Annotated in this window: 394 protein-coding genes, 14 tRNA genes, 17 pseudogenes and 3 riboswitches (2 of these 428 only partly in view); of the genes and pseudogenes, 262 read left to right on the top strand and 163 right to left on the bottom strand. The window is 64.5% G+C overall.

Annotation, left to right across the window (positions count from 1 at the left end; all coding sequences use genetic code 11):
- Window positions 1-1,157: the 3' portion of an MFS transporter gene (locus tag ACP8JZ_RS08800; protein ID WP_323458166.1), read on the top strand. It extends 388 nt beyond the left edge of the window; 1,157 of the gene's 1,545 nt are visible here — the last part of the coding sequence; the start codon falls outside the window, past its left edge; it ends in the stop codon at window positions 1,155-1,157.
- Window positions 1,158-1,174: 17 nt separating this feature from the next.
- Window positions 1,175-1,750: a universal stress protein gene (locus ACP8JZ_RS08795; protein WP_306516653.1), complete on the top strand. Its 576-nt coding sequence runs from the start codon at window positions 1,175-1,177 to the stop codon at window positions 1,748-1,750.
- A gap of 126 nt (window positions 1,751-1,876) precedes the next feature.
- Here ACP8JZ_RS08795 and ACP8JZ_RS08790 read toward each other — a convergent pair whose 3' ends face one another.
- Complete coding sequence (locus tag ACP8JZ_RS08790) at window positions 1,877-2,269, bottom strand: YchJ family protein (protein WP_306516652.1); 393 nt, start codon at window positions 2,267-2,269, stop codon at window positions 1,877-1,879.
- Between the two features lie 395 nt (window positions 2,270-2,664).
- On the opposite strand from ACP8JZ_RS08790, the pseudogene ACP8JZ_RS08785 reads away from it, so the two are divergent.
- The 6 genes and pseudogenes from ACP8JZ_RS08785 to panC form a co-directional block, all read left to right on the top strand.
- Window positions 2,665-3,846, top strand: a pseudogene (locus ACP8JZ_RS08785) (quaternary amine ABC transporter ATP-binding protein); the annotation flags it as partial.
- A 3-nt stretch (window positions 3,847-3,849) separates the two neighbouring features.
- Window positions 3,850-4,716: an ABC transporter permease gene (locus ACP8JZ_RS08780; RefSeq protein ID WP_306516651.1), complete on the top strand. Its 867-nt coding sequence runs from the start codon at window positions 3,850-3,852 to the stop codon at window positions 4,714-4,716.
- 83 nt (window positions 4,717-4,799) lie between these two features.
- Entirely contained in the window at window positions 4,800-5,825 is a 1,026-nt protein-coding gene (locus ACP8JZ_RS08775) for a glycine betaine ABC transporter substrate-binding protein (protein WP_306516650.1), read from the top strand.
- Window positions 5,826-6,120: 295 nt separating this feature from the next.
- Window positions 6,121-7,527 (top strand): aspartate 1-decarboxylase, encoded by a 1,407-nt coding sequence (gene panD / locus ACP8JZ_RS08770; RefSeq protein WP_442752452.1) that lies wholly within the window; start codon window positions 6,121-6,123, stop codon window positions 7,525-7,527.
- Window positions 7,524-8,468, top strand: a complete 945-nt coding sequence (gene panB, locus ACP8JZ_RS08765; RefSeq protein WP_306516649.1) for a 3-methyl-2-oxobutanoate hydroxymethyltransferase — start codon at window positions 7,524-7,526, stop codon at window positions 8,466-8,468. The genes panD and panB overlap by 4 nt, the downstream gene beginning before the upstream one ends.
- Window positions 8,469-8,471: 3 nt before the next feature.
- A complete protein-coding gene (panC, locus tag ACP8JZ_RS08760) occupies window positions 8,472-9,323 on the top strand; it encodes a pantoate--beta-alanine ligase (protein ID WP_306516648.1) in 852 nt (283 codons plus the stop codon).
- A 246-nt stretch (window positions 9,324-9,569) separates the two neighbouring features.
- Here panC and ACP8JZ_RS08755 read toward each other — a convergent pair whose 3' ends face one another.
- Window positions 9,570-9,695 (bottom strand): hypothetical protein, encoded by a 126-nt coding sequence (locus ACP8JZ_RS08755; protein WP_306516715.1) that lies wholly within the window; start codon window positions 9,693-9,695, stop codon window positions 9,570-9,572.
- An 18-nt stretch (window positions 9,696-9,713) separates the two neighbouring features.
- Between ACP8JZ_RS08755 and ACP8JZ_RS08750 the strand changes: the two are divergent.
- Window positions 9,714-10,544: pseudogene (locus tag ACP8JZ_RS08750) on the top strand (IS30 family transposase); the annotation flags it as partial.
- Window positions 10,545-10,757: 213 nt separating this feature from the next.
- Here ACP8JZ_RS08750 and gndA read toward each other — a convergent pair.
- The 3 genes from gndA to ACP8JZ_RS08735 all read right to left on the bottom strand — a co-directional run bounded on the left by gndA (window position 10,758) and on the right by ACP8JZ_RS08735 (window position 14,260).
- Complete coding sequence (gndA, locus tag ACP8JZ_RS08745; protein WP_306516647.1) at window positions 10,758-12,206, bottom strand: NADP-dependent phosphogluconate dehydrogenase; 1,449 nt, start codon at window positions 12,204-12,206, stop codon at window positions 10,758-10,760.
- Window positions 12,207-12,320: 114 nt separating this feature from the next.
- On the bottom strand, window positions 12,321-13,658 hold the full coding sequence (locus tag ACP8JZ_RS08740) for a GntP family permease (RefSeq protein ID WP_484482428.1): 1,338 nt from the start codon (window positions 13,656-13,658) through the stop codon (window positions 12,321-12,323).
- 92 nt (window positions 13,659-13,750) lie between these two features.
- The gene (locus ACP8JZ_RS08735) at window positions 13,751-14,260 is read right to left on the bottom strand and encodes a gluconokinase (RefSeq protein WP_484482427.1); all 510 of its coding nucleotides are present in this window, start codon (window positions 14,258-14,260) and stop codon (window positions 13,751-13,753) included.
- Between the two features lie 171 nt (window positions 14,261-14,431).
- On the opposite strand from ACP8JZ_RS08735, the gene ACP8JZ_RS08730 reads away from it, so the two are divergent.
- Window positions 14,432-15,130, top strand: a complete 699-nt coding sequence (locus tag ACP8JZ_RS08730) for a FadR/GntR family transcriptional regulator (protein ID WP_484482426.1) — start codon at window positions 14,432-14,434, stop codon at window positions 15,128-15,130.
- A 178-nt stretch (window positions 15,131-15,308) separates the two neighbouring features.
- Here the strand turns inward: ACP8JZ_RS08730 and ACP8JZ_RS08725 are convergent, their stop codons facing one another.
- The 4 genes and pseudogenes from ACP8JZ_RS08725 to ACP8JZ_RS08710 all read right to left on the bottom strand — a co-directional run bounded on the left by ACP8JZ_RS08725 (window position 15,309) and on the right by ACP8JZ_RS08710 (window position 18,893).
- Window positions 15,309-15,527: a hypothetical protein gene (locus ACP8JZ_RS08725; protein WP_306516644.1), complete on the bottom strand. Its 219-nt coding sequence runs from the start codon at window positions 15,525-15,527 to the stop codon at window positions 15,309-15,311.
- A 265-nt stretch (window positions 15,528-15,792) separates the two neighbouring features.
- A complete protein-coding gene (locus ACP8JZ_RS08720; protein WP_484482425.1) occupies window positions 15,793-16,869 on the bottom strand; it encodes an asparaginase in 1,077 nt (358 codons plus the stop codon).
- Between the two features lie 219 nt (window positions 16,870-17,088).
- A pseudogene (locus tag ACP8JZ_RS08715) lies at window positions 17,089-17,397 on the bottom strand (lyase family protein); the annotation flags it as partial.
- 188 nt (window positions 17,398-17,585) lie between these two features.
- Entirely contained in the window at window positions 17,586-18,893 is a 1,308-nt protein-coding gene (locus ACP8JZ_RS08710) for an ISL3 family transposase (RefSeq protein ID WP_484482414.1), read from the bottom strand.
- A gap of 304 nt (window positions 18,894-19,197) precedes the next feature.
- Between ACP8JZ_RS08710 and ACP8JZ_RS08705 the strand changes: the two genes are divergently transcribed.
- Entirely contained in the window at window positions 19,198-20,676 is a 1,479-nt protein-coding gene (locus ACP8JZ_RS08705) for an aspartate kinase (RefSeq protein WP_484482424.1), read from the top strand.
- Between the two features lie 10 nt (window positions 20,677-20,686).
- On the opposite strand, the gene ACP8JZ_RS08700 is transcribed toward ACP8JZ_RS08705, so the two are convergent.
- The gene (locus tag ACP8JZ_RS08700) at window positions 20,687-21,472 is read right to left on the bottom strand and encodes an HAD family hydrolase (protein ID WP_484482423.1); all 786 of its coding nucleotides are present in this window, start codon (window positions 21,470-21,472) and stop codon (window positions 20,687-20,689) included.
- A 153-nt stretch (window positions 21,473-21,625) separates the two neighbouring features.
- Between ACP8JZ_RS08700 and ACP8JZ_RS08695 the strand changes: the two genes are divergently transcribed.
- Entirely contained in the window at window positions 21,626-23,749 is a 2,124-nt protein-coding gene (locus ACP8JZ_RS08695) for a cation:proton antiporter (RefSeq protein ID WP_306516704.1), read from the top strand.
- A gap of 207 nt (window positions 23,750-23,956) precedes the next feature.
- On the opposite strand, the gene ACP8JZ_RS08690 is transcribed toward ACP8JZ_RS08695, so the two are convergent.
- From ACP8JZ_RS08690 to ACP8JZ_RS08680, 3 genes and pseudogenes are all read right to left on the bottom strand, one after another.
- Entirely contained in the window at window positions 23,957-25,261 is a 1,305-nt protein-coding gene (locus ACP8JZ_RS08690; protein WP_484482422.1) for an MFS transporter, read from the bottom strand.
- 95 nt (window positions 25,262-25,356) lie between these two features.
- Window positions 25,357-26,771 (bottom strand): annotated as a pseudogene (argG, locus tag ACP8JZ_RS08685) (argininosuccinate synthase).
- Window positions 26,772-26,971: 200 nt separating this feature from the next.
- Window positions 26,972-27,973: an NAD(P)H-quinone oxidoreductase gene (locus ACP8JZ_RS08680; RefSeq protein ID WP_484482421.1), complete on the bottom strand. Its 1,002-nt coding sequence runs from the start codon at window positions 27,971-27,973 to the stop codon at window positions 26,972-26,974.
- Window positions 27,974-28,065: 92 nt separating this feature from the next.
- On the opposite strand from ACP8JZ_RS08680, the gene ACP8JZ_RS08675 reads away from it, so the two are divergent.
- The 3 genes from ACP8JZ_RS08675 (at window position 28,066) to galK (ending at window position 30,304) form a co-directional block, all read left to right on the top strand.
- Window positions 28,066-28,148 (top strand) — tRNA-Ser (locus tag ACP8JZ_RS08675).
- Between the two features lie 31 nt (window positions 28,149-28,179).
- Complete coding sequence (locus ACP8JZ_RS08670; RefSeq protein WP_484482420.1) at window positions 28,180-28,668, top strand: hypothetical protein; 489 nt, start codon at window positions 28,180-28,182, stop codon at window positions 28,666-28,668.
- Between the two features lie 358 nt (window positions 28,669-29,026).
- Entirely contained in the window at window positions 29,027-30,304 is a 1,278-nt protein-coding gene (gene galK / locus ACP8JZ_RS08665) for a galactokinase (RefSeq protein WP_484482419.1), read from the top strand.
- Between the two features lie 101 nt (window positions 30,305-30,405).
- On the opposite strand, the gene ACP8JZ_RS08660 is transcribed toward galK, so the two are convergent.
- Complete coding sequence (locus ACP8JZ_RS08660) at window positions 30,406-31,767, bottom strand: LCP family protein (RefSeq protein ID WP_484482837.1); 1,362 nt, start codon at window positions 31,765-31,767, stop codon at window positions 30,406-30,408.
- Window positions 31,768-32,642: 875 nt separating this feature from the next.
- On the opposite strand from ACP8JZ_RS08660, the gene ACP8JZ_RS08655 reads away from it, so the two are divergent.
- The 3 genes from ACP8JZ_RS08655 to ACP8JZ_RS08645 all read left to right on the top strand — a co-directional run bounded on the left by ACP8JZ_RS08655 (window position 32,643) and on the right by ACP8JZ_RS08645 (window position 33,830).
- Window positions 32,643-32,733 (top strand) — tRNA-Ser (locus ACP8JZ_RS08655).
- Window positions 32,734-32,870: 137 nt separating this feature from the next.
- A tRNA-Arg gene (locus tag ACP8JZ_RS08650) sits at window positions 32,871-32,946 on the top strand.
- 155 nt (window positions 32,947-33,101) lie between these two features.
- Window positions 33,102-33,830, top strand: a complete 729-nt coding sequence (locus ACP8JZ_RS08645) for a glycerophosphodiester phosphodiesterase (protein WP_484482418.1) — start codon at window positions 33,102-33,104, stop codon at window positions 33,828-33,830.
- A 73-nt stretch (window positions 33,831-33,903) separates the two neighbouring features.
- Here ACP8JZ_RS08645 and ACP8JZ_RS08640 read toward each other — a convergent pair whose 3' ends face one another.
- Window positions 33,904-35,793 (bottom strand): potassium transporter Kup, encoded by a 1,890-nt coding sequence (locus ACP8JZ_RS08640; RefSeq protein ID WP_484482836.1) that lies wholly within the window; start codon window positions 35,791-35,793, stop codon window positions 33,904-33,906.
- A gap of 334 nt (window positions 35,794-36,127) precedes the next feature.
- Between ACP8JZ_RS08640 and ACP8JZ_RS08635 the strand changes: the two genes are divergently transcribed.
- Window positions 36,128-38,551: a glycogen/starch/alpha-glucan phosphorylase gene (locus ACP8JZ_RS08635; RefSeq protein ID WP_484482417.1), complete on the top strand. Its 2,424-nt coding sequence runs from the start codon at window positions 36,128-36,130 to the stop codon at window positions 38,549-38,551.
- 552 nt (window positions 38,552-39,103) lie between these two features.
- Here ACP8JZ_RS08635 and ACP8JZ_RS08630 read toward each other — a convergent pair.
- Together ACP8JZ_RS08630 and upp are read right to left on the bottom strand one after the other, a co-directional pair.
- Entirely contained in the window at window positions 39,104-40,033 is a 930-nt protein-coding gene (locus ACP8JZ_RS08630) for an HTD2 family dehydratase (RefSeq protein WP_484482416.1), read from the bottom strand.
- Between the two features lie 12 nt (window positions 40,034-40,045).
- A complete protein-coding gene (upp, locus tag ACP8JZ_RS08625) occupies window positions 40,046-40,672 on the bottom strand; it encodes a uracil phosphoribosyltransferase (RefSeq protein WP_081659007.1) in 627 nt (208 codons plus the stop codon).
- A gap of 1,134 nt (window positions 40,673-41,806) precedes the next feature.
- Between upp and ACP8JZ_RS08620 the strand changes: the two genes are divergently transcribed.
- From ACP8JZ_RS08620 to ACP8JZ_RS08600, 5 genes are all read left to right on the top strand, one after another.
- Window positions 41,807-42,481: a tRNA adenosine deaminase-associated protein gene (locus tag ACP8JZ_RS08620; RefSeq protein ID WP_410172453.1), complete on the top strand. Its 675-nt coding sequence runs from the start codon at window positions 41,807-41,809 to the stop codon at window positions 42,479-42,481.
- 284 nt (window positions 42,482-42,765) lie between these two features.
- The gene (locus ACP8JZ_RS08615) at window positions 42,766-43,215 is read left to right on the top strand and encodes a nucleoside deaminase (RefSeq protein ID WP_197691355.1); all 450 of its coding nucleotides are present in this window, start codon (window positions 42,766-42,768) and stop codon (window positions 43,213-43,215) included.
- Between the two features lie 1,036 nt (window positions 43,216-44,251).
- On the top strand, window positions 44,252-45,586 hold the full coding sequence (locus tag ACP8JZ_RS08610) for a lipopolysaccharide biosynthesis protein (RefSeq protein ID WP_484482835.1): 1,335 nt from the start codon (window positions 44,252-44,254) through the stop codon (window positions 45,584-45,586).
- A 43-nt stretch (window positions 45,587-45,629) separates the two neighbouring features.
- Window positions 45,630-45,717: transfer RNA gene (locus tag ACP8JZ_RS08605), tRNA-Ser, on the top strand.
- Window positions 45,718-46,230: 513 nt separating this feature from the next.
- Complete coding sequence (locus tag ACP8JZ_RS08600) at window positions 46,231-47,784, top strand: potassium/proton antiporter (protein WP_484482415.1); 1,554 nt, start codon at window positions 46,231-46,233, stop codon at window positions 47,782-47,784.
- Window positions 47,785-47,922: 138 nt separating this feature from the next.
- Here the strand turns inward: ACP8JZ_RS08600 and ACP8JZ_RS08595 are convergent, their stop codons facing one another.
- The 3 genes from ACP8JZ_RS08595 to ACP8JZ_RS08585 all read right to left on the bottom strand — a co-directional run bounded on the left by ACP8JZ_RS08595 (window position 47,923) and on the right by ACP8JZ_RS08585 (window position 50,644).
- Window positions 47,923-49,230, bottom strand: a complete 1,308-nt coding sequence (locus tag ACP8JZ_RS08595; protein ID WP_484482414.1) for an ISL3 family transposase — start codon at window positions 49,228-49,230, stop codon at window positions 47,923-47,925.
- 562 nt (window positions 49,231-49,792) lie between these two features.
- The gene (locus ACP8JZ_RS08590; protein ID WP_484482413.1) at window positions 49,793-50,341 is read right to left on the bottom strand and encodes a LytR C-terminal domain-containing protein; all 549 of its coding nucleotides are present in this window, start codon (window positions 50,339-50,341) and stop codon (window positions 49,793-49,795) included.
- A 9-nt stretch (window positions 50,342-50,350) separates the two neighbouring features.
- On the bottom strand, window positions 50,351-50,644 hold the full coding sequence (locus ACP8JZ_RS08585) for a type II toxin-antitoxin system VapB family antitoxin (protein ID WP_021105191.1): 294 nt from the start codon (window positions 50,642-50,644) through the stop codon (window positions 50,351-50,353).
- Between the two features lie 800 nt (window positions 50,645-51,444).
- Between ACP8JZ_RS08585 and ACP8JZ_RS08580 the strand changes: the two genes are divergently transcribed.
- The 5 genes from ACP8JZ_RS08580 to ACP8JZ_RS08560 all read left to right on the top strand — a co-directional run bounded on the left by ACP8JZ_RS08580 (window position 51,445) and on the right by ACP8JZ_RS08560 (window position 58,455).
- A complete protein-coding gene (locus tag ACP8JZ_RS08580) occupies window positions 51,445-52,449 on the top strand; it encodes a photosystem reaction center subunit H (protein ID WP_306517844.1) in 1,005 nt (334 codons plus the stop codon).
- Window positions 52,450-52,945: 496 nt separating this feature from the next.
- On the top strand, window positions 52,946-54,298 hold the full coding sequence (gene trpB / locus ACP8JZ_RS08575) for a tryptophan synthase subunit beta (protein WP_306517843.1): 1,353 nt from the start codon (window positions 52,946-52,948) through the stop codon (window positions 54,296-54,298).
- A gap of 40 nt (window positions 54,299-54,338) precedes the next feature.
- On the top strand, window positions 54,339-55,406 hold the full coding sequence (locus ACP8JZ_RS08570; RefSeq protein ID WP_484482412.1) for a hypothetical protein: 1,068 nt from the start codon (window positions 54,339-54,341) through the stop codon (window positions 55,404-55,406).
- 337 nt (window positions 55,407-55,743) lie between these two features.
- Window positions 55,744-56,988 (top strand): alpha/beta fold hydrolase, encoded by a 1,245-nt coding sequence (locus tag ACP8JZ_RS08565; RefSeq protein ID WP_484482411.1) that lies wholly within the window; start codon window positions 55,744-55,746, stop codon window positions 56,986-56,988.
- A gap of 30 nt (window positions 56,989-57,018) precedes the next feature.
- The gene (locus ACP8JZ_RS08560) at window positions 57,019-58,455 is read left to right on the top strand and encodes an MATE family efflux transporter (RefSeq protein ID WP_323458977.1); all 1,437 of its coding nucleotides are present in this window, start codon (window positions 57,019-57,021) and stop codon (window positions 58,453-58,455) included.
- Between the two features lie 481 nt (window positions 58,456-58,936).
- Here ACP8JZ_RS08560 and hutH read toward each other — a convergent pair whose 3' ends face one another.
- The 10 genes and pseudogenes from hutH to rpmB form a co-directional block, all read right to left on the bottom strand.
- Window positions 58,937-60,463, bottom strand: a complete 1,527-nt coding sequence (gene hutH, locus ACP8JZ_RS08555; RefSeq protein ID WP_484482410.1) for a histidine ammonia-lyase — start codon at window positions 60,461-60,463, stop codon at window positions 58,937-58,939.
- Between the two features lie 1,262 nt (window positions 60,464-61,725).
- Window positions 61,726-63,006 carry an imidazolonepropionase gene (gene hutI, locus ACP8JZ_RS08550; RefSeq protein ID WP_484482409.1) on the bottom strand — a complete coding sequence of 427 codons (1,281 nt, stop codon included), beginning with the start codon at window positions 63,004-63,006 and terminating at the stop codon, window positions 61,726-61,728.
- A complete protein-coding gene (locus ACP8JZ_RS08545; protein ID WP_484482408.1) occupies window positions 63,003-64,307 on the bottom strand; it encodes a formimidoylglutamate deiminase in 1,305 nt (434 codons plus the stop codon). The genes hutI and ACP8JZ_RS08545 overlap by 4 nt, the downstream gene beginning before the upstream one ends.
- A gap of 426 nt (window positions 64,308-64,733) precedes the next feature.
- Window positions 64,734-65,945, bottom strand: a pseudogene (locus ACP8JZ_RS08540) (allantoate amidohydrolase); the annotation flags it as partial.
- Window positions 65,942-67,951: a urocanate hydratase gene (locus tag ACP8JZ_RS08535; protein ID WP_323458635.1), complete on the bottom strand. Its 2,010-nt coding sequence runs from the start codon at window positions 67,949-67,951 to the stop codon at window positions 65,942-65,944. The gene ACP8JZ_RS08535 and the pseudogene ACP8JZ_RS08540, both read right to left, overlap by 4 nt.
- 839 nt (window positions 67,952-68,790) lie before the next feature.
- Window positions 68,791-69,156, bottom strand: coding sequence for an FKBP-type peptidyl-prolyl cis-trans isomerase (locus tag ACP8JZ_RS08530; RefSeq protein WP_023034531.1), 366 nt, complete (start codon window positions 69,154-69,156; stop codon window positions 68,791-68,793).
- A 177-nt stretch (window positions 69,157-69,333) separates the two neighbouring features.
- Window positions 69,334-69,504 (bottom strand): 50S ribosomal protein L32, encoded by a 171-nt coding sequence (gene rpmF, locus ACP8JZ_RS08525; RefSeq protein ID WP_306517325.1) that lies wholly within the window; start codon window positions 69,502-69,504, stop codon window positions 69,334-69,336.
- 4 nt (window positions 69,505-69,508) lie between these two features.
- The gene (gene rpsN, locus ACP8JZ_RS08520; RefSeq protein ID WP_306517326.1) at window positions 69,509-69,814 is read right to left on the bottom strand and encodes a 30S ribosomal protein S14; all 306 of its coding nucleotides are present in this window, start codon (window positions 69,812-69,814) and stop codon (window positions 69,509-69,511) included.
- Window positions 69,814-69,984, bottom strand: a complete 171-nt coding sequence (rpmG, locus tag ACP8JZ_RS08515; protein ID WP_306517327.1) for a 50S ribosomal protein L33 — start codon at window positions 69,982-69,984, stop codon at window positions 69,814-69,816. The genes rpsN and rpmG (ACP8JZ_RS08515) overlap by 1 nt, the downstream gene beginning before the upstream one ends.
- A complete protein-coding gene (gene rpmB, locus ACP8JZ_RS08510; RefSeq protein WP_484482407.1) occupies window positions 69,984-70,220 on the bottom strand; it encodes a 50S ribosomal protein L28 in 237 nt (78 codons plus the stop codon). The genes rpmG (ACP8JZ_RS08515) and rpmB overlap by 1 nt, the downstream gene beginning before the upstream one ends.
- 88 nt (window positions 70,221-70,308) lie before the next feature.
- Between rpmB and ACP8JZ_RS08505 the strand changes: the two genes are divergently transcribed.
- A complete protein-coding gene (locus tag ACP8JZ_RS08505; protein ID WP_484482406.1) occupies window positions 70,309-70,557 on the top strand; it encodes a type B 50S ribosomal protein L31 in 249 nt (82 codons plus the stop codon).
- A gap of 186 nt (window positions 70,558-70,743) precedes the next feature.
- Here ACP8JZ_RS08505 and ACP8JZ_RS08500 read toward each other — a convergent pair whose 3' ends face one another.
- Window positions 70,744-71,508: a YaaA family protein gene (locus ACP8JZ_RS08500; RefSeq protein ID WP_306517329.1), complete on the bottom strand. Its 765-nt coding sequence runs from the start codon at window positions 71,506-71,508 to the stop codon at window positions 70,744-70,746.
- A gap of 24 nt (window positions 71,509-71,532) precedes the next feature.
- Window positions 71,533-72,315, bottom strand: a complete 783-nt coding sequence (locus ACP8JZ_RS08495) for an IclR family transcriptional regulator (protein ID WP_306517330.1) — start codon at window positions 72,313-72,315, stop codon at window positions 71,533-71,535.
- Window positions 72,316-73,098: 783 nt separating this feature from the next.
- Here ACP8JZ_RS08495 and ACP8JZ_RS08490 point away from each other — a divergent pair.
- A complete protein-coding gene (locus ACP8JZ_RS08490) occupies window positions 73,099-73,857 on the top strand; it encodes a 6-carboxyhexanoate--CoA ligase (RefSeq protein WP_484482405.1) in 759 nt (252 codons plus the stop codon).
- 499 nt (window positions 73,858-74,356) lie between these two features.
- The gene (locus ACP8JZ_RS08485; protein ID WP_484482404.1) at window positions 74,357-75,553 is read left to right on the top strand and encodes an aminotransferase class I/II-fold pyridoxal phosphate-dependent enzyme; all 1,197 of its coding nucleotides are present in this window, start codon (window positions 74,357-74,359) and stop codon (window positions 75,551-75,553) included.
- A gap of 352 nt (window positions 75,554-75,905) precedes the next feature.
- On the opposite strand, the gene ACP8JZ_RS08480 is transcribed toward ACP8JZ_RS08485, so the two are convergent.
- The 9 genes and pseudogenes from ACP8JZ_RS08480 to ACP8JZ_RS08440 form a co-directional block, all read right to left on the bottom strand.
- Window positions 75,906-76,976, bottom strand: a complete 1,071-nt coding sequence (locus ACP8JZ_RS08480; RefSeq protein ID WP_484482403.1) for an ABC transporter ATP-binding protein — start codon at window positions 76,974-76,976, stop codon at window positions 75,906-75,908.
- The gene (locus ACP8JZ_RS08475) at window positions 76,963-77,991 is read right to left on the bottom strand and encodes an ABC transporter ATP-binding protein (protein WP_286319840.1); all 1,029 of its coding nucleotides are present in this window, start codon (window positions 77,989-77,991) and stop codon (window positions 76,963-76,965) included. Before ACP8JZ_RS08475 ends, ACP8JZ_RS08480 begins: the two co-directional genes overlap by 14 nt.
- A 12-nt stretch (window positions 77,992-78,003) precedes the next feature.
- Window positions 78,004-78,966, bottom strand: a complete 963-nt coding sequence (locus ACP8JZ_RS08470) for an ABC transporter permease (RefSeq protein ID WP_484482402.1) — start codon at window positions 78,964-78,966, stop codon at window positions 78,004-78,006.
- A complete protein-coding gene (locus tag ACP8JZ_RS08465; protein WP_306517334.1) occupies window positions 78,959-79,882 on the bottom strand; it encodes an ABC transporter permease in 924 nt (307 codons plus the stop codon). The genes ACP8JZ_RS08470 and ACP8JZ_RS08465 overlap by 8 nt, the downstream gene beginning before the upstream one ends.
- 65 nt (window positions 79,883-79,947) lie before the next feature.
- Window positions 79,948-81,609, bottom strand: a pseudogene (locus tag ACP8JZ_RS08460) (peptide ABC transporter substrate-binding protein).
- A 289-nt stretch (window positions 81,610-81,898) separates the two neighbouring features.
- Window positions 81,899-82,438, bottom strand: coding sequence for a type 1 glutamine amidotransferase domain-containing protein (locus ACP8JZ_RS08455; protein WP_484482834.1), 540 nt, complete (start codon window positions 82,436-82,438; stop codon window positions 81,899-81,901).
- 289 nt (window positions 82,439-82,727) lie between these two features.
- Window positions 82,728-82,804: transfer RNA gene (locus ACP8JZ_RS08450), tRNA-Pro, on the bottom strand.
- A 219-nt stretch (window positions 82,805-83,023) separates the two neighbouring features.
- The gene (locus ACP8JZ_RS08445) at window positions 83,024-83,956 is read right to left on the bottom strand and encodes a metallophosphoesterase (RefSeq protein ID WP_410172835.1); all 933 of its coding nucleotides are present in this window, start codon (window positions 83,954-83,956) and stop codon (window positions 83,024-83,026) included.
- Window positions 83,956-86,457, bottom strand: coding sequence for a transglycosylase domain-containing protein (locus tag ACP8JZ_RS08440; RefSeq protein ID WP_484482401.1), 2,502 nt, complete (start codon window positions 86,455-86,457; stop codon window positions 83,956-83,958). The genes ACP8JZ_RS08445 and ACP8JZ_RS08440 overlap by 1 nt, the downstream gene beginning before the upstream one ends.
- Window positions 86,458-86,587: 130 nt before the next feature.
- On the opposite strand from ACP8JZ_RS08440, the gene ACP8JZ_RS08435 reads away from it, so the two are divergent.
- The 3 genes from ACP8JZ_RS08435 (at window position 86,588) to ACP8JZ_RS08425 (ending at window position 87,589) form a co-directional block, all read left to right on the top strand.
- Window positions 86,588-86,890 (top strand): WhiB family transcriptional regulator, encoded by a 303-nt coding sequence (locus tag ACP8JZ_RS08435; protein ID WP_021104007.1) that lies wholly within the window; start codon window positions 86,588-86,590, stop codon window positions 86,888-86,890.
- Between the two features lie 79 nt (window positions 86,891-86,969).
- Window positions 86,970-87,137 carry a Sp36 family protein gene (gene sp36 / locus ACP8JZ_RS08430; RefSeq protein ID WP_021104008.1) on the top strand — a complete coding sequence of 56 codons (168 nt, stop codon included), beginning with the start codon at window positions 86,970-86,972 and terminating at the stop codon, window positions 87,135-87,137.
- Window positions 87,134-87,589 carry a RidA family protein gene (locus tag ACP8JZ_RS08425; RefSeq protein ID WP_021104009.1) on the top strand — a complete coding sequence of 152 codons (456 nt, stop codon included), beginning with the start codon at window positions 87,134-87,136 and terminating at the stop codon, window positions 87,587-87,589. Before sp36 ends, ACP8JZ_RS08425 begins: the two co-directional genes overlap by 4 nt.
- 201 nt (window positions 87,590-87,790) lie before the next feature.
- Here the strand turns inward: ACP8JZ_RS08425 and ACP8JZ_RS08420 are convergent, their stop codons facing one another.
- Complete coding sequence (locus ACP8JZ_RS08420; RefSeq protein WP_306517336.1) at window positions 87,791-88,495, bottom strand: Crp/Fnr family transcriptional regulator; 705 nt, start codon at window positions 88,493-88,495, stop codon at window positions 87,791-87,793.
- Window positions 88,496-88,831: 336 nt separating this feature from the next.
- Between ACP8JZ_RS08420 and nth the strand changes: the two genes are divergently transcribed.
- Window positions 88,832-89,473, top strand: a complete 642-nt coding sequence (gene nth / locus ACP8JZ_RS08415) for an endonuclease III (RefSeq protein ID WP_371415883.1) — start codon at window positions 88,832-88,834, stop codon at window positions 89,471-89,473.
- 6 nt (window positions 89,474-89,479) lie between these two features.
- Window positions 89,480-90,133, top strand: coding sequence for an NUDIX hydrolase (locus ACP8JZ_RS08410; RefSeq protein WP_306517338.1), 654 nt, complete (start codon window positions 89,480-89,482; stop codon window positions 90,131-90,133).
- 308 nt (window positions 90,134-90,441) lie between these two features.
- Here ACP8JZ_RS08410 and ACP8JZ_RS08405 read toward each other — a convergent pair whose 3' ends face one another.
- From ACP8JZ_RS08405 to ACP8JZ_RS08395, 3 genes are all read right to left on the bottom strand, one after another.
- On the bottom strand, window positions 90,442-90,891 hold the full coding sequence (locus ACP8JZ_RS08405) for a phage holin family protein (RefSeq protein ID WP_323458288.1): 450 nt from the start codon (window positions 90,889-90,891) through the stop codon (window positions 90,442-90,444).
- 88 nt (window positions 90,892-90,979) lie between these two features.
- The gene (gene nhaA / locus ACP8JZ_RS08400) at window positions 90,980-92,236 is read right to left on the bottom strand and encodes a Na+/H+ antiporter NhaA (protein ID WP_323458289.1); all 1,257 of its coding nucleotides are present in this window, start codon (window positions 92,234-92,236) and stop codon (window positions 90,980-90,982) included.
- 92 nt (window positions 92,237-92,328) lie between these two features.
- Complete coding sequence (locus ACP8JZ_RS08395) at window positions 92,329-93,090, bottom strand: class I SAM-dependent methyltransferase (RefSeq protein WP_306517341.1); 762 nt, start codon at window positions 93,088-93,090, stop codon at window positions 92,329-92,331.
- Window positions 93,091-93,298: 208 nt separating this feature from the next.
- On the opposite strand from ACP8JZ_RS08395, the gene ssd reads away from it, so the two are divergent.
- The 7 genes from ssd to ACP8JZ_RS08360 all read left to right on the top strand — a co-directional run bounded on the left by ssd (window position 93,299) and on the right by ACP8JZ_RS08360 (window position 98,667).
- A complete protein-coding gene (gene ssd / locus ACP8JZ_RS08390) occupies window positions 93,299-94,354 on the top strand; it encodes a septum site-determining protein Ssd (protein WP_021104016.1) in 1,056 nt (351 codons plus the stop codon).
- Window positions 94,347-95,561 (top strand): TadA family conjugal transfer-associated ATPase, encoded by a 1,215-nt coding sequence (locus tag ACP8JZ_RS08385; protein WP_021105151.1) that lies wholly within the window; start codon window positions 94,347-94,349, stop codon window positions 95,559-95,561. The genes ssd and ACP8JZ_RS08385 overlap by 8 nt, the downstream gene beginning before the upstream one ends.
- Complete coding sequence (locus ACP8JZ_RS08380; RefSeq protein ID WP_306517344.1) at window positions 95,558-96,340, top strand: type II secretion system F family protein; 783 nt, start codon at window positions 95,558-95,560, stop codon at window positions 96,338-96,340. Before ACP8JZ_RS08385 ends, ACP8JZ_RS08380 begins: the two co-directional genes overlap by 4 nt.
- Complete coding sequence (locus ACP8JZ_RS08375; RefSeq protein WP_323459264.1) at window positions 96,337-97,068, top strand: type II secretion system F family protein; 732 nt, start codon at window positions 96,337-96,339, stop codon at window positions 97,066-97,068. Before ACP8JZ_RS08380 ends, ACP8JZ_RS08375 begins: the two co-directional genes overlap by 4 nt.
- A gap of 255 nt (window positions 97,069-97,323) precedes the next feature.
- Entirely contained in the window at window positions 97,324-97,560 is a 237-nt protein-coding gene (locus tag ACP8JZ_RS08370; RefSeq protein ID WP_021105148.1) for a DUF4244 domain-containing protein, read from the top strand.
- Window positions 97,561-97,774: 214 nt separating this feature from the next.
- Window positions 97,775-98,095, top strand: coding sequence for a TadE family type IV pilus minor pilin (locus ACP8JZ_RS08365; protein ID WP_021105147.1), 321 nt, complete (start codon window positions 97,775-97,777; stop codon window positions 98,093-98,095).
- Window positions 98,096-98,280: 185 nt separating this feature from the next.
- Entirely contained in the window at window positions 98,281-98,667 is a 387-nt protein-coding gene (locus ACP8JZ_RS08360) for an Rv3654c family TadE-like protein (RefSeq protein WP_484482400.1), read from the top strand.
- A 179-nt stretch (window positions 98,668-98,846) separates the two neighbouring features.
- Here the strand turns inward: ACP8JZ_RS08360 and ACP8JZ_RS08355 are convergent, their stop codons facing one another.
- A complete protein-coding gene (locus tag ACP8JZ_RS08355; RefSeq protein ID WP_484482399.1) occupies window positions 98,847-101,225 on the bottom strand; it encodes a DEAD/DEAH box helicase in 2,379 nt (792 codons plus the stop codon).
- A gap of 292 nt (window positions 101,226-101,517) precedes the next feature.
- Between ACP8JZ_RS08355 and ACP8JZ_RS08350 the strand changes: the two genes are divergently transcribed.
- The 9 genes from ACP8JZ_RS08350 (at window position 101,518) to ACP8JZ_RS08310 (ending at window position 114,043) form a co-directional block, all read left to right on the top strand.
- On the top strand, window positions 101,518-102,999 hold the full coding sequence (locus ACP8JZ_RS08350) for a class I SAM-dependent methyltransferase (protein WP_323459262.1): 1,482 nt from the start codon (window positions 101,518-101,520) through the stop codon (window positions 102,997-102,999).
- Window positions 103,000-103,317: 318 nt separating this feature from the next.
- The gene (gene topA / locus ACP8JZ_RS08345) at window positions 103,318-106,158 is read left to right on the top strand and encodes a type I DNA topoisomerase (protein ID WP_484482398.1); all 2,841 of its coding nucleotides are present in this window, start codon (window positions 103,318-103,320) and stop codon (window positions 106,156-106,158) included.
- 26 nt (window positions 106,159-106,184) lie between these two features.
- Window positions 106,185-107,681, top strand: a complete 1,497-nt coding sequence (locus ACP8JZ_RS08340; RefSeq protein ID WP_484482397.1) for a hypothetical protein — start codon at window positions 106,185-106,187, stop codon at window positions 107,679-107,681.
- Window positions 107,678-108,484 carry a dTMP kinase gene (tmk, locus tag ACP8JZ_RS08335; protein WP_484482396.1) on the top strand — a complete coding sequence of 269 codons (807 nt, stop codon included), beginning with the start codon at window positions 107,678-107,680 and terminating at the stop codon, window positions 108,482-108,484. Before ACP8JZ_RS08340 ends, tmk begins: the two co-directional genes overlap by 4 nt.
- Before the next feature lie 77 nt (window positions 108,485-108,561).
- Entirely contained in the window at window positions 108,562-109,842 is a 1,281-nt protein-coding gene (locus tag ACP8JZ_RS08330; protein ID WP_484482833.1) for a DNA polymerase III subunit delta', read from the top strand.
- A 191-nt stretch (window positions 109,843-110,033) separates the two neighbouring features.
- Window positions 110,034-110,990: a DoxX family protein gene (locus ACP8JZ_RS08325; protein ID WP_306517351.1), complete on the top strand. Its 957-nt coding sequence runs from the start codon at window positions 110,034-110,036 to the stop codon at window positions 110,988-110,990.
- A gap of 86 nt (window positions 110,991-111,076) precedes the next feature.
- Complete coding sequence (ricT, locus tag ACP8JZ_RS08320; protein ID WP_484482832.1) at window positions 111,077-111,742, top strand: regulatory iron-sulfur-containing complex subunit RicT; 666 nt, start codon at window positions 111,077-111,079, stop codon at window positions 111,740-111,742.
- A 200-nt stretch (window positions 111,743-111,942) separates the two neighbouring features.
- A complete protein-coding gene (locus ACP8JZ_RS08315; protein ID WP_484482831.1) occupies window positions 111,943-113,433 on the top strand; it encodes an alpha/beta hydrolase in 1,491 nt (496 codons plus the stop codon).
- 295 nt (window positions 113,434-113,728) lie between these two features.
- Window positions 113,729-114,043 carry a hypothetical protein gene (locus ACP8JZ_RS08310; protein ID WP_306517354.1) on the top strand — a complete coding sequence of 105 codons (315 nt, stop codon included), beginning with the start codon at window positions 113,729-113,731 and terminating at the stop codon, window positions 114,041-114,043.
- Between the two features lie 119 nt (window positions 114,044-114,162).
- On the opposite strand, the gene ACP8JZ_RS08305 is transcribed toward ACP8JZ_RS08310, so the two are convergent.
- Window positions 114,163-115,872 carry a DUF885 domain-containing protein gene (locus ACP8JZ_RS08305; protein WP_484482394.1) on the bottom strand — a complete coding sequence of 570 codons (1,710 nt, stop codon included), beginning with the start codon at window positions 115,870-115,872 and terminating at the stop codon, window positions 114,163-114,165.
- 242 nt (window positions 115,873-116,114) lie between these two features.
- Here ACP8JZ_RS08305 and ACP8JZ_RS08300 point away from each other — a divergent pair.
- From ACP8JZ_RS08300 to ACP8JZ_RS08290, 3 genes are all read left to right on the top strand, one after another.
- Window positions 116,115-116,190: transfer RNA gene (locus ACP8JZ_RS08300), tRNA-Thr, on the top strand.
- Window positions 116,191-116,412: 222 nt separating this feature from the next.
- A complete protein-coding gene (locus ACP8JZ_RS08295) occupies window positions 116,413-117,774 on the top strand; it encodes a flavin monoamine oxidase family protein (protein ID WP_484482393.1) in 1,362 nt (453 codons plus the stop codon).
- 167 nt (window positions 117,775-117,941) lie between these two features.
- Window positions 117,942-119,012 (top strand): hypothetical protein, encoded by a 1,071-nt coding sequence (locus tag ACP8JZ_RS08290; RefSeq protein ID WP_484482392.1) that lies wholly within the window; start codon window positions 117,942-117,944, stop codon window positions 119,010-119,012.
- Window positions 119,013-119,052: 40 nt separating this feature from the next.
- Here the strand turns inward: ACP8JZ_RS08290 and ACP8JZ_RS08285 are convergent, their stop codons facing one another.
- A complete protein-coding gene (locus ACP8JZ_RS08285) occupies window positions 119,053-119,547 on the bottom strand; it encodes a SixA phosphatase family protein (RefSeq protein ID WP_316328403.1) in 495 nt (164 codons plus the stop codon).
- A 203-nt stretch (window positions 119,548-119,750) separates the two neighbouring features.
- Entirely contained in the window at window positions 119,751-120,863 is a 1,113-nt protein-coding gene (locus ACP8JZ_RS08280) for a TRM11 family SAM-dependent methyltransferase (protein WP_484482391.1), read from the bottom strand.
- Between the two features lie 129 nt (window positions 120,864-120,992).
- Between ACP8JZ_RS08280 and ACP8JZ_RS08275 the strand changes: the two genes are divergently transcribed.
- Entirely contained in the window at window positions 120,993-121,634 is a 642-nt protein-coding gene (locus tag ACP8JZ_RS08275; protein WP_323457083.1) for a fluoride efflux transporter FluC, read from the top strand.
- Window positions 121,635-121,645: 11 nt separating this feature from the next.
- The gene (locus ACP8JZ_RS08270) at window positions 121,646-121,990 is read left to right on the top strand and encodes a fluoride efflux transporter FluC (protein ID WP_051167236.1); all 345 of its coding nucleotides are present in this window, start codon (window positions 121,646-121,648) and stop codon (window positions 121,988-121,990) included.
- 79 nt (window positions 121,991-122,069) lie between these two features.
- Here the strand turns inward: ACP8JZ_RS08270 and ACP8JZ_RS08265 are convergent, their stop codons facing one another.
- Window positions 122,070-122,213, bottom strand: a complete 144-nt coding sequence (locus ACP8JZ_RS08265; protein ID WP_323457084.1) for a hypothetical protein — start codon at window positions 122,211-122,213, stop codon at window positions 122,070-122,072.
- Between the two features lie 137 nt (window positions 122,214-122,350).
- Window positions 122,351-122,911, bottom strand: coding sequence for an inorganic diphosphatase (locus ACP8JZ_RS08260; protein ID WP_021104042.1), 561 nt, complete (start codon window positions 122,909-122,911; stop codon window positions 122,351-122,353).
- Window positions 122,912-123,088: 177 nt separating this feature from the next.
- Here ACP8JZ_RS08260 and dacB point away from each other — a divergent pair, with 177 nt between their 5' ends.
- The 5 genes from dacB (at window position 123,089) to folE (ending at window position 129,082) form a co-directional block, all read left to right on the top strand.
- A complete protein-coding gene (gene dacB / locus ACP8JZ_RS08255) occupies window positions 123,089-124,429 on the top strand; it encodes a D-alanyl-D-alanine carboxypeptidase/D-alanyl-D-alanine endopeptidase (RefSeq protein WP_323457085.1) in 1,341 nt (446 codons plus the stop codon).
- A 2-nt stretch (window positions 124,430-124,431) separates the two neighbouring features.
- Window positions 124,432-125,433 (top strand): tRNA lysidine(34) synthetase TilS, encoded by a 1,002-nt coding sequence (tilS, locus tag ACP8JZ_RS08250; RefSeq protein WP_306517800.1) that lies wholly within the window; start codon window positions 124,432-124,434, stop codon window positions 125,431-125,433.
- Window positions 125,434-125,462: 29 nt separating this feature from the next.
- A complete protein-coding gene (hpt, locus tag ACP8JZ_RS08245; RefSeq protein WP_021104046.1) occupies window positions 125,463-126,014 on the top strand; it encodes a hypoxanthine phosphoribosyltransferase in 552 nt (183 codons plus the stop codon).
- A 103-nt stretch (window positions 126,015-126,117) separates the two neighbouring features.
- Window positions 126,118-128,238: an ATP-dependent zinc metalloprotease FtsH gene (ftsH, locus tag ACP8JZ_RS08240; RefSeq protein ID WP_484482390.1), complete on the top strand. Its 2,121-nt coding sequence runs from the start codon at window positions 126,118-126,120 to the stop codon at window positions 128,236-128,238.
- 259 nt (window positions 128,239-128,497) lie between these two features.
- The gene (gene folE, locus ACP8JZ_RS08235) at window positions 128,498-129,082 is read left to right on the top strand and encodes a GTP cyclohydrolase I FolE (RefSeq protein ID WP_484482389.1); all 585 of its coding nucleotides are present in this window, start codon (window positions 128,498-128,500) and stop codon (window positions 129,080-129,082) included.
- 34 nt (window positions 129,083-129,116) lie between these two features.
- On the opposite strand, the gene ACP8JZ_RS08230 is transcribed toward folE, so the two are convergent.
- Window positions 129,117-129,410, bottom strand: coding sequence for a hypothetical protein (locus ACP8JZ_RS08230; RefSeq protein ID WP_023034484.1), 294 nt, complete (start codon window positions 129,408-129,410; stop codon window positions 129,117-129,119).
- A 203-nt stretch (window positions 129,411-129,613) separates the two neighbouring features.
- On the opposite strand from ACP8JZ_RS08230, the gene folP reads away from it, so the two are divergent.
- The 5 genes from folP to ACP8JZ_RS08205 all read left to right on the top strand — a co-directional run bounded on the left by folP (window position 129,614) and on the right by ACP8JZ_RS08205 (window position 133,003).
- On the top strand, window positions 129,614-130,507 hold the full coding sequence (folP, locus tag ACP8JZ_RS08225) for a dihydropteroate synthase (protein WP_484482830.1): 894 nt from the start codon (window positions 129,614-129,616) through the stop codon (window positions 130,505-130,507).
- 214 nt (window positions 130,508-130,721) lie between these two features.
- The gene (folB, locus tag ACP8JZ_RS08220; protein WP_036956994.1) at window positions 130,722-131,084 is read left to right on the top strand and encodes a dihydroneopterin aldolase; all 363 of its coding nucleotides are present in this window, start codon (window positions 130,722-130,724) and stop codon (window positions 131,082-131,084) included.
- Window positions 131,081-131,755, top strand: coding sequence for a 2-amino-4-hydroxy-6-hydroxymethyldihydropteridine diphosphokinase (folK, locus tag ACP8JZ_RS08215; protein WP_323457088.1), 675 nt, complete (start codon window positions 131,081-131,083; stop codon window positions 131,753-131,755). The genes folB and folK overlap by 4 nt, the downstream gene beginning before the upstream one ends.
- Window positions 131,752-132,270 (top strand): DUF3180 domain-containing protein, encoded by a 519-nt coding sequence (locus ACP8JZ_RS08210; protein ID WP_323457089.1) that lies wholly within the window; start codon window positions 131,752-131,754, stop codon window positions 132,268-132,270. The genes folK and ACP8JZ_RS08210 overlap by 4 nt, the downstream gene beginning before the upstream one ends.
- A 55-nt stretch (window positions 132,271-132,325) precedes the next feature.
- Complete coding sequence (locus ACP8JZ_RS08205; RefSeq protein ID WP_036902819.1) at window positions 132,326-133,003, top strand: cell division topological specificity factor MinE; 678 nt, start codon at window positions 132,326-132,328, stop codon at window positions 133,001-133,003.
- Between the two features lie 66 nt (window positions 133,004-133,069).
- Here ACP8JZ_RS08205 and ACP8JZ_RS08200 read toward each other — a convergent pair whose 3' ends face one another.
- The gene (locus ACP8JZ_RS08200) at window positions 133,070-134,341 is read right to left on the bottom strand and encodes an NADH-quinone oxidoreductase subunit D-related protein (protein ID WP_462676458.1); all 1,272 of its coding nucleotides are present in this window, start codon (window positions 134,339-134,341) and stop codon (window positions 133,070-133,072) included.
- Between the two features lie 263 nt (window positions 134,342-134,604).
- Between ACP8JZ_RS08200 and ACP8JZ_RS08195 the strand changes: the two genes are divergently transcribed.
- The 3 genes from ACP8JZ_RS08195 (at window position 134,605) to ACP8JZ_RS08185 (ending at window position 138,665) form a co-directional block, all read left to right on the top strand.
- Complete coding sequence (locus ACP8JZ_RS08195) at window positions 134,605-134,928, top strand: histone-like nucleoid-structuring protein Lsr2 (protein WP_021104060.1); 324 nt, start codon at window positions 134,605-134,607, stop codon at window positions 134,926-134,928.
- 260 nt (window positions 134,929-135,188) lie between these two features.
- Window positions 135,189-137,717: an ATP-dependent Clp protease ATP-binding subunit gene (locus tag ACP8JZ_RS08190; protein WP_021104061.1), complete on the top strand. Its 2,529-nt coding sequence runs from the start codon at window positions 135,189-135,191 to the stop codon at window positions 137,715-137,717.
- Between the two features lie 90 nt (window positions 137,718-137,807).
- Window positions 137,808-138,665, top strand: coding sequence for a protein NO VEIN domain-containing protein (locus ACP8JZ_RS08185; protein ID WP_323464388.1), 858 nt, complete (start codon window positions 137,808-137,810; stop codon window positions 138,663-138,665).
- On the opposite strand, the gene ACP8JZ_RS08180 is transcribed toward ACP8JZ_RS08185, so the two are convergent.
- Window positions 138,651-139,835 (bottom strand): DUF2891 family protein, encoded by a 1,185-nt coding sequence (locus tag ACP8JZ_RS08180; RefSeq protein WP_484482388.1) that lies wholly within the window; start codon window positions 139,833-139,835, stop codon window positions 138,651-138,653. The two genes, ACP8JZ_RS08185 and ACP8JZ_RS08180, sit on opposite strands and share 15 nt — an antisense overlap.
- Window positions 139,836-140,302: 467 nt before the next feature.
- Between ACP8JZ_RS08180 and ACP8JZ_RS08175 the strand changes: the two genes are divergently transcribed.
- The 3 genes from ACP8JZ_RS08175 (at window position 140,303) to ACP8JZ_RS08165 (ending at window position 144,133) form a co-directional block, all read left to right on the top strand.
- A complete protein-coding gene (locus ACP8JZ_RS08175; RefSeq protein WP_306517792.1) occupies window positions 140,303-141,205 on the top strand; it encodes a TIGR01777 family oxidoreductase in 903 nt (300 codons plus the stop codon).
- Between the two features lie 450 nt (window positions 141,206-141,655).
- A complete protein-coding gene (locus ACP8JZ_RS08170) occupies window positions 141,656-143,122 on the top strand; it encodes an MDR family MFS transporter (RefSeq protein ID WP_484482829.1) in 1,467 nt (488 codons plus the stop codon).
- A 36-nt stretch (window positions 143,123-143,158) separates the two neighbouring features.
- Window positions 143,159-144,133, top strand: coding sequence for a rhomboid family intramembrane serine protease (locus tag ACP8JZ_RS08165; protein ID WP_484482387.1), 975 nt, complete (start codon window positions 143,159-143,161; stop codon window positions 144,131-144,133).
- Window positions 144,134-144,249: 116 nt separating this feature from the next.
- Here ACP8JZ_RS08165 and ACP8JZ_RS08160 read toward each other — a convergent pair whose 3' ends face one another.
- From ACP8JZ_RS08160 to hemE, 8 genes are all read right to left on the bottom strand, one after another.
- Window positions 144,250-144,780 carry a nucleoside/nucleotide kinase family protein gene (locus ACP8JZ_RS08160; protein ID WP_323457094.1) on the bottom strand — a complete coding sequence of 177 codons (531 nt, stop codon included), beginning with the start codon at window positions 144,778-144,780 and terminating at the stop codon, window positions 144,250-144,252.
- Window positions 144,781-145,412: 632 nt separating this feature from the next.
- Entirely contained in the window at window positions 145,413-146,267 is an 855-nt protein-coding gene (locus ACP8JZ_RS08155) for an HhH-GPD family protein (protein WP_484482828.1), read from the bottom strand.
- Between the two features lie 97 nt (window positions 146,268-146,364).
- Entirely contained in the window at window positions 146,365-147,675 is a 1,311-nt protein-coding gene (gene hemL / locus ACP8JZ_RS08150) for a glutamate-1-semialdehyde 2,1-aminomutase (protein ID WP_306517918.1), read from the bottom strand.
- Window positions 147,676-147,800: 125 nt separating this feature from the next.
- A complete protein-coding gene (hemB, locus tag ACP8JZ_RS08145; RefSeq protein ID WP_306517920.1) occupies window positions 147,801-148,784 on the bottom strand; it encodes a porphobilinogen synthase in 984 nt (327 codons plus the stop codon).
- Between the two features lie 25 nt (window positions 148,785-148,809).
- The gene (locus ACP8JZ_RS08140; protein ID WP_306517916.1) at window positions 148,810-149,547 is read right to left on the bottom strand and encodes a uroporphyrinogen-III synthase; all 738 of its coding nucleotides are present in this window, start codon (window positions 149,545-149,547) and stop codon (window positions 148,810-148,812) included.
- The gene (hemC, locus tag ACP8JZ_RS08135) at window positions 149,544-150,656 is read right to left on the bottom strand and encodes a hydroxymethylbilane synthase (RefSeq protein ID WP_323459055.1); all 1,113 of its coding nucleotides are present in this window, start codon (window positions 150,654-150,656) and stop codon (window positions 149,544-149,546) included. The genes ACP8JZ_RS08140 and hemC overlap by 4 nt, the downstream gene beginning before the upstream one ends.
- A 642-nt stretch (window positions 150,657-151,298) precedes the next feature.
- Entirely contained in the window at window positions 151,299-152,780 is a 1,482-nt protein-coding gene (locus ACP8JZ_RS08130; RefSeq protein WP_323457098.1) for a protoporphyrinogen/coproporphyrinogen oxidase, read from the bottom strand.
- A complete protein-coding gene (hemE, locus tag ACP8JZ_RS08125; RefSeq protein WP_306517672.1) occupies window positions 152,777-153,817 on the bottom strand; it encodes a uroporphyrinogen decarboxylase in 1,041 nt (346 codons plus the stop codon). Before hemE ends, ACP8JZ_RS08130 begins: the two co-directional genes overlap by 4 nt.
- A gap of 618 nt (window positions 153,818-154,435) precedes the next feature.
- Between hemE and ACP8JZ_RS08120 the strand changes: the two genes are divergently transcribed.
- The 3 genes from ACP8JZ_RS08120 to ACP8JZ_RS08110 are packed head-to-tail and all read left to right on the top strand — an operon-like array spanning window position 154,436 to window position 158,925.
- The gene (locus ACP8JZ_RS08120) at window positions 154,436-155,728 is read left to right on the top strand and encodes a glutamyl-tRNA reductase (RefSeq protein WP_306517676.1); all 1,293 of its coding nucleotides are present in this window, start codon (window positions 154,436-154,438) and stop codon (window positions 155,726-155,728) included.
- 15 nt (window positions 155,729-155,743) lie between these two features.
- Entirely contained in the window at window positions 155,744-158,203 is a 2,460-nt protein-coding gene (gene hemQ / locus ACP8JZ_RS08115; protein ID WP_484482386.1) for a hydrogen peroxide-dependent heme synthase, read from the top strand.
- A gap of 8 nt (window positions 158,204-158,211) precedes the next feature.
- Complete coding sequence (locus ACP8JZ_RS08110) at window positions 158,212-158,925, top strand: hypothetical protein (RefSeq protein ID WP_484482385.1); 714 nt, start codon at window positions 158,212-158,214, stop codon at window positions 158,923-158,925.
- 177 nt (window positions 158,926-159,102) lie between these two features.
- Here the strand turns inward: ACP8JZ_RS08110 and disA are convergent, their stop codons facing one another.
- From disA to ACP8JZ_RS08095, 3 genes are all read right to left on the bottom strand, one after another.
- Window positions 159,103-160,236 (bottom strand): DNA integrity scanning diadenylate cyclase DisA, encoded by a 1,134-nt coding sequence (gene disA / locus ACP8JZ_RS08105; RefSeq protein WP_484482384.1) that lies wholly within the window; start codon window positions 160,234-160,236, stop codon window positions 159,103-159,105.
- Between the two features lie 64 nt (window positions 160,237-160,300).
- Window positions 160,301-161,692, bottom strand: a complete 1,392-nt coding sequence (gene radA, locus ACP8JZ_RS08100; protein ID WP_323458109.1) for a DNA repair protein RadA — start codon at window positions 161,690-161,692, stop codon at window positions 160,301-160,303.
- Window positions 161,693-161,781: 89 nt separating this feature from the next.
- Entirely contained in the window at window positions 161,782-162,420 is a 639-nt protein-coding gene (locus ACP8JZ_RS08095) for a VOC family protein (protein WP_306517667.1), read from the bottom strand.
- A gap of 295 nt (window positions 162,421-162,715) precedes the next feature.
- Here ACP8JZ_RS08095 and ACP8JZ_RS08090 point away from each other — a divergent pair, with 295 nt between their 5' ends.
- The 9 genes from ACP8JZ_RS08090 to ACP8JZ_RS08050 all read left to right on the top strand — a co-directional run bounded on the left by ACP8JZ_RS08090 (window position 162,716) and on the right by ACP8JZ_RS08050 (window position 172,583).
- Complete coding sequence (locus ACP8JZ_RS08090; RefSeq protein WP_323458124.1) at window positions 162,716-163,531, top strand: sugar phosphate isomerase/epimerase family protein; 816 nt, start codon at window positions 162,716-162,718, stop codon at window positions 163,529-163,531.
- A gap of 2 nt (window positions 163,532-163,533) precedes the next feature.
- Window positions 163,534-164,463: a proline dehydrogenase family protein gene (locus tag ACP8JZ_RS08085; protein ID WP_484482383.1), complete on the top strand. Its 930-nt coding sequence runs from the start codon at window positions 163,534-163,536 to the stop codon at window positions 164,461-164,463.
- Between the two features lie 82 nt (window positions 164,464-164,545).
- The gene (locus ACP8JZ_RS08080; protein WP_306517665.1) at window positions 164,546-165,568 is read left to right on the top strand and encodes an aspartate-semialdehyde dehydrogenase; all 1,023 of its coding nucleotides are present in this window, start codon (window positions 164,546-164,548) and stop codon (window positions 165,566-165,568) included.
- On the top strand, window positions 165,565-166,377 hold the full coding sequence (gene proC, locus ACP8JZ_RS08075) for a pyrroline-5-carboxylate reductase (protein WP_306517664.1): 813 nt from the start codon (window positions 165,565-165,567) through the stop codon (window positions 166,375-166,377). Before ACP8JZ_RS08080 ends, proC begins: the two co-directional genes overlap by 4 nt.
- A gap of 308 nt (window positions 166,378-166,685) precedes the next feature.
- Window positions 166,686-166,787, top strand: a complete 102-nt coding sequence (locus tag ACP8JZ_RS08070) for a 30S ribosomal protein bS22 (protein ID WP_002550589.1) — start codon at window positions 166,686-166,688, stop codon at window positions 166,785-166,787.
- 361 nt (window positions 166,788-167,148) lie between these two features.
- On the top strand, window positions 167,149-168,816 hold the full coding sequence (locus ACP8JZ_RS08065; RefSeq protein WP_023034451.1) for a bifunctional uroporphyrinogen-III C-methyltransferase/uroporphyrinogen-III synthase: 1,668 nt from the start codon (window positions 167,149-167,151) through the stop codon (window positions 168,814-168,816).
- Between the two features lie 93 nt (window positions 168,817-168,909).
- Complete coding sequence (locus ACP8JZ_RS08060; protein WP_306517663.1) at window positions 168,910-169,584, top strand: histidine phosphatase family protein; 675 nt, start codon at window positions 168,910-168,912, stop codon at window positions 169,582-169,584.
- Between the two features lie 66 nt (window positions 169,585-169,650).
- Window positions 169,651-171,087, top strand: coding sequence for a GerMN domain-containing protein (locus ACP8JZ_RS08055; protein WP_484482382.1), 1,437 nt, complete (start codon window positions 169,651-169,653; stop codon window positions 171,085-171,087).
- A gap of 95 nt (window positions 171,088-171,182) precedes the next feature.
- Entirely contained in the window at window positions 171,183-172,583 is a 1,401-nt protein-coding gene (locus tag ACP8JZ_RS08050; RefSeq protein ID WP_023034448.1) for a mycothione reductase, read from the top strand.
- A gap of 296 nt (window positions 172,584-172,879) precedes the next feature.
- On the opposite strand, the gene pstB is transcribed toward ACP8JZ_RS08050, so the two are convergent.
- The 7 genes from pstB to ACP8JZ_RS08015 all read right to left on the bottom strand — a co-directional run bounded on the left by pstB (window position 172,880) and on the right by ACP8JZ_RS08015 (window position 181,130).
- Window positions 172,880-173,656 (bottom strand): phosphate ABC transporter ATP-binding protein PstB, encoded by a 777-nt coding sequence (gene pstB, locus ACP8JZ_RS08045; RefSeq protein ID WP_021104101.1) that lies wholly within the window; start codon window positions 173,654-173,656, stop codon window positions 172,880-172,882.
- A 21-nt stretch (window positions 173,657-173,677) separates the two neighbouring features.
- Window positions 173,678-174,580, bottom strand: a complete 903-nt coding sequence (pstA, locus tag ACP8JZ_RS08040; RefSeq protein WP_023034446.1) for a phosphate ABC transporter permease PstA — start codon at window positions 174,578-174,580, stop codon at window positions 173,678-173,680.
- On the bottom strand, window positions 174,577-175,530 hold the full coding sequence (pstC, locus tag ACP8JZ_RS08035) for a phosphate ABC transporter permease subunit PstC (RefSeq protein ID WP_306517675.1): 954 nt from the start codon (window positions 175,528-175,530) through the stop codon (window positions 174,577-174,579). Before pstC ends, pstA begins: the two co-directional genes overlap by 4 nt.
- Window positions 175,531-175,776: 246 nt before the next feature.
- The gene (pstS, locus tag ACP8JZ_RS08030; RefSeq protein WP_023034444.1) at window positions 175,777-176,919 is read right to left on the bottom strand and encodes a phosphate ABC transporter substrate-binding protein PstS; all 1,143 of its coding nucleotides are present in this window, start codon (window positions 176,917-176,919) and stop codon (window positions 175,777-175,779) included.
- A 249-nt stretch (window positions 176,920-177,168) separates the two neighbouring features.
- Window positions 177,169-178,083 (bottom strand): NUDIX hydrolase, encoded by a 915-nt coding sequence (locus ACP8JZ_RS08025; protein WP_484482381.1) that lies wholly within the window; start codon window positions 178,081-178,083, stop codon window positions 177,169-177,171.
- Window positions 178,080-180,191, bottom strand: coding sequence for an RNA degradosome polyphosphate kinase (locus ACP8JZ_RS08020; protein ID WP_023034442.1), 2,112 nt, complete (start codon window positions 180,189-180,191; stop codon window positions 178,080-178,082). Before ACP8JZ_RS08020 ends, ACP8JZ_RS08025 begins: the two co-directional genes overlap by 4 nt.
- A gap of 165 nt (window positions 180,192-180,356) precedes the next feature.
- On the bottom strand, window positions 180,357-181,130 hold the full coding sequence (locus ACP8JZ_RS08015) for a winged helix-turn-helix transcriptional regulator (protein ID WP_306517658.1): 774 nt from the start codon (window positions 181,128-181,130) through the stop codon (window positions 180,357-180,359).
- Between the two features lie 174 nt (window positions 181,131-181,304).
- On the opposite strand from ACP8JZ_RS08015, the gene ACP8JZ_RS08010 reads away from it, so the two are divergent.
- Window positions 181,305-182,201 carry an NADase-type glycan-binding domain-containing protein gene (locus ACP8JZ_RS08010; RefSeq protein ID WP_306517657.1) on the top strand — a complete coding sequence of 299 codons (897 nt, stop codon included), beginning with the start codon at window positions 181,305-181,307 and terminating at the stop codon, window positions 182,199-182,201.
- 43 nt (window positions 182,202-182,244) lie between these two features.
- Here ACP8JZ_RS08010 and dtd read toward each other — a convergent pair whose 3' ends face one another.
- Window positions 182,245-182,682, bottom strand: coding sequence for a D-aminoacyl-tRNA deacylase (gene dtd / locus ACP8JZ_RS08005; protein WP_021105097.1), 438 nt, complete (start codon window positions 182,680-182,682; stop codon window positions 182,245-182,247).
- A gap of 428 nt (window positions 182,683-183,110) precedes the next feature.
- Here dtd and ACP8JZ_RS08000 point away from each other — a divergent pair, with 428 nt between their 5' ends.
- Genes ACP8JZ_RS08000 through ACP8JZ_RS07990 form a run of 3 tightly spaced genes read left to right on the top strand, consistent with a single transcriptional unit; the run spans window position 183,111 to window position 186,019 of the window.
- Window positions 183,111-183,611, top strand: a complete 501-nt coding sequence (locus tag ACP8JZ_RS08000) for a nitrobindin family protein (RefSeq protein ID WP_021104114.1) — start codon at window positions 183,111-183,113, stop codon at window positions 183,609-183,611.
- Between the two features lies 1 nt (window position 183,612).
- Window positions 183,613-184,584, top strand: a complete 972-nt coding sequence (gene ygfZ / locus ACP8JZ_RS07995) for a CAF17-like 4Fe-4S cluster assembly/insertion protein YgfZ (RefSeq protein WP_306517656.1) — start codon at window positions 183,613-183,615, stop codon at window positions 184,582-184,584.
- A 46-nt stretch (window positions 184,585-184,630) separates the two neighbouring features.
- Complete coding sequence (locus ACP8JZ_RS07990; RefSeq protein WP_306517655.1) at window positions 184,631-186,019, top strand: sugar transferase; 1,389 nt, start codon at window positions 184,631-184,633, stop codon at window positions 186,017-186,019.
- A gap of 147 nt (window positions 186,020-186,166) precedes the next feature.
- On the opposite strand, the gene ACP8JZ_RS07985 is transcribed toward ACP8JZ_RS07990, so the two are convergent.
- Entirely contained in the window at window positions 186,167-187,420 is a 1,254-nt protein-coding gene (locus ACP8JZ_RS07985; protein WP_484482380.1) for a L,D-transpeptidase family protein, read from the bottom strand.
- 248 nt (window positions 187,421-187,668) lie between these two features.
- On the bottom strand, window positions 187,669-189,531 hold the full coding sequence (typA, locus tag ACP8JZ_RS07980; protein WP_306517942.1) for a translational GTPase TypA: 1,863 nt from the start codon (window positions 189,529-189,531) through the stop codon (window positions 187,669-187,671).
- A 192-nt stretch (window positions 189,532-189,723) separates the two neighbouring features.
- On the opposite strand from typA, the gene ACP8JZ_RS07975 reads away from it, so the two are divergent.
- From ACP8JZ_RS07975 to purB, 5 genes are all read left to right on the top strand, one after another.
- A complete protein-coding gene (locus ACP8JZ_RS07975) occupies window positions 189,724-190,158 on the top strand; it encodes a DUF3151 family protein (RefSeq protein WP_306517944.1) in 435 nt (144 codons plus the stop codon).
- A gap of 214 nt (window positions 190,159-190,372) precedes the next feature.
- On the top strand, window positions 190,373-191,242 hold the full coding sequence (locus ACP8JZ_RS07970) for a GNAT family N-acetyltransferase (RefSeq protein WP_484482379.1): 870 nt from the start codon (window positions 190,373-190,375) through the stop codon (window positions 191,240-191,242).
- 413 nt (window positions 191,243-191,655) lie between these two features.
- Complete coding sequence (locus ACP8JZ_RS07965) at window positions 191,656-192,942, top strand: adenylosuccinate synthase (protein WP_484482378.1); 1,287 nt, start codon at window positions 191,656-191,658, stop codon at window positions 192,940-192,942.
- Window positions 192,943-193,061: 119 nt separating this feature from the next.
- Window positions 193,062-194,411, top strand: coding sequence for a phosphoribosylamine--glycine ligase (purD, locus tag ACP8JZ_RS07960; protein ID WP_484482826.1), 1,350 nt, complete (start codon window positions 193,062-193,064; stop codon window positions 194,409-194,411).
- A gap of 24 nt (window positions 194,412-194,435) precedes the next feature.
- Window positions 194,436-195,869, top strand: a complete 1,434-nt coding sequence (purB, locus tag ACP8JZ_RS07955) for an adenylosuccinate lyase (RefSeq protein WP_484482377.1) — start codon at window positions 194,436-194,438, stop codon at window positions 195,867-195,869.
- 73 nt (window positions 195,870-195,942) lie between these two features.
- Here the strand turns inward: purB and ACP8JZ_RS07950 are convergent, their stop codons facing one another.
- The 3 genes from ACP8JZ_RS07950 to ahpC form a co-directional block, all read right to left on the bottom strand.
- Window positions 195,943-196,842: a LysR substrate-binding domain-containing protein gene (locus ACP8JZ_RS07950; protein WP_484482376.1), complete on the bottom strand. Its 900-nt coding sequence runs from the start codon at window positions 196,840-196,842 to the stop codon at window positions 195,943-195,945.
- Between the two features lie 4 nt (window positions 196,843-196,846).
- A complete protein-coding gene (gene ahpF, locus ACP8JZ_RS07945) occupies window positions 196,847-198,412 on the bottom strand; it encodes an alkyl hydroperoxide reductase subunit F (RefSeq protein ID WP_484482375.1) in 1,566 nt (521 codons plus the stop codon).
- Between the two features lie 107 nt (window positions 198,413-198,519).
- A complete protein-coding gene (ahpC, locus tag ACP8JZ_RS07940; protein WP_021105088.1) occupies window positions 198,520-199,083 on the bottom strand; it encodes an alkyl hydroperoxide reductase subunit C in 564 nt (187 codons plus the stop codon).
- 380 nt (window positions 199,084-199,463) lie between these two features.
- On the opposite strand from ahpC, the gene ACP8JZ_RS07935 reads away from it, so the two are divergent.
- Both ACP8JZ_RS07935 and purQ read left to right on the top strand, forming a co-directional pair.
- Entirely contained in the window at window positions 199,464-200,666 is a 1,203-nt protein-coding gene (locus ACP8JZ_RS07935; RefSeq protein ID WP_484482374.1) for a phosphoribosylaminoimidazolesuccinocarboxamide synthase, read from the top strand.
- Window positions 200,667-200,668: 2 nt separating this feature from the next.
- Complete coding sequence (gene purQ, locus ACP8JZ_RS07930; RefSeq protein ID WP_277101415.1) at window positions 200,669-201,349, top strand: phosphoribosylformylglycinamidine synthase subunit PurQ; 681 nt, start codon at window positions 200,669-200,671, stop codon at window positions 201,347-201,349.
- A 128-nt stretch (window positions 201,350-201,477) separates the two neighbouring features.
- Here the strand turns inward: purQ and ACP8JZ_RS07925 are convergent, their stop codons facing one another.
- A complete protein-coding gene (locus ACP8JZ_RS07925; protein WP_484482373.1) occupies window positions 201,478-202,431 on the bottom strand; it encodes an N-acetylglucosamine kinase in 954 nt (317 codons plus the stop codon).
- 218 nt (window positions 202,432-202,649) lie between these two features.
- On the opposite strand from ACP8JZ_RS07925, the gene ACP8JZ_RS07920 reads away from it, so the two are divergent.
- From ACP8JZ_RS07920 to purL, 6 genes are all read left to right on the top strand, one after another.
- Entirely contained in the window at window positions 202,650-203,087 is a 438-nt protein-coding gene (locus ACP8JZ_RS07920) for a hypothetical protein (RefSeq protein ID WP_306517244.1), read from the top strand.
- Window positions 203,088-203,353: 266 nt separating this feature from the next.
- Window positions 203,354-203,791 carry a hypothetical protein gene (locus ACP8JZ_RS07915; RefSeq protein WP_484482372.1) on the top strand — a complete coding sequence of 146 codons (438 nt, stop codon included), beginning with the start codon at window positions 203,354-203,356 and terminating at the stop codon, window positions 203,789-203,791.
- Window positions 203,792-203,930: 139 nt separating this feature from the next.
- Complete coding sequence (pepN, locus tag ACP8JZ_RS07910; protein ID WP_484482371.1) at window positions 203,931-206,501, top strand: aminopeptidase N; 2,571 nt, start codon at window positions 203,931-203,933, stop codon at window positions 206,499-206,501.
- A 319-nt stretch (window positions 206,502-206,820) separates the two neighbouring features.
- Window positions 206,821-208,305: an amino acid permease gene (locus ACP8JZ_RS07905; protein WP_484482370.1), complete on the top strand. Its 1,485-nt coding sequence runs from the start codon at window positions 206,821-206,823 to the stop codon at window positions 208,303-208,305.
- A 9-nt stretch (window positions 208,306-208,314) separates the two neighbouring features.
- Window positions 208,315-209,319 (top strand): asparaginase, encoded by a 1,005-nt coding sequence (locus ACP8JZ_RS07900; RefSeq protein ID WP_323464747.1) that lies wholly within the window; start codon window positions 208,315-208,317, stop codon window positions 209,317-209,319.
- Between the two features lie 113 nt (window positions 209,320-209,432).
- The gene (gene purL, locus ACP8JZ_RS07895; protein ID WP_484482369.1) at window positions 209,433-211,688 is read left to right on the top strand and encodes a phosphoribosylformylglycinamidine synthase subunit PurL; all 2,256 of its coding nucleotides are present in this window, start codon (window positions 209,433-209,435) and stop codon (window positions 211,686-211,688) included.
- Between the two features lie 203 nt (window positions 211,689-211,891).
- On the opposite strand, the gene ACP8JZ_RS07890 is transcribed toward purL, so the two are convergent.
- The 3 genes from ACP8JZ_RS07890 to ACP8JZ_RS07880 form a co-directional block, all read right to left on the bottom strand.
- A complete protein-coding gene (locus ACP8JZ_RS07890; RefSeq protein ID WP_484482368.1) occupies window positions 211,892-212,524 on the bottom strand; it encodes a hypothetical protein in 633 nt (210 codons plus the stop codon).
- Window positions 212,517-213,617 carry a hypothetical protein gene (locus tag ACP8JZ_RS07885; RefSeq protein WP_484482367.1) on the bottom strand — a complete coding sequence of 367 codons (1,101 nt, stop codon included), beginning with the start codon at window positions 213,615-213,617 and terminating at the stop codon, window positions 212,517-212,519. Before ACP8JZ_RS07885 ends, ACP8JZ_RS07890 begins: the two co-directional genes overlap by 8 nt.
- 110 nt (window positions 213,618-213,727) lie before the next feature.
- Complete coding sequence (locus ACP8JZ_RS07880) at window positions 213,728-214,501, bottom strand: ATP-binding cassette domain-containing protein (RefSeq protein WP_484482366.1); 774 nt, start codon at window positions 214,499-214,501, stop codon at window positions 213,728-213,730.
- 273 nt (window positions 214,502-214,774) lie between these two features.
- Here ACP8JZ_RS07880 and ACP8JZ_RS07875 point away from each other — a divergent pair, with 273 nt between their 5' ends.
- Window positions 214,775-216,118, top strand: coding sequence for a M20/M25/M40 family metallo-hydrolase (locus tag ACP8JZ_RS07875; protein WP_484482365.1), 1,344 nt, complete (start codon window positions 214,775-214,777; stop codon window positions 216,116-216,118).
- Between the two features lie 322 nt (window positions 216,119-216,440).
- On the opposite strand, the gene ACP8JZ_RS07870 is transcribed toward ACP8JZ_RS07875, so the two are convergent.
- Window positions 216,441-217,754, bottom strand: coding sequence for an anaerobic C4-dicarboxylate transporter family protein (locus ACP8JZ_RS07870; protein WP_484482364.1), 1,314 nt, complete (start codon window positions 217,752-217,754; stop codon window positions 216,441-216,443).
- A 528-nt stretch (window positions 217,755-218,282) separates the two neighbouring features.
- Here ACP8JZ_RS07870 and ACP8JZ_RS07865 point away from each other — a divergent pair.
- The 3 genes and pseudogenes from ACP8JZ_RS07865 to ACP8JZ_RS07855 all read left to right on the top strand — a co-directional run bounded on the left by ACP8JZ_RS07865 (window position 218,283) and on the right by ACP8JZ_RS07855 (window position 220,801).
- Window positions 218,283-219,527 carry an MFS transporter gene (locus tag ACP8JZ_RS07865; protein ID WP_484482363.1) on the top strand — a complete coding sequence of 415 codons (1,245 nt, stop codon included), beginning with the start codon at window positions 218,283-218,285 and terminating at the stop codon, window positions 219,525-219,527.
- 498 nt (window positions 219,528-220,025) lie between these two features.
- Window positions 220,026-220,154: pseudogene (locus ACP8JZ_RS07860) on the top strand (zinc finger domain-containing protein); the annotation flags it as partial.
- Between the two features lie 86 nt (window positions 220,155-220,240).
- A complete protein-coding gene (locus tag ACP8JZ_RS07855; protein WP_306517237.1) occupies window positions 220,241-220,801 on the top strand; it encodes an antirestriction protein ArdA in 561 nt (186 codons plus the stop codon).
- Between the two features lie 44 nt (window positions 220,802-220,845).
- Here ACP8JZ_RS07855 and ACP8JZ_RS07850 read toward each other — a convergent pair whose 3' ends face one another.
- From ACP8JZ_RS07850 to ACP8JZ_RS07830, 5 genes are all read right to left on the bottom strand, one after another.
- Window positions 220,846-222,453, bottom strand: coding sequence for a relaxase/mobilization nuclease domain-containing protein (locus ACP8JZ_RS07850; protein WP_306517236.1), 1,608 nt, complete (start codon window positions 222,451-222,453; stop codon window positions 220,846-220,848).
- Between the two features lie 2 nt (window positions 222,454-222,455).
- Entirely contained in the window at window positions 222,456-222,914 is a 459-nt protein-coding gene (locus ACP8JZ_RS07845; protein WP_306517235.1) for a hypothetical protein, read from the bottom strand.
- A gap of 282 nt (window positions 222,915-223,196) precedes the next feature.
- Window positions 223,197-223,781 (bottom strand): hypothetical protein, encoded by a 585-nt coding sequence (locus tag ACP8JZ_RS07840; RefSeq protein ID WP_306517234.1) that lies wholly within the window; start codon window positions 223,779-223,781, stop codon window positions 223,197-223,199.
- 53 nt (window positions 223,782-223,834) lie between these two features.
- Window positions 223,835-224,344 (bottom strand): hypothetical protein, encoded by a 510-nt coding sequence (locus tag ACP8JZ_RS07835; RefSeq protein ID WP_484482362.1) that lies wholly within the window; start codon window positions 224,342-224,344, stop codon window positions 223,835-223,837.
- 6 nt (window positions 224,345-224,350) lie between these two features.
- Entirely contained in the window at window positions 224,351-225,247 is an 897-nt protein-coding gene (locus ACP8JZ_RS07830; protein ID WP_484482361.1) for a hypothetical protein, read from the bottom strand.
- 157 nt (window positions 225,248-225,404) lie between these two features.
- On the opposite strand from ACP8JZ_RS07830, the gene ACP8JZ_RS07825 reads away from it, so the two are divergent.
- Window positions 225,405-225,644 carry a hypothetical protein gene (locus ACP8JZ_RS07825; protein WP_306517231.1) on the top strand — a complete coding sequence of 80 codons (240 nt, stop codon included), beginning with the start codon at window positions 225,405-225,407 and terminating at the stop codon, window positions 225,642-225,644.
- On the opposite strand, the gene ACP8JZ_RS07820 is transcribed toward ACP8JZ_RS07825, so the two are convergent.
- The 7 genes from ACP8JZ_RS07820 to ACP8JZ_RS07790 form a co-directional block, all read right to left on the bottom strand.
- Window positions 225,628-226,245, bottom strand: a complete 618-nt coding sequence (locus ACP8JZ_RS07820) for an Eco29kI family restriction endonuclease (RefSeq protein ID WP_306517230.1) — start codon at window positions 226,243-226,245, stop codon at window positions 225,628-225,630. The genes ACP8JZ_RS07825 and ACP8JZ_RS07820 overlap by 17 nt on opposite strands.
- Window positions 226,238-227,419, bottom strand: a complete 1,182-nt coding sequence (locus ACP8JZ_RS07815; protein WP_484482360.1) for a DNA cytosine methyltransferase — start codon at window positions 227,417-227,419, stop codon at window positions 226,238-226,240. The genes ACP8JZ_RS07820 and ACP8JZ_RS07815 overlap by 8 nt, the downstream gene beginning before the upstream one ends.
- A gap of 177 nt (window positions 227,420-227,596) precedes the next feature.
- Window positions 227,597-228,196, bottom strand: a complete 600-nt coding sequence (locus ACP8JZ_RS07810; RefSeq protein ID WP_306517228.1) for a recombinase family protein — start codon at window positions 228,194-228,196, stop codon at window positions 227,597-227,599.
- 388 nt (window positions 228,197-228,584) lie between these two features.
- A complete protein-coding gene (locus ACP8JZ_RS07805) occupies window positions 228,585-229,853 on the bottom strand; it encodes a phage/plasmid primase, P4 family (RefSeq protein ID WP_484482359.1) in 1,269 nt (422 codons plus the stop codon).
- Window positions 229,796-230,488, bottom strand: a complete 693-nt coding sequence (locus ACP8JZ_RS07800; RefSeq protein ID WP_484482358.1) for a hypothetical protein — start codon at window positions 230,486-230,488, stop codon at window positions 229,796-229,798. Before ACP8JZ_RS07800 ends, ACP8JZ_RS07805 begins: the two co-directional genes overlap by 58 nt.
- Before the next feature lie 135 nt (window positions 230,489-230,623).
- Entirely contained in the window at window positions 230,624-230,944 is a 321-nt protein-coding gene (locus ACP8JZ_RS07795) for a helix-turn-helix domain-containing protein (protein WP_306517225.1), read from the bottom strand.
- A 147-nt stretch (window positions 230,945-231,091) separates the two neighbouring features.
- A complete protein-coding gene (locus ACP8JZ_RS07790; RefSeq protein WP_306517224.1) occupies window positions 231,092-232,552 on the bottom strand; it encodes a recombinase family protein in 1,461 nt (486 codons plus the stop codon).
- A 379-nt stretch (window positions 232,553-232,931) separates the two neighbouring features.
- On the opposite strand from ACP8JZ_RS07790, the gene purF reads away from it, so the two are divergent.
- From purF to ACP8JZ_RS07755, 7 genes are all read left to right on the top strand, one after another.
- The gene (gene purF, locus ACP8JZ_RS07785; RefSeq protein ID WP_484482357.1) at window positions 232,932-234,428 is read left to right on the top strand and encodes an amidophosphoribosyltransferase; all 1,497 of its coding nucleotides are present in this window, start codon (window positions 232,932-232,934) and stop codon (window positions 234,426-234,428) included.
- A gap of 6 nt (window positions 234,429-234,434) precedes the next feature.
- Complete coding sequence (purM, locus tag ACP8JZ_RS07780; protein WP_484482356.1) at window positions 234,435-235,502, top strand: phosphoribosylformylglycinamidine cyclo-ligase; 1,068 nt, start codon at window positions 234,435-234,437, stop codon at window positions 235,500-235,502.
- 133 nt (window positions 235,503-235,635) lie between these two features.
- Window positions 235,636-235,839, top strand: a complete 204-nt coding sequence (locus ACP8JZ_RS07775; RefSeq protein WP_021105074.1) for a DUF3073 domain-containing protein — start codon at window positions 235,636-235,638, stop codon at window positions 235,837-235,839.
- A gap of 101 nt (window positions 235,840-235,940) precedes the next feature.
- Window positions 235,941-236,942 carry an alpha/beta hydrolase gene (locus ACP8JZ_RS07770; RefSeq protein ID WP_484482825.1) on the top strand — a complete coding sequence of 334 codons (1,002 nt, stop codon included), beginning with the start codon at window positions 235,941-235,943 and terminating at the stop codon, window positions 236,940-236,942.
- A gap of 100 nt (window positions 236,943-237,042) precedes the next feature.
- Complete coding sequence (locus ACP8JZ_RS07765; RefSeq protein ID WP_484482355.1) at window positions 237,043-238,350, top strand: ABC transporter substrate-binding protein; 1,308 nt, start codon at window positions 237,043-237,045, stop codon at window positions 238,348-238,350.
- 372 nt (window positions 238,351-238,722) lie between these two features.
- Window positions 238,723-239,619 carry a carbohydrate ABC transporter permease gene (locus tag ACP8JZ_RS07760; protein WP_306517219.1) on the top strand — a complete coding sequence of 299 codons (897 nt, stop codon included), beginning with the start codon at window positions 238,723-238,725 and terminating at the stop codon, window positions 239,617-239,619.
- Window positions 239,619-240,566: a carbohydrate ABC transporter permease gene (locus ACP8JZ_RS07755; protein ID WP_306517218.1), complete on the top strand. Its 948-nt coding sequence runs from the start codon at window positions 239,619-239,621 to the stop codon at window positions 240,564-240,566. Before ACP8JZ_RS07760 ends, ACP8JZ_RS07755 begins: the two co-directional genes overlap by 1 nt.
- Before the next feature lie 327 nt (window positions 240,567-240,893).
- Here ACP8JZ_RS07755 and ACP8JZ_RS07750 read toward each other — a convergent pair whose 3' ends face one another.
- From ACP8JZ_RS07750 to ACP8JZ_RS07730, 5 genes are all read right to left on the bottom strand, one after another.
- Window positions 240,894-242,375, bottom strand: a complete 1,482-nt coding sequence (locus ACP8JZ_RS07750) for an MFS transporter (RefSeq protein ID WP_306517217.1) — start codon at window positions 242,373-242,375, stop codon at window positions 240,894-240,896.
- A 406-nt stretch (window positions 242,376-242,781) separates the two neighbouring features.
- A tRNA-Phe gene (locus ACP8JZ_RS07745) sits at window positions 242,782-242,858 on the bottom strand.
- A 58-nt stretch (window positions 242,859-242,916) separates the two neighbouring features.
- Window positions 242,917-242,990: transfer RNA gene (locus ACP8JZ_RS07740), tRNA-Asp, on the bottom strand.
- Between the two features lie 407 nt (window positions 242,991-243,397).
- Window positions 243,398-243,473, bottom strand: a tRNA-Glu gene (locus ACP8JZ_RS07735).
- Between the two features lie 309 nt (window positions 243,474-243,782).
- Window positions 243,783-245,615, bottom strand: coding sequence for a VldE C-terminal domain-containing protein (locus tag ACP8JZ_RS07730; protein ID WP_306517216.1), 1,833 nt, complete (start codon window positions 245,613-245,615; stop codon window positions 243,783-243,785).
- A gap of 639 nt (window positions 245,616-246,254) precedes the next feature.
- On the opposite strand from ACP8JZ_RS07730, the gene ACP8JZ_RS07725 reads away from it, so the two are divergent.
- Window positions 246,255-246,327, top strand: a tRNA-Lys gene (locus tag ACP8JZ_RS07725).
- A 77-nt stretch (window positions 246,328-246,404) separates the two neighbouring features.
- On the opposite strand, the gene ACP8JZ_RS07720 is transcribed toward ACP8JZ_RS07725, so the two are convergent.
- Window positions 246,405-246,716, bottom strand: coding sequence for a methylated-DNA--[protein]-cysteine S-methyltransferase (locus tag ACP8JZ_RS07720; RefSeq protein ID WP_306517215.1), 312 nt, complete (start codon window positions 246,714-246,716; stop codon window positions 246,405-246,407).
- A gap of 75 nt (window positions 246,717-246,791) precedes the next feature.
- Window positions 246,792-247,097, bottom strand: a pseudogene (locus ACP8JZ_RS07715) (hypothetical protein); the annotation flags it as partial.
- A 578-nt stretch (window positions 247,098-247,675) separates the two neighbouring features.
- Here ACP8JZ_RS07715 and ACP8JZ_RS07710 point away from each other — a divergent pair.
- Window positions 247,676-248,455, top strand: a complete 780-nt coding sequence (locus ACP8JZ_RS07710) for an HAD-IIA family hydrolase (protein ID WP_277101936.1) — start codon at window positions 247,676-247,678, stop codon at window positions 248,453-248,455.
- Between the two features lie 131 nt (window positions 248,456-248,586).
- Here the strand turns inward: ACP8JZ_RS07710 and ACP8JZ_RS07705 are convergent, their stop codons facing one another.
- Window positions 248,587-250,209 (bottom strand): patatin-like phospholipase family protein, encoded by a 1,623-nt coding sequence (locus ACP8JZ_RS07705; protein WP_306517214.1) that lies wholly within the window; start codon window positions 250,207-250,209, stop codon window positions 248,587-248,589.
- Window positions 250,210-250,547: 338 nt separating this feature from the next.
- On the opposite strand from ACP8JZ_RS07705, the gene ACP8JZ_RS07700 reads away from it, so the two are divergent.
- Entirely contained in the window at window positions 250,548-251,468 is a 921-nt protein-coding gene (locus ACP8JZ_RS07700) for a cation diffusion facilitator family transporter (protein ID WP_036903330.1), read from the top strand.
- A 366-nt stretch (window positions 251,469-251,834) separates the two neighbouring features.
- Entirely contained in the window at window positions 251,835-252,269 is a 435-nt protein-coding gene (locus ACP8JZ_RS07695) for a deoxycytidylate deaminase (protein WP_306517253.1), read from the top strand.
- 7 nt (window positions 252,270-252,276) lie between these two features.
- Here ACP8JZ_RS07695 and dhaM read toward each other — a convergent pair whose 3' ends face one another.
- The 4 genes from dhaM to ACP8JZ_RS07675 form a co-directional block, all read right to left on the bottom strand.
- Window positions 252,277-252,693, bottom strand: coding sequence for a dihydroxyacetone kinase phosphoryl donor subunit DhaM (dhaM, locus tag ACP8JZ_RS07690; protein ID WP_023034396.1), 417 nt, complete (start codon window positions 252,691-252,693; stop codon window positions 252,277-252,279).
- A gap of 26 nt (window positions 252,694-252,719) precedes the next feature.
- A complete protein-coding gene (gene dhaL, locus ACP8JZ_RS07685; protein ID WP_036902798.1) occupies window positions 252,720-253,370 on the bottom strand; it encodes a dihydroxyacetone kinase subunit DhaL in 651 nt (216 codons plus the stop codon).
- Window positions 253,358-254,359: a dihydroxyacetone kinase subunit DhaK gene (gene dhaK, locus ACP8JZ_RS07680; RefSeq protein WP_306517213.1), complete on the bottom strand. Its 1,002-nt coding sequence runs from the start codon at window positions 254,357-254,359 to the stop codon at window positions 253,358-253,360. Before dhaK ends, dhaL begins: the two co-directional genes overlap by 13 nt.
- 338 nt (window positions 254,360-254,697) lie before the next feature.
- Window positions 254,698-255,984 (bottom strand): MFS transporter, encoded by a 1,287-nt coding sequence (locus tag ACP8JZ_RS07675; RefSeq protein WP_306517212.1) that lies wholly within the window; start codon window positions 255,982-255,984, stop codon window positions 254,698-254,700.
- A gap of 319 nt (window positions 255,985-256,303) precedes the next feature.
- On the opposite strand from ACP8JZ_RS07675, the gene ACP8JZ_RS07670 reads away from it, so the two are divergent.
- Window positions 256,304-257,185: a 1,4-dihydroxy-2-naphthoate polyprenyltransferase gene (locus ACP8JZ_RS07670; protein WP_306517211.1), complete on the top strand. Its 882-nt coding sequence runs from the start codon at window positions 256,304-256,306 to the stop codon at window positions 257,183-257,185.
- A gap of 265 nt (window positions 257,186-257,450) precedes the next feature.
- Window positions 257,451-258,779: an N-acetylmuramoyl-L-alanine amidase gene (locus ACP8JZ_RS07665; protein WP_306517210.1), complete on the top strand. Its 1,329-nt coding sequence runs from the start codon at window positions 257,451-257,453 to the stop codon at window positions 258,777-258,779.
- A 179-nt stretch (window positions 258,780-258,958) separates the two neighbouring features.
- Here ACP8JZ_RS07665 and ACP8JZ_RS07660 read toward each other — a convergent pair whose 3' ends face one another.
- A complete protein-coding gene (locus ACP8JZ_RS07660; protein WP_306517209.1) occupies window positions 258,959-260,944 on the bottom strand; it encodes a TM0106 family RecB-like putative nuclease in 1,986 nt (661 codons plus the stop codon).
- 10 nt (window positions 260,945-260,954) lie between these two features.
- A complete protein-coding gene (locus ACP8JZ_RS07655; protein ID WP_306517208.1) occupies window positions 260,955-261,653 on the bottom strand; it encodes a demethylmenaquinone methyltransferase in 699 nt (232 codons plus the stop codon).
- A 290-nt stretch (window positions 261,654-261,943) separates the two neighbouring features.
- Between ACP8JZ_RS07655 and ACP8JZ_RS07650 the strand changes: the two genes are divergently transcribed.
- Window positions 261,944-262,588 carry an ABC transporter ATP-binding protein gene (locus ACP8JZ_RS07650; RefSeq protein WP_023034389.1) on the top strand — a complete coding sequence of 215 codons (645 nt, stop codon included), beginning with the start codon at window positions 261,944-261,946 and terminating at the stop codon, window positions 262,586-262,588.
- On the top strand, window positions 262,585-264,330 hold the full coding sequence (locus tag ACP8JZ_RS07645) for a DUF6297 family protein (protein ID WP_484482353.1): 1,746 nt from the start codon (window positions 262,585-262,587) through the stop codon (window positions 264,328-264,330). The genes ACP8JZ_RS07650 and ACP8JZ_RS07645 overlap by 4 nt, the downstream gene beginning before the upstream one ends.
- 53 nt (window positions 264,331-264,383) lie before the next feature.
- On the opposite strand, the gene ACP8JZ_RS07640 is transcribed toward ACP8JZ_RS07645, so the two are convergent.
- Window positions 264,384-265,628 (bottom strand): chorismate-binding protein, encoded by a 1,245-nt coding sequence (locus ACP8JZ_RS07640; RefSeq protein WP_484484254.1) that lies wholly within the window; start codon window positions 265,626-265,628, stop codon window positions 264,384-264,386.
- Window positions 265,629-265,937: 309 nt separating this feature from the next.
- Between ACP8JZ_RS07640 and ACP8JZ_RS07635 the strand changes: the two genes are divergently transcribed.
- The 20 genes from ACP8JZ_RS07635 to ACP8JZ_RS07540 all read left to right on the top strand — a co-directional run bounded on the left by ACP8JZ_RS07635 (window position 265,938) and on the right by ACP8JZ_RS07540 (window position 289,271).
- Entirely contained in the window at window positions 265,938-267,215 is a 1,278-nt protein-coding gene (locus ACP8JZ_RS07635) for a geranylgeranyl reductase family protein (RefSeq protein WP_484482351.1), read from the top strand.
- Between the two features lie 106 nt (window positions 267,216-267,321).
- Window positions 267,322-267,681, top strand: a complete 360-nt coding sequence (locus ACP8JZ_RS07630; protein ID WP_306517552.1) for an NADH-quinone oxidoreductase subunit A — start codon at window positions 267,322-267,324, stop codon at window positions 267,679-267,681.
- A gap of 19 nt (window positions 267,682-267,700) precedes the next feature.
- Complete coding sequence (locus tag ACP8JZ_RS07625) at window positions 267,701-268,258, top strand: NADH-quinone oxidoreductase subunit B (RefSeq protein ID WP_021105046.1); 558 nt, start codon at window positions 267,701-267,703, stop codon at window positions 268,256-268,258.
- Complete coding sequence (locus tag ACP8JZ_RS07620) at window positions 268,255-268,974, top strand: NADH-quinone oxidoreductase subunit C (RefSeq protein WP_323458337.1); 720 nt, start codon at window positions 268,255-268,257, stop codon at window positions 268,972-268,974. Before ACP8JZ_RS07625 ends, ACP8JZ_RS07620 begins: the two co-directional genes overlap by 4 nt.
- Window positions 268,974-270,284, top strand: coding sequence for an NADH-quinone oxidoreductase subunit D (locus tag ACP8JZ_RS07615; protein ID WP_484482350.1), 1,311 nt, complete (start codon window positions 268,974-268,976; stop codon window positions 270,282-270,284). The genes ACP8JZ_RS07620 and ACP8JZ_RS07615 overlap by 1 nt, the downstream gene beginning before the upstream one ends.
- Window positions 270,281-271,048 carry an NADH-quinone oxidoreductase subunit NuoE gene (gene nuoE, locus ACP8JZ_RS07610; protein WP_484482349.1) on the top strand — a complete coding sequence of 256 codons (768 nt, stop codon included), beginning with the start codon at window positions 270,281-270,283 and terminating at the stop codon, window positions 271,046-271,048. Before ACP8JZ_RS07615 ends, nuoE begins: the two co-directional genes overlap by 4 nt.
- Before the next feature lie 29 nt (window positions 271,049-271,077).
- Complete coding sequence (gene nuoF / locus ACP8JZ_RS07605) at window positions 271,078-272,412, top strand: NADH-quinone oxidoreductase subunit NuoF (RefSeq protein ID WP_484482824.1); 1,335 nt, start codon at window positions 271,078-271,080, stop codon at window positions 272,410-272,412.
- Window positions 272,409-274,832 (top strand): NADH-quinone oxidoreductase subunit G, encoded by a 2,424-nt coding sequence (locus ACP8JZ_RS07600; protein ID WP_484482348.1) that lies wholly within the window; start codon window positions 272,409-272,411, stop codon window positions 274,830-274,832. Before nuoF ends, ACP8JZ_RS07600 begins: the two co-directional genes overlap by 4 nt.
- Window positions 274,829-276,199 (top strand): NADH-quinone oxidoreductase subunit NuoH, encoded by a 1,371-nt coding sequence (nuoH, locus tag ACP8JZ_RS07595; RefSeq protein ID WP_306517556.1) that lies wholly within the window; start codon window positions 274,829-274,831, stop codon window positions 276,197-276,199. Before ACP8JZ_RS07600 ends, nuoH begins: the two co-directional genes overlap by 4 nt.
- Window positions 276,199-276,750: an NADH-quinone oxidoreductase subunit NuoI gene (nuoI, locus tag ACP8JZ_RS07590; protein WP_306517557.1), complete on the top strand. Its 552-nt coding sequence runs from the start codon at window positions 276,199-276,201 to the stop codon at window positions 276,748-276,750. The genes nuoH and nuoI overlap by 1 nt, the downstream gene beginning before the upstream one ends.
- Before the next feature lie 11 nt (window positions 276,751-276,761).
- Window positions 276,762-277,613, top strand: coding sequence for an NADH-quinone oxidoreductase subunit J (locus tag ACP8JZ_RS07585; protein ID WP_036903319.1), 852 nt, complete (start codon window positions 276,762-276,764; stop codon window positions 277,611-277,613).
- Window positions 277,610-277,909 carry an NADH-quinone oxidoreductase subunit NuoK gene (nuoK, locus tag ACP8JZ_RS07580; RefSeq protein ID WP_021104196.1) on the top strand — a complete coding sequence of 100 codons (300 nt, stop codon included), beginning with the start codon at window positions 277,610-277,612 and terminating at the stop codon, window positions 277,907-277,909. Before ACP8JZ_RS07585 ends, nuoK begins: the two co-directional genes overlap by 4 nt.
- Before the next feature lie 38 nt (window positions 277,910-277,947).
- Complete coding sequence (gene nuoL, locus ACP8JZ_RS07575; RefSeq protein WP_371415902.1) at window positions 277,948-279,828, top strand: NADH-quinone oxidoreductase subunit L; 1,881 nt, start codon at window positions 277,948-277,950, stop codon at window positions 279,826-279,828.
- A gap of 13 nt (window positions 279,829-279,841) precedes the next feature.
- Complete coding sequence (locus ACP8JZ_RS07570) at window positions 279,842-281,353, top strand: NADH-quinone oxidoreductase subunit M (RefSeq protein ID WP_306517560.1); 1,512 nt, start codon at window positions 279,842-279,844, stop codon at window positions 281,351-281,353.
- On the top strand, window positions 281,353-282,963 hold the full coding sequence (gene nuoN / locus ACP8JZ_RS07565) for an NADH-quinone oxidoreductase subunit NuoN (protein WP_371415903.1): 1,611 nt from the start codon (window positions 281,353-281,355) through the stop codon (window positions 282,961-282,963). Before ACP8JZ_RS07570 ends, nuoN begins: the two co-directional genes overlap by 1 nt.
- 219 nt (window positions 282,964-283,182) lie before the next feature.
- Entirely contained in the window at window positions 283,183-284,157 is a 975-nt protein-coding gene (locus tag ACP8JZ_RS07560) for a polyprenyl synthetase family protein (RefSeq protein WP_306517561.1), read from the top strand.
- 99 nt (window positions 284,158-284,256) lie between these two features.
- Window positions 284,257-285,051: a precorrin-6A synthase (deacetylating) gene (gene cobF, locus ACP8JZ_RS07555; RefSeq protein WP_484482347.1), complete on the top strand. Its 795-nt coding sequence runs from the start codon at window positions 284,257-284,259 to the stop codon at window positions 285,049-285,051.
- Window positions 285,052-285,297: 246 nt separating this feature from the next.
- Window positions 285,298-286,167: an HpcH/HpaI aldolase/citrate lyase family protein gene (locus ACP8JZ_RS07550; RefSeq protein ID WP_308614151.1), complete on the top strand. Its 870-nt coding sequence runs from the start codon at window positions 285,298-285,300 to the stop codon at window positions 286,165-286,167.
- A 309-nt stretch (window positions 286,168-286,476) separates the two neighbouring features.
- Window positions 286,477-287,970 carry an aspartate ammonia-lyase gene (aspA, locus tag ACP8JZ_RS07545; protein ID WP_306517564.1) on the top strand — a complete coding sequence of 498 codons (1,494 nt, stop codon included), beginning with the start codon at window positions 286,477-286,479 and terminating at the stop codon, window positions 287,968-287,970.
- 5 nt (window positions 287,971-287,975) lie between these two features.
- Window positions 287,976-289,271: an anaerobic C4-dicarboxylate transporter gene (locus ACP8JZ_RS07540; protein ID WP_306517578.1), complete on the top strand. Its 1,296-nt coding sequence runs from the start codon at window positions 287,976-287,978 to the stop codon at window positions 289,269-289,271.
- Window positions 289,272-289,333: 62 nt separating this feature from the next.
- Here ACP8JZ_RS07540 and ACP8JZ_RS07535 read toward each other — a convergent pair whose 3' ends face one another.
- Window positions 289,334-290,065: an alpha/beta fold hydrolase gene (locus tag ACP8JZ_RS07535; protein WP_306517565.1), complete on the bottom strand. Its 732-nt coding sequence runs from the start codon at window positions 290,063-290,065 to the stop codon at window positions 289,334-289,336.
- Between the two features lie 69 nt (window positions 290,066-290,134).
- Between ACP8JZ_RS07535 and ACP8JZ_RS07530 the strand changes: the two are divergent.
- Both ACP8JZ_RS07530 and ACP8JZ_RS07525 read left to right on the top strand, forming a co-directional pair.
- Window positions 290,135-290,308, top strand: a pseudogene (locus ACP8JZ_RS07530) (HTH domain-containing protein); the annotation flags it as partial.
- A 66-nt stretch (window positions 290,309-290,374) separates the two neighbouring features.
- Window positions 290,375-290,839, top strand: a complete 465-nt coding sequence (locus tag ACP8JZ_RS07525; RefSeq protein WP_306517566.1) for a helix-turn-helix transcriptional regulator — start codon at window positions 290,375-290,377, stop codon at window positions 290,837-290,839.
- Window positions 290,840-291,089: 250 nt separating this feature from the next.
- Here ACP8JZ_RS07525 and ACP8JZ_RS07520 read toward each other — a convergent pair whose 3' ends face one another.
- Both ACP8JZ_RS07520 and ACP8JZ_RS07515 read right to left on the bottom strand, forming a co-directional pair.
- On the bottom strand, window positions 291,090-293,078 hold the full coding sequence (locus tag ACP8JZ_RS07520; protein ID WP_484482346.1) for a M13 family metallopeptidase: 1,989 nt from the start codon (window positions 293,076-293,078) through the stop codon (window positions 291,090-291,092).
- Between the two features lie 65 nt (window positions 293,079-293,143).
- Complete coding sequence (locus ACP8JZ_RS07515) at window positions 293,144-293,452, bottom strand: hypothetical protein (protein WP_306517568.1); 309 nt, start codon at window positions 293,450-293,452, stop codon at window positions 293,144-293,146.
- Window positions 293,453-293,910: 458 nt separating this feature from the next.
- Between ACP8JZ_RS07515 and ACP8JZ_RS07510 the strand changes: the two genes are divergently transcribed.
- Window positions 293,911-295,140 (top strand): ISL3 family transposase, encoded by a 1,230-nt coding sequence (locus ACP8JZ_RS07510; protein WP_484484253.1) that lies wholly within the window; start codon window positions 293,911-293,913, stop codon window positions 295,138-295,140.
- Between the two features lie 156 nt (window positions 295,141-295,296).
- Window positions 295,297-297,783: a polysaccharide lyase 8 family protein gene (locus tag ACP8JZ_RS07505; RefSeq protein WP_306517570.1), complete on the top strand. Its 2,487-nt coding sequence runs from the start codon at window positions 295,297-295,299 to the stop codon at window positions 297,781-297,783.
- Window positions 297,784-297,860: 77 nt separating this feature from the next.
- Here the strand turns inward: ACP8JZ_RS07505 and ACP8JZ_RS07500 are convergent.
- The 4 genes and pseudogenes from ACP8JZ_RS07500 to ACP8JZ_RS07485 all read right to left on the bottom strand — a co-directional run.
- A pseudogene (locus ACP8JZ_RS07500) lies at window positions 297,861-298,011 on the bottom strand (NAD(P)-dependent oxidoreductase); the annotation flags it as partial.
- Complete coding sequence (locus ACP8JZ_RS07495; protein WP_484482344.1) at window positions 297,942-298,235, bottom strand: NAD(P)-dependent oxidoreductase; 294 nt, start codon at window positions 298,233-298,235, stop codon at window positions 297,942-297,944. The pseudogene ACP8JZ_RS07500 and the gene ACP8JZ_RS07495, both read right to left, overlap by 70 nt.
- A gap of 10 nt (window positions 298,236-298,245) precedes the next feature.
- Window positions 298,246-298,596, bottom strand: a complete 351-nt coding sequence (locus ACP8JZ_RS07490) for a Rossmann-fold NAD(P)-binding domain-containing protein (protein ID WP_306517571.1) — start codon at window positions 298,594-298,596, stop codon at window positions 298,246-298,248.
- A 30-nt stretch (window positions 298,597-298,626) separates the two neighbouring features.
- A complete protein-coding gene (locus ACP8JZ_RS07485; protein WP_306517582.1) occupies window positions 298,627-298,797 on the bottom strand; it encodes a hypothetical protein in 171 nt (56 codons plus the stop codon).
- A gap of 215 nt (window positions 298,798-299,012) precedes the next feature.
- Between ACP8JZ_RS07485 and ACP8JZ_RS07480 the strand changes: the two genes are divergently transcribed.
- Window positions 299,013-299,666 (top strand): LacI family DNA-binding transcriptional regulator, encoded by a 654-nt coding sequence (locus ACP8JZ_RS07480; RefSeq protein ID WP_484482343.1) that lies wholly within the window; start codon window positions 299,013-299,015, stop codon window positions 299,664-299,666.
- Between the two features lie 234 nt (window positions 299,667-299,900).
- Here the strand turns inward: ACP8JZ_RS07480 and ACP8JZ_RS07475 are convergent, their stop codons facing one another.
- The 4 genes from ACP8JZ_RS07475 to ACP8JZ_RS07460 all read right to left on the bottom strand — a co-directional run bounded on the left by ACP8JZ_RS07475 (window position 299,901) and on the right by ACP8JZ_RS07460 (window position 303,674).
- Window positions 299,901-300,029, bottom strand: coding sequence for a PIN domain-containing protein (locus tag ACP8JZ_RS07475; protein ID WP_323459172.1), 129 nt, complete (start codon window positions 300,027-300,029; stop codon window positions 299,901-299,903).
- A gap of 263 nt (window positions 300,030-300,292) precedes the next feature.
- Entirely contained in the window at window positions 300,293-300,535 is a 243-nt protein-coding gene (locus tag ACP8JZ_RS07470; RefSeq protein WP_323458934.1) for a type II toxin-antitoxin system Phd/YefM family antitoxin, read from the bottom strand.
- Window positions 300,536-300,666: 131 nt separating this feature from the next.
- Window positions 300,667-301,776, bottom strand: coding sequence for a 2-oxoacid:ferredoxin oxidoreductase subunit beta (locus tag ACP8JZ_RS07465; RefSeq protein ID WP_484482823.1), 1,110 nt, complete (start codon window positions 301,774-301,776; stop codon window positions 300,667-300,669).
- Entirely contained in the window at window positions 301,776-303,674 is a 1,899-nt protein-coding gene (locus ACP8JZ_RS07460; RefSeq protein ID WP_484482342.1) for a 2-oxoacid:acceptor oxidoreductase subunit alpha, read from the bottom strand. The genes ACP8JZ_RS07465 and ACP8JZ_RS07460 overlap by 1 nt, the downstream gene beginning before the upstream one ends.
- Before the next feature lie 221 nt (window positions 303,675-303,895).
- Here ACP8JZ_RS07460 and ACP8JZ_RS07455 point away from each other — a divergent pair, with 221 nt between their 5' ends.
- The 5 genes and pseudogenes from ACP8JZ_RS07455 to ACP8JZ_RS07435 all read left to right on the top strand — a co-directional run bounded on the left by ACP8JZ_RS07455 (window position 303,896) and on the right by ACP8JZ_RS07435 (window position 307,985).
- Window positions 303,896-304,414: an NADH-quinone oxidoreductase subunit B family protein gene (locus ACP8JZ_RS07455; RefSeq protein WP_484482341.1), complete on the top strand. Its 519-nt coding sequence runs from the start codon at window positions 303,896-303,898 to the stop codon at window positions 304,412-304,414.
- Complete coding sequence (locus ACP8JZ_RS07450) at window positions 304,411-305,046, top strand: NADH-quinone oxidoreductase subunit C (RefSeq protein WP_484482340.1); 636 nt, start codon at window positions 304,411-304,413, stop codon at window positions 305,044-305,046. Before ACP8JZ_RS07455 ends, ACP8JZ_RS07450 begins: the two co-directional genes overlap by 4 nt.
- A pseudogene (locus ACP8JZ_RS07445) lies at window positions 305,043-305,283 on the top strand (4Fe-4S dicluster domain-containing protein); the annotation flags it as partial. The gene ACP8JZ_RS07450 and the pseudogene ACP8JZ_RS07445, both read left to right, overlap by 4 nt.
- A 225-nt stretch (window positions 305,284-305,508) precedes the next feature.
- Window positions 305,509-307,032 (top strand): polyprenol phosphomannose-dependent alpha 1,6 mannosyltransferase MptB, encoded by a 1,524-nt coding sequence (gene mptB, locus ACP8JZ_RS07440; protein ID WP_484482339.1) that lies wholly within the window; start codon window positions 305,509-305,511, stop codon window positions 307,030-307,032.
- Window positions 307,029-307,985 (top strand): enoyl-CoA hydratase/isomerase family protein, encoded by a 957-nt coding sequence (locus ACP8JZ_RS07435; protein WP_484482338.1) that lies wholly within the window; start codon window positions 307,029-307,031, stop codon window positions 307,983-307,985. The genes mptB (ACP8JZ_RS07440) and ACP8JZ_RS07435 overlap by 4 nt, the downstream gene beginning before the upstream one ends.
- Window positions 307,986-308,050: 65 nt before the next feature.
- Here the strand turns inward: ACP8JZ_RS07435 and ACP8JZ_RS07430 are convergent, their stop codons facing one another.
- Window positions 308,051-308,938 (bottom strand): exodeoxyribonuclease III, encoded by an 888-nt coding sequence (locus ACP8JZ_RS07430; RefSeq protein WP_484482337.1) that lies wholly within the window; start codon window positions 308,936-308,938, stop codon window positions 308,051-308,053.
- Window positions 308,939-309,032: 94 nt separating this feature from the next.
- On the opposite strand from ACP8JZ_RS07430, the gene ACP8JZ_RS07425 reads away from it, so the two are divergent.
- Window positions 309,033-309,114: transfer RNA gene (locus ACP8JZ_RS07425), tRNA-Tyr, on the top strand.
- A gap of 86 nt (window positions 309,115-309,200) precedes the next feature.
- Here the strand turns inward: ACP8JZ_RS07425 and deoD are convergent.
- Window positions 309,201-309,911, bottom strand: a complete 711-nt coding sequence (gene deoD / locus ACP8JZ_RS07420; protein WP_306517256.1) for a purine-nucleoside phosphorylase — start codon at window positions 309,909-309,911, stop codon at window positions 309,201-309,203.
- A gap of 151 nt (window positions 309,912-310,062) precedes the next feature.
- Here deoD and ACP8JZ_RS07415 point away from each other — a divergent pair.
- From ACP8JZ_RS07415 to tuf, 22 genes and pseudogenes are all read left to right on the top strand, one after another.
- Window positions 310,063-310,135: transfer RNA gene (locus ACP8JZ_RS07415), tRNA-Thr, on the top strand.
- A 61-nt stretch (window positions 310,136-310,196) separates the two neighbouring features.
- A tRNA-Met gene (locus ACP8JZ_RS07410) sits at window positions 310,197-310,268 on the top strand.
- A gap of 69 nt (window positions 310,269-310,337) precedes the next feature.
- Complete coding sequence (gene rpmG, locus ACP8JZ_RS07405) at window positions 310,338-310,508, top strand: 50S ribosomal protein L33 (RefSeq protein ID WP_021104858.1); 171 nt, start codon at window positions 310,338-310,340, stop codon at window positions 310,506-310,508.
- Between the two features lie 123 nt (window positions 310,509-310,631).
- Entirely contained in the window at window positions 310,632-311,060 is a 429-nt protein-coding gene (locus tag ACP8JZ_RS07400) for an FAS1-like dehydratase domain-containing protein (RefSeq protein WP_484482336.1), read from the top strand.
- Window positions 311,053-311,496 (top strand): MaoC family dehydratase, encoded by a 444-nt coding sequence (locus tag ACP8JZ_RS07395; RefSeq protein ID WP_286319288.1) that lies wholly within the window; start codon window positions 311,053-311,055, stop codon window positions 311,494-311,496. Before ACP8JZ_RS07400 ends, ACP8JZ_RS07395 begins: the two co-directional genes overlap by 8 nt.
- The gene (locus ACP8JZ_RS07390; protein ID WP_484482335.1) at window positions 311,493-312,653 is read left to right on the top strand and encodes a UDP-N-acetylmuramate dehydrogenase; all 1,161 of its coding nucleotides are present in this window, start codon (window positions 311,493-311,495) and stop codon (window positions 312,651-312,653) included. Before ACP8JZ_RS07395 ends, ACP8JZ_RS07390 begins: the two co-directional genes overlap by 4 nt.
- Window positions 312,654-312,778: 125 nt before the next feature.
- Window positions 312,779-314,050, top strand: a complete 1,272-nt coding sequence (locus ACP8JZ_RS07385; RefSeq protein ID WP_323458293.1) for an aspartate aminotransferase type Ic — start codon at window positions 312,779-312,781, stop codon at window positions 314,048-314,050.
- Window positions 314,051-314,165: 115 nt separating this feature from the next.
- Window positions 314,166-314,238: transfer RNA gene (locus ACP8JZ_RS07380), tRNA-Trp, on the top strand.
- 73 nt (window positions 314,239-314,311) lie between these two features.
- A complete protein-coding gene (gene secE / locus ACP8JZ_RS07375; RefSeq protein WP_484482334.1) occupies window positions 314,312-314,995 on the top strand; it encodes a preprotein translocase subunit SecE in 684 nt (227 codons plus the stop codon).
- A gap of 25 nt (window positions 314,996-315,020) precedes the next feature.
- Entirely contained in the window at window positions 315,021-315,953 is a 933-nt protein-coding gene (nusG, locus tag ACP8JZ_RS07370) for a transcription termination/antitermination protein NusG (RefSeq protein ID WP_484482333.1), read from the top strand.
- Window positions 315,954-316,215: 262 nt separating this feature from the next.
- The gene (gene rplK / locus ACP8JZ_RS07365; protein WP_021104865.1) at window positions 316,216-316,647 is read left to right on the top strand and encodes a 50S ribosomal protein L11; all 432 of its coding nucleotides are present in this window, start codon (window positions 316,216-316,218) and stop codon (window positions 316,645-316,647) included.
- 86 nt (window positions 316,648-316,733) lie between these two features.
- Window positions 316,734-317,422 (top strand): annotated as a pseudogene (gene rplA / locus ACP8JZ_RS07360) (50S ribosomal protein L1).
- Between the two features lie 433 nt (window positions 317,423-317,855).
- Complete coding sequence (rplJ, locus tag ACP8JZ_RS07355) at window positions 317,856-318,467, top strand: 50S ribosomal protein L10 (RefSeq protein WP_023034353.1); 612 nt, start codon at window positions 317,856-317,858, stop codon at window positions 318,465-318,467.
- Window positions 318,468-318,480: 13 nt separating this feature from the next.
- Window positions 318,481-318,876, top strand: coding sequence for a 50S ribosomal protein L7/L12 (rplL, locus tag ACP8JZ_RS07350; protein WP_023034352.1), 396 nt, complete (start codon window positions 318,481-318,483; stop codon window positions 318,874-318,876).
- Window positions 318,877-319,111: 235 nt separating this feature from the next.
- Window positions 319,112-319,345, top strand: a complete 234-nt coding sequence (locus tag ACP8JZ_RS07345; RefSeq protein WP_021104869.1) for a ribbon-helix-helix domain-containing protein — start codon at window positions 319,112-319,114, stop codon at window positions 319,343-319,345.
- 2 nt (window positions 319,346-319,347) lie between these two features.
- The gene (locus ACP8JZ_RS07340) at window positions 319,348-319,659 is read left to right on the top strand and encodes a type II toxin-antitoxin system PemK/MazF family toxin (protein ID WP_484482332.1); all 312 of its coding nucleotides are present in this window, start codon (window positions 319,348-319,350) and stop codon (window positions 319,657-319,659) included.
- A 279-nt stretch (window positions 319,660-319,938) separates the two neighbouring features.
- A complete protein-coding gene (gene rpoB / locus ACP8JZ_RS07335; RefSeq protein ID WP_021105015.1) occupies window positions 319,939-323,421 on the top strand; it encodes a DNA-directed RNA polymerase subunit beta in 3,483 nt (1,160 codons plus the stop codon).
- Window positions 323,422-323,566: 145 nt separating this feature from the next.
- Window positions 323,567-327,448, top strand: a complete 3,882-nt coding sequence (locus ACP8JZ_RS07330) for a DNA-directed RNA polymerase subunit beta' (protein ID WP_484482331.1) — start codon at window positions 323,567-323,569, stop codon at window positions 327,446-327,448.
- Between the two features lie 350 nt (window positions 327,449-327,798).
- Window positions 327,799-328,170 carry a 30S ribosomal protein S12 gene (gene rpsL / locus ACP8JZ_RS07325; protein ID WP_021105012.1) on the top strand — a complete coding sequence of 124 codons (372 nt, stop codon included), beginning with the start codon at window positions 327,799-327,801 and terminating at the stop codon, window positions 328,168-328,170.
- Window position 328,171: 1 nt separating this feature from the next.
- Window positions 328,172-328,642, top strand: a complete 471-nt coding sequence (gene rpsG / locus ACP8JZ_RS07320) for a 30S ribosomal protein S7 (RefSeq protein WP_021104874.1) — start codon at window positions 328,172-328,174, stop codon at window positions 328,640-328,642.
- Between the two features lie 143 nt (window positions 328,643-328,785).
- On the top strand, window positions 328,786-330,879 hold the full coding sequence (gene fusA / locus ACP8JZ_RS07315; RefSeq protein ID WP_286319255.1) for an elongation factor G: 2,094 nt from the start codon (window positions 328,786-328,788) through the stop codon (window positions 330,877-330,879).
- A 335-nt stretch (window positions 330,880-331,214) separates the two neighbouring features.
- Window positions 331,215-332,408, top strand: coding sequence for an elongation factor Tu (tuf, locus tag ACP8JZ_RS07310; protein WP_306517265.1), 1,194 nt, complete (start codon window positions 331,215-331,217; stop codon window positions 332,406-332,408).
- Between the two features lie 392 nt (window positions 332,409-332,800).
- Here the strand turns inward: tuf and ACP8JZ_RS07305 are convergent, their stop codons facing one another.
- From ACP8JZ_RS07305 to ACP8JZ_RS07290, 4 genes are all read right to left on the bottom strand, one after another.
- Complete coding sequence (locus ACP8JZ_RS07305) at window positions 332,801-334,435, bottom strand: alpha/beta hydrolase (RefSeq protein WP_484482822.1); 1,635 nt, start codon at window positions 334,433-334,435, stop codon at window positions 332,801-332,803.
- A 277-nt stretch (window positions 334,436-334,712) separates the two neighbouring features.
- Window positions 334,713-336,686, bottom strand: a complete 1,974-nt coding sequence (locus ACP8JZ_RS07300) for a bifunctional metallophosphatase/5'-nucleotidase (RefSeq protein ID WP_484482330.1) — start codon at window positions 336,684-336,686, stop codon at window positions 334,713-334,715.
- Window positions 336,687-336,892: 206 nt separating this feature from the next.
- Window positions 336,893-338,575 carry a glutamine--tRNA ligase/YqeY domain fusion protein gene (locus ACP8JZ_RS07295; RefSeq protein WP_306517267.1) on the bottom strand — a complete coding sequence of 561 codons (1,683 nt, stop codon included), beginning with the start codon at window positions 338,573-338,575 and terminating at the stop codon, window positions 336,893-336,895.
- 201 nt (window positions 338,576-338,776) lie between these two features.
- Window positions 338,777-339,520 (bottom strand): class F sortase, encoded by a 744-nt coding sequence (locus ACP8JZ_RS07290; protein ID WP_023034342.1) that lies wholly within the window; start codon window positions 339,518-339,520, stop codon window positions 338,777-338,779.
- Between the two features lie 451 nt (window positions 339,521-339,971).
- Here ACP8JZ_RS07290 and gltX point away from each other — a divergent pair, with 451 nt between their 5' ends.
- From gltX to ACP8JZ_RS07155, 27 genes are all read left to right on the top strand, one after another.
- On the top strand, window positions 339,972-341,390 hold the full coding sequence (gene gltX, locus ACP8JZ_RS07285; protein WP_371415875.1) for a glutamate--tRNA ligase: 1,419 nt from the start codon (window positions 339,972-339,974) through the stop codon (window positions 341,388-341,390).
- A gap of 392 nt (window positions 341,391-341,782) precedes the next feature.
- Entirely contained in the window at window positions 341,783-343,051 is a 1,269-nt protein-coding gene (locus ACP8JZ_RS07280) for a hypothetical protein (RefSeq protein WP_306517281.1), read from the top strand.
- A gap of 520 nt (window positions 343,052-343,571) precedes the next feature.
- Window positions 343,572-343,883 carry a 30S ribosomal protein S10 gene (gene rpsJ, locus ACP8JZ_RS07275; RefSeq protein WP_021104884.1) on the top strand — a complete coding sequence of 104 codons (312 nt, stop codon included), beginning with the start codon at window positions 343,572-343,574 and terminating at the stop codon, window positions 343,881-343,883.
- A gap of 11 nt (window positions 343,884-343,894) precedes the next feature.
- Entirely contained in the window at window positions 343,895-344,566 is a 672-nt protein-coding gene (gene rplC, locus ACP8JZ_RS07270) for a 50S ribosomal protein L3 (RefSeq protein WP_065860445.1), read from the top strand.
- On the top strand, window positions 344,563-345,441 hold the full coding sequence (gene rplD / locus ACP8JZ_RS07265; RefSeq protein WP_306517269.1) for a 50S ribosomal protein L4, sunset domain variant: 879 nt from the start codon (window positions 344,563-344,565) through the stop codon (window positions 345,439-345,441). The genes rplC and rplD overlap by 4 nt, the downstream gene beginning before the upstream one ends.
- Window positions 345,438-345,746 (top strand): 50S ribosomal protein L23, encoded by a 309-nt coding sequence (gene rplW, locus ACP8JZ_RS07260; protein ID WP_023034336.1) that lies wholly within the window; start codon window positions 345,438-345,440, stop codon window positions 345,744-345,746. The genes rplD and rplW overlap by 4 nt, the downstream gene beginning before the upstream one ends.
- Window positions 345,747-345,766: 20 nt before the next feature.
- Window positions 345,767-346,603, top strand: a complete 837-nt coding sequence (gene rplB, locus ACP8JZ_RS07255; RefSeq protein ID WP_023034335.1) for a 50S ribosomal protein L2 — start codon at window positions 345,767-345,769, stop codon at window positions 346,601-346,603.
- A gap of 15 nt (window positions 346,604-346,618) precedes the next feature.
- Window positions 346,619-346,900, top strand: coding sequence for a 30S ribosomal protein S19 (rpsS, locus tag ACP8JZ_RS07250; protein WP_021104890.1), 282 nt, complete (start codon window positions 346,619-346,621; stop codon window positions 346,898-346,900).
- An 18-nt stretch (window positions 346,901-346,918) separates the two neighbouring features.
- On the top strand, window positions 346,919-347,383 hold the full coding sequence (rplV, locus tag ACP8JZ_RS07245; protein ID WP_021105001.1) for a 50S ribosomal protein L22: 465 nt from the start codon (window positions 346,919-346,921) through the stop codon (window positions 347,381-347,383).
- A gap of 1 nt (window position 347,384) precedes the next feature.
- On the top strand, window positions 347,385-348,203 hold the full coding sequence (rpsC, locus tag ACP8JZ_RS07240; protein WP_306517270.1) for a 30S ribosomal protein S3: 819 nt from the start codon (window positions 347,385-347,387) through the stop codon (window positions 348,201-348,203).
- Between the two features lie 2 nt (window positions 348,204-348,205).
- Entirely contained in the window at window positions 348,206-348,625 is a 420-nt protein-coding gene (gene rplP / locus ACP8JZ_RS07235; protein ID WP_021104893.1) for a 50S ribosomal protein L16, read from the top strand.
- A complete protein-coding gene (gene rpmC, locus ACP8JZ_RS07230; protein ID WP_021104894.1) occupies window positions 348,625-348,858 on the top strand; it encodes a 50S ribosomal protein L29 in 234 nt (77 codons plus the stop codon). The genes rplP and rpmC overlap by 1 nt, the downstream gene beginning before the upstream one ends.
- A 2-nt stretch (window positions 348,859-348,860) precedes the next feature.
- A complete protein-coding gene (rpsQ, locus tag ACP8JZ_RS07225) occupies window positions 348,861-349,133 on the top strand; it encodes a 30S ribosomal protein S17 (protein ID WP_021104895.1) in 273 nt (90 codons plus the stop codon).
- Window positions 349,134-349,446: 313 nt separating this feature from the next.
- Window positions 349,447-349,815 (top strand): 50S ribosomal protein L14, encoded by a 369-nt coding sequence (gene rplN / locus ACP8JZ_RS07220; protein ID WP_021104896.1) that lies wholly within the window; start codon window positions 349,447-349,449, stop codon window positions 349,813-349,815.
- The gene (gene rplX / locus ACP8JZ_RS07215; protein ID WP_023034333.1) at window positions 349,816-350,184 is read left to right on the top strand and encodes a 50S ribosomal protein L24; all 369 of its coding nucleotides are present in this window, start codon (window positions 349,816-349,818) and stop codon (window positions 350,182-350,184) included.
- A 32-nt stretch (window positions 350,185-350,216) separates the two neighbouring features.
- Window positions 350,217-350,822, top strand: a complete 606-nt coding sequence (rplE, locus tag ACP8JZ_RS07210) for a 50S ribosomal protein L5 (protein ID WP_371415876.1) — start codon at window positions 350,217-350,219, stop codon at window positions 350,820-350,822.
- Between the two features lie 7 nt (window positions 350,823-350,829).
- Window positions 350,830-351,015, top strand: coding sequence for a type Z 30S ribosomal protein S14 (locus tag ACP8JZ_RS07205; protein WP_021104899.1), 186 nt, complete (start codon window positions 350,830-350,832; stop codon window positions 351,013-351,015).
- Between the two features lie 153 nt (window positions 351,016-351,168).
- Window positions 351,169-351,576, top strand: a complete 408-nt coding sequence (rpsH, locus tag ACP8JZ_RS07200; protein WP_306517272.1) for a 30S ribosomal protein S8 — start codon at window positions 351,169-351,171, stop codon at window positions 351,574-351,576.
- Between the two features lie 26 nt (window positions 351,577-351,602).
- On the top strand, window positions 351,603-352,145 hold the full coding sequence (gene rplF / locus ACP8JZ_RS07195; protein WP_021104901.1) for a 50S ribosomal protein L6: 543 nt from the start codon (window positions 351,603-351,605) through the stop codon (window positions 352,143-352,145).
- 2 nt (window positions 352,146-352,147) lie between these two features.
- Entirely contained in the window at window positions 352,148-352,531 is a 384-nt protein-coding gene (rplR, locus tag ACP8JZ_RS07190; protein ID WP_306517273.1) for a 50S ribosomal protein L18, read from the top strand.
- A 23-nt stretch (window positions 352,532-352,554) separates the two neighbouring features.
- Window positions 352,555-353,193: a 30S ribosomal protein S5 gene (gene rpsE, locus ACP8JZ_RS07185; protein WP_021104903.1), complete on the top strand. Its 639-nt coding sequence runs from the start codon at window positions 352,555-352,557 to the stop codon at window positions 353,191-353,193.
- Window positions 353,193-353,375 (top strand): 50S ribosomal protein L30, encoded by a 183-nt coding sequence (rpmD, locus tag ACP8JZ_RS07180; protein ID WP_021104904.1) that lies wholly within the window; start codon window positions 353,193-353,195, stop codon window positions 353,373-353,375. Before rpsE ends, rpmD begins: the two co-directional genes overlap by 1 nt.
- Window position 353,376: 1 nt before the next feature.
- Window positions 353,377-353,817: a 50S ribosomal protein L15 gene (gene rplO / locus ACP8JZ_RS07175; RefSeq protein WP_023034331.1), complete on the top strand. Its 441-nt coding sequence runs from the start codon at window positions 353,377-353,379 to the stop codon at window positions 353,815-353,817.
- Window positions 353,818-354,135: 318 nt separating this feature from the next.
- Entirely contained in the window at window positions 354,136-355,119 is a 984-nt protein-coding gene (locus tag ACP8JZ_RS07170; RefSeq protein ID WP_023034330.1) for an ABC transporter permease, read from the top strand.
- 11 nt (window positions 355,120-355,130) lie between these two features.
- Window positions 355,131-356,141 carry an ABC transporter permease gene (locus ACP8JZ_RS07165; RefSeq protein ID WP_023034329.1) on the top strand — a complete coding sequence of 337 codons (1,011 nt, stop codon included), beginning with the start codon at window positions 355,131-355,133 and terminating at the stop codon, window positions 356,139-356,141.
- Window positions 356,138-358,270 (top strand): ABC transporter ATP-binding protein, encoded by a 2,133-nt coding sequence (locus ACP8JZ_RS07160; RefSeq protein WP_306517274.1) that lies wholly within the window; start codon window positions 356,138-356,140, stop codon window positions 358,268-358,270. Before ACP8JZ_RS07165 ends, ACP8JZ_RS07160 begins: the two co-directional genes overlap by 4 nt.
- Window positions 358,271-358,455: 185 nt before the next feature.
- The gene (locus ACP8JZ_RS07155) at window positions 358,456-360,138 is read left to right on the top strand and encodes an ABC transporter family substrate-binding protein (protein ID WP_371415877.1); all 1,683 of its coding nucleotides are present in this window, start codon (window positions 358,456-358,458) and stop codon (window positions 360,136-360,138) included.
- Between the two features lie 328 nt (window positions 360,139-360,466).
- Here the strand turns inward: ACP8JZ_RS07155 and ACP8JZ_RS07150 are convergent, their stop codons facing one another.
- Window positions 360,467-361,051 (bottom strand): hypothetical protein, encoded by a 585-nt coding sequence (locus ACP8JZ_RS07150; protein ID WP_306517276.1) that lies wholly within the window; start codon window positions 361,049-361,051, stop codon window positions 360,467-360,469.
- Window positions 361,052-361,341: 290 nt separating this feature from the next.
- Here ACP8JZ_RS07150 and secY point away from each other — a divergent pair, with 290 nt between their 5' ends.
- The 13 genes from secY to ACP8JZ_RS07085 all read left to right on the top strand — a co-directional run bounded on the left by secY (window position 361,342) and on the right by ACP8JZ_RS07085 (window position 371,166).
- A complete protein-coding gene (gene secY, locus ACP8JZ_RS07145; RefSeq protein ID WP_021104910.1) occupies window positions 361,342-362,664 on the top strand; it encodes a preprotein translocase subunit SecY in 1,323 nt (440 codons plus the stop codon).
- Complete coding sequence (locus ACP8JZ_RS07140; protein ID WP_484482329.1) at window positions 362,661-363,245, top strand: adenylate kinase; 585 nt, start codon at window positions 362,661-362,663, stop codon at window positions 363,243-363,245. Before secY ends, ACP8JZ_RS07140 begins: the two co-directional genes overlap by 4 nt.
- Window positions 363,246-363,251: 6 nt before the next feature.
- Window positions 363,252-364,091, top strand: a complete 840-nt coding sequence (map, locus tag ACP8JZ_RS07135; protein WP_484482328.1) for a type I methionyl aminopeptidase — start codon at window positions 363,252-363,254, stop codon at window positions 364,089-364,091.
- A gap of 35 nt (window positions 364,092-364,126) precedes the next feature.
- On the top strand, window positions 364,127-364,288 hold the full coding sequence (locus tag ACP8JZ_RS07130; protein ID WP_155942685.1) for a hypothetical protein: 162 nt from the start codon (window positions 364,127-364,129) through the stop codon (window positions 364,286-364,288).
- Window positions 364,289-364,530: 242 nt separating this feature from the next.
- Window positions 364,531-364,752 (top strand): translation initiation factor IF-1, encoded by a 222-nt coding sequence (gene infA / locus ACP8JZ_RS07125; RefSeq protein ID WP_021104914.1) that lies wholly within the window; start codon window positions 364,531-364,533, stop codon window positions 364,750-364,752.
- A gap of 121 nt (window positions 364,753-364,873) precedes the next feature.
- Window positions 364,874-364,987, top strand: a complete 114-nt coding sequence (rpmJ, locus tag ACP8JZ_RS07120; protein ID WP_021104915.1) for a 50S ribosomal protein L36 — start codon at window positions 364,874-364,876, stop codon at window positions 364,985-364,987.
- A 429-nt stretch (window positions 364,988-365,416) separates the two neighbouring features.
- Window positions 365,417-365,791, top strand: a complete 375-nt coding sequence (rpsM, locus tag ACP8JZ_RS07115; protein ID WP_021104916.1) for a 30S ribosomal protein S13 — start codon at window positions 365,417-365,419, stop codon at window positions 365,789-365,791.
- Window positions 365,792-365,886: 95 nt separating this feature from the next.
- Window positions 365,887-366,291 carry a 30S ribosomal protein S11 gene (gene rpsK, locus ACP8JZ_RS07110; protein ID WP_021104917.1) on the top strand — a complete coding sequence of 135 codons (405 nt, stop codon included), beginning with the start codon at window positions 365,887-365,889 and terminating at the stop codon, window positions 366,289-366,291.
- Between the two features lie 33 nt (window positions 366,292-366,324).
- Complete coding sequence (gene rpsD / locus ACP8JZ_RS07105; RefSeq protein WP_021104992.1) at window positions 366,325-366,930, top strand: 30S ribosomal protein S4; 606 nt, start codon at window positions 366,325-366,327, stop codon at window positions 366,928-366,930.
- Between the two features lie 255 nt (window positions 366,931-367,185).
- Window positions 367,186-368,223: a DNA-directed RNA polymerase subunit alpha gene (locus tag ACP8JZ_RS07100; protein ID WP_023034321.1), complete on the top strand. Its 1,038-nt coding sequence runs from the start codon at window positions 367,186-367,188 to the stop codon at window positions 368,221-368,223.
- Between the two features lie 294 nt (window positions 368,224-368,517).
- Window positions 368,518-369,021: a 50S ribosomal protein L17 gene (rplQ, locus tag ACP8JZ_RS07095; RefSeq protein ID WP_484482327.1), complete on the top strand. Its 504-nt coding sequence runs from the start codon at window positions 368,518-368,520 to the stop codon at window positions 369,019-369,021.
- A gap of 310 nt (window positions 369,022-369,331) precedes the next feature.
- Complete coding sequence (locus tag ACP8JZ_RS07090) at window positions 369,332-370,516, top strand: glycosyltransferase (RefSeq protein ID WP_484482821.1); 1,185 nt, start codon at window positions 369,332-369,334, stop codon at window positions 370,514-370,516.
- Window positions 370,513-371,166 carry a hypothetical protein gene (locus ACP8JZ_RS07085; protein ID WP_484482326.1) on the top strand — a complete coding sequence of 218 codons (654 nt, stop codon included), beginning with the start codon at window positions 370,513-370,515 and terminating at the stop codon, window positions 371,164-371,166. Before ACP8JZ_RS07090 ends, ACP8JZ_RS07085 begins: the two co-directional genes overlap by 4 nt.
- A 117-nt stretch (window positions 371,167-371,283) precedes the next feature.
- On the opposite strand, the gene ACP8JZ_RS07080 is transcribed toward ACP8JZ_RS07085, so the two are convergent.
- The 8 genes from ACP8JZ_RS07080 to trmB form a co-directional block, all read right to left on the bottom strand.
- A complete protein-coding gene (locus ACP8JZ_RS07080) occupies window positions 371,284-371,901 on the bottom strand; it encodes a superoxide dismutase (RefSeq protein WP_021104924.1) in 618 nt (205 codons plus the stop codon).
- Window positions 371,902-371,987: 86 nt separating this feature from the next.
- The gene (locus tag ACP8JZ_RS07075; protein WP_484482325.1) at window positions 371,988-372,860 is read right to left on the bottom strand and encodes an ECF transporter S component; all 873 of its coding nucleotides are present in this window, start codon (window positions 372,858-372,860) and stop codon (window positions 371,988-371,990) included.
- Window positions 372,857-374,620, bottom strand: coding sequence for an ABC transporter ATP-binding protein (locus tag ACP8JZ_RS07070; protein WP_484482324.1), 1,764 nt, complete (start codon window positions 374,618-374,620; stop codon window positions 372,857-372,859). Before ACP8JZ_RS07070 ends, ACP8JZ_RS07075 begins: the two co-directional genes overlap by 4 nt.
- Window positions 374,617-375,885, bottom strand: coding sequence for a CbiQ family ECF transporter T component (locus ACP8JZ_RS07065; protein ID WP_484482323.1), 1,269 nt, complete (start codon window positions 375,883-375,885; stop codon window positions 374,617-374,619). The genes ACP8JZ_RS07070 and ACP8JZ_RS07065 overlap by 4 nt, the downstream gene beginning before the upstream one ends.
- 3 nt (window positions 375,886-375,888) lie before the next feature.
- Window positions 375,889-376,587 (bottom strand): hypothetical protein, encoded by a 699-nt coding sequence (locus ACP8JZ_RS07060; RefSeq protein ID WP_323459082.1) that lies wholly within the window; start codon window positions 376,585-376,587, stop codon window positions 375,889-375,891.
- Between the two features lie 541 nt (window positions 376,588-377,128).
- Window positions 377,129-377,788, bottom strand: coding sequence for a class I SAM-dependent methyltransferase (locus ACP8JZ_RS07055; RefSeq protein WP_306517515.1), 660 nt, complete (start codon window positions 377,786-377,788; stop codon window positions 377,129-377,131).
- Entirely contained in the window at window positions 377,785-378,906 is a 1,122-nt protein-coding gene (locus ACP8JZ_RS07050; protein ID WP_306517514.1) for a tRNA pseudouridine synthase A, read from the bottom strand. The genes ACP8JZ_RS07055 and ACP8JZ_RS07050 overlap by 4 nt, the downstream gene beginning before the upstream one ends.
- Window positions 378,903-379,874 carry a tRNA (guanosine(46)-N7)-methyltransferase TrmB gene (gene trmB / locus ACP8JZ_RS07045; protein ID WP_484482322.1) on the bottom strand — a complete coding sequence of 324 codons (972 nt, stop codon included), beginning with the start codon at window positions 379,872-379,874 and terminating at the stop codon, window positions 378,903-378,905. The genes ACP8JZ_RS07050 and trmB overlap by 4 nt, the downstream gene beginning before the upstream one ends.
- Before the next feature lie 94 nt (window positions 379,875-379,968).
- Between trmB and ACP8JZ_RS07040 the strand changes: the two genes are divergently transcribed.
- From ACP8JZ_RS07040 to glmM, 4 genes are all read left to right on the top strand, one after another.
- Window positions 379,969-380,343 carry a YccF domain-containing protein gene (locus tag ACP8JZ_RS07040; RefSeq protein ID WP_323456066.1) on the top strand — a complete coding sequence of 125 codons (375 nt, stop codon included), beginning with the start codon at window positions 379,969-379,971 and terminating at the stop codon, window positions 380,341-380,343.
- A gap of 546 nt (window positions 380,344-380,889) precedes the next feature.
- Window positions 380,890-381,333 carry a 50S ribosomal protein L13 gene (gene rplM / locus ACP8JZ_RS07035; RefSeq protein WP_306517512.1) on the top strand — a complete coding sequence of 148 codons (444 nt, stop codon included), beginning with the start codon at window positions 380,890-380,892 and terminating at the stop codon, window positions 381,331-381,333.
- 20 nt (window positions 381,334-381,353) lie between these two features.
- A complete protein-coding gene (gene rpsI / locus ACP8JZ_RS07030; protein ID WP_286319119.1) occupies window positions 381,354-381,872 on the top strand; it encodes a 30S ribosomal protein S9 in 519 nt (172 codons plus the stop codon).
- Between the two features lie 465 nt (window positions 381,873-382,337).
- Window positions 382,338-383,690, top strand: a complete 1,353-nt coding sequence (gene glmM / locus ACP8JZ_RS07025; RefSeq protein WP_306517511.1) for a phosphoglucosamine mutase — start codon at window positions 382,338-382,340, stop codon at window positions 383,688-383,690.
- 227 nt (window positions 383,691-383,917) lie between these two features.
- Here glmM and coaA read toward each other — a convergent pair whose 3' ends face one another.
- The 5 genes from coaA to ACP8JZ_RS07000 form a co-directional block, all read right to left on the bottom strand.
- Window positions 383,918-384,901 (bottom strand): type I pantothenate kinase, encoded by a 984-nt coding sequence (coaA, locus tag ACP8JZ_RS07020; RefSeq protein WP_306517510.1) that lies wholly within the window; start codon window positions 384,899-384,901, stop codon window positions 383,918-383,920.
- 221 nt (window positions 384,902-385,122) lie between these two features.
- Window positions 385,123-386,136, bottom strand: a complete 1,014-nt coding sequence (locus ACP8JZ_RS07015; protein WP_484482820.1) for an esterase/lipase family protein — start codon at window positions 386,134-386,136, stop codon at window positions 385,123-385,125.
- Window positions 386,137-386,374: 238 nt separating this feature from the next.
- On the bottom strand, window positions 386,375-387,391 hold the full coding sequence (locus tag ACP8JZ_RS07010) for an esterase/lipase family protein (RefSeq protein WP_323459973.1): 1,017 nt from the start codon (window positions 387,389-387,391) through the stop codon (window positions 386,375-386,377).
- A 561-nt stretch (window positions 387,392-387,952) separates the two neighbouring features.
- Window positions 387,953-389,077, bottom strand: a complete 1,125-nt coding sequence (locus tag ACP8JZ_RS07005; protein ID WP_484482321.1) for a PT domain-containing protein — start codon at window positions 389,075-389,077, stop codon at window positions 387,953-387,955.
- A 381-nt stretch (window positions 389,078-389,458) separates the two neighbouring features.
- Window positions 389,459-390,535: an esterase/lipase family protein gene (locus ACP8JZ_RS07000; RefSeq protein ID WP_323458736.1), complete on the bottom strand. Its 1,077-nt coding sequence runs from the start codon at window positions 390,533-390,535 to the stop codon at window positions 389,459-389,461.
- A 201-nt stretch (window positions 390,536-390,736) separates the two neighbouring features.
- Between ACP8JZ_RS07000 and glmS the strand changes: the two genes are divergently transcribed.
- On the top strand, window positions 390,737-392,584 hold the full coding sequence (glmS, locus tag ACP8JZ_RS06995) for a glutamine--fructose-6-phosphate transaminase (isomerizing) (RefSeq protein WP_484482320.1): 1,848 nt from the start codon (window positions 390,737-390,739) through the stop codon (window positions 392,582-392,584).
- Window positions 392,585-392,897: 313 nt separating this feature from the next.
- Here the strand turns inward: glmS and ACP8JZ_RS06990 are convergent, their stop codons facing one another.
- The 6 genes from ACP8JZ_RS06990 to ACP8JZ_RS06965 all read right to left on the bottom strand — a co-directional run bounded on the left by ACP8JZ_RS06990 (window position 392,898) and on the right by ACP8JZ_RS06965 (window position 398,697).
- Window positions 392,898-393,656 (bottom strand): class I SAM-dependent methyltransferase, encoded by a 759-nt coding sequence (locus ACP8JZ_RS06990; protein ID WP_484482319.1) that lies wholly within the window; start codon window positions 393,654-393,656, stop codon window positions 392,898-392,900.
- 69 nt (window positions 393,657-393,725) lie between these two features.
- On the bottom strand, window positions 393,726-394,739 hold the full coding sequence (locus ACP8JZ_RS06985) for an ABC transporter substrate-binding protein (protein WP_306517505.1): 1,014 nt from the start codon (window positions 394,737-394,739) through the stop codon (window positions 393,726-393,728).
- A gap of 33 nt (window positions 394,740-394,772) precedes the next feature.
- Complete coding sequence (locus tag ACP8JZ_RS06980) at window positions 394,773-395,789, bottom strand: ABC transporter substrate-binding protein (RefSeq protein ID WP_484482318.1); 1,017 nt, start codon at window positions 395,787-395,789, stop codon at window positions 394,773-394,775.
- Between the two features lie 35 nt (window positions 395,790-395,824).
- A complete protein-coding gene (locus ACP8JZ_RS06975) occupies window positions 395,825-396,610 on the bottom strand; it encodes an ABC transporter ATP-binding protein (RefSeq protein ID WP_484482317.1) in 786 nt (261 codons plus the stop codon).
- 18 nt (window positions 396,611-396,628) lie between these two features.
- Entirely contained in the window at window positions 396,629-397,642 is a 1,014-nt protein-coding gene (locus ACP8JZ_RS06970; RefSeq protein WP_306517502.1) for a FecCD family ABC transporter permease, read from the bottom strand.
- A 2-nt stretch (window positions 397,643-397,644) separates the two neighbouring features.
- Complete coding sequence (locus ACP8JZ_RS06965; RefSeq protein ID WP_484482316.1) at window positions 397,645-398,697, bottom strand: ABC transporter substrate-binding protein; 1,053 nt, start codon at window positions 398,695-398,697, stop codon at window positions 397,645-397,647.
- Window positions 398,698-398,737: 40 nt separating this feature from the next.
- Window positions 398,738-398,879, bottom strand: a riboswitch (cobalamin riboswitch).
- A 197-nt stretch (window positions 398,880-399,076) separates the two neighbouring features.
- Here ACP8JZ_RS06965 and ACP8JZ_RS06960 point away from each other — a divergent pair.
- Together ACP8JZ_RS06960 and ACP8JZ_RS06955 are read left to right on the top strand one after the other, a co-directional pair.
- Window positions 399,077-399,430 (top strand): holo-ACP synthase, encoded by a 354-nt coding sequence (locus ACP8JZ_RS06960; RefSeq protein ID WP_484482315.1) that lies wholly within the window; start codon window positions 399,077-399,079, stop codon window positions 399,428-399,430.
- A complete protein-coding gene (locus ACP8JZ_RS06955; RefSeq protein WP_484482314.1) occupies window positions 399,427-400,953 on the top strand; it encodes a bifunctional ADP-dependent NAD(P)H-hydrate dehydratase/NAD(P)H-hydrate epimerase in 1,527 nt (508 codons plus the stop codon). Before ACP8JZ_RS06960 ends, ACP8JZ_RS06955 begins: the two co-directional genes overlap by 4 nt.
- A 120-nt stretch (window positions 400,954-401,073) precedes the next feature.
- On the opposite strand, the gene ACP8JZ_RS06950 is transcribed toward ACP8JZ_RS06955, so the two are convergent.
- A complete protein-coding gene (locus ACP8JZ_RS06950; RefSeq protein WP_484482313.1) occupies window positions 401,074-402,273 on the bottom strand; it encodes a glycosyltransferase family 4 protein in 1,200 nt (399 codons plus the stop codon).
- 1,221 nt (window positions 402,274-403,494) lie between these two features.
- On the opposite strand from ACP8JZ_RS06950, the gene ACP8JZ_RS06945 reads away from it, so the two are divergent.
- The 7 genes and pseudogenes from ACP8JZ_RS06945 to ACP8JZ_RS06915 all read left to right on the top strand — a co-directional run bounded on the left by ACP8JZ_RS06945 (window position 403,495) and on the right by ACP8JZ_RS06915 (window position 410,895).
- A complete protein-coding gene (locus ACP8JZ_RS06945; RefSeq protein ID WP_036903239.1) occupies window positions 403,495-404,976 on the top strand; it encodes a DEAD/DEAH box helicase in 1,482 nt (493 codons plus the stop codon).
- 53 nt (window positions 404,977-405,029) lie between these two features.
- The gene (gene tsaE, locus ACP8JZ_RS06940) at window positions 405,030-406,220 is read left to right on the top strand and encodes a tRNA (adenosine(37)-N6)-threonylcarbamoyltransferase complex ATPase subunit type 1 TsaE (RefSeq protein WP_484482312.1); all 1,191 of its coding nucleotides are present in this window, start codon (window positions 405,030-405,032) and stop codon (window positions 406,218-406,220) included.
- Entirely contained in the window at window positions 406,217-406,927 is a 711-nt protein-coding gene (gene tsaB / locus ACP8JZ_RS06935; protein WP_306517496.1) for a tRNA (adenosine(37)-N6)-threonylcarbamoyltransferase complex dimerization subunit type 1 TsaB, read from the top strand. The genes tsaE (ACP8JZ_RS06940) and tsaB (ACP8JZ_RS06935) overlap by 4 nt, the downstream gene beginning before the upstream one ends.
- 44 nt (window positions 406,928-406,971) lie before the next feature.
- Window positions 406,972-407,430, top strand: a pseudogene (locus ACP8JZ_RS06930) (GNAT family N-acetyltransferase); the annotation flags it as partial.
- Between the two features lie 178 nt (window positions 407,431-407,608).
- Window positions 407,609-408,652, top strand: coding sequence for a tRNA (adenosine(37)-N6)-threonylcarbamoyltransferase complex transferase subunit TsaD (gene tsaD, locus ACP8JZ_RS06925; RefSeq protein ID WP_484482311.1), 1,044 nt, complete (start codon window positions 407,609-407,611; stop codon window positions 408,650-408,652).
- 117 nt (window positions 408,653-408,769) lie between these two features.
- Window positions 408,770-409,384, top strand: a complete 615-nt coding sequence (locus ACP8JZ_RS06920; protein WP_306517493.1) for a zinc metalloprotease — start codon at window positions 408,770-408,772, stop codon at window positions 409,382-409,384.
- Window positions 409,385-409,467: 83 nt separating this feature from the next.
- Window positions 409,468-410,895 (top strand): Na+/H+ antiporter family protein, encoded by a 1,428-nt coding sequence (locus ACP8JZ_RS06915; protein ID WP_306517492.1) that lies wholly within the window; start codon window positions 409,468-409,470, stop codon window positions 410,893-410,895.
- Window positions 410,896-410,996: 101 nt separating this feature from the next.
- Here the strand turns inward: ACP8JZ_RS06915 and ACP8JZ_RS06910 are convergent, their stop codons facing one another.
- Window positions 410,997-412,661: a hypothetical protein gene (locus ACP8JZ_RS06910; RefSeq protein WP_484482310.1), complete on the bottom strand. Its 1,665-nt coding sequence runs from the start codon at window positions 412,659-412,661 to the stop codon at window positions 410,997-410,999.
- Window positions 412,658-413,359, bottom strand: coding sequence for an ATP-binding cassette domain-containing protein (locus ACP8JZ_RS06905; RefSeq protein ID WP_323459959.1), 702 nt, complete (start codon window positions 413,357-413,359; stop codon window positions 412,658-412,660). The genes ACP8JZ_RS06910 and ACP8JZ_RS06905 overlap by 4 nt, the downstream gene beginning before the upstream one ends.
- A 488-nt stretch (window positions 413,360-413,847) precedes the next feature.
- On the opposite strand from ACP8JZ_RS06905, the gene ACP8JZ_RS06900 reads away from it, so the two are divergent.
- The 13 genes and pseudogenes from ACP8JZ_RS06900 (at window position 413,848) to ACP8JZ_RS06840 (ending at window position 425,175) form a co-directional block, all read left to right on the top strand.
- Window positions 413,848-415,170, top strand: a complete 1,323-nt coding sequence (locus ACP8JZ_RS06900; protein WP_323457787.1) for a C1 family peptidase — start codon at window positions 413,848-413,850, stop codon at window positions 415,168-415,170.
- 10 nt (window positions 415,171-415,180) lie between these two features.
- Entirely contained in the window at window positions 415,181-415,669 is a 489-nt protein-coding gene (locus ACP8JZ_RS06895) for an NUDIX hydrolase (protein WP_306517490.1), read from the top strand.
- Between the two features lie 86 nt (window positions 415,670-415,755).
- Window positions 415,756-416,991 (top strand): class I SAM-dependent methyltransferase, encoded by a 1,236-nt coding sequence (locus ACP8JZ_RS06890; protein ID WP_484482309.1) that lies wholly within the window; start codon window positions 415,756-415,758, stop codon window positions 416,989-416,991.
- Window positions 416,992-417,112: 121 nt separating this feature from the next.
- Complete coding sequence (locus ACP8JZ_RS06885) at window positions 417,113-418,189, top strand: LppM family (lipo)protein (RefSeq protein ID WP_484482308.1); 1,077 nt, start codon at window positions 417,113-417,115, stop codon at window positions 418,187-418,189.
- A 196-nt stretch (window positions 418,190-418,385) separates the two neighbouring features.
- Complete coding sequence (groES, locus tag ACP8JZ_RS06880) at window positions 418,386-418,682, top strand: co-chaperone GroES (protein ID WP_023034278.1); 297 nt, start codon at window positions 418,386-418,388, stop codon at window positions 418,680-418,682.
- Between the two features lie 11 nt (window positions 418,683-418,693).
- Complete coding sequence (gene groL / locus ACP8JZ_RS06875; RefSeq protein WP_484482307.1) at window positions 418,694-420,289, top strand: chaperonin GroEL; 1,596 nt, start codon at window positions 418,694-418,696, stop codon at window positions 420,287-420,289.
- A 130-nt stretch (window positions 420,290-420,419) separates the two neighbouring features.
- Window positions 420,420-420,560 (top strand): annotated as a pseudogene (locus tag ACP8JZ_RS06870) (MptA/MptB family glycosyltransferase); the annotation flags it as partial.
- A pseudogene (gene tsaE / locus ACP8JZ_RS06865) lies at window positions 420,553-420,948 on the top strand (tRNA (adenosine(37)-N6)-threonylcarbamoyltransferase complex ATPase subunit type 1 TsaE); the annotation flags it as partial. The pseudogenes ACP8JZ_RS06870 and tsaE (ACP8JZ_RS06865), both read left to right, overlap by 8 nt.
- Window positions 420,948-421,616: a tRNA (adenosine(37)-N6)-threonylcarbamoyltransferase complex dimerization subunit type 1 TsaB gene (gene tsaB / locus ACP8JZ_RS06860; protein WP_323457784.1), complete on the top strand. Its 669-nt coding sequence runs from the start codon at window positions 420,948-420,950 to the stop codon at window positions 421,614-421,616. The pseudogene tsaE (ACP8JZ_RS06865) and the gene tsaB (ACP8JZ_RS06860), both read left to right, overlap by 1 nt.
- Window positions 421,613-422,074, top strand: a complete 462-nt coding sequence (gene rimI / locus ACP8JZ_RS06855; RefSeq protein ID WP_323457783.1) for a ribosomal protein S18-alanine N-acetyltransferase — start codon at window positions 421,613-421,615, stop codon at window positions 422,072-422,074. Before tsaB (ACP8JZ_RS06860) ends, rimI begins: the two co-directional genes overlap by 4 nt.
- Window positions 422,067-423,110, top strand: a complete 1,044-nt coding sequence (tsaD, locus tag ACP8JZ_RS06850; RefSeq protein WP_484482306.1) for a tRNA (adenosine(37)-N6)-threonylcarbamoyltransferase complex transferase subunit TsaD — start codon at window positions 422,067-422,069, stop codon at window positions 423,108-423,110. The genes rimI and tsaD (ACP8JZ_RS06850) overlap by 8 nt, the downstream gene beginning before the upstream one ends.
- 130 nt (window positions 423,111-423,240) lie before the next feature.
- Complete coding sequence (locus ACP8JZ_RS06845; protein ID WP_484482305.1) at window positions 423,241-424,575, top strand: C1 family peptidase; 1,335 nt, start codon at window positions 423,241-423,243, stop codon at window positions 424,573-424,575.
- 231 nt (window positions 424,576-424,806) lie between these two features.
- Window positions 424,807-425,175, top strand: coding sequence for a hypothetical protein (locus tag ACP8JZ_RS06840; RefSeq protein WP_023034271.1), 369 nt, complete (start codon window positions 424,807-424,809; stop codon window positions 425,173-425,175).
- Between the two features lie 589 nt (window positions 425,176-425,764).
- Here the strand turns inward: ACP8JZ_RS06840 and ACP8JZ_RS06835 are convergent.
- Window positions 425,765-426,412 carry an ATP-binding cassette domain-containing protein gene (locus ACP8JZ_RS06835; RefSeq protein WP_484484252.1) on the bottom strand — a complete coding sequence of 216 codons (648 nt, stop codon included), beginning with the start codon at window positions 426,410-426,412 and terminating at the stop codon, window positions 425,765-425,767.
- A gap of 138 nt (window positions 426,413-426,550) precedes the next feature.
- Window positions 426,551-427,075 carry an EXLDI protein gene (locus ACP8JZ_RS06830; protein ID WP_023034266.1) on the bottom strand — a complete coding sequence of 175 codons (525 nt, stop codon included), beginning with the start codon at window positions 427,073-427,075 and terminating at the stop codon, window positions 426,551-426,553.
- Between the two features lie 403 nt (window positions 427,076-427,478).
- Between ACP8JZ_RS06830 and ACP8JZ_RS06825 the strand changes: the two genes are divergently transcribed.
- The 4 genes from ACP8JZ_RS06825 to ACP8JZ_RS06810 all read left to right on the top strand — a co-directional run bounded on the left by ACP8JZ_RS06825 (window position 427,479) and on the right by ACP8JZ_RS06810 (window position 431,115).
- Window positions 427,479-427,970 carry an 8-oxo-dGTP diphosphatase gene (locus ACP8JZ_RS06825; protein ID WP_036902744.1) on the top strand — a complete coding sequence of 164 codons (492 nt, stop codon included), beginning with the start codon at window positions 427,479-427,481 and terminating at the stop codon, window positions 427,968-427,970.
- A 124-nt stretch (window positions 427,971-428,094) separates the two neighbouring features.
- Window positions 428,095-429,264 carry an ABC transporter substrate-binding protein gene (locus ACP8JZ_RS06820; protein ID WP_484482304.1) on the top strand — a complete coding sequence of 390 codons (1,170 nt, stop codon included), beginning with the start codon at window positions 428,095-428,097 and terminating at the stop codon, window positions 429,262-429,264.
- 22 nt (window positions 429,265-429,286) lie between these two features.
- Window positions 429,287-430,366, top strand: coding sequence for a FecCD family ABC transporter permease (locus ACP8JZ_RS06815; RefSeq protein WP_484482303.1), 1,080 nt, complete (start codon window positions 429,287-429,289; stop codon window positions 430,364-430,366).
- The gene (locus tag ACP8JZ_RS06810) at window positions 430,363-431,115 is read left to right on the top strand and encodes an ABC transporter ATP-binding protein (protein WP_484482302.1); all 753 of its coding nucleotides are present in this window, start codon (window positions 430,363-430,365) and stop codon (window positions 431,113-431,115) included. The genes ACP8JZ_RS06815 and ACP8JZ_RS06810 overlap by 4 nt, the downstream gene beginning before the upstream one ends.
- A 26-nt stretch (window positions 431,116-431,141) precedes the next feature.
- Here the strand turns inward: ACP8JZ_RS06810 and ACP8JZ_RS06805 are convergent, their stop codons facing one another.
- On the bottom strand, window positions 431,142-431,567 hold the full coding sequence (locus tag ACP8JZ_RS06805) for a hypothetical protein (RefSeq protein WP_069103026.1): 426 nt from the start codon (window positions 431,565-431,567) through the stop codon (window positions 431,142-431,144).
- Between the two features lie 154 nt (window positions 431,568-431,721).
- On the opposite strand from ACP8JZ_RS06805, the pseudogene ACP8JZ_RS06800 reads away from it, so the two are divergent.
- The 4 genes and pseudogenes from ACP8JZ_RS06800 to ACP8JZ_RS06785 form a co-directional block, all read left to right on the top strand.
- Window positions 431,722-432,063 (top strand): annotated as a pseudogene (locus tag ACP8JZ_RS06800) (TCP-1/cpn60 chaperonin family protein); the annotation flags it as partial.
- A 130-nt stretch (window positions 432,064-432,193) separates the two neighbouring features.
- Window positions 432,194-433,849: a polyprenol phosphomannose-dependent alpha 1,6 mannosyltransferase MptB gene (gene mptB / locus ACP8JZ_RS06795; RefSeq protein ID WP_484482301.1), complete on the top strand. Its 1,656-nt coding sequence runs from the start codon at window positions 432,194-432,196 to the stop codon at window positions 433,847-433,849.
- Window positions 433,850-433,923: 74 nt separating this feature from the next.
- Window positions 433,924-435,429: an IMP dehydrogenase gene (gene guaB / locus ACP8JZ_RS06790; protein WP_021105746.1), complete on the top strand. Its 1,506-nt coding sequence runs from the start codon at window positions 433,924-433,926 to the stop codon at window positions 435,427-435,429.
- Between the two features lie 93 nt (window positions 435,430-435,522).
- Entirely contained in the window at window positions 435,523-436,626 is a 1,104-nt protein-coding gene (locus tag ACP8JZ_RS06785) for a GuaB3 family IMP dehydrogenase-related protein (protein ID WP_023034259.1), read from the top strand.
- A gap of 9 nt (window positions 436,627-436,635) precedes the next feature.
- Here ACP8JZ_RS06785 and cysE read toward each other — a convergent pair whose 3' ends face one another.
- Window positions 436,636-437,193 carry a serine O-acetyltransferase gene (cysE, locus tag ACP8JZ_RS06780; RefSeq protein WP_484482300.1) on the bottom strand — a complete coding sequence of 186 codons (558 nt, stop codon included), beginning with the start codon at window positions 437,191-437,193 and terminating at the stop codon, window positions 436,636-436,638.
- Window positions 437,194-437,425: 232 nt separating this feature from the next.
- Here cysE and guaA point away from each other — a divergent pair, with 232 nt between their 5' ends.
- Window positions 437,426-438,979: a glutamine-hydrolyzing GMP synthase gene (gene guaA, locus ACP8JZ_RS06775; RefSeq protein WP_286319041.1), complete on the top strand. Its 1,554-nt coding sequence runs from the start codon at window positions 437,426-437,428 to the stop codon at window positions 438,977-438,979.
- A 114-nt stretch (window positions 438,980-439,093) separates the two neighbouring features.
- Here guaA and ACP8JZ_RS06770 read toward each other — a convergent pair whose 3' ends face one another.
- The 6 genes from ACP8JZ_RS06770 to ACP8JZ_RS06745 form a co-directional block, all read right to left on the bottom strand.
- Window positions 439,094-439,366 (bottom strand): PspC domain-containing protein, encoded by a 273-nt coding sequence (locus ACP8JZ_RS06770; RefSeq protein ID WP_306517691.1) that lies wholly within the window; start codon window positions 439,364-439,366, stop codon window positions 439,094-439,096.
- Window positions 439,367-439,528: 162 nt separating this feature from the next.
- Complete coding sequence (locus ACP8JZ_RS06765; RefSeq protein ID WP_021104256.1) at window positions 439,529-439,792, bottom strand: GlsB/YeaQ/YmgE family stress response membrane protein; 264 nt, start codon at window positions 439,790-439,792, stop codon at window positions 439,529-439,531.
- 253 nt (window positions 439,793-440,045) lie between these two features.
- Window positions 440,046-440,705 carry a methionine ABC transporter permease gene (locus ACP8JZ_RS06760; RefSeq protein WP_021105742.1) on the bottom strand — a complete coding sequence of 220 codons (660 nt, stop codon included), beginning with the start codon at window positions 440,703-440,705 and terminating at the stop codon, window positions 440,046-440,048.
- Window positions 440,698-441,756: a methionine ABC transporter ATP-binding protein gene (locus ACP8JZ_RS06755; RefSeq protein WP_306517690.1), complete on the bottom strand. Its 1,059-nt coding sequence runs from the start codon at window positions 441,754-441,756 to the stop codon at window positions 440,698-440,700. The genes ACP8JZ_RS06760 and ACP8JZ_RS06755 overlap by 8 nt, the downstream gene beginning before the upstream one ends.
- A gap of 120 nt (window positions 441,757-441,876) precedes the next feature.
- On the bottom strand, window positions 441,877-442,818 hold the full coding sequence (locus tag ACP8JZ_RS06750; protein ID WP_277101161.1) for a MetQ/NlpA family ABC transporter substrate-binding protein: 942 nt from the start codon (window positions 442,816-442,818) through the stop codon (window positions 441,877-441,879).
- Window positions 442,819-443,060: 242 nt separating this feature from the next.
- On the bottom strand, window positions 443,061-443,210 hold the full coding sequence (locus tag ACP8JZ_RS06745) for a hypothetical protein (RefSeq protein ID WP_155942656.1): 150 nt from the start codon (window positions 443,208-443,210) through the stop codon (window positions 443,061-443,063).
- Window positions 443,195-443,306: riboswitch (SAM riboswitch) on the bottom strand. Its footprint overlaps the gene before it by 16 nt.
- A gap of 458 nt (window positions 443,307-443,764) precedes the next feature.
- Here ACP8JZ_RS06745 and pcrA point away from each other — a divergent pair.
- Window positions 443,765-446,206: a DNA helicase PcrA gene (gene pcrA, locus ACP8JZ_RS06740; protein ID WP_484482819.1), complete on the top strand. Its 2,442-nt coding sequence runs from the start codon at window positions 443,765-443,767 to the stop codon at window positions 446,204-446,206.
- Between the two features lie 115 nt (window positions 446,207-446,321).
- Here the strand turns inward: pcrA and ACP8JZ_RS06735 are convergent, their stop codons facing one another.
- Window positions 446,322-447,473, bottom strand: a complete 1,152-nt coding sequence (locus ACP8JZ_RS06735) for a M23 family metallopeptidase (RefSeq protein WP_277101162.1) — start codon at window positions 447,471-447,473, stop codon at window positions 446,322-446,324.
- Window positions 447,474-447,947: 474 nt separating this feature from the next.
- On the opposite strand from ACP8JZ_RS06735, the gene sucC reads away from it, so the two are divergent.
- Window positions 447,948-449,123: an ADP-forming succinate--CoA ligase subunit beta gene (gene sucC / locus ACP8JZ_RS06730; protein ID WP_323457310.1), complete on the top strand. Its 1,176-nt coding sequence runs from the start codon at window positions 447,948-447,950 to the stop codon at window positions 449,121-449,123.
- 2 nt (window positions 449,124-449,125) lie between these two features.
- Window positions 449,126-450,019, top strand: a complete 894-nt coding sequence (gene sucD, locus ACP8JZ_RS06725; protein ID WP_286319018.1) for a succinate--CoA ligase subunit alpha — start codon at window positions 449,126-449,128, stop codon at window positions 450,017-450,019.
- Between the two features lie 607 nt (window positions 450,020-450,626).
- Here sucD and ACP8JZ_RS06720 read toward each other — a convergent pair.
- Window positions 450,627-452,213: a hypothetical protein gene (locus ACP8JZ_RS06720; protein ID WP_484482299.1), complete on the bottom strand. Its 1,587-nt coding sequence runs from the start codon at window positions 452,211-452,213 to the stop codon at window positions 450,627-450,629.
- A gap of 389 nt (window positions 452,214-452,602) precedes the next feature.
- On the opposite strand from ACP8JZ_RS06720, the gene ACP8JZ_RS06715 reads away from it, so the two are divergent.
- The 7 genes and pseudogenes from ACP8JZ_RS06715 to purH all read left to right on the top strand — a co-directional run bounded on the left by ACP8JZ_RS06715 (window position 452,603) and on the right by purH (window position 461,151).
- The gene (locus ACP8JZ_RS06715) at window positions 452,603-454,489 is read left to right on the top strand and encodes a cell division protein PerM (RefSeq protein WP_484482298.1); all 1,887 of its coding nucleotides are present in this window, start codon (window positions 452,603-452,605) and stop codon (window positions 454,487-454,489) included.
- A 304-nt stretch (window positions 454,490-454,793) separates the two neighbouring features.
- Window positions 454,794-454,922: riboswitch (FMN riboswitch) on the top strand.
- Between the two features lie 256 nt (window positions 454,923-455,178).
- Window positions 455,179-456,156, top strand: a pseudogene (gene ribD, locus ACP8JZ_RS06710) (bifunctional diaminohydroxyphosphoribosylaminopyrimidine deaminase/5-amino-6-(5-phosphoribosylamino)uracil reductase RibD); the annotation flags it as partial.
- Window positions 456,157-456,280: 124 nt separating this feature from the next.
- Window positions 456,281-456,907, top strand: coding sequence for a riboflavin synthase (locus ACP8JZ_RS06705; RefSeq protein ID WP_484482297.1), 627 nt, complete (start codon window positions 456,281-456,283; stop codon window positions 456,905-456,907).
- A complete protein-coding gene (gene ribB / locus ACP8JZ_RS06700) occupies window positions 456,907-458,226 on the top strand; it encodes a 3,4-dihydroxy-2-butanone-4-phosphate synthase (RefSeq protein ID WP_484482296.1) in 1,320 nt (439 codons plus the stop codon). The genes ACP8JZ_RS06705 and ribB overlap by 1 nt, the downstream gene beginning before the upstream one ends.
- On the top strand, window positions 458,223-458,720 hold the full coding sequence (gene ribH / locus ACP8JZ_RS06695; RefSeq protein WP_484482295.1) for a 6,7-dimethyl-8-ribityllumazine synthase: 498 nt from the start codon (window positions 458,223-458,225) through the stop codon (window positions 458,718-458,720). Before ribB ends, ribH begins: the two co-directional genes overlap by 4 nt.
- 260 nt (window positions 458,721-458,980) lie before the next feature.
- Complete coding sequence (gene purN, locus ACP8JZ_RS06690; RefSeq protein WP_023034242.1) at window positions 458,981-459,547, top strand: phosphoribosylglycinamide formyltransferase; 567 nt, start codon at window positions 458,981-458,983, stop codon at window positions 459,545-459,547.
- Window positions 459,548-459,603: 56 nt separating this feature from the next.
- On the top strand, window positions 459,604-461,151 hold the full coding sequence (gene purH, locus ACP8JZ_RS06685; protein WP_021104274.1) for a bifunctional phosphoribosylaminoimidazolecarboxamide formyltransferase/IMP cyclohydrolase: 1,548 nt from the start codon (window positions 459,604-459,606) through the stop codon (window positions 461,149-461,151).
- A gap of 119 nt (window positions 461,152-461,270) precedes the next feature.
- Here purH and ACP8JZ_RS06680 read toward each other — a convergent pair whose 3' ends face one another.
- Window positions 461,271-461,373: the 3' end of a hypothetical protein gene (locus tag ACP8JZ_RS06680; protein WP_323457305.1), read on the bottom strand. Its footprint extends 479 nt past the window's final position; the window shows 103 of its 582 coding nt (coding positions 480-582); the start codon falls outside the window, past its right edge — the gene reads right to left on this strand; its stop codon occupies window positions 461,271-461,273.

The raw sequence follows: 461,373 nt of genomic DNA, 5'->3' as shown, positions 1-461,373 counted from the left end.
ACCTGTGCCGGTTCATCGCCGGGTCGGGCATCGGCGGTGAGTACTCGGCGATCAACTCGGCCATCGACGAACTCATTCCGGCGCGCTACCGCGGTCGCGTCGACCTGGCGGTCAACGGCACCTACTGGGCCGGCGTCATGCTCGGGTCAGTGGCGACGATCTACCTGCTCGACCCGGCCAACGTCCCGGAGTTCTGGGGTTGGCGCATCGGCTTCTTCCTCGGCCCGGTGCTCGGTCTCGTCCTCATCCTCATCCGCCAGCACATCCCGGAGTCGCCGCGCTGGATGCTCACCCACGGCTACGGCAAGCAGGCCGAGGAGATCGTTGCGAGCATCGAGGAGGACGTGCGCTCGTCGGGTCACGAACTCGACGAGGTCAGCGACGACCAGGCCATCACCCTGGAGCCGGAGGTACGTCGCACCGGTCACCGCAGCGCGGCTCAGTGGTGGGCGCAGGTGCGCACCTCGGCGGCACAGCTGCGTGACGTCTTCCTGCGCCGCTACTGGAAGCGCACCGTTCTGGGCGTCACCCTCATGGTGACCCAATCGTTTCTCTACAACGCCATCTTCTTCACGTACGAGATCGTGCTGTCGAAGTTCTACTTCGTCTCCAAGGCCAGCGTCGGCATGTACATGATCCCGTTCGCCCTGGGTAACCTGCTCGGACCGCTGCTGCTGGGCCGGTTCTTCGACACGGTCGGACGCCGCAAGATGATCTTCGGGACGTACGCCTTCGCGGCCGTGGTCCTGGCGGCGAGCGCGGTGCTGTTCCAGCGTGGCGCGCTCACCCCGACCACCCACACGATCTTCTGGTGCGTGGCGTTCTTCTTCGCCAGCGCGGGGGCGTCGTCGGCGTACCTGACGGTCTCGGAGATCTTCCCGCTGGAGGTGCGCGGCCAGGCGATCAGCTACTTCTTCTCGATCGCCCAGATCGCCGGCGCCATCGCCCCGCTGATCTTCGGCAACCTCATCGGCGACGGGTCGTCGCGTGGCCCGCTCGTGGCCGGGTACCTCATCGGTTCGGGGATCATGCTCATCGGCGGTCTCGTCGCCCTGTTCCTGGGTGTTGACGCCGAGGGCAAGGGGTTGGAGGCCATCACCGACCCGCTGAGCCGTGATCGAGCCAAGCAGTCCGACAACGCCGGCGTGCCCGCGTGAAGAGGGAGGAGTCCGTCATGACGCAGAAGAATTCAGTGCAGGTCGGGGGAGTGGCACCGGTCGGTGGGGCGGCGTCCGGTGGTGCTGCGGCATCGTCGGTTGACCACCCTGTGTGGGCGGGAGCCGTCGTCGTGGGCGTCAGCATGAAGTCCGGATCGCCGGCCGCGCTCAAGTGGGGGCTCGCGGAGGCTCGTCGGCGTGGCTGCCCGATGGTGGCGTTGACGGCGTTCCGGGCGACGGCGTCGGCGGGAACGCTGCGTCCCACGCCCGCGCGCGGTGCTGACAACTCTGACGCCATGGCGCGAGCGGCGTTGGCGGACGTGCGGCGACTCGTGCACGTCGCCCTCGGCGAGCACTGCGAGACGGCGTTCGACGTCCAGCTCGCGGCGGTGAGGGGTGCGCGCAAGGAGGTCCTGGTGCGCGTGAGCGGCGACGCCGACCTGCTCGTCATTGACGGGTCGAGCGTGGACCCGGAGCCGGTGTTCGCCAGCTATCTGCTGCGCAACGCGCAGTGCCCGGTTGTCGTCATGCCCAAACCGATCAGGCGGGATCCCGGGAGCATCCAGGTGCCCGGGCTCACGTCGGGCGTCTGAGGACCGCGTCGCGTAGGGTCCAACCTCCGGGCGCGGTGGCCCAGCAGGAACGACGGGCCGGGGCGTGCCAGCTGGCCCCGGGCTGCAGAGCCGGTACTGCGGAGGTTGCGTGCGCCGTGGGGCGGCTCAGGAATCGACGTCCCCGTCGACGTACATCCACCGGCCCGCGCGTCGTTGGAACCGCGACACCTCGTGCAAGACGCCCGTCCGGTCACCCTGCCGGTAGCGGGCGCGGAACTCGACCACGCCGGTGGTGTCGTCGGGGGAGCCGTCGTGAACGGCGAGGATCTCCAACCCGGCCCAGCGCGGCGGCTGACCGACGGGTTCGACATGCTCAGGCCGGGTGCGCGGGTGCCAGGTCACCCACAGGTGATTCCAGCGGTGCAGCACATTCGCCGTGTAGCGCGACTGCATGAGAGCCTCGGCCGTCATGGCCCGTGTCGGGTCGTCCAGAACTGGCCCGCAGCACATGGCGAAGCTCGCACTGGAACCACAGGGGCACTGGTCGCTCGGCGTCATGGCCCCAGCATGGCAGATCACCCCTCGCGGCGGCGTGGGGTGATCTGCCAATCGTGCCCCACGGCCGTCTCGAGGGCGTTTTCCGCACCTCAGGTTCATCTGAGGGCGTCGAGTCGGCCGTAGGGCACGATGCGGGCGTCGGCCCTCCGTCACGCTCCGGTGTGCGGAACGTATTTCGGCTGCTCCGCGGCTGCGCCCCCCAGATGCCCAGGCGACGGTGTCCCACCTTGTCACGAGCCGGTCCGGGTTCCGGGCGGGGACGGTTGCGCAGGTCCCGGGGCTCCTGTTACGGTCGGACCGTTGGTGGGTGTGACTCGTATGCATCGGGTCACGGTATTGCGGTCTCCTCAGAGGGATCGCTGGTCCGGGAGATCTTGGACCGGTCCGGAGAGTATGGACTGGGCGGCTCCGGCAAGTCCACCCTGCTCCGCACGATCAATGGCCTCTGGACGCCCTCGGACGGCACCATCGAGGTCGCGGGTCAGAAGGTCTCCGAGCTCTCCGCCACCCAGTTGCGGGAACTGCGTCGGGACCATGTGTCGATGGTCTTCCAACACTTCGCACTGTTGCCTCACCTGACCGTGCGCGAGAACGCCGCCTACGGGCTGAAGCTCCAGGGCAGGGGCGACAGGAAGGAACGGCTCGAGAGGGCGGACGAGTGGCTGCACACCGTGGGTCTGCGCGGCTGGGGCGACAAGTATCCCCATCAGCTCTCCGGCGGCATGCAGCAGCGTGTCGGACTGGCCCGCGCACTGGCGGCACAGACCGACATCCTCCTCATGGACGAGGCCTTCTCAGCGCTCGACCCACTCATCCGCCGCGAGATGCAGGACGAGCTCCTCGAGCTGCAGGCGAGCCTGGGCAAGACGATCATCTTCATCACCCACGATCTCAACGAGGCCATGTACCTGGGGGAGCACATCGCCGTCATGCGCAGTGGGCGCATCGTGCAGATCGGCACCTCGGAGGAGATCCTCACGGACCCTGCTGACGACTACGTCGCCGATTTCGTCCAGGACGTCGATCGCAGCCGCGTCATGACGGCATCGGCGATCATGAAGGACACCGAGGCCGTCGTCTCGCAGCACGCGCAGCCCAAACGGGTGCAGCGGATCATGGAGCACCTCAACGTCAGCGGGGTTTTCGTCGTCGACGACAACCGGCGTCTCATGGGCGTCATCACGGATGACGACGTCGTGCGTGCGGCCCACTCCGGGCTGCGTGACATCTCGTCGCTCATTGACAACACGGGGATTCTCACGGTCAAGCCCGACGTGCCCGTGGCCGAGCTCTTCGCGCCCAGTTCCAGTGCGCGCGTCCCGTTGGCGGTCGTTGACGACGACTACCACTTCCTGGGGATCGTCTCGCGCGTCGCCCTGCTCGACTCGATGTCACGCAGTGGCCGTGACGGGGGTGAGGGGCAGGTCGTCCGGCTCGAGGACACCGGCAAATTGCCCGTGATCAAGGACGACGAACCCATCGGACTCGAGCCGATCGACCAAGCGGCCGTCCCCGATGAGCCGGTGGACGTGCCCGCAGCGTCGGCGGACGTCGTCGACCACACCGAGGAGGTCTGATCCATGCAGTTCGACATTCTCAACCCGAGGATCCCGCTGGGCGGCTGGATCGAGAGCTTCTTCACGTGGTTCCAGCATGCGTTCAGCTGGCTCATCACGTTCACGAACGTCGTCATCGGCGGCATGTACCACGGGTTGGCCGGGGTGCTCTCGTCGCCCGTGTACCTCATCATGATGGTCGTCCTGGCGGCGATCGGATGGCTCTGCGCGAACTGGCGGGTCGGGGTGTTCGGATTCGTCGGGTTCTACCTGGTGCGGGCCTTGGACCAGTGGGACCACACCATGCAGACGTTGGCCCTGGTCGTCGTCGCCGTGGTGCTGGCCCTCATTCTCGCCATTCCCCTGGGCATCCTCGCAGCCCGGCACAAGCGCTTCTCGGCGTTCATCAAACCGGTGCTGGATTTCATGCAGACGATGCCGTCGTTGGCCTACCTGGTCCCCGTCATCGTGCTCTTCGGCATCGGTCAGGTGCCCGGTGCCATCGCGACGATCATCTTCGCCCTGCCGCCGGGTGTCCGGTTCACCGAGTTGGGCCTGCGACAGGTTGACGCCGAGACGGTGGAGGCAGGCGCTGCGTTCGGTGCAAGTCCCCGACACATCCTGTGGCGCATCCAGATGCCCCTGGCCATGCCGACGATCATGGCCGGCGTCAACCAGGTCATCATGCTGGCCCTCTCGATGGTCGTGCTGTCGGGCATGGTCGGCGCCGGAGGCCTCGGAGGTGACGTCGTCGCGGCGTTGTCGCAGGTCGACATCGGACTGGGCATGGAGGCCGGTCTGGCCGTCGTCATCGTCGCCGTCTACCTGGATCGCATCACCAGCGGTCTTGCGGGACGCACATCGTTGGAGCGTGCCCGACGCGCGGGCTGAGGCGACGCCTTCGAAGCCTGGCGCACACGTCTCGTGCCGCCACGACTCGCACCACTGTCCATCACCCAGTGAGGGGAAGACACATGGTAAGGAAGAAGCTCGTCGCGCTCACAGCGGCGGTCAGCGCGGCCGCCCTCGCTCTGGGCGGCTGCAAGGTGTCCAACAGTGGCGGAGGACAGGCTGATGGCGGTTCCTCGTCCGACGCCACCAGCAACGTCAACGCTGCGTGGGGCAAGTGCACGCCCGGGGCCAAGTCCAAGGACGTGTCGACCATGAAGGACGACGCGGACAAGAAGATCACCATCGGCGCGTTCAACGGGTGGGACGAGTCCTTCGCGACGGCTCACCTCGTGAAGAACGAACTGGCGAAGGCCGGCTACGACGTCACGATCAAGGGGTTCGACGCCGGCCCCGGGTACACGGGCCTGGCGGACAAGGACATCGACCTGGTCACTGACGGGTGGCTGCCGCTCACGCACGCCGACTACATCAAGAGGTACGGCGACCGGCTGGAGAGCCTCGGCTGCTGGTACGACAACGCGAAGCTGACGATCGCCGTCAACAAGGACTCCAAGGCGCAGACCATCGGTGATCTGCGGACCATGGGCGATGAGTACGGCAACACGCTGTACGGCATCGAGGCCGGTGCCGGGCTGACGAAGACCACGAAGAACGCAGCGATCCCGCAGTACGGCCTGTCGAACCTCAACTTCAAGATCTCGTCGACGCCCGCCATGCTCGCCCAGCTCAAGAAGGCCACGGGGGCCCATCAGGACGTCGCGGTGACGCTGTGGCGCCCGCACTGGGCCTATGCCGCGTTCCCGGTGCGAGACCTGAAGGATCCCAAGCACGCGATGGGTAATGCCGAGGTCATCTACAGCTTCGGTCGGCAGGGGTTCGAGAAGGACCACCCCAAGGCCGCGCAGCTGGTACGCAACATGGCCTTCGACGACAAGCACCTGTCCAGCCTTGAGAACGTGATGTTCTCCAAGGACAACTACGCCGGTGAGAACCAGGACAAGGCCGTCACGCAGTGGGTCAAGGAGAATCCCGACTGGGTCAAGGACTGGGAGGCCGGAAAACTGACGGGGTCGTCAAGGAAGAAGTAACGCGTCCCCGTGCCGGTGAACCCGGCGGGTGACGTTGCGGATCAGGGGGTGTCCCACACTTGTGGGACACCCCCTGATTTGATTCGCCTGGCCTGAGTCGCCACGAGCGGCCTGGGCGCCCGATCGTGTCCTACGGCCGTTTCGAGGGCCTTTTCCGGACCTCAGCTTCATCTAGCGGCCTCGAGTCGGCCGTAGGACACGATGCTGGCCTCAGCCCTGCCTCACAACTCCGGGTCGAACGGTGCTGCCCGATCGAGTGGGTCTTCTTCGCCGGTCGCCGCGCTACGGTGAGGCCATGCTGCGGCCGGACGACGACACGGGTGAGCTCGCGCTCGGCGTGGTGCTCGTCGTCGGCGGTGGGAAAGTGGCGTGCAGCTTGGCGCGCGCGCTGACTCTGGCGGGGTTGGACGTCGCGCTGGGTTCTCGACACCCGGTGCCGCTGCCGCGCGCATCGCAGCCCTGGCGCGTCGTCGCATGGGAGGACGTCTCCCGGACTGCCGCCGACCTCGTCGTCGTGGCCGTGAGTGACGACGCGATCCCCGGGGTCGCGTCCCGACTGGACCCCCGCATCCCCGCCGTCCACTGCTCGGGGGCGAGTTCGCCCGACGCTCTCAGCCCGATCGCCACGCGGGGAGTGTGGCACCCGCTCATGGCGTTTCCGACGCGCACCACCCCGGTCGCCCCTAGCACGGTGTTCGGCGTCTGCGCGGGCGAGCCCTTGGCGTGCCGGCTCGTGGCCCTCACCCGGCAGCTCGGGTGTCGCGCCGTGTCGCTGGATGCCGGCGATCTGCCGATCTACCACAGCGCCGCCGTGGAGGCCGTCCACCGGACGCTGGCGTCCGTCGAGATCTGTGGGCGGCGTCTGACCAGGTGCGGTTTCAGCGAGTCCGAGGCGACGGCTGCGGTGTGCGACCTCATGGCGGGCAGTCTGCGCCGGGCGCGCGAGGCCGGGCCTGCCGCGGCGCTCACCGGTCCGCTGGACCGGGGCGACGTCGGCACCGTTCGGCGCCACCTGGCGGCCCTGGACGACGAGCACGCGGCCAGCTACGTCGATGCGCTGCGCCTCGTGCTCGACCAGGGACTCGCGCGTCCCGGCGTCGCGGCGAGGCTGCGTGACGTCGTGGGACCGGCGCCCGGGGCTGGCGTGCCGGCGAGTGAGGGTGGGGCTCAGGGCGACCCCCACGTAGCGACGCTGACGAGCTCGTCTATGCTCAAGTCAACCCGTGTACGAACGCGGGCTGATTGGGAGAGTGTGCACGTGCAGTTGCGAACCATGATCCACGGGAAGATCCACCGGGTGCGGGTCACCGCCGCCGACCTCAACTACGTGGGGTCGATCACGGTTGACCCCGACCTCCTCGACGCGGCGGGAATCGCTGAGTACGAGCGGGTGCAGGTCGTCGACATCAACAACGGCGAGCGCTTGGAGACGTACACGATCGCCGGGCGTCGCGGCAGTGGGGAGGTCCAGCTCAACGGGGCCGGTGCGCGGCTCGTCCAGCCCGGTGACCTCGCCATCATCATGGCGTACACGTTGGTCACCCATCCGGTCCCGGAGACGTGGTCGCCGCGCGTCGTATTCGTCGACGACGACAACGCGGTGACGAAGGTCGTCGAGGGAGACCAGGGCGATGAGGCTGTCGCGGGGGTCGCCGAGGGCGATGGGGCTGTGACAGGCGACGGGGTAGGGGCGCGACGATGACCGACACCACGACCCCCGCCAGACCGGCCCGCCGTACCACGATCAGCGACCTCATGAAGGTCTACCGTGCCGGTGAACGCTTCAGTGTCGTCACGGCCTACGACCACACCAGCGCGGCCATCGTCGAGCGCTCCGGCATCCCGGCGATCCTCGTCGGTGACTCCGTCGGCATGGTCGTCCACGGGCACGACTCGACGCTGCCGGTGACGATCGACGACATGGTGCGCCATACCCGGTGGGTCGTCGACAGTTGCAGCACACCGCTGGTCATCGCGGACATCCCGTTCGCCTCCACCGTCACCGTCGAGGACACGGTGCGTCGCGCAGCTCGACTCATGGCCGAGGGCGGGGCCGGGTCGGTGAAGATCGAGGGCGGCGTGGCGCAGGCAGCGTCCATCCCGGCGACCGTCAACCAAGGCATTCCCGTCGTCGGACACGTCGGCCTGACGCCGCAGTCGGTGCACCAGATCGGTCTGCGTGTGCAGGGTCGTGGGGCCGACGCCGCAGAGCGCGTCATCCGCGACGCCATCGCCGTGCAGGATGCCGGAGCCTGGGCCGTCGTCCTGGAACTCGTGCCCGCACAGCTCGCCGCCGAGATCACCCGCCGGTTGACCATCCCGACCATCGGCATCGGTGCCGGCGGCGGGACCAACGCGCAGATCCAGGTGTTCCACGACCTGCTCGGTCTGCTCGACTGGACGCCGCGTCACTCCCGGCACTACGCGGAACTGGGGTCCGACGCGGTGCGTGGACTGACCGCGTGGCGTGGGGACGTGGCGACGGGCCAGTTCCCGACCGCCGCCAACAGCTCGTCGATGGACGACGCCGATCTGCGCACGGCCGTCGCCCGGGTCGACAGCGCTGGCACACGTCGGCCGACCGCGGCCGATGCGCACGACATGAACGAGGCGGGGTCGCAGGTCCACCGTCGGAGAGGATGATCCATGAAGGTGTGCACCACGCGCGCGCAACTGCGCGAGGCACGACGTGAACTGGACGGCACGCTCGGGCTCGTCCCGACGATGGGAGCGCTCCACGCAGGGCACCTGTCGCTGGTCGAGCACGCCCGGCGTACCGACGACCACGTCGCCGTGTCGATCTTCGTCAATCCGCGTCAGTTCGGCCCGGATGAGGACTACGACTCCTACCCCCGCACCCGTGACGCCGATCTGAAGGCTCTGGAGGCCGCCGGGGTGGACCTCGTGTGGACCCCCGGCGTCGAGGACGTCTACCCGGAGGGGTTCGACGCGCAGGTCCACGTCGGCGGGGTGACGCAGGTTCTGGAGGGGAAGGCGCGTCCCGGGCACTTCGACGGCGTCTGCACCGTCGTGTCCATCCTGCTGAATCTGTTCGCCCCTGACGACGCCTTCTTCGGCCTCAAGGACGCCCAGCAGACCGTCGTGCTCGCCAAGATGGTCGAGGATCTCGGCATCGACGTGCGCCTGCACCGCTGCCCGATCGTCCGCGAGGACGACGGTCTGGCGCTGTCCAGCCGCAACCGCTACCTGACGCCGGCCCAGCGTGCCCTCGCGCCGTCCCTGCACCGTGCGCTGACGAAGGCGCGCCAGGCCTGGCAGGCGGGGCAGTGCAGTGCCGGGGCGCTGCGGCTCATCATCCTCGACGGCCTCGTCGACCTTCCTGAGGGCGAGGTCGACTCACTCAGCGTCGCTGATCTGCGGACGCTTCAGGAGGTCCCGGTGATCGGCGACGACCCGGTGCTGCTGTCGGCCGTGCTGCGTTTCGGTGATGTCCGCCTGCTCGACAACGAGGTGCTGTCGAAGGATCCGGTGGCCTGATCCGACCGACAGTCGTGACGTAGCGGCATCTCGCGCGGCGGATTCCAGTGGTCAACGCAGCGGGTGAGGAGTTGGGTTGTACTTGTTGGATGTTCGCCGCCAGGCGTTGGGGTTGTTGGAGGCTGGGCACTCGTGCCGGCACGTGTCGCGCGTGTTGGGTGTGGGTGTCAACCCGGTACGCAGGTGGGCCATGCTGGCGGGTATGGAGTTGATGCGGGGCCGTCATGGTAGGGCCCGGGCCGTGCCTCACGCCGAGCCGGTGGATCCTGCCGGGCCGTTGACCACGTCGGGACGGTTGAACCTGGCGGGTCGCACGGTGATCTGGTGCCGACGCCGGGACGGCTGGTCGATGCGCAGGATCGCCGCGCACATCGGCGTGGCCCCCCTTCCACGGTCAGCAGGGAACTGCACCGCCGCGGGTGCCTCTGTTGGTATGACCCGCACCGGGCCCAGGCCCAGGCCGACCGGTTACGACGCCGACCCAAACCGCGTCGTCTGGACGAGCCCGGGTTGCGCGCCCAGGTCGTGGCCCGGTTGAACCGGCGTCTGTCACCCGAACAGGTCAGCGCGGATCTGGCCAGGTGTTTCCCGGGCCGCGACGATATGCGTGTGAGCACTGAGACGATCTACCACAGTCTGTACGTGCAGGGCCGTGGCGCGTTGCGTCAGGAGTTGTGCGTGGCCAAAGCGTTGCGCTCGGGTCGTAAGGGCCGCAAGCCCCGCTCGAGACTGCCGGCCCGGGGCCGCCGCCCGTGGATCGCCGAGGGCACCCGGATCAGCGACCGTCCTGCCGAGGCCGCCGACCGGGCCGTGCCCGGGCACTGGGAGGGGGATCTGATCATCGGTGGCGGTGATCAACGCACCTGTCTGATCACCCTGGTCGAACGGTCCTCCAGGTTCGTGTTGATCTCCCGGTTAGGTGTCCACGACGCCCACAGCGTGGCTGACCGGCTCACCGCGATGATCAGCGGGTTGCCCGCCCAGATCGCCCGGTCCCTGACGTGGGACCAAGGTGTGAAGATGGCCGCCTGCAACCGGTTCACCGTGGCCACCGGGGTCAAGGTGTACTTCTGCGACCCGCACAGCCCGTGGCAGCGGGGCAGCAACGAGAACACCAACGGGCTGATCCGCGACTTCTTCCCCAAGGGCACCGACTTCTCCACGGTCACCGACGTCCAGGTCGCCGAGGCACAACGGCTGCTCAACCTGCGGCCCCGCAAAACCCTTGACTGACTCACCCCAGCTGAGAAACTGGAGGCCTACATCAAGGATGTTGCGTTGACCACCTGAACCCGCCGGACAGATCTGCGCCGGGCGTCGAGTAGCAGGGTGTCGGGTAGTAGCCGGGGCGCGGAGCCGCGGCCCGCCCGCGCATGACAGCGCGAGGCCCTGGGACGCAGTCGTCCCAGGGCCTCGGATAGCGGAAGAGGTTGTTCAGGCCCGTTTCTCGTTGCGGTCACCGGACCAGTTGAGGTGCCAGGACCCTTCGTCGTCGACCCTCTCGTAGCTGTGCGACCCGAACAGGTCACGCATGCCCTGGGTGAGTGCCGCGTTGAGCCGAGGCGCCCGGGCGGAGTCGTAGTAGGCCAGAGTCGCTGAGAACACGGGCGCCGGCACCCCGGAGGTGGCGGCGAGCCCGACGACGTCCCGCCATGCCTGCTGGTTGGCGGCCAGTTCAGGCGCCACGGAGTCGGCGCACATGAATGAGACGAGGTCCGGGTCGGCGTCGTAGGCCTGGGTGATCCGGTCGAGAAGGCGGGCGCGGATGATGCACCCGTCGCGCCAGATGCGCGCGGCGTCGGCGACCTTGATGTTCCAACCGTACTTGTGTCCGCCGGTGCGGATCTCGTCGAACCCCTGGGAGTACGAGACGACCTTCGCGCACCACAGCGCGCGGCGGACGTTCTCGACGAAGGCGCCGCGGTCGGCGACCTCGACCCTGCCATCAGGACCGCGGAGCGCGGCCCGCGCGACCCGGCGCAGGTCGTCGTGGCTCGAGGTGGCGCGGGCGAACACGGCCTCGCCGATGCCGTTGACCGGGCAGGACAGGTCGAGCGCGGTTTGCACCGTCCACGTGCCGGTGCCCTTCATGAGGGCGCGGTCGGCGATGACGTCGACGAGGTCGGCGCCGGTGCGTGGGTCGGCCTGACGCAGCACCTCGGCGGTGATCTGGATGAGGTACGAGTCCAGGTCGCCGGTGTTCCACTCGGCGAAGACGTCGGCGCACTCGGAGTTCGACAGCCCGGCTCCACGCAGCAGCATCCATGCTTCGCCGATGACCTGCATGTCGGCGTACTCGATGCCGTTGTGGATCATCTTGACGAAGTGCCCGGCGCCGTCCGGGCCCATCCACGCGCAGCACGGGTCGACCGAGCCGTCCGGGTTGGCGACGTGGGCCGAGATGTCCTCGAGCACCGGGCCGAGGATCTGGTACGACTCCCGCGTGCCGCCGGGCATGATCGCCGGGCCCTCGAGCGCACCGACCTCGCCCCCGGAGATACCGCACCCGACGAAATGGAAGCCCTGGGCGCGGACCCGCTCCTCGCGGCGGATGGTGTCGGTGAACAGCGAGTTGCCGCCGTCCATGATGACGTCGTCGGGGTCGAGGAGGGGAAGCAGGGAGTCGATGGTGGCGTCCGTGGCGTCCCCGGCCTTGACCATGAGGATGATGCGACGCGGACGCTCGATGGACGCGACGAACTCCGGCAGCTCGTGCGCGGGCCTAAAGATTCCCTCCGCGCCGTGCTCGGTGACGACGCGGTCGGTGCGTTCCGGGCTGCGGTTGAACAGGGCGACCCGGTAGCCGTGGTGGGCCAGGTTACGGGCGAGGTTGGACCCCATCACCGCCATTCCGATGACGCCGATCTCGGCCTTCTCATTCATGCGATTCCTCCTGGTTCATGCGTTGCCAGCGGGAGCGTAAGTGGTGTGCGGCGACCTTGGGCAGACGGTCCCGGCTGAAGTGTCGGCCTCGTTGTGTCATGTCGTCCTCGTGCGTCACACGAGCACCGATGTGAGCAGGACGAGAAGAATGCCAGTCACGGACAGGACTGTCTCCATCAGCGACCACGACTTGATGTTGTCTCCCACTGAGACGTTGAAGTACTCCTTGATGAGCCAGAACCCTGCGTCGTTGACGTGGGAGAAGAACACTGAGCCGCAGCCCACTGCGAGGACAAGCAGAGCCGCGTGTGGCCCAACCATCGTGGCGGCGAGCGGCTCCAGGATGCCTGCCGACGTCACCATGGCAACGGTGGCTGATCCGGTCGCCAAGCGAATGGCCACGGCGACGAGCCAACCCATGAGCAGCGGGGACAGGCCCGAGTGGATGATCCCCTGAGCGAGCAACTGCCCGATCCCGGTGTCGACGAGGACCTGCTTGAACCCGCCGCCGGCGGCGACAATGAGAAGTATGCCGGCAATCGGGGGAAGAGAGTCTCCCACGCTCTTGCTGACGGCCTGACTGTGCATGCCTGACGACCTGCCCAGCGTGAACAGTGCGAGGAGCGTCGTGATGAGAAGTGCGAACATGGGCTGCCCGAGGAAATCCAGCACGTGCCGAACGGCCGACCCATCCCGGGCAAAAATGTCTGCCAGGGCCTTGCCGAGCATGAGCACGACCGGGAGCAGGATCGTCGTCAGGGTGATGGCGAAACTAGGCCGACGCGGGGCAATGCCGGATCGGCCTTCGCCATTGGTGTCCATGAAGAGGTCTGGCGCCTCGGCGGGCACCCACTTTGCGGCGACCTCGCTGAACAAAGGCCCGGCGACGATCACGGTCGGAATCGCGATGAGAACACCCAGACCGAGGGTCGTTCCGAGGTCAGCCTTCAGCAGGCCGATTGCTGCGAGGGGGCCCGGGTGCGGCGGAACAAGGGCGTGCATGGTTGATAGGCCGGCGAGCGCAGGGATTGCCACTCTCATCAAGGGCAGCTTGGACCGACGGCTCACCAGGAGAATGACTGGCATTAGGAGCACAAGACCGATTTCAAAGAACATCGGAAGGCCGATGATGGCTCCGACGAGGGCCATGGCCCAAGGTAGAGTTCGTGGGCTCGCCTTGCTGACGAGGGTGTCGACGATGCGGTCGGCACCACCCGAATCGGCGAGCAATTTTCCGATGATTGCTCCGAGCGCAATCAGAACGCCGACTCCGGCAACTGTCCCCCCGACGCCGGTCGAGTACGAGTCGAGTACCTGCTTCAGAGACATCTGGGCGATTCCGCCGACGATTAGCGCGCCGATGGTCAATGACAGGAAAGCGTGCAGCTTGAACTTGGTGATGAGGACGATGATGACGGTGATCCCGACGAGAGCAGCTATATCAGTTGCCAAGTCGGTGCTGTAGGTGTTGGGGCTTCCAGGGGCGTGAACACAACTCCTCCTTGAGTCTTGTGTGGCCGTTCGGCCTTGTGAGGGTGAAGTAGTTACCGTGCGACCCAGGCGTTCGCACGATCGACGAGGTCGTCGACGGTTGCGGAAAAATCCAGTTCGATTCCTCGTTCGTCGGACTCGAGCGGCTCCAATGTGCGGTATTGGAACTCGACGAGTGACGCCGGCATGAAGTGGCCCTTGCGCTCGGCCACTCGTTGGTTGACGATTGCCTGGTCGCCGCGTAGGTGTATGAATACGACCTCAGGGCACTCGTCGCGGAGAAGATCGCGATAGGACCTCTTGAGCGCTGAGCACGCGACGACGCCTCCGGTGTGGTGGTGTTCGCGAAACCATTCGCCGATACGGCGGAGCCAAGGTTGCCGGTCGCTGTCGTCAAGTCTGTGGCCGGCTGTCATCTTGTCGATGTTCGCCTGGGGGTGCAGGTCATCACCATCAATGAACGGGACCGTGAGCCGTGCTGCCAAGGCCTGCCCAACAACGGTCTTTCCTGCCCCACAGACGCCCATCACGATGGCGAGCGGGGGCTGCCCGATGGTATGCATGAGGTCTCCTTGCGTGTCTGCGTTGACCGCCCCATCGTAGTGCAAACGTATGATGAGTCAACGCAGGAGGCTCGAAAGATCAGATGACTTCGTGGTCGCTGTTGCGCAGCCCATCGCTGCGACACCCGTGTGGCACGGTCGCGCGCCTCGGTTTCAGTAGGATGAGGCCCCATGGTTCAGGAGCGCTTGACGTCGACAGTGGCGAACGCTGTAGGCGCGCGCATCGTCGGTGGCGAGTTCAGGCCGGGCGACTCGATGCGTCTCGACGAGCTTGAAGCGGAGTTCGGAGTGTCTCGGTCTGTGTCACGCGAAGCCGTGAAGATTCTTGAATCGTTGGGTCTGGTGAGGTCCCGCCGTCGGGTTGGAGTGATCGTTCAGCCCATGGGTGAGTGGAACGTTATGGCTCCCCAAGTAATCCAGTGGCAACTCCAAGGGCCGAACCGGCTTGCGGAACTTGCGGAATTGGAGTGGATCAGTCAGTTACGCAGCGCTATTGAACCGACGGCCGCTCAACTTGCGGCCAGTACCGCCACCGCCGAGCAGTGTACACAGATGGGGGCTGCGGTAGCAGGGATGACGGCGAGTGCGGTTGACGGCGATCTTCACGCTTACCTCCGACACGACATCGCTTTCCATACGACGTTGCTCTCGGCGAGCGGCAACCCACTGTTCGCGGCGCAGATGTCGGTTGTGGAGTCTGTACTTCGGTGTCGAACTGAACTCATGCCGTTTGCCCCAAATCCAGACGCCATCGACCTTCATCGGGCGGTCGGGGCTGCTGTCGCGTCGCGTCGAGGGGGTATGGCTGAACATGCGATGCGTGACTTGCTCAAAGAAGCCCGGCAGGCCATGGAGGATGCGGCGAGTTGATGGGTGCCTCCATGGCCCGGTGTAATTCCGAGTTAGTCACTGGATATGCGACGTCGAATCGCGAAAAGCCGGAAATATCCCAAGACGATCGGGCAGGTCAAGACCGAGATCCTCGATGCGATCTGCTGGGTCACCGAGTGGCACCGTCGCCATGCCCGCAAGATGATCTGCCAACGGGCTACAGGCATCGACTTTGGCCCGCGTCGCCCCAGGCAACCGGTGCGCACAGACCAACGGCTCCTGCAACGCCACCGACCGGCACGCCTTGGCTCAGCAACTCACCCAAGCCGACCCCGTCACCGCCCGCGAGCAGATCGCGCTCATCTACGCCAACTTGCTCGAACTTGCCCATCGCCGCGGCCGGGTCGAACACAGAGTCAAACGCAATACCGTCCATCTGTCCTGCACCAAACTCAAAACGCGGGCATCTTGATACGGGTCAACAGAGAAGAGGGGGCAGCGGCTACCGCGTCGCACAGCAGAGCCCGGTTTGGCGCATGTCTTCCGAGTGCACCGACCGCTGCCGGGATCTTGGCCCCGGTTGATTCATTCGGAGACAACAAGGACAACGTCCCGGCTGCAACCGGCCAACTGCGGAAGCAGACCCAAGGCACTTCGGATCGCATCCGACCAGCTATTTGTAGCCGGGGCGTCTTGCGGGGTCAGAACAGTTTCCTGGGATCGGTGCCGGTCGCCAACGCAGCTGCCACGAGGATTCTGGACTGTCCGGCTCGCAGCGGGCCGGAACTGATGATCCCCTTCTCGGCCAACGTCGCCCCTCCGCCTGCGCCGCCGTACACGCCCGCGACCTGGCCCGCGTCCACGCGGGTGGTGAGCACGACGGGGACGTGGTGGCGGGTCGCTGCTCGCACTGCGGCATCAGCGAATGTGCTGCCGATGTTGCCGTCACCCATGCCCTCGATGACGAGACCTTGGGCGCCGTTATCGATCGACGAGTCGATGAGTGTGGCCGGTGCGCCCGGGTAGGCGGCGATGATGTCGACACGCACGTCCCGTAGCGGTTTGAAGGGTAGCGGGGCCGGACGCTTCACACCGTGGGGGCAGTTCGTCGCGAAACCGTCCTCCTTCTGCGTGTCCGCCTTGTGCAGACCGCGGGCGTGGAAGACCTTGCCGCCGAAGGCGACGAAGACACCCTTGCCGCGGTTGTGCGCATCCGTGGCCGTTCGTACGGCGAGAGTGAGGTTCGACGGGCCGTCTGGGTGGGGATCGTCGTGGGGGCGCATGGCACCGGTCAGCACGACCGGTTTGTTTCCGCTGACGAAGGTGTCGAGGGCGATAGCTGTCTCCTCCATCGAATCGGTGCCATGCGTGACGATGACGCCGCTCACCTCCGCCCGGCCCAGCGCCCGCAGCACGGCCTGGATGACGTGGTCGGTGTCGTCGAGGGTCATGGCCGACGAGTCGAGTTGGGCGATTTTCTGCACCTCGAAGTGGAGCGTGCCCTTCGGGAAAGCGTCGTACACCGGTTTGACGAGTTCCTCGCCCGAGACGGTGGGGACCACGGCACCCTTGCTGTCATGGGTGCTCGCGATGGTGCCACCGGTCGAGAGAACGACGATGTGGTGGACCGTGGCCTTCTCGGTGGGACTGTGCTGTGGTTCCGGTGAGCCGCTCCCGCTCTTCGTTGAGTTCTCGTGGCATCCGGACAGGAGCTCACTGATGGTCAGGGTCGCTCCGACGGCCAGGAGTGAGCGGCGTTTGATGTGTGACGATGTCATGGGTATTTCCTTCATGGAATGTACTGATGGACTTCAGACGGGATGAAGTCGTCCTGAACTGCGCGACTCAAGAATTCTGGGAGGATGGGGAGTGCGTGTGTGCGGCGGGGTTTCCTGCCCGCGACGGTCGTGTGGATGTGCCCCCTGCGATTCGGGCGGCATTCATGGGAGGGCATGCGGGAAGTGGTCACTCGCCGGTGCCCCGGCGAGTGACCACGGGGTTCCTGCGCCTCCTTGGAAGGAGTCGGTGGGGAACTGATCCATGCACCGACCCTCGTCAAGAATTGCGTCACATGCGGCGACGATGGCATCGGCGACATCGCCGGGCAGTGCGCCGAGTTCTTTGTTCGTCAGCGCGGAGGCCTTCTTGACGAAGACCATGCCGCGAATGAAGTCTGGCTCGTCGTTCATGCACCCCCGTGAGATGGTGAAGTTCTCCAGAGCACGAAGAGTATGTACTCCGTAGTAGCAGTCGTTGGGGACCTTGCGCTCGCCCAGTAGATCTACTTCGATCCTCGTGTCGTTCATGACCCTCAGCCTTCCTTCTCGTGGGATCACTGCGCGCTCATCCCTGAGCATGCGTTTGGGGCCATCGGTGTCCCGATCCGCGTGAAGCGGACTCTACTCCAGCACCGCTAGTTCTGACGTCGTGTTAGTAAGAGGTGACACAAGGATGGGTCATTTTTTGTAAATCTTTCCTGTGGATTTCTGGCTCTTCAGGATCCAAGGTGTAGTCGGGGTCTGAATCCTCCGGTCTCCAGGAGGCTTCGGAGTCGGTAGTGGACCTCGTTGCGGAAGCCCAGGGCGATGCCGCGGAGGTGTTCGAGTCTGCCGTTGATGGCCTCACTAGGCCCGTTCGAGGTCCCGGGGTGGTCGAAGTAGGCCAGAATGTCGGCGGCTCTCTTCTTGAGAGTGTGGCCCAGGGTGACCACTTCGGGCAGGGCCTTCGGGGCTTTGGTGGCGATCGCGTCGATGAGGTGGGCCATGATCTCCCGTCCCTCGGCACGGTTCTCGGCGCGGTAGGCGGCCACGATCTCCTGGTAGACCGCCCAGGTGACCTGGACCGGGGCGTGGGCGTCGGCGGCGAACACCTGTTCCAGGCGTGCGGCCTGACGGTCGGTGAGCAGGTCCCGGCCCGTGTGCAGAGTCAGCCTGACCCCGTAGAGGGGGTCGCCCGCCCGGCCCCGGTGGCCCGTGGTGTCCTGCTGGACCCGGGTGCGGGCCTGGTCCAAGCCGTCGCCGGCGAGCTGGACCACGTGAAAGGGGTCCATGACCTCGACCGCGGCCGGGAGTTCTTCGGCGGCTGCGGTCTTGAAGCCGGTGAACCCGTCCATCGCCACGATCTGGATGCGGTCGCGCCAGGCCTGGTCGCGGCCGGCCAGCCAGGTCTTGAACACCTTCTTGGAACGTCCCGCCACCATGTCGAGCAGCCGGGAGGCCCCGGTGCCGTCGCGAAGCGGTGTCAGGTCGATGATCACGGTGACGTACTTGTCACCACGGCTGGTGTGGCGCCACACGTGCTCGTCGACCCCGATGACCTCCACGCCCTCGAAGCGGTGCGGGTCGTCGATGAGCCGGCGGGTGCCCTCGGCCAGCACCGCATCGTTGGCGGTGGTCCAGTCCACCCCCAGACCAGCGGCGATACGGGAGACCGGAAGGTGATCGAGCACCAGGCCCTCCAGCGCCCAGGCCAGCCCGCCCCGCGACAGTTTCGCCCTCGCCTCGGCGGCCTGGTCAGTGTTCTGGCGCCACACGTGTCCGCAGCCGGTGCACCGGTACCGGCGTACCCGTATCTGAAGGATCGTGGGCCGGTGGCCCATCGGGGTATGGGCCAGGCGCCTGACCACCGTGTCACGTGGGATCCCCTGGCATCCGCACCGGTGGCACCAGTCGTCAGTCTCGACGACCCGGCAGGCCAGGACCGTCTCCTCGTCACTGATCAGCTGGCCGGTGACCTCCAGGCCGAGTTCGTCCAGACGGGCGAATGTGGTCAGGTCGGGGGCGCCGAAGGTAGCGTGGTTCATGGAGGACCTTGCGATTCACGAGGACGGGACTTAAGACACTCCGATCCTCGCGCAGGGTCCTCCCCCACGCACCCCGGCCTCACAGGCCAACTACAGCAGACTCTCACACAGTCAAGTCACAACTACACCCTGGATCCTGAAGAGCCGGATTTCTCTGCGTACGTCGGGCAAAATTCTGTATAGAGGAAGTATCCTGCCTGTCGCTCCTGCCTGTGTCGTCAGTTCATGTACGCAGTGAGTCCCCCGACACGGGTGGCCTGTGTAAAATCGCCCTGTCGTCAGTCCCCAGGCGCAGGGAGGCCTCATGACGAGAATCATCCAGAAGTTCGGTGGCTCCTCCGTGGCTGATGCCGCGTCCATCAAGCGTGTTGCGCGCAGGATCGCCGCGTCCCGGCAAGCCGGCAACGAGATCGTCGTGGTCATCTCGGCAATGGGTGATACCACCGACGACCTCATGGACCTGGCCCTCGAGGTGTCGCCGCAGCCCGCCCCGCGCGAGCTCGACATGCTGCTCACCACCGGTGAGCGTCAGTCGGCCGCCCTGCTCGCCATGGCCCTGTCCGACCTCGGCGTCCCGGCGCGCAGCTACACCGGTTCGCAGGCCGGGGTCATCACGACGGCCGCCCACGGCAACGCCCACATCATCGACATCACCCCCGGCCGTATCGTCTCCTCCCTGGCCGGCGGGAACGTCGTCATCGTCGCGGGATTCCAAGGGGTCTCGCAGACCACCAAGGACGTGACGACCCTGGGCCGGGGCGCCTCCGACACGACGGCCGTGGCTCTCGCCTCGGCCCTGGGCGCCGATTTCTGCGAGATCTACACCGACGTCGACGGCATCTTCACCGCCGACCCGCGAATCGTCCCCGGAGCCCGCGGCATCCCGTCCATCTCGTACGAGGAGATGCTCGAGACGGCCGCCTCGGGCGCGAAGGTGCTGCACCTGCGCTGCGTCGAGTACGCCCGTCGCGGGGACGTGCGTGTGCACGTGCGCTCGTCCTTCTCGGACAAGCCGGGCACATGGGTCATGGACGTCTCGGACTCCGAGGAAGAGAGGGAAGCGTCAATGCCGGACATGGAAGAAGCGATCATCTCGGGGGTCTGCCACGACCGCTCCGAGGCGAAGATCACGATCGCGGGCATCCCCGACTCGATCGGACGCGCCGCGAAGATCTTCGAGATCGTCGCGCGCGCCGACATCAACATCGACATGATCGTCCAGAACGCCTCGCGGGTGATGAACGGGCGCACCGACCTGTCCTTCACCCTGCCCATGACCGACGGCCGCCGCGCCATCGAGGCCATCCGCGCCGCCCAGGCCGAGATCGGCTTCGAGCAGCTGCTCTACGACGACCAGATCGGCAAGGTCTCCGTCGTCGGCTTCGGCCACCGATACCCCTCGGTGGAGATCTGGTCGACGAGCGCCCTGGACCAGCCGTGGCGCATGACACACGAGGAGATCGGTGCCGTGGCAGACCTGCTGCACGCCATGCACGTGGCGGTGGGCCCGCACGTGCCGTGCAACGAGGAGTGGCACCACCGCCCGGTCGGGGTCGGCGTGCCGGTGCCGTGGCGGGTCAACCTCAAGTTGCGGGTGTCGACCCTGGCCGGTTTCGAGGGTGGCACGAAGATCTACGTCAACACCATCTCGCCGGCCGCACTGGCGGCCCGTCTGCTACCCGAGCTGTTCAGAGCACGCAGTGCCGGCCGTATCGCGCCGATGGACCTGGGCGATGAGTGCGAGGTTCCGCGCGGGGTGCTCGCCTGCACACGGATGCGCTGAGGGTCGGCGCTCAGCCGAACCAGCGGTTGAGTTCGACGGCGGTACCGTCGTCGTCGAAATCCGCGGTGACGGCGTCGGCGGCGGCTCGCACCTGTTCGAGGGCATCTCCCACGGCAACTCCCCGGCCGGCCCAGCGCAGCATCTCGATGTCGTTGTTGCCGTCACCGATGGCCAGCACCGCGCTTGCGGGGATTCCCAGCATGTCGCACGCCTCCTGCAGTCCGGAGGCCTTCGTCACCCCACGGGGAGCGATGTCGAGCCAGGCCGACCAGCCGACGAAATACGTCACCCCGGTCATCCCCAGCTGGTCCGCCAACTCGACGAAGACGTCGGGGGAGGCATCCGGGTCACGCACGATGATGCGGGTCGCAGGGGTGGCCTTGAGCTCCTCGATCGGTTCCACATGGATCTCACCGGCGAGCTCACCGTCGGGGAAGTGCTTGCTCACGCGAAAACCCACGCCCACCTCCTCCACGGCAATACGCGCCTGTGGATGGATCCGCAGCACCTCGTCGATGACGTGGGAGGGATCGAAGGTGTGCCTGCTCACCACGCGCAGCGGATCGCTGTGTGCCAGCACCGACCCGTTCGACACGACGAGCAGACCTGATGGAAGCCCCAGCTCCTCGTGCACGCCGATGGCTCCGGTCACCCCTCGTCCCGTCGCCAGGACGACGGGCACTCCCGCCTGGCACACTCGGTGGACGGCTTCCCTGACGGAATCTGGCAGACGCCCCTCGCGATCCACGATGGTGCCGTCAATGTCCAGGGCCACGAGCTGCGGGGAGAACGTCATGGGTTACAGATTGCCAGATTCACGTGAACGCGGAGTGAACATGGCTGTTTCGCTATGCGGTGGGCGTGATCGTTCCGGCGGGCCTGGGGTGAAACACGGCTCGTTCCCACCCGTCTCCTCGGTTAAGCTTGCGAAGTGAATCCAGCAACGTACCTGGCCCTCGTCCTGGTGCTGGCCGTGGCTGCTCAATGGCTCGGCTGGCGACTCAAGCTGCCCGCGCTGCTCTTCCTGCTCATCATCGGTTTCGCACTCGGTCAGTGGGTCACCCCCGATGAGATGTTCGGTCAGAGTCTGCTCTTCGGCGGGGTGAACCTCGCTGTGGCCATCATCCTCTTCGAGGGATCGCTGTCCCTCAAGCTCCGGGAGGTGCGTGACCTCGGAAAACCCATCCTCAGACTGTGCTCGGTGACGGTCGTCATCGCATGGCTGCTCATGGCCCTCGCCGCGCATCTGCTCGGCATGGACATCCGGGTCGCCCTGCTGCTGGGGGCCCTGCTCGTCGTCACCGGCCCCACGGTGATCAACCCGATCCTGCGTCAGGTGCGCCCCACCAGACGGGTCTCGGCCCTGTTGCGCTGGGAGGGCATCGTCGTCGACCCCATCGGCGCGATCCTCGCCCTGCTGGTCTACCAGGCGATCACGTCCATCGGGGGCAACCACATCGGCCACGGGTTGGCCGTGCTGGGCTGGACGATGGTGGTCTCGGTGCTCGTCGCCTTCCCCATCGGCATGCTGCTCACCTTCATGCTGCGGCGCCTGCTCATCCCGGACTTCCTGCAGGGGGTCATCTTCGTCGCGGTGGCCTGTGGCACCGTCGTGGGTGCCAACCTCATCCAGGAGGAGTCCGGGCTCATGGCGGTGACCCTGCTCGGCATCTTCCTGGCCAACCAGGACCTCGAGCTGGACGTCGTCGTCGAGTTCAAGGAACATCTGCAGATCCTGCTCGTCGGGGCGCTGTTCATCATGCTCGCCGGGCGCGTCAATCCCGACGAGATCGTCCGGGTGCTGCCAGTCGGGCTGGCCTTCGTCGTCATCTCGGTGCTGCTCATCCGCCCGCTCTCGGTGTTCATCGGCCTGCACGGCACCGAGACGACCCGCCAGGAGCGGGTGCTCATGGCATTCATGGCCCCGCGAGGCATCGTCGCCGCCTCGGTGACCTCCGTCTTCGCCCTGGGTTTCGCCGACACCGCCGATTCCATCGCCCACCAGGCCGAACAGCTCATGGCCACCGATCCGCAGCGGGCTGCCGACCTTTCCTCCTTCGCCCAGAACCTCGCTGGGCTCTCCGACCAGGTGGACCAGTTGGTGCCGATCGTCTTCCTCATGATCGTGTGCACCGTGGCCATCTACGGCCTGGGGATCGGACGGCTGGCGGAGAGACTCGGCCTGGCCAGCGCCAAGCCTCGGGGCGTCATGTTCGCCGGATCGCCGCCCTGGGCCGTCGACGCGGCCAAGTTGTTGCGTTCCCTGGACGTGCCGACCCTCATCGTCACCCGTCGCAGTTATGACCTCTACACCGCCCGCAAGGCTGGTCTGCGCACCGTCGCCGCCGATTTCCTCAGCGAGTACGCGGTGGAGGAGATGGACCTGTCGGGCATCAACTACATGGTGGCGTGCACTCCCGACGACAACACCAACTCCATTGCCGCAGTGCAGTACCGACGTGTCCTGAGCCGGGCCAACGTCTTCCAGGTCAGACGTGCCGACGAGGGCCATCCCAAGGATCGCACCACGGGCACCGTCTCCACCCTCAAGGCCCGAACGGCGTTCAACCCGGGACTCACCCATGCCGAGATGGAGCGGCACTGGCGTGAGGGCCAGCGGGTGCGTGCACTGCCCATCACCGAGCAGTTCGGTTGGGACCAGTTCACCCACTACGTGTCCGGGGCGGTCATCCTGTTCATCGTGCGTCCCGGCTCGACGGTGGTGGCCACCGAGGACATGGGCAATCCGAAGATGGGCGACATCGTCGTCTACCTGGGACGTACCCCCAGGATCGACGAACTTCCCCGGGCCGATCGGGATGTCGAGGATGAGAAGGCCCGTCGTCGCGCCAAGGTGCACACCCTGCGCGAGTCGATGAGTACCTCATCGGCCGAGGAACAGGTGCGCGAACGGGCCAACGCCCGTGCTGACGCCGAGGGACGTCCGCAGTCTGGGAAGGATGGGCAGCACGTCCGAGACGTGAGCTCGCAGCCCGGGTCTGGGGATGTCATCCCCGGCACGGTCGTTCCCGGGGATCCGGACCAGCCGGATGCGAGGTCATCCGACCACTGAGTCGACCACGTGAGGGGCAGCTGCCGGAACTGCCTTCCCGAGGACCGTACACACCGAGGATCGCACGCACCGGGGGCTGGGACCGACGGGGGGAGCCCGGGGTGGCTCGTGTGTTCACCTCGGTGGGGCAGACGATCCCGTAGGGATGGGGTGATCCCAGGGCTGGTCGAATGCGTGGAGTCTGGTCGAATGAGTTCCGGGCGTTTGTCAGCTGCTCCTGGTGCGCATGACGGCTCCCACCGCCAGGCCGATGACGGCGGCGACGACCCCGGACAGGATGAACGCCTGGTGCCAGCCGACCCCGTCGATGACCGCACCGATCGTCGGTGCGGAGATGGCCACCCCGGCATTGAGGAAGGAGCCCTGCCACCCGATGACGCTGCCACGCCTGCTGGGTGGGGTGAGGTTGGTCAGCTGGTCGATGCTGGCGGTGAGGGTCGGGGAGACGAACAGGCCGCCGATCAGCAGGATAAGGCCAGCCTGCAGGGGAGAGGTGGCCAGGGTGGTCGCAGCTGCCGTCAGGCCCATGAGGGTGAGCAGAGCGGGCATGGGCACCGAACGGTTCAATGCCCCGTAGATGGTGCCACCCAGTGCCGATCCCAACCCGGAGAAGGCCAGCACCCAGCCGATGGCTTGGGTGCTGCCCATCTCTCGCATGGCACCGACCGTCGTGAGCTCGATACCGCCCAGGGTATATCCGGCGGCCAGACATCCGATGAGGATGGCGACGGTGAATCGGTTCACCCATGCCAGGGCAGACGTCGTGGAGGGATGCGCCGTGGGGACGTCGATGGTGGGGGCGTCGGGATCGCGTGCCGTCTCCTCCACCGCCAGCGTCTCGGTGGTCGAGGACTGTGTCGGGGCGACGGGCTCCGTGGCAGAACGCGGGTCGGGTGATGAGCTGCTGGGGGTCTGCCTCTCGGATGCGGCCCCACTCGTCTCGGCGATGGGTGGATCGAGGATCGTCAGCCCGGTGGCTCCGAGCGCCGCCAGTACGGCACAGCCGATCATCGTCGCGCGGGTGCCCACGGACGAGGCAATGATGATGGCGACCATCGGTCCGAACATGTAGCAGATCTCGATGGACACCGCGTCCAGACTCAGCGCAGCCCGGCGCTTGCGCAGCGGCACGGTGGCGATGAGCACCTGACGGGGAATGGTGTAGATCGGGTAGTTCCACAGGTAGCCGAGGGCCAGGATGACCAGCAGGGGATAGTAGCCCAACCACGGGGCGACGGCGTAGACCGCCGTCATGACGACGATCGACGGGATCATCGTGCGACGCAGCCCCCTGCGATCGGTCATCGAGCCGCGCCACGGGGCGGAGATCATCGACGAGATCGTCACGAACGTCGTCACGGCACCGGCGAGCCGGTAACTCATTCCCAGGGTCTCCACCACGTGCAGGGTGATGAGCATCGTCAACCCGAAGATGGGCAGGCGAGTGAGGGCACTGAGCAGGATGGTCGTCCAGACCTCCCGGATCGCAAGAACCTCCCGATAGCTGCGCACGGCCCAACTCTAGACGAGCGTGTGCAGCCACCGGGAGGGGTGTCCGAGGACCTGGGGACAACCCCGAGCCGGGGAGCCCGAGGTCATGGTGAGGGTCAGTCGACCCCGAAGTCGATCGCGGCGTGGTCCAGGGAGCGCTGGGCGTCGTCGTCCTCATGGGAGGATGACGAGATGGCCTTGGCGCCTCCCTCGGCCAACGAACCCACCCAGTCGGCCTGGCCAGCCAGGCGTCCCTGGGAGGAGTACAGCTCGAGTTTCTCGCGAGTGTCGGCGATGTCGAGGTTGCGCATGGTGAGTTGGCCGATGCGGTCGGTCGGGCTGAACGCCGCCCCCTCGACACGCTCCATCGACAGCTTCTCGGCGTGGTAGGAGAAGCGCGGGCCCTGCGTCTTGAGGATCGAGTAGTCCCACCCGCGACGCAGCTTGAGGGTCACGGTGCCGGTGATGGCGCTGGCCACCCAGTGCTGCAGCGACTCGCGCACCATGAGGGCCTGCGGATCCAGCCAGCGACCGTCGTAGAGGATGCGTCCCAGCCGACGTCCCTCGTTGTGGTACGTCTCGATGGTCTCCTCGTTGTGGACCGCATTGACGAGCCGTTCGTAGGCGATGTACAGCAGCGCCATGCCGGGGGCCTCGTAGATGCCGCGCGACTTGGCCTCGATGATGCGGTTCTCGATCTGGTCGCTCATGCCCAGACCGTGCCGACCGCCGATCTCGTTGGCCTTGAGGACGAGGGTCACCTTGTCGTCGTACTCGACGCCGTTGATGGCCACCGGGACGCCCTGCTCGAAGGTCACCGAGACCTCCTCGGCGTCGATGGTGACGTCCGGGTCCCAGAACTTCACGCCCATGATGGGCTCGACGGACTCGATGGACACGTCGAGCGACTCGAGCGTCTTGGCCTCGTGGGTGGCACCCCAGATGTTGGCGTCGGTGGAGTACGCCTTCTCCTTGGAGTCGCGGTAGGGCAGGTTGTGCTCGGTGAGCCAGACGCTCATCTCGTCACGGCCACCGATCTCCTTGACGAATCCCTCGTCGAGCCAGGGCTTGTAGATGCGCAGCTGTGGGTTGGCGAGCAGGCCGTAGCGGTAGAACCGCTCGATGTCATTGCCCTTGTAGGTGGAGCCGTCCCCCCAGATGGAGACGTCGTCCTTGGCCATGGCGCGCACCAGCAGGGTGCCGGTGACCGCGCGACCGATCGGGTGGTGTTGAAGTACGGGCGGCCGGCCGAGCGCACGTTGAAGGCGCCGCAGGCCAGGGCGCTGAGGCCCTCCTCGACGAGGGCTGCGCGGCAGTCGACCAGCCGCGAGATCTCCGCGCCGTAGTCGAGGGCGCGACCGGGAACCGACTCGATGTCGTCCTCGTCGTACTGGCCGATGTTGGCGGTGTAGGTGCACGGGATCGCTCCCTTGGATCGCATCCACGCCACCGCTACCGAGGTGTCGAGGCCTCCGGAGAATGCGAGGCCGATCTTTTCGCCGGATGGAAGTTCATTGAGTACCTTGGACACGCCATGATGCTAACGCATATCTATGCAGAGTTGCAAATGAATATGCGGTCGAGATGCGTTGGGGGACTCGCGGAGTGGCCAGAGAGTTGTCAGCCGGAGGCAGGGATCAGTGGCCACTGGGCAGGTCCGACCGCCACGTACGATGACGGTGCCCTCCTCATGACTCCGGTAAGACGCATCGGGCTGCTTGGTATGCCTCGTCACAGCGTGAGGGCGATCTTGCCCAGCACCTCCCCGGACTCCAGTCGCCGGTGGGCGTCCGCGGCGTCCGGCAGGGCGAAGGTCTCCACCGGGGCTGGCTTGATCTGACCGCTGGCATACATCGGCCAGGCCTGCTCCTCGACCAACCGGCAGATACGTGCCTTGTCGGCCAGGTCACGGAATCGCAGGCTTGTCGCAGTGACTGTGGCGCGCTTGCCCAGCACCTTGTCAATGCGCAGTTCACCCTTGACGCCACCCTGCATGCCGATGATGACGAGTCGTCCGTCCATGGCCAGGGAGTCCACGTTGGCGCCCAGGTACTTCGCCCCCATGATGTCGAGGATGACGTCCACCCCCGCACCGTCGGTGGCCTCCTTGACGGCCGCCACCCAGTCCTCGTGGTAGTCGATGGCGACGTCTGCCCCCAGCTCGCGGCAGAAGTCACGCTTCTCCTGGGTGCCGGCGGTGACGATGACCCGACAGCCGCGGGCCTTGGCGTACTGGATGGCGAACTGGCCGATGCCGCCGGCCCCGCCGTGGACGAGGATCGTCTCGCCCTCATGCAGGTGCACGTGATCCATGTTCGAGATGACGGTGGCTGCCACCTCCACCAGGGTTGACGCCACGGCCGGTTCGACACCGTCGGGCATGTGCAGCAGCTGGCCGGCTGGCACGATGACCTGCTCGGCGTACCCGCCTCCGGCCAGCAGGGCGACGACCTCGTCACCCATCTGCCAACCGTCGACATCGTCGCCCAGGGCGTCGATGGTGCCGCACACCTCCAGCCCCATGGTCTCGCTCACGCCGGGTGGGGGCGGGTAGAGGCCCTGCCGCTGCAGCAGATCGGCTCGGTTCATGCCGACGGCCTTCACGGCCACCCGCACCTCGCCGGATGCCGGGGTGGGGGTGGGAACCTGCGTCCACTCCATGTTCTCCGGGCCGGGACGGTGTCGACCCTTGGCGTCGGTCGTGTCTGTCGGTCGCACAGTGATCGCGTACATGTCTGCCAGCCTGCCACAGTCTCGGCGCGGCAGAAGTGTCGTTGCGTCGATTCACCGCTATGATGAACCCATCCTCCATTGTGTGGAGGTGTGGCGAGATCGCATAGTGGACGAGTGCAGCCGCCTTGAAAGCGGCCGAGGGCAACCTCCGTGGGTTCGAATCCCACTCTCGCCGCGAGGCTCTCCATGAGACGGGAGTGGTTGTCATGGCCGAGGCGATAACGGTGCAGACGTTGCCGGACGGGACGATTCGGCACGTCCTCAGGCCCGAACCCCCAATCGGTGCCTTCGTGATCAGCGGGGTCGTCACCCTCATTGGTGCATTCCTGCTGGTGTTCTCCCTGGTCACCCACTGGTCGACGGGATGGATCGTCCTCTCGGCCATTCTGCTCGGGCTGGGACTGCTCATGATCGTCGGGTCGATCTGGTCTGCTCGGCGTATGCGGCTACTCGTTGATCTCAACGACGAGGGCTACCGCATTCACGGGGCTGGGCAGGACAGATCGGGCACCTGGGTGTCGGTGACGAAGGCTGCCATGACCCCGAACCGTTCTCGACTCACGCTCTATCACGGCCAGGTGGGCCGCACGCATATCGTGCGTCCCGGGGAGGGCGACCCGGCCGAGATGGACTCCCTGGCAGCCGATGTTGCCAGACACATCGATCGGTCCCACCACCTGGGCCAAGGCCGGTAGGTCGTCTCCGGCGTGCCGTTGTCCTGGCAAGGCGCGTGCCCAGCCGAGACAGGGTCCACGAGCCACGGGTTCGGGGAGCGCGAAACACGCTGGTGTCGACCGCGCTGCCCTTGTCCTCATCATGAGACCCCTCAGGTCAGGGGCATGTTGCCCTCAGACTGTCGGTTCTTCCGACCATCAGCCCTCGGAAATCGGCAGGCGTGCCCTTCCTGCGTGGGGACTCCAGCTGCCCCGGGAATCCGGTAGCGATGCAGCAATCCGGTTGCTCGAGTCGGCAGTGCAGGGAACGGTGCCTGCGGATTCACCGGATCGGTAAGCTCGGGACGTGCATTGAAAAACTTCTACCCGTGGAGTCACCGTGGACCATCGGAGCATCGAGTCGGACGACGCCGAGACCCCCACTCAGCAGACAGCACACGCCCAGCAGAGGAGTACCGGGTTACCGAATACCGAGACGGCATGGAGTCGTGGGCAGGGAGCCCGCAAGGCTGCCGACCTGTTCACCGAGCAGTACGCAACCGTCCCGCACGGCGTGTGGGCCAGTCCAGGACGGGTCAACCTCATCGGGGAACACACCGACTACAACGGTGGTCTCTGTCTGCCCATCGCCCTGCCACATGCCACCTATGCTGCGATGAGCCGCCGGGACGACGATGTCGTCCGTATCTGTTCCCGAGTGCACGGGGAGGTCGTCACCTGGCAGGGGACGCTCGAGGAGATCCTGCGGCGCAAGGTCAAGGGGTGGACCGCCTACACCGCCGGTGTGGTGTGGGGATTCCACGACGCCGGGTACCAGTGCACCGGTTTCGACGTGGCCCTGGAGAGTTGCGTACCGCTCGGAGCCGGGCTGTCGTCGTCGGCGGCCGTGGAGTGTGCCGTCGCCCTGGGGCTGGACGAGCTCGACGGGTTCGGGTTGGCAGCCGATGACCGGGGACGCGCAGAACTGGTGGACATCGCGGTGGCCACCGAGAACACCGTCGTCGGCGCACCCACTGGCGGCCTGGACCAAGCGGCATCACTGCGCACCCAGGAGGGAAGGGCGCTGCTGCTGGACTGCCTGGACACCTCCACCCGTCAGGTGCCGTTCGATCTGGCCGCTTCCGGGTTGCAGCTGCTCGTCATCGACACCCGGGCCAAGCACTCCCTCAACGATGGCCAGTACGCTGCCCGACGTGCCTCCTGTGAGCAGGCGGCGGCATTGCTGGGCGTCGACACCTTGCGGCAGATCGACGATCTCGGCGCGGCCATCGCCATGATGCCGGATGCCACCACGGCAGCCCGAGTTCGCCACGTCGTCACCGAGATCCAGCGGGTGCAGGACTTCTTGGCCCTCATGGATGCTGGCCGGGTGCTCGATGTGGGTCCGCTCATGAACGAGTCCCACGAGTCACTGCGCGACGACTACGAGGTGAGCTGTGCCGAACTGGACGTGGCCGTCGCAGCGGCGCGCTCGGCCGGGGCGCTGGGCGCGCGTATGACGGGCGGCGGGTTCGGAGGCAGTGCCATCGCCCTGGTACGTGAGGTTGACGGTGCAGCCGTGCAGGACGCCGTTCGCGCCCAGTACCGCGAACACGGTTTCACCGCTCCGAAGATCCACGGTGTGACGCCGGGCCGGTCGGGGGCGCGGGTGAGCTGAGGCTGTTCGGGACGCAGCGCTGGGGCCGGTCGGGGTGCGGGTCGCTGGAGCCAGTCGGGTGAGCTGGTCGGTCGGGGCATGACTCGTTGAAGCTCGATGATTCAGCGATTCTGCTCGTCAATGGGATGGAATCCGCACACATCCGTCAATGAGCTCTCGGTGTCCTTCGGGGTGGGGGAGGCGCTGGTGGGAGCTGAGGTGCCCCTGGCCGCCTTTCCCTCGGCGGCGTGGCTCCCCTGCTTCGGGGCGGCCTTTTTGCTCTTCGTGGCTGATGGGCGCGCCGATTTCCCGGTCACCGGTTTGTTGGCGTTGGACGAGTCCGAGGCCCGCGCAATGGTCTCGGCCACCTGTTCGCGCATTATGGGATAGTTCGGGTCCCAGGGCTGGAAGCCATTCTTGCCGTTGACGAAGAGCAGCCGGTTGAGGTTGGCGTCCTGCATGCGCATCGCCAGGTCGACGAAGGCCGGGAGCATGCCCTGGGGAATGTCGGAGACGACCATGTCGCCGGAGGCGTCGGCAATGGCCTCGAAACGAGTGAGGACGGTCTCGGGATTCGTCTGGTCGAGCACGGCCTTCATGAGGCACGACTGGCGTCCCATCCGGTCGTAGTCGCTGGACTCGGAACGGCTGCGGGCGTACCACATGGCGTTGTACCCGTTGAGGTGCTGTTCCGGGCCGACCTCGAGGTATCCCGTCGGGGGCTTGCCCTCGGAGTTTCCGGCGATGGGTAGGCGTTGGTTGATGTTCACCGTCACTCCGCCGAGGGAGTCGATGAGTTTCTGCAGACCGTCGATGTCGATCATGAGGAAGTAGTCGATGCTCAACCCCAGACCTTCACCCACGGCCATCTTCAATGCGTCCGCGCCGGGATACTTGGTGTTCTCGATGGCGTCGGGATGTTCAGCCTCGACCGTTGACCAGATGGCATTGGCGAAGGACTTCGAGTCGTCGCCGTGACCCGTGGTGAAACCGTCTGGGTAGATGGTGTGAAGCTTGGAGTTCTCTGGAAACGGCATCGCCGCGGTGTTGCGGGGAATCTGGATGATCGTTCCATTGCCGGTGCGGGTGTCGATGGACGCGACCATGATGGTGTCGGTGTTCATCTCACCCCGGTCACGGTAATGACGCTGCTTGGTGTCATCGGCACCGACCAGCAGGACGTTCACCCGCGGTTTCGAGGCCCAGATGTCCTTCACACTGCGATGTGTGTCGATGTCCGGACGGGTGGCCGACGGGGCGTCCCCGAAGATGCGGTTGAGCAGGGCGTAGTCGTCATAGGCGTATCGGGAGGCCACGGCCATCGGCCCGGAGATCATGAGAGTGAGTGCTGCGACGACGATCGAGCTGATCCAGCGCTGGGCCCGGGTGATGCCGCGCGGACGCAGATCCAGGTGGGTGAGGATGAGCACCACGGTGAGCACCACCGCCATGATGGGCAGGGCCCAGACGATCGCGAGCAGCATCCCTGGGCGTACGGCGATCGCGGCAGCATTGGTCGGTTTGACCCACAGCGTGATCCCAGCTGCAAAAGCTGCCACGAGGGCCACCGCGGTGAGGGTCATGCCGAAGGCCCGGCGTCGGGGCCGGGAGCTGCGGGACAGTCCCAGGCCGGGGATGATCGCTGCCAGCAGCGTCCACAGGATGGACCGTCGGAACTGCACGTCACGTTTGTGAGCACGCTGCCAGGATGCGTCTGCATGAGTTGGTGCATGCCCGGAGGATGGTGTGGCGGAGCGACTGGTGGCTGCAGCTCGGCGACATCGGCCAGCGCTTGTCCCAGTGGCACCGGCCCGGTTCCTGGAGTGAGACCCGGAGGAGCTGCTGCCGTGGTGCTGGGCACGACCATCACGCGGCGTACGAGCGTCGCGACTGCCATCGAAGCGGCCGTGACTGCCGGGCATTCCGTGTGCCGGTGCTCGGTTGGAGCGAGGACGATTCAGTGCCCGGGTGACCTCGTCGAACTCGGGGTCCTGGTCCTGGGCGTGGGAGGCCACGTAGTCGGCACGACTGGGTCTGTGGGCGGCTGAGTCCTCAGGGCTCTCCCGATAGCGCCGAGGCATGCGCAACTCGTCGTAGAAGTCCGTGACGTCGAGATCTGGTGCGGCGCGACGAGGTCTGGTGGGTCGCCTGTCGAAGCCGTCGTCTGCCATCGTGCCTTCCCCGGTGCCGTGAAGTGCGTCTCCGTGCGGGTCACTTCTCACCTGACCCTGGAGTCGTCTCTGCGTCGTGGCGTGTCCCAGACGGTCCGCGCCACGTGGAATCGTCCCCATGCTACATGGTGAACAAAACATGCTTTGAGTCCGCGCCGGGAAACCGATATGCTGGCCGGGCACCTTTTGGAGGCGTCGCCTAGTCAGGTCTATGGCGCCCGCCTGCTAAGCGGGTTTGGGATTTATCTCCCATCGCGGGTTCAAATCCCGCCGCCTCCGCGTGGTGCGATGGCCCGGACCGCTCGGTCCGGGCCATCGCATGTCATCGGCACGGCAGATGCACGGTAACTCAGCTGCCACGTCGGTTTTGCATTGCTGGCTGGATGTTGTAAAGTACATCGAGTGCCAAGGCACAAGCGCCCGTAGCTTAACGGATAGAGCATCTGACTACGGATCAGAAGGTTGGGGGTTCGAATCCCTCCGGGCGCGCCAGACAAGTTTCTCTGACGCTGTTGCCGGTTGTCCTCCGTAATCATCCACGGACATGTCATTCACATAACTCTGTTCCCTGATCTGGGACACAGTTGCCAGGAGATGTCGGCACACCCGCCGTTCATGGGCCGAGCCCTCAGTGGCATCATCGAGTCATGACGGCAGTTTGGGCACATCGGGGCGCCAGCGGACGGCTCCCGGAGAACACCATGTCCGCATTCCTTGCAGCCTTGGTCAGTGGGGCGGACGCCATCGAGCTGGACGTTCACCTCACCCGTGACGGGCGCGTCGTCGTCTGCCACGACGAGACGATCGACCGCACCAGCAACGGCCACGGCAGGATCGTCGATCAGTCACTGCAGCAGCTGCGTGCCTATTCGTTCGCCTCCGGAAAACCCGGCTGGGGGTACGAACCCATCCCCGAGCTGGACGACGTCCTCGCCCTGAGCTGCCGCTGCGACGCCATCGTCAACATCGAACTGAAGAACTCCCTCATCCGGTACCCGGACCTGGAGCAGAAGGTCGTCGACGCGGTGCGGCGCCACCACATGGCGGATCGGGTGGTGCTGTCGAGCTTCAACCATCGCAGCCTCGTCCTGCTGGCTGACCTGGCCCCCGACATCCGGCGCGGGATGCTCTACGAGGACGATCTCGTCGATCCGTGGAGCTATGCCGCCACCCTCAAGGTGCAGGCAGTGCATCCGCGCCACCAGCTGTTGAGCGGGCGTGACGACGTCCCGACCTTCCACGAGCACGGGCTGGGAGTGCGGGCCTGGACGGTGAACACCGAGCAGGCCCGCGAGGCCGCTCAACTCGGGGTTGACGCCGTCATCACGAATTATCCCGCCGAGGTGGCCGTCGCCGTGGCCTCCGGCGGGCGGTAGAACCCGATCGCGTTCAGTGGTGGATGAGGGCGCTGCCGGACGACAATGCGTTCGGCCAGTCGTACTGGCCTCCTCAGATCTCCACGACCTCCCCCAGGACCACCGAGCGCACCCGTGGGGTACGGAACACCTTGGTGCGATCGGCCTGGTTGCGATTCATCGTGACGTAGAGCATCTTGCGCCACCCGACCATCTTGTTGGTTGCGGCAACGGAGTCCGGATCGGTCGGGTCGCCACGCTTGACGTCGGCCACCGACAGGAAGTACACCGCCTTGGTGATGTCGAGTCCATTGAGATCGGGGAGCCTGTCGTAGGCCAGGGCGAGCGCCTTGGGCACGTCCTGGGAGTCGGCGAAGCCCACATGACACTCCACGTACGAGATGCCGTCGGCCGGATCACCCAGGTCGGTGACGGCGACCCGTTGCTTGTGGCGGATGTGCGGCACGTTCTCGTTGACGATCGACAGGATGACGTTGTGCTCGTGCAGCACATGGTTGAAACGCGTGTTGTTGCGCATGGCCAACGGTGTCGTCACCCGGTCGGGGTGAGGGTAGACGGCCAGCCCGGGTACCCGTGGCGGGTTCTCCTTGCGCACCCAGTCCAGGAAGTCCTCCAGCGGCCCCTCGGCGAGCGCACGCTGCCCGTAGACCATCCGAGTACCGCGACGCCATGTTGTCATGACGACGATGGTGATGGCGCTGATGACCAGCGGGATCCAGCCGCCCGAGGCAATCTTGAGCAGGTTGGCCGAGAAGATCGTCGCCTCGACGGAGTAGATGATCACACCCAGCAGGGCGACCGACCACTTGGGCCAGCGCCAGGCACACCGTGCCCAGGTGAGGAACAGTGTCGTCGTGAGCATCTCGGTGCCCGTGACGGCCAGGCCATAGGCAGTGGCCAGCCGCGCCGAGGACTTGAAGATGGCGATGAGCACCAGGACCCCGCAGTAGAGGATCCAGTTGATCTCGGGAATGTAGATCTGGCCGCCCTCCTCCTTGGAGGTGTGCTTGACCGAGAGCCTCGGCAGCAGACCCATGCGAGAGGCCTGGTAGCTCAGCGAGAAGGTACCGGAGATGACGGCCTGGGCGGCGATGATCGTGGCCATGGTGGCGAGGAGCACCAGCGGTACCCGTCCCCAGCTCGGAGCCAGACGAAAGAACGGGTTGTCGATCCAGTCCGGGTGCATGAGCAGCATGGCCCCTTGCCCGTAGTAGTCCAGCAGCAGGGCCGGGCCCACCAGACAGAACCACGACAGGCGGATGGGTTTGGCCCCGACGTGCCCCATGTCGGCGTACAACGCCTCGGTACCGGTGATCGTCAGCACGACGGCGCCCATGGAGATGAACGCCATCCACGGCCGGTCGATCCAGAACAGGGCGGCATAGTGCGGTGACAGGGCCTTGAGGATCTGCGGGTTGCGTACGATCCACGGGACGCCCAGACAGGCCAGGGTGAGGAACCAGATCGTCATGATCGGCCCGAAGGCACGTCCGATACGTGCCGTGCCCTTGCGCTGGATGGCGAAGAGTACGGTGAGGATGAGGATTGCCGCTGGCAGGACGATCTGGTTGGCGGCGGGGTTGATGACCGACAGACCCTCGATGGCGCTCATCACGGAGATGGCCGGGGTGATCATCGAGTCGCCGTAGAACAGCGAGGCCCCGATGAGGCCGAGCAGCAGAGCCATCCGCCGGATCTTCTTGCGGTCCTTGAGGGTGTGGCGAATGAGCGCCATGAGCGCCAGGATGCCGCCCTCGCCCTCGTTGTCGGCCCGCATGACAAAGGTGAGGTACTTGATGCAGACGATGAGCACCAACGTCCAGGTGATCATGGAGATGACACCGAGGATGCTGCGGGAATCCGGGGGGATGGTGTTGTGCTCCAAGGCGAAGACGGTCTGAACCGAGTACAGCGGCGATGTGCCGATGTCGCCGAAGACGATCCCCAGAGCTGCCAGTGCCAGCCCGAAAAGACGTCCCTTGCCTTGTGGGGAATGGGTCTGCGGGGTTGGTCCCTGCTGGGTGGGGGTGTGCTGGACGGGATCCGGCGACTGCTGTGGTGTCGACGGATCTGCCTTGGATGCAGCCACAATTTCGCTCTCACGTTTGTCGTGCACCAGACAAGTATGAGGCCCAACCCAGTCAGTGAAAAATCTGGGAGTGTCACCCACCGGGGATTCAGGGTGAGGTGAAGCTCTGTTTGCCAAGAATTCGACCAGTGGTTGCGGTCATGTTCTGGTTTGAGTGGAACCGACGCATTAGGGTGACGGTGATCATCAGTCCGGAGGAAGGGAACACATGTCTCAGGACTTCGCCGCCGAGGTGGCCGCCCACGTGCGGGCCGGCTCTGGCCGTCCCGTCAATGCATCCACCCTCATGGAGGTGTGGCAGGGGCTGTCACGAAGCGTCATCGACCGGGTGGCCGACGACTGGAACCACACCACGGCCACCTACAAGGCCGGACGCATGGAGCACTACCTGTCCGCCGAGTTCCTCATGGGACGAGCCCTGCTCAACAACCTCTCCAACCTGGGTATCGAGGACGACGCACGAGCTGCCCTGGCCGCCCACGGACTCAACCTCACCGACGTGCTGGAGCAGGAGCCCGATGCCGCCCTGGGCAATGGGGGGCTGGGACGTCTGGCCGCCTGTTTCCTCGACTCGTGCGCCACCCTCGACCTTCCCGTCGATGGTTACGGCATCCTCTACCGCTACGGGCTGTTCCGTCAGGTTTTCTCCGACGGCTTCCAGATCGAGGAGCCAGACTCCTGGATGGAGGACGAGTACCCATTCATCATTCGCCGTGAGGAGGCCAGGCGGGTCGTCCACTACGCCGACCTCGACGTCTTCGCCGTGCCCTACGACATGCCGGTGACCGGTTACGGCACCTCCAACGTCAACACCCTGCGGCTGTGGAAGGCCGAGCCGATCCACGAGTTCGACTACGACGCCTTCAACTCCCAGCGCTTCACCGACGCCATCGTCGATCGGGAACGCACCATGGACATCTCCCGGGTGCTCTACCCCAACGACACCACCTACGAGGGCAAGGTGTTGCGAGTGCGGCAGCAGTACTTCTTCTGCTCGGCCACCCTGCAGGAGCTCATCGACAACTACGTCGAGCACCACGGGGCCAACCTCAACGGGTTCGCCGACTTCAACGCCATCCAGCTCAACGACACCCACCCGGTGCTGGCCATCCCCGAGCTCATGCGGCTGCTCATGGACGAGCACGGCCTGGGCTGGGATGCCGCCTGGGCCGTCGTCACCCGGACCTTCGCCTACACCAACCACACGGTGCTCGCCGAGGCCCTGGAGACCTGGGAGATGTCGATCTTCGAGCAGCTCTTCCCGCGCATCGCCGAGATCGTGCGTGAGATCGATCGCCGGTTCCGCGAGGACATGGCCAGCCGTGGCGTCGACCCCGAGACGGCCAACTACATGGCCCCGGTGGCCGACGAGCGAGTGCGCATGGCGTGGATCGCCTGCTACGCGTCGTACTCGATCAACGGTGTGGCCGCCCTGCACACCGAGATCATCAAGGCCGACACCCTCAAACCCTGGCACGAGCTGTGGCCGGGGAAGTTCAACAACAAGACCAACGGTGTCACCCCACGCCGCTGGCTCAAGCAGTGCAACCCGCGGCTGGCCGATCTTCTCGACGACGTCACCGACTCCGACGAGTGGGTGCGCGACCTCACCGTGCTCGCCCTGCACACCGACTCGGTTCCCGAGAGCGTCTACGAGCGTCTGACCGAGATCAAACGAGCCAACAAGGTGGACTTCGCCACCTGGGTGGCGCGGCGCGAGGGCGTGGAGGTTGATCCCGAGGCCATCTTCGACGTCCAGATCAAGCGGCTGCACGAGTACAAACGCCAGCTGCTCAACGCCCTGTACATCCTCGACCTCTACTTCCGACTCAAGGAGAATCCGGACCTGGAGACCCCCAAGCGCGTCTTCATCTTCGGCGCCAAGGCCGCTCCCGGGTATGTGCGGGCCAAGGCCGTCATCAAACTCATCAATGCCGTCGCCAACCTCGTCAACAATGACGAGGAGGTCAACTCGCGCGTCAAGGTGGTCTTCGTCCACAACTACAACGTGTCCCCGGCCGAGCACATCATCCCGGCCGCTGACGTCTCCGAACAGATCTCGATGGCCGGCAAGGAGGCCTCGGGCACCTCGAACATGAAGTTCATGATGAACGGGGCGCTCACCCTGGGCACCTTGGACGGGGCCAATGTGGAGATCCTGGACGCCGTGGGTGAGGACAACGCCTACATCTTCGGTGCCACCAAGGACGAGCTGCCCAGCCTTCGGGAGAACTACGACCCCACCTGGTACTACCAGAACGTGCCGGGGCTGGCGCGGGTGCTCGATGCCCTGGTCGACGGCACCTTGGACGACAACGGGTCGGGGTGGTTCGCCGACCTGCGCCGTTCCCTCCTGGACGGCGGCAACCAGGCCGACACCTACTACGTCCTGGGCGACTTCGAGTCGTACCGCACCACCAAGGATGGCATGGCAGCCGACTACGAGGACGAGAAGAGCTGGGCCCGCAAGGCGTGGGTGAACATCACGAGATCGGGTCGGTTCTCCTCGGATCGCACCATCCAGGACTACGCCGACAACGTCTGGAAGGTCTCTGCCACCCCCATCCGGGTGGGGTCAACATGTGTATTTCGAGGCGAGCGCCGCTCAACGCTCTCGCACCCATCCAGGTGAGGTGAGCGGCTCTTCATCCCGATGATCATCGGTGGGGCCATCCTCGCCTCCGCTCGGGTGAGGTGAGCGGGACAGCAGCAGGGGAGAAGGTGAACCGGATGGGCCACCCTCCACCAGGGTGGGAGTGAGTGGTCAGTCCTTGCCGTCGTTGTCGTGGCATCGCCGACCACCCCCCACCAGGGTGGGAGCGGGTGAACAGCGTCATTGCCCCGCTGCCATTTCCGGCTGTTGCACCCGGATGGGACAGGCAGGTCTGGGGCGCTGCCGTGGTCTGACTTTTTTCGGTCCGGCCCCGGCTGAGCTTGGCCTCAGCTCCAGGTGGCTTGTTCTCTGGTCGAAGGAATGGTTGATGCCCCCCGACGGCTGAGCTTGGTTTCGGCTCCTGTGCGGCTTGCTCCTGCTCTGTGCTGGGGGTCTGGGTGCCTGTCTGGCCCGGCGCTGGGGCTGGTGAACGGAGCACAAGGTGACCTCATTCTCGTCGGCCCGGTCCCGGGGCTGAGGAGCGCGGGCGGGACTGGGCGTACAGGACGGTTTACCGATCCTGGCCCCGGCTCAGCTGTCCGGGCGGCCTCCGGCGGCAACCTCCATCACGGCCGTGACAACCCCGTCAGGTCTGCGAATCTGATGGGGCTCGACCGTCATGACGGCAGGAGCAGTTGCTGGAGCCGTGAGCCGGTAGCTGAATGTCACGTCGGCAAGGTTTGCCGGGTCCACGCCGGAAAATGCCTGCTCGGCCATCCAGAGGGCCTGCAACGGGCCGTGGATGACGAGCCCGTCGTGACCGGCCTGTGCGCAGAACCGTCGGTCCCAGTGGATCCGGTACGGGTTTGCGGTGAGAGCCGAGAAGGTGACCAAGGTGAGCTCGTCCACGTCGATGCGGTGCGCTCCCGGGGCTTGGAAGGTGGGTTCGATGAGGTGGGCCGAAGTGGGCTGATCAGACGGTGCAGGATTCGGTGCGGCACCCGATCCCGTGGGTGAAGGCCGATCCGCTGGTGCAGAATTCGGCGCAGCGTCAGATCCCATGGGCAAGGGCCGAGCCGAGGTGGCGTGAGTGGGCACCATCATGGGGGAGCTGTGGGGCGCGCAGCCCATGAAGACGTGGTCGGTCTCGTCAATCAGAACCGTGCGCCCCGCCTGACGCCACGTCGTCGTCAGGGTGACGAACCGCAGCGGACCATGCCTCCCCTGTTTCGCGACGGATCTGGTGAGCTCGGTGGTGCGGGTCGTCTCGAGGCCCAGGCGTAGTGGGGTGATCGTGTGCACCCGGCCACCGGCGAACATCCGCGTCACTCCCGGCGGTGGTGTGAGCGGGGAATCGCGCACCTGACCGCGATCATCCAAGGCCTTCGGATCGACGGGGTCGTTGAGCACACACCAGTGCCAGCATGGCGGCACGACGGCCTCGGGCCGTTTCACCCCCAGGAAGGCTGCCAGTCCGGTGAGGTCGTCACCTCGAAGAACACCACTGCGCTGTGATGACACGGTGCTGAGCCGTCACTCGGCCAGGCCGTAGAGCCGATCCCCGGCGTCCCCCAGACCAGGGACGATGTAGCCCTTCTCATTGAGTTTCTCATCCACCCCGGCGACGACCAGGGTGCACTGCATGCCAAGATCCTTCACCAGGCCGCGGAACCGCTCAATGCCCTCCGGGGCGGCCAGGATGCACAGGCATACGACGTGCTTGGCCCCACGCTTGGCGAGGAACTGCACGGCACCGCCCAACGAGCCTCCAGTGGCGAGCATGGGGTCGAGCACGAAGCACTGCCGTCCGGAGAGGTCTGATGGCAGACGCTCTGCATAGGTCATCGGCTGCAGGGTCTCCTCGTCGCGAGCCATGCCCACGAAACCGACCTCGGCGCTCGGGATGAGGCGCAGCATGCCCTCGAGCATGCCCAGACCGGCCCGCAGGATCGGCACGACGAGCGGCTTCGGGCTGGCCAGCTCCACGCCTCGGGCCTGGGTGACGGGAGTCGTCACCGTACACGGGACGACGTCCACCTCGCGAGTGGCCTCATAGGCCAGCAGGGTCACAAGCTCCTCGACGAGCTGGCGAAACACCGGGCTGGTGGTGTCCTGCGATCGCAGCAGGGTGAGTTTGTGAGAAACCAAGGGATGATCCATGACACGCAATTCCACGGCCACAGTGTCGCACATCTGGCCATGACGTGGGGCGGGTCGGTACGGCAGGGGTGTGTCGGGAGATGCCTGGGGAGGGCATTCGGCGTGGGATGAAGCGGGAGGTGAAGCGGCGTGGGGGACCAGCGTGAGATGTTCGGCGTGGGGTGACGAAAAATGTCACCCCACGGGGTGTGGTGTCACTGGTCTGTCTCCTGACCGCTGGTGGTGACGAAAATCGTCACCACATGAGGACACCTGCCACTCGCCTGCCGGAGGACGTCAGGGCACGACGAAAATGCCACTTCACAGGGTGTGGTGTCGCTGATCTGCCTCCTGACACTGGGAGTGACGAAAATTGTCACTTGGTGAGAGCGCGTGCCATTCGATTGCCAGAGTGCGTCGTGGCACGACGAAAATGTCACGCCAAAAAGCTGGCTGTTGGTTGCCAGAGGTGTTGCAACTGGCTGTGCTACAGACACGGGGATGCACTTGCGCACCAGCTGGTTGGTACCCTGCATCGGTCGGCAGGGGCGGATCATCTGGATGATGAAAAATGCCGTGCAGAGATACTGGACATCATTTTTCTGCGCTGGGATGTGGCCAAGCGACAAAAATTGTCATGCGACGGGGTGGTGGGCCCGAGCTTTGCGTCGATGAAGTGAGTGGTGTCGAAAATCGTCAGGTCGTGAGTCCCCTCAGGACGAGCGTCTGGTTGGGCAGGTCTCCGCACCCCATCCGGCAGGGGGTCTGTCCCGCAGAGCTCTCACAGGGCGAGCGTCCAGCCGAGCGAGTCTCCATATTCCCATCCAGCAGGGGGCAGTCCTGCGCGAGCGCCGCGTCATTGGCGAGGAGATCCGCATCCTACCTGGCAGGGGTCCCACCCGGCAGGGTCAATCGCGCAGGGCTCCCATAGGGCAACGTTCAGTCGAGCAGGTCTGTCTGCCCCCTCCCACCCGGTAGGGGGGCTTCCGCGTAGGACGAACGTTCAGCCGAGCAGGTCTGCCGGGTGCCAGCGAGCATCCCTGCCCGGGCACCAGCTGGTTGGCAGATGAAAACCTGGACAATTTTGGAGTCGGGGCTGTGAACTGACTCGAAACTCTGACACGATACAGATATCCGTGTTTCGAGGAGGTCATCGTGGGTACCGATCGTGATGATGAATTCACCGACGATGAGGACTTTGCCGCATCCGACGATGTTTCTGTTGACGACGCCAGCGATGACGACGTGGACGATCTCACCGATTCCGAGGAGCTGGATCTTGCCGACGACGATGACTTCGACGACGGTGACGATGACTACTACTCCGATGATGACTACGACGATCTTGAGGATGCCTCCGATGACGAGATCGATTTCGTCGTCGCCCTGTATGCCGATGACGGTGAGCGGACGTCGGCGCCACTGGACCTCCAGCTCGCCAATGACCTCGACGAACTCATCATGCAGCTGCGACGGCTCCCCGGTGATGCTGGGGCAGTCGCCATGGTGTCCATCGACCACCAGTTCTTCGTGATCGTGCGGGTGCGGGGGCGCAATGTTCAGGTCTTCCTGTCCGACGGCGTCGAGGCCAATGACTGGCCCATCGCGCGTGACGTTGCAGATTTCCTCGGCGAGGACATCCCCGATGTCGATGACGACGCCAACCCCATGGGCGACTTCGACCTGCTCTCCGACGTGGGTTTGAGCGAGTTTGACCTGGAAGCCATCGCGGATCTGGACGAGGATTCCGATGAGCAGCTGAGCATCGTGGCCCGGCGGATCAACTTTGGCCCAATCTTTCAACGTGCCGTTGAGAATTCTGGGCGCTGAGTGCTTCGAAGGTGCCGGAAGTTCCGACAATTCTGCACTGAGAAGTGATGGAGCCAATGGGCCACGAAAACGACTCAGTTTCTCCAGCTGATTGCGCTGATCAGGCAATACGTGGTGGGGGCGACACCGTGGTGAATGGCAAGGACCGGTACGTGCTCCAAGGCAGTCATCTTGGCATGAACTCGGATCATCCGCATGACGGTTCGAGACGTACCAGCAGCGGCTTGGCCGGGACACAGCTGGGTCAGCCTGGTTCGGGCCCCATGAGTCTGTGGCAAGAAGCCATGAGCCATGCTGTGGACCAAGCTCGGGCAGCTGCTGACTGGGGGGACGTGCCAATTGGCGCCGTACTGCTCGACCCGAACGGACGAGTCCTAGCTGCTGGCGCCAACGAGCGAGAACTCACCGGCGATCCCACCGCTCACGCCGAGGTGGTGACGATCCGGCGCGGTGTCGAGGCCCTGCAGGCCCGCGACGAGGATGACGGGTGGCACTTGGACGATTGCACCCTCGTGGTCACTCTCGAACCGTGCACGATGTGTGCTGGCGCCATCGTCGCTGCTCGGATTGGGACATTGGTGTTCGGCGCCTTCGACCCCAAGGCCGGGGCGGTGAGCTCATTGTGGGACGTCGTGCGCGACCCTCGTCTCAATCATCGAGTACGCGTGGTCTCGCAGGTGTGTGACCAGGAGTGCGCGGGGCTGCTCACCGAATTCTTCATGACGAGGCGCTGAGGCTGGAGGAGCAATTCGCAGGACGTGCTCGGCACTCGGGCATCCGGCATGTCAAAAATTGTCACCTCGGCGGGCGGCAAGACATTTCAGTGCTGGTGAGTGGCGATCACTGACGATTCTCTGACGGGGTGTCGGGAAGCGCTGAGAATTGCCCCTGCCCCGCTGGCAGGCGTTTCTGCAAGCAAGCGTGGTGCCCACCCTCGCTGGCGGGTGTCTCGGCAGGCCAACGTGGGGCCCACACTACGTGCGCAGTGTGTCCACATGCCCCACACTGGCTGCGCTGCTGCCTACGTGCGAAGTGGTTATTGCTTATGTGTGTCTACGTGCTGGGTGTGTCCATGTGCAAGGTGTTCCTGCGTTGTCGTGACGCTCGCTCGGCTTGGCGTGACGATTTTCGTCGGTTGGCTGAGGTGCGGTGCAGGACAGTGACTCGACCTGGTCTGGCTCGACAGTTTTCACTACCCAGCTGCGCCCCTGCCGTTACAGTTTCGGTGGTTTATCCGAGCCTGCTGCAGCCCCGGTGGTTCACTTGAGCATGCCCAAGTGCTGAAAGCTCTTTCCCAATGGCCATCCCGACTGCTCTGATGAGGGGGCATACACACGCCGGAGAGGGCTCCCTCTACTGTCAACAGGCATTCGGGTGCCCCGCGGGCATGCCCATGCGCAGGGAAGGGACTCCAGGTTCCGCGAAGGCACAGATCCGAGGGCACCGATCTATTGCGGTCGGCACCCCGCGCGGACGACTCACCGAATGCTCTGAGGTCGCCGCAGCGTTCGAGCACTGGGGGGAGAGAGAGTCGAGGGGTCATCAACGGCGACCTGGGCGACTTGTGCAGCAGCGAACAGTGCCCCCGTCTCGGCCTCTAAAGCGCTGTACCGACGTGCTGTGTCAATTTTTGTCAGGCGGGCAGGGTGCGCGTGCGAGAAGTGACGCCTGGGTTCTCGACTCGGTATTTTTCGTCACGGCGAGTACCGTGGTCGGGTGAATTCTTCGTCGGAGACGACGCCTGCGTCCGAGGAGCCGGACGAGGCGTCCATGACAGCACCAAGCAGTGGGAAGAAATCTGGTTTCAAGGCCTTCCTGGGTCGCCACGAGTTCCTCAGCTCGGTGCTCAAGGTGATCAGTGGCACGGGAGTCGCCCAGCTGGTGGCGATCGTCGCCGTCCTCATCGTCACCCACAAGGTCGACCCGGTGGACTGGGGCATCTACTCCGCTGTCTACGCCACGGCAGGATTCGTCATCCCGGTGGCCGCACTGCGCTACGACATGGCCATCGTGCTGCCCAGGGACGACGGCGAGGCACGTGCCATCTTCAATCTGGCCACCCGGATCAATGTCATCGTCTCGTTGTTGGCGACCATCATCATGGTTCCGCTGGGCGGTTACCTCGCCGGGCTGCTCGACGCCCCCGCCGGGACCCGCTGGTGGATGCTGGCAGTTGGTGGATTCATCTTCACCTACTGCCAGTACAACATCGCCAATTTCTGGGCCAACCGACGCAAGCAGTTCGGGGTCATCGGCACCAATGCCGTGTGGAAGCAGACCGTGGCAGGTGCAGGACGTATCGGCAGCGCATTCGCCGGGCTGGGAGCCGGTGGGCAGATCGTCGCAGTGATCCTCGGCCAGATGGCCGGACTCAACAACTTCCGACGCCGCCTCGGTAAGGACGTCGTCGAGGTGAAGGCGGCTGACATCCCGACCAGGACGCTCATGAAGCGTTACCGCAAGATGCCGCTGCTCACCGCGCCCAATGCCATCGTTGACGCCATTCGTCTGCAAGGTATCCCGTGGTCGATGGGTATCCACTACTCGGGGGCTGCCATGGGACTGTTCACCATGGCCTGGCAGCTCATGCAGGTGCCCGCGGCGGTGATCAATCAGGCGATGTCGCAGGTGTTCTACCAGAAATTGTCGGTGACGGATGCCGGACACATGTTCTCCATGGTGCGCAGGTCCATCGTGCGGTCGTTCCTGGTGGGAATCATCCCGTTCGGTCTGCTGTATCTGCTCGTACCACCGATCCTGCCGTTGCTCATGGGCGCGTCCTATCGTCCGGTGGCGGATCTGGCGGTGGCCCTGGTGCCGTGGTTGTTCCTCAACTTCGTCACCTCGCCGGTGAGCAACCTGTTCATCGTCACTCGCAACAACGGCATTGCGCTCATCTTTGCCATCATCTATGCCGTCATCCCGCTCACCTACCTGTCGCGAGCACACGGGGCGATCATTCACACGGTCTCCATGATGTCGTGGATGCAGACCGGGCTGTTGGTCTGCTACATCGTGCTGGCCTTGGTCGTGGCGTGGAACTTCGACCGCAAGCACGCCAACGATCTGCAGCCCACCGCTGAGTCTGACGACTCGGCAAAGTGACTGATTTGCCAACAACGGGTGACGTTCCGCTAAAATAACCAGCGGTGACGTGTCTGAGCGGCCGAAAGTGCCCGCCTCGAAAGCGGGTGTAGCGAGAGCTACCGAGGGTTCAAATCCCTCCGTCACCGCCAGATGGCCCCGGAGCCCTGAGAGATCAGGACTCCGGGGCTTTGTTGTCGTCGGGGGCCCTGCACGGATCCGGAATTTGTCGTCCGGTGACCTTGCTCGGAACTCCCACCGCGGCGACGGTCTTCTGGCAAGCATGTGTGCAGCGAGCCTCCGCAGCTCCACACATCGATGGGCATGCATGTGGGGACGGGCACGAGGTGCCGAGACGCAGGTCACACATGTGGGTCCACGACATGTGAGCATTCCGGGGGAATCACGGACGGCTGCTTGCCTCGGCAACATCCCAGGTGGCGATCACTGTGTCCTAGGACCGGTGGAGATCTGTGCCTGCTCAGCGGTTCCAGGTTCCCCGTGCCTGTCCAGCTGCTCCAGTTTCCCCGTGTCAGTGATTGGATTGCTGGCGCAGACGTTCCACGTGACGGTTCCATGCCCGCTCGCTCGAGTCGTGAGCACCTCATGGCGAAATCAGCTTCTGCGACTCGTGCCCGAGGTGCGGGATGGGGGACAATTCCCTCATGACCGTGTTCGACCTTGCCCTGCTGCTCGCCGCGGTCATCATTCTGTTCGCTGCCCTGGCGGTCCGGATCGGAAGTCGTCTCGGGCTGCCGGCGCTGCTGCTCTTCCTGCTCATCGGCATGGTGCTGGGGCCAGCAGGGTTCGGAGTGCAGTTCAACGATCCGGAGCTTGCTCGTGGCCTGGGGCTGGCCGCGTTGGCGCTCATCCTGGCCGAGGGTGGGCTCTCGGCCAGGTGGCACGAGATCAGGCCAGCCCTGGCCCCGGCCGGGCTCCTGGCCACGGTTGGCTCGGCAGCCTCCATCGGGGTCATGGCAGTGTTCTGCCACTGTGCCTTCTCCATCGACTGGACGGTTGCCGCTCTGTTGGGCGCCGTGACCGCCCCCACCGATTCGGCCGCCGTCTTCTCGATCCTGCGTGGGGTGTCGCTTCCCTCCCGTCTGAAGTCGATCCTGGAGGCCGAGTCGGGACTCAACGATGCCCCGACGGTGCTCGTCGTCGTCGCATTGTCGGCCATGGCAACCGGCGACCCTCTCCCCGGAGGAGTCTGGGGGCTCATCGTCTCGATCGTCGTCCAACTGGCGGCGGGTGTTCTCGTGGGTCTGCTCGTCGGATGGCTCGGGGCGCATGTCACTCGTCGCGTGAAACTTCCCTCGTCAGGCCTGTACGGAGTGGTGGCGATGTGTTGGGCGTCGCTCGCCTACGGGCTGGCGGTGTTGGCACACGTCTCGGGGTTCGCAGCCGTCTACGTCGCTGCCGTCGTCATCGGCAACTCCGATCTGCCCTACCAACATGCCACCGAGTTGTTCGCCGAAGGTGTGGGGTGGATCTGCCAGATCGGCCTGTTCGTCATGCTGGGGCTGCTGGCCAACCCGGACCGGCTGACCTGGGTGCCGGTGCTGCAGGGAGTGATCATCGGCCTGTTCCTCACCCTCGTGGCACGTCCGCTGGCGGTGTTCGTGAGCACGGTCTGGTTCCGTACTCCGTGGCGGCACCAGGTGTTCCTGTCGTGGGCCGGTCTTCGTGGTGCGGTTCCGATCATCCTGGCGACGATTCCCATCTCGGACGACCTCTTCGGTGCCGACCGCATCTTCGACGCAGTACTGGTGCTCGTCGTCGTGTGCGTCCTTGCCCAGGGGCCGACCCTGCCGACGGTGGGGGCACTGCTCGGACTGGTCGACGCCTCGGCCGTCAAGGACATCGACATCGAGGTGGCGCCGCTGGGAGATGTCGACGCCGAACTCATCCAGGTCAACGTGCCGATCGGGTCGCAGCTGTCTGGAACCACGGTTGGTGAGTTGCAGCTGCCGGCCAACACCATCGTCTCACTCATCATTCGGGGTGAGCAGTCCTTCGCTCCTGGGACGGACACGTGTCTTCTCGCCAACGACGAGCTGCTCATCGTCACCCCGTCGGCACAGCGCCATGCGGTCGCCGAACAACTCACGGAGATTGGCCACGACGGCCGGTCCGCTCGGTGCCTCAGGGGGTCGGGTGATCAGGGCAGTCAAACCCCACGTGATTCAGGGCACTGGGGGCAGGCAGACCAGAGCTGACAGACCGAGGCTGAAGGATTCGGGGCTGACAGACCGGGGCGGATCGCTCAACAGGGGGAACGGCCCAGCGCCCGTACCAACTGTGTGCCATTGATCCCCTCGGTGCGCACTGCTGGGGTTTCGCGGATTACTGGCTCTTCAGGATCCAAGGTGTAGTCGGGGTCTGAATCCTCCGGTCTCCAGGAGGCTTCGGAGTCGGTAGTGGACCTCGTTGCGGAAGCCCAGGGCGATGCCGCGGAGGTGTTCGAGTCTGCCGTTGATGGCCTCACTAGGCCCGTTCGAGGTCCCGGGGTGGTCGAAGTAGGCCAGAATGTCGGCGGCTCTCTTCTTGAGAGTGTGGCCCAGGGTGACCACTTCGGGCAGGGCCTTCGGGGCTTTGGTGGCGATCGCGTCGATGAGGTGGGCCATGATCTCCCGTCCCTCGGCACGGTTCTCGGCGCGGTAGGCGGCCACGATCTCCTGGTAGACCGCCCAGGTGACCTGGACCGGGGCGTGGGCGTCGGCGGCGAACACCTGTTCCAGGCGTGCGGCCTGACGGTCGGTGAGCAGGTCCCGGCCCGTGTGCAGAGTCAGCCTGACCCCGTAGAGGGGGTCGCCCGCCCGGCCCCGGTGGCCCGTGGTGTCCTGCTGGACCCGGGTGCGGGCCTGGTCCAAGCCGTCGCCGGCGAGCTGGACCACGTGAAAGGGGTCCATGACCTCGACCGCGGCCGGGAGTTCTTCGGCGGCTGCGGTCTTGAAGCCGGTGAACCCGTCCATCGCCACGATCTGGATGCGGTCGCGCCAGGCCTGGTCGCGGCCGGCCAGCCAGGTCTTGAACACCTTCTTGGAACGTCCCGCCACCATGTCGAGCAGCCGGGAGGCCCCGGTGCCGTCGCGAAGCGGTGTCAGGTCGATGATCACGGTGACGTACTTGTCACCACGGCTGGTGTGGCGCCACACGTGCTCGTCGACCCCGATGACCTCCACGCCCTCGAAGCGGTGCGGGTCGTCGATGAGCCGGCGGGTGCCCTCGGCCAGCACCGCATCGTTGGCGGTGGTCCAGTCCACCCCCAGACCAGCGGCGATACGGGAGACCGGAAGGTGATCGAGCACCAGGCCCTCCAGCGCCCAGGCCAGCCCGCCCCGCGACAGTTTCGCCCTCGCCTCGGCGGCCTGGTCAGTGTTCTGGCGCCACACGTGTCCGCAGCCGGTGCACCGGTACCGGCGTACCCGTATCTGAAGGATCGTGGGCCGGTGGCCCATCGGGGTATGGGCCAGGCGCCTGACCACCGTGTCACGTGGGATCCCCTGGCATCCGCACCGGTGGCACCAGTCGTCAGTCTCGACGACCCGGCAGGCCAGGACCGTCTCCTCGTCACTGATCAGCTGGCCGGTGACCTCCAGGCCGAGTTCGTCCAGACGGGCGAATGTGGTCAGGTCGGGGGCGCCGAAGGTAGCGTGGTTCATGGAGGACCTTGCGATTCACGAGGACGGGACTTAAGACACTCCGATCCTCGCGCAGGGTCCTCCCCCACGCACCCCGGCCTCACAGGCCAACTACAGCAGACTCTCACACAGTCAAGTCACAACTACACCCTGGATCCTGAAGAGCCGGATTACTTCTCGACTCCGCACTGTTCGGGTTTTGCGGATCGTTCCTTGGCTCTGTACTCCTGGGGTCTCGTGGGCCGCCCTTCGGCTGCGCGTTGTTCGGGGTCTTGCGGGTCACCTCTGAGCTCCGCATTTCTCGGTGTCTCGCGGACCACCCCTCAGCTCCCCGCTGCTCGGGTCTCACGGACCGCTCCCCGGGGCTTTCACCGCGAAAGCCCTCCGGGGATCACCCCTGAACCTCTTGCCGTCGGGACGGCCAGGTGTGGGAAGTTGTGCTCCACTCACCTGGTCATGGGCCAGAGCCAATCGGGCATGCGCCGGGTGGCGGCGAATGTGTCTGGTCTCTTGCGGCAGAAGTGCGAGTTCCAGACCCAGGTGGTGTCCAGATCCAGCTGGTTCGGGGGACTGGCAGGCCCGGTCAGCCTTCCTCGGACGGAGTGGCGCTGGGCGAGGCGAGGCCTTCAGCAGGCGGCAGGCAGACTGGACCGGCCACCGAGATCGAGGTGGCTGCCTTGGCATTGAACCCGCCGAATTCGCTGCCGACGAGGACTCGCACGGCATGGTCGGGGCGATCAGGATCGGCGCGGAACATCGCCTTGGGGAAGAACGCCGCGATGAGCTTCACCTGTGGATCGTCCTTGGAGTGCCCGACGATGATCGTCTGCTTGATGCGCTCGTCGGTGTTGCTGACCTCACCCTCCTGAAAACCCTTCTGGGTGAGTTGCTTGCTCACCTTGCCGGCCAGACCGCGTTCGTGGCTCCCATTGAACACGGACACGACGACGTCGGAGGACTTGAGGGTGCCGCCGACGTCGGTGGACACGCACGGCGGAATCTTCGCGCTGGGTGGGGGAGCGGTGAGTGCCCGCATACCCAGTTTGGCGGCCACCAGAAGAATGGCGACGAGGATGAGCAACGTGATGGGTGTTGCCACCAGACGGAAGACGTGACGGGCTTTCGAGCTCATGGGCGCGAATCAGTCCAGGTCGAGAATGCGTGCGTGCAGGGTCTGACGCTGCTGCAGGGCGGCGCGCAGTGCGCGGTGCAGACCATCCTCCAGGTAGAGCTCACCGCGCCACGACACGACATGTGCGAAGAGGTCGCCATAGAAGGTGGAATCCTCCTCGAGCAGATTGTCGAGATCCAGGGTGCTCTTGGTCGTGGTCAGCTGGTCGAGTCGCACCTGCACCGGCGGAATCTCGGACCACTGCTTCTGGGTGTAGCCATGGTCCGGGTAGGGGCGCCTGTCACCAACTCGTTTGAAGATCACATCGTCATTCTACCGGTATCTGTCCAACACTCACGTCTGCCGGGTGATCTGTGCCGGGATGTCGGCGGATCACGATTCAGAATGGGCTCGAGATCTGCTGTCATGACGGCGTGTCCATCGCCGGAAGGAACTCTCGACAAGCACTGCTCAAGGAACATCCGGTGGGCCATCCGTGCTCAGGGTGTATCCGTTGGGGCCATCAGTGGTCAAGGTGCATCCGTTGGGGCCATCCGGCACCCCTTCTGTGAGTAGTCACCTCCCGTGAGCTTTGGCGTGAGCATTTTTGCGGCATCCATGGGCGGGGTGACGATTTTTCACAGGTGGGCAGACGTCGGGTCACCGTGCTGATGATCCTGTCGGAACCCATACTCCGCCAGAGCCCGTTCAGAACCCATCACCAGAACAGAACCCACCATCAGAGTGGGCTCCAGCCGGAATCAGGTCGGGCCTCAGTCGGAATTAGATTGCGTCCCAGTCGGCCACCCGATCGGGCCCCTCCAGCCACCCGGTCGGGTCTCATCTTGGCTCGAGGTCGGGCTCCGGGCATTGGGTCTCGTCCTGGTATCGAATCCCGCCCTGGTATCGAGTCGAGCTCCGGGCATCGGGCCGGGCCATCCTGATATCGCCGGGGTGTGCGAAAAATGTCGCCAGGTCGACGGCGAGGGCACCGGAGTGACGATTGTGCAGCGATGTTGACTTTTTTCGGCGCGCTAGATCGCCGTCATGGGGGTTGACGTGACACAGTGAAGACGAAAACTGTCGGTTGAGCGGCCGAACCAGGCCCGACGAGAGGAATGCGCATGGACATCAGTGCCATGGATCCGGGGAATCTCCGTGAGCTGTTCGATGCTGACGTTGTCGACAGTGCTGGGGTCAAGGTGGGCACCGTCGAGCAGATTTTTGCCGACGACTCCACTGGGGCGGCAACTTTCATCACCGTCATCAACGAGTCTGGTGAGCAGCACTTCGTCCCAGCCCACGAGGGCCGGTACGTCGAGGAGACGGTGAGCATGCCCTACGACAGGCAGCTCATGATGGCTGCACCGGTGGCGCACACCGACGAGGACCTCAGCCCCTCGTCGGAGGAGGAGATCCGGCGTCACTACGGCCTGCTGCAGGGCGATTCCGATGAACCACACAATGGGGTCGACACGTCCAGTGAGGCGCACCAGACCGGCCACGACGAGGACGGCCCGGACGCTGAGCAGCCCTTCAACAGCGTCGACGAGGAGCCTCCCGCGCAGAGCTCAAAGGACGAGGCCGATGAGGTTCCGCCGCGGGTGTTCACCCCGTACGATTTCGTCGTGCCGGGTACCGTACCGTCGGCCACGTCCGGGGCTGCTGACGACGATGAGCCCGAGGACACCGATGAGGACGAGACCGAATCCCACGATGAGCAGCTCGCCAGCACTGAGCAGCAGGACGGCCAGGCTGATTCATCGGTGGAGGCCGCGCAGCGTGCGGTGCTCGGGCTCCCGGCCGAGGCACAGCTGCGCAAGTACGTCGTCACCGAGATGGTGACGGTGCAGGTGCCAGTTCAAGTGCCGGTGCGTCGTGAGGTCGTCTGCTGGCAGGACGCTGACGGCAAGGTGCATGAGCTCGACACCGTCGACGCACCTGAGCCTGATGCCGATCAGGGTGAACGGTCCGTGGGCGAGCAGACCGAGGACGACGGTGATGCGCCGGATGACTCCGGCGTCTCCGATGATTCCAGGGGCGAGGTCGACTACGAGGACCGTGCCTATGTGCGCGACGCCCCCAACTGGGACATCACGATCAACAGCGACGGTCCGGCGAAGGGCTGAGCACTGTTCCAGACGGATCCCTCCCGCGCAGGCCAGCAGCTGGGGATCCGCACGGTACTGGACGCAACGGGTCCGTAGCGCCGCGAGTGGGGATCGAGTACCCACCGGTTTGCCAGTGCCAGCACCCGGGGATGGCCACGTCCAGGCAATTGCCCGGGCACAGTGGCAGGAGTGGTTTTTGTGCAATCCTGGGCAACGGGAGCCGTGGTTCTGGGCACTCGGGAGTTCTGATCGGGTCGTCGTAGGCAGCTCCTCAGAAGATGCGGATCGGGGGCCAGCATGCAGACCGAGAGAGCAGGCGTCTCACCATGTGGATCAGGGGTTTCCGTTTCGACAGACACAGGTTATGGTTTCAGCCATGAAGTTCAATGCACGGCAGTGGTGGTCCGCCTGAGGGCGGATCTTGTCGTGCACTGAGAAAAGTACCGAGCCGCCCCATTCTGGGCGGCTCGACCTGTGTCTGCGGCCCCCGGACCCTTTTTCCGAGGAGACCCCCATGACCACCATCGACACCGCCAATGCCTGCTGCGCTGCCAATGCCGGTGACACCGCACCGGTGACCGACGCCGTCCCGCGCACCATCGCCGAGGCCTGCGACGTCGTCACCACCCCACACCTCACGCTGCCCGCCGACGGAGTCTTCGGTGGCTATGGCGGCAGTGTTCTGCCCGCTGCCCTGGAGAGGCCGATGGCCGAGGTGGCCCAGGCATATGACGAGGCCCGCAACGACCCCGAGTTCTACGCCGAGTACCTGCGTCTGCTGCGTGAGTTCGTCGGACGTCCGTCATCCCTCACCTTCGCCGACCGACTCTCCCAGGAGCTCGGTGGGGCACGGATCGTCCTCAAGCGTGAGGACCTCAACCACACCGGCTCCCACAAGATCAACCACTGCCTCGGAGAGGCCCTGCTCGCCAAACGCATGGGCAAGTCGACCGTCATCGCCGAGACCGGTGCGGGTCAGCACGGCGTCGCACTGGCCACCGCAGCCGCGCTGCTCGGGCTGAAATGCGAGATTCACATGGGTGCCATCGACGTCGCCAAGCAGCACCCCAATGTCGTGCGCATGAAGATGCTGGGGGCCAAGGTCGTCGCCGTGGAGACCGGCGGACGTTCCCTCAAGGAAGCCGTCGATTCCGCATTCGAGGTCTACGCCCACAACTGCGATGACCACCTGTACGCTATCGGCTCGGTCGTCGGCCCGCATCCATTCCCATCGATGGTGCGCGACTTCCAGACGGTCATCGGACGCGAGGCGCGCGCCCAACTGCTTGCCGCCCGCGGGGCGCTCCCGGCTGCAGTCGTCGCCTGTGTGGGCGGCGGCTCGAACGCCATGGGTGCCTTCACCGCCTTTCTGGACGACGCGGACGTGCGACTCATTGGCGTCGAGCCGGCCGGACGCGGCCAGCAGCGCGGTGAGCACGCCATGAGCATCGCCAAGGGTGCCGACGCCGTCCTGCACGGTATGCGCACCAAGGTGCTCGTCGACGACCAGGGCGAGCCGGACGCCGTCCACTCGATCGCCTCCGGGTTGGACTACCCCGGCGTGGGACCGCAGCATGCCTATTTCGACCAGGTCGGGCGGGTCGAGTACGTGGGGATCACCGACGACCAAGTGCTCGACGCCTTCCTCCGCCTCAGCCGTACCGAGGGGATCATCCCGGCTCTGGAGTCGGCGCACGCCGTTGCTCATGCGATGGCCATGGCTCCGACGATGCCGCGTGACTCCTACCTGTTGGTCAATCTTTCCGGTCGTGGGGACAAGGACATGGATCACGTCGCCGAGCAGCTCGGTATGGGTGGAGAGCCCGACACAGTTGCAGACGCACCGGCAGCGAGCTTGAATGTCTGACAGGGGTGTTCGATCCCCTGAACCCGTGGAAGGATTTCGTATGAAGCAGCTCAAGGCGCGCAGAAGTGTGGGAGTGGCGACTGCACTGTCCCTCTCCCTGCTCGGTTCACTGTCGTGCGCGGCCGTAGCCAGCGCCGATGAGGGCCCGGACCCCGCGACCACCACATCCGTGTCCGCTTCGCCCGAGGCCGAGAGCACCACACCGTTGCTGCCGCTTGGCGAGTCGCCCAGCGCCGAGCGCACCACCGAGCTGTTCCCCCACAGCGAATCGTCCACCACCATCAAGCCCCCCAGCAGCAACGCATCGCCCGATCTGCCGGCCGGCAACGACGACGTCACTGGTGCCGGGCATGGCACCGATGACTCAGAGGACGGTGAGGTTGCCGACGGCGACGTCAACGTCTCCCTCTCGGCAGGTGGCGGCGACTTCCAGGCGGGCAAGGACGTCAAGGTGGATCGGTCCAACCTCACCGTGCAGGTGAACTACGACCTCCTCTCGCCCAACAAGGGCGACCGAAGCGTCAAGCGTGTGTTCAGCGGCTCCGTGGCCTGGCAGATCGTTCCGGCGGGGACGAATCCCGACAAGGGCCACGACCCCCGGGCCGTGGCTTGGGGGGATGCCCGGATCAACGAGACCGGCAAGGGATCGGTGGACGTGAGCCTCGCCCGACTGACTCCCGGCAAGCACTATGACCTCGTCATCGATTTCACCGGCGACTGCGCCGTGGACCGGGGTGACGGTACCCTCCACATGTCGGTGCACTACGACAAGCGTGTCACGGTGCGCGGCCTGCACCGTACGAAGGACTTCCGTCTCAGGCACCTTCACCTGGACGGGGACTCCCACGTGGGGCGGGGTGACGGTCTGCACCTCAAGGGGCTCCCACTTTTTGATGGTCACCCCCTGAAGCATCTTCATTTCAGTGGAAAGTCCCATTTGGAATTGGATGGAAACGCCCATCGCGAGAAAGACTTCAAGCTTCCGGAGCTCAACCTCAAGACCTCGTTCGGAGGCGGGGCCGAGGTGTCGCCCAGTGGCCAGGCCAGTGTGGGCAGAGACGCGACGCCTGCTGCCAAGGGGCAAGGCCTGCCTGCTACCGGTTTCTGATTCATCCGAGGTAGGGGATCAGAATGACCAGGCCGTTCTGAGCTCTGCCGATTGCCCGGGCCGCATCCACACGGGGTGCGGCCCCTTTTCCATGTCGTGTGCCATGTCGTGCGGAGCCAGCCCCCACCTGCACGGATGCGGTCTCGGGGTGAGGTCGGAGGTGCACTGCGGGACACCACTGACGAGCCCCACATGGTGCGGCAACAGTGCGGCGGCGTCCGAACTCGTCGGCCCCCACACCGGGACAGCATGATTTCCACGACGGTCACGATTCCCACGCAGATATCGGGAAATGGCCGCCCCCTCGCCGCCCGATGCAAACAACTAGAGTCGAGCCATGAGCGATACGAGCATCCCCGGCCTGCTGACCGACGACGTGCGGCTGACCGTCCCCCTCGACCACTTCGACGACTCCGACCCTCGCACCATCGAGATCTACGCCCGACTGGTCTCCACCTGGCACAACCAGGACAAACCGTGGCTCGTCTTCCTGCAGGGCGGGCCAGGCTGTGAGTCCCCACGCCCCACCCTCGTCGACCCCGGATTTCCCGGCTGGCTGCGTCGTGCCTTGAACGACTACCGCCTCGTCCTGCTCGACCAGCGCGGCACCGGGTTGTCGTCGCCAGTGAGTGAACCGGTCGGTTCGGCAGCAGACCAGGCCGAGTATCTCACCCACCTGCGAGCCGACGAGATCGTCGAGGACTGTGAGGATCTGCGCCGCCACCTGGGCGTCGAGCAGTGGGCAGCGCTCGGTCAGTCGTTCGGCGGATTCACCATGCTGCGTTACCTCTCGGTGCACTCGCGATCCCTGCTGGCTGGCTACTTCACCGGTGGGCTGTCGGCCGTCGGCCGCAGCGCCGACGAGATCTACACCACCTGCTACCACACCATGCGGGCCAAGTCCGAGCAGTACTACCGGCGCTTCCCCGGTGACCGGGACCGGATGCGCGCCGTCCTCGACCTTGCCGCCAGCGGTGAACTGCGCACCCCCAACGGCGACCCGGTGGGCCCGTCACGGGTGCGCTCCCTGGGCCATCTGCTCGGTGGATCCGGTGGGGCCGAGAAACTGCACTACCTGCTGGAGTACGAGCCCACCAGCCGCTGCTTCCGCTACGACCTGGCAGACCTGCTGCCGTTCGGCGGACGCAACGTGCTCTACACCGTCATCCACGAATCCTCCTACGCCGACGGCGTCACGACGAACTGGGCCGCTGCCCGCTGTCTTCCGCAGGCCTTCCGCGACGACCCCACCCTGCTCACCGGTGAACACGTCATGCCCGAGTGGTTCGACGAGGACTCCTCGTTGCAGCCGTGGAAGGACGTCGCCCAGATCATCGCCGAGCACCCCTGGCCCACGTTGTACGACGCTGACGCCCTGGCCGCCAGCCAGGTGCCGTGCGCCGCTGCGATCTACCATGACGACGCCTACGTACCACGGGAATACTCCCTGCAGACCGCGGCGTTGTTGCCCGGGATGCACCCGTGGGTGACCAGCCAGTACGAGCACAACGGATCCAACGCCTCCGGCGGAGGCGTGCTGGATCGGCTCATCAAACTGGTCCACGGCGACATCGTCCGCTGAGCCTTCCCCCCGAACCCTGCCCCTGGAGCCATGATCGAGAAGAAACCTCTCAACGAGCCGCTGCTGCCCCCAGGCGTCGACGACACCAGTTCCCCCGACCCCCAGGTCGTCAAGGCCCGCGCCCTGGCCGACCCCAGGGCGTTGCGCAGGCGCATCATCTTCCTGAGCCTGCCGATCTTCGGTGAGAACCTGCTCGAGATGAGCCTGGACATCGTCAACACCATTCTGGTGGCGGCGCTGGGGGCGGCGGCCCTGGCCGGTGCTGGTGCCGCGATCCAGATCATGCAGATCGTGCTCTCGGCGCTGGCTGGGCTGTCCACCGGCGGCTCCATCCTCGTCGCCCACGCGGTGGGTGCCGACAATCCGGCCGAGGGCACCCGGCTGGCCCGGCAGGCACTCATGTGGAGTTTCATCATCTTCACCCCGATGGCAGTCATGGGAGTGATCCTCGCCCCCGGCCTGGCGGGAATTTTCGGTCTGCCGCCCGACGCCACGGCCATGACGGCCAGCTACCTGTCGGTCTCGCTGGGAGCCGTGCCGGTGCTCGCCATGCTCATGATGTCCAGCGGGGTGCTGCGCGGTGCTGGTGATGCCCGCACCCCGATGTACGTGACGATCGGTGCCAACGTCGTCAACATGACGCTTGCATTCGTGCTCATCCACGGGCACTGGGGAGCTCCCGAGCTCGGCGTCACCGGGGCCGCCATCGCCTCGGCGATCTCGCGCACCCTGGCCCTCGTCGTGCTGGTGTGGCTCATGGCCCGTGGTCGAGCCGGGGTGAGCCTCAGCCGTCCGGTGGGCACCATCATCGTGTCCTGGAAACCGCGCTGGGACGCGGCCAAGGCCATCTTGCACCTGGGGCTGCCCGCAGCTGGGGAGCAGCTCGTCATCTCCACGGCATGGCTGGTGTTCACCATGGTCGTCTCGCGGCTGGGCACCGCCTCCATGGCTGCCCAGCGGGTGCAGATGAGCGTGCAAGGCCTCGTCTTCCTCCCGGCCCTGGCCCTCATGATCGCCACGACCACCTTGGTCGGGCAGGCCTTGGGTGCTGGACGCCCGGCGCTGGCTCGTCAGGTGGCAGGGCGTACCGAGCGGTGGGCCTTCGGGGTTGCCGTCATGCTCGGCGTCCTCGTGGCGATCTTCGCCAAGCCGCTGGTTCACGTCTTCACCACCGACCCGGTCGTCGTCGACATTGCCGTGCGCACCCTACCGGTGATGATGCTTGCCCAGCCGTTCTGGGCGTTCACCATCCAGAACTCCGGTGCGTTGCGTGCCATGCGTGCCCCGATGAGCCCGCTCATCGTCGAGGCGATATCCAACTGGACGGTCGTCGTCATCGCGTGGATCATCGTCTCTGCCGGTGGTGGGTTGACGGCGGCGTGGTTCTCGTTCGTCATCATGGCCGCCCCCACCAGCCTCGCCATGATGTGGCGCAAGCGGGTGGAGGCGCAGCGGCTCGCGGTGTGACGGATGGGCCTGGCTGCAGGGGGAGTCTGGTGGGCGCGGCTCGGCTACATTGCCCGGCGCAACCCCGCCTGCTGCATGAACAGCGGCCCGCCCTGGCCAGGCTGGTGCCATCGGCTGGTGCGGGCGATGCCCCATCTGGGCGATGGGCACCAACCTTGTGATGATCCACGGGATTCCCGGGCCGGATCGAATGTCGGGCAGTGGCCGGACGCCGGTCGGCAGTCTGAGCCCGGTGTTGCCCCCCGGACCTTCAGAGATGGTTACCCGAATTGCGTATCGCGGCTGCCAAGCTCGTCCCCGGAAGCGGCCACAGCTAGCCGTCTGGCGGCCTGGACGCGGTGTCATTCGGACCACGTGGAAGTGGCTGTCAGATGGTGTGCTGCAGTTGCCGGGGCTCGTCAGCGCCGGCAACCTCGTCGATCGAATCGATGGTGACAGTCACTGTGCCTTCTGGCAGCCCGTGTCTCGGACCGCACACAGATCAGTTCAGTTCGACGGACTCCCGAGCTGCTGCGACCAGCTTGCCGTTGGCCACCAGACGATCCGCCTCGGCGATGTCCGGGGCCAGGAATGAGTCTGGTCCGGGTTCGGGCAGGGACTCACGCATGAGCTTGATGACCCGAGCAACCGGTTCGGAGGCTCCGATACCACGCATGTCGATGGCTCGAGCCGCTGTGAGCGCCTCGACACCCAGCACCTTGCCCAGGCCATCCACCGCACGACGCAGCTTGCGTGCCGCCGACCACCCCAGCGAGACGTGGTCCTCCTGCATGGCGGACGTGGGGATGGAATCGGCCGAGGCGGGCACTGCGAGTCGCTTGAGTTCCGAGACGATCGACGCCTGGGTGTACTGGGCGATCATGTAGCCCGAGTCGACGCCCGGGTCGTTGGCCAGGAAGGCGTTGAGACCACGGCTGCGGGCCGGGTCAAGCATTCGGTCGGTGCGGCGCTCACTCATGGACGCCAGATCCGCCACCGCGATCGCCAGGAAGTCCAGCACATAGGCCACCGGGGCGCCATGGAAGTTGCCGTTGGACTCCACCTGAAGGTCGTCGGTGACAGCCGGGTTGTCGATGGCCGAGACGAGCTCCACCTGTGCCACGTGGGCGGCGTGCGCCATGGTGTCACGCACCGCGCCGGTGACCTGCGGGGCGCAGCGCAGCGAGTACGCGTCCTGCACTCGCTTGGACTCCTCACTCTTGCCAGCCTGGATGAGAGGTGAGTCCTTGAGCAGCGCGGCGATGTTGGCTGCCGACAGTTTCTGCCCCTCGTGTGGGCGCAGTGCCTGCAGATCGGGGGCGAAGACAGCGTCGATGCCGCACAGCGCCTGCACCGTCATGGCGGTGGTGAGGTCGGCCGTCGTCACCAGGGTGTCGAGGTCGGTCAGGGCCAGGATGAGCTGACCGAGCATACCGTCGGTTCCGTTGATGAGAGCCAACCCCTCCTTCTCACGCAGGGTGATTGGCTCGAGGCCGGCCGCTGCCAGGGCGTCGGCAGCCGACATCTGGGTACCAGCCTTGTCTCGCACGATTCCCTCGCCGGTGAGGGCCAGGGCGGCGTGGGCCAGGGGTGCCAGATCACCCGAGCAGCCCAGCGATCCATACTCGCCCGTGATGGGGGTGATTCCGGCGTTGAGCATCGCTGCGTAGCCCAACACCACCTCGCGGCGTACCCCGGTGTGGCCCGAAGCCATCGTCTTGAGACGCAGCAGCATCATGGCACGGATCACTTCACGCTCCACCTCGGCGCCGGTGGAGGCCGCATGGGAACGGATGAGGGAGTGTTGCAGGATGGCCCGCTGCTCCACTGGCACTCGCTTGGAGGCCAGGGCTCCGAATCCGGTGGATATCCCATAGTGCGGGACGACGTCATCCGCCAATTGGGCGACGTGGTCGGCAGCTCGGTCGACAGCGGTCAAGGCCTGCTCACTCACCTCGACCGGCTCGTCGTGGCGTGCGACGGCAATGACATCGGCGAAGGTGAGATCGGGTCCGATGAGAACGGGCATGAGAACCTCCTGGGTGATGGCACGCCAACACTGGCGAGCCTGGTGACACGAATTGACGGTAACCGACGAGGGGCGGTCGAGGTGGCTGTTTCGTCGAGCGAGTGGTTGGGGTGACAAAAATGTCACGTGAGGGGGCTCAGGACACCTGCAGTGCAGCCACCGGTCGTTAGATGACAAAAATGTCGCGTGGGGCTGGTGGGGAGCACTGTGGTGCGGCCACCGGCTGCGTGGTGACAGAAATCGTCGCGAACTTTGGCCCGGGCCCCACGCCGGAATCGGGCGACATCGTCTGGGGGCAATCTCAATGGATGTGGAGGCTCCTAGTGTGAGGCGGGGGTCCCGACTGTCCGCCCTGCAGGTTGAGCTGTCCTGTGGGGCTTTTGTGTGTGGGGGTGGGGCCCTGGCGAGTGGGGGAGTGCGAAAAATGTCAGGTGACGGCCCGGCCGGTCACGGTGGTGTGGTTGTCATTCGTTGGGTGACAAAAATGTCACACGAGGCTTGTGAGGGGCACTGTCGTGCGGCCACAAGCTTGGTGGTGACAGAAATATCGCGTGGAGCTGGGGAGGATCACCGTGGTGCGGCTACAGGCGGTGGGGTGACAGAAATTGTCGCGAGCCGGGGTCTGGTGAGGCGGGGATGTTGGGCCGGCTGTTGAAAAATGTCAGGCTGCGTTGCGACTGGTCACTGTGGTGGGCGGTGGTTGGGCTGGCGACAAAAATGTCACGTGGAGCTGGGGAGGATCACCGTGGTGCTGGTGTCGATGTGAGGATGGCAAAAATCGTCAGATCGGATCCGGGCGCGCACATGAGGCTAAGGGGCGGCCCCCTCTCTGTGGTTGTGAGAAAAGTCGCGCGAGGCTGGGAGTCATCACTGTGGTGCAGCCACAGGCCTTGTGGCGACAAAATTGTCGTGAGCCAGGGCCTGGTGAGGACGGGGATGTTGAGCTGGCCGTTGAAAAATGTCAGGTAGAGGTGCGGGTGGCTTCCCCTGTGCGGTTGTGGTTGGGGTGGTGACAAAAGTGTCACGCGAGGCTGGGGCGGATCACTGTCGTGCGGCCACCGGCTGCGTGGTGACAAAAATGTCAGCAGGAGCGGGTGCAGTAGCTGCAGCGTGTGGTGGGCATGGGGCGTTCCGGTGAGGCATCCGCGCCGATGAGGTCTTGCGCCGCGGAATCAGACGGAATCAGATGATGAAAGCCCTGGCACCCGACCATGGCGAGGACTGGGCGCTGGAGGAGAAGCTCTCCTCCAGCGCCCAGCGATTCAGAACGGGAGCGGGACCGCCCCCATCTGATGGCACACACCTCGCCGCCACACTTGGCTGATGAGTGGTACCCCGGGGCGGTAGAACAGGTGCAGCCAACTGGGTGCGGCAACGGACACCAGATCGGCACGGGTCCCCGGTCGCACCACGCCCACATCGCCACGGCGCAGCGCTGCCGCGCCACCGGCAGTGGCCGACCACAGGGCCTGCTCGGGGGTCATGGACATCTCGCGCACCGCGACCGCCAGGCAGAATGGCATCGACGAGGTGAACGCCGTCCCCGGGTTGCAGTCGGTGGCCAGTGCGACCGTCGCCCCGGCCCTCAACAACCGGCTCGCATCCGGGTAGGGCTGACGAGTGCTGAACTCGGCCGCGGGCAGCACGGTTGCCACAGTGTGTGAATCGGCGATGGCCGAGACGTCCGTGTCGGAGAGGAAGGTGCAGTGGTCGATCGAGGCCACCCCGAGTTCCACGGCGTCAGCAATGATCGACGACGGATTGAGCTGGGCAGCGTGCAACCGCATCCCGAGCCCAGCCCGTTTGCCAGTCCGCAGCACCTGCAGGGACTGCTCGGCGTCGAAGGCGCCCTTCTCGCAGAACACGTCGATCCACGAGACGTGCTCACGTACCGCATCCAACATGGGCCCGCAGACCAGATCAACGTACTCGTCGGCGCTGTGTTCCGGGGGCACGGTGTGGGCACCCAGGAATGTCACCTCGTCGACGGTCTCGGCGAGAATGCGTGCCATCCGCACCTCCGTGTCGACGTCCAGACCGTAGCCGGTCTTGCCCTCCACCGTCGTCGTGCCCTGCCGGAGCATCTCGTTCACCACGGCGGTGACCATGGCGTGCAGATCCGCGTCGCTGGCGGCTCGGGTGGCCGTCATGGTGCGCCTGACCCCGCCTCCGTCGTACTTCTCACCGTTCATGCGGGCGTCGAACTCGTCGGCCCGGTCCCCGGCGAACACCGGGTGGGTGTGGGAGTCGACGAACCCCGGGATGAGGGTCTGCCCGCCCAGATCGACGGCGTTATCGGCAGCCGGAGCATGATCGGCAGGCCCCACCCAGGCGATTCGACCCTCTTCGATGACGACCGCCGCGTCGTGCAGTTGACCCAGCGGGTCGGCGTCGTGCGAGACGATGTGCCCGTTGACCGGGCCGGCCGGAGCCGCAGTGGAGGCCTCGTCCACTCCAGGGCCAGGGTGACCATCATCGTAACCGTCCTGCACGTGCGGGTCATTGGTGACGAGGGTGCCGATTCCGGTGATGAGGGTGCTCACGAATCCTCCTTGAACAGGGTGTGCAGTGCGCTGCGCAGCGTTGCGGGGGAGTGCGAGGGCACCCGCTGCCCGGCGACGATCGTCGCAGTGACGTCAGCCTCGGACGCGGTGAGTGGCCAACGCAGCGGGTCCACCCCGGCCAGTCGAGCCGAGTCGGGGGAGATCGCCACCATGTCGGCCGGGTCGCCCACCCGTAGCCCGGGGCGTTGTGGGTCGACTGCTGCCAGCTCGGGCAGCACACTGTGCACCTGTGCGCCGCTGCCCCACAACCGCTCATTGCTCACCACGCCACGCCGACCGCTGCTCAGTCGGACCCCAGACTCGATCATGCGCAACTCGGCGAATGGATCAGTGACGACGTTCTCATCCGAACCAATCGCCAACGGCACCCCGGCGGCCACGAGATCGGCGGTGCGGGGGATGCCGTCGGCCAGATCGGCCTCGGTGGTGGGGCACAGCGACACCGTGGTGCCGGTGTGGGCGATCATGGCGAGATCTTCGTCGGACAGGTGAGTGGCGTGGACGACGGTGGTGCGAGCCGAGAGCACCCCGGCCCGCTCCAGTACGGTGGTCGGCGTGAGCCCGGTCGCCTCCTGGCAGGCCCGGTTCTCGGCTGGCTGTTCCGAGACGTGCACGTGCACCGGCACATCGGCGGGCAGGCCTGCAATGGCGTGGTGCAGCTCGTCGAGGGCCACGGCACGCACCGAGTGCAGGGCCGCCCCCAGTCGCACTCGCGGATCGGCAGGCAGGGCGTCGGCCAGCTCGTGCCACCGCTGCAACCAGGCCTCCACTGAACCGTCCCCGAACCGCTTCTGGCCAGCCTCCAGAGGCTGCCCGAAGCCACCGTGCAGGTAGCAGGTGTCCAACAGGGTGAGCCGGATCCCGGCCTGCCGGGCGGCCTCGGCCACTGCGAGCTCCATCTCGTGATGTGGGTAGCGCGACCCGTCCGGGCGATGGTGCAGGTAGTGAAACTCGCCGACGCTGGTGTAGCCGGCGTCCAACATCTCACCGAACACCCCGAGTGCGAGCTCATGGTAGCGGTCGGGATCCAGCCGTTCGGCGACCTGGTACATCGTCGTGCGCCAGTTCCAGAAGTCCTCGCCGTGGGCTCCGCCACGCAGCGCGCGGTGGAACAGGTGGGAATGGGTGTTGACGAATCCCGGCACGACGACCCCGTCGACATCTGGCGGGCTCGTCGGCTGCTCGGCGGATGAAATTTTCGTGACGACCCCGTCGGTGACCTCGATGGCGACGTCACGGCGGAACGTGCCATCAACCAGTGCACTGCGGCACGTGATCATGCGATCAGCTCCTTCACGGATTCAGTCCTCGTGTGGCCGTCCCCTCCGAGAGGACGACGAATACGTTACGTGCGATTCGGACGTCATGCGTGTCCGTGCTCCCAACATTCATGACGGGCGGTGTCACCGAGTTCCTGCTTGGGGACCGGGTCCCGTGTGATCCGGTCTTCTCCCAGTAGAACCTGCTGGTGTGCTTTGCGTCCACGCATGCTCACCCCGGGCTCGATCGGTCAGTCCTGGCTTGGTGTCCAGTCGGTAATGTGGAGTATGAGTGTGCTTTTGATGCTGCATGACACCTCGACTGATCTTCCGGCTTGGTGCCCAGCCGGCAGCGCTCCCACGGCTGGGCATCCTCGACACGCCTCACCCGTGGCTGGTGCCCAGCCCCTCGGTTCGGCAGGAATTCCCTGCTGCCACACCGTTGAGCATCACGTCCTTGAGCACGGCCGCCAGTCCTCGCACCCCGGCGCGGCAGTCCTCGTCGGTGGCGCACTCGGTGGGGGTGTGCGAGGACCCGGTGGGATTGCGCACGAAAACCATCGCTGTGGGCACCTCGGCGGCCAGCACGGCGGCGTCGTGGCCCGCCCCGGTGGACAGTATCGGCGTCTTCCCGATCGTCTCCTCGAGCACCTTCTGCACACGTGCGGTGAGACTCGCGTCAAACTCGGTGCGTGGGGTGAGGGACTCTCGCTGCCAACTCACCTGGCACCCCTCCGCCTCGGCGGCTTGCTGGGAGGCAGCAGTGATGGCGTCGACGACGCAAGTGAGCATCTCGTCGGTCTCGGTGCGACAGTCCAGCCAGCAGGTGGCGCGTCCGGCGATGACGTTGGTGCCGCCGGGCTCCAGCTGGGTACGGCCGATGGTGGCGACGGCATGCGGATCACCGGACTCGGCCACCGTACGACGGGTCGCGACGATGGTCTGCGCCAGGGGAATCGTCGGGTCGTGACGAAACGGCAGCAAGGTGGTGCCAGCATGATCGCTGACGCCGGTGAACGTCGCCCGACGCCGGGTGTGGGGACGTACCGCGCTGGCCACGGCCAACGGATGTCCCATGTCCACCAGCGCCCGACCCTGTTCGACGTGCAGTTCGATCATGGCTCCGGCCTGCTGAGCCCAGTCGCTGGTGCCGAGCTCGTCGGGGTCCAGGCCGGCCGCACGCCATGCCTCTGCCAGGGTGCCACCGTCACGACACGGCAGCTCCCGGGCCCGAGTCGGTTCCAACTGCCCGCTGGCCAACCGAGACCCCAGGCAGGGCATGTCGAACCGGCCGCCCTCCTCGTCGGTCCACACGACGACACCCACCGGTACTCGCGGTTCGACACCTGTCTCCTGCAGCATGCTCACTGCTGCCAGGGCGCTCGCCACCCCCAGCGGCCCGTCCAACTCGCCACCACCGGGCACCGAGTCCAGGTGCGACCCGGTGAAGATCGCTCCCGGTCCGGGCTCGCCCCACCAGGCGACGAGATTGGCGTTGGCGTCGCGGGTGAGGGTGAGCCCCAGCGAGCGTGCCGTGGTGGTGAACCAGGAACGCAGCCTGGTGTCGACCTCGGTGAGCGAGAATCGCCAGTAGGAACCGTCCTCGGCCCGGCCCAGATCGTGAATCTGCGCCAGGAGCTCCACCACGTCCAGGCTCACTGTGGCACCACCTTGTCGATGACCTCGTCGTCAACGAGATAGGGCAGGGTGATGTGGCCCTGCGGATTCTCCTGGTTGAAGGCCCTCGCCGTCTCGACGGAGTGCTCGTTGCGTGCCCAGCCGCGTCGCGCCACACCGCACATGACGTCCCACAGCAACCCACTGCGGATGACGGCGTCCACTCGCTCCGACCCGTCGAGCACCAGCCCGAAACCACCATTGATGGCATTGCCGATTCCCGTGCCGCCGCCATTGTGCAGGGTCACCAGGCTCATGCCACGTGCTGCATTGCCGGCGAAACACTGGGTGGCCATGTCCGCCATGACGTTGGAGCCGTCCTTGATGTTCGACGTCTCGCGGAACGGGGAGTCGGTGCCGGACACGTCGTGGTGGTCGCGGCCCAGCATGACCGGGCCGATCTCGCCATTGCGCACCATCTCGTTGAACCGCAGGGCGATGGCGACTCGTCCCTTGGCGTCCTGGTAGAGGATTCGGGCCTGGGTGCCGACGACGAGGTCGTTGCTCTCAGCGTCGCGAATCCAGATGTAGTTGTCGCGATCCTGCCCGCGCCGGTCGGGGTCGATGCAGCTCATTGCAGCCTGGTCGGTGGCGACGAGATCCTCATGACGGCCCGACAGGCACACCCAGCGGAACGGACCGTAGCCGTAGTCGAACAGCTCGGGGCCCATGATGTCCTCCACGTAGGAGGGCCAGATGAACCCGTTGCGTGCGTCCCCACCCTTGGCTATCTCGGTCACCCCGGACTCGAACACGGTTGCCATGAAGGCATTGCCGTAGTCGAAGAAGTAGGTGCCGCGTTCTGTCAGGGTGCGGATGAGCTCGAAATGCTTGCGCAGGGTCTCGTCAACGCGGCGGGCATACTCAGCACGGTCGCGTGCCAGCAGCTCGGTGCGTTGCTCGAAACTCAGCCCCTGGGGGCAGTAGCCGCCGTCATAGGCGGCATGGCAGGAGGTCTGGTCGGACAGCAACGGGATCTCGATGTCATGGTCGACGGCGTACTGCAGCAGGTCGACGATGTTGCCGTGGTACGCGATCGAGATGGGGGTGCGCTCGGCGATGTGTTTCTGCGCCAGGGCGAAGACCTCGTCGAGGTCCTCGGAGACGTGCCCCACCCAGCCCTGGTCCAGACGGGTCTGGATGCGCGACATGTCCACCTCGGCGATGACGCCGACGGCGTGGGCGATCTCGGCGGCCTTGGGTTGGGCGCCGGACATGCCGCCCAGGCCAGAGGAGACGAACAGCACCCCTGACAGATCGCCGTCGTCGGGGACACCCAGCTGCAGACGTCCGGCGTTGAGGATGGTGTTGAAGGTGCCGTGCACGATGCCCTGCGGGCCGATGTACATCCATCCGCCGGCGGTCATCTGGCCGTAGTTGGCGACCCCGAGCTCCTCGCTGAGCTCCCAGTCGTCCTGGTTGTCGAAGCGACCGACCATGAGCCCATTGGTGATGATGACGCGTGGGGCCTCCGGGCGCGACGGGAACAGGCCCAGCGGGTGCCCACTCATGACGACCAGGGTGGTGTCCTCGGTGAGCCGTTCAAGGTACTTCTTGATGAGTCGGTACTGCAGCCAGTCGTGGCACACCGACCCGGTCTCGCCATAGGTGACGAGCTCGTAGGGATACAGCGCGACGTCGAAGTCGAGGTTGTTGTCGATCTGCACCTGGAAGGCCTTACCCTCGGTGCACCGGCCTTCGTACTCGTCAATGGGACGGCCTTTGATGTGACCGGCTGGGCGCCACCGATAGGCGTAGATGCGGCCGCAGGTGCGCAGCTCCTCGAGGAACTCCGGAGCAGCCTTTTCATGCAGTTCTGAAGGCAGATAGCGCAGGGCATTGCGCAGCGCGGTGCGGGTCTGCTCGTCGGTGAGTCGGAATCCACGTGAGGGGGCACGACGGATGCCCGGCTCGAAGACGGGGTCCGGCGGGTATTCGGCGTCGAGGCGGATGGTCATGGCCTCGGCGGCGCTGCTGTTGTCATACATGGTCAGCTCCCTCGGATGTTGTCAGGTCGTGGGGTCGCGTGTGAGATGTGCCGGTGGTGGACCACGGTGGGATGCCCGACCGGTGTCGTCTCCACGTTGAGACATTTTTGACGGTACCACCGGGGTGGCGTCACTGTTGTGCATGACGACGATGTGGCCCGATGCTTTTTGACGCTGGTGACCGGATGTGGCGGTGCGTGCTGTTCCCGCAGACCTCGGGGCAGCAGATCCTGGAGTAGGAGAGAGTCTCGGATGCTCGTGGGTCCCTGCGGGGCCACGGGGCCCGACGGTCAACCGATGCCGGGTGTTCTTGTTGGCGTGGACCCCTGCAGGCAGAGGTACGGTGCCAGGCGATGTGCGGGGATGGACACCTGGCGGCGTTCATCGCCGAGGCCCTGTCGGGATCGGGAAGCCCGGCGCCGAGGCGCTGGGGAGCTTGCTCGTTGGGGTTTCCCCCTGCCACCACGCGGAATGAGCAGGTCGACCAGTGGAGGGCCTTGTCCGCTGGGGTTTCCCACCAAGAGCCTGTGGTGAGGCGAGTGGGTTGGCGTCGAGTGGGCGATTTTTGACGCCTCGGGGGTGGTGGGGTCTCCTGCGTGCCGGGGCGGTCGGTGTGGTGACATTTTTGGACACGAGCTTCTGAGCTCGGTGGTGGGCGCCCCTGGGCACGGTAGCGGGCGGCTCTGCAGGTTTCGGTGTTTTTCGGACGACCATGTCGAGGATGGCGGAGCCAACACGGTGACTGGTGACAACGCCTTACACGGCAGCGTCCGTACCCACGATGGGTACGGACGCTGCCGTGGTTCGCGGCGCAAGGCCGCAGATTCAATGTTCTGGGCTCAGATGACGTTGACGAGGTCGCAGACGAAAATCAGCGTCTCACCGCCGGCGATGACACCGGGAATGCCCTGCGGGCCGTATGCCAGATCCTGGGGGATGACGAGTCGGCGTCGTCCGCCGACCTTCATGCCCTGCACACCTTCATCCCATCCGGGAATCACCTGACCGGCTCCCAGCTGGAAGGTCAACGGCTCGCCGCGGTCCCACGATGAATCGAATTCGCGACCGGTGCTCAGGGCCACTCCGACGTAGTGCACCTCGACGAGGTTGCCGGCAGAGGCCTCGGGGCCGTCACCGACAGTGATGTCGTCGAGGACGAGTTCGTCGGGGGCGGAATCGGGCAGGGTGACTTCAGGCTTGCTCATGGCGACAACCCTAGAGGATTCCCGGCCACGCGCCGGTCAATCAACAATTCTGTCGCGACCGGGCTGGTGCTGACATTTTTGTTCACCAACCCTCAGAGCACGGCCCGCAGCGAGGTCTCGCCACCTGGAGCTCTGCCACGAGGAACTGCAGGATCGGTGCTGAACCAACCGATCCGATCAGTCGTCGGGAGAGATCAGTCCGCAGCGGTAGGCCTTGGCCAGATGTTGTGGCACCCGCAGGGTCCTGCCATTGACGTGAATCTCCACCAGTCTGGGTGCTGAGGCCTTCCACTGTGCCCGCCGGTGGCGGGTGGTTGAACGGGATTTCTTGCGTTTGGGTACTGCCATGACCTCACCAACTTGATTTCGTGATTCCGGGAAGTTCGCCGCGGTGTGCCATCTCGCGGAACCGGATACGAGTCACTCCTGCCTTACCGACGTAGCCACGGGGGCGTCCGTCGATCTGGTCGCGGTTGCGCAGCCGCACCGGTGACGAGTCTCGCGGCAGGGCGGACAATGCGCGGGACGCCTCCATCCGCTCGTCCAGTGTGGCTGTTGACGATTTGATGATGGCCTTGAGCTCGGCACGCCGGTCGGCGTACTTGGCCACCATCTTCTTGCGTCTTGTCTGTGCGGCGATCTTGGACTTCTTGGCCATCAGCGGGTCTCCTTGAACTCGACGTGGCGGCGCGCGATGGGGTCGAATTTTCGCAGGATGAGGCGATTTGGTGTGTTGCGACGATTCTTGCGAGTGACGTAGGTGTAGCCAGTTCCGGCAGCCGAGCGCAGCTTGATGATGGGTCGCAGCTGTGTGGATTTCTTGGCCATCAGATCTTCTCTCCTCGAGTGAGCATTTCGGCAACGACGACGTCAATGCCGCGTCGATCGATTTCCTTCATCGCCTTGGGGGTCAGGGTGAGGGTGATTCGCCTACCCAGCGACGGAACCCAGTAGCACTTCCGCTGGATGTTGGGGCTCCAACGGCGTCTGGTGCGGCGTTGGGAATGTGAGACGTTGTTGCCGAATCCAGGTTTGGTGCCGCGGACCTGACAGCGTCGAGACATGGGGAGCTCCTGTCACATTATCTTGCATATGAGAATCATTATCATATAGTACCTGTGACGGGACACAACTCATGATGGAAGGACGACGATGAAACAGGGCATCCATCCCGACTACCACTCGGTGGTCTTTCGAGACATCTCAGCGAGCATGACCTTTCTCACGAGATCGACTGCCACCAGTTCCAAACGCATCGAGTGGGAGGACGGCAACACCTACCCCCTCATCGATGTCGACATCACCTCAGCCAGCCACCCCTTCTACACCGGGCGAGCCAAGATCATCGACACCTCTGGTCAGGTGGAGAAATTCAACCGGCGCTACGCCAGGAACGCATGAGCGAGCTGGACCCGCTTTCCCGCATGGGAGAGGAGTCTGGCCTTCCAGGACGAGGAGGATCCATCCAACCTGTTTCTCGACGGGTGGACCTCACCGTGGCATGCGCTCGACCTGAACCTCGGGTGCCCGAGCAGGCTGTGCGTCGGTCACTCCATCTGGTGATGTGAGCCTTGTACTCCGGAGGAGTCATTCCTCCTTGCGGAACACTGGAACTTCTGGTGTGGAGCCTTCCACGTGGTATCGCCAGCCGACGTCGAAGTTCTTGAGGGCGCCGGGGATGCGTACCCGGTTGCGTACCAACCATCCGGCCATGAGTCCTCGGGCTGTCTTGGCGGTGAAGGAGATGACCTTCCAACGGCCCTGCCGGTCTCGAGACTCGAAACGTGGCGAGATGACAGCGGCGTCAATGCCCTTGACGGGACGGAAGTACTCGGCCGAGGCCAGGTTGACGATGACCTTTGCGCCGGGTGACTCGGCAAGGTCGGCTTCGATCAGCGTGCGAATGCGCTCACCCCACCAGTCCACCAAGGTCGATCCGCGATCGGTGTGCAGAGCAGTTCCCATCTCCAGACGATATGGCTGGATGCGGTCGAGCGGGCGAAGCACGCCGTACAGACCGGAGAGGATACGCAGTACCTTCTGTGCCTCGGTCCAGTCCCGAGTGGTGAAGAGGTGCGGCTCCATACCGCGGTAAACGGCTCCGTTGAAGGTGACGGCGGCCGGCCGGGCTTCATCGGGGGTGCCGGGCTGGAAATTGCGGTAGCGCTCCACGTTGAGGGTGGCGATCTCCTCGGAAACGTCCATGAGCGTGCGCAGATCCGCGCTTGTCTTCCCCGCCATGATCGTGGCGAGGCGGGCCGTGTCGTCGAGCATGCGTGGCTCGGTCGTCTGGTGATCAGGGGCTGGGCTTCGCAGGTCCAGTGATTTGGCAGGGGAAATGAGAATGAGCATTGGGCCTAGTCCGGTGGTGTGATTTCACAGGGATGGTGCCAACGACTTGGGATGGCCGTTGGTGGGGGACGCGTGTTCAGCGGCGGATTGAGTTGCCTCGGCCCGGGCGGACGGTCGGTGTGTTCTCTGTCGCCGGCGCCGGTGGGGTGGATTGTCGCCAATGAGCTTGGACAGAGACGCTGCGCAGGATGCCACCATCGTGCCGTATCGGGTGGTGAGTTCGTGGTTGAGGTGGCAGGAGGGGATGACCATGCTCAGTGCAGCGATGACCTCATCGTGCAAGGTGATGGGCGCTGCGATGCCGGCGACGTCCTTCTCCACGCCTGAGGTGATGACGGCATAGCGTGCCTGCCCGATGCGTCCGGTGAGTACAGCTCCGACGGCGCTCGTCTCCAGCGAGATGGACTGGCCTTCCCAGGATCGGTGCTGGATAGCGCGAATGCCCGGGACGAGGGCCAGATAGATGGCCCGGTCATGGTGTCGTACCGAGAGATACACCGACTCGCCAGTCTCGGCGGCCAGCTGGGTCATCGTTGGGCGGCACAGACGACGTAGCGAGTTGTCGGCAAGCACCCGACCGGATACGCGGATGAGCTCGGGGCCCACGTCGTACAGGCCGTCGGGGGTACGCGAGAGGTAGCCACTTTCCGTGAGTGTGCGCAGTAGTCGCAGGGCGCTTGACGGTGCCAGCCCTGCAGAGCGGGCAGCTTCACTGAGTGTGATGCCCGGATGATCACACACGGCGGTGAGCAGGTCGAGCGCACGGTCCACCGATCGAATGGTTGGTGTGGTTGATGTGGTGGTCACTGGTACTCCAACTGTGAGGCGACTTTGCCAATATGCCGAATCTATCTCCCACAGTGTGGAAAGGTGTCGGATTCCTGTCCGTGATGCACATTTCTGACGTTTCAGGCCCCGTTCGGTCACCACGGTGACGAAGGCGGGTCGCAGCTGACAAAAATTGACGCTCCCGAGGCAGAACGATCATGAGAGGGGAGATCAGTCTGGCCTGGTGGCATGGCATGGTGTGAGATCGGTCTGGTGGCAAGACATGAGGGGCGAGATTGCTCTGGTGGCAAGAATTGTCCGGCATGGCGATGCGGTCCTGGGCTCTGTCTGGTCGAGAGTGTCACGAAGCGTGAGGGCCATGAGCCAAAGCTGCTGGCAGGGAAGACTGGTCCGGGAAACTGCGGCGGGATGGGGTCCGCTTCGGCGAGTGGGGCGCGGCATGGTGATGTGTCATGACAGCACGGTGATGCTGTCATGGGGAGTGAACATTTTTGTCAGCTGATCCCCGTTGTGAGTCTGGGGAGCGGCGCGGCTTCACCCACCTGACGAAAATCGTCACCTGCCGGGTGCTGGAGGCAGGCACATGATGTGTGGTCGGTCGGTCTGATGAAAATTGTCAGGTGTGTCAGGTGAAGGGGGCAGCCGAGGGGGAGTGGGGAGTGTCAGGTGGGTAAAGCGGTAGGTGAGAACCGCGGCTCCCGGCCTGGCTGGCAATCATGTTCACCATGGGACGGGCAGCACAGGCGGATCATGCACCACCCCAGCTGAACGCTGTTAAGTTGCCTCTCGTATCATGACGCCGTGCCTCTCTACAGTGTGAAAATGCGCGCCAGCGCGGCTGACCGACATGTTTCTGGAGCCGAGCGGATCGTGGAAGAGCACGAGGTGGCCCAGTTGTGCGCCGACATGGGGCACCGGGCGCTCGCTCACCCCAAGGCGAACCCGGATGAGATCCACCTCACCGTAAGACGGATCGACATGAGTGAACTCGTGCGAGTGCCTTTCCTGCCCACGACCGTGCTGCCCACCGCCTCACCCCAGGAGGCCAGGGACACCGTCCTGACGGCTCTTGCTCCGCTGACTGAGCACGCGCAACGGGCGTGGACGCTGCTCACCGAGGCTCGTGACATGCGTGGCGCAATACTTCTGGACGCCGCCACCGGCCAGCGACTGGAGCCTGACCAACAACGCGGGGTGCGAGTGACGGGCATGGACGCGGCGAGTTCCAACCCGATCGGCGGAAAGCACCGGGTGCTCGAGGCGCAGGTGCTCGCTGCGAAGGTTGCCCACCGCCCCGACGTGCTTGCCGAGATCTGCATCTCCGACGATCCGGACTACACGACGGGCTACCTCGCCACTGCACAACACGGTTACCAGCGCCTCCCCCACATCAAGGAGCCCGGGTCCGCGCAGGGTGGACGCGTCTTCCTCGTCCGGGGAGACGACGTCGCAGGACTCATCGAGTACCTGGAACACACCCCGGTGGTCGTCGAGGGCGACGCGGGTGATGGTGGGGGGTTCGTCAGCGTGAGGGAGCTACGCATCATTTCGAGTAGGTAGGCGAAGTCTGTCTCGTTCCTGAACGGCAACTGCAGCGAGACAGTGAACAAATGCAGCTGGCAGACGTGACGTGAGTCATTCTGGTGATCATGTCCTTGGGCAGGTGACAATTTTGTCATGCCAGCAATTCCTGACGCACTGCAACGTTTCCCCACGCGTTGGTGATCCGTCCGTGGGGCGGTGGTGGGTGCAGCGTCGAGTCTGTCCAGGACCCGATCGTTTGGATCCATCCGGGGCGATGGGGGGAGTGGACCGTTCAGTTGCCGGTCAGGGTGCTGGGATGTCGGGCAGGGGCTGGTCCTCATCCCCGGGGCAGTGCGGCAGAAACATCGGTGCCATCATCATGAAGGGCTTCTGGCCCCCATCCTCAGGACGGTGAGCCTGAGTTCCCTCGGATGATGAGCCTGAATCGTTGAGGCTGACGGATGGTATCCGTGGCACCCGTCCCGGCAGCGGGACGAGAAGCATCGGCAGCAGGTACGCAGAGGTGGAGCAGGCAGTGAGTTGGAGCGCAGAAGGGAAGAATCGCATGACGTGGATCGAGGACGCAGCCATGCACGCGGTGCTGGACTGGCAGCGACGTGGGTTGGAGCGTCACCCGGCGACGTTCTCCTCACCCCAGACTCCCCGTGCCATCGTTGACGGTGAGCCCAGGATCCTGTTCAGTTCCTCGAATTATCTTGGTCTTGCCGAACGCAGCGAAGTCATCGGGGCAGCGCGTCAGGCCATTCGGACCTTCGGTGTCGGGTCGGGAGGATCGCGGCTGGCCACCGGGACGAGCACCGCACATGAGCTGGTCGAGAGTACCCTCGCGGCCTTCCTGGACTACCCAGATGCGATCCTGTTCGGCTCCGGATTCGCCGCGAACACCGGCGTGCTCCAGGCTCTGGCCGAGCCCGGGGTGCGAATTTTCTCCGACGCCAGCAACCACGCCAGCCTCATCGACGGATGCCGGTTGGCGAGGTCACATGGCGCCGAGGTGACGGTTTTCCCGCACGGCGATCTCGCTGCGCTGGAGGCCATGCTGGTCGAGGCGAGCGGGCAACGGTGTCTCGTCGTCACCGACGGGGTGTTCTCGATGGACGGCACCCTTGCACCACTGCCGGAACTCACGCAGCTGTGCCGCCGCTTCGGGGCTGCGCTCATGGTTGACGACGCCCACGGTCTGGGCACCGTCGGCGCCACGGGGCGAGGAATCGTCGAGCATTTCGGCATGCAGCAGGATCCGCCTGACGTCCTCGTCGTCACTGGGTCGAAGGCGCTCGGTGCCGAGGGTGGGGCGGTACTCGCCAGTGAGTCGGTGATTGCCATGTTGCGTCAGCGTGCCCGGCCCTACGTGTACTCCACCGCCCCGAGCCCTGCAGTCTGTGCCGCCCTGACGGCTGCTCTGGACATCCTCAACGGCCCGAACAGCCCGGTTCCGGACCTGCACCGCAATGTCGACCGGATGGCCACCCGACTGGGACTCGACACCTGGCCCACCCCCATCGTCCCGGTGGCGGTCGGTGACGAGGCGTCTGCCGTCCAGGCGGCTCATGAGCTGGGGGAACAAGGTTGGTTCGTCCCTGCGATGCGGTGGCCGACGGTGCCCAGGAGCCGGGCGATCCTGCGCGTCACCGTCATGGCCACCCACACCGACGATCAGATCGACGGGCTCGCTGACGCCCTTGCCCGTCTGGGTCTGCCGCACACCTGAGGTCCTTCTGCAGGTCTCGCCGTAGGTTGACCACCTGGGCCTGCACCGAGACGTCCAGGGCTGGGGCTTGTCACACACGATGACCTTGGGGTGATACTGCGGGTACCCCGATGTGTTGACGCTGGCCACCGCAGAACTGGTGGAGGTGAGGGTTCAGGAGATTCGGCTACCTGTTCCTCCTGATTCCGCAGCTCCGTGAAGCGACAGCCCCTGGGTCTGGGGATTTGCGGCTCGACAGTCCCACATCCACCCGCGTCCCGCGAACTTCGCCGGGGGCGGTGGGACGAGCAACCCCGTTCCCTGACCCCCTGGCTCGGCGCGACGTTCCTCTGGGACTGACCTGTTCCCAGCCTCACCCTTTGAGATCGTCGGAGGTGATGTCCAGCGACGCCTTGTCGAAGAGGGCGGAGAAATGGCACCGGCACAGGTGCTCCCCGGCCCCGTCGCTGCGAGGCAGCAACTCGGTGTCATCGGTGGCGCACTTGTCCTGGGCCCGCCAGCACCTGGTGTGGAACCGGCAGCCGGTCGGCGGATTGGCCGGGGAGGGCACGTCGCCATGCAGGATGATCTGCTGACGCGTGCCGCGCATCTCGGGATCGGGCACCGGCACCGCAGACATGAGCGCCTGGGTGTACGGATGGATCGTGCGCTCGTAGATCTGGTGCTCGTCGCCCATCTCCATGATCCGCCCCAGGTACATCACGGCCACCCGATCGGAGATGTGACGCACCACCGACAGGTCGTGGGCGATGAAGATGTACGACAGCCCGAGGTCCTTCTGCAGGTCCTGCAACAGGTTGACCACCTGGGCCTGCACCGAGACATCCAGGGCCGAGACGGGCTCGTCACACACGATGACCTTGGGGTTGAGCGCAATGCCGCGGGCAATCCCGATGCGTTGACGCTGGCCACCGGAGAACTGGTGGGGGTAACGGTTGATGTGCTCGGGGTTGAGCCCCACCAGGTCGAGCAGCTCCTTGACCCGCTCGCGGCGCTTGTTGCGGGGGACGACGTCGGGGTGGATGAGGAACGGCTCACCGATGATGTCACCGACCGTCTTGCGTGGATCCAGCGAGGTGTACGGGTTCTGGAAGACGATCTGGATGTTGCGGCGCAGCTTGCGCATCTGCGCACCCTTGGCGTGGGTGACGTCCTGGCCGTCGAAGACGATGCTTCCCTCGGTGGGTTGCTCCAGGGCGACGAGCAGCCGTCCCAGGGTGGACTTTCCACACCCGGACTCACCGACCACACCCAGGGTCTCACCGGGGTAGAGGTCGAAGCTCACCCCGTCCACCGCCTTGACGCTGCCGACCGTGTGCTTGATGACGCCGGACTTGAGCGGGTAGTGCTTCTTGAGGTCACGAACCGACAGGATGGGTTCGCGGGCCGACTGGGTGGGTTTGCGGGATTCAGGCTCGCTCATGGAGCACCTCCTCGGTGTGGTGACAGGCGCTGAGACGGCCAGGGGCCACCTCGTGGAACTCGGGGGCGGCTCCCACCCGGCACTCGTCGGTGGCGAACCGGCACCGCGGGTGGAACGAGCACCCGGTGGGCAGATCCGTCAGGGACGGCGGCAGCCCGCCGATGGCGAAGAGTTTGTCGCCGTGCTGGTCCAGCCGCGGGATCGAGTTGATGAGTCCGACGGTGTACGGGTGCGCCGGATTCGCGTACAGCCGGTGGACGTCGGAGTGCTCGACCAGCCGTCCGCAGTACATGACGGCGATGTCGTCGGCCACGTCGGCGACGACGCCCAGGTCGTGGGTGATGAGGATGAGGCCCATGTCGTCCTCGTCCTGCAACTCCTTGAGCAGGGTCATGATCTGGGCCTGCACCGTCACGTCGAGGGCGGTGGTGGGCTCGTCGGCGATGAGCACTCGCGGGTTGAGGGCGATCGCCATGGCGATCATGATGCGCTGACGCATACCGCCGGAGAACTGGTGCGGGTAGTTGCCGGCGCGCTGCCTGGCGGCCGGGATGCGCACCCGCTCCATGAGTCGCACCGCCTGCTCCAGGGAGTCGGACCTGTTCATCCTGCGGTGCTGACGGAACATCTCGGCGATCTGCCAGCCCACCGGGAACACCGGGTTGAGGGCGGACAGGGCGTCCTGGAAGATCATCGCGATGTGTTCACCGCGAATGTCCTGCATCGTCCTGGCAGGCGCAGTGAGCAGCTCCATGCCGCAGTACGTGATCGATCCGCCGGTGATGTGGGCCGGGGGAGTGTCGAGAATACCCATGATCGCCTGGGCCGTCACCGATTTCCCGGAGCCGGACTCACCGAGGATGGCCAGGGTCTCGCGCTCGCGCAGTGAGAAGTTCACGCCGTTGATGGCCTTGGCGATGCCGTCGCGGGTGCGGAACTCGACGTGCAGGTCGTCGACCTCGAGAAGTTTTCCGTCCACCGGGTCAAGTTGCAGACGTGCCTTGGACAGTGCCATGTCGTGCTCCTCTCAGTGTCGTTTCGGGTCGAAGGCGCTCTGTGCCGCCTCGCCCAGGAAGATGAACGCCAGAACTGCCAGCGACAGGAACAGCGAGGGGAACAGCAGCATGTGCGGGGCGGAGCGAACGTATCCCAGGCCGGAGGCGTCGGAGATGGACACTCCCCAGCTGATCGCAGGTTCCTGCAGGCCGATGCCCAGGTAGCTCAGCGTCGCCTCGATGGCGATGTAGGCCCCCAGGTTGATCGTTGCGACCACCATGACCGGGGCCATCGCGTTGGGCAGGATGTGGTGGGTGATGATGCGCCACGGACTGGCTCCCAGGGCACGTGCGGCCTGGATGTAGTCGTTGGGCGTCACCTGCAGCACCGAGGATCGCATGAGCCGGGCGATGGAGGGCCATCCCAGGATGACGACGGCCCCCATCACCTTGAGGACGATGACGATGTACGGGGTGCCGATCCTGTTGGGGAAGGTGTACAGGATGATGATGCCGCCCAGCAGGAGTGGGATCGCGTAGAAGACGTCACCCAGTCGCGAGAGCAGACTGTCCAACCAGCCGCCGCGGAATCCGGCGATGAGGCCGATGACCGAGCCCAGGATCGCCGTGCCCAGGGTGGCGAGCACTCCGACGAGCATGGAGGAGCGGGCACCGTAGATGGTGCGTGCGTAGACGTCGCACCCCTGCACGTCGGTACCGAACCAGTGCACTGCCGAGGGCAGGTGACGTGCTGCGGACAGGTTGCAGGCCCGTGGATTCGTGCGGGTGAACAGTCCGGGGGCGGCAGCCATGAGCACGAAGATGACGATGAGCACCGCCGAGATCCAGAACAGCGGGTTGTGCTTGAGATCGTCCCATGCGTCGTTCCAGAGGGAGCGGGGTTTCCTCTCCCCAGAATGCTGCTCGGGGCCCACCTGCGGATCGGCGGTGGCAGTCGTGTCAAGGGTCGAATCGGGAATGGTGTGTTCAGTCATGGCTGATCCTCGGGTCCAGAACCCCGTACAGCAGGTCGATGATGAGGTTCGCGAGCAGGTACACCAGCACCAGGCAGGTGACGGCACCCACCACCGAGACGCCGTCACGCTGGCTGATGGAGCGGAAGATGAAGTTGCCGATGCCATTGATGTTGAAGATGCGTTCGGTGACGATCGCACCACCCATGAGGGCACCGAAGTCGTAGCCGATGTAGGTGATGACCGGCACCAGCGAGTTGCGCAGGGTGTGGACGGTCACGGTGCGAAATCCCGACAGGCCCTTGGCCCTGGCGGTGCGCACATAGTCGGCACGTTGGTTCTCGATGAGGTTGCTGCGCGTCAGACGGGCCACGTAGGCCACCGACAACGCCCCGAGGACGAATCCGGGCAGGATCAGCTGTCTCCAGGTGCCGTCGGAGGCGGTCACGGGCGCCCAGTTGAGTTTGAGGCCGAAGAGGAGCTGGGCCAGGGAGCCGATGACGAATGAGGGGATCGAGATGACGACCAGGGATGAGATGAGGATGAGGTAGTCGATGAACCTGCCACGACGCACGCCGGCCCACACGCCTGCGCCGATGCCGATGATGATCTCGACCAGGATGGCGATGAGGGCCAGCTTGATCGTCACCGGGTAGCGCACCGACAGTTCCGCGGTGACGGAGTTGCCGTAGAAGTTCGTGCCCAGATCGCCGTGCACCAGCTTGCCCAGGTAGATGCCGTACTGGGTGAGCAGCGGATCGTCCAGGTGGTACTCGGCGCGGAACGCCGCCACGTAGGACGGTGGACAGGGGCGCTCACCGCAGCGTCCGGCAGTCGGGTCACCCGGTAGTGCGAACACGAGGGCGAAGAGGATGAACGTCGCTCCGATGACCACCGGAATCATCTGGAGCAGACGTCTGACGACGTATTTACCCATGGTTGTCTTCCTTGCGGACACAGGCGGTCCACCACGAAACGGTGGGCCGCCCGTGGGTCGGTGGTTCACTTCACGCTGATGGAGGTCAGGTCGATGGTGCCGAACGGCGTCAACTTGACGTTGGCCACCTTGTCGGACCAGCCATATGCCGTCGAGCTGGTCCACAGCGGGATGGCGGGAACGTCGGTGGCGAGCATCCTCTCGGCCTCGTTGTAGAGCTTGTTGGACTGCGCGGTGTTGGTCGCTGCGGCCGCCTCCTTGAGCTTCTTGTCGAAGGCTGGATTGGAGTACTCACCGTCATTGCTGGAGCCGCCAGTGGCGTACAGCGGGGTGAGGAAGTTCTCCAGCGACGGGTAGTCCATCTGCCATCCGGTGCGGAAGAAGCCCTGGATCTCACGCTTGGTGATCTGGTCACGCAGGGTCTTGAAGTCCGGGGTCACCTTGAGCTGGCAGTTGACACCGAGATCGTTCTTCCAGCTGTTGCACACGGCCTGGGACCACGACTTGTGGTCACCGTCGCCGTTGACGGCGATGGTGAGGGTGCCCTTGTAGCCACCAGCCTTGGCGTAGAGCTCCTTGGCCTTGGCCTTGTCGTAGGTGCACAGATCGCCACAGTTGCCCTTCTGGTAACCCTCGACGACCGGGGTGGCTCAGCCGTCGGCGGGCTCACGGGAGCCGGCGAAGATCTGCTTGGTGATGGTCTCGCGGTCGATGTCCATCGACAGGGCCTTGATGAGGTCTGAGTTCTTGAGCTGGGTGTCCTTGCTGGACGCCGTCACCGACTGGAAGATGCCGGAGGGGCGCAGACCCCAACGATCCGGCAGGTCCTGCTTCCACTGGTCGTTGGTGAGCTGGTCGGTCGGGATGAGGTCGGTGACGTCGAGCTGGTTGGCCACGGTGTCGTTGTAGGCGGGGGCGGCGTCGTTGTAGATCTTGAAGGTCACCTTGTCGACGTGGGGCTTGTAGCTGCCTGCGTAGTTCTCGTTGCGCTCCAGGACGATCTGGGTTGCCGTGTTGTCGACGATCTTGAACGGCCCGGCGCCGAATGACGTCTTGGCCCACTTGTCGTTCCTGGCGTCCTTGAGGAAGGCGTCCGGCAGCGGGGCGAAGGCGGTGTAGCCCAGACGCACCTGCAGGTTGGCGACCTTCTCGGTGGTCTTGATGGTGAAGGTCTGGTCGTCGACGACCTTGAGGCCGGTCATCTTGTCGGCCTTGGGCTTGGCGGAGCAGCTGTCATCGGAGCACTGCAGGGCGTCGTAGCCCTCGATCGGCTCGAAGAAGTACGAGTTCTGCTGGGCGTTGGGGCCATAGGCACCCCAGTTCCAGCCGTCGACGAAGTTGTGCGCCTTGACCTCGGTTCCGTCGGAGAACTTGAGGCCGGGCTTGATCCTGACGGTGAAGTTCTGGTTGTCCTTGGTCTCGATGGACTTGGCGATGTCGAGCTCGGGCTTGGCACTGTCGGGGTTGTAGTGGACGAGTCGCACGGTGACGGCGTCCATGATGTTGCCGCCGCAGGTCTCGTTGGTGTTGGCCGGGATGAGCGGGTTCTGGGGTGTGCATCCGCGGACCGTGATGGCACCGCCGTCCTTGGCGGGGGCGCTGTTGTTGGCTCCGTTCCCCGACGAACCAGCGGTCGATTCGTCCTTGGCCGCAACGTCCTCGCCGCAAGCTGACAATGCCATCAGGCCCGCGAGGGACAGCGCAATGAGTGGCCTCATTCGACGCATGGTGTCTCCTTCTCACGTCACGTCGGCAGGTACCCGACGATCCCAGGTTGTTCGGGACACCATGCCACTGCTCGGAAGCCTTCGGCACTCGTCTCAGGGGGTTGGGACGACATTGTGACCAAACTGCAATGTAAAGCCGTCATCGTGGGTGGACATCTCATGATGTGGGGATGCCTGGGTGTGCGGCCCATCCTGACGCGGTTTCGGGGCGTCGCGGTGATCTCGGAATGAACACGGCAAGGGCTCCCACCCGAGGGTGAGAGCCCTTGTCATGACGCTGATGCGGTGGTCAGGCGACCTCGTCGACCAAGGCCTTGGTGAAGGCTGGGAGGTCGTTGGGATTGCGCGAGGTGATGAGCACCCAGTCATGACCCGGGCAGCGGACGAGCTCCTCGTCCACCCAGGTGGCCCCGGCGTTCTCAAGATCTGGACGGAGTGAGATGTAGGAGGTCATCTTCTTGCCCTTGGCCACGTCGGCGTCGATGAGAACCCACGGTCCGTGGCAGATTGCTCCCAGTGGCTTGCCCGCGGATGAGAACTCCCTGACCAGACGACGAGCGTCCTCGTCGACACGCAGGGTGTCCGCGTTGACGGTGCCACCAGGGATGACGAGCAGGTCGTAGTCGTCGGCCTTGACGTCAGCCAGCGTGGAGTCGGCGTCGATCTTGGACGCCCAGTCCTTGTCACCGGTGACGGTCTGGATGGCTTCGCCGCTGTTGGAGGCGACGGTCACCTCGATACCAGCCTTCTTGAGGGAGTTGATGGGCTCGACGATCTCGGCCTCCTCAACTCCGAAGTCCGTGGCGGCGATGAGCGCGCGTGCCATGATGATTCCTCCTTCGGTGGGGTCCGGTGGTGTAACGGCATCCACGGTCGAGGTATTCCGGACATGCGGCACCTGGGGTGCACGGATCCGGCGGCGTCGCTGGTTCCGGCCCGTTGCCGTGGATCGTGATGGTGGTGGGGGTCACGGTGATGACACTGTTCGTGGGGTTCGTGGGGCTGTGGACTGCCGCACCTGACACCGCACCGTCGTCGCGGTGGGCATGGCCCCATGCACATCAGATCAGCCTGGTGTGTGCTGTGACACTGGCGACAACCGTCATGGAAGAACCGGATGGTCGGGGTGACAGGATTTGAACCTGCGACCTCCTCGTCCCGAACGAGGCGCGCTACCAAGCTGCGCCACACCCCGAAGGTCTGGACGGCGTCAACCGCCATCTGCTGGAAGGGCAAACCCTGCAGCAGTGCCCCACGATTCCGATGGACAGCGTGACCGCACGTGTCACGCTCGCCGCTCGGTTCCGTGAACCGGCGATCAGTTTATCGTAGGTGCTTTCGGAAGAGCAAATTGGGATTCGTGACGAGGAGGCTGGGCCGGTGTCGAGCAGGTTGGGGACAGTTGAACGTACGATCAGTGGCCGGCATTCAGCTCGGCATCACGAGCAACCAGGGTGAGTAGCGTCACCTCGGGACGGCAGAAGGTGCGGTACGGGGCGAACGGTGAGGTCCCCAGTCCTGCCGAGACGTGCAGCGCTGCCGTGTGTCCTGCACAACTGTGGGTGGACAACCCCTTGGCCCGGGCAGGTTCGATGTCGCAGTTGGTGATCAGGGCTCCGTACCAAGGTAGGCACACTTGGCCGCCGTGCGTGTGGCCGGCGAAGATGATGTCCATGCCGTCGGTCGTCATGGCGTCCAGCACCCGCTGGTACGGCGCATGGGTCACCCCGACGTTGAGGTCTGCGCCGCGACTGGCAGGGCCAGCGACCTTGGCGTAGTGGTCACGATCAAGGTGCGCGTCGTCCGTGCCTCGGAACGAGAGTCTGCGGCCTGCCACGCTCAGATCCCCCGAGGCGTCGTTGAGGTCCAGCCACCCAGCCTCGGTCAGGGCGGAGCGCAGGTGCTCAGTGGGCAGCTGCTGGCTGGTTCCCTGGTCGGCTGGTGAGCGACCGTGCACGACGTAGCCCAGGGGATGGCGAAATGCTGGGGCGGCATAGTCGTTCGACCCGAAGACGAACACCCCGGGCAGCTCCAGCAGTCCGGCCAACGCGTCCAGCAGAGGCTCGAGCGCCGTGGCCGAGCAGAAATTGTCGCCCGTGTTGACGACCAGATCCGGGTGCAGACGAGCCAGCCCACGGACGAACTCGATCTTGCTCGTCTGGCGGGCCAACAGATGAAGATCCGAGATGTGCAGCACCCGAATCGGTTCAGACCCCGGCGGCAGCACCATGGCCTGTTGCTCGCGCACCACGAAGCTGTGCGCCTCTGCCACTGCCCACCCCATTGCCAGAACGGGGAGGACAGCCAGGCCTGCCCCCATGCGGACCGCAGTGTGTCTCGTCGTCATCAACGCGGCTGCTGAGTGTAGCGGGGCGGTTCTGCGGGGGCTGGCTGCTGTTGCTGTTGCTGCCACGGGTCCTGCTGTTGTTGTTCCGGTTGTTGTTGCTGTTGCCACTGCTGCCAGCGGTCTCTCTGGGGGACGCGACGTTGATAGGTCGGTCGTGGTCCGGATGAGACTCGGAGGTCGATCGTCGATCCCTGGGGAGCCTTGCCGCCATCCGGATCGGCGCCCAGGAACGTCCCCTCGGGCTTCTCGGAGTGGACTCGTTTGGTGCGGGTGTCGAAACCGGCATCCCTCAGGGCCTTCTTCGCCTCGTCGTAGTTCATTCCCGAGGTGGACGGCACTGGCACCTTCTTGCCGTGTTGAATCTCGTCCGTGGTCTCGGAGAAACTCGTTCTGGGCTTGCCCATCAGCGTGGCAGCCATCGCCTTGCGGTAGATCTGGCCGGCGTCACCACCGCCGGAACCCTTGAGGTACTTTCCGGTACTCATGTGCAGCCCGCGGATGGAGCGTACCTCGCGGCCCCGGAAATGCTCGCTGGAGGAGTCGGCGGCGATGAAGGCAGCACCGGCAACGGCAGGGGTGTACCCGGTGAACCACACGGCCTCGTTGGAGTCCGTGGTACCAGTCTTTCCAGCCTGCGGGTACCCGCCCGGGATGCGGGCTGGGGCGCCGGTGCCATTCATGACTCCCTTGAGCACCTCGTTGACACCGTCGGCAACCTGGGTGCTCATGACGCGCTTGCAGTTGGCGTCGGGAACCTTGAGGTTCTGGCCGTCCTTGTTCTTGATCGACTTGACGATGACCGGGTCGCAGTGCACACCGCGTGCTGCGAAGGTGGCGTACGAGCTGGCCATCGACAGCGGTGTCACGTACGCGGTACCCAGGGTGAATGAGGGGATCGCACCGTACTCCTTGACGATGTCCTTGCCACTGGCCAGTTCCACACCGGTCTTCTTGGCCATCTTCGTCACATTGCACAGACCGGCGTCACGCTCCAGCTGGACGAAGTACGTGTTGACCGAGTACGCGGCAGCCGTACGAAGCCCCATGGTCCCGGAATGTCCGGTCGAGTTGGACACCGAGAAGGGGCCAGATCGAACCTTCCCCTTGCACCCCTGGAAGGTCTCCCCGGTGAAGTCCATGGGGGAGCCTGCGTAGTAGTGCTTGGAGATGGGGATGCCGTGCTCCAGGGCAGCAGCCAAAGTGTACGCCTTGAACGTTGACCCAGCCTGGAAACCTCCGAAACCGCCCAACCCCAACGGGGCGAGGTAGTTGTAATAGGTCTGCCCGGACTTGGTGCCCATCTCGGGACGAGACTGGGCCATTGCCATGATGAGTCCGGTGCCCGGCTGGATCGTCGCCACCCCGCCCAGCACGGGATCGGTGGGCCCCACCCAGTTGGAGACGGCTTGCTGGGCGGAATCCTGTGCCTTGGGATCGATGAGGGTGTGAATCTCCAGGCCGCCGCGCTTCACGAGCTTCTCACGCTCGGCCCGCGTCTTGCCCAGGTTCGGCGAACTCAGTAGCGACTGGTACACGTAATTGCACACGAACGGGTACTTCGAGCTGATGCAGCCAGTCTTGGGATAGGTGACCCGCGAGCGGTTGAACCCCTGCTTCATGGCCGCCTGGACGTCCTTCTCGCTGACCAGCCCCAAGCTCTTCATCCTGGTGAGCACGACATTGCGGCGAGTGATCGCGGCTTCAGGGTTGTTCACCGGGTCGTAGGAGACCGGGTTCTGCACCAGGCCGGCGAGCATGGCAGCCTGGCCAAGGTCGAGCTTGTCGGCCGTCACCCCGAAATAGTGTTTCGCAGCTGCCTCGACGCCGTAGGCGCCGTCGCCGTAATAGGCGATGTTGAGATAGCGCTCGAGGATCTGGTCCTTGGACAGGTCGTGCTCCAGGGCAATGGCGTAGCGCAACTCCTGCAACTTGCGGGAGACCGTCTGCTCCTGCGCAGAACGCACCCCCTCCTCGTCGCCAGCCGACACCGCCATCTCGATTCGGGCCTGCTTGACGTACTGCTGGGTGAGAGTGGAACCCCCCTGGGTCGATGCCCCACCCATGTTGGAGACCAGGGCGCGCATGGTGCCGCGCAGGTCGATGGCGCCGTGGGAGTAGAACCGGTTGTCCTCGATGGCGATCTGCGCCTGTCGCATCACCGGTGAGATCTTGTCCAGCGGCACGTACTCGCGATTCTCGTCGAAGAACGTCGCCATGACGCTGCCGTCGGCCATGAAGATCTGAGAGCGCTGGGGCTGTGGGTTGGAACCGAACTCGGCCGGCAGGTGTTGCAGGGAGTCTGCGCTCACCCGTGCCGTCGTGCTCGCCAGGGCAGCGAACGGGACGACGAACCCTGCTGTCAACAGGCCGGCGAGGATGCTTGCCAGGCAGAACTTGAGGAACGCGGAGAACCGGCTGGAACTCTGGGTCTGAGCTTCCAGTCGGTCAATCCTCGCCCTGGAACGGTTCGACGAGGCGGGCCTGTGGTGCGTGGACGGCATGGCAACCAGAGTACGTCACCGGTGAGACAATCCCAGAAACCTGAACCGCGAGGCACCGGTAAAGATCATCCTTAATCTCCTGGCAAACGATGCTTGTCCAGGCTTGCCAGGTGAGCGTACTGTACGAATCGTGACAGGCAACGAGGCTGATGACTGGACCCTTCTTGCGAACTGTCGCGGAATGGCAGACGCGTTGTTCCCCGACGGCAAGGAGCAGCGACGCGCGCGCAGGATCTGCACGGATTGTGCGGTACGTTCCCGCTGCCTTGCCGAGGCCCTTGACAATCGCATCGAGTGGGGTGTCTGGGGCGGTATGACCGAGCGTGAACGTCGCAAGCTGCTGCGCGAGCGTCCAGATGTCACCAGTTGGCGGGACGTCCTTGCGGCCGACTCCCACACGACGAGGAGCAGGACCTCCACAGCCCGACAGTGATGTCTGGCGCACAGTGCGGCCGCCCCTCACCTGAGCGACACCGACCACCTGTTCCCATTCGTCAGGATAGGCTTGCGACATGACACGTTGGGAGTACTTCACGGCGCCGATTCTGACGCACATGTCGCAGCAGATCCTCAACAATTTCGGGGCTGAGGGGTGGGAGCTCGTCCAAGTGGTTCCTGGCCCCAATCCAGAGAGCCTGGTGGGATACTTCAAACGTCCCATTACTGAGGAGGACGCATGAGCATCGAGGATCGTCTCGCAGATCTCGGTATTGACCTACCGCCAGTTGCCAAACCCGTTGCAGCATACGTCCCCGCCATTCAGGTGGGTGACCAGATCAGCACCTCCGGGCAATTGCCACTGGTTTCGGGCTCACTGCCCATGACGGGTCTGGTGGGGGACCAGATCAGTCAGGGGGACGCTGCGGGGCAGGCCCGGGTGGCTGCCCTCAATGCCTTGGCTGCTGCAGCCGACGTCGCCGGTGGAGTCAACAACATTCGCCGGGTCGTCAGAGTTGTCGTCTACGTTGCCAGCACTGCCGACTTCACCGCTCAGCCAGCGGTGGCCAATGGTGCCTCCGAGTTGTTCGGAGAGATTTTCGGTGACGCCGGGCGACACATTCGCAGCGCCATCGGTGTTGCCAGTCTGCCGCTGGGGGCACCTGTCAAGGTCGAGCTCACGGTGCAGGTCTGAGCGCCCAGTCATCCCTCCGGCAGCTGGATCTGGATCGTGGGGTCGGTGGCCAGGGTTGTTCGCGTCTGAACCTGTCCCAGGATGGGAAACACCCGACGCAAGCTGGTCAGCACAGAGACAACGGTGTGGTGATGGGACAACGGTGTGCTGATGGCTGGTGCGGCTCGCTCGGTGCTTGGTGGGCCGGGGCCCACTCGTGCCTCAGCCTGCTCGAGCCTCCAGTCGTTTCCGGTCCAGGACCGTCACGACCTTGGGGCGAGCTGTGATCCAACCGCGGTTCGAGAAATCCGTCAGAGCCTTGTTGACGGTCTCACGTGAGGATCCCACCGCCTGAGCCATCTCATTCTGGGTGAGGTCGTGCCGCACGACGATGTCGCCCGTAGTGCCGTCCATCTCACCGAATCGGTCGGTGAGATCGAGGAGGATCCATGCCAGCCGGCTCGGGACGTCACCGGTGACGAAATGGGCAGTGTTGTCATCGGTTCTGCGCAGACGCTCCGACAACCGCCCCAACAGGGCCAGTGCCACGTCGTGACGGCTGTGCACCAGACTGTGCAGGTCAGCCCCCGGAATGCGCAGCAGGCTCGCTCGGGTGAGGGTCGTGGCGGTCGTGGAACGTGTGCCACCATCGACCAGGGAGAGCTCACCGAAGGCGTCGCCGGGCCCCATGAGCCACAACAATGACTGTCGACTCATGCTCCGCTGGTCTCCGGGGGTCTGCCGGGTGAGCTTCACCTTTCCCTCGACGACGAGGTACATGTCAGTTGCCGGATCCCCCACCTCGAAGAGCCTCGTACCTCGCGAGCACACGATGGCTTCGCTGAATGCTAGGAGCTTGCTCGCTGACGTGGCGCCCAACGCTGACAGGAATGGCTGGGCGACGGCTGTGGTCACGACATTCGTCATCGATGACAAATTCCTTTCCTCGGGGGCCCGGGTTCCACAGAGGGGCTGCACATGTGACCTCGCACCTTGCGGCGTTGTGGGGTCTGGACTGAATGTGAGTCTGTGAATGCTGGGCGACGATCCAGTCCAGTGCGGGAATCCTTGCATGTATTGTGGCAGCCGTCACATGCCAATGCTCAGTCACCCCATGATTTATCTCACGTAGTGAAGCGGTTCAAGGAATGTGCGACGACACTGATATGAGAGTGGTTGGTCCCATAGACTGCACCCATGCCCGCAGATCTTCAGGAGACCTCAGCATCGGTTGCTCGTGCGTCGCAGAGCCAGGTTCACAAGATGTATGAGCAGCTGAGCGAGTGCTATCCCGATGCGCACTGTGAACTGAATCATCGCAATCCATTCGAATTGCTCGTGGCCACCGTTCTTTCGGCACAGACCACCGATCAACGAGTGAATTCGGTCACTGAGGAATTGTTTCGACGGTGGCCCGATGCCCGACACTTTGCTGCCGCTCCGATCGACCAGGTGGAACAGGTGTTGAGACCGCTGGGCTTCTGGCACACCAAGTCCGCAGCAGTGGTGAACCTGTCCGCCATCCTCGTCGAGGAATGGGACGGTGAGGTGCCAGCCGATCTCCACGCCTTGACGAGGCTGCCCGGGGTGGGGAGGAAAACTGCCAATGTCGTGCTGGGCAATGCCTTCGGCATTCCGGGGATCACCCCAGACACGCATGTGCAGCGGGTGACACGTCGCATGGGCTGGACGAGTGCCACAACGGCCCGTGGTGTCGAGAATCAACTGGCGGAACTGTTCGACCCCTCGCAGTGGGTGCTGCTGTGTCATCGTCTCATCTGGCACGGCCGACGCTGCTGCAGAGCACGTCGTCCGGCCTGCGGAACCTGTCCAGTGGCGCGGGCGTGCCCCTCGTTCGGGGTGGGGCCGACGGATCCCCCGCAGTCCCAAGGGCCCATCAAGTGAGGTGCGATGAACATTTTTGACAAGCTACGCGCAGTCCTGTCACCAGAGGTCCCGGTACCGCCGCCAGCTGACAGAAATTTCTCCTCGGCGGTGCTGGTGTTGCTCAGCGACTGTGCCGACCCCGACGTCGTCCTCACCACACGGTCGTCAACGGTGCACCGGCATCGAGGGCAGGTCTGTCTGCCGGGTGGGCACTACGAACCTGGCGACCCCGATCTCATCGTCACGGCGCTGCGAGAGACCCAAGAGGAGGTTGGTGTGGCTGCCTCGCAGGTGAAGGTGCTCGGAACCCTACCGGCACGCGTCACGGTCCCCGTGAGCCGCTCGACGGTGACGACGGTCGTGGGAATGTGGGACGGTGGTGGCTCCAAGTCCGGTGGGGGACTGCGGGTCGTCGACCCAGCAGAGGTGTCCCAGGTCCATCGCATTGCGCTGAGCACCCTGGCCGATCCGCAGACACGTGTCAGTGCACATCACCCCAACGGGGGACGAGGAGCAGCATTCGACCTGCCGGAGCTGTTCATCTGGGGATTCACCGGACACATCCTCGACACCGTCCTGTCGCTGGGCGGATGGGAGCGCCCGTGGGACACGCGGAGAATCGTCGAGATCCCGACGCCATTTCGTGGTGAGGATGCACCGACACCAGAGGATGGATGACTCCGGAAGCGACATTTCTGGGGCTGACGCGACCTCTCCGGGATGTCCCGGCTGAGGCTGGCAGCAGTGCTGTCGGAAGGCTGACGGCCCTCTTTCGGCGCAGGGGCAGATGAGACCGCCTTCGGCGCCGGGTGGATGGGATCCGCGGTCCAGCGGTCTGCCTAGGTGGGCGTCCTCGTGGTGGGGGCGGAATCTGCGACGGGTGAGCTGTTGGGGGCTGTGGGATCGGCTGGAGGATCATGCCTCGTGGAGGCAGCACGAAACCGTCTGCCGAGCACTTCGCTGGGTAGACGGTTCGGCGTCAGTGGTCAGGCACTGACCTCGTTGGTCGCGCCGGCATTGTCAACCCCGCGGGAGACGGCCGATTTCAAGGTGCCGACGGTGCGCTTGGCCTCCTCGACGGACTGCCTGGGCGGCTGGACCTTGGACACCTGCACCTTGCCGACGAGTGCGGCCACACCGGCGATGAGGAACAGGGCGACAGCGGTGGAGGCGAAGCCGAGCACCAGTGCCAGCAGGATGCTGGAGACGGCTGCGTGCCAGGCCAAGGTCAGGGCGAAGGCTCCACACAGCCACATCATGTTGGCGCCGATGACGGCGAAGTAGCCAGCACCAGCGAACATGCCACCGCCGATGCCGGCGTGCTTGACGGCAGGCTTGATTTCGGCCTTGGCGAGGGCGACGTTCTCCTTGACCAGCGCTGGCCCATCGGTCTTGAGAGTTGCCATGATCTCGCTGACAGGACGCTTTTCTGCCATGGATGCCTCCGAGTCTGTCGTGGTCGGTATGGGACATAGCCTAATGCCAGCAGACCGATACTGCCCACGAGGTGCACAAAATAAGCTCTCAGACGTGCGAGCGGCGCAATTTTCCCGCTCGTGGAACCTGTCCGGGATGGGCCCTGCGCCATTTGTCGTGACGCTTGGTGCGGTAGGTGAGCAGCAGTGCGCCGAACAGGGCTGCCAACGTCGATCCCACGAGCACCGCCGCCTTGGCCTCATCGGCGTAGAAGCCGTCACTGGGGAAGGAGAGATCGGACAGCAGCATCGAGACCGTGAACCCGATTCCGGACAGCACCCCGACGGCTGCGATGTCCGCCCACACGACACCGCGGCCCAGAGTCGCCGACGTGAGGCGGGCGGTGAGGAAGGACCCCAGGAAGATGCCGATGCTCTTGCCGACGATGAGCCCGACGATGATTCCCAGTGGTACGGGGTTGGTGACGAGGGCTCGCAGCGCGTCCTTGGTGAGCTGCACTCCGGCGCTCATGAGTGCGAAGAACGGCACGACGACGCCGGCGGACCATGGCTCGACCTTGTGCTGCCAGCGGTCAATGGGGTCGTTGAGCTCGTCCTCGGAGCAGCGGGTGAGCAGCCCGAAGATCACACCGGCGATCGTTGAGTGGATGCCACTGTTGAACATGCACCACCACCCGATGATGAAGATCGGTATGTACCACCAGCCACTGTCGAGGAGCTGCCGGTGCTGGAGGACGCCCCACAGAGCCATGCAGGCAAGCGCCCCACCCAACCATGCGAGGTTCAGCCCGTGGGAGAAGAACACGGCGATGACGATGATGGATCCAAGGTCATCGGCGATGGCCAGAGTGAGCAGAAAGGCCCGGACCGACTGTGGCATTCCAGATCCGACGATGGCCAGGACGGCTAGGGCAAAGGCGATGTCGGTGGCCATGGGTATCGCCCAGCCTCCGGGATGCCCGCCCGGTGTCAGGACATTGATGAGGGTGTAGATTCCGGCCGGGAAGAGCATTCCGCACACCGCAGCGATGACCGGCACCATGGCATCTGCTGGACGTGACAGCGATCCCTCGGTGAACTCTCGTTTGAGTTCGAGGCCAGCGATGAAGAAGAACACCGTCAGCAGCCCATCGGCGGCCCAGCTCTCGATGGACAGTGGCCCGATGATGACGCCGCGAAATGCTTCGTATGACTCGTGTGAAAGATTCGCCCACAACAACGCGGCAACCGTGGCGAGGAGCATGAGAAGCCCCCCGGTGGTTTCGTTGCGCAGGACATCGGAAAGGTGAAGTGCATCGGGGCCCGACACTGGGCCGAAGAGTGTTTCGCGACGTCGGTGAGCCAATGGCCGACCTCCAGATCAAGTGGGATGAACAGTGACTGCCGACCAGACTTCCCGGCGCTCCGTTGAGCAATCCTACCGAATGGTCCAGGTGCCTAGATCTTGATGACGAACCCCGGGGGGTCGGTGCTGGCAGGTGTGTTGAGTTCCGAGTGGTCCACCCACCCGCGCCAGCACTGCAGCTCATAGGGCAGTCTCAGCTCGCCCACCGGGCCACTGGAGTCGTCGTAGAGGTCCTCGACCTGGTGGGTGAGCCCGTTCTTGGAGCGCTCGTCGAGTCTGGCCACGGCATGGCGGGACAGCGACATCGAGATGAGCTGACCCTTGGTCACTGGTATCCAGATGCGATGGTTACGGGTCTCGACGTCCGGGAAGTACGGCGATTGCGTGAGTGTGCTGATGGATTCGGTGCCGTACTCACCGGTCATGGCAGTGGGGTCGACGGTGCGTAGCAGGGCAGCCAGTCGACGTACCCAGGGCACGGTGTCGTCGCGTACCAGCCACGACAGTCCGAGGCTTCCTCCGGGACGCAGCACTCGAGCGATCTGCGGTAGCACGAGCCCCGGCGCCAGTTCATGGAACCGTTGATGAATGATCACCGAGTCGAAGGACTCCGAACTGAACGGCAATGAGTCGGCGGTCGCGCAGACGGCATTGACCCCGTTGACGCGGTGAGTGACGGTCGCTGTTGCCGGATCGGAGCTGACGGCGACGATGTCTGCATCGTACTGGGCCAGGGTGCGACACAGCCCAGTACCGGTCTCGATGGCGAGAAGTCGGCGGTTGGTGCGCAGCTGATCGCCGCACAGCCACTGCAGGGACCCGCTGGGGAAGCGCATGGATGTGGCAGATGGCATGGCCACATTGTAGGGAACCGGCTGGTCGACAGACAGCGGGCCACGCCCGGCATCAGGCATGGCCGCATTGTGAGGAACTGGCAGAAATACGCGGCAGATCCGAGGGATGAAAAAGTTGTCCACAGCCTCTCGTAATGCCGTGGCGGCGTTGTCCACAGGCAGTAATTCTCTTGGCCGGTCGATCGGTGCGACCACGACAACCAGTGGTGTGAGAGCAGGAAAGACACAGGTCACGTCGGCACCGCAGAACAACGAGACGCCCGGCGTCACGCTCATCAGTTCCGATGAGAGACTGGCAGAGATCATTGGTTCGGTGGCAGCCAGCGTCGGGGTGGTGGTGAGCGTCGTCTCCGATCGCAGTTCCGCTGAGCGTGAATGGTCCGACGCACAGCTCGTCCTGGTGGGGCAGGACAGCGCTGCTGCGGCCATCGCGTGGGGGCTGGGAGCCCGCGATCAGGTGTACGTGGTGGGGCACAGCCCACAGGAGGTGGTGCGGTGGTCTCCCCTGTTGGGAGCCAGCGTCATCGTCGTGCCGCAGGCCAATGCGACACTGGCCGAGCTGTTGCGCGACGGCACGAGCCAGACCACCCGGGCGAGGGTCGTCCTCATCGGGGGTGCCACCGGAGGGCTCGGAGCGTCCACCCTGGCTGCAGGGGTGGCCGGAGCTGCGGTCCAGATGGGCTGGTCGAGTGCCGTCGTCGAGCTGGATCCCGGCGGTGGGGGTCTGGACGTTCTCCTGGGGGCAGAAAGACTTGAGGGATGGCGGTGGCCAGAACTGGCCTCGGCTCGCGGGGTCGTGAGTGGCCTGACTGACCACCTGCCCGTGATGGATTCGGTGCTGTGCGTCTCGGCAGGACGGCATCCGTGTCAGGTGGGGGCACGAGCTCGGTCGTCGGTCGTGGAATCCCTGGCCGCTGAGACGGACCTGGTGGTGTTGGACCGAGGCCAGCTTGGCGATGACGAACTCGTCGGTGTGCCAATCGACTGCCGCTACGACATCGTCTCGGCGGAACTGCGTGGTCTGCTCGCTGCTCGGGCGCGTAGTGCTGAGGCTGATGAGGTGCTGCTGCGGCGTGGGCCGGGGCGCAGGATGTCCAGTCATGACGTTGCTGCGGTGCTCGACCGGGATCCGCTGCTCACGGTGCGGCAGGACGAGCGCCTGGCTCGAGCCGCGGAGCAGGGTGAGGCGCCCTGGGTGTTGGCCTCCCGGGTGTGGCAGGCCACCTGTCGCCGCGTCGTCAAGAAGGTGATGAGTCGTGGGTGACGAGGTGATCAGCAGTGAGGACGTGGACAAGGTCCGTGGGGTGGTTGCTGGACTGGGACGTGCCTGGACGCCGATGGATGTTGCCCAGGCGCTGACATCCATCGGGAGGGTGGCGTCGGACTCCACGGTGCTCACGGTGGTTGAGGAATTGAGACGTACCAGTTCTGGGGCTGGCCGCCTCGAACCATTGCTGGCCCTGGACGGCGTGACCGATGTGCTGGTCAACGGACCCGATCAGGTCTACATCGATCGAGGGCGAGGTCTGGAGCTCACCGACACCACGTTCACCAGCCCCGACGAGTTGCGTTCTCTGGCGGTTCGGCTGGCTGCCGGAGTCGGTAGACGTCTCGACGATGGCTGCCCGTGGGTGGACGCCCGCCTGGCAGACGGCACGCGCGTGCACGCCATCCTCGACGTTCTGGCAAAACCGGGCACCTGCCTGTCGCTGCGCGTGCCCGCTCGCCACCGGATGAGTCTGGACGACTGGGTGATGGCTTCGTCCATGACCGCCGAGACAGCACACCTGCTCGAGCAGGTCGTCGTCCGCAAACTCGCATTCCTCGTCACTGGGGGCACTGGTTCGGGAAAGACGACCCTGCTCGCAAGTCTGCTGGGCTGCGTGCCAGCTCATGAACGAATCGTCATCGTCGAGGACTCCCGGGAGCTCAGCCCCGACCATGAGCACGTGGTGTCCCTGGAGGCTCGGGCAGCCAATGCGGAGGGTCGTGGGCAGGTGAGTCTCACCGACCTGGTGCGTCAGTCACTGCGCATGCGTCCGGATCGTGTGGTGCTCGGTGAGGTGCGTGGCGCCGAGTTGCGTGACATGCTCATGGCCCTCAACACGGGCCACGAGGGCGGTTGCGGCACGGTGCATGCCAATGGTGTCCAGGAGGTCCCGGCCCGTCTGGAGGCGTTGGCGGCACTCAGTGGCATGAACCGTCCGGCCGCACATGCCCAGGTGGCAGCAGCATTCCATCTGGTGCTGCACCTGGTGAGAGGACCCAAGGGCCGCAGACTGGCTCAGATTGGCGTCTTCGAGCACGTTGACGGGTGTGCCGTCGTCACTCAAGCGCTCGTCTTCGACGAAGACCTGGTGTGCACTCCAGGGCCGGGGGCGGAGCGGCTCGGTGATCTCGTCGGCGAACAAACGGTGTCCAGGGTCGTACAGGGGCAGGGCAGACCGCGTAGGGCACGGAGGGCAGCATGATCACGGCGATTCTCATGGCAACGGCAGTGTGGTTCGCAATGGGTCCGAAGCGTACCCAGCTCAGTGCAGACACCACGACCACGACTGCCCCAACCTGGTTGAAATGGGCCTGGGTGCCAGCGGTACTGCTGATGGCAGTGATGGTGGCTGGCGTGTCCGGTGGATTGTGGGCCCTGTTGGCCGTCCTCGTGGCAGCCACGGTGTGGAAGGTGGGGGCCGATCACCTGGTACGTCGACGGTGCATGAGGACGGAGCGTGAGGTCGCCCGGGCCTGCCGGGCACTGGCAGGACGGTTGTCCGTCGGCGAGATCCCTGCGGTGGCCCTGGAACAGGTTGCCCACGACACCTCGATCCTGGTCCCTGCGCTGCAGGCCCAGCAGGTGGGCGCTGACGTTTCCACGGCGTTGGTGGGCATTGCTGCCGAGCCTGGATGTGGCGGGTTGGCGCCGCTGGCCCATGCGTGGAAGCTGGCCGTGACGACGGGAGCCCCGTTGTCGGCTTCAGCCAATGCTGTGGCGCAGGGAACGAGCAGACGTGCCAGACTGTCTGCCACCCTTGAATCCGAGCTCGCCGGACCGCGTGCAAGTGGGCGACTCATGGGTTTTCTCCCTGCTGTGGGCATTGCCCTGGGGCAGTCGGTGGGATCGGGGCCCACTCATTTCCTCACTCGTACTCTCGCAGGGCAGGTGTGCCTGGTCACAGCTGTCGCCCTGTCCTGCGCCGGGGTGCTGTGGAGTGAGGCCATGGCCGATCACGTGCAGAAGCAGGCTCTGGGATGAACACGATTCTGGCAGTGCTCAGTGCCGTCGCTGTCTACGTGGGTATTGCGCCGAGCCCGTCCAGACGTGTGCAACGCGCTGCCAGGCGCTCAGTGCCGCACTGGGCCGAACCGGTGCGCGGGGCCCCTGCCAGATCGGTGCGTGTGGGGGTCGGCGTGCTCACGGGGGCACTCGTGTTCCTCGTCGCCGAGCTCCCGATGTGGATCAGCAGCGTGGTGGCAGTGGTGGTTGGTGCAGGTGCAATGATCGGTGCCGGGAAGCTTGAGACGACGTCGTATCGGCGCCGCATCGAGCAACGCATCGCCACACTGCCCGACGTCCTCACCCTGCTCGCCGGGGCGTTGGAGGCGGGAGTGCCACTGCGACGTGCGACTGCCGAGGTCGCCGATGCCATCACCGGCGTGTGCGCTGCAGACCTCACCCTCGTCAATTCCAGGGTCGCTGTGGGGGTGAGCGACGCCCAGGCGTGGGCCGAGTTGGCCGACGAGCCGGGATGGCATGAGATCGCCACCGATGTCTCACGAGCCGCGAACTCCGGTGAGGGGGTGGCGCAGATGTTGCGAGTCCATGCCGAGCAGATGCGTCGGCACGCCTGTGAGCAGGTCGAGAAGAAGGCGCGAAAGGCAGGGGTGGACGCCATCATCCCGCTTGCGGTGTGCCATCTACCGGCGTTCATCCTCGTCGGCGTGGTGCCGATCATTGCCGGCACCATTCTCAAGGTGACGTGAACCCCTTCTCAAGGTGACGTCAGCCCCAACATCAAGGCACGGGGCTGTCTCGGCATGCCTCATCGAGCATGCGCAGGTCGGCTGGGTACGAGCCGACCTGTGGACAACGAGAACCACGTCACAGGCGCCATCCACAGAACGGAAAATCCTTGTCCGATTCCGTGTCGTCGTCACGACAACTGAGGGTGCAGCGGGCAAGTGCTGCTGCATGGCGTGGTCAGGAGACACCTGGCCCGCATCGGAAGGAGAACACTCATGAATCACTCCCTCAACCTCGTCGGCATGGATCCTGTCATCACGACCAAAATCCCGCGCAGGTCGCGGCGTCTGGCCCAGCGTGGCATGGCCACTGCGGAGTACGCCGTTGGAATCCTGGCCGCGGTGACTCTCGCTCTGGTGCTCTTCAAGGTGTTCCAGGATGCCAAGTTCTTCAAGGCATTCCTGGGACTCGTCCTCAAGGCCGTGTCCTTCGTCACCGGCATGATCAAGTGACGTCCTGAACTCCCAGTCCGGTGGGGGCTCGGTGATCCCCCAAGCAGATTCCCGGTGGGCTGGCGAACGAGCCGTCGGCTCACCGGAATCGATCAATGCACAAGGGTGCGGCCCACGGGAAACACCATGTGGAACAACATCAGGATTCGGCACACAGGAAGTCTCAGAAAGCTCTGGGGGATGTATGAACAGGTCACGACATGCGAGCCGCGGAATGGTCACAGCCGAGATGGCCGTGTCACTCATCACGGCAACCATGGCAGTCATTGCCGGGGTGTGGGCGGTGAGCCTCGTCATCGTCCATGACGCCTGCCGGGTCACCGCTTCCCAGATTGCTCAACAACGTGCCCGAGGAGATCTCAAATCTGCTGAACAGGCGCAGCGGAAGGCTCCGGAAGGTGCCAGGATCACCACCGCTTCCCGGGACGGGTGGATACGTGTGACGGTGTCAACGGATCGATCCCTGGGCAAGATCGGACCAGTTCACCTGCAGGCCAGCGCTGCAGCACCTCAGGAACCCGGTGAACTCAAATGATCATCGACGCAACATCGACAGACGCAACATCGACACGGGCCATGAGACACGCTGAAGAATCCTCATGTGCCAGATGCGTGGTTCCACCTCAGAGGCTGCGGTTCACGATTGTCTCGAGGAGCAGGTCACTGCCTGGTGCCAGAGGATTTGGTGCCAGCAGATCTCGCAAGGACCACAGGTTGCACGTGGTCAATCGTCGACGCGTCAGCTGCACTGCTCAGCGAGGATCGGGAACCGTGCTGTTGGCCTCGATGGCACTGGGAGTCGTGGTGGCGGTCTGGGGCGCCATGATCATCTCCGGGTGGTACTCCACCTCACGACTTGCCCATCACAGTGCGGACATTGCTGCATTGGCTGCCGCCCAGGCTCGCGAGAAGGGGATGGAGCCATGCCCGGTGGCTCGCAAGGCCGCTCAGGCCAATGAGACCACCCTGTCATCGTGCACCGTGGATGCCAGCAGCGTCGACTACGTCGTGACGGTGAGCGTCACCGCGCAGCTGAGACCAGTGCTGCACCTCCCACACGCTCCCCGGACGATCACCGTGACGTCACTGGCGGGGCCGCAGAAATGACCGGTGCTGGAGGTCTTCGTGGTAGACATCTGCAGGAACGTATGGGGGCTGCCGTCACCCAGCCAGGGACACGACAGCGAAGGCATGGTCCTGTGACCACGTTTCCTCCCGGCCCGATCTGCATTGTTGAGGTTGGGACGGGCGTGGCCCAGATGCGTCGCGAAAATGCCCTGCCGCACTCAACTGGCGCTGCGGGTGCCCAACGGATCCATCCGAGAGGCGAGCAGCCGAGCCGATTCCTTGTCCAGCTGCTGGTTGGAGTTGCCGCACTTGGGCGAGACGATGCACGAGGGGCATCCAGCCTCACAACGGCACTCAGTCAACCTCGACGCAGTGGTGTGCCACCACTGCTCAGCCCGGTCGTAGCCGGCTGCAGCAAAACCTGCGCCACCGCTCTGACCGTCATGGATGACGATCGTGCATGCCCCGGTGTCAGGCAGCGACGTCGTGGAGACCCCACCGACGTCCCATCGGTCACAGGGCACGAGCATCGGCAACATCCCAATGGCCGCATGCTCCACCCCGTGTGCGGCCCCAGCCAGTTTCACGGCGTCGAGTCCGAGCTCGTCCACCACGCCATCGGGAATCACCCACCACGTTCCACTCGTCGTCATGGTGTGACTGTCCATGGTGAGGGCGATGGAGTCCCACACCTCATTGGTGACCTCGTCACGACGCAGGTACCCCAACACCTGGCTGGTGAGCTCCACCTGCCCGGTGGCGACATATCCCGGCCCGAACGGTTGACGAGCATCCTCACGGACGATCCGTACGCTGGAGGCCGACTGCGGCATGGTCCAGAAGCCGGGAAGGTCACGGTGCACCAGGGCACAGTGCTCTTGCGGGCGGTACTCGTCGACGAGCCACTGATCTCCCTGGTGCAGGTACACCGCTCCCGGATGGACAGTGCGATCAGCCGCAGCCTGATCCACGACACCGACCACCCGTCCGGTGAGCGAATCGATGACATCAACGCCGTGGCCGCCCATCGAACGCAGGTCAATCGCGTCCACAGCTCGGTCCAGACGTGTCCAGTACAGCCGTTCACCGCGTTGCCGCAGCACCTTCTGCCGCACCAGCATCGACTCCACCTGGGCCAGGGACGGGCCGTAAACCGCCTCGTCGGCTGGCTGCAGGAATGCCTCCTGGGCCGCAGCAGCCAGATGTGGGCCCATGACGTAAGGGTTGTCCGGATGCAGCACCGTCGTCTCGACACTGGAGGAGAAGATGAGCTCAGGGTGTTGCACCAAGTACTGATCCAGCGGGTTTTCCCTGGCCATGAGGACGACGGTGGATCGGCGCCCCGACCGCCCAGCGCGTCCGGCCTGTTGCCAGAACGCCGACAGACGTCCCGGGTACCCGGCAATGACCACGGCATCCATTCCAGAGATGTCCACCCCCAACTCCAGGGCGTTCGTCGCGATCACGGCGTTGACCCGGCCCGACTGCAGCCCGGCCTCAAGATCGCGACGTTCCTGGGGCAGGTATCCCGAGCGGTACGCGGCGACGACGCCGCCGGTGGTCACCTGATCCTGGGCGTGCACCGCGACCACCTCGGCCACGGTGCGGGACTGCACGAAGCAGATCGTCTGACAACCCTGATCCACCAACCGTGCCACCAAGGCTGCCGCATCCTCGCTCAAGGACTGTTCGGGTTGCCACAGCACGACGTCCCTGGCTGGCTGGGGAGAGGAATCCTCGTCAACGACTTCGACGTGCTCCACGCCGATGAGTGCGGCACCGGCCTGAGCAGTGTTCGTCGAGGTGGCACTGGAGAGGATGAAGACCGGGTCGGATCCGTACATGCGGCACAGTCGACGCAGACGACGCAGCACCTGGGCCACATGGGCGCCGAAGACCCCGCGATAGCGGTGTGCCTCGTCGATGACGACGTACTCCAACGAACCAAGCAGCCCAGACCACCAGGAGTGGTTGGGCAGGACGGCCTTGTGCAGCATGTCGGGGTTGGTGAGGACGTAGTGTGCAGCTTCCCGGGCAAACCTGCGTTCGGCTCGTTCGGAGTCGCCGTCCAGTGTGGTCACCGCCCAGTCCTGCGGGCCCAGCTCCCGGCACACCCGCAACTGGTCATGGGCCAGGGCTTTCGTCGGTGCCAGGTACAAGGCGCTGTGCCGCTGCCTGGTGTGCAGGGACGTGGCAAGCTCGGTGGATCTGCTCCTCAGGGACTCCGAGTGCCGAGCCGGTAGCGGATGGGCACGATCTGGACACACTGGCGGATCGCAGGCAGTGGCTGCCATGACGGCCATGAGATAGGCAAGCGTCTTGCCGGAGGCCGTCGAGGTGCAGATGGCGCAGTCCTTGCCTGCCTGGGCCAGGCAGGCAAGCTTCACCTGGTGGAGCCACGGAGTGGAGATACCGTGTTCTTGGAGTTTTTCTCGGTACTGGTGGGGAAACCAGGCAGGCCAGGGAGCCAGTACCGCACTGCGCTCCTGACGATGGTCGACGTGGACGGTCTGGGGTGCCTGGGCCACCAGCGGATTGACGGCGTCGCAGGAGCCACCGCTGGTACGAACAGGGTCAGGGATGGGGGAGCCAGTCATCCCTGCAAGCATGCCACGTGGTGAACGATGAGGGGCAGGCACCTGGGTCGTGGTCGTCGGGACCGGGTGAGGCCGAGCCGTACAGTGCTGACGACAGGGCGCTGACGGCAGAGCCAATCCTGCGAAACCATGGGCGTACACAATGGGAAGAAATGACGAGTTGAGGCGAAACCAGCGGCGAGGGAAGGACGGCAGGTGGCCAGAGGAAACCTGCGCGCCGGCAGGGGACACCTGCTGGAGAAGGTACGAGGTGACGCGGGGAGTGTGCGAGCGGAAAGGGCAGGATGTGACCATGACGATGATGCTTGAGGAGAACCAGGCGGCAGCACTGCGTCACCTGTTCATCGATAACGACTACACCCGCGCGGGAGTCGCCTCGGCAGTGGGGGAGGCTGGCCGCAAAGGCTTGGAGCGCGGCGTCGGTGTGGCTGCGGAACACACCCTTGGCTCCCGGGACGATCTGCTGACCCAGTTCATCAGGTTGTGGTATTTGCACCTGCCCGTGCCGATCCGTCAGCTGACCGAGGTGCCTGTTGACGAGCTGTGCCGGGTGGGCATCCTCGGCGTCGAGGCGAGCCGGGCCCGGGCCTTGGTGAGTGTGCGCCCCATTGACCTGCTGGACGGTGCCACCGGCTGGGTTGTCTGCGATCATGCCCCCGGACTGAACCACGACGTACGTCCAACACGCCCCGACCACGTCCTGGGCGCCAGCCCAGCCTCGATGAGTTTGGCGCAGATGACGATGCGTACCCCGGTGGACACTGCTCTGGATCTGGGCTGTGGATGTGGTGTGCAGTCCCTGCTGCTGGCTGGCCATGCGAACCGCGTCGTGGCCACGGACGTCAATCCCCGGGCACTGCAGATGGCCGCGCTGTCAACGCAATTCAGCGGTGTGGAGGATCGGGTCGATCTGCGATCCGGGTCGCTCTACGAGCCCATTGACACTCGCTTCGATCTCATCGTCTCCAACCCGCCCTACGTCATGAGTCCGCCAGAGGAACATGGTGCTCGACTGGTCTACCGTGACGGTGGACTCGAGGGTGACGCGCTCGTCGAATCGGTGGTTCGCGGTGCACCAGCCCGCCTCAACGAGGGAGGCGCTCTGCAGGTGCTCGCCAACTGGGCACAGGTGGACGGTCAACCCTGGCAGGACAGGCTCGCCACCTGGGTCGAGGGCACGGGTGCCGATCTGTGGGTCGTCGAACGTGACCATCTCGACGTCCACCAGTACATCGAGACCTGGCTCACCGATGCTGGGTTGGATGGAACGCCGCAGTGGCGCCCCAAGTACGACGCATGGTTGGACTACTTCGCCCAGCAGCACATCACCGGGGTGTCCATGGGGTGGATCACCCTCACCATGGCAGGACGATCCACCCCGGACCTGTCCTTTGAGCAGTGGCCTTGGCAGGTCAACCAGCCCGTTGCCGATGCCGTCACAGCCCATCAGCCCGGTGTGTCAGCCGCTCTGCTACCTGATGAAAAGTTGCTCGCCAGCGCATGGACCCTGCGTGACGACGTGGTCCAGGAACAGACCGGCCAACCAGGATCGGCTGATCCGCAGCACGTCGTCCTGCGTCAGCGGGAGGGGATGTGCCGCGCCGTGGAGGTGGCGACGGCCTCCGGTGGGGTGCTGGGAGCCTCCGACGGGCAACTGCCGTTGGGGGTACTCATCGACACCGTGGCGAGCATCCTCGGCGACTCCCCACAGCAGGTGCGCGAGCAGACCCTGCCACTGGTACGGCAATGTCTGCGGGAGGGTTTTCTCTCGTGACGAGAACCCGTTGCCGCATGGATCGTCAGGCCGCACGGATCATCAGCAACTGGATCCTGCCCGCACCCACGACTCACTGTGGTGCCCGTGTCACTGTGGTGCTCGTGGCTCACGATGTCAGGTGACGACATGTCGCTGGACGGGGGCAGCGAACTTCCACCTCGTGGGCTGTGTGGGCACAGCTCCCGCAGATGTCACCGACGTGTCGTGTGACGCAGTTTTCCGAGCCAGCAGGTATGGTCACCACAGGGTATTGCGAGAGCCGGGCGAGGTGTTCGGTCCCCTTGCAGTTGTCGAGCTAGGAGATGGAAGTCAGGTATGGCAGCCACCAAGAGCCTTGTCATCGTTGAGTCTCCCCACAAGGCGACGATGATTGGCGGATATCTGGGACCCAAGTACGTCGTGCGGGCCAGCCAGGGGCACATCCGTGACCTCCCGACGAGCTCGTCCCAGGTTCCGGCGAAGTACAAGGGGCAGCCGTGGGCGCGCACTGGTGTGGACATCGATCACGAGTTCGCACCGATCTACGTCGTGCCCACGGAGAAGAAGTCGACGATTCGGGAGCTCAAGGGGCTGCTCAAGGAGGCCGACGAGCTCTACCTCGCCACCGATGGTGACCGTGAGGGAGAGGCAATCGCCTGGCACCTGCTCGACGAGCTCAAACCCAAGGTGCCGGTGAAGCGGATGGTCTTCAACGAGATCACCGAGAAAGCCATCCTCGAGGCCGTCGAGGACACTCGGGAACTCGACGACGACCTTGTCAACGCCCAGGAGACCAGACGTATTCTCGATCGGCTCTACGGCTACGAGGTCTCCCCGGTGCTGTGGAAGAAGGTCAAGCCGAAACTGTCGGCCGGACGCGTCCAGTCGGTCGCCACCAGGCTCGTGGTGGACCGGGAGCGGGAACGTATCGCCTTCACCAGCGCCAACTACTGGAACATGGCGGCCACCCTGGCAGCCGAGGACAGCCAGGACTTCACGGCCCGGCTGGTGCGTCTGGACGGCGTTCGGATTGCCGGAGGACGTGACTTCACCTCCCACGGTGAACTCGCCGCAACTGACCTGCGCCATCTTGACGAGTCCAGTGCCAGAACCATCGCCGCCGGGCTGGAGAAGGCCGGATATGCCGTCACCGACGTCGAGGCCAAGCCGTACACCCGCCGTCCCTACGCCCCGTTCCGCACCACGACGATGCAGCAGGAAGCTGGCCGCAAACTCGGTTTCACCGCGGACCGGACGATGCGCGTCGCCCAGCAGCTCTACGAGGGTGGCTTCATCACCTACATGCGTACCGACTCGGTCGCCCTGTCCAATGAGGCGATCAGCGCTGCCCGCAACCAGGCGATCGAGCTCTACGGCAAACAGAACGTGCCTGACAAGCCGAGGGTCTACACCTCAAAGATGAAGAACGCCCAGGAGGCTCACGAGGCGATCCGTCCTGCCGGTGAGCACTTTCGCACCCCGGCCCAGACCGGGCTGTCGGGCGATCAGTTCCGCCTCTACGAGCTCATCTGGATGCGTACCTTGGCCTCCCAGATGGCCGATGCCAAGGGCGAGACCCTGAGCGTCACCATCGACGCCACCCCCAGCTCTCCCATATCGGTGCCAGGAGCCGAGGACGTGTCGCAGGCGACCTTCACCGCCTCGGGACGCACCATCACCTTCCGGGGGTTCCTGCGTGCCTACGTCGAGTCGGTCGACGAGGGTGCCTCCGACGATGCCCAGAAGCGACTGCCGCAGCTCACCGAGGGCCAGGATCTCACCTGCCGCGCCGTGGAACCCGCTGGCCACGACACCCGTCCGCCAGCTCGTTACACCGAGCCCAGTCTGGTCGCCAAACTCGAGGAGTTGGAGATCGGCCGTCCGTCGACCTACGCGTCGATCATCCGTACCATCACCAGCCGGGACTACGTCTTCAAGAAGGGGCAGGCGCTGGTGCCCACCTGGTTGGCGTTCGCCGTCACCCGGCTGCTGGAGGATCACTTCGGCAACCTCGTCGACTACGAGTTCACCGCCGAGATGGAGGGCACCCTCGACGAGATCGCCCGCGGTGACGCTGATCGAGTCACGATCCTCTCGCAGTTCTACTTCGGTTCGGCCGAGGACGACACCCTCAACCCCACCGACGGTCACGAGGGTCTGCACGACCTCGTCACCGAGCTGGGTGACATCAATGCCCGCGAGCTCAGCACCTTCCCGGTGGGGCCCGACGACTCCGGGATCGTCGTGCGCGTCGGTCGATACGGCACCTACGTCGAGACCACCGACGAGAAACGAGCCAATGTGCCCGATGACCTTCCCCCCGACGAGCTCACCGTCGAGGTCGCCACCGAGCTGCTGGCCACTCCCAACGGCGAGGAGCGCGAACTAGGCCTGGACCCGACCTCGCACCGTCCGATCGTCGCCAAGAGTGGTCGGTTCGGTCCCTACGTCACCGAGGTGCTCGACGACGCCCAGGCTGGCAAGGGAAGGTCTGGCAAGGGCAAGGTCAAGCCGCGCACCGCTTCGCTGTTCAAGTCGATGGACCTGCAGACCGTCACCCTGGAGCAGGCGCTCAAGCTGCTGTCACTGCCACGGGTGGTCGGCACCGACTCCGAGGGTGTGGAGATCACCGCACAGAACGGACGTTACGGTCCCTACCTCAAGAAGGGTACGGATTCCCGCTCCCTCACCAGTGAGGAGCAGATCTTCACCATCACCACCGATGAGGCACTGGCCATCTACGCCCAGCCCAAGAAGCGTGGTCGAGCTGCCGCCAACCCGCCGCTCCGGGAACTTGGTGAGGATCCCAACTCGAAGTTGCCCATCGTCGTCAAGGACGGCCGATTCGGCCCCTACGTCACCGATGGCAAGACCAACGCCACCCTGCGCAAGGAGGACTCGGTCGACCAGATCACTCCCGAGCGGGCGCAGGAGTTGTTGGCCGAGAAACGCGCCAAGGGTCCCAGCACCCGGCGCAGGACGACGAAGCGCAAGACGACCACGAAGAGGAAGACCTCGACCAGCACCAAGAAGACCGGCTCCAGCGCGTCGTCGAAGAGCAAGGCATCTTCTGCGCAGAAGTCGGCCGCCAGCCCAGCCGGATCCACGGCGTCGAAGAAAACCCCTGCCACGAGCAGGACGACATCTGCGGCAGCCTCCGGCTCGTCCAGTCAGTGACAGATCGAGTGGATCAAGGGAGTGACATGGGGTCCATCGAACCGCTTCGCTACGAATTGGCCTGGGCCGCGGACCGGCCCGTTCTGACCAATCCAGAATTGGGCCTGGACGTCCTGGTGGACCGGGGAACCAGCTACTCCTTCACCTCGGACATCACCCTGCTCGACTCCACCGATCGCCGTCTGCTGCGAGCCGGTGTCGTGCTCGCCCATCGAGTCATCGAGGGAATTGGCGAGTGGTACATGGATGCCCCGATCTGGCAGCCGTGGCTACCTGCCGACCACTCCGTCGCCCTGGGGATGGCCGGTGACCTGCCGCGGGACTACGGCTGCCTCATCAAACCCTTCCTCCGGGGAGCACCACTGGCCCCGGTGGCCGCACTCACCTGCCAGCGTGTCGAACTGGCCATGAAGGACGACCACGACGAGACGACGGCGATCATTCGCGATGACCGCATCACCGTCACACAGTCCGGGGTGACGACCAGCCGGGTACGGGAGATCACCATCACCCCTCAGGTCGATCCGACAGCTGCCCAGCACGAGTGGGTGACCAACCGGATCCTTGCCCTGGGAGGCACTCCGGTGCAGTCCCACCCTTCGGTCATCGAACATCTCGGGGCTGGGGCCGGGGTGCTGTCGGACTACCCCTTGCCACCACGCCACATCGCCACCAAGATCGACGCCTTCGTCTCCGACGAGTTGCACACCTGTCTGCGACGGATCGTCGAGTCGGACCTGTCTGCGCGTAGTCAGGGGATGGATTTCGGCGATCATCCGACGCATCATGGCGAGGCTGCCACGGCGTTGGGCGCTCGCCGGGATGACGAATTGCTCGGCCTGGGATCCGATCCGGTCGACACCGCTGATGGCGCGGGGATCCACGACGAACTGCACGGCCCCATCGACGGCCTGCTCTCCCAGATCGTCAATCTGCAGCAGACCGTTGACGGCCTGTCGGGAATCCTCGACCCGCAGTGGGCCGAGGAGCTGGAGACGAGGGTGGAGCCCTTGCTGCAGCTCAACCCTGACGAGGTGAGCGTCCACCTCCTGCCAGAGAGTTATTTCCGGATGCTGGACTTCCTGGTGGTGGCTGCCCGCGGCCCGCGCCTGGTCGTCGATCCTGCCCAACCGGTCCAGGAGCTGCTCGACGCCCAACTCGACAAGGCAGTGGAAGCCGTCATGCAACGCTGCTCCCAGTTGACGATTGACGACGATCGCACCTGGCAGCGAGCCAGACGTGCCGTGTACCACGCCATGAACGTGGCCCAGGTGATGCCACGCAACAGACGTGCCCATCGCATTAGGCGTCGTCTGGGACGAATCGCCGATGCCATGGCGGGAACCGGATCGGTCATCGATTCCCCCACCCCCAATGACATCTCCCACATGACCCCCATGGCTGCCTACGAGGCAGGACGAGAGACGGAACGCAGAATCGTCGTGCAACGGCGGCTGCGAGCTGGATTCGCCGATGACTGGCCCAAACTCCGATCCAAACTGCGCAAGGTGGTGAAGGCATGATCCCCTCGCACGAGCGCACCGATCCCGGTGCCGTCTCTCGCAGCGACGCCGATGGCGGTCAGGAGGTTCGGCGCGGTGCTGGCCCCGCCCGAGGTCTGTTCATCGTCTTCGAGGGTGGTGACGGAGCCGGCAAGACCACCCAGGTCAATCTGCTGTGCACTGCACTGCAGCAGTGCGGCCACGACGTCCTCACCACTCGTGAACCGGGAGACACCTGGTTGGGCGGGCAGATTCGTCACCTCGTGCTCAGCCCTGACTCCGGTGAGATCAGCCCCAAGGCAGAGGCCCTGCTCTACAACGCTGACAAGGCACAGCATCTTGCCGAGGTGGTTCGACCGGCCCTCGAACAGGGCAGGATCGTCGTCAGTGATCGATATGTCGACTCCACCATTGCCTACCAAGGAGCGGGTCGTGCCCTGAGCGTCGACGAGGTGGCGCGGTTGGCTGGGTGGGCGACCGATGACCTGGTTCCCGATCTCACAGTGCTGCTCGACGTCGATCCGGTCACCGCAGCCGAACGTATGGACAGCCGGGACCGTATGGAGTCTGCCGGCGATGAATTCCACCGACGAGTGCGGGACAACTTCCTGGAGTTGGCCCGTCGTGGCGGCGGCCGGTACCTGGTCGTCCCCGCACAGCTGACGGCTGAACAGATCGCCGCCCAGGTGCTCCAGCGGGTGTCGCTGCTGGCTGGCAGGGACATCGAGGCCCCCGGTACGACGGATCGTGGCGGGGCGGATCGTGGCGGGGCGGACCGCCTCCGTCCGGAGGCAACCGGACCGTGCGAGGTAGGCGAGTCATGACTGCTGCCAGCCAGACGAGTCCCGGCACCGGATTGGCCCCGGCAAGTCGGTCGAATCCTGCCAGCCAGTCGAGTGAGCTGCTCACCGGGGTGTGGGCCGACCTCGTCGGTCAGGAGAACGCGGTGCGTGTGCTGCGCCGGGCCATATCTGCCCAGCCACACGCCATGAGCCATGCTTGGCTGCTCACCGGACCGCCGGGATCTGGACGTTCCAACGCCGCCCGGGCCTTTGCCGCCGCCCTGGAGTGTGACGACGGCGGCTGTGGGCAGTGCAATTCCTGCCGTACCGTTCTGGCCGGGTCGCACCCCGACGTGACGATGGTGCGTACCGAGACCTTGTCGATCACGGTCAAGGAGGTACGCGACCTCGTCGTCAAGGCAACGATGAGCCCCAGCCGTGGCAGACGTCAGGTCATCGTCGTCGAGGACGCCGATCGCGTCACCGAGCGTGGAGCCGACGCCCTGCTCAAGGCCATCGAGGAACCCGCCCCACGCACGGTGTGGCTCCTGTGCGCACCCACCGCCGAGGACGTCATCATCACGATTCGTTCGCGGTGTCGACGACTGCATCTGGCCACCCCCCGCGATGCGGCGGTTGCCGACCTGTTGGTGCGTCGCGACGGTGCCGATCCAACCCTGGCTGCCTCGGCAGCCCGTGCCGCACAGGGGCACATCGGACGTGCACGAGCCCTGGCTCGCAACGAGGAGGCTCGCAACCGACGTGCCTGGATCCTCAGCCTGCCCACCGAACTGCACACGCTGGGTGACTGCTTGGAGGCAGCACGACGGCTGGACGAGGATGCCGATGCCGAGGTCAGCACTGTCACTGCCGAGCTCGACGCCAGGGAACGTGCCAAGCTGGAACGTGCCCTGGGACTTGACACCAAGGGGGCACGGGCCCGCAATGCCCAGGCAGCCATCAGGGATCTTGAGAGTGAGCAGAAGGCGCGCACGAAACGAATGCGACGTGACGCTCTGGACCGCGTCCTCACCGAGCTGACCACGTTCTATCGGGATGTTCTTGCCGTCCAGACCGCAGCGGTGCCTGTCGAGGATGAGGCTGCGCTGTCGGGCCCCAGGCTCGTCAATGCCGAGTTCAGTCGGCAGATCCACCAGATGGCCGATTCCAGCAGTCCTGCGCAGACCGTGCACCGGATCGACGCGATCCTGGACACCCGAAAGTCGTTGGAGTCCAATGTGGCTCCTCTGCTGGCCGTGGAGACGATGCTCATCGCCATCAGTGGTGTGGACGAGAAGCTGCGGGGCCGTGTTGCTCGTCCCAGCAGTGCTGGACCTGCCCACGGCTGGCGGGCTCACCCGCACCGATCTGCCCCACACCGATCTGCAGGTCCACAATGATCTGCAGGAAGTTCATCTGTCGCCCCGTGCGCGTGTCACTGTCGTTTGCGGTGGTCTCACCGTGGCACAGTGGCACAGTGCTCGACTGTACATGTGCCAGATGTGCGCGAGTTGGATGTGCATGAGTCAGATTGTGCATTGGGAACTGGGACGTGATGCCCCGGTCCACCGACGAATTGTGAGGTGTTGACGTGAGCAAGGCAGTCAAGAGGCCGTCTGGTGACTCCTTTGACCCAGGCGCCGAGGAGACCCGCGTTCTTCCCGGTGGCCGCAACGAGCCTGATGTCGACGATTTCAACGAGACCATCGCCCTGCCCGACACCCGTGAGGCCGAATCGGGTCTGCGAGGTGACGCCGAGCAGACCGTGGCCACATCCGATGCCCCGACCTACGATCTGTACCGCGATGACCCGAACTCCGAGGAGACGCGGGTGATCTCCCCTGCCGGAGACGCGGGTGACATGGAACGCACCCTCGTGCGTCCACGTGGTGCTGGCGACTACCAGCAAGACGACGCCGACCACGATCGCACCGAGACCCTGGGCTCCTACACCAGAACCGATCCCGAAACCGCCTCCTACGCCGAGCAGCGGGCTCGGCGCCGTGCCGAGGCCGAGCGTCGGGCCAGTGAGCGTGCCGACCGAGAACGTGCCCTGGGCGCCGTACCGGCCGCCGAGGAGCCGGATCCCGTCATCGAACCACTGCCCAAACGCACCACGGACAAGGCATTCGCCTCCATCGGCCTGTTCCTGTTCCGCTTGGTGCTCGCAGTCATCATGGGCGTGCATGCCTATCAGCACCTGACGAATCGTGGTGCGACGATCGACCTCATCGAGGCAGCGAATCTGCCACATGCCAGCTCCTTGGTGTGGGTGCTCGGCATTGGTGAGGTCCTCATCGCCGTGGCCCTGCTGCTGGGCTGGTTCACCCGATTCACCGGTCTGGCGTTGGCAGCCATCGGCGCCCTGTCCCTGATCTACGTCCACTGGGGACGGTTCAACCTCTTCTACGACATGGGATTCCGTGGTGAGCTCGAGCTGCTCATCACCACCTGCGGTCTGCTGCTGTTCTGCCTGGGCAGTGGCGGTTGGGCCATCGACGCCGGTCGACGCAAGGTACGAGATCGTAGGAAAGCCCTCAAGGGCTGACGGCCACCATGACACGAGTCATCGCGGTCGCCTTCCACGAGCATGGCCAGCTGCACCATCTGGCCGCCGATGGGGTGGACGTCCACCTGGGCGACTGGGTGCTGTACCCCACCGACGACGGCGACGAGGTGGCTCGATGCGTGTGGGGACCCCAGGAGGTCTGCTTTGACGGGCCCCTGCCCACGTGTCCCGGGCTTGCCAGCCCCACCCAGCTCGATGCCGCAGCCGCTGCCCGACAGCGTCGCAGTGAGGTGACCGAGCTCGTCAAGAAGCGCATTGCCGCACACGGTCTTGACATGCAGGTGCTGGCCGTCGATCTCGTCGAGGGTGACGCTCCCCATGTGGCGGTGTACTACCGCACTGCTCACCGGGTGGATTTCCGTGCGCTGGTACCGGACCTGGCCCGCGCCCTGGCGAGTCGAGTGGATCTGCGGCAGGTCACCGGCCGCGACCCTGCACGTCTCGTCGGAGGAGTCGGGCTGTGTGGCCACCAGCTGTGCTGCAGCACGTTCCTCAACGAGGTGGAGCCGATCTCGATCCGGCTGGCGAACCAGCAGGGACACGGCTCCAACCCCATGGCCGTCACCGGGCTGTGCGGGCACCTCATGTGCTGCCTGCGTTACGAGAGCCCCTACTATGACGACTTCACCGCGACGGCCGAGCAGATCGCCCAACAGAAGCAGGACCGCTCCGCAGACCAGCTGGGTTGTCCGCTGAGGCCGGTCTGCGGGAAAGCTGCCGGGAGACCTTGACGATGAGACGTGACGCCCGTCGAATCATCACAGTGATCTGTGTGTGCCTGTGCCTGGGACTGACTGCCTGCGGTGGTTCGTCGAACAACTCGCAGCCGCACACCACGGATGCTGTACGCACGCCATCGGTGGCCCCGTCCCCGACGCTGGGCCAGCCGGATCCACCAGTCGCGTCCTTCGACCCGAATCAGCACAAGATCATTGATCACCACGGCAATCCCGATCGTCGGAAGCTGAATGTGCCGAGTTCCATGCCCCAGGGCATGAAACCTGCCAGCGGTCGGACGATGCACTCGTTCCTCACGCAGCGCATCACATGGCGTCCGTGCGGCAGCAAGTTCTGTGCGAAGGTCGAGGTGCCACTGGACTGGGACCATCCCGAGGGGTCGACGATCACCCTGGCACTCAAGAAACATGCAGCCGACAAGGCACACGGCTCTGGCAAGGGGCATCGGTCTGGCAAAGGACAGGGGGCCACGCTCTTCCTCAACCCTGGCGGCCCCGGCGGATCGGGCCAGGAGATGCTCGACACCTTCGAGACTGACCAGTTCGCCGACTACGACGTCATCGGATGGGACCCTCGTGGCACGGGGGAGTCCACTCCGGTGCGGTGCGGCACCGACGCCCAGACCGACGCCTTCCACGCCCTGGATTTCACCCCACACAGTCAGGCCGAGTGGAATGCGCTCACCTCGGGCGCCAAAACCTTCGCCCAGCAGTGCCGGCAGGCTTCCGGGGCCCTGCTCGACCACGTCTCGTCCATCGACTCGGCCCGTGACCTCGACTACCTGCGATACCTGGTGGGTGATGAGAAGCTCACCTATCTGGGCGTCTCCTACGGAACGTACTTGGGAGCGATGTACGCCGAACTGTATCCGCAACGAGTCGGACGCATGGTGCTCGACTCTGCCGTCAACATCACGACCAAGGAACCACCGAGTCAGCAGGAGGCCTTCGACAAGTCGTTCCACGAGTTCGCCACGTGGTGTGCTCAGCCGCGGTCACATTGTCCGCTCAAGGGCACTCCCGACCAGATCGTCGACCAGACCAAGGGTTTTCTCGATCACCTGGGAAGCAGGCGTCTCACGGTGCGTACCGTGAACAAACAGGCCAAGCTGTCGGAGACCGACGCCGCAACGGGCATCGCACTGTTCCTCTACCTGGGCAGGCAGGGCTACCAGCAGCTGGCCGGGGCGCTCAGCGCTGCCCTCAACGACCATGACGGCAGCCAGCTGTATGCAGCCGCAGGCTACATGTACGGCCGAGACCCTATGAGCGGCAAGTATGACCCAACGGCCTACGCCTTTCCGGCGATCTCCTGCCTGGACACCGGTGACGACGGGATGAGTGAGGTACGGCAGGACTGGGACGAGGCCAGGAAGACGGCCCCGCTGCTGGGTGAGGCGATGGGAGCCGATCCGGTGTGCGCGGTGTGGAGCACGACTCCAGTACCCCAGCTCAAACTGACGGCCCATGCCGCAGCACCGATCGTCGTCCTGGGGGTCACCGGGGACCCGGCAACCCCTTACCAGCAGGCCCAGTGGATGGCGCAGCAGCTGGAGTCCGCCGTCCTGGTGACGTGGAAGGGATCAGGTCACTCGGCCTGGAGCCTGGGGAACCAGTGCCTCAAGGACTCAGTCACCAGCTACATCAATGACGGCACGGTCCCCAAGGACGGAAAGACCTGCTGACGACCGGTTCTGGATGGCCAACCAGTTCTGGGGTGCTCTCGCCACCCATCGTGCACTGGCCCTGGACAACGGCTCCTGCCCAGAAATGCCCACGTTGACTCCAGAGCTGGAGCCGCACCGTTGTCGTCACTTTTGGGAGCACCGTCTACCGTGGTAGACGCGCGTGGCACACGTCACGTGAGGCTGTCGGAACAGCTCGAAGCGCGTCGAGCCAGAAGATTGTGCGTCCCAACCGGGCCAGATTTTCAGACTCACCATGCGTCGGGTACACGGATTGGCGATCGGAGGTGAGGCCATGACACGGGTGCGAATTGTCAGAGCGACGGTTGCGTTGGCTCTGGCACTTGCCATCCTGGCCCTGGAGTGGGCATGGCGGCACCGCACGTACGAGGACCTCGAACAGCGGGACGGCAAGTGCGTGGTCGTCGGTGAGACCGTCAACAATGGACGGGTGCCAGTCGTGCCGTGTCAGGAGGAGGGTGCCCGTACGGTGCGGGCGGTCGTGGGACCCAACGGGGATTGTCCCGACGGCACCGAACGCGTTCGGGTGCGTACCGAGCTCAGCCATGACACCGGTTACGTCGGTACGTTGTGCCTGGAACACGGGTGAGAATCCCCGAGGCAGGGCACGCGGTGACCAGGTGGGAATGATCCGACAGCCCGGGCCGTGCAGACCCGGGCGCGGTTCCCCAACGGTACTGGCGATACCGGCAGCCAGATGATCGCCGATCAGGGCATGGGTTCGGTGTCGACCACGGTGTCGTGCAGCAGGTCCAGTGGCAGGCTTCCCAGGGCCAGGGCGCGAGTGTGGAAGTCCTTGAGGCTGAAGCCGTCGGGATTCTTGGCGCGGCAGTCCGCACGCGTCTGCAGCCAGGTGCGCTCACCGATCTTGTAGGCCGGGGCCTGGCCGGGCCAACCGAAGTACCGGTTCAGTTCGAAGCGTGCTGTCGCCTCGTCCATGGAGGCGTGGTTGTTGAAGAACCTCCAGGCCTTGTCCCAGGTCCATTCACCACCGCCGACCTCGGCAGGGGCCTCGAACTGGCAGTGCAGGCCGATGTCGAGCACGACGCGAGCTGCACGCAGGGACTGCCCGTCCAGCAGCCCCATGAAGTAGCCCGGATCGTCCATGTACCCCAGATCGGCCATGAGCCACTCGGCGTACAGTGCCCACCCCTCGATAGGACCGGACTGGCCGGCAAACCGCCGCCACGAGTTGAGAGTGTCCTTCTGGGCGATGGCTGAGGAGATCTGCAGGTGATGGCCCGGCACCCCCTCGTGGTACACGGTCGTGAGCTCCCGCCACGTCGTGAAACCGGTGACTCCCTCGGGCACCGCCCACCACATTCGGCCCGGACGGGAGAAGTCGTCGGACGGTCCGGTGTAGTAGACGCCGCCGTCATGGGTGGGGGCGATCATGCCTTCCACGCGACGGGCTGGTTCGGGAATGTCGACATGGGTGTCGCCGAGGTTCGCCATGGCCTCGTCGGCCTTGGACTGCATCCACTCGCGCAGGGCGTCGGTGCCGTGGATCTGGTAGGCGGGGTCGGCGTCCAGAACGGCCATGGCCTCGGCGACGCTGGCCCCGGGCCTGATGCGCTCGGCCGTCTGGTGCTGCAGCTCGACGATGCGAGCGAGCTCCTGCTTGCCCCATTCGTAGGTCTCGGCGAGGTCGATCGCCGATCCCAGGAAGGCACGTGAGGCGAGTTGATACCGGTCAATGCCCACGGCGTCCTGGTCGGTGGCAAGCTCGGCGATCTCGCCTGCCAGGATTTCGCTGGCCCCACCGAAGGCTTCCTTGGCCACTGCGATGCCGTCAGCCAGCTCGTCCCCGATGTCGGTGGGCAGCTCTGCGTGGTCGGTCGTGGCGTTGGCCAGGTAGTTGTCGAAGAACCCACCGCCAGCCACCCAGGAGCGGGTCTGCTCGACCAGGAGATCCACCTGACGGCGTGCTGGGGCCATGCCGGCCCGAGCCGAGGCGCGCTGAGACTCCAACCAGCCGTTCACCGCATCGGGCACCGCATGCAGACGCCGAGCGATGGTGTGCCACTGCTGCGAGGTGTCGGTGGGCATGGCGTCGTAGACACGGCGAATTGCGTGCAGACCGGATTCGATGCCGTTGAGGCTCAACAGGTCGTAGCCGTGGTCGTGGGTCTCGATCTCCAGCCCCAGCAGCGAGCGCATCGCAGCGATGGTGACGCGGTCGACCTCGTCGGTGGGGGTCGCCCGGTCCAGCTCGACCAGGGCGTCGGCCGCCAACTGGCAGGTGTGTTCCAGGCCGGCGGGGGAGAAGTCGTCGTACTCGTCCTGGCGCACGTCGGCACCCAGGTCGGTCGCCAGGGTGGGGCTGGCCTCCACCAGTCGATCCCAGTAGCGATTGGCGACGACGTCGACCTCGGAGTTGGGGTGGTTGGCGCTGTCCCGCGCTGAATCAACGGTCATGCCCCGACGATACCGGGATGGACTGCCGGGTAGGGGTGTTTGCGGGCTGGATGCGTTGCCATCGTGGGGATGCTGTGAGGGGTGGGGCCCCCTCCCATGGGCCACGGCGTTCGATCTTGGAATGGACGTACTGGGCTGCCGTGGCACTCTCGTTTGCATGGGCCACGGACCTGTGCCGCCGTTGTTTTCGCGTTTGACGCCAACGTCGGTATAGTTTGACCGGTCCGACTCGTCTCGGGCAGGCCGTCGTAGCTCAGATGGTAGAGCGACGCTCTCGTAAAGCGTAGGTCACGGGTTCGATTCCCGTCGACGGCTCCATACCTTTACTCGCTCGTGTTCCACCTCAGAGTCGTCGGGTGCACAGATCTGTCGCCAGCACAGTTCCATCTTCAATGTCCTTCGATCCTGCGGTCGTTCCATGATGCTTTTTCGAGAGGTACCCATCCCAGGGTTCCGGTGCGCAGCGGCTATCGATAAACTTGCGTGACAGCCGAGTCCGCGTCCACGCGCGTCCGACACCTTCGGGTCATGAGGAGAGCCATGTACGACACCATCATCGTTGGAGCTGGCCTTGCCGGGCTGCAAGCCGCCACCACCTTGTCCGCGGCGGGCAAGAACATCGTCGTCCTGGAAGCTCGCGACCGAGTCGGTGGCCGGGTCGAGAACATTGCCCTCAAGGATGGCCGCATCGTCGAGATGGGTGGCCAGTGGGTCTCACCCGGGCACGAGAAGATGCATGCCCTCATCGATGCCCAAGGGCTCCAAACCGTGGAACCGGGCGGCGGGGACATGGTGCTGCGTCTGGGGGGCAAGGCCAAGAAGATTCATGTCGAACAGCCTGCTGCCCAGGACGACCTCAGCCCATTCGAGTTCTCCGACCTGGGTCAGGCGCTGCTCCGACTGCGCCGGTTGGCTCGCAAGGTGACCGACAATCCCACCTGGGCTGCTGCCAACGATCGGTGGCTCGGGCAGAGCCTCCAGCAGTGGCAGGACGTCAATCTGCGTACCGAGGGTGGCCGCAGGTACTTTGCCCGGCTGGTCGAGAAGGCCTTGGGGATCCACCCCGAGATCACCACCTTGGAGGACGCCCTGCAGCGGGTGAGTACTGGCGTCGATCTCGAGTCCTACGTCGTCACCAGCGGTGGGGTACGCCAGGCCCGAGTCGTGGGTGGGTTGGCGCAACTGACCGATGAGATGGCTTGTGGCCTCGGTGATCGTATTCGTCTCTCCACCCCAGTGACGCGGGTGGAACACGCCGAGGGGCATGTCATCGTCACCTGCGAAGGGGGCGACCGATTCGAGGGCAGCTCGCTCGTCCTCACCACCCCGCCCCGGTTGCTCAAGACGATTGACTTCGAGCCCGACCTTCCGGCCGAACGCTACGACATGGCCGACAAGATCCCGGCCGGCAACGTCATCAAGGCGTTTCTGGTCTACGACGAGCCGTGGTGGCGGGATCGCGGGCTCTCTGGACAGATGAGTTGGAACGAGGGTGCCATGCGCATCACCTTCGACACCTCTGACGATGAGCATCACGGCATCCTGCTGGGCTTCTTCGAGGGTGGGGAAGCCTCCGGATACGGAAAATTGTCGGTGTCGCTGCGGCAACGGATCTTCGAGGAGGCCATCGAGAGGGCCTTCGGCCCAGCACCGCGAAAGCCAGTCGACTACGTCGATCGGGACTGGCTGGCCGAGAAGTACACCCAGGGCTGCCATGCCGCCCACTTCGCGCCCGGATTGTGGACTGCAGCAGGCCCTGTCATTGGCCAACCACTGGGGTCCATGTACTTCGCTGGTGCTGAGTACGCGTCCACCTTCAATGGCTACATGGAAGGTGCAGTGCGCAGTGCCGATGCTGCAACGTCAGCCATTCTCGACGTGGCCAAGTCGTCGGAACACTGATTCTGCGATATCACATATCCTTGGTGACGCCCGGCGACGCAAGGGTCAGCGCCGGGAAGGCTACGGAGGTGTGAATGTTCTGTGCGCGGTGCGGGTCTGCAGTACAGGCCCGGGACACGACGTGCCCAAGGTGCAACCTTGATCTTCGTCTGCCCGGCGCAATACGTATGACGGATCCATCCCTGGAGCGTTCCCTGCACGGCGGTGCGGACGGCGTCCGTCCGGTCAAGGACGAGTCGTCCCACTTCGACGCCGACGCCACGGTCGAGATGGATCGCAGAGCCATCAACCGCCCCGCAGCTGCGAGAGGAAACTCCGACACGTCCGCACAGCCGGGCAGTCGCCCCCCGAGGCGCGACACGTCCCAGTTCGACGATGCTGCCCGGACAGACACCGCCCAAGGGGACGACGTCGACCCTGCCCCCGATCTCAGTGAGACCACCTCTCGTGTTCTTCGCGAGCCGGTGTCCCCCGGGGACGAGACCCGAGTGCTCACCCCCACCACACCCCCCGCCTCGACGCCCAATGTCCCCACGCAGCGTATTCCGGATCTTCCCAACGACTGGTTCCGTGACCCGGAGGCAGAACACAGCGCGGTGTTCGCCACCCAGAAGTCCGATCCGGTGCGCTTCACCCCTCCCGCCGACGAGTCCACGACGCAGGACCAGGTTGACGATGTCGAGGAACAGCACCGGCTCTCCGCCCCCGCCATCGCTGCCATTGTTCTGGCGAGTGCAGTCCTGCTGCTCATCGTCGTCGTGTGGGCCTTGCTGCGTTCCGGGCCAGATATCGGCGCCCCGACCTCGAACGCGCCTGCTGTCGCGTCCTCGCCCGCACCGACCTCCAGCCCATCGGCCACTGCTTCTGCGAGCTCCGCTGCCTCTGCAAGCCCCAGTGCCGAGGAATCGAGCGCCGAGGAATCGAGCAGTTCTCCCTCCCCGACGCCCACGCAGGAGTCCAACACACCCACGACATCGGCCACCCCGAGCCCCACTCCCAGCGGCTCCAGCGTCCCCGAGACGGCGCGTCAGTGCGATGACTCGGTCTGGGGCGATGGCAGCGCCTCCTGCCAGCTGGCCCGTGCCGCTGCCTCCCAGCTCCCGCCGCACTCGCACGGAACGGTCCACATGACGGTGTTCAGCCCCGCCTCGAACCGCAGTTACGATCTCACCTGCACCGGCGACGAACTCGTCACGTGCACCGGTGGGCGCACCATCGCCGTCTACGTGCAGCGTTGAGCCAACGGGATCTGGAATCGGCAGGGTGAGGCGATGAGCCTCACATCGGCGGTTCCCACACCCCGCGCAGTGACGTGTTGGTCGCGAACTCCTCGGAGATCTCGCGCCACGGTCCGTCCACCGCGATCTCGGTGAGGGTTGCCGGCGGGTAGTGACACAGCATGGGCTGCCCCTGGCTGTCCGTCGGGTCTGCGGACAGCTGTGCTGCCAACTGCGGGATCGCCGGGGAGTGTGCGATGACGAGCAAGGTGTTCACCTCGTCATCCAATGACTCGGAGATTCGCTGCCGCATGGTGGGCACCGTGCAGCCGTACAGCACACGCATGGTCTCCACGCGACAGTCCACCTCCAGCTCCTCGAAGGTCTGCTGGGTGCGTCGGGCGCTGGAGACCATGGCGAGATCGATCCTGCGATCGGCAAGTTGGAGCCCCATCTCGTGGGCCTGACGCCGACCATAGGCCGTGAGAGGACGGTCGTGATCGGTGGCTGCCATCGGAGCGGCCTGGGCATGGCGCATCAGCAAGAGGGTGTGCATGAGATCATTGTGGCACCCCTGCCGACCAGCCACATGGGCTGTTCGAGACACGGCACGAAGGACCGGCACTCACCCGGCTGGTGTCAGTGATCGTGTGGCGGGTGCCTCCCAGCAGTCGCTGTGCTGGTCGCGACATGGTCGGCACGTGCCCGGTGGCGCAGCACCATTCGGGGCAGGAGTCGTGCGGGCAGGATCCTGGGGCGTCAGGCCGTGGCCTTCACGGCTACTGCCACGTCACGATGAATCGACGAGTCGACCCGGTGGTCCAGCTTGCGGTGCAGATCGTCGTCCAGCGGCTGCAGCCCAGCGTCGGCCATCATGGCGAGCAGATCCTCCCGTGCCAGGCCGAACGTGTTCCACGAGATCCCCATGGCCCCGCCGGAGCGCAGCTGGCTGGCCCACACACTGATCGACTCGCTGAGCAGCTGGGCGGGTGAGCGGTCCCGACCCGAGGAACGTCCGTCACGGCCACCGTGCCGCTTGTCGGCGGTGGTCCCCTTCCCACCGCCCTTGGCATCTGGCCCCTTCGCAGCAGGACGGGACGTCGCTGCGTGCACCACTCCGTAGGGGGCGTCAACGACGACGGCGTCGAACTTTCTGCGCCCCCAGAGCTTGGCGCTGTCGCGGGTGTCCCCGGTGAACACGCCCATCTCCAGTGGTTCGGAACTGGGCAGGCGCAGTTCGGCCTCGTACTTCTTTCCCAACACCCGACCGTCCCGACGGACGGGGTGGGTTCGTGAGGTGTGTTTGAGACGCTTGTGACGCAGCCACGTCGTCATGTGGGCGGCCAGTGCCTCGACGGCCTTGACGTCCAGCTCCACCCCGTAACCGTTGTGCCCGGCCAGCCAGGCCTCCTGCAGGGTGGTGCCGCGCCCGGCCATCGGATCGAGGACCGCCAGCCGCGCCCCCTGGTCACGCCGTGCTGCGGCCGCCCCGGAGAGTCCGGCCAGGGTGACGTTGAGCAGCAGTCGGGTGAACTGCTCGTTGGTCTTGCCGCGGTACTTGGGGATCGTCACCAGATCCTCATCCAGCACATGGGTGGTGGGAAGCTCGATGGGACGCAGCAGCTCGCCCTCCCGCTGGAAGGCCGCCAGAGTGGCCGATGCCCGCGAGACGGCCCGCAGGATGGCCGGGGCCAGTGGTTGCTCGGCGTCGTCGATCTCCAGTGCGATGTACTCCACCCCGGCGAGCACGATCGGCTCGGCGCCACGCACCTGTGGACAGCACAGTGCCAACTCGGCTGCCGCCAGACGCGGAGCCTGATTGGCGTAGACGTGGTTGGCGGACGGGGCTACCAGGACCAAGCAGGATTGCACGGACGAATTGTGTCACGAGTAGCATTCAACTGCGAGTGTGCCGGTCCTCGTCCTGGTCGGGGCCTTCCCGGCCCCCTATTGTCCCACGCCATCCCCCGCCGTCCTACGTCCAGTGTCAGGAGCTGCGTCATGACCGTCCCCGCCGATTCAGCAGGCGATGTCGCGAAGGTTGCTGCGGGTCCCGTCGCTCCCCGAACCGTCGAGATGCATCGGCAATGGCGGTACCTGCTGCTCGTCTTCCTCGGGGGATGTCTGGGGACGCTTGCCCGGTGGGGGGTCGGCGCTGCCATCGGTGACGCAGGGGACTGGCCGATGGGCACGTTCACGGTCAACCTCGTGGGATGCCTGGCCCTGGGATGGCTGCTGGAAGGACTTGCGCGGTCCGGGCCCGATGAGGGATGGCGGCGGCTCGTGCGACTGTGCCTGGGCACCGGATTCTGCGGTTCCTTCACCACCTACTCCAGTCTGGCGACCGAGACAGTTCTGCTGGGACGCGACCGTCCCGTTCTGGCAGCGAGCTACCTTGCCGTGAGCGTCGTCGCAGGTGTGCTGGCGGCATGGGTTGGCGTCCACATGGCGGCTCGGACCGTGGGGACGGCGTCCCGCCATGAGGCATCAGCTCGCGGACGACATCGCGCTTCGACGCGCCCCGATGAGTCCTCAAGTCACCTGCCTGCCCACTCCACGCCGAGTCGACACTCACAGGACGAGTCGAATGAGGGTCCGAACGGGGCTCGTGACCAGCATCCTCTGCGAGGGGGTCAGCGGTGACGATCGTGCTCATGACTGTTCTGGGTGGTCTTGGTGCCATGTGCCGGTTTGCCTTGGACGGCTGGATTCGGGGCTTGGCCAGGACGCTGATGCCGTGGGCGACGTGGGTGGTCAACCTGCTCGGCTCGGTCGTCCTGGGAGCGTTGACGGCGGGCGTCGTCAACGGGGCGAACCCCGATCTCAAGGTGATTCTCGGTACTGGTTTCCTCGGCGGATTCACCACGTTCTCCACTGCCAGTGTGGAGACGGTGCGGTTGCTGTCCGGACGTCATGTGTGGGCTGGACTGCTCAATGCCGTGGGCATGGCCCTGACGTGCCTCGCCGTGGCCGCCGGTGGGTACGCCCTCATCAGGTGAGCGGGTACACCCTCTTGAGGTGAGCCTCCGAGGCGTGGTACGTGGGGGAGTCACCTCACCTGGGCCGTGCCCACCCATCTCACGGTGGACCCACCAGCCAGGTTCTGGTGCCAGTGGTCACCTTCTGGTCAGGGTGCCCAGCGCTGCCGTCACCGCTCCACGGAGCGTCGCCGGGAACGACAGCGATGGGGTGGCCGGTGCAGGCGTGCTGGGCAGTGGACATGCAGACAGGAGAGCTGGTGGTGAGACTGCCACCAACTCCCCTCATTGCCCCGTGGGATCAGGCTGCTGCACGGGGCTCAAGCTGTGCCGCATGAGGTCACAGGCCACCGTATTAGGCTCAGGCTGCCGTGGGGGAACTCAGGCCAGGTTCACGTTGTGATGCTCGTACGGTGTGCCCTTGGCACGCTCGGTCGATGCCTTGATCTCGGCCTCGGCCTCCGCCCGATCGGTCCACGTGGCGCCCTCCACCGATTTTCCAGGTTCCAGATCCTTGTAGACGGTGAAGAAGTGCTCGATCTCCATGAGGGTGAGGTTCGACACGTCGTCGATGTCGATGAGGCCGTCCCGGCGACGATCCGCGGCCGGTACGCACAACACCTTGTCGTCACCGCCATTCTCGTCCTGCATCTGGAACATTGCCAGGGCACGGCACTCGATGAGGCAGCCGGGGAAGGTCGGCTCGGGCAGCAGCACCAGGGCATCGAGCGGATCACCGTCCTCACCCAGGGTTCCCTCGATGAATCCATAGTCGTAGGGGTACTGGGTGGAGGTGAACAAGGTACGATCCAAACGGATCCGACCGGTTTCGTGATCCATCTCGTACTTGTTCTTGGTGCCGCGGGGGATCTCGATCGTCACGTCGAAGGTCATGGCATCGGGCATGCCAGACGTGAAGATGTTCATGAAATCGTCGGTCACAGTCGACCCTCTCTTGTCTCAGACGTGCGAACTGGCGCACACTGTATTGCAGTTTTCAGGAGGCTCTACGTGACACACACACGTCAACGACGGCGCGCAGGCCAACCCCTGAAGTTGTTGGTGTTGCTGGTTGCCGTAGCACTGACAGGCTCAGGAACCGCTACCTGCGCACATTCTATGCCCGTCCCGAATCAATTGCCCACCGAGGACACACGGGGTGCCTCTCGGCACCTCCCATCGGGTGCCGATGCCGTCCCGGCAGATGGGACGAAAGACTCGGAGGAGGCCACCGGAACCGCCCAGAAGCCCAGAACCACTCAGAAGCACGGCGTCATTGACGCAGCCCCCGTCGAGAAGGCTGACGGGCACACCGACACTGCTGCCCTGGCCAAGCGACTCACCGCCATCAAGGGAAAGCCGGGGCACACGGCAGCAGCCGTCGTCGACCCTGCCAGCGGCAAGGAGCTCTATGCCGCCGGTGACGACACCCTGCTCATGCCGGCCTCCAACCTCAAGGTCGTCACCATGGCGAGCATGCTCAGCGTGCGCGACGCCGGCACGCGATTCACCACCACCGTCGTCAGCCCGGCCCCCGGAAAGATCGTCCTGGTGGGTGGGGGAGACCCCTATCTCAAGCGCTCCCCGGGTGAGGATGGCGGCCCCTGGGCCTCCACCGAGCAGCTTGCCAGACGTACCGCGGCGGCGCTGAGGAAGGCCGGGACGACGTCGGTGACGCTCTCCTACGACGATTCCCTGTTCGGGGGAGCCACCTGGCACCCGTCCTGGCCCAAGGACTACGCCGACCAGGTGACGACGATCACGTCACTGTGGGTGGACGAAGGAGTGGACCCGGCCATCGGTGTGCGAGTCGGCAACCCGGCCGACCAGGCTGCGACGACGTTCGCCGACCAACTCAAGGCCAATGGCATCAAGGTCACCGGCAAACCGGCTCGCACCAAGGGCAGCGGTGCGAAGATCGCCGAGGTGCGCTCGGCCCCGCTGGAGGAGATCATCAACCGTGCCCTGCTGCACTCCGACAACTCCGCCACCGAGGTCATGGGCCGCCAGTTGGCCCTGGCAACGGGTGGCAAACCCGATCCTGCCGGGGTGCGGGCGGCCCTACAGGCCAAGCTCAAGGAATTCGGTGCCTGGCAGGACGGTGCCGTCATCGACGACGCCAGCGGCCTGAGCCGCTCCAACCGGGTGAGTCCCAGGATGCTGGCCACGGTGTGGACGAAGGTGCTCGCCACGCCAGCCATGCAGCCCATGCTCGACGGTGTGCCGATCTCCGGGGTCACCGGTGGGCTGTCGTACCGCTACGACCAGCCGGAGACGAAACCCGCCCGTGGCCTCGTGCACGCCAAGACCGGCACACTCACCGGGGTGGCGTCCCTGTCGGGTTGGGTGCGTACCCCCGATGGTCGCGTCCTGGTGGAGGGGCTCATCGTCAACGATGCCCCCGTCGACCAGGGGCAGGTCTGGGCCGACCATGCCTCGGCAGCTGTCTCCCACGGGTGAGCATGGCACGCAAGGCACTCGGCCTGGCAAGTCTGCAGGTGGCTCAGGCGTTGCGAGACGCTCTCACCGGCGTGCCGGAGGCCACGGTCGGCTGCTCGGGTGGGCCGGACTCCCTGGCGCTGGCACTAGGCGCAGCCTGGGCCGGGCAACGTACGGGCACCTCGGTGCGGGCGGTGATCGTCGACCATCAGCTGCAGGACGGCTCACACGAGGTCGCCCAGCAGGCTCGCGCCCAACTTGCCGGTCACGACGTGCCAGCCGTCATCGTGACAGTGCACGTCGACCCCGGTGATCCGAACGGCCCGGAGGCTGCTGCCCGTGCTGCCCGGCGAGCCGCCCTGCTGCAGCATGCCGGTGGTGGCCCCGTGCTGCTTGGCCACACCCTTGACGACCAGGCCGAGACAGTGCTGCTCGGGCTGGCCAGAGGATCGGGGGCCAGGTCGTTGTCGGGTATGCGTCCCAGATCTGGCCGGTTCTGGCATCCGCTGCTCGGGGTGCGTCGTGCCACGACCGTGCAGGCCTGCCGCGAGTGGCAGGTGGCGCCTTGGCACGACCCCCAGAATGCCGACCCGAGCTTCCTGCGCTCCCGGGTGCGCACCGAACTCATGGGGCAGCTCGCTCATGTGCTGGGGGAAGGGGCGATCGTCAATCTCGCTCGCAGTGCCGAGCTGCTCGCCTCCGACGACGAGGCCTTGAACCAGGTGGTGACATGGTGGTTTGCCGGCGGCGGAACCTCTCACGAGCAGCAGTCGCACGTGGAGCAGTTTCCCCGGGGAGCGTGCATCGAGGCGAACCTTCCCGTGTCGAAGCTCCACGCGTTGCCGGGTGGACTGGCAGGCCGCGTCGTCAAGGCGTGGTTGGAGCATCGTGACGTGCACCCGTTGCGGGTACACGTGCAGGCAGTGCTTGGCCTGGTGGATGGCCCGGGAGGCGCGCGAGTGGACCTTCCCGGTGGAGCCGTGCGCAAGGAACATGGCGAGCTGGTCTGGCTGGCGAGCTCGTGAGGACGCCGCGAGAACGATAAGGTGATCCCGTGCGCGCAGCAGACTTGGGTTCAGACATCAAGGAAGTCCTCTACACCGAGGAGCAGGTGCATCAGCGAGTGGTCGAACTGGCCGCCCAGATCGATGCCGACTACCAGGACCGCGAGGTCGTCCTCGTCGGGGTGCTCAACGGTGCCGTCATGACGTTGGCAGACCTGTGCCGGTCCATGAACAGTCACATGACGATGGACTGGATGGCAGTGTCCTCCTACGGGGTGGGCACCACCTCCAGCGGTGTCGTGCGTATCCTCAAGGATCTTTCCGGGTCCATCGAGGGCAAGGACGTCCTCATCGTCGAGGACATCATCGACACCGGACTGACGCTGAGCTATCTGCTGCAGAACCTCAGCTCCCGTGATCCCAATTCGCTTGAGGTCATGGCGATGTTCCGCAAGCCGCCTGCCCTCACCTCGTCGGTGGACGTCAAGTACGTCGGCTTCGACATTCCCAACGAGTTCGTCGTCGGGTACGGATTGGACTACGCCGGCCACTACCGCAATCTCACCGACGTCGCCACCCTGGCCCCGCACGTCTACTCCTGATTCCGCGTCACCCTCTGGACCGCCGGCGGACTCACACTGTGGTCCGGTTTGGCTGCGCTGGTATCGTGGCCGGGCGTATTCTCTCCGATACCTGTAGGTGCTCATGAAAAGTTCGCATCGTTTCCTGCGCAGCCCGGTGCCCTGGGTCCTGCTGACGATCGTGGCGGTCATCGTCGTGTCGCAATTGGTGGGGTCCCAGCACAGTTACGAGGAGATCCCGACCTCGCAGGCCGTGAGCATGATCAACGGCAACACCAAGCTCAAGCAGGTCACCCTGACCGACGGCGACCAGATCATCAGGATCACCGACAAGAACGACAAGCAGTATCGCTCCTACTGGGTCGGTGACCAGAGCCAGGAGCTCATCAAGAAGCTCGACGAGCGCGTCGCGGACAAGACGGTCGACGAGTGGAAGGGTGAGAACCCCGGCCCGAGCGTGTGGAAGTCACTGCTCATCAACGTCGTGCCGTTCCTCATCATCCTCGCCCTGTTCATCTGGATGATCAACGCTGCCCAGGGTATGGGCGGTCGCGGCGGCGTCATGGGATTCGGCAAGTCGAAGGCCAAGGTGGGTGCCAAGGACACCCCCAAGACGACCTTTGCCGATGTTGCCGGCTGTCAGGAGGCCATCGAGGAGCTGCAGGAGATCCGCGAGTTCCTCGCCGAGTCCGACAAGTTCCGCAGGGTTGGCGCCAAGGTGCCCAAGGGCGTGTTGCTCTATGGCCCACCCGGTACCGGCAAGACCCTGCTGGCAAGGGCAGTTGCCGGTGAGGCCGGGGTGCCGTTCTTCTCCATCTCCGGCTCGGACTTCGTCGAGATGTTCGTCGGCGTGGGAGCCTCGCGCGTGCGAGACCTCTTCGAGCAGGCCAAGGAGGCCTCACCGGCCATCATCTTCATCGACGAGATCGACGCGGTGGGACGCCACCGTGGTGCCGGCATGGGCGGTGGCCACGACGAGCGTGAGCAGACCCTCAACCAGCTGCTCGTCGAGATGGACGGATTCGATGTCAACACCAACGTCATCCTCATTGCCGCCACCAACCGGCCCGATGTCCTCGACCCGGCCCTGCTGCGTCCGGGGCGATTCGATCGTCAGATCGCCGTGGAGGCCCCCGACATGGAGGGTCGTCTCAAGATCCTGCAGGTGCATGCCAAGGGCAAGCCGATGGCCAATGACGTCGACCTCACCTCGATCGCTCGCCGTACCCCGGGCATGACGGGTGCCGATCTGGCCAATGTGCTCAACGAGGCCGCCCTGCTCACCGCCCGGGAGAACCTGCCGGTGATCGGCAATGCCGAGCTCGACGAGGCCATCGATCGCGTCATCGCCGGTCCGCAGAAGAAGACGCGGATCATGAACGAGCACGAACGTCTCGTCACCGCCTACCACGAGGGCGGGCACGCCCTGGTCGCTGCCGCGATGCCGGGTACCGATCCGGTGCAGAAGATCACCATCCTGCCGCGCGGACGTGCCCTGGGCTACACGATGGTCATGCCCGATGCCGACAAGTACTCCCAGACTCGTGGCGAGCTGCTCGACTCCATGGCCTACATGATGGGCGGACGCGCAGCCGAGGAGCTCATCTTCCACGACCCGTCGACCGGTGCCTCCAACGACATCGAGAAGGCCACCAAGGTGGCTCGTGCCATGGTGACCCAGTACGGTCTGTCGGCCGCGATCGGCACCGTCCAGTTGGGCTCGGGGGATTCCGAGCCATTTCTGGGCATGACGGCCGGTCAGCAACGTGACTACTCCGATGTCACTGCCAAGATCGTCGACGACGAGGTGCGAGAGCTGCTGGAGAACGCCCATCAGGAGGCCTTCGACTGCCTCATCGCCAACCGTGAGGTGCTCGACGAACTGGTGCGTCAGCTGTTCCGCAAGGAGACGTTGGGCAAGCAGGAGGTCGAGGAGATCTTCAAACCGCTCAAGAAGTGGCCCGAGCGTGGGGCGTTCACCGGATCGGACCGACGCATTCCCTCCGACCAGCCTCCCGTCACCCCGCCTGCCGTCGAGGGAGTCGACGACGACGCCCCGGTGACGCCGGGGCCGCGACACAGCGAACTGCCTCCCAACCCCGGCCCGCACAGTCCGACATCCCCCGGATCGGCTCCGCAGCCCCCCAGTGGGCAGGAGGATCCAAGTGATTGGGAACCACCGCACGACTGGCGCCCCCCGTCCTGGGACGGCCCAGAGGGGACGCCGGGGAACACCACCCCCTGAGCGCTGAGTGGCGTCTTCCCTCGTCGGTGACCCCACCAGTGGATCGTCCTGACACCACTCCGGACGGTGAGTGGTGCCAAGGGGTTGGGAACCGTGTTGGTCACCGTGCCCACCGACTTGCGGACGGTGAGTGGGGCCAGGGCCCTCGTGGCGGAAGTGGTGACGTGCGCATGCACGTGCCTGCCCCTAGGTGCGGTGCCTGCTCCAGCCATGGGTGATCCTCCGGTGCGCGCCTGGTCGGTGGCCTAGGATTGATCGGGTGAGCGAGTCCACCCCAGAGTTCCGTGTCGACGTCGTCCGGGCCCAGGCTGCAGTGCGTGAGTTCCTGCTGGCCATCGGTGAGGACCCGGATCGAGACGGGTTGCGCGAGACTCCGGCCAGAGTGGCGAAGGCGGCTGGCGAACTGTTCAGCGGGATGGGCCAGGATCCCGCCGAGATCCTGGCCACCACCTTCGACATGTCGCATGACGAGATGGTGCTCGTGCGCGACATCGAGGTGCACTCGTTCTGCGAGCACCATCTACTGCCCTTCATCGGTGTGGCACACGTGGCCTACATCCCCGCCCGAAACGGCCGGGTCACCGGGTTGAGCAAGATCGCCCGGCTGGTCGACGTCTACGCCCGCCGTCCACAGGTGCAGGAGCGGCTCACCACCCAAGTGGCCGATGCCATGATGGCGTGTCTGGACGCCCGTGGGGTGATGGTCGTCGTCGAGTGCGAGCACATGTGCATGACACTGCGCGGCATCCGCAAGTCAGGTGCCCGGACGATCACCTCTGCGGTGCGCGGGATCATGAAGAACCCTGCCACTCGGGCCGAGGCGATGGGACTCATCACCGCTTGAAAAGCTGAAAAGCGATGATCTCCCGCTGAGAGGCTCAGCGACGGTCGAAGTACACGTTGCGCGGCTTGGCCCCGAACCCGCACCGGATCGAGCCGATCTCCTCGACGTTGTACCAACGGCTCGTGGGGTCGGGCATGAGGGAGCAGTCGAGGTGCATGCGGAACTGCCCGGATTTGCCGCTGCAGTACCCGAGGACGAGGTTGTCGTCGCGCAGCTGATAGTTGCAGTACCCCGGGATGGCGTCAGCACGCTGATGGGTGGTGGCCATGGGGGCCACGGCAGCCACAGCTGCGATGGCTGCAATGCCAGCCTTCTTGATCCACGACATGACGGTCTCCTTCAAATGAGGCTGACGTGACGGTGCAGGGGTGCATGCTGCAAAGACGGCACTACTAAACAGCGCATCGTGCATGATGTCAATCCGATCTTCGCCACTGTGGAAACCGCCCGGGGAAAATCGCTCTAGACTGAAGAATCGTGCTGACCATTGATCCCACTGCCACCAATCCACACCCTGCTCGTACCCTTGTCATGGGTGTGGTGAACGTCACCCCGGATTCCTTCTCCGATGGAGGGCTGTGGGCCGATCCGAAGGTTGCCATTCGTCATTCTTGGGATCTGCTTGCCCAGGGTGCAGACATCCTCGACATCGGTGGGGAGTCCACTCGCCCTGGCGCCGAGCGCACCAGTGAGGCCGACGAGATCGCCCGAGTGGTTCCCGTCGTCAGAGCCCTGGCGAATCGGGATGGAGCCCCACGGGAGGGCTTGCAGGGAACCGATTCACACGTGGCCGGTGAGTGGGATCCGGATCGTCCACTGTCCATCTCGGTGGACACCATGCGTTCCCGAGTCGCCCAGGAAGCCATCGATGCCGGGGCCACCATCATCAATGACGTCTCCGGTGGTCTGGCGGATCCACGCATCCTCGACGTCGTCGCCTCAACCGGCGTCGACTACGTCCTCATGCACTGGCGTGGCCAGTCAGCGACGATGCAGTCGCATGTTCACTACGACGACCCCGTCGAAGACGTCATCACCGAGCTCAGCGCCCGGGTGGATGCAGCCGTGGCGGCAGGCGTCGCGAGGGAACGGATCATCGTCGACCCGGGTATCGGCTTCGCCAAGACAGGGGAACAGAACTGGGAACTGGTGCGTCACGCAGACCGGGTTCAGCAAGCCTTTGCCGATCTGCGGGTGTTGTGGGGGGTGAGCCGCAAACGGTTCCTCGGCACCCTGCTGGCCCACGGTGACCAGCTGCGCCCTGCCCAGGAACGTGACGCGGCCACTGCCGCGATCACGGCCCACTGCGCCCTGCACCGGGCCTGGGCTGTGCGTACCCATGAGGTGCGGGCCAACCGAGACACCTGCGAGACGGTCGCAAAGATTCTCGAACCACAAGCCGCCCCTGGAGCAAACGAGCTCTGAGCCAGCACGTGCTGAGGTCTCGGGGCGCGGGCATTGGCCAAGCAACCGTGCGGACACGGTGCCATCAGATCGTGGACGGGGCAAGCACCTCATCTGACAAGGCTCCGCGGGCCTCGCACATGTCAGCTACCAGCCCGGCTGGAAATCATTCAGCCTCTGACACACCTCACGACGTCGGGCTGGTGGATGGCTCACTCGCGGTAACCTCGTGCCCATGACCGATGACGGACACATCACGGTACGCGGGATCGTGGCAACGGGACGCCACGGGGTGCTCGCGAGCGAGCGTGCACACCCGCAGCCCTTCGTCGTCGACCTCGACCTGCACCTGCCGATCGACACCACCAGCGACGACCTGGCCCGTACCGTCAACTACGCCGAGGTGGCCACCCGGGTGATTGCGGTCATCGAGGGCGAACCTGTCAATCTCATCGAGACCCTCGCCGGACGCATCGCCGATGACTGTCTGACGCGTCATGACCTGCTCGACGAGGTGACGGTGACGGTTCACAAACCCCACGCGCCGGTCGGTGTCGTCGTGGACGATGTGGCCGTGACGATTCGAAGGAGGCGATGAGGACCGTGACCGATCCCGCATTGACCGATCCCGACGCAGGCCGTTCTGGCCACCTCGCCCCAGAACCGACGGCAGAGCCGCGAGGTACGAGACCAGACGTCTCCGACGCAGCAGGCACCGATTCGACTGGTGGCTCGCCCCGGCTCGGATCCGTGCGACGCCAGGTGGTGCTCAGCCTTGGCTCCAACGTGGCCGATTCCGTGCATGGCGATTGCGTGCAGATCCTGCAGCAGGCCGTCGACCTGCTCGTCGCCACTGCCGGGGTGGACGGCGTCAACGTCTCCTCGGTGTACCGCACGACCCCGGTGGGTCCGGTCATCGATCAGCCGGACTTCCACAATCTCGTCCTCGTCGTCGAGACCGATGTGACACCGCAACGGCTGCTGGAGCGGGCGAATGCCGTCGAACAGGAGCTGGGCCGGGTGCGTACCATCGACGGCGGACCGCGCACCATCGATGTCGACATCGTCGCCATCTCGGACGAGGTCATCGACACCGCCACACTCACGGTGCCGCATCCGCGTGCCCACGAACGTGCCTTCGTGCTGGTGCCATGGTTGGAGGTCGACCCGCAGGCTAGTCTCGTCGGTCATGGCCCAGTGTGCCGGATCGTCGACCAGATGGACGTCTCGGGAGTTGTTCGTACCGACGAGAAAGTCACGCTGCCATGACCCGTGAACTTCCCCAGAACTGGCCCGATCACCACGAGACCCCGCCGCCGCACGGCAACCTCACCCCCACCACCAGCCGGCAGGTGTGGGTCGCGGTGCTCAGCGGCGCAGTGCTGGGATGGTTCGTGTTGAGCATCTACACCGTGACGGACTCGATCGTGCCGGTGCTTCCCATGAGTACACCGATCATCCTGGCCGTCATCGCGGTGGCGGTGTGGGTCGACTCCCGTCTGTTGGCAGCCAAGGTTGCCGACGAGAAACGAGAGGTCTCACCCACCGAGGGACTGGTCAGTCTGGCCCTGGGCAAGGCACTCGTGCTCACCGGGGCAGCCCTGGGTGGGGCCAGCATCGTCTACGTCCTGGCGAACATTGCGCATCTGGACATTCCCTCGCCACGCCAGCGGGTCGTCATGGGATCGGTGACGGTCGTCGTGTGTGCCCTGCTCAGCGTGTCGGGTTGGCAGCTGGAGAAGGCCTGCCGGGTGCCGAGGGATCCGGACGGGAAGGATGCCTGAATGCAAGCTTCAGGCAATGGAAGTCGCTCTGTTCATACGAGAAAAACCCTGTACGATGGTACACGTGAGTGGTGTGCAGAAAAAGGTAGAGTCCAAGAGAGGTAAGAGCGCGACGCCGGAACGCCGTAATGTGCTCATCCTCCTGATCGTGGCAACTGTCGTTGCGGTGGCGTGCGCGGTGTTCCCATCGGTGTGGATGGCTCGCGTCGGAACGCTCATCGCCCTCGCCGCGGCATGGGTGTCCACGGATCTCGCCCTGCGTGAGGTCAACAGCCTGCGCGAGGCGCACTTCGTCGAGCTGCGTGACATGCGTCACCAGAGCGCGGAGATGGAACGACGTCACCACGCGGAGTCCATGGAGATGATCGACACCTTTGCCCAGCGTGTCGGCGCTCTTTCCGAGACCTTGGCGACCACCCGCTCCAAGCTCGATCGGGCTGAGAACGAGATGATGACCCTGCGTGGTGACAAGGCCGCTCTGCAGTACAAGGTTGCCGAGGGCAACAAGCGTGTCCGCGAGCTGCAGGAACGGATCGTCGCCCTGGAGACCCAGCTCGACACCGAGATGGCCAAGGCCTTCGAGGGCTCCCACGCCCGTACCGTCACTGATGCCGGGGTTCCCACGGCTGGTGACATCTGGACCGCGAGCAATGATTCGACGATCGTCGACCTGTCCCGTGTCGCGTTCCCAAACCTGGATGAGGACGAGTTGGCTGAGCGTCGCCAGGCGTGATGGCCGTTACCGCACACTGAGAGCGTTCAAGGCCCCCGGAGATCCTCCGGGGGCCTTCTCTGTCCACTACTTGTCGAGGTCGCCCAGCGTCCATCCCAGGGAGGCGACTGCCGGTTCCAGCTGTTCGACGCTGAGCGTGGGCAGCAGGTGTTCCAGCACCTGGACATTGGCGAAGGTTGGGGTACGCAGGGCCAGGCGCCACGGCGACGTGGTGCCGCGAGAGTCGAGCAGATAGCCGGCCCGTCCCCACGGGGCCTCCAGCCGCGACCAGACGCGCCCCGCCGGTACCTTGAGCGTCGTTGGCAGTCGTGTCGCCAGCTCTCCATCCGGGAGGCTCTGCAGCAATGTCGTGACCAGATCCGCGGACTGGCGCACCTCGGCGCACAGCCACGACAGCCGGCTGTGGGCATCCCCCTCTGTGGGGGCATCCACCACCGGGAAGTTCACCTGGTCATAGGCCAGATGTCTCGGGGCGTCCCGGGAATCCTCTGTCCGCCACGATGTCGTGGTCTCGGATCGGGATGTGCGTCTCCTCGCCGCGTTCGGGCAGCGCAGATCCATCGGCACGCCGCTTGCCCGGGCCACAGGGCCCGACAGGCCGAACGGGGCCACGGCGTCGGCAGGAATCACCGCCACCCCGCGCGTGCATGCACCGGCGGGACCATCCAGCAGGGAGCGTAGTTCGTCGGACAGTGCAGCTGCATGCATACACCAGGTATTCAGGGAAGCTGCGAAGACAGGGGTGACGTCATGGGCCGTTCCACCAATTCTGCACGTCATCGGGTGGATGCGATTGCCGCAGAAGCCCTCCCAGAGGTCATGTGCAGTATCGAGTAGGTGGTGTACTCGTCCACTGTGCGAAAAATCTGCGACGCGCCAAGGGAGCCAGCTGAGGAATGCCAGATGACTCGTCATCCGAGAGAACTCGATGAGAATGGTGCGCACATGCATTGCCCGAGGTGGTGCATCAATGCCCAGGGCTTTCTCAATTGCCATGGCGGCTCCTGCTTCCCCGATGAAGGGAGCGTGCCAGTCGTGTCGCGATGCCAGCATGGGGATCTGCCGGTAGTCGCGGACCTCGAAGAGTTTCTCGACCCCGCGATGAAGGTGGCCGATGTGCATCCTCCCGGCAGCGATTCGATCGTCGTGCTGGCTTCTGGAATCCTGGCAGGTGCAGCACGAGATCGTCACCAAACCTGCCTGACTTGGATGATCGGGACCCAGGTCGAGGTGGACGCGGCGGCGGGGTGCACGAGTCGATGGGGTGTCGACACTGCCGCCGTCAGCGGTTCCCCGGCTGTTCCTGCAAGAACTGACGTCTGCATGGATGGCACTCATGCGGCCAATGCTCACGAGCACATCAGTTGAGTTGCCAGATGATGCGCAACTCGTTTTGCTGTTCGATGTTTTGGCGGTGCGGCATTCCACCCGTCAAGCCTGCCTCAGCTCATTCATCGGAGCAACATCGGATCGACTCATACTGTGTGAGGGGTAGGGAGACCAAATTTGCTGCGCACAACTTGAAAGCGCCGAGAAGATATCTCTATCCTATATGTGAAAGAGGCACGACTGCCTCGCAGGTTTTTCTGGAAGGATGGATTATGGCTCAGCGCGTTCGTGTTGACCTCGTTGACGACATCGATGGTTCTGCTGCAGAGGAATCAGTGGAATTCGCTCTTGACGGGGTGAGCTATGTCATCGATCTTTCCACCGAGAATGCGGCAGAACTTCGTGAGACCCTCGCCAAGTGGACCAAGTCTGCGCGTCGTACTGGCGGGCGCCATTCGCGCGGACGTCGTGCCGCCGCTGTCGGAGGGCCCTCAGCCAATGACATTCGCCGCTGGGCACGCCAGCAGGGTATGGAGGTGTCCGATCGCGGGCGCGTCTCCAATGAGGTTCGGGAGGCCTACGCGGCGGCTCACTGAGCGATCCTTCACACCGATTCGCGCAGAACGTGTGCGTGTCGAGGACGACGTCCCACGTGATGGGGACGTCGTCGCTGTTTTCGGGTGTTCTTCGGAAGGCTTCTGCCAAGAAATTTCCGAGGACATGTGGTCAGGTGTGAATCACAACCTCACCCAGAGGCGAACAACGGGAATTGCTGCACCTTTTTCGTCGCTGTCTAGACTGATGTTGATAGAGATTCTCTCCTGTGGAGGGTCTTGTCCCATTGCAAGGAGACTTCATGTTTGAACGGTTCTCAGACCGGGCGCGTCGGGTCGTCGTCCTGGCCCAGGACGAGGCCAAGGCACTGAACCACAATTACATAGGCACCGAGCATCTGCTGCTCGGACTGGTGAGTGAGGGGGAAGGCGTCGCCGCCAAGGCCCTCACCTCGCTGGGGATCTCGCTGGAGGCGGTGCGCGCCCAGGTCGAGGAAATCATCGGCCGTGGCACGACGACCCCCACCGGTCACATCCCCTTCACCCCGCGTGCCAAGAAGGTGTTGGAGCTCAGCCTGCGTGAGGCGCTCCAGATGAACCACTCCTATATCGGCACCGAGCATCTGCTGCTCGGCCTCATCCGGGAGGGTGAGGGCGTCGCCGCCCAGGTGCTCATCCGGCTCGGCGCCGACCTCAACACGGTGCGCAACACCGTCCTGCAGCTGTTGCAGGGCGACGATGGCAAGCAGGCCGCGACGGCAGGCGCCCCGGAGGCTGGCCCGTCGCAGTCGCCGGCCACCGTGCTCGACCAGTTCGGACGCAACCTCACCCAACAGGCCAGGGAAGGCAAGCTGGACCCGGTCATCGGCCGTGAGAAGGAGATCGAGCGCGTCATGGTCGTGCTCAGCCGTCGTACCAAGAACAATCCGGTGCTCATTGGTGAACCAGGTGTGGGCAAGTCCGCCTGCGTGGAGGGTCTTGCCCAGGCCATCGTGCGTGGAGACGTGCCCGAGACCCTGCGCGACAAGCAGATCTACTCCCTGGACCTGGGCTCCATGGTTGCCGGGTCGCGTTACCGCGGCGACTTCGAGGAGCGCATGAAGAAGGTGCTCAAGGAGATCAACAACCGCGGCGACATCATCCTGTTCATCGACGAGATCCACAATCTCGTCGGTGCCGGTGCCGCCGAGGGTGCCATCGACGCCGCCAGCATCCTCAAGCCGATGTTGGCTCGCGGTGAGCTGCAGACCGTCGGTGCCACTACCCTCGACGAGTACCGCAAGTACATCGAGAAGGACGCCGCCCTGGAGCGCCGCTTCCAGCCGATCCAGGTGGCTGAGCCGTCCATCCCGTTGGCGATCGAGATCCTCAAGGGTCTGCGGGATCGCTACGAGAATCACCACAAGATCACCATCACCGATGAGGCCATCACCGCCGCCGCCAACTTGGCTGCCCGGTACGTGCAGGATCGATACCTGCCCGACAAGGCGATCGACCTCATCGACGAGGCCGGTGCCCGGATGCGCATCCGTCGCATGACGGCCCCGCCGGACCTGCGTGAGTTCGACGACCGTCTGGCCGAGGTGCGCACCGAGAAGGAGGCGGCGATCGACGCCCAGGACTTCGAGCGTGCCGCTGCACTGCGCGACGACGAGAAGAAGCTGAGCGCCGAGCGTGAGGCCAAGGAGGAGGAGTGGAAGCAGGGCGACTCCGCCGTGCCGGCCGTCGTCGGTGAGGAGGAGATCGCCGAGGTGCTCTCCGGCGCCACCGGTATCCCGGTGTTCAAGCTCACCGAGGAGGAGTCCCAGCGTCTGCTCCACATGGAGGACGAGATCGGCAAACGTTACGTCGGCCAGGAGGACGCCGTCAAGGCCTTGGCCAGGTCGATCCGGCGTACCCGGGCCGGGCTCAAGGACCCGAAGCGCCCAGCGGGGTCGTTCATTTTCGCTGGCCCGTCGGGCGTAGGCAAGACCGAGCTCACCAAGGCACTCACCGAGTTCCTCTTCGGTGACGAGGACGCCCTCATCACCCTGGACATGAGTGAGTACTCCGAGAAGCACACCGCATCGCGGATGTTCGGCTCCCCGCCCGGATTCGTCGGTTACGAGGAGGGCGGTCAGCTCACCGAGAAGGTGCGCCGCAAGCCGTTCAGCGTCATCCTCTTCGACGAGATCGAGAAGGCCCATCCCGACATCTTCAACTCCCTGTTGCAGATCCTCGACGAGGGACGTCTCACCGACGCCCAGGGGCGTGTGGTCGACTTCAAGAACACCGTCATCGTCATGACGACGAACCTTGGGTCGCGTGACATCTCCAAGACCGTCAATCTCGGGTTCTCCCGAGCCGACGACGAGGTGGCCAGCTACGAGAAGATGAAGTCCAAGGTGAGCGAGGAGCTCAAGAGCCACTTCCGCCCGGAGTTCCTCAACCGTCTGGACGAGATCATCGTCTTCCACCAGCTTGGCCAGGACGACATCCTGCGCATCGTCGATCTCATGATCGGCCAGTTGGAGGGACGACTCGCCGACCGCTCGATCGGTATCGAGGTGACCTCGGCCGCCAAGGAGCTCCTGGCCAAGCGTGGCTTCGATCCGCTGTTGGGCGCTCGACCGCTGCGTCGCGCCATTCAGCGTGACGTCGAGGACCCGCTGGCCGAACGCATCCTCTTCGGGGAGGTCAAGTCTGGTCAGATCGTCGTGGTCGATGCTGCCCCGGAGGGTTCGGAGGAGCCGTTCACCTTTGCCGGCACGGACCGTTCGGTCGCTCCCGACCAGGTACCTGAGGAGCTGACCGCCGGTAGCGGCGGTGAGGGTGATCAGCAGGAGGGTTGAGCCCACTCGAACATGCTTGGTGGTCCCGTCCCTGGCGGGGGCGGGACCACTGGTGTCTTGGGATGAGACGCGATCAGTATCCTGGGCACTATGGCGAGACGAGATGCCTGGACGGCTGAAGAAAACGCCGCCACGGTGGCTGCATATCTAGACATGCTGGCTCAGGAATTGGCTGGCCAGCCATATGTAAAATCTCATCAGCGCCAAAAGCTGATGGAGATGTTTGGCCGTAGCCGAGGTGCTTATGAACTTAAATTCGCTAATATTAGCGCGATCTTGCGTGATATGCACTGCCTCTATATCAAAGGTTATAAGCCACGTGGTAATTTTCAGCACTCACTCGCTGATGAGATACGCAAACAGTTGTATGCTGACTCCAATAAGGTTCTACTTAACCTGATGCAGACGTCTGTATCCGCTCAAGCTACCGAGCGGATGGACATTGCATGGACAACATCAAAAATGCCCGATCGGGTTCTAGTTGAGTACGGGGGCATGGCGCATCGTCAAGGTGGTGTTCACACCGATTACGTCGCACTCGAGGCTGCAAATACCTCGCTAGGTGTGGCTGGAGAGCTCGCAGTGCTCGAACGGGAACGTACCCGTCTTCGTGAAGGGGGTCGTGCTGATCTTGCAGATCTGGTAGAGCATGTGAGTCAAACCAAAGGTGATGGTTTAGGGTACGATATTAAATCTTACGATCTTCATGAGCATGAGCGGCACATTGAGGTCAAAACAACACGACGCGATATCAACTGGCCGATGATTGTAAGCCGCAATGAAGTTCGGGTTTCTCGTGAGCAACCCCAAAATTACGTACTGGCTCGGGTATATCAGTTTGCGGCCAAAAAGATTGGTTTGTATGAGTTGCCAGGTGATATCAATGTCACCTGTGATCTTGAACCGATCACTTTTGAAGCATTGCCTAAACAGTCAGTACTTGCTTGACGCCAACTCCGCCTGCACCGCGAACGACACCAGCCAGTGGGTGGCCATGAAGTCCCCGTCACTGATCTGGGGCTCCACCGCGCTCACCTGTCGAGCCGTGACCTGGGCGATGCGGCGCCGGACGTCCTCGTCGAGCCACGGCGCCAGGGCCCGCAGTTGCCAGGCCCGCGACAGACTCAACCCATACAGGTGCGCCAACCTGCCGTCGGTGCCGTCGATCACCTCGGGAACGGTCAGGAGGGTGTCGCCGGCCTGTCCCAGACGTGGCAGGAACGCCGACAACCAGCCCCCGAACTCCTCGTCTCGTCCCTCGACTTGGAACACCCGGGCCATGAGATGGGCCTCGCTCAACCCGGCGGAGAGGAAGTCGTGGCCACTGGGCTCCCACTCCACCGGATAGGTGTGGTCGGCGTCGAAGAAGCGGTGGGAGTGCTCGACGATTGCGGCGACGACGTCGGTGCGCCCCAGAACTCGTGCCGCGTCCAGGCACAGCCCGATGCCGAAGGCCGTGTTGTCGTGGGTGCCGGTGCGTACTGGCACGGTGAGGGTTGGCAACCAGGCCAGGAGGTTCTCGAACACCTGCTTCGCGACGATCCCGGTGGCCTCGGCCCAACCTGCTGCCTCAGGAAGTGTGCTCACTTCCGGTGATTCGCTGGTTTGCTGGGGCTCGGCGGCTCTCGCGAGTGCGGTGGTGAATGTGGTGGCCGAGGCGCAGGAGCGCTGGCTTGATCCATCACTGGTGGACGGCGCCCCCGTGGCGGCAACCACGTGTCGCGTTTCAGCGGGCCGGGCCACCTCGCACTGGGCAGCCAGCAGCGCCGCCCATCCCCAGCCGTAGGGACGCTCAAATCCGCGATGGGTGCGCAGATAATCCTTCTCCACCTGGGCGTTGGCGACGGTGAGCCGGTCATTGAGCACGTCGACCAGTTCGTTGCGGGTGGCAGATTCAATCCTCTGGGCTGCACAGGCCAACAAGGTGACGCCGGACCACTGCATGTGCGCCGAGGAGTGCCAGTCCAGACAACCATGGAAAGCCGGATGCAGCAGCCACGGGGTGACGTCGACGTCGTCCGGCCCCGAGGAATGATGGGCGGCACCCCACGGAAAGGGGCGGTTGAGACCGTCGATGATGGTACGAACCCACCCCTGGGCATGACTGATGAGGGCCATGACGAACCTCCTGACGGTATGTGCACGATCGAGGCCGCGGCGGCACCGGGCGGTCGAAACTCGACGGGTCAGGCCAGGTGCCGTGCCGTGGAATCGTCACCGACCCTACCCAGTGCCTCCCCCTATCCCGTGCCTCCAGAGGGATGCCCTGCTGCAACGAACATCCCCGCCCACTGTCCGCATTGACTCGGATCCCACGTCACGTCTGCCCATTCACGTCACGGTCTGCTCATGGGGGATGCGTCAACGCCACTGGGGTGATCGACGGCAAGCGGGTTGCAAGCGAGGACGTCGGCACATGTCGGGAGACGGCTCGGCGCAGGCGCGTAGGAGCCGGGGAATGCCTTCCAGACCCGTGCAGCAGATCGACGAGTGGTGAGGACACGCACCTGCCATGTTCACGCTCAGCTGCTTCTGGACACGATCACATTCTCGTGATGCTCGCCTTTGCCACCTAGGCTGGAAACATGCGAGTAGCCATCGGAGGGTCCACCGGTCTCATCGGAGCAGCACTGGCCACCCGGCTGCGTGAGGAAGGCCATGACGTCGTCACCCTGACTCGCCACGAACCCAGCCAGCCTTCCGACCGTCGCTGGGACCCGAGCAGTCTGTCCATCGATCCGCCGTACCTCGACGACGTCGACGCCGTCGTCAACCTGGCTGGTGCCCCGATCGCCGGTTCGCGGTGGACCGACGACTACAAGGACACGCTCGTGTCCTCCCGCGTCAACTCCACCCGGCTCGTCGTGCAGGCCCTGGAGTCGTCATCGCGCTGCCGGATCTTCCTCAGTGGTTCGGCGGTGGGCTTCTACGGCGCACACTGCGGTGACCGGTGGCTCTACGAGGACGACAGGTCCGGTTCCGGATTCCTGGCACAGGTGTGCCGCAGCTGGGAGGAGGCCGCCGCGTCCGCACCCCAGCGGGTACGCGTGGCGACGCTGCGCACCGGGCAGGTCATCAGCCCCTCCGGTGGATTCCTCGGCAAGGAGCGGCCGCTGTTCCAGTTCGGGCTGGGCGGCAAGGTCGGTGACGGCCGGCAGTACCTGTCGTGGATCAGCCTGGACGACCACGTCTCGGCCATGGTGAAGATCCTCACCGACGACACCATCACCGGACCCGTCAACCTCACCGGGCCCGCCCCGGCCACCAACGCGCAGTTCACCAAGGCCCTGGCCGAGGCGCTGCACCGCCCAGCCGTGGTGCCCTTCCCGACCCCGATCGCCAAGGCAGTGCTCGGCCCCGAACTCGTCGACGAGACGATCTGCGCCGGCCAGCGCGTCAAACCCGCCAAACTCCTCGATCACGGATTCGAGTTCCGTGACACCACGATCGCCGAGTCGATCGCCTCGGCACTTGCGCAACGCCGGTGAGCCGGCCACGGTGACGAGCCATCCAGACACCCCGGGCCGGCACCGTGGTGAAGTGTCGTGGCTCACCACGGCATGTCGCAATCCGGGCTGTCAGCCTGAAGGGCGTGGCCGCCAGGTTGTGACGGCTCTCTGCTTTTGAGGCCAAGCTCTAGACTTGCCTTGATCGCGCGTGCTCCAGCACGGACATGACACGTACGATTCCGCTCAGCGGCTTGCCGTCCGAAGTCTGCCCATCTGACCGTCACCCCAGGAGTGCCCTTGCCATCCGAGCCGTCCCCAGCAACGGACCCCACACATCTCAACCGGCATCCGGGACCGGGAGACTCCGACGCATCGTCCGAGCGCGGTCCGAGGCGGCAGCACGATCCGGCCCAGAACCCTGATCCGACCCGGAAACCGAATGGGATCCAGGGTCCCGAGCCGACTCGGGATTCGAGACGTGGGCCGGGCCTGCGGGATGCCGCACCAGAACAGGACCCGGTACCAGACCACGACCTGGCCCTGGACGCCGACGGCAAGGTCGTCACCGAGAAACGCGCCTGGCAGGCACTGCGAGCCCTGCTCATCGGTTTCTTCATGATCCTGGTCGACGCCACCATCGTCACCACTGCCATGCCCGCGATCATCCACAACCTGCATACCGACCTCACCGGCGGGGTCTGGGTGACCTCGGCCTACCTGCTCACCTACGCCGTCCCGCTGCTCATCAGCGGACGACTGGGCGACCGATTCGGCACCCGCAACATCTACGCCATCGGTATGACGATCTTCACCCTTGCATCGCTGGCCTGCGGACTGTCCGGAACCATCGGCATGCTCATCACCTGCCGCGCCGTCCAGGGGATTGGTGCAGCGCTCATGGCCCCACAGTCCATGACACTCATCACCCAGCTCTTCCCGCCGCGCATCCGCGGAGCTGCCATGGGCGTGTGGGGCGGTGTGGCCGGAGTGGCCAGCTTCGTCGGCCCCATCCTCGGTGGCGTGCTGGTGGACGGACTGGGCTGGGAATGGATCTTCCTGGTCAACGTGCCCATCGGAGTGATCGGCCTGTGGCGTGCCCTGGTCAGTGTGCCAGTGATGCCGCGTATCGCGGCGAAACTCGACTGGTGGGGAATGGTTCTGTCGGGCATCGCCATGAGCCTCATCGTCTTCGGCATCCAGGAAGGCCAGACCTACGACTGGGGCGTCATCACCGGCATCATCTCGGTGCCGCTGCTCATCGCCCTCGGCGTGGTGTTCCTGGGGTTGTTCGTCTGGTACGAACGGCACATGGAGCGCCGGGACGCACAGCCCCTGGTCCCGCTGGGGTTGTTCCGCAACCGCAACTTCACCCTGGGCAACGCCGCCATCTTCTTCGTCGGGGCCAATGTGTCGTCCTTCGGACTGGTCACTGCCCTGTACCTGCAGACCGCCCGCGGGCTCACCCCCACCAAGGCCGCTCTGCTGCTCGCGACGACAGCCGTGGCGACCGCGATCTGCTCCCCCTTCGCCGGGCGCATCCTGCAGCGTCGCAGATCCGGACGAATCGGTCTGGTGGGGACGCTGACGGTGACCGCTTGCTCCCTGTTGTGGTTCCTCCTCATGACCCCGACGACACCACTGTGGGTGTTCTCGCTCATTGGAGCCGTCATGGGAGCAGGGACGTCGTTCGTGTGGAGTCCGGTGTCCTTGACCACCACCCATGACCTGCGCCTCGACGTCGCAGGAGCGGGATCGGGCGTCAACAACGCCATCCGCCAGGTGGGATCGGTGCTTGGCTCAGCGCTCATCGCCGCCGTCATGGACTGGCGTCTGGCGGCGACCCACGGGGATCTGTCGCGTGGATTCGGCCAGTCCATGCTCGTACCTGCCATCGAGATGGGTCTGGCAGCCCTCGTCGTCGCCTTCTTCGCCGATTTCAAGGCGTCGTCCGATTAGGTACCCTCGAGGCTGGCAGCCCGACACAGGAGAACCATGAGTGACCATCCCAGCCCCTACCAGCCCGAGTCCGGCGGATCGTCCAACTGGCAGCCCGACGACACGAGTCTCGAACAGGGCCCGGCCAGCTCCGGTCCTGACTGGCAGACGCCTCCGCCATCGGGAGCCCAGCCGTGGGGTGGTGGCTCTGATGGCCGTCCGCAGGCGAAACCACGAGCCAACTCTCCGCAGCCTGGTCAGTCGCAGCCCGATCCTGCCTGGCCCCCACCCCAGGCCACCCAGATGAGCGACTCGCGATCAGGGCACTCCCGGACCACCTCGCGCGGCCGGAGGCGTCACTCCCGATCCACCACCTCCCAGACCCCGATCGTCACCTACACCATCATTGCGATCTGTGTGATCGTGTGGCTGGCAGAACTCGTGTTCCCGGGCTTCGTCGACCAGATCATTCTGGTTCCCGCGCTGGGAGCCACCCAGCCGTGGCGATTCGTCACCTCGGCCTTCGCCCACGCCCCGGAGATCGTCCACATCCTGTTCAACATGTATGCGCTGTGGGCGCTCGGGCGGGCTCTGGAGATATTTCTCGGGCGTGCCAGATACGTTGCTGCCTACGCACTCTCTGCCTTGGCTGGTGGCGTCGTCTACGTCGCGATGGCCTCACCGGGTAGTGATGGCACCGTCCTGCCCTACTGGGGGCAGGGGGTGCTCGGTGCGTCCGGGGCCATCTTCGGGCTGTTCGGTGTGCTGCTGGTGGTCCAGCGCAAGCTGGGCATGTCCAACCAGTCGCTGTGGGTGGTGCTGGCCCTCAACTTCGGCCTGGCATTCTTCTTCCCCGGGATCGCATGGCAGGCCCATGTCGGCGGATTCCTGGCCGGTCTGGCCTCGGGATGGATCTTCTTCGACGACGCCAACCGCGTCTCCCGGGGGAGCAGACCTGCCACCTGGCGGCGGATGGGAGTACTGACGTTGGTGCTCCTCGCCATTGCCGTGGTGAAGTACCTGCTGGTGTGAGTCGCTCGAGATGCGAACTGCCACGTCGAGCGGTGTGGGGAGGGTCGGTCTCGCGTCACTCACAGCCAGCCGCCCGCTCAGTCACCCTCCTGAACTGGCTTGGCCATCGGTCTGCATCACCGAGCTGGTTCACCGTCCTGCGTAGTGCAGTCCACGGTGAGGTCTGCGAGTTCGGCCGGCCGGTTGCGGGCGATGTGCAGCCCCTCCTGAACCGCCCACATCGCCCAGTACGCCTGGAACTTGGGATCGCGGCGCAGTGCCCGGCCTCGACGGGTGGGCGCGTCAAGCTCACACCAGACGCCCAACGTCGCGTGAGCCTGGTTGGCGGGGGTGAGCACCCCGGCTCCCTCGACGATCATGGGCAGGTGCGCGTCCAACTGCACTCGTGACCCGTGACGCATCTGGTACCAGTCCCAGCTGAGGTAGCTGGGTTCGGGGCTCCACAAGCTGGCGAGATCCCACACCCCGGACAGCCCCGCCCACCCGGGGTAGATGTCATCGGCATGAACCAGCTGCCAGCCCGGATGCCGGGCAGCCAGCTGGGTTGCCAGAGTCGTCTTGCCGGCTCCGGAACGCCCGTCCATGAGGATCACGGGGCGAGCCTGGTCGGTGACCTGGGCGTCGATGAGGTCGAGGACATCACACATGATGCTCAGGTCCTTGCCCTGCGGTGTCATGGTGTGCAAGGGGTGCGTCGGCCAGCAGCACGCGGATGGACAACATGGCAGCAGTCTACAAGTCTGATGATTGAGTTCTGCCTCCGGTGTGCCCCTGGCCGGTGATCGTGTCGGTTCGTCAGGAGCGTCACGGGCAGGGCGGCTCGGCCGTCCTCCATGTCGTGCCGACACAGGAGTTCTGGAACTTGATCACGAGCAGGTCTGCTCCGCGGGAGAGTGCCGCTGGAACAGATCTGCGTTGCCGGCGAGAGCGGGGGCCATGAGTCAGTTCTTCCTCCGGTTCCTCCCAGCCACGACCATTGCCATGATCGCCGTGAAGATCAGAAACTGTACGAGCCATCAGATCGACGTGCGCAACGTCCCCGCGGACGCGGTGGGAAAACTGTCCTGGCCTGGGCAGAACCCGTAGATGAAGATTCCCATGAGAGTGGCGATTTCGTGGATGGGTCATCGTGGGAAGATCCAGTGGGGATCCTTCGGTTCCTCCCATGGTGGCCGATTGTCCTTGGAAATGTTGTGTGACATCTGGCCCCAGCATTCATTCATTGCTGACGAACGTGATCTTTCCCCAGCACTGGGCGTGAGGTCTGCGAGTCGTCCCCTCACAATCGCACGGTGTCGTCCGTGCGGTGCAGCAGCCCGTCGGCGACGAGCCAGTCGAGGCAGTGTTTGGCCTGGTCCCGGTGCGGCCAGGCCGACAGAGCCGTCTCCACCGACACCCCACCCGGGCAGTTGCGCACCACGTCCATGATCACTCCGCGGCACTGCCGGTCGGTGCCCTTCCACGGTTGGGCGCGACGGGTCGGGGCATTGTCCGGACGCCCTGTGGCCAACCAGCGACACGAATCGGCGATCGGGCACTCGGTGCAGCGCGGGGAGCGGGCCGTGCACACCAGCGCCCCCAGTTCCATCGACGCCACCGCCCATCGCGCTGGGTCGTCGTCGGGTACCAAGTCCGACGCCAGCTCACGCTCCGCTCTGGTGACCGAGCTGGGGCAGTTGCCGATCCCGCATTCGGCTCGGGCGATGAGACGACGAACATTGGTGTCCAACACCACAGCCCGACCCCCGAAGGCGAACGAGACGACCGCTGCCGCCGTGTAGTCGCCGATTCCGGGCAGAGCGACCAGCTCGTCGTGACTGCTCGGCACCTGGCCGTCGTGCTGGGTGGCGATGGCCACCGCGCAGGCGTGCAACCGCAGTGCCCGGCGCGGGTAGCCCAGCCGCCCCCAGGCGGCCACGGCGGTACCGGGTTCCTCCTCGGCCAGGTCGTCCGGGGTGGGCCAGCGCTGCATCCACTCGGTCCACGGGCCGATCACCCGGGCTACCGGCGTCTGCTGGCTCATCACCTCACTGACGAGCACTGCCCACGGGGAGGTTCCTGGCCGGCGCCACGGCAGGTCACGGCCATTGGTGCGGTACCAGGCACAGACCGTTGCCACTGTCTCGGGATCCAGGCCGCGGGGCCGGGGAGGCGGGCAGGTGAGGGAATTCGTGACGGGGCTGTCCGTTCCCGACGCCGACGTGACCGGACCGGATGCCCGATGGACGTCGTCAGCCACCGATCACCTTGGCCGCCGCCTCACAGGCTGCCGGGAGTGCAGCGGTGAAGACCTCGAAGGTCTCCTCGTCGTGGGCGTCGGAGAGGAACCACGCCTCGAAGCAGCTCGGCGGCAGGTTGACCCCGTCGTCCAGCATGGAGTGGAAGAACGCCGAGTACGCCTCCGCATTCTGCGACTTGGCGTCCTCGTAGTCATGCACCGGCTGCTCGCAGCCCAGGAAGACGCTGAACAGCGATGCCGCATTGTTGATCTGGTGCGGCACCCCGGCGCGATCCAGCGCCTCGTGCAGGGCACCACGCCACTGCTCGGAGCGAGCGTCGAGACGGGTGTAGACGCCCTCGTCGGCCAACTGCAGGGTGGTGAGCCCGGCGATCGTCGCCAATGGATTTCCCGACAGGGTCCCGGCCTGGTACACGGGTCCGGTGGGGGCCAACAGGTCCATCACCTCGGCACGTCCTCCCAGTGCGGCCAGCGGCATGCCGCCACCGACGACCTTGCCGAAGGTGAACAGATCCGGCACGAAGTGCTCTCCGTCGCGGTCCAGGACCCCCCAGTACCCGGCTGCCGAGCAGCGGAACCCGGCGAGCACCTCGTCGACGATCATGATCGCGTCGTGCTCGGCGGTGAGTTTGCGGATGGCGGTGCAGAAGCCGGGCAGCGGCGGCACGACACCCATGTTCGCCGGGGTGGACTCGACGATGACACCGGCGATCTCGTCGCCGCGCTCGGCGAAGGCCTGCTCCAAGGCGTCGACGTCGTTGTAGGGCAGCACGAGAGTGTCCGCGGTGGAGGCCGCTGGCACACCGGCCGAGCCGGGCAACCCTGCGGTGGCCACTCCGGAGCCGGCTGCGGCCAGCAGCGCATCGGAGTGGCCGTGGTACAGACCGGCGAACTTGACGATGACGTCACGTCCGGTGGCGCCGCGTGCCAACCGCACCGCCGTCATCGTCGCCTCGGTTCCCGTCGAGACGAACCGGACCTTCTGCACCGGATCCACCCGAGAACGGATCTCATCGGCGAGCATGGTCTCGGTGTGCGTCGGTGCGCCGAAGCTCAGTCCCTTCTCGGCGGCGTCCTTGACGGCCTGGACGACCTTCGGGTGGGCGTGGCCGAGCAGGGCCGGGCCCCAGGTGCACACCAGGTCGACGTAGCGGTTCCCCTCGGCGTCCCAGATCCACGGGCCCTGGGCGTGGTCGATGAACCGCGGTACCCCACCCACCGATCCGTAGGCGCGCACCGGCGAATCCACCCCGCCGGGAATGACCTTCTTGGCCTGGTCGAACAGTTCGGCATTGGTGCTCATCGGCACGCCCCTTCCCAAAATGTGTCTGTCAACGGTGTGTCGTGTGGTGGTCCGGTCACGCGCCGCTCCCATGACCTGGTGGCTCCAGCGGTCAGGAGTGGCACGCGTGGTTCACGTCATGGGTCTCAGAATTCTTCGCGCAGCCAGCCGGCGGCCTCGATCGCCCAGTAGGTGAGGACGATGTCGGCTCCGGCTCGCACGATGGAGGTGAGCGACTCGCTGATGCAACGGCGACGGTCGATCCACCCCTTGGCTGCTGCGGACTCCAGCATGGCGTACTCACCCGACACCTGGTAGGCAGCCACCGGGATGGTCACCTCGGCGGCGACGTCACTGAGTACGTCCAGGTAGTGCGAGGCCGGCTTGACCATGACCATGTCGGCTCCCTCGGCCACGTCGAGCAGGGTCTCGCGCATACCCTCGATGCGGTTGGCCGGATCCTGCTGGTAGGCCTTGCGATCGCCCTTGAGGCTGCAGTCCACGGCCTCCCGGAACGGGCCGAAGAAGGCCGAGGCGTACTTGGCGGAGTAGGCCAGGATCGCCACGTCGGTGAACCCGGCGTCGTCCAGAGCCTCACGGATCACCGCGATCTGGCCGTCCATCATGCCCGACGGGGAGACGACGTGGGCCCCGGCCCGTGCCTGGCTGACGGCCATCGCGGCGTACAGCGGCAGGGTGGCGTCGTTGTCGACGCGCCCGTCCTCGGTGAGTGCGCCACAATGGCCGTGGCTGGTGAACTCGTCCAGGCAGGTGTCGGTGCAGATGACCAGGTCGTCGCCCACCGCGTCACGCACGGCGGCGATGCCCTTGTTGAGGATTCCTTCCGGATTCCACGCCTGTGAACCGATCTCGTCCTTTTCGGTGGGCACGCCGAACAGGTCGATTCCGGCGATGCCAGCCTCGGCGGCCTGCTCGGCAAGCTTCTTGATCGAATCCAGGGTGTGCTGGTACTGCCCGGGCATGGCGCTGATCTCGCGGGGTTCGGTGAGCCCCTCGGCGACGAAGGCCGGCAGCATGAGCTGGGCGGGGGACACCCGGGTCTCGGCGACCATGCGACGCATGGCAGGGGTGGTGCGCAGTCGACGCGGCCGCACCAAGGGACGCAGCATCTCGGGCAGGGGTTTGATGGTGGTGTCAGTCATGAATCACTCCCAGGGTTGCGGTGAGAAGTCCCTCGGGCGTCGGGGCGGCTGCGACAGCAGCGGCTGGGTACCCTAGTTCGGCGAGGGTTGCGGCGGTGGGTCCGCCGATGGCAATGGGTTGTTGCCGGGTCCAGGCGAGCCCGGCCTGTTCGGTGAGGTGGGTCAGGGCGCGCGCCACCGACGATGAGGTGACGACGACCGCGGCCAGGGCCGGCCAGGCTTGCACGATGACCTCGGGCAGCTCCTCCAAGGCCGCACTGGTGTAGGCGTCGACACGGTTGACGTGACAGCCCTTGGCGGCCAGTCCCTCGGGCACCGTGGGTGCGGCGAGCTGGGAGACCGGTAGCAGGACTCGTGCGCCCTCCTCGCTCCAGGCGTCGACCAGACCGGCTCCGCTCTGGGTCTGCGGCACCAGATCTGCCTTGACGCCCAGGCCTGCCAAGGCACGTGCGGTGGCCCTGCCCACCGCGGCGACTCGCATTCCTCCCGCACGGGCCAGGGTCAAACGGTCGGGGGGAAGCATGCGCACGGCGTTGGCCGAGGTGACGACGAGCCAGTCGGTCTGCCAGGTGGCCTCCTCATGCAACTTCTCGGCGTCCGGCAGAGTGACGATCTGTGTCACTGCGGCGTGGATGACGCCGAATCCGTGTTGTTTGAAGACGGTACCGATCCGGTCGTGGGACGACTCGCGCGGCACCAGGACCGGGGGCAGGACGGCTTGGGTGCTCACCGGCCCTCCTTGCTGCCCGCTCCGGTCTGCGTACCGGGCGTGTCACCGTGAGCCTTACTGCTACGAATTTCGCTGATGGCGTCGCGCCCGTCCGGGGTTGCGGGCGTGCTCTTGGACGCCGACAGATCCGTGATCTCCCCAGCCCCGGCGTCCAGCAGGTCCTCGGCCAGCTTCTCGCCGATCCCGTAGGCGGCGGCGAAGTGCTCGGTGAGTGGGGGCAGCTCGATGCTGGCCTCCCTGTGCACCTGCTTGGTGCCGTCCAGGGAACAGACGATGGCCTGCAGATGCAGCACGTCGGGTTGGGTAGCCTTGTCGGGGCCCCCTTCGGTGAGGGTGGCGTGGGCGCCGACCGGGGCGGCACATCCGGCACCCAATCGGTTGAGCACGGCGCGTTCGGCCAGTGCCGCCAGATGGGAAGGCCGATCGTCGATGGCCTGCAGAGCCTTGGCCAGTGGTCCGTGCAGGGAGTCTGCATTGCGACACTCCACGGCCAGCGCTCCCTGGGCGGGGGCCGGCATGAGAACGTCTGTGCCCAAACGCTCGGTGATGAGTCCCGCGTGGCCGAGCCGTTCCAGTCCGGCGCAGGCCAGGATGACGGCGTCCAGATCCTCCCGGCCGCCTCCATTGGCGTACCGTCCCAGGCCCTTGACCCGTCCCAGCCGGGTGTCGACATTGCCTCGGATGTCGACGATCTGCAGATCAGGGCGTTTCGCCAGCAGCTGGGCGAATCGGCGTGGGGATCCAGTGCCCACCTTCGCCCCCTCAGGCAGATCGTCCAGGGTGAGTGAGTCGCGGGCCACCAGGGCGTCGCGCGGATCCTCTCGCGGTGGCACCGCTGCCACTCGCAGACCGATCGGCTGGGCGGTGGGCAGGTCCTTGAAGGAGTGGACGGCCACATCACACTGGGACCCGATGAGGGCGTAACGGATCGCGGTGGCGAAGACGCCGGTGCCTCCCATCTGCCGCAGTGACGCGGTGGAGGTGTCGCCGTCGGTGGTGACGTGGAACAACTCCACCTGCACACCCTGCGCTGTGAGCAGGTCTGCAACGGTCTGCGACTGCGTGGTCGCAAGTGCGCTGGCGCGGGTTCCCAGACGAATGACTGTCATGTCTCCCATCTTGTCACGAATGATTTTTGCGAGTCCGCCTTGGTTTGGGTGATCCCCTCCGGGCGAACCCGTTTCGCAGGCCCTGACCTTGTCGGCCCTGTTTCTCTGAGCTGGTTTGTCTCTCGGTGGGAGCATTCAGGGGCACCAGATCCAAGTGTTTCTACAGTACGCAGCGTGGCGGGTGTCGATTTCGCGGCGGGCCCCGTCCGGGTACTGCGCTGTCGTTCATCTAGGTACTGCACTGGTGTGTGGTTTTTCTGTTTGTGTTGCCGGGTTGTGCCATGTGGTGTGGCAGGTTCGTGGGGTGCTGACATGTTTGCCACGGGGGTGCCGTGGCGATGGGTCGGTGCGGTGCCTCAGGTTGTGACGTTTCAGAGCGCGACGTGAATGCCCCGATCCTGCGGAGCGAGGGATTGAGCCGGCACCAGCAGGACGCTTTGCTGCCGTGCCCAACCCCCATGTCGGCGGATGGCGACCGGGCTGGCCTCGTAGGGACGAGTGCGCAGGATTCAACCCCCCTATGCCGACGGCTGATGGTGATTCCGGGTCTTCCCCGGCCCCGGGGAGGCTCGGTCAACAGCGGTGCCGACCCGGGGACGAAAAACGCCCCCGGAAACAGCTCCTCAGACGGGATGTCGGTCCTCAGGCGAGCTTTCGAGCGGCGGTCCGAGCATGTGGCACCAAGGCCCCGATACCCGATCCGCTGGCCCAGGCCCCGGTGAGGGCAAGCCCCGGCATCTTCTCCAGACGTGCGTGCAACTCCTGCACCCACGCCCGGGTACGCGGGGTGGTGGGCGCCAGGGCACCGTCCCAGTGGATGATCGCCGAGTCCAGCAGCTGGTCACTCGTGAGTTTCACGCCGAACAGCACCGACGCGTCGGTCAGCGCCTGCTCGACCGACAGCGGCACCGCCTTCTCACCCTTGCGGCCGTACGAGACGCGCACCAGGTGCACGTGCGATGGGCAGGACGCTCCCAGGCTCGGCCACTTCCTCGACAGATGGGTGAGGGCCTTCGCCTTGACGGTTGTCGATCCGGGGGCGACGAGCATTCCGCCGCCACGTGGTGCCCCGTCCAGTTCCGGAGCCTGCAGTGCCAGGTTGACGTGGGCGATGGGAGCTCCAGCGGTGAGCGCTGGCCCGGTGACGTCGATCACGCCGGACAACAGGTCGAGGGCTGGGGCGGCGCTGCACGCCACGATGACCCGGTCGGTGCAGTAGGTGACCGGTTCGCCATCGGGAATCGGGGGCAGGGACGGATTGGGGTTGCGTGAGGTGGCAGCGGTGGTGACCAGCCAACGCCCGCCTTGGGCGTCGTGCCCATCCGGCGTCGGAACGTTGGCGGCCCCTGCCGTGGTGGGGGAGGCACCCGGTTCGAGTCCGGTGGGGGAGGCGCTGATGGACTTCGCCCCGGTTCGGGTGAGGATTCGGCCACCGGCGGCCTCGATCTGTTCGTGCAGGGTCTGCGGCATGCGGAACATACCACCAGCCACCGAGGCGACGACCGGGGAGTCGCCCCGGATGCGCACCTGAGCTGCGACAGCCTGCTGCAACGACCCGGTGCGCACCAGCCCGGCACGCAGTCCCGGGGCGACGACATCTGCTGAGAGCAGGTCGGGAGCCGCGGCGTGGATACCGCCAGCGATCGGCCCCACCAGTCGCGTGAGCACCTCCTCGCCCAGTCGGGTGCGCACCAGCTCCCCCAAACTCTCCGGCACCTCGTCGGGAACCGGTCGGGAGTCCAACTCGGCAGCCAGGTCGGCCGCCTTGCCCCCGATGGCGGTCACGACGTCGGCGGAGGTGACGTCGGACGGGATTCCGAGCACCGCGTCGGATGGCATGGCGAACGCCCCGTCGTCGAACCACACCCAGGAGGGCTGACGCACAGGCGGCTCGACGACCAGACCGAGTTCGGTGGCCAACTGGCTGGTGTCGGGGCGACGAGTCGCCCACCCCTCGGCTCCGATGTCGTAGGCGATCCCAGCCAGCTGTGATCCTGCGACCAGGCCGCCGGTGTAACCGCGCGATTCGACGAGGACCGGTTTCAGCCCGGCCTGGGTCAGTTGCCAGGCGGCCACCAGCCCGGCCATTCCGCCACCAATGACGACTGCGTCAACGTTTCTCACAGCGAATGCACCAGCTCCACGAGACGGGTGAGCACCTCGGGGTCGGTCTGCGCCGGAACCCCGTGGCCCAGATTGACGATGTGCCCCTCGGCCTGGGCCCCTGCTGCGACGACTGCTCGGGTCTCGGCTTCCAAGGCGTCCCACCCGGCCAGCAGCAGCGCCGGGTTGATGTTGCCCTGCAACGGCATGTCCAGGCCCGACACCATGAGGGTGGCTGCGGCATCGGACAGAGTGATCCGGTGGTCCACACCCATCACTGGGTGTGTTGAGGACTGGGCGACCACCTGGGCCATCTCGTCCATGAGATGGGTGGCATTGACCCCGAAATGCACCATGGGCAGCTCCCGATCCAGCTCGGCAAGTGCCGTCAGTGAGTGTGGGGCGACGTGAGTGCGGTAGTCGTCTGCGCTCAGCGAGCCTGCCCACGAGTCGAACAGCTGCACGGCTCGGGCCCCACCAGCCACCTGGGCTGCCAGGAATGCGGCATCGAGGCGTGCCACCCAGTCCATGAGCTCCCCCCAGGCCTGGGGGTCGGAGTGCATCATGGCGCGCGCCGCGAGGTGATCCCGGCTGGGGCGACCGGCGACCAGGTAGGCGGCAATGGTGAACGGAGCGCCGGCGAAACCGATGAGGGGGGTGGTTTCACCGAGTTCGTCGACGACGAGCTTGGCTTCCTGTTCGACGACCGCTGCGTCACCTGCCGGGATGCTGGTGAGCTTGGCCACATCGGCAGCGGTGCGGACCGGCTCGTCGACCACTGGCCCCACGCCCGGCTCGATGTGCACCCCCACCCCGGCCAGGGCCAGCGGCACCATGATGTCGGAGTACAGCACCGCCGCATCCACCTTGTGTCTGCGCACCGGTTGGCAGGTGATCTCGGCGGCGAGATCCGGGGTGAGGCACGACTGCAACATCGTCGTGCCCTCACGAGCTGCGCGGTACTCGGGCAGGGAACGCCCGGCCTGGCGCATGAACCACACCGGATGGTGATCGGGACGCTGGCCGGTCATCGCGGCCAGAAGGGCTGGAGTATTCATCACCCCTGATTGTGCCCACGTCTCGCGAGCCCGGACAAACCCGGATCCCTTGCTTTCCGGGCGGCTCGGGGTTGCCGGGGGCTTTCCGGGCAGCTCGGGGCCCCCAGGGGTCCAGTGGGTCCGACGGGGTTCGGGATTCCCGGGAGTCCAGCGGAGCTCGGGAGTCCAGTGGCTTCCATGACGCGCCCCGGCCTCAAGGCCCGAGACCCCCTTGCGGCCAGGTGGAGTGGCTCCCAGGAACACGACTCACGACGATCGGTCCTCCCCATGCCTCCCTGTGCGTGACATTCCTGCGCCCGGTTCTCCGCGACATTCCTGTACGACCCTGTCCCGTGACGCTCCTGTACGACCCCGCGGCACTCCTGTACGCCTCTGTTGTACGTCTCTGTGCGACCGCCTGCCGTCCGGGGTCCGTGCCAGCCCAGCAACGAGGTTGCCCACTGTGGTCTGCTTGTTTTCCCGGTTGTGAAACGTCTCGACACACGACGGCTGGTTCTGGTGTGCGTCATGACTGGCTTGAAGCACGATTCCTGTGCATGCGGGGATGGACTCTGGCGGGGTGCGTGCATCATGACCACTGGCGACTCGTGGTTGAATGGCACTGTGGGTTTAACTGTTCTGTCTGTCGATCATGCTCAAGAGGGGATGGCCGTTGTCAGTGCCGCCGCTGCTTCAGTCGAAGGTCTTGCTGTCCGGCTGACGGATGCGCCGCAGGTGCGGGGGGCCATGGTCCTGTCCACCTGCAACAGAGTTGCCGTCGTCATGGAGACGGATCTGTCCGACGAGCAGCTGCGAGCGCTCGTGGCGGAGCTGGATGCGCCGACCCTGGCCGCCGACGGCAAACTGTTGCGTGACGATGAAGCCGTGTGGCGACTGTTCCGCGTTGCCAGTGGCCTGGAATCCATGGTCACCGGGGAACGGGAGATTGCCGGGCAACTCAAACGTGCCCTGTCCGAGGCGCGCAAGGAGTCCACGGTCAGTTACCTCATCGGACACGTCGTGGAGGAAGCCCTCAAGACGTCCCGCAAGGTGGCCACACACACCGGTCTGGCCTCCCAGGGCCGCACCGTTGTCGCTGTCGGGCTGGACCTCGTCAGCAGGACGACTCCGCTGGAAGGGGCCCGGGTCGTCGTACTGGGCACTGGCTCCTACGCCGGCGCGAGCTGTGCACAGCTGGTCAATCGTGGGGTCTCGCAGATCGCAGTGGCCTCCGCTCGAGGCCGTGCCGAGGGCTTCGCCGAGAGCCACGAGGTGGCGGCGATCGCCCCGGACGACCTCATCGATGAACTTGCCACCGCCGATCTCGTCGTGGCCTGTCGTGGCCGCAAGGCCGTCGCCCTGGACCGCGCCACCGCCACACAGGTCATGGCTCAGCGCGATGGACGTCCCTTGCCGGTGCTGGACCTCGCCGTCGGTGGTGACGTCGAATTGCCTGCTCCTGAGGGTATTGAGGTCATCAACCTGGTCGACATCTCCGCTGCCGTGCCCGACTCGGCGGAGAAGGACCGACGTGCTGCCGAGAAGATCGTCGCCGACGGGGTGCACGATCTTGCCCTGGACTTGGAACGGCGTCGCATGGCCCCCGCCGTGGTGGCCCTGCGTGACGTTCTCACCGACCTCGTCGAGGCCGAGGTGGCCAAACTCCCAGCTGAGGGTGAGGTGTCGGTGGAGGATGCCACTCGCTCCCTGCGCCGACTTGCCGCATCGATTGCCCACATCCCCTCGGCACGCGCTCGAATCGCTTCCGAACAGGGATTGGGTGACCGTTGGCTCAATTCCCTGACCGACGTCCTGGGGATTGACGTCGATCTCCCCGCGCCGATCATCGATCTGTCCGACACGGGATCCCAGGACGATCTCAAGTGCCCGGTGACCGGGCTGACCGTTCGTGACCTCGCACCGAAATCTTGATTCCAAGGAGCACCGATGAGTGACGACTCGTTCTTCGCAGCCCCCAGGCCGGACTCATCCAGACCTGACGCGACGGGGTCAGCCGCCGGCCGACCTGAGACCTCCGCGCCCGGCACATCCACCGCGACGATCTCGTCGGACGATCCGTTGCACCCCTACGACGCCGTGGTCGTGGCCTCGTTCGGTGGGCCACACAACAATGACGAGGTGATGCCCTTCCTGGAGCACGTCTCCGGTGGACGGATCCCCCCGGCACGGTTGCAGGCGGTGGCAGAACACTACTACCGGATGGACGGGATGAGTCCGATCAACCCGGCGACCGACCAGCTCGTCGACGCGTTGCGCCAGGCAGTCGCCCAGACCGGATCTGCCGTACCGCTGGTGCTGGGCAACCGGCACGGCGCCCCATTCCTGTCCGACGTGCTTCGTCAGCTGCGCGACGAGGGTGCCCGCCGCATCCTCATGGTGCCCACGACGGCGTTCTCCAGCTACTCCGGGTGCCGCCAGTATCGTGAGGACGCCGCCAGCGCCCTGGCCGAGGCCGGTGTCACCGACATGACGATCGACATGCTGCCCCCGTTCCACGAGGCTCCCGGCTTCTCGACGGCCAATGCTCATGCCGTCATGAACGCCTTCTCGCAGATACCACCGACCCCGTTGCAGGCCACTCGCGTGGTGTTCGTCACCCACTCGATCCCGCAGGGCATGCAGGACGCCTCCGGCAACGGTCGGCCCGGCAGCGACTACGTCACCCAGCACATGCAGGTGGCCAGCCACGTCGCCGATCTGGTCCATCAGTCGTTCGGCAACATGCCCAGCTGGGACCTGGCCTACTGCTCCCGGTCAGGACGCCCAAGCGATCCGTGGCTGGAACCCGACATCAACGACTACCTGCGTACCTTGCCGGGGCAGGGGGTGACCTCCGTGGTCATCTGCCCGCTGGGATTCGTCACCGACCACATGGAGGTGGTCAACGACCTGGACGTCGAGGCCTCCCGAACAGCCCGTGAGCTGGGACTCTCGGTGGCTCGTTCCGCCACGGTCGGCACCCATCCCTCGTTGATCTCCGACATCGTCATCTTCATGCGGGCCCGTGCAGCTCAGGCCCTCGGCAAGGGGCAGGTGCCCGGTTCGTGGCCCTCACCCTGCATGGCTGGGTGTTGCCTGCGTGGCGACGGGTCACCATGTCGCCCTGCCATCTCGGGAAGTGATGAGCTGCCGCAGGAGTCCACGTCCATGGATCATGATGACGCTCCGGCTCGGGCTCGTTTCGATCATCGGGATGACGCACCTTCCCAGGGCGGGTCACATGCCATCGGCGGTCCGCGGGCATCCGCCGACTCGGGCCACAGCAGTGAAGCTGCTGCCGAACCTGCAGCTGATCCCAGTGCTCGAAGCGCAGCGGGGTCGCAGGCCGACCCGGATCCCATCCCCGTTGTCGCGCTCGCCGGAGAGGCCGCCCCAGCCGGTCGCAAACTGACCGACGAACCAGCTCCGGCCAGTGGTGATGACTCCGCCAGCGCGGCGTCGACCCCCAGCACACCGGCTCGTAGCGCCGATCACGTCGATGAGGATGAGAACGACGTCGTCGTGGCCCCCGCTCGGGCCGCGTCCGAGCACGACCTGCCTGGTCGGGCAGAACGCCTTTCCCAGGAGCCCGCTGGCCAGGGTGCACCTGAGTCCGCTGGCCAGGGTACGCCGCATGGGGTGGTCACCGACCACCCCACTGCCTCCGATGAGGTGCCCGAGGGTTCCTACACCGAGCCGACCGATCCCCGTGATCACAGCGTCATCCCCGCCGAGGTGAATCAGGCGAGCCTGTGGGCGATGTACTCGGTGTTCAAGGTGTCAAAGCCTCTTCCCGCCAGTGGAGATCGACGTGCTGCGATCGTCTCCGAGTCCACCGCCTGGGTGGACGAGTCGGGTGTGGAGACCCGCGGCTGGTACGACCTGGGTGGTCTGCGTGCCGATGCCGACGTACTCGTCTGGTGGACGGCAGACACCCCGGAGGCCCTGCAGGACGCCTACCACCGGCTGCGAGGCTCTGCCCTGGGTGCCTACCTCGAGCCGGTGTGGAGTTCACTGGCGGTGCACCGTCCGGCCGAGTTCAACAAACGGCACCTGCCGTCCTGTTTTGCCGGGGTGGCTCCGCGCCGCTGGGCCGCCTTCTACCCGTTCGTGCGCACCAAGGACTGGTACCTGCTCGATCCTGCCGAGCGCTCCACCATGCTCCGGGAGCACGGAATCGCCGGCGCCCGCAGCACCGACGTCAAGGCCAGCACCCTCGCCTCCTTCGCCCTGGGCGACTACGAGTGGATCCTCGCCCTGGAGGGTGATGATCTTTCCCGCGTCGTCGACGTCATGAAGGATCTGCGCTACGTGGAGGCCCGTCGTTACGTCGCCATCGACATCCCGTTCTACACCGGTGAGCGTGTCGAGCCGCAGGTGTGGGCGGACCGACAACAGCATCGTTGAGGCATGACATGAGTCCCTGGAGGGGGTTCCGCGAGCCGATCGGACCGGAGCCAGCGCGTACCTACTGGATACGTCGTGGTCTGGTCGTCCTCATCGCGGTCCTCGTCATCGCGTTGATCGCCTGGCTGCTGTCCAGCCTGGCTGGTGGCTCGGCGAGGAAGGGCGGTGCGGACCCAGCCGCAGCGTCCTTCACCCCCAACCCGTCATGGTCGGACACGGGATGGGCCACCCCGATCAACACCAGTGCCAGCCAGTCGGCATCCCCCCATGCCTCACCGTCGTCCGGGGCGTCGACCCCGGCCACTGCCAGCCCGACCCCGACGCCCACTGCCTCGGCACCACGATGCACGGCGACGACAGTGAACTCCCAGGTCAAGGCCAAGGCCCGTAGGTTTGCCGCTGGTTCTGCCGTGGACTTCACCATCACCGTCACCAATGACTCGGCCGCAGCCTGCACCTGGGACATGGCCGCGTTGCCGGTCGAGTTGACGATCACCTCTGGAGTCGACCTCATCTGGACCACCGCGGAATGTCCCGCCTGGCGGCCGAAGGGAACTCACGAGATAGCGTCTGGCAAGTCCTGGAGCGAGTCGCTCAGCTGGCCGGGCAAACGCGCCAAGGGCTGCAACCTCATCGGTGAGACGCTGCGCCCGGGCACCTATGTGGCCACCGGCAAGGTCAAGGGCGGCGGAGCGTATCAATTCGTCTTCCAACTCAGCTGACATTGCCGTTCCACCAGCGATTGGTGTGACACAGCGCGATGTTCGCGTGAGTCGCATCGGCGAGACGCACCAGCCCTCCTGGCGGCAGCTCCGCGGCCTCGTTGTCCGGTCGCTTCCTGCGAGTGGGATTCTGGTGTCAGGCGACGCCCCCGGCTCGACGATGACCCCGGCTCGGGGTCATCGGTTCAGCGGATCGGACTCATCGTCCAGTGCCCGCTGCAGTTGCTCCCGGATGATGCGGGCCCGCTGGGACCCCACTCCGGCGATCTGACTGAGTTCGCTGGTGCTGGCAGCAACGATGCTGCGCAGCGTCCCGAAGTGATCGACGACGGCCTGGGCCGCTCGCGGTGACAGGTCCGAGATCGCAGCCAGTTGGCGGTGGCCACGTGGTGACACCCCGCTGCCCAGGTTGTGCACGGCGAGATCGAAACCGATCGCTTCTGCCATCCGCCGGGGATCGTCCAGCTCCTCCCAGGTCAGCTGCGACAGGGCCGAAATGCTGAAGGTCGACGGATCGGCATAGCGCGGGCGGTAGTCGTCGGAGACCAGACGCGCCAGATCGTCCACCCCGGAGACGAGTTCCTTGCGCTGCAACTGGATGAGTCGCCCCTGGACCCCCAGCCCCGAGACGTAATTGCGTACCTCGGAGTCGATGCGACGGAACATCTCGATACGTCTGCCGACCTGCACCACGTCGTCAACGGCCACCGAGTCACGAACCTCCAGGATCGAGAGGTTCATCGCGGCGACACTGAGCCGTTCCCGATAACTGGCAAGGGTGTCAAGTGCCTGGTTCGCTTGGGCGAGCAGCTGATTGGGCTCCATGATCGGGTGGCGTTCCCCCTCCAGGAAGATCGCCATCGTGGACATCGAGGCCGAAACCACGACGACGGGCACCCCGGTCTGTTGGGAGACCTGGTCGGCTGAGCGGTGACGAGTCCCGGTCTCCATCGTCGGAAGGTCCCCATCGGGGACGAAATGCACCCCAGCTGCCTTGATCCTCTCCAGATCCTCCGACAGGATAAGCCCACCATCCATCTTGCACAGTTCGCGCAGTGCCTGTGGGGTGAGCTGGGCATCCAGTACGAAGCCTCCGCTGGCGACCTCCCAGACCTTCTCGGAGTCTCCCAGGACGATGAGTGCACCGGTGTGCCCTCGAACGATACGCTCCAATCCGGCCCGGATCGGCATGCCGGGGGCCAGGATCGCCATGAGATGACGCACTCGGGCCTGATATTCCTCCGGGGTGCTGTTCCTGCTCGGAATGGAGCGCGCCTGGGGAGTGGGGCAGGGGGACTGTGACTCACTCATACCCAGACTCTAGTTCTCGCGATGGACGAAACGTACCTCTCTGCCCCGCGTGTGCCCCGTCTGCTCATCGTGCACCTGCTTTCCGACGCATGTCGAGCACGCCGAGGGCCTCGGCCACCGTCGACACCTCGATGACGTGCAGTTCGTGCATCTTCGGGATCTTGGTGTGGGCCGCGCGAGAGTTGCGTGGCACGACTGCCAGCTCGAAACCCAACCGTGCAGCCTCACCGACACGTCGTTCCAGATCTGGTACACGACGCAGGTCCCCGGCCAGCCCCACCTCGCCCATGGCAATGACGCGAGTGGGGAAATTACGGTCGATCGTTGCTGAGGCAACTGCCACGGCGATGGCGAGATCAGCTGACGGATCACTGATTCGGGCACCACCCACAGTGGAGACGTAGACGTCCCGGCTGCTCAGGGGCAGCCCGGCCTTGCGCTCCAGAACGGCGAGGATCATGGCAACTCGTCCATTGTCCACACCGTGAGTGGTGCGTCTGGGGTAACGCTCCGAGGTGGAGGGGGCCACCAATGCCTGTACCTCGGACAGCAGGGGGCGGCGTCCCTCCACGGTCACCGTCACACACGTGCCCGGCTGGGGATCGGCGTTGTCGGAGGTGAACAGGCCAGATGGATCGGGGACCTCGACGATTCCCGAGTCGGTCATCTCGAAGCAGCCCACTTCGTCAGAGGGGCCATAACGGTTCTTCGTCGCGCGAACCATGCGGAACCCGGAATGTCGGTCTCCTTCGAAGTTCAGTACGACGTCCACCAGGTGCTCCATGGTGCGCGGCCCAGCGATGGAGCCGTCCTTGGTGACGTGCCCGACGATGACGACCGCCATACCGCGTTGCTTCGCGGTACGCACCAGCGCTCCGGTGACCTCGCGCACCTGCGACACCCCGCCGGGGGAGCCATCCGCTTCGGCTGTACCGATCGTCTGCACCGAGTCCACCACCAGCAGGCTCGGCGAGGTCTGTTCGATGTGACCCAGCACAGTTCCCAGGTCTGTCTCGGAGGCAAGGTACAGTTCGTCGGACAGGGAGTTGGTGCGCCCGGCGCGTAACCTCACCTGCGCTGCGGACTCCTCCCCGGTGACGTAGAGGGTGCGTCTGCCGGTCTCGGCCCACTTCGCTGCGACGTCCAGCAACAAGGTCGACTTGCCCACTCCTGGCTCACCAGCCAGCAGGATGACGACTCCAGGGACCAGGCCGCCGCCCAGTACGCGATCCAACTCGGTGATTCCGGTGAGATGACGGTCCGCTGCCTCCTCACCCACTTGTCCGATCGGTACCGCTGCCGAGATCGGGGCCTGACTGGCGACGTTCTCGAGCTTCGGCGCACCGCGCTCGACAACCGACCCCCAGGTCTGACACTCGCCGCATCGGCCGACCCATTTGTTCGTCGTCCACCCGCACTCGGTGCAGACCCACCGGTCGGTATTCTTCTTGGCCACGCCCCCTCCTCGCGTCTGTTTCCTGGCCCACCACCAGTGTGGACCACGGGTGAGACACTTTTTCGAGGGGCTTGGCACGAAGGTTTGGCTCAGATGCGCACCAGGCCACGACCAGGAACGTTGAAGGTCACGCTGTTGATCCCAGGATGGCCGTTGGGGCTGGAGAAATTGAACTCGATTCCCTCGACCTCGCCGGGAATCGGCTCACCGAGCCATTCCTCGACTCGCTTGCGAGACCCGCTGATCTCGATCGTCCGCATCGAGATGGTGCCCGACAAGGCGCTGGGCAGCAGCTCCGGACTGGAGTCCCACTGAAGGAAGTAGGGAAGCTGGGGGTCGTTCATGATCCCGCGCACGCCGAGCTGGTGCCACTCGAGGTAGCGTCCATCGGGGAAATGGCGTGCCCCCGGAGCGGACTTGCGTCCCAGCCGTTCCTCGAAGGGAGTCAGATCCGGCACCGACACCACCCATCCGAGCCAGCCGCCGCCCTGCTCACTACGGGCGCGCACTGCTTGGCCGAAGACGGCTTTCTCCGCAGCCGGATGGTCCAGAACCTCAACGATCTCGACGTACCGGGGTCCAGCCAGTGGCAGGATCCGGTTGCGTGTGCCGAATCGGGGATGGATACCGCCGTTGATGAACGAGGTGCCCAGCTTCTCTCCCATTCGGGCAGCCTCGACCTCGAGGCCTTCTGGTCCGGCTGCAAACATGAGGTGGTCGACGTGCATGCCCTTATTGTGGACTGTTGACTCGCGGAGATGAAATCCGGGGGTTGTGCCTGAGATGTCGTGTGGTTCTGGCATAATGGACAGTTACGTGCCAGATGCCGTGGGTGTCACGGTTGCGTCAGGCGGCATGACAGCACCACCCCCGGCGCTGGGGCACCTCGCGACCCCGGGAACACCCCTGAACCTCGGAAGCACCTGCGAGTGCCCCGAAAGCACTACGAGTACTGGGGGTGACGGGGCGTCCCGCGGTAAGTTTGGGGCTGTGGCAGTCCATGAAGAGCGCCAGAGCCCGCGAGTGACCCTGTCGACGACGTCGGTGTACCCCGAATCCACCGTTCAGGGCATCGCATGTGCCGCCGATTTGGGATTTGACGGTATCGAACTCATGGTGGGCATTGACGGAATCTCCGCCGACATCGACCGGGTCGAGGAGGCAGCCCGGGCCAATGACATCACCGTCACCTCGGTGCACGCTCCATGCCTGCTCGTCACCCCCACGGTGTGGGGAGGGCAGCCCTGGCCCCGGCTGGAGAAGGCATGTGAGGCAGCCCGTCGGTTCGGGGCACGGACCGTCGTCGTGCATCCGCCGTTTCGCTGGCAACGTGACTACGCCGCAGGGTTCGAGGAGGGCGTCGCCCGTCTGGAGGCCGATCCACGCAACGTCGCGGCGGGAGTGCGCATCGCCGTGGAGAACATGTACCCGTGGCGCACCCCGGTCGGCCGATTCCTCGCCTACGCACCCGACTGGGACCCCAGCGAGAGGTCCTACTCGCACCTCACCCTGGATCTCTCCCATGCAGCGACGGCGCAGTGCAGTGCACTTGACCTCGTGCAGCGGTGGGGGGAGCGCCTCACCCACATCCATCTGACGGACGGCTCCGGCTCGTTCCGGGACGAACACCTGATGCCCGGTCAGGGTGGGCAGCATGCCTGGCAGGTGGTGAGTGAAGCCGTCCAGGGCGGTTTTCGCGGGGATGTCGTCCTGGAGGTCAACACCCGACGACTCTCCGGTCCCCGCGAACGTCGCGTCGCCCTGTCGCGAAGCCTGGTCGAGACTCGGAAGGCCATTGCCGACGCCCTTGCCTGCACCACGCGAACTGATGGGGACTGACGATGTCACCGATCCGTTCCCGGGAACGCTTCTTCGACCTGCTCACCACCAGCGCCGTGTCGACGTGGGTGTCGTCCACCACACCGGTACGAGAACTGGCGCGCGGCTACATTGCCGGAGACAACCTCGGTGTGGCGATGGAGGTGGCTGCCGATCAGGTGTCCAAGGGGCTCAACTTCTCCGTGCGATTCCTGGCCGACCGTGCCACCGATCGCCACCAAGCTGCGGCATGCACTGCCGAGGCCCTGGCCGCCATCAACGCCATCCGGGCTCGTCCAGAGCTCACTGGCACCGCCGAACTCTCCCTGGCCCTCACCGGCCTGGGGCTCGATATCGACCTCGTCCTGGCTCACGACAACGCTGTCACCGTCATCGGCGCTGCCCAGGAGGCTGGCATCCTCGTCACCATCGACGACGAGGGGCCTGGCGATCATGATGCGATCATGCAGGTGCAGCGTCGGTTGCTCAAGGAGTACCCCGACACCGGGGTCGTCGTGCAGGCCGCTCGACACGACAGCCTCGACCAGCTCGATGAACTCATCACTGCTGGTCGACGGATCCGGCTGTGCAAGGGGTCGTACACCGGTCCACCGTCGGTGACACTCATCCGTCCCCACGACATCGACCTGCGCATGGCGTCCTGCCTGCGCACCCTTCTCACCAGCCCGGCGCGGCCCCTCATCGCCACTCACGACCCGGTCTTCGTGGCGATCACCGAACGCATGATGAGCAGCTTGGGACGCACCGACGTCGAGTTCCAGATGCTCCACGGCATCCGCCCCCTCGAGCAGCGTCGTCTGGTGGACGTCGGCAGACGGATGCGCGTCTACCTGCCCTACGGCACGAACTGGTACGAGTATGGCATCCGTCGCCTGGTGGAGCGGCCGGCAAACCTGTGGCTGCTGTCGCGCTCCCTCGTTCGACATCGGTGAGCATTCGACGTCGTTGAGGCGCCCGGGCCGATCGGCATTCGGGACGCGCTGCCACTGTGCCGATGGGCACTAAGATGTAGGCATGCGTCTTGGAGTGTTCGGAGCCACAGGTCAGGTCGGCAGGGTCATGCGAACCCTGCTCGAACAGCGAAACTTCCCGGCTGACGAGGTGCGATTCTTCGCCTCGTCCCGTTCGGCCGGCACCACCCTGCCGTGGGGCGATGGTGAGGTGGTCGTCGAGGACACCGCCACCGCCGATTTCTCCGGTCTGGACATCGCCCTGTTCTCCGCAGGTGGGGCCACCTCCAAACAGTTCGCCCCCCAGGTGGCCGCTGCTGGAGCCGTCGTCATCGACAACTCCTCGGCCTGGCGCAAGGACCCACAAGTGCCCCTGGTCGTCAGCGAGGTCAATCCGGAGGACGTCAACGAGCGTCCCAAGGGCATCATCGCCAACCCCAACTGCACGACGATGGCTGCCATGCCCGTCCTCAAGCCCCTGCACGACGAGGCCGGTCTGCGACGTCTGGTCGTGGCCACCTATCAGGCAGTTTCCGGTTCCGGTCTCGCAGGGGTGCGCACCTTGACCGACCAGACCCAGGCCACCCGTGATCCTGCCGAGCTGACCTTGGACGGTGCCGCCTATCAGCCCACCGATCTTGGCCCCTACGTCGCCCCCATCGCCTACAACGCTGTTCCGATCGCCGGGAACCTCGTCGACGACGGCACCGGCGAGACCGACGAGGAACAGAAGTTGCGCAACGAGTCGCGCAAGATCCTTCACATCCCAGATCTGTTGGTGGCTGGCACCTGTGTGCGCATCCCGGTGTTCAGTGGCCACGGGCTGGTGGTGCATGCCGAGTTCGCCGACGAGATCACCCCGCAGCGTGCCACCGAGCTGCTGCGCGCGGCCCCCGGCGTCGAAGTGGTTGACGTTCCCGACCCCCGTTCGGCTGCTGGTACCGATCCCAGCCTGGTGGGTCGGATTCGTGCCGACCAGTCGGCTCCCGAAGGTCACGGGCTCGTCCTCTTCTGCACTGCCGACAATCTGCGCAAGGGGGCGGCCCTCAATGCCGTCCAACTTGCCGAACTGGTGGTTGCCCAGTGAGCGAGTCGTCCGGCGTCACACTCGCCGTCCTGGGGTGTGGCACGATGGCCTCCGCCATTCTCGCCGGCCTGCTGGATGCCGACGTCGTGCGCCCCGACGAGGTTGTCGCCACTGCTGCCAGCCAGGCCAGTCGCGAGCGGATCCGCAGTCAACTCGGGGTGCAGGTCTGTGACGACAATGCCGCGGCGTGTGCCGGGGCGAAGGTCGTGCTGCTCGGGGTGAAGCCCCATCTGGCCCTGCCCGTGTTGCGCGAGGCGCGGCTGGGTCCCGACACCGTCCTCGTCTCCATCGCCGCTGGAGTGCCGACCACTGCCCTGCACCAGGCCCGCCAAGCAGGCCCGGTCGTTCGGGTCATGCCCAACACCCCAGCATCGGTGGGCCGGGGAGTGTTCATCGTCTCCCCGGCACGAGGAGCCGAGCAGGCGGCTGACGAGGTTGCCGCGACGCTCGAGCGGGTGGGGGACGTCGTCCAGGTTCCCGAGCACCTCCATGATGCTGCCACGGCCGTCTCCGGTTCTGGCCCGGCCTACATCTTCCTGGTGGCGGAGGCCATGATGGATGCTGCCGTCGGACTGGGCGTGCCACGTGCCCAGGCCAGTGAGCTCGTCATCGGCACCCTGTCTGGGTCCGCAGAGCTGCTGCGGCAGGGGCAGCACCCTGCTGCGCTGCGCAACCAGGTCACCTCACCAGGGGGTACGACGGCGGCCGCCTTGGATGAGCTGGAGGCTCATGGGCTGCGTACCGCATTCTTCCGAGCCATGCAGGCCTGCTGTGACAAGGCCAGGAGCATGGGCGACCGCTTCGAATGACGGATTGACGGGGTACGGGGCAGCCGGGCGCGTGTGGCGTTTTCCCAGGAAAAGGCAGTGGTGCCTGTGCGGCGAAAATTTCAGCGCAGCGTCGCGGGCGTTTCCTCAGGGGAAAACAGTGGTGGTTCTGGCCGCGTGCCTGTGCCGACAGCTTGGAGACTGATCCGGTTTGCCGTACAATTGGCGATTGTCTGCTCGAGGAATCGTTGCTGCGGCACTGAATCGAGCAATCACGTCTTGTCACGCCAGCTGTCTGTCACGGTTGCGTGACGTGTCAGCGGCTACTGCCATGTCGAGAGAGGTCAACAGTGGGTTCCGTCATCAAGAAGCGTCGCAAGCGTATGGCCAAGAAGAAGCATCGCAAGCTTCTCAAGAAGACGCGCATCCAGCGTCGTCGCGCTGGCAAGTGATGCTGATGGCGGCTGGATGAGTCAGTCTGGACGGTGATCCAGAGGGCTCATCCCGGGCCGTCACACACAAAACACAACCCCTCGAGTCGTCATAGCCTCATCAAGCCACTCCCTGCATGGGAAACGTGGTGGGCGGATTCGAGGGGATGTTGTTGTACGCTCACGCAACCTGCGTGAGGCTGTACCCGCGCCAGCTCACGTGAGTCTTTGTGCGCTTGGGCGTGGGCCGAGAAGGGCGTATGCGCTACAAGTGGCTCTCGACGCGCCTGGCGAATATGCTCAGCACGACAGGCCCGGCAGGCTCAAACACTATCACCCTCGTTGATCAGTCCTTGACGAGGGGTCGACGAAGGGACATCACATGAGCGAGACGACCTCGGTGATCGACGCGTCTTCCGGGGCGGAAAGTCGTCCGACGGCCACGTCTCAGCCGCGCGTCCAGTTCGTCGGAACTGGTCCGGGAGACCCGTCCCTGTTGACCATCGCAGCAGTGCGGGCCATCAACGCTGCGCAGGTCATCGTGCTCACCTGCCCGGCACATCGCGATCTGGTGGAGTCCGACGTCCTCGCCCTGCACGACGAGGTGCGTATCGTCCCCGCCGGGATCAGTGCGGAGGAGTCCGACGAGCAGGCCGAAGCGGATCTCACCGCTGAGCTCGTCGATTCCGCCCGGCGCGGCCTGGACGTCGTGCGTCTGGTGAGCGGAGACCCCTTCCTCGACGGAGACGTTGCCGCGGAGGCAGCTGCTCTGGCCAAGGCCGACATCGATGTCGACGTCATGCCGGGCATCTCCCCGCTCACCTCGGTGCCCGAGTACGCCGGTGTCACCCTGCACGGCCATGACGTTCAGCTCATTGGGCCCACCGCTGCCAAACGAGACTTTCAAGAGGGGGGTCACCCTTGGGCACGACGCGGCCTCATCGTCGCCCGTGTCACTGCTGGACAAGTCCCGCTGCTCGTTGACCATGCCATCGAGTCCGGGCGGGACCAGGATGAGCCGGCTGTGCTCACTCGCCACGGTGCCACCACCGAGCAGGTCTCCACGACGACCACCCTGGCTGCCCTTCCCAAGGTGCTTCCGGCCAGTCGGGTGGAACCCGATGAGATGGTACATGTCGTCATCGGACGAGTGGCAGAGGGGCCGTCACGTGAGGAATTGGACTGGTACGAGTCCAAGCCACTGTTCGGCTGGTCGGTGCTCATCCCACGTACCCGCGACCATTCGGCGGTCCTGCCTTCCCGGCTGCAGGCCTACGGGGCCCACTCCTTCGACGTGCCGACGATCTCGATGGAACCGCCGCGCACCCCGCAGCAGATGGACAAGGCCATTCGCGGACTGGTCGAGGGACGTTACGAGTGGGTCGTGTTCACCTCGGCGAATGCGGTGCGGGCCGTCACCGAGAAGCTTGACGCCATCGGGCTGGACGCGCGAGCCTACTCGGGGTTGCGCATCGCCGCGATCTTCGACTCCACGGTGGATGCCTTGACCAAGCAGGGTGTGCGTCCCGACCTCGTCCCCACGGGGGAACAGTCCACGGCTGCTCTGGCCGATGTCTTCCCTGCCTTCGACGACGTTCTGGACCCCATCAACCGGGTCTTCGTGCCGCGCGCCGACATCGCCACCGAGTCACTGTCGGCCCAGCTGTCCGACCTGGGCTGGGAGGTCGAGGACATCATCGGTTATCGCACCGTACGAGCTGCCCCACCACCAGCCGAGACACGGGATGCCATCAAGACCGGCAAATTCGACGCCGTGGCCTTCACCTCCTCGACCACGGTGCGCAACCTCGTCGGTATTGCTGGCAAACCCCACAAGTACACCGTGGTGGCGGCCATTGGGGCGCGTACTGCCGAGACCTGTGAGGAGCACGGGCTGCACGTCGACGTCGTCGCCTCCGAGCCCACCCTGCCTGCCCTGGCCGACGCGCTGGCCGACTTCGCCGCCCACCGACGGGACGACCTCATCGCCAAGGGATCACCGGTGGTTCGCCCCTCCCAGCGTCGTCGACGTGGCAGGCGTAGTCGCTGAGCAGGTTCGGGGTCGTTGGGCAGGTTCCGGGGTTTCGGTTCATCTGCAAAGATGGTTGGGGAGTGCGCCCGCGTGAGCAAGGAGAGAGCGACGATGAACCAGACCACGACCGTCCACGTCCTGCGTCACGGTGAGGTGGACAACCCCACCGGAGTCCTGTACGGCAGGATGCCCGACTTCCATCTCACGGCCCTGGGGCGCCGGATGGCGGCTCGGGCTGCGGAGTACTTCGCCGAACGGCCACTTGCGTTGCTCGTCAGCTCGCCGATGGAGCGTGCCCAGGAAACGATCGCACCGATCGCCAGCCTGCACCCCGAGCTGAAGGTCCACCTGGACGATGACGTCACCGAGGCGGCCAACGCCTTCGAAGGGCAGAGCTTCGGCCCCGGTCACCATCCGCTGCGCGATCCGCACAACTGGAAACTCCTCGTCAACCCGGTCCGACCCAGCTGGGGGGAACCCTATGTCGACATCGCCGAACGCATGACCCGAGCCATCCTCCATGCGGCTGAGAAAGTCGGTCCGGCAGGTGAAGCACTCATCGTCTCCCACCAGCTGCCCATCTGGATCGCTCGATGCGCGGCTGAGGGACGCCGGTTGCCCCACGATCCGCGGTCCCGGCAGTGCACTCTTGCCTCGGTGACGAGTTTCGGGGTTCTTGACGGGCGCATCGTGCGCGTCGACTACGCAGAACCTGCCATCGACCTGGTGCCCAGGAAGGCCCGCAGGGCCAACATCTCTGCTGGTGGTCGGGCAGAACGCTCATGAATGACGGACGTGGCCCTTTGAGCCTCATGTGCACCTCGGCGGCGGTGCCTGCTGGGAACGACACCGATGGCCAGTGACGAGCACCGTGACCGGGGGTGGTGGCTGAAATCTGCCTACCACGACCAGTGGGACGATCTGGTACGGATGGCCTTCCTGCTCTGCGGTCGTTGGAAGGACGCGGAACGGGCTGTCACTGACGCCTTTGTCGAGGTGTATCGGATCAACCCCCGGTTTCGTACCGATGACCTCGTTGCCGATTACCTGCGCACCACCGTCGTCAACCAGTTGCGTCGTCGGCAGGGACGCGCCGGGTTGCACGTCGAGGGACGACAAGGATTGCCGAGTCCACTGGATAGGCTCTCCCAACTCTCACGCATCGAGCAGGAAGTCCTCGTCATGCTGCTGTGGGCCGACCTGGACGAGGATGAGACCGCACACGTCCTCGGGCTACGCCATGGATCGGTGGAAAATCTACGTGACAAGGCCATACACACCCTGGAGAAGCAATTTCGCGCGGAGGATGGCGCAGCCCATGTCGAGTCCTGGCTGCGCGTCGCACTGGAGGAGGCTGCCTCGCAACAGGCGTCGAGTGACCAGCTGGAGACCATCGACGAGAGAATCCAGCAGGTGTCACAGCGTGGTTATGGCCCCAGCCGGCGAGCGGTCGTCGGCAGTGCTCTGGCAGCTCTGGGAGTCGGTGTCGCAGCTCCAGTCGTGTGGGGGCGTATGCACACCCCGCAACGGTCCTCTCCGGTCCCGGGGGCCGATGAGACGGTGATCTCGGACCCATCCGACGAGAAGTCGATGTCGACTCTGCAGAAGGATGTGCCGGTTCTCTACCTCGGACGTTCGGACGGGTTGCTGTACCGCGAGATGCGTGATCTGCCGACTGCCAGTGACAAGCTCGGCACGGCAGTGACAGCAGTCATCAATGCTGCCCCGCTCGACTCGGACTACACCTCGGCGTGGATGGGTGGGCAACTCAACAAGGCTGTCGTCCACGGTGACGTCATCGTCCTGGACGTCGCAGGAGCAGCATGGGATGCCATTCGTTCCCGGGAGAAGCTCACCGCAGCCATTCGCCAACTCGTCTACACGGCCACCGCTGTCGTCGGGGATCGCAATGGTCAGAAATCAGTGCAGTTGCTGCGTGATGGCTCTCCATCGCTACCCTTCATCGGCATCCCACAGGCCAATTTCATCGAGGAGGGTACCGATCGGTGTGGACCAGTCTGGATCGATCGTCCCCAGTCCGGGCAGACCCTGGCGGCAACCAGACTCACGATCGAGGGCCAGGTGCAACGCAAGGTGCGCGCCATCAGCTACCGGATCAACCTCGCTGGCAAGGGTGATCTCATCTCTCGCGGTGTCATCACGCCCGGTCAACCCGACCATCGGGGGTGGCGACGATGGTCGGTCTCGGCTCCGGTGAGGTCTGGAGACGTCCTCATCACGATTGACGCCGATGGCACCAAGGCGCTCAAACTCGTCACCGTGTCCTGACCCAGTGCCTCGGCACCATACCTTGGAACGACATGCACCTGGCTGCTGAGCGGGAAGTCCTCGACCATGTCACCCGCGCGTGCGAGACTTGGAACATGGAGCACTTCGACATCGCGATCATCGGAAGCGGATCTGGCAACACCATTCCGGGAGACGAGTTCGCAGACCGGAGGATCGCCCTCATCGATTCCGGTACCTTCGGTGGCACCTGCCTCAACACGGGATGCATCCCGTCCAAGATGTATGTGGTTCCGGCGGAGTTCGCCTCCAGCACGGACCAGGCACACCGGCTTGGCGTGGATCTGGAGTTCACCGGTGCCGACTGGCGTTCCATCCGCGACCGCATTTTTGGTCGCATCGATCCGATCTCGTTGTCAGGGCGGCAGCGGTTTCGCGATCAACCCAATCTCACCTTTTTCGATGCCGAGGCCAGTTTCGTCGACGAGCACACCCTGCGGGTGGGCAAGACGACGATCTCTGCCGATCAGATCGTCCTGGCAGCCGGATCACGTCCCCGGGTGCCGCACGTGCCTGGCATAGATGACTCGCGGTGGGCCGAACGCATTGTCACCTCCGACCAGGTGATGCGGGTGTCCGAGCAGCCGGAACGTCTCATCATCCTGGGTGCTGGGTTCATCGCTGCAGAATTCGCCCACGTCTTCTCGGCCCTGGGAACCAAGGTGACGATCATCAATCGCTCCGGTCTCATGCTGCGCAAGGAGGACACCGAGATCTCCGAGCGTTTCACCCGTGAGTTCGCCAAGGTGGCGTCGCTACGGATGAGTGAGCAGGTCACGGCCATCGACGTCGATGCGGGTGATCATCTCGTCGTCCAGACCGTTGACGAGAACGGCGTGTCGTACGACTACCCGGCCGACCTCGTCCTCAACGCCACCGGGCGCATCCCCAACACGGATCGGCTCAATGTGGCGGCCGCAGGTGTGGAGGTGGACGACGATGGTTTCGTCATCGCCGACGAGCACCAGCGCACCAGTGTGCCGCACATCTGGGCCCTGGGTGATGTCTGCTCCCACTGGAGACTCAAACACGTCGCCAATGCCCAGGCCCGTGTCGTGGCACACAACCTGCTTCACCCCGAGGATCTCGTGAGTTCCGACGAACGATTCGTCCCGCACGCCGTGTTCAGCAATCCGCAGGTGGCCTCGGTGGGTGCCACCGAGCGTCAGCTGCGTCAGGACGGTGTGGACCACGTGTCCTTCGTCCAGGAGTATTCCGACGTCGCCTATGGCTGGGCCCTGGAGGACCAGGGGCACTGCGTCAAACTGCTCGGTGAGCCAGGTACCGGACGCATCCTCGGTGCGCACGTCATCGGCCCCCAGGCGTCGATCCTGCTGCAGTCGTTCATCACCATGATGAGTCTCGGTATTGGGGCACGACAGATGGCTCGTGGTCAGTACTGGATCCATCCGGCGCTCACCGAGGTCGTGGAGAATGCGTTGCTGGGACTGGCTGAGCGCGCCGAGCAGGCGGACTGACGCGAGCTGGTCTGCCTCCTCGAGAACGTCCCATCCACTGCACGTGGTGAGCCCACCACGCAGGTGCCTCACGGTGCCCCACCCGCCCCACAGCACGAGTCACTTCGTCAGACAAGGCTTGGTGCACCTGTCACCCCCGTTCGCGGACAGATCAGTCGCCGGTCCGTCTGCCAGCCATGTGGGGGATTGCTCCAGCAGCGGGATCGGTGAGGACTGCCGGGCACACAGTTCGAGCCGTCACCACCGGGTGACGGCTCGAAACTGACACGGTCTGGGCTGGTCGGGAATCGCGCCAATCAGCCGAAGCGGCCCGAGATGTAGTCCTCGGTGGCCTTCTCCGACGGGTTGGAGAAGATCTTGTCGGTGTTGTCGATCTCGACCAAGTGGCCAGGCTCACCTTGGGCGCGCAGGTTGAAGAACGCGGTCTGGTCGGAGACGCGGGCTGCCTGCTGCATGTTGTGGGTGACGATGACCACGGTGAACCGCTCCTTGAGCTCGCCGACGAGGTCCTCGATGGCGAGGGTGGAGATGGGGTCGAGCGCGGAGCAGGGCTCATCCATGAGGAGCACCTCGGGCTCAACGGCAATGGCACGGGCGATGCACAGACGCTGCTGCTGGCCGCCGGACAGGGACGCACCGGAGCGGTCCAGACGGTCCTTCACCTCGTCCCACAGGTTCGATCCGCGCAGGGCACGCTCAGCGGTCTCGTCGAGCAGCTTCTTGTCCTTGACGCCGTTGAGCTTCAGCCCGGCCACGACATTGTCACGAATGGACATGGCGGGGAACGGGTTGGCTCGCTGGAACACCATGCCGATGTTGCGACGTACCGCCACCGGGTCGACTCCCTTGCCATACAGGTCGACACCGTCCAGCAGCACCTGGCCGGTGCAGTGGGCGCCGGCAATGACCTCGTGCATACGGTTGAGGGTGCGCAGCACGGTGGACTTGCCACAGCCCGACGGGCCGATGAAGGCGGTGACGGTTCGCGGTTCGACGGTGAAGTTCACCGATTCCACGGCGTGGAAGTCGCCGTAGTAGATGTTGAGGTCCTTGGCCTCGATGCGCTTTGCCATTGATGTTCAGCTCGCTTTCTGTCACTTGCCCATCCGGCGCAGGTACCGGCGAGAGACGGCTCGGGCGATGAGGTTCAACCCCATCACCAGGATGATGAGGGTGACGGCAGCACCCCACACGCTGGGGGTGTTGACGCCGCCACGGGTGTAGGCGTCGGTGATGATCGTCGGGATCGTGGCGAAGTTCGGTGATCCGGGGCCGTCCGCAAAGGTGGTGTTGTACTGCACCAGCACCATGAGCGGGGCAGTCTCACCGAGCACCCGGGCCAGGCCGAGCACGATGCCGGTGAGCACACCGGAGATCGAGGTCGGCAGCACCACGTTGAAGATCGTGCGCCACTTGGAGACACCAAGCGCGTAGGACGCCTCACGAAGGGAGTCCGGTACCAGTTTGAGCATCTCCTCGGTGGAGCGCAGCACGGTGGGAACCATGAGGATCACCAGGGCGAGGGACGCCGCCCATGCCGACTGCGTGCCGTGGAATGTCGAGACGATCACGGCGTAGATGAACAGGGCCGCGACGATCGAGGGAACGCCGGTGAGCACGTCGACCGCGAAGCTGATGACGCGGGCGAGTTTGGTGCCACGGGCGTACTCCACCAGGAAGATGGCGGTGAGCAGGGCGATGGGGATCGAGATCACCGAGGTGATGAGACCGATGACCAAGGTGCCGACGATGGCATGCAGGGCACCCTGCTTGGCCACGTCGAGGCTTGGGTCCATGGTGTTGGCCCACCATGAGGCGTGCAGGATCGGTCCGAGACCGCGATGCAGGGCTGAGGCGAGTAGCCATGCCAGGGGCACGATGGCCAGGGCAGTGGCGAGGATCATGAATCCGGAGACGACACCGTTCTTGGTGGTGCGTGATCCTGAGGGACGTGAGAGATCCAGGGTCTCCTCCACCTGGGGGGCTTGGGTGCTCACTTCTTCACTCCTCTCTCAGCGATGAGCCGCGCTGCGGCGTTGACGATGAAGGTGATGACGAACAACGCCAGGGCTGCAGAGATGAGGGCGCCCAAGGCCATCGGGTCGTTGGTCGCCTCGGCGAAGTCACGTGCGATCTTCGAGGCAAAGGTCTCGCCACCGGTGAAGATCGACGGATTGAGGCCCTGACTCAGTTCCATCGGACTGATGGTCTGCAGGATCAACGTCACGGCCAGGGTCTCACCCAGCGCGCGTCCCAGACCAAGCATGGAGCCTGAGATGATGCCTGACTTGGAATGGGGCAGTACGGCGAGCTTGATGACCTCCCAGCGGGTGGAGCCCAGGGCGAGGGCGGCCTCGACCTGGTCGCGGGGGGTCTGGCTCATGACGTCTCGGCTCACGGCAGTGATGATCGGCAGGATCATGATTGCGAGCACCTGGGAGGCGAGGAAGACGGTACCGCTCGGATTCTCCCAGCCGGCGACCGGTTTCCAGATGGGGATCCACCCCAGAATCGCCTGGTTGATCTTCATGAGCCAGTTCTCGATCGCCGAGGACCCCAGGACGATCCCGCCCCACAGGCCGTACACGATGGACGGTACGGCAGCCAGCAGGTCGACGAGGAATGCCACCGGCCCGGCGAGTTTCTTGGTGGCCATCTGGGTGATGAACAGGGCGATGCCCACGGCGAGGGGCACGGCCAGCAGTAGGGCCAGGAGGGAGGAGATGAGCGTCGTCCACAGCAGGGCGGCGATACCGAACTCCTGCGGGGACTCGCCCGTTGCCCATTTGCGGCTGGTGAAGAAGTTTTCCGAGTTGTCCGACAGGGCGGGAACTGCATGCCAGACGAGGAACGCCAGAATGACCAGGACCAGAATGGCCAGCAGGACGGCAATCGTTGACGACACTCCGGAGAAGATGCGGTCGCCCACCCGGGAGACGGGTTTCATCTTCGATGCTGCGCTGATGGCAGCGGAGTCATGGGTGGGTGAACCATTGTCGCTGACACGCGAAGGACGCTCACCTGGCGTGGCGTCGTTGTGAGTGGCAGGGGGAACCATGTGTTTCCTTCAGTTCAGCATGAACGGGAGGACGAACCCTGATCGATTCGCCCTCCCGCAACTGGGGTCGTCACGTCACGACAGTGACGACTTGCAATGTGGGTCGCGTTGCACCAAGGCTTGACGACCTGGAAGTCAGGAGATGGCCTGGGCGGAGTCCAGAGCCTTCTTGGAGACGTCGGTGGGCAGCGGGGCGTAGCCCAGGTCCTGAATCTTCTTCTGCTCGTCCTGGGAGGCGTAGAAGGAGAGGAAGTCCTTGAGGACGTCGGCGTTCTTGTTGCCGGAGGAGCAGGCAATCTCGTAAGTCACCAGAACAGCGGGGTACACGTCCTTGGGCGTGTTCTTGTACTGCATCTCGAGCTGGAGGTCGTTGCCCTCGCCAGCGGTCTTGGCAGCCGAGACGGCCTTGCCAGCGCTCTCACCGGTGAGCTCGACCGGGCCGTTGCCGTTGTCGATGGCAGCCATGTTGAGGTTGTTCTTGGTGGCGTAGCTCCACTCGGTGTAGGAGATGGAGTTCTTGTTGTCCTTGACGGCCTGGGTCACGCCAGCGGACTTGTCAGCGCCCTTGCCGGTGCCCTTCCACTCCTTGGAGTGCTTCTCGGTCCAGACGTCACCGGCGGCCTTGTTGAGGAACTTGGTGAAGTTGTCGGTGGTGCCCGACTTGTCGGCGCGGTAGTACACGGAGATGTTCTCCGAGGGGAGCTTGGCATCGGGGTTGTCGGCCTTGATGGCGTCGTCGTCCCACTTCTTGATCTGACCGGCGAAGATCTTGGCCAGAGTCTCGGTCTTGAGGTTCAGCTTGCTGACACCGTCGACGTTGTAGACGACGGCAATGGGGCCAGCTGCGAGAGGCAGGTGCCAGGCGTCGGCACCGCAGGTGGCCTTGGCCTTGTCGACCTCGCCCTTGTCGGGGTTGAGAGCGGAGTCGGAACCAGCGAAGTCCACCTGCTTGCCGATGAAGGACTCGATGCCGGCACCCGAACCTGACGGAGTGTAGTTGATCTTGGTCTTGGGACAGGCAGCTGCGTAGTCCTGGATCACCTGGTTGATGGCGTTGGCCTGGGCCGAGGAGCCGGCGCCGTTGAGGGTGCCTGCGGGGCAGGCCGGCTTGAAGGAGGCCGGGTCGGCAGTGCTCTTGGACTCAGCGGAGGCAGCGCTCGTCGCGGCCTGGGAGCTGGCGTCGCTCGAGGAGTTGTCATCCTTGTTGCTGCCACAGCCGGTGAGGACAACGGCGCTCGACAGGGCGAGGACGGTGAGCTTAGCAAGACGGTTCGTCACTGGAATTCCTTGAAAGCTAGGGGGAACAGGATTTCCGCGTCGAGGTCGACTTCCCAGACCTCGGGCAGCAACAAGGCTAGAAGAGCGAAGTGTCCGAATTACCTAGCGTAGGTGAACGGAAAATGAACAAAACGGCCCTCTCGTTGCGCTGTCCGGCAGCTGGTGAGATGGCTCGGGCATCTCATTGCCGTACAGATGGATCGGCAGCCAGCAGGAACTGCTCGCGACATGGCACACGTGTTTCAGGGCTCAGATGATCGAGTCGAGTCGTTCCTCGGCAAGTGATTTTCCGTCCCTGTCCAGGTGAACGATGAGGCACTCCGCTGTTGACATGGGATGGTAGACGACCTCCAGGGCATGATTCATGAGTGGTAGTACCGGCCGATGCCCACAGATGGCCACTGGGTGGGCGGGGTCGTTCAGCGCGTCGGCGACGATGCGGCGCATCTGGTCATCGGTGCGGTCCGGGGCCTCGGCGTGGACCTCCTCGGTGAGCTCATCGTCTGCTCGGACGTCGACCCCGATCTGTTTGGCGTAGGGGGTGAGGGTCTGCACGCATCGGGCAGCGCTGGAACTCACCAGTCGGTGCACTGCGTAACAGTTGAGAATCTGGGGGAGGGCCTCGGCCTGCCGTTTCCCGCGCCGGTCGAGAGGGCGTCTGGCATCGTCGCGATGTTTCCTGCTTGTTCCGGCGGCCCACTCCTTGCGGCTCACGGCCTTGCCGTGGCGCACCACGACGATCGTCGTCGTCGGTAGGGGGACCGACAGCGCCTCCTCGAGCACCTGGAGCTCCGAGGGATAGGTGAGCAGATCATCTGCCCTGTCCACCGGGAGCCAGAGGACCTCGTCAACCTCATCGTCGGGGGAGTGTCCCTGTTCCTCGAGCGCCTCGCCGATCCACCACGAGACCACCTTCGGCCCCACCTTGCGAATCGAGTACTCGACCGGTTGGAGCGGCACTCCCAGCCGAATCCGGCAGCCGGTCTCCTCGGCCACCTCACGCACTGCCGTCAACGGCAGTGGCTCATTCCTGTGCTGCTTGCCCTTCGGCAGGGTGATGTCCCGGTACCGGGGACGGTGCACGACAAGCACCTCACGGGTGCCGTCTGTTCGGGTACGCAGCACGACGGCACCAGCTGCCCGAATCGGTTTGCGGTGACTCATTTTCTCCGCATCCTGGTACGACGGATGAGCTCCTCCTGCAGATCGGTGAGGGGATTGCCCTCCGAGTCACGCGACACCTGGGTCCAGGTGTCGCCGGTGAGTTGCCAGGAGACGGTGTTCTCGTCGAAGGCGAGGTTGAACAGGTCGTCGATCTCGGCGACGTGGGTGCGGTTGGACAGCCCCACCAGCGATTCGACTCGCCGGTCCAGGTTGCGGTGCATGAGGTCTGCCGAGCCAATGGCCACGATGGGCGAACCGCCGTTCTCGAACCAGAATATTCGGGAGTGTTCGAGGAATCGGCCGAGGATCGAACGCACCCGAATGTTCTCGCTGAGTCCGGGGATGCCCGGCTTGATGGCGCAGATACCGCGAACCCACAGATCCACCGGCACGCCGGCATGGGAGGCGCGGTACAGGGCATCGATGATCCGCTCGTCGACGATGGAGTTCACCTTGATGCGCACGCGAGCTGGCCTGCCGGCCTCCTTGTTCGCCATCTCATGGTTGATGGCGTCGATGATGCCGTTGCGGATCCCCTCGGGGGCCACCAGAAGTCGACGATAGCGTTTCTCGGCCGTCATGCCCGACAGGTGGTTGAAGAGTCGGGCGACATCGTCGGTGATGATCGGATTGCTGGTGAGCAGGCCGAAGTCCTCGTACTGACGGGCCGTCTTGGGGTTGTAGTTGCCGGTCCCGACGTGGGCGTAGCGACGCAGCCCGTCCCCCTCGTCGCGAATGACCATTGAGAGCTTGCAGTGGGTCTTGAGGCCAACCATGCCGTAGACGACGTGCACCCCGGCTCGCTCCAGCACCCGGGCCCAGGCGATATTGGCCTGCTCGTCGAATCGGGCCTTGATCTCCACGACGGCGAGCACCTGCTTGCCGGCCTCGGCGGCCTCCACCAGGGCGTCGATGATGGGGGAGTCGCCGGAGGTGCGGTACAGCGTCTGCTTGATGGCGAGCACCTGGGGATCGGCAGCCGCCTGCTCGATGAACCGTTGCACACTTGTGGCGAAGGAGTCGTAGGGATGCTGGACGAGAACATCGCGTCGCCGGATCGCCGCGAACATGTCAGCGGGCTGGGACGTCTCCACCTCGGCCAGGTGGGGATGGGTGATCGGTAGGAAGTTGGGGTACTTGAGGTCGTCACGGTCGACGTCGGCCAGGGAGAACAGGCCGGTGAGATCCAGTGGTGCGGGGAGTCGGAACACCTCGTTGTCGTGAATGCCGAGTTCCCGTACCAGTAGGTCGAGCATGTCGTCCTGGATGTCGTCCTGCACCTCCAGACGTACTGGTGGACGCCCGACGTTGCGGCGCAGCAGCTCCTTCTCCAGGGCGAAGAGGAGGTTCTCGGCGTCGTCCTCCTCAACCTCGAGATCCTCATTTCGGGTGACGCGGAAGGTTGTGTGCTGCAGGACGTCCATACCGGTGAACACCTGGTCCAGGTGACGACTGATGACCTCCTCCAGTGGCAGGAAACGGCCCTGTCCGAGGCTCACCAGACGTGGCAGCACCGAGGGCACCTTGATGCGCGCGAACTGCTGCAGGCCGGTGGTCGGGTTGCGCAGCATGACGGCAAGGTTGATCGACAGCCCGCGGATGTAGGGGAACGGGTGCGAGGGGTCGACTGCCAGCGGGGTCAGTACGGGGAAGATGCGTTCGGCGAAGAGGGCGCGCATCCGCGTCTTCTCCTCGTCACCGAGATCGACCCAACGGACGATGTGAATGCCCTCGCTCACCAGCCCGGGACGCACGTCGTCGTTGAAGATACGAGCCTGCTCGGCGACCAGCTCATGGGTGCGCTCCAGTATCGACTCGTGAAGGTCACGTGGCATCTGTCCGGTGACGGTGGGCACGGCGACACCAGCGTCGATACGACGTTTGAGCCCGGCGACGCGCACCATGAAGAACTCGTCGAGATTGGAGGAGAAGATGGCCAGGAACTTCGCACGCTCGATCAGCGGGACGCGCTCGTCATCGGCGGCGAGGTCGAGCACACGCCGGTTGAACGCCAACCAGGACAGTTCACGATCGCTGTAGCGTTGACGTGGCAGATCAGCATCCGCCTGTGCGTCATGCGCGGGCGGGTATGCCTTCTGGTGGGCCATGTGCACCTCTCTCGGCGGAATCAGTTCGTGGAAAACGTGTCGGCACCAATCTACCTGTTCTGTGCCACTCGATGTCGTGTGACCACCGGGCTCCGTGGTCGGCCTCGTCGCCCCAGCTGTGTGAGCCCAGTCGGTGCTCCCGAAGTGGGGCAAGGTCCCTGGGGGTCAGCGATTGACCTGGAACCGGTACCCCACCGACCGGACGGTGTGGATGTGCCCCTCGAACTCCGGACCGATCTTTGCGCGCAGTCTGCGGATGTGGACGTCGACGGTACGTGTTCCACCGTAGTAGTCGTAGCCCCACACCTGTGACAGCAGTACCTCACGACTGAGTACCCGACCGGGATTGGCCACGAGGAACTTCAACAGTTCGAACTCGGTGTACGTGAGGTCGAGGCTCATGCCGCCCACCGTCGCGGTGTACCCGTCCTCGTCGATGACGAATGGTCCCGCAGTGACGAGTGAGTCGTCGGGGCCAGTCAGGATGAACCTGATCCGAGCATCCATCTCGAGGGGGCTGGCAGTCTCGACGAGGAAGTCGTCGACACCCCACTGGGGGCTGAGCATCGGCAGGGCTTCCTGAGGTACCAGCGCGACGATCGGTCTGCGCAGGCCAGCGGCAGCCATTCTGGCGCACATCTGACGGGCATCACCAGGGGCAGTCCGATAATCGACGAGGGCGAGGTCTGCTGCCGTGGCCAGGCTGATGGAGCTGGGGCCGGGAGCGCCGGAGTCGGCTCCTGGCGTCGCGCTGCCAGCGGCTGAGGCGTCAGCGGATGTCGTGGCACCACGACCCGCCATGGACCCACGTACCGACCTGGTTCCGGTGGGTGGTGTCGTTGCTGGGTCCAGTGGCAGTAGTTCGATCTCATGGTCGAGCAGGGTCAGGGCGTCGGGTGATGGAGTGGTCTCATGGGTGAAGAACGCGATCCGCGCCACGGGTTCCTCCTCGCCAGTTGACCAGAACACGACTGCACGGACATTGTGCCAACCCTTCGGGTGACTGTGCAGCTGCCAGCTCGATGAGCCGACCCATTCCACAATTTCCGAACCATGGTCTTCCCTGGTGATGGGGATCAGGCCCCAGCGATGAGGATGGGGATCAGGCCGGGCGTGAGTACCATCGGAGGTGTGATGAAGGACCTGCCCGACGACTGGTTTCGTCCCGGTTCCCATGAGCAGCCGGACGAGGACGAGCAGCACGCCAGTTCTGAGCAGGGGGAGAGGAACAGGTATCGCAGGTTCTCCCGCCGTGCCAAGGACCTGGAGACACACGGCCGGGTTCATCTGGATCGTGACGAGCAGGGTGGACGATCCGTGGTCGTCGGTCACCGGATGGACCAGGCTTCACCGTCCAGTGCCACCCGGGCCTTTCGCCGTGGGTGGATGCTCTGGGTCCTGCTCGCTCTGGCGGTGGGGGTCCTGGTGGGTACTGTCGTGGTCAGGTCGTCCGGCATCGACTCCGGAGCACCGGACTCCGTCGTCTCCGTACCGGCGGACAATGTCACGGACGCCCCTGCCCCCTACACCGGGCAGAGCAGACCAGTGACGTCGATCACGGCGAGCGCCACCTGCACAGCCGATCCACGCGGTGGCATCAAGGGGGGGCTGGTGACTTACCAGCCGGCCAATCTGGTTGACGGATCCTCCCAGACCGCCTGGCGATGTGACGGCTCGGCGAACGGGCAGAAGATCACCCTCAAGGTGCCGGACGGTACATCGGTGGTGGGAGTGGGACTCATCAATGGCTATGCCAAGAAGACGGATGGGGTGGATCTGTATCCCCAGTACCGTCGAGTGCTCAAGGTGCGGTGGGACCTTCCCGACGGCGAATGGTTCATCCAGGATCTCACCGATGACTCCCAGACGTTCCAGACCGTCATGATCGCTCCCACCCGGGTGCATGGTGGCATCGTCATGACGATCATCGACTCCACGCTGCCGGGGGAGGACATGGCGAGCAGGGACGCGGTGCTGCTGTCCCAGGTCGCCGTGTTGGCCGCCAAGTAGCTCGTCGCCAACCCCCTCGGTCGTTTGCCGAGGGCGTGGCCCGTCAGTCCCAGTTGTCGGAGTCGATGATGATGGTGACGGGCCCGTCATTGACCAGGTGGACCTTCATGTCTGCCCCGAACCTTCCGGTTTCCACGTGCGCGCCAAGGTCTCGCAGGCATTGCACCAGATGATCGACGAGCGGTTCGGAGACCGGGCCGGGAGCCGCCGCGCTCCAGGAGGGGCGGCGTCCTTTCCGGGTGGCAGCGTAGAGCGTGAACTGGCTCACGACGAGGATCGGGGCGTCAGTGTCACTGGCGGACCTCTCCTCGTCGAGGATGCGTAGGCTCCAGATCTTTCGTGCGACCTTCTCGACAACGTCCGAGGTGTCGGTGTGGGTGATGCCAGCCAGAACGAGCAGCCCGGGCGAGGTCAGTTCGCCGACGACGTCACCGTCCACAGTGACATCGGCACTGGCGGCTCGCTGGATGACGACGCGCATGGTCTCCTCGTGGTGGATCACCTGGGTGCGGCGATTGCCCGGGTGAAGTGGAATGGGACGTACGGCCCCTCGGACTGCACCTGCTGATCGGAGGTTGCCCTGATCCGAGGTCGGTCCGCTGCTTGCAGGGGTCGGTCCTTGGGTTACGGGGCCGGCGGTTCGGTCCCACCGTCCCGACAACGCGAACGGTGTCGGTGGTTCGTTGGTACGAGCACACATCCTACGCTGGATTTCCAGCGCTGTGGGCGATGAGACGTGGGAGTTCCTTGTTGATCCCGTAGACTTGATGGGTGGCCATCACCGATCTCGTCGTGCTCGTAGCGCTGTGTCTGGGGACTGCTGTGACATTGGGGTCGTGGGTCATCACCGCGTTCTGCCGACGTGGCAGGCGGTGACGTCATGTCAAGAAGTAGAGCAGTAGAGGACTCATGGTCTTTCACATTCCCGACGATCTGAATCGCGATCTCATGCCCCTGGCCTGGATGATTGGCCACTGGGAAGGTGACGGGCATGGTGCCGAGACCGATGGCACCCAGTTCGAATTCGGTTGTCAGATCGATTTCACCGAGAACGGTGGGGATTTCCTACACTACATCTGCCAGACCTACCACAAGAACCCTGACGGCACCCCGGCACGTCCGCTACGCATGGAGACCGGGTACTGGCGTCCGCGGGTGGACTCCAAGAGCCTCACCGTCGTCATGACGGCGCAGGAGGGCTGGTCGGAGCTGTGGTCCGGCTCGATCGACGGGGCCAAGATCGAGATGCGCACCGACACCGTGGTGCGTGCCGATGATGCCTCGGTGGCCTACACCGCCGGACAACGGCTCTACGGGCAGGTGAACTCGGATCTCCTGTGGACCTTTGACCGTTCCGTGGAGGGGGACGCCCTCAAGCCCTACATGTGGGCGCAACTCAAGAGGGCCTGACATGCCGGTACTCCTCACCGACGGACCGGACGCCGGACTCGTCTCGCACGTCGGGAACCCCAATGTCGAGCAGCGTCACATCGAGGACGGCGCCGGGTGGTTGGCCCTGACGAACCGAGAGGTGTTCTCGGTGAGTGGGCCGGATCGACTCACCTGGCTGCACTCACTCACCACCCAGCATCTGGAGAACCTGCAGCCGGCCGAGACGACGACTGCGCTGATTCTCGATCCCCAGGGGCACATCGAGCACGTCATGCACGCAGTCGATGACGGCACCACCCTCTGGGCCTGGACCGAACCGGGCCGTGGTGACGATCTCGTCGCCTGGCTCGACTCGATGCGATTCATGATGCGCGTGCAGGTGCGCCGACACGCAGATCTTGCCGTGGTGTGGACCGGGGCAGACGTGGCAACCGATCAGGGTGACGTGGTTGCCCGGTTGACCTCGCAGATCGCCGGGGGAACGGAATTCATCGTCCCGATGGGTGAGCGTGCCGATCCTCAGACAGTGCAGTTCGGCAACCACGTCGACACCGAACCGGTGGGTGTGCTCGCCTGGGAGGCCACGCGGATCGCTTCCGGCATCCCGCGCATCGGCCTCGACACCGATGCGCGCACCATCCCCAACGAGATCGGGTTGTACGCCACGCACCTCGACAAGGGGTGTTACCGCGGTCAGGAAACCGTGGCGCGAGTGCACAATCTGGGCCGTCCGCCACGGCGTCTCACCATGCTCATGCTTGACGGGTCCGACGCCGAACTGCCTGATCCGGGAGCCTCGGTGATTCTGGAGGGACGAAAAGTGGGGCAGCTCGGTGGCGTTGCCATGCATCACGAACTCGGTCCGGTAGGTTTGGCGCTGCTCAAGCGCAATGTTTCCGTGGACGCGGTACCCACCGTCGATGGTGTTGCAGCCAGTCAGACCATTCTGGTGGATCCCGAGGTGGGGCTGCATGTACGTCCACAACTGTGATTCCGGTTGCTGGAGCCGTCGAATGGGACATGTGAAGGAGTTTTGAGTGTCGTCCAAGGTCGAGTTCAGCCGAACCCAGAAACTGTTGACGGCTCTGGCGGACGTCTGCGTGTTCATCGGTGGAATGTATCTGTCGTTCTACCTGCGTTTCGGGTTCACCATCCCCGCACGAAACCTCAATGACGCCAAGGCCGCCATGGTCACCGGGATCATCGCGTTTCTCCTTGTCAATGCGCTATCTGGTATGTATGTGCTGTACAACAAGACGTTGCTTGACATCGCGGTCATCACTGTCGTCGACCAAGCCCTGGTGACGATCCTCATCATGGCGCTGACCTTCGTCGGACGGTGGTTCGCGTTCCCCCGATCGGTGCTGCTCATCAACTTCGCGGTGAGCACGGTCCTGCTGGGGCTGTGGCGTCTTCTCGAGTTCAAGACCTATCAGAAGTTGCGGGGCGTCAAACGGGTCATGATCGTGGGCCCTGCCGAGGAGCTCAATCGCTCGGTGGTCAACTTCCTCTCCAACCGCAGTTCACGGCACCGTCTCACCCATGTGGTGGACGGCAGCTACCTGGAGCAGATTCGCGACCATCTCGACGAGTTCGACACCGTGCACGTCTCCGACGACCTGCCCGATGAGGATCGGCTTGCCATCTACGACTTGTTGCTGCGGGAGGACAAGGAGATCTTCCTGTCCACGAGTTTCGAGCATCTGCTGCTGGTCAACCCGACCATCATGAGTATCGAGGACGAGGCCATCATCGCCGTGAGCCCGTTCCGCATCCCGGCCGAGCTGGACGTCTTCAAACGGCTGTCCGACATCCTCATCGCCCTTGTCGGGCTCATCCTTGCCTCGCCAGTCATGCTCATCACGGCCATCCTCGTCAAGGCAACGTCGCATGGCCCGGTCTTCTATCGTCAGACCCGCGTCACTCGTGGTGGCAAGGAGTTCAACATCCTCAAGTTCCGCTCCATGTCGGCGAGCGCCGAGAAGGAGTCCGGACCCATGCTGGCCACCTCCCATGACCCGCGTGTCACCCCGGTCGGCAAGTATCTGCGAAGCCTGCGCATCGACGAACTGCCTCAGCTCTTCAATGTCCTGGTGGGAGACATGTCGATGGTGGGTCCGCGTCCGGAGCGGCCATTCTTCGTCGAGCAGTTCGAGCAGCAGAATCCGCACTATCATCTGCGTCACTCGGTGCGCGCCGGGCTCACTGGCTATGCCCAGGTGTACGGGAAGTACGCCTCGGACTTCTCGGCCAAGCTGAACTTCGACCTCATCTACATCAAGCAGTACTCCCTGCTCATGGACGTCAAGATCCTCATCCAGACGGTGAAGATCCTCTTCGACAAGGTCTCCAGCCGGGGAGTTGAGGACGACGAGGCCCCCACCGACCAGGTTCGGCTTCCAGAGGGGGTCAAGCACCTGTCCTGACGCAGAGGGGCCTGAGAGGTCGAGACTCGGACAGGTTCTCGGGGACAGGTACTTGTGGTGCTGAAAAAACATTGGGGGCCTGCCTCTCGGCAGACCCCCAGGTCATTCACGGGTGACAGCTCGTCACACGTGCAGACGCAGACGCGATCAGTAGACGACGACCTTCGTGCCGACGGGAATCTTGTTCCACAACCAGCGGGCCGCGTTCATGTCGCGCACATTGATGCAGCCACCCGAGCCGCGGGCCCAGCCGTAGCGGGCGAAGTCGGCGGAGTAGTGGATGGCCTCACCACCGTCGAAGAACATCGCGTACGGCATCGTGACGTGGTAGATCGTCGAGTAGTGGTTCTGGTGCTTCATGTACACCTTGAAGACGCCATTTCGGGTCTGGGTGCCAGGAGCACCGAAGCGTGCATCGAACTCGGCGATGACCTTGCCGTTCTCCATGTAACGCAGTTTGCGGTCAGCCTTGCTGGCGCAGGCCACCTTGGCGCCTTTCAGACAACGAGAGTCCACGTGCTTGTTGGTGGGTTTGGATCGGGAGATGGCATTGTTGGGGACCCATCCCTGCGTTCCTCGGAACCAGACGGGGGTCCACCCACCACGGGGCATGTCGCGCATCCCGACGTAGGCGCCACGACGAATGGTTCCCACCGTCTTGGACGATGACGATGCAGTGGCCTTCACGGCAACATTTTTGGTGGCATACACGACGGTTTTGGCGGGGATCTCGGAGGTGCTGAGGACGACCTTGGGGATCCAGGCATCCCGGCCGCGGTAATTCACCGGCCACCATCCGCCCTGGGCGGGGCCGCGGGTGCCGACGTACTTCCCGCGGTTGATCGAGGCAACTTTCGTCGAAGACATCGATGTACGGTCGTAGACGTAACTGTTGTTGGTGATCCAGACCAAGTGGTTGCGGTACTTGGCGACAGGCTTTCCAGAGATGTATTTGACGTCGATTCTGGCCTGCGTACCACGGTAGTTGACGATCCACCAGTTGCTTTTGCCGTTGCGTCCGTAGGAACCGATGCGATCGCCAACGTGAGATCGGGCGATCTTCTTGCCGGCGAGGTCGTAGACGTTGGCGTCGGCATTCAGGTAGACGACCCCCTTCTGTGGGGGCGTCGAGGGCTGGGCAGTTGCAGTCGGTTGGGCGGCTCGCTGGGGAGGGGCGGGAGTCCCGGTTGACTCCTCGAGCTGGCGGTCGGAGCTCTCCGGGCTCGCCGTGGAGGAATCGGTGGGCTCGGCAGAGTGTCCGGTCGTGGCTGGCGCGCTGTACAGGGTTGGAGTAGGGGTGCCTGACGTGGCTGCAGGATCTGCATGGGCCTGCAGAGGTGCCACACTCAGGAGGAGCACTGTCGACAGTGCTCCAGCTGCGAGGGTTCGTGACAATGTCATGGTTGACCTCGAGGATAGGGGTGATGAGGGGCAGCTGCCGTGCATGCTGGGCACGGATCTGACTGGCACAGATTAATACCAGTGTCGCCCAGAAACACCATCTGGGACGGCGAGGTGGTGGTGCAGACGTTTCATACTGCCCCACCACTCAACCGGCACGTGAGCGTCTTCCTGTGAACGGCCTGGTCGTCGCGGTTTACGCTGGTGGCGTAAGGAATGAGAACTTTTCTCAGTCGGTACGGTGTGCTTCAGGCCTTCTTGGCACGGGTGCGAGCCTTGGCCCGTTCGTGGGCGTTGAGCTCCACCTTGCGAATGCGCACCATGTCCGGGGTCACTTCGAGGCACTCGTCCTCACGGCAGAATTCCAGCTGCTGCTCCATGGACATCTTCGTTGCTGGGATGAGTCGTTCCAGTTCGTCACCAGTGGAGGAACGCACGTTGGTGAGATGCTTCTCCTTGGTGGGATTGACGTCCATGTCATCGGGACGGGAATTCTCGCCGACGACCATGCCCTCGTAGGTGTCCTCACCCGGGGAGACGAACATCGTGCCGCGCTCCTGCAGGTTGAACAGGGCGTAGCTGGTGACGGTTCCCTGACGGTCGGCCACCATGGAGCCGGTCTGACGGGTGCGCAGCTCCCCCACCCACGGCTGGTAGTCCTCGAAGACCTGGTTCATGATGCCCTGACCGCGAGTCTGGGTGAGGAACTCGGTGCGGAAACCGATGAGGCCACGGGCCGGCACGACGAACTCCATGCGCACCCAGCCCGAACCGTGGTTGACCATATGCATCATCTGGCCCTTGCGCAACCCCATCATCTGGGTGACGGTGCCCATGAATTCCTCGGGGGCGTCCACGGTGACCCGCTCGAAGGGCTCGTGGAGCCTGCCGTTGATCTCGCGGGTGACCACCTGCGGCTTGCCCACCGTGAGTTCGAAACCCTCTCGACGCATGAGCTCCACCAGAACGGTGAGCTGCAGCTCACCGCGTCCCTGCACCTCCCACTGGTCCGGGCGATCGGTGGAGTTGACGAGGATCGAGACATTGCCGATGAGCTCCTGGTCCAGGCGGGCCTTGAGCAGGCGTGCAGTGAGCTTGTCGCCGGAACGCCCCGACAGCGGCGAGGTGTTGATGCCGAACGTCATGGCCATCGACGGCTCGTCAACGTGAATGAGCGGCAGGGGCGTGGGGTTCTCCGGGTCGGAGAGGGTCTCACCGATGGTGATCTCCGGGATACCGGCGATGGCGACGATGTCACCGGGCCCCGCAGACTCTGCCGGCACCCGTTCCAGGGCCTCGGTCTTGAGGAGTTCGGCCAGCCGTACGTTCTGCACCGATCCGTCCCGGCGACACCAGGCGACCATCTCTCCCTTGCGCAACTGCCCGGACACGACGCGGCACAACGCCAGACGCCCCAGGTACGGCGAGGCGTCGAGGTTGGTGACGTGTGCCTGGAGCACCCCGTTCTCCTCGTAGCTGGGAGCCGGGATGTTCTCGACGATGCAGTCGAAGAGGGGCTGCAGGTCGGGGGAGTCGGGCATCTCGCCGTCGGCCGGCTTGGTCATCGAGGCCCGGCCGGCCTTGGCGGAGGCGTAGACGACCGGCACGTCGAGCAGGGAGGCGTCCTCGTCCTCCGACAGATCCATGAACAGGTCGTAGGTCTCCTCGACGACCTCGTCGATCCGGGCATCGGAGCGATCCACCTTGTTGATGACGAGGATGAGGGGGAGTTTCTTCGCGAGGGCCTTGCGCAGGACGAAACGGGTCTGGGGCAGGGGCCCCTCGGACGAGTCGACGAGCAGGATGACGCCGTCGACCATCTCCAGGCCGCGTTCGACCTCACCGCCGAAGTCGGCGTGACCAGGGGTGTCGATGATGTTGAAGGTGATCTCCTCGTCATCGCTCATGCGATGGGTGACCGCCGTGTTCTTGGCCAGGATGGTGATGCCCTTCTCACGCTCGAGGTCCATCGAGTCCATGACGCGCGTGTCGACGTCGGCACCCTCGCGGAATGCGCCGGACTGCCACAACATTGCATCGACGAGGGTCGTCTTTCCGTGGTCGACGTGGGCCACAATGGCGATATTGCGCAGATCATTGCGAACGGGCATGAAAAATCTCCGGTCGGTCGACGGGTAGGCAAAGGCATGCACGAAAAAGGCATCCCCACCCAAGTGTAGTCGTGTTCGTCGTCGGACTCATTCGTCGTGGCGCGGCAGGACGTGCTGACAGTTCATGCTGATCTGGTGGGGCTTCTCGGCCCACGCTCCCGCGCGTAGCCGGATCGGCATAGGCTAGGACCCATGGCCAAAGACCCCAGTGACGTGTCCGCTCCCGATCAGGAGAACGCCGACGAGGACGTCGTGCTCGCCGACTCGGCGGTGATCTCGGCGTTGTCCGCCCAAGGCAGAGAGCACTTCAACGACGTTGCGAAGGACCATCTGAACTCGCCTCTGGTGTGGGCGCTGCTGGCCGAGGGTGCGCTGCTCACGGGCAGTGAGAGTTCCGACATGGCTGCCTACTCCTACGCAAGCACAGGTGTGTTCCTGGGCAAGCAGCTGCTGGAGGAGGCTGGCTGGCAACCCGGCGACACCCTGCTGTGGCAGCATCTGCCCAATCAGGGACTCATCCGTGCCATGCGGGCTCGGGCCCAGGCGGCACGTCGACTCGGTGCCGAGGAGGAGTCGACGCAGTTGTGGGCCGATCTTGAGGAGCTGTGCCCAGATCTACCGCAGTGACCAGTCATCCGCGACAGGCCCGGCAAAGGTGGGCGATCCCTGGCCGGAGGGGTAGTCCTCGGCGGGGATCCAGACGCGGCCCGGCACGGGTGGGTTGTCCACATCGAGAATCCGTGCTCCCCGTGCTGATTGCCACGCTCGGCCAGCACGGCGAGCGCAGATGAGGGACAATGGCGTATCGAACGTCGATGATGACGATGGATGAGGAGGGGCCATGACCGAGCATGTGGAGTTTCGCGACTATCAGCCTCAGGACGTGACGAAGATCTCATTCGGCAGCCCCGGTTCGTTCGCCGAGCGGATGGACATGGTTGGTTCAGTCGGCCGGGTCGCCGTGTGGCGTGGTGAGATCGTCGGGTATGCCGTCACCTGGCTGGCGCTCGTGCATCGGACTCGTCGATTCGTCGAGGTGGAGGTCGCCCCGAACTCACGAGGGCATCAGATCGGTACCCGGTTGCTCGACCAGGTTGCCGAGGCGTCTGACCGTCCCTTGGCCGTCAAGGCCATCGAGGGCTCCGACGTCGAGGAGTTCTACTTGGAACATGGTGCCAGGCCCTACGCCGTCTGCCCGCCCCTGGAGCTGCCGCGGCGCAGTTTCGAGAAGGTCGTCAACCGGTTGGGCTCGGTCGACGACGTCGTGGCCGGCTCCACCCTGGCGCCGGGAACCGTCGAACTGTTGTGGTCGCAGATCTACACCTGGACCCACGAGGAGTGGTCACCGGTAGACGACTCGGACGAGGCGCGTGCGGCAATCGCCTCCGAGGCCCGCGAACTCGACCTGGATCGTACTGCCGTCGCCCTCGTCGACGGGGAACCAGCCGCCGTCGCCTTCGTCTTCGACGATCCGGGGGCGTCGACCGTCTGTGCCGAGTCCGTGCGACGGGACACCCCTGACGCCGACGAGGCCCTCACCCGGGCCGTCGCCTGGGTCGTGCGGGACGCTCATGGTCGCTCGGAACACCGACTGGCCTTCGACGGTCACGAGTCCGACCCGCATTTCGGGCCGTTGGCGCGCCGGCTCTGCCTGGAAGGGGCACGCCTGAGCCTGCTCGAGATCCCCGTCCCGAGCCGCGCTGATTCCTGATGTCACCTGTGTGGTGGCGGGCAGTGACGCACCTCACCTCCTCACCACGGGCAGACGAGGTTGAGTGACGACACCGCGTGGCCATGACGCGTCTCCTTCGTTGGGCAGACGGGGTTGGGGTGGAGGGGTTTCCCGGTGCGGCATTGCCCTGCACCTGAGGTGGCCAGAGATTGGCCTCAGGTCTGCATTGGGTGCAAGGGAGTCCTCCCTGGCTTGGCGTTCTCCCTGGCTTCGGAAGGTCGGTGGTCCTCCAGACCAACGGATCCAGGTCAACGGAGAACCGGGGGAGCCGCAGGGCGTGTGGAGCTCGTTCGGGTGCAGCTGCCGGACGAGACTCGGTGTGAGAAACCCTCATGCCGTAAAGTTGGACCGGTTGCACCGGCAGTCCAGCTGTCCGAGGAGATGGAAAGAGTATGCCCGGAATCATCGTCATGGGAGCCCAGTGGGGCGACGAGGGAAAAGGAAAAGCCACCGATCAGATAGCCGAGCGAGTCGACTACTGCGTCCGGTACTCCGGGGGCAACAACGCCGGACACACCGTTGTCGTGGGTGACGACACCTTCGTCATGCACCTGCTGCCCGCTGGAATCCTCAACCCCAACTCCACCGCGGTACTCGGAAATGGCGTCGTCATCGACCTGGACGTCATGCACGACGAGCTCGACGCCCTGGGCAGGCGCGGCGTCGAGGTGCCCCACCCCCTCATCAGCGCCAACGCCCACATCATCACTCCCTACCACCAGACGATGGACCGGGTCACTGAGCGATTCCTGGGCAAGCGCAGGATCGGTACCACCGGACGCGGAATTGGTCCGGCCTACTCCGACAAGGTCAACCGGATCGGCATCCGTGTGCAGGACCTCTTCGACGAGTCCATCCTGCGTCAGAAGGTCGAGGCCTCCTTGAGCCGCAAGAACCAGACCTTGGTGAAGATCTACAACCGACGTGCCATTGACGCCAATCAGGTGATCGACGGGCTGCTCTCCCACGCCGAGCGGATCCGCCCCCACGTCGTCGACACTTCGCGTCTGCTCAACAAGGCTCTTGACGACGACAAGGTTGTCCTCTTCGAGGGGGCCCAGGCCCATCACCTGGACATCGACTTCGGCACCTACCCCTACGTCACCTCATCCAGTCCGATCGCCGGCGGTGCGTGTACCGGCACCGGCGTCGGACCGACCCGCATCGACCGGGTCATCGGCATCGCCAAGGCCTACACCACCCGCGTGGGTCAGGGGCCGTTCCCCACCGAGTTGCTCGACGAGAGTGGTGAGGCACTGCGACAGGCTGGCGGTGAGTTCGGGGCCACCACCGGCCGGCCACGTCGGTGCGGCTGGTTCGACGCCGTGGTCGTCGAGCAGGCGGTGAACGTCAACTCCGCCACCGACGTCTTCCTCACCAAACTCGACGTGCTCACCGGCATCGAGAAGATCCCGGTGTGTGTGGGTTACGAGATCGACGGTGAGCGCACCGACGTCATGCCCACCACCCAGTCGCAGTTCCATCACGCCAAACCGGTGTATGAGTACCTGCCCGGTTGGACCGAGGACATCACTGGTGCCCGCCGTCTGGACGATCTGCCCACCGCCTGCCGCCGCTACGTCGAGCGTCTGGAGGAGCTCATCGGGTGCCGGATCTCCGGCATTGGCGTGGGGCCGGGACGTGAGCAGTCCGTGGCCGTGAACAGCCTCATCGACTGAGCACGGTCACCAGGGGATTCTGGCGTCAGGAGGGCTGATTCGCCGCAGTGCGCGATCCTCGGCCGTGGACGCAGGAGGAGGAATCGAGCTCGACCCCGTAGTCTTGACCCGTGGCTCAGATGACAGTTCTCGTTCTCGGCTCGGGCGGGCGCGAACATGCGCTTGCCCTGGCATGCTCCCGCGATCCCCAGGTGGGGCAGGTGCACGTGGCTCCCGGCAACCCCGGGACTGCCTCGTTCGCCGTCAATCACGATGTCAGTCCGACCGATCTGCCCGCCGTCGTCGGCCTGGCGCGCTCCATCGAGGCCGACCTCGTCGTCGTCGGCCCGGAAGCCCCGCTGGTCGCTGGCGTGGCAGATGCCCTGCGTGCAGCCGGGATCCCGTGTTTCGGTCCCAGCGCTGCTGCTGCTCGTCTGGAGGGATCCAAGGCCTTCGCCAAGCAGGTCATGGCCGACGCCGGAGTGCCGACTGCTGCGTCCTGCGTCTGCACCGACCTGGACCAGGTGGCCAATGCGCTGGATGATTTCGGGGCTCCACACGTCGTCAAGGATGACGGGCTCGCCGGCGGCAAGGGAGTCGTCGTCACCGAGGATCGGGATCAAGCCCTTGACCATGCGCAGCACTGCCTGGAGGCAGGTCACGAGGTTGTCATCGAGGAGTTCCTCGACGGACCCGAGGTGAGCCTGTTCGCCATCTGCGATGGGGAGCGTGCCCTGCCGATGCAGCCGGCCCAGGACTTCAAACGGGTCGGCAACGACGGCACCGGCCCCAACACCGGTGGCATGGGGGCCTACACCCCGCTGCCCTGGGCGCCGCACGATCTCGTGGACCAGGTGAGCCAGCAGATCATCATGCCCACCTTGGCGCAGATGCAGGCCCAGGGAACCCCCTTCATCGGTCTGCTGTACGTCGGCCTGGCCTTGACGAGTACCGGCCCCAAGGTCGTCGAGTTCAACGTGCGGTTCGGCGACCCGGAGACCGAGCCCCTGCTGAGCCTGCTCGAATCGCCGCTGGCGAGCATCATGCTGGCAGCGGCCCAGGCAGACCTGTCGACGATTGACGGCCTGCGGTTTCGCCCCGAGTATGCGGTGGGCGTCGTCCTGGCTTCGCAGGGATACCCGTCCGCGCCGATCACCGGCCGCCCGATCACGGGTCTGACGAGCCAGGACGCCGATGTCCTGCATGCCGGAACTCGGCTGGACGGTGACCAGCTCGTTGCCTCGGGAGGCCGGGTCCTCGTCGTTCTGGGGCATGGCGAGACCCTGGCGGGGGCACGTCAGGAGGCCTACCAGAACATCTCGGAGATTCAGCTCGACGGCGGGTTCCACCGTGATGACATCGCTGCCGCTGCCGCCGAGCAGGAGGCTGTCGCCGGTCTGGCCAGTGGCAACTCGTCGCACGAGGCCCCCAGGCATGCGATGGCGACACCCGAGGAACCGTCGTACCGGAACACCCCGTCAACCAACTGACCCCTCAGTCGACAAGGAGATTTCATGAGCGCACCCAACGTCCTGGCCAACCGCTATGCCTCCTCACAGATGCGTGCGATCTGGGGCCAGGAGAACAAGATCATCGCTGAACGCCGGTTGTGGATCACGATCATGGAGGCACAGGCGGAGCTCGGTGTCGGATTCGGTGGTGAGGACCCCGCCACGGTGATCGCCGACTACCGGGCGGTCGTCGAGGACGTCGACCTCGACTCCATCGCCGAGCGCGAGGCCGTGCTGCGTCACGACGTCAAGGCCCGTATCGAGGAGTTCAACGCCCTGGCAGGCCATGAGCACGTCCACAAGGGCATGACGAGCCGCGACCTCACCGAGAACATCGAGCAGGCCCAGGTGCTGGACTCACTGCGCCTGGTGCGCGAACGCATGGTGACCTGCCTGGTCGGGATGGCCAACCTCGCCCGCCGCTACTCCCAGCGTCCCATGACAGGGCGCTCCCACAACGTCCCCGCCCAGGTGACGACCCTGGGCAAGCGATTCGCCACCGCCATCGACGAGATGCTCTTTGCCTGGCGGCACGTCAACGAGCTCATTGACCGCTACCCTGCCCGCGGCATCAAGGGGCCGATGGGGACCAGTCAGGACATGCTCGACCTGCTCGACGGCGACACCGACAAGCTCGACGAGCTGGAGCGCCGGGTCGCAGACCAGCTCGGCTTCAACGACGTGCTCATCTCCACCGGGCAGGTCTATCCCCGCTCCCTCGACTTCGAGGTCGTCTCCACCCTGGTGCAGATCGCCTGTGCCCCCTCCGACCTCGCCACGACGATCCGGCTCATGGCAGGCAACGAGCTTGTCACCGAGGGATTCAAACCCGGCCAGGTCGGCTCGTCCGCCATGCCACACAAGATGAACGCCCGGTCGTGTGAGCGTGTCAATGGTTTCCTCATCGTGCTGCGCGGTTACCTCACCATGGCTGAGGGGCTGGCCGGTACCCAGTGGAACGAGGGGGATGTCTCCTGCTCGGTGGTGCGGCGTGTCGCCCTGCCGGACGCCTTCTACGCCGTTGACGGCATGTTCGAGACGTTCCTCACCATCCTGGCCGAGTTCGGGGCGTTCCCGGCCGTCATCGACGCCGAACTACATCGTTACCTGCCGTTCCTCACGACGACGAAGGTCCTCATGGCCTGTGTGCGTGCCGGTGTGGGCCGGGAGGAGGCTCACGAGGTGATCAAGGAACACGCTGTCGCCGTGGCCCTGGACATGCGCGAGACGGGCCAGGTGGACAACGACCTCTACGAGCGGCTCGGGGCCGACGAGCGTATCCCGCTCACCGCTCGGCAGCTGCATGATCTCGTGAGTTCACCCATGGAACTCACCGGGGCCGCCGAGGACCAGGTGGAGGCGCTGCTGGCCAAGGTGGCTGACATTGCCGGCGACTTCCCCGAAGCCGCTGCCTACCACCCTGGCCTGGTGCTGTGACCTCAAGCGCCGCTGGCACTGTCCCTGGGACGTGATGTGCGGGGTAGTGACTCGGCGCACATCGCTCGTCCGCTCACTCCTCCAGGGTCACGACCTCGTCGGTGGGCAGGTGGCGGCAGACGTCAACGAGCTGCTGCACCTGTGGACGCAGGACGACCGTGGGGCGGGCCACCAGTGCGATGTCACGGTGTGGGCGAGGTGTCACGAATTCCCGTAGGCACAGCCGGGCGTCTCTCTGTGGTGGGATGGCCATCCTGGGCAGGATCGTCGGTCCGGAGCCGGCAGCCACCAGCTCGAGCAGGGTGCCGATCGACGAGGCTGCCATGTCGAGGCGATGCCCTGCCCCTGATTCGGCGCAGACGTCCAAGGCCTGGTCGCGCAGGCAGTGTCCTTCGCTCATGAGGAGCAGGTCTCTGCCACGCAGGGCCAGGGGATGTATCGGTGTGGTGCCAGCCAGGGGGTCACTTGCCGGTACGGCCAGGAGGAAATCCTCCCGGAACAGCGGTATCCGGCTGAGCATCGGAGTCACCGGGGTGGCGATGAGGGCCACGTCCACGGCACGCTGCTCGAGCATGGTGAGGAGGTCATTGGTCGGTTGTTCGACGATGACGATCTGCAGATCGGGCTGCTGTGCGGCGATCCCACGCAGCAGTGGACCGGCCAGGTAGGGAGCAAGGGTGGGGAAGACCCCCACCCGCAACGGGGGAGCGGGCTGACCTGCGCATTCGCGCGCCGCGGCGTGAATGTCGTCGGACAGCGCCAGCATCTGACGAGCCAGTTCGGTCACCCGCACCCCAGCCGCAGTGAGTTCGGCTCGTCGGCCACGAGCAACGAGGCCCACACCCAGATCGTCCTCCAGACGACGAATCTGGGCAGACAAGGTGGGTTGGCTCACCCCGCACGCCTGGGCAGCCTGACCGAAGTGGCCAATGTCTGCCAGGGCGACAAGATACTCCAGCTCGCGCAGATTCATAGGTTCAGGCCTGGCTGCGGATGAGGTGGTCGAAGGCCGCCAAACTGGCCGTCGCTCCCGATCCCATCGAGATGATGATCTGCTTGTATGCCTGGGTGGTGCAGTCCCCGGCGGCGAAGATCCCCGGAACCGAGGTGCGGCACCGCTCGTCGATGACGATCTCGCCACGATCGTTGAGTTCCACGGCTTGCGACAACCACTCGGTGTTGGGCAGCAACCCGATCTGGACGAAGACCCCGGACACGTCGATGGAGTGGTCCTGCCCACTGGCGCGATCGGTGTAGCTGAGCCCGGTGACTGTGGTGCCGTCCCCGTCGATGCTCGTGGTGGCGGCACCGGTGATGGCGTCGACGTTGTCGAGCTTGCCCAGGGCGGTGAGCAGCACCTCGTCGGCCTTGAGTTCGTCGAGGAATTCGATGACGGTGACGTGCTCGACGACGCCGGCCAGGTCGAGGGCAGCCTCGACACCGGAATTTCCCCCGCCAATCACCGCGACCCTCTTTCCCCGGAACAGTGGACCGTCACAGTGCGGGCAGTAGGTGACTCCCCTGGTGCGGTACTCCTCCTCACCGGGAACTCCCAGATGACGCCAGCGGGCACCGGTGGCGAGGATGACGGCTCGCGAGCGCAGGTTTCCGTCGGTGAGGTGGACGGTGACACCATCCTCACCGGGTGTGAGACCCGTGGCGTGCTGGTGTTCGAGGAGGTCGAGTTCGTAGTCGGCCATGTGGGCGTTCAGTGAGGCGGCCAGCTCGCTTCCGGTGGTGTGCGGTACCGAGACGAGGTTGTCGATGGTGTCGGTGTCGAGCACCTGCCCTCCGACGCGCTCGCCCACCACGGCGGTGCGGATCCCCTTGCGTGCCGCATAGACGCCGGCAGCGGCCCCGGCCGGGCCGGCACCCACGACGAGGACGTCGTAGGGGTCACGTTGGGAGAGGTCCTCGTGGGCACCGGATGCCGCCTCGGCGTCCAGCTTCTCGAGGATCTCGGTCATGGTCATCCGACCCGAGCCCCACTCCTCGCCGTCCAGGAAGATCGTCGGCACCGACTGCACACCCTTGGCCGCCACCTCGTCGCGGAAGGTCGATCCCTCCACCGCCGTGTGTCTGATGTTGGGGTTGAGCACGCTCATGGCGTTGAGGGCCTGCACGACGGTGGGGCAGTTGACGCAGCTCAGTGACATGTAGGTGACGAACTCATGATGCCCCTCGACCGTGGTGACGGCCTTCTTGAGGGCCTCGTCCTCCTTGATCTCGTGGCCTCCCACCTGCAGCAGGGCGAGCACGAGTGAGGTGAACTCGTGGCCCATCGGCAGGCCGGCGAACCGTACGCCGATGTCGGTGCCCGGGCGGGTCACGGCGAAGGACGGCTCGTACTGGCTCGCCACCGGGTCTGCCACGCTCACTGCGTCCGACAGGGCGGCGATCTCGGCGAGCAGCTCGTCCATCTGACGAGACTTCTCGACGCGGGTCGAGTCGTCGCCGGTGTAGGGGGACGGGACGAGCGTCACGTCCGTGGTGAGCATCGTCAGGTAGCTGCGCAGTTGGGTGGTGAGGTTGGCGTCGAGCATGGGAACTCCGGTGGCGAGGGGGTCGGGTGAGGCAGGGATGGCAGATCTTGAGATGGCGTGGGCCCATCGACGTTGCGACGGGCCCACGAGATGAGGTGTGAGGAGGATCAGATCTTGCCGATGAGGTCGATGGACGGGGCCAGGGTGTCGTCACCCTCGTCCCAATGGGCCGGGCACACCTGTCCGGGATTGTTGCGGACGTGCTGGGCGGCCTTGACCTTGCGCACCAGTTCGGTGGCATTGCGGCCGATGCCCTCGGCGGTGAGTTCGTAGAACTGGATGATGCCGTCGGGGTCGACGAGGAAGGTGGCGCGATCGGCCTGACCGGCACCGACCCGCTCCACGTCGAAGTTGCGGGTGAGGGTGAGGGCCGGATCGCCGATCATCGTGTACTGCACCGTGGAGACGTCCTTGGAGGTGTCGTGCCAGGCCTTGTGGACGAAGTGGGAGTCGGTGGACACCGAGAACACCTCGACACCCATCTTCTGCAGCTCCTCGTAGTGCTCGGCGAGGTCGGCCAGCTCGGTGGGGCAGACGAAGGTGAAGTCACCGGGGTAGAAGAAGAAGATCGCCCACTTGCCGGCGATGTCGTCCTGGCTCACCTCGACGAGTTCGCCGTCGCGGAAGGCGTTGGCGTGGAAGGGGAGGATCTGGCTGTTGATGAGACTCATCGGTTCTCCTTGTCGTTGGGGACTGGCGACTATGAGAAAATCTATCACGTCGGCAAAACTCATAGATGAAAACTATGGATGAAAACCATGGGACCGTGTCGATGACGCCGCTCTCGTGCCGGTGATCCGTGGTCAGTCGTCCCAGACCACCGTGGCGACACGCGTGATGGGTTCGTGCCGGTGATCCGTACGAGCAGCATGGTTCTGCGCAGCAGCACGGATGGTTCTGTGCAGAGGTGGTGGGCGCTCACGGCGGCGAAGAACGAACCTGTCGAAGTGCCCTGGAACCGTTGATCTCCGGTGATGCTCGCGACCTGGTGGTTCGGCGTCCCCAGTGAGAGATTGAAACGTGACGGGGTGAAACGTGGCATGATTCGACCATGGCCACTTCTGTCGATGCCCTCGATCTGCCTCTCATCGCCGAAGGAAAGGTGCGCCGTCTGTACCGCCTTCCCGAGCCGGGGCGGCTGCTCATGGTCGCCACGGATCGCATCAGCGCCTACGACCACATCCTCAGCCCCGAGATTCCCGACAAGGGCAAGGTGCTCACCGGGATCTCGCTGTGGTGGTTCGATCAGCTCTCCGACATCGTGCCCAACCATCTCGTCTCCACCGACGTGCCACCGGTCGTGCAGGGCCGCGCGATGGTCGTCGAGGAGCTTGACATGTTCCCGGTCGAGTGCGTCGTGCGCGGCTACCTCACCGGTTCGGGATGGAAGGAGTATCAGCACAGTGGCACGGTGTGCGGTATCAGCCTGCCCGAAGGGCTGCAGGATGGCTCCAAGCTCCCCGAACCGATCTTCACCCCGGCCACCAAGGCCGAGTACGGCGAGCACGACGAGAACATCGACTTCGCCCATCTGGTCGCCATCGTCGGGGCCGACGCCGCCGAACAGCTGCGCGACCTGTCCATAGCCATCTACACCCGGGCCGAGGGGCTGGCCCGTGACCGCGGCATCATTCTCGCCGACACCAAGGTGGAGTTCGGACGCCGCGCCGACGGAACCATCGTCCTGGCCGACGAGGTGCTCACCCCAGACTCCTCACGGTTCTGGGAGGGATCGACCTGGGCCCCCGGAGGTGCCAACAAGTCATTCGACAAGCAGTACGTCCGTGACTGGCTCACCGGCCCGTCGGGGTGGAGCTCGTTCTCCGGCCAGGAGCCTCCTCGACTGCCCGATGACGTCGTGGCCGCCACTCGCGCCAAGTACGTCGAGGCCTGGTCCCGGCTGGCCGGGGTGGAGGACCCGCTCGGTGACGCATCCACGCTGACCGACGTCGAGGGTTCCCGCGGCGCAACGACGGGGAGTGCGCCGCGCAGCCCACAAACCGATAGGATCGGTGACATGACACGTGTTGTGGTGGACGTCATGCCCAAGCCCGAGATCCTGGACCCGCAGGGAAAGGCCATCACGGGTGCCCTGGGACGTCAGGGTCACGAGGGGCTGACCGTGCGTCAGGGCAAGCGATTCGAGATCACTGGTGAGGGTGTCGAGAATCGGCTTGACGAGGTGCGTACCGTCGCCGAGGAGATGCTCGCCAACACCGTCATCGAGTCCTACGACATCCACGTGGAGCAGTGATCATGGCACCGAGGATCGGAGTCGTCACCTTTCCCGGCACCCTTGACGACCAGGATGCCGTTCGCGCCGTGCGCATCGCCGGGGCCGAGCCCGTGAGTCTGTGGCACGCCGACGCAGACCTGCACGGTGTGGACGCCGTCATCCTGCCCGGCGGGTTCTCCTACGGCGACTACCTGAGGGCTGGTGCCATCGCCGCCCTGTCCCCGGTGGTCGGCGAGATCAAGAAGGCTGCCGCCGCGGGAATGCCGGTGCTGGGCATCTGCAACGGCTTCCAGGTGCTGTGTGAGGCACACCTGCTGCCCGGCACCCTCATGCGCAATGAGCAGCGCCGGTTCCACTGCACGGTTTCCGAGCTCATCGTTGCCAGTAACGACACGGTGTGGACCTGTGACATGACGGCCGGACGGGGCCTGCACATCGCGGCCAAGCACGGTGAGGGCAACTACGTCGTCGATGCCGAGACCCTTGCCCAGATCGAGGAGAACCATCAGGTGGTCTTCCGGTACCGGGACAATCCCAATGGTTCTGTGCACGACATTGCCGGTGTCACCAATGCCGCAGGCAACGTCGTGGGTCTCATGCCGCACCCGGAGCACTCGGTGGAGATGCTCACCGGCGGCTCGGTGGACGGTCTGGCCTTCTTCGCCTCGGTGCAGAAGTTCTTGGCTGCCCAGTCCGCGTGACGCCGACCATCTGGGTGCACGGTCTCCTGGTGAGGTCGTCGCGGACGGACATCGCTCGACCGAAGTCGCTGGTGGCCTGACCAACGTCCTTGCGTGTCGGGATGCCTGCGTGTCGATGATCGCGCGGCTCAGCTGACGTCTGCCCTGCTGACACGCCGACCCAGTGCAGACCGTGGATCCACGGCAGGCAGTGCAGCAGCTCCGTCCAGCCCCTCCCCGATCGGCTCGACGATCCGTGCCCGTGGTGCCAGCCGTTCCAGCTCGATTTCGAGAGCCTTGCGGATGAGCGTCGAGCGCATGACCCCACCCAGCAGGGCGACGGGGGAGTCCTCGTCCCCAAGCCCCACGCGGCGCAGGCCGGTGGCCGTGGAGCAGGCGAGCTGTGCGCCGGCCTGGCGACAGATCGCAACCGACACCTCGTCTCCCGCTTCGGCCGCCAAGCTCACCTGGGCTGCCCAGCTCGCGACACGTGCCACCTTGTTCGGGTCGGCGTGCAGCTGCAGGTAGGCCTGCTCGATGTCGTCGAACTGGGCACCGATGGTCTCGGAGAGGACTGTGGCGGGGCCTCGTCCGTCATGGGCGCGCAACACGGCGCGCATCCCCTCGCGTCCCAACCAGAAGGCCGAACCGTCATCGCCCAGGAGCCATCCCCAACCATCCACTCGGGCCACCGCAGCGAATCCGACGGCGAAGGTGATGACTCCGGTGCCAGCTGCCGTGACGACACCCAGCTGATCGCCCAGGGCGCCGAGGTAGGAGGTGATGGAGTCGTGGGCCAGCAGCACTCGACCGACTCCATAGGGCTTGAGGGCCGCAAGAACTGGAACGGGGTCTTCGTCGTCGCGGGCTCCCGATGACCCGATGGCCACCGTGCAGTGGGAACCGGTGACTTCGGGGTGCGCCGCCACGACGTCCGCCATGACGGTCGCAAATTGCGGGGTGAGGGGGAGAGCAGTACGTACACCGGATGAGGTGACCATCCACCCTGGCCCCCATGGGCCAGGCTCGCAGCGGACTCGGGTGCTGGATTGCCCGGCGTCAACAGCCAGGAAGGGGGACTCACTGCGCACGACATCACTCATGGGTTCAAGATTATGAGGCAGATTCGAGGCAGCGTCTGATACGGCATCCCAGGCTTTCCACCTTCTGCGGCGATGTCACTCAGGCTCGAAGTCCTGGCTCGCAGTGACGAGGGCGTCGGGCAAACCAACGAGGCTGCCTGTTGACGAGGTGCTGGTACCATACACGCGTATCTGCCGGGGCGGCGTGCGGTTGCTCGGCGAGAACTGAGGGGGCGTCGATGAGGGGTCTTCGGTTCGGGGCCATCATGACTGCGTGTGTGCTGTTCTGCTTCGGTGTGGCGGGTTGCAGCACGATCCAGTCTGAGACGGATGAGGATGTTGCTGGGCGAGCTGACTACGACCTGCCCCATGCGCTGCGCAAGGAGCTGGACTCGCATGGGCTCACCTCCCCGGCTGAACGTGCGGACGCCGCGCAGACATGGTTCAACGAGACCAACCCGCCGGATGTTAACGTCGTCGACCGGTGGGTTGTGCGTAGTCGTGACGGGACCCGGTTTCGTGTCGACTTATACAGGCATATGGAGTCAGGCTCTCTGTTGCCACCTGACGGGGGCAAATCGGCATCCTCGGTCGCGTGTCGGGTTTACGACGTGGCCCATGGGGTGACCGTCCAGCAGGTTGACTGCCCCCAGGAATCGTTGGCTGAGTTGCCGTGATGCTGCTTTCTTGGTCGCCGGTTCGTACTCGTCAACAGTGAAGATGAGACATCCGATTGGTTCGAGGGACAGCGTTTGATCACCATCGGTTGACTCGGCAAGCTCCTCACCAAGCGCAGTGATGACGCCCTGCCTTTCTTGTTAGAACTTCGCGTCTTAGTCGCAATCGTGACTGTGCGATGTGGATGTGCCAGGGGTGCTGGTACCATAGATGCGTATCTGCCGGAGCGGTGTGCGGTTGCTCGGCGAGAACTGAGGGGGCGCCGATGAGGGGTCCTCGGTTCGGGGCCGTCATGACTTCGTGTGTGTTGCTCTGTTTCGGCGGGGCGGGTTGCAGCACGATCCAATCTGAGGCGGATGTGCAAGCAGCGGATAGCGCCGACGTTGCCGTGCCCCGTGCGCTGCGCAAAGAGTTGGACTCGCGGGGGCTTGCCTCCCCGGCTGAGCGTGCGGACGCCGCGCAGGTGTGGTTTAACGAGACCAGGCCGATAGACATCTCTCTTGGTGGCCATTGGGTGGTGCGTAGTCGTGAGGGGACCCGGTTGCGTGTCGACTTCTACGTCCGTGTGGAGTCAGGCTCTCTTCTGCCACCTGACGGGGGCAAATCGGCACACTCGGTTGCGTGTCGGGTTTACGACGTGGCCCATGGGGTGATGGTCCAACAGGTCGATTGTCCAAAGGAATCGCTGGATGACCTACCCTGACACGGCTGCCCTTGCCCGCCGGCTCGTACCCGTCAACAGCGGACATGAGACACCCTGATCGGTTCGAGGTACAGCTTCATCCAGAGGAGCTGCTCGGTCTGGATGCTCATGGCACGCGCCACTGCCATACTCTGGTGGTGTGAGTACGAAGAATCTGACCCGCGACGAGGCCCGTCACCGCAGCGAGAACATCGCCGTCCATCGTTACCACGTCACCCTGGACATCCGGCAGGCTACCGATCCGCACACCAGCCGGTTCCGCAGCACCACCAAGGTGCGGTTCAAGTCACAGGTCACCGAGACCTTCCTGGACCTGCTCGACGCCGAGGTCGAGTCCGTCGTCATCAATGACCAGCCGGTTCCGGTCGAGTACGACGGGGCTCGTGTCATGCTGCGCGGGCTGAATCGGGGCAAGAACGTCGTCCAGGTCACGGCGAGCCTGCCGTACTCCCACTCCGGGCGAGGACTGCACCGTTTCGTCGATCCCGCCGACGGCAACACCTACCTTTACACGCATTTCGAACCTGCCGATTCCCGGCACGCCTACGCCGTCTTCGAACAGCCCGATCTCAAGGCACACTTCGACGTCGACGTCATCGCCCCTGAGAACTGGAGGGTCATCGGCAACCAGGTGCACGACGACTCCGAGACCCTGGACGATGACAGCGTCCTGCACGACTTCCGCCTCACCCCGCGCATGGCCTCCTACCTCACGGCCATCGCCGCAGGACCCTATGTGCGACGCACGAGCTCGTGGACCTCCTCGGACGGGGCAGAGACCATCGAGCTGGGCCTGCTGTGCCGCGCGTCGATGGAACAGTACCTGGACGATCAGGACATCTTCCACATCACCCGCAAGGGGCTGGAGTTCTACCACTGGGCATTCCACTACCCCTACCCGTGGGGCAAGTACGACCAGATCTTCGTGCCGGAGTACAACCTCGGAGCCATGGAGAACCCGGGATGTGTCACCTTCACCGAGCGGTACCTGTTTCGTGAGAAACCGACCCGGGCCCAACTCTCCCAGCGTGCCAACACGATCCTGCACGAGATGGCCCACATGTGGTTCGGAGACCTCGTCACCCCCAAGTGGTGGGACGACAACTGGCTCAAGGAGTCCTTCGCCGAGTACATGGGTGCTCATGCCAGCCAGGCAGCCACCGAGTTCACCGACGCCTGGGTGAGCTTTGCGGTGGGACGCAAGGCATGGGCCTACACCGCCGATCAGCTCTCCACCACCCATCCGATCAATGCTGACATCACGGATCTGGACGCCGCCAGTCAGAACTTTGACGGCATCACCTACGCCAAGGGCGCAGCGGTGCTCAAACAGTTGGTGCACCACGTCGGGGTGGAGAAGTTCTTCGGTGGGGCACGCAGCTACTTCCGCGAACTGGCCTACGGCTCGGCAACCCTCGACGATCTGCTGCGCCACCTGGAGAGGTCGTCGGGTCGGGACTTGAGTGACTGGAGCGACGCTTGGCTGCGCACCTCGGGTCTGGACACCGTACTGCCCGAATTGCACGTCGACGACGGTCGGATCACCGATCTCACCATCGTGCGGGACTCGGTGGATGCCCGCACCGGGCAACCCGCCAATCGTCCGCACACCTTGGCAGTGGGACTGTACAACCTCAATGACGACGTGCTCACCCGTAGCGAACTCGTCGAGGTGGACATCACCAGTCCACGGACCCCCGTCAAGGCGGTCACCGGCCATCGTGTTCCCGACCTCGTGCTCATCAATGACGAGGACTTCTCCTACGCCAAGGTCCGGCTGGACGAGGGCGGTACCGATGTCGCCCTGGACCATCTCTCCGATCTGGACGAGCCGTTGGCCCGTGCCCTGCTGTGGTCCGTGTTGTGGAACGCCGTGCGCGATGCCAAGCTGTCGGTTGACAGCTATCTCAAGGCCGTGGCCAGCCATGCCGGCAAGGAGACCGATCCTGCCATCCTCGGTCAGGTCCTCGGCCAGGCGCGCCAGGCCGTGTCCAGCTACCTGCCTCAACAGGCCGTGCCACATGCCCGCCATGAACTGGCCGAGCTGGCATGGCGGGAACTTGATGCAGCCGAAGCCGGTTCCGACGTCCAGATCGTCTGGGCCCGTCATGCCCTCGTCGTTGCCGCTGGGGATCCGGCCAGTGCAGCACGGGTCCGTGCCATGGTGGATGGGTCCACGCTGCCCGACGGGTTGAGGATGGGTCCCGATCTGCGCTGGGACGGCTGGATCGCCCTGGCGGCCGTGGGGCAGGCCAGCGAGGGGGAGCTGGATGCCGAACTTGATCGCGACCACACCAAGAACGGCGTCAACTCCCACCTGTGTGCCATGACAGCACGTCGTGACAACGGTTACGTCCGCGACATGTGGCGCCGACTCATGACTCCCGGCGAACTCACCAACGAACACGTCGACGCCGTCATCGCCGGACTGCGCAAGCCACTGGGCGCAGACCTGTTCTGCGACCTCGACTCCGGCTATTTCGACGATCTGCAGCGGATCTGGGAGCAGTTCCCCATCGAGATGGCGACTCGTCTGGTTGTTGGTCTGTTCCCCTCCGATGATCCGGAAACCAATGCCGAGCAGGCTCAGCAATGGTTGCAGGACCACCCGGAAGCCCCCGGTGGGCTGATCCGCTTGGTGCGGGAACGCCGTGACCTGGCTGCCAGTGCCGCCACGGCTCGTGCCTTCAACGCCGCGTGCAGCAGCTGAGGTGCCCAGACACATTCCGAGGTCAGACACCTCCTGGGATCATGCCGTCCAAGCTGTCGCGAGGAAGGTATGGTGCCGATCTCGGACAATGACTCGGCATGAAGTGATGGGCCCTGCGTCGAGTGATGACGATGGAGGCCGATGACGGCTCCGGATGGGGATGATTCACGGTCACCGTCATGCCAGGTCCTGCCGTCCTGCGGCAGAACCAGCAGGTCGGCAGGGGGCTGGTGGATTTTTCGTTCCCAGGGGATTCGCCGTAGTGTCTACTCAAATGTACCGGTGCACCAGTGCGGCTCGTGACCGGTGAAAGGAGATCATGGTGGATGCACCACAGCCGAACAGGCACACTGGCACCCATCTCGTCGACGCGGCTGACGAGGGTTATCACAAGGGGCTGAAGAATCGCCACATCCAGATGATTGCCCTGGGTGGCTCGATCGGGACCGGGCTGTTCCTGGGCACCGGCGGTCGCCTGGCCCTCGGAGGACCAGCTCTGGCGTTCTCCTACGCCATCTGTGGCCTGTTCGCCTTCGTCATGGTGCGTGCCATGGGGGAACTGTCCATGCATCGCCCCTCATCGGGCGCATTCGTGTCATATGCACGTGAGTTCATGGGCGAGAAGGGGGCCTACGTCACCGGGTGGTTGTTCTTCATCGACTGGGCCACCACCGTCATGGCCGACATCACTGCCGTCGCCCTCTACCTGCACTTCTGGACGTTCTTCCAGCCGGTGCCGCAGTGGGTGCTGGCCACGATCGCCCTGGTCATCGTCTTCTCCATCAACATGGTCTCGGTGAAACTCTTCGGCGAGGCCGAGTTCTGGTTCGCCGCCATCAAGGTGACGGCCATCCTCCTCTTCATGGTGGTGGCGATCTGGGCCGTCGTCACCGGTCACGCCGTGGGCAACTCCCATGCCGGATTCTCCAACATCTCCCAGCACGGTGGCTGGTTCCCCAAGGGCGTGGCCCCGATGCTGACGCTGTCCCTGGGCGTCATCTTCGCCTTCGGTGGCACCGAGATGGTCGGTGTGGCTGCCGGTGAGGCCGAGGAGGCCCGCAAGGTGCTTCCCAAGGCCGTCAACTCAATGATCCTGCGTATCTTCGTGTTCTACGTCGGCTCGATCGTCCTCATGACCCTCGTCCTGCCGTGGACCGCCTACTCGTCCACCGAGTCGCCGTTCGTCACCTTCTTCGCGGGGATCGGTGTGCCCTACGCCGGCGACATCATGCAGATCGTCGTGCTCACCGCAGCACTGTCCTCGCTCAATGCTGGCCTGTACGCCACCGGACGCACGCTGCGTTCCCTGGCGGTCGCCGGTGAGGCTCCCAAGGTTGCCGCCAAGCTCAACAGGCACGGAGTCCCCGCCGGCGGTATCGCCATCACCGCCTCGCTGGGTCTCATCGGGGTGTTCATCAACTACCTGTACCCGTCGAAGGCCTTCGAGGTCGTCATGAACCTGGCGGCGATCGGCATCGCTGGTACGTGGATCTCGATCCTCGCCTCCCACATGGTCTTCGTGCTCAAGGCCCGCAAGGGAGAGACCACCCGGCCGTCCTTCCAGCTGCGCGGTGCTCCGGTGGCCAATGTCGTGACGATCCTCGTCCTGCTGTGCACGATCATCGCCATGTGGTTCGAGCCCGAGGTGGGTCGCCCGACGATCTTCCTGTTCCTCGGGGTATGCGTCCTCATGGTGATTGGATGGTTCGCCGTGCGCAATCGTATTCGTGGCGATCTGCTCGACGAATTCCTCGATGACGAGCTCGACGACGCCAACGATTCCGCGGACCACGGCGAGAGGTGAGGAAGCCAGATGCGTATCTCGGTGCTGTACACAGGTGGCACGATCGGCATGGTGGAGACTCCCCAGGGACTGGCCCCCGGGGCTGATCTGCAGGGTTGGCTCACCGACCTGCTGGCAGGCACCGATCTGGCTGGACAGGTGGTCGTCACCACCATGGAGCCGCTCGTCGACTCCTCGAACGTCACTCCACTGCTGTGGCAGCGCATCACAGACCAGATTCGCCGGGACGACGAGTCCGACGGGTTCGTCGTCCTGCACGGCACCGACACCATGGCCTACACCTCGGCGGCCCTGTCCTACGCCCTCACCGACCTCGACCGGCCGGTCGTCGTCACGGGATCGCAGTTTCCGCTGGGTACCCCGAACTCCGATGCCGATGCCAACGTCATGGGGGCGCTCGAGGCTGCCAGCAGTGGGAGGCTGCACTCGGTGGCCGTCTTCTTCGACCACGAGCTCCTCGACGGTGCTCGGGTGACGAAAGCCTCCTCGTACGACCTGCGGGCCTTCACGTCTCCGAACGTCCCCCTGCTGGCTCGGCAGAGCCCCACGTGGCAGTGGCTGCGTACCCCACAGTCCGGGCAGGGTTGGGGTGAGTCGGGTTCCGGCCGCCCTGCACCGTACCGACGCTGTGACGTCCCGGTGTTCTCCATGGTGCCCGGCATGGGGGTCGACCGGTTGACGTCCATGCTGCGTCCGCTGCCCCAGGCAGTGTTGCTGCGCGCCTTCGGGGTGGGCAATGTGCCCACTGAGGAACCGGGGCTCATCACAGTGCTGGAGCGCACCATCGCTGCCGGGGTACCGGTCGTCGTCGCCTCCCAGTGCTACCAGGCCGACGTCGACCCCAACAGGTATGCCGCCGGTCGTGAGCTGGCCGAGGTGGGGGCCGTTGGTGCACGGGACATGACGGTGGAGGCAGCCTATGCCAAGATCTGTTTCCTCATCTCCCAGGGGTTGCGGGGTGGTGAGTTGGCGCAGTGGATTGGTGTCAACATTGCGGGGGAACTGACGAGCTGAGGCGTTGTCCCCACGCCGGCTCGGTGTGACATCTGATTCTTCCCCGTGCATGAATGCGTCGAAAAAGCACCCTGCCTTGTGCCATTGACGTCAATTTTCGATAGATTTGATCCGTGGTAGACACAGTGGATAACGCCGTCGCAACTCCTGACGAAGCTCAACCTTGGCAGGAACTTGGTCTCACCGGTGACGAGTACACCCGTATCCGTGAGATCTTGGGCCGCCGTCCCACCGGTGGCGAGTTGGCGATGTACTCGGTGATGTGGTCCGAGCACTGCTCGTACAAGTCGTCGAAGATCTACCTCAAGAAGTTCGCCGCGCTGCCCCAGCAGACCCCGCGTGGCCCGCTGCTGGCCGGTATCGGTGACAATGCCGGCGTGGTCGACATCGGCAACGGTCTGGCCGTCACCTTCAAGGCTGAGTCACACAATCACCCCTCCTACGTCGAACCCCACCAGGGCGCGGCCACCGGTGTGGGTGGCATCGTGCGCGACATCATGGCGATGGGTGCCCGCCCGATCGGCGTCATGAACGCCCTGGCCTTCGGGGCCCTGGACGCTCCCGACACGGCGCGGGTGCTGCCCGGAGTGGTGTCCGGCATCGCCGACTACGGCAACTGCCTGGGTCTGCCGACCATCGGCGGTCAGACCCTCTTCGACCCCACCTACTACGGAAACCCACTCGTCAACGCCCTGTGCGTCGGTGTGCTGCGTCACGAGGACCTGCAGTTCGCCAAGGCGTCGGGAGCGGGCAACCTCGTCGTCCTCTTCGGAGCTGCGACCGGTGGCGACGGCATCGGTGGCGCATCCATCCTGGCCTCCGACTCGTTCGCCACGGAGGGGGAGTCCAAACGTCCCAGCGTGCAGGTCGGCGACCCCTTCATGGAGAAGCTGCTCATCGAGTGCACCCTGGAGCTGTTCAACGCCGGGGTCTGCGAGGCCCTGCAGGACTTCGGTGCCGCCGGGATCTCGTGTGCCACCAGTGAGCTCGCCAGCGCCGGGGACGGCGGCATGCACGTCGAGCTGGACCGCGTCCCGCTTCGTGACCCGAACCTCGCCCCCGAGGAGATCCTCATGAGCGAGTCCCAGGAGCGGATGATGGCCATCGTCACACCGGCCAACATCGACCGGTTCATGGAGATCTGTGCCCGGTGGGAGGTGCAGGCCACCGTCATCGGCGAGGTCACCGACTCCGACCGGCTGTTCATCGACTGGCACGGCGAGCGAATCGTCGACGTCGACCCGCACACCGTCGCCCACGACGGCCCGGAGCTTCACATGCCCACGGCCCGCCCCGACTGGATCGACGGGGTCAACGCCAACGACGCGAACACCCTGCCGCGTGACAACTCCGGTGCGGCGATTTCCCAGGCCATCACAGCCTTGGCCGCCTCCCCGGCCCTGTGCGACCGGTCTTGGATCACCAACCAGTACGACCGGTTCGTGCGTGGCAACACCGTGCTCGCCCAGCCCGAGGACGCCGGCATGATCCGCGTCGACGAGAGCACCAACCTGGGTATCGCCCTGTCACTGGACTCCAACGGACGCTACAGCCTGCTCAACCCGTACCTGGGGGCTCAGCTGGCACTTTCGGAGGCATACCGCAACGTCGCCGTGAGCGGTGCCTCCCCGATGGCGATCACCGACTGCCTCAACTTCGGTTCCCCGCTGGACCCAGCGGTCATGTGGCAGTTCTCCGAGGCGATCCTGGGGCTGCTGGACGGCTGCCGGGAACTCGAGGTTCCGGTCACCGGCGGCAACGTCAGCCTGCACAACCGTACTGGCGATGAGTCCATCCGGCCCAACCCGTTGGTGGGTGTGCTGGGCGTCATCGACGACGTGCACACTCGTATTCGTGCGGGATTCAGGCACACGGGCGATGCAGTGCTCGTGCTCGGTGAGACTACATGCGAGCTGGGTGGCTCGGTGTGGGAGGACGTCCTGCACGACGGCCATCTCGGCGGAATGCCTCCGATGCCGAACCTTGCCGCCGAGAAGGCTCTGGCCACGGTGATGGCCGCTGCGGCGCAGGAGGGGTTGCTCTCCTCGGCACACGACCTGTCCGAGGGTGGCCTCGCCCAGGGACTGGTGGAGTCGTGCCTGTACGGCGACCACGGCGTCTCGCTCACCTTGGAGGGTGAGCCTACCGTTGAGCTGTTCTCCGAGAGCCCGGCTCGTGCCGTTGTCTCACTGCCCGCCGCCAGCTATGGCCGTTTCGTCGAGCTCTGCCATGACAACGACGTGCCGGTCAACCGAGTGGGCGAGGTCGTCGCCACCGACAAGATCGAGATCCAGGGGCTGTGCACCGTCGATCTGGACGAGGTTCGCGAGGCCTGGGCCGCGACGATTCCTGCCGCGATGGAGCACTGATCTTCCGGGGCCACCGATCCTCGACGTCTCGGGGGATCACGCCCTTCCGGCTCTGGGTCCCGGTGATTCGGCTCGGCAGGTTCGGTCTCGCGTCCTGAGCCGTGACGTCTTGAGGATGCGCCCGGGGCTCGTGTCGCTCCTTCATCGAGTCGAGCATGCGGTCCCCGCGTGCAGCGGACGTCAGTCGTAGCCCTCAGCCATGATCAACCTCTGGGGCAGCGATGACGAGCAAGGACGAGTGCTGCAACCGTGAGAAGGGCGGTGAGGACGAGTGTCGATCGGTGCCAGTAGGGCATGTTGACCAGGGCCCACGGTTCAGCCGTGCCAGCGAGGTCCATCGTGCCCAGGAACCAGCAGGCCAAGCTGTAGATGGTTGACGGTGCCCAGGCGGCTGACCCGGGCAGCACCTGCGCGCTGAGCAGGGAGACCGCGGTAAGGAGCAGTACGTTGCGGCAGTAGAGCATGGTGACCAACCACGAGGAACCGTGGAGCGAGGTGATGACTCGGCACGCCACGGGCAGCAGGACGAGCCACAAGGCCAGAGCGAGCCGCAACCTTCCGGTGGCACGGTGTGGCCAGCCCAGCTCACGATCTCGGCTGGCCGGTTGCACACACTGGGCAGCGATGATCCCCGGGATGCACGAGGCCATGATGGCCTGTGCCACTGCTGCATCCCGCAATGAGGCACCGAGGAGGAAGTCCTTCGCAGCACCAGCCGTGACGACACACGCCACCAGATGCAGGGCGATGGCGATCAGGGGCCGGGTACGTGTGAACAGGAACGCCCTTGCAACAAGGCCAGATGAGCGCGCTGATGTGCTGCTGGTCTCACTCATGGCAGCGCATGGTCTTTCGAGCAAGGGAGTCGAACTCGTCGGTGGGGACGGTCTGACCATTCCACACCGTCATGACGGTGTCCTGGAAGGTCAGGAGATTCACATCGCACCACTGTTGGTCGACGTGCTTGTCCGGGGTGAATCTTCCGATGGTGCTCGTCATCTCACCGGCCATGGAACTGCTCCATTCCTCTGCAGCCGAGTCAGGGATGGTCTGGAGCGTCACGATGTGGCGATGTGGGTGGCGCTCAGCCATGTGCTCGTCGGTGGTGATGAGCAGTGGCTCCCAAGTCTCATGACGAGCAGACATGGAGGTGGCGAGCTCCGCCGTGACGTTCTCCAACCCGGAATGGTACGTGTCCCAGTAGGCGTCGAGGTCGTGGGGCAGGCAGATGATGGCGTCGGCCGCGGACAGCTTCTCACAGCGCCACAATGCTGGATCGGTGGACGTGGTGAGGTCCGAGGCTCTCATCGCTTGCCAGCCGCTCACCCCACAAGCTGTTGACAGAACGAGACAGATTGCGATCTTCGCAACCAAGCGAGCAGTGCCCATCGTTGGCAGCCAGCTGACGATCCCCACGAGGAGGAAGCTCGTGAGAACAGTGAGGACAAAGGTTGCAGCCCATAGTACGCAGGCTCTCACCGAGAGGGTGGATATGTGTCCAAAGTCTCCGGCGGACATGAAATTCCATGCATCTGTGGCTGGCGGCCAAGCGGCAGGAACCGCATAAGCAGATACACCGATCAAGGCTGCGCAGACGTAGTGAGGCACAAAAATACCGAAGGTTGTTCCCGTACCAATCATCGCCAAAAGAGCGAGCCAGGTCAGCAATGCTGACGGTAATTCACATGCATTCATTCCAGAGCGGGGAGCAATGAGTGCAGACAATGCATACATCACGCCGATCGAGGCAAGTGTCGGAATGGAAATGTGTACAAGGACATGAGATATGATGTAAATCATTCCATGTCCCGGTCGGATCCGCATCTGCTCCCAGACGTGTGACCGCACCAGATAAGTTCCCCATGCGCTCCCCAGAGCCAAGGAGATCGGGGTGAGCAGGATTGTTGAGATGGAGATGTCAGCAGTCATCTCCGCTGTCGAAGCTGTGGTACCGGGATAGAACAGTTGCCCAACCCAGATGACTGTCCAGATCGCTGCGAGAACGCCACCGATTGTTGCGCCAGTACGATGTACCGATTTCATGGGCGCACCCGCCCGGCACTGGAGGAGGACTGCCTGGCCCGCATGACGCTGAGATATCCGGCCTCGGCTGGCGAGATGCGTGCACTGGCGTCTGGCATGGCGAGATCCTCAAGATCACCAACGTTGCCGCGCCAGGTCATGTGGCCATCATCCATGATCATCACCATGTCCGCGGTCAGGGCGACGTCATCCATGAGGTGCGTGGAGACGATGACAACCCGTTCTCGGCCCAGCGCGACGATGTGCTCACGAAAGCTGGCCCGTTCGGCGGGATCCAGCCCGACGGTTGGCTCGTCAAGGATGACGACAGATGGGTCGTGCACCAGGGCTGCGGCGAGGAATACCCGCTGGCGTTGTCCGCCGGACAAGGTACCCATCGTGCGTTCCAGGAATTGGGAGGTACCGGTCATCTCGGCTGCTGCGTCGATGAGTCCGTTGACCCGTGATCGCGGCACGCAGTACATCACCGAGTTGAGGCGTAGGAAATCCCGAACAGCCCAGCGCCCCGGCCATTGCGGGTTCTGGGTGACGATTCCCAGCGCTCTTCGGTAGGCATCCCACTGGCGTGGACCCGAAAGATCCTGACCGCTGGCGTTCACCATCCCGCTTTGCGGCTTTCGGATCCCGGCGAGAATCGACAACAATGTCGTCTTACCTGCCCCATTCGGGCCCACAAGTGCAGTCACACCAGTGTCGAAAGCGGCGCTGATCGGCCCCAGTCGCCAACCGCTACGATACCCCGTTGTCACCTCGTTGAGCCTCAGTGTCATGGAAGACCTCACCAAAGTCTGGGAGAGCTGATGGGCTGCATGGCTAGAAGATACTCGACCAGAAGTCATCGTCAAGTATGTATGCCGTGCTTCTGGTTTCCTGCGGGCAGACAGTGAGTCGGTCGATGCCCCAATTCCCGTTGCGGTGCAGCAGTTCTTCGTGCGTGTCATGTGTGGCAATCGGTTCAGACTCCTCGTCCCATACCTGCATGCCAACGGCGTAGCCCCTGCGATCAGGTCGTGCAGCACATCGCGGACAACTAAGCTGGCGGCATGGATTTCACTTCTGATCTTCCCGCTCTCCGGGCCAAGGTGGACGAGCTCGCCGACGGGGCCGTCGAGCAGCTGAGCCAACTCATGGCCATCCAGTCCGTCAGCTCCCTCAACCCCGACGGGGTGAACGAGCATGCCCAAGCGGTCGCCGATGCTGCTCGGGCCGCCGGCGCTGCCGACGCCACCGTCGTCAGCGAGGCCGGGGGGTTGCCCGCCGTCATCGCCCATTGGCCGGCCCCCCAGGGTCAGCCGACCATCCTGCTGTACTCCCACGGTGACGTCCAGCCCACCGGGGACGTCTCCCAGTGGCACTCCGAACCATTCGTCGCCACCAAACGCGGGGAGCGCCTGTTCGGGCGTGGAAGTGCCGACGACAAGGGCGGAGTCGTCTCCCATCTCACGGCGCTCAAGGCCTTCGACGGCAATCCTCCGGTGGGTGTCACCCTCTTCGTCGAGCACGAGGAGGAGATCGGCTCGCCGTCCATGACCTCCATCATCGAGGCCCACAAGGACGAGCTCGCCGCTGACGTCATCATCGTCGCCGACTCGGTGAACTGGGACCAGGGCGAACCCTCGGTCACCACCACCCTGCGTGGAGTGGCCGACTGCATCGTCGAACTGCGCACCCTGGACCATCCGCTGCACTCCGGGCAGTTCGGTGGTGTCGTGCCCGACGCCCTCACCGCCATGTGCAAACTGCTGGCCACCCTGCACGACGAGAACGGTGACGTCGCCGTGGCGGACCTGCACAGTGCTGAACCGGCATCCGTGGAGTACCCCGAGGAGCGGCTGCGCACCGAGACCGCGATCTTGGACGGCGTCGGCTGGCTCGGCACCGGCAACCCCGCCGACAAGATGTGGACCCGTCCCTCGCTGTCCGTACTGGCCATCGACGCCACGCCGGTGGCCGAGGCCATCAACACCCTGCCCTCGGTGTGCCGCGCCAAGGTGGGTCTGCGGGTGGCTCCCGGTGGCGATGCCACCCAGGACCTCGAGGCTCTCATGGAGCACCTGCGCACCCACGCCCCCTACGGCGCCCAGGTCGAGGTCACCCCGGGTGAGGCGGGCACTCCCGGCGTCGTGCCGTTCGAGGGGCCCTACGCCGAGATCGCCAACCAGGCGTTCAAGGCGGCCTGGGGAACCGAGCCGGTGCAGATGGGCACCGGAGGTGCCATCCCGCTCATCACCGACCTGCAGCACACCTTCCCGCAGGCCACCGTGCTCGTCACCGCCGTCACCGACCCGGACTCGCGCATGCACGGACTCGACGAGTCACTGCACCTGGGCGACTTCCGCAAGGCGATCCTCACCGAGGCCCTCATCCTGGCCGGCATGGCCAAGTGATCCTGCCCGGGTGATTCTGGATCAGGCTGATCCTCTGACGATTCTGACTCAGGCGGCTCTGATCCAGACGGCCTTGGGTCGCGTGTCACGCGACGAGGTGGCCCAGTGGACCCGCGGGGCCACCAGCCCGGGGCAACAGTGCGGAAGGTCGTCGAATGCAGATGACCTACGACCCCACGGGATCATCAGTCCGACGTCCGTTCTCGACTGGCACCAACCCCGCGACGGGCGTGTCCCATGACTCGTTTCGCTCTTCGCAGGGTGGGGTCCTCGGCACTGGCTGATGATGGTGGCCACACCCGCATGATGTGACCACCGGTCGTCACAGCACCAACGGTGCCAACAGGAACCCCAGGATGATCGTTACGATGATCGACACCGTTCCGGGGATGACGAACGGGTGGTTGAGCGGGAACTTACCCGCCCGAGTCGACCCGGTGTCATCCATCTCGATCGCTGCGACCGTCGTCGGGTAGTTCGGCAGGAGGTAGTAGTTGGCCACGGCGGGGTAGCAGGCGACGAGGGCCACTGCCGGCAGGCCGAGCTTGACCATGAGCGGCATGAACGCCGCCGTCGTCGCCGCGTGGGAGAACATGAGTGGGGCGGCGAGATAGAAGAACACCCCGAGCAGCCACGGCTGCGCCTGCAGCGGACCCTGCAGGGCGGACTTGATGGTGTCCATGTACGCGGTGACGAAGGTGTTGCCCAGCCACGCAAGGCCCATGATGCTGATCGCCGCGCTCATGCCCGAGCGGAAGGTCGACTGAGTGGTGATCGTCGAGGTTGGCTTCCTCGCCAGCAGGCAGACGACGACGGCACAGGTGAGCATCATGAGCATGATGGCGGGGCTGGAACCCATGGGCGGATCCTTCACGAGACCCACCTCGGGGCTCGTGAACGTCGCGTAGAGCACGACGAGGATGAGGGTGACGAGGAAGGTGACGAGGCTCGCCACGGCCCCCTTGGGAGCCTTGTAGTCGGCGTTCCCAGTGCCGGGATCCCTCACAAGTCCCTTGGCCATGCGGTCCTTGTAGACGGGATCGTCGGCGAGCTCCTTGCCCATGTGTCCGGCGACGGCGGCACCTACGAGGGTGCCGATGAAGGTCGTCGGGATGATGATGGCCAGGCACTGCAGGTACCCGACGTGGATCGGTTCGAGGATGGTCGTCAGGGCGATCATCGCCGCGGAGATGGGTGAGGCGGCCACGGCCACCTGGGAGGCCACGACAGCGATGGACAGCGGTCGTGACGGACGCACACCGTGCTGCTTCGACACGTCGACGATGACTGGGATGACGGAGTACGCCGTGTGGCCCGTCCCGCACAGCAGGGCCATGAGATAGGTGACGACGGGCGCGAGGAAGGTGATGTGCTTGGGGTGCTTGCGCAGGAGCTTCTCGGTGAGGTGGACGAGGTGGTCAATTCCTCCGGCGAGCTCCATGGCGGCGACGGCGCAGATGACGGTCATGATGATCCCGATGACCGACCACGGAATGGCCTTGGTGGAGTCGGTGTGTACTCCCGTTGCGGCCAGTACGAGCACACCTGCCCCGCCGGCGAGGCCGATTCCGATGCCTCCAAGTCTTGACCCGAAGACGATGAACGCGATGACGATGAGCAAGTGGACCCAGAACACGGTGAGTGTCTCCTGACCGTTCGGACGTAGCAGGTGAGAAGCTTCGCAGTGGTGCAGCTCGGAGGTGCCGGGTCTGGCTGCAACCGAAGCAAGTTTCGCGTATAGATACTAGTGGTAGGCACCTGCAGTGCGGCAAGTCGGTTTCGCGCGTTGCCAGGTACGCCTTCCAAATCGGCCCCAAATCGGCTCAGCCCCGCAGGGGAGGGTGCCCACCTTGCCGCCTTTGCTACCGTCGCCTTGGGACGATCTGTGCCACGAGCCGGGGCGATCCGCGTCATGGTCTGGGGGGATCTACCACGAACCGTGGCGGGCGTCCGCGGGCGTTCGGTGTCAAGGCCGATGGCGCGCTCCTCGATTCCAGCGGAGGCCTGTCGGCAGCTACCATGACGACGTCGCCGAGAATTTTGGTGGCAGGGACGCAGCTGCACATGCGCCAGATCCTCAACTGGGCGCGGGCAGCAGACTGCGTGAGGACGTCAGCAGGGTGGGGAGACGTCGTGCCCACCTCGTCGTCTCGAGAGGACTGCTGTGACCTCCCTGTCGTACCCTGACCTGTTTCGTCTCACTGGCCGTGGATTCGCCATCACCTCGTTACTGGCTCGGCTGCCGTTGGCCATGAGCCAGATGGGAACCATGCTGCTGGTGTCCAGCCCCTTGGTGGCAGGGCGCATGGGTCCCGGGGGTGCTGCCGCCGGGGCCGTTGCTGCTGCCATCGCCGTCGGTTCCCCGATCGTGGGGGCACTCACCGATCGGCACGGTCAGCGCACCACCCTGCTCGTCCAGTCGATCGTCGCGGGCCTGGGACTCATCGGTGAGGCCGTGGCAGCCCTGTACGGGGTGGCCTGGCCGGTGATCGCCGCGATCGGCGTCGTCATCGGCCTGTTCCTGCCCCAGGTGGGCACGATGGCACGCGTGCGATGGCGGCAGGTCGCGGCACACCATCCGTCAATTCGAGCTGGGGTGTTGGAGGCCTCGTTCGCCTGGGAAGGAGCAGTCGACGAGGCTTCCTTCGCCCTGGGGCCAGCTCTGGTGGGCATCCTCGGAGTGATCTTCGGACCGGTGCCCGCGCTCATCACCGCCGGTGTCATCCTGCTCGTCTTCGGCAGCTGGTTCGCGGTGCATCCCACTGTCCGGCTCGTCGCGCCGCACCCTGCCACCACCGAGCAGGCCCAGGGGCGTCTGCTCACCCTCGGCACCGTTCAGACGACGATCGGCATCCTCTTCATGGGGCTGGTCTTCGGTACCGTCCAGACCGGCACGACGAGTTTGGCAATTCAGGCGGGCCAGCCCGGGTATGCCGGACTGCTGCACGCCCTGCTCTCGATCGGGTCGGCCAGTGCCGGTCTCCTGCTTCCCCGGCTGGCCAGGCGTCTTGACATGGTGCGACGCTGGCAGATCTTCGCCCTGGGGCTGGCCGTGCTCTCAGTGCCGCTGCTGTTCGTGCACACGTTGGGCAGTGCCGCCATCGTCATGGTGATACTCGGTCTGGCGGCTGCTCCCTACATGATCACCCTGTACTCCAGCGCGGAACGGGTGACTCCGGCCTCCCGGCTGGGCACGGTGATGACCCTGCTCGCCGCGACGACCTCGCTGGGATATGCGGTGGGGGCGGCAGCAGCCGGCCGAATGACCGACCTGCACGGCCCCATGGGTGGTTATGGCCTCACGGTCGCCGTGGGCGCGATGACATTCATCCATGCCCTGTGTGCCGCCAGACCGGTTCTGGCGCGGGCCGAGTCCCCGGTGCACATCGACGTGTCGATGCAGGATTGATCATTCCCGGGCGCGGGCGCCACTCCCGTGCCCGGCTGCGTTGGGTGACGATTTTGTCGACCTGGAGCTGGATCGTCATTGCGATGTCCAGCCCTGGGGTGCGATTTTTGTCAGCTGGCTCCTTGGCCCCTCACTGTGGAGGCAGACCCCGCTGTCTGGTGTCATTTTTGTCGGTTGAGGTGCTGCGTCGTCGCTCATGTGGTCCGTGCTGGAGCGTGGCGTCATTCTTGTCAACCCGTGAGTAGGGGGTTGGCCTGGCGCGCCCTGTCCGGCCGATCCCAAGTAAGGCAGTGGTCCGGGTGGTGACGATTTTTGTCAACAGGTTTTCTGATTCGTCACTGTGGTGCTCGGCTGCGTTGGGAGGTGACGATTTTGTCAGTCTGGTGTCTGTGTCGTCACCGTGTGTCGTGCCACCTAGTCGTTGATATGTCGTGCCCGCCCAGCTGTTGACATTTTTCTCATCACGGGTCTTGTGCCGTCGCTGCAGTGCCGAGGTGTTTCAACAGATTGTTACGTTCATATGGTCGAACCGGTGAACCGTGCGACCGCTGCGGCGCCCCCATCGTGCGCGAGAAACTCATGAACCGTAGCTCGTTCCGCTGCCCTAGGTGCCAACGCCTTCGGTGATGCAGCAGTAGCCGCGCCAGCGCGGCCGGGAGCGCACCCGACGCCGGGGGGAGAGGTTCTCCCGGCCGGCCGAGAGGAGCGCTCCCATGACCACCACCGAGACCACCCCCACGATGCCGCTGCGCGTGTGGCCCGGATGCCTCAGCTGCTACAACGCCGGCCAGCTTGTGGGCGCCTGGATCGACGCAGCCGACGCCGGCGAGTTGACCATCGAGAGGCTGCACGAGCTGGCTGGTGCGCCCCTCAGGCTGGGCTGCGAGGAGATGCTCTGCCTCGATGGAGATGGCCCGTGGCCGGGCTTCCACGAGATGGGCCTGAGCGAGGCCCAGGAATGGGCTGACGCGTACGCAGAGGTCGAGCCCTGGCTCTGGCCCGCCCTCAGTGCCTGGGTCGCCAGCGGGGCGTACGTGGCCGCGGGGAACGGCTCCGTGCCGGTGCCGAGCGACTTCATCGACCACCTCCACGGCGAGTATGACAGCTGGGCCGACTTCGTCGAGCAGTGGCTGGCCGAGACCGACTACATGGATGGCTGGCCCGAGGTCGCGCAGACGTACTTCGACGCCGAGAAGTTCGGACGCGATCTGGCGTTCGACTTCACGACGATGTCCTCGCCGTCCGGAGGCGTCTACGTGTTCTCGAATCCCTGAGCCCGACCCTGATCCCCGTGGCCATCGGCCACGGGGATCTTCTTTCACGCGCAGACCTGACGGTCACGCTGGGCGTGCTCCAGCGCCTCGTCGAGGGCGACCTGGCCGCGCTGGACGTAGTCCTCGCGATCCTTGGCATCGAACTTGACGACCTCGGGGTGGGCGTCCTTCCATGCCTTCATGGCCTCCCCAACGTCCTCGTAGCACCCGGCCGCGAACTCGTGCTCCAGCCGCTCCCGGCGGCGGTTCGCGACGTCGCGCTGGGTCACCTTGGTCTCGAACGCATCGCTCCACTGCTTCCCGGCCGCGCGCATCGCCTTCAGCTCGGCCGACAGGTCCCGACCGACCTCGAACGCGTCTGAGCGGGCCTTCTTCTTGGCCTGGCGCAGCTCCAGCTGCGCCAGCACTGCCGGATCCACGTACGCACCCCAGACGTCCAGAACGCGCGACCCGACACCCTTGGGCACATGCGCCTCAACCGGACGTTGACCGGCCGCTAGCCGTGCTCGGGTCTCCTCGTCGAAGTCCGCGAGACCGACCCTCATCGCCTCAAGCTCCGGATCCGGTTTCTTGAAGCGCAGTCGCCGCAACGGTGACACGTAGGGTTCCTCCTCGGCCGGAGCGGGAGCGGAGACCGGGGGAGCCTCGTCGACCACGCCCTTGGTGGGCATGGTGGGAGTGGCAGCGGACGCCTGCTCCTCGTCCGAAGCGGGAGCGGAGAGATTTACAGCGCCACCGAACAGGCGTGCGTAGATTTCCTCGGTTGTCTCGGGTGCGTCCTGCTGTACGGCGACGGCCGGAGCGGGGACCGGAGCCGTGACCACCGGCTGCCGGGCCAGGCGCTCGTTCTGGGCCAGCTGCTGGTTGATAGCGGGCCTGGTGAGGTGGGCCGCCAGTCGGGACCCACGGGCCCTCCGGTAGACCGGTTGGCCGTCGTCGTTGGTCTTCTCGGCGTCGTTCATGCCGAACGTCCAGTTCCTGGTGGAGCGGTCTGGGTTGGGTCCGACGTCGACGCCGTGCTCTGCCAGGACGGTGTAGAAGCTTTCCTCGTCGATGGACCGGGCGTCGGCCAGCGCGGCCTCGACGCGGGCGGTGAGGTCATCGGTCCAGATGTACTGGCCGTTGGCGCGCATCTCGATCTTCTTGGTGCTGTCGTGCAGCTGGCGGTGGGCCTTGAGCTCGGTGGTCTGGGTGAACCCGTTGGCGGCAAGCACGGTGTCGTGGGTGCGGGCAAGCACGCCGTGGGTTACCAGTGAAGAGTCGAACGACCGCCCCGTGACCGGGTGCACCGACGAAATGATGATGTGATTGTGGAGGCATCCGGACTTGCCGTCGAGCTGGGTGACGACGATGAACGGACGGCCACCTGCGATGGTCTTGCCGAAGGCCACGCCGAGCTCGTTGGCGCGCTCCCAGTCCTCGGGATTGGTGGGGTCGAGTTCGTGCTTGCCGAAACCCTGCACGAGCGCGTAGCCCTCGACGTAGCCCTTGAGCTTCTTGGCCCGACGACGGTCCGAACGCGACTGTTCCTTGAACGATGATGGGTGGCATCCGACGCCGGTGGCGACGACGTAGCGGTCGCCGACCTGGCCAGCCTTGTCGTTCAGAACATAGTCGACGACCTTGTCGATGGTCCGCGTCGGCTGGCTCATGATCACCGCCACGGCGCGCCCCCATACGTCCGGTTGAGCAGGCGCCCCAGCTGGTTGTTGGTGCGGCGCAGCTCCTCGCGGATGTTTCCCAGCAGGGCCGCGATGTTCGGATTCTGGCTGGTGGTGCGCAGCGTTTTGACGAGCGCGTTGATGCCGTAACCGACCATCCGCGTCTGCTTCTCAGCTGCGGCCACCTGATCGGCCAGCTCGTCGAGCCTGGCCAGTGCCGCCGGGTCCACGGCGGCACGTTCGGTCGCCTGTCGGACGCCCGTGGCGCCCTCCAGGACCACTAGTCGCAGTACCTGCGACCACGTCGTCGGCTTCGCCGACGGCTCACGCTGCTCGTCCATCGCCGTGCGCATCGCCTCCAGCGCTGCCCACGTCTGCTCATCGAGCCGCACCGTGAGTGACCTCCCGAACGTCGTCGTGCGCTGACGAGTCCGCTTCGCGTTCTCGGTCATCTCACTCCTCCCTTCGGTCGATCCGGCGAGAACTTCGCCTGGCATGACGAAGGTGCTGACGCACCCCGTCTACCTGCCAGTCTACGTTTTCGCCGGAAGAATGACAAGCATTTTATCTGTCGGACATCGACGCTCCGCGTCGAGTCCTCCAGATAATGCCCGGCTCTCCCCGCTGCGCGGGGCCCCTCAGCCGATAGGCGCTGCCGCGCCCAAGATATCCAAACGCACCACAGCCCCCGAAACCTGTCGGTCATCGGGGGCTGTGGGTGCTGACGTGGGTGGCTATGCCGCCGGTGTCGGTCGCTGCTGTGTGCCCATTACCTCGTTGGCGATGGACCGCGCCGACGTGAGCAGATACTCGCGGTCGCCCTGGACGTTGCGCAGACGAGCGATCGTCAGCAGGGCGACGTCCCGCTCCCGCTCGACCCTCGCCAGCACCTGCTTTATCACCTCGGTTTTGGCATCTGGCTTGGCCGAAGCCTCGACCAGCTTCGTCACCTCGTCGACGAGACGCTGGGCGCGCTTCTCGTCATTGTTGTCACGACGGACGGGGCCGATGCCCACGACGTCGTACAGCTGCACGGCGGCACGGTAACGAGCCAGGCCACGCGTGGCCAGTTCGTCGGCGATGGACTTCTCGAGCGCCTCTTCGGCGTTGAGCTTGTCAATCTCCGTCTGGAGCTCGGCCAGCCGCTTGGCGCGCTGCTCCGCGCGGGAAAGGGGCTTGTGATTGGCGGTCATTATCATGGTCTTCCTGGGCGGGCGCGCTCGCGGTCCTGCCCCAGCAGGACGTCCCTGCCCGTCGACGCCGACCGGGAGGTCGGCGGCCAGGAGATCTTCGGCGACCATGAGGCCGCCCTGCGTCATCCTTTGCCTAGAGCTCGCAGTGCTTCTATTGTCGCACGGAGGACTCGAGTTGCCTACGGACGCTTCATCGCTATGCGTTCATACGCCCGGCGGAGCCGCTTGAGGCACATCATGATCACGACCAGAAAGTGTGTTCCTGCCGCGATGGCGATGCCCGTCCACGTCGTGCGGAGCACCCCCTGGCGCATCCACCCACCCGCACCCATGACCACGAGGTAGAGCGTGAGCGCGAGGCCCCAGACGATGGCCCAGATCGTGTTGGCCATGCACTCGTCGACCAACCGGAAGTCGACCTGGTTCAACCGCTTGTCCTGACTCAGAGAGGTGCGGAGCTGGAAGAGGAAGATCGACATCGCGAACAACAGACTGGCCACAATCGAGACACCGGCAACCGCTCCGCCGACATCCTGCAAGTTCGCGCCCTTGACCCCAGCTGCGGTCCCGATGGCGATCGGCACAAGCAACTGGCTGGCCCACGCCAGCCAGTCGGGCTTGCCGGTGCGGTCGTCATAGAGCGTGCGGAAGTGGTCAGCAGGGACTCGCCACAGCGCCGCCTTGCCCATGCTCCATCACTCCTTCGGTCGTTTGCTCCAGATCGGATTCCACTCGCTGTTCTGCCGCTCAAGAAGACCCTCAACGCGCTCGGTGCAACGCGTGACGAACTCGTCGTCTGTGAGCGGAGGGTCCCCGGCATCAGAGAGCAGTTCGCGGATGGCCGGTCCAGACTCTTCGCCCAGCAGGAACTTCTTGGTGCGGCCGCCCTGCTCCATCGTCACGTACACCTCGTGATCGGGGTCGAGATCCTGCACCGAGACCACCTGCTTCAGGACGTCTTGCCGGGACAACTTGCCGAGCAGAGCCCGAGGGAAGTGCTTCATGCCGCGCTCAGGCCGCGCAAGGTAGGAGACACGTCCGACCTTCACATCCGAACCATCAGCCAGGTCCACGCTCTTGCCGGTCGTGCGCACCTCGACCTCGGTCAGATTCGCTAGTTGCAGCCAGTTTTCCGCTTCGACGGCTTTGCCCGTCTCCATGGTCACGGTGTCCATCGTCTTAGAGAAATGGTGCTTGAACATGGTCATGATTCGACCGCCAGCGGACCCTCGCGACGACTCTTCAGCCAAGAAGTAGGCACGCTCGCCGACCTCGGGCACGAATAGCAGGGCCCGGTTGGAGCCGACAGGGGCCTCGTCGTCGGTGATCGTGTGGACAACCGAGCCGGTCTTGATGTCGCGCACCTCGCCGGGCTCACCATAGGAGCCGACGCGAAGATCGAGAAACTCGATACGGGCACCGAGTCGGAGGACAGACTCGACGCGGACGTAGGTCTGCTGCCTGCCGAACGCCTGATCCTCCTCGGGGATGGCAGTAACCCAATCGTGGAAGACCTCGAGAAGGTCGGCGTCGTCGAGGTCGGAGGGCGCACGGGTCGCGCCGTTGTGAACCCGTGCTTGGTGGAAGGTCATCTCCGTGACCGTAAGGACTCGTCGGCCCATGGCTACTCCTAGATCGAGGTGCCTCCATCATCGCGCAGCCCACTGACAAAACGTGGCATGGCATCGTCGCGGCCTTACGTCCGCCGGGATCGAGAGCGCTGCCCGACCCCCACGAGAGGATGTACCCATGCACCGCAACGACGCCGACATTATCGACATGAACTCCCGCTGCAAGGCGATCGGGATCTACCACGCAGTCTCGTGCCGAGACGCTGCCAGCCTTGAACGAGACGGCAAGCCCTACATCGCACTGAACGAACTGCCATCCTCACCCGAGCACCCGCAGGTCGAGATCCTGTTCGGCGGTGACGATTGGTTCCTAGCTGATCCGCGCACGGATCTGGAGCCATTCACACCCGCTGGCTGATCCAGGTCTTGGCTTCCTGGCTGATCTTGTCGGCGGTCCACTTCTCGTCAGGCGTGCCCTTCTCAGCCCACCAGCGTCCGGGGTGGAGAGTGTCCCACTTCGTGCGCTTACCACCGTGACGATTCTTGCCCGGGTCGTGATTGCCGAAACCCTCGACGATGGCGTTCCACACGCAGGCCGACCGGTTGATCATCAAGGACTCGGCCAACGGAATCCAGATTGGCTCTACCACGAGCCAGCGGGCGTAGAAGTCAGCGACGTCAAGGTTCTGGGCAGCGGCGATGGACTCGCTGTGCTCCTTGAGCCGGTTGAACAGGTACTTGCCGCTCACCTGGCCCAGGGCAACCGTGCCCTTCCTGCCGCCGCTGGGGATGGCCTTACCGACGTAGATGGGCTGAGAGAACTGACCGTCGCGATTGCGACTGGCGAGTTCTGCGTAGACCGGGAAGTCACCGATGTAGTAGATCGCGTACACCCCGGCTCCGGGGAACGGCGGAATCTGATCGATCTCGACTGGATCCACGCGGAGCATCGCGCTGACCAAGGACTCGCCGATGTTCTCGGTGTCGAGCGGGTTATAGGGCTTGGACATCTCAGGCATGGGGAGCCTCCTCCATCATCTGCTTCAGTTGGAGGTCCATCTCCTTGCGTGCAGCGGACAACTGGAGGTGATTCGCTACCGACTTCAGCACCGTCTCTGCGAGCACGACAGGGACAGCGTTGCCGAGCTGGCGCATCGCCTCGGTCCAGGCTCCGTGGAGTTCCCAACGGTCTGGGAAGGTCTGGAGCCGGGCCGACTCGCGAACTGTGAAGTACCGCACTCGGCCATCGGGGTACAGCGCCATGTTCTCGCCGCCGGGGACGCCATGGTCGCCAGCCTTCAATGCCTTAGCGGGAAGATCAATCGCGCTTCCGGTATGTCCGGCGTAAGCTTTCGCACCGTCTTGGCGGACATGATTCAGCCATGTGCGCGAACCACGAAGCGTGGGCTCCGGCAGGTCTGCGAGAGCCTCACGCACGGTACGCCACGGCCGGAGCCCGTCGTCGCGCGGAACCCGCGACGGGATAGCCCGCTGCGATCTACGCACCCCAAGGCGATCCCAGTACTCACCCGTGGCCTTGGACCGCTCAAGCGCCGCCTTCGAGTGCGTCGGAAGGGGAAAACTCCACTCGGCGTCCTGGTCGGACCGAAATCCGACGAAGAACACACGATGGCGCTGCTGGGGCACGCCGTAGTCTGCGGCATTGACCAAGGTTCGCACGAGGTTGTAGCGGAGATCAGACGCGATGACCGTGTGCTCCCCTTGGAGGCGACGGTAGTGATCCACCCATGATTCCCCAGCCCGGCTGACAAGCTCGGGGTGTTGCAGCTGAAGTTCGATGTAGTTCAGGTAGTTGGCGAATGCGGAGCGGGTGAGGCCCTTCACGTTCTCGATGACGAAGGCGCGCGGCCGCAGCGTGCGGATCACCTCGACCGTTGCCGGGAACATGTCACGAGCGTCATCCGCAGCCCTGCCCTTGCCACCCAGGCTGAACGGCTGGCAGGGTGGCCCACCCGCGACCAGGTCGATGCCGTCCTTGACCCCAGACCAGTCGATCTTGCGGACGTCACCCTCGATGACTTGGCAGGTGCCCGGAATAGCCGGGTGGCCATTGGTCTGATTCTCGCGCAGGGTGTCGCACGCCCACAGGTTCCACTCGGCCGCGACCTCTGCCTGGAAGCCAGCCATGTGGGCGCCGATCAACAGACCGCCACCACCGGCGAACAGCTCCACACTTCGCATGACACCATCATCCCCCGTCGAGTCGTCGTCGGCCAATCCAACGCGCTCAACGACGAGATCACCAGATGCTCTCATTGTCCTCAACTTCCATCCCTCCAGTAGTACCTCAACGGTTTCCTGGCGGGACGTCCCCGCCTCGCCTCTATCCCTTCGGAATGAAGTCTGCCTCTAGGCACCGACACGGCCGTAGCGCCCAGTGCCCGCAAGCGCTGCGTACAGCGTCGTGCGGGCCACGCCGAGGTCTCGGGCAATTCTCGCCTTGGAGACGCCCTCCTCGACGCGCTGGCGCGCCTGGGCGATCTGGTCGGGCGTTAACTTCGGCCCACGGTCGTACTTGCCCGCTGCCTTCGCTAGGGCGATGCCCTCGGCCTGGCGCTCCCGGATCATCCGCCGCTCCAACTCGGCCACGGCGGCGAAGATCGTCAGGACGAACCCGCCGCTAGGGGAGTCGGTGCTGAGCTCCGGCATGTCGACGAAGCTGACCTTCACGCCGCGCTCGCCGAGGTCGCGCACCAGCGTCAACAGGTCGATGGTGTCGCGGGCCAATCGGTCGGGACTCTTCACCGTGATGACGTCGCCCGCGCAGACGCAGTTCAGCATCGCCTTGAGCTGCGCCCGGCCGTCAACATCCTTGCCCGATGCCTGGTCAGTGAAGAGTTTGTCGACGTCGCCCAGAGCTTCGAGCTGCCGTGCGAGGTTCTGGTCGCTCGACGACACGCGGGCGTAGCCGACGGTCTGGCCTACAACCCGGGTCATTTTCTCCGACATGTCCAACAACCTCTTGAGACCACTCGTCGTTTCTGTCCAATGGCACTCTACCCCAACCCTGATGGACGCACCGTAGCCAGTACCGGGGAGGTGTCCACCAGGTACACCCTGATGGACAGTGCAGCAGGGCCCGGCCTGACGGCCGGTGTTACCAGTGCAACAGGTGTGACGGACATGGCAACCAAGGCCCGGCCTGCGGCCGGACGGCTTCGCCCGGACGGGCCTGACGGCCCGCCGGTCTCGCTCTCTCTCATCACAGAGCACAGTCAAGGGTGCTACATAGGTGTGCTTCGAGGTCGGATGTTCCCTTTTTAGCCAGGATGTTCCCTTTTTGTTCCCGTTTGAAATGGCGAAAGGGAACGGTTGAAAGGGGATCTGACTAGGTGTTTTAGATGGATGTTCCCGTTGTTACCATTTGATAGAGCAACTTACGTGCGCGCGGGCTCGCGCGCACGCACGCGCGCATGTGCTGGTTCTCCCGAAAAAGGGTAACAACGGGAACATGGGCCGATTTCTCCTGGTGTATCAGGAGATTCCGCGTTCCTGTTTCCCGCTGGAAGGGGAACAAAAAGGGAACATCGACCCCTGAAAAGGGAACAACGGGGCCTGCGGCACGTGCCGCAGGCCCCGTTGGTGGTGGGTGCCCGTCGCGCCAGGGCAGGCGACGGACAACGTTGGTGGCCAGCTGGGGCAGCACTGCGCGTGCACGGGCGCCCCAGCCGCCCTGGGAGTCGGCAGGGAGGTCGAGACCGTCCCAGTCGCGGAGCTGGTACCTGCTGACCAGCGGCTCGGCGGCATCGAGGTGCCGCCCGATGCGCACCTTGCCCTCCTGGTAGGCCCAGCAACCATCGCCGCGCAGCGTCTGCTGCAGCCTCTCGTAGAAGGTGTTGCGGCCCATCTTGACCCCCATCTTGTTGCGTATCGCCCACGCGTCGAACAGGTCGAAGATGAACTTGGCCGGGATGACGTCCCAGGCCAGCTCCGAGCTGATCTCGGACCAGAAGGTCTGAACCGGGTCGTTGTCGCGCTGGAGCTCCTCGGTGGCCCGGAGCACCGTCTCCGGGATGTCGAAGGTGTCGAAGTCCATGCGGAGCAGCTCCCACTGGATACGCTCCAGGACGTCCTTGCGCCGGAGGTAGTCCTTCTTGATGTACTTGCGCTCGGCCGCACCCTTGAAGGTCTTGAGGAAGGGCATGACCATGAGGCGGCGATAGAACGAATCCGAGGTATCCGGCGTGCGGAACTTGGAGTTGAAGCACTGGACCTGGAAGCACTGGACGATCAGCTCGATCGCCGACTTGTACTTCCGGTTCACACGGAACTTGTCGCCCGTCGTGAAAGCCTTCCACCGCGAGACGTCCTTCGCGAAGGCGTTGACCGGGTTCTCGTGGGTCAGCACCGCCATGATGCCCGGGGTCTTCTCGATGTAGGCGTCCTCGGCGAATTTGTCCAACGGGATCGACAGCGACGCGCCCTCGCCCAGGATGTTCTCGATGATGCTCACGATGGTGCCCTTGCCGTTGCTGCCCTGCTCCGCGTAGAACAAGGCCACCTTGTCCCAGTCCGTACCGGGGCGCAGGCAGGCCGCCATGCACTGTTTCACGAAGTGCGCCATGCGCTCGGCCTCCGCCACCTGGTCGGGGTCGTTCTCGTCCATGCAGAACAGGTCCACGAGCCAGGCGTTGAACTCCCAGACCCGCTGGTCGGGCATGGGATCTGCACCACGCTCGGGTTAACTATCTCGTCGATGCTGGTCTTATGGATGAGCACCCGCTCCGGGGTGAACGGCTCCAGCGCCTGCTTCGGCCGGTTGAACATCCCGTTGTTCACCGCGACGTAGTCGGGGTCGTAGCGAAGAACCACACGAGGGCAGATGTCAGCGAGCGCGGTCAGCACCTCCTCGAAGTCAGCCTTGGTGAGCGAGTTGTTGAACTGCCGGGCCATGGCTCGGATGTTGTCGTTCTCGATGTCGTACAAACCGGTCCGGGGGCCCTTGGTCTGGTAGACGCCCACGACGTCCAAGTCCCGGCTCCCCGTCGGTCCCGTCAGGCCGATCCGCTTAGTGTGGTGCAGCTCCCGGAGAATCATGGCGATCTGGTACGTGGTCAACGTCTTCAGCATGGGCAGGCGCTCACGTCCGGTACGAGTGGTGTTCTCAGTCCCGATCGCGAGGTTCACCTTCTCCAGGAGTTCGGACTCGATCGTGGACGGCGCCGGAGGGTTCGACCTGTCCAGGTCGGCCAGGTACGAAGCCGTGGTGCTGCGGATGATGTCGTTGAGGGGCGTGCTCATCGTCACCACCCCCGATGGGCTCGCGTGGGGGGACGCCAAGCTGGTAAGCTGAACACCGTTCAAGCCGAACATCTTGACGAACTTCGTGATTGCCGCCTTGTTTCCCCGGGGCGGCTTTCTTGTGCGCTCATGAGATCACGCCTCCTCGCCGTGATTGGCGAAGGCTGCGGCGATGCGGGCCTTGCGCTCAGGGGTGAACCTCGGTGCCATCTTGATGAGCTCGGCCAGCAGTCGATCCTGCTCAGCCTCGATGGCCGTTTCCTTGGGCGCGACGAGCGCGGCCACGTCCTCGGGCCGGAAATACCAGGCCCGGTTCTTCTTCTGGACGCCGTGCAGCCGGCCAGCCTTGGCGAGCTTGCGCAGATAGTCCTTGTCGTAGCCCGTTGCATTGGCGGCATCGAGCAGAGAGACGGTGTAGGGATCGTCAGGGTGAAAAGCAACAGACGTTGCGGTCATGATCGGAAAACCTCACGTGAGATCTTCCGGAACCCTGTCTGTCGTTCGGCCTTATTCTCCGGCTCATATCGGGGGCTCAATCACACCGAGTTACTACCTCGGACCCCGTGGGCTTCTCCCATTATAGCCGGTGTTGGCCGGATTTCACTACCCAAGCATCTCGATCTTGAGGTCGGGATCTGCCACGGTGCGGGGGAGCTTTTCGAGTTTCTTGGGCCGTCCGCCCGGCAGCAGCGTCAGGGTGAGGATCTCGCCCACGACGATCCGCCGGTGGGCCATGTCCAGTTCTGCCCATGCCTCCTCGATGTCTGGAGCTTCGGCGAGTTGTTGGCCTACGGATTCGGGTCCGGGCGCGAGAAGCCCGTCGATCTCTTTGATGCGGCCAACCAACCGTGGTGCTTCCTGCCGTACCTGGTCGGCAGGCAGGAGGCCGTCGGTGACGAGGCCGGCCAGCGAGTCGTACCTGGTCTGGAGTGCCAGCCGCTCCGCCCGCAACTCATCTCGCTTCATGCCGTCGTCCTGCTGCGGGCTGAACAGGTCTGCCGCGTCAGGCTCCTGGAGCCGGGCAAGCACGATACGCTCGACGAGTTCGTCGATCGGCTCGGCCACGCGTGACAAGTGATTGTGAGTCAGGCACTTGTAGATGCGCTTCGGAGCGGTCTTCACCACCTTGCCCGACTTCAACGTCCGGTCAGGCGCACAGTAGAAACTCGTGTACATCTTGCCGCCACACTTGCCGCACCTCAGCAGGCCGGACATGAGGTACCTGGGCTCGGTGCCCCAGTTTCTCCGGCGGGCCGGGTCACGCAGCTTGGCCTGGACGGCGTCGAACACGTCAGCGGTGACGATGGGGTCCCAGATGCCCGGATACACCTCGTCGGTGAGCGCCCCGCTAGCTTTACGCTTCTGTGCATCAGGCTCCCACTTCGTGATGACGCCCTTGTATCGGGCGTTCATCAGCAGCGACCGGATGTTGTTGTTCGACCAGGGCAAGCCCCTGCTTGAGGTGAATCCACCCGCATTGAGGTCACGACACACCTGTGCCAGCCCGACGCCGGACAGGTAATCCAGAAAGGCTTTCTCGACGGCGGCCGCCTCGTCGTCAATCTGGGTGATGCCGTCGTCGTCGTAGCCCAGAATCTTCACCCGAATGATGGGCAAGCCCTTCCTGCGCCGGGTCTCGTTCGCGCCGATGGACCTCTCCGACTTGCGGCGGATCTCAAACCGGGCCACCGCTGCGAGCATGGTCGCCCGGAGCTCACCGTCGGCCGTGGTGAGGTCGATCTCACCGTCGACCGTCGCCACCCTGGCCTTAAGATCAATCAGCTTCACCAGATCCTGCAGCGTGCGCAGCAGCCTGTCCAGGTCGCGTGCAACGATGACGTCGAACTTGCCCCGGCCCACGTCAGCCAGAAGCTCGGCCCACCGTGTCTTCTCGTCTCGGCGCTTCGTCGCCGAGACACCCTCGTCGATGTACTCCGGCCCGTACAGCCAGCCGCGAGCCTTGCACAGGGCCTTGATGCGGCGCCGCTGGGTCTCCAGCGTCAAGGATTCGTCATCGGTCTCGTCAGCCTTGGAGACACGGAGGTAAGCAGCAGCAACGGTCATGTTCGGCACTCTACAGAACATCAACGTCATAAAGTCGTGAAGTCGAGGTACTTCAAGTTGACATTTTTGTCAGCTTGAGGGCCTGTACCGCCGCTGCGGTGCGAGGCGGTCGTGGGGTGACGATTTTGTCACGGGGCGTCACTCGTCGTCACAGGTGTGGCTCGGCCGTGTGTCTGGTGACAAAAATGTCGCCAGACACCACGAACCTCTGCCTCGTGGTGTCCAGTTGTTCCAAGCAGTGGCTGCTCCAGTCAGGGGCTGATCCGGGGCCGGGCAATTCCCGACAGGGTTGCTCCGGGGCCGGGCCCGGTCGTGGCTGTTCATCGGTGGCTCGCGGCCTACCGGCGCGAGAATGGTGCAGGTGCGATAGGATGGACAGGTGAACCGTGTTGACGGAAGGCTCACTGCAGACCTCGATCCCTTCGACCATGGCCCTCAGGACGAGTGTGGTGTCATCGGCATCTATGCCCCCGGTGAGGACGTTTCCAAACTCGTCTACTTCGGCATGTACGCCCTGCAGCACCGCGGGCAGGAATCCGCCGGTATGGCGGTCTCGAACGGTAGACGAACCATGGTCTTCAAAGACATGGGGTTGGTCTCGCAGGTGTTCGACGAAGCGACCCTGAACTCCCTGGCGGGGCACCTGGCCATTGGCCACACCCGCTACTCCACCACCGGCTCGAGCGTGTGGGACAACGCCCAACCGACGTTCCGGTCCATGCCAGACGGCGGTGGTCTGGCTCTGGCGCACAACGGCAATCTCACCAACGCCGATGAGCTCGAGCAGCTCATCGCCCAACGCAATCCGGAGGGCACCGTCCCGCACAAGGAGCGCATGGACTCCTCCAACGACACCTCCTTGGTGACGGCACTCATGGCCACCTACGACGGTTCGGTCGAGCAGGTGGCCGCGCAGGTGCTGCCCAAGCTGCGTGGTGCCTTCAGCCTCGTCCTCATGGACGACAACGCCCTGTACGCTGCTCGTGACCCACAGGGCATTCGTCCGCTCGTGCTGGGGCGTCTGCAGAATGGTTGGGTCGTCGCCTCCGAGACGGCAGCCATCGACATTGTCGGCGGCACCTTCGTGCGTGAGATCGAACCCGGCGAGATGGTGACGATCGACGAGGCCGGGCTGCGCACCCGGCGATTTGCTGAGGCCCGACCCAAGGGCTGCATCTTCGAGTACGTCTACCTGGCTCGCCCCGACACGATCATCTCGGGACGCCGGGTGCACAACGTGCGCGTCAAGGTGGGCAAGATCCTTGCCCAGGAGGCTCCGGCAGACGCCGACCTCGTCATTCCGGTGCCGGAATCGGGCACGCCGGCGGCGATCGGGTATGCCGACGAGTCGGGCATTCCCTACGGCATGGGACTGGTGAAGAACAACTACGTCGGGCGTACCTTCATCCAGCCCTCCCAGACCTTGCGCAACCTGGGTATTCGTCTCAAGCTCAACCCGCTGCGTGACGTCATCTCGGGCAAGCGTCTGGTTGTCGTCGACGACTCGATCGTGCGTGGCAACACCCAGCGTCAGCTCATCCGCATGCTGCGCGAGGCCGGTGCCAAGGAGGTGCACGTGCGCATCTCGTCCCCGCCGGTGCAGTGGCCGTGCTTCTATGGCATCGATTTCGCCACTCGGGCCGAACTCATTGCCCCCGGCCTGAGCATTGACGAGATCTGCCGGTCCATCGGTGCGGACTCCCTGAGCTACATCAGCCTGGACGGGCTCATCCGTGCCACCCACGTGCAGCCCGACGAGCTGTGCCGGGCCTGTTTCGACGGCGTCTACCCGGTGGACGTCCCCAAGGGATCGCAGGCCATGCTCGCCGATGCCACCCTTGACCCCCATCAGCTCACCCCGAAAGACGAGGACTGACCAGTCATGACCCACGAAACCGCGTATGCCCGCGCCGGTGTCGACATCGCTGCAGGTGACCGCGCCGTCGAGCTCATGAAGGAGCATGTGGCTGGTACCAGGCGCCCCGAGGTGCTGGGCGGTCTGGGGGGATTCGCCGGATTCTTCGATGCCGCGACGTTCAAGGACTACCGACACCCGGTGCTGGCCACCTCGACGGACGGAGTGGGCACCAAGGTGGACATCGCCCGTCGGATGAAGGTCTACGACACCATTGGTTTCGACCTCATGGGCATGCTCGTCGACGACCTGGTCGTGGTGGGTGCCGAGCCGCTGTTCGTCACCGACTACATCTCGTGCGGCCACGTGGATCCCGAGGTCATCGCCTCGATCGTCAAGGGGATCGCCCAGGCCTGTCAGAAGGCCGGATGTGCCCTGCTTGGCGGTGAGACCGCGGAACATCCCGGGTTGCTCGCCCCCGACGAGTTCGACGTCGCTGGAGCCACCACAGGTGTCGTGGAACGCGACGAGATCCTCGGCCCCGAGCGCATTGCCGAGGGCGACGCGCTCATCGCGGTGGCCTCCTCGGGGCTGCACTCCAACGGCTACTCCCTGGTGCGCCACGTGCTGCTGGAACAGGCCGGCTGGACGCTGGACCGGCACGTCGACGAGCTGGGACGCACCGTGGGTGAGGAGCTCCTGGAACCGACGATCGTCTACGCCGCAGACCTGCTCGCCCTGGTCCACCATGGTGAGGTGCACGCCATGTGCCACGTCACCGGCGGCGGATTGGCCAACAACCTGACCCGCGTCATGCCCAGCCACCTGACGGCCACGATCGAACGATCCACCTGGTCCCCGGCCCCCATCTTCCGGATCGTCCAGAAGGTCGGAGCCGTCTCACAATCTGATATTGAGGAAACCCTCAACATGGGCGTCGGAATGGTCATCGCCCTGCCGGACGATCAGGTGTCCGAAGCCCTGGAGTTCCTGGCGGGACGTGACCTCACCGCATGGCAATGCGGCACCGTGGCCTCCCGCGAGAGCTCCGACGTGCCTGCTGTCTCGCTGCTCGGTGGGTATTCCATGGACTGATGCGTCAACCTTTTGCGCTCAGGTGAGGGGCGTGCTTTGGCACTGACCCGTCGCCTCCGGTAGCCTGTGTCTCACGACAGTAATAGGACCTACGGCGGCAATGCCGCGATGACAAGCGAGGGGGTCGACCCATATGGGGCGCGGCCGTGCAAAGGCGAAACAGACCAAGGTCGCTCGCGATCTGAAGTACCGTTCGGTGAACATGGATCTGGAATCCTTGGAGAGAGAACTTCGAGGTGATCGAACCCATGAACAGACTCACCACGACGATGACGGATTGTCCGACGAGTACGCCGATCTTGCCGAGAAGTACGCACACTACGGCGAGGACGACTGAACTCAACCAGCCATGACTGGTGCTCAGCAGCGGCTAGGCCCGACAAGGCCAACCCTGCTCTTTCACTGTGGTGAACCTGTTCCTTCAAGTGGGTGAGCGTTGTGGACTGGCACCCGGATCGTGTTGTTCCGGGGTTCCACTGCGCCGTCATGGGTCTGCCCCATGCGCGCAAGGTCCCCGGTGATCCGGACGGTGAACTGACGGCCACCTTGGTGGCCAGATGCTCCCAGCCACAGCAGCAGCGTGCCGTGCTGTACATCCATGGCTGGTCCGACCTGTTCCACCAGGCCCATCTGGCAGCTGAGGTCGAGTCATGGGGTGCAGACTTCCATGCTCTCGACCTGCGTCGATACGGACGCAACATCGTGGCGGGGCAGCGCTCTGGCTGGATCGACGACCTCGGCGAGTACGACGAGGAGATCGACGCAGCGATGGGCGCCATCCTCGCCGATCATGACTCCGTGACCCTCATGGGACACTCCACCGGCGGCCTCATTGCCTCGCTGTGGGCAGATCGACACCCACACACCGTCGACGGGCTCATCCTCAACTCCCCGTGGCTCGACATGCAGGGGTCGGCCATCACCCGATCAATGATCAGTGCCGCGAGCAGAACCATGTGCCGGGCAGATCCCGATGCGGTGATCCGACACTCCGAGCGCGACAACTTCGGCCGGTCGATACGCAGGGCCGATGGGGGAGAGTGGGACATTCCCGAGCTGAAGAACCCCCAGGACGCGCCATTCAAGGTACGAGCTGGGTGGCTCGCCGCCATCGTCTCCGGGCAGGAGCGGGTACGTGCCGGGTTGAGCATCGACGTACCGGTGCTGTGCCTCATGTCGGCGCGCAGCGACCTGTCGACGACCTGGAACGAGGACATGCGGCACGTTGACACCGTTCTGGACGTGGAGCGGTTGGCCAGCGCAGCGGTACATCTGGGTGCCCACGTCACCGTGGCACGCATCGACGGTGGCCTGCACGACCTCGTCCTGTCCGAGGAGCCTGTCCGCGCCGAGGTGTTCGAGCAGATGCGCACCTGGCGAGACGCCTGGGTGACTCCCCATTCTCGGACCCGCGCTGTGGACCATTGCAAAAAGGATTGAGCTCTGCGAGAGTTGATCTGCTGGACGCAGGGGTTCAGAGGCCGTTCGTGTGCGTGGATGCTCACGATGAGGACGGTCCCACTGCTGATGTGAGGTAACGATGAACGGTAAGAAGATCGGGGCACTGGCTACCGCGGCAGCCATTCTGCTGACGGGTTGCGGCTCCAACGGCGACGGGAGTGCTGACGACAAGTCGTCGGATCAGGTGGCGTCGTCCCCCAAGGCAGGCGGTGCCGGCGGCGAGGTGGGCGTGTTCACCTGGTGGGCCGACGGATCGGAGAAGAAGGGCCTGGACGCTCTGGAGAAGTCGTTCAAGAAGCAGTACCCCAACGACACATTCGTCAACCTGGCGGTTGCTGGTGGATCCGGGTCCAATGCCAAGGCCAAGCTGGCCTCCGACCTGCAGAACGGCAACCCGCCCGGCTCCTTCCAGGGACACGCTGGTGCCGAGCTCACCGACTACATCGACAACGAGCAGATCGAGCCGGTCGACGACCTCATCAAGGAGCTGGGTGGCGACTCCGTGCTCCCCAGGACCCTTCTGGATCGTCTCACGGTGGACGGCCACATCTACTCCGTACCCGTGGACATACACCGCTCCAACGTCGTGTGGGCCAACACGGCGGCGCTGAAGAAGGCTGGCATCAAGGACACCCCGTCCGACGTCAAGAGTTGGCTCGCCGACCTGCAGAAGGTCAAGGATTCCGGGGTGGCCACTCCGCTGTCCATCGGTGGTACATGGACCCAGACCGAGTTGCTCGAGTCGATCCTCATGGCCAACCTCGGTGCCGACGGCTACTCGGCACTGTTCACCAAGGACGGCAACTGGAGCAGCCCAGAGGTCAAGGCCTCCATCGAGGACTTCAAGAAGGCTCTGAGCTTCGCCAACACCGCCTCTGACGGGGACGACTGGCCAGCTGCCACCGACATGGTGTCCGATGGTAGCGCCGCCTACAACATCATGGGCGACTGGGCGGTGGCCGAGTTCGACTCCAGGAACAAGACCTTCGGCAAGGACTACACCGCCTTCGCCCTGCCCGGCAAGGGGGACGTCTACGGGTTCCTGGCCGACTCGTTCACCCTGCCCACCGGCACCAAGAACCCGGAGGCCACCAAGGACTGGCTGCGGTTCGTGGGTTCCAAGGACGCTCAGTCCACCTTCAACCAGATCAAGGGCTCGATCCCCGCTCGTACCGACGTCTCCCCAGATGGTTTCAACGCGTACCAGCAGAAGGCCATGAAGGACTTCAAGGAGAAGAAGATCGTCTCCTCGATCGCCCACGGGGCTGCCGTTCCCCTGGCCTGGAGCTCAGAGATCAACACGGCGATGAGCAAGTTCCACCAGGACAAGAACACCGACAACTTCGTCTCGGCCCTGGTGGCTGCGCACGACAAGTACGCCATGTGAGTCTGTTGCGCTGGACGAGCCTTCAGACAAGAGTCAGGCCACGTGAGGCGGACTCGTCACACATTGAGTGGGTCTGCGCTCCGCAGAACCAGTCGATCTGCGGGCCAGCCTCGTGGTTGACGGTTGCCAGCCACTGACCGGGATCCCGTGACGATTCACGCTCTGGTGACCATGTCACCGGGGCAGCGGGAGGGCTGGTCGGCTCGTGGTGGCTCCGAACGTCCCGGGAGCCACCACCTGAGAAGTTCTCAGTTTGGCATGGGGCGGGTGTCGTCGATCCATGACGGTGCCAGTGCAGGGCGCCCGAACAAAGACGTCCGCGGAGTCCGTGATGTGTTGTGGACGCAGGTGTCCACGAGGGGAAAGAGTGTAATGCAAAGAGTGAAACGCTGGTTGCCCAGTTTCCTGTTCGTTCTGCCATCGATCATTCTGGTCGGTGTCTTCGTCTATGGATTCATCGGCAAGAGCATCGCCACCTCGTTCGCACGAGTGACGACGCGGTCGGGTCGGGTGAAGGCACCAGGGGGTTGGGGCAACTACGCTGCCCTGTTGTCCGATGATCGCTACCTGCACTCGTTGTGGAACCTGTTGGTTCTCACCGTGGTGTTCGTCGTGGGAACGATGATCTTCGGTCTGCTGTGGGCCTTGCTCCTGGAGAAGGGAATACCGGGGGAAGGGCTGTTCCGCTCGATCTTCCTCTTCCCCATGGCGGTGTCATTCGTGGCGGCCGGCGTCATCTGGCGGTGGCTGCTCTCGCCAGCCCAGGGGGACCAGGCAGTCGGACTCAATCAGTTGTTCCAGATCATGGGGCTGCCCGGACTGCAGTCCACGTGGTACTCCGCCGGTAGGTTCAACATGGCGGCCATGGCGATCCCGGCCATCTGGCAGCTGTCGGGTTACATCATGGCGCTATTCCTTGCCGGGTTCCGAGGAATCTCGGAGGATCAGCGTGAGGCGGCTCGCGTCGATGGAGCCAGTGAGTTCAAGCTGTACTGGCACGTACTCTTTCCGCAGTTGTCGCCGATTGCGTTGAGTGCACTCATCATCGTCGGCCACATGTCCATGAAGATGTTCGATCTCATCTATGCCATTGCCGGGCAGAGCTCGTTCATCACCGAGGTGCCCGCCACCTTGATGTGGGTGCAGATGTTCCAGCTCAACAACCCGACGATGGCGGCCGTCAACGCAACGCTTCTGCTGCTCATCGTCGCCGTGGTCGTGGTGCCGTACCTCGTCTACACCAACCGCACCGAGAAGGGAGGACGCTGATGAACACCGCCGCTGTGGAATCTGAGACGCTCAACCCCGCATCTGACCGGCACACAAGCAGCAAGGTTCATGGTAAACACAAAAACCACGGACCGGGCAGGGTACGCAGCTCCACCACGGCGCACCGAGCATGGACCGGGCTGCGGTACGTGCTGCTCGTCTTCTTCTCCGTGCTCGTGCTCACACCGCTGTACGCGCTACTGGTGACGAGTTTCAAACGACCATCGGAGTATTCCCAGTCCACGGCCTGGAAGCTGCCCTCGACGTGGTCGGTGGAGGGCTGGCAGGCTGCTTGGCACGTCCTCGCCCCGGCGCTGGGGCGCTCCCTCGTACTGGCAGTCGTCGCTGCCGTGCTGTCGGCAGTCCTCGGCTCCCTCAATGGATACATCTTCGCGAAATGGAAGTTCCCGGGATCGCACGTCATCTTCGTGCTGTTCCTGTTCGGAATGTTCATCCCCTACCAGGCGATCATGATCCCGTTGTCGGGCATGATGCTCGACGTCCAGGCGGGGGCTCCGTGGTTCGCAGGTATCCCGACGTTGATCCTGGTGCACATCGTCTACGGCATCCCGATCTGCACCCTGATCTTCCGCAACTACTACGCGACAGCGGTGCCCACCGAGATCATCGAGGCGGCTCGGGTGGATGGGGCCAACACCTTCTCGACGTACAACAGGGTTGTGCTGCCGGTGTCGGTTCCCGGGTTCATCGTGACGTTGATCTGGCAGTTCACGAGTGCGTGGAACGACTTCATCTTCGCGTTGTTCCTCACCAACCAGAACAATGGCCCGGTGACGTTCGGGCTCAATGCCTTGGCATCGGGCCAGAACCCCAACTATCCGCAGATCATGGCAGGTGTGCTGGTGGCGTCGTTGCCCACCCTCATCGTCTACATCGCCTTGGGCAGGTACTTCGTGTCCGGGCTCATGAGTGGCTCGGTGAAGTGATGGTGGATGAGTTTCATGTTTTCCAGCACGATGAGAAAATCGTAGCGACGATGTCACATGTCTGGGAGATGTGAGATGAAGATTGGACTGCGTAAACCATCGGTGAAGAGGTCCGTCAAGGCACGCACCACGGGACGCGTCAAAAGGTCAGTGAAAGGCGCCGTCATCCCGTGGTACGGCAAGAAAGGCGTTGGGTTCGTCAAGAGTCCCAAACGATCGGTGAAAGGCGCGATCTACCGTCGCACGACGTTCGGGTGGCGCGACCTGTTCAGGTGAGTCGGGCCTGAGCTTGATGCAGTGTGTCTGCCTGCGTCGACCCCACGGTGCTCACTGGGCTCTTCTTCCATAGTCGTTGAAGAAGAGTGTCGCCGAGAATGCGATGAGGGCACCTATCATCGGCACGAGCATCGACTGCCCGAATCCGCGGGCGAGGTTCGGAGCTGCCGAGGTGCGCCAGTCGAGAATCGTGGCAATGATCGCTGAGCCGATGACCTGTCCGATCTGCCGTGTCGTGTTGTAGACGCTGGAACCTGCCCCAGCATCCTCGTGAGCCAGATCATGGCTCGTCGTCCACGAGATCGGTGGCCACACGAAGGCGCTTCCCACTCCCATGAGGGCGGTGACGAGTAGGAGCACCCACAGGGGTGTTGCATCCGTCATGAGAGCCAACCACAGCAGACAGACGGTGGCCACAGCGCCCGTGCCGAATGCCCCGACTCGCCCAGAACTCCTGCGCTGGACGACGCGTCCGGCCACGGGGGAGAGCAGCACCGAGAACAGTGAGGCCGGGATGAGCAGCAGAGATGCCTTGGTGGGTGTCAACCCACGTGCCTGCTGCAGGTACATGGTGGGGACGAGGGTGACGGCTGGCACGTAGGTGCCCACGAAGGCCACCGCCAGGATCCCCAGACAGAAGTCGTGTTGTCGAAAGAGCCGCAACGGGATGAGTGGCTGACCTGCAGTTCGCCCGAGGTGTCCCTGCCAGAGGAGGAAGGCGATCATGGTCACCACTCCAAGACCAATGAGCAGTGGTACGGAGATGACGCCACGAATGACCCCCCAGTGGTAGGTGCGTCCTTCCTGGATGCCGAAGACGATGAGGGTCATGGCGATACCCGACAGCACCACTCCCACCCAGTCGATGCGCGTGGTGGTGTGCGGCAGTTTCGGCATGGCGTGCATGGTCTGCCACAGTCCGATGGCGGCGATGGGCAGGTTGATGAAGAAGATGGAGTGCCAGCCGAAGTGGTCGATGCACATCCCGCCCAGAATGGGGCCGATGAGGGTGGCTGCCCCTGACGTTGCGCTCCACAGTCCCAGGGCACGTCCGCGTTCCTGTGGCGGGAACAGCTGGGTGATGAGCGTCATCGACTGCGGTGCCATGAGCGCCGACCCGAGTCCTTGGCACACCCGGAAGGTGATGAGCATGCCGATGTTGATGGACAGCCCACTGCCCAGGGAGGCGAAGGTGAAGACGAGCATTCCGATGACGAAGATGCGTCGGGTACCGAACCGATCACCGAGGCGTCCGGAAATGATGAGGGGGATGGCATAGGACAGTAGATATGCGGTGTGTACCCACATCGTGCCGACGAGGCTGGCGTGCAGCCCCCGTGTGATGGCAGGCATGGCTGTCGCGACGGTGCTGAGATCCACCAGACGCATGAACAGGGCGATGAGCAGTGCACTCAGGGCTCCCCAGGCTCTGCTGGTGGTGACGACGTCGCCGTTGACGTCGCATGGTCTGGATTCCGGTGCAGAACTGTGTTCCTGGGTTGAGGATTCTTGCTGGGCACAGGTTATGGCCATGTGAAAACTCTTTCAAAGAGGCGCGGTACTGGCGTGGCGCACTTGCCAGGCTGCCCACCCGTGTGAACAACGCGCATCAGCATACACATGGCTTTGCGAGGGGTGCTGGCGGGGGCGTGGTGGTACCGGATGGTGGTGAGCGGTGAGCGCTCCGATTCGCTGTTCACAGGGTGAACTCTTCCCGAGGCTTGTCGGTGCGCCCACATGTTCGGCCGATGTGTGCTGGTTGCTGTCAATGGTGTTCCGAGACCGCCCGATGCCATTTTGGCTGGGGTCACCTTCTGGGCCGGAACTTGTGACAACGACTCATCCCTGATGGAGGATGTCTCGGCGGCCTTGCCTCGACGTGACGTTCTTCACTGCACTGGCACGTCTGGATACGAAAAAAGCCCCGACGCGGGGGCTGTGGTGGCCGGGACCGGGATCGAACCGGTGACCTTTCACTTTTCAGGCGAACGCTCGTACCAACTGAGCTACCCGGCCATCTGCGTCTCGTGGTGACCACTCAACACAAAAGCGGTGACTTTCATCACCGCTTCCGCGACCCCGATGGGACTTGAACCCACGACCTCCGCCGTGACAGGGCGGCGCGCTAACCAACTGCGCTACGGGGCCTCATCTCTCCGATGTCCACGAGGACTTCGAGGAGTTTCGACCGCTGCTCTCCAGCAGCTCGAATAGCTTAGCAATAGGGAGGCGCAAAAGTGAAATCGAGGGGACATGTTGATAAAAAATTGCTCTGACTAGGCACTTTGCTCTCCTGGAGCGAGTCTCGTGGCGGCCGCGCAATTCGCCAGAAGCGAACTTCCTGTATCGGCGCATCTCGGGACCGAACAGTAGGGAAGGTGCAAACATCGTCAGATGTCTGGGTGAGCCGCATGGCCACTGGATGGGGGCGCACCGTCATCACCCCATGCCCTGAGGTGGGTGGCACGGTGCAGCAAGTTCTGGGTGCATGGCCTGCCGGGGCAGCCCCACCCTGGTCAATGTGAGAAAAACCGCAGCGATCGTGGTTGCGGCAGTGGTATCCCGAACGGGATTCGAACCCGCGTTGCCGCCTTGAAAGGGCGGTGTCCTAGGCCTCTGGACGATCGGGACAAGGCGCAGGACCTCATATTAGCGGTCGCCGAGCATCCGTGCGAAATTCCAGACGATGGTCTCCTCGTGGGTCTCGTCGTGCAGCATCATCGTGGCCGTTGAGGTCCTGGCTCTGTGGGGTGTCGCTGAGACCCATGTATCCGGCCGACCATTTCCATGGGGCTCTGGGCTGTGCGGGGCTGGTGGCGCGCTCGCAGCCTTCGCGAGTGACGAGCATGGGAACGGTCGGCTCGGCCAAGCGCATTCTCACGGCCAGTACGGGGGCAGTACGGGTGGGGGCACGAGTCGTGCCCCCACCCCTGCGAGGCATCAGTCCCAGATCGTCGTGATGTGTACGTGATCCATGTGGTTCGCGGTGTCCCCACCACGATCCTCCATGTGACGCCATCCCTCGGAATCGCGGGCGACACTCCAGATCTGCTGGTGGAAGATGATGTAGCTCACTCCCAGCTCGCTGGCGTGAGCCTGGTAGTACTTGGCCATCTTCCAGCCCAGCGCCTCATTGCTCTTGTAGCTGGGGAGCATGAGGTCGATCGCGTGACCACTGGGATGATCCGGGTAGGGATCGTGGGGCCGCACACCGTAGATCGTGGTGATCTGCGAGAAGTTCTGGAGCACGTTGTTGACGATTCCCTTGGCGCTTGGGCGCAGTCCCGACAATCCCTCGGATCCACCGGCCATGAGCTTGTTCCAGTTGCCCGGGCTGCTCGGGGTACTGGTCTTGCCGGACTTCGCCTTCTTGGGGGCAGCAGGTTTGGTGGCGCTGGGTTTGCTGGCCGTGCCGGGCTTGTTGGCGGACAGCCACTTGCTGGTGACCCAGCGGGTCTGCCCCCGGTAGACGATCTGGGAACGACCATTGGCGGTGACCCCCGTGATGCTCAGGGCAGTGCCGGTTGCCACCTCGCCCACGGTCCGGGAGGAGGATCCCGAAGCGGTGCGGATGTCCAACGCAGTGGTGGCGTAACGCACACCAGTGACCTTGGGGGTGGCAGGGGTGCTCGGTTTTGCCGGTTTGGCCGGTGTGGTGGGACGTGCGGGCTTCGCGGGGGTGCGCGGCTTGCTTGGTTTCGGCTTGGAGCTGCCGACCGGTGTCAGGTACTTGGCGTTGACCCAGCGGGGGCGTCCTCGCCAGATCACCTCAGCCATCCCGTTGGCCCTGCGGCCGGTGACGTCGAAGATGGTGCCGGAAGGAGCGTCACCTTCGGTGCCGAAATGGCTGGTGAACGACGTGCGGATCATGAGGGCCGTTGTGCCGCGAGCCTGCCCGACCACTGGACGTACCACGGGCTTGGCTGGTGTGCTCGGCTTTGCCGGTTTTGTGGGGTGCGTGGGCTTTGTCGGGGTGCTGGGCTTAGCAGGCGTGGTTGCCTTGGCTGGTGTGCTGGGCCTCACGGGCTTGGTCGGGGTGGTGGGTTTCGCAGGCTTCGCCGGTGTGCTGGGCTTTGCCGGCCTGGCTGGTGTGCGTGGCTTGGTCTGCTTGCTCGGCTTGGTCGATTTTCCAGGTGCGCTGGGTTTGGTCGCTCTGCCGGGTTTGATCGGAGCGTTGTGCCTGGCTGGACGATGGGCGTTGACGGACGTCAGGTACTTGGCGTTGACCCAGCGGGGACGTCCCTGCCAGATCACCTCGGCAAGACCGTTGGCGGTGCGGCCGGTGACGTCGAAGATGGTGCCGATGGGGGCGTCGCCCTCGGAACCGAAGTGGTTGGTGTAGGAGCTGCGCACCATGAGTACTGCCGTGCTGCGCTTCTGTCCGACCACTGGACGCACCACGGAGGCCGACACTGGGGCGGCCTTGGGGACGCCCGGGGAGGGGCGCAGGGTGACGTGAGTGTTGCTTGAGCCGGCGGCAGAAGAGTCACGCAGGTACCGGGCGGCGATGTAGGCAGTGTGTCCCTTCCAGGTCACCTGGGCCCAGCCGTACTTGGTGTTGCCAATCTGCTGGGCGGTGTGTCCTGGGTAGAGCACGCCCAGGATCTTGTAGGAGGTTCCCGGGCCAGATCGCACGTTGACGGCCGTGGTCGCCATCACTGTCCGACCTTCGGCGTGTGCCAGCTGAGACGTGGGGAAACCGATACCAGTCGTGACGAGCCCTGCCGATGCGAGGGCGGTCGCGCTGAGTCGGACGGGGCGAGATAGACCCATGAGCGTGCTCCTTTTCCGAGCTGGTGGTGACAAATCGATTCGCCTCGCCCCACGGGTTTTCCCACGAGCTGTCGCGTTGCTCACCAATGGGGCTTGACACTGTGAGGCAAACCTAAGCCAGATGAATGAGAAAAAGGAAGCCAGGTTGAGGGTTTGAGTTCGGGGATTCAACGCGACACGCCGAGTTTCATGTAAAAATTACATTGATGAAATTCTGGTGCAGAAACTGGATGAGTTCTTGGAAAGGGCTTGTGGCAAGGGAATATGCTGCTCATTCCTTCGCTGTGACTGCATCTGGCTCGAACTCGAGGTGTGTCGGGGGCAGGTCAGAATGTGTAGAAGCGCGCCACGAACAGGTTGAGGGTTTCCTGAGATTTCCTGAAGATTGGTCGCGTCGCGTGAAGGTCGGCCAGAGCGATGGTCGTACCACGACGTGTGAGGCGCCACTGGCGGGCAGCTCATGGCGATATGTGAGTCGTCCGCGAGCTGACGTGGGGGCTTGGCAGGTGGACAGGCAGTGCTGTTGTGGTGCGTCAGATCACCCGATGGTGCGGATGGTGGTGGATTCGCGCCGTCCTGGAACCGCAGCGCGGCGGGACGAGACAGGATGACGTCAATCGGCTATGCTGGCTCGGTCTGGCCCCTGTAGCTCAGTTGGCAGAGCAGCGGACTTTTAATCCGTGGGTCCTGGGTTCGAGCCCCAGTGGGGGCACAAGATTTTCGATGCATCCGGGGACGACTCCGTGCTTGGTGGTTCATGATCGTCCATGAGTGGTGCTCGTACTGCGTTCAGTGATCGGGCAGCCCAGGTTGTGGATCATCGTCACCCTGCCTCGTCCATGTGTGAGATGCCGCTTCAAGCCTCAGCAGGAAACGCTTGACGGCGCCTCCGCCGCGATACCCACCCATCGAGCCATCCGCATGCACCACCCGATGGCACGGAACGACTATCGGGATCGGGTTGCGTCCACAGGCCGATCCCACCGCCCGTGCTGCTCCCGGGTGCCCCAGCTCGGTGGCGAGTTTCCCATAGCTCCACCGTTGCCCGTAGTCGATCTGCAGCAACCCCTGAAGCACCTGCCTGGTGAAGGCACTGGGCATGGGACCGCTCCTTTGCTGGGAAGGGCGTGGGTGCGTCAGGCTGGATCCTGTGTCCGATGACCAGTCCAGCGGGATGTCGAAATGACGGCGTTGCTGGGCGAAATACTCCGTGAGCTGACATTCGGTGTCGTTCAGAATCGCTGCGGCTTCTGGATTCATCTGTTCCTCACACCCGGGGTTGGCCAGCCCTGGGTGCCCACTTCTCGTGCCGGTGCCATGGCCGACCAGCTCACCGGCGAAGCACACGCGTGCCAATCCCTTCCCGGTGGCGATCAGGGTCAGCGGACCGATCGGGGAGGCAACAGTCCTGGAGAGGCACGCACTCGAAGGCTCGGGATCTGTGGGGATGGTTCTTGACGACACAGGTGGATCGTTGCACATGCATCGAGCCGGATCGAGGCGTGACAAAAATTGTCACCAGGGATTCGGTGAGGTCACCGCAGCGCTGCTGGTGGTGGGCTGGTGACATTTTTCGCAGTCCTTCGAAGGTAGGCAGTCCTGCGATGGTAGGGGGTGCGGTACTTGGCGGGCGGCAGTGTGTTCGCGTGCGGCCGTGTGCTCTTGTTGATGCACACAATTCCCGTGACGTCGGCCAACAGCCTTCTGGGGCGCGCGAGTCATGTGGTGAAGCGTGCTGTCGTGGGGGTCTTGGAGCTGGCGTGACAAAAATGTCAGCGGGCGGCCCCGAGCGGCACACCGGTGACGAGAGTGTGCTCGTATGGGGATTTTTGTCAGCGAGACGGGGATCTTCGTCTGCGAGGATCCCCGCAGACCATCGGCAAGCTCGATTCTGAGCCGTGGAGCCTTGGGAACCCGTGGAGCCCTCCCCCTCGTGGAAAATGGTTCCCTGGCGACGGGAAGCGGGTACCCGGGGCAGGGTCACCACCGGTCACACACGATGCGATTCGGTTGTGGGCCGCCCAGTCACGCAGGTGGAACAGGCCCGCTAAGCTTGAGCCATGCGTAATCCGGCTGACATCGAGTGCTGGCTCACCGACATGGACGGCGTTCTCGTACGTGAGAACCACGAAATCCCCGGCGCGAGCAACCTCATCGAGCGATGGGTGGACACCTCACATCGCTTCCTGGTGTTGACGAACAATTCCATCTTCACCCCGCGAGATCTGTCAGCCCGGCTGCAGATGTCCGGTCTGACGATCCCCGAGGAGAACATCTGGACCTCCGCCCTGGCCACGGCACGGTTCCTTGCCGATCAGCAGCCTGGCGCCCGACTCTTCGTCATCGGTGAGGCGGGCCTGACGACGGCCCTGCACGAGGCGGGGTTCATTCTCACCGACACCGAGCCCGACTACGTCGTCCTCGGTGAGACCCGCACCTATTCCTTCGAGGCCATCACCAAGGCCGTCCGATTCATCGTCGACGGGGCCCGATTCATCTGCACCAACCCCGACGCCACCGGCCCCTCCAAGGAGGGTCCGTTGCCCGCCACCGGTGCCGTCGCCGCCATGATCGAGTCGGCGTCACGTCGCAAGCCCTACGTCGTCGGCAAGCCCAACCCGATGATGTTCCGCTCGGCCCTCAACCGTATCGAGGCCCACTCGGAGAACACCGCCATGATCGGAGACCGGATGGACACCGACATGGTTGCAGGCATGGAGGCTGGCCTGTTCACCGTCCTCGTGCTCTCCGGCATCACCAAGCGTGAGAACATCGACGCCTACCCCTACCGGCCCAATCTCGTGCTGGACTCGGTGGACGATCTCATCGACCTCATCTGAGGGCTGCGTTCCTGGCAGGTGGTCAGCGTTCCTGGAAGGCCCTCGAGGATTCCGGCCAACGGCGGGAGCTGACCGTCAGGGATGGGAGTGCCAGCGGTGACCTGTCCCGGTGCTCCCCCCTGGTGGGCGGCTCACATCCGAGGGGTCTGCAACTCGGGCACCGGGTGCTCCAGATGGCTGTGTCGCTCCATCCGTTCGGGCCAGCTGTGCGGGTCCGAGGTGACGAAGTCATCGTCCGAGTCGCCCAGCTGGCTGCCTGATTCCAGGAATTCGTCGGGTATCTGCGCCACGGTGCGGGCAATGGCCGACCGGGCGTTCTCCAGCGTCGTGCGCACCTCGCGTGTCGTCTCACCAGCCAGCCAGCTCTTCTCCAACTGCCAGCACTGCATCCGCGCCGTGACAATCGTGTCGATGGCCTCGCACACCTCCTGCGAGGCGTCCTGGCACACGGCTGCTGCTCGCATCCAGCCATAGTCGCGGTTGATCGCGAGCAGCCCTGGGTCGACGACGCGCGAGCCGTGCACGTCGACATTCGGTTCGATGATCGTCGCGCCGGCGCTACGGGCATAGGACAACTCATCGCGGGACGCCTCGTTGGTGAGGATCGACACCGTCCGGGACGCCAGATCGAGCATGTTGCGGTCGGCGAAGTCGGCTGCCCGTTCCATGTCGGAGGGGGCTGCTGCGATGACGTAGGGCTGGGTCACCCCGAGCCGTTCGATGGTGATCTCCACCGGGATGTTCTCACGCACTCCACCATCGACGTAGTGCTCCCCGTCCAGATCCACCGGGCGAAAGACGCCGGGAATCGAACAGGACGCCAGCACCCCCTTGGACAGGTCGAAGGTGGAGGAGCCGATCGGCTCGTCGTCCCGATCGACGAGGATGCCCTGCTCCGTCATGTATCGCAGTTGGCCGGACTCCAGGGCAACCGTGGCGATGCGAAGCTGGATCCCCGACGCCGACACCATCTCGGCGCGGAAGAACTCCCGGTCCAGCAGCTTGGCGAGGATGGGGCCGGCTCGGTGGGTCGACGAGGTCTGGTCGGCTCCGCGCAGCACCCCGGCGATGTCGGAGCCGTCACGGGTGAGACGTGAGAGCACCGACAGGGCCTGCACCGTGGCGGCCGGAGACCAGCTGGCCGTTTTGATCGTCTCGTCGGAGGTGGCCAGGGCCAGGGTGGCGGCCTGCCCGGTGAGCTCCTGCTCATCTGCCACACTTTCTGCCGCACCATCACAGGCATCGGCTCGTGGTGGCGTGGTGTCACGGGGCTGTGCGGCGGTGGTCACGTCCTGCTCCCGCTCATCGCTCCCAGCGCCATGGAGGTTCCCGGTCCCGGTGAGCCAGCGCGGTAGCAGGGAACGGTGGCCTGGGGACGACTGCTTCTTCTGCTCCTTCTCGAAGAGCTTGGACCAGTGCGGTGACATGGCCTCGAATCGGGTGTACCAGGCGCGCGGGGTGAACATGTCCTCGGGTTGCTGCATGGCCAACCACATCGTTTCCAGATCGCGCAGTGCCTGCCGTTGGTGTGTGACGTCAGGCCACTGTGCCAGGGCGGAGGCGACGATCGACCCGGCCGAGGTGGCAGAGATCACCGACGGGTGCATCGCGCAGCGGTCGTACAGGTAGCTCAGCGCGCCGATCTGGAAGGACGCGCGTGCTCCGCCACCTGCCAGCACCAGTCCCTGCCTGGGGGTGCGACTTCCTCGCCCCAGTCGCAGGGAGTGCAGTCCGAACCATGAGGACAAATCCATGTGGTCATGGTATTGGTCCCCGGCACGACGGAGCATCTGCCCGGCTGACGTATGCCCGGCACGGTATGGATCAGCGTTGGTCACACTCCTTGTCAGAAGCCTCGCTACAGCTGACATCTCAACCAACCCATGGGAGTTGTCGGGGCGGCTGCAAAATGAGGTGGGAGCCAAGGTGGCCATGCCTGATGGAGCAGTCGACGGACCGGCGTGGGTGTCCTCGCTCGTCTCGAGTGACCATGCCTGATGGGACAGTCCGTGGAGAGGTGAGGAACAATGGAGGGGTGAGTAACCCCGAAACCTGTCCGGACAGCGATCAGGAACCCAGCTCGGCCGACCCGCTGCTCGAGACGGCCGTCCCCAGACATCGGCCACCGAAGGACCTGTCGAAGTACGCCTGGCTGTCAATGGGAGCAGCCGTCGCAACGATTGTCCTCAAGGTGGTTGCCTGGTGGCTCTCCGGCTCGGTGGGACTGCTCTCCGACGCCGCCGAGTCATTGGTGAATCTGGTGGCGGCCATCGTCGCCCTCATCGCCCTCAAACTGTCGATCACCCCGCCCAACGAGCGATTCAACTATGGGCGATCCAAAGCGGAGTACTTCTCGGCGATCACCGAGGGGGTGCTCATCTTTCTGGCTGCAGCGGCGATCCTGTACTCCGGCGTCAAACGGTTCATCCATCCCCAGCCCCTCGACAATGTCGGGGTGAGCCTGCTGGTCTCTGCCGTGGCATCGGTGCTCAATGGGGCAGTGGCCTGGGTGCTGCTCACCCGCGGCAGGAAGGAACACTCTGCCACCCTGACCGCCGATGGTAAACATCTGCTCACGGACGTGTGGACCTCGGTGGGCGTCATCGTCGGCGTCGGGCTGGTGTGGGTGTCGAAATGGGATCGTTTCGACGCCCTCGTCGCCATTGCGGTGGGCGTCAACATCCTCGTCACGGGCTACAAACTCATCGCGTCCTCCGGCGCCGCCCTCATGGACGTCTCGTTGCCGGAGGAGGATCGCAGGCAGATCGAGGGCTTCATGCGCGGCTACTGTGGAGCCGAGGTGAAGTTCCACGCCATCCGCACCCGTGAGGCCGGGTACCGTCGATTCGTCGACTTCCACATGCTCGTGCCCGGGGAGTGGACCGTGCGTCACGGCCACGACGTCATGGAGGACCTCATCGACGCCATGCTCGCCAAGTGGCCAGACCTGCGCGTCATGGGGCACCTGGAACCCGCCGACGATCCTCGGTCGTACGAGGATCTGGACGTGTGAGCGAGACACCATCGCCACGTGGGAACGTTTTCGGTGCGCCACATCGGAGCGGATCGTGCAACGCACCAGCACAGTGAGGATCAGGAGGTGCACATGACCGACGAACACGGCAACGAGGAGAATCGACGCTGGCAGGCCGACGCCCAGACGGGCGACGCGACTCCACGGACCGGCGAGGAAAGGTACGGATCCACCGGGCCTGACGTCTCACAGGGGCGACGGACCACCTCGTCAGCGGATCAGGACGCTGCGAGCAGGCCCCCAATCAATGAGAATTCAGATGATGGACATCCGGGCCACGAGGATCGAGGGGGCGAGGGGTCAGTAGCAGGTCATTCCCACACTGGGCAGGCCCCGGACTCGCCCATCACCGTGCCGGGCTGGGACGAGTACTTCCTGGGTATCGCCGCGGCGGTCTCGGCACGTGCCAAGTGCACGCGTCGCCGGGTGGGAGCCGTGCTGGTGCACGAGCACCGCATCATCGCCACCGGCTACAACGGAGCCGCTCCCGGGCGCCCGGACTGCCTGGAGGGCGCTTGCCCACGTGGGCGTCTGGGCTACGCAGAGGTGCCTGCCTTCAGCGACTACGACGTACCGGGGGCGCCGGGATTCTGCATCGCCATCCATGCCGAGGTCAACGCGCTGCTCTTCGCCACGCGTGACACCGCAGGATGCACGGCCTACGTCACCGACCAGCCCTGCCCCGGATGCCGCAAGGCGCTGGCGGCTGCCGGGGTCGTGCGAGCCGTGTGGCCCGATGGACAGTTCGACGCCGACGAGCTCGTCGACTGGGGCAGGTGAGCTGGCCTCAGTCAGCCAGTTGTGATTGCTTGGGAGACAGGGCGTTGGCTGCCTCGGAGGCCACGGCCTCCAGCGGAGCGCCGGTGGACGCCGTGATGAGCGCGGCGAACAGGCCCTCCACCAGCGGAGCGGGAGAAATCGTCACCTTGGCGGCGAGCTCGGGATCGACGAAGTCCAGAGCCATCTGGGCCGAGAGGATCGCCGATCCCAGATCGACGAGCACGAGGATGCCCGGGCACTCCGAGAGCTCCTCGATGGCTGCCGACACGGCCGCAGCATCGGTGCCCAGGGTCGTCTCGTCCAGCCCAGCGGCAACTCGGACCGGCGGACGGGTCTCCTCCGAAACCATCTGTGCCACCAGATCCACGGCGGCGGTGGCGAGTTTGTGACTGTGCGAGACGATGACGATGCCAACCTGCGACATCTGTGCTCCCTTCCTTGATGACGTGCTCAGGACTGTGCCGGCAGGCAGCGGGCGGCGGACTCGATGAACAGCGTCAAGGAGGTGGCACCGGGGTCCTGGTGCCCCTTGCTGCGCTCACCAAGGTAGGAGGCGCGTCCGCGACGGGCAATCATGCCGACCGTGGCGTCACGCCCCTGGGCGGCGGCCTGTGCAGCATGGTCCAAGGCCTCCTGCAGCGTCCTGCCGGCCTCGGCGTCGGTTTGCAGGGCCTTCACCGCAGGTGCGAGGGCGTCAACCATTGTCTTGTCACCGGGTTCGGCCTTGCCGCGGGTCATGATGCCGTCCAGACCAGCCTTGAAGGCCTGGGCGAGGTTCTGCACCGACAGCTCCTTGTCCGGGCCCAGGAACGCTCCCAGTCTCAGGAACAGCGTGCCGTACAGCGGCCCGGAGGCTCCGCCCACGGTGCTCACCAGCGTCATCCCCGCCTTCTTGAGCAGGGCGCCGGTGTCTGCGAAGGACTGCGGGTCCAGGGCTGCCACGGCGCTCATGCCGCGAGTCATGTTGGAGCCATGATCGGCGTCACCGATCTGGCGGTCCAGATCCGTCAGCATGGCGGAATTGTCGGTGACCACCTTCGCGTAGTCCGCGAGCCAGGCAAGGGTTGTTTCAACAGGCAGGTTAGACATCAGCATCCCCAACGAAGTCCGAGTGTGTTCACAGGTGCGTCCCACAGTGTGATGAGGTCGTCGCTGGCCCCCAAGAGGGTCAAGGAACATCCTGCCATCTCCAGGGAGGTGATGTGGTTGCCGACCACGGTGCGAGCAACACGCACTCCCTTGGCCTCGAGGATCTTGGCGATCTCACCGAAGACGATGTACTGCTCGAGCAGCGGGGTGCCACCCATGCCGTTGAGCATGGCGATGACTGGTTGGTTGGTGAAGTCACGGTCGGCGAGGATGGGCTCGATGAGCTGTTCGGCAACCTCGGCGGCCGATCCCAGCCGCACCTTCTCGCGTCCGGGCTCACCGTGGATGCCGATCCCCAGCTCCATCTCGTCCTCGGCGAGGTCGAAGGTCGGTTTTCCGGCTGCCGGGACCGTGCACGAGGTGAGTGCCACACCGAAGGAACGTCCAGCCTCGTTGACGTGCTCGGCCAGGCTCACCAGGGCGTCCAGGTCCTGGCCCTGCTCGGCGGCGGCACCCAGGATCTTCTCCATGAGGACGGTGAGCCCCACGCCGCGGCGGCCAGCGGTGTACAGCGAGTCCTGCACGGCGACGTCGTCGGCCACGACGACCGACTCCACGCGTACCCCGGACTCGGCATTGGCCATCTCGGCCGCCATGTCGAAGTTCATGACGTCGCCGGTGTAGTTCTTGACGATGTGCAACACGCCGGCCCCGCCGTCGACGGCATGGGTGGCAGCCATCACCTGGTCGGGGACCGGTGAGGTGAAGACCTCGCCGCAACACGCGGCATCCAACATGCCTCGCCCCACGTAGCCGCTGTGCAGTGGCTCGTGACCAGAACCGCCACCGGAGACGAGCCCCACCTTGCCGGGAACTGGTCCGTCGGAACGGTAGACGACCTTGTTCTCCAGATCGACGCGGATGCTGCCCGGGTGCGCAGTGGCCAGACCCGTCAGCGAATCGGAGACAACGCTCTCAGCGGCATTGATGAGCTTTTTCATACCTCCAGTAAACCACCTTTTCGCCACGCGCCAAGTATTGGAACACCACAAAAATCATTTCTCGGCGTGGTGCGGGTTGAAATGCATTCATCTGCCACTCGTGGGGGTAGTGATGCACAGCGTCGTGGACGCATCCCGACTGAGTCGGCGATTCTCGGCACACCCATTCCGACGTGACCTCAACGCTGAGGTCCGTGGCAGGGTACGGGCTGACGAACTGGTGCGGTGCCACACCACGTGGCACCGCACAATGTTGCTTGGCGCCGAGATCGTTTGGTGCCGAAACTGGGGGCAGCGCCCACGACCCGCAGCGGTTGAGGCGAGCCGCGGGCAGTTCCTCAGCGAGTCTCCTGGGTGTAGTTGACCGTCACCTGACCACGCTCGATACGTAGCCACGGGGCCTTCTTGTGCGGGTCGAAACGCACCTTGAGGGAGTCGTTGTGCATGATGGTGGCCGTCACACCGATGAAGAGCAGTCCGATGATGATCGCCGGTATCCCGACCGTCCATCGCGGGCCCCACTGGTCACCTATCCATCCCAGGGCAGGGGAGACGAATGGTGTACCTCCCAGAAGGAGGGTGGACCACAGGCTCATGACACGCCCACGCATCTGTGGTGACACCGAGGTCTGCACCATCGAGTTGGCGACGATGAGTGTGGAGACCGCTCCCCAGCCCACCGGGACCTTGAGCAGTGCGAAAAGAAAGTAGTTCGGTGCGATGGCCGACAGTCCCATGCTCACGGTGTAGACGACGAGGGCCAGCTCCACCCAGCGCATCCGCGGCTTGCGGCGAGCCGATCCCAGGGCGGCTGCGATGGCACCAAGCCCCATGATCGAACCCAACAGACCGTATTCACCGGAACCACGACCGAATCCCACCGTTGCCATGAGCGAGTCGGAGAGGTTGAAGTTGAAGCCGAAGGTGCCCATGACGAAACCGATGGCGAGCAACACCTTGAGATCGAACCGCACGCTGACGTATTTGACGCCCTCACGCACGCTTGACTTTCCCTGAACAGGCGGTGAGGGGTGCAGCTGGTCGGCACGCAACAGAATCAGAGTGGTGATGAATCCGATGAAGCAAGCCACGTTGATGACCATGACCCATCCGGTTCCAATTCCAGCGATGAGCAGACCGGCAACACCGGGGCCCAGGATGCGGGCACCATTGAAGGAGGCGCTGTTGAGACTGATGGCATTGGGAAGCTTCGACAGCGGTACGATCTCCGAGACGAATGCCTGCATCGCCGGGTTGTAGAAGGACGTGGCCGTACCATCCATGGCCACTAGGGTGAAGACGTGCCACAGCCGTACCGTTCCGGTGAGGACGAGCGTTGCGAGGATCGCGGCATCGACGCACATGACGATCTGGGCGAGGACCATGATCCTGCGCTTGGGATACTTGTCGGCCAGTGCTCCGGCCCACGGGGTGATGACCAGCAGCGGAGTGAAGGCCGCAGCCATCAGCCAGCCCAGGGCGGAGGCATTGTGATCGGTGAGAACCACCAGAACCAGCCATGACTGAGCGGTACGCGACATCCACTGTCCGGTGTTGGCCAGGATCGTTCCAGCAAAATATCGTCGATAATTCGGGACGGCCATGCTGGCAAACGTCTTGCTCATCAGTCGGTTCCTTCAATGAATGCGCGAGTGATCACCATTTACGGTGCAACATTACGTCATTGCCGAGCGCTGTCCGAGGAGCTCCTCTCACTGAGAATTCCAGTGCCGGGCAGCCGGATTCCGATCGTGAGCATTCCCACTCTGTTGCGGGCGTGGGGTGGTCGAGAACATGGGGCACGGCAGGTGCTCCCGTTCGGGCCAGTGCGCTTGGTGACTTTCCCACAAGGGAGGATGATTGTCGTCCTGAAGACATGCTGTTCCGGGGAACCATTGGGTCCCGGGTGTCACATTCCCGAACCGGAATGGGTGAGGAGAGGTCATGGCGACGAAGGCGCAGTGGATCGAGGGTGCCCGGCCCAGAACGCTGCCGACGGCAATAGCGCCAGTGGTGGCAGGATCGGCCATGGCTGCTGCCATGGGTGGATTGGCTCTGTTGCGGGCATTCCTCGCCCTGTTCGTGGCTCTTTTCCTGGTGATCGGCGTCAATTTCGCCAACGACTATTCCGATGGCATTCGTGGTGCCGACGGTGCGGATCGGGTGGGGCCGCTGCGTCTGGTTGGTTCGGGGGTGGCCGACCCGCAGCACGTCAAGGCGGCGGCCATGGGTTGTTTCGGGGCAGCGGGAGTTGTCGGACTCGTTCTCGTCGCTCTGTGCGGGCACTGGTGGCTCTTGGCCGTCGGGGTGGCCTGCGTCGCAGCCGCCTGGTACTACACCGGTGGTGAACGTCCCTACGGTTACCGGGGGTGGGGTGAGATCTTCGTCTTCGTGTTCTTCGGCCTGGTGGCCGTCACGGGAACGACGTACACCCAGACCGATCGGGTGGACGCGGCGACATGGCTCACCGCCGTACTCATCGGTGCCCTGGCCTGTGCCGTGCTCGTCTCCAACAATCTGCGCGACATCGACGGGGATCGTGAATCGGGCAAGCGCACCTTGGCAACCCGGCTCGGACACACCGGCACCCGCATCCTCTACCTGATGCTCATCGTTGTCGCCCTGGCGGGAGTGGTGTGGGTCGGTGCCCTGACGACGTGGTGGTGTCTGCTCGCCCTCGTCATGGCCGTGCCGCTCGTGGCCCCGGTCAAGGCCATGCTCACCAAGGCAACGGGGATGGCCCTGGTACCTGCGCTGCGCAACACCGGGATCGCCGAACTGGTGTGTGCGGTGGGTCTGGCGGTGGGGGTCGCCATCGGGGCGTGAAGCTGCTGCAACACAGCGCAGCTCGTCTCCGATCCGCACAAGGTCCGGTGCAGAGGGTGCTGCCAACGTGCCCTGCCAGAGCTCAATCAAGTGGAGGCTGTAGTGACTGCGGTCCGAGGCACCAAAGCCATTTCGCGGGAATGCTGCATGGGTTTCGTCGGATGGTGGACGTATCTATACCGGCAACGTAGAATGAATAACGAATACTGGAACACTCCACCAGGTTGGGTTTCCGAGCAGCTTGGCCGACAGTAGGGGTACTCCGATGAGTTACATCAGCCGCCGTTCCTTCACCCTCGTGACGATGCTTTCCCCCCTCACGGGCCGTGCGGCACGCCTTGGGCTTGGCGTCGCTCCCGCAGAGTCGCAGGTGTCTGCGCCACCGATCGATGGTCCCGACGGTCTTCCGATCGAGTGGATCCCCGCTCCGTATGAGCAGTATGGTCCGGGACTGGCCAAGTACGGGAACCATGACATCGCCCACCGGCCCTCCAGTCCTCTGTTGACGAGGGTCGTCATCCACGACACCGAGGAGACGTACGACACCACCATCAAGCTCGTTCAGAAGCCGAGCTACTTGGCTTGGAACTATACGCTGAGGTCTTCCGACGGTCACGTTGCGCAGCACTTGGATCCCCACGACGTCGGCTGGCACTCGGGAAACTGGTACTACAACATGCACGCCACTGGCTTGGAGCACGAGGGCAGGGCCGTTGAGGGGATGAGCTGGTACACGGATGCCATGTACCGCTCCAGCGCGGCACTGGTCCGGCACCTGTGCCGTAAGTACTCGGTACCGATGACGCGTGGTCACATCATCGGCCATGACGAGGTCCCCGGGATCGACACCGAACACATCAAGACGATGCACTGGGATCCGGGTCCCTACTGGGACTGGGCCCGGTATTTCGAGCTGTTGGGCTGCCCCCTCACGGACGGCACGACTGATGCCGCGCCCCAGCCCGGTGACGTCGTGAGGATCCTGCCGGACTTCGCGAGCAACACCCAGGTCTACGATGGTCGGGTCGTCACGGGGCTAAACTTCGTGACGGCCCGGCAGGCCCCATCGCAGGATGCTCCTGCCGTTGTCGACATCGGCATCAGACCAGGGCCGGCGACGACGGAACCCTCCGACGTCGGTGCCCGCCTCAACACGGGCGCCGAGTATGTTGTCGCCGAGGTCGGAGGACAGGACGACGAGTGGATCGCAGTCTGGTACCTCGGTACCAAGGCATGGTTGCACAATCCGGTCGCACAACCCGTGGCACGTGTCGTACCGGGGGCGCGGACGGTCAGGGTGGTCTCCCGCACGTCAGGCTACGGACGAGCCTTCCCGGAAGCCTCCGCCTACCCGGACCCCGGTTGGGTGCAGCCGGACGCCACCCTGCCGTACGTGCTGGATCCCGATCAGCGCTATGTCGTCATCGATCCCGAGCCTTCGACGGACTACTACCGTTCCAAGACCTTCGGCTCCCCCCCGCCCACGGATCACGTGGACGTCATCGGTCAGGATCGATACGTGTGTGTCTTCCTGGGGCATCGCCAAGGCTACCTGAAGGTCACGGACGTCCGATCTGACTGGCTGGGCGCTTGAGAACGTTACAGCTCAAGGAGCTCGTGCAGACCGACGCGGTCAGGGCGTCAACTCGCCACCGGCTGATCGTCACAGGCGAACGCGTCTCGTAGCCGACGGCCCGAGGGCTGGAGTCGGGGTCAGGGCATCGGGTGTGGCTGTGGACTGCTGGAGCATGGTTCTGGTGAGCTTCCGGGAAGCTACCTCCTGCCGTATTCCTTCCGCAACCAGGCGCGTACCGCGTGGGTGGCACGCACGTCGTCCTCGTTGTACTGGAGAACTCGGGTGCGTGAACTCTCACGTACCTGCGGATCGGGGGAGTGGACGGCCTCGTCCCACCAGGTCTGCGAGTTGAGGCCGCCGGGTTCGGGATCTCGCCAGTGGAAACCGGCCCCTTCCTGGGCGACGGCCTTCAACCCGATCCCGTGCACCCCGAGGAAGTGCCGTCGCACGGTCTGGAACAGATCGGTGAAACAGCCCGACTGCAGCAGGCGCACCACCGAGGCTGCCATGTGCGGATCGGACGCCACCGTGCCGAAATGACGCAGATGAGTGATCTCGTAGTCCGAGTAGTGCACGATGATGCAGTCGGGAACCCGCTGGACGACGTGGTCCAGCCACGAGATCGCCTCCCTCGCAAGGCTGATCTCGGCTGCATCGTCCTGGTCGGAGAAGCTGGAGAAATGCACGTAGTAACAGGTGTTCGGATCCGTGGTCTCCGGCAGGAGGCCCTGCGGATCATCCACCCACATGCCCCACAGGTAGACCCGGTCGTCGAAGGAGGTCTCGATGTCGAAGTCGATCTCGACCTGCCCGGAAGGCAGGACGATGGGGTCATCGTTCCTTCGGGCCAGTGTGCGTCCCTGGTGCAACAGGGTGGCGCGTTGGGCAGCCAGTCGCAGTCGGGTCTCGGCGCGTGGCCGATGCTGCACCTGCGGCAGGTAGAGCGGTAGGACGACGTCCAGATCCGCTGCGGCGAGATCGTGAATGGTCTCGATGCCGAGGTCGCGCAGTGTCGCGATCTCGCGCACGTCCAGGGGCGCTTTCGTGACGCGCAACGAGATGTCGTCGGGATCGAGCTGGGACTCACACACCGGCCACCACGGGCACTGTGCACACTCCGGTACCACGATCGGGCGAAGCATCGGTGCACGGCGAGGACGGGTGGAGCTGCCCGAGGCGGGGTCGGGCGTGACGCCAGGTTGGTTGGTCGGGTGGCTCGCTGGTGCGTCCCCGCTCGGCATCGAGTCATGCCTGGTGGCCGTGCGTCTGCCCCGAACGGAATCGCTCGAGGCGCTGTGTGTCATGGCGTGTCTCGCGACGCTCACCCGGAAACTGTGCTCATGGTCGTAACGATCCAGCACACTGCGTCGTCTCCAGTGCTGGGATGCGGATTCTGCCGCCGACGAGCTCGTTGGTGCGGGAATGTAGGTGCGGATGAAGCGATGATCGAGGTCCAGCCAGCAGACAGCGAGGCGGGGGGAGTCCTCCGCGCACGTGGGCAGGTTTGCCAGCATGGTGACGTCGTCGGTTCCGATGAACCCGGCCAGACGACGTCGGCCAGACATCCCATCTGGTGGGCTCGCCACCAGACCAAGGTCGTCCAGCAGGCGCCAGTGGTGCGCCCCCTGCAGCAGGGTGTGTTCCCGTCCGGGGCGAAACACCTGGGTGGTGCTGAGGTGGGCTTGACGCGGATCGGGCTCCTGCAGCGGCGTCACCCAGGTGAATTCCGCAGTGGTGGCGTTGCGTTGCAGCAACGACTCGTGCGCGATGACCACCGGTAGATAACCCGGCTGGCCGTCGGGGCGATCCGCCACTCGCACCAGCACGTCGGGACTTCCCGAGCGGTGCCCCTGCAGCGACGAGGGCAGCTGCGGGTCGATGATCAGTGCTGCCCCCCGCTCGAGCACCTTGCGGGTCATGGCGCGGTGATGCTGTGGCGAGGAGCCGCGCCACTTTCGCAGGTCCACCGCGTGCGGAATCCTGGCCAGTTCGTCGCACATGGATGTCACGAATCCCCGGGCGGCATCGCTGAGGGGTGATGGCTGTGATTGCGGCTGGTCATCCTGGGTGGGCGGCAGTGTGATGCTCGGGTCGAAGGCGTGCTGCGTCCTCACCGGACAGGAGCGCGCCGCCCAGGAATCCAGCAGGATCGGTGTGGGATTGGGATGTGTTGCGGAGCTCACCGGGCGGACCTCAGGCTTTCCAGGCCCGGTGCAGAGCCAACACACCGCCAGCCACATTGCGCCACGAAACGGCCTTCCAACCACACCGTGCCATGAGATCTGCCAGGTGTTGCTGATCGGGCCAGGCCAGGATCGACTCGGCAAGGTAGTCGTAGGCGTCCCGGTTCGAACTTGCCAGTCGTGCCAACGCAGGGATCGCGGCCAGGAGGTAGTCCCGGTACAGGTGGCGAAACACCTTTGCCGTGGGGGTGGAGAACTCGCACACCACCAGCCGCCCGCCGGGTCTGGTGACGCGCAGCATCTCCCGAAGTGCCCCCGCGGTGTCCTCGACATTGCGCAGCCCGTAGGAGATGGTCACGGCATCGAAGGTGTCGTCGGCATAGGGCAGTGCAGTGGCGTCACCGGCGACGAAGTGCAGATCGGGTTGACGCTGGTGGCCCACCTCGAGCATTCCCAGGGAGATGTCGGTGGGGTAGACCTCGGCGCCGCAGGCGGCGAATGTGGCGGACGAGGTGCCGGTTCCCGCTGCCAGGTCCAGGATCTTCTGCCCGGGGCCCGGCTCCACCGCGTCAACCACGTACTGACGCCATTGATCGACCGCTCCCAAGGTCATGAGGGTGTTCATGAGGTCGTAGCGTCGCGCCACGCCGTCGAACATGGAGGCGACGTCGGCGTGATGCTTGTCCAAGGTGGCCCGGGTGGTATGCACCTGCCCAGTCTCGCACACGAACGTGCCGGCAGTCGCAACGTGCAGGCACGTCTCCCACACGAGCGTGCAGACTGGCCTGCACCGAACACCCCGAACCGGGGGACGCTGGTCACCGTCCATCAGGATCCCTAGATCATGATCGGCGGTCCTGGCCGTGTGCAGGTGGGTGGCAGCGTGCCGGCGGGTGGCAGTTGTCCACTGTCCACAGGGGAGGTGTCATCTGCTGACGGCGATCGGGCCACCTGTGGATGAGTTTTTGGTTCCCGCGAGGATGGTTGGAGAATAACGCCATGGCTTCTCGCAACGCAGTCCTGGTCGCCAAGGACGTCACCAAGTCCTATGGGGATCACACCATCGTCAACTCCTTCTCCCTGACCGTGCATCCGGGGCAGGCTGTCGCCCTCACGGGACGCAACGGTGCAGGCAAGTCGACCGTGCTGCGTTGCCTCGTCGGGGCCGATCGGCCCACCTCCGGCACCATCGAGGTGCTGGGCCGCCCAGTCTCCGAGACCGATCCCGAGTTCCGACGCAATGTCGCCACGGTCATTGACGACCTCGACTTCTTCCCCGACCTGTCCGTCGTGGAACATCTGGACCTGCTCGCTCGTGCCCACGGGCTCGTCGATGCCGACGAACTCGTCGACGAGGTGCTCGAGGAGGTGCAGTTGGTGGCGCAGTCGGGGCAACTGCCCGGAACCCTGTCGTCGGGTCAACGTCGACGACTTGCGTTGGCCACTGCCCTGGTGCGTCCACGCAAATTGCTCGTCCTCGACGAGCCCGAGGCAAGACTTGACGTCGAAGGTGTTGCCTGGCTCTCCCAACGTCTCAAGAAGGAACTCTCCCAGGGGCTGGCCATCGTCATGGCCAGCCACGAGCCCGCTCTGGTCGACGAACTCGGGGCTCAGGTCGTCGAGTTGGGAGGACAGCGCGGATGAGTAGGCACAATCGGCACCGCAAGTCTGGCAGGAAGACCCAGCCCACGTCCCCCACAGCTGCAACACCCGCCCCCAAGGACATCCCCACCGTCAACGACGTTCCTGCTGTCACACTCGTCGTCTCACATAGTCCTGACGAGTACTGGCAGGGGCAGGCCGACGAACGTCAGCTTGAACTGCTCATGGGGGATTGGCGTCGGGGTCGGACCACACGCAACATCTGGCAGGCCCTGGGCGACGCCTACGTCCTACTGTTCTCACTGGCCATCATCCTCGCCATGCTCATCAGCCTCATCGTGCAGGCCCAGGGGCAGGCCGCAGGATGCTCCAGCTCGGGCTGTCAGGCAGCACGAAACGTCCTGCCGCTGGCTGTCGTCACCGCCGTCATGGGCTTCGCCCTGGCCGTCTCGCGGATCTTCGGTCCGGTCCTGGCGTCGGCGGCGGAAGGATTCTGGTTGTTCGACGCACCGGTCGACAGGTCCCGCTTCCTGCGCAAGCGGCTACGGATCGCCGAGATCGTGAGCCTGGTCGGTGGGGCCATCGCAGGAGCCCTGGTCTCGGCACTGTCCGGGCTCAGCGGCCGGGCCATCATCGCCTGGACCGTCGCCACCGGGTTGAGCGCAGCGGCGCTGGTGGCCTTCGCCGCTGCAGAGCAGGGAGCAGAACGGGTGCGTACCGTGCGCGTGCTGCAGAGTGTTGCCATGGTTCTGGCTGGGTTGCTCCTGCTCGCCCTGGTGTCCACCGCCACCGGTTGGTACCCGATGAGCATCTCGACCGAGTTGTCGGTGCTGATCGCCTGGTCCGTCGTGGCCGGAGCTGTCCTGGTGCTCATCGTGGCACTCGTCGTGGCCAACGGACGGCTCAACTCGATCAGACGGGCCCGTCTCATGTCGGGTGGGTCACTGGTCTCTGGTATGCAGGGTGCCGCTTTCGCCCTGGACTTCGCCCTCATCCGCGACATCCTTCAGGAGCGAGAAGCCGTCGAACGCGGGCAGGTGCGCGCCACTCGAGGCCGTGGCATGGGGCTTCATGCCTTGGTCTGGCGAGATGTGCAGCGGCTGCTGCGTTTCCCCAAGCCCCTGGTGACGTTGGCCGCGACGATCGTCGTCCCCTACGCCCTGCAGGCCTTGGGGCTCGGGCGGCTCACCTCGCCGTTGTCGGCCCTGGTCCTGGTCGCTGCCATGGTGCCCTTCTTCACCAGCCTGCGCGTACTCAGCCGCACCAAGGGGCTCATGAGGATGATGCCGTTCACCACGTCCCAGGTGCGTACTGCGGCGTCCATCGTGCCAGCGATCCTTGCCCTCGTCTGGGCCCTGGCCACCATCCCCGCCTTCCACGGGATCGGTGATGCCGCTCGGATGGACTGGTTCCACGCCGTGCTCTATGCCCTGGTGACGGCTGCTGCCGGATTCATCGGTGCCATCCGCTGGGTCTCGGCCAAACCAGCTGACTACTCGACACCGATGGTCGCCACCCAGGCTGGCGCCATGCCGCCCAGCCTCATGTTCAACCTGTTGCGTGGGTTGGACATGGTGGCCCTCATCACCATCTGGCTCGTGCTCGGCCTGTCCCCGTGGATCGGTGTGGTCGCCGCGATCCTCGCCTACTCCTTCCTGCGTATGGGAGGCCTTGACCAGCAGGAGCTGCAACAGATGCAGGAGGAGTCCCGCCGCCAGCTCGCCGAACAGAAGCGGATCGCCCAGAACGAACGTCCCGTCAGGAAGAAGGTCGTGCGCCGCTGACCACGACGCATCGTGGTGGATGTGGTGGATACCGTGTGGTGAGAAGGCCAGCGTCAGTGCGCGTTGAGCACATCCATGAGGACTCTGACCCGGGTGCGCAGATCCTCGGCCATGTCCTCGGGGGTGGTGGACGAGGAAATGGGAATCCCGGTGAACAGGTGAATACGGCTGGGATCCGTGGCGTCGATCTGGCCACCACGGGTGTCGGAGAGCCACTGGCCGTTGCCCATGGTGTCGATCCAGCCTACCGGGCCGCTGACTCGGCCTCGATCCACCTCCTCTGCCTCCGACAGCACGGCTCGTGCTCGATCCGCAGAAGTCCCCGTGACGAACGCGGTGGGGTGGATGTTGGCTGCCACCGACAGGGAGGAGGCAGATCCGTCCGCCACGCCGGTGATGTCGGAGGCGAGGTAGTTGCCGTCCGGTGCGGTGACGATCCCGGGGTGTTGGGGGCGATGCCACGACTTGCTGAACGACGCCAGCGTCCTGCGTACGGATTCCACGGTCTGGGCATGTTCGGCGGCGATCGGCCCCTGGCCAGTCAGGGCATCGAGGATTCGGCGCTCGGTGGAATCGTGTCGACGTGGAGCGTGGGTGAGCGCTCGAGACGTGATGAGATCGTCACGGACCTGTGCCAGGAGCTTTGACGTCGTCCCAATGGTTCCTGAGACGAGATAGGTCCACGACTGGGGAAACAGTTTGGTGAGCAGTGCGACTGGCCATCGAGGGTCGATGGGTGCCGTACAGCCGACCAACAGATCACGCATGATGATGAGCTGCTCTATACCGCCGGAGAAGAACAGCTCCTGGGCCTGACGAGCGAGCTGCAACCAGCGATCGTCGTCGATGGTGCCTGGGCGGATGTCGTCAATGTGTGGTCGTACCGGGAGCATCTGGCGCATGGGTGGGTCGTCGTCGACGTCGCCATAGGAGAGCTGGGTGATCCAGCTGGTTCCGTAGCGGCGGCCGACGATGGTGCGTGGAACGATCATCACCGAGCGAGCCGAGGTGCGATCCGGATCGAAGACGAACGAGCCGAAGGCAACCGGTCCGGTGCCGTAGACTCCGGGAAGCTCGGTCTCGTTCTCCAGGTCGGCGCAGAACTCCTCCCACCACACGTCGGCGGCGAGCATGCTGTCGGGCGCGAACCGGGCGATGTGCCCGATACCGACGATCCCATCCCCTCGGTGGAGGATGCACGTGCTGTCCCTTGGCGTCATGAACGACTCCAAGGAGCCTGGATCGTCAATGACCACCGTTCGAGCGCGAAGATGACTGCTGTCCGGGTTGAGGATCACGCGGTCGAGGATACCCGCGGCTGTTTCGCACAACGGAATTGGACACCGCGTGCCCCGCAGGCGATGGGGTGCCGCAGAGGATGGGATTCGGGGTCAGATGGGTGGATTGGCTCGGGTGGAACGCCGGGACTGGCTCTCCGGGGCGAACGGACATGGCTCCAGCCACGGGCCCTACCATTCACTCAATTATGAAACAATTTCCTTTCTAAAATAGGGAGAGGGAATCCGGATACATGTGAAAATGCCATGATTGTGACGAATCGCTCATTTCACCATAGACTTTCATGGACGAGTGACGAGGAGGTTTCCATGGCGAACGTGGGCGGCCGTGGGGTGTGCGCCGACGCCCTCGTCGTGGGTGCTGGACCTGGCGGATCGGCCACTGCTGCGAATCTTGCCCGCCAGGGGCTGCACGTCGTGCTCCTGGAGAAGGCCACCTTTCCCCGTGACAAGGTCTGTGGTGACGGGCTGACACCGCGTGCCGTCCGCCAGCTCATCAGACTGGGCATTGACGTCAGCGAGGAAGCTGGGTGGAAGCACACCCAGGGGCTGCGTATTCACGGTGGAACCGTGCCCCCCTTCGTCCTTCCATGGCCGGAGCTGGCCGACTACCCGAACTTCGGCATGGTGTGCCGGCGCGCCAAGCTCGACGAGATGCTTGCCCGGCATGCCGAGTCGCTCGGAGCCGAACTCATCACGGGGGCCAACGTCAAGACCCCGATCATGGACGAACGCACTGGTCGCATCGTCGGCGTGCGGACCACTGATGGGCATGAGTTCCATGCCCCCGTCGTCGTTGCTGCCGATGGCAACTCCTCGCGCCTGGCCCTGGCCATGGGGCGCGAGCGCCGCCCAGATCGACCCATGGGGGTGGCGGTGCGCGCCTACTTCACCTCGCCACTCTCCCAGGGGGACCACCTGGAGAGCTGGCTGGAGCTGTGGGACGGCAAACCCCACGAGTCGGATCTGCTGCCCGGTTACGGCTGGGCGTTTCCGGTGGGGGACGGCACCGTCAACGTCGGGCTCGGAATGCTCAATTCCTCCGACGCCTTCCAGAAGACCGATTACCGATCCCTCATGACGCGCTGGCTGTCCCACCTGCCTGCGCAGTGGGGTCTCACCCCCGACAATCAGGAGGGGCCGATCCGTGGGGCTGCCCTGCCGATGGCCTTCAACCGCACCCCTGCCTACGATCGTGGTCTGTTGCTCGTCGGTGACGCAGGTGGCATGGTCAATCCCTTCAACGGCGAGGGCATCGATTACGCCATGGAGGCCGGTGAGCTTGCTGCCACGGCCATCGCCCAGGCCCATTACCGTGGCATGGGGTCCCGATCTGCCGAACGTGTCCTTCAGGGATACTCCATCGCGTTGCGTGAGCGCTTCGGTGGCTACTTCCGGCTGGGAACGATCTTCGTCAAGCTCATCGGAGACCCACGGGCCATGCGACTGTGCACCACGTATGGGTTGCCGCATGCCGCACTCATGAGATTCGTCAACAAGCTTCTCGCGAATCTCACCGACTCGCGAGGTGGGGACGTTTCTGACCACGTCATCAATGCCCTCACCAGATTGGCACCGTCAACATGAGAGAATGTGCCAAAACTGCAGTGCTCACGCCTAAAGTATTGCTGGCCGGATCCCATGGCTCGCGCTCCGGTCACAGACATCATGTCGGACGAGGTGGTACCAACCGATGAACGAATACCTGCCCTTGGTGGGCCTTCCCATTCTTGCCCTGCTGTTCGTGGTGGTGACGATTTCCGTCAACCTGCTGCTGAGCCCCACCCGGAGGAACGCCTCGAAGCATCAGACCTTCGAGTGTGGCATCCAGCCCACCCCGCAGCCGCCGGGTGGTGGACGGTTCCCGGTGAAGTACTACGTCATCGCGATGCTCTACATCGTCTTCGACATCGAAATCGTGTTCCTGTACCCCTGGGCCGTGACCTTCAACCAGCTCGGTGCATTCGGCCTGATCGAGATGCTGCTGTTCATTGCAACGGTCTTCGTCTCGTACATCTACATCTTCCGTCGCGGCGGACTTGACTGGGACTGAGCAGGAGAGGAAGGAAAACATGGCCGAGTACGACGCCGACGTCCCCGCCGGCATCATGATGACCTCGTTGGAGGCTGTCGTGGGATGGCTTCGCAAGACCTCCTTCTGGCCGCTGACGATGGGTCTGGCTTGCTGCGCCATCGAGATGATCTCCTACGGTGGTCCTCGTCAGGATGCGGCCCGCTGGGGCCATGAGGTGTTTCGCGCCTCGCCGCGCCAGGCCGATCTCATGATCGTGTCAGGACGCGTGAGCCAGAAGATGGCCCCGGTCGTGCGCCAGCTCTACGACCAGATGCCCAATCCCAAGTGGGTCATCTCGATGGGCGCCTGCGCCTCCTCCGGTGGCATCTTCAACAACTACGCCATCATCCAGGGCTGCGACCACATCGTCCCGGTCGACGTCTACCTCCCCGGTTGCCCGCCGAGCCCCGACATGCTCATCGACGCCGTGTTCAAGATCCGTGAGCAGATTCAGCACTGGCCACTGCTGGGACACATGGCCGAGGTGGAGAAGACCAAGGAGAAGAACGCGCTGGAGGCCCCAGCCACCATCGAGATGAAGGGACTCATGCGATGAGCTCCAACGATGTCGAGCACACCGACGGTGCCGAGGTTGCCGCAGCCGAAGCTGGCGTCATCAGCCCGGTGATGCGTACCACCACGGGGATGTGGGGGTCGGACTCCGGTCCGAGCGACACCTCGGGCTACGGCGGCACGGTCCAGGAGTTCAGCCTGCCCGGTGCCTCCGAGCGTCCGTTCGGCGGCTGGTTCGACGAGGTTGCCGACCGGATGGAGCAGCTCGTCCCGGGATTCTCCACCGGACTCACGACGATCCACCGCGGCGAGATCACCTTCTTCGTCCACCCTGGGAAACTGCTGGAACTCGTCAAGCAGCTGCGCGACGACGAGCAGCTGCGCTTCGAGAACTGCGCCTGTCTCACATGCGTGCACTACCCACAGATGGAAGGTGAGGAGTTGCACGTCATCTACAACCTGCGCTCCTACACCTACAACCGTGAAATTCGTCTCGAGGTGGGGCTGGCCGATCCGCAGGACAAGCATCCGCACATCGACTCGGTGACGGGGGTGTACCCGCACGCCGACTTCCAGGAGCGTGAGGTCTGGGACATGTTCGGTGTCATCTTCGACGGGCACCCGGCGCTGACGCGCATCCTCATGCCGGACGACTGGGTTGGCCACCCCCAGCGCAAGGACTATCCGCTTGGCGGCATCCCGGTGGAGTACAAGGGTGCCATCGTTGCGCCGCCGGACCAGCGCAGGAGCTACAACTGATGAGTGAGAACATTGCGGCCAAGGAGTACTTGGCCCAAGGCGGTGACTGGCAGCAGATCGTCTCCGAGGCTGCCGAGCGAGGTGACGAGACCGTCGTCATCAACTTCGGGCCGACCCACCCCTCGACCCACGGTGTGATGCGTCTCGTCATCGAACTTGACGGCGAGACCGTCAAGGACATGCGTGTGGGCATCGGATTCCTCCACACCGGGATCGAGAAGTCCATGGAGTACCGCACCTGGACCCAGGGCGTCGCCTATGCCACCCGCGCCAACTACGTCGCGAACTTCTTCAACGAGCTGGTCTACTGCCTGGCCGTGGAGAAACTGCTCGGCATCACCGATGAGGTCACCGAGCGTGCCAACGCGCTGCGCGTCATGATCACCGAGGTGAACCGGATCTCCTCACACCTGGTTGCCGTGGGCACCGGATCGATGGAGCTGGGTGCCACCTCGGTCACCGAGGTCGGTCTGAGGGAGCGTGAGATCTGTCTGGAGTTCAACCAGGCCGTCACCGGCCTGCGCATGAACAACGCGTGGATCCGCCCCGGTGGTACCGCCACGGATCTGCCGGACAACGGGATGGATCTGCTTCGCGACCTCATCGCCCGCATGGAGGACAACCTCCACGAGCTCTCCGAGTTCACCCTGCAGAACCCGATCTTCAAATCGCGCATGAGGGGCATTGCCCGCATGGAACTGGCGCAGTGCATGGCGCTGGGCATCACCGGGCCCACCCTGCGCGCCACCGGCCTGCCCTGGGACCTGCGCAAGACGAACCCCTACATCGGCTACGAGGACTACGAGTTCGACGTGCCGACCGCCGACACCGCCGACTGCTACGGACGATTCGTCATCCGTCTGGAGGAGATGAACCAGTCGGTCCGTATCCTCAAGCAGGTCGTCAAGAAGCTCGAGGACACCCAGGGCCAGCGTCACATGGTCGACGATCCCCACATCGCCTGGCCCGCCGAACTGGCCATCGGACCCGACGGGCAGGGCAACTCCCACGAACACATCAAGCACATCATGGGGGAGTCCATGGAAGCCCTCATCCACCACTTCAAGGTGATCACCGAGGGCTTCAAGGTGCCGGCCGGCGAGGTCTACCAGTCCATCGAGGGCGTGGCCGGTGAGCTCGGCTGCCACCTCGTCTCCGACGGGGGAGTGCGCCCCTACCGCGCCCACATCCGCGACACCGGATTCATCAACGTGCAGTCCCTGCCGGCGATGTGCGAGGGTGGCATGCTCTCCGACGTCGTGCCGGCGCTGGCATCCATCGATCCCGTGATGGGAGGAGTTGACCGATGAGCGAGGAATTCGACTTCCCGTACGCCGAGGAGTTCCGCTCGGACTTCACCGGATCCGGTGGCGTCGACCAGACGGACCGGTCCACGAACATCACCGACGAGACGATCGAGGAGATGCGCTCGTTGGCGGCCCGGTACCCCGAGCCGCGCTCGGCCCTGTTGCCGATCCTGCACCTGGTGCAGTCGGTGGACGGACGGGTCTCTCCCGCCGGCATCGAGGCTGCTGCCGAGGTGCTGGGCATCACCGAGGCCCAGGTCTCCGGTGCTGCGACGTTCTACACCATGTACAAGCGTCGTCCGGCTGGCCAACACCACATCGGGGTGTGCACCACCGCCCTGTGCGCCATCATGGGCGGCGACATCCTCATGGATCGGGTCGAGAAGAAGCTCGGCGTCAGGGAGGGGCAGACGACCCCCGACGGCAAGTTCTCCCTGGAACGCATCGAGTGCAACGCTGCCTGCGACTTCGCCCCGATCATGATGGTCAACTGGGAGTTCATGGACAACATGACCCCGGCCAAGGCCGACGAGCTGCTCGACAGGCTCGCCGCCGATCAGGAGGTTCATTCCACGCGTGGGGCGAGGATCACCAGCTGGCGCGACTCCGAACGGGTGCTGGCCGGATTCCCCGACGGGCGGGCTGACGAGGGCCCGAGCGCCGGGGAGGCATCCCTGCGTGGCGTCACGGTGGCCAAGGAGCGTGGCTGGAGCGCCCCCGATCCCGCCAGGATCAGCGTCTCGCAGCCGACTGAGGAGGGCAAGTGAGCATCGACACAGCATCTGGCCCAGCCCGTGTGACCCCCGTCCTGTCCGCCCACTGGGGTGAGGAGAGGTCGTGGAAGCTCGTCAACTACGAGCGCACCGGTGGCTACGTCGGCCTGCGCAATGCCCTGCAGATGGCACCTGAGGAGGTTGCCGGTCAGGTCAAGGACGCCAACCTTCGCGGCCGTGGTGGTGCCGGGTTCCCCTCGGGCGTCAAGTGGGGATTCGTCCCCAAGGACAATCCCAACCCCACCTATCTGGTGGTCAACGGTGACGAGTCCGAGCCGGGCACCTGCAAGGACATGCCCCTCATGATGGCCTCCCCCCACACCTTGGTGGAGGGAGCAATCATCGCTTCCTACGCCATCGGTGCGAAGATGGCCTTCCTCTACATTCGCGGGGAGGTGTTGCACGTCATCCGACGGGTGCAGCAGGCAGTACGCGAGGCGTACTCGGCCGGGTACCTGGGCAAGAACATCCTGGGTTCGGGCTACGACCTGGACATCGTCGTGCACTCCGGTGCCGGCGCCTACATCTGTGGTGAGGAGACCGCCCTGCTGGACTCCTTGGAGGGACGGCGTGGTCAACCCCGACTGCGTCCACCGTTCCCGGCCGTCGCCGGCCTGTACGCCTCCCCGACGGTCATCAACAACGTCGAGTCCATCTCGTCGGTGCCCTCGATCTTGGCCAACGGTGCCGCATGGTACAAGTCGATGGGCAGTGAGAAGTCCAGCGGTTTCACCATGTACTCGGTCTCGGGCCACGTTGCCCACCCCGGCCAGTACGAGGCCCCGATGGGGGTCACCTTGCGCGAACTCATCGATCTTTCCGGGGGCATGCGTGCCGGCCACGAGTTGAAGTTCTTCACCCCGGGCGGTTCGTCCACCCCGATGCTCACTCCCGAGCACCTGGACACCCCGCTGGACTACGAGAACCTCGCGGCGGCGAAGACCATGCTGGGCACCAAGGCACTGCAGTGCTTCGACGAGACCACCTCGGTGGTGCGTGCCACCCTGCGATGGGTGGAGTTCTACAAGCACGAGTCGTGTGGGAAATGCACCCCGTGCCGCGAGGGTACCTGGTGGCTGGTGCAGATGCTGCGCAAGATCGAGGCCGGTGAGGGTGAACCCGGCGACGTCGACAAGCTCATGGACGTCGTCGACAACATCGGTGGCAAGTCGTTCTGTGCCTTGGCCGACGGTGCCGTGGGCTGCGTACGTGGCGCCGTCGGCAATTTCCGCGATGAGTTCGAGGCAGGGTGCAAGGGCATTCCCGCCTGGCAGCTGCTGCCCTATGAGAGGAGCGCCATCTTCTCCGCCGAGGACATGGGCAGTGGCGTCTCCAGCGAGTTCGGAGTGAAGGCATGAGTGTGGACACGAAGAACGACGAGGTCGTCGCCAAGGAGGATCTCGTCACCCTCACGATCGATGGTGAGCCGGTGAGCGTGCCGAAGGGCACCCTCATCATTCGAGCCGCCGAGCAGAACGGCACCGTCATCCCAAGGTTCTGTGATCATCCGCTGCTGGACCCGGCCGGAGCCTGCCGTGAGTGTCTGGTGGAGATCCCCGACGCTGGAAATGGCCGCGGATTCCCCAAGCCACAGCCGGCCTGCACGATGCCGGTGGCCGAGGGCATGATCGTCAAGACGGCGGAGTCCTCCGAACTGGCCCGCAAGTCCCAGGCGGGAATCCTCGAGCTGCTGCTCATCAACCATCCGCTGGACTGCCCCATCTGCGACAAGGGTGGTGAGTGCCCGCTGCAGAACCAGGCCATGTCACACGGACGTGGTGAGTCGCGTTACGAAGGTGTCAAGCGCACCTACCCCAAGCCCATCAACATCTCGGCCCAGATCCTGCTGGACCGGGAGCGGTGCGTGCTGTGCCAGCGCTGCACCCGGTTCTCCGACCAGATCTCCGGTGACCCGCTCATCCACCTGCTGGAGCGCGGTGCCGTTTCCCAGATCGGGCCGTACACCGAGACTCCCTACGACTCGTACTTCTCGGGCAACGTCATCCAGATCTGCCCGGTGGGAGCGCTCACCAGCGCTGAGTACCGATTCCGCAGCCGCCCGTTCGACCTCGTCTCCACGACGACGACGTGCGAGAACTGTGCTGCCGGTTGCGAGCTGCGCACCGATCATCGGCACTACCAGGTCAAGCGTCGCAACGCTGGTAACCGTCCCGAGGTCAACGAGGAGTGGAACTGTGACCGTGGCCGGTTCGGTTTCCTCTCGGCGCGTGGTGATGACCGCATCACCACTCCGATGGTGCGCCGGAACGGTGCACTGGAGCCGGCCTCCTGGGCCGAGGCCATTGACGCAGCCGTCGCCGGACTGAAGCGGGCGAGGTCTGCCGGTGTGCTCACCGGTGGGCGTCTCACCGTCGAGGCGAACCTGGCCTGGTCACGGTTCGCACGCACCGTGTTGGGCACCAACGACATCGACTTCCGGGCTCGCGCCACCAGCGCCGAGGAGGATGCCTTCCTCGCCAGCCAGGTTGCCGGGGCAACGGTGGAGGAGTCGGTGACCTATGCAGACCTGCAGAAGGCCGGCAAGGTCGTCCTGGTGGACCTCGAACCCGAGGACGAGTGCCCGATGATCTTCCTGCGTCTGCGCAAGGCGTGGCGCAAGATGAAGCTGCCGGTGCTCACCGTGGGCAGCCATCTCAGCCGGGGTTCCCGCAAGCTCGGTGCCACCTTGGTGCCGACCGCTCCCGGGAACGAGGCCGCGTCGTTGGTACGCCTTGCCGAGCAGGGGACCATTGACGAGGACACCGTCATCCTCGTCGGTGAGCGTGCCGCGACTGCACCAGGAGCACTCGCCACCGTCATCGACCTGTGCCGTACCCGCGACGCCCGGATGGCCTGGGTGCCGCGCCGCGCCGGTGAGGTCGGTGCCGTGGAGGCTGGCTGTCTGCCCACCCTGCTGCCCGGCGGACGCCCCGTCACCGACGCCAAGGCTCGGGTGGACGTCGCAGCTGCATGGGGGGTCGAGTCGCTGCCCGATCAGTCTGGCCGCACCACTCCCCAGATGCTCGATGCCCTGATCGATGGCAGTCTCGAGGCGGTCATGGTCTCCGGTGTCCAGCTGTCCGACCTGCCCGATCCACAGGCCGCCCGACAGGCATTTGACAAGGCCGGCTTCGTCGTCAGCCTGGAGCAGCGTTGCAGCGAGGTGACCGAGCGTGCCGACGTCGTCTTCCCGGTGTGTCTGCTGGAGGAGACCTCCGGGACCTTCCTCGACTGGGAGCACCGCCCCGGTCGAGTGCGCGTCATCAACAAGCAGCCTCGCACCCCGATGAACGAGATTCGCGTGTTGGCAGCTCTGGCCGACGCGATGGGCACCCCGTTGGGGATGCGCACCGTCAGCCAGGCCCATCAGGCCTGGCTCGAGCTGGGGGACTGGGAAGGACGCGGACAGTCCGAGTCCACCGTGGTCGCCCCGCCCGCCCCCGAACGACATGGCGGTCTCGTCCTCGACACGTGGCGGGAACTGCTCGACGACTCCGCCTGCCTCGACGGTTCGCAGGCCCTGCGCCAGACTGCCCGTCCGCTGGTGGCGCGCGTGAGCCCGAGGACCGCCTCCGACCACGACCTCGGCAATGCCGACGTGGTGAATGTCACGTTTGCCGCCGGTGACTCGGTGGAGGTGCCCGTGAGCATCGAGGAGTCCATGATCGACGGCGTCGTGTGGGTGCCTGCGCACTGCGGCACCGGTTCGGCTCCGGCTCGAGCTGGGCAATCCGTTCAGATCGACAAGGTCCATGTCGACAAGGGAGGTGTGGCATGAATCCGTTCGCAGTAGCCCCATTCGGACAGGACCCGTGGTGGCTCGTGCTGGTCAAGGTGGTCCTTCTCTTCGTCATCCTGTTGGCGTGGACCATCGTCAACGTGTGGTTCGAGCGTCGCGTTCTGGCGAAGATGCAGAACCGCATCGGTCCCGTCATGAACTCGGCGTGGGCCGGCGGTGTGTTCCAGGCCGTCGGTGACGGGCTGAAACTCGTCTTCAAGGAGATCGTCAAGCCCAAGGGGGCAGACAGCTTCGTCTTCAGCCTGGCGCCGATCATTGCCGGCGTCGCGGCATTCAGCTCGTGGGCGGTGATCCCGCTGGGCGGTCAGGTGTCGATGTTCGGCCACCAGACCAATCTGCAGATCACCGACGTGCCGGTCGCCGTGCTGTTCATCCTGGCCATCTCGTCCATCGGTGTGTACGGCATCGTGCTGGCTGGATGGTCGTCGGCCGGCAGTTACTCGATGCTCGGCTCGCTGCGGTCCTCGGCGTCGATGATCTCCTACGAGGTCGCGATGAGCCTCACGCTCGTGTCGGTGTTCATGTTCTCCGGGACGATGTCCACCTCGGGAATCGTCGAGGCCCAGGCCACCCCGATCATGTTCGGTGATGCGAGCCTCGGAGTCCCCGGCCACTACTGGCTCATGCTCCTGCCCAGCTTCCTCATCTACGTCATCACGATGTTCGGCGAGTCGAACCGACTGCCCTTCGACATGCCCGAATGTGAGTCCGAGCTCGTCTCTGGTTACAGCACCGAGTACTCCGGGTTCCCCTACGGCATGTACTACTTGGCCGAGTACATCAACATGGCCACCCTGTCTGCCGTGTGTGTCACCCTGTTCCTCGGCGGCTACCGTGCCCCGTGGCCGTTCAACCACATCGGCGTCATCGACTCCGGCTGGTGGGGGCTGTTGTGGTTCTTCATCAAGGTCCAGCTGGTCATCTTCTTCTTCGTGTGGGTGCGCGCCGCGATTCCGCGATTCCGATACGACCACTACATGCAGATGGGGTGGAAGGCGCTCATCCCGATCGCCCTCGTGTGGCTCGTCATCGTGGCAGCACTGCGCTCGATCGGCGCCCAGGGTGCCTCCTACAACCCGCTGTTCATGGTGTTCGCCGGTATCGGCGTGGCAGCCCTCATCGCGTGGGCCTTCGGTGGGGACGCAGACGAGCCCGAGAAACAGCCGGTCAGCGAGGAGTTCGACGCCTTCGCCGGTGGCTACCCGGTGCCCCCGCTGCCTGGTCAGAAGCTGGTGACGGCCAATGCCATCGTTTCCGGTGAGGCCGTCTCGGCACCAGGTTCCGAGAACGTGCCACCGGCGGAAGCCACGTCGAACGTGCCTGCGACTCCGAAGGGAGACAACTGATGGGAGCTTGGTCAGGGTTCGGAATCACCTTCCGGACGATGTTCCGCAAGACCTTCACCCAGGAGTATCCGAGGAAGGGCAAGGAGAAGGTCATGGCGCCCCGGTTCCACGGGCGTCACCAGCTCAACCGCTGGCCCGACGGGTTGGAGAAGTGTGTCGGCTGCGAGCTGTGCGCTTGGGCCTGCCCAGCCGACGCCATCTACGTCGAGGCCGGTGCCAACACCGACGAGGAGCGCTACTCCCCGGGTGAACGGTACGGACGCGTCTACCAGATCAACTATCTGCGTTGCATCCTGTGCGGGATGTGCATCGAGGCGTGCCCCACCAGGGCGTTGACGATGACCAACGACTTCAAGATGGCAGACACAACTCGCGCCAAGCACATCTGGACCAAGGATGAGTTGCTGGCCCCGCTGGTCTCCGGCATGGAGCAGCCCCCGCATCCGCGTCGTCTCGGTGACGACGAGAAGGACTACTTCCTGGGGTTGCCTGCCACCGGAAAGCCGGACACTCGTACGGCACGTCATGACTCGCAGGGGGCCGTGAAATGAATACACTGACGATGGCCCTCACGCCGTGCACCGTGGCCGTGCCCATGGTGACGGCGTCGCACTGGGCCTTCTGGACGCTGGCACCCATCATGGTGCTGGCCGCACTCGGCATGGTCGTGGCCAGGAAACCGGTGCACTCGGCACTGTTCCTGGCTGTCATCATGATCAGCCTCGCCGTGCAGTACGCCAGCATGCAGGCACCCTTCCTCTTCGTGGTGCAGATCATCGTCTACACCGGTGCGATCCTCATGCTGTTCCTCTTCGTCGTGATGCTCGTCGGCGTCGACACCTCGGAATCGTTGGCCGACACCTTGCGTTCCCACCGCGTGGCGTCGACCATCGCCGCCATCGGCATCGGTGTCATGCTCGTCGTTGCCGTGGGACATGCCGTGACGGTGGGCAACATCGGTACCGACGCCGCAGTCGGTCTGGAGAGGGCCAATGCGGCCCACGGCGACAACGTCCACTCGCTGGCCGTGCTCATCTTCACCCAGTACGTCATCCCCTTCGAGGCGACCTCGGCGCTGCTCATCACCGCTGCGCTCGGCACGATGGTGCTGGCCCACGGTGAGCGTCTGCACCGCAAGAAGGGGCAGCCGGAGCGCATGTCCGATCGCATGGACGCCTACCTCAACGACGGCGCCCAGCTGGCTTCCCACCCGGCCCCGGGCGTGTACGCCCGAAGCAATGAGATCGGTGCCCCCGCCCTGCTGCCCGATGGCACGGTGGCCCAGGCCTCGGTCTCCAAGGCCCTGGCCAGCCGTGGCGGCATCATTGACGCCGGTGAGCTCAAGGCTCCCACGGCCAGCGCATTCGCCACGATCAGTGCCTCTCGTCGTGAGGTCGAAGGAGAGCTGGAATGAACCCGAACTACTACCTGATCCTCTCGGCGATCCTCTTCGCCTTCGGGGTGCTGGGCTTCCTGCTGCGTCGCAATGCGATCCTGTCGCTGATGTCCGTGGAGCTCATGCTCAATGCTGCGAACCTGGTGCTCGTGACGTTCTCGCACGTCCACGGTGCCCTTGACGGCCAGATCGGGGCGTTCTTCGTCATGATCGTGGCTGCTGCCGAGGTGACGGTCGGCCTGGCCATCATCGTCACCATCTACCGATCTCGTCGCTCGACTTCGGTCGACGACGTCAACCTACTGAAGTACTGAGGAGTGTCGGCGTGTACTTGTTGGAAACCGTTGCTCCGGTGCCGGCCGATGGTCTGTTCAGCCTTGCCTGGCTGATGATCGCCGTGCCGCTGGTCATCGCCGGGCTCCTGCTCGTGCTGGGCAGGCGCTCCGACGCCTGGGGGCACGTCCTCGCGACCCTGGCCCCCATCTTCTCGTTCGTCGTCGGGCTGGTGCTCTTCATCCAGCTGCTGGGGCGTGACGAGGGCCGGCGTGCCGTGTCCGTCCCGGTCTACTCGCTCATCGACACGGGCGCCTGGGACCTCAAGGTGGGCCTGCTCGTCGATCAGCTGTCGATCCTCTTCGTCCTGCTGGTCACGTTCGTGGGATCCCTCATTCACATCTACTCGATCGGTTACATGGCGCAGGATCCCGACCGCCGTCGGTTCTTCGCCTACCTCAACCTCTTCATCGCCTCGATGCTGACGTTGGTGCTGGCCGACAACTACCTTCTCGTCTTCTTCGGATGGGAGGGCGTGGGGCTGTGCTCCTACCTGCTCATCGGCTTCTGGTTCCAGAGGCCGAGCGCAGCGGCTGCTGGCAACAAGGCCTTCATCATGAACCGCATCGGTGACCTCGGCATGGTCATGGCGATGTTCACCTTCCTGGCCCAGCTGGGGACGCTGAACTTCGCCGAGGCGAGTGCCAAGGCCCCGACCCTGTCGGGCGGGTACGCCACCCTGCTGGGCTTCCTCCTGCTGCTGGCTGCCTGTGGAAAGTCTGCCCAGGTGCCGTTGCAGGCTTGGCTCATGGATGCCATGGAGGGCCCGACCCCGGTGTCGGCGCTCATCCACGCGGCGACGATGGTCACTGCCGGCGTCTACCTCGTGGTGCGGTCACACGCCGTCTACGCACAGACCGAGGCAGCCTCCCTGGCCGTGGCGATCGTCGGCACCGTCACCCTGCTGTTCGGCGCCTGGATCGGTTCGGCGCACAAGGACATCAAGCGTGTCCTCGCAGGTTCGACCATGTCGCAGATCGGCTACATGATGCTTGCCGCGGGTCTGGGACCGGCCGGTGCCGCGCTGGCCATCTTCCACCTGCTCACTCATGGGGCCTTCAAGGCCAACATGTTCCTCGGCTCCGGGTCGGTGATGCATGGCATGGGTGAGGACACGGACATGTACCACTTCGGTGCCCTGCGCAAGGCCATGCCGATCACCTTCTGGACGTTCGCCTGTGGTTACCTCGCCATCATCGGCTTCCCGGGCTTCGCCGGATTCTTCTCCAAGGACCCGATCATCGAGGCCGCGTGGGAACGTGGTTGGGCATTCGGCCTGCTCGCCCTCGTCGGTGCCGGGATCACCGCGTTCTACATGACCCGACTCATGGTGCTCACCTTCGGAGGCGAGAAGCGCTGGAGGAGCGACGTTCACCCGCACGAGTCGCCCAGCACGATGACGATCCCGCTCATCGTCCTGGCCATCCTCTCGGTGGTCGCTGGATTCGCCATGAACGGGTGGATCGCTGGCTGGCTCGCCCCTGCCACGGGTGCTGAGGTGCCCGAGGGCGGTGTGTTCCACTGGAGCCTCATCGGCATCATCAACCTCGTCGTCGTGGCCGTGGGCATCCTGCTCGGATGGTTCCTCAACCGAGCCAGGGTTCCCGGCGAGGAGCCGGCAACCAGCAATCCGTTCGCCCTGGCCAGCCGTCACTACCTCTACGGTGATGCCATCAACAATGCCGTCGTCATCCAGCCGGCTCGTGGCATCGGTCGCGGTGTCGGGCTCTTTGACAAGGGCATCATCGATGGGCTGGTCATGGGCGGCAGCGCCGTCGTGGCTGCCTGTTCCCAGGGGCTGCGCAAACTGCAGAACGGTGCCGTGCGTACCTATGGCCTGACGATGGCGTACGGCGTCATCATCGTGTGCCTCGTCGTGATCCTCGGTCGGATGGCCTGAGGGAGGAGATGAGATGAGTTTCCCGATCCTGACGATCCTGGCCCTGCTGCCCCTCGTCGGCGGTGCCATCGTCCTTGGCGTCAAGGGCCGCAGCGGACGTGCCACCGGCCTGGTGATCTCGATCGTCACCGCCGTGCTGGGCGTCATCGCGTTCATCGCGGCCGCCAACGGCACCGACGTCTCCGAGAACTACCACTGGATCAAGGCCATCGGTGCCTGGTACGCGCTCAGCTCCGACGGGCTGGGCATGACCCTGGTGCTCATGACGGTGATCCTGGTCCCCGTGGTCCTGCTGGCCGAGTGGAACATTGGTGAGAAGAAGCCCAGCGACGGCACCCAGACCTGGGGAGCCAACGTCTTCTCCGGGCTCGCCCTCATGACCGAGGGATTGGCGATCTACTGCTTCACCGCGGTCGACGTCCTGTTCTTCTACCTCATCTTCGAGGCCTCGCTGGTTCCGATGTACTTCCTCATCTCCGGATGGGGCGGTGCGCGACGCCGCAGGGCAGCCATCAAGTTCCTCATCTACTCCCTGGCTGGCGGTCTCGTCATGCTCTTCGGCGTCATCGGCGTCGGGGTGCACGGCAACAGCTTCCTCCTCGGCGAACTGGTGAAGGTGAACTTCGACGGGTCGATCGGCAAGTTCCTCTTCGTGGCCTTCTTCATCGCCTTCGCGATCAAGGCCCCGATGGTCCCGGTGCACACCTGGCTGCCCGATGCCGCCGAGCAGGCGACGCCCGGTGCCTCCACCCTGCTGGTGGGTCTGCTGGACAAGATCGGCACCCTCGGAATGATCCGCATCTGCCTGGGCCTGTTCCCGCAGGCCTCGCAGTGGGCCACCCCGTTCGTCCTCGTGCTCGCCGTCATCTCGGTGCTCTGGGGTGCGACGATGGCCGTCACCTCCAAGGACCTCATGAGGTTGGTGTCGTACACCTCGGTGAGCCACTTCGGGTTCATGATCATCGGCATCTTCGCCGTGACGACGACCTCGCTCACCGGATCGATCTTCTACATGTTCAACCACGGCTTCTCCACCGCAGCGCTGTTCCTGGTGCTCGGATTCCTGGTGAAGCGTCGTGGATCGGCCCAGGTCGACGCCTTCGGTGGCGTGCAGAAGACGGCCCCCGTGCTCGCCGGAATGTTCCTCTTCGCGGGTCTGGCGACGATGTCCCTGCCCGGTATCTCGAACTTCATCGGTGAGTTCATGGTGCTGGCCGGGGCATGGTCCAGACATCCGGTGTACGTCGCGGTGGCCACCCTGGGCATGGTGCTCGGTGCGGTCTACATCCTCCTCACCTACAAGAGGACGATGACCGGGCCCCTCACCCAGGCCACCAAGGCACACGTCACCACGGACCTCACCGGCTTGGAGAAGGCTGCGCTGACACCGTTGGTGATCCTGTTGCTGGTCTTCGGCTTCTTCCCACGACCCATGCTGCACGTAATTGAACCCGTGGCCCACCAGACCATGTCGATCGTCGGCGTGACTGATCCGGCTCCGGCTGCTGAGGAGGGTGTGAAGTGATTTCCCCTACCATGACCGGCGCTGTGACGGCGTCCGCACTGGTGCTCCAGGCACCGCAGATCGAGTGGTCGAACCTGGTCGCGATCTTCGTGCTCTTCGGTGGCGCTGCTGTGTCGGTGCTGCTGGAGGCGCTGGTACCGCGTCGGGCTCGTCGCAGTGTGCAGATCGCCCTCACCACCCTGGTGCTCATCGCCGCGCTTGTCGCGGTGATCGTGCCGTGGAGCAGGGGGGACTACCTGCTGGCTGGCGAAAGCGCGCTCGCCCTCGACGGCCCGACCTACGCCACGTGGTCGATGCTCATGGTGTTCGGACTGGGAACGGTACTGCTCTTCGCCGAGCGTATGGGTGGGGCCCAGACCTCATTCGTCGCCAATGCCTCGTCGGTGCCCGGCTCCGCCTTGGAGCGTGAGTCCGAGGAGGCTCGTCGTGAGCACACCGAGGTCTTCCCGCTGCTGCTGTTCTGCCTGTTCGGCATGATGCTCTTCGCTGCGAGCAATGACCTCATCCTCATGTTCGTCGCCCTGGAGATCTTCTCCCTGCCGCTCTACCTGCTCACCGGCCTGTCCCGGCGACGCCGCCTGGTGTCCCAGGAGGCCTCGGTGAAGTACTTCCTACTCGGGGCCCTGAGCTCGGCGATCTTCCTGTACGGCATCGCCCTGGTCTATGGGGCGGCTGGTTCGTTCCAGTTGGGCATCATCGCCCAGGCGAGCATGACCCAGATCAGTGGATCCAAGATCTTTGCAGCCGGCATGATCCTGTTGGCCGTCGGACTGCTGTTCAAGGTGGGTGCCGTTCCGTTCCACAACTGGACCCCGGACGTCTACACCGGTGCCCCGTCCCCGGTGACGGCCTTCATGTCGATCGCCACGAAGATGGTGGCCGTCCTCGGACTCATGCGCGTCATGTACGTCGCCATGGGTGCCATGCGGTGGGACTGGCAGCTCCTGCTCGCCGTGGTGGCGGTGGCCTCCATGGCGGTTGGCGCCATCGTCGGTCTCTCCCAGACCGACATGAAGCGCATGCTCGCCTACTCCTCGATCGCCCACGCCGGGTTCATCATGGTCGGCGTCGTCGGGGCCTACACCCTGCAGACCGGGCAGCGCCCCGACCAGACCGGTTCGGTCTCCTCGGTGCTCATCTACCTGGCCGGCTATGGTCTGGCGACCATCGGATTCTTCATGGTCATCCTCATGGTGCGCAAGGCTGGTGGCGAGTCCACCGAGATCGACTCCTGGGCAGGTCTGGGACGCCGTCACCCGATGCTGGGTGCCCTCATCGTGCTCTTCATGCTGAGCTTCGCGGGTATCCCGGCCACTGCCGGGTTCACGGGCAAACTGTTCGTGTTCCTTGCCGGTTGGCGCGGCGGGTACGCCTGGCTGGTGTTGCTCGGTGTGATCTTCTCGCTGGTGGCCGCCTACTTCTACCTGCACGTCATCTACGTCGTCTTCTTCAAGACGCCGGGCGAGCAGGCGCAGGACGTTGAGGTCGGTGACCCGAGTGTGGGTGGCTGGATCGTCTTGGTTGTCTGCGCCCTGGGCACCCTGATCCTGGGTCTGTACCCCCAGCCGATCATCGAGATGGTCAACCACGCGAGCGTCTTCCTCCGCTGACGCCCCACGCGAGCACAGGGCCGATACGGATACAGAAGTCGATGTACAGGGGCCGGAGCCTTCGGGCTCTGGCCCCTGCTTCGTCCCATGCCTCGCACCGGGCGTTCGGCAACCGTTGAGTGTACGCGGAGCCCGCTGAGGGATTAGGCTAGAAGAACCGGCGTCCACCGACGTCACCCCCGACTACACCCGCTGGGTTTTCCGGCGACGAGGAGTACCGTGTCGCAGAACGTGAGTAACGAGTTCACCGACAACGTCACCGCGAAGCTCGCACTGGTCGAGGAGGAGCTGTCTCGGCAGGCAGGCGCTGACACCCCGTTCGTCACCGAGGCCGCCAACCACATCATCTCCGCTGGGGGCAAACGTTTTCGCCCGTTGCTGGTGACGCTGTGCTCCCAGTTCGGCAAACCCGTGGCCGACGTCGATCTGGTACGTGCCGCCGTCGTCATGGAACTCACCCATGTGGCCTCCCTCTACCACGACGACGTCATGGACGAGGCCTCGATACGCCGGGGTGCGGAGTCGGCCAACTCCCGCTGGGGCAACTCGGTGGCCATCATGGTCGGAGACTTCCTCTTCGCTCGGGCCTCCGAGACGGTCGCCAAACTTGGCACCGAGTACGTCGCCCTGCAGGCACGGACCTTCTCCCGGCTCGTCCAGGGACAGATTGCCGAGACCCGCGGCCCCCAGCCCGACGAGGACCCATTGGAACACTATCTGCAGGTGGTGTCCGACAAGACCGCCTCGCTCATCTCGGCCGCTGCCGTCTTCGGGGCCATGGTCTCCGACGCCTCGGCCGAGATCGTCGAGTCACTGCGTGAGTTCGGCGAACAGATCGGTTCGGTGTTCCAGCTCTCCGACGACATCATCGACATCACGTCGACACGGACCGGCAAGACACCGGGCACCGATCTGCGTGAGGGGGTTGCCACCCTGCCCACACTCATGCTGCAGGCCTCCACCGACCCGGCGGACGACGAGCTCAAGGATCTGTTGACGGCCGACCTCATGGACCAGCACAACCTCGACCGTGCCCTGGCAGGGTTGCGTGCCAGTCACGTCATCGACGAAGCTCGAGCTGTGGTGCAGCGGCGTGCCGATCTCGCCCGTGACCATCTCGCCATCCTTCCCGCAGGCGATGCCCGTACGGCGTTGGAGACCCTGTGCGACGAGATCGTCTCCCGATCGTCCTGAACCTGGATTCGGCCAATCTGCGGGTTCACATCTCCGCGTCGTGATCACTGCAGCGTCTGTGCCTGACAGCTCATCGTTTTCGACACCAAGGAGTTTCTCGTGGCCCGTCATCTCGATCTCATCGGCATTGGTCCCGGCAATCCGGACTGGATCACCCTGGCTGCCGTCAAGGCCATCCAGTCATTGGACGTGCTCTTCGTCGTCCTCAAGGAGCGTGAGGTCGACGACCTCGTCGAGTTTCGACGAGAGGTGCTCAGGCGGCATCGCCCGGACGCCGAGGATCCCTCGGCGCCGCACCCGCTGCGCCTTGTCGAGCTGCAGGACCCGCCTCGTCCCTGGCAGTCCACCCCGGACTATCCCAAGGCTGTCGCCACATGGCGTACTCAGCGCCTTGGGCAGTGGACCCAAGCCGTCGAAGGGGCTCTGGAGGACGGGCAACGGGGTGGATTCCTCGTGTGGGGCGATCCCAGCCTGTTCGAGTCGACCCTGGCCATCGTCAACCGGCTCATCGCCGAGGTGGACTCTCGCGGCAGTGTGCCGATCGAGCTCAACGTCATCCCAGGCATCTCCAGCTCCCTGTCGCTGGCCACCCGCCACCAGATCGCCCTCAACCGGCAGGGCAGGGCCGTGCAGATCAGCCCGGCTCGGTTGCTGGAGAATGGCATGCCCGAGGGCGTGGACGACGTCGTCGTCATGCTGGATGGCAAGCAGACCTTCAGCCTCATCGACCCCACTGGTCTCGACATCTACTGGGCGGCCTACATCGGCAGCCCCGACGAGATCCTCATCAGCGGCTCGTTGGAGGACGTGCGCGACGAGATCCTGCGGGTGCGCGCCCAGGCCAAGGAGGAACACGGCTGGCTCTTCGACACCTACCTGCTGCGACGCCGCTGAGCGATTGACCGGGTGCCATCACTTCCGGCGGCCCCGACCGGCAGAACACACCCACGACAGAGCGTGGTCTGAGGGGGCGGTGGGCTCTCCCGAGTCCCAGGAAAACGGACTCCTCCAGCCCATTGCCTGTTCAGATGACTCGTCATCGCAGAGCGCACCGTGTCATGCGGTCGACTACTCGTCATGCTCCCGGCACACGTGATGTGCACTCCAGCTCCGGGCCGAGGATGCGGCACAATGAGAACCATGGATCCTGTGTTGCGTCCCCGTCGTTCCGTCCTCTTCATGCCCGGTGCCAACCAGCGCGCGTTGGAGAAGGCCAAGTCACTGCCATGTGACGGCATCATCATCGATCTGGAGGACGCCGTTGCCCCCGATGCGAAGGTGGCTGCCCGCAACAATGCCGTGGCAGCCGTCGAGAGTCGCAGTTACGGCTATCGTGAAGTCGTCGTGCGCGTCAACGGCATGGACACCCCGTGGTACGCCGATGACCTTGCCGCCGCCGTTGCCGCCCGGCCGGACGGCATCGCCGTACCCAAGGTGAGTTCCGCCGATCAGGTACGCCGCATCGCAGCAGACCTGGACGCTGCCGGTGCCGACCCACAGCTCGCCATCTGGGCCATGATCGAGACCCCACAGGCCGTGCTGGACGCCCGCGAGATCGCCCAGGCCAGCGAACGGCTGGCCGTGCTCGTCATGGGTACCAATGACCTCGTCAAGGAGCTGCACTCGCGGCACGTGCCCGGACGTGCCCCTCTGACGACCGCCCTGCAACTGTGCGTCCTGGCTGCCCGGGCTGCTGGCGTCGTCATTCTGGACGGCGTCTACAACGACGTGCGAGACGCAGAGGGATTTGCCGCCCAGGTGAACGAAGCCGTTCTCATGGGATTCGACGGCAAGACCCTCATCCACCCTTCCCAGGTGGCACCTGCCAACGACGGGTTCGCCCCCAGCCCGGCCGAGGTCGAGGACGCACGTGCCCTCATCGCAGCGTGGCAGGAGGGCAATGGGGGAGTGGCCACATATCGCGGCCGGATGATCGAGCAGCTGCACGTTGACGAAGCCGAGCGAGCCCTGGCCATGGCCGACGCCATTGCCGGACGTGATCAGGGGTAGGAGCTTCGTCTCTCAGCTGTACGACAACGAGTACACGGGCTGTACGTCACACATTTCGTGTTGCGTGCAGCTCGTGTTTCTTGGCTGTCCCCCCGGCAGGGGCGTACTGCTGGTCGGAGCCGAATCTTCGGGACGCATACAACATATCAAAGCCGTCTTGGACAATCCACACCACGAGCCTCATGCTTCCTTGTTGACTACTCCCACAGTTCTCGTTCTGACTTTGACTCTCGTAAGGAATTACTTAGGCTTGGCGCAGGTTTTCAATAAAGCCTGAACTCTATGTTTCACTGATGAGAGGATGAGAAGTTGAAGGCTGAAGATAGTCGAGTCGAGGTTGATCTGCTAGGGGAAAGGGAAGTTCCAGCAGAGAAGTACTATGGTGTACATACTCTGCGTGCTTTGGAGAATTTCCAGATTTCTTCAGGGCGTATGAACAATGAGCCTGAATTTATCCGGGGAATGGTTCAGGTGAAGAAGGCTGCCGCCCTGGCAAACCGTGAATTGCGCGTTCTCTCTGAAGATGTTGCCGACGCAATTGTTGCCTCCTGTGATGCGATTCTCGACGAGGGGCGTTGCATGGACCAGTTCCCCCTCGACTTCTTCCAGGGCGGTGCTGGCACCTCCGTCAACATGAACACCAATGAGGTTGTGGCCAATCTCGCGCTGGAACTGCTGGGGTATAAAAAAGGACGTTACGACCTGATTCACCCCAATGATCATGTGAATAAGTCGCAGTCGACGAATGACTCCTACCCGACTGGTTTCCGGCTGGCAGTCTTTGCGCTGCTCAAGGAGCTTTCCCAGGCCATTGAGAATCTTGCTGACGCCTTCGAGGCCAAGGGCAAGGAGTTCTCCCACGTGCTCAAGATGGGTCGCACTCAGCTCCAGGACGCCGTACCGATGAGCCTGGGCGATGAGTTCATCGCCTATGCGACGACTCTGCGTCATGAGGTCGAGCGCATCGCAGTCGCCGGCAAGCTGCTGCTCAAGGTCAACCTCGGTGGTACTGCCATCGGCACCGGCATCAACACCCCGGAAGGCTATGCAGCCACGGCCTGCCGCAAACTCGCCGAGGTGACTGGCTATGAGATCGAGCCAGCCGATGATCTCATCGAGTCCTCGTCGGACAACGGTGCCTACATCACCGTGCACTCCGCCATCAAGCGGGCTGCCGCCAAGCTGTCGAAGATCTGCAATGACCTGCGCCTGTTGTCGTCCGGGCCGCGAGCGGGACTCAACGAGATCAATCTTCCCGAGATGCAGGCCGGCTCCTCGATCATGCCGGCAAAGGTGAATCCGGTGATTCCCGAGGTCGTCAACCAGGTCTGCTTCAAGGTCTTCGGCAACGACGTCACGGTGACGTTCGCCGCCGAGGCCGGCCAGCTCGAACTCAACGTCATGGAGCCGGCACTGGCCCAGTCGTTGTTCGAGTCGATCCACCTGCTCACGCGAGCCTGCGACACGCTGCGTACTCGTTGTGTCGACGGTATCACCGCCAATGAGGAGCGCTGCCGCGACAGCGTCATGAACTCCATCGGGATCGTCACCTACCTCAACGACGTCATTGGCCACCACAACGGTGATCTGGTTGGCCGAGAGGCGGCACGCAGTGGCCGCTCCGTGCGCGACGTCGTCATCGACATGGGGCTGCTGACGTCTGAGCAGTTGGACAAGATCATGACTCCGCAGAGCTTCCGCCACCCGGTCTACACCGGACGTCGTTATGAGCCCGGTGAGAGGGAGCTGCCGGTGAAGACCGAAGCAGAAACCAGTCCTGACGCGGCGGAAGGCCAAGAGTGACCCTGCTGACATTTCTGGCTCAACTTGTCGTCGTCCTGGCATTCATCTTCCTTGGTGCCAAGGTCGGTGGGTTGGGAATTGGGCTGGCAGGCGGCGCAGGCGTCATCGTCCTCGGTCTGCTGGGATGCAAGGTTGATCCTGCCACCGGCATTCCGTGGGAGGTCGTGGGGATCATCATGGCGGTCATCTGCGCGGTGGCTGTCATGGAGAAGGCCGGAGGCCTTGACGTCCTCGTCGCTGCCAGTGAGAAGATCCTTCGTGCCAATCCGCAGCGGATCACGTACGTGGGACCCATCGTCACCTTCATCATGACCGTGCTGTGCGGCACGGGGAACGTGGCATTCGCAGTGCTCCCGGTCATTGCCGAGGTGGCCAAGGAACAGGGCATCCGGCCCTCGAAACCGCTTGCGGCGTCGTCGGTCGCATCGCAGATGGCGCTTGTCGCCTCACCGATCTCGGCTGCCACCGTCATCATGGCCGGGGCCGTCGAACCGATGGGGATCAGCTATCCGAAACTTGTTGCCGTGACCCTGTGCACGACCTTCGTCGGTTGCATGGCGGCGGCGTTCGTCTCGAGTCGACAGGGATGTGATCTTCAGGACGACCCCGTCTACCAGCAGCGAAAGGCCGCTGGGAAGGTGCATCTGCGTGAGGCCGGCACCTACCACATCGACCGACGGGCCAAACTGTCCCTGGGGATCTTCCTCTCGGCATTGGGCGTGCTCATGGTCTACGCCGTCGCGATCAGCAAGATCGACAATCCGCCCCTGCCCCGGGGAGCAGCCATCATGTGTGCAATGCTCGGTGCAGCCCTCCTCATCTGCCTGACGTGCAAGGTGCCGATGTCGGAGGTCAACGATCAGCCGACCTTCAAGGCCGGTATGAGTGCGGCGACCTGCATCATCGGTGTGGCCTGGCTGGGCAACTGCTTCGTGACCTCCAACATGGGGCTCATCAAGTCCTACGGTGCCGACGCGCTCAGCGGAGCTCCGTGGCTGCTCGCAGTGGTGTTCTTCCTCGGCTCGACCCTGCTCTACTCGCAGGCAGCGACGTTGGCCACCTTCCTGCCAGCAGCCACTGCACTGGGCGTGGGGGCGACGGTGCTGGTGGCCTCCTACTCGGCCGCGGCAGCGTTGTTCGTCCTGCCCACCTATCCGACGACGGTCGCCTCGATCGAACTTGACGACACCGGCTCCACCCGGATCGGTTCGTTCATCTTCAATCATCCGTTCCTGCTGCCCGGATTGACTGCCATCGTGGTCTCGGTGTTGCTGGGTTACGGAGTGCTCACACTGCTGTGACCTGGTGTTCCACGGCAGATGGCCAGTGAGGTGCCGCGTCACGGATTTCCGGACACGGCACCTCACTGGTGTGCTGCGGCGTGGATCATTTCGGCGAGTTCCTTGGGGCGGGACCACATCGGCCAGTGGCCAGTGGGCAGGTCGACGGTGTCGACATGTGTGAGCTGGGCCACTTCCGCGAACATGGGATCACCCGATCGGGCCAGCTCGAGAATCTGTCTGCTCGGGATCGAACAGCAGATGAGAGTGGTTGGCGTCTCGCGTCGTGCGTCATTGGTCAGGGTGACGGTTCCACGGGCCACTGCAGCAGGTTCTGGAACGGCTCGTGCTCGGAAACGAGCGAGGTGCTCACTGCTGAGACCCTCGAGGCTTGCCTGCTGCCTCAGCATTTCGAAATCAGGTAGCGGTAGCTCCATGACGGATGGCGGCAGATCAGGTGCGAATGCAGTGCCGTCCGACATGGGGCCGGAGTCGACCCACACGACTCGACGGATCAGCTCCGGGTGACGATCCATGGCAATGCTCACTGGCCCATTGGCGCCGCTGTGGCCCACAAGGACCACATCACCACCTGTCTGGATGACAGCAGCCTGGATGGCGTCGGCCTGCTCGCTGAGGGTCCTGTCCGTCCGGTCGGGATCGCGTCGGTCAAGACCGGGAAGAGTCATTGCCGTGGCGTGGAAGCCCGGAGTCGTGAGGTGTTCGAGTACCTCGTCCCAGGCCCAGGCGCCCAGCCAATGTCCGGGTACCAGGATGATGTGAGGCGGGGACGGGGATGCCGAAGTGGATGTCATGAAGCGATTCTTGCACGGCGCACGGACAACGGTGTGTCACCATTGGTGGCATGAATCCTGGATGTCGGCGTGAAACGATCTGAGCGTTTGTATGCACTCTCCGAGTCCTTGCGACGTAGTGGGAGACGTGGACGCACCGCGCAGCAGTTGGCTGACGAGTTCGGTGTGTCTGTTCGTACCATCAAGCGAGACCTGATGACACTTGAGACAGCTGGGTTACCGCTCAGGTCTCGCCCCGGACCCGGCGGGGGCTACGCGCTCGTGGCCAGTGGCTCTCTGCCTCCTGTCACCCTCTCACCAGCTCAGGCTGTGTCATTGCTTTCCGCAGTGGCGGCGGCACCAAATGCCCCCTACGCTGATCTGGCAGCCGCCGCGGTACGCAAGATCGTTGACGTCCTTGATCCTCAGACCCGAGCACGTGTCGAGCTACTTGCCTCACGTGTGTGGGTCAACTCGAGGACCGCGGGTTCGCGGAGAATCCGGTCATCCTGCGAGCAGGCGATGATCGACCAGCGAGTCCTGCGCATCGACTATGTCTCCAAGGAAGGACAGAATACTCAGCGTGACATCGAGCCGATACTTTTCGCCAACACTGACGGAACGTGGTACCTCATCGGCTGGTGCCGGTTACGCGGTGCCGTGCGCTGGTTCTCGATCGAGCGTATTCGCCAGGCCAGCGTCACCCAGGAACAGTGTTCGGGGCACACCATTGAAGAGGTTGGTACACCCCCTACGACGGCCACGAATGTGAGCGGTGATTGGTGGGCAAATTGATAATGGCCTTTGCCAACAGCCGGGTCATGGGAGTCCGCTGAGCAGTTTGGACATGGCGTCCGCATCCGGTTCATGGTCGTGTGACCAGTGACACGTGAGGCCATTTCGTGACTTGACCCGTCTTCGAGGGCCTCGCGAACCTGTGCCGGGGTCTTACTCGTCGGCTCTGAACTCATCGGTAGGCCTGTCGGTGGAGCAGGGCGACGTTTTCGAGCATCTGGCGGTCATGAGCAGGTCGTTGGTTGTTGGTTCACCAGATGCTCACCCGCTGACTGGGGTCCAACCACAGGGCGTCGTCGGGCGTCACGTAGAAGGCGTCGTAGAAGGCGTCGACGTTGCGCACGATCTGGTTGCAGCGGAACTGTGTGGGCGAGTGCGGGTCGGTGGCGAGCTGGGTGCGGCAGGCCTCGTCACGGACCTTCTCACGCCAGATGGCGGCGTACGACAGGAAGAATCGCTGCTGCCAACTGAGCCCGGCGACCGGCTCAGGGACACCACCGGCGTCCTGGTAGGAGATCTGCAGGGCCCGGTAGGCGATGCTCACCCCACCCAGGTCCCCGATGTTCTCCCCGATCGTCAGGGCTCCGTTGACGTGCGGGCCGTCCGGCTGCAGCTGCCGCGGCACCAGGGCGTCGTACTGGCCGATGAGGGCCTTGGTGCGCTCCTCGAAGGCGGCCCGGTCGTCAGCCGTCCACCAGTCTCGCAACGCACCGTGGCCGTCGTAGGTGGACCCCTGGTCGTCGAACCCGTGACCGATCTCGTGCCCGATCACCGCACCGATCCCGCCGTAGTTGACGGCGTCGTCGGCCGTCACGTCGAAGAACGGTGGTTGCAGGATGGCAGCGGGGAAGACGATCTCGTTGCGCAGCGGATGGTAGTAGGCGTTGACCGTCTGGGGGAACATGAGCCACTCGTCGGGATCGATCGGCCCTGAGAGCTTCTCGATCATGTGGTCCAGCTGGAAGGATGACACGGCAGCCACCGCGTCCACCAGGGATCCCTCGGGGATCTGCAGGCCGGAGAAGTCTCGCCACCTGTCGGGGTAGCCGATCTTGGGGCGGAAGTTCGTGAGCTTCTCCAGGGCTTCGGTGCGGGTCTGCTCACCCATCCAGTCCAGGGAGCCGATCGACTGTCGGTAGGCTGCCAGCAGATTGGCGACGAGCTGATCCATCCGCTCTTTGGCGGCTGGCGGGAAGTGCCGTGCCACGTACAGCTTGCCGACGGCCTCGCCGATGGCCGACTCGACGAATCCCACTGCCCGTTTCCAGCGCTCTCGCAGCTGTTGGGCGCCGGAGAGGGTGCGTCCGTAGAAGTCGAAATTGGCCTCGACGAACTCGTGTGGCAGGAATGGTGCGAGGTCCGAGATGACGTGCCAGGTGGCCCAGTCGCGCCACTGCTCGATGGGGGAGCTGGCCAGCAGGCGCTCGATCCCCTCGAAGAAGGAGGGCTGATTGTCGATGACGTGGCAGACTGCCTCGGCGGGGATCCGGGCTGCCGTCAGCCAGGTGTGCAGGTGCAGGCCCGGGTGGGTGTCGGCCAGATCGTCGAACGTCGTGGGGTTGAACGATGCCCGCGAATCGCGAGTGCGCACCTGGTCCCAGTGGTGGCTGGCGATTTGTGTCTCCAGGTCGACGACGCGGTGTGCCCGGGCCTCGGGCTCGTCCAACCCGGTCAGAGTGAACATGCGGGTCACGTGGGCCTGGTACGACGCGCGAATCTCGGCCTTGTCGTCGTCGCGGTAGTAGGCCTCGTCGGGCAGGCCCAGACCGCTCTGTCCCATCCAGGCGACGTAGTGGGTCGGATCGGCGGGATCGGACTCGTTCTCCAGGTAGAACAGCCCGCCCACGCCCTGACGGTGCTGGGCGCCCAGGACTGCCATGAGATCGGTGGCGTCGGTGAGGGCGTCGATCTGGGCCAGGTACGGACGCAACGGTGTGGTGCCGGCGGCGTCCACGGCGTCGACGTCCATGAACCGCCGGTACAGTTCGGTCATGACCTCGACCTCGTGATCGGTGGCCTCTGGTGCCAGAGTGCGCAACTGCGTGGCCCCACCGGAGCTCAGATCCGCCAGGATCTGGTGGACGGCAGCCTCGGAGTTGTCACGCAGCACCCGGAACGATCCGGTGCTCGCCTGATCCGAGGGGATCTCGGTCACACGCTCCCAGGCGCCGTTGACGTGCTGGTACAGGTCATCGCCGGGACGGATGTTCTCGTCGCGGTCGGGGAAGGGTTCTGCCATGGACCCACCCTAGTGGACCTGGCAACGAGGGAAGCTTCAAGTGGCATGGACCCGTTCATGCCATGTCATGCTCCGAAGAACAAAAGGACACTGAGAATTGCGGTGAGCCAGCACCATATGGCTACAGAACCTGCTAGCGCAACCACTGCTTCAAAACTCATTTTTGGGACGAGTGAACTATCATCTTGGGGGATGTTTCCTCTGGCGACACCGAGAGACCATCCGGCAGGGGGAAACATGATCAGGGGAACGAGATAGACGACAAACGCTCTACTGCTGAAAGTGGCGCCATCTGGTATGAATTTATGTGGATCCGCTGTACAAATAAAAACATAGTAAATGATTGCCATCATCAACCCGGTGAGGGCAGCCATGGTGACGCCGATTGTTGTGATTCTGTGCTTCCTTTTCTTTGGAGTTTCACATGTTTTATGGTTTTCCCCACAGCCCGGTGATCCGGTCAACCAAGGGGAAGATGAAACACATGAGGGAAATTCTTGCATAAGCATGATGACGCCCCGTTGTCACAGAGTGATCAAGAGGACGACTACCCAGACGGCTCCGACGATGGTGCCGATGATGAGGCCGTTGAGAGGTGCGCGGTGGTACTGCTGTTCAGTTGTGTCTTTGTGGGTGGTCATCGTGGTGCCTTAACGTGGCTCTTCGGACTTGAGGTGGGGCGGGTAGTCGTGGCCCGGTGTGGTGAGGGGTCGGGGTCTTCGGCAGGGTCAACAGCGACCAAACTCGCTGTTCCAAGAAGACCCCGACTGTGTGTGAGCCTACCGACTACTGCCCGCGTTGTGATGCCCTGATCGACCTGTCTGGTCTGCACGTGACCGCCGTCGAGCGCGCCCCCGACACGATCACCGTGGAGGTGGAGTCCGCCCCTGGCGAGGGATTCTGTCCCGACTGCGGCGTTCTCGCGCGGTCTCACGGCCGCCGTGCCCAGGTCCTGCACGATGTTCCCTTCGGCGACACGGCGGTCGTGATTGTGTGGCGCACCCGCACGTGGCGTTGCGCCGAACCCTTGTGTGGCAAGGGCTCGTTCACCGAGCAAGACCCGGCGGTCGCCGCGCCCAGGGCCCTGTTGACCCGGCGCGCCATCGGGTGGGCCTTGGCGCAACTGCGCCGAGAGCACGCTTCGGTGCTGGGACTCGCACGCCAGCTCGGCATCGACTGGAAGACCGCGTGGAGGGCGATCAAACCGGTCCTCCAGGCCGCTGACGCCGACCCGTCCCGGTTCACCGGGGTCCGTCGTCTGGGGGTTGATGAACACGTCTGGCATCACAAGAACCCACGAACCCGGGGTCCGAAGATGCTCACCGGCATGGTCGACTTCACCCCCGCCGCTGACGGCACACCACGAACCCGGCTGCTGGACCTGGTCCCGGGACGCTCGGGAACCGCCTACTCAGCCTGGCTCCAGGAACGCGGCCCTGACTGGTTGCGGCAGGTCGAGGTCGCCTCCCTGGACCCCTTCCGGGGCTACAAGAACGCCGTCGACGAGCACCTCGACGACGCGACAGCGGTGCTGGACGCCTTCCACGTCGTCGCCCTCGCCACGAAAGCAGTCGACGAGGTCCGCCGCCGCGTCCAACAAGCCACCCTCGGCCACCGAGGCCGCACCGGCGATCCGCTGTTCGGGATCCAGACGATCCTCAATGCCTCAGCAGAGAACCTGTCCGACAAGCAGAAACACCGCCTCGCCACAGCGATCGACGCCCACCAAGCGCATGAAGAGGTATTCATCGCCTGGCAAGCCGCGCAACGCGTCCGCGAGGTCTACCACGCAAACTCACCAGCCGAGGGCCGGGCTCTGGCCGAGCACCTCGTCGAGGCTCTGCCGACCTGCCCGATCCTCGAAATTGCGCGTCTGGGCCGGACCCTGAAACAGTGGCGCGACGCGTTCCTGGCCTACTTCGACACCGGGGGCGCGTCCAACGGCCCCACCGAAGCGATGAACGGCCTGATCGAACTCCACCGCCGCATCGCCCGAGGCTTCCGCAACCGCGACAACTACCGCCTCCGCTGCCTGCTCATCGCCGGCGGCCTCGACACGTGACCCCCACCTCAAGTCCGAAGAGACTGTAATCCAAAGATCAAAAATACGATGCTCAACTGGTTGCGATGGTAATCGCTTTCGCTTTCCCCTAAAATTTTTTAAACAACAATCCGTACGTGTGGCAGTGCTGCCACCCTCTCCCCAGGAGCGTGAACCGTGTTCGGCACCCCATCTCGACGTACCTTTCTCACCGTATCTGCATTATCAGCCATGGTGCTCACCGCCTCTCCCGCTGTGACGGACGCCATCGCCGCACCCATCCCCGACAGCTGGGCAGCGTTGTGCGAGCGGTGGGTCGACATCATCACCGGACGCAGAGCCGCCCGGACCTCCGACCCACGCGCCCGCGAAATCATCGCCAAGGCCGACCGGAAGGTCACTGAGATCCTCACCGATCTCGCATCCGGCTCGAGTCGTCAGACCGTCCTGATCTCGGCGGACCTCCGGAAGGAGCAGTCGCCCTTCATCACTAAGACCGCCCGAGCCATCGACTCGATGGCCTGCGCCTGGGCCACCCCCGGGTCCAGATACCACAAGGATCCCGAGATCCTCTCCGCGTGCGTCGAGGGACTCAGAGACTTCTGCCGGCTTCGTTACAACCCCTCCCAGGACGAGTACGGGAACTGGTGGGACTGGGAGGATGGCGCGTCAAGGGCCATCGCCGATGTCATGTGCATCCTGCACGACGTCCTGCCGACCGACGTCATGTCCGCCGCGGCAGCCGGCATCGACCACTTCGTTCCCGACCCCTGGTTCCAGCAGCCTGCGGCGGTCAAACCCACTGCCAACCCCATTCAGCCCGTGGTCTCGACCGGCGCGAATCGCATGGACCTGACCCGTGCCGTCATGTGCCGCTCCATCGCGACCAGCGACGAGAAGAAACTGCGTCATGCCGTCGACGGATTGCCTGACGCCTGGCGCGTCACCACCGAGGGGGATGGTTTCCGTGCTGATGGCGGATTCATCCAGCACTCCCGCATCCCCTACACCGGCGGTTATGGCGACGTTCTGTTCAGTGGACTGGCAATGCTCCTACCGCTGGTCTCCGGGACGAGATTCGACATCGCCGAATCGGCCCGCAAGGCCTTCCACGACCAGGTCGAACGCGGCTTCGTCCCCGTCATGTACAACGGCCAGATCCTCGACGACGTGCGCGGTCGATCCATCTCACGCATCAATGAGTCGGCAGCCATGCACGGCATCTCGATCGCCCGTGCCATGCTCATGATGGCCGATGCCCTACCGACACACCGCGCCGAGCGGTGGCGGGGGATCGTACATGGCTGGATCGCGCGAAACACCTTCGATCACTTATCCGAGCCGTCCACCCTCGTCGACATCTCCCTGTTCGACACCGCAGTCAAGGCGCGCCCCGTTCCGGAGACGTCGACGCCGAGCTATTTCGCCTCCATGGACCGTCTCGTTCACCGCACCGCGGACTGGCTCGTCTCCGTGTCCAACTGTTCGGATCGCATCGCATGGTACGAGTACGGCAACGGGGAGAACGAATGGGCCTCCAGGACCAGCCAGGGAATGCGTTATCTCCTGCTGCCCGGAGACATGGGACAGTACGAGGACGGATACTGGGCCACCGTCGACTACTCAGCACCGACGGGGACGACGGTGGACTCCACCCCACTCAAACGTGCTGTCGGAGACTCGTGGGCAACCAAGACCCCTGCCAACGAGTGGTCCGGGGGACTGGCATCGGGTGCGTGGTCGGCAGCCGCGTCCCAGATCACCTCGCAAGACTCCACCCTCAAGGCACGACGCCTGTGGGTAGGTCTGAAGGACGCTATGGTGGAACTGACAACCGACGTGACCACCGACGCGTCGCGGGCCATGACCGTCGTCGAGCACCGCAAGGTGGCAAGCCCGTCGACGAAACTCTTCGTCGACGGCACCCCGGTCTCATCCGCGACTTCCTTCCAGAACCCCCGGTGGGCCCATCTGGACGGAGTCGGCGGTTACATCTTCGCCACTGACACTGACCTCTCCGCGAAGGTGGCGACGAGGAAGGGAACCTGGATCGACGTCAACCCCTCCCGCAAGGTCAAGGGGGCTGACGAGGTCATCGAGCGCACCTATGCATCCCTGCACGTCACCCACCACGATCATCCGGTCGCATGGGCCCTGATACCCACCGCCAGCCGTTCCCGCACGATCACCCTGGCCACGCGCCCGGGCGTCGAGCCATTCACCGTGCTCCGAAATGACGCAACGGTCCAGGCCGTCCGCTCTGCGGGTGCCCTGTTGACGAAGGATCCCACTGTCGTCACCACCCTGGCCTTCTGGAAGCCTGCCGGCTGTGGCGGGGTAACAGTCGACTCCCCCACCATGGTTCAGACCCGCGAGCGCGAAAACCGGATGGAGGTCGTCATCTCCGAGCCCACCCAGCGAAAGGACTCGGTCACGGTCACCATCGACGGTAGCTGGCGTCTCGACACCTCCGACGAGCACGTCGGCGACAGCCGAGGTGACTCGGCCATGACCCTGCACGTCAACACAGCAGGGCTGGGCGGCCAGTCCGTCCGCGTGACCCTGTCACGCCCGATCATCCCGGCCGCCCCGACGCCTCAACCATCGAAGCCAGTCCCCGGAACGCCGACCCGCCCGATCAGGCTGCCGCGCACCGAGGTCTGACCCCGCGGGGGATCCGGTCGGTCAGGCACGCCCCGCATACTGGCCGACCGGGAATTCCCCGGCCACTGGAGTATCGGCAATGTAATTGGCCAAAACGGTGATGGCGCCATCACCGAGGCGGTGAAGCTCTCGTCCCATTGACCCGGCAGCGTGTGGGGTCAGGATGACGTTCGGCAGGGTCCACAGCGGTGAATCGGGGACGTTGACCTCGGGGTCGGTGACGTCGATGACGGCACCGATGGATCGCGCTGGAGTTCAGCGATAAGGGCGTCCTGATCACAGATGGCCCCGCGCGCAGTGTTGATGAAGGTCGCTCCATCCTTCATCTTCGCGAAATCCTCAGCTCCTAGCATGTGATAGGTCTGCGGCGTCGACGCCGAGTGCAGGGAGACGACGTCGTATGTCCGCATGATCTCGTCGATGCTGACAGTAGTGACACCAAGCTCACGCACTCTGGCCTCGTCAAGATGATGGGAGAACACCTTGATGTCGACGTGGAAGGGGGGCCAACATCTCGATGACTCGCCGGGAAATCCGCGACAGTCCGATGAGGCCTATCTTGGCACCGTAAAGCCCGATGTCGGGGAAGTTCTCCCAGAAGGTCTCCTCCTTGGCACGGTTCTCCACGTACCGACGTCGCGAGGCGAAGATCCCCTTGGTGGCCAGGATGATCATGGCGAGGCTGTGCTCGGCGACCGGTTCTGCATTCAGTTGGGTTTGGGAGGAAATCCGGACCCCGACCTCATAATCCTGCGCCCCGATGACACCCTTCACCGATCCTCCGGAGTGGATGACCATTCGAAGCTGCGGCATCTGTGGCAGGAGCCCCGTGAGGTCACCAGTCTACCACGCTGTGCCGACCACTTCGGCCTCGCGGAGCATCTCCCGGCTCTCCGCCGAGGCATGTCCGACCGGGTCAGGGTCGATCCGCAGATCAGCCAGGTCGCGGATCCGTTCGAAGGCCGCGGGAGTGAAGAACATGGGCTTGTAGAGGTCCAGAACAGATAGGACCACGCAAGGTTTTCTCATCTTGGACTCCATCCTGTCGGTACGACATCGTTCAACAATGCTGGAAAGCATTTTCCACGATACCAATACATTGCGCCCTCACCGAGGCGAATCTGCAGGTATTTGTGAAAGCGTTTTATCGGAGTTTGCGAGGCAATCCCATTCCATGTCGCAATGAAAACGATAGAGTCAGATGTCAACACCATCCCAGGAGGAATCACATGGCGACGCTCAGCGACGTGGCCGTGCGGGCAGGAGTGTCCCTGGCCACCGCATCGAGGGTTCTCAACGGCTCGGCCCACAGAGTGGTGGGGCCCGAATTGCGCCAGCGCGTCACTGCCGCAGCCGCCGAGCTCGGGTACGTCCCCAACAAGGCCGCCCAGGCAATGGCGCGCGGACACACCGACGTCGTCTCACTTGTCGTCGGTTCCATCGCGGATCCCTACTTCTCATCCATTGTGGCCGGAGTGAGCCGAGAGACCCAGTCCCACGACCTGCGTGTCACCATCTCCGAGTCAGACGGCTCCGAGAAGTCAACCCTCGCTGTCATCGCGAACGCATCCAGCCAGCAGGCCCGCGCACTCATCTTCGCCGGTGGCGCAATCACCTCCACACCAGCAGTCACTCGCGCTATTTCCGACTTCACCACGCATACTGGTTCCCCCGTACTGGCGATCGGAGCGACCAATCTTCCCCCGAGATCAAGGGCATCGGGGTTGACGACCGGGCCGCCGTCACCCCACTGCACCTGCCATCAGTGCGGCAGCCACCACCGGGCCCACCACACGCTTGCACGTCGTCGTTGCTTCTACTGCCATGGCCACTCCCCAATCTTGGAGCGTTCCGAGAGGAGCCACGGGGCAGCACAGGCGTGACATGCGTCGGTGTCGATCCGTAACCCCAGACGGAACCAGAAACCACTCCCCGCAGGTGATCTGTACTCCGACTTCCACACACGAAATGTGGTCACGGTTGCGGGACAGCGCCGGATTCCCACCGACTTCCCCACACCACCCGGGCATCAACTCCCCATCAGGCTGACAGCGAACATGATACCCCCACACACCGACATGACGCATCCGCCCCTGTGTCTCGGTTATTGGGTGGATTCACGAGGGCGCGACAACCGGCATGCCGATTTCGTGCGCCGCCGACTGCAGACGCTGGTCGTAGGTGACCAACGCGTCAACGCCAAGATCGGTGGCAGCGGCCAGATGCAATGCGTCCAGTGAGCGCAGGTTCTGGCCGGGGAGGAGCCCGGCATGCGTGAACTGCGCTGATTCGATGAGGTGCTGGTTCGAGAGGTACAGGGACACTTTTGTGAGCAGTGAGCTGACCATGTCCTGACTGAGGCTGCGGGAGGCGGTGAACCATTCGACGCAGCTCGGTCTCCAGCAACAGTGCGGCCACCACATCTGGTTGTGAACGGTTGACCTCGGCAATCAAGGCAGCTGATTCGCTCTGCCACCATGAGCTTGGCGGCAGCCGAGGTGTCAGCGGATCATCGTTCGTCGCGCAGATCGTCGAGGATGGTTCCGGTTGCAGCGGAGCTCGTCACCAGATCATTCACTGAGAATGTCGCGGGCACACTGGCTGGCCTGATCGCCTTGCTGCAGCCTCCATGGGGCATCACTTGGGCGACCGGCAGGCCGCGTCGTGTGACGACCACGACCTCCCCGGACTCGACGTCCCGGAGCATCTGGGCACTGTCGTTGCGCATCTCCCGCTGGCTGATGGTCCGCATGCAGCAAACGTAGCAATCGTGTGGCAGTGGAGGAAGTGGTATTGCGGGGTGAGTCACCACCCCCAGAGTCATCAAGGCCCGGAGCCAGCAATGATCCCCGGATCATCGCCCATGACCCGGGGATCCAGTTCTCAGTTGTGCACCTGCCAGGTGTCGTTGCCGCGCAGCAGCTGCTGCAGGGCGGCATCACGTTCCGGCTTGTCGTCGACGGAGCCGCCGGCCAACCGCAGCTGGTCGCGCACCATGTCGTCGTAGGTGGGCAGGCTCACCGAACGCAGGATGCCCAGCGGGATCTGGGAGATCTGACCGGAGTCGTGCAGGTGGGCCAGCTCGAAGGCCAGCGACGGATCGGGGCGCGTCGCGTCGTGGACGACGACGTGGTCCATGCCGACCTGCGCCACCTCGGTCACCGTGAGCGAACCATCCACCGGGTCACGCACGACCCCCTTGGACCGATCGGCACCCAGCAGGATCGGCTCACCGTCCACCAGACGCACGATCCGCTCGGCAGCCTCCGGCCCCTTGTAGCCGTCGAAGGCCCCGTCGTTGAAGATCGGGCAGTTCTGGTAGATCTCCACGAACGATGTGCCGCGGTGGTGCGCTGCAGTGGTGAGGGTCTCGTCCAGCCCCTTGCGGTCGGAGTCCAGGGCTCGTGCCACGAAGGAGCAACCTGCCCCCAGGGCCACCGACAACGGGTTGAACGGGTAGTCCACCGATCCCATCGGTGAGGACTTGGTGACGCTGCCAGCCTCCGAGGTGGGGGAGTACTGGCCCTTCGTCAACCCGTAGATCTGGTTGTTGAACATGAGGATCGTGAGGTTGACGTTGCGGCGCATCGCGTGGATGAGGTGGTTGCCGCCGATCGACAGCGCGTCACCATCACCGGTCATGACGAACACCGCCAGATCCGGTCGGCTCACCGCAAGCCCGGTGGCGATCGCCGGGGCACGCCCATGGATGGTGTGCATGCCGTAGGTGTTCATGTAGTAGGGGAACCGAGAGGAGCAGCCGATGCCCGAGATGACGACGGCATTCTCCTTCTTGATGCCGAGCTTGGGCAGCATGCCCTGGAAGGTCGACAGGATCGAGTAGTCACCGCACCCCGGGCACCAGCGAACCTCCTGGTCGGAGGCGAAGTCGCGGCGCTTGAGCGACACATCGGTGACGGGCACACCGGCCAGGCCGGTGTCGGCCCCGGAGAGATCGGCGGCAGGAGCGGAAATCGACGACGTGGTGGACATCATGCCTCCTTGGAGTTGGCAGTGACCTGGCCGCATGCGGCGACGAGCTCGTCGCACAGATCGACCGACGAGATGGGCAGACCGCGCACTCGGCTCACCGACTGCACGTCCACCAGGAACTTGGCGCGCAGCAGCATGGCGAGCTGGCCGGTGTTCATCTCCGGCACGATGACGCGACGGTAGCGGTGCAGCACCTCGTCCAGGTTGGCCGGGAACGGGCTGAGGTGGCGCAGATGGGCTTGGGCGATCGAGCATCCGGCCTCCCGGGCCAGGCGCACCGCAGCCGTGATCGGGCCGTAGCTGGAACCCCAGCCCAGCACGAGCACCTCGGCATCACCGGTGGGATCGTCCACCTCGAGGTTCGGGATCTCACGCACGATCCCGGCAACCTTCTGGGCGCGCAGGTTGACCATGAGCTCGTGGTTGGCCGGTACGTAGGAGATCGAGCCGATCTCGTTGGCCTTCTCCAGGCCGCCCAGGCGATGTTCCAGACCCGGTGTGCCGGGCAGCGCATAGTCGCGGGCCAGGGTCTGCGGGTCGCGCTTGTAGGGCAGGAACCGATCGGTGCCGTCGGCGGCCTTGGCATTGGGTGCAGTGGCGAAGTGCGGGTCGATGGCCGGGATCTCGTCCAGATCGGGCACCTGCCACGGTTCGGCACCGTTGCCCAGGTACCCGTCGGAGAGCATGATCACCGGGGTGCGGTAGCGCATCGCGATCGAACAGGCCTCCAGGGCGGTCGTGAAGCAGTCCGATGGGGACTTCGCGGCCAGTACCGGCACCGGGGACTCGCCGTTGCGTCCGAACATGGCCTGCAACAGGTCGGCCTGCTCGGTCTTGGTCGGCATGCCGGTCGACGGGCCGGAGCGCTGCACGTCGACGACGACCAGCGGCAGTTCCGTCATGACCGCCAGACCGATCGCCTCGGACTTGAGGCTCATGCCTGGCCCAGACGTCGTCGTCACGCCGAGCGATCCACCGAACGAGGCCCCGATGGCCGACGACACGCCCGAGATCTCGTCCTCGGCCTGGAAGGTGACGACGTTGTGCGACTTGTGCTTGCTCAGCTCGTGCAGGATGTCGGATGCCGGGGTGATGGGGTAGGAGCCCAGGAACAGCTGCACCCCTGCCCGGTTGGCGCCGGTGATGAGGCCGTAGGCGGTGGCGAGGTTGCCGGTGATCTGACGGTAGGTGCCGGCCGGCATCGGGGCCGGGGCCACCTGGTAGCGCACCGCGAACAGTCCACAGGTCTCGCCGTAGGCCGCTCCGGCGTGCAGGGCGGCGACGTTGGCGTCCCGGATGTCGGGCTTGCTCGCGAACTTCGTGGCCAGGAACTGTTCGGTGGATTCCAAGGGGCGTCCGTACAGCCAGCTCAGCAGCCCCAGGGCGAACATGTTCTTGGACCGCTCGGAGTTCTTGCGTCCCAGGTCGAACGACTCCACGGACCCCACCGCCAGGCTGGTGAGCTTGATCGGCACCACCTGGAAGGAGTCCAGGGTGTCGTCGGACAGCGGGTCGGTGGTGTAGCCGGCCTTCTTGAGGTTGCGCGGGGTGAACTCCTCAATGTCGACGAGGATGAGCCCGCCGCGTCGCACGTCCTTGACGTTTGCCGCCAGGGCAGCCGGGTTCATCGCCACCAGGACGTCCGGCTCGTCGCCGGGGGTGGAGATGTCGTAATTGGCGAAGTTCACCTGGAAGCTCGACACGCCCGGGACGGTGCCCTGTGGGGCGCGGATCTCGGCGGGGAAGTTCGGCAGGGTCGAGATGTCGTTGCCGTGACGGGCGGACTCGGCGCTGAATCTGTCGCCGGTGAGCTGCATTCCGTCACCTGAGTCGCCTGCGAATCGAATGACGACCCGGTCGAGGGTCTGAACACTGTGTGGTGCCGAGGTGGAGGGCACGGGGACCTCTTTTCTTGATTCGGTGCCGGTCGTCGCCTGCCGGCGGGATGCTGTGTCATGCTCTGGCACAGAGCTCCGCGAACGGAGCCCGACTCGACCCTCGAGCCTAGCATCGACACTGACGTCATCCACCCTGGCCGCGCGCTCCACGGAGGCTCCGATCCGAGACGCTCCACGAAGGCCTCACCGACGACGTTGCCAGCTGCAGTTAGGCTGTGGTGGTGCAGATCATCGATTGGTACGGGGATGGATCCGTGGGAGTCGTCGACCTTGCCCTGGCGTGTTGTGCGGTGGAGTCGGGGGCCGCACGGTGGCTGCCGACACCTTCAGGCGGCCGTTCCGTCGACGATGCGCACCCTCGTCCCACGATGTCGCTGGAGACATGGCGTGCCGAGACATCGAGTGGGCACGCCGACGCATCGTGCGATGAGGGGCATCCGGCCGATGAGCCAGGTCGACTGGTGGCCGTCGTCTCCGGGACGGTTGCCGTCGGGCTGGCCGAGCGCGTCACCCGTATCATCGACGAGCTGCGTGCCACACAGCCGGTACATGTCGTGGCATTCGGGGCCTGCGCCTGCGCCGGCGGACCCTACTGGGACTCCGCGACGGTGGTGCCGGGAGTGAGCATGCTCACCGGGCGAGTCCCCGTCCAGGTTGACGGGTGGATCCCCGGATGCCCACCACCGCCCCAGGCGCTCTGTGCCTATCTGGACCGTCTCACCCACCGGGAGGAGTCATGACCGATTCCCAGGAACGCCGTGTGCGGGCCGAATCATGGCGCGACGACGTGAGCCAGGCCCTCCAGGAGGGCTACACCTGGTTGTACCAGCTCACCGCCGTCGACGGCATCGGTGGTGAACTCGGCTCGGTGATCGAGATACTGCTGCGACTGGAGGACTCCGCAGGTCGCAGCCTCGTCATCCAGACCGCGGTGCCTCGTGATCGGGCGGAACTACCGGCCATCGACGATCTCATTGCCGGAGCCGCCTGGTACCAGCGCGAGGTGCACGACCAGTTCGGTGTCGTCTTCACCGCAGCCGACATGACGCCCCTCCTCGTCCACCCGCAAGCTCTCGCAGACCATCACCAGTCGCTCGGTGACCACCGGTCGGCACCTGCCGCACCACTGCGCAAGGACGTCATTCTCACGGCGCGAGCCACCACCACCTGGCCCGGGAACGTCGACGATGGTGCCGGCGGCGCAGCAACCTCCGGAGCTGGTGGTCGTGGTGCCCGCAGCGGGGGACGTCGGCGCGGTACGGCACTCGGGGTGCCGGACGCCCAGACCCTCGCCAAGCTACGTGCTGGGCAAGAAGTCTCGGCCGAGGACATCGTCTCCTCGATGACATCCGGCCGTCGGAGGCGCCGATGAGCACACACCGTTCCATTGTCCTGGACGCCAGCGCATGCACCTGCTGCGACATCTGTGCCCGGGAGTGCCCGGCCTGGTGCATCCACATCCGTTCCCACGCCGAACGCGTGGACGACCCCGCAGCCAGACGCCCCCGCACCATCCAGGTGCTTGACGATTTCGCCCTCGACTGGGGGCAGTGCATGGTCTGTGGCATCTGTGTCGAGCGATGCCCGTACGACGCCCTGACCTGGTCCGAGACGCCACCCCCCGTCGGTGGGTGTACTCGCGCGGCCACGTCCATCGAAGGTGCCGGCATAGACACCATCGGTGACACGACCACTGCCCATGACACCGCCACGCCCAGCTCGCGGGGTGAGGTCCGCTCTGACCGGCCCGACCACTGCGCCCCGATGAATTGCGCTCCGACGAACCTGGGGACGAATCTGGGCAGGTCGAGCCTCGTCACGCACTGGAGCGGCCGTGAGTAGGGGCGCAGTCGCGGCACGTTCCTGCTGGAGCTCCTGGCTGACTGCCTGGCGCTCCCGGACCGGGTGGGAAGGCCTGCTCGCCACGACGATGCTGCTCGTGGGTGCACTCACGCCTGCCTACCTGCCGGCGAACTCCCCGTGGTGGCCCCGGCTGAGCCGAGTCGGCATGAGCGGTGTCACCTGGCAGGTCATCGGGTCGGCACTGGCGATCACCGGGGTCATCGTGCTGGTCGACGCCTGGCTGCGGCTGCACCCCGGGCGTCGGGCGAGCACTGTGGATGCGCGGGCGAAGCACTGGGCCGTGCTGGCAGTGTGGATCCTGCCGCTGCTCGCCGCCCCGCCGATCTTCAGCCACGACGCCTACTCCTACGCTGCCCAGGGGTGGCTCATGGAGAATGACATCAACCCCTACGAGGGGTACCCGGGGCTGCTGCCCGGTGTCTTCGCCGACCAGGTTGCCCAGGAGTGGCGATTCACTCGCACCCCCTACGGGCCGCTCAGCCTGCAACTCCAGCACGACATCGTGCGACTGGCTGGGTTCCATCCGTACTGGTCTGCGGTGATGATGCGCATACCGGCGCTCGTCGGCGTCGTCCTCATCGGTGTGTTCCTGCCACGGCTGGCTCGACGAACCGGCCATGACGCCTCGTTCGCCGCGTGGTTCGGCGTCCTCAACCCGTTGCTCGTCGTCGACTTCGTCGGAGGTGCCCACAACGACTCCTTCATGATGGGTCTCATGGTGTTCGGCCTGTGGTTGGCCACCACGGCCAGCTGGGCGTGGATTCCCGCGGCCCTGGTGATCGGTGCCTCGGCTGCCGTCAAGCAGCCGGCCGTCATGGCCGCCGTGGCCCTGCCGTTCATCGTCCACCCGATGCCCAGCTGGCGTCCTCGGCACGTCGTGACCGCCCTGGGGCGCGTCGTGGGCTCACTTGCCGATGCTGCGGGGTCGTTCGCCCTCATCACCTGGCGCACGGGTCTGGGGTTCGGCTGGTACCACGCAGCCGACGTGCCGGGCAGGGTGATGACGGTGTCGCCGTCCACCCTCATCGGTCTGGCCATCCGATCCGTTCTCACGTGGTTCGGGCGCTATGGTGCCGCCACCTCGGTGGTCGGCGTCACACACACCATCGGTGTCGGTGTCGGCGCCGTCATCCTCGTGTGGTTGGCGGTGCGGAAGTTGCCACAGCGCCCGCTGGCCTTCCTGGCCTGGGGGTTCTTCGCCGTGGCCCTCACCGGCCCGGCCCTGCACTCCTGGTACGTCCTGTGGGGGGCGCTTCTGCTCCCGTTGGTGGCTGGAGCGTCACGATACCTGCACGGTGCGGTGTGGGTGACGGTCGGATTGCTGGCCTACGACGCCATCAATCTGTCCTGGCGAAATGGTGTCATCGCCCTGGGAGTGGCGGCAGCCGTCTTTCTCGCGGTGTACCTCACGTGGTACACCCGTCGTAACGGCTCATGGCACCCCGGCCGTCACAACCATGGTCATCATCAACAACACGAGGGAGAGACGTCATGACCCAGCCAACCACCGAGGCTGTCGGCGACGACATCCGCATCGAGCGCACGCACGGCCTCACCCACATCACGCTCACCCGGCCACGAGCCATCAACTCACTCACGACCCAGATGCTGGACGCGGTGCAGCAGGGCACTGCTGGGACTGACCGGGTCGAGATCCGCGGTGAGGGAGAACGCGGATTCTGTGCCGGTGCCGACGTGCGTCTGCTGCGGGAGATCGCCATGGACGACCCACACGTGGCGGGTGACTGGTTGGAGCACGAGTACGTGGTCGACGCAGCGGTTGCCGCCCTACCCGGTGAGACCCACCTGCACGGGATCAGCATGGGCGGTGGGCTGGGAATGTCCATCCGTCAGCACGTGAGCGCGCGGGACGACCTCGTCCTCGCCATGCCGGAGGTGGGTATCGGTCTGTGGCCCGATGTCGGCATGACCTTCGAGCTGTCCCGCGCACCGCGTCTGGTCGGACGACACCTGGCCATGACCGGAGCCAGCATCGACGCACCTTCCGCCCTGTGGGCCGGTCTGGTGGACGAGGTCGTCGACGCCCAGGAGCGTCCGGTGCAGGTCGACGCGTCAGCCAGCCAACTTGCCCGGGACTCGTCATGGATCCAGGAGTGCTACGACTGCGCCGACCCGCTGGAAGTCGTCTCCCGGTTGCAGCAGCACCCCGACCCACGGGCGCACGAGGCTGCGCAGCTCATCGCCACCCGGTGTCCTCTCTCGGTGGCCGTCGCCCTGGAAGCGGTGCTTCGGGCCGAGGAGGCCACCAGCCTGGCCCAGGTGCTCGCCACCGACACCGCACTGGGTCACGCCTTCACAGCCGATTCGGATTTCGCCGAGGGGGTTCGTGCCCAGCTCGTCGACAAGGATCGCACCCCGCACTGGAGCCATGCCAGCCTGGCTGACGTTCCGCGGCGTCGGGTCGAGCAGATGTTCGACGGGGCCTGAGGGCGGGATCAGGGTCCATTCGCAGGATAGGTGACGCTGCCCGGGGCACACGGTTCGGATTGTGCTCAGAACTCGTAGTCGACGACCACCGGGGCGTGGTCGGAGATCCGTTCCTCGTAGGAGGGGTCACGGTCGGTGCCGGCCGCGATGGCCGAGCTGGCGAGATCGGGGGTCGCCAGCTGGTAGTCGATGCGCCATCCGGCGTCATTGACGAAGGCCTTTCCTCGCCAGCTCCACCACGAGTAGGGGCCGCTCTCCTCGGGATGGGCGGCACGCACGACGTCGACGAGGGTGCGTGGGGAGAGGATTGAGCTGAACCACTCGCGTTCCTGGGGGAGGAACCCCTCATTCCTCCGGTTGGACCGCCAGTTCTTGAGGTCGGCGTTCTCGTGGGCAATGTTGAAGTCCCCCATGACGAGGAACTGGCGACCCTCGTTGGCCGCGCGTCTACGGGTTGCCGTGAGATGGCGGGCGAAACCGGCAAGAAAACTCTCCTTGCGAGCCTGCTTGTCAATCGAGACCTGGTCATGAGGATCTGGGGTGGCACCCTTGGGCAGGTACAGACAGGCGAGTGTGACTGGAGTCTCGGAGAGGTCTACCTCGACGTAGCGACCCTCCTCGGCGAATGGGTGCAGGGCGCGGGGCAACCCCGCAGTCGTGCCATTGGTCTGCTGGGCGTCACCGTTCGGTGACATGGTCACCAGATCGGGGCCCCAGGCGCGTACTGCAGCCGGCTCCTCGCGAGTGAGCAGTGCCACGCCATTGCGCCCAGCCCTGCCGCCCGGTTGCCAGGCGACGTGGTAGCCGGAGAAGATTCCTGCCGGCAGATCGGCTGGCCGGCATCGCACCTCCTGCAGGCCCAGGACGTCTGGACTGCGATGGGCGAGCCACGGCTCGAAACCTCGACGTTGCGCGGCGCGAATCCCGTTGACGTTGAACGTTGCAATGCGCATGCCATCCATTGTGCCTGACTCGGTGCAGCTGCCCTGGTTTTGGAGCTGCCGCTGGCATCTGCTAGTGTTTCTGGTCGCTGGCTCACGTCAGCTTGGCAGGTTGCCCGAGCGGCCAAAGGGAGCGGTCTGTAAAACCGTCGGCATTGCCTACGATGGTTCGAATCCATCACCTGCCACTGAAACCCTTGGATCGAATGGGTCCAGGGGTTTCGTGCATCTACGTCACCGGCGTCGGTGGCGACGTACGAGCGCCGGCTGCTCCTCACGTCGTCAGTGCTGCAGCGGCGATCTCCAGGGCCGAGGAGAATGAAGTCTCGCGTTGCGCGGCGCTCATGTCCGTCCCGTCCTTGGTGAGGTGGTCGGAGACGGTGAGTACGGCCAGGGCCTCCTTGCCCTCGGTCATGGCGCAGCCATAGAGGCCCGCAGCCTCCATCTCCACACCGAGGGTGCCCACCTTGATGAGCCCTTCGGTGACCTCTGGACGTGTCGTGTAGAAGAAATCGGTGCTGAACACCGAACCGACGTGGGTGGTTGCGCCGCTGGCCCGCGAGGCGTCCACGGCTGCTCGCAGCATGTCGAAGGAGGCCGTCATGGACAGTGAGGCCCCGGGAACCGGCAGGCTCGTGCAGCCATTGTTGGTGTGTGCACTGGCCGCGACGACGACGTCGCGTACGTCGACGTCGGGGGAGAGACCGCCACAGGTTCCCACTCGACAGATGCGTTGGACGCCGTAGAACCGGTACAGCTCGGTGGCGTAGATGCTCAACGAGGCGATGCCCATCCCGGAGGCCATGACGCTCATCGGGATGCCGTTCCACGTGCCCGTCCACGCCCCGATGCCGCGTACCTCGCTCACCAGGGTGGCGTCGGTGAGAAAGCCCTCGGCGATCCGTGCTGCACGCCGGGGGTCGCCGGGCATGAGAACCAGCGGAGCGATGTCTCCGGGTTCCGCGGTGTTGTGTGGGGTGGCCATGTGATTTCCTTTCCTCCCACGATCTGTGGCATATTTGTCGCCACGAGCCTAGAGGACGTACCGCTTGAGGGCGGACGTCACGGCGCAAGGAGATGTCTGCGACACCTCGATTTGCAACGGGGCTGCACATCGTGTAGTTTTCTGGGTCGTTGCCCCTATAGCTCAGTAGGCAGAGCGTCTCCATGGTAAGGAGAAGGTCAGCAGTTCGATTCTGCTTGGGGGCTCTGGTGCTGTTCGACCCCATCACCCAATGGGTTCGGCCGAACCGGTGTCGGTCAGCACAATGGCGGGGTAGCTCAGGGGTAGAGCAAGCGGCTCATAATCGCTGTGTCGCGGGTTCGATTCCCGCCTCCGCTACCGAGTGTTCAGCTGTGCACCACGCATCTGAACCATCTGGAAGCTCTCGACGCCTCGAAAGTAGGAATCATGGCCAAGAAGTCCGGCGATGTTCGCCCGAAGATCACGCTTGCCTGCACCGAGTGCAAGGAGCGTAACTACATCACCAAGAAGAATCGTCGCAACAACCCCGATCGCATGGAACTCGCAAAGTTCTGCCCACGCTGCGGCAAGCACACCGCGCACCGCGAGACGCGCTGAGGGCATCTGAGTCCTTTCTTCTGAAGAAAGCTTCGACGGTGAGGTCACTCGAGCGGGGTGGCCTCACCTTTTTCATGCGTGTTCTCCGTCGGCGGTCTTCGTGGCCGGGCTAGCCTCGACACCATGCCGATCAGCAAAGATCATGTCGGGAGGACGTACCCGACGACCGATCCGTATCACGTCAGTGCTGCCAAGATCACCGAGTTCGCCGCCGCCATCCGCGATGACAGTCCCGCCTACCAGGGCCCCGATCCGGTGGCACCACCCACCTTCGCCATGGTCATCGCCGCGCACGCCTGGCAGCGACTCTTCGACGACCCGGACCTGGGGTTGCGCCTGGATCACACCATCCACACCGAGCAGTCCTTCACCTGGCGACGTCCGCTGCACGCTGGTGACGAGATCACCGCAACCCTGACGATCACCTCGGTGCGAGTGCGTGGCAACACCGACATGATCGGCCTGGACGTCGTCCTCAGGGATGATGCTGACGAGCACGTCGCCACGACGTCCAGTACCCTGTGGCACACTCGAGGAGGCCAGGATGACTGAGAACGTTGCACCTGAGGTGCCTTGCGCCAGAATCCACGAGGGTGACGTCCTGGAACCGGTGCAGATCCCGGTGACCCGGGAAACCCTGGTGCGCTATGCCGGGGCATCCACCGATTTCAACCCGATCCACTGGTCGGATCGTGCCGCTCGGGCGGCCGGGATGGACGGCGTCATCGCCCACGGCATGTGGACGATGGGAGCTGCCCTCGGGGTGGTCGTCCACTGGGTCGCGGACCCCGGCCGGATCGTCTCCCAGCGGGCCCGGTTCGTCCGGCCGGTCCTGGTCCCCGACACCGACGAGGGCACCCAGGTGATCGTCTCGGGACGGGTGACCAAGGCTGACGACCAGACGGCGACGCTGTCCCTGGATGTCACCCACGAGGGCCAGACCGTTCTGGGACGCGTCGAGATCGTCATCACTCAGGAGAACTCATGACCCAGCCATCCATCGACGTCATCGGCCCCTACGAGGACGACGACCCCACCGAGTCGTGCAGCACCGAGCACTTCAGCTCGTCGGTGACCCATGGGCCGGATCTGCACGACGGCCATGACGTGCCCCTGAAGGACCTCACGACACTACGCATCGGTGGACCGGCTCGTCGCCTCGTCATCGCCCGGACCGAGGAACAACTGGTTCAGACCGTGCGCGACTGTGACCATCGTGGCGAACCCTGTCTGATCCTGGGCGGGGGATCCAACATCGTCATCGGTGACGACGGCTTCGACGGCACCGTGGTGCGGGTGGACACCAAGGGAATCGATGCCGAGGTCTCCGCCTGCGGCGGGGCGTTCGCCACCATTGCCGCCGGTGAGGTGTGGGACGAATTCGTCATGCACTGCATCGGGCAGGAATGGGTCGGACCCGAGGCGCTGTCCGGGATTCCCGGTCTGGTCGGCTCCACCCCGATCCAGAATGTCGGTGCCTATGGCGTCGAGGTGGGACAGTTCATCGCTCGGGTACGTACCTGGGACCGCAAGGAGGATGCCCAACGCACCTTCACCGCGGATCAGTGCGGGTTCGGCTACCGCTGGAGCCGTTTCAAGGAAGACCTGGGGCGCTATCTCGTCATCGACGTGTCCATGCAGTTCCTGCTCGGTTCGCTCTCGTTGCCCGTCGCCTATGCCCAGCTCGCCGAGCGTCTCGGGGTGGAGCCCGGCCAACGAGCCAACTCTCGCAAGGTGCGCGAGACCGTGCTCGCCATCCGCGGCAGCAAAGGCATGGTCCTCGATCCCGACGACCATGACACGTGGAGTGCCGGGTCATTCTTCACCAACCCGATCATCCCGCCCGACCAGGTGCCAGACGGGGCGCCGGCCTTTCCCCAACCCGATGGACGGGTGAAGACCTCGGCCGCCTGGCTCATCGACCATGCCGGATTCCATCGCGGTTTCGCCCTGGCCGACGACGCTGCGGCCAGTCTGTCGACCAAGCACGTCCTGGCCCTCACCAACAGGTCCTCGGCCAGCAGCGACGACATCTGCGCCCTGGCGGGAGCAGTCATCGACGGCGTGCACGATCGTTACGGCATCACGCTGGTTCCCGAGCCGCGATTCGTCTCCTGCACTCCCGTACGCGGGGGCCTGGCATGAGGCCCCGACTCCCGCGTCCGCCTCGACTTCCCATCCAGGACTCCGAACTCTCACCTGACCGGTCAAGCCGTCCCACCTGGCAACCCGAACGTGGGGCACGGCACACAATGAGGGAAAATGACACCATGACCACCGATTTGACGCAGATGTCTCCCGAGGAACTCCAGGACGTCCTGGACGAGCAGCGCCGCCTGCACACCGAGCTCGTCGCCCAGGAGCTCAACCTCAACATCACCCGGGGCAAGCCAGCCCCCGAGCAGCTCGACCTCAACCGGCACATGCTCGACATGGACGTGCCCACCAAATCCGCCGATGGCACCGATGTGCGAAACTACGGCGGCAACCGCGGTCTGGTCGACATCCGGCAGATCTTCGCCGAGCTGCTCAACGTCGATCTCGAGGACATCATCGCTGGCGACAACTCCAGCCTGGCCCTCATGCACGACTTCCTCACCTTCGCCATGCTGCACAAGCTGCCAGGAGCGAAGGGCCGATGGGCCGATCAGCAGATCAAGTTCATTGCCCCAGTTCCCGGCTACGATCGCCATTTCACGCTGTGCGAACATCTGGGTGTCGAGATGCTTCCCATCGAGCTGGGGGAGCATGGTCCCGACATGGACGAGGTGGAGAGGCTGGCCGCAGATCCGCAGGTCAAGGGCATGTGGGTCGTGCCGATGTACTCCAATCCCAACGGTGCCGTCTACGACGAGACAACCGTGCGTCGCCTCATGGAGATGCCGGCCGCTCCCGACTTCCGCATCTTGTGGGACAATGCCTACGGTCTGCACCATCTCACCGACAACGAGATCCAGCCGCTGCCGGTGCTCCGGATGGCTCAGGAAGCTGGCAACCCTGATCGCGTCCTGGAGTTCGCCTCGACCTCCAAGATCACCCACGCCGGTGACGGAATAGCCTTCCTGGCCTCGTCCAAGGGCAATCTCGAGTTCTACCTGGCCCACGCCGGGGTGCGCAAGATCGGCCCCGACAAGGTCAACCAGATGCGCCATGCCGCGTACTTCAAGGACGCCGAGGGGGTGCGTTCCCTCATGCGACGTCATCGCGAACTCCTGGCCCCCAAGTTCCATCTGGTGGAGCGCACCCTCCGGGCACGTCTGGGGGGAACCGGAGTTGCCACATGGACCCAGCCGGAGGGTGGCTACTTCATCAACCTCACCGTCATGGACGGCACGGCCACTCGGGTCGTCGAGCTGGCGAAGGAAGCTGGAATTGCCCTCACCCCGGCTGGTTCCTCACATCCGCTGCACCAGGATCCACGGAACCGATTCATTCGACTCTCACCATCCTTCCCGAGCCAGGGAGAACTCTCCCAGGCGATGGACGGAGTGGCCACGTGCGTGCTTGTCGCGGCGGCTGAGAAGCTCCTGGGCAAGAACTGAGAAGCATCGGATCTGGGGTGTGGGCAACCTCGACGACGGGCTCAATTCGACCTGTGACCCGTAAACCGCCTATACTTCCTGTGCTGACGGGCGCGTTCGGCCGAACCGCCGTCGAAGGGCACTAGCTCAATTGGCAGAGCAGCGGTCTCCAAAACCGCAGGTTGGGGGTTCAAGTCCCTCGTGCCCTGCAAAGTGTCGAGATATTCTCGCAAGAGGTCGTGAAACACGTCACGGCCAGTATCCCGAGCCGATAGGACCAGCGTGAGACACGAGCAGCGACCTGACGGAGACGAGGTGAACACCTCTCCCGAGTACGGAACTGACGCCCGGGGCGAAGATCTTGCCCATGCTGGTGGGGCACCGGGTGAGGAGTACACGGTCGTCGACGATGAAGCTGAGGAGCTCACGAACGCCAGTGACGAGGTGGACTCCACCCCGGACCATGGTGATCCCGAGGACATGGTCATCGATGATCCCCAGCAGCTGAGCGAGGCCGAGTCGGTTGCCCGTCGGGCCCGCTCGAGCCGGCCACAGCGGCGGGGCGGGGCCACGAGCACTGCCGACTCCGATTCGCCACGCCGAGGCACTGCCAAGCGATCTGATCGTTCCGGTACGGACGCCTCGAGTGGGGCCAAGGAGCAGAGGACTGCGCGGCGGTCTCGCACCTCCACCAAGGGGGCCAATGCCCCGCAGCGCAAGATGACCACCGCTCCGGTGCGTCGTAAGAAGGCGCAGGCAGCCAAGAACAACGAGCACAAGCGCGCCAACCCGATCGAGTTCTGCAAGCAGTCCGTCGCCGAGCTCAAGAAGGTCAAGTGGCTCAGCAGCCAGGATCTGGGACAGTACTTCGTCGTCGTCCTGGTCTTCGTGCTGGTCGTCATTGCCTACGTCAGTGGCTTGGACGTCCTCTTCGGCTGGCTTCTGATTAAACTGTTTGGCCAGTGATCAACAGCAATGGAGAATTACCACGGTGAGTGACACCACAAATTTTTCCGACTCCACTGCAGGCGATGACATCGAACTCAACCTCGATGCTCTGGCACCTGAGGAGTCCCATGACGACGACGTGGACCTCAATCTCGATGCCCTCGCTTCCGACAAGGATGACGAGCATGCCGATGAGGCCCCGCTGAACCTCGACTTCGATGCTGACTCCAAGAAGGAATCCAGCGAGGAGAAGCTCGGCGATTCCGACATCGCCCGCAACCTCGGCCTGGGCCGGGGCGACGATGACGAACACCAGGACTCCACCGACGACGAGGAACAGCCGTCGGACAACCAGGATGCCGTCGACGAGGCCGTGGCCAAGTTGCGCGATGACCTCAACATGAAGTTCGGCCAGTGGTACGTGCTGCACACCTACTCCGGCATGGAGAACAAGGTGAAGCAGAATCTCGATGCCCGGGTGCAGAACTTCAACATGGAGGACTACATCTACGAGACGGTCGTCCCCACCGAAGAGGTGGTCGAGATCCGCAATGGGGCTCGCAAGACGATCACCCGCGTGCTCATGCCCGGCTACGTCCTGGTGCGAATGGATCTCACCGAGGAGTCGTGGGGCACCGTGCGGCACACCCCGTCGGTGACCGGATTCGTCGGCAATGCCATGGATCCCATCCCGCTCACCCAGGACGAGGTCGTCAAGATGCTCACGCCATCGGTCATCGCCCAGGTGAACCATGACATGGCAGGTCAGGCACCCTCGCCCAAGGCCAAGCGCAAGGTTGAGGTTGCCGATTACGAGGTGGGCGAGTCGGTGCAGATCATCGACGGTCCATTTGCCGGTGTCCCGGCCGTCATCGACGAGATCAACGTCAACAGCCAGCGGGTCAAGGCGTCGGTGGAGATCCTGGGTCGGTCCACCCCGGTCGATCTGGAGTTCAACCAGATTCGCAAGGACTGATCGGCTGGTGCACCGCACCAGCCTCGACATGTTCATCCCGCTCCTGATGTGAAGTGACTGTCCACCGCCGTTGAACAGGCGGTGACGTCGTTCCCCTGCAGTCCAATTGGGTTCTGCAGGGGAATTTGCGTATCATGGGTCAGTGCGTCCTTGTTCGGATCGTTCGTCACGAGCCGAGCAGGCGGTTCGTCATGCCGCTGGACGCATCGGCCCCACCACTCCCGGTGTGGTCGACACTCCGTCACGAGAAGGACCCGATTACATGGCTCCCAAGAAGAAGGTGGCGTCTCTCGTCAAGATCGCCCTCAACGCTGGACAGGCAACTCCTGCTCCGCCAGTTGGTACGGCCCTGGGCCCCACCGGCGTCAACATCATGGAGTTCTGCAAGGCGTACAACGCGCAGACCGAGGGTCAGCGCGGCAACGTCGTCCCCGTTGAGATCACCATCTACGAGGACCGCTCGTTCACGTTCATCCTCAAGACCCCACCGGCTGCCGAGCTCATCAAGAAGGCTGCCGGGATCAAGAAGGGGACCGAGAACCCGCTGACCCACAAGGTGGGCAAGATCAGTCGCGACCAGGTTCGCGAGATCGCCAACACCAAGATGCCCGACCTCAACGCCAACAGCGTCGAGACCGCGATGAAGATCGTCGAGGGCACCGCTCGCTCGATGGGTGTGACGGTCGAGGGCTGATCCTTCGCACCTGCACCGTTTTCTCGAGATCAACTCAAGTGGAGGGGCCGCGCAGCCCACACCACTCCTGGTGAAAGGAACCAGACATGAAGCGCAGCAAGGCTTACCGGGCAGCCGCCGAGAAGCGAAACCCGGATCAGCTCTACAGCCCTGACGAGGCACTCCGCCTGGTCAAGGAGAACGCGTCGGCAAAGTTCGACGAGTCCATCGATGTCGCAGTCCGTCTCGGGGTAGACCCCAAGAAGGCCGACCAGATGGTTCGTGGCACTGTCAACCTCCCCAACGGCACTGGTAAGACGGCTCGGGTCCTCGTCTTCGCCACCGGTGAGAAGGCTGATGCAGCCCGCGAGGCGGGTGCCGATGAGGTCGGTGACGACGAGCTCATCGCCAAGGTCCAGGGCGGTTCGACTCTGTCGTGGCAACCCCGGACATGATGGGCAAGGTCGGTCGTCTCGGCCGCGTCCTCGGTCCCCGTGGCCTCATGCCGAACCCCAAGACTGGCACCGTGACCATGGACGTCGCCAAGGCCGTCGCAGACATCAAGGGCGGCAAGATCGAGTTCCGTGTGGACCGGTACGCCAACCTGCACTTCCTCATCGGCAAGGCCTCCTTCGACGCCGACAAGCTGGTGGAGAACTACCGCGCCGCCCTCGACGAGATCCTGCGTCTCAAGCCGTCGGCCGCCAAGGGACGTTACCTGCGCAAGATTGCCGTCTCCTCGACCATGGGGCCGAGCGTGCAGATCGATCCTGCCGACGTCAAGGTTGCCAACTGACACCTCCACGTCCCTGACATAGTTTGCGAACACATGAATGGCCGTGGCCCCTTCGGGGCTGCGGCCATTGCGCATGGTGTGGGGTGAGGTGGTCCTGCGCCGGGGCCACTGCCGATGATGTGGAGCAGGTGGCGACGTGTTGACAGATTTTGTTCCGATCGTGCCGTGGCCTATACTCAGACGAGCCGAAGACCGCTGGTCGAGTTTTTCGTCAATCACGATGTCGCGCGTCGACGTCGTGGCCCGCGTAGGTGAACGTATCAACTCCGAAGAGTTCAGATCGCTGGATTCGTTTCGAGTTGCCCCGTTGCGCCTGCGCCTCGGGGCTTTTTTCATGCCCGGGTGCGTGACGAATGCACTGCGACGGCCACGATCCGCGGCACCTGTGCGGCCCACCGGTCGCACGTCGTAGCAAACAGTGGGAGGAGACCCAATGGCTAGGCCAGACAAGGCAGCTGCGGTCGCCGAGCTGAAGGAGAAGTTCACTTCAGCACAGGCGACGGTGCTGACCGAGTACCGCGGTCTCTCGGTCGGTGAGCTGAAGGACCTTCGTCGCTCGCTCGGCAATGAGACCACCTATGCCGTTGTGAAGAACACCCTGACCCGTATCGCCGTGCACGAGGCTGGTATCGACGGACTCGACGAGCAACTCGTCGGCCCGACCGCACTGGCCTTCATCAACGGCGACGTGGCTGATGCCGCCAAGGGTCTGAAGAACTTCGCAAAGGAAAACCCTCTCCTGGTGATCAAGGGTGGCGTCATGGATGGAAAGATCCTCGACGCCGACGCCGTCAAGAAGCTTGCCGATCTTGAGTCTCGCGAGGTTCTGCTCGCCAAGCTCGCCGGCGGCATGAAGGCCAACCTGACGAAGGCCGCCGTGGTCTTCGACGCCCTGCCCTCCAAGGCCGCTCGTGGCCTGGGAGCCCTGCAGGAGAAGGCTCAGGCTGATCCCTCCGTGATTGGTGGAGCCGGAGAGGCTTCCAACCAGGAGACCGACACCAATACCCCTGAGGCGTCCGACGCCCAGGACAACACCAACGAGTGAAAGGACGCCCACCATGGCAAAGCTCAGCAACGAAGAGCTCCTTGACGCCTTCAAGGAGATGACCCTCATCGAGCTCTCCGAGTTCGTCAAGCAGTTCGAGGAGACCTTCGACGTCTCCGCTGCCGCTCCGGTGGCTGTCGCCGCTGCTGCCGGTGCCCCGGCTGCCGGTGGCGAGGCCGGTGCCGCCGAGGAGGAGAAGGACGAGTTCGACGTCATTCTCGAGGCCGCCGGCGACAAGAAGATCCAGGTCATCAAGGAGGTCCGCTCCCTGACCAGCCTTGGCCTCAAGGACGCCAAGGACCTCGTCGAGTCCGCTCCCAAGCCGGTTCTCGAGAAGGCCAAGAAGGACGACGCCGAGAAGGCCAAGGAGGCCCTCGAGGCCGCCGGCGCCACCGTCACCCTCAAGTGATGAATCGGTTCGCCACCCCCCAGATTCATTCGGGTGTGGCGAGCCTCCAGCGTCGCGCTTGCGTGACCGTGTGAGTTGGGTCTGACCCCGATTCAGCAGTTCCAGCGGTGCTCACCTCATGGTGGGCACCGCTGTTGCATGCGCGGACACCGCTGTCGGGTGGCGATCTCGAGACGTTCGACCTGGCCAGGCCGGTGAATCCCAGTGGGGGATTCGGTCTGGTATGATGCGACGCATGACGACACAGATCTCGGTTCGGCTTCCTGATGAGATGGTCTCCTTCCTTGATCGCTGTGTGTCCGAGGGGCGCGTTGCCAGCCGTGCTGAGATCATCGCTGGAGCGGTGGAGCGTGAGATGCGTCGTGAAGCGGCGATGCGTGATGCAGCCATCCTCGCCGAGGTCGGATCTGCAGATGATTTGGATGATCTTGTGGCATGGTCGGTGGAGCACCCGGAGATGGGGTCATGATCATGCGTGAGATCTGTCTGGCTCGGATGGACAGGACTCGACCCGTTGTCGTCCTCACCCGTGAAGTGTTCCGTCAGGCAATGACCAAGGTCACCGTTGCTCCAGTCACGTCGACCATCAAGGGGCTGTGCAGCGAGGTACGCGTCGGCAAGGCCAACGGTCTTGACCATGAGTCCGCGATTGCCCTGGACAATGTGTTGACGATCCCGGTGGATCGGCTCGGCCGAAGCATTGGTTTTCTCACCCCGGATCAGGAGAAGGCTCTTGCCCGTGCCTTCGTCATGGCATATGACCTTGAGCTTCCAGTGGCCTGACGGTGAGGTTGGTCGGGGAATCACGGTGTTGCCCCTGCCATTGGACATGGTTTGGCCGATGGTTCTCGCGCGTCATGCTTGCGCTGGCCTGTGAGCATGGGGCAAAGTGTCATCCTGCCACAGTGCCGTTGCATGGCTTGTGTCCTGCCGCAGATAGTTGTACAGTTTTTCCTTGCACCATAGCCAGCGTTCTGCCCATATTTGACATGGGCGGTTCGTCATGCCCCAAAACGGTCGATCCCCCGACCGTTTTCCAGGAGTTCTCGGAAGGACCGCACATTGGCCGCCACGCGCACCGCGTCGAAGAACACCAACGTCATCTCTCCAGAGAGCGGGCGAATCTCGTTCGCGAAGATTCATGAGCCGCTCGAGGTTCCGAACCTGCTGGATCTGCAGGTTGAGTCATTCAACTGGCTCGTCGGCAACGAGATATGGCAGTCGCACGTCGAGGAGGCCCTTGCCCAAGGGCGCACCGACATCAACACGAAGTCCGGGCTGGAGGAGATCTTCGAGGAGATTTCGCCCATCGAGGACTACTCGGAGACGATGTCGCTGTCATTCCGTGACCACCGCTTCGAAGATCCCAAGCACACCCTCGACGAGTGCAAGGATCGCGACAGCACGTACTCCGCGCCGCTGTTCGTCACGGCCGAGTTCACCAACAACGAGACCGGCGAGATCAAGTCGCAGACCGTCTTCATCGGTGACTTCCCACTCATGACCCCCAAGGGCACCTTCATCATCGGCGGCACCGAGCGCGTCGTCGTCTCCCAGTTGGTGCGTTCCCCGGGCGTCTACTTCGAGCGCAACGCCGACAAGACGTCCGACAAGGACATCTACAGCTGCAAGGTGATTCCCTCGCGTGGCGCTTGGCTCGAGTTCGAGATCGACAAGCGTGACACGGTGGGCGTGCGTCTGGATCGCAAGCGCAAGCAAAACGTCACCATCTTCCTCAAGGCGCTGGGCTGGACCCCTGAGCGCATCCTTGAGGAGTTCGGTGAGTACGAGTCGATTCGTCAGACCCTGGAGAAGGACCACGGTGTCGACTCCCAGGACCAGGCGCTGCTCGACATCTACAAGAAGCTGCGTCCCGGCGAGCCGCCGTCGCGTGATGCTGCCCAGCAGCTGCTGGAGAACTACTACTTCAACTCCAAGCGTTACGACCTGGCCAAGGTGGGCCGCTACAAGGTCAACAAGAAGCTCGGCCTCTCCCTGCCGTTCGACCAGCAGGTGCTCACCATCGACGACATCGTCGCCGCCATCCACTACATCTGTGCCCTACACGAGGGCACCGAGACCCTGCCGCGCGAGGACCATGACGACATCGTCGTCGAGGCCGATGACATCGACCACTTCGGCAACCGTCGTCTGCGTACCGTCGGTGAGCTCATCCAGAACCAGTTGCGTACCGGTCTGGGACGGATGGAGCGCGTCGTGCGAGACCGCATGACCACCCAGGACATCGAGGCGATCACCCCGCAGACCCTCATCAACATCCGCCCGGTGACGGCTGCGATCAAGGAGTTCTTCGGCACCTCCCAGCTCTCGCAGTTCATGGACCAGAACAACCCGTTGGCCGAGATGACGCACCGCCGTCGCCTGTCGGCCCTGGGGCCCGGCGGTCTGTCCCGTGACCGCGCCGGCATGGAGGTGCGAGACGTCCACCCCTCGCACTACGGGCGCATGTGCCCGATCGAGACCCCTGAGGGCCCGAACATCGGCCTCATCGGTTCGCTGGCCTCCTTCGCCCGCGTCAATGCGTTCGGGTTCATCGAGACCCCGTACCGCCGCGTCATCGACGGAAAGGTGACCGACGTCGTCGACTACCTCACCGCCGATGAGGAGGACCGCTACATCATCGCCCAGGCCAACGCCTCGCTCACCGATGAGGGACACTTCGCCAATGACCGCGTCCTGGTGCGCAAGCGTCATGGTGAGGCCGACGAGGTGCCCAACGACGAGGTCGACTACATGGACGTCTCCCCGCGTCAGATGGTGTCGGTCGGTTCGGCCCTCATCCCGTTCCTCGAGCACGACGACGCCTCCCGTGCCCTCATGGGTGCCAACATGCAGCGTCAGGCGGTGCCCCTCATCCGTACCCAGGCCCCGTTGGTCGGTACTGGCATGGAGTACGACTGCGCGGTCGACGGCGGCGAGGTCACCTTGGCCGAGAAGCCCGGATCCGTGCTGTCGGTCTCTGCCGACCTCATCGACATCGCCTGTGACGACGGCACCTACCAGACCTACCGGCTGGACAAGTTCCGCCGCTCCAATGCCGGAACCTGCGTCAACCAGCGCCCGATCGTCAAGGCGGGGCAGCGCGTCGAGGTTGGCACCCCACTGGCCGACGGCCCGTCCACCGACAATGGCGAGTTGGCCCTGGGGCGCAACGTCCTGGCAGCCTTCATGCCGTGGCACGGCCTCAACTACGAGGACGCCATCATCATCTCCCAGCGGATCGTCTCCGACGACGTCCTCACCTCGATCCACATCGAGGAGCACGAGGTCGATGCACGCGACACCAAGCTGGGTGCCGAGGAGATCACTCGCGACATTCCCAACGTCTCCGAGGACATGCTCGCCAATCTCGACGAGAACGGCATCGTGCGCATCGGTGCCCACGTCGGCACCGGCGACATCCTCGTCGGCAAGGTGACCCCCAAGGGCGAGACCGAACTCACCCCCGAGGAGCGTCTGCTGCGGGCCATCTTCGGTGAGAAGGCCCGTGAGGTGCGCGACACCTCCCTCAAGGTGCCGCACGGCGAGGAGGGCGTCGTCATCGGAGTACGCATCTTCGATGCCGAGAACGGTGATGACGAACTCGCCCCCGGCGTCAACCAGATGGTGCGCGTGTACGTCGCCCAGAAGCGCAAGGTGACGATCGGTGACAAGCTCGCCGGACGCCACGGCAACAAGGGTGTCATCTCCAAGGTGCTGCCCGTGGAGGACATGCCCTTCCTGGCCGACGGCACCCCGGTCGACATCATCCTCAACCCGTTGGGTGTGCCCTCGCGCATGAACGTCGGGCAGGTGCTCGAGATGCACTTGGGGTGGATCGCCCACTCCGGGTGGGACATCACCCAGACGGAAGGTGACTGGGCCGAACGGCTGCGCGAGGTCGGACTGGTGGACGTTCCCGCGGACTCCCGCCTGGCCACCCCGGTCTTCGACGGTGCCACCGAGGAGGAGATCCAGGGTCTGCTGGACAACGGACGCCCCAACCGGGACGGCGAGAAGCTCATCAGCTCCGAGGGCAAGACCCAGCTGTTCGACGGACGTACCGGCGAGCCGTTCCCCCAGGAGGTCGGCGTCGGCTACATGTACATGCTCAAGCTGCACCACCTCGTCGACGACAAGATTCACGCCCGTTCCACCGGTCCGTACTCCATGATCACCCAGCAGCCGTTGGGTGGTAAGGCCCAGTTCGGTGGTCAGCGCTTCGGTGAGATGGAGGTGTGGGCCATGGAGGCATACGGTGCCGCCTGGGCCTTGCAGGAACTACTCACCATCAAGTCCGACGACGTCCCCGGACGCGTCAAGGTCTACGAGGCGATCGTCAAGGGCGAGAACATCCCCGAGCCGGGCATTCCCGAGTCGTTCAAGGTGCTCGTCAAGGAGATGAAGTCCCTGTGCCTGAACGTCGAGGTGCTCAACTCCGAGGGCCAGGAGATCGATCTTCGTGAGCCCGACGAGGACACCCGGTCGAACCTGGGAATCGATCTGTCACGTCGTCCGGGTGCCGACAACGCGCTGGCGGACTGACGAGTTCATCAATCGGCAATTGCGACTGAAACGAAGGGGGTGACGTCAGGCCTGGACACCCTGACGTCACACGAACCCCAGTTGGGGCTCCTCCTGGGCAGGGATGGAGCCAGCACCCACCGGCAGTGGGGGAAAGAGACACACCGTGCTGGACACGAACTACTACGACCGCCTCCAGATCGGCCTGGCGACCGCTGACCAGATTCGCCAGTGGAGCTACGGCGAGGTCAAGAAACCCGAGACCATCAACTACCGCACTCTCAAGCCGGAGCGCGACGGTCTGTTCTGCGAGAAGATCTTCGGACCCACCAAGGACTGGGAGTGCTACTGCGGCAAGTACAAGCGCGTGCGCTTCAAGGGCATCATCTGTGAGCGGTGTGGCGTGGAGGTCACTCGCTCCAATGTGCGTCGTGAGCGCATGGGCCACATCGAGTTGGCCGCCCCGGTCACCCACATCTGGTACTTCAAGGGTGTGCCGTCGCGGCTGGGCTACCTGCTCGACATCGCCCCCAAGGACCTCGAGAAGGTCATCTACTTCGCGGCCTACATGATCACCGCGGTCGACGAGGAGGCCCGTCACCGTGACCTGCCGAGCCTCGAGGCGAAGGTGCAGGCCGAGAAGACCCACATGGCCCAGCGTCGCGACTCCGAGCTGGAGGCTCGTCGAGCAAAGCTCGAGGAGGATCTCGCTCAGCTGGAGGCCGAGGGGGCCAAGGCCGACACCCGCCGCAAGGTCAAGGACGGTGCCGAGAAGGAGCTGCGTCAGATCGAGCATCGCGGTCAGCGCCAGATCGACCGTCTCGACGCCGTCTGGGAGCGGTTCAAGACCCTCAAGGTCCAGGATCTCGAGGGTGACGAGGTGCTCTACCGTGAGATGCGGTCGCGGTTCGGCAAGTACTTCGAGGGCTCCATGGGAGCCGAGGCCGTCAAGCGTCGGCTGGCCGACTTCGACCTGCAGGCCGAGTCGGAGAGCCTGCGTGAGACCATCAAGACCGGACGCGGCCAGAAGAAGACTCGTGCCCTCAAGCGTCTCAAGGTGGTGCAGGCCTTCCTCGATTCCGGCAACTCCCCGGCGGGCATGGTGCTGGACTGCGTGCCGGTGATCCCGCCGGACCTGCGTCCGATGGTCCAGCTGGACGGTGGCCGATTCGCCACCTCCGACCTCAACGACCTCTACCGTCGCGTCATCAATCGCAACAACCGTCTCAAGCGGCTGCTTGATCTCGGGGCCCCCGAGATCATCGTCAACAACGAGAAGCGCATGCTCCAGGAGGCCGTGGACTCGCTGTTCGACAACGGTCGTCGCGGGCGCCCGGTCTCCGGGCCGGGCAACCGTCCGCTGAAGTCGCTGTCCGACATGCTCAAGGGCAAGCAGGGCCGGTTCCGTCAGAACCTGCTCGGCAAGCGCGTCGACTACTCCGGCCGTTCGGTCATCGTCGTCGGCCCGCAGCTCAAGATGCACCAGTGTGGTCTGCCCAAGACGATGGCCCTGGAGCTGTTCAAACCGTTCGTCATGAAGCGTCTGGCAGACCTCGAGCACGCCCAGAACGTCAAGTCCGCCAAGCGGATGGTCGAGCGTCAGCGCCCGGTGGTGTGGGACGTCCTCGAAGAGGTCATCAAGGAGCACCCGGTGCTGCTCAACCGGGCACCAACGCTGCACCGTCTGGGTATCCAGGCCTTCGAGCCGCTGCTCATCGAGGGCAAGGCCATCCAGCTGCACCCGCTGGTCTGCTCGGCCTTCAACGCCGACTTCGACGGTGACCAGATGGCCGTCCACCTGCCGTTGAGTGCCGAGGCCCAGGCTGAGGCTCGGGTGCTCATGCTCTCGACCAACAACATCCTCAAGCCGGCTGACGGCCGACCGGTCGCCCTGCCCAGCCACGAGATGATCATTGGTGCCTACTACCTGACGATGGCCCTGGACGGCCGCAAGGGTGAGGGTCGAGTCTTCACCTCGCTGTCCGAGGCGATCATGGCCCACGATCTCGGTGAACTCGAGGTGGGCGCCAAGATCAAGATGCGCTTCCACGACATGGTTCCGCCGGTGGGCAAGGAGCTGCGCCCGGACGGCTCCATCCTGCTCGACACCACCTTGGGCCAGGCGATCTTCAACGAGGTGCTGCCCAAGGACTACCCCTACGTCGACTACCTTGTCGGCAAGAAGCAGATCGGCAAGATCGTCAACGACCTCTCCGAGCGGATGACCCAGCTCGAGGTGGCCCACATCCTCGACAACCTCAAGGACATCGGCTACGACTGGGGTTCGCTGTCCGGTGTGACCGTGTCCATCGGTGACGTGCAGACCCCGCCGACCAAGCCGCAGATCCTGGCGGGCTACGAGAAGCGGGCTGCCAAGGTCGACAAGGAGTACGAGCGTGGTGCCGTCACCGAGGAGGAGCGGCGTCAGGACCTCATCCAGATCTGGACGGAGGCCACTGCCGAGCTCACCGAGGCGATGGAGGCCAACTTCACCCGCACCAACCCCATCTACATGATGGTGCACTCCGGTGCCCGTGGAAACATGACCCAGATGCGTCAGATTGCCGCCATGCGAGGTCTGGTGGCCGACACCAAGGGCGACATCATTCCTCGGCCCATCAAGTCGAACTTCCGTGAGGGCCTCACGGTGCTGGAGTACTTCATCTCCACCCACGGTGGCCGAAAGGGTCAGGCCGACACCGCTCTGCGTACCGCGGACTCCGGTTACCTCACCCGTCGTCTGGTTGACGTCTCCCAGGACGTCATCGTGCGTGACGACGACTGTGGCACCACCCGCGGGATGCCCAAGACGATTGCCGTGGACGACGGTTCGGGCAATCTCGTGCCGGCCGATGGTCTGGAGACGGCGGTCTACGCCCGGTGCCTGGCAGCCGACGCCGTCGACGCCAATGGCAATGTCGTCCTGGAGGCCAACTCCGACCTGGGCGATGAGCAGATTCGCAGACTCATCGCTGCTGGTATCACCCAGATCAAGGTGCGTTCGGTGCTCACCTGCGCTGCTCCGGAGGGGTGCTGCGCCAGGTGCTACGGCCGGTCGTTGTCCACCGGCAAGCTGGTCGACGTCGGCGAGGCCGTGGGCATCATCGCCGCCCAGTCGATTGGTGAGCCCGGTACCCAGCTGACGATGCGTACCTTCCACACCGGTGGTGTGGCCGGTGACGACATCACCCAGGGTCTGCCTCGTGTCGTCGAGCTCTTCGAGGCCCGTTCCCCCAAGGGCAAGGCGCCGATCGCCGAGGCCTCCGGTGTCGTTCGCCTGGAGGAGTCCGACTCCCGTCGCAAACTCATCCTCGTGCGTGATGACGGTGAGGAGGACGTGGAGTACACCCTGCCACGTCGCGCACGTCTGGAGTTCGACTTCGGTGGCCGGCATGTCGTCATTCGCGATGGTGCACGGGTGGAGGCTGGACAGCAGCTCACCGCCGGTACCCTCGACCCCCACGACGTGCTGCGCGTCATGGGTGTGCGCAAGGTGCAAGAGCATCTGGTCGGTGAGGTCCAGAAGGTGTACGCCACCCAGGGCGCCCCGATCCACGAGAAGCACATCGAGATCGTCATTCGTCAGATGCTGCGCCGTATCACGGTGATCGACTCCGGCGACACGACGATGATGCCCGGTGAGCTGGCGGACCGTCCGCTCTACGAGACTGCCAACCGTACCGCCGTCGCCGAGGGCGGTCGTCCCGCCGAGGGCCGCCCGGTGCTCATGGGTATCACCAAAGCATCCCTGGCCACCGAGTCGTGGCTGTCGGCCGCGTCCTTCCAGGAGACGACGAAGGTGCTCACTGATGCCGCGATCAACGGCAAGACCGACACCCTCGTCGGTCTCAAGGAGAACGTCATCCTCGGTAAGCTCATCCCAGCCGGTACTGGTCTGGAGCGCTACCGCAACATGCGTGTGGAGCCGACGGCCGAGGCCAAGGCAGCGGCGTTCACCATGAACTACGACCCGTTCGACTACGATTTCGGATCCGGCTCAGGGGCCTCGGTGGCCCTGGACGATCTCGATTTCGGAGACCTCGGGTGATGAGTTCGGTCGAACACCGTGTGTGAACATACGACACGCGGTGAGATGCAGCGAGGCGGTTGCCGGCGGAGCCCGGTGGCCGCCTCGTCGTCTTGCTGGGACACGTCTGCTTTGGCCTGACGGTGCCACGGTGATAGCCTTGTTCACCGTGTCCGGTATCTCCGGACGCTTGTGCGTGCCCTGGCAGGACGGTACAACCTCTCGAGTTGCTGCGAGCATGGTCCGTCTGTGCGGAGTTCGCACGGCACCCCTTCCACTCAGAGCGCGGGACAGCGGTGGCCCAGCGCCGAGTGCCACGGGTGCACAGCCAGGGATTCTTAACCACAGACACGGAAAGAGAAACCAAGCCGGTGCCAACAATTCAGCAATTGGTCCGCAAGGGCCGTACTGACAAGATCAGCAAGAATAAGACCCCTGCCCTCAAGGGATCCCCGCAGCGTCGTGGCGTGTGCACCCGTGTGTACACCACCACCCCGAAGAAGCCGAACTCGGCCCTCCGCAAGGTTGCCCGTGTTCGCCTGTCGTCGGGTATCGAGGTCACGGCCTACATTCCCGGAATTGGCCACAACCTCCAGGAGCACTCGATGGTGCTCGTGCGCGGCGGTCGTGTGAAGGACCTCCCGGGCGTGCGCTACAAGATCGTCCGCGGGTCCCTCGATACGCAGGGTGTCAAGGGCCGCAAGCAGGCTCGCAGCCGCTACGGCGCCAAGAAGGAGAAGTGACATGCCTCGTAAAGGAGCCATTCCCAAGCGTCCAGTGATGGTCGACCCGGTCTACGGGTCCCCGCTGGTCTCCCAGCTCGTCAGCAAGATCCTGCTCGACGGCAAGAAGACCGTCGCCCAGGACATCGTCTACACCGCCCTCGAGGGGTGCCGTGCCAAGACGAACACCGATCCAGTGCAGACCCTCAAGCGTGCGCTCGACAACATCAAGCCCTCCCTGGAGGTCAAGTCCCGTCGCGTCGGTGGTGCCACCTATCAGGTTCCGGTGGAGGTCAAGCCTGCTCGTCAGACCACCTTGGCGCTGCGCTGGTTGGTGACTTTCTCCCGTGAGCGTCGTGAGAAGACCATGTCCGAGCGTCTCATGAACGAGATCCTGGATGCCTCCAACGGTCTGGGAGCCTCGGTGAAGCGTCGCGAGGACACCCACAAGATGGCCGAGGCCAACCGCGCCTTCGCCCACTACCGCTGGTGATGAACGAGCCCCCTCGCCATTGATGTGAGGGGGCACCTTCATGTTCTCAGCCCGAACCCCGGTGATTTGGTTCACCTGCGGTTCACCTACGACGAGCATCATTCCGCATAGACCACGCACCCACAGATTCGAGGTTGACAACAGTGGCCAATACAGACCTCAGGAACGTCCGCAACATCGGCATCATGGCACACATCGATGCCGGTAAGACCACCACGACCGAGCGCATCCTGTACTACACCGGCAAGTCCTACAAGATTGGTGAGACCCACGAGGGCAACGCCACCATGGACTGGATGGAGCAGGAGCAGGAGCGTGGTATCACCATCACGTCGGCTGCCACCACCACCTTCTGGCACGACACCCAGATCAACATCATCGACACCCCCGGACACGTGGACTTCACCGTCGAGGTGGAGCGGTCCCTGCGTGTGCTCGACGGTGCCGTCGCCGTCTTCGACGGTGTGGCCGGTGTCGAGCCGCAGTCGATGACCGTGTGGCGTCAGGCCGCCAAGTACGGCGTGCCGCGCATCTGCTACATCAACAAGATGGACCGCACCGGAGCTGACTTCGACCACGCCGTGCAGACCATCAAGGATCGTCTGCATGCCATCCCGGTGCTCCTGCAGCTGCCGGTGGGTGCTGAGGACAAGTTCGAGGGCGTCATCGACCTCATCGAGATGAACGCCAAGCTGTGGCGCGGTGAGACCGAGCTCGGTGCCCACTACACCACCGAGGAGATCCCGGCCGAGCTCAAGGACGAAGCCGAAGCCGCTCACGCCGAGATGCTCGAGACCATCGCCGAGAACGACGAGGAGTTCATGGAGGCCTACCTCGAGGACGCCGACTCGGTGACCGTCGAGCAGGTCAAGGCCGCCGTGCGGCGTGGCGTGCTTGCCAACGCCTTCACCGCCGTGACCTGCGGTACCTCCTTCAAGAACAAGGGTGTGCAGCCGCTGCTCGACGCCATCGTCGACTACCTGCCCTCCCCGCTGGACGTGCCGGCCATCACCGGCTACAAGCCTGGTGACGAGTCCGTCGAGCTCGAGCGTCATCCCAGCGACGACGAGCCCCTGTCGGTGCTGGCCTTCAAGGTGGCCTCCGACCCGCACCTGGGCAAGCTCACCTTCGTGCGTGTGTACTCCGGCGTCCTCAAGGCCGGCGGGCAGGTGCTCAACGCCACCAAGGGCAAGAAGGAGCGCATCGGAAAGATCTACCTCATGCACGCCAACAAGCGCGAGGAGATCTCTGAGATCGGCGCCGGCATGATCTGCGCCGTCATGGGCCTCAAGGACACCACCACGGGTGAGACGCTGTGCGACTCGTCCAACCCCATCACCCTGGAGTCCATGACCTTCCCGGCTCCGGTGATCGAGCAGGCCATCGAGCCCAAGTCGAAGGCCGACCAGGAGAAGCTCTCCAACGCCATCCAGCGCTTGGTGGAGGAGGACCCGACCTTCCGCGTCCACACCGACGAGGAGACCGGCCAGACCATCGTCGCCGGCATGGGCGAGCTGCACCTGGACGTCTTCATCGACCGTATGAAGCGTGAGTTCCACGTCGAGGCCAACATCGGCAAGCCGCAGGTGGCATACCGTGAGACGCTGCGCAAGCCGGTGGAGAAGTTCGAGTACACCCACAAGAAGCAGACGGGTGGTTCCGGTCAGTTCGGTCGCGTCATCATCGCCATCGAGCCGCAGGAGCCCGGCTTCGGCTACGAGTTCGTCAACGCCGTCACCGGTGGCCGCATCCCCAAGGAGTACATCCCCTCGGTTGACGCGGGTATCCAGGAGTCCATGCGCTTCGGTGTGCTGGCCGGATTCCCGGTCGAGGACATCAAGGTCACCCTGCTCGACGGTGCCTACCACGAGGTCGACTCCTCCGAGATGGCCTTCAAGATCGCCGGATCGATGGCCTTCAAGGAGGCTGCTCGCAAGGCCAACCCGGGCCTGCTCGAGCCGCTCATGGCCGTGGAGGTGACCACACCGGAGGACTACCTCGGTACCGTCATCGGCGACATCAACTCGCGTCGCGGTCAGGTGCAGGAGATGGTCGAGGCTCACGGCAACAAGGTCGTGCGTGCCCTCGTTCCGCTCTCGGAGATGTTCGGCTACGTGGGCGACCTGCGTTCCAAGACCTCTGGACAGGCCTCGTACTCCATGGAGTTCGACTCCTACGGTGAGTGCCCGACCAACGTCGCCGAGGAGATCATTGCCAAGACCAACGGTGGCAAGTGATCTGCTGCGGTTGAGACCACTGGACAGTGGACAGGACGGCATCTTCCCGATCCGGGTGGGTGCCGTCCTGTTGTCATCGGCAGGGCACCGAGCGGTGCACCAGTGATCGGTGTCGACCGACGAGCGGTGTCACCGTGCGTGACGCTGTTATTCCAGTCATCATTTGATAACGTTGTGAGGCCAGCGTTTGACTACAGGCGTCTGACGCACAACAATTGGACAGAGTTCCCTGACCTCTGGTCGGGGGCCCGTCCTACAAGTCCGTGGGATCCGCCCACGGATTCACACACAGACGCGCCCCGCGCACAGCGGGCGACATCCCAGAAGGAGCCCCAGTGGCAAAGGCCAAGTTCGAGCGGACCAAGCCGCACTGCAACATCGGTACCATCGGACACATCGACCACGGCAAGACGACCCTCACCGCGGCGATCTCCAAGGTGCTGCACGAAAAGTACCCGGACCTCAATGAGGCATCGCCTTTCGACATGATCGACAAGGCCCCTGAGGAGCGCCAGCGCGGTATCACCATCTCGATCGCTCACATCGAGTACCAGACCGAGAAGCGTCACTACGCTCACGTCGACTGCCCCGGTCACGCTGACTACGTGAAGAACATGATCACCGGTGCTGCCCAGATGGATGGCGCCATTCTCGTGGTTGCCGCCACCGACGGCCCGATGCCCCAGACCCACGAGCACGTGCTGCTCGCCCGTCAGGTTGGCGTGCCGGCCATCGTCGTCGCCCTCAACAAGTGCGACATGGTTGACGACGAGGAGCTCATCGAGCTCGTCGAGATGGAGGTGCGTGAGCTCCTCTCCGCCCAGGACTTCGACGGCGACAACTGCCCGGTCGTCCGCATCTCCGCCTACCAGGCCCTGCAGGGTGACGAGAAGTGGACCCAGTCCATTCTCGACCTCATGGATGCCGTTGACGAGTACGTCCCGCAGCCGGATCGTGACCTCGACAAGCCGTTCCTCATGCCTGTTGAGGACGTCTTCACCATCACCGGCCGTGGCACCGTGGTGACCGGCCGTGTCGAGCGCGGCATCGTCCACACCTCTGACGAGGTCGAGATCGTCGGTATCCACGACGCTACCCAGAAGACCACCGTCACTGGTGTCGAGATGTTCCGCAAGATCCTCGACGAGGGCCAGGCTGGCGACAACATCGGCGTGCTGCTGCGTGGTACCAAGAAGGAGGACGTCGTCCGTGGCATGGTGCTCTGCAAGCCCGGTTCGACCACTCCGCACACCGACTTCGAGGGCCAGGTCTACGTTCTGAAGAAGGATGAGGGTGGCCGTCACAAGCCGTTCTTCTCCAACTACAGCCCGCAGTTCTACTTCCGCACCACCGACGTCACCGGCAACATCGAGCTGCCGGAGGGTACCGAGATGGTCATGCCTGGCGACAACACCACCATGTCCGTCCACCTGATTCACCCGGTGGCCATGGAGGAGCAGCTGAAGTTCGCCATCCGTGAGGGTGGCCGTACCGTCGGCGCCGGTCGCGTGACCAAGATCATCAAGTGAGCTGATTCACTGATCTGAACCAAGGGCGCGGTGATCTCACCTAGTGTGGGGCACCGCGCCCTTGCCATGTCCGGACACGGACAGAGCCCATGCCCGGACATGAACGGAGCCTTCGCGGAAGGTGATCTCGGTGCGATGAGGAATCCTTCCCCCGTGTCACCGCTGTCCGGCACAGGTCGCCTGGTGATGGAGCCTCATCCTCCCATCCGGGCTCCAGCACGGACGGCCGCTGCCAGGCCACGATCCCTCAAAGGGCTGCTGTGTGATGGCGGTCGGGATCAGATCGGTGGGGGAGCGTGGGCAGGAAGGAATCCAGCCTGGCGATGGGCGGTGCCGCTACCTGGGGGTGCGCGCTACTGGGGTGGTACTACTACCGGCGATTGAGAGCGCCTTCAGCGTTCGCGCATGGTGTGGGGAATGGCGGCGGCAATCCTGTCTATCGGCGGATTGCCGGTGATGCCCAGCACGTCGCGCCACACCGGAACGAATTCATCATGATAGTTGTGACCATGGCCACCAGGAGTGGAGACCGAAGCCGCCATGTCGGCGGTCACCTGCCAAAAAGTGGACCACGGAGTCCACGAGAGGTAGGGGTTGACGTCCTCCCCGGCCTTCTCGTGGATCCAGTCGGGTTCCCGGGTGATGAGCTGGGGCTGCCACCACACGATGGGATCCGAGGCGTGCTGCAGGAAGGCAATGCGCGACCCCTCCCACCGGGGGAAGTCGACTCCCCAGTGATCGTGATGCAGCTCATCGGGAGTGGTGGCGAAGCGGAATGTCTCACCATTGTCGATGACTGGGGCGATCTCTGGACTACCTGCCCGACGCGATTGGGTGAGACTGTTCCACAGGGGAGTGAATCCAGGAGTGCCGGCCCACACCGCACCATCGACCTTCCTGGCCATGTCCTGCGCCGAGGCGAAGGCAGACTGGCCTCCGTAAGCTCCCAACGACACCCCGGACACGTAGAGCTTGGGACGGTGATGGGGATCCAGGCTGCTCCAGTAGTCGTGGATGACGTCAAAGAGAACCCGTGAGCCTTCCTTGGGGGAGTCGCGGTCCAACAGGAAGGCCCCCACCGAACCCAGGTAGCTGTACTGCATGGATGCCGTGGCGCAGTCGCCATTGGTGAGGTATTCCACTGCGGCCACCGACCATTCCTCGAGCCACCCCGAGCCGGTTCCGAACTGGACGACAAGTACCTTGCGATCGAAGGCCTTGGTGCGCAGCAGTTCGGCGAGCACCCCGTTGGCCTCCTGCTCGAACGTGCGTTTCGAGGAGAAGCCGGCGTAGACCCTGATGGGGGTCAGAGCTGGTTTGCCGGTGACGGCGTTGATGTCGACGGCCGAGGGACCGTTGGTGATGACGTCCTGGCCCTGGCGTCCCAAGGTGTCCCACGGTTCCATGGAATCCGGACTGCCGGAACGTAGTGGAGAACTCGGTTGGATGCGTCCGGGAGCGGTCGTCTTGTTGAGTTCGGCAGTTTGATGTGCCACGGCATTGGCCGTCACCCTTACCACGACACTGTTGGATGCCCAGAGCAGGAGGCTGACGACCAGGACGACGACGATGGTGGCGACGACTGGCTGGGCCACGACCTTGTGGACGCCGTAGTACAGCTTGCGCACCCCACGGACGATGAGCCGGATGAGCAGCAGCAGAGCGGTGAACAGCAGAATTCCTGCCGGGACCCCCACCGTCTGGACGAACCACACATCGCGACGCAGACCAACAGTGTCGGCAACCCTGGTCTGCTGCTTGACGCTCCACAACCACATCCAGACACTGATGAGGATGATGAGACCCGCACCGGCCCATGTGAGGTGACGGACTGCCCGGGGCGATGCCGAGATCCTGAGCACGATGGCATCTGCGAACCAGCGAGCCATGGTGCCGATGAGTGATCCGATGCCGTAGAACAGCAACGTGGACAAGGAGACGCTCACGGCGAGCATCCACCAGGTGCGTGGCACCAAGCTGGGAGTCAGGGCGGTCCACAGACCGAAGAGGGCGAACAGGAGCCCCATGGGAGAGCTGTGTGGCAGGATGCGGTGGGCATGCTGGCGAACTCTCACCGCCCAGTGTGGTGGCTGCCTGCTCACGGAGTCGTTCCGAGCCTTCTTGTCAACGGCCGACTCACCAGACGCGCGGGAAGTGTGCTGAGTCACGACCACCTCGCCTAGCGTCCGACACGCCTTGAACTGTGCGATGGCCCCGACCTCAGGGAGAGGTCGGGGCCGACCTGATTACCTAGGTACAGTAATGCAGCAGCGATCGTGATGCCAGTTCCTGGCCGCCGAGGGATCAGACCCCCGTCCTCGGCAGGGCGAGACCAGTGGAGCGGGGATCGGTGCTGGAAATCTGGTGTGTGCCGTTGGTGTCCTGCCGCCCTGACGCAGCGGGAGTCGCCGAGGCGTCACCAGTTCCCCTGCCGCCATGATCAACACCGCTCTGGTCATCAGCCATCTGCCAGGTCTCACCGGTGGTGGTGAGGAACCAGTTGCGGTCGAAGAACGTGGTGGGGTCGATCTTGCCGTCTCGGCTGGCATGGTCGATGAGTTCCTGACGAATCTCGACGAGCCCGTCCCAGGCCACGGGAGCCTCACTGACGTGTGGGTAACCACCGCCACCATTCATCCGGTAGTTGTTGATGGCCATGATGAACTTCTGGTTGTCGTTGACCGGCTTGCCCTGCCAGCTCAGCCCCAGCACGCGCTGGCCTACCGGCTTGGAGATGTCGATGGAGTACTTCACACCGGTGACGGCGTCGTAGTTGTAGTCCCAGATGGTCTTGCCGTCGATGGTGGCCTGGGTGTGACCGCCCTCGGAGGCCGGGGCCGGGTTGATCTTCTCCCCGGGTTTGGTCTGCACGAAGTAGCGGGCTGAGTACTCCAGGTAGTCGCGCAGCTGGGCACCGGTGATCTCCACGGCGGCGAGGGTGTTGTCGAAGACGTACAGTCCGGCGATGTCCTTGATCTTCACCTCACCCTTGGGAAACAGGGCGGTACGCGAGAATGGCGACACCTGGGCAATCACCGGGGTGTCGGCGTACTTGGTCTTCTTGAGGGCGCTGGAGACGGTGTCGGCCTCCACGGATCCGATGAAGTCCAGGATGGGGGTGTCCTCGACCATGGACCTCTTCGCCGACATCTCCTCGGTCGATGTTGCGACGGCCGAGTTCACGTACGTGATGGCCTTCTCGTGGGCAGCCCGCAGTTGCGGATTGTCGGCGAGCTCTGAGTCCTCGGCAACGTCACGGGTGTAGCGCTGGGTGGCCCAGGTGGAGATCGAGCCGTAGTCGATGCCAACCTTGTCGCCTGAGAAGCTCAGCGGGATCTGCACATCGGAGACGGAGCGTGCCCAGTAATCGGGCTGCGAGATGAGCACCTTGTGCCCCGAGGCGCCGTCCACGACGGTCGAGACGTCGTCGCGGTGGGTGTGCCCGGAGATGACGAGGTCGACGCCCTTGGCCTTGGTGGCCACCGAGGTGGCCATGTTCTCGTCAAGCCCCTTGTAGATCGGGGTGGCGTTCTCCTCGTCCAGGCCACCATGCACCAAGGTGACGACGACATCGGCCCCTTGCCTGCGCAGCTGACCGGCGTACTTGTCGGCGGCGGCAACCGGGTCGGTGAGGTCGACGCGGCCCTTGAGCACGGAGCGGTCCCACACGGCCGAGCCGGGGGTGGTGACGCCCACGATGCCAACCTTGACGTCGTGGCCGTCGATCTTCTTGGTCACCATGGTCGTGGGCTGGCGCAGGGGTTCACCCGTCTTGACGTCGATGACATTGGCCCCCAGCAGTGGGGCGTCGAGACTCTTGGCGAAGTTGTTCTGGACGTCCACGCCGTAGTTGAACTCGTGGTTGCCAGTGTTGGTGGCGTCGTAGCCGATGAGGTTGAAGGCTCGGGCCATCGGATTGGTGGAGTCGCCCAGTCGTTCCGGCTCTTGGGAAGCCAGATATGTCAGTGGCGTTCCCTGGATGGTGTCCCCATTGTCGACGGTGACGACCGAGTCGGCGCCGCGGTCCTGACGCGTCTGCTTGATGATCGTGGCGGCACGGGTGAGTCCGAGCGGGGCTGAGTTGCGCCCGGTGGTGTCGGGGCTGAACTCGGCGTCCTGGAAGTAGTCCCAGTTGTAGACGTGTCCGTGGACGTCGGTCGTGGACAGGACGGTCAGGGTGCTGGTGGTGCGTGCCGCATGGGCGACGGCGGTGAGCCCAGCAGACGTCAGCGTCACGGCTGCAGCAGCTACCACGGCTGCTGCGCGGGGGAAACGCATGGCAGATCTCCTCAAGGGGTGGATGGGGATGGTTCAGTACCAGCTCATCATTGCTGGTCATGGTGTCGTCCGGGTGAAGATCGGGTGATCATGGTGGGAAGAATTGTTCTGTCGAGCAGGACCTCACTGAAACCGATGTGCCTGATCCTCGTGTCCAGGGCAGGTCCACCGAACTCGCGCCGGACGACCGCGTCGGAACGGTGGCCTCAGCCCTTGCGTTTCTGCAGCTGTGCCCACTCGTCGCGCAGACCGACGGTCTGATGGAACAGCTTGGCGGTCTCGGTGTCGGACACGAAGTACCCCAGCCGTTCGAACTGGATGCTCTCACCGGGTTCGATCCGGGCCAGGGTTGGTTCCAGCTTGCACTCGGTGAGCACCTCGCGGGACTGGGGATTGAGGTCGTCAAGAGCTTCGCCGGTGCGCTCCCCGGGAATCTCGGCGGTGAACAGCCGGTCGTACATGCACACGGTCGCATCGACGGCATGCTGGGCGCTGACCCAGTGCATCGTCGACTTCACCTTGCGGCCGTCCGGTGCATTGCCGCCGCGGGAGTCGGGGTCGTAGGAGGCGTGCACCTCGACGACATTGCCCTGCTCGTCCTTGACGACGTCGGTGGCGGTGACCAGGTAGGCACCGCGCAGTCGCACCTCCCGGCCGGGCGACAACCGGAAGTACTTGCGTGGCGGGTCCTCCCGGAAGTCGTCCTGCTCGATCCACAGGGTTCCGGTGAACGGAACCTTGCGAGTGCCAGCCTGCTCGTCACCGGGATTGTTGGGCAGCTCGAACCAGTCGACGACCGGGTTGCCGTCCTCGTCGGTGGGCCAGCCGTCGAGGACGAGCTTGAGGGGATGGAGCACGGCCATGCGACGGTTCGCGGACTCGTTGAGGTCGCGGCGCACGAACGACTCGAACTCCTCGATGGCCTTGGTGGAGTTGTTGCGCGTGGTGCCGACGGCTTCACAGAAGGCACGAATGGCCGAGGCCGGGTAGCCACGCCGACGCATTCCGCGCAGGGTTGGCATGCGGGGGTCGTCCCAGCCATCCACGACGCCGTCCTCGACGAGCTTGCGCAGTCGGCGCTTGGAGGTGATGGTGTGGGTGAGCTCCAGACGGGCGAACTCGCGCTGCTTGGGGGCCGGGGCAGACAACGGCAGTTGGTCGAGGAACCATTCGTAGAGCGGACGGTGGGAGTTGAACTCCAGGGAGCACAGGGAGTGCGTCACGCCCTCGATGGCATCGGACTGGCCGTGTGCCCAGTCGTAGGTGGGGTAGATGCACCAGGAGTCACCGGTGGCATGGTGGCTCATGTGACGGATGCGATACATCACCGGGTCGCGCAGCCACATGTTCTCGTTCTGCATGTCGATCCTGGCGCGCAGGCATCGGGAACCATCCGGGAACTCCCCATCACGCATCCTGGCCAGCAGATCCAAGGACTCCTCGGCCGGACGATCCCGGAACGGGCTCTCGACGCCAGGCTTGCCGAATCCGCCGCGCTGCGCCGAGATCGTCTCAGGATCCTGGTCGTCGACGTAGGCCTTGCCCTCCTTGATGAGGAAGAGCGCCCACTCGTAGAGCTGCTCGAAGTAGTCGGAGGCATGGACGATCCTGCCGGGGGTGTAGCCCAGCCAGGCGATGTCGTCGCGGATGGACTGGACGAACTCGGGATTCTCAGTACCCGGGTTGGTGTCGTCCAGACGCAGGTTGCACACCCCGTCGAAATCCTCGGCGATGCCGAAATCAGTGACGATCGCCTTGGCGTGCCCGATGTGCAGATAGCCATTGGGCTCGGGTGGGAACCGGGTCTGAACCTTGCCGCCGTAGGTGTCGGCTGCAAGGTCTGCACGGACAACTTCGCGAATGAAATCAGATCGGGACGCCTCTGCCATGCACCGAACCCTACCGGAAAGCGTCATGCATCCGCGTGACGAGGTGTGCGGTGCCGGTCTCTCGGTGGAGTCGCAGAGGATCCTCACGAGTCCCGGGAATGACACGCACCCCCGAGCTCGTCCGTCACGTGGACTCTCGGGGGTGTGTGATGGACAGTCGTGCTGGCCGATGGTGTGGAGTGGTTGCTTGGAAAGGCTGGATCAGGAGTACATGGCCTCGGCGACGTAGACCTCGCGGGAGTCCCATTCCTTGTCGTTCTTGTCCCAGTCCCAGCAGATGAGGATTCCGATACGGGGCGTGCCGTTCTTGTTGTAGACGAACTTGGCGTCATCGGCCGAGTACTTGTCCACGTAGATCTTGCGCTGGTTGGTCACCTTGTAGCACATGGTCTTGTCGCCGCTGCTCACACGCACGACATCACCGGGCTTGAGACTCTCGTGGATCTTGTTTCCAGACGCACCACCCTTGTGGTAAGTGTGCGTCATCAGCAGTGACATGCCCTGCGGTGCACCTGGCTTGACGGACTTGTTGTACCAGGTGAAGTTCACCGGATCGTTGAGGGGCGGGACTCCTGGGGCATTCGTCTTGGAATCGACTCCGGCAGCAGAAACCTTGGCATCGATGTTGAGGGACTCGATCTTGACCTTCGTGGGATCAATTGCCGAGCCCTTCGCGGAACAACCGTTGGGGAGATCGCTGGTTGACGAGGCCTGTGACCTTGCCGTGGGGGTGATGTCGGTGGCCGCTGGCACGGCCGAGGACGATGTCTCATCGTCGTCCTTCTTCTGGTGCAGGACGATCGCCACGACGGCGATGATGATCGCCAGCGCCACGACAATGATCCCGATGATGGCCCCGCGGTGCGGCTTCTTGCCACGCTGTGGGCCTGCATGGGTAGGCTGATGGCCCTCGTTGGAGGGCAGGGGACTGTTACTCTCGCTCACGCTGACACTGTATTCCGATTTTCGTCAACTTCCACAACGGCGACTGGGGGGTCACCGAAAGTTCATCCTCACCATTGCCCCATACGACTCTGGCGTCCTCGCACCGCTTTGCCCCGTTGGCCCGTACAACTCTGATGTGCGATCGGCGATCACGGGGGCTCCCGCATGGGGGCTCTCGGTAAGCCCCGTCCGGTGAGGTCCCCATGAGCATGGGAGATCGACCCGGAGCCCGCCCCGGCTCCCGAGCGGAGCTGGGGTCTCCATGGACACGGGGGATCGACGGTTGACGATGACGAGTGAGCACCGGAGCGCCTGGCGGGTGGCTGGAGTGCGCAGTGCGCTGCCGCGGCGATAGGCTGACCACATCATGACTGAGAATTGCGCCCCCCAGCCGGCACGTACCCGAGTAGCTCCGTCTCCCACCGGTGATCCGCACGTCGGAACCGCCTACATGGCTCTGTTCGACAAAGCCTGGGCCCGTAGGACCGGTGGCCAGTTCGTCCTTCGCATTGAGGACACCGACCAGAATCGCCTGGTCGAAGGCTCGGAGGAGCAGATCTACCAGACCCTCGACTGGCTCGGGTTGGGCCCCGACGAGAGTCCGCGCCTGGGTGGACCGCACGGCCCCTACAAGCAGTCCGAACGGCTGGACACCTACCATCCCTACGTCGACAAGCTCATCGAGGACGGTCACGCCTACTACTGCTGGTGCTCCCAGGAACGTCTTGCCCAGCTGCGCGCCGACCGGGCTGCGGCCAAGTCCCCGCAGACCGGGTACGACCGCATGTGCCTGGGCATGACCAAGGAGGAGCGGGCCAAACTTCCCGGTTTCACCGAGCACCCCGTCGTGCGCATGCGCGTGCCCGATGACGTCGAGCTCGGCTTTGACGATCTCATCCGTGGTCACGTCAACGCGCCGCGGCCCGATGACCAGGTGATCCTCAAGGCTGACGGATTCCCCACGTACCACATGGCCGTCGTCGTCGACGATCACCTCATGGGCATCGACACCGTCGTGCGTGGCGAGGAGTGGATCTCCTCGACGCCCAAGCACATCCTGCTGTACACGTGGCTCGGCTGGCAGGTGCCGCGATTCGCGCACATGCCTCTGCTGCGCAATTCCGACAAGTCCAAGATCTCCAAGCGCAAGAATCCCGCTGCACGACTCATGTGGTTCCGGGAACAGGGCTACCTGCCTGATGCGTTGCGCAACTTCCTGCAGCTGCTGGCGTACCCGATCCTCGGCGAGGGGCAGGAGGTGGAGTCCTTCGAGTCCTTCGTCGCACGGTTCGACTGGGCGGACATCGCCACTGGCGGGCCGGTCTTCGACCTCAAGAAGCTCGACTGGCTCAATGGGCAGTACATTCGCAACCTTGGCCCGGAGTCTCTCACGAGCCGTGTGTTCGAGTACGTCGACCGGATGGGGCAGGCACAGGAGGTGCTGGGTCGCGATCTCACCGAGCGTGACCGCTCCATCGTCCGTGCCGCGATGCCGCTGGTGCGTGAGCGGTTGACACTGCTGTCGGAAGCTCTGCCAAAACTGGCCTTCCTGCTCGTCAACGACGACTCCTTGGTCTTTGACGCCGACTCGGTGGCCAAGCTCAAGGACGGTGCCGACGAGATTCAGCATGCCGCGGTCGAGGTGCTCAAGGGGCTTGACGACTTCTCTGCCGATGCCATTCAAGCGGCACTGCGTGCCAGACTGTGTGACGACATGGGTGTCAAGCCACGCCTGGCCTTTGCGCCGGTGCGGGTGGCAGTGACCGGATCACGAGTGTCGCCGCCACTGTTCGAGGCGATGGAGATCCTGGGCCCGCAGTCGACGCTGCACCGTATGCAGAGATTCGAAGCCGAGATGAAAAGGCAGTGAGCAGCAGTGATGTCGGGGTGCTGCGACGCCCCGTGGTGTGGTTCTGGGGTCTCGTCACCTGCTACTGGGCTCTGGTGTGGCGCACGCCGGTGTGGGACATCGACGACTTGCGTTTTGCCACTCGAGCCCGCACTCTCGGCGGTCGTATTGACTGGTCAAGTCTTGTGCCGTTTGCACGCTATGACCTGGCGGAGCGCAATGGCCGTTTCTCGGACATGATGGTGCAACTCATCATGGCCATGGGGGGATGGATCCGAATACCTCTGGTGATCTCGTCGCTGGCCATGTCGTTGGCACTGTGGCTCATGCTGCGGTCTCTCATTCGGAACCTGCGGGGAGTGGTGTCTGCCGGTGCTGACCTCTTGGCAGGTGTGGGTGCATTTTTCGTACCGATGATGCTCATCGGCCTTGACCCACACATGGGCGGCGACACGATCATGTTCATCGCTGCGAACATCGGCTACATGTGGGGTCTGGCGCTGGGGATCGTGGCCATCCTTCTCCTGTGGTCCCAGCGCAGGCCGAACGTCCGGCATGGCTGGGTGCTGTGGGTGGCGGTGCTCCTGTCGTTCGTCGCGAGCATGCACCATGAACTGAATGCGTTCGGCATCGTCGGGGCCATTGTCGCCATGGCCCTCATCACCCCTGCTGGGACGTGGACCCTCCGATGGGCTGTGGCCCTGGTGGTGGCGGCGGTGGGAAACATCGCGAGACTGGGCATGCCGGGTTTGTGGGCACGTCGCCTTCAGCTGGGTGGCCCCTACCCCTACCCGAAGTCCGTGGGGGAGATCCCGAAGCGGGTGTCGTTCGTCGTCCACTCCGCCAGCCATTCCCTCACGAATTACCCAGTGGTGTTCTTCGCCATCGTCGTGTCGGTCGTCGCCATGTGTGTGGTGGTGATGAGGCGCGACTACCACCGTCGCGCCATCGGCATCCTGCTCACCCTCTTCTGTGTGGCATCCCTCGGAGTGGCTGCAACCAGTCTGCGCATCATGACGCGGCTCACCCGACGTAAGATGCGTGGGGACATCCACCTGTACCTGTCCACCACTGGATTGCTGGCGGGGGCATGTTTCGCGGTTGCACTGGCGGCTCTCGTGGTCCTGACCGTGCTCATTGCTCGAATGCCCGGCTGCGGCATGGTGGGTGTCTCGACCGGTGCGGCATTCGGGTACTACGCACTGCCACTGATCCAGGGCTCCCCGGGGGGGCGAACCTCATTCCTGGGGCTGGTGGTCTTCACCGTGAGCGCACTGATGTGGGCGTGGGCAGCCGTGGCGCTGGCCATGGATGGTGCGACACGACTGGGCACTGCGTCGGAACCCGGCGCACAGCCAGAAGGTGCGAGGGGCAGCATCCACACCCCGCGGCTGGACGTGGCCATGGCCCTGGCCATCATCGCAACGGCGTCATGTCTGGGTACCGGCCCGCAGGGGGCATGGGGCATGCTCCAGGGAGCGACGACCAATGGCGGCACCTGGCGAGCGGTCAACGCCCAGGTGGATGCGGCACGTCGTGGTGAGCTCGACACGGTCGTCGTCCCGAAAACGCTGCCGGCCCCCGACTGGTTGCCCGACTATGCGGGTGCTCGGGAATCCGTCACGTCCTGGCTGCACCAGTACCTCGACCTCCCGAAGACCGTCATCGTGGTGCGTCGGTGAGGCCACCGCACCTGCACGCGAGTCTGCCGGCAGCAGCGGCCATGGCGTGCTGAACATGGGACTCCATCGCCGAACTGCTTCGAGTCACGCTCTCGATTTGCCTTGTTGGCTCATGGATGACACACTGTAAAAGTTGCTCCGAACGGGGCTGCGGTGTGTCACGCCCATGATCCACGGGATCGGGCCCAGCCACCGGAGTCCATGGGCAGTGGTGTCACCACCACGGTGAGTCCGCTGCCGAGCCCACGGAAAACGGGTGAGCGTCGGATGACTGCAGACAAGTCCACAGTGTTCACGGGGTCCTCTACGACTGGTGATCGGTGGTGTTCTGCGGTTTCCGATACGCGACACCCCGAGTGCGTGGGGGCGGAGTGATGTGACCTGGCGACCCGCACGTCTTGCGGGATCGTGAGGTTGGGACCAATGAGGAGTTCGCTCCTCACGCCGGAACCCTCTGGGCGTACCGGACTCCCACGTCAGGGAATCTTGGACGCGCCAGAGACGAGTAGAAGGAACAACTGTGGCGGGACAAAAGATCCGCATCAGGCTGCGGGCCTACGACCACGAGGTCATCGACTCGTCGGCGCGCAAGATCGTCGACACGGTGACCCGGACGGGTGCGAAGGTCGCGGGGCCGGTGCCGCTGCCTACTGAGAAGAACGTATTCTGTGTGATCCGTTCACCCCACAAGTACAAGGACAGCCGCGAGCACTTCGAGATGCGTACTCACAAGCGGCTCATCGACATCCTCGAACCGACCCCCAAGACCGTTGACTCGCTCATGCGTCTCGACGTTCCTGCTGGCGTCGACATCGAGATCAAGCTTCCGTGAGGTTGAGCACCATGAGCAATGAGCGCAAAGTGAAGGGGCTGCTGGGCACCAAGCTCGGCATGACCCAGTTGTGGGACGACGAGAATCGCATCGTCCCGGTGACGGTCATCCAGGCCGGTCCGTGCGTCGTGACCCAGGTGCGCACCCCCGAGACCGACGGCTACTCCGCCGTTCAGCTCGGTTTCGGTGCCGTCAAGGCCAAGAAGGTCACCAAACCGGAGGCGGGACACTTCGCCAAGGCGGGGGTCACCCCTCGTCGTCACCTCGTCGAGCTGCGTACCTCGGATGCCTCCGAGTACACCCTCGGCCAGGAAATCAGTGCTGACGTCTTTGCCGACGCCGACATCGTCGATGTCACCGGCACCAGCAAGGGCAAGGGGACCGCTGGCGTCATGAAGCGCCACGGTTTCGGAGGCCTGCGTGCCACCCACGGTGTGCACCGCAAGCACCGTTCGCCCGGCTCGATCGGTGGCTGCTCCACGCCAGGCAAGGTCCTCAAGGGCATGCGCATGGCTGGACGCATGGGCGCCGAGCGCGTGACCGTGCAGAACCTCAAGGTTCACTCCGTTGACGCCGAGCGCGGACTCATCCTGGTCCGGGGTGCCGTTCCCGGCCCGAAGGGTTCGCTCGTCGTCGTCCGCAGCGCCGCCAAGAAGGCCGCCAAGAATGGGGATGCCGCATGAACCAGACCAAGACCATCGACATCGTCAACGCCAAGGGTGCCAAGGCCGGCTCGGTCGACCTTCCCGGTGAGATCTTTGACGTCGACACCAACATTCCGCTGATCCATCAGGTCGTCGTCGCGCAGCTCGCTGCCGCCCGTCAGGGGACCCATGCCACCAAGACTCGTGGTGCGGTTTCCGGTGGTGGCAAGAAGCCGTGGCGTCAGAAGGGCACCGGACGAGCTCGTCAGGGCTCCATCCGCGCCCCGCAGTGGACCGGTGGTGGCACCGTTCACGGGCCGCAGCCGCGTTCCTACGCCCAGCGCACGCCCAAGAAGATGATTGCCGCCGCCCTGCGCAGCGCGCTGTCCGATCGGGCTCGCGACGGCCGGATCATCGTCATCGACTCGCTGGTGGCTGGCGACGTGCCGTCCACCAAGAGCGCCAAGGCTGCCCTGAGCGGTGCCGCCGAGCTCGACAAGGTTCTCGTCGTCCTGGACCGTGCCGACGTCACCTCGTGGCTGTCGGTGCGCAACCTCGCCGAGGTCCACGTGCTCTCCGTCGACCAGCTCAACACCTACGACGTCGTCAATGCCCGTACCGTGGTCTTCACCAAGACTGCGCTTGACACCTTCCTGGGTGACAAGACGAGTGCTGCCGACGCGGACGCCGCCGAGGCCGATGCCGCCGAGCTGCATCCCTATGGTGCCGACTCCTACCGGGGTGACAATCCGCCGGCCGGTTACGAGATCAAGGCCAAGGAAGAGTCCAAGAAGTTCCACACCCCGTCGTCGCCCTGGTACGGCCGCACGATCGCTGAGATCTGGTTCCGTACCGAGGAGGCCGCCGAAGCCGCTGGCTTCATCAACGCCGTGAAGAAGGAGGACACCAAGTGAGCGAGGTGAAGATCCGCGACCACCGGGACATCATCCTTGCCCCGGTCGTCTCCGAGAAGAGCTATGGGCTGCTGGACCAGAACACCTACACGTTCCTGGTGAAGCCCACCGCCAACAAGACCGAGATCAAGATCGCCATCGAGGAGATCTTCGGGGTCAAGGTCACCTCTGTCAACACGATGAACCGCAAGGGCAAGACGCGCCGCACCCGTTACGGGATGGGCAAGCGTCCCGACACCAAGCGCGCCATCGTCACGGTCGCCGAGGGTGACCGGATCGACATCTTCTCCGGCCCGGTCGCCTGAGCGAGAGACAAGGAATTCCAATGGCTATCCGAAAGCACAAGCCGACCACTCCGGGCCGTCGCGGCTCGAGCGTGTCGGACTTCTCGGAGCTGACCCGCTCCACACCTGAGAAGTCCCTGCTGGTCTCCAAGAAGAGGACCGGTGGCCGCAACAACAATGGTCGCGTCACCACACGTCACATCGGTGGTGGCCACAAGCAGGCCTACCGCATCATCGACTTCAAGCGCTACGACAAGGACGGGGTGCCCGCCAAGGTCGCTCACATCGAGTACGACCCCAACCGCACCGCCCGTATTGCCCTGCTGCACTATGCCGATGGGGCCAAGCGCTACATCATCGCCCCCGATGGTGTGAGCCAGGGACAGGCGATCCTGTCCGGTCCCGAGGCCGACATCAAGCCCGGCAACAACCTGCCGCTGCGCAACATCCCGGTGGGTACCACCATCCATGCCGTGGAGCTGCGTCCCGGTGGGGGCGCCAAGATGGGCCGTTCGGCTGGTGCCTCCGTGCAGCTGGTCGCCCGTGAGGGCAAGTACGCCACCCTGCGCCTGCCGTCTGGCGAGATGCGTATGGTTGACGTGCGCTGCCGCGCCACGGTGGGCGAGGTCGGCAACGCCGAGTACGCCAACATCAGCTGGGGCAAGGCAGGACGCAGCCGCTGGAAGGGCGTGCGCCCGACCGTCCGCGGTGTCGTCATGAACCCGGTCGACCACCCGCACGGCGGTGGTGAGGGTCGTACCTCCGGTGGCCGTCATCCGGTGAGCCCGTGGGGCAAGCCCGAGGCCCGCACCCGTAAGAAGAACAAGGCGAGCAGCCGTCTCATCGTGCGTCGCCGCAAGTCCGGCAAGAAGCGCTGATTGGGAGTCTGAGACATGCCACGCAGTCTGAAGAAGGGCCCCTTCGTCGACGAGCACCTGGCCAAGAAGGTCGATGCCCAGAACGAGGCGGGTACGCACAACGTCATCAAGACCTGGTCGCGTCGTTCGATGGTGACCCCCGACATGATCGGGCACACCATCGGCGTTCACGACGGTCGCAAGCACGTCCCGATCTTCATCACCGAGGCCATGGTCGGGCACAAACTCGGTGAGTTCGCCCCGACGCGGACGTTCAAGGGCCACGTGAAGGAAGACAAGAAGGCGCGCAGGCGCTGACGAGAGGGAAGCTGATTCATGAGCACCACTGAGAGCCGACCGAGCCGTCGCGCTGCCCTGCTCGGGGATCGTCCTGGTTCCTACGCCATCGCGCGTCACGTCCGGATGAGCCCGAGCAAGTGCCGTCGCGTCGTCGACCTGGTCCGCGGCATGGATGCGGCTGAGGCCGTAGACATGCTCAAGTTCGCCCAGCAGGTCGCTGCTGAGCCGGTCCGCAAGGTCATCGCCTCGGCCATGGCCAATGCCGAGCAGACCGAGGGTCTGCGCGGCGACGACCTGTACATTTCGCAGGCTTTTGTCGACGAGGGTGTGACCATGCGCCGCATCCGTCCCCGTGCCAAGGGTTCGGCAAGCCGTATTCTCAAGCGCGGCAGCCACATCACCGTGGTTGTCGAGCCCAAGGATGCCCGTCCTGAGCCCAAGAGGGCGAAGAAGGGCCGTCCTGCCACCACCGTCCAGACCGAGACCAGGAAGGGAGCCTGACATGGGCCAGAAAATCAACCCCCATGGTTTCCGTCTCGGTGTGACGACCGATCACAAGACTCGCTGGTACGCCGAGAAGCAGTATGCCGAGCTGGTGGGCGAGGATGTCAAGATCCGCGACTGGCTCAAGAAGAACCTTGAGCGTGCCGGTATCTCCTCCATCGAGATCGAGCGTCGCTCCGAGCGCGTCACCATTTTCCTCTCCGCTGCCCGCCCGGGCATCGTCATCGGACGCAACGGCGCCGAGGCCGAGCGGGTGCGTCGGGAGCTCGAGAAGCTCACCGGCAAGCAGATCCAGCTCAACATCCTCGAGGTGAAGAACCCCGAGACCGATGCCCAGCTGGTCGCCCAGGGAATCGCCGAGCAGCTCGCTGCCCGCGTCGCATTCCGTCGCGCCATGCGCAAGGCCCAGCAGTCTGCCATGCGTTCCGGTGCCCAGGGAGTCCGCATCAAGTGCTCCGGCCGTCTGGGTGGAGCCGAGATGAGCCGTTCCGAGGGCTACCGTGAGGGACGCGTGCCGCTGCACACCCTGCGCGCCGACATCGACTACGGCTTCTTCGAGGCCCGCACCACCTATGGCCGAATCGGTGTCAAGGTGTGGATCTACAAGGGCGACGTCACCGGCACCCGCGCCGAGCGTGCTGCCCAGAAGGCCGCACGTCAGGCCGCCCAGGGCAATCGTCGTGGTGGCCCGCGCGGTCGTCGTGGCCGCGGTGATCGCCCCGATCGCGGTGGACGTCGTCGCGCAGCCGAGGCCAACCGCTCCAAGGGGAGCCAGGCCGAGGCCAAAGCCCCGCAGACTGAGAACGCAGGAGCCTGAGAATGCTGATTCCTCGTCGTGTGAAGTACCGTAAGCAGCACCACCCCAAGCGTTCTGGTGCTGCCAAGGGTGGGACCGAGCTCGCCTTCGGCGAGTACGGCATCCAGGCCCTTGAGGGCGGCTACCTGACCAACCGTCAGATCGAGGCCGCTCGTATCGCCATGACCCGCTACATCAAGCGTGGCGGAAAGGTGTGGATCAACGTCTACCCCGACCGTCCCATGACCAAGCACCCCGCCGAGTCCCGTATGGGTTCCGGCAAGGGTACCCCTGAGTGGTGGGTCGCCAACATCAAGCCGGGACGTGTGCTCTTCGAGCTGTCCGGTGTGCCGGAGGAGGTGGCCCGTGAGGCCATGCGTCTGGCCATCCACAAGCTCCCCATGAAGGCCCGGTTCATCTCTCGTGAAGGTGGTGCCCACTGATGGCAAAGCTGAAGGCTGCCGACCTGCGACAGCTCTCTGGGGATGAGCTGCGCAGCAAGGTGAGTGAACTGAAGGAAGAGCTGTTCGGGCTGCGTTTCCAGGCCGCCACGGGTCAGCTCGAGGACACTGCCCGCATCCGTGAGGTCCGCAAGGACTTGGCGCGGGTCTACACCGTGCTCCAGGAGCGCAAGCTCAACATCATTGACGACCCTGACGCCACGAAGGAGGCCTGACCATGAGCGACAACACTGCGCAGCGTCAGACGCGCCGCAAGGTTCGCGAGGGCCTCGTCGTGTCCGACAAGATGGACAAGACGATCACCGTTGCCGTGGAGGACCGCTCCAAGCACCGTCTGTACGGCAAGGTCATGACCACGACCACCCGTCTCAAGGCGCATGACGCCAACAACGAGGCAGGTATCGGTGACCGGGTGCGGATCATGGAGACCCGTCCGCTGTCGGCGACCAAGCGCTGGCGCCTCGTCGAGATCGTCGAGAAGGCCAAGTGACCTGATCCCCTCCAGCAGTCCGACCTGCTGAGAGCAATGGCCCGTCCCAATGGGGGCGGGCCATTTTCCATCCGCTGCGAGCGGAACGGACCGCTGCGCAGAATTAGCTCTCATACTCCAAATGAGGTACCCTGTACAAGTTGCCCTGCGACTGTGCCTTCGCCGATGCTCCTGCTGACGCGATCTGGGACCTCTCGCGGGCCGTGCCGCGTGCCCCTCGAGGTACGGGCTTCCTCCTGGCAAAATCCAGGGGGTTCGTTTCGATGAGTCCCACCAGGCCCGAGAGGGAACCAGCGGGGCAAAGGAGAAATAAATGATTCAGCAGGAGACGCGACTCAAGGTCGCCGACAACACGGGGGCCAAGGAACTCTTGTGCATCCGTGTTCTCGGTGGGTCCAAGCGTCGCTACGCCAGTCTCGGTGACACCATCGTGTGCACCGTCAAGGACGCCATCCCGGGCGGCAACGCCAAGAAGGGGGAGGTCGTCAAGGCCGTCGTCGTCCGTACCACGAAGGAGTGCCGTCGTACCGACGGTTCCTACATTCGTTTCGACGAGAATGCCGCCGTGCTCATCAAGGCCGACAACGAGCCTCGTGGTACCCGTATCTTCGGGCCGGTCGCTCGTGAGCTGCGTGACCGCAAGTTCATGCGCATCGCCTCGCTCGCTCCGGAGGTGATCTGAGTGAAGTCCCTCAAGATCAAGAAGGGTGACCGCGTCAAGGTCATCGCCGGCAACGACAAGGGCACCATCGGTGAGGTTCTCTCCGTCGACCCCAGGCGTGAGCGTGTGGTCGTCTCTGGTGTCAACATCCGCAAGCGTCACCGTCGCGAGATGCCCAATGCCCAGGGTGGTACCACTCCCGGTGGCATCATCAGCGCCGAGGCCCCGATCCACGTGTCGAACGTCCAGCTCGTCACCAAGATCGATGGCAAGGATGTCGTCACCCGCGTCGGTTACCGTCGTGAGGACGTGACCAAGCGTCGCCCCGATGGTTCGGAGTACGCCGCCCAGCGCAGCGTCCGTTACCTCAAGAAGGAGGAGTCCAAGTGAGCACTGACGCCCCCGAGAAGACGACGCACAGCATGCCCCGCCTCAAGCAGCGCTACCGGGAGGAGATCGTCCCGGCGCTGCAGGAGGAGTTCCACTACGCCAACCCGATGCTCATTCCCGGTCTGGAGAAGATCGTGGTGAACATGGGTGTCGGCGACGCTGCCCATGACTCCAAGATCATGGACGGTGCCATTCGCGACATCACCGCCATCACCGGTCAGAAGCCGCAGGTGACCCGTGCTCGCAAGTCCATCGCGCAGTTCAAGCTGCGTGAGGGCCAGCCCATCGGCTGCCACGTCACCCTGCGTGGTGACCGCATGTGGGAGTTCGCCGACCGCCTGTTGACGTTGGCCCTTCCCCGTATCCGCGACTTCCGTGGTCTCAATGCCAACCAGTTCGACGGCAACGGCAACTACACCTTCGGTCTGTCCGAGCAGGTCATGTTCCTCGAGATCGACCAGGACAAGATCGACCGTGTCCGTGGTATGGACATCACCTTCGTGACCACTGCCAGGACCAACGACGAGGGCAAGGTGCTGCTCAAGCACCTCGGCTTCCCGTTCAAGGCCAAGGACGATCCCAAGAAGGCCCGCGCCAAGCGTGGACCGGCTTACTACGCCAAGAAGAAGAAGAAGTGAGGCTCTGATGGCGAAGACAGCTCTCAAGGTCAAGGCAGCCCGCAAGCCCAAGTTCGGCGTGCGCGCCTACACCCGCTGCCAGCGCTGCGGGCGTCCGCACTCGGTTTACCGCAAGTTCGGACTGTGCCGCATCTGCCTGCGCGAGATGGCCCATGCCGGCGAGCTTCCCGGCGTGACCAAGTCGTCCTGGTGACCCACCGCCTCCCTGCGGTGCCTTGACACACCGAATCCGGGGCAGAGATGTTTTCCGGGTTCACCCCAATCATCCGACGCACCAGGTCCAGCACCCCGTTCCCTCACGAACCGATCGGGCTGGAAACCGATGCGAGAAAGAAGCCGAACAGCCATGACCATGACTGATCCGATCGCAGACATGCTGACTCGTCTGCGCAACGCCAGCTCGGCGTACCATGACTCGACGAGCATGCCCTCCTCCAAGATCAAGGTCGGAATTGCCGAGATCCTCAAGGAGCAGGGTTACATCGCCGATTACACCGTCAGCGATCCCCAGGAGGGCGAGGTCGGCAAGACCCTCGTTCTCACCCTCAAGTACGGCGAGAACCGTGAGCGTGCCGTTGCGGGCGTGCGTCGTATCAGTAAGCCCGGTCTGCGCGTCTACGCGAAGGCCAACGCCCTGCCGAAGGTTCTCGGCGGGCTGGGCATTGCCATCATTTCCACCTCGAAGGGTCTGCTGACTGATCGTCAGGCCCACGAGCAGTCCGTGGGCGGGGAAGTCCTCGCCTACGTGTGGTGACCGGTCGAGACAGTAAGGAGTAGAAAATGTCGCGTATTGGCAGGCTCCCCATCACCGTCCCGTCCGGTGTTGAGGTGAAGCTGGATGGCCAGGACGTCGAGGTGAAGGGCCCCAAGGGTGCTCTGAATCTCTGCGTCGCCGAGCCTATCGCAGTCGACAAGAACGACGAGGGACAGATCGTCGTCACCCGTCCCGACGACGAGCGGGAGAACCGCTCGCTGCACGGTCTGACGCGCACCCTCATCAAGAACATGGTCATCGGTGTCACCGAGGGCTATGAGAAGAAGCTTGAGATCCAGGGCGTTGGTTACCGTGTCATCGCCAAGGGCCCCAAGCAGTTGGAGTTCAACCTGGGATTCTCCCACCCGGTGATCGTCGACGCCCCCGAGGGCATCACCTTCGCCGTGGAGAACCCGACCCACTTCTCGGTGCAGGGCATCGACAAGCAGCTGGTCGGCGAGGTTTCCGCGAACATCCGCAAGATCCGCAAGCCTGAACCCTACAAGGGCAAGGGTGTCCGTTACGTCGGCGAGAATGTACGCCGCAAGGTTGGAAAGGCAGGTAAGTGACGATGGCAAACTCCCTGCATATTCACAAGCACCTGTCCTCGCGTACGGCTTCCCGCACCCGTCGCCAGATCCGTGGTCGCAAGAGGGTCTTCGGCACCGTCGAGCGTCCTCGCATGGTCGTGACGCGCTCGTCCAAGCACATCCTCGTGCAGGTTGTCGACGACGTCGCCGGTCACACCCTGGCCAGCGCCTCCTCGATGGAGGCCGACGTGCGTGCCCTCGACGGCGACAAGACCGCCAAGGCAGCCAAGGTGGGCGCCCTCGTGGGCGAACGCGCCAAGGCTGCGGGGATCGACAAGGTCGTTTTCGACCGCGCGGGCAACCAGTACCACGGACGGATCGCTGCGCTGGCCGATGCGGCCCGCGAAGCCGGTCTGGACTTCTGACCACGAAAGGTAAGTGAGCAACGATGAGTGAACCCCAGCGCCGCGGTGGCGGTGCAGGTGAGCGTCGTGGCCGCGACGACCGTCGTGGCCGCAACAACGAACGCGAGAACAATCAGTACCTCGAGCGCGTCGTGGCCATCAACCGCGTCGCCAAGGTCGTCAAGGGTGGACGTCGCTTCAGCTTCACCGCTCTGGTGGTGGTTGGCGACGGCAACGGCACCGTTGGCGTCGGATACGGCAAGGCCAAGGAGGTGCCCACCGCCATTGCGAAGGGCGTCGAGGAGGCCAAGAAGCACTTCTTCCACGTGCCGCGCGTCGGCCGTACCATCACCCATCCGGTGACTGGTGAGAAGGCTGCCGGTGTGGTCCTGCTGCGTCCGGCCTCCCCCGGTACCGGTGTGATCGCCGGTGGTTCGGCCCGTGCTGTCCTGGAGTGCGCCGGTGTGCACGACGTGCTCGCCAAGTCTCTGGGTTCGGCCAATGCCATCAACGTCGTTCAGGCAACCGTTGCTGCCCTTCAGCAGCTCGAGGAGCCCGAGGAGATCGCACGCCGTCGTGGTATGCCTCTGGAGGACGTTGCCCCGGCTGCTCTGCTGCGGGCCCGCAAGGAGGCCGACGAGGCCGCCGCTGCAGCTCGTGCAGAAGCGAAGGCAGGTGCCTGATGAGCAAGATCAAGGTCACCCTGAAGAAGTCGGGTGTCAATGCCAAGCCGAAGCATCGCGAGACCCTGCGCAGCCTTGGGCTGCGTCGTCCCGGTGACTCGGTGATGAAGGAAGACCGTCCCGAGATCCGCGGTATGGCCAACGCCGTGCGGCATCTCGTGATCATGGAAGAGGTGGACTGACATGGCTATCGAGCTTCATGACCTCAAGCCCGCCCCCGGAGCCCACAAGTCCCGTACCCGTGTGGGTCGCGGTGAGGGTTCCAAGGGCAAGACGTCTGGACGCGGTACCAAGGGAACCGGCGCTCGCAAGAACGTTCCCGAGTGGTTCGAGGGCGGCCAGATGCCTCTGCACATGCAGATGCCGAAGTTCCGCGGTTTCAAGAACCCGTTCCGTACCGAGTACCAGGTCGTCAATCTCGACAAGCTCGCAGCGCTCTACCCCGAGGGTGGCACTGTGACCGTTGACGATCTCATCGCCAAGGGCGCGGTGCGTGACAACGAGCTCGTCAAGGTGCTCGGCACCGGTGAGCTGACCGTGGCACTTGACGTCAAGGTCGATGCCTGGTCCAAGTCGGCCAAGGAGAAGATCGAGAAGGCAGGCGGCAGCGTCTCTGAGCGCTGAGACAGCTTGACCTGAACCTTTCGGGGCGGTGACTTCCTAGAAGTCACCGCCCCGATTGTCTTTTCCACAAGCGATTTCCACGATGTTGCATTTCGGTCAATCTTGTTTCATGTGACGAAACTGTGGTCTCACCTGTGTAATATCAACTCACACATTGCGGCGGGCTGGACCTGCCCGATGCGTGATTCGTGCAGAGCATCGACCGTGCCTGTGGTGTTGACAACGACATGTCGACACTGATGTGCCTTCCGAACCGTTGCTGGCACGAATCCGCGACGGTTGCGTGGGGGACGACCTCACACTCGAGAAAGGACGCTCGTGCTCAAGTACTTGCTACGACGTCTTGTCAACTACGTGGTGCTGCTGTTCATCGCCGTGTCGTTGGCCTATCTGGTGGCCTCGGCGGCGTTGGATCCGCGAAATGCCTTTGATCGCACCAATCCGAAACTCAACTGGGATTCGGTCAATGCGACGTTGACCGATTACAACATCAATCCCGACACCAGTATCTGGACACGATACGTTCGCTGGCTCGAGATGGTCTTCGGCCACTGGAACTGGGGCTGGACGCCGCACGGGGAGTCGATCAATGCCCTGCTCGGCACCCGGATCGGTGTGTCCATCCGCCTGGTGACCATCGGGGCCATCATCGGCATGGCCGGTGGTGTCGCGGTCGGCGCATGGTGCGCGGTACGGCAGTACAAGGCCGGCGATCGAATCGTCTCGTTCATCTGCCTGTTGCTCATCTCCACCCCGACGATGGTGCTGGCGGTACTGCTCCAGATGGGTGGTACGGCATTCAACCAGGCCACTGGCACGGCGTTCTTCCAGTTCATCGGGGAGACGGGAGCACATGGCGACTACTTCGGTGCCGAACTCCTCAGCCGTATGCAGCACCTCCTGTTGCCCACCATCTCGATGTCTGCCCTGAGCCTGGCGAGCTATTCGAGGTACCAGCGCAACCTCATGCTCGACACCCTGGGTGCGGACTACGTGCGCACTGCTCGAGCCAAGGGTTTGCGCAAGGGCCGGGCCGTCAAGCACCACGCCCTGCGCAATGCCATCATCCCGATGGCGACCTACTTCGCCTTCGGCGTGGCCCTCATCTTCACCGGTGCGGCAGTGACCGAGCAGGTCTACGCCTGGAACGGCATGGGTTCGTACTCGGTGACCTCGATCCAGCAGCAGGACATCAATGGCACGGTGGCAGTCGTGGCCTTCTCCGGCGCCTGCACCCTCACCGGTGCACTGCTGTCCGATCTGCTCATCGCCATCATTGATCCCCGAGTCCGGGCTCGGTGAGGAAGGTAATCATGACTGATCCCTCGAACAGCCCGAGCTTCGAGCTCAACACCCCGTCCACCGGGCCCCATGGCACCGTCAAGGGGGGCAATGCCGACACGGCATCCACCATCGACAACCGGGTGAGGAAGAATGACGATCACCCGACCGACGGCAGGCGACTGTCTCGTCGTCAGTTGGTGCTTCGACGGTTCTGGCGTTCCGTGGGGGCGAAGGTCGGCACGATCGGACTGGCCCTCGTCATCCTGCTGGCCCTCATCGGCCCCATCTTCGCCAACTGGGACTACTCGGTGGCCGACACCTATGCCTTCCTCACCCCGCCAGACTCCACACACTGGTTCGGCACCAACCAGGGCGGGTTCGACCTGTTCGCCATGACCCTGCGTGGTCTGCGCAAGTCGTTGGTCATCGGCTTCGCCGTGGCCTTCCTCGTGGAGTTCCTGGCGGCCATGATCGGCGCCTCGGCCGCATACTTCTCCGGCATCACCGAGAAGATCATTCTCTGGTTCATCGACCTGCTCCTGGTCATCCCGTCCTTCCTCATCATCGCCATCATTGCCCAGCACTCGGCATCCTCGGGAAGCTCGACGTGGATCCTCATCATTCTGTTGACCGCATTCAGCTGGATGCTGTCGGCACGCGTCATCCGTGCCATGACCCTGTCGGTGGTGAACCTGGACTACGTCCATGCAGCCAAATTCATGTCGGTGCCGCCGTTCACCATCATCGTCAAGCACGTGCTGCCCAACATCGCGAGCTACCTCATCATCGACTTCACCCTCGGGGTGGTCTCGGCGATCATGAGTGAGACGATCCTGTCCTTCTTCGGGTTCGGCGTGCAGAAGCCCGAGACCTCACTGGGCACCCTGCTCGCCGACGGGACGAGGTCGGCAACCACCACTCCGTGGCTGTTCCTCTTCCCGGCCGGCATCCTCGTGATCCTGTTGCTGAGCGTCAACTTCATCGGAGACGCACTCCGTGACGCCCTCGACCCGTCGTCCCAGTCTGGTGGTCAAGCATGAGCAAGAAAGAACACAAGACCTTCGAGTCCAGTGCCCTGCCGACACCTGTCCCGGGAGTGCCCGTGCTGCAGGTTGAGGATCTCAACGTACGGTTCCCCTCCGAGGACGGTGTCGTCCACGCGGTGCGTGGGGTCAACCTCACGGTGCATGCCGGTGAGATCCTTGGTGTCGTGGGGGAGTCCGGCTCCGGAAAATCCGTCACCTCGATGTCGGTCATGGGGCTGCTCGACGACAACGCCAAGGTCGAGGGATCCATCAAACTGCACGGTACCGAGCTGCTCGGCCGCAGTGACGAATGGATGTCCGACGTGCGAGGTGCCCAGATCGCCATGGTCTTCCAGGATCCGCTGTCGTCGCTCACGCCGGTGTACACGGTCGGTGACCAGCTCGTCGAGGCGCTGCTGGTGCATGATCCCGGACTCGGCAAGTCGCGCGCCTGGGATCGTGCCGTCGAACTGCTCGACATGGTGGGTATCCCCAACCCCAAGGTGCGTGCCAAGGCCTTCCCGCACGAGTTCTCCGGTGGTATGCGTCAGCGCGTCATCATCGCCATGGCCATCGCCAACAACCCCGACCTCATCATCGCCGATGAGCCGACCACGGCATTGGACGTGACGATCCAGGCTCAGATCCTCGATCTGCTGCGCGTTGCCCAGCGGGAGACCCATGCCGGCATCATCCTCATCAGCCACGACCTCGGCGTCGTCGCCGGACTCGCCGACCGCGTCTCGGTGATGTATGGCGGTCGGATCGTGGAGTCCGCGTCGGTGGAGGACGTCTTCTACCACGCACGTCATCCCTACACGATCGGTCTGCTGGGGTCGCTGCCACGCCCGGACCTGGACAAGACCGAGACCCTCACCCCGGTCGAGGGCAACCCACCGTCGCTGCTCAATCTGCCGCCGGGCTGCCCGTTCGCTCCGCGATGCCCGATGGCCGTCGATGCGTGCCGTCAGAGTGAGCCAGACCTGGTGGACACGGACCTGCACGATCACCTCGCGGCCTGCATCCGTTCCTCCGACCTCGTCGACGTCGACTACTACCAAGTGTATCCGCGTCCACAGAGTGCCAGGGCACGGTCCAAGCGGGCGCTGGAGCTTGCCGAGCGTGAGGCCCTCACCGATGTCCTCGAGCTCGATGGGCTCGTCAAGACCTATCCGCTCATGAAGGGGTCGGTGTTCAAGCGCCGGGTGGGCACCGTCCACGCCGTCGACGGCATTTCGTTTCGTATCAAGGAGGGCGAGACGCTCGGCCTGGTCGGTGAGTCCGGTTGCGGCAAGACGACGACGATCATGTCGATCCTCGAACTTGCCGCCCCCGAGGATGGACGGGTTGTCGTGCTGGGCAAGGACACCAGGAGACTTGACCGTGCCGACCGCAAGACGGTGCGCCAGGACCTGCAGGTCGTCTTCCAGGACCCGATGGCGTCCTTGGACCCGCGCATGCCGATTCACGACATTCTGGCCGAGCCGTTGAAGTACAACGGTTGCCCCAAGGACGACATCGCCGATCGGGTGAGTGAACTCATGGGCCTGGTCGGTCTGGAACCGGCCCATGCCAACCGGTACCCGCGTAACTTCTCCGGAGGCCAGAAGCAGCGCGTGTGCATCGCTCGGGCACTGGCCCTGGAGCCCAAGCTCCTCGTGCTCGACGAGCCGGTGTCGGCCCTGGACGTCTCGATTCGTGCCGGGGTGCTCAACCTGCTGGAGAAGCTTCGCGAGGAGATGGGGCTTGCCTACCTGTTCGTGGCGCACGACCTGTCGGTGGTGCGGCACATCGCCAACCGGGTGGCCGTCATGTATCTGGGACGCATCGTCGAACTCGGCGAGATCAGTCAGGTCTTCGACCACCCGATGCACCCGTACACCCAGGCACTGCTCTCGGCCATCCCGGTGCCCGACCCGGCCAAGGAACGGGCCCGTAGCCGGATCATCCTCGAGGGCGACCTGCCCTCACCGGCAGCCCCGCCCAGTGGTTGCCATTTCCATACCCGGTGCCCGAAGTTCAAGCTGTTGAGCCCCGAGGAGCAGGTGAGGTGTCGGGAGCAGCGGCCCGGTCTGGACTACCCGGATGCGAACAAGGACCGACGGGTGGCCTGCCACTACCCGGAGTCGGTCTCGGCGTTCTGAGGTGGCCGGTCGGCACCGATCAACGTGTGTCACGATTGGGTCACAATTTGATCTCAGGATGGCAAAAAGACGTCATGGGTCAGAAGAAGTGTGCAAAAGTTGGCTCACTATCACACCACGGGTGAGTGCTCACTCGTCATCAATCGGAGGTAGCGGTGCGTAAGTCAGTAACAGCAACGGTCGCCATGCTTGCGGTCGGCTCGCTGGCCCTCACGGGTTGTGGCCAGAAGAACCAGAGCAACCCGAATGCGGGCAAGGGCGGGGGAACGACCAGCAAATCCGCTCCACTGCAGGACCTCAACATCAAGTCCCGTGACGAGGTCAAGGACGGTGGCACTGTCCGGTTCTCCATCGAGACCTTGCCGACGACGTGGAACGCCCTGCACATCGACGGTAACACGGTGGATCTCAGCACCACCATCATGGGTTTCGTCGGGGCGAACAACTTCGACATCGCCGAGGACGGCACCCCCAAGCCCGACACCGACTACCTGCAGTCCTACGACGTGCAGACCAATGGCGGCAAGCAGGTCGTCACCCTGCACCTCAACCCGAAGGCCAGGTGGAACTCCGGGCGCACCATCGACTACACCGACTACCAGGCCACCTGGAAGGCCAACAACGGTGCCAACGAGGACTTCAAGATGGCCAGCTCGGACGGTTTCAACCAGATCGAGTCGGTGAAGAAGGGCGACAAGGACACCGACGTCGTCATCACCTACAAGGCCACCTACCCCGACTGGACCGCCACGTGGAGCAGCGTCATGCCCAAGGAGGGCGTCGGCACCCCCGAGACGTTCAACAACGGCTGGAAGCAGTTCAAACCGGAGTGGTTCACCGGTCCGTTCACCCTGGACCGCATCGACCAGGCCCAGAAGACCCTGTACCTCAAGCGCAACCCCAACTGGTGGGGGGAGAAGGCCAAGCTCGACACCGTCTCGTTCCGTGCCATGGACCCGGCCACCATGTCCAAGGCCTTCGCGAACAAGGAGATCGACGTCGTCGACGACATCATCACCAAGGACGCCTACGAATCGGCCAGGAAACGTGACGACGGCGAGCTGCGTCAGGCAGGTTCCACGCAGTGGCGACACATCACCTTCAACGCCAAGTCTGGCCCGCTGCAGGACAAGAACGTCCGTCAGGCCATCGCCAAGGGCCTGGACCGGGAGTCCATCGCTCGTTCCGACCTCGCCGGTCTGCCGGTCGATGCCGCCTCGGTGATGCTCGGCAACCACTTCTTCATGCCCGGTCAGAACGGCTACACCGACAACAGCGGTGGTTCCAAGTACGACCCCGAGGCCGCCAAGAAACAGCTCGACGAGGCCGGGTGGAAGTCCGACGGCGGCACCCGCACCAAGGACGGCAAGCAGCTCGTCGTCAACTACTCCCTGCTGACCGGTGTGCCCACCTCCGACAACGAGGGGCAGTTGTTCAAGCAGGACATGGAGAAGATCGGCGTCAAGGTGAACTTCGTCAACACCCCGCCCGACGACATGTCCAAGGTGCTCACCTCGCACTCCTTCGACACCATCAGCTTCACCTGGCAGGGCACTCCGTACCCGATGGCCAACGTGCGTCAGATCTACGGTGCCAAGGCAGAAGGGTCCAAGCAGCCCTCGGAGGCCAACTACTCCCAGCTCATCGATCCGCGCATCGAGAAGCTCATCTCCCAGGTGGACACCGAGATGGACGTCAAGAAGCGTCAGGAGCTCGCCAACGAGGCCGACAAGCACATCTGGGACGACGTCATGACGCTGCCGCTGTACCAGCGCATCAAGTTCACCGGTGTGCCGAAGAACCTGGCCAATGTCGGTGCCTCCACCTTCCAGACCACCCGTGCCGAGGACATCGGCTACCTCAAGTGAGTGATTGCCCGGTTGGTCGGTGACGTGGGGGCGGGTCCGTGTGGCTCTCCCCCACGTTCGCGTCTGGGCACGCCGCATCCATCCCGGTGGCCATCGGCTCGGCGATACGCCCCCACGTTCGCGTCTGGGCACGCCTCTCCGGTGCAAACTGTTGATCCGCTGGTGCTCGCTCCCCATGTTCGGACACGGTGCGACGCCGTCCTGCGGCTGAGGTCTGGGGTGGTGGGGGAGCCTCTCTGGTGGTGCTGGCTGTCTGCGCCGTGGTGGCCGACTTTCCCGTGTTTTTCTCGATGCGAGACGGTCCCGTCGGCGCTGTGGACAGTCGGGCTCACATGAGGATGGACAGCACGACGAGGGCGGCAGTGATGCCGATCGTCACCCAGTTGGGGCGCATGGCAACGGTTGCGGGGCCATCGGGATGACGCTCCACCTGCTCCATCTCGATGAGGTGGGCCGTGTCTGCGGCGTCCAGACTCAGCCGGACGGGGCGCTGCGCACCGTCAATGATCTCGGTGTGCGTGTGTGCTGGGCCACCGTCCTGGCCGGTGAGGCGTCCGTGTGAACCCCGGGCAGGAGCGGCCCAGGCCCGTACCTTCCTGGTCCTTCCCTCGGCAGGGTCGGCTGTGAGGGTGAGTCCCCAGTGCGGACTCACCGAGGTCAGTGCTGCCCATGAGACGTCCCAGATGCGGAACTGGTTGATGACGTGGACGCCGTCGTCGTCGATACGCACCGCGGCAAGTCCCCAGAACAGCCACACCATCCACAGGAACAACCCGATGGTGGGCAGGTGCGTCAGCCCAGAGGCCAGGCCGATCCTGCTGGCGTCCCACACCAGCAGGCACAGGCAGATCACCGCAATCACCGTGGTTCCGATGCGTCCTGCATGGGAAGAGATGATGACAGGTGGTCGCATGTCGGCTCCTGGACTGGGAACTCGTGTCGGACGAACGGTTGGGGCGGGGTTGTAGGTTGACGGTGTTGCCCATGATGGGGTGCCCATCGCCCGGGGCCATGTGTCAGGCAGCACATGCCTGGCAGGGGCGCTCTGGGCCGGAACCTCCGATCCTCAGCCTAGGAGCTTGCTCCAAAATGTGGTGTGTGGGCTCGGAATTGATAGGCTACCCCAGTCGAGTCGTGTCGATGAGCCCGGTTCGGGGCGCGACACCTCGATTACCAAGCACGAGATGATGGGAGCGGACACGGATGCTTTCCGCCTTCGCGAATGCGTTCCGGACGCCAGACCTACGCAAGAAGATCTTCTTCACGATTGGCATCCTGGCTATTTTCCGACTGGGGTCGGTGCTCACCGTACCCAATGTCAACATGGCAAACATCCACACCTGCCAGGCGCAGGCCAGCTCCAGTGGCGCTGCCAGCCTGTACACGATGATCGACATGTTCTCCGGTGGTGCGCTGCTGCAGCTGGCGATCTTCGCGCTGGGAATCATGCCCTACATCACGGCATCGATCATCCTGCAGCTGTTGACGGTCGTCATTCCCAAGCTCGAGGCGCTGAAGAAGGAGGGTGCAGCCGGGCAGAACAAGATCACCCAGTACACCCGCTACCTCACGCTGGTGCTGGGCGTTCTGCAGGCCACCGCATTCGTCACCATGGCTGTTTCGGGCACGCTGTTCCAGACCTGTCAGCTGCCCATCGTCTATGACGAGAACATCTTCCTCGTCGTCGTCATGGTGCTCACGATGACCGCCGGTACCGCCATCGTCATGTGGCTGGGTGAGCTCATCACCGAGCGCGGCGTCGGCAATGGCATGTCCATCCTCATCTTCACCCAGATCGCCGCTCGGTTCCCCGGGGCCATGTGGCAGATCAAGACCTCTCGCAATGGTGCTGGTCAGGCCCATGCCTGGTTCATCTTCCTGCTGGTTCTCGCCGTCGGACTGTTGGTCATGGCAGCCGTCATCTTCATCGAGCAGGGCCAGCGCCGCATCCCGGTGCAGTACGCCAAGCGCATGGTTGGTCGACGCATGTTCGGCGGTACCACCACCTACATCCCGCTCAAGGTCAACCAGTCCGGCGTCATCCCGGTGATCTTCGCCTCGTCGATCCTGTACCTGCCGGTGCTCTATGCCATGTTCCGTCCCCAGTCGAAGGGCGCTGCATGGATCAACCACTACTTCGTGCGTGGTGACCACCCGCTCTACAACATCGTCTACTTCCTGCTCATCATCTTCTTCTGCTACTTCTACGTGTCGATCACCTTCAACCCGGTTGAGATGAGCGACAACATGAAGAAGTACGGCGGCTTCATCCCGGGAGTACGGGCCGGAAAGCCCACGGAGGACTACTTGGCGTATGTGCTCTCCCGTCTCACGGCACCCGGTTCGCTGTACCTCGGCCTCATCGCGATGATCCCGACCCTGGCGCTGGTGTACCTGCACTCCAACCAGAACTTCCCGTTCGGCGGCACCAGTATCCTCATCGTCGTGGGTGTGGCCCTGGACACCGTCAAACAGATCGAGAGCAAGCTCCAACAACGTCACTACGAAGGATTCCTCACATCATGAGAATGCTCATCATGGGCGCCCCGGGCGCCGGCAAGGGAACTCAGGCCGGAGCAATCGCCGAGCACTACGGCATCCCGGCCATCTCCACCGGGGACATGTTCCGCACCAATATCAAGAACGGCACCGAACTCGGCCAGAAGGTCAAGTCCATCATGGACGCCGGCGACCTCGTCCCCGATGAGCTCACCGATGCCATCATCGCCGATCGACTGAACCAGGACGATGCCGCCGACGGCTTCCTGCTGGACGGCTACCCACGCAACATGCACCAGGTTCAGTCCCTCGACGAGTACCTCACCGAGCATGGCCAGGCACTCGATGCCGTCGTCAGCCTTGACGTCGATCCGCAGCTGCTCATCGAGCGGCTGCTCAAGCGTGCGCAGATCGAGGGGCGCTCCGACGACAACGAGGAAACTATCCGCAATCGCATGGAGGTCTACACCGACCTCACCCAGCCACTCCTGGACCACTACGAGAAGGCCGGGCTGCTCATCACGGTGGATGGGGTCGGTGAGATCGACGCGGTTCGCGAGCGCGTCCTCGCTGCCCTTGACGACAAGACCTCGAACGCCAAGGACTGAGACCTGATGTTGGGTCGTCACCGCATACAGACGAAGGCCCCCGATGAGATCCGCACGATGCGTCGTGCGGGCCTCGTCGTTGCCGAGGGACTGGCGCAGATGGGAAGGGCCGCGGTGCCCGGCGCCACGACGGCCGACATCGACCGAGCCGGTCGGCAGGTGCTGCGTGCCCACGGTGCGGAGTCGAACTTCCTCAACTACGGAGCCGAGTGGGGCATCCCGCCCTACCCGGGCGTGGCGTGCGTGAGCGTCAACGAGGTCATCGTCCACGGCATACCCGACGAGCGCGAACTGCACGACGGCGACATCGTCTCGATCGACTTCGGTGCCATCGTCGAGGGGTGGCACGGTGATGCCGCACGGACCTTCTGCGTCGGGGAGGTGTCCGAGGAGGCCCGTCTGCTCAGCGAACGCACCCGGGAAGCCATGTGGGCAGGCATCACGCAGATTCGTCCCGGTCATCGCATTGGTGACGTCTCAGCTGCCGTGCAGGCCTCGGTGGAGTCCTGGGACCACCCCTACGGCATCGTGCGCGAATACACCGGACACGGTATCGGTACCGAGATGCACATGGACCCCGACGTGCCCAACTGGGGGCGCCCTGGACGGGGAGCCAGGATCGCCGAGGGCATGTGCCTGTGCGTCGAACCCATGGTGACCCTGGGCGATGACGAGAACGACGTCCTGGATGACGAGTGGACCGTGCGCACCATCGACGGTTCCTGGGCCGCACACTGGGAGAACACCGTTGCCGTGACCCCCGGTGGCCTGTGGGTGCTCACCGAGCCCGATGGTGGCCAGGCCGAACTCGAGGCCAGGGGAGTGCCCTTCGCGCCCCTGTGCTGAAGTGCCGGCCGTTGCACGGGAGCGAGGGGGATGCGATGCCGAGCGATGTCGAACCATACGATGACGTTCCGGAGGATCCGGAGGAATTGCGTCATGCCGAGGAATCGGCCGGCTCTGCTCGGGCAGGTCACAAGATCGTCGTATGGGTCCTCGTCGCGCTGATCGTTCTCGGCATGACCCTCGGTTTCGTCATCTGAGGCAGGGTGCGGGTGGACAGACGTGACTCTCGGATCGATGTGACGTGGCGGTCTGCCCTGCCTTGCATCGGCGCATGACATTCCCGTGGTCGCTGTCGATGACGGGTTCTGAGGAGATGACCTGGCGATCCGCGACCCGATTTGGGAATGATCCACTCGTCCACTATTCTTGACCCTTGGTTTCGTGTGCGCGGAATCATTCACGCCCGGAGTGGGTGTGACAGTCAAGCGAATAGGACGTAATGGGCAAGAAAGAAGGGGCGCTCGAGCTCGAGGGAACTGTTGTCGAGGCACTGCCGAACGCCATGTTCCGAGTCGAGTTGACCAACGGACACCGCGTCCTTGCCACCATCAGTGGCAAGATGCGTCAGCACTACATTCGTATTCTGCCGTCAGACCGCGTCGTCGTTGAGTTGTCTCCCTACGACTTGACTCGTGGTCGCATCGTCTACCGTCACAAGTGACGTTGCTCGCTGGCGGTTCCAGCACAGGCACCGAATCAGGTGCACCTCTCAGAGTGCTTTCCGTGCTCTGAGAAATCCATCCAGATCCCTGCAGGGGATCGTTACGCGAAAGAGATGCTTGATGAAGGTTCGCCCGAGCGTCAAGAAGATGTGCGACAAGTGCAAGGTCATTCGTCGCCACGGTCGCGTGATGGTCATCTGCGACAACCCGCGCCACAAGCAGCGTCAGGGCTGAGCCCTCGCCGCGGACGGGATCGCAGGCCATCGCGCCAGCAGGAATGCAGAGGTTCGACCTCTGAGGTCCACCGTCAGACTCGCCAGCCAGACGAGTGTGGCGTACGAACTGCACAACTGAAGATCGCAGACGACATCCTCAGATGTCGTCAACCATGACCATCGCCTGCGAATGCGCATCAGCGCTGCCGGGGCCGCACCGGAAGCTCACAGGTCCGGTGTGTGGTCATGACCCACAAACGTGGATGCACGTCCCGGGACCCAGCTCGAAACCATCGAGCACGGATCTGGGCCACCACCCCCGGACGAAGGCTGGGGCCTCATCGGACGAACCATTCTCGTCCACAGCCACCACAGGTGATGAGGACGCTCCACGCCAGACACCTTCGCGGCCCTCACCGAGGGTCGTCAATGATGAAAGGGATGCCACATGGCACGCCTCGTTGGAGTCGACCTGCCGCGCGACAAGCGCCTCGAGGTCGCATTGACCTACATTTTCGGAATCGGACACACCCGTGCCCTGGAGACTCTCAAGGCCACCGGTATCAGCGGTGACCTGCGCGTCCACGAGCTGAACGACGAGCAGCTCGTCGCCCTGCGTGACCACATCGAGAACAACTACCAGGTCGAGGGTGATCTTCGTCGCGAGGTCTCCGCCGACATTCGTCGCAAGATCGAGATTGGTTCCTACCAGGGACGCCGTCACCGCAGCGGTCTGCCCGTTCGTGGTCAGCGCACTCGTACCAATGCCCGTACCCGCAAGGGCCGCAAGAAGGCTGTTGCCGGCAAGAAGAAGGCCAAGTGAGTGTGAACCCCGTCCCATGTGACTCAGGTCACATGGTCGATCCGGGCCACTCGCCGACTTTCTGCGCAGACCACACCGAACAGGAGTAAGAGACAATGGCTACTGCAGGCCGTAGGGGCGGCGCACCCAAGCTGCGCCGCAAGGAGAAGAAGAACGTCGTCGCCGGTCAGGCGCACATCAAGAGCACGTTCAACAACACCATCATCGCCATCACTGACCCCACTGGTGCGGTGATCTCGTGGGCCTCCGCCGGCACCGTCGGCTTCAAGGGCTCGCGCAAGTCAACGCCGTTCGCCGCTCAGATGGCCGCCGAGGCTGCTGGACGCCGTGCCATGGAGCATGGCCTCAAGCGCGTCGACGTGTTCGTCAAGGGCCCGGGATCCGGTCGTGAGACCGCCATCCGGTCGCTGGGTGCCATCGGTCTGGAGATCGGACCGATCTCCGACGTCACCCCCGTTCCGCACAATGGATGCCGCCCGCCCAAGCGTCGCCGCGTCTGATCCCCTCCCAGAGCACAAAAGGACTGATACATCATGGCCCGTTACACCGGCCCACTCACCAAGAAGTCCCGTCGTCTCGGGACCGATCTCGTCGGCAACGACAAGTCGTTCGAGCGCCGCCCGTACCCCCCGGGTGTGCACGGCCGCGGACGCACCAAGGACTCCGAGTACTCCCAGCAGCTGCACGAGAAGCAGAAGGCGCGTTACGCCTACGGCGTTCTCGAGAAGCAGTTCCGTCGCTACTACGTCGAGGCCGACCGCTCCGACGCCAAGACCGGTGACATGCTGCTGCAGATCCTCGAGTCGCGCCTCGACAACGTCGTGTACCGCGCTGGTCTGGCCGCCACCCGCCGTCAGGCCCGTCAGCTCGTGAACCACGGACACTTCCTGGTCAACGGCAAGAAGGTCAACATCCCCTCCTACCGGGTGAGCGCCCACGACATCATCGACGTGCGCGAGAAGTCCAAGGACCTGCACCCGATCGTCGTGGCCCGTGAGACCATGGACACCCGCCAGATCCCGGCCTGGATGGAGGTCCGCCCCAACAAGGGACGTATCCTCATCCACCAGCTGCCGACTCGCGAGCAGATCGTTATCGACGTCAACGAGCAGGCCATCGTCGAGCTCTACTCGAAGTGAGTGGTGCAGGGGGGCGACCCCTTGCATTCCCCGAGCGGGTCATGGCCCTGTGCGCGCCCACCAGATGGATGGTTGTGTTCGGGGTTGGGTCTGTTCGGGATCTTGTGAGGGGGCGAGCCCTCACAATCCTGCTTTCCCCGGGTCGGCTGTGGTCGGCCCGGGGTGTCACAATCGAATAATCTCCCGGCGGGGAGTTCCCGTCATCCTGTTCCCCTCTGCGCCTTCATATAGCGGTTGGCGCGAAAGGAAAGAAAAATGCTCATCGCCCAGCGTCCCACCCTGACCGAGGAATCGGTCTCCGAGTTCCGCTCCAAGTTCGTCATCGAGCCCCTGGAGCCCGGTTTTGGCTACACCGTCGGAAATTCCCTGCGTCGCACCCTGTTGTCGTCCATCCCGGGCGCGTCGGTGACGAGCATCAAGATCGAGGGCGTCCAGCACGAGTTCTCCACCATCGAGGGAGTCGTCGAGGACGTCACCGAGATCATCCTCAACCTCAAGGAGCTCGTCCTGTCCTCCGAGGAGGACGAGCCCGTCGCCATGTACCTGCGCAAGTCCGGTGCCGGCGAGGTCACTGCTGCCGACATCAACCCGCCGGCCAGTGTGACGATCCACAACCCCGACCTGCACATCGCCACCCTCAACGATGACGGACGCATCGAGATGGAACTCATCGTCGAGCGTGGCCGCGGCTACGTCTCCGCCGCCCTCAACGAGGACCCGGACGCCGAGATCGGACGTCTGGCCGTCGACTCCATCTACTCCCCAGTGCTCAGCGTGAGCTACAAGGTGGAGGCCACCCGCGTCGAGCAGCGCACCGACTTCGACCGTCTCGTCGTCGACGTGGAGACCAAGCCCTCCATGCTGCCGCGCGACGCCGTTGCCTCTGCCGGCCGTACCCTCGTCGAGCTCTTCGGCCTCACCCGGGAACTCAACGAGGATGCCGAGGGCATCGAGATCGGGCCGGCCCCGGTCGACGAGCAGTATGCCGAGAGCGTCTCGACCCCCGTCGAGGATCTCGACCTCACCGTGCGGTCCTACAACTGCCTCAAGCGTGAGGGCATCCACACCGTGGGTGAGCTCATCTCGCGTTCCGAGCAGGATCTGCTCGACATCCGCAACTTCGGATCCAAGTCGATCGACGAGGTCAAGGAGAAGCTGGCCGAACTTGGTCTGGCCCTCAAGGACTCCAACCCCGACTTCGACCCGCTGGCTGCCGCCGACAACTTCGAGGCCGAGCAGGCCGGTGACGAGGACCAGGGCGACGAGGACTTCGCCGAGACCGAGCAGTACTGAGTGGTCGTGGCGCCTGAAGCGCCACGACCGGCAAGGGGGATACCCCTTGCACCCCGCGTGGTGTGCTGCCCCACATCGTGATGACGATCAGCGCAGTTGGGCACGCGCCCCACGCGCGGGCTACAATTTCAGAGTTTCTGCCCGTCGGTGACATGTCGCTGACGGGTGGTGGCCAAGGAGGTGGACCTTGGCCGAGCCCCCGCGTCAGCGGGGAGGGGAGGGCAACCGTCCTCCCTCCAGCCGGATCGTGGCGAGTCCACCTGCTCGCCGCGCCGACCCACAAGGAGTTAAGACATGCCACAGCCGATGAAGGGTCCGCGTTTCGGTGGAAACGCCGCCCACAGCCGTATCATCCTGCGCAACCTCACCAGCCAGCTCTTCGAGCACGGTCGTGTCGTGACCACCCTGGCCAAGGCCAAGCAGGTGCGCCCGATCGCTGAGAAGCTCATCACCCGCGCCAAGGTGGACACCGTCGCGAACCGCCGCATCGTCAACAGGACGATCACCGACAAGGGCGTCTCGCACGTCCTGTTCACCGAGATCGCCCCGATGATGGCCGAGCGCAACGGCGGCTACACTCGCATCACCCGCATCGGTGACCGCAAGGGTGACGCCGCTCCGATGGCCGTCATCGAACTCGTCACCGACAAGCCCGCAGCCAAGGACACCGCCGACGACGTCAAGGCAAAGATTGCGCAGGCCGACGAGTCCGCCGAGGACGCGCCTGCCACGCCGGCCGCAGCCGACGATTCCGAGGCCGATGCCCCGGCAGAGGAGACCTCAGCCGACAAGGCCTGATCCTCCTACCACTTTCTGCTGTGCCCCGCTTGAGTTCGCTCGGCGGGGCACAGCCATGTGTGGTGTCCGCCAGTTGCCGGGTCGTGTCGCCGCACATCTCGGCGACACTTCTTGCGCATTCTTTCTTGCCCGTGGTCCAGCCATCTGGTGCCCTCCCACCGGAAGGTCGCGGTGTGGACGTGGACCAGACGTTTCCGAATGGTGCCTCAGTGGGCCTGCCATCCTTGGTGCAGACAAATAGACTGGAGAAGTGACCGACCGACTCCGTATCGCCCAACTCGCCAACTTCGTCGGGCCCGTCTCCGGCGGCATGAAAGTTGCCATCGACCAGTTGGGCAAGCAGTACGTCCAAGCCGGGTGCGACCGCATCCTGGTCGTCCCCGGTCAACACGACCACGTCGAGGAGACCGAGAACGGCATCGTCGTTCAGGTCGCTGCCCCGAAGATCTCCAAGCAGTACCGCATGATCGCGACGCCGTGGCGTGCACTCAGTGTCCTGGACCGGTTCCGTCCGACATCCATCGAGGTGTCCGACAAGTGGACCCTCACCCAGGCGGCCAGGTGGGCACGCCGTCGTGGAATTGGCTCGGTGCTGTTCAGTCACGAACGGCTTGACGACATGCTCGCCGGGTGGCTGCGCCGGCAATTCGGTGTGGAAGCTGCCGTGGGGGCACTCAACCGGCGACTCGTCAAACAGTTCGACGTCATCGTCGTCACCTCCGACTACTCCTCGGGGGAGTTCTCCGGGCTCGGTGCTGAACTGCACAAGGTGCCGCTGGGGGTGGATCTGGAGACATTTCACCCCGCGATGCGGCCGGCGGGTCTGCCCACACCACAGGGTGGTGGCGTCGTCCGGCTGTGCTACGTGGGTCGTATGAGCCATGAGAAGAACCCTGAACTTGCGATGCGCGCCGTCATGGAGCTGCACCGACGGGGACTGCCCGTCCAGATGGACATGTATGGCGTCGGCCCCGACCTGCAGGCCATGCAGGAGGAGTCGCGTGGCTGTCCGGTGACCTTCCACGGCTTCGTCGAGTCACGTACCGAGGTGGCCAGGGCCTATGCCTACTCCGACATCTCCATGTCGGTGTGTCCTACCGAGACCTTCGGACTTGCGGTGCTCGAGGCCTTGGCCTGCGGCACCCCGGTGGTCACCTCGAATCGTGGTGGAGCGTACGAACTCGTCGATGCCAGTAGTGGTGCAAGCGGATTCCCCAATCCCAGTGGCATCGCCGATGCCACCACTGCCCTCATCAACCGTCTCGGGCCTGAGCTGCGTGCCAGTGCCAGGGCCCGTGCCGAACAGTTCACCTGGCAGGAGTCGGCGCGCACGATGCTGAGGATCCATGCCGGTCTCGCCGAACGGATTGCGCGGCGACCCTACTGGAAGGACAACCTGGTCGACGCACGCTCGGCCCACCGGGAGAAGCACGGCGTCAAGGACCTGCTGGCTCCCACCGACACCACCACGCAGCAGTCCCAGGAGGAGCGATGAAGAAGTCCCGAGCCATTGCCGTGGCACTGGCTAGCGCCACCGTCACCTATGCCGTCCCCCTCCTCGCCCGCCCCACTCCCGATCCAGCTCGCCCCACGGTGCGCGGGGCCGACGGCGTCACCAGGCGATTGTCGACGATTCACGACGTCATCGCCGCGGGACGTGCCAGTGGGCTCACCGGTTGGGATCTCGTCGACGAGGTCACGTCGATGGTGCACGACATGATGACCCACTACTCCTGCTGGCACCTGGGGTTGTCGCCGGAGGAGGCGCTACGCGCGGGGCAGGGCACCTCGGCGCAGTACAACGCGGCACTGGCGAAGGCCCTGTGCGCACTGGGATTCGACGTGGAGCTGGTTCACGCCGCCCGGGTGCGACTGGACAATCATCCCTGGTACCACGTCGGCCACACCTGGGTGCAGGTGACCTTCGAGGGCCGAACCCTGGACGTGTGTGCCTCGCGACGGACCGATCGTGCTGGTGCCGTGAGTTTCGTTCCGGTGACGCCGGTGCGTCCGGTGCGACGCATCACCATGATCGACGGCAAGCTCGCCCTGGCTCCCATCGTCGCGGGCAGCATCTGGCGCTCCTGGCTCACCCGCAGACCCGTGTCGCGCTGGGTCTATCGGGATTTCGGTGAGCCGGTCTGAGCTGATGGACAAAGATCTGGCCCCGCTGTGGGGGCGGGGCCAGGATCCTGGGATGAGTAATGAAGTCCATCGGCTGCGATCAACCCTCTCTGGGGCTGACCTCAGTCAGCAGAGTCCTCAGAACAGATCGTTGATCTTGCGAGCCTTGGTGAAGCGCTCCTCGGCGTCCTGCCAGTTGACGACGTTCCACCATGCGGTGACGTAGTCGGCCTTGACGTTCTTGTACTGCAGGTAGTAGGCGTGCTCCCACATGTCGAGCTGCACGACCGGGATCTGGCTGGACGGCAGGTTGCCCTGGTGGTCGAACAGCTGCATGACGTTGAGACGCTGACCCAGGGTGTCCCACACGAGCATGCCCCAACCCGAGCCCTGAACGCCCTTGGCAGTGGCCTCGAACTGGGCCTTGAAGTTGTCGAAGGAGCCGAAGTACTCGTCGATAGCGGCGGCTAGCTCATTGCCCTCCGGACGTCCACCACCGTTGGGGGACATGTTCTTCCAGAAGACGGAGTGGTTGATGTGGCCGCCCAGGTTGAAGGCATAGTCCTTCTCGAGCTGGTTGATGGCGCCGAAGTCGCCCTTGTCGCGGGCCTCGGCCAGCTTCTCCAGGGCAGTGTTGGCACCCTTGACGTAGGTGGCATGGTGCTTGTCGTGGTGCAGCTCCATGATCTCGGGAGCGATGTGTGGAGCTAGGGCGCTGTAGTCGTACGGCAGTTCGGGAAGGGTGTAAGTAGCCATGTGTCCTCCTGACGAAGTCGTTGGCTGCAATCGGAGATTCCGATCAGCCGTTGGCGTCATCCAGTACAGCGCACGGTCGTGCGGGGCTATTCCTGATTCAGGAGAAAAATTTCTTCCCCCTCGGGACGGACAGCTTCGGAAGTGACGCTCCCAGACCCCCATGCATCGTCTGAACTGTGCCAGTTCGCCTTGCGTGCGGCTCGCCGCAGTACCTGCATGACTGCTTGGCCAGCAAGGACGACGAGGATGACGTTGGTCACGGCTCGCCCCAGGTTCCATCCCATCGACGTCGCGGCATTGAACAGGACGAAGTGCCACAGGTTCGTGCCGATGGGGGCCTGCGGGTTGAACGACAACTGGGAATCCATGCCCAGGTTGAACGGCCAGAACGCGAAGTCCATGAGCCAGCCATAGGCGAATGACGCGAGTGCCCCGTAGACGGCGAGCGTCAGTGTCTCCGACCAGCCACGCAGTCTGCGTGGCAGCAGACCAGCCCCCATGCCGACGAAGGCTGCGGCCAACATCTGGTAGGGCAGCCACGGTCCGAACCCGGCAGTGATGATTGCCGAGGTGAACAGGGTCGTCGTGCCCAGGACGAACCCGAAAGCCGGTCCGAAGACCCGGCCACCCAGCATGATGGTGAAGAAGACCATCTCGATCCCGGCAGTGCCCGCCCCCAACGGACGCAAGCCAGCTCCGCAGGCGGTGAGCACTCCAAGCATGGCCAGCGCCTTGACGTCAATGCCATCAGCCGACATCTGCGAGACGACGACCACCAGTGCCACCGGGAGGATCACAGCGAACAGCAGGGGGGCACGAGTGTGGTAGTCGGCAATCGAGCCGGGATCGAGGAACAACGGCCAGCAGAACGCTAGGAAACTCAGCACCGCAGTGATGACGAGCAGAATCCTCGCGCTCCACGACGTCCCCATGACCGATCCAGGACGATCGCGGTTCATCGTAGTGCCTTCCAGACCGATGGGGACTCCCCATCGGGAGGGGCATCGGTGCTCGTCAAGCCCTGGACGGTGATGAGGCTGCGTGCGGCACGCACGTCGTTCACCGTGAGCAGGTCCGCGGGGTGGAAGACCTTGGCCACCTGTGGCGAGAACGCGGGAGAGGAAGTGCACACCGCACGGGTCGTCCCGTCGGCAACGACCTGCCCGTCAGCCATGACGAGAGTGCGATCAGTGGTGGCAGCAGCAAACTCGACGTCGTGGGTGGAGATGATGACTGCTGCCCGGTGACACGTTCCCTCTCCCTCGGCAATCTGACGCACGATTCGGCCCAATTGAGCCTTCATGGTGTAGTCCAGACCACGGGTCGGTTCGTCGAGCAGAACGACGTCGGGACGTGCGGACAGCTGGATGGCCAACACCAGTGCCAGGCGTTGGCCCTCCGAGAGATCACGTGGGTTGCGCCCACCGGGAAGATGCGCTCCCAGCGACGTCAGGATCTGCGTCGTCGTGCCCGGCGGCACCTCGGACTCCATGTCGGCCTGGTGACACTCGGCGGCCACGGTCGGCAGGTAGAGCAGGTCGGCTGCCGACTGGGGCACCAGCGTCACCAGGCGTCGCGCCACCTTGGCGTCGACGGTACGTGGATCGGCCCACTGCCCTGATCGGGGTGGTCTTCGATCATCAGGGGAAGCTTCCTGATCGAGTACCGACACGGTTCCCGATGATGGTGTTGCTCCCTGCAGGGCCCACATGAGTGATGACTTGCCGGCTCCATTGCGCCCCATGAGGGCACTGACTGTGCCGGACTGGAAGACGACGTCGAGGTGATCGACGGCAGTGAGGTCACCGTAGCGGACGGTCAATTTCGTCGTGCGCAGCACGTCGTGGCTGCCGTCACTGGCCCATGTCATCGCCTCGGTGGGAGTGGAGGTCGCTGACAGGCCTGGCTGCGGACCGATGGTGCGGCGTGCCTGCCGTACCGACAACGGCACCCGGGGCAGGGCGAGTTCACGAGCCAGGGCACTCAGCGGAGGCACGACGTCAGCCTGGGCCAGCACCGAGCTGGGATCGGCCTGCACGAGCCTTCCATCGCCGGGAAGCCACAGGACGGTGTCGGCGGCATGCATGACACGTTCCAGACGGTGCTCGGCCAACACCACGGTGAGGCCCACCTCGTTGACCAAGGTGGTGATGGATGCCAGGACGTCCTGTGCGGCCGTGGGGTCCAGTGCGCTCGTCGGCTCGTCGAGAACGAGGATGCGTGGCTGTGCGGCCAACACGGCGGCGATGGCCACCCGCTGCTGCTGACCACCGGACAGGTCGAGCAACGGACGGCTACGCAACTCGGCGATGCCCATGAGGTCCAAGGTCTCCTCGACGCGCTTGCGCATGATTGACGGCGAGATCCCCAGCTGTTCCATGCCGTAGGCGATCTCGTCCTCCACGGTGTCGGTGACGAATCCAGCCAACGGATTTTGCCCGACGACCCCGACGACGTCAGCCAGATCGCGGGGGCGGCAGGCGCGGGTACGTCGGCCGGCGACGATGACCTCACCGCTCACCGTTCCACCGGAGAAGTGCGGCATCAGCCCATTGAGCACTGAGAGCAAGGTGGATTTCCCGGTGCCGGTGCGCCCGACGACCAGGGCCAGATCTCCTTCCTCGATCATGGCATTGGCATGGCTCAGCGTTGGTTCATCGGTTCCGGCGTGACTGATGGAGACGTCGTCGAGGACGATGGCGGGGTTGGTGCGGTTCATGCGGTTCCCCTCAGGGACTCACGGGAGTCATCGGCGGTGTGTGGGTTTCCCGGTGGGCGGAGAGTGAAGAAGCCGGGGGCTGCGACGATCGCCGCGATGATCAACATGACCGGGTGCAGGACCGGCCAGGTGAGAGGCACCGTGCCGATGGTCAATACGGTGGGGGCGTACCGCGACAGTCCGACCGTCACTGCCAGGGCGAACAGACCGCACAGCGCCGCGAGGATCGACCGGGCCGTCCACGGGTCGGGGCGGTACCTGCTCACCCCCAGCCGGCGTCCCGAGGAACGCAGTCCGATCGTCACACCAACCAGGGAGACGAGGGCAGCGAGGATGCCGATGCGTTGGCCGAATCGGTTCCCGAACAAGGCTGCACACAGGGTGCCGGGGCCACAGGTGGCTGGGTCGGGGGCGAGATAGCCGCTGGGATTGGCCAGAATGAAGTAGATGGCCACCGTGAGCAGCATGAGGGAGACGACGAGCAGGGCACCGGTGCCCGGTCGCACCCGGCGGTTGTCACGGGTGCGGCCATAGCCACGCGATTCCATTCCGCGAGCCAGGAACATCGACGACTCCACGGCGTCCTCCAATACGGGGATGACGATGGAGTTGACGGCCCGGTAGCCTGTGACTCGTCCACCACGCAGGCGTCTGGCTCGTCGAACTCGCCCCACCGACACGATGATCTGGGGAAAGACCGACAGGGCGACGACGACGGCGGTCGAGATGTCGTGCAGTGCTGCTGGTACCGACTTGAGGGCACGGCGCGGGTTCGCCAGCGAGTTCGCCGCCCCGAAACAGGCCAGCATCGTCGCCAGCCGCAGCGCCTCGTAGCCGGTGCCCACGAGTGCCTCAAGGGTCACCGGCCCGCCCAGATCGATCCCTGCTGCCCAGTCGGGGAGGGTGAGGCTGGGAAGGGTGAACAGGACGGTTCCCGTGCGATTGGCGCCGAAGAGGGTGATGAAGACCATCCGTATGACGATGATGATCCCAGCGAGCTTGAGGTACGTGCCGGCCGATCGTGCCCACGGATCGTCGGTGCGCCGGTTGGCGACGACGAGGATGACGGCACCAGCGATCAGCGCGATGAGCAGCGGATTGTTCGTCAGACTCACGGTTGCCGCTGCACCCATGGCCCATGCCCACCAGGCCCACGGATGGGTGGTGAGGGTCTCGTGACTGACGGTCACTCCGGAGTTCCTGGTGCGATTGACCGGCTGTTCTGGTATGACGGTCCGTGCCGGACGTGTGATGAGACGGGACACGGTTCAGCGACGTCCCTTGCGAGCAGACCATCTGCCGTAGCCCACCCCAGCAATGACGAGGATGCCGAGAACGATGACAACTCCCCACGGGGTGTTCCCGTGCTTGGTGTCGTGTCCGTGGTCGTTGACGGCCGCTGCGGGGGATTCGGACCTACTGTTTCTCGGCGAAGTGGCGCTCGCCCCGGACGCACCGGCGCTGCCTGCCTGTCCACGCGCAGTGGTTGCAGCTCCCGGGGTGGTTTCCGTCGCCGTCATGTCGGGCATGTCACAGCGGTACTCGCCGGGCTTGTTGTAGCACCACCCCTCGATCGAGCCGGGTTGTGGTCTGTAGGAGTCGGCTCCGCGTTTGGAGTACGTCCAGTCCCTGCCGTTCGTGGAGTGCCAGTAGGCCCAGTACTGACCGTTGAACTCTCGGCCCTTGACACAGTGGTCCGGATGACCATTCATCGTGCAGATGAAGCCCGGACTGTCGGAACGATCCTCCAACTCAAGCCCGGCTGAGAGCAGTGCTTGACGTCCGGTGGAGAAATCCGACACGCAGGTGTTCGCCAGCACGGGCCCGTCCTGGTAGACGACGTAGACCCACACACCCCCGGATCCCAGACAGGTGGTCCAGTCGCTCCCGGACCTCTCGACGATCGGCGACGGGTCTGTCGCGCTGAGCTGGCTGTGTGCTGCTGAGCCAGTGTGACTGTCGGTCACGGCACTCGTATTCGGGCATACACCTGTCGTGCTGGCCCACCCGAATGTGCCAGTTGTGAGGGTGAGGATCATTGCACCGATGAATGATGCGATTCGCCGGGGAGCACTGCTCGTCATGAGTTCACTTCGGTGTCATTGACCGTGCGACGAACCGGATCGACAGCGGCGAGGGACGCAGATCTGTTCATGAACACCTCTTGGGATGCTTGACGACATCACGAGATGGGACCCGCCCAGCGGCAGTGGACCTCTTCGTGCCATCGACGAATTGTGCTGGTCTCCTGGCGGACGGCGATCCGACTCAGTTGCACTGTCAACACCTGCACGAGGCAACATCACGGTGCGGGCCAGTCCCGGATTCACACCGGGTTCTCCGCCCACGAGGATGCTCATATCGTAGCCCCGTGGCTGTGTGCCCCTCAATGCGGGCGACGACATACCAGATTTGGCCTCTGTCGTGCCTGTCCTGATGAACAGGATGCTACGTGCAATACGGTTCAGGGCTGCCGTACCGGCTCGTTTCCACCGGGGACGGGGCACCTCAGTCTCGACGCACGTCAAGGACACGGAATCCCTTGGAACTGGCCACTCTCTGGGTGGGCCAACCCTGCTCGTTGAGCCAGCGGGCCAGGGAGTCGGCTCCCAGGTTCTTGCCCACGACCAGGTGTGCGACGCCTGCGTCGGTGAGATGGTCGAACCAGGTGAGCAGCATTTCGTGCAGGGCTGCCTTCCCGATACGGATCGGCGGGTTCGACCAGATCTCGTCGAAACGCTGCGCGGGATCGACGTCCTCAGGTCGCATGGCCACCAGGCGGTCGGCAAGCCCGAGACGCCGCGCATTGAGGTTGGCCAGACGTATGGCCTGATCGTTGACGTCCACTCCGATGACCCGAGCCTGGGGCACGTGATCGGCCAGAGCACAGCAGATGGGGCCGTAACCACACCCCAGGTCGAGGAAGAAGGTACGTGGCTCGCGGTGCTTGGCGGGCGGTTCGGCCGCCACGGCTTCCTCGGATACAGCTGGTTCGGTGAGTCCGTTGGGCGGGTCGAGCTCGTTGAGCAGCACGGCGGTTCCCTTGTCCAGACGTGACATCGAGAAGACGCCGTCCGAGGTGGTCAGCGAGTAGTGGCGCCCCCAAATGGTGACGTCGATGGTGTGCTCCCGGGCCGGTTCGGTGGGGGTCTGGAAGTAGTGACTCACCAGCAGGTCTCCTCACGCGCTGCGGACTCGGTGACGGCTGGCCCCGTCGTGCCATGAGAGGTGCCGGGAACCGATGGCGCACCAGGTCGGGAGCCCGTCGTGCCGCTGCGTGCCGCGTCGAGATCTTCCTGACTGCGTCGGGCCCTGGCCTGCGCGGCCCGAGCTGCCAAACCATCCTCGTCGGGGTAACCCACCTCCTCCAGGGTGAGTCCGGCAGCTGGCATCACCAGTACCGAGGAGTGCCGTCGTGATGAGGTCATGACCTCATCCAACCAGGCCTGGTCACGTTTGCCGGAAGCCACCGCCGTCAGCGCCCCGACCAGGGAGCGCACCATGGAATGGCAGAATGCGTCGGCCAGGACGGTGATCTCGATCGTCCCCGCGGCCTCGTCGGCTCCAGTGCTCCGCGTGACATTGATGGGTCGTGATTCTGCCTCGTCCCGTGTCATGCAGCTTCGTGTCGTGCTGCTCCGTGCCATGCAGCCCGGTGTCGTCTCGCCCCCGTGGGTCGGACCGGCGTGCTGGTCGGGCAGCGGGCCATCGTGGTTGGTAGGAGCAGGATCGGGCGTGGATCCCCGGCGCACGGCATGGCAGTCCATGAGGGTGCGTATCGTCGTGGCACCCTCGCGGTGCTTGCAGAATGCCGCGAAATCACGCAGGCCCAACAACGACTGCCCGGCACTGTTGAGGGCGTCGAGATCGAGTCGCTCCCGCACGGTGACGACGTGGCTGCGCAGCAACGGGTCGGGAACCGAGTCGGCATCCCAGACCCGGTACACGTAGCGACGCCACAGGGCGGAGAATCGAGCGTCAAATGTTGACGGCACCTCGGTGATCTCTCGCACCACGAGGTCTGGATCCAGCACTCGGGGCAGACGTCGGTGCAGATCGGCACGCGGATCGAGGCCGTCCGGCAGGTCGACGTGGGCCACCTGACCGCGAGCGTGCACCCCGGAGTCCGTGCGCCCCGCCACCGTCAACGGGGTGGGGCGGTCGAGACGCAGGACGCGGGGGATCCAGGTCTCCAACTCGCCTTGCACGGTGCGCAGGTGCGGCTGGCGTGCCCAGCCCGAGAAGTTCGCTCCGTCGTAGGAGATGTCCAGGCGCCAGCGAGTCATGAGGCCGACTCCACGGTGCGCACCCGCCAGGTGAAGTCGTGCACCACCCGCCCCGAGGTGACCCCCTTGTTCTCGTAGCGGGTGAGGGGGCGCTCCGTCCAGCGCGGCCCTGGTTGCGCACCGACCGGCTCCAGTCTGTCATCGTGGCCCAGCAGATCGAGCATCCAGTCGGCGTAGTCCTGCCAGTCGGTGGCCAGCCGCCACAATCCACCGGGGTGGACTCGTGAGGTGACCAGGTCAATGGTGTCCGGGTTGACGATCCGGCGCTTGTGATGACGCTTCTTGCGCCACGGATCGGGGAAGAAGGTCCACACCTCATCCAGCTGCCCTGCAACGAACAGATGCTCCAGTCCGGCGGCGGCATCGGCCATGATGACGCGCGCATTGGAGACGTCCTTGTCCGCCAGTTTGTTCAATGTGGTGGCGATGGAGGGCAGGTAGACCTCGAACCCGATGAAGTCACGGTCGGGGTGGGCGGCCGCCACGGCGGCCAGGGTGTCCCCGGACCCGGATCCGATCTCGACGGTGAGCGGAGCTGTCCTGCCGAAGATCCCCGCGACGTCCAGCGTGGATCCGGCGGCCACCGAGGTGCTCGTTGTGTCACGGGGGACGTCGACGAGGTAGCGATCCGAAAGTCTGTCCAGGGCCTTCTGCTGGGAGACGTTCATACGTGGGGAACGGCGTACGAACGACACGACTCCGCGGCGAAATGGGGTGCCGCCACGATTCGCACCCGCCGAGACCTGCACCCCCAGTCCGGGATGGTGTGTTGGAGAGCCGGGGGATTGCTGGGTGGGGCCGGGCGAGGTCTCGGTCGAATCGTTCCGACGTCCGGCCTCGGAGCAGGGGGCAGAGGTTGGCTCGGCGGGGCGAACGTGGGGTGGGGCAGTGTGTTTGCCCGGTGTCACGGTGTGCTCGTCCGCGGTGTCCTGGGGCTCGTCTGCCTGGGGATCGTCAGATGGTGCCACAGGGGGTCATGATAGCTGCTCGTGCGGGCAGGCATCTGGTCGTGGCCGCAACCGTGACTGTGGCACCGCTTGGTGGTCATGGGAGACTGGCACCGTGCGTACCTTCCTCAACATTCTGTGGGTGGTGCTCGGCGGTTGGCTGCTGGCCCTCGAGTATCTGCTCATCGGCCTGTTCTCCTGCATCTTCATCGTGACGATTCCGGCTGGGGTCGCGTGCTTTCGGATGTCCCGTTACGCTTTCTGGCCGTTCGGGCGAGACGTCGTCGCCAAGCCGGGGGTGGGTGGCGGCAGCACGGCCATGAACGTCGTGTGGTTCATCGTCGCTGGGTTGTGGCTGGCCGTCGGGCACGTCATCGTGGCCCTGGCACAGGCGCTCACCATCGTCGGACTCATGAACGCCGTCGTCGCGATCAAGATGATCCCGGTGACGTGCTTCCCGTTCGGCAAGGAGATCGTCAAGCAGCCCTGAGGCCTGGTGCGCTGCCGTCTCCGGGGGTCGGGCCGTTTCGATGGGACGTCTGCGGGGGCAACCGCACCCGTTGCAGGGGTGTGGGGGATCTCTCCCGCGCAGGGCACTGGCATCACGCTGGGCCTCGGACCAGTCCTCCGACGCCGGTGGCCCCGATCCCACTGCCTTTGGATCCCGCAGCCCTTGGCGTCACGCGGGGCTTCGGTGCCCGGCCGTCGTGCGCCCCGGGCAGTCCAGTACGGGCAGTCCAGTACGGGCAGTCCAGATTCGGGGGTCTTGTCTTGTTCGCACGCAATGGTGTAGTGTAACCCCGTTGCTCTTGAGCAAACGGGAGTTGGCCACCGCGGCCGCTCCGTCTGCCCGACACGTCGATGTCGTGATGCGGTAGCCGATCTCCGGCGTCAGCGCACGACGCCGTCGCAGGTCAGACTGCCAGGAGAACCAATTGCAGTGCCCGGCCACCTGGCTTGGGCGACCACATCCCCATCTGGAGGTGTGGAAGTCAAAGACCCCCGTACGGGGGTGCGAGATTTCAAGAAGGTACCTGTGACCACCTACAGCCCCAAGGCCGGAGAGGTGACGCGGAACTGGTGGGTCATCGACGCTCAAGACATCGTCCTGGGCAAGGTGGCCGTCAATGCCGCGAATCTCCTGCGCGGCAAGCACAAGCCGCAGTACGCCCCCCATGTCGACACCGGTGACTTCGTCATCGTCGTCAATGCCTCCAAGATCGCCGTCACCGGCGACAAGGCCAACAAGTCGCTGCGCCACGACCACTCCGGTCGTCCCGGCGGCCTGCGCACCACGACGATCGGCGAGCTCCTCGACAAGAATCCGCGTCGTGCCGTCGAGCGCGCCGTGTGGGGCATGATGCCCAAGAACAAGCTGTCCCGTCAGCAGATGGGCAAGCTCAAGGTGTACAGCGGACCTGAGCACCCGCACACCGCCCAGAAGCCGCAGCCCTACGCGATCACCCAGATCGCTCAGTGATCGCAGAAGGATTGGGAACAGTGACTGAGAACGCCAATGAGAACCTCGAGACCGAGGTGAAGCCCTTCACCGAGGGCGATCATGAAATCGCATACCGCACCGACTCCAACCCGTCGGTTGCCTCCGGGGACGCCACCCGGCCAGCCGTCGTGGCTCCAGGTCATGGCACGGGCCGTCGCAAGCAGGCCATCGCCCGCGTCCGCCTGATCCCCGGCACCGGCGAGTGGAAGATCAACGGCCGCACCCTTGATGAGTACTTCCCCAACAAGGTGCACCAGCAGATCGTCTCCGAGCCCTTCGCCACCACTGGCATGGAGGGCAACTACGACGTCGTCGCCCGTATCGTCGGGGGCGGCGTGACGGGTCAGGCCGGCGCCCTGCGCTTGGGGGTGGCTCGTGCCCTCAACGCCATTGACGCCGAGGCATCTCGCCCGGCACTGAAGAAGGCCGGCATGCTCACCCGCGACGCCCGCGTCAAGGAACGCAAGAAGGCTGGTCTCAAGAAGGCCCGCAAGGCTCCGCAGTACTCGAAGCGTTGATCTGGGATCAACTCGAGCAGTGAACCTCTCGGATCCACATGGGTCCGTCAGGTCCAGGGGGGACGGCACAGCCGTCCCCCCTTTTTTGCTGGTTTTGCCGGGATTGTCTCGACGCTCCCAGTGCGCTCGGCGAGTCCGGTGTGCCTCGTGAGCCCAGTACGCTCGCGCTCAGTAAACCCAGCGCGCCTCGTGAGCCCCGTGACCCCAGTGTGCCCTCGTGCGTTCCTGGCCGTGCACTTTTCCACGCCGACTCCCACCCGGGAAAACCTGCGTCGGGCGAGACATTCTCGATATGTCATCGGGGGAGCGTGGTATTTGTGCGGCCAACGGCCACCTGTGCCATGGCCCCTGGCATGACATGGCTTCACGAGCAAGCAGTGCACCGGAGCTGCATCGGGCATGTGACCACGGCGGCACCGCATTTCTCCATTGGACTGATGCCTGGAACAGGTATCATGGATATTCATGGCACGACTATTCGGAACTGATGGAGTACGCGGTGTGGCCAACCAGGACCTCACCGCTGAACTGGCCCTCGACCTCTCGGTTGCAGCGGCCCACGTCCTGGGCGAAGCAGGAGCGTTTGGGCACCGTCAGCCGACTGCGCTGGTGGCCCGCGATCCACGAGCCTCGGGTGAGTTCCTCGAAGCTGCGGTGTGTGCTGGCCTGGCATCGGCCGGGGTCGATGTGGTGCGGGTGGGAGTCATCCCCACTCCAGCGGCCGCTTATCTGGTGGGTGAGTTGGGAACGGATCTCGGCGTCATGCTCTCGGCCTCGCACAACCCCATGCCCGACAATGGCATCAAGTTCTTCCAGCGTGGCGGGATCAAGCTCGTCGACGATCTTGAGGACGCCATCGAGGAGCGGATGGGTGAGCCGTGGCAGCGTCCGATCGGTGCCGAGGTGGGACGTATCCATGCCTCCTCGAGCGCGGTGGACACCTACGTCAACCATCTGGTGCGTTCCCTGCGTCAGGAGGACGCCCTCAAGGGGCTCAAGATCGTCCTGGACTGTGCCAACGGCGCCTCGTCCATGACCGGCCCGGCAGCTTTTCGCGCCCAGGGTGCCGACGTCGTCGCCATCCACAACAGCCCAGACGGCATCAACATCAACGCCTCCTGCGGATCGACCCACCCCGAGATCCTGCAGGCCAAGGTGGTCGAGGAGGGCGCCGACCTCGGGCTGGCCTTCGACGGTGACGCCGATCGGTGTCTGGCAGTCGATCATGAGGGCCACCTCGTCGACGGCGACCAGATTCTCGCCATCCTCGCCTTGGCCCTGCAGGAGGATCATCGTCTGGCGTCCAACACCGTGGTTGCCACGATCATGAGCAATCTCGGACTCACCCTGGCCATGCGTGAGCACGACATCTCCGTCGACCAGACGAAGGTGGGTGACCGCTACGTGCTGGAGTCCATGAATGCCAACGGATTCTCACTCGGTGGGGAGCAGTCCGGCCACGTCATCATGAGTGAGTTCGCCACCACCGGCGACGGCGTCCTCACCGGCCTGCACGTGGCTGCTCGAGTGGCCCGCACCGGCAAGTCACTCAAGGAACTCGGCTCGGTGGTGACGCGCCTGCCCCAGTCGCTCATCAATGTTCGTGGTGTCGACAAGTTGCGTGCCGGCATCGATCCCGACGTCAACAAGGCTGTCTCCGACGTCAACCACCAGCTGGGCGACACCGGTCGCGTCGTGCTGCGCCCCTCCGGCACCGAGCCGGTGGTGCGTGTCATGGTGGAGGCTGGCACCCAGAGTGAGGCTGACCAGATCTGTGAGCAGCTCGCTGGAATCGTCAAGGAGAAACTGGCCATCTGAGCTGGTCGGCACCAGGCCGGACGAGGGGTTGCCTGATGCGTCGTGCAACCCCTGGGCCTGGCCAGAACCCTTGGGGCCCGGCCGGTTTGGCCGGTGCATGGGCCCGTCATCAGGCTCCCCTCCAGATGGAGTCAGCGGTGGTGCCTGGTGACGACGTCAGTGTCTGGTGACGGCGGGCACACCGGTTGACAGGCACTGTCGACTGGCGGGGTGGCCAGCGTCGACCGTCAGATCTTTCGGATCCACACGTTCTTCACCTCGTGGTCCGGGCCCTTGTGGAGAATCGCGGTGGCCCGGCCGCGGGTGGGCCGAATGTTCTGGGTGAGATTGGGTAGGTTGATACGTCGCCAGATGGATCTGGCGATGCCGATCGCCTCCTCGTCGGGCAGTTTCGCGTACTCACTGAAGAAGGAGTGCGGGTCCGTGAATGCCGTCTGACGCAGGGTGAGGAAGCGGTTGATGTACCAGTTCATGATGTCCTGCTCATCGGCGTCGATGTAGACGGAGAAGTCGAAGAAATCGCTCAGGGTCAGCCCCATCGTCCCATTGCTGCGCAACCTGGGCGGTTGCAGGACGTTGAGACCCTCGATGATGAGGACGTCGGGTTGACGCACCACTCGTTGCTGGCCAGCAACGATGTCGTACTCCACGTGGGAGTAGACCGGTGCCACGACCTCTGGTGCCCCGGACTTCACGTCCACGACGAATTTCAGCAGGGCCTTGCGGTCATAGGACTCCGGGAAGCCCTTGCGGTCCAGGATGCCGTGTTCCTCGAGCACGGCATTGGGATACAGGAAACCGTCAGTGGGCACCAAGTCCACCTTGGGACGCCTCGGTGAGCGCCCCAGTAATTCCTGGAGTAGACGGGCTGTCGTGGATTTTCCGACCGCCACCGACCCTGCCACCCCGATGACGAACGGGGTGCGTCGCATCTGGTGGTCCTGGAGCTGCAGATATGTGTTGGAGGCCTCGAAGAGACTTCCCGTGTGCATGCAGTACAGATGGATGAGCTGCGTCAGTGGCCGGTAGACCTCGGCCACGTCGGTCTGGTCGGTCGGGTCACCCAGACCCCGAATGCGTTCCAAGGTCTCGTCGTCGATGTCGATCTCGGTGTTGCCGGCGAGATCTGCCCATGCGTGCCGGGACAACTCAATGTAGGGTCCCGGCTCGGTGTTGTCGTCATCGACGGGCGTGGTGGGAGTCAAGTTCATCGGGCACCTCAGGTGAACGGTCTGTCCCATTGACTCTACTTCACTGCAGTGACGAATGTCTGGCGTCGTGCGGTGATCTGGAGGTCGATACTGGGCACGGCACCCGGGTGACATCGGGACGTGAAACCTCATGGCCGGTGTTCCCCTACGGGGAGCACCGGCCAATCAGGAGCACTGGGGGCTGTCGCCCTCAGGCTGTGACAGTCAATGGTTGAAAACCGTCACATGGAGGAGAAGGGACGTATGGTGCACTTGACGCGGGTGGCTCGTTGCGGTTCGAGGGCGTTTGCGACGACTTGGTATGTCATCGGGTCGTAGGTGATGTTCGTGTGGGCGCTGTGGTCCAACGGGCAGACGTCCTGGATGACGATGTTCTTGGCTCCTGGTTCTGGGATGAGTGCGTTGGTCCAGGGGAACACTCGGTTGTCGAAGCGGGTGGCGATGACGGTGTACTTGACGCCTGGGGCGGTCATTCCTCCAGCATTGAGGTCCTTGAGGAATGTGGATCCCTGCAACTGCTGGGGTACGGACTCCATGTTGAGGAACTTCGCCACGGTGCCCACGATGGTGTTGGCTGGCCGCCCGGATTTGTTGAGGAATTTTTCCATTCCAAGGATGCTTGTGCCTTTGTTGGACGGGACGATGCCGATGAGGTGGTTGACCTTCTTGTCGCCGCCGTAGTACTTGATGTAGGCGCGTGGCAGTGGGCCGCCGCCTTGGGAGTGGCCGACGAGATCGACCTTGTCGGCTCCGGTGGACTTGAGCACCTTGTCGACGAAGTGGGCCATGAAGGCTGCGGTGGAGTAGATGTTTCCGGTGGTGGAGACAGCCTCTACGAGCGGGTGGGTCATCGGGTTGTAGTTGAAGGTGTAGACACAGAGTCCTGCTGCCTGCATACGCGGTCCGTAGTACGACCACGTGGTGAAGGCGTCTTCGGTGGTGCCGGGAATGAGGACGACAGGGTGGGTGCCCTTGCGCGGTGTGCAGGTGAAGTCGTTGGTGCCGGGAACCTTGGCTCCGGGATGCCTCATCGCGAACCTGACGGCGGGAGCGAATCTGGACATGCTGGGTCCCTCGACGTTCGAGGGAACTCCCTCGGGGCTGTGGGGTGCAGCAACACCGCCGGGATGGTCGGGGGTGATGTCTGACGGCGGGGCGGCGAAGGCCATGCTGGCGGTTCCCATGAGCGTGACGGAGGTCGTCACGGCAAGGAGGGCTGCGCGGAGCTTGTTCATCATGGATCTCCTCAGAGGTAGTTTTAAATATACATATCATATATTTATGAAATCTTCCAGTAGCTTTGTGCACAACTGTGGATGGCAGAACGGGATGTCACTCCGAGGATGGTAATGGCCGGTGCGCTCCTTCCACGCGAGGGACGTACCGGCCGCTGTCATGGGTGCCGGGGGCCGCAGTAATCACTCATCTGGCAGGTCACCATCTGCAGCATGATCCGACGATCACTGGATGTCATCACCGGGGAAAGAATGGTCGAACGGAGCATCTGACCGGAGTGGCTCGTTGCGGTTCGAGGGCGTTTGCGACGACTTGGTATGTCATCGGGTCGTAGGTGATGTTCGTGTGGGCGCTGTGGTCCAACGGGCAGACGTCCTGGATGACGATGTTCTTGGCTCCTGGTTCTGGGATGAGTGCGTTGGTCCAGGGGAACACTCGGTTGTCGAAGCGGGTGGCGATGACGGTGTACTTGACGCCTGGGGCGGTCATTCCTCCAGCATTGAGGTCCTTGAGGAATGTGGATCCCTGCAACTGCTGAGGTGCAGATTCCAGATTTCGATATCTCGCCCCGGCGCTCATGATGGTGTTGGCCGGGGTCCCGGGCTCGTTGAGGAATTTTTCCATTCCAAGGATGCTTGTGCCTTTGTTGGACGGGACGATGCCGATGAGGTGGTTGACCTTCTTGTCGCCGCCGTAGTACTTGATGTAGGCGCGTGGCAGTGGGCCGCCGCCTTGGGAGTGGCCGACGAGATCGACCTTGTCGGCTCCGGTGGACTTGAGCACCTTGTCGACGAAGTGGGCCATGAAGGCTGCGGTGGAGTAGATGTTCCCGCTGGTCGCGGCAGCCTCCACGAGCGGGTGAGTCTCAGGATTGTAGTTGAAGGTGTAGACGCAGAACCCGGCTTTCTTGAGACGCGGCCCGTAGTACGACCACGTGATGAAGGCGTCTTCCGAGGTTCCGGGAATGAGGACGACAGGGTGGGTGCCCTTGCGCGGTGTGCACGTGAAGTCGTTGGTGCCGGGAACCTTGGTGCCAGGATTTCTTTTTGCGAATTCGATTGCTGAACTCCAGCTGGACATGTTCGGTCCCTCGGCGTTCGAGGGGACACCGTCGGGGCTGTGGGGTGCAGCAACACCGCCGGGATGGTCGGGGGTGATGTCTGACGGCGGGGCGGCGAAGGCCATGCTGGCGGTTCCCATGAGCGTGACGGAGGTCATCGCGGCAAGGAGGGCTGCGCGGAGCCTGTTCATCATGGATCTCCTCAGAGTCAATTTGAGATATCCATAGCATGTATCTGCCGAATTCTCCAATTGCGCCCAGGTGTGAGCACCAGCAGGATCGTCAGCCTGAGGATGGGCAGCAACAGCCGGGGAATTTTTCATGTGGGCGCGCCAAGCCCTCGATGTCACGGTGACCACTCGTCAGAGCAGACCACCACTGCGTGTGATTCAGCTATTGAGCATTCTCACCGGGGATGAACCGTCGGCAGAATATCGGACCGCTGTGGTTTGAGTGCTGGCGACACCTTGGAATGGCACAGGGTAGTGATACTGATATTCACGGGTAGTAGCTGTGATCGCGCGGACAGACACCCCGAAGGAGGACAGATGAATTGATTTTGAGGGCACCCCTATAGAGGGATACCCTCAATGAAGATACGTCAGATCTTTACTCGGCGTTGGTGGACAGCTGGAGTTTGTCCAGACAAACATCAGAAAAGGAAAGACAGAGTGGTTATTTCCCGTGACATGACTGTCGGGGCCAGCGCTACTGCTGGCCCCGACAGTCATTGAGCGTTCAGTGAAGGAACAAACTCAGTCGCAGGGGTCGTCCTCGTCGGTGGGGTCCTGAGTGGGCTCGGCGGTCGGCTCGTTGGTCGGGTCCTGAGTGGGCTCGGCGGTCGGCTCGTCGGTGGGGTCCTGAGTGGGCTCGGCGGTCGGCTCCTCTGTCGGATCATCGGCGGGGAAGCAGTTCTGCTGGACGATCTTGTCCAGGGCCGGCTTTTGGTTGGTGAGGATGTCAACGATCTTGGTGGCGCTGTCCTTGATGTTGGCGCCGTCAAGAACCTGACGCTCGGCATTCTCAATGAGCTTGTGGCTGTTGAGCAGAAGGGCCGGCTTCTTGGCGATCTTGGTGGCAACCTCCTCGGCGATCTTCGGCGCGAGAGCAGCCGCCGTTGCCTTGTCAACACCAGACCTGACAAGGTTCTTCACGATGAGCTTGTGGTTGATGTGGTGCAGCACGACATCGTGGATGACCTGGGCCGGGATGGTCGTGAGCACGGCAGCCTCGACACCTGCGGTGGTCACGTGAGCTCCCTTGGCCTTGAGGATCAGGCCGATCTGAATGAGATCGTGTGCCGCCAGAGGATGTGTGGCGTGCACTGCGGAGTGACGCACGAGATCCTCGACCTGTCCCAGGATGAGAGCGCTGTCAGCTGCGCTGAGACCGAAGTTCTTGACGATCGCAGCTGCAAGAGCTGGCGCTTCCACACCCGACTTGGCGATGATCGCGGGGATGAGAGTGGCATTGACGCTTGCCTCGATACCGGCAGCAACCTTGTGGATGGCTGCGTCACTGAGAGCAATTCCTTGCTTGCCAAGGTCCTTGGCGATGATCGCGGACAGAGCGGCCTGCTTGATGACGATGCCGTTCTCAGTGAGGATCTCCTGGGCAATCTTCGGGGCCAGGCGGGCAGCGTCCTTGGCGGACAGCCCGGCAATGAGCAGCTGCTTCTTGATCTCGGTGGACAGCTTGCCCTCATCCTTGAGCGCCTGGATGCAGTCGGGGCTCAGGTTGGGTTTCGGAAGGGTGGAGCTGGCCGCAGGAACAACTTCACGGGTGGGCTGAACGGCAGATGCCTGAGGTGCCATGACCGCGATCGATCCGAACAGAGTGGAGGCAGTGACAGCAGCAATGGCCAAGTTTACTTTCTTCACAAGAAACTCCTTAAGGTAGGGAAGGGCTCGACGAAGAAATATCAAGCCACTTGGCGGCAGCTCGATGTCATCGACAATAGGGAGATACAAGTTGTGATGCAATGGGGTCACATTCTTTTCCCTGAATTTCACTTAGCGGTTGAATGTGATGCGATCTTTGGGCTTGATATGTTATTTAGGGCGGATGTAAGCAGCTAGCGGTCGTCACGAGCGCATGAGAGATGGGGTGCGACCATTGACCGCCTCACAGGCAGTGGAGGCGCTGGTTGGTGGTGTGAGGCCCAGGGATTTTGCTCCCTCGCATTGTTGACTCCCCGGGTGGGGAGCTCACCAGAGCGCCCCACCCGGGGAGTCAGGGGAGAGTTGAGTGTGCCAGGAGAATCAGCCGATGAAGGGCTGCGGCTTGCACTTGACGGGTTTGGCGTTGTCGGGGTCGAGTGCGTTGAACACCATCTGGGACACATTGGTGTCGTAGGGGAAGTTGATGTGGCTCGCGTGGTCTTGCGGGCAGATGTTCTGGACGGTGATGTTCTTCACGCCGGGTTCATGGATGAATGCGTTGGTGTAGGGTGCCACGACGTAGTCGTACTTGCCCTCGATGTTGATGTACTCCACGCCCGGACGGGTGACCTTGCCGTTGTGGTACAGCTCCTTCATGAGCTCGGAGGAGCCCATCTGCTGGGGATAGGCTGCCATGTGGACCGATTCGGCGGCATCCTCGATTCTTGTGTGGGCCTTGTGGGGGAGGGCTTCGTTGATCCATTTGGAGATGGCTGGGCCGCCAACGCCGTGGTTGGCAGGGGCGATGCCGATCATCTTGCCGACCTTCTTGTCGCCACCGAGTTTCTGGATGTAGTAGTTCGGCTGGGATCCGCCGCCCTGGGACCATCCGATGATGTCGACCTTCTTGGAGCCGGTCTCGCGCAGGACGCGGTTAATGAAGATCGAGGTTGCCTTGGCAGACTTGCGGATGTCACCGGTGTAGTCGACGCTCGACAGCCAGGGCAGGCCGTTGAAGTTCGCCGAGAAGGCGCAGAATCCGCGGGCGCGCAGCTGTGGGGTGTACATCGACCAGGCTGTGTATGCGTCGGTGTTGGTACCCGGGATGAGAACTACGGGGTTCTGTCCTTTCTTGGGTTTGCAGCTAAAGTCATTGGCACCCGAGGGGTTCGTGCCGGGGTGGGCTGCGGAGTACAGGGATGCGGTGTAGGTGAGTTTCTTGGCGGGGGCGTCGTTGCCGGCGGGGACGCCGCCCGGGCTGCCCTTGACCTCCACGGTCTTGAGGAACGCGGCCTCCTCGGGCGTATAGCCAGAGTATCCGGGGTCCGTAGACGTGGCATGGGCGGAGGCATCGGCCGCCGGGGCAGCGTGGGCCTGGGCACCGGCCAGCGGCACCAAGGCGATGGTGGCTGCGCTGGCGGCAATGGTGATGTTGCGAAGGGCTGTGGTGAGTTTCATAATCACTTTCTTTCCCGGCGAGTATGGACAAGAAACATTGTATGTCATATCCGGTAGATAAGGAAAGCGTGTTCACCGGAATATTAGTTTTATGTTCATCTATTGATCCTGGCGCTGCACAGATGTGCGCGACCTTGGGTCCGTGAATGAGGTAAGCGTGGTGATTGCGTGGACGAGCAAGAGTCCTGTACGTTTCTTGCCATGTGTGGAATTGTGGGTTATGTGGGCAGTCGACCTGCCAAGGACGTCATCATTGACGGGCTGCGCCGTCTCGAGTACCGCGGCTACGACTCGGCCGGGTTGGCCGTGGTCTCCGACGGAGCACTGCACTGGGCCAAGAAGTCCGGCAAGTTGACGAACCTGGAGGCCGAACTCTCCACCTCGCCGTTGCCCGAGTCGGGACAGGGGATCGGACACACCCGCTGGGCCACTCACGGTGCTCCCACCGACACCAATGCCCACCCGCACGTCTCGGACGACGGCACGGTTGCCGTCGTCCACAACGGCATCATCGAGAACTTCGCAGCCCTGCGCGCCGAACTCCAGGCCGAGGGGGTCTCCTTCGCCTCCGACACCGACACCGAGGTGGCAGCTCACCTCATCGCCCGCGAGACTGCCACTGGAGCTGGCCTGAGCCAGGCCGTCGGTGCAGTCGCGGCGCGTCTGGAAGGCGCCTTCACCCTCGTCGCGGTGAGCTCCACCGAGCCGGACACCGTCGTGGCTGCCCGCCGCAACTCACCGCTCGTCGTCGGGCTGGGGCAAGGAGAGAACTTCCTCGCCTCCGACGTCGCCGCCTTCATCGAACACACCCGTGACGCCCTGGAACTCGGCCAGGATCAGGTGGTGACCATCCACTCCGACTCGGTCGAGATCACAGACTTTGCCGGCAATCCGTCCGAGGCACGTCCCTTCCATGTCGACTGGGATCTCTCAGCTGCCGAGAAGCAGGGCCACGACTGGTTCATGCGCAAGGAGATCTTCGAGCAGCCGCGTGCCGTCGCCGACACTCTGCTGGGCCGCTGGTCGGACCGTGGAGAGCTCATCCTGGACGAGGTGCGCATCTCTCCGGAGGAACTGCGCCGGATCAACAAGATCGTCATCGTGGCCTGCGGGTCGTCGTTCTACGCCGGCATGGTTGCCAAGTACGCCATCGAGCACTGGACGCGGGTGGCCTGTGAGGTGGAGCTGGCCAGTGAGTTCCGCTATCGTGACCCGATCATCGACCCCATGACCCTCGTCGTGACGATCTCCCAGTCCGGTGAGACCGCCGACACCCTCATGGCCATTCGGCACGCCCGTGAACAGGGGGCCAAGGTCATCGCCATCTGCAACACCAACGGCGCGACCATTCCGCGCGAATCCGATGCCGTCATCTACACCCACGCCGGTCCGGAGATCGGTGTGGCCTCGACCAAGGGATTCCTCACCCAGGTCGTCGCCTGCTACCTGCTCGGCCTCTACCTTGCCCAGGTGCGTGGCATGAAGTACGGCGACGAGGTGCGTGCCATCATGACCGAGCTGGAGTCCATGTCCGAGAAGATCCAGCAGGTCCTCGACGGTATCGAACCGGTCCACGAGCTGGCACGTCAGATGGCCCGCAAGGACGGGGCCGTGTTCTTCCTGGGGCGTCACGTCGGCTACCCGGTGGCGTTGGAGGGTGCCCTCAAGCTCAAGGAGATCGCCTACATGCACGCCGAGGGATTCGCCGCCGGCGAGCTCAAGCACGGCCCGATTGCCGTCATCGAACAGGACACCCCGGTCTTCGTCATCGTGCCTCCGGCGGGACGCGACCAGCTGCACGACAAGGTCGTCTCCAACATCCAGGAGATTCGAGCCCGTGGCGCACGCACCATCGTCCTGGCCGAACAGGGGGATGAGACGGTGCGGTCCTTTGCCGACACCCTCGTTGCGCTGCCGCGCTGTTCCACCCTGCTGCAGCCACTGGTGGCCACCGTCCCGCTGCAGGCCTTCGCCTGCGAGCTCGCCACCGCTCTGGGACACGACGTCGACCAGCCTCGCAACCTGGCCAAGTCGGTCACGGTGGAATGAGCCTCTGAAGACCTCCCACTCACCGGGCATCGGCTCATGGCGCGCATGAGTCGATGCCCAGCTGCTTGAGTGGGCAGGGTGGGACACCCGACGATTCGGACGCACGAACCCCCCACTTTTTGGCCGGCCGCCCCGTCCTCGAACCCTGCTGGGTCCCAGTTGCGGTCGGTCCCCATACGGACGGGGACACCCGTCCCATGTCGAGGTGCAGAAGAAGCTCCGAAACCCACCCGCGTCAAACGATCCTTGTGCATGTCTCCATGGGGCGCAGAAGGGGCCTCACTTCCGCCCGTACCGGGCTGGGGGAGAGACATCACTGTGATGGCTTGTGCGCCTCGATGATGAATTTCTCTCCCTGATGGGCATACTTCCAGTACCCGAGATGGCGCCGACTCATGCGGTACCGATCCGGTTCGGTGGTGACGCCCATGAAGCCTGCCTCTCTCAGCAGGGGGACGTCGGTGGCTGGGCGCTCCCGGTGTCTCGAGGGCAGGTTCGCGGTCGGGTCGGAGCCGTCGTCACGGGCGTGACCACTGCGTCGCCCCTCGGTGAGCATGATGAGACCGTTGGACAGCGCCTGCCAGATCGAGTGCCTCACCCCGGTGCGATCAGTGCGGTAGTTGCCGTCGTAGACGAGGACCAGGCCGCCGGGGCGCAACACCTGGAACCAGCGTCGATACGCGGCCGCCGGATCGTGGAGGGTCCACACGACGTCACGGGAGACCACGGCGTCCACCGAGGAATCCGCCACGCCGTCCAAGGTGACGACGTCGCCATGCCGCACGTGGGGCTCGATCCCGTACCAGGTGAGATTGCGCCGTGCAGCCCGCAGCATCCCCTCCGATGCGTCCAAGGAGGTGACGCGATGGCCCAGACGACTGAGCATGATCGAGAAGAATCCGGGGCCGCAGCCGACGTCGAGGACGTCGCGTGGCTCGTCCCCCAGACGCGTGTCGAGCTCGTGACGCCAGTGATCGACGTCCCTGGAGTTGTGTAGCTCGCGAGAGACGATGCGGTCGTAGTCGTCGGATGCATCGGTCCACATGTCGGCAATGCGGTCGGTGTTCACCATGGGCACTCCTGTCCTGTCAACGTTTCCGTGTGGTCACGGGGCCTGCGGTTCGTGAGAGGTGTGGCTGCGTCATGACGCGATGAGTTTGGCCAGCTCCTTGGCCCCCTCGATCGACAGCGGAGACGCTGGATCGGTGAGGGAGTAGGGCATGGTGATGACATGCCCCTTCTTCACCGCCTTGAGCTGCGAGGCCCCCTTGGCATGCTCGAACGTCGTCTTGATCGTGTCGGCATTGCTGGATCCGCTCAGCAGCAGGATCCAGTCCGGGTTGCGTTTGAGGAGGTCCTCCATGCTGATGTCGAACACCCGGGTGCGGTTGTCCGCGTAGGCGTTCTTCAGGCCGTTGACATCGAAGGCGGCTTGGGACATGCTCGAGCGCCCGTAGGCGTACATACTGGAGCCATCGTCGGACAGCCACAGGGCGGCGGCGCTGACACCCTTGCCGGCGGCATGCTTTGGCAGGTCTGCCGTCTGCTTCTTCAGAGCCTTGTTCAAGGTGGCGGCTCGCTCCGGTACTCCGAAGATGGCGCCCACCTTCGTCACCTCCTTGGTCACCAGGCCAAAATCGGCATGGTTCACCGGAGTCTGGTCATCGCAGTTGGCGTCGGGGGAGTAGAGCTTCACCCCGGCCTTGGCCAAGGCCTTGCGGTCGACTCCGAGGTCGTAGCCGATGACGAGGTCGATGTGGGCGTCCAGGATGCTCTCGGTGGAGACGCTCACACCTCCGGTGGCAAGGCTGGTGCCCTTCATCTGGGGTATGGCCTTGAGCTTGGTGGCGGTGTTGACGTCGTAGCCGGAGGTGTCGATCTTTCCGGCCCGTGCCGAGACCTTGTCCAGCAGGTCGAGCATGGACAAGGTGGGGGCGTCGGTGTCTTCGAGGAGGAGGACCCTTTTCGGTGCCTCGGTGAAGGTGAGCTTCTCCGCACAGCTCATCACCGTTGCTGGATAACCGGAGCTCGCGGATGCCGTCGCGGATGACGGGCCTGCCCCGGACTTCTCCTGGTGTGACGTGCCGCAGCCGGTGAGGCACATGCTGCTTGCCAAGGCGAGGGTGAGACCGGCAATGAGTGGATGGAGCTTCATGGGTGTTCTCTCCTGTTCGTGAGGGGTGACAGCTCACTTGTTGATGAGTTTGGCGACTTCCTGGGCTCCCTGGATCGACATGGGGGAGGCCGAGTCGGTGAGGGAGTAGGGCATGGTGATGACGTGACCGTTCTGCACTGCCTTGAGCTGCGAGGCGCCTTTGGCACGTGTGAAGGTCTTGGTGATGTCGTCGGTGTTGTACGCGTTGTTCAGCAGCAGTATCCAGTCCGGGTTGCGTTTGAGGAGGTCCTCCATGCTGATGTCGAACACTCGGGTACGGTTGTCTGCGTAGGCGTTCTTCAGGCCGTTGACATCGAAGATGGCTTGGACCATGCTCGAGCGTCCGTAGGAATACATGCTCGATCCGTCGGATGACAGCCACAGAGCGGCAGCGCTGGCACCTTTGCCGCGGGCATGTTTCGGCAAATCAGCGGCCTGCTTCTTCAGGGCTTTGTTCAGGGTAATGGCTCGCTTCGGTACTCCGAAGATGGCAGCTGTCTTCGTCACCTCCTGAGTCACCAGGCTGAAATCAGCATGGTCGACTGGTTTCTTGTCATAGCAGTAGGCGTCTGGTGCATAGACCTTGACCCCTGCCTTGGCCAGGGCCTTGCGGTCGACTCCTCGGTCGTAGCCGATGACGAGGTCGATGTGGGCGTCCAGGATGCTCTCGGTGGCGACGCTCGCCCCTCCACCCAAAGTTGTGGTACCACTCTTCATCTCGGGCAGGGACATGAGTTTGGTTGCGGTGTTGACGTCGTAACCGGTGGTGTCGATCTTTCCGGTGCGCATAGTCACCTTGTCCAGCAGGTCGAGCATGGACAATGTGGGTGCATTGGTGTCACCGAGAATGAGGACCCTTTTCGGTGCCTCGGTGAAGGTGAGCTTCTCGGTGCAGCTCATCACTGTTGCCGGATAGGCGGACGGTTGTGCCGTGGTGGCCGTCGAACTCGACTGGGCATCGTCCTCGTGTGCCGACGTGGAACAGCCGGTGAGGCACAGTGTGCTCGCGAGGGCGAGGGTGAGGCCGGCAACGAGTGGGTGGGTTTTCATGGTGCCTCCTGTGGGGCGGTCGACGCCGTGGTGGTTCAGCGTCTCGAATGGTCAGCTGCTGTGCTGTCAAGGGGATCGAAGAGGAGCCGGGGCTGCCCGGCATGGTCGATGCGGTGCACCTGCACCCCGTAGACCTGTGAGATGAGCTCGGGGTCGAGCACCTGCTGGGCGGGGCCGGATGCCACCAGACGACCGTGATCGAGCAGGATGAGCTCGTCGCAGCATCGGGCAGCCAGATTGAGATCGTGCAGGACGATGACCGTCGTCGCCGGAATGGTCGCCACCAGGGCGAGCAGGTCGAACTGGTGCCGGATGTCGAGGTGGTTGGTGGGCTCGTCGAGCAGCAGATGGTCGGCGTCCTGGGCGATGGCCCGAGCGATGAGCGCACGCTGCCGTTCACCGCCGGACAACTGGGTGATGAGCCGATCGGCCAGGTACGTTATGTCGACGCGAGCCAGCGCTGCGTCCACCATGCTGCGATCCTCGGCGTCCCCGTAACCAGCCAAGGAGCGGTGCGAGAGCCGTCCCAACCCCACGGCGTCGCGTACCGTGAGCGGCAGACCCTCGTCACGTTCCTGGGAGACGACGGCCACTGCTCGGGCAATGGCCCGCCTGGAGAGGCTGGTGACGTCCGAGCTGTCGATGAGCACCTCGCCACTGGCAGCCGGTAGGGCACGATACATGGCCTGGACGAGGGTGGACTTGCCTGCCCCATTGGGTCCGACGACACCGATGGTGCTGCCGTCTCCGGCGGACAGATCCACCTCGTCGACCACCACCCGATTGCCACGGCGGATCACCAGGGAATGTACGTCAATCATGGTGACTCCTCCTCACCCTCACCGCGCCGGATTCATCCGGTTGACGAGCACCAGGAGGAACGGCGCTCCCAGCAGTCCGGTGATGATGCCGATGGGTAGTTCGGAGGGGGCGAACATCGTCCGGGACACCGTGTCGGCCCACACCAGGAAGATGGCGCCGGCCAGCCCCGACGAGATGACGAGGGTTCGGTGCCCGTACCCGGTGAAGGAGCGCATGAGGTGCGGGATGATGAGGCCGACGAAGCCAATCCCACCAGCCATCGACACCACCGCCCCCACGGCTGCCGAGACCGGAACGAGGATGACGAGCCGAATCACCTGGGGGTTGATCCCCACCGCCATCGAGGTCTGATCACCGCTGGCCAGGGCATCGAGCCAGGGGGCGCACAACCACAACAGCGCCATGAGCACCGCAGCAATGCCCACCAGCCAGATGCTCTGGGTCCAACTCACCTTGGCCAGGGACCCCAGCATCCAGAACATCACCGAGCGTGCCGTCTCCGGGGAGTCCGCGGAGAAGATGATGAGATTCGTCACGGCCTGGAAGATGAACCCGACCGCGATACCGGCCAGCACCAGGGTGAGGGCTGAGCTGCCGCGTCGACCGCCCACTCCCAGCACCAGGGTGGTGGCCACCAGGGCACCGACGAAGGCCAGGCTGGCCACCCCCAGTGGGCTCGACATGCCGATGAGGACCATCGCCGCCGCAGCGCCCGTCGACGCCCCCGAGCTCACTCCCAGCACGTAGGGTTCGGCCAGCGGGTTGCGCACGATCGCCTGCAGGGCGACCCCGGCCACTCCGAGTGCAGCCCCCACGCCGATCCCGGCGATGATGCGAGGCATACGGTTCTGCCAGACGATGGCGTCGGTGATGCCGTCCCAGGTCACCTGCGGGTGCAACCCCAGATGGTCGGCCAGCACGCCGATGACCTGGTTCCAGGGCACCGAGGCCGCGCCGAAGGCGATGCTTCCCACCGGGGTGAGGACGAGCAGCACGACGAGCAGGATGGTCCTGATGCGTGTGTGCCGCATGATCACTTCTTGAGGAGCTTGTTCAGTTCCACGGCTCCCTTGATGGACTGTGGGGTGGGCGGATCCGTCAGCGAGAATGGGATGACGACGACTTGGTTCTTCCTCACGGCCTGCAGCTGCGAAGCGCCCTTGTACTTGAGGAATGCTGGTTTGGTCTTGGCGATGTCGCCCTCCTGGGCGAGCAGGACGATCCACTCCGGGTTCCGTTTGAGGACGTCCTCCATCGTCGTGTCGAAGACGCGTTTCCTCTCGCCGTCGTAGACGTTGCGCAGGCCGTTGGCCTCGAGGATCGGCTGCACCATGCTCGAGGTGCCGTAGGTGTAGAACCCGCTGTTGCCGGGTTCCACCCACAGAGCGGCGGCGCTGTGCTGTGAGTCCTTGCTGGCCTGGGACGTGAGGTCCTTCACCTGCCCGGTGAGTTCGTCGTTGAGGGTCCTGGCCTTGTCGGGGACGCCGAAGATGTCGCCGATTGTGCTGACCTCCTTGGTGACGAGGTCGAAACTCGCGTGATCGGTTCCGGTGCCGTGCGGGCAGAACGTGTCGGGGGCGTACACCTTGACCCCAGCCTTGCGCAGAGCGGCACGGTCCAGACCTTCGTCGTAGCCGATGACGAGGTCGGCACGCTGGTCGAGGATCGTCTCGGTGGCGAGCTTGGCGCCGCCGGTGTCCAGCTCGGAGGAGGTGATCGTGGGCACGTCCGTGATCTTCTTCAGGGTGTCGGCATCATAGCCGTCGGCCATGACGTCCCCGGCTCGACCGATGATCGAGTCCATGACGCCCAGCTTCACCAGGATCGATGCGTCGGTGTCTCCCATGAGGATGACTCGCTTGGGCGGCGTGTCGAAGGTGAGGGTCTCGTCACAGCTTTTCACCTTCACCGGTGAGGAGAATGCCGAGGCGGATGCCGTGGCTGACGGGCTGCCGGCCCCGGATGAGTCCTCGCCGTGGGAACCGCAGCCGGTGAGCAGCATGGCGCCGACGAGTCCGACGGCGGTCGTCGCGAGCAATGGTGTGCTGTGCCCATGACGGAAATGGGCATCACGAGTGATGTGCATGTGGTGTCTCCTCGCACCTGGTGACCGGAGGGTAGCCACACGGTGTCCTGGCTCCCAGGTCGTTGCGCGTTCTCTGCCTTCCAGCCCCGGAAAAGGCCGTGACGTGTCTCGTCGGCGACGAGGAGAAGTGGCTCGCTGGTCACAGTTGCGGGAACAGCCCCGGACTCGCACCGGAGTTCCCGTATGGTTTTGGGCTCAGCATAACGAGATCGGGGGCGGAATTCCACGCATGGCTGAACAGCTCTCGGGTCTCCTCAGTGCCTTCCTTGCCTCGAGACGGAAGCTGAGGCTGCGTGCCAGTGGGGGTGGGGCGAGACTCGTCATGACGTCAGCACGAGCCCGCCGAAGCAGCCTGGTCTCGGGCGGCTAGGCTGGCCACATGATTGTCGGCATCGGCGTGGACGTCTGCGACCTGCAACGGTGGGAGGACGCGCTGGTCCGCCACCCGGGGTTGGTGCAGAAGGTGCTCACCCCTGCCGAGGGCAGTCTGTCGAAGCGCTCCCAGGCGGCCAGGTTCGCCGCCAAGGAAGCCCTTGCCAAAGCGCTCGGTGGGCCGGACGGTTTGCGTTGGCACGAAGTGGAGGTTGTCACCGAGCAGTCCGGCAAGCCGCGTCTGCATCTCACCGGAGGATCTGCCAGGACGGTGCAGGAGCGCGGTGTCACCGACATTCACCTGTCCCTGAGCCACGACGGGGCACTCGCCGTGGCATTCGTCATCTGTGAGGTGCAATGACTCAGTACGTGTGCACGGCGGCCGCGATGCGCGCTGCCGAACAGAAGCTTTTCGATGCGCATCCCGGTACCGATCTCATGGCTGTGGCTGCAGGGCAGGTCGCCGTGCAGGCACGAAGCATGCTCGCCGATCTGGGGTGCGGGGTGCGAGGCGGTTCGGTACTGGTGCTCGTGGGAGGTGGCAACAACGGGGGAGACGGTCTACTGGCCGCCGCCGAACTCGCCGATGAGGGATGCCACGTATGGATCTGTCCGGTGTTGGGCACCCCACATGCTGCTGGCTGGCAGGCCGCCCTGCAGGCAGAGTGTGAGGTGGTGACGATGGAGCAGGCCGGCCAGGTGTCACCGGATCTCGTCATCGACGCCGTCCTGGGGATTGGTGGTCGCCCCGGCATCCCGGACGATCTTGCTGGGCTGGGGGAGCAGCTTTCCTCGGTGAGCTGGCTCGCCGTCGATCTGCCCTCTGGTCTGGACGCCAATTCCGGGGCGGTCACGACCGCGCTGCGAGCCGATGTCACCGTGACCTTCGCGGTACGCAAGTGGTGCCATGTTGCCCCACCCGCCGCTGAGCGGTGCGGACGGGTCGACGTGGTCGACATCGGCGTCGAGCCCGGTGGCAGTGATGGCGTCCCGAAGTGTGCTGACGGTTGGACGAGTGTGGTCGACGAGGACGATCTCGCCCGGCTCTGGCCGGTCCCGGGCCCGGGAGACGACAAGTACTCCCGCGGTGTCGTCGGGATGGACACTGGGTCCTCCCAGTACCCGGGAGCAGCGGTGCTGGGTACGCTGGGGGCGCTGCGCACGGGAGCCGGCATGGTTCGCTACGTCGGACCACGACGTCCGGCGGACCTGGTGCTCGCTGCCATGCCGTCGGTCGTTCTTGCCGACGGCCGGGTGCAGGCCTGGGTGGTCGGCTCCGGCTGGGGGCAGGACGACCCAGCTGCGAATGGACGCCGTCTCCAGCAACGCTGTGCTGACGGCGTACCGATGGTCATCGACGCCGACGCCCTGTCCCTGCTGCCCGCTGAGCTCCCGGACGGCTGCCTGCTCACCCCACATGCCGGTGAGCTGGCGCGCATGCTCGGTGTCGACCGCGACGAGGTGCGTGAGAACCCGCGCGAGTCGGCCGCGGAGGCGGCGCGACGATTCGGCGCCACCGTCCTGCTCAAGGGGGCGATTCAGTGGGTGGCTGATCCGAACGAGCATGTGGTGGAGTCCACGCCGTCCGAGATTCTCGACGTGGCCGACCACCCGGGGGCGGGCCAGATGCCTGCCGGGCAGGCCGGTTGTGCCGCAGCGCTGCCGGGGCCGGCGTGGACCGGGCAGGCCGGCTCGGGCGATGTGCTGGCTGGTGTGTGTGGAACACTGCTCGCCGCTGGCGTGTCGGCTGGCTGGGCTGGCCTGTTGGGGGCAAGTCTGCAGGCGCTCACCGCATGCCGCCATCCCGGTCCGTGGTCGCCAGATCAACTCGCCGGGTTCTTTCCCGAGATCATCGGAGCATTCCGGCGGCCCAGCTTTCCGTGAGTCCGTGAGTGGGGTGGGGCACCGGGCCGTGAGCGTCACCGGAGATCAACGGGGCCCAGCTTTTTCGTGAATGGGCAGGGGCTTGGCGCCTCGGCCAGCTGACGTGGCGGAATCGGCGACTCAGCGGTGCAGCAGACTGATGGAGTGATCGTTCCGACGGGGATGGTGAGTGGCCGCAGCCAACAGACGATGACGGGCTGGAGCTGCGACCGATCCGATCCGGATGGCCTCCTCGTAGTGCCCGACGAGTTCGGCACACAGATGCCCCCAAGTGCGGTCCTCGATGGAGGCGCGAGCCGCCGTTCCCATGGCCCTGCGCTTGTAACCGTCACCGACGAGGTCGACGACGTAGCTGCGGAACTCGTCCATGTTGCCCGGCTCGTAGAGCCAGCCGGTGCGTGAGGGATCAATGAGGTCGATCGGGCCGCCGCGGCGCGGACTGATCACCGGAACTCCACAGGCCTTGGCCTCCTGGACCGCCTGGCAGAAGGTCTCCAGCTCGCCGGTGGAGCAGAAGACGTCCATCGATGCCACCGCGCGCGGCAGGTCCTCACCGCCCAGGCCCCCGGTGAAGATGGCACCCGGAATCTGTTTCTCGAGCTGGTCACGATCGGGGCCGTGTCCGACGATGACGAGCTTCACCCCGGGGATGTCGGCCAGCACGGCCATGTCCTGCACCCGCTTCTCGGCGGCCAGGCGCCCCATGTACCCGACGATCACCTCGCCGTTCGGGGCCCACTGGGCACGCAGCTCCTCCGAACGCTTCGACGGATGGAATCGTTGCTTGTCGACGCCACGGCCCCAGATGCCCACCCGCGGCACTCCGTGCGAGACGAGCTGGTCGCGTGAATAGGTGGAGGGGGCGTAGGTGGCCACTGACAGGGAGTGGATCTGACGTACCCGGTACCAGCCGTAGGGTTCCAACTTGCCCAGGCCGTACCGCCCGGCGTAAGAGGGGACGTCCGTCTGGTAGATGGCGACGGACGGTATGCCGAGCGAGGCAGCAGCCAGAGCACCCTTGTAGCCGATGACGAACGGCGCAGCCAGATGGACGACATCAGGGTCGAACTCGGCAAGGGTGCGCTCGATGGACCACTGCGGGGAGGCCGAGACACGTACGTCGGAGTAGCCGGGGAAGGCCAAGGAGGCCAGCGAGACCACCCGATGCCCCTGGTACTCGTGGGGGGTCTCGGAGTCGCCCGGGGCGATGACCAGACCCTCATGTCCGTGGGCGCGCAGATGCTCCAGGATACGCAGGACCGAGTTCGTGACGCCGTTCACCTGTGGCAGGAACGACTCCGCAACAATCGCAACTCGCACACCCTCGATGGTAACTGCTCGCGGTGACGATTCCGCATTGTGCAGTTGTCCAAACGGTGACATTTTCTGACGGTGACCAGCCGCCGATGGTGTCGTTTGGTTGTTGTTGGGCCAAACAGGTATCGTTGGCGTGTTGGTTCGGCCCATGTGGGCCCATGATGCGTTGAGTTGCTCGATGCGCCCATCCGTCCAGGTGATTCCGACTCGAACACGAGTCTGCCCGGCCGGTTCCGATCGTGTCGCTGCTCCCATGCGGTGACATGCGCGTCTGACGGTGTCAGACCCTTGCAGCTACACGCCCGCCATCGAGACCGCATTCATCCAGGACGATTCACGTACCCTTCCCGCGCCCTCGCGCGGCCGCAGCTGTGCGCAGTCGTTCGTCACCAGAGGATTCCCATGCCCAACAACAAGCCACACCGTAAGGCCAAGTCGTACAAGGCGGACGGCACCCCCAAGAGGAGGTGGACGGCCGCCGAGCGTGCTGCTCGAGGACACAAGCCACGCAACCGAGGCGGCGCAGCACGACATGGCACCCACCACAACTCTGGACGCGCAGCCCACACCGATCCCAAGGGCCGGTCATTCCAGGCCTGGGACCCGGCTGCCGAGGTCGATGGTGGTCGACGCCACGACGACCAACGCCAGGGCAAGCAGTATCGAGACGACTGGCACCGGGACGAGCGTTCCCGAGGAGGCCGGTCACGTGGTGACAACCGTCATGGCGGCAGCCGGGGCGGGTACGGTCACGGCTCCGGTGGGTACCGCGGCAACACTCGACACACCTACCGCCGGGAGGACCGTCGCGACCGGACGGATCGGCGTGACTGGAACGACCAGTACGATGCACGCGATCGTGCATCGCACGGCTTCGAGGCAGAGCGCCGTGACCGGGATGCCCGTGGTCGTGACAGGTACGGCAAGGACTGGCGTCGTGGCGATCGGCGCGGGTCCAGCCGCCGGGACGACTGGCGCGACGACCACCGTGCCGGGCACGGCAACGAGCGGAGCAACGCTCGGCATGACTGGGACGAGCGTGGCGACTGGCACCAAGACGATGCCGAGCCTCGCAACGAGCGTCGCGGCCATGAGCGTCGGGAGCATGATCGCAACCGTGATCGCTGGGATCGTCACAACGGCGGTGGTCGGGGCTCCCACGACTCCAGGTCAGGTCGGCGTGACCGGGACGACTGGCATGCCGATGGCTCCGACGCCGACACCATGGAGTGGAAGGCCACCGATCTTGGTGAGCTCGACACCTCGACGGTGAACCACGAGGGGGGATTCTCCACCCTCGGTGTGCCCGACCCCATCGTCGCAGCCCTGGCGGCCACCGGCATCGACGAGCCGTTCCGCATCCAGATCGCTGCCATCCCCGATGCCATCAGCGGCAAGGACGTGCTGGGGCGCGCCTCCACCGGTTCGGGCAAGACGCTGGCCTTCAGCGTTCCGGTGCTCACCCGGCTGTCCGCCGAGCAGCGTGCGGACCGTCGACCGCGTGCCCTCGTCCTCTCGCCCACCCGCGAGCTCGCCATGCAGATCGCCGACGTCATCTCTCCGTTGGCCTCGGCCATGCACCTGTCGACGATCCTCGTCGCTGGCGGCATGGGCTATGGCCCGCAGACCAAGGCGTTCAAGAAGGGCGTGGACATCGTCGTGGCCACCCCGGGGCGCCTGGTCGACCTGCTGGAGACCGGTGACGCCGATCTGTCCGGGGTGCAGATGACCGTTCTCGACGAGGCCGATCACATGGCCGACCTGGGCTTCATGCAGGCTGTCGGAGCCATTCTCGACGCCGTGGGGCAGGGGCAGAAGCTGCTCTTCTCGGCAACCCTGGACGGCGCCGTCAACAAACTGGTGCGCACCTACATGAACGATCCCGTCACCCACGAGATCGACCCCGAACGAGGCTCGGTGGCGACCATGACCCACCATGCCTTCCAGGTCAAACCGCACGAGAAGGTCTCACTCATGGCCGAGATCTCACATCGCGCCGGCCACACCATCGTTTTCGCACGCACCCAACGTGGTGCCTCCCGAATGGCCGAACAGCTGCGTGAGGCTGGCGTCATGGCTGGTGCCCTGCACGGTGGACTCACCCAAGGGGCTCGGGCCCGAGTGCTCGCCGCCTTCAAGGAAGGCTCCCTGCCGGTGCTCGTCGCCACCGACGTGGCCGCGCGCGGTATTGACGTCGATGACGTCACCCTCGTGCTGCAGGTCGATCCACCGATGAACTCCAAGGACTACCTGCACCGGGCCGGCCGTACCGCTCGCGCTGGTCAGGACGGCGCCGTCATCAGCCTCATCCTGCCGCACCAGCGGCGCACCATGGCACGTATCTACCGGTCTGCCGGAGTGCATCCCGAGGAGGCCCAGGTGCGCCTGGGCGACGAACACGTTGCACAGGTCGCCCACTGCACTCCGGCTCTGGACGCCCCGATCGCCCAGGAGGAGTACGACGCGATCGTCGCTCCCAAACCGCAGCGGCGCAAGGGCAGGGGTGGTGGTCGACGCAACGGTCATGGGAGGCATCACCACAACGATCGTCGCGGCGGCAACCGGCACCATTCCGACTGGCACGGATCCGATCGACGTGGTGGCCGTGACGACAGTCACGTTCAGCGCAGGCCGCGCAAGGACCGGGAGCAGGCCCGCCGGGACCATGAGGCCAGGTATGGCCGAGCCGGTAACGACACCTGGTGAGTCCGTGCACCGTCTCACATCTCGGTGAACACAACGTTCTAGGATGGCCTCTCGTGGACAGTACAGATTCGCGAACCCTCGACCTGGCAGACATCAGCGTGCGTCTGGCGCAACCGGGTGAGGCTCAGTCACTGTCGGATGCGTTGAGCGGGCAGCTGCGCCAGACACGCACCGCACAACGCTCGGGTGAGCGGATGTTCTCCGCCTTCTCCGAGTGGATCGAGCGCGACCTGTGTCTCGTCGCCGAGACGGATGCCCCGACCGCTGCAGGCCGGGGGCACCGTGTCGTCGGCGTGCTGCAGCTGGTCAATTCCGGGGCTGTGCCCACTCCATCGTCTGATGAGGCCCTGGCGCCGCAGCATGGTGCGAACCGCAGCGCGGGGTCGCAGGAGGACGCTGAGTCCGAGAAAACCCCGCAGGACGGCCAACACACGACCCCGGACGGTGCCCCCGAATGCTGGGACGACGACCGTCCTCACTCCAGCCATGCGGGAGCAGAGGTGCGCTCGGTGATCGTCGCTCCCGGCAACGATCATGAACCGATCGCGCTGGCACTGCTCGCCGGGGCTGAGCAGCTGGCCACCGATCTCGGCTCTGCACAACTGCGGGTGCGTGGCTGGGCGAGCCACCCGTCGACCAGATCGATGATGCGTGCTGCGCTCAGTCAGCACGGCTACCACGCCGATGGCCCCGATCTGGTGTGCACCCTGCCGGTGCGAGTGGTGGTGCCCACCACCGAGGCCATGCACACCTTGGGCGAGGTCCTGGCATCCGAACTCACCGACGGTGACGTCATCGTCGCCTCCGGGGAACTTGGTGCTGGGAAGACCACCTTCACCCAGGGGATCGGTCAGGGGCTTCACGTGAGCGAGCCCGTCATCTCGCCCACCTTCGTGCTGGTACGTCGACATGACGGGGTCGGCGGGCGCCCCGGGCTCATCCACGTCGATGCCTACCGTCTGGGATCCCTTGCCGAGCTCGTCGACCTCGATCTCGACGAGACGATGGACTCCTCGGTCACCGTGGTGGAATGGGGTGCCGGTATCGCCGAGGAACTGGCGAGTTCATACCTGGGCGTCCAGATCGACCGTACTGCCGATCCCGAGGATGACACCCGAATCGTCTACCTCACCCCGGTGGGACCACGTTGGCAAGGCGTCGATCTGGGATTCCTCAGCGTGCTCACCCCTGACGACGCCGCGGACACGAGCGAGGACGCAGACATGAGCAAGGAGCTGCAATGACGACCACTTCCACTCCTCGATCCACACTGGTCCCATCCGGCCTCACCCTGGGCGTCGACACCTCGACCGCGGTGTGCGTCGGTCTGGCCCGCGGCGGCGAGGTGCTCGCCACCCTGCGCGTCGATGATCCCCGGGCCCATGCCGAGCAGCTCATGCCGCTCATCGAGGACCTCTGTCGGCAGCAGGGGATCACCCTTTCCGAGCTGAACGAGGTCGCCGTGGGAGTGGGCCCCGGCCCCTACACCGGCCTGCGCGTCGGAGTGGTCACCGGACGAGTCCTGGCCCACCTGGCCGGTCTGGAACCGCGCCCGGTCTGTTCCCTGGACGTGCTCGCCACCCAGTGGGCCATCGGTGCAGACGCACCGGGCGGGCAATTCATCGTGTGTACCGACGCCCGCCGTCACGAGCTGTACTGGGCGCGCTACGACGCCGCCGGGCAACGTCTCGACGGCCCCCACGTCAGTGCCCCCGACACCCTGCCGCAGGACCTCCCCGTCGGTGGGCCGGGCTGTGCGGCCCGCGGACTCACGTCTGCTCCGGGAGCACCCAAGCAGCTGGATGCCGGCGCCCTTGCAGCACACTGGACGAGCCTGCCCGACGTCGGTCTGGAGCCGCTCTACCTGCGTGACCCGGACGCCACCGTGCCCACCACTCGCAAGGCGACCCTCACCACGGCACGGATCCGTCTGCCACGTCAGGTGGGCTGACCGTGCCGATTCGAGTGGCGAAGCACGGTGATCTTGCTGCGATCATGGACGTCGAGCAGGCGAGTTTCCCACCTCTGGACCAGTGGTCATGCGCATCGTGGCAGGCCGATCTGGGCGCCCCGGACCGGCACGTCATCGTCGTGGATGTCGACCGACACGGTGCAGGGGCCACGGACGAGGCCAGCGCTCACGATGGGGCAGGCAGCTGCCTCGTCGCCGTGGCCACCTTTCATGCCGTGGCCGACACCTGCGACCTGGATCGGATCATGGTGACGCCGCAGCAGCGCAGACGTGGACTCGCCGGTGCCCTGCTCGACGACGGGCTGGGCTGGGCACGGTCCCAGGGGTGCACCCGCATCCTGTTGGAGGTGCGCGACGACAACACCACCGCCCAGCAGCTCTACCGCTCACGCGGCTTCGACGTCCTCTCGCGCCGCCCCCACTACTACCGGAGCACGGCTGGTGAACCTGCTGCCGACGCCCTGATCATGGCAGTCTCGCTCACATCCCCCTTGCTCATGCCTCCTGTGCAGCACTGCTCGCACACCACCCGGCCAGCTCGGCTGCCACAGCAGGACGGCAGGCCCCGACAGCAGGTGAACGACGCACGTCGACAGCCCGGGTGCTCCGAGACATCACATCAGGCCGGGCAGACCGGCACGAACGCACATGAGGAGAATCATGTCTGAACCGCTCATCCTGGGAATCGAGTCGTCGTGCGACGAGACCGGAGTCAGCATCGTGCGCGGCACCGAGCTGTTGGCCAACGAGGTCGCCTCCTCCATGGAGCAGCACGTGAGGTTCGGCGGAGTGGTGCCAGAGGTGGCATCGCGTGCCCACCTGGAGTCGATGGTGCCAGTTCTGCAGGCCGCATGCGCCACGGCCGGCATCGATCTTGCCGAGCTGGACGGCATCGCCGTCACCGCCGGACCGGGACTCATGGGGGCTCTCGTCATCGGATTGTCGGCGGCCAAGGCCCTCGCCTCCTACCTCGGCAAGCCGCTCTATGGCGTCAACCACCTGGCGGGCCACGTCGCCGTCGACCTGTTGGAGCACGGTGAGCTGCCCATGCCGTGCGGGGCCCTGCTGGTCTCCGGTGGCCACACCTCGCTGCTCAAGGTGAGTTCCATCGCCACCGACATCGTCGAGGTCGGCGCCACCATCGACGACGCTGCGGGCGAGGCGTACGACAAGGTGGCCCGGCTGCTCGGGCTGCCGTACCCCGGCGGGCCCGTCATCGACCGGGCTGCCGCCGAGGGCGACCCGCAGGCCATCCGCTTCCCCCGTGGACTCACTGCCCGGCACGACATGATCCAGCACCGCTTCGACTACTCCTTCTCCGGGCTCAAGACTGCCGTGTCCCGCTGGGTCGAGACCCAGCAGCGTGACGGCAAGGAGGTGCCCGTCAACGACGTGGCGGCATCCTTCCAGGAGGCGGTGGCCGACGTCCTCACCGCCAAGGCCGTCGACCTGTGCCAGACGTACGAGTTGGAACACTTCCTCATTGGTGGCGGTGTGGCGGCCAATTCGCGGCTGCGTGCCCTGCTCGCCGAGCGCATGGCGGCCGCCGGGGTCGAGCTGCGCCGCCCGCGCCCCGGGCTGTGCACCGACAACGGTGCCATGATCGCGGCGCTGGGTGTGCAGGTGGTCAAGGCCGGTCTCGAACCGTCGTCGTTGGACATCTCGGCCAATTCCGGCCTGCCGGTGGAGACGATCCTGGTGTGATCGTGCCTCATCCGTAGTGGATGGGGATTTGGCGAGACGGGCGATGTGACAGTTACCATACGGGGTAACCATGAATCAGGTTTCATTGCCCATGCCCCGACGGAGACAATCATCCTCATGAAAATCTCGAAGATCCTCACCGGTGGAATTCTCACGGCCCTCGCCGCCGCAAGTGCCGTCGTCACCGCACCGTTCGCCAATGCCATCGGTGGGGATGGCAAACCGCCCATCCCCGCAGCCACCTGCCGTGCCATCGTGAGCGCCGCGAACGCCGGGGAACCGGTTCCCGATCCGTCGATCCTCCATGACTCCGACTCCATTCCTGCCTACCTCAAGGACGGCAGGCTCGACTTCGTCGTGCAGAAGGACTTCCCGTATCGCAAGGAGCTCGACGCTGCCGTTGCCGAGTGGAACGAGGCTCTCAAGGGCAAGGTCGTTCTCGCCGAGACAGCCACTGCCACCGACCAGACCATCAGTGTGCGCTACGACCCGGTTCCCGGTTCGTACGTGCTGGGGGAAGCATCTCCGTCCCACCGGTACCTCGCCGTGCACGTCACGTCATACCAGTATCCCGACGCCATCCGTGCGACCATTGCGCACGAATTCGGCCACCTGCTGGGTATTCGTCACACCTGTGATCACACCCTCATGGCCGGATCGATGCACCGCCATCCCTCGGCCCACGTCACGGCGACCGACGTGGCGTCGGTGCTCCAGGGCCAGTTCGACTGAGCACAGATCTGGAACACAAACCGCAACGTTCCACCACATGATGACGACCTGAATGTGTGCAGCGCGTATGTAGGATCTCGGACATGAATGCCGTGCTGCTCGCCGTGATCCTCATGCTCGTCCTCGCCGTGTGCCGGGTGCATGTGGTCATCGCACTGTTCATCGGCGCTCTGGTGGGTGGTCTCGTCGGCGGCCTCGGCCTGGACGGCACGATGCTGTCGTTCCAGGAGGGGCTCACCGGTGGGGCGCAGATCGCTCTCAGCTACGCCCTGCTCGGTGCATTCGCCATGGCCGTGGCCCACACCGGTCTGCCGGATGCCCTGGCCAGGTGGATGATCGCCCGCCTCGACGCGGCCTCCCCCGACTCGTCCAGCCGGACCCATCGAGTGACGAAATGGGCGCTCATCGGCGCCATCCTCCTCATGGCGATCATGTCGCAGAACCTCATCCCGGTGCACATCGCCTTCATCCCGCTGCTCATCCCACCGCTGCTCACCGTCTTCAACCGGCTGCACCTGGACCGGCGTGCCATCAGTACCACGCTGACGTTCGGGTTGGTGACGACGTACATGTTCATTCCGGTGGGATTCGGCAACATCTTCCTCAACGACATCCTGCTGGGCAACATCCGCAAGGCGGGGATGAGCACCGACGGCATCAAGATCATGCATGCCATGGGCATCCCGGCGTTGGGAATGATGTCTGGCCTGCTCATCGCGCTGTTCGTGAGCTATCGCAAGCCACGTGACTACGAGGATCGGTCGCTGGCGAAACAGCCAGCCGTGGCTGGGACTGGTTCGATCACCAGTTCGGAGGGCGATGACTCGTCGGACCCACAGGTCACTGGAGCGGCCGGCACGGCCGAGCCGATCAACCGTTACCGAGCCACGGTGGCCATTATCGCCATCATCGTCACCTTCGTCGTCCAGGTGGCGATGCAGCTTGCCGGTGCCAAGTCGAACTCCCTGCTGGTCGGTGCCATAGCAGGACTCGGCATCATCCTCATGGCCCGCGCCGTGCCATTCCGGGAGAGCAACGAGGTCTTCACCGAAGGCATGAAGATGATGGCTGTCATCGGATTCGTCATGATCGCGGCCCAGGGATTCGCCCAGGTGATGCAGGACACCGGTCACGTCACCCTGCTGGTGACCGACGCCACGGCCCTGTTCGGCACCAACAAGGCCCTTGCCGCGGCCGTCATGCTGCTGGTGGGGCTCGTTGTGACGATGGGGATCGGCTCGTCGTTCTCCACCCTGCCGATCATTGCGACGATCTACGTGCCGCTGTGCATGTCGCTGGGGTTCTCACCGTTGGCGACGGTCGCGATCGTCGGGAGTTCCGGTGCCCTGGGCGACGCCGGATCGCCCGCATCGGACTCCACCCTCGGACCGACGGCGGGGCTGGGTGCCGACGGCCAGCACGACCACATCCGCGACTCGGTGATCCCGACCTTCCTGCACTTCAACCTGCCACTGCTCGTCGCCGGCTGGATCGCCGCGATGGTGCTGTGAGGACGTCATCAGACCACCGCGACGGTCGACATGGATATTGGCAGTGCAGGAGGCAGGCTTGAGACCTCACCATCGGAGGACCAAGTCTGCCGCGTCCGTATTCACCCTCGAGCTCGACAGGCCCGGAGCGCGGTGAGACTGGTGTCCATGGTGGGGCTTTCCGCCGAGGGGCCTGAACCGGCCACCCCCATGATGGTGAGGACGTCCTCTTGGCTGGCCTTCGGGCACCACGCAGCCGTCGAATAGGCCACGGACTCCAGATAGTCGTTGTGCAGACTCTGTGGCGGAGCGTACCCGCGGCTGTCTTTGAGGGAGAGATCAGGCAGTGCCGTGTGAGGAGCAGCGGATCCTGGGGCCACCCCTCCGAGGGTTCCTGCATTGTCGAGGACGAACCGCTGTGGCCAGGCGTCAGGATGGGCCGAGCCGGTGCGCGCCTGTTCGAGGGTGAGCACGGCTGCGGGTAGGTAGGCTCGGTTGGGGTCGCGGGTGCATACCTCGATGCCCTTGTTGGCGCTGTGCTGGCAGATCAAAGTCGGGTATCTCTGGGCCATCTGTTCGTCGATTTCCTCGACATCAGAGCCGCCCAAGACGCTCAGAGGTAGGGCGAGGAAGGCTGACAGTATCGCGACGAACGGCACCATCCACACATACCTCACGACGCTGCCGACGATCGCGGAGATGACGGCGACGACGGCCATGGCCAACAGGAGTGTGAGGGACGGACCCATCCCATCGACGATCTCTGTTGCGACGACGTGGCCTGCGATCCTCTGGTGGCCCATCGCCGCGGCACTGGCTGTCAGAGCAACGAGAACGATGACAAGTGCAGGCGCAACGGCCATGAGAATGGCGTGCAGGCTGGGACGCACGAGCCGAGCCGAGACACTGCGCACACCAAGGTCCTCCCACACCGCCACCCCAGTGCGCCACCGCGTCTGACCTGCGATCACCCCGGCTGCTCCGGCACAGGGCAGCCAGAAATGACGGACCGCAGGTATCTGTGAGCCCAACAAGATCCTCGGAGCCCCTGCCCACGTCGACCACGCTGACCCCAAGCTCAATACCATCGGAATGGCGAGGATGAGCATCGTCGGCCAGACGAGGCCGGCGCTCATGATTCCGCTTCCTCTTCGATGTGTGTGCGCCACCTGACTGTGTGCACCCGGGCCGAGCTCGATGTCACAGCAGTAGGTGACGACTCCGGCAACGAGCAGGATCCCACAGGTGAGGACGCTGAGGTTGGGGGCACCGCCGTTGAAGTGCAGCGTTGCGGGGGCTCGTAGCGCTCCCCAGAGACCGTGCCCGACGGTGGGGTACAGGGGCCAACCGAACATCCATGACGCGAACCCAGCCACCGTCGGTAGTACCCAAATGACCCGGATGGGCAGGAAGGTGAGACTGAGCAGACCCAGGCCATACAGTCCCAAGCTGTCTCGCCATGCCATGGCTGCGTCGTCGAGATGGCCGGGGAACAGGATGAGCGAGAGCAGGCCGGTGAGAACGATCGAGCCACCGATGAGGATCGTTCGGCGGGCAGTCAGGGAACGCGGCGCGACGGCGTCCATGTCGGTCTGGGATGTGGCGATGAACAGTAGGGGAATGCTCGTGCCCATCGCAACCCACATGGGTGCGATGTCGGTGGTGCCTCCCGCCTGCAGATCGATGAGGAGGACGAGGAAACGCAGGATGACTGCGGCGAGAATGCTGGTCCCCACGGCCGCGGGGACATGGTGGTGTCGAAGCCACGAGATGAAACCGCTATTCATGATTCCACGATGTTCATGTAGCGTGCACGTACTGCGGCGAGGTCTCGTTGGTCGGTGAACTTGTCGAAGGGCCCTTGGAACTTGAAACGGCCGTGATCCATGACAGTGACGGTGTCGGCATGCTCGAGAACGTCCTCGATGATGTGCGTGGAGACGATGGTGATGGCCTGACCGGCCACCCGCCCGAGAATACGGGTGAGTCCCTCGCGTTGGGCGACGTCCAACCCGGCGGAGGGCTCGTCAAGCACGACGAGATCGGGGGAGCCGATGAGGGCTGAACCGATGGCCACGCGACGCCGCATCCCTCCTGACAAGGAGGAGATACGGTCATCGGCGCGGTCAGTGAGGTCGATGACGTCGAGAACCCGGTCCGCTTCACTGGCGGTGGCGGCCTTGCCGATCTTGTGCAGCCAGCACATGTATGCCAGATGTTGGTGCACGGTGAGTCGGGATTTACCGAGATTCTCCTGGGGGCAGTAACCCAAACGGGGGCGCATTTGGTTGCCGGAGAGTCCGTCAAGGGAAACGGTGCCTGAGGATGGTTTCTGCAAGGTGACGAGGGTGCGCATGAGTGAACTCTTGCCTGCACCGTTGGGGCCCAGCAGGGCATGGAATCCCTCGCTCAGCTGCCAACCTACGTGGTCAACGGCCACGGTGTGATGGTAGGTGACGGTGACGTCGTCGATTGTCAATTTCATAGTAGTTGGTATTTGCGTTTCGGGTCGGGTGGAATCAGTCGACGGTTTCCCAGATTACACGGTAAGGGTGTCCAGCGATGCATTTCGCGGTTACTGTCTGACCGGGTCGCGCCCAAATTGAGTAGCGGTCAGGTGCATTTCGACAGTCGAGATGTACTCGGAACTGTCCGCTTCCTCCGACGCAAGTCGCGATGACGTCCCGGCTGCTCAGTTTCCAACCGCACTTGGAAGGTAAGGCCTGTGCCTGTGGAGCAGAGAATGCGGCGCTGGCGACAAGCAGAGTGGTGGCGACTGCAGCCGCGAGGTGCTGGAGGTGCTGTGAGTGTTTCATGGATCCTCCAGAGTATGAGTACATGTTGTACGGTTGTGATCGCGATTCGCAACCTGTGTGCAAGATACTCATTTGGCGCGATGGGTGTCAGTAAAAAGGTGATGAATATTTAGTGAACATTGAGTATCGACTATGTGGTTCGGCTACGGAGGTGCACATGAGCGGCAGCTTATTTCTGAGGACTGATTTCAGTGCGCAGCAGACCAAGGAGTTTCGTAGGGATCGATTGGGTCGGATCGTGCAGAACGCCGTGACCACCACCAGCGTCGACACCGTGAGCCTGGATCGCGACGTCTTCAACGGCATCGACCCGACGACGTCGGAGCGGCTGGACAGCTGGAGCGTCACCAATCAGAGACATTCCGGGCGGTGCTGGGAGTTCGCCGGCCTCAACGTCATCCGGGCACAGGTGATGAGGAATCTCAACATCGACAATCTCGAGTTCTCGCAGAACCACATCGCCTTCTTCGACAAGATCGAGAAGGTCAACTTCGCCTTTGCCCGAGCCGTGGAGACCATCGGCCTGCCCGACGGTGACGAGCAGGTGCGTGACCTGCTCGGTGAACTAGGCGATGGTGGCTACTGGCCGCAATTCGTCGACATCGTCGGCAAGTACGGTCTCGTGCCACAGTGGGCCATGCCCGACACCGAGTCCTCGGGCAACACCGGCCGCATGAACCGGGCCCTGGAAATGATCGTGCGTCGCGTCGTCGGCCAGATCCGTGCTGCCAGGGGTGCCGGCGACCAGGACACCAGGATTGCTGCGGCTCGGCAGCAGGGGCTCAAGGACGCCTGGCGGGTGCTGGCCATCCACCTGGGCACCCCGCCCACCTCGTTCACCTGGCAGTACCGTGACAAGGACAAGAACTTCCATCGCGAAGGCACGTTCACCCCGACGCAGTTCGCCCGCCACATCATCCCCGGTGACCTCGGCGAGTACGCCACCGTCCAGCACGATCCGCGCACCGAGAACCCGGTGGGCCGAGGCTATGTGCGCGAACACACCCCGTACATGGTGGGGCGTCCCGGCTACTCCTACGTCAGTGCCGGGATGGACGACATCAAGGCCTTGGCAGTCGAGTCGATCCGTGCCGGGGATCCGGTGTGGTTCTCCTGCGACGTCAATGCCCAGTTCGATCGCGAGCTCGGCATCTGGGACGCCAACCTGCACGACTACGAGGGGCTCTACGGGGTGGAACTCAACCGGTCCAAGGCCGACCGGATGCGACTGCACGAAACCTCTCCCACCCACGCCATGACCTTGGTCGGCGTCGATCTGGTCGACGGTGCACCGGTGCGTTGGCGCGTCGAGAACTCCTGGGGTGAGGAGGTCGGCACCAAGGGGTTCTTCACCATGAACGACAACTGGTTCGACGAGTACGTCTTCGAGGTCGTCGTACCACGGTCGAGGCTCAGCCAGGCCCAGCGTGACGCCCTCGACGGCGAACTCACCGTCATGCCGTACTGGGACGTGCTGTGAGGGCCGTCGCATGATGACGCCGGTGCTCACGACCCTGGGATTCGTCCGGCACCCCGATGGCGAACGGGTGCTCATGGTGCACCGCATCGCCCGCAACGACGACGACCAGCTCGGCAAGTACAACGGGCTGGGTGGCAAGGTCGAACCCGGCGAGGACGCCGCTGCCGGCATGCGGCGCGAGTTGTGGGAGGAGGCCCGCCTGCAGGTCGATGCCATGCGGCTGCGTGGCACGGTCTCGTGGCCGGGTTTCGGCAGACACGGCGAGGACCACTTCGGGCTCATCTTCGTCATCGACCGGTGGCACGGCGACATTCCCGACGCCAACGAGGAGGGTCCGCTGAGCTGGCAGCGGATCGGCGAGCTCGACACGCTGCCCATGTGGGAAGGTGATCGGTACTTTCTGCCCTTGGTCTTCGACGAGACGATCCCGCAGTTCCACGGCTGCATCCCCTACCGGGATGGGCGGCCGACCGGATGGACGTACTCGGTACTGACCTGAAGTGCAACGGACCGGCCTGAGGTGTGACGGGCAGTCCTGAGGCGTGACGCCGTGGAGTCGGCTGGCCATGACGTAGGGTGATCTGCGTGGATGTGCAGGTGGCCCAACAGTTGACCAGCACCCCCGGCGCGCACGCCCTGGCTGCTGCCCTGGACCAGTCCGATCCCAACTCGTTGGCCGCTGCGACGGCGTTGCGCCGCGAGTTTCCCGCCGATCTGGCTGCTGCCGCCCTGGACCAGGCCGCAATGCGCCAGAGCGCGGTACGCAAGATCGGTGACGTGGCAGCCACCATGCTGTGGACCCGCGACGGATTGGAACAGGCCACCCGCGGCGACGTCTCTCGCTGGCGGGCGGAGCGTCTCAAGGCCGCCGGGATTCGGCACGTCATCGACCTGGGCTGTGCCTGCGGAGCCGATTCCCGAGCCTGCCTGGATGCCGGGCTGCAGGTGAGTGCCGTGGAGATCGATCCGGCCACCGCCGAGCTCGCCCGCCACAACCTGCCCGGGGCGCAGGTACTGTGCGCCGATGCCACGGCGGTGCTGGACGAGCTGCTCGCCGCCGTGCCTCAGCCCCACGACCGCGTACCGGAAGGCCTCGCGTCGCGGGGCGTCCGGCCAGGTGGGGCCGTCGTCATGCTCGACCCGGCCCGTCGGACCGGACGGGGGCGCACCTGGCGTCTGGCGGACGTCCAGCCGCCGTGGTCCTTCGTCGAGCATGTCCTGCACCTGGCACCGTGCGTCGTCAAGCTCGGCCCCGGGGTCGATCGTGGCCAGTTGCCGAACCAGCCCGTCACCCATGTGGGGCATCGCGGTGATCTCGTCGAGGCTACCCTGTGGTCAGGGTTTGGTGATCTGTGGCCGGGGGACCGGGCCGTCCTCGTCGACCGGAGCGACGATCGAGGCCCGGTCGAACTCCCCGCGGCGCTCCCCGCTCCCGAACCCGGTGACCTGGGGGCCTTTCTGGCCGAGCCGCATCCTGCGGCCATCCGTGCGGCGAGCCTGTCCGCCATCGCCCCGGGGCTGCGGTCGGTGGCTCCGGGCATTGCCTACCTCACCGTCGACGAGCCCGTCGAGACCCCGTGGCTCACCTGGTTCGCCGTCGAGGAGGTGTTGCCCCTCGACGTGCGCGTCCTGCGCGGCTGGGTACGCAAGCACCGCGTCGGCACGGTGGAGATCAAGAAACGCGGGGTGGACGTCGACCCCGTGACATGGCGACGCAAGCTCAAACCCTCCGGGCCGAACAGCGCAACTCTGGTGTGCACCCCGACGACGGCTGGAGCCCGGGCCGTGGTGTGTCGGCGGCGAATGGTCACCAGAAATTGACCCTGCCATCTCGCTTTGCAGATGGGATGTGTGGTTGCATGATCACATGCTGAGCAATTCTTGCCGCCCCCGGCGTTGGGGCGTCCTCCTGTTGGCTCCTCTCCTGATGCTGTCCGGATGCATGAAATTCAATGCCTCCTACGACATCAAGGACGAGGAACACGTCAACGCCAACCTCACCATTGCCGTCTCCAAGTCCATGGCCGAGATGTCCGGTCAGAACACCGGTGGGGAGCTCAAGGAGTGTGAGCAGTTGATGTCCGCCTCCGGCATCACCGACAAGGCGGCGGCGAAGAAGTACGAGGACGACGAGTACATCGGCTGCACCATCGTCGGTGAGGACAACGCCAAGAACATTGGTACTCGGGATTCCGGGGTCGCCATCACGTTCACCGACGACGAGGTGAAGTTCCGCATGGGTCAGGAGATCTTCTCACCCGAGGTCTCGGGTCAGGAGATCACCCCCGAGATGCTCAGTGATTTCAAGGTGTCGGTGACCTTCCCCGGCACAGTGACCCAGCACTCCGGGTCGAGCACGGTGGACGGCAACACCGTCACCTGGACCAGTGCCAAGGAGCTCATGTCGAGTGGGATCACTGCCACCAGCGAGCGTTCCTCCAGTGCCCTGGCGTGGTGGATGTGGCTCATCATCGGGGTGCTTGCCCTGGCCGTCATCGGTGCCGTCATTGCAGTCATCGTGCGTCACCGGGCGAAGGGTTCCCGGGGCGACGGGTCGCAGGGCGAATCGGTGCCACTCGATCCCGGGCAGCCTGATGGTGGGAGGCCCGCCCAGGAGGGCCTGGAACGGTCTGGTTCAGAACAGCCTGGTTTCGAGCAGCTTGATTCTGGGCAGCCTGGTGCTGGTCAGTCTGGTTCCGACCAGCCGCGCCGCGCAGACGGTCAGCCTCAGCACGGCGATTCCATGCCGCACTCCTCGACCCCTGCTCACGGGGATCATGGTCAGACTCTGGAGGGCCAGGAGCCTCAGCCGAGAAACGTCCAGCCGTGGGAGGCATCCGATGGTGCCGGTCAGCCACACCATCTGGCCAGGGGAGTCGAGCCCGACGCGGATGTCGCGGCCGATGCGGACGCCAGTCCTGCACCTCGTCGTGGCGCCGGTTCGGACTTCCCACACCCATCGTCGGGCTCCGGTCCGTCAGATCCTGGACCGTCGGATTCCGGCACACCGGGAGCCTGAGCCTCACCGACTCAACAATCTCTGGCACTCATCTTGCCTGAGTGCTAATGCCGGTGTACTTTTCTGATTGGCACTCTCATGGTGAGTGTGCCAACGAGCTGGACGCACCCGCGACGCCGAAGGCTCGAACGCTCGGGGCTCGCAACCCCTGGCAGGAGACTTTTGAACATCCGTCCTTTCACGAAAGGGGTTCATCGTGGCAACCACGATCAAGCCGCTCGAGGACCGCGTCCTCGTCCAGCCTCTCGAGGCCGAGCAGACCACCGCCTCCGGTCTCGTCATTCCCGACACCGCCAAGGAGAAGCCGCAGGAGGGCAAGGTCATCTCCGCCGGCCCCGGCCGCGTCGACGACAAGGGCACTCGCGTCCCCATGGACGTCAAGGAGGGTGACGTCGTCATCTTCTCCAAGTACGGTGGCACCGAGGTCAAGTACGACGGTCAGGAGTACCTGCTGCTCAACGCGCGCGACATCCTCGCCATCGTCGAGAAGTGAGGCGCTGACACATGGCAGCAAAGCAGCTTCAGTTTGACGAGGACGCCCGCACCTCACTCGAGCGCGGTGTCGACACCCTCGCCGACACCGTCAAGGTGACGCTGGGTCCCAAGGGCCGCTACGTCGTCATTGACAAGAAGTGGGGCGCACCGACCATCACCAACGATGGTGTCACCGTCGCCAAGGAGGTCGACCTCACCGATCACTACGAGAACCTCGGCGCCCAGCTGGCCAAGGAGGTCGCCACCAAGACCAACGACGTCGCCGGTGACGGAACCACCACCGCCACGGTGCTTGCCCAGGCCATGGTTCACGAGGGCCTGCGCGCCGTCGCCTCGGGCACCAACCCGGTTGGCCTCAAGCGCGGCATCGACAAGGCCGTGACCCAGCTCGTGGCGAACCTGCGATCCCTGTCGCGCGCCGTCGAGACCACTGCCGACATGGCCAGCGTCGCCACCATCTCCAGCCGTGACGAGAAGATCGGTGAGCTCATCGCCGATGCCTTCGACAAGGTCGGCAAGGACGGCGTCATCACCGTCGACGAGTCCCAGACCTTCGGCACCGAGCTGGAGTTCACCGAGGGCATGCAGTTCGACAAGGGCTATCTGTCGCCCTACATGGTCACCGACCAGGATCGTATGGAGGCCGTGATCGAGGATCCCTACATCCTCATCCACTCCGGCAAGATCTCCTCGATGAACGACCTACTCCCCGTGCTGGAGAAGGTCATCGCCGCCCACGGCACCCTGTTCATCGTCGCCGAGGACGTCGAGGGGGAGGCCCTGAGCACCCTCGTCGTCAACAAGATCCGCGGCACCTTCAACTCGGTGGCCGTCAAGGCACCGGCCTTCGGCGATCGTCGCAAGGCCATGCTGCAGGACATTGCCACCCTCACCGGTGGCCAGGTCATCGCACCCGAGGTCGGCCTCAAGCTCGACCAGGTGGATCTGGACGTCCTGGGACGCGCCAAGAAGGTCGTCGTCAGCAAGGACAACACGACCATCGTCGACGGTGCCGGGGCCAAGGCCGACGTCGATGGACGCGTTGCCCAGCTGCGCGCCGAGTACGACCACTCCGACTCCGAGTGGGACCGCGAGAAGCTCCAGGAGCGGATCGCCAAGCTCGCCGGTGGCGTGTGCGTCATTCGCGTGGGTGCTGCCACCGAGGTGGAGCTCAACGAGAAGAAGCACCGCATCGAGGACGCCGTCTCGGCCACTCGTGCTGCGATCGAGGAGGGCATCGTCGCCGGTGGCGGCTCGGCCCTCATCCACGCCTCCGCCAACCTCGCCGACAAGCTCGGGCTCGCCGGCGACGAGCTGGTCGGTGCCCAGATCGTCGAGAAGGCCGTGCGTGAGCCGCTGCGTTGGATCGCCGAGAATGGTGGCGAGCCCGGTTACGTCATTGTCTCCAAGGTTGCCGAGTTGAAGCCCGGGCATGGCTACAACGGCAAGACCGGTGAGTACGTCGATCTCATTGCCGATGGTGTCATCGACCCGGTCAAGGTGACGCGTTCGGCTCTGGCCAATGCCGCTTCCATCGCCTCGCTGTTGCTCACCACCGAGACCTTGGTGGTGGACAAGCCTGACGACGAGGATGACGACAAGTGAGGTCGAGCCTCGAGACACTCGGCTGAGAGGTCCGCGAACGGCCCCGGGAGGTGACTTCCGGGGCCGTCGTGCGTGCTGGGGGTCATGGCTGGCGACTCGAGGTTGGCGGACCCCTCAACTGTGGCGGGTGCTTGCTGTCTGGGCCCTGCCCCTGATGGTCTGCCCGCCGGTCATGAGCAGTGATGGTTGGGCCTACGCTGCCCAGGGACACCTGTTGGCCAATGGGTTCAATCCCTATGAGGTGCCGCAGGGCAGAGCTGGCGACCTTGGCCCAGGGGATCGGTCTGGGTCTGGGGGTCGAGGGGCCGGTCATTTCCCCAACCTTCGTGCTGGCCCGACGTCACGCCGGAGTTGACGGGCGCCCGGGACTCGTCCACGTTGACGCCTACCGTCTCGGGTCAGCCGCAGAACTGGTCGACCTGGACCTCGACGAGACCATGGACCGGGCCGTCACCTTGATCGAGTGGAGAGCCGGTATCGCCGAGGACCTCGGCGGCTCTCACCTCGACATCGGCATTCGTCGCAGCGGGGATCCCGCCGACGAGACCCGCGTGGTCTACCTGGAAGGTTTCGGCCCCCGCTGGCAGGACGTCGACCTGCCGCCACTGTCCGAATTTCCCCTTGGTACCACCCCTGACGAGACCGGAGACAACATCTGATGAACACGATCGTTCTGGGAATCGACACCTCGACGGCCGTCAGCGTCGGTCTGGCGTGCGGGTCCGAGGTGCTCGTCAGCCTGCACCACGACGACCCTCGCGCCCACGCCGAGCAGCTCATGCCCCTCATCCACACCGCGTGTGAGCAGGCCGAGATCGCCCTGACCGACATCGGTGACGTGGCCATAGGCGTCGGCCCTGGCCCCTATACCGGACTGCGCGTCGGGGTGGCCACCGGGCGGGTACTCGCCCACCTGGCCGACCTCACCCCGCACCCGGTCTGCTCCCTCGACGTCCTGGCCCGCCAATGGGCTGACGACGGCGTCGACGGCGAGTTCGTGGTGTGTACCGACGCCCGTCGTCACGAGCTGTACTGGGCTCGTTACGACGCCTCCGGCAACCGTCTCGACGGACCCAACGTCACCCGGCCCGAGGAACTGCCCGAGGGTATTCCGGTCGGCGGTCCGGGGTGCCCGGTTCGCGGTCTGACGCCCGCCCCCGGATCCCCAGAGCGTCTGGACGCCGGGGTGCTCGCCGCGTCCTGGCAGACCATGCCCGACGTCGGACTGGAACCGCTCTACCTGCGAGATCCCGACGCCACTGTCCCGACAACCCGTAAGGCCACCCTGGCCCCGACTCGCCTGACCCTGCCCGGCATCAAGCGATGACCAGAGTCGCCAGCCCGGCCGATCTCGATGCCATCATGGCCGTTGAGCAGGCCAGCTTCGACACGTCCCGGCAGTGGTCCCGGACCTCTTGGGCCGAGGAGATCTCCCCGGCCGACCACCGCCTCACGCTGGTCGCCGGGGAGGACGAGGTCGCGGCCGTCGCCACCTTCCACGGTTTCGACGTCGCCGACTTGGACCGGATCATGGTCACGCCCGCGGCGCGAGGGCATGGACTGGCCGTCGAACTGCTCTCCCGTGGCATCGACTGGGCACGCTCCCGGGGGTGCCGCACCATGATGCTGGAGGTGCGCCGAGACAATGACCCGGCCATCTCCTTGTACCAACGCTTCGGATTCGAGACGATTTCCCAGCGTCCCAATTACTACGGCGGCGGGGTTGACGCCCTCGTCATGTCCGTCGACCTGCCCGCGACCACAACCGAGGAGAACCATGTCTGAACCGCTCATCCTGGGCATCGAGTCGTCCTGTGACGAGACCGGAGTCGGCATCGTCCGTGGCAATGACCTGCTCGCCAACGAGGTCGCATCCTCGATGGAGCAGCACGTGCGCTTCGGCGGGGTCGTCCCCGAGGTGGCGTCGCGTGCCCACCTGGAGGCGATCGTCCCGGTGCTGGAGAAGGCCACGGCCACCGCCGGGGTGGACCTGTCCGAGCTCGACGGCATCGCCGTGACGGCGGGTCCCGGTCTGGCAGGGGCGTTGGTCGTCGGTCTGTCGGCTGCCAAGGCGCTGGCAAGCTGGCTCAACAAGCCGCTTTACGGCGTCAACCACCTGACCGGGCACGTCGCCGTCGACCTGCTTGAGCACGGTGAGCTGCCGATGCCTTGTGGGGCTCTGCTCGTCTCAGGCGGCCATACCAGCTTGCTGCGGGTAAACGACATCGCCACAGACATTATTGAGGTCGGCTCGACGATCGATGACGCTGCTGGGGAGGCCTACGACAAAGTGGCCCGTGTGCTCGACCTGCCGTACCCAGGCGGGCCCGTCATTGATAAGGCTGCTGCTGAGGGCGATCCGAAAGCGATCCATTTCCCGCGCGGCCTGACCGCCCGTCACGACATGGTTAAGCATCGCTTTGACTATTCTTTTTCTGGCCTCAAGACGGCGGTGAGCCGGTGGGTTGAGACCCAACAGCGTGACGGAGTTGAGTTCCGTATCGCCGACGTTGCTGCCAGTTTTCAGGAGGCTGTTGCCGACGTTCTCACTGCGAAAGCCGTCGACATGTGCCAGGAGTATGGCCTCGAGCACTTCCTCATCGGCGGGGGAGTCGCGGCGAACTCGCGACTGCGCACTTTGCTCGCTGAGCGGATGGAGGCTGCAGGGGTGGAGTTGCGACGCCCGCGTCCGGGGCTATGCACCGACAATGGGGCCATGATCGCGGCCTTAGGTGTGCAGGTTGTCAAAGCGGGGCTGCCGGTGTCGGCCATGGATATTTCGGCTGATTCAGGATTGCCCATCGAGACGGTGCTTGTCTGAATTTCGGGGTGGTAGGGATCGTCGAAGATGCGAATATGTGGCCTTAAGCTGTTGGCCCTAACGTCGCTCGTAACAGTGCTCTACTGTGCCATTCTGTGAAACATTATTGAGAGATCGGAGTGGATGAGGAATGAGTGAACTCTTCGTTCTTGACGCCAGTTTTAGTACGCTTCGCGCGAAGTCCTTCACCAATGACGCCGTTGGACGGCTGGTGCAGAATGCTGTGACTGGTACCGGTGCTGATACTGTCAGTCTGGACCGCACCCTCGTCAATAGTGTTGACGAGACGACCTCTCAGCGGCTCGATTCCTGGAAGGTAATCGACCAGAAGAATTCCGGACGGTGCTGGGAATTCGCTGGACTTAATGTGCTGCGCGCCAAAGTCATTGATGAGCTTAAAGTTGATGACTTCCAGTTTTCGCAGAACTACATCGCGTTTTTCGACAAGCTCGAAAAGGCCAACCACACCCTGTCGCGTGCTATCGCTACTGCCTCCCGTGATGCCAGCGAGGAGGAGGTGCGCTCCATCATGGACTACCCGAGTGAGGACGGCGGCTGGTGGTTCCAGTTCACTGACATCGTCGCGAAATATGGGTTGGTGCCGTCATGGGCGATGCCTGACACAGAGTCTGCAGGAAATACTGCTCAGATGAATCAGGCACTTGCGACGGTACTGCGTAGGGCTATCGGGCGCATTCGGGAGGGGGCCACGAACTCTGACCCGGCTGAAGGGTCGGCCCACATGGAGGCAGTGCGCAACGAGGCCCTGAACGCGGTGTGGCGGATTTTGGCGATCCACCTGGGGACTCCGCCTACCAGCTTCATGTGGCAGTACCGCGACAAGGATAAGAACTTCCACCGCAAGGGCACCTACACCCCGCTGAAGTTTGCCCATGAGATCGTGCCACAAGCCTTCGACCCGTGGTTGGCCCTCGCCCATGACCCGCGCGAAGAACACCCGGTGGGCCGCACCTACGTCCACGAGCACACCCCGTACATGGAGGGTGGCACCCCATATTGGCATCTGTCGGTGGGCCTTGATCTCCTTAAGAAGACCATTGTCGAGTCAATTGCTGACGGTGAGCCGGTGTGGTTCTCCTGCGATGTCAAGAAGCAATTCGACAAAGACCTGGGCATCTGGGATGCGAAGCTGCATGACTACGAGGCCCTCTACGGCATCGACATGGACATCTCGAAGGCTGAAAGGTTGCGGTTGCGTGAATCCGGTGGCACTCACGCCATGACCTTCGTCGGGGTTGATCTGGTTGACGATGTCCCGGTGCGCTGGAGGGTTGAGAACTCCTGGGGTGACGAGGTGGGCCGCAAGGGATTCTTCACGATGAACGACTCGTGGTTCGATGAATACGTCTACGAGGTCATCGTGCCCCGTTCCCGGGTGTCCGATGACATTGCCAAAGCCTGCGACCAGGAGCCCATTGTGTTGCCTGAGTGGGACATGATCTGAGTTCCCTGCCGACATGGATCTGCCCGCCCGCAGCGTGGTGGCGCATGCGATGGATGTCCAGACCGGAGAAATCTTCAGAGCTAGACGTTGCTCCGACCTGACTGAAGTGACGGCGTGGATCACGACCCTGCCGGGCCCGGCTGCGGTCATCTACAGTGACGGTCCCTGATGAGCTCACTTAAGCCGCCCGTGACCTGGTGAGGGCCTGCGAGGAACTGCTGCAGTGACCTGATGCCGGCTCGTCACCGCCTGTCGAATTGGTTGTTGAGGCATGAGGTTGTCTACTCGGACGGGCAGGCTTGGGCCGGTGCCCACGATGCCTGGGTGCGACGGCAGCGCTTCGGCTTGCCACTGGTCCAAGCCACGTTCGACGAGGGCTACGACTCCGTTGTCACGATCGCGGCCATGGATGCCGACAGTCCCTGGACCGGCACCGTTCACCGGCCGGGCTGCTTGCGCGGGATCTCCACGTTGACCGGGTTCGCTCTGGCGGTCGAGATCGGTGGCTGGAGCCGATTCACCGGCAACTCCATCGGAGCGATCCGCGAAACACCTATGGGCAGCCACCATGACCGGCGGCGTCTCGTCCCGCTCGCGTGACAGAAACCGCATCGATATCAGGTGTACTGACCGTACAGGTTGGTTGAAGGATTGCGATTCGAGTGTGTGGGTAGGGGAGGGCCTTACTGGTTGGGTGGGACTTGCGACAGAACCCGTTCAACCAGGAAGGCCCTCTGATGTCTCACGCTAACGCAGTACTGATCCCGGGGCATCGTTTGATCGTTGCCAAGCTTGTCGCCGACGGTGGCGTGCCTATCGCTGAGGTTGCAGGGTGGGCCGAGCATTACCATGCAGGACCGGTCCTCACAGCCCCATCGCAGGCCCAACGCCACCCCATCACCGGTGGACCGAAGAGGGCGAGATAGACGAGAGGCTGCGCGAAGGTCAAGGTGAAGTCACCTCGCGCCCTCAGCGTCAACGTCAGGTAGCCTGAAAAACAGGCTTTCATGAAAGCTGCTCCTTCCCGGGGGTTGTCGTGATCGCCAAGAACGCCTCTTCAAGGGACGCATCACGGGTGGCGATTGAAGTCATCTCGATGGCGTTGGTTGCAAGGATGCTACTGACCACAGCCGCGTCGCGGTTGGGGTGCTTTGACCGGATGCGGATCCGATCGTCGTCTTGCGTTGTGTCAGGGAAAGAGCCGGTTAATAGGTTGACGGTGCGCTCGGTAATGCTTCCCCCAACGGTGACGACCACCTCTCCCAACGCGTATTGCTCGCGAATTGCTGTGGGGGAACCGCTGGCGACTATCGAGCCGTGGTTCAACACACTGACATTGGATAGATGGTCGGCCACCTCGTCGATGTAGTGGGTCGTGATTAGGAAAGCGGCGCGTGTCTCGTGTCGAGCGGCCTGAACCGTCTGCCACAGAGACAGTCGGGTCGCAGGATTGAGGCCCAGGGGTCGGTTCGTCGAGTAAGACCACAGATGGATGCCCCACCAGTGCAAGACCAACCTCGACGACCTTCTTCTGGCCACCGGATAGTCGGCCAACATTCCAGTCCATGAGATAGCCGCAGTTCGGCATCGCCGCAACGGCGTCGACGCTCGCGCGTGCTTGCCGGGCCGACTGCCCGAAACATTGGGCATGGAAGGCCATCTCTTCCCGGCATGTGAGGCCGTATTGGAGCCCACCCTTCTGGGACACATAACCCAAGCAGGAATGCCCCTCAGATGATCCCCACGCCACGTCACCGGAGTCAGCGGAGAGAAGACCGGCAACGATTCTGACGAGAGTAGGCTTCCCAGCTCCATTGGGTCCGAAAAGCCCTATCATTTCACCGGGGTAGAGATCTAGGGAAACCCCGCATAGTGCCGGGATTTCATACCTGCCTGAACGACGTACTTCTTCGTGAGCTGCGCAATAGAGAGTGCTGGCACCGAGGATGTACGGTCTGTGATTGGCGAACGCATCTCAGATATCCAAAACTTCTAGAGGGGGGATGGAGAGGGCTGATTCGACGCGTTCAGCCAAAACAGCGTGTGTCTGACGCAGGTGTTCGGTATCGGGGTATACGACCAGCGTCTTGTCTCCAGTGGTCCAGAAGTCGCGGTCCCAGGTTTCGGGGTGTGACCAGATGTTCTCCTGGCCTGCGGCCCAGTTGGGTAGCTTCCTTTGGATCTTGGTGGCGACAGCCAGCTGGTTCTTGGCCGTCTGATAGACGGTGTCGATGCGGGTCCCTTCTGGGACTGGTTGCCTGACGCGAACCAGACGCCGTCCCATGAAGGTGACCCTGTGGTCGACCTCGTCAGTGCGCAGCGCGAGCTCGATTTCCTCGTAGCCCTCATTCGCTCGCTGATGCTTCTTCACGTAGTCGCGGAGCGCCTCCGCGACGGCCGCAGACAGACCGCCAGCGATCTCACTGGCTTTGGTGAACAGGTTCACGTCGTCTTCCGCGACGTACACGTTTCTACTAGGCATGTACATAACTATGCGCATATACGTAGCGCTCGTCAACCCTCTATCCGCATAGGGATCGCTGAACACTGAGCACCTTCGGGCTGCTAGTGCCGCGGGTGTTCGGGAGACGTCAGGGGAGATGGAACATGGCATCTACACCTAGCGGGTTACGCAAGGCCAGCGCGGCCGTGACCTCGTATCGAGCACAGAGTCCGGGGGCGGAGGGGGTAGGATTCAGGACCCATCAGTAGATTATCCCGCCATCGTCCGGCAGTCAGACGCGCAGCATCAGGATAACGCGTGGCCCACGAATTGCTGGACCGGTACAAGGACGCGCAGCCATGTAGACATCAAGCGCCAAGGGCCCCAGATAAGCTGTCGTGACTGGTCGAGGCTGCCCGTCTCTTGCCACTCGTCTCCGTCGCCCTGAGAGGATGTCCTCATGATGACCCCAATCCTCACCACCCTTGGTTTCGTCATGCACCCCGATGGCGAACGCGTTCTCATGGTGCATCGCATCGCACGACTTGGCGATGAGCAGCTCGGCAAGTACAACGGGCTGGGAGGCAAGGTGGAACCGGGGGAGGATGTCGTCGCTGGCATGAAGCGCGAATTGCGCGAGGAGGCTGCGATCGAGGTTGACGCCATGCGCCTACGTGGCACCGTCTCGTGGCCGGGGTTCGGGCGGCACGGAGAGGACCATTTCGGATTTATCTTCCTCGTCGACTCGTGGCATCCCATTGCCGACGCCATCCCTGACGCCAATGAAGAGGGGCCACTGACCTGGGAGCGCGTCGATTCGCTCGACGAGTTACCGATGTGGGAGGGGGACCGCTACTTTCTGCCGCTGGTTTTTGATCCTGATGTTCCGCAGTTCCACGGCTGTCTGCCCTATCACGATGGTCGACCGACCGGGTGGTCATACTCGGTGTAAACCTTTGACGCTGGGGGCTTCGTGGATGCGCGGCGTCATGCTTGCACCAAGGCTTAGGTAAGGCTAACCTTAAGCTCACTTTGTATTGACGCTGTACGCCCCCACAGGAAGGCCCGCCACCATCATGAATGTCACAAGAACTCTCGGCGCCATTGCCACGATTGCTCTTACGTTAGGTCTTGGTGCCTGCGCCGGTGGTGCCCAGGAGAAGGCGTCGAGTGGCCATACTCCCGCTCTGAGTGTCACCGATGTTGCAGGGCGCACGGTTTCCTTTGACGCCCAACCTAAGCGCATTCTTTTGGCTGAGGGGCGCGCGCTGATGGCCACCAGTGTCCTGAACAAGGAGAATCCGGCTAAGGATGTGGTAGCCATCGGCGCTGATTTACACAAGGCGGCGCCCAGCTTCGAATCTGCATTGCGTCAGGCCCGCCCACAGGTGAGCAAACTTCCGATGATTGGCAGTATCGCGAAGGGGGACGTCACTGTGGAGAATATGCTGTCGTTCAAGCCCGATGCGGTGGTCATGACTCTGGACCAGAAAGAGGCTGCGGAGAAGGCTGGATTTCTTCAGAAAATGGACCAAGCCAAGATTCCCTATGTTTTCATCGACTTCCGCAGAAAGCCTCTAGAAAACACCACGAAATCGATGGCGACACTCGGTGAAATCTTTGGTGGAAAGGCTATTTCCCGAGCTAAGGAATTCAATAAATTCTATCAATCAAAGGTTGATGACGTGTCACGAAGAGTCTCCCGGGAAAGTGACAAACCTCGCACATTTCTGTGGCGTACTGCCGGGCTTAAGGACTGTTGCTCCACCTATGCGAATCTCAATCTGGGCGACGTCATCACCGCTGCCGGAGGCCACAACCTTGGGGTGGACCTCCTCCGGACATCTGCAGGTGACGTCACCCCAGAGAAGATTGTGGCAACCCAACCCGAACACATCATCGCCACCGGTGGTTCGTGGGCTAAGGATCCGAAGAAACCGGAGTCGGTTCCTCACGTCGAACTTGGATATAACGTCACTGATGACGATGCACAGAGGACCTTGGCTGGCCTGCTCAAGACCCCGGGATTTTCCTTACTCAAGGCCCCGAAGGACGGAAAGTTGCATGCCGTCTATCATCAGTTCTACGACTCTCCCTTTAATGTTTTCGCACTTGAGCAGTTCGCGGCATGGCAGCATCCGAAACAATTCAAGGGTGTCGACCTAACGAAGGATTTCGCTAAATTCCATGAGGACTACTTGCCTTTTGGCTACCGCGGCGTGTTTTTCGTCACGCTGAAGAAGTGAATCCGACGTGAGTAACACTGACATGTTCCTTGCCCGGGAGGATCCTGCCACCGGAATGGTGGCTGTGGTGAGGGGATACTACCGGCGTGCCCGTTGGAAGCGCTGGGCCATTGTCCTGCTTTCGGTCATTGCGGTGGCTGCTTTCCTAGTCACCATCGTGGCTGGCCCCGTGGACATCACTCTTCCCCAGCTGCTGAGAGCACTGGTCAATCCCTCCACGGTGGATGCTCAGACCAGAATGGTGCTGTGGCAATTGCGCATTCCGTCGTCGGTGATGGCGGTACTCATTGGGGTGTGCCTTTCGCTCGCAGGCGCGCACATGCAGACCATCCTGGACAACCCGCTGGCAGAACCTTTCACGTTAGGGATCTCTGCAGCAGCGGCTTTTGGGGCGGCCGCCTCTATCGTCTTGGGGTGGACGATCATTCCCAATTCCCAATTCAACGTGGCGGTCTGCGCAGCAGTGGCATCCCTTGTTGCGGTTGCCATTGTTGCCGCTGTCTCACGCCGCCGTGAAGATGGCCGGGAGTCCATGATCCTGCTTGGTATCGCCCTGGTATTCGGATTCCATGCGCTCCTGGCGCTCTTGCAGTACCGAGCCACCCCGGAGGCCCTCCAACAGATCGTCTTCTGGACGATGGGCTCCCTTCAACGGGCTACGTGGACTTCGAATGCCATCATCGCCGCCGTCCTGGCTATCGCTATTCCCATCACGATCAGGCATTCGGGGCAGCTGACCGCGTTGAGACTCGGAGATGAACGTGCTGCCGCCATGGGGGTGAATGTGCCCCGGCTGAGGTCGCGAATCCTTATTCTGGCGTCACTGCTGGCAGCAGTTACCGTCGCCTTTGCTGGGGTCATCGGATTCGTCGGTCTGGTCGGTCCCCATGTCGCCCGCATCCTGGTTGGCGAGGAGCAGCGATACTTCGCGCCTGCCTCCGCAGCTACTGGGGCCTTCATACTAGCCACCGCCCATGCCCTGTCGATCACCATCATCCCTGGGGTGGCGATACCTATTGGGATCATCACCGCGCTAGTGGGGGTGCCAGTATTCGTTTCCCTCATCCTCACTCGGCATCGTGTCTTCGGAGGGGCATCGTGAACATCCGCTTGTCTAACCTGCACTTGTCTTACGGGCAGCGTCACGTACTCGACGGGGTGAGCCTCGGTCCGCTGGAGCGGGGGACGGTCACTGGGCTGCTCGGACCCAACGGAGCGGGAAAATCCACGCTCATCAAGGCGATCGCCGGGCTGAAGACCCCTACCTCGGGAGAGGTGATCATCAGCGATGACGATGGCCATGTCAGCGGAGCCCAACTGCGCGACGTCGTGGGTTACCTACCCCAGGACGTGCTTGCCACCGCATCCCTGACCGTCCTTGAGTCGGTCCTGACCTCGGCTCGCAGCAGGAGCAAAGCGACGGTGGAACGTGCTGCTCATGTCTTGGAGCGCGTCGGTATTGCCCATATCGCCCACCGCTTCATTTCCCAGCTGTCTGGCGGCCAACGGCAATTGGTGGCGTTGGCGCAGATGGTAGTTCGAGATCCTCAGGTCTTGCTGCTCGACGAGCCCACCTCTGCATTAGATCTGCACAATCAGATCGAGGTGTTGCGCCTAGTGCGCGGAGCCGTTGACAGCGGGCACAGGATGGCAATCGTCGCCCTCCACGACCTGAATCTGGCTGCCTGTTATTGTGACCGCCTGGTGTTGTTACACGAGGGCGGGGTGCATGCCGAAGGATCACCCCCGGAAGTCCTCACCCCGGACGTGTTGGAGCGCGTCTACGGGTTCCGTGCCCGGGTGCTCAGCGACGACGGCATCCCCGTCGTTCGTCCAGTGGTAACCGCGTAATCCGTCAATTGCGGGCGTTATCCTGGTCAGCTGGCTAGCCTGACGATCCACAGAATGAGGCAAACCACCGGAGCCACCCAGCGAGAACTCCACGCTCCGTAGTGAGTTTCCGTAAACATACTGTCTGCTCGAGGGTTGCTCCCTGGCAGGCTGCATGGGGCAATGGCTGTGAGCGCGAGGCTTACCGGCAACAGGATCGAGAACGGTACCGGTGTTGTCACGATTGGGGTATCCGCGAGGACCCCCATCGTGATAATCCCGCCGAGAGCCAGCATGATGGTGACCCCAGCGACGACGTCCTGCCCAGAACCGTCCGGTTCAACGAAGGATTCCACAAAGGTCAACAAGCCGGGAATCACGATGATCGCAATAAAGAGCAGCGCCCAGCTGATGTTCGTGTGGGCGTCCCAGTTGAGAGGCTCGGTGCGTGACGCATAATAGGTCGTCGCCATGGCGCCCAACTGGAATGCCGAACCGATGAAATGGTGGATGTACCACCCTGCTGAACGGCGCGACGGATCTCCCCCGGAAGTGACCCCCGGGACTGCAGGCGCTGGGTAAATCTTGATCGATTCTCGTAGGTGGTGACGGCCACGACGGTACTGATTGCTCGCCTCCGCCAACCTCGCCGACAAGCTCGGGCTCGCCGGCGACGAGCTGGTCGGTGCCCAGATCGTCGAGGAGGCCGTGCGTGAGCCGCTGCGTTGGATCGCCGAGAATGGTGGCGAGCCCGGTTACGTCATTGTCTCCAGGGTTGCCGAGTTGAAGCCCGGGCATGGCTACAACGGCAAGACCGGTGAGTACGTCGATCTCATTGCCGATGGTGTCATCGACCCGGTCAAGGTGACGCGTTCGGCTCTGGCCAATGCCGCTTCCATCGCCTCGTTGCTGCTCACCACCGAGACCTTGGTGGTGGACAAGCCTGACGACGAGGATGACGACAAGTGAGGTCGAGCCTCGAGACACTCGGCTGAGAGGTCCGCGAACGGCCCCGGGAGGTGACTTCCGGGGCCGTCGTGCGTGCTGGGGGTCATGGCGTCACGAGCCGGTAGTGTTGCCGGTGACCGAAAGGACGTGGATGAGCCAGAGACGTGATGAGGCGGTTCCGGACGGTGCGCAGAATGCTGCGGGAACCCCCGCTGCTGCCTCCCACCGGGATCGCACGGCATTCAAGGTGGCCCTTTTCGGGTTCGCCGGTGCTCTCATGATTGCTGAATGGGCCTGGACCGACACCACCCCGACGAGCGGCACGGTGAGCATGAACCAGGTGCTGGCCCGACTGGTCGGAGCGTTGGGGGTCGTCGTCCTGAGCGGGTCATGGCTGGCGACTCGAGGTTGGCGGACCCCTCAACTGTGGCGGGTGCTTGCTGTCTGGGTCCTGCCCCTGATGGTCTGCCCGCCGGTCATGAGCAGTGATGGTTGGGCCTACGCTGCCCAGGGATACCTGTTGGCCAATGGGTTCAATCCCTATGAGGTGCCGCAGGGCAGGGCTGGCGACCTCGGCGCCCTGGTCGATTCGCACTGGAGGGGCAGCACCGCCGTCTACCCACCCGGATCGTTGTGGGGCCAGGCCGGGGCAGTGGCATTGTCTGGCGGACGCCCCCTTGCCACGATCATCACGCTGCGCATGGTGGCGGTGGCAGCGCTGATCCTTCTGGGCATGGCCGTCACACGAGTGGCCCGGCTCGCTGGGGTGGACGAGCACCGTGCCTTCTGGGTGGCGGTCGTCAACCCGTTGACAGTCCTGCAGGTCGTCGGCGGGGTGCACAACGACGGGATGCAGACGGTGATCGGGGTGTGGGCCCTGGTGGTGGCCTGGACGTTGGCGCGGCGTGGTCAGTACTGGTGGGCTGCCATCGGTGGCGGGGCCCTTGTCGGCCTGGCCGGTACCGTCAAGCAGCCCGGTGTGCTCTTCGGCCTCGGCGTCGTGGCCGTCATCTGGGCCCAACTGTGCAATGCCCTCGCTCCTGGGGACGGATCGCAGGGCGAGGAGGCACGGCAGCGCAGGGGCCGACCAGGGGATGGCAGATCCCGCAGAGGTGCGCCGCGAGCGGCCACATCGCGATCACGCGCTGCCCGACCTGGGGCTGCCCGGTCCGCGGCTTCGGCCCGGAAGTCCTCGGCTCACGCCAGCACGTCACCTGGTGCAGCGGGCGGTCGTGCTGCGCGACCGGCCAGCTGGGCACGACTCGTTGCTTTCCTGGCGGTGGCAGCCATGTGCGGTGTCGGCGTCTTCGCGGCAGTGTCCGGCATCGCCGGTCTGGGGCTGGGGTGGCTCAACCCCTCCGGGGGAAATCCGGTGAGTGTGACGAGTGACGCCCCCATCGCCCTCGTCGTCCAGATGCTGGGCTGGGCCGGGGTGTCGGTGCAGCAGATGACTCCAGTCGCCACGGCGGTGAGTCTGAGCCTCACCGGTATCGGGATCATGTGGTGCTGGGTCCAATGGGGGCCCACCGATTCGCGTGCCGGGGATCCACTGCGATTCCAGGCCGCGATACTGGCTGTCTACCTGGTCTGCTCCGTCGCCCTGCAGCCGTGGTATCTCGTGGCTCTGGTGGCCATCGTCGCGCTGATGGAGCTGTCGAGCCGCCGTTGGGAGATGACGGTGACCGTCATCCTCACCGCCACGGCACTGAGCTTCCTGCAGTGGTTCTGCTCCCCGTTCCTCGCCCTGCCGATCGCCGTCCTCGGCGCGTTCCTCGTCTGGAAGGTGGGTGCGCGTGTGGGGGACTAGGATTGAGACGTTCCCCGCCGTTCTCGCACCGTGCGCTGTGTGCACCACGTCCACATGAAAGGCTGCTGTTGTTCATGAGTGATCGCGTCTCATCCGACGAACTTGCACCTCTGGCACTCACCTTCGACGATGTCCTCCTCCAGCCCGAGGAGAGCAACGTCGTGCCGTCCCATGCCGACACCGGGACTCGACTGTCGCGCAACATCAGTCTTGCCATCCCGCTGGTCAGTGCGGCGATGGACACCGTCACCGAGACCCGGATGGCCATCGCCATGGCTCGTGAGGGTGGCCTGGGAATCCTCCACCGCAACATGTCCATCGAGGAGCAGGCCCAGATGGTCGATCAGGTGAAGCGCTCGGAGGCCGGCATGGTCGACGAGCCGATCACCATCTCACCGGAGGCCACCATGGCCGATGCCGAGGAGCTGTGCCACAAGTACCGGATCTCCGGGGTGCCCGTGGTGGACGACCGCACGAGGCTCGTCGGCATCATCACCAACCGCGACATGCGTTTCGAGGATGACATGTCCAAGCCGGTGAGCGAGGTCATGACCCATGCCCCACTGGTCACCGCACCGGTCGGCACCGCCCCCTCGGATGCTCTCAAGCTGCTGGCCGCCCACAAGATCGAGAAACTTCCCTTGGTGGACGCCGATGGCCGTCTCAAGGGCCTGTTCACCCTCAAGGACTTCGTCAAGTCCGACCAGTACCCCAAGGCCACTCGTGACTCCCAGGGGAGGTTGCGGGTGGGTGCCGCCATCGGCTTCTTCGGCACCTCCTTCGAGCGGGCCATGGCCCTCATCGAGGAGGGCATCGACCTCATCGTCGTCGACACCGCCCACGGCCACACCCAGGGGGAACTCGACATGATCCACCGTCTCAAGAGTGACCCGGCCGCCAAGGGGGTGGACATCATCGGTGGCAACGTCGCCACCTACGCAGGAACCAAGGCCCTGTGCGAGGCCGGCGCCGACGGCATCAAGGTCGGCATCGGGCCGGGCTCCATCTGCACCACTCGCGTGGTCGCCGGAGTGGGTGTGCCCCAGGTGACGGCCATCGCCCAGGCAGCACGTGCCGCACGTGAGTTCGGCGTGCCGGTCATTGGTGACGGTGGCCTGCAGTACTCCGGTGACATCGCCAAGGCCCTGGTGGCCGGCGCCGACTCGGTGATGCTCGGCTCGCTGCTCGCCGGGTGCGAGGAGTCTCCCGGGGAACTCGTCTTCATCAACGGCAAGCAGTACAAGAGCTATCGCGGCATGGGCTCGTTGGGAGCCATGTCGGCGCGTGGTGAGAAACTGTCGTACTCCAAGGACCGCTACTTCCAGGGAGACGTCACCAGCAACGACAAGATCGTCCCGGAGGGCATCGAGGGTCAGGTGGCCTACCGTGGTCCGTTGGGCTCGGTCGTCTACCAGCTGGTCGGCGGTCTGCGCCAGGCGATGTTCTACACCGGTTCGGAGACGGTCGACGACCTGCACCGCAACGGACACTTCGTGCGCATCACCTCGGCGGGGCTGCGTGAGTCCCATCCGCACGACATCCAGATGACCGCAGAGGCCCCCAACTACTCCGGACGGTGAGGTGCGTACGCCAGACGGTGACGCCCCACAAGACCTGACCGAGAACGATCAGCAACATGGCCTCCACCGAGGGGCCCGGCAAGCAGAGGAATCATGTACGACTTCGAACGAAGCAAACGCGCCACGCACGCATACGGACTCGACGACATCGCAATCGTGCCATCCCGCCGCACTCGCGACACGGACCGGGTGAACCTGGACTGGAAGATCGACGCCCTCACCTTCGACTTCCCGATCATGGCCGCCCCGATGGACTCGGTGATGAGTCCGAGCACCGTCATCGAGTTCGGGAAACTGGGCGGACTGGGGGTGCTCAACCTCGAAGGCCTGTGGACCCGCTACGAGGACCCGCAGCCGCTGTTCGACGAGCTTGCCGAGATGGGGGACGATGTACGCACCACCCGCCGCATGCAGGAGATCTACTCCGAGCCCATCAAACCCGAACTCATCAAGGCCCGCATCGGTGAGATCCGCGCGGCGGACGTCCCGGTCGCCGCCGCCCTCTCACCCAAGAACACGGCTCGGTTCGCCGACACCGTCGTCGCGTCGGGGGTGGACTTCTTCGTCATCCGCGGCACGACGGTCTCCGCCGAGCACGTCTCCGACAGCCCCGACGTGCTCGACCTGCGAAAGTTCATCTACGAGCTGGACGTGCCGGTCATCGTCGGTGGCTGTGCCTCCTACCAGACGGCCCTGCACCTCATGCGTACCGGTGCAGCTGGGGTGCTGGTCGGCTTCGGTGGCGGCGCAGCACACACCACCCGTCAGGTGCTGGGCGTCGAGGTGCCGATGGCCTCGGCCATCGCCGACGTGGCGGAGGCGCGTCGTGACTACATGGACGAGTCGGGCGGTCGCTACGTCCACCTCATCGCCGACGGTTCGGTCGGACGATCCGGCGACATCGCCAAGGCCATTGCCTGCGGTGCCGACGCCGTCATGGTCGGTTCCCCGCTGGCCCGCGCCACCGAGGCCCCCGGCAAGGGCTGGCACTGGGGTGCCGAGGCCTGGCACGGCTCCCTGCCGCGTGGTGAGCGGGTGCACTTCGACACCGTCGGAACCCTGGAGGAGGTCGTCACGGGCCCCTCGCACATTCCCGACGGGACGATGAACCTCGTCGGTGGTCTGCGTCAGGCCATGGCGACCACCGGCTACTCCGACGTCAAGGAGTTCCAGCGCATCGAGCTGGTCGTGCGCTGAAAGTGCCCCTCAGGCGACGACGTCACCCTTGTGCACCGCAGGTGACCCCACGACGACGGTGCCCGGAGGCACGTCCTTGACGACCAGGGCGTTGGCCCCGATCTTGGCGTCGTCGCCCACCGTGATGTTGCCGATGATCTTGGCTCCGGCACCCAACAGCACCCGGTCGCCGATCGTCGGGTGGCGCTTGACCTGGCCACGGGAGCGTCCCCCCAGGGTCACCTGGTGGTACATGAGCACGTCGTCGCCCACGACCGCCGTCTCGCCGATGACGACTCCCATGCCGTGATCGATGAAGAAGCGCCGACCAATCGTCGCCCCGGGATGGATCTCGATCCCGGTGATGCCCCGGCTCACCTGCGACATGATCCGGGCCAGGGGACGCAGCAGGGGGCATCGCACCCAGATGGCATGGGCCACGCGATGTGCCCAGATGGCATGGACACCTTGATAGCTCAGTGCCACCAGAACCTTGGAGGTGGCTGCCGGATCCTCGCGCATGGCTGCGTCGAGGTCTTCGGACAGACGACTGAGAACGCGTCTGATGGGCTCGAGTCGGTTGGTCACAAGATCACCTGGGTCCTTCCGGGCATCGCTGCAATGGGATGACGAGGTCGGCTGACGAATTGGCAGGTCATGGGCAGGCCTTCGCCCACACGAACCTTATACGGCATTCATCGAGAAGGAACATTACGTCCGTCCCGCGAGCCTGCGTCGCCACGAGTGTGTCCCCCTCGAGCGTGTGCCCATGGCGAGGGGGAATGTGAGCAAACGGCCGTCACCCCATACAATTCGCGATATGGAACAACCCCACGACCTCGTGCTCGTCGTCGACTACGGCGCCCAGTACTCCCAGCTCATCGCCCGACGCGTTCGTGAGGCGTCGGTGTATTCCGAGATCGTCCCGCACACCATGCCGGTGGACGACATGCTCGCCAAGAACCCCACGGCGGTGATCCTCTCCGGCGGACCTTCCTCGGTGTACGCCGACAACGCCCCGAGCGTGGATGCTGCCCTCTTCACGGCCGGGGTGCCGGTGATGGGCATCTGCTACGGTTTCCAGCTCATGGCCCAGGGACTTGGCGGCGAGGTGGCCCACACCGGAACCTCCGAGTACGGACGCACCAGTCTGACCATCGACGACTCCGGATGTCTGCTCGCCCAGATTCCACACAGCATCAATGTGTGGATGAGCCACGGCGACTCGGTGACCCGCGCCCCCGAGGGCTTCCGGGTGCTGGCCAGCACCGCTGGGGCCCCGGTGGCTGCCTTCGAGAACCTTGACCGCAAACTCGTTGGTGTGCAGTGGCACCCCGAGGTGCACCACAGCGAGTCCGGCCAGGACGTCCTGGAGCACTTCCTCCGCGACGTCGCAGGGTGCCGTGCCGACTGGACTGCCGCCAACATCGTGGATGAGCAGGTGGCCAGAATCCGGGAACAGGTGGGGGATCGACGGGTCATCTGCGGGCTTTCCGGCGGCGTCGACTCCGCCGTGGCCGCCGCGTTGGTGCAGCGAGCCGTCGGTGACCAGCTCACCTGCGTCTTCGTCGACCATGGACTGCTGCGCCAGGGGGAGGCCGACCAGGTGAAGAACGAGTTCGTCGCCTCCACCGGTGCCGAGCTCGTCGTCGCCGACGAGGAGGAGAGGTTCCTCACCGCTCTGGACGGGGTGAGTGAGCCCGAGCGCAAACGCAAGATCATTGGGCGCGAGTTCATTCGTACCTTTGAGGACGTCGCCCGTCGTCTCAACGACGACGAACCGATCGACTTCCTCGTCCAGGGCACCCTGTACCCCGACGTCGTCGAGTCCGGCGGTGGTGAAGGTGCTGCCAACATCAAGAGCCATCACAATGTCGGTGGGCTTCCCGAGGACCTGCAGTTCTCGTTGGTGGAGCCATTGCGCACCCTGTTCAAGGACGAGGTGCGCGCCGTGGGCCTGGAGCTCGGTCTGCCCGAACAGATCGTCTGGCGGCAGCCGTTCCCCGGGCCGGGGCTGGCCATTCGCATCATCGGTGAGGTGACCAAGGATCGGCTGGAACTGTTGCGCACCGCCGACGCCATTGCCCGTGAGGAACTCACGGCTGCTGGCCTGGACCGTGACATCTGGCAGTGTCCCGTGGTCCTGCTGGCCGACGTCCACTCCGTCGGGGTGCAGGGTGACGGCCGTACCTACGGTTCACCGATCGTCCTGCGCCCGATCACCAGTGAGGACGCCATGACCGCCGACTGGGCGCGGGTGCCTTACGACGTCCTGGAGCGCATCTCCACACGTATTACCAACGCCTGCCCGCAGATCAACCGCGTCGTCCTCGACGTGACCAGCAAGCCGCCGGCGACGATCGAGTGGGAGTGAACGCTCTCGGGTGTCACAGCTCGGGCCAGTGCCGTTCAGCACAAGGACCGCATGGGCCGATGACGGGGCCCCGCCGTGTGGCGGGGCCCATCGTATTGGTGTGGTCCAGGTCGATCAGCGCTTGTCCTGGTAGGGATCGAAGACGTTGGGGTGGGAGGTGCCGCTGTTCCACTGCTGGTTGGTCCACTGGTTCTGTGGAGACACGTTCTCATCGGACGGCATGATCATCCAGGCGATGAGGTACAGAACTGGTCCGGCACCGGCGAACAGCACCAGGGCTGCAGTGATGATCCGCACCAGGGTGACGTCATAGCCATAGGCGTCGGCGATCCCGGCGCACACCCCGCCGACCATCTTGTTGCTGGTGCTCCTGACAAGTTTGCTCATGGGCGTGCATTCCTTCCAATGCGGCTGCAGTCTCTGGCATTCATGATACCCGGGTGCCTGAGGAGACATTCGCTGTGTGGTGTGCGCCCGGATCCGGGTTGGACACAGTGAAAGCCGGTGACCAGGAGGATCCGGTCACCGGCTTTGCGGTCAAGAGGTGGGTCAGGAAGCCTTGTTCTTGGTGATGGCCCCGTAGATCCACAGCACGATGAGCGAGCCGACGATGGACAGCAGCCACGTCTTGAGGCTCCAGAACCTGTCGAGCTGAACGTGGAAGATGGCCTTGCCGATGAAGCCGCCGAGCATGGCGCCGACAACACCGAGGATGAGGGTGGCGAACCATCCGCCTCCCTGCTCTCCGGGCATGATGGCTTTGGCGATTGCTCCGGCAATGAGTCCGAGGACGATCCATGCAATGATTCCCATGCGTATTACCATACTTGGCTCAGATCAAGGCAGCAGCTTTGTTGCCACTGTCAGGAGAGGTATTTCTTCGGTGGCGCAAAATTGCACCAACAATGAGCGAACGGGAATATCCTGCCCCGCGCTGAAAAAAGGGGCATCAGGATGTGGATCGGTGGGTGAGGACTGCGTCCTGTCGAAGTATTGCCACAGTGGCAGTGGCGCCGGTGGTTGGTGTCGGTGACCAGCCGTCACCGACGCCACCCCGCCTGGGTTCTCACCGACGCAGGGCTCGGCGAGCCAACCAGTTGCCCAGGAATTGTGCGAACTGCACGAGGATGATGATCGTGACGACGGCAACCAGGGTCACCGACCAGTCGAACTTCTGGTAGCCGTAGGTGATGGCGAACTGACCCAGACCGCCACCACCAATGGCACCGGCAATTGCCGTCATGTCGACAATGGCGATGAGCACGTAGGTGTAGCCCAGGATGAGCGGCCCCAACGCCTCTCGTACGACGACGTCGAAGAGGATGCGCCACGGTCCGGTTCCCATGGAACGAGCTGCCTCGACGACCCCGGGGTCCACCGTCACGAGATTCTGCTCGACGATACGGCTCATGGCGAAGGTGGCGGCGATGCACAGCGGGAAGGTGGCCGCCTGCACACCGATCGTGGTGCCGATGACCTTGAGGGTGAGCGGGGCGATCGCCGTCATGAAGATGATGAACGGGATCGGACGGATGATGTTGACGATGACGTTGAGCACGAGGTTCACCGGGCGGTTGGCCAGCACACCGTTGCGACGCGTCGCGTAAAGAAAGATGCCCAGCACCAGACCGAGGAGTCCGCCGATGAGCAGGGTCACCAGGGCCATGAAGAGGGTCTGACCGATGGACTCGAGGTAGATCGGTTTGAGGTAGGTCCAGTCAGTCATGGATGTCAGCCTCCTGTGTGGGGTTGGAGCGTGCTGTGTGGCTGATCGCCGAGAGTTCGTCGGTGGCCCTGGCAACATCGTCGTCGAGGCCGGTGAGGGCAACGGTGTAATTGCCCAGGGCGCCGTCGCGAGTCTCGATGACGCCACCGTGGACGATCTTGAAGCTCACGCTGTCGGCCAGTTTGGCCAGGGTTGTGCCGAACACTGCGCCATCCACGGAGGTGACGTCGACCAGCCTCGCGCCGGGATTCTCCTCGCGCAGTCTCGCGGCCTGCTGCTCGGTGGGATGTTGTCCCACGATCGTCGAGACGAATCGGCGGGTGGTCTCGGACTGTGGGTGGGCGAAGATCTCACCAGTGGTTCCGGTCTCCACCAGGTGGCCGTGATCGAGTACCGCCACGTTCTGGGCGATGCTGCGCACGACCTCCATCTCATGGGTGATGACGACGATCGTCACCCCCATTCGCTCGTTGACCTCCTGCAGCAGCTGCAGCACGTCGGCAGTCGTCTCGGGGTCCAAGGCAGAGGTGGACTCGTCTGCCAACAGGATGGATGGGCGAGTGGCCAGGGCGCGTGCAATGCCCACCCGTTGCTTCTGACCACCGGAGAGCTGGTCAGGATGTACCCAGGCCTTGTCGATGAGCCCGACGAAGTTGAGCAGCTCGGTGACCCTGGCCTTCTCGTCGGCCTTCTTCCAGCCAGCGAGCTTGAGGGGGTAGGCGACGTTGTCGTAGATGGTGCGGGAGTTGAAGAGGTTGAACTGCTGGAACACCATCCCTATGTCGGCACGCAGGGGGCGTAGTTTCTTCTCCGTCAGGCCGGAGATGTCGGTTCCGTCGACGATCACCGAACCGGAGGAAGGGTGCTCCAGGCCATTGATGAGTCGCACCAGGGTGGACTTGCCGGCTCCGGAGTGGCCGATGACTGCCGAGATCGTTGCGCGACCGATGTCCAGGCTGATGTCCTCAAGAGCCTGAACAGTGCCCGAACGGGTCTGGAAGATCTTCGACACGTGGTCAAATCTGATGTGTACGTCGTGTGCGGCAGTCATGGATTCTTCTCCAACTGGGGCGAGTCCGGAGGCAGTTCCTGCTCGTGGTTGCCCGGACGCGCCAAGGTGGGTGGGCAGACGTGGTGACGGCACCGATGGTGGATCGGTGCCGTCAAGGAGTCACTTCCTGGCTTTTTTGATGTCGGCCTGCAGGCCGTCCGTGATGTGCTGCAGTTCGGCCTGGCTGCGATCTTTCACGAGCACCGCGGAGTTGTTGGAGTCCTTGAGGACGGCCTTGGCAACCTCGGGGTCGTGCCAGATCTTGATGGCCTTGAGCAGCGTCTCGTTGTTCTTGTCCTCGGGGCGGGCGGCGAAGACGTTGATGTAGGGAGCAGCGTTGTCCGACTTGGCAGAGTCGGCGAACAGTGCAGCCTTGGGGTCGATGCCGGCGTCGTTGGCGAAGTTGTTGTTGATGACGGCGCCGTCCACCGAGGGTAGCGAGGTGACGGTCTGTGCGGCATCCACCGGGGTCACCTTGACTTTGGAGGCCGAGGCATCGATGTCGGCGGGAGTCGACAGGGGGGAGCCACCATCGTTGAGCTTGATGAGACCTGCCGACTGCAGTAGCAGCAGGGCGCGTCCTTGGTTGGTGGCGTCATTGGGGATCGCGATGTTGCCGCCCGAAGGGATCTGGGAGAGCTTGTCGTGGGTCTTGGAGTGCAGCCCGAGCGGGACGATGTAGGTGGCCTCCAGCGGGATGAGGCTGTCGTTGTTCTCGACGTTGTAGTTGGTGAGGAAGAAGATGTGCTGGAAGTAGTTGAGATCCAGCTGTTTCTGCGCCAGTGCCCGGTTGGGCTGATTGTAGTCGTTGAAGGTGATGGGCTCGATGTTGATGCCCTGCTCGGCGGCCTTCTTCTTGTAGATGGGCCAGAATGAGGCGCCTGCCTCGGTGGTACCGATCCTCACTGTGGGGTTGGCGGACTCGTCGGCATTGGACCTGCCCTTCGTCGTCCAGGTGATGATGCCGGCGATGAGCGCGATGGCGACGATGATGACGCCAATGACGACGCCCTTGGACGGGCGATTGTTGGGCTTGTCGGGGAGTGGCTGGGCGGTGGTCATGGTGATGCTCCTGAAATGATGTGCCTGGTGCGTCCCGGATCGATCCGGACAATGACGACGAATGAGGCGTGAAGTGAGACGAGGATTGTGCGTGGGTCGGATGCTCCGACTCGGTATCGTCCTCATGAACTCAGGCCATGATCGACGCACCGGGCCATCGAGGACATCTCGACGGGGGCGTCAAAGTGACGATCTGGCCGCTGGCTCCGTGGTCCCGCTGGAGTGGACGACGATGTATCCGTTCAGCGGGTGCCGGTCATTCGTGACGGGCGCATCATCATGGCGGACATCTCGACGGCGCACTGGTGGGCGTCTGCGAGGTGGCGAAGGATCGCTGCCATGGTTCCTGCTCCTGTGTATGAGGTGCTCTTGAGCACTGTCGCGCTTGTCATGCCTTCCTGACACAACCAGGTCGTCACACGGGGCACCCTGCTCTCGCGAGGGGTTGCCGTCCGGCAAGCCGTGGCTTGTCGCCGGATCTCAAGACCTTGATGGCAGATTATGGGGCAGTGTCGACGATGTCAACCCGCCCGAGTCGGCATGATGGCATGAATGAGACGCCACGCTGCGTCCTGCGTCGATGTGCGGTCCTCATGCCGTGGTGAGAACTCTCACCTCGTCCGAGGCTCTGCGGAATGTGGTCGGTGATGATGTCCACGCCCTGATTTCTGCGGTCACATCCGTGCGGGAGGACAGCTGGGCCTGGCGGGTGTGTCCGTCTGGAGGGCGCATTCCGCGGTACTGAATTGTCTCACCCTTGCGCATAGAGTTACTGACCATGAGTGAGCCTGATCTGTCTGCCTTCTTCGCCCCCCGGCCCTCTGCGGAGTCGGCCCATCCCGGGGGCGACCAGTCAGGTCCGGGGCGGGATGGGCTGGATCGGTCCAGAGCTAATCGATATGGGGCCGATCGCCCTGTCAATGCTGATCGTCCTGTCGATCCGGGGATGCTGCCCTCCGACGTGGCACGTACTGGCATGGGTCGAGCAGTGGATGCCCATGAACTCCTGGACGACCTCAACCCACCCCAGCGGGAAGCCGTGTTGCACTCGGGTTCGCCGGTGCTCGTCGTCGCTGGTGCTGGTTCCGGCAAGACGCGGGTGCTCACTCGTCGGATCGCCCACCTGGTCACTCAGCGTGGGGTGCACCCGGGGTCGATCCTTGCCATCACCTTCACCAACAAGGCCGCTGCCGAGATGAAGGGGCGGGTGGTGGACCTCGTCGGGAACCGTGCTCGAGCCATGTGGGTGTCCACCTTCCACTCCAGCGCGGTGCGTATCCTGCGTTCGGACGCCGACAAGTTGGGACTGTCGCGGAATTTCTCCATCTATGACGACACCGACGCCAAACGACTCATTTCCCTGGTTGCGCGAGATTCCAATGTCGATCCAAAGAAATTCAAGCCGCGTACCATCCTCAACTGGATCTCGAACCAGAAGAACGAACTCACGACCCCATCTGAGGCTGCGGAAGCGGCGCAGACCGGGAACGATGAACTCTACGCGTCATTCTATACGGAGTATCAGCGTCGTCTCCACGATGCCAATGCACTCGACTTCGACGATCTCATCATGAAGACGGTCATCCTGCTGCGTCAGTTCCCCGAGGTGCGGGAACATTACCGACGCCGCTTCCGGCACGTCCTCGTCGACGAGTACCAGGACACCAACACCGCCCAGTACCAGATGATTCGTGCCCTGTGTGCCGATGAACCGGAGCACGCCAGTGGGTCTGAGGAGGATGCGAGGCGTCAAGTGGCTCCCCCCGAACTCATGGTGGTGGGCGACTCGGACCAGTCGATCTATGCATTTCGCGGTGCCACGATTCGTAACATTCTTGATTTCGAGAAGGATTTTCCAGGGGCCCGAACGATTCTCTTGGAGCAGAACTATCGCTCCACCCAGAACATTCTCGCAGCTGCGAACTCCCTCATCCAGAAGAACACCGGACGTCCGGCGAAGAACCTGTGGACCGACCAGGGTGACGGTGCGGCGATCACTGGGTACGTTGCCGACACCGAGCATGACGAGGCTTCCTGGATCGCCGGACGCATCGACGATCTCGTTGACCAGGGACGCACCAGCTACGGTGAGGTCGCGGTGTTCTACCGCACCAACGCCCAGTCCCGCGCCCTGGAGGACGTGTTCATCCGCACCGGTCTGCCCTACCGCGTGGTTGGCGGAGTGCGGTTCTACGAACGCAAGGAGGTGCGAGACGCCGTCTCGTACCTGCGGGCCATTGCCAACAAAGCCGACGACGTCTCGGTACGTCGCATCCTCAACGTTCCCAGACGAGGTATCGGAGCTCGTGCCGAAGCTGCTCTGGAACTCTTCGCCACTGCCCGTCGCATCTCGTTCAGTGAGGCCATCGAGCGGGTGGACGAGATCGACGGCCTGGCCACCCGTTCCGCAAACCAGGTCCGAGCGTTCGCAGAGCTCATGGCCCGACATCGGGCGATGATGGATCAAGGAGCACGAGCAGACGAGATCACTGCCTCGATCCTCAAGGAGTCCGGCTACACCGTCGAGTTGGAGAACTCCAAGGATCCCCAGGACGAGACTCGTCTGGAGAACCTCGTCGAGCTGGTCTCGGTGGCCGAGGAATTCGTTGCGCGGGCCCACACTGCCGACGTGCCCGATGAGGACGCCGCTGCTGGTGATGTGGATGATCTCGTCCTTGACGGTGACGATTCCCTGCCGGCCTTCCTGGAGCAGATCAGCCTGGTCGCCGATGCCGATCAGATCCCGGCCGAAGGGGATGGCGTCGTCACCCTCATGACCCTGCACACGGCCAAGGGGTTGGAATTCGACACCGTGTTCCTCACCGGTTTCGAGGACGGCCTGTTCCCGCACGAGCAGTCCCTTGCCGATCCCACACAGCTGCAGGAGGAACGACGACTGGCCTACGTGGGAATCACCAGAGCCCGCAAGCAACTGTTCATCTCCCGTGCCGTGGTGCGTACCATGTGGGGATCGCCCCGATACAACCCGGAAAGTCGATTCGTCGATGAGATTCCGGAGCGACTCTTCACCTGGGAGCGTGTGGTGGATGCCGCGGGTTGGCAGGCCCAGGCTGGTGAGACCACCCGGAGGTCCCGAGACCGGCTCTCCGACGGGGGATTCGGTGCCGGTGCCGCTCATCGCTCCAATCGTGGGGGAGCGCGTGATGATGGGGGCTGGTCGATTGGCTCCGGCAAGGGGGCTGCGCATGGTCTGGGCAGGCCGGAACTGTCACTGCAGGTCGGTGACAAGGTGTTGCACACCAAGTGGGGTCTGGGAACCGTCACAGCGACCTCAGGGCACGGCGCGAATGCCAAGGCCGACGTCGATTTCGGTTCCGTGGGCGTCAAACGCCTGGCCCTGAAGTTCGCCCCGATCGAGAAGCTCTGAATCCACGTCACGAGGCTCGAGGAGCTGCGAGGGCAGAAAGAAGCCCTCGTGCCAATTCGGTAGCGAGGAGTTTCGGTTCAGGGGGTGCGATCCACGGATCGTCACAGGTGGACTGTCACAGCTTGGCGCCCAGGCCCCGCAGGAATCCCAAGGCGTCCTTGGCGGAGTAGACGTCTCCGGGGGTGGTGCCAGCGGGATAGTACTCGTAGTGCAGATGACATCCGAAGGCGCGCCCGGTCTCCCCGACGGCCCCGATGTGCTGGCCTGCCTTGACGGCCTGGCCGGGATGCACGTCCACCGATGACAGGTGGGCATGCAGGGTGGACCCACCGTTGGCGTGGTGGATGACGATGTTGTTCCCGGCCCAGCTGCCGCCGGTTGGTTGACCGACGATCCCGGAGGTTGCGGCAACAACGGGCGTGCCGCAGGAAGCGACGAAATCCGTGCCGGTGTGGTAGCGGGCCCATGACCCGACCTCGCCGAACCGGGCACCGATGTGGTACATGCCGGCGGGGATGGGGGTGGTGGCACCGCCACTGGTGGCGACAGAGGTGGCGGCGTCGTCATCGGCCTTCTTGCCATCCGTGGCCGAAGTCTCGGACTTGTCGGCGGCCTGTTGCTGTTTCTGTCGTGCGGCTTCCTCACGCATCCGCTTCTCGGCGGCCTTCTTCTCGGCAGCGATCTTGGCGGCATTGGCTCGGACGTCCTTGATGGCGGCGTCCAACTCGTCGGCGCGCACCTTCTCGGAGACCTCGGTGGCACTGCCCATGACGTCCTTGGTGGAATGTGTCATCGATTCATGGCGTTGAGCGGACATGGAACGGTTCATCGCACGATCCAGCTCAGTGCGCACTGCGCTGCGGGAGACGGTTGAACCATGTCCGTCGAGGGCGGCCAGTCCGCCGTCCTTGGTGTGTGCCGTGGGGTTGGTGAGGGACTTGTCGTCGGAGACGCTGCCTGGGCGGGCACCAGCTGCCTGTGGTTCCGGGATGGCCTTGGAGTCGTCGGGTCGAGTGGTGTCCACCATCATGGAGTTGGCATTGGTCACCGAGGAGTGTGCCGAGCTGTTGATCCAGATTCCCCCGACGGAGATGAGCCCCAGTGCTGCGACGGCCACGGCGGCGATCCCACGACGGGCATGCGGGTGGTCGCCGTGTTGATCGGTGAACGGGGTGTGACTCTGTGCGGCATCCCCGCCCCTGGGAGTGCTTGGCAGGTGGGTGTTCTGCTGTGACTTCTCACGCCAATGTGTTGGTGCGATCTTCACTGGACTCCCTCTGCTCTTGGGAGGCGTGCGTCGTGGACGCCCGGCCGCCGCTGTGCCATGAACCTGTCGTTGCCAAAGTCTAGCCGGACTCGCCGGAGATGGCTTCTTTCATTTCTGAGAAAACTTATCATCTCTCAGGAAAGCCCACAATGAGAGCGGTCACTTCTCCCGACTGGTGGGACGTGCCTGGCTGGACATTCCTTGATTGAGGGCCGCAAGGTTCCCTCCGGGGGCTCGCAGGGTGTCAGGTGGATCAGGTGGTCACCGCACGGATCCACGTACGGGTTCACGGCAGGGGGCAACGACTGCCGATGCGCTACACGTACGTCAGGAAATTCAGGAACAAGAATGCACGTTTGTTCTCGATGACGATAGGCTACTGCCAGACGTCGGACGACGACCTGCTGTACGGTTCCTGTTGTCCGGCAAAGACCTACCGGAGAGCGGTGGGCCACCTCGCAGAGTGGAGAGATTGTGGACCTGTATGAATACCAAGCCCGCGACTTGTTCGAGAAGCACGGAGTTCCGGTGCTTCGCGGGATCGTGGCAGAGAATCCGGAGCAAGCATCCCAGGCCGCAGCTGAACTCGGTACTTCCGTTGTCGCTGTCAAGGCCCAGGTGAAGATCGGTGGCCGTGGCAAGGCTGGCGGTGTGAAGATCGCCAAGTCGCCCGAGGAGGCCGCCCAGCACGCCGAGAAGATCCTTGGCATGGACATCAAGGGTCACACCGTGCACAAGGTGATGATCGCCGAGGGTGCCGACATCGCCGAGGAGTACTACTTCTCGATCCTGCTGGATCGCAGCGAGCGTCGTTACCTTGTCATGTGCTCCCGTGAGGGTGGTATGGACATCGAGACCCTGGCCAAGGAGCGCCCCGAGGCCCTGGCCAAGGTGCCCGTCGACCCGATCGAGGGGATCGATGAGGCCGTGGCCGGCACGATCCTCACCGAGGCCGGGTTCCCGGCCGAGGAGCATGCAGCCATCGTCCCGGCCATCGTCAAGTTGTGGGAGACCTACCGCGACGAGGACGCCACTCTCGTCGAGGTCAACCCGCTCATCAAGACCAAGGACGGCAAGGTCCTGGCCATCGACGCCAAGATGACCGTCGACGACAACGCCTCGTTCCGCCAGCCGGACCACGCCGCTCTCGTCGACCGAGCCACCACCGACCCGTTGGAGCTGCGTGCCAAGGAGCTTGGGCTCAACTACGTCAAGCTCGACGGCAACGTCGGTGTCATCGGGAACGGTGCCGGTCTGGTCATGAGCACCCTGGACGTCACCGCCTACGCCGGTGAGGAGTTCCCCGGCTCGCCCAGACCAGCCAACTTCCTCGACATCGGCGGTGGTGCCTCCGCCGAGGTCATGGCCAATGGCCTGGACGTCATCCTCTCCGACCCGCAGGTGCGCAGCGTCTTCGTCAACATCTTCGGTGGCATCACCGCCTGCGACCAGGTGGCCAAGGGCGTCAAGGGTGCCTTGGAGAAGCTCGGTGACCAGGCGTCCAAGCCGCTCGTCGTACGTCTGGACGGCAATGCCGTCGAGGAGGGCCGCGCCATCCTGTCCGAATACAACCACCCGCTCGTGACCATGGTCGAGACCATGGACGAGGCCGCCCGCAAGGCCGCCGAGCTCGCATCGAAGGAGGCCTGATCGTGGCCATCATTCTGGATGAGAACGCCAAGATCATCGTTCAGGGCATGACCGGCTCTGAGGGCATGAAGCACACCCAACGCATGATCGACTCCGGGTCGCAGATCGTGGGTGGCACCAACCCTCGCAAGGCGGGCCAGAAGGTCGAGTTCCGTGACGGCGTCAGCGTGCCGGTGTTCGGCACCGTCAAGGAGGCCATGGCCGCCACCGGCGCCAATGTGTCGGTGATCTTCGTGCCGGCCAAGTTCACCAAGAGTGCCGTCATGGAGTCCATCGAGGCCGAGATTCCGTTGGTGGTGTGCATCACCGAGGGGGTGCCCGTCAAGGACACGGCAGAGTTCTTCACGGCTGCCCAGCGGTCCGGCAAGACTCGCATCATCGGACCGAACTGCCCGGGCATCATCAGTCCCGGCAAGTCCAATGCCGGCATCGTCCCCGCCGACATCACCGGACCGGGACGGGTGGGTCTGGTCTCCAAGTCCGGAACCCTCACCTACCAGCTCATGTACGAGGTGCGTGACCTCGGCATCTCCACGGCCATCGGCATCGGTGGCGACCCGGTCATCGGCACCACGCACATCGACGCACTGAAGTACTTCGAGGAGGATCCCGAGACCGACGTCATCGTCATGATCGGCGAGATCGGTGGCGACGCCGAGGAGCGTGCCGCCAAGTACATCAGTGAGTACGTCACCAAGCCGGTCGTCGGCTACATCGCCGGCTTCACTGCCCCGAAGGGCAAGACGATGGGTCACGCCGGCGCCATCGTCTCGGGCTCCTCGGGCACCGCTGCTGCCAAGAAGGAGGCCTTGGAGGCTGCTGGCGTGCGCGTCGGCAAGACGCCGACCGAGACCGCCAAGCTGGCTCACGAGGCGATGGCGTCGCTCAAGAAGTGAGACAACTCGTCGACTGATCCGCCAGGGGGCGGGGCACGGATGAACATCTGTGTCCTGCCCCTTCGTCGTGTTCGAGGCAATGGGTCCCCCTGGATCCTCCCCGAGAACTCTCGGTGAGCATGTTGGCTGGGCGGCTGGTTCAAGACCACTTGACTCAGGGGCACCTCACATGGTGCCCCCGGCTGCGGAACAGCTGGGAACGCGAGTGTCTCGTGCCTGGCACTTGGCAGGTTTCTCCCGGATCCCGGGCGGCGAGGAGCCGTGCAAACGGGCATGGGTTGGGTGCCAGATGCGCAAGGCCGTTCAGCACTTGCTGTGTCTGTGCGAAGTCGTCTGTCAGCACTCGCCGTGTGGGGCCGTTCGTTCGATCTAGCTGCGGGAATCGTCCGGCAGCGTGCACCCAGACCGTCCGTTCGGCTCTTGCCGCGCGGGGCTGTCCAAGCGCTTGCCGCGCGGGGGATCGTTCAGCACTTGCTGCGCAGGGTCGTGCGTCAGCGTTCGCCGTGCGAGACCGTCCGTTCAACGCTTGCAGCGTGGGGCGTCCGTCAGCGTTCGCCCAGGCCCCGCCCGTGTTCGGTTCTTGCCGTAGAGCCAGTTCAGGGTCCGCTCAACGCACCTGACTGGCTCGCTGGGCAGCACGCAGACCGAGCTTGGCCCACTCGTCGGCGGGGAATCCGAATGCCTTGGTGGTGTTGGCCAGTAGGTAGGTCACCTTGTTGTTCACCGAGGCAATGGCCACCTGGTAACGAATCTCCTTGCCTGATCCCGCGTCAGCGGTGATGGTGAAGGTGCGACCGGACACTGCCTTGCCATTGGCTCCCGGACCCTTGACCTCCTTGGCGTCGGAGACCTTGGCGGTGCTCAGGTTCTTGGAACACCGGGAGATGGAGTCGCCAATCTTCTTGGCGGAGGCACTGGCTGCCGAGGAGTCCTTGAAGGTGAGATTCACCTCGTCCACACCGAAGCCCTGTGGGGCAGCGGAGTCCTGGTAGAGCAGGTAGGTGCGCTGATTCCTTGCCGTCGGACCGGAGAACGTCGCCAGAGTGACGCCTTCGCACTGGGTTCCCTTCGTCGTCACCGACCCGATAGGAGTGGTCGACCACTCCCCGGCGTCCGGGGTGATGCGAGGCAGGTCCGAGGTGATGAGCCAGCCAGCGTCACCGGCGACTGGAGGTACGGCATCGGCCGTTTCCACCGCATCTGTCGGACAGGTGCCACCGCTGAGGCCGCAGGACTTGGTCGCTGCTGTGGCCAACGCCTTGCCGACCTTCGCCGCCGGGACCGCCGAGTCGACGTTTGCCACGTCCAGAGCCTCGATGACCGTACCCATCCTCATGAGCACGACGGTGCGGTACTGCGACTTCACGCCTTGGTAGGCGATCGTCACCGACTGCGACTGATCCCCCAAGTGCTGGAAGGTGGCCGCGGAAACGATGTGTGCTGGCACCGAGGAACACGAGGCCAGTGAGGCCAGCTCGGCCTGATAGGCAGCCTGGGCGGCAGCGTCGTTGGCATAGGAGTCGATGCGGTGCAGTGCGGCAGTGGCCGTTTTCGAATTCGTGGACAGGGCTCGTTGCCAGGTGCTCACCGAGCGAGGATGATTGGTGTCTCGCACCACACACGAGATGGCGTTGGAGTCGCTGGCGGAGACCTTGTCCGTCGTCGATGCCACCGTCCATGTGTCATCGGTGATGCTCTTGGCGTCCTCGGCGGTGAGAAGCCCCTTGTCGGACAGACGCGTCACCGTACGTGACGACTGGCTGGACGTGGATGTGCCTGTCACACCGGGTGCTGGTTGCTGATCCCTGTTCTTGTGGTGCACCAGGGCGATCCCCGTGAAGACGATGGCCAGGACGAGCAGCCCCACCAGCGCCCAGAGCCACCAGTTGATCTTGTGCCCGCCGACGATCAGCTCGTCGTCCTCATGGCTCGTGCCGTCAGAGACCTTGGCTGCACTGCGGTCGGTGTGATGATCGTTGTCGTCGCTGCGACGGGGGCCTTTCGAGGCGCGGTTGGGCTCGGAACGCTTCTGCTGATCCGAATCGGTGCGCAGCGGGTCCGTGCTGGCACGTCTGCTCGAGGTGTCGCGTCGGGAGCTGGTGCGGTGTGCCGCTGCTGCGGCCTCCAGCGCCGTCGTCGTGAGGGAGCGGGTGTCGGTGATCTCCGAGGCCGACTCGGGGTCATTGAACGTCACACGGGGGATGATGCCGGTCTGGGGATCGCCGTGTTGACGGAATGCAGCGTGGCGGTCGATGCTCCCAGACGTCTCGGCGGATTCGGATTTCGCGGTGGCGTCGTCTGTGAAGAAGCCTCGTCGGGCTCGACGAGCGCCGCGCCCACGTGGTGCGGAGTCTGCCTTGCCAGATTCGGCTAGGCTATCGTCACTGTCAGCGAACCGGCGTGTGCTACCGGCAGGAAAATCCTCGGAGGAAAGGGCGCGGCGTGGCCGGTTGTTCACTTCGTCGCTCACTCCTGTACGCCTCCGAAATCGATGGTTGCAGCAACGTGTACCCGGTGAGTTTACATGTTTGTATGGAGTGCTGAACATGTCGTCGTCGGACCAGACCAGGAAGGAAGTCCACAATGCCCAGGTCACGTGAGTCCGCATCGGCAGATGGTTCACGAAAGTCTGCGACGACAGGTCATCGCTCTGGCTCGGATCCCCGCCGGGAGCCCCGGGTGGACCTTGCGGTGTCGTCATCGACGACGTCGGCCAAGGAGCCTGACTCGGTGCGGTGGCCCTGGCCGGTGACGACGATTGTCGGAGTGCTGTTGGTGCTCGTCGGACAGTGGGCGGTGCTGGCCGGTCTCATCACCCCGGCATGGATGAGGACGGGTCGAAGCGGGTTCACCGAGGTGCTCGTGGGAGCTGGGAAGCTCTGGCTCACTGCCCAAGGCGTTCCGCACGACCTGGTGGGCATCCATGTGGCCGTGATCCCGCTGGGGCTCACCCTCGTCATGATCGTCTCCGAGACCGCCGTGGTACGTCGCGCGGCGCGCTCGATGTCAGCAAGCCTGCGGGCCCGGCACCAGCGAGTCGTCCGGCGCAATGTCGGTGAACTCGCTGCCCTGGCGGCAACGGTGCATGTGGCGGTGGCCACCGGTGTCGGCGCCTGGGTCGGTCCCGGGTCCTGGTTGCGGCTCATCATCGCTGCATTGCTCGTCGGGACGTTCTGCGGACTCCTCGGAGCGCACTGGGGCGCTCGACGCAACCCCTTGGATCGCGTGGCCCCCCGCGTCCGTGACGTGGTTCTCGGAATCGGCGTCACCGTGATCGCATGCCTTGCCCTCGCCGCCCTGCTGCTGGGGGTTGCCCTCGTGGTTCATGCCCAGACCTTCCTGGACATGGAATCGGCGCTGGGGGCCCGCGGCGCAGATGGTGTCGGCATGATTCTCATACATGTCGCCTGGTTGCCCGTCATCGTCGTCTGGGCACTGGCGTGGTCGCTGGGGGTGGGGGTGTTCCTGGGATCGGGAACCGTGACCTCGGCGCTCGTCACACATGTGACGGTGGTGCCTGCCATCCCGATCCTGGCGGCAACCCCCCAGTCGAACCAGGCGATGACCTGGTGGACGCTGTGGATGCTTGCCCCGATCCTCTCAGCCGTGGTGGGAGCGGTGTTCGTCCTCCGGGGACGCGACGAGGCGTACGGGACGACCACTCGGCACGGCCTGGCGACGGGAGTTGGAGCTGGGCTGGTGCTCTGCGTGCTTGCCGTGCTCTCGACCGGATCGTTGGGTACCGGGAATCTCGTTCGACTGGGCCCGAACCTCATGCAGTTCCTGGCCCACTGCGTCGGTCTCCTGGGGGCGAGTAGTGCCATCACGGGGTTTGCCATCGGGTCATGGCGGTGGCACCACGATCCGAGCAACCATCGGATCAGCGATGCCCAGGCTGCATGGATCGAACCTGCGGAGCTGGACGAGGCTGGCCAGGACACGATGGAGCCCACGAATCACGGTCCGGGTCGGCAGGGGGAGACCGATGGGGCGAAACGTGATGAGGAGGGTCAGGGCCCTGAGGATCCGAACCGGAGCGATCACGAGCCCGAGGCTCTGGAGTCAACTGAGCATGCCCATACCGTCGGTTCGTGGCGAGGATGGTTCCGCCACCTACCCTCGTGGCTGCGAAGGCAGAAGACGCATTCGGGCACACGGGACGGATCGGATGACCAGGTGGCCGAGGAGGATCAGGAGACAGTCCAGATGGGCCGATTCTCCGCTAACCGCAACCACGCGGCCAGCGAGGATGAGACACGTCGGGTTCACCGAGCAGGCGATGACTCCGAGTGCGCTGGTGAGAATGCCTCTGCCCATGCCACGGGGACCAGCTCGCACTCCATCTCCATTCCGCGTCCGGGGGCGACCGACGCCCCGGTGAGCCCAGAGGACACGGAGGCGTCCGACGACACTGCCTGGGGCGAGGAGGACGAACCGACCATCCAGGTGGATCGGCCGCCACGCCGCTGATCCTGCCGGTCCCTGATCCTTCCGGTCCCTGATCCTTCCTGTCTCGTCCTGTCAGCCCCCGGTCCTTCCCACTTCCTTCCTCCAGCTCCTGACCTCTCATCCAGTGCCATGTGCGAGGGCTGAGGAGGCCGTCGCTGTGCAGCCCGTGGTAAATCTGTTGCTCTGTGCCAGAACTGCCATGATGGGTGTGTCCGGATCGGGTGCCCCACCGAGATCGCCACGTGGAATCGCCGCGTGGGCTGAGCCATGTTCTTCTCCCGTGGTGGACGTCCATGCCGCGCAGGGGCATACTTGTTGCCAAGCACACGTGCTCCGGGGTCGGTGAAAATCCGAACCGGCGGTGACAGTCCGCGACCCGCGAGGTTCGTCCTTGCGGTTGAATCGGTGAAACTCCGATACCGACGGTGAGAGTCCGGATGGGAGGAAGCACGAGACGCCGCACTGGCAGCGGATGCCGTGCCATCAGCGAGTGATGGCACGATTCGCCCGCACCTGTGGCGCGTCTGATGGCGGGTCTCGCCACACCCCGGAACGCCGACAACCACGGTGTCGTAGGGGGACTCATGGCGCACTTCGACAGTGACCACGTCGATGACGACGGTGAACGCTGGGACGAGCCCGATGCGAAACGACGTCAGCTATGCCAAGAGGACCGTGCGGACACCGATGGCACCGACTGGACGAGACCCATGGATCGAGCACTTGAGCTTGCCGCTCGAGGACCCGGGAGCAGTAGGTGCAACCCCAATCCCCGAGTGGGCTGCGTCATCGTCAGTGACGACACGGTCGTCGGGGAGGGGTATCACCACGGGGCGGGCACTGCCCATGCCGAGGTCGAGGCGCTGCGCGACGCCGGGGATGCCGCGCGTGGTGCAACTGCCGTCATCACCCTGGAACCGTGCAACCATACCGGACGTACCGGTCCATGCACCGAGGCGCTCATCGCGGCAGGTGTGAAGCGCGTCGTCATCGCCCAGCGGGATCCCAACCCGCAGGCGAGCGGGGGAGTGCAGCGACTGCAGGATGCGGGGGTCGAGGTCGTAGCCGGGGTCCGAAGCGATGACGCCTTGCTGCTCAACACCGACTACACCTTCGACATGGAGCATGGTCGGCCCTGGGTGGTGTGGAAGATCGCGTCGACCCTGGACGGGTACGTCGCGGCCGCCGACGGGACGAGCAAGTGGATCACCTCCGAGCAGACCAGGCAGCAGACCCATGAGATGCGTACCGATTATGGTGCCATCGTCGTGGGTACCGGCACGGTTCTGGCGGATGACCCGCACCTCATCGGCCGTGCTCCCGGGGCCGGCCAGAAGTACGACGGCCCCCTGCGCGTCGTGGTGGGGACCCGGGAGCTGCCGTCCGAACTCAAGGTTTTCGACGACATCGCCCCCACCCTCGTCATGCCGACCCATGACCCCGCGGCGGTGCTCGCGGCGCTGCACGACCGGGGCATCCATCGGGTGTTGTTGGAAGGTGGTCCGACCCTCGCTGCAGCATTCCTGGCAGTCGACCTCGTCGATGAGGTCGATGCCTACGTGGCCCCGGTGCTTCTGGGCGCCGGGAAACCAGCCGTGGGACCGTTCGGGGCCATGACCCTGGCGCAGGCTCGTCGGTTCCACCGTCTGAGGTCAGGCGATGTCGGCCCCGACGTGCAGATCATCGCCACGCGACGTGTCGAGCCGTGGATGGTCGCTGCTCGACGGGTCAAGGATCGAAGGGCGACACGTACCAGTGGCCAGGATCACGGGAACATACACGATCTCGGGAACACGAGGAGAAGAGGAACAGGTGTTCACAGGAATTGTTGAGGAAGTGGGCCGGGTGGCCCGTCTGGAAGCCAGGGGGGACAGCGCCGTCCTCACGGTTGCCGGCCCCCACACCGCCGTTGGAGTGCGGGCGGGGGATTCGGTGTGCGTCAACGGAGTGTGTCTCACCGTCACCGGCCACACCGACGAGCAGATGAGTTTCGACGTCATGGCCGAGACCCTCGAATGGACCTGTCTGGGTCAACTCGTCGCTGGTGACGAGGTCAATCTCGAGCCGGCGATGCGTGCCGACGGACGATTCGGCGGCCACGTCGTGCAGGGCCACGTGGATGGCACGGCGCAGCTCGTCAGGCGTGCCGATGCCGAACACTGGCGAGTGTTGCGTTTCGGCCTGGCTCCAGAACTCGCCCAGTACGTCGCCATGAAGGGAGCAGTCGCCGTCCACGGGGTGTCGTTGACGGTGAGTGCGGTGAGCGGCCCCGTTGCCGACCCCTGGTTCGAGGTGAGCCTCATCCCGACCACCCTGGCCAACACCGTCCTGGGCAGGTTGACCACCGGAGACGTCGTCAACATCGAGACCGACGTCCTGGCCCGGTACGCCCAGAATCTCGCTTCCTTCGCGGGGTGTCAGACACGAGGAGATCACTGATGACGTTTGCGACGATTGAGCATGCACTGGAGCAGCTGCGGTCCGGGCGTCCGGTGCTCGTCCTGGACGACGAGGATCGGGAGAACGAGGGGGACGCCATCCTTGCCGCCGAGCTCGCCAGTCCGCAATGGGTGGGATGGATGGTGCGGCACACCTCTGGGTACCTGTGCGCCCCGATGGAGGACACCCGCGCCGACCGACTCGGCCTGCCACTCATGTGGTCGGCGAACACCGATCCGCTGCGCACCCGCTACACCGTGTCGGTGGATGCCGCGACCTCGACCACCGGGATCAGTTCGGTGGAACGGGCCGCCACGACTCGCGCTCTGGCCGACCCACGTACCACCTCCGCCGATCTCATCCGCCCCGGCCACGTCCTGCCGCTGCGTGCGCGGGACGGGGGTGTGCTCACCCGCCGTGGCCACACCGAGGCCGCCGTCGACCTCACCCGGTTGGCTGGTCTGCAGGCCGTGGGACTCATTGGCGAGATCGTCCACGACGACGGCACCTGCGCCCGTACCCCAGACGTCCTGACCCTGGGACAGGCCGAGGGCCTCGACGTCATCACCATCGAGTCGCTGGCGAACTGGCGTCGATCCCATGAGGAACAGCCATCCACCACGACGTCCGGCAGCAGCACGACCCGGGTGAGTCCCACGGTGAGTGCCCAGTTGCCCACTCGTCATGGCATGTTCACCATGACCGGTTACCACGATCAGCTCACCGGCGCTGAACACGTCCTGCTCGTGGCCCAGCGCGGTCTGGGTGATGAGCGTCAGCCACTGGTGCGGGTGCACTCGGAGTGCCTCACCGGCGACGCCTTCGGCTCCCTGCGCTGCGACTGCGGGGAGCAGCTGCAGACTGCGATGCAGACGGTCTCCGAGCATGGTGGTGCCGTCATCCTGCTGCGTGGCCAGGAAGGACGCGGGGTTGGGTTGCTGAGCAAGATCGCCGCCTACCACGCCCAGGACAGCGGGCTCGACACGGTCGATGCCCAGACCACCCTGGGGCTGCCGGTCGACGCCCGGGAGTACGGCGCTGCAGTGGCCATCCTGCGCGACCAGGGCATTGACGCGGTGCGGCTGCTCACGAACAATCCCGACAAGGTGACGGGTCTGCGTGCCGGCGGCATCACCGTCGAGCAGGTGGGGCTGCAGATCGACCCACACACCCACGACATCGACTATCTGCGTACCAAACGTGACCGGATGGGCCATCTGCTCACCCTGCCTGCCGAGTCCGACAATGCCCTCACTGCCACAGCCGATCCGGACGACACCGATGTGCCGGACGGCCCCACCGACAAGGAGATCTCATGAGCACCCGAACCAGTTTCTCCGGCCCTGCTGCCCCAAACCTCACCGGACTGCGGGGTGATGGACTCAAGGTGGCCATCGTCGCCGCCCAGTGGCACCAGGAGATCATGGATGCCCTCGTCGACGGGGCCACCCGCGGTCTGGCTGAATCTGGGATCGACGAGCCGCGGGTCGTTCGGGTGCCGGGCACCTTCGAGCTGCCCGTGGTGTGCTCCCGGCTTGCCTCCTCCATGATGTTCGACGCCCTGGTCGCCCTGGGGGTCGTCATCCGCGGCGGAACCCCACACTTCGACTACGTCTGCCAGGCGGCGACGAGCGGCATCACCCAGGTGTGCGTCAACACAGGTGTGCCGATCGGGTTCGGGGTGCTCACCTGTGATGACGAGCAGCAGGCCTTCGACCGAGCTGGTCTCCCGGAGTCGCGGGAGGACAAGGGGTTCGAGGCGGCACAGGCTGCGATTGCCACCCACCAGGCGATTCGGTCCATCGGCTGCTGAGCGATCTGATAGGTGGTGGCTGCCACGGATCGACGGGAGGCGGCAGTTTGGCCCGAGCCCTGGCCCGCACTCCCGGGATTCGGATGGGGGATGAGTTCAGAACGCAGAACAAACCACGTCGTGGTCTGCGTTTCCGGGATTCGGCGTTCTGCCCCATGGTCTGAGCCTTTCAGGTCTGCTGGCCCCCATGACGGGTGACGATTCGGTGCCGACGCTGGACTGGCAGGTGCCGGTTCGGCGTCATTCGATAGGATGTGGGAGTGACATTGCGCGTTGTCGTCCTCATTTCCGGAAGTGGCACGCTTCTGCAGGCCCTCATCGACTCCTGCCATCATCGTGATGTCGAGATCGTCGCGGTGGGTTCCGAGGTGGCCGATGCGTACGGTCTGCAGCGAGCCCGCGAGGCTGGTGTCGACGTGTTCGTCGAGCCGTTGGCCAAGGGTGATGACCGTGCCGTCTGGGATCGGCGTCTCACCGACGACGTCGCACGCTACGAGCCCGATCTCGTCGTGTGTGCCGGGTTCATGAAACTGCTCGGACCGACCTTCCTGGATGCCTTCGGAGGTCGCACGATCAACTCCCATCCGGCCCTGCTGCCGTCGTTCCCCGGAATCCACGGCCCCCGAGACGCCCTGAACTACGGCGTCAAGATCACCGGGACGACGATCTTCATGGTCGACGCCGGCGTCGACACCGGAAGGATCCTCGCCCAGCGTGCCGTCCCGGTGCTGGACGACGACACCGTGGAGACCCTGCACGAACGCATCAAGGTCCAGGAGCGCGAACTTCTCGTCGACGTCGTGCAAGACCTTGCCCACCACCAATGACCTCACCAGCCCGGCCACACGCCGGGCTGTCATTTTTCACATCGAAAGGAAGATTCGTGGATCGTCAACCCATCCGCCGTGCCTTGGTGTCCGTCTTCGACAAAACCGGCATCGAACAGCTTGCCACCATGCTCGACAAGGCAGGTGTGGACGTCGTCTCGACCGGGTCGACGGCCAAGGCCCTCACTGACGCCGGTCTCAAGGTCACCGAGGTGAGCACCGTCACCGGATTCCCTGAATGTCTGGATGGACGGGTCAAGACGCTCCACCCGCGCATCCACGCCGGGATCCTTGCCGATCGCAGACTGCACTCCCACCGCGACCAGCTCGCCGAGCTCGGTGTGGAGCCCTTCGACCTCGTCGTGTGCAACCTGTACCCATTCTCCCAGACCGTTGCCTCGGGAGCCGGTTTCGACGACTGCATCGAGAAGATCGACATCGGCGGGCCGTCCATGGTGCGGGCTGCCGCCAAGAACCACGCCTGCGTGGCCGTCCTCACCTCCCCGGCACAGTACGAGGACCTGCAGCACGCCCTTGACGAGGGGGGCTTCACTGCGGCCGAGCGTCGCGTGCTGGCCGCCAAGGCCTTCGCCCACACGGCCTCCTATGACGTCGCCGTCGCTTCCTGGTTCGCGCGTCAGGACGGGGTGGCCACCGACGGGGTGCCCACCTTCGTGGGGACCACCGGCGAGCTCAAGGAGAAACTGCGCTACGGCGAGAACTCCCACCAGAGCGCCGCCGTCTATCTTGGTGACGGCGAACCTGGTCTGGCTGGTGCCAAACAGCTGCACGGCAAGGCCATGAGCTACAACAACTACGTCGACACCAACTCCGCCCGTCGTGCCGCGCACGACTTCGAGGAGCCCTGCGTGGCCGTCATCAAGCACTCCAACCCGTGCGGTATCGCCACCGGCGTCGACATTGCCGAGGCGCATCGCAAGGCACATGCCTGCGATCCGCTGTCGGCCTTCGGCGGTGTCATCGCCACCAACCGCCCGGTGAGCGTCGAGATGGCCAACCAGGTCAAGGAGATCTTCACCGAGGTCGTCATTGCCCCCGGATACGAGGACGGTGCGCTCGAGATCCTCTCGGGAAAGAAGAACATTCGTCTGCTGCAGTGCCCGGCACCGCGAATCGGTGGTCACGAGCTGCGTGAGATCGACGGTGGCCTGCTCATGATGGAGACCGACGTCTTCCAGTCCGACGGCGACGACCCGGCCAACTGGAAACTCGCAGCCGGGGAGGCCGTTGACGAGCAGACCCTGGCCGACCTCGCCTTTGCCTGGCGGGCCTGCCGCTCGGTGAAGTCCAATGCCATCCTGCTGGCCCACGACGGCGCCTCGGTGGGTGTGGGCATGGGACAGGTGAACCGGGTGGACTCCTGCAAACTTGCCGTGGACCGGGCAGGGGAGCGTGCCGCTGGATCGGTGGCCGCCTCCGACGCCTTCTTCCCGTTCGCCGATGGACCCCAGGTGCTCATCGATGGCGGTGTTCGTGCCATCGTCGAGCCCGGTGGCTCCATCCGCGACGACCAGACCATCGAGGCATGCCAGAAGGCTGGGGTGCCGCTGTACTTCACCGGAACCCGCCACTTCTTCCACTGACCCGGGTTTCCACCGACCTGGGCAGCCGAGAGGCCACATGGCAGTGCGGACACGACTGTGGGCCCCGGTATGGGGCCCACAGGTGTTGTTGATGGTGGAAGGACTGCTGCTCGGAGCCGTCAGTCCAGCTCGGCGATATAGTCCCACAGGGCCACGACGTGTTTGCCGTCGGGAGCCCACCGCACCATGCCGTCCCCAGACGGTACGACGGCATGCATCTTC

It is taken from the genome of Cutibacterium sp. LaCa_286 (assembly GCF_057198075.1).
This window is presented reverse-complemented; position numbering and strand designations above follow the sequence as displayed.

Bases quoted from the DNA above. Each gene is read 5' to 3' on its own strand.
- ACP8JZ_RS08795 (WP_306516653.1), top strand. From the start codon at position 1,175: ATGACGCAGAAGAATTCAGTGCAGGTCGGGGGAGTGGCACCGGTCGGT.
- ACP8JZ_RS08790 (WP_306516652.1), bottom strand. From the start codon at position 2,269: ATGACGCCGAGCGACCAGTGCCCCTGTGGTTCCAGTGCGAGCTTCGCC.
- ACP8JZ_RS08780 (WP_306516651.1), top strand. From the start codon at position 3,850: ATGCAGTTCGACATTCTCAACCCGAGGATCCCGCTGGGCGGCTGGATC.
- ACP8JZ_RS08775 (WP_306516650.1), top strand. From the start codon at position 4,800: ATGGTAAGGAAGAAGCTCGTCGCGCTCACAGCGGCGGTCAGCGCGGCC.
- panD (WP_442752452.1), top strand. From the start codon at position 6,121: ATGCTGCGGCCGGACGACGACACGGGTGAGCTCGCGCTCGGCGTGGTG.
- panB (WP_306516649.1), top strand. From the start codon at position 7,524: ATGACCGACACCACGACCCCCGCCAGACCGGCCCGCCGTACCACGATC.
- panC (WP_306516648.1), top strand. From the start codon at position 8,472: ATGAAGGTGTGCACCACGCGCGCGCAACTGCGCGAGGCACGACGTGAA.
- ACP8JZ_RS08755 (WP_306516715.1), bottom strand. From the start codon at position 9,695: ATGTGCGCGGCGATCCTGCGCATCGACCAGCCGTCCCGGCGTCGGCAC.
- gndA (WP_306516647.1), bottom strand. From the start codon at position 12,206: ATGAATGAGAAGGCCGAGATCGGCGTCATCGGAATGGCGGTGATGGGG.
- ACP8JZ_RS08735 (WP_484482427.1), bottom strand. From the start codon at position 14,260: ATGCATACCATCGGGCAGCCCCCGCTCGCCATCGTGATGGGCGTCTGT.
- ACP8JZ_RS08730 (WP_484482426.1), top strand. From the start codon at position 14,432: ATGGTTCAGGAGCGCTTGACGTCGACAGTGGCGAACGCTGTAGGCGCG.
- ACP8JZ_RS08725 (WP_306516644.1), bottom strand. From the start codon at position 15,527: ATGGACGGTATTGCGTTTGACTCTGTGTTCGACCCGGCCGCGGCGATG.
- ACP8JZ_RS08720 (WP_484482425.1), bottom strand. From the start codon at position 16,869: ATGACATCGTCACACATCAAACGCCGCTCACTCCTGGCCGTCGGAGCG.
- ACP8JZ_RS08710 (WP_484482414.1), bottom strand. From the start codon at position 18,893: ATGAACCACGCTACCTTCGGCGCCCCCGACCTGACCACATTCGCCCGT.
- ACP8JZ_RS08705 (WP_484482424.1), top strand. From the start codon at position 19,198: ATGACGAGAATCATCCAGAAGTTCGGTGGCTCCTCCGTGGCTGATGCC.
- ACP8JZ_RS08700 (WP_484482423.1), bottom strand. From the start codon at position 21,472: ATGACGTTCTCCCCGCAGCTCGTGGCCCTGGACATTGACGGCACCATC.
- ACP8JZ_RS08680 (WP_484482421.1), bottom strand. From the start codon at position 27,973: ATGTACGCGATCACTGTGCGACCGACAGACACGACCGACGCCAAGGGT.
- ACP8JZ_RS08670 (WP_484482420.1), top strand. From the start codon at position 28,180: ATGGCCGAGGCGATAACGGTGCAGACGTTGCCGGACGGGACGATTCGG.
- ACP8JZ_RS08660 (WP_484482837.1), bottom strand. From the start codon at position 31,767: ATGCTGCTCGCGATCGTCTGGGCCCTGCCCATCATGGCGGTGGTGCTC.
- ACP8JZ_RS08645 (WP_484482418.1), top strand. From the start codon at position 33,102: ATGACGGCAGTTTGGGCACATCGGGGCGCCAGCGGACGGCTCCCGGAG.
- ACP8JZ_RS08635 (WP_484482417.1), top strand. From the start codon at position 36,128: ATGTCTCAGGACTTCGCCGCCGAGGTGGCCGCCCACGTGCGGGCCGGC.
- upp (WP_081659007.1), bottom strand. From the start codon at position 40,672: ATGGATCATCCCTTGGTTTCTCACAAACTCACCCTGCTGCGATCGCAG.
- ACP8JZ_RS08615 (WP_197691355.1), top strand. From the start codon at position 42,766: ATGAGCCATGCTGTGGACCAAGCTCGGGCAGCTGCTGACTGGGGGGAC.
- ACP8JZ_RS08610 (WP_484482835.1), top strand. From the start codon at position 44,252: ATGACAGCACCAAGCAGTGGGAAGAAATCTGGTTTCAAGGCCTTCCTG.
- ACP8JZ_RS08600 (WP_484482415.1), top strand. From the start codon at position 46,231: ATGACCGTGTTCGACCTTGCCCTGCTGCTCGCCGCGGTCATCATTCTG.
- ACP8JZ_RS08595 (WP_484482414.1), bottom strand. From the start codon at position 49,230: ATGAACCACGCTACCTTCGGCGCCCCCGACCTGACCACATTCGCCCGT.
- ACP8JZ_RS08590 (WP_484482413.1), bottom strand. From the start codon at position 50,341: ATGAGCTCGAAAGCCCGTCACGTCTTCCGTCTGGTGGCAACACCCATC.
- ACP8JZ_RS08580 (WP_306517844.1), top strand. From the start codon at position 51,445: ATGGACATCAGTGCCATGGATCCGGGGAATCTCCGTGAGCTGTTCGAT.
- trpB (WP_306517843.1), top strand. From the start codon at position 52,946: ATGACCACCATCGACACCGCCAATGCCTGCTGCGCTGCCAATGCCGGT.
- ACP8JZ_RS08570 (WP_484482412.1), top strand. From the start codon at position 54,339: ATGAAGCAGCTCAAGGCGCGCAGAAGTGTGGGAGTGGCGACTGCACTG.
- ACP8JZ_RS08565 (WP_484482411.1), top strand. From the start codon at position 55,744: ATGAGCGATACGAGCATCCCCGGCCTGCTGACCGACGACGTGCGGCTG.
- ACP8JZ_RS08560 (WP_323458977.1), top strand. From the start codon at position 57,019: ATGATCGAGAAGAAACCTCTCAACGAGCCGCTGCTGCCCCCAGGCGTC.
- hutH (WP_484482410.1), bottom strand. From the start codon at position 60,463: ATGCCCGTTCTCATCGGACCCGATCTCACCTTCGCCGATGTCATTGCC.
- ACP8JZ_RS08545 (WP_484482408.1), bottom strand. From the start codon at position 64,307: ATGATCACGTGCCGCAGTGCACTGGTTGATGGCACGTTCCGCCGTGAC.
- ACP8JZ_RS08535 (WP_323458635.1), bottom strand. From the start codon at position 67,951: ATGTATGACAACAGCAGCGCCGCCGAGGCCATGACCATCCGCCTCGAC.
- ACP8JZ_RS08530 (WP_023034531.1), bottom strand. From the start codon at position 69,156: ATGAGCAAGCCTGAAGTCACCCTGCCCGATTCCGCCCCCGACGAACTC.
- rpmF (WP_306517325.1), bottom strand. From the start codon at position 69,504: ATGGCAGTACCCAAACGCAAGAAATCCCGTTCAACCACCCGCCACCGG.
- rpsN (WP_306517326.1), bottom strand. From the start codon at position 69,814: ATGGCCAAGAAGTCCAAGATCGCCGCACAGACAAGACGCAAGAAGATG.
- rpmG (WP_306517327.1), bottom strand. From the start codon at position 69,984: ATGGCCAAGAAATCCACACAGCTGCGACCCATCATCAAGCTGCGCTCG.
- rpmB (WP_484482407.1), bottom strand. From the start codon at position 70,220: ATGTCTCGACGCTGTCAGGTCCGCGGCACCAAACCTGGATTCGGCAAC.
- ACP8JZ_RS08505 (WP_484482406.1), top strand. From the start codon at position 70,309: ATGAAACAGGGCATCCATCCCGACTACCACTCGGTGGTCTTTCGAGAC.
- ACP8JZ_RS08500 (WP_306517329.1), bottom strand. From the start codon at position 71,508: ATGCTCATTCTCATTTCCCCTGCCAAATCACTGGACCTGCGAAGCCCA.
- ACP8JZ_RS08480 (WP_484482403.1), bottom strand. From the start codon at position 76,976: ATGAGCGAGCCTGAATCCCGCAAACCCACCCAGTCGGCCCGCGAACCC.
- ACP8JZ_RS08475 (WP_286319840.1), bottom strand. From the start codon at position 77,991: ATGGCACTGTCCAAGGCACGTCTGCAACTTGACCCGGTGGACGGAAAA.
- ACP8JZ_RS08470 (WP_484482402.1), bottom strand. From the start codon at position 78,966: ATGACTGAACACACCATTCCCGATTCGACCCTTGACACGACTGCCACC.
- ACP8JZ_RS08465 (WP_306517334.1), bottom strand. From the start codon at position 79,882: ATGGGTAAATACGTCGTCAGACGTCTGCTCCAGATGATTCCGGTGGTC.
- ACP8JZ_RS08445 (WP_410172835.1), bottom strand. From the start codon at position 83,956: ATGACGACGAGACACACTGCGGTCCGCATGGGGGCAGGCCTGGCTGTC.
- ACP8JZ_RS08440 (WP_484482401.1), bottom strand. From the start codon at position 86,457: ATGCCGTCCACGCACCACAGGCCCGCCTCGTCGAACCGTTCCAGGGCG.
- sp36 (WP_021104008.1), top strand. From the start codon at position 86,970: ATGACACGTTGGGAGTACTTCACGGCGCCGATTCTGACGCACATGTCG.
- ACP8JZ_RS08425 (WP_021104009.1), top strand. From the start codon at position 87,134: ATGAGCATCGAGGATCGTCTCGCAGATCTCGGTATTGACCTACCGCCA.
- ACP8JZ_RS08420 (WP_306517336.1), bottom strand. From the start codon at position 88,495: ATGACGAATGTCGTGACCACAGCCGTCGCCCAGCCATTCCTGTCAGCG.
- nth (WP_371415883.1), top strand. From the start codon at position 88,832: ATGTATGAGCAGCTGAGCGAGTGCTATCCCGATGCGCACTGTGAACTG.
- ACP8JZ_RS08410 (WP_306517338.1), top strand. From the start codon at position 89,480: ATGAACATTTTTGACAAGCTACGCGCAGTCCTGTCACCAGAGGTCCCG.
- ACP8JZ_RS08405 (WP_323458288.1), bottom strand. From the start codon at position 90,891: ATGGCAGAAAAGCGTCCTGTCAGCGAGATCATGGCAACTCTCAAGACC.
- ACP8JZ_RS08395 (WP_306517341.1), bottom strand. From the start codon at position 93,090: ATGCCATCTGCCACATCCATGCGCTTCCCCAGCGGGTCCCTGCAGTGG.
- ACP8JZ_RS08380 (WP_306517344.1), top strand. From the start codon at position 95,558: ATGATCACGGCGATTCTCATGGCAACGGCAGTGTGGTTCGCAATGGGT.
- ACP8JZ_RS08375 (WP_323459264.1), top strand. From the start codon at position 96,337: ATGAACACGATTCTGGCAGTGCTCAGTGCCGTCGCTGTCTACGTGGGT.
- ACP8JZ_RS08370 (WP_021105148.1), top strand. From the start codon at position 97,324: ATGAATCACTCCCTCAACCTCGTCGGCATGGATCCTGTCATCACGACC.
- ACP8JZ_RS08365 (WP_021105147.1), top strand. From the start codon at position 97,775: ATGGTCACAGCCGAGATGGCCGTGTCACTCATCACGGCAACCATGGCA.
- ACP8JZ_RS08355 (WP_484482399.1), bottom strand. From the start codon at position 101,225: ATGACTGGCTCCCCCATCCCTGACCCTGTTCGTACCAGCGGTGGCTCC.
- ACP8JZ_RS08350 (WP_323459262.1), top strand. From the start codon at position 101,518: ATGACGATGATGCTTGAGGAGAACCAGGCGGCAGCACTGCGTCACCTG.
- topA (WP_484482398.1), top strand. From the start codon at position 103,318: ATGGCAGCCACCAAGAGCCTTGTCATCGTTGAGTCTCCCCACAAGGCG.
- ACP8JZ_RS08340 (WP_484482397.1), top strand. From the start codon at position 106,185: ATGGGGTCCATCGAACCGCTTCGCTACGAATTGGCCTGGGCCGCGGAC.
- tmk (WP_484482396.1), top strand. From the start codon at position 107,678: ATGATCCCCTCGCACGAGCGCACCGATCCCGGTGCCGTCTCTCGCAGC.
- ACP8JZ_RS08310 (WP_306517354.1), top strand. From the start codon at position 113,729: ATGACACGGGTGCGAATTGTCAGAGCGACGGTTGCGTTGGCTCTGGCA.
- ACP8JZ_RS08305 (WP_484482394.1), bottom strand. From the start codon at position 115,872: ATGACCGTTGATTCAGCGCGGGACAGCGCCAACCACCCCAACTCCGAG.
- ACP8JZ_RS08295 (WP_484482393.1), top strand. From the start codon at position 116,413: ATGTACGACACCATCATCGTTGGAGCTGGCCTTGCCGGGCTGCAAGCC.
- ACP8JZ_RS08290 (WP_484482392.1), top strand. From the start codon at position 117,942: ATGACGGATCCATCCCTGGAGCGTTCCCTGCACGGCGGTGCGGACGGC.
- ACP8JZ_RS08285 (WP_316328403.1), bottom strand. From the start codon at position 119,547: ATGCACACCCTCTTGCTGATGCGCCATGCCCAGGCCGCTCCGATGGCA.
- ACP8JZ_RS08275 (WP_323457083.1), top strand. From the start codon at position 120,993: ATGACCGTCCCCGCCGATTCAGCAGGCGATGTCGCGAAGGTTGCTGCG.
- ACP8JZ_RS08270 (WP_051167236.1), top strand. From the start codon at position 121,646: ATGACTGTTCTGGGTGGTCTTGGTGCCATGTGCCGGTTTGCCTTGGAC.
- ACP8JZ_RS08265 (WP_323457084.1), bottom strand. From the start codon at position 122,213: ATGTCCACTGCCCAGCACGCCTGCACCGGCCACCCCATCGCTGTCGTT.
- dacB (WP_323457085.1), top strand. From the start codon at position 123,089: ATGCCCGTCCCGAATCAATTGCCCACCGAGGACACACGGGGTGCCTCT.
- tilS (WP_306517800.1), top strand. From the start codon at position 124,432: ATGGCACGCAAGGCACTCGGCCTGGCAAGTCTGCAGGTGGCTCAGGCG.
- ftsH (WP_484482390.1), top strand. From the start codon at position 126,118: ATGAAAAGTTCGCATCGTTTCCTGCGCAGCCCGGTGCCCTGGGTCCTG.
- ACP8JZ_RS08230 (WP_023034484.1), bottom strand. From the start codon at position 129,410: ATGTCGTGGATCAAGAAGGCTGGCATTGCAGCCATCGCAGCTGTGGCT.
- folP (WP_484482830.1), top strand. From the start codon at position 129,614: ATGGGTGTGGTGAACGTCACCCCGGATTCCTTCTCCGATGGAGGGCTG.
- folB (WP_036956994.1), top strand. From the start codon at position 130,722: ATGACCGATGACGGACACATCACGGTACGCGGGATCGTGGCAACGGGA.
- folK (WP_323457088.1), top strand. From the start codon at position 131,081: ATGAGGACCGTGACCGATCCCGCATTGACCGATCCCGACGCAGGCCGT.
- ACP8JZ_RS08210 (WP_323457089.1), top strand. From the start codon at position 131,752: ATGACCCGTGAACTTCCCCAGAACTGGCCCGATCACCACGAGACCCCG.
- ACP8JZ_RS08205 (WP_036902819.1), top strand. From the start codon at position 132,326: ATGGTACACGTGAGTGGTGTGCAGAAAAAGGTAGAGTCCAAGAGAGGT.
- ACP8JZ_RS08200 (WP_462676458.1), bottom strand. From the start codon at position 134,341: ATGAGTGCCATCCATGCAGACGTCAGTTCTTGCAGGAACAGCCGGGGA.
- ACP8JZ_RS08195 (WP_021104060.1), top strand. From the start codon at position 134,605: ATGGCTCAGCGCGTTCGTGTTGACCTCGTTGACGACATCGATGGTTCT.
- ACP8JZ_RS08190 (WP_021104061.1), top strand. From the start codon at position 135,189: ATGTTTGAACGGTTCTCAGACCGGGCGCGTCGGGTCGTCGTCCTGGCC.
- ACP8JZ_RS08185 (WP_323464388.1), top strand. From the start codon at position 137,808: ATGGCGAGACGAGATGCCTGGACGGCTGAAGAAAACGCCGCCACGGTG.
- ACP8JZ_RS08180 (WP_484482388.1), bottom strand. From the start codon at position 139,835: ATGGCCCTCATCAGTCATGCCCAGGGGTGGGTTCGTACCATCATCGAC.
- ACP8JZ_RS08175 (WP_306517792.1), top strand. From the start codon at position 140,303: ATGCGAGTAGCCATCGGAGGGTCCACCGGTCTCATCGGAGCAGCACTG.
- ACP8JZ_RS08165 (WP_484482387.1), top strand. From the start codon at position 143,159: ATGAGTGACCATCCCAGCCCCTACCAGCCCGAGTCCGGCGGATCGTCC.
- ACP8JZ_RS08160 (WP_323457094.1), bottom strand. From the start codon at position 144,780: ATGTGTGATGTCCTCGACCTCATCGACGCCCAGGTCACCGACCAGGCT.
- hemL (WP_306517918.1), bottom strand. From the start codon at position 147,675: ATGAGCACCAATGCCGAACTGTTCGACCAGGCCAAGAAGGTCATTCCC.
- hemB (WP_306517920.1), bottom strand. From the start codon at position 148,784: ATGCTGCGTCCCTTGGTGCGGCCGCGTCGACTGCGCACCACCCCTGCC.
- hemC (WP_323459055.1), bottom strand. From the start codon at position 150,656: ATGACAGTCATTCGTCTGGGAACCCGCGCCAGCGCACTTGCGACCACG.
- hemE (WP_306517672.1), bottom strand. From the start codon at position 153,817: ATGAATACTCCAGCCCTTCTGGCCGCGATGACCGGCCAGCGTCCCGAT.
- hemQ (WP_484482386.1), top strand. From the start codon at position 155,744: ATGAGTGACGACTCGTTCTTCGCAGCCCCCAGGCCGGACTCATCCAGA.
- ACP8JZ_RS08110 (WP_484482385.1), top strand. From the start codon at position 158,212: ATGAGTCCCTGGAGGGGGTTCCGCGAGCCGATCGGACCGGAGCCAGCG.
- disA (WP_484482384.1), bottom strand. From the start codon at position 160,236: ATGAGTGAGTCACAGTCCCCCTGCCCCACTCCCCAGGCGCGCTCCATT.
- ACP8JZ_RS08095 (WP_306517667.1), bottom strand. From the start codon at position 162,420: ATGCACGTCGACCACCTCATGTTTGCAGCCGGACCAGAAGGCCTCGAG.
- ACP8JZ_RS08085 (WP_484482383.1), top strand. From the start codon at position 163,534: ATGTCACCGATCCGTTCCCGGGAACGCTTCTTCGACCTGCTCACCACC.
- ACP8JZ_RS08080 (WP_306517665.1), top strand. From the start codon at position 164,546: ATGCGTCTTGGAGTGTTCGGAGCCACAGGTCAGGTCGGCAGGGTCATG.
- ACP8JZ_RS08065 (WP_023034451.1), top strand. From the start codon at position 167,149: ATGAGCGAGACGACCTCGGTGATCGACGCGTCTTCCGGGGCGGAAAGT.
- ACP8JZ_RS08060 (WP_306517663.1), top strand. From the start codon at position 168,910: ATGAACCAGACCACGACCGTCCACGTCCTGCGTCACGGTGAGGTGGAC.
- ACP8JZ_RS08055 (WP_484482382.1), top strand. From the start codon at position 169,651: ATGGCCAGTGACGAGCACCGTGACCGGGGGTGGTGGCTGAAATCTGCC.
- ACP8JZ_RS08050 (WP_023034448.1), top strand. From the start codon at position 171,183: ATGGAGCACTTCGACATCGCGATCATCGGAAGCGGATCTGGCAACACC.
- pstB (WP_021104101.1), bottom strand. From the start codon at position 173,656: ATGGCAAAGCGCATCGAGGCCAAGGACCTCAACATCTACTACGGCGAC.
- pstC (WP_306517675.1), bottom strand. From the start codon at position 175,530: ATGAAACCCGTCTCCCGGGTGGGCGACCGCATCTTCTCCGGAGTGTCG.
- ACP8JZ_RS08025 (WP_484482381.1), bottom strand. From the start codon at position 178,083: ATGAGTCACCGCAAACCGATTCGGGCAGCTGGTGCCGTCGTGCTGCGT.
- ACP8JZ_RS08020 (WP_023034442.1), bottom strand. From the start codon at position 180,191: ATGGCCCACCAGAAGGCATACCCGCCCGCGCATGACGCACAGGCGGAT.
- dtd (WP_021105097.1), bottom strand. From the start codon at position 182,682: ATGCGCGTCGTCATCCAGCGAGCCGCCAGTGCCGATGTCACTGTGGAC.
- ACP8JZ_RS08000 (WP_021104114.1), top strand. From the start codon at position 183,111: ATGGTCTTTCACATTCCCGACGATCTGAATCGCGATCTCATGCCCCTG.
- ygfZ (WP_306517656.1), top strand. From the start codon at position 183,613: ATGCCGGTACTCCTCACCGACGGACCGGACGCCGGACTCGTCTCGCAC.
- ACP8JZ_RS07985 (WP_484482380.1), bottom strand. From the start codon at position 187,420: ATGACATTGTCACGAACCCTCGCAGCTGGAGCACTGTCGACAGTGCTC.
- typA (WP_306517942.1), bottom strand. From the start codon at position 189,531: ATGCCCGTTCGCAATGATCTGCGCAATATCGCCATTGTGGCCCACGTC.
- ACP8JZ_RS07975 (WP_306517944.1), top strand. From the start codon at position 189,724: ATGGCCAAAGACCCCAGTGACGTGTCCGCTCCCGATCAGGAGAACGCC.
- ACP8JZ_RS07970 (WP_484482379.1), top strand. From the start codon at position 190,373: ATGACCGAGCATGTGGAGTTTCGCGACTATCAGCCTCAGGACGTGACG.
- ACP8JZ_RS07965 (WP_484482378.1), top strand. From the start codon at position 191,656: ATGCCCGGAATCATCGTCATGGGAGCCCAGTGGGGCGACGAGGGAAAA.
- purD (WP_484482826.1), top strand. From the start codon at position 193,062: ATGACAGTTCTCGTTCTCGGCTCGGGCGGGCGCGAACATGCGCTTGCC.
- purB (WP_484482377.1), top strand. From the start codon at position 194,436: ATGAGCGCACCCAACGTCCTGGCCAACCGCTATGCCTCCTCACAGATG.
- ACP8JZ_RS07950 (WP_484482376.1), bottom strand. From the start codon at position 196,842: ATGAATCTGCGCGAGCTGGAGTATCTTGTCGCCCTGGCAGACATTGGC.
- ahpF (WP_484482375.1), bottom strand. From the start codon at position 198,412: ATGCTCGACGCCAACCTCACCACCCAACTGCGCAGCTACCTGACGATG.
- ahpC (WP_021105088.1), bottom strand. From the start codon at position 199,083: ATGAGTCTCATCAACAGCCAGATCCTCCCCTTCCACGCCAACGCCTTC.
- ACP8JZ_RS07935 (WP_484482374.1), top strand. From the start codon at position 199,464: ATGGCCACTTCTGTCGATGCCCTCGATCTGCCTCTCATCGCCGAAGGA.
- purQ (WP_277101415.1), top strand. From the start codon at position 200,669: ATGGCACCGAGGATCGGAGTCGTCACCTTTCCCGGCACCCTTGACGAC.
- ACP8JZ_RS07925 (WP_484482373.1), bottom strand. From the start codon at position 202,431: ATGAGTGATGTCGTGCGCAGTGAGTCCCCCTTCCTGGCTGTTGACGCC.
- ACP8JZ_RS07920 (WP_306517244.1), top strand. From the start codon at position 202,650: ATGAGGGGTCTTCGGTTCGGGGCCATCATGACTGCGTGTGTGCTGTTC.
- ACP8JZ_RS07915 (WP_484482372.1), top strand. From the start codon at position 203,354: ATGAGGGGTCCTCGGTTCGGGGCCGTCATGACTTCGTGTGTGTTGCTC.
- ACP8JZ_RS07905 (WP_484482370.1), top strand. From the start codon at position 206,821: ATGGTGGATGCACCACAGCCGAACAGGCACACTGGCACCCATCTCGTC.
- ACP8JZ_RS07900 (WP_323464747.1), top strand. From the start codon at position 208,315: ATGCGTATCTCGGTGCTGTACACAGGTGGCACGATCGGCATGGTGGAG.
- ACP8JZ_RS07890 (WP_484482368.1), bottom strand. From the start codon at position 212,524: ATGAGTGAGACCAGCAGCACATCAGCGCGCTCATCTGGCCTTGTTGCA.
- ACP8JZ_RS07885 (WP_484482367.1), bottom strand. From the start codon at position 213,617: ATGACTGCTGACATCTCCATCTCAACAATCCTGCTCACCCCGATCTCC.
- ACP8JZ_RS07880 (WP_484482366.1), bottom strand. From the start codon at position 214,501: ATGACACTGAGGCTCAACGAGGTGACAACGGGGTATCGTAGCGGTTGG.
- ACP8JZ_RS07875 (WP_484482365.1), top strand. From the start codon at position 214,775: ATGGATTTCACTTCTGATCTTCCCGCTCTCCGGGCCAAGGTGGACGAG.
- ACP8JZ_RS07855 (WP_306517237.1), top strand. From the start codon at position 220,241: ATGACCACCACCGAGACCACCCCCACGATGCCGCTGCGCGTGTGGCCC.
- ACP8JZ_RS07850 (WP_306517236.1), bottom strand. From the start codon at position 222,453: ATGAGCCAGCCGACGCGGACCATCGACAAGGTCGTCGACTATGTTCTG.
- ACP8JZ_RS07845 (WP_306517235.1), bottom strand. From the start codon at position 222,914: ATGACCGAGAACGCGAAGCGGACTCGTCAGCGCACGACGACGTTCGGG.
- ACP8JZ_RS07840 (WP_306517234.1), bottom strand. From the start codon at position 223,781: ATGACGCAGGGCGGCCTCATGGTCGCCGAAGATCTCCTGGCCGCCGAC.
- ACP8JZ_RS07835 (WP_484482362.1), bottom strand. From the start codon at position 224,344: ATGGGCAAGGCGGCGCTGTGGCGAGTCCCTGCTGACCACTTCCGCACG.
- ACP8JZ_RS07830 (WP_484482361.1), bottom strand. From the start codon at position 225,247: ATGACCTTCCACCAAGCACGGGTTCACAACGGCGCGACCCGTGCGCCC.
- ACP8JZ_RS07825 (WP_306517231.1), top strand. From the start codon at position 225,405: ATGCACCGCAACGACGCCGACATTATCGACATGAACTCCCGCTGCAAG.
- ACP8JZ_RS07820 (WP_306517230.1), bottom strand. From the start codon at position 226,245: ATGCCTGAGATGTCCAAGCCCTATAACCCGCTCGACACCGAGAACATC.
- ACP8JZ_RS07810 (WP_306517228.1), bottom strand. From the start codon at position 228,196: ATGTCGGAGAAAATGACCCGGGTTGTAGGCCAGACCGTCGGCTACGCC.
- ACP8JZ_RS07805 (WP_484482359.1), bottom strand. From the start codon at position 229,853: ATGGACGAGAACGACCCCGACCAGGTGGCGGAGGCCGAGCGCATGGCG.
- ACP8JZ_RS07800 (WP_484482358.1), bottom strand. From the start codon at position 230,488: ATGAGCACGCCCCTCAACGACATCATCCGCAGCACCACGGCTTCGTAC.
- ACP8JZ_RS07795 (WP_306517225.1), bottom strand. From the start codon at position 230,944: ATGACCGCAACGTCTGTTGCTTTTCACCCTGACGATCCCTACACCGTC.
- ACP8JZ_RS07790 (WP_306517224.1), bottom strand. From the start codon at position 232,552: ATGACCGTTGCTGCTGCTTACCTCCGTGTCTCCAAGGCTGACGAGACC.
- purM (WP_484482356.1), top strand. From the start codon at position 234,435: ATGACCCACGAAACCGCGTATGCCCGCGCCGGTGTCGACATCGCTGCA.
- ACP8JZ_RS07775 (WP_021105074.1), top strand. From the start codon at position 235,636: ATGGGGCGCGGCCGTGCAAAGGCGAAACAGACCAAGGTCGCTCGCGAT.
- ACP8JZ_RS07765 (WP_484482355.1), top strand. From the start codon at position 237,043: ATGAACGGTAAGAAGATCGGGGCACTGGCTACCGCGGCAGCCATTCTG.
- ACP8JZ_RS07760 (WP_306517219.1), top strand. From the start codon at position 238,723: ATGCAAAGAGTGAAACGCTGGTTGCCCAGTTTCCTGTTCGTTCTGCCA.
- ACP8JZ_RS07755 (WP_306517218.1), top strand. From the start codon at position 239,619: ATGAACACCGCCGCTGTGGAATCTGAGACGCTCAACCCCGCATCTGAC.
- ACP8JZ_RS07750 (WP_306517217.1), bottom strand. From the start codon at position 242,375: ATGGCCATAACCTGTGCCCAGCAAGAATCCTCAACCCAGGAACACAGT.
- ACP8JZ_RS07730 (WP_306517216.1), bottom strand. From the start codon at position 245,615: ATGGGTCTATCTCGCCCCGTCCGACTCAGCGCGACCGCCCTCGCATCG.
- ACP8JZ_RS07720 (WP_306517215.1), bottom strand. From the start codon at position 246,716: ATGCCCAGTGCCTTCACCAGGCAGGTGCTTCAGGGGTTGCTGCAGATC.
- ACP8JZ_RS07710 (WP_277101936.1), top strand. From the start codon at position 247,676: ATGCGTAATCCGGCTGACATCGAGTGCTGGCTCACCGACATGGACGGC.
- ACP8JZ_RS07705 (WP_306517214.1), bottom strand. From the start codon at position 250,209: ATGGATTTGTCCTCATGGTTCGGACTGCACTCCCTGCGACTGGGGCGA.
- dhaM (WP_023034396.1), bottom strand. From the start codon at position 252,693: ATGTCGCAGGTTGGCATCGTCATCGTCTCGCACAGTCACAAACTCGCC.
- dhaK (WP_306517213.1), bottom strand. From the start codon at position 254,359: ATGAAAAAGCTCATCAATGCCGCTGAGAGCGTTGTCTCCGATTCGCTG.
- ACP8JZ_RS07675 (WP_306517212.1), bottom strand. From the start codon at position 255,984: ATGAGCAAGACGTTTGCCAGCATGGCCGTCCCGAATTATCGACGATAT.
- ACP8JZ_RS07670 (WP_306517211.1), top strand. From the start codon at position 256,304: ATGGCGACGAAGGCGCAGTGGATCGAGGGTGCCCGGCCCAGAACGCTG.
- ACP8JZ_RS07665 (WP_306517210.1), top strand. From the start codon at position 257,451: ATGAGTTACATCAGCCGCCGTTCCTTCACCCTCGTGACGATGCTTTCC.
- ACP8JZ_RS07650 (WP_023034389.1), top strand. From the start codon at position 261,944: ATGGCTTCTCGCAACGCAGTCCTGGTCGCCAAGGACGTCACCAAGTCC.
- ACP8JZ_RS07645 (WP_484482353.1), top strand. From the start codon at position 262,585: ATGAGTAGGCACAATCGGCACCGCAAGTCTGGCAGGAAGACCCAGCCC.
- ACP8JZ_RS07635 (WP_484482351.1), top strand. From the start codon at position 265,938: ATGGCGAACGTGGGCGGCCGTGGGGTGTGCGCCGACGCCCTCGTCGTG.
- ACP8JZ_RS07630 (WP_306517552.1), top strand. From the start codon at position 267,322: ATGAACGAATACCTGCCCTTGGTGGGCCTTCCCATTCTTGCCCTGCTG.
- ACP8JZ_RS07625 (WP_021105046.1), top strand. From the start codon at position 267,701: ATGGCCGAGTACGACGCCGACGTCCCCGCCGGCATCATGATGACCTCG.
- ACP8JZ_RS07620 (WP_323458337.1), top strand. From the start codon at position 268,255: ATGAGCTCCAACGATGTCGAGCACACCGACGGTGCCGAGGTTGCCGCA.
- ACP8JZ_RS07615 (WP_484482350.1), top strand. From the start codon at position 268,974: ATGAGTGAGAACATTGCGGCCAAGGAGTACTTGGCCCAAGGCGGTGAC.
- nuoE (WP_484482349.1), top strand. From the start codon at position 270,281: ATGAGCGAGGAATTCGACTTCCCGTACGCCGAGGAGTTCCGCTCGGAC.
- ACP8JZ_RS07600 (WP_484482348.1), top strand. From the start codon at position 272,409: ATGAGTGTGGACACGAAGAACGACGAGGTCGTCGCCAAGGAGGATCTC.
- nuoH (WP_306517556.1), top strand. From the start codon at position 274,829: ATGAATCCGTTCGCAGTAGCCCCATTCGGACAGGACCCGTGGTGGCTC.
- nuoI (WP_306517557.1), top strand. From the start codon at position 276,199: ATGGGAGCTTGGTCAGGGTTCGGAATCACCTTCCGGACGATGTTCCGC.
- ACP8JZ_RS07585 (WP_036903319.1), top strand. From the start codon at position 276,762: ATGGCCCTCACGCCGTGCACCGTGGCCGTGCCCATGGTGACGGCGTCG.
- nuoK (WP_021104196.1), top strand. From the start codon at position 277,610: ATGAACCCGAACTACTACCTGATCCTCTCGGCGATCCTCTTCGCCTTC.
- ACP8JZ_RS07570 (WP_306517560.1), top strand. From the start codon at position 279,842: ATGAGTTTCCCGATCCTGACGATCCTGGCCCTGCTGCCCCTCGTCGGC.
- ACP8JZ_RS07550 (WP_308614151.1), top strand. From the start codon at position 285,298: ATGGATCCTGTGTTGCGTCCCCGTCGTTCCGTCCTCTTCATGCCCGGT.
- ACP8JZ_RS07535 (WP_306517565.1), bottom strand. From the start codon at position 290,065: ATGACATCCACTTCGGCATCCCCGTCCCCGCCTCACATCATCCTGGTA.
- ACP8JZ_RS07520 (WP_484482346.1), bottom strand. From the start codon at position 293,078: ATGGCAGAACCCTTCCCCGACCGCGACGAGAACATCCGTCCCGGCGAT.
- ACP8JZ_RS07515 (WP_306517568.1), bottom strand. From the start codon at position 293,452: ATGGCTGCCCTCACCGGGTTGATGATGGCAATCATTTACTATGTTTTT.
- ACP8JZ_RS07490 (WP_306517571.1), bottom strand. From the start codon at position 298,596: ATGCCGCAGCTTCGAATGGTCATCCACTCCGGAGGATCGGTGAAGGGT.
- ACP8JZ_RS07480 (WP_484482343.1), top strand. From the start codon at position 299,013: ATGGCGACGCTCAGCGACGTGGCCGTGCGGGCAGGAGTGTCCCTGGCC.
- ACP8JZ_RS07470 (WP_323458934.1), bottom strand. From the start codon at position 300,535: ATGCGGACCATCAGCCAGCGGGAGATGCGCAACGACAGTGCCCAGATG.
- ACP8JZ_RS07465 (WP_484482823.1), bottom strand. From the start codon at position 301,776: ATGTCCACCACGTCGTCGATTTCCGCTCCTGCCGCCGATCTCTCCGGG.
- ACP8JZ_RS07450 (WP_484482340.1), top strand. From the start codon at position 304,411: ATGACCGATTCCCAGGAACGCCGTGTGCGGGCCGAATCATGGCGCGAC.
- ACP8JZ_RS07435 (WP_484482338.1), top strand. From the start codon at position 307,029: ATGACCCAGCCAACCACCGAGGCTGTCGGCGACGACATCCGCATCGAG.
- ACP8JZ_RS07430 (WP_484482337.1), bottom strand. From the start codon at position 308,938: ATGCGCATTGCAACGTTCAACGTCAACGGGATTCGCGCCGCGCAACGT.
- deoD (WP_306517256.1), bottom strand. From the start codon at position 309,911: ATGGCCACCCCACACAACACCGCGGAACCCGGAGACATCGCTCCGCTG.
- rpmG (WP_021104858.1), top strand. From the start codon at position 310,338: ATGGCCAAGAAGTCCGGCGATGTTCGCCCGAAGATCACGCTTGCCTGC.
- ACP8JZ_RS07400 (WP_484482336.1), top strand. From the start codon at position 310,632: ATGCCGATCAGCAAAGATCATGTCGGGAGGACGTACCCGACGACCGAT.
- ACP8JZ_RS07395 (WP_286319288.1), top strand. From the start codon at position 311,053: ATGACTGAGAACGTTGCACCTGAGGTGCCTTGCGCCAGAATCCACGAG.
- ACP8JZ_RS07390 (WP_484482335.1), top strand. From the start codon at position 311,493: ATGACCCAGCCATCCATCGACGTCATCGGCCCCTACGAGGACGACGAC.
- ACP8JZ_RS07385 (WP_323458293.1), top strand. From the start codon at position 312,779: ATGACCACCGATTTGACGCAGATGTCTCCCGAGGAACTCCAGGACGTC.
- rplK (WP_021104865.1), top strand. From the start codon at position 316,216: ATGGCTCCCAAGAAGAAGGTGGCGTCTCTCGTCAAGATCGCCCTCAAC.
- rplJ (WP_023034353.1), top strand. From the start codon at position 317,856: ATGGCTAGGCCAGACAAGGCAGCTGCGGTCGCCGAGCTGAAGGAGAAG.
- rplL (WP_023034352.1), top strand. From the start codon at position 318,481: ATGGCAAAGCTCAGCAACGAAGAGCTCCTTGACGCCTTCAAGGAGATG.
- ACP8JZ_RS07345 (WP_021104869.1), top strand. From the start codon at position 319,112: ATGACGACACAGATCTCGGTTCGGCTTCCTGATGAGATGGTCTCCTTC.
- ACP8JZ_RS07340 (WP_484482332.1), top strand. From the start codon at position 319,348: ATGCGTGAGATCTGTCTGGCTCGGATGGACAGGACTCGACCCGTTGTC.
- rpsG (WP_021104874.1), top strand. From the start codon at position 328,172: ATGCCTCGTAAAGGAGCCATTCCCAAGCGTCCAGTGATGGTCGACCCG.
- ACP8JZ_RS07305 (WP_484482822.1), bottom strand. From the start codon at position 334,435: ATGGGGCTCCTGTTCGCCCTCTTCGGTCTGTGGACCGCCCTGACTCCC.
- ACP8JZ_RS07300 (WP_484482330.1), bottom strand. From the start codon at position 336,686: ATGCGTTTCCCCCGCGCAGCAGCCGTGGTAGCTGCTGCAGCCGTGACG.
- ACP8JZ_RS07295 (WP_306517267.1), bottom strand. From the start codon at position 338,575: ATGGCAGAGGCGTCCCGATCTGATTTCATTCGCGAAGTTGTCCGTGCA.
- gltX (WP_371415875.1), top strand. From the start codon at position 339,972: ATGGCTCTGTTCGACAAAGCCTGGGCCCGTAGGACCGGTGGCCAGTTC.
- ACP8JZ_RS07280 (WP_306517281.1), top strand. From the start codon at position 341,783: ATGATGCTCATCGGCCTTGACCCACACATGGGCGGCGACACGATCATG.
- rplC (WP_065860445.1), top strand. From the start codon at position 343,895: ATGAGCAATGAGCGCAAAGTGAAGGGGCTGCTGGGCACCAAGCTCGGC.
- rplD (WP_306517269.1), top strand. From the start codon at position 344,563: ATGAACCAGACCAAGACCATCGACATCGTCAACGCCAAGGGTGCCAAG.
- rplB (WP_023034335.1), top strand. From the start codon at position 345,767: ATGGCTATCCGAAAGCACAAGCCGACCACTCCGGGCCGTCGCGGCTCG.
- rpsS (WP_021104890.1), top strand. From the start codon at position 346,619: ATGCCACGCAGTCTGAAGAAGGGCCCCTTCGTCGACGAGCACCTGGCC.
- rplV (WP_021105001.1), top strand. From the start codon at position 346,919: ATGAGCACCACTGAGAGCCGACCGAGCCGTCGCGCTGCCCTGCTCGGG.
- rpsC (WP_306517270.1), top strand. From the start codon at position 347,385: ATGGGCCAGAAAATCAACCCCCATGGTTTCCGTCTCGGTGTGACGACC.
- rplP (WP_021104893.1), top strand. From the start codon at position 348,206: ATGCTGATTCCTCGTCGTGTGAAGTACCGTAAGCAGCACCACCCCAAG.
- rpmC (WP_021104894.1), top strand. From the start codon at position 348,625: ATGGCAAAGCTGAAGGCTGCCGACCTGCGACAGCTCTCTGGGGATGAG.
- rpsQ (WP_021104895.1), top strand. From the start codon at position 348,861: ATGAGCGACAACACTGCGCAGCGTCAGACGCGCCGCAAGGTTCGCGAG.
- rplN (WP_021104896.1), top strand. From the start codon at position 349,447: ATGATTCAGCAGGAGACGCGACTCAAGGTCGCCGACAACACGGGGGCC.
- rplE (WP_371415876.1), top strand. From the start codon at position 350,217: ATGCCCCGCCTCAAGCAGCGCTACCGGGAGGAGATCGTCCCGGCGCTG.
- ACP8JZ_RS07205 (WP_021104899.1), top strand. From the start codon at position 350,830: ATGGCGAAGACAGCTCTCAAGGTCAAGGCAGCCCGCAAGCCCAAGTTC.
- rpsH (WP_306517272.1), top strand. From the start codon at position 351,169: ATGACCATGACTGATCCGATCGCAGACATGCTGACTCGTCTGCGCAAC.
- rplF (WP_021104901.1), top strand. From the start codon at position 351,603: ATGTCGCGTATTGGCAGGCTCCCCATCACCGTCCCGTCCGGTGTTGAG.
- rplR (WP_306517273.1), top strand. From the start codon at position 352,148: ATGGCAAACTCCCTGCATATTCACAAGCACCTGTCCTCGCGTACGGCT.
- rpsE (WP_021104903.1), top strand. From the start codon at position 352,555: ATGAGTGAACCCCAGCGCCGCGGTGGCGGTGCAGGTGAGCGTCGTGGC.
- rpmD (WP_021104904.1), top strand. From the start codon at position 353,193: ATGAGCAAGATCAAGGTCACCCTGAAGAAGTCGGGTGTCAATGCCAAG.
- rplO (WP_023034331.1), top strand. From the start codon at position 353,377: ATGGCTATCGAGCTTCATGACCTCAAGCCCGCCCCCGGAGCCCACAAG.
- ACP8JZ_RS07165 (WP_023034329.1), top strand. From the start codon at position 355,131: ATGACTGATCCCTCGAACAGCCCGAGCTTCGAGCTCAACACCCCGTCC.
- ACP8JZ_RS07160 (WP_306517274.1), top strand. From the start codon at position 356,138: ATGAGCAAGAAAGAACACAAGACCTTCGAGTCCAGTGCCCTGCCGACA.
- ACP8JZ_RS07155 (WP_371415877.1), top strand. From the start codon at position 358,456: ATGCTTGCGGTCGGCTCGCTGGCCCTCACGGGTTGTGGCCAGAAGAAC.
- ACP8JZ_RS07150 (WP_306517276.1), bottom strand. From the start codon at position 361,051: ATGCGACCACCTGTCATCATCTCTTCCCATGCAGGACGCATCGGAACC.
- secY (WP_021104910.1), top strand. From the start codon at position 361,342: ATGCTTTCCGCCTTCGCGAATGCGTTCCGGACGCCAGACCTACGCAAG.
- ACP8JZ_RS07140 (WP_484482329.1), top strand. From the start codon at position 362,661: ATGAGAATGCTCATCATGGGCGCCCCGGGCGCCGGCAAGGGAACTCAG.
- map (WP_484482328.1), top strand. From the start codon at position 363,252: ATGTTGGGTCGTCACCGCATACAGACGAAGGCCCCCGATGAGATCCGC.
- ACP8JZ_RS07130 (WP_155942685.1), top strand. From the start codon at position 364,127: ATGCCGAGCGATGTCGAACCATACGATGACGTTCCGGAGGATCCGGAG.
- infA (WP_021104914.1), top strand. From the start codon at position 364,531: ATGGGCAAGAAAGAAGGGGCGCTCGAGCTCGAGGGAACTGTTGTCGAG.
- rpmJ (WP_021104915.1), top strand. From the start codon at position 364,874: ATGAAGGTTCGCCCGAGCGTCAAGAAGATGTGCGACAAGTGCAAGGTC.
- rpsM (WP_021104916.1), top strand. From the start codon at position 365,417: ATGGCACGCCTCGTTGGAGTCGACCTGCCGCGCGACAAGCGCCTCGAG.
- rpsK (WP_021104917.1), top strand. From the start codon at position 365,887: ATGGCTACTGCAGGCCGTAGGGGCGGCGCACCCAAGCTGCGCCGCAAG.
- rpsD (WP_021104992.1), top strand. From the start codon at position 366,325: ATGGCCCGTTACACCGGCCCACTCACCAAGAAGTCCCGTCGTCTCGGG.
- ACP8JZ_RS07100 (WP_023034321.1), top strand. From the start codon at position 367,186: ATGCTCATCGCCCAGCGTCCCACCCTGACCGAGGAATCGGTCTCCGAG.
- rplQ (WP_484482327.1), top strand. From the start codon at position 368,518: ATGCCACAGCCGATGAAGGGTCCGCGTTTCGGTGGAAACGCCGCCCAC.
- ACP8JZ_RS07090 (WP_484482821.1), top strand. From the start codon at position 369,332: ATGAAAGTTGCCATCGACCAGTTGGGCAAGCAGTACGTCCAAGCCGGG.
- ACP8JZ_RS07085 (WP_484482326.1), top strand. From the start codon at position 370,513: ATGAAGAAGTCCCGAGCCATTGCCGTGGCACTGGCTAGCGCCACCGTC.
- ACP8JZ_RS07080 (WP_021104924.1), bottom strand. From the start codon at position 371,901: ATGGCTACTTACACCCTTCCCGAACTGCCGTACGACTACAGCGCCCTA.
- ACP8JZ_RS07075 (WP_484482325.1), bottom strand. From the start codon at position 372,860: ATGAACCGCGATCGTCCTGGATCGGTCATGGGGACGTCGTGGAGCGCG.
- ACP8JZ_RS07070 (WP_484482324.1), bottom strand. From the start codon at position 374,620: ATGAACCGCACCAACCCCGCCATCGTCCTCGACGACGTCTCCATCAGT.
- ACP8JZ_RS07050 (WP_306517514.1), bottom strand. From the start codon at position 378,906: ATGACTCGCTGGCGCCTGGACATCTCCTACGACGGAGCGAACTTCTCG.
- glmM (WP_306517511.1), top strand. From the start codon at position 382,338: ATGGCACGACTATTCGGAACTGATGGAGTACGCGGTGTGGCCAACCAG.
- coaA (WP_306517510.1), bottom strand. From the start codon at position 384,901: ATGAACTTGACTCCCACCACGCCCGTCGATGACGACAACACCGAGCCG.
- ACP8JZ_RS07015 (WP_484482820.1), bottom strand. From the start codon at position 386,136: ATGAACAAGCTCCGCGCAGCCCTCCTTGCCGTGACGACCTCCGTCACG.
- ACP8JZ_RS07010 (WP_323459973.1), bottom strand. From the start codon at position 387,391: ATGATGAACAGGCTCCGCGCAGCCCTCCTTGCCGCGATGACCTCCGTC.
- ACP8JZ_RS07000 (WP_323458736.1), bottom strand. From the start codon at position 390,535: ATGAAACTCACCACAGCCCTTCGCAACATCACCATTGCCGCCAGCGCA.
- glmS (WP_484482320.1), top strand. From the start codon at position 390,737: ATGTGTGGAATTGTGGGTTATGTGGGCAGTCGACCTGCCAAGGACGTC.
- ACP8JZ_RS06990 (WP_484482319.1), bottom strand. From the start codon at position 393,656: ATGGTGAACACCGACCGCATTGCCGACATGTGGACCGATGCATCCGAC.
- ACP8JZ_RS06985 (WP_306517505.1), bottom strand. From the start codon at position 394,739: ATGAAGCTCCATCCACTCATTGCCGGTCTCACCCTCGCCTTGGCAAGC.
- ACP8JZ_RS06980 (WP_484482318.1), bottom strand. From the start codon at position 395,789: ATGAAAACCCACCCACTCGTTGCCGGCCTCACCCTCGCCCTCGCGAGC.
- ACP8JZ_RS06975 (WP_484482317.1), bottom strand. From the start codon at position 396,610: ATGATTGACGTACATTCCCTGGTGATCCGCCGTGGCAATCGGGTGGTG.
- ACP8JZ_RS06970 (WP_306517502.1), bottom strand. From the start codon at position 397,642: ATGCGGCACACACGCATCAGGACCATCCTGCTCGTCGTGCTGCTCGTC.
- ACP8JZ_RS06965 (WP_484482316.1), bottom strand. From the start codon at position 398,697: ATGCACATCACTCGTGATGCCCATTTCCGTCATGGGCACAGCACACCA.
- ACP8JZ_RS06960 (WP_484482315.1), top strand. From the start codon at position 399,077: ATGATTGTCGGCATCGGCGTGGACGTCTGCGACCTGCAACGGTGGGAG.
- ACP8JZ_RS06955 (WP_484482314.1), top strand. From the start codon at position 399,427: ATGACTCAGTACGTGTGCACGGCGGCCGCGATGCGCGCTGCCGAACAG.
- ACP8JZ_RS06945 (WP_036903239.1), top strand. From the start codon at position 403,495: ATGGAGTGGAAGGCCACCGATCTTGGTGAGCTCGACACCTCGACGGTG.
- tsaB (WP_306517496.1), top strand. From the start codon at position 406,217: ATGACGACCACTTCCACTCCTCGATCCACACTGGTCCCATCCGGCCTC.
- tsaD (WP_484482311.1), top strand. From the start codon at position 407,609: ATGTCTGAACCGCTCATCCTGGGAATCGAGTCGTCGTGCGACGAGACC.
- ACP8JZ_RS06920 (WP_306517493.1), top strand. From the start codon at position 408,770: ATGAAAATCTCGAAGATCCTCACCGGTGGAATTCTCACGGCCCTCGCC.
- ACP8JZ_RS06915 (WP_306517492.1), top strand. From the start codon at position 409,468: ATGAATGCCGTGCTGCTCGCCGTGATCCTCATGCTCGTCCTCGCCGTG.
- ACP8JZ_RS06910 (WP_484482310.1), bottom strand. From the start codon at position 412,661: ATGAATAGCGGTTTCATCTCGTGGCTTCGACACCACCATGTCCCCGCG.
- ACP8JZ_RS06905 (WP_323459959.1), bottom strand. From the start codon at position 413,359: ATGAAATTGACAATCGACGACGTCACCGTCACCTACCATCACACCGTG.
- ACP8JZ_RS06900 (WP_323457787.1), top strand. From the start codon at position 413,848: ATGAGCGGCAGCTTATTTCTGAGGACTGATTTCAGTGCGCAGCAGACC.
- ACP8JZ_RS06895 (WP_306517490.1), top strand. From the start codon at position 415,181: ATGATGACGCCGGTGCTCACGACCCTGGGATTCGTCCGGCACCCCGAT.
- ACP8JZ_RS06885 (WP_484482308.1), top strand. From the start codon at position 417,113: ATGAAATTCAATGCCTCCTACGACATCAAGGACGAGGAACACGTCAAC.
- groL (WP_484482307.1), top strand. From the start codon at position 418,694: ATGGCAGCAAAGCAGCTTCAGTTTGACGAGGACGCCCGCACCTCACTC.
- tsaB (WP_323457784.1), top strand. From the start codon at position 420,948: ATGAACACGATCGTTCTGGGAATCGACACCTCGACGGCCGTCAGCGTC.
- rimI (WP_323457783.1), top strand. From the start codon at position 421,613: ATGACCAGAGTCGCCAGCCCGGCCGATCTCGATGCCATCATGGCCGTT.
- tsaD (WP_484482306.1), top strand. From the start codon at position 422,067: ATGTCTGAACCGCTCATCCTGGGCATCGAGTCGTCCTGTGACGAGACC.
- ACP8JZ_RS06845 (WP_484482305.1), top strand. From the start codon at position 423,241: ATGAGTGAACTCTTCGTTCTTGACGCCAGTTTTAGTACGCTTCGCGCG.
- ACP8JZ_RS06840 (WP_023034271.1), top strand. From the start codon at position 424,807: ATGCCGGCTCGTCACCGCCTGTCGAATTGGTTGTTGAGGCATGAGGTT.
- ACP8JZ_RS06835 (WP_484484252.1), bottom strand. From the start codon at position 426,412: ATGATAGGGCTTTTCGGACCCAATGGAGCTGGGAAGCCTACTCTCGTC.
- ACP8JZ_RS06830 (WP_023034266.1), bottom strand. From the start codon at position 427,075: ATGCGCATAGTTATGTACATGCCTAGTAGAAACGTGTACGTCGCGGAA.
- ACP8JZ_RS06825 (WP_036902744.1), top strand. From the start codon at position 427,479: ATGATGACCCCAATCCTCACCACCCTTGGTTTCGTCATGCACCCCGAT.
- ACP8JZ_RS06820 (WP_484482304.1), top strand. From the start codon at position 428,095: ATGAATGTCACAAGAACTCTCGGCGCCATTGCCACGATTGCTCTTACG.
- ACP8JZ_RS06815 (WP_484482303.1), top strand. From the start codon at position 429,287: ATGTTCCTTGCCCGGGAGGATCCTGCCACCGGAATGGTGGCTGTGGTG.
- ACP8JZ_RS06805 (WP_069103026.1), bottom strand. From the start codon at position 431,567: ATGGCGACGACCTATTATGCGTCACGCACCGAGCCTCTCAACTGGGAC.
- mptB (WP_484482301.1), top strand. From the start codon at position 432,194: ATGAGCCAGAGACGTGATGAGGCGGTTCCGGACGGTGCGCAGAATGCT.
- guaB (WP_021105746.1), top strand. From the start codon at position 433,924: ATGAGTGATCGCGTCTCATCCGACGAACTTGCACCTCTGGCACTCACC.
- ACP8JZ_RS06785 (WP_023034259.1), top strand. From the start codon at position 435,523: ATGTACGACTTCGAACGAAGCAAACGCGCCACGCACGCATACGGACTC.
- guaA (WP_286319041.1), top strand. From the start codon at position 437,426: ATGGAACAACCCCACGACCTCGTGCTCGTCGTCGACTACGGCGCCCAG.
- ACP8JZ_RS06770 (WP_306517691.1), bottom strand. From the start codon at position 439,366: ATGAGCAAACTTGTCAGGAGCACCAGCAACAAGATGGTCGGCGGGGTG.
- ACP8JZ_RS06765 (WP_021104256.1), bottom strand. From the start codon at position 439,792: ATGGGAATCATTGCATGGATCGTCCTCGGACTCATTGCCGGAGCAATC.
- ACP8JZ_RS06760 (WP_021105742.1), bottom strand. From the start codon at position 440,705: ATGACTGACTGGACCTACCTCAAACCGATCTACCTCGAGTCCATCGGT.
- ACP8JZ_RS06755 (WP_306517690.1), bottom strand. From the start codon at position 441,756: ATGACTGCCGCACACGACGTACACATCAGATTTGACCACGTGTCGAAG.
- ACP8JZ_RS06750 (WP_277101161.1), bottom strand. From the start codon at position 442,818: ATGACCACCGCCCAGCCACTCCCCGACAAGCCCAACAATCGCCCGTCC.
- ACP8JZ_RS06745 (WP_155942656.1), bottom strand. From the start codon at position 443,210: ATGACAAGCGCGACAGTGCTCAAGAGCACCTCATACACAGGAGCAGGA.
- pcrA (WP_484482819.1), top strand. From the start codon at position 443,765: ATGCTGCCCTCCGACGTGGCACGTACTGGCATGGGTCGAGCAGTGGAT.
- ACP8JZ_RS06715 (WP_484482298.1), top strand. From the start codon at position 452,603: ATGCCCAGGTCACGTGAGTCCGCATCGGCAGATGGTTCACGAAAGTCT.
- ribB (WP_484482296.1), top strand. From the start codon at position 456,907: ATGACGTTTGCGACGATTGAGCATGCACTGGAGCAGCTGCGGTCCGGG.
- ribH (WP_484482295.1), top strand. From the start codon at position 458,223: ATGAGCACCCGAACCAGTTTCTCCGGCCCTGCTGCCCCAAACCTCACC.